The following is a 456940-nucleotide window of genomic DNA, read 5'->3' as shown; positions in this document are numbered from 1 at the left end:
GCCCCGAACGTCGTTGCTCGCCGTCTCCTCCGACTCAGCGTCAATCGTGAAGAATGCGAACACCTTTCCGCCGACCTTGAGATACGGGGTGGTGAAGAATGCGGTGAACAACATCATCGCGGCGACGAAAGTCGACAATCCCAGGCCCGACTTCCAGTTCGGTGGGTACGCGATGAAGAACGCGGAACCAACCGCTAAAACAAGACCCGACCAGAACAGTCGACGGCCACGCGCGGGGTTCTTGGCCGACGCCAATAACGGAAGCACCAGTCCGACAAAGGTCGTGACTACGAACGGAACGTTGATGGTCTACCTCGTCAGCCAGTCGTATGCCGCTTCCCCAGCCTTCTCGCCGCCGAAGGCGCCAGCCGTCCCCAGGACGAGCGCACCGACGAACGCGCCGGGTGGTCCCGCGACTGCCATACCGCCTTCGGCTCCAATCGCGCCCAGGCCCCAAGCACCGGCCATCCCGCCGGCACTCTTCGAGAGCACCTCGCCCAACGGCGCGCCGTTGTGCCACTCGTACAGGCCTACACCGAGGTCGATCACGTTTCCAGCCCAGCCAAGTCTTCCGCCAATAGTCTTGAGGGCTTTGACATCCTCCTCCGAGAACGCGACGCCCGGTTCCCAATGCCGGCCCGTGGGGAGAGCTTCTCCCCCTCGATTGAACGCCTCCGCCCCGCCGGCTATCGGCTTTCCAGCCGCGGAGGCACCATCGACGAGTTCCTTCGGAATGATCCCCTGCGACATACCTTCGGCCACGGTTCCGGCTCCCTGCGCTGTCATCCCAGACGCTTGGAGTTCCTGCTGCAGTTTCGTCAACGCGTTGGAACGGTCGGAGGCCTCCATTTGGTCGATCAACCTAGTGGCGTCATCTGGGGTCATGGGTTGTTGATGCCAGGAAACGTTTCCGCTCTCCAGATCCCGCTGGAGTTGCAGCCTCGCTTCTGCCCGTGTGCGTGCGTCGCCGCCGAGCACCAAGTCCTTCGGCACCGGACCTGTGGACTTCGACGTCATGTAGTCGTCAAGTCGCTGACTCGCTAGCCGTGTCGGACGATCGTCACCGTGGGCGTGGGCCGAACGCGTATAGCTGTGCGCCGGATCGACGATCGCTTGGTAGTCGCGTAATCGGGCCGCAGCGTCGGCTTCTTCCTGTGTCATGTATCCGGGTTCACCAATCATGCTCGACGCCGACCCGCGGCCTGCGGCATTCGCCTGGTCGACCATTGCCTGATCGCGAGCGCGCTGCCCCGATTTGTCATAGCGGTCGGCGATCTCTCCTGGTGCGTTGCCTGCCACGCCGTCGGCGTCGTCGATCGCGTCCGGCGTGTACCCCGTCTCCATCATCGCGGACTCAGCCGCGTCGAGCTGGGCGACGTAGGAACCTCGAAACGTCTCGAGCTGGCCGACTGCTGCGGCCGTCGCGGCGTTCGCGGACGCGAGAAGGTTCGCTGCCTCGGATGGCGAGTCTGCGAGCACCGCAGAGATCTGATCGTCGATGGCGTGCAATTGGGATTCGAGGCCGGCGATCTCAGCGTCACTGTTGCGTTGCGCAATGGCTAGGGATGCCGCGACGTGCTCAAGATTGATAGCAATCTGCGAGAGCTTCTCGGGGTGGCCGGCCAACTCAGCCGCCGCTCGCTGAACTTCGTGAGACTCGTCGATCGGGGATTCACTGTCGTTGCGCTTGTAGGCCTCTTTGAATTTCTTCTTGGCGGCGTCGAATTCCTCGTCTGCTTCACGAACGTGCGAGCCCGCTTGGTGAAACGCGTCCGCCAAGCCGTCTATCGCGCCGGAGTCACCGGCCTGCAATTCGCTGTTGAGTTTCCACGGGTCGCCACCGGCGGCAGCTACCAACTCCGCCTGCGTGAAGTTGACGAACTGAGTCAAGCGTCTTCGGCCTCGAATTGATCGCTCGCGCCCGCGATCGCCTGTGCAGCGTCGGAGTCGGTGTCGGTGACGACACCGGCACCTATGTGGCCTTTACTGGCAATGTCCGTTAGTCGGGCGTGGTGATCCTGGGACCGTTGTAGATGGCTGTCTCGCGCCTTGAGTGCCGCGCTGTGAAATCCCTCCGCAGCCGCGAACTCGCCAAAGATGCCTCGCGGGAGCATCGCATCCGATAGTCGACTCGCGGCCTTTTGAGCGGCTAATCCCGCAAACGAGCTCGAATCACTCCCAGCACGAAGTAAATCGGTGTTGTACTCCGCTTTTCTGGCCGGCATCACCACAGATTAGTTTTGGCTCAGCACACCTGTCAACGAAGCCGGACCAAGGCTAAAGGTGCCCTGCCGAGGTATCGCACCAACGCCAAGAAACGGGTTGAAACCCGGACGGCTGAGCAGTTCGTCCCGACCATGGACGAGAGTAAGCCCATGGATATGCCACCGAGTTCGGATGGAGCACGGCCGTACCCATCGACCGTATCGCCGCAGGACCCTGGCCACCGCCAACCCCCCAGAGCGGATCGTCAGTTCCGATGGAAGTGGCTGGCCTTGACGGCTGTGGTTGCACTTGCGTGTGTGCTCGCGTTCGTTCTGCTGGTGGCGGCACCCGATTCGGCAACGCGACAAGAGCCCACGAGCAGTGCCGCCGCCCCGTCAGGTCCGACCAAAATGGCCTTCGGCTCGCTGGAATCCCCGCAGGGAGTCGCAGTGGACAACAACGGCAACGTGTATGTGACCGTCGCCGGAAAAGACGTCACCAGTAACGGAGTGTTGATGTTGTCGGCAGACGGTGGCTCCGTGTCACGGCTGCCTTTCGAGGGTGCGGGTCCGACTGGTTTGGCAGTTGACGCGGCGGGCGATGTCTTCGCAACTGACTACGTCAACGATCGGGTGCTGAAGTTGGCGCCGGGTGCGGCCCAGGCAACCGAGATCGAAATGGCCGGCCTCAACCGTCCCGGCGGCGTGGCCGTCGACTCTTCCGGAACCCTCTTCGTCGCCGACACCTACAACGATCGCGTCCTGATGACCCGAGAGGGTGACGTAGCCGTCGAACTGCCGATCACCGGTCTGAAGAAGCCGGCCGGCGTCGCAGCGGACACCTCGGGCAACGTCTATGTCGCCGACACCTACAACGACCGTGTGCTGCAGCTGCCCGCTGGCAAGTCCGAGCCCGTCGAGCTGCCGTTCAGCGGGCTGCGCAAACCGAACGGCGTCGCCGTCGACTCGGCCGGAACCGTCTATGTCACGAGCTATGGCGACGGCCGTGTCTTAGAACTTGCCTCCGGCCACGAAGGCTCAAGAGATCTGCTCTTTGAGGACGTCGAAAAGCCCTGGGGCATAGCGGTCGACAACCGTGGCCATGTGTTTGTCGCCGACTACGGCAACGGTCGAGTGCTGAAACTGAACACGCCGACCGGCTAGTGACCCGCCGCGTCGCCGCTACGGACCCGGCCCAACAACTTCGCCGCCCCCTCCTCCAAAACCACCGTCACCATCAGATGACGTTGCAACACCGACGCCGGGCACTCCGCCGTGACCGGCCCCTCCAGGGCCGCCGCCACCGCCTTCGCCTTGTGCTCCCCCGTCGCGATCAACACCAAATGCCGGGCCGAGCTGATCGTGCCCAACCCCTGCGTGATGACGCGGCGCGGCACCTCGTCGACGCTCGCGAAGAACCGCGCGTTGTCCTGGCGCGTCTGTGACGTCAACGTCGTCACCCGCGTCCGCGAGTCCAGCGCAGACCCCGGCTCGTTGAACCCGATGTGCCCGTTGGCTCCGATCCCCAAGAGCTGCACGTCCACCGGACCCGACGAGACGACCAATGCGTCGTAAGAGTCTGCGGCACAACTCAAGTCCGAAGAACCGCCGTCCGGGCCGGACACACCCGCCAGGTCGACGTGCGACGCGAACTCCGTCCGGATCACCTGCGCGTAGGACTGCGGATGCCCCGCCGGCAGCCCCACGTATTCGTCCAGCAGGAACGCCCGAACCGCCGCGAACGACAGCCCTTCCTCCCGGTGCCGGCGGATCAGTTCGCGGTACACCGACAGCGGCGAGGACCCCGTCGCCAGCCCTATAGTCCGAGCCCCCGACCGAACCGCCCGGTCAAAGACGTCGGCGACCGTCGCCCCGCATGCCGCCTCGTCCCGCTCGACGACGACGTCCATCACCGCCCCAACACCCGTCGCTCGAACACCAGGTCCCACGCCGTGTCCATGGCCGTCGCGATCGCCCCGACCAGGACGGCGTCGTCGCCCAGCTCTCCCCCGACGATGTCGGGCACCAGCGGAATGGTCTCGGCCAGTTCGCGGCGCATCGGGTCGGCCAGCAGGTCGACGTTACGGCCGATGCCGCCCGCCAGGACGATCAGCCCCGGGTCCAGCACCGCGGTCACCACCGAGACCACCCGCGCCAGCTTGGACGCCTCGTCGGCCACCACCCGCATGGCAAGGGCGTCACCGGAGCGAGCCAGGTCGAACACCGCCTTCGCGGTGGGCACGGTCAACCCCGCCGAGCGGGCCTCCGACACCACCGCGTCCCCAGCGGCGACCACCTCCACTGGACCCGGCCGGTGTGACGTCACCCCGGCCGGCACGCGGCCGTAGGGCAGGTCCGCGATTTCCCCCGCCGCCCCGCGCGCACCCCGGAATAGGTTGCCGCCGAGCAGGATTCCCAGGCCGATGCCCGTGCCGACGGTCAGGCACGCCACCACGTCGACGCCCTGGGCCGCGCCGCGGGCGTGCTCGCCGACCGCACACAGATTGGCGTCGTTCTCCACCAGCACCGTCGACCCGTTCGCGCTGAGCAACCCCATCAACTCGCCGAGCAGGCCGCGCCGCTCCCAGCCGGGCAGGTTGGGCGAGCGGTGTACTGTGCCGGCCTCGACGTCGGGGATGCCCGGCGTGCCGACGACGGTGACCACGATGTCGTCCCCCGTCAGCCCGGCTTCGCCGAGGGCGCGGGCGACCGACTCGCCGACCGTGCGCACGAGCATGGCGCCCGAGCGGCTGCGGTTGGGCTGCTCGACGCGAGCGACCACCACGCCGTCCAGGTCGGCGACCGCGACGTGCAGCGCGCGACGCCCGACGTCGACCCCGACGATGTAGCCGGCGTCCGGGGCGGTGCGGTAGACCACCGCCGCCCGGCCGGGCCGGTCCAGCCGGCGGCCGATGGCTCGGACCAGACCGTGCTGCTCCAGGTCCAGCAGTGCTTGTCCCACAGTGGGTTTCGACAGGCCGGTCACGGTCGCGATCTCGGGCCGGGTGGCCTCGCCATGCTCGCGCAGCCGGTCCAGCACCAGACGCTGGTTGAGCGCACGCATGTTCGCCGGAGTTCCCGCCTGCGGTGCCGCACGGCCGTCCACCGCCACCTCCCGTCCCGTCGACTTCGGAAATTTACACGTGAACTCTCGCACACCCGCGCTCAGTATGTTAAGAAACTTTACTAACAAACCACGACGAAGGAGGTGCGCGATGAGCTCACCGTCGACCGGAGCCTCGACGACCCAGCAGCCCGCGCTGGAACGCCAAATCGGCCCCCTGCAGGCCACCGCGATCAACATGACCCAGATGTGCGGCATCGGGCCCTTCGTCACGATCCCCGCCATGGTCGCCACCTTCGGCGGGCCCGAGGCCATGTTCGGCTGGATCGTCGGCGCCCTCCTCGCCCTAGCCGACGGGCTCATCTGGGCCGAGCTCGGCGCCGCCATGCCCGGCGCCGGCGGCACCTACATCTACCTCCGCGAAGCCTTCCAGTACCGCACCGGCCGGCTCATGCCGTTCCTCTTCGTCTGGAGCGCGGTGCTCTTCATCCCGCTCATCATGTCCACCGGCATCATCGGCCTGGTCCAATACCTCGGCTACCTGATCCCCGGGGTCACCGACGACGGCGGAAACACCGCCCTGGGCAAACTAATTGGCGTCGGCATCACCCTAATCATCATGGCCGCGCTGTTCCGCAAGATCGGCCAGATTGGCAAGCTCACCACCGTGCTGTTCGTCGTCATGCTCGTCGCGGTGTTCAGCACCATCATCGCCGCCTACAGCCACTTCAGCGGCGCACAGGCCTTCGCCTTCACTCCCGGCGCCTTCGGCAGCCACGGCACCTTCTGGGCTGGCCTCGGCGCCGGGCTCATCATCGCCGTCTACGACTACCTCGGCTACAACACCACCGCCTACCTCGGCGCCGAGATGCGCGACCCCGGCCGCACCATCCCCCGGTCCATCGTGTTCTCCATCCTCGGCATCATGAGCATCTACTTCCTGCTGCAGATCGGCGTGCTCGGCTCGCTGCCGCTCGAGGAGATCAAGGCCTCCACCTCCGTCGCCTCCTCGGTGCTCGAGCAGGCCTGGGGTTCGACTGCCGCACAGATCATCACCGCGTTGATCGTCGTGGCCGCCATCGGCTCGGTGTTCGCCGGCCTGCTCGGCGGCTCCCGCGTGCCGTTCGAGGCCGCCCGCGACAAGGTGTTCCTGCCGGTATTCGCCAAGCTGCACCCCAAGCTCAACCTGCCCACCGCGGGCGTGATCGCCATGGGCGTCATCACCATCATCGGGTCGCTGTTCACCCTGACCACGATCATCAACGCCGCCGTAGCCACGCTGGTGATCATCCAGTCACTCGCGCAGGTGGCCGCGATCGTCGTGCTGCGCCGCCGCCAGCCCAATCTTCAACGGCCCTACCGGCAGTGGCTGTACCCCGTCCCCACGATCGTCGCGTTGGTCGGCTGGGTGTACGTCTACTACTCGGCGACCTGGCTGTCGATCGCGCTGTCACTGGGGTGGATCGTCATCGGCTGCGTCGCCTTCCTGGTCTACGCCAAGGCCGAGACCACGTGGCCGTTCGGACCCAAGGAAGTCCGGGAGACCTTCGTCGAGGAGCCCGCCGCGATCTAGGACTCCGCGCTCGCCCGTTCGTCCTTCAACCGGTCCTTGCTGCGGATGAGCCGCAGCAAGGTCACCAGGGCAAGCCCACCGAGCACGTTCAGCGGTGCCACGTAGGCGAACCACGCCAGCCAGTCCAGGTACCCGAACGGGGCCGCCCCGGAGATCAGGGCACCAAAGATCAACAGCGAGTCCAGGATCGAGTGGAACATCTGTAGCCCGGCCAAGAGGAAGGCGCCCGCGACGGCGGCGGCGATCTTGGCCGGCATCGAGTCGGTGCCGTGCTGCATGCGCGTCATCAGGGTGATGGCCATGCCGCCGAGGACGGCCAGCGCGATGGACTCCGGGCCAATTGGCGCGTCGATGTAGTGGCTTGCCGACTCGATGGTCTGCGACCTCAGCTTGGGGAAGCCGGTCATGATGAGCCACATGATCAGCCAGCCGCCCACCAGGTTGGCCAGCAGAGTGCCGCACCACAGCTTCAGCAGCTGAGGCACGCTGGCGCGCTTGGCGACCACCGTCGTGACCGGCACCAGGAAGCCCTCGGTGAACAGCTCGCTGCGGCCCAGTAGCAGCGCGAGGAAGCCGACGGAGAACGCCAGGCCCGCCAGCAGAGGGTTGTGCGTCTGGTTCAGCACCGAGAGGTAGGCGAGCACGCCGAGCGCCACCTCGGTGCCGCCGAAGAAGCCCGTGGTGAGCACCTCCCGCCACGGGCGGTGCAACCGTTGGGTGCCTTCGCCGATCATCCGCTGGAAGGCGTCCTCCAGTTCGTCCTCGATCGGACTGTCGGAGTCACCGAGGTCGCGCTGGTCGGTCTCGGTCACGCGCGGGGCGCATTCGCACTGGTCATCGGTGCCGTGTACCCCGTTTTCGTGCGCGTCAACGCCCGCCTCGTGGTTTGGTCGGCAAAGCCGGGGGTAACTCGGGCTCATGACAATCCGACATTTGCCACGCCTGCTCGGCGCTGCCGCCCTCACCGCCGGCGCGATCCTCACCACCACCTCGGCCCCGGCCGCATCCGCGGAACCCTGCCCAGACGCGGAGCTGGTCTTTGCCCGCGGGTCCGGTGAAGCCCCCGGTGTGGGCGGTGTCGGCCAGTCCTACGTCGACGCGTTGCGCGCCCAGCTGGGCGCCCGCTCGTTGGACGTCTACCCGGTGAACTACGCCGCCAGCACCGACTTCAACAACCGAGAGGTGTTCGCCCAAAGCGTGATCGACGGCGTGCGGGACGCCGGCGACCACGTCCGGGCAACAGCAGCGAACTGCCCCGCCACCAAGATCGTGCTCGGCGGGTACAGCCAGGGCGCCATCGTCGCCGGGTTCGTCACCTCCGACCGGGCGCCCGACGGCGTCCCCGTCGCAATCCTGCCGCAGCCCCTGCCTGCCGAGGTCGCCAATCACGTTGCCGCCGTGACGTTGTTCGGCAACCCGTCGCCAGAGTTCCTGCAGCAGTACGACGCACCCCAGCTGACCATCGGCGCGAACTACGCCCCGAAGACGCTTCAGCTCTGCGCGCAGGGCGACACCATCTGCGACGGCACGCCGGGCGGGCAGCCCACCTTCGCGCACGCCAGCTACGGCTTCAACGGCATGACGAACGAGGCAGCGACGTACGCCGTCGACCGCATCGCGCCGGCGCCCGCGCCGGTCGGCTAACGCTGCGGGGGCCTCGGAGGCTGAGGCCCCCGCGGCGGCGGCCCGGGCGGGCGCAATCTCGTCGTCGGCGGGTCACCGGCCTGCCGCGGCGGGGGCGGCATCGGCGCCCGCGGGCGTGGCGGTTGCGCCCGCGGCGGCATCGGAGTCGGAGGCCGACGCGGCGGGTGCGACGCGCGTCGTGCCGGCCGCATCCGCATCGCCTGCGTGGCGTCCTCGGAGTAATCCCGTTGCACCAGAACGTCTTGCGTCACGCGATCCAGCGCCTGCCTGACCTGCGTGCGATCCGGCCGCACCTCGAGCCCCGCGGACTGGGTGAGCCCACTGGTGAGCCACTCCAACGTGGCGGCGCGGAACTGCTCGATCTGACGGGCACCGGCCGGGGTCAACCAGAACTGGTCCTTGGTGCGCTCGGCGTATCCGGTGAGAGCCAGCCGGTCGAAGGCGGGCTCGAGGATTTCCCGTGGCAAGCGAACGTGTTCGGCGATGTCGCTGAGCCGAGCCTCGCCTGCGGCCTGGCCGAACCGGTACACCTGCAACAGCGCCCAGAGCCGGCTGATGTCCAGTTGGCTGCCTGGCCGTTCGGCGATGGCGCGCAGCTGCATGCCAGAGCCCTGCTTGATCAACCGGCCGACGGCGTTCTTGAGCAGGTCGTCGGGTGAGTCGGTGGTCGGCATCGCGAAACCCTCACCCATGTCGGCGGCGATGCTGACGTCGTTGCTGCGCAACGGAACCTGCTTGAGCAGCAACGCCAGCACGAAGCCGACGATCGCGACGGGGGCGGCGTAGAGGAACACCTGGTCGAGTGCGTCGGCGTAGGCCGAGGCGATCGGGGCGGCCATCTCGGGGCTCAGCGCGTGCAGCGCGTCAGGGGACTGCGCGGCCGCAGGTGGCGCGCCGCTCTTGGCGACCGCGTCGGCCAGCGGGTCCTCCAGGAAGTTGTTGAACAGCGACCCGAACACCGCCGCACCGAACGAGCTGCCGATGGTGCGGAAGAACGTGACGCCCGACGTCGCGACGCCCAGGTCGGCGAAGTCGACGGTGTTCTGCACGATCAGGACGAGCACCTGCATGCACATGCCGATGCCCGCACCCAGGATCACCAGGTACAGCGACTGCTCCCAGGTGGGGGTGTCCGGACCCATCCGCGACAGCAGCACGAAGCCGACGGCCATCACCGCCGTGCCGGCGACGGGGAAGATCTTGTACTTGCCGGTGCGGCCGACGATGACACCGCTGCTGATCGACATGGTCAGCAGGCCGAGCACCATCGGCAACGTGTGCAGCCCCGAGGTGGTGGCCGACACCCCGTCGACGAACTGCATGAACGTCGGCAGGAAGGTCAGCGCACCCAGCATCGCGAAGCCGACGACGAAGGACAGCGCGCAGCACACCGCGAACACCGGTTCGCGGAACAATCGCATCGGCAGGATCGGTTCCCTCGCCCGGAGCTCGACGGCGACGAAGGCGGCGATCGCCACCACCGACCCGGCGAAGAGGCCGATGATCATCGCCGAACCCCACGCGTACTCACTGCCGCCCCAGCTGGTCGCCAGCGTCAGACCGGTCGCGCCGAGGCCCACCAGCACGATGCCGGCGTAGTCGATGACCGGACGCGCGCGGCCACTCAGGTTCGGAATGGCGACGACCGCCACGGCGAGCACGACGACGGCGACGGGAACGTTGATCCAGAAGGCCCAGCGCCAGCTCAGGTGGTCGGTGAAGAATCCGCCGAGCAGCGGCCCGATCACCGTCGTGACGCCGAAGACCGCGCCGAGCGCGCCCTGGTACTTGCCGCGTTCGCGCAGCGGGATGACCTCGCCGATGACGGCCGTCGCGGTGACCATGATGGCGCCGCCACCGATGCCCTGCAGCGCACGCGCGGCGACCAGCATGGGCATCGAGCCGGCCAGACCGCACAGCACCGACCCGGCCATGAAGAAGAGCACCGCGGCGATGAAGACGGGTTTGCGGCCGAAGAGGTCACCCAGCTTGCCGACGATCGCCGTGACGATCGTCGACGCCAGCAGATAGCTCGTCACCACCCAGGCCTGGTGGCCCGCGCCACCGAGATCGGCCACGACGGTTGGCAGCGCGGTGGCCACGATCGTCTGGTCGAGTGCGGCCAGGAGCATGCCCAGCAGCACGGCCGTGAAGATGAGGTTGCGCCGCGACGGGTCGATCTGGACGTCGTTCGACCGCGGCGGTTCGGTCACCGTGTCCGTCATGGGAGTGCCTCGCTCGGGGTGCCTGTGAGTGTCGACTTAGTTACGCGACCTAATAATCTACCCGCGGAGAGCCGTGAATAATCCCGTCAGCTCGACGAGCCGTATTCCAGCGCCGGTTCCGCGGAGTCCACATGCCCGTTGCTGATGATCGTCAGTTCGTCGGGCCGCACCTCGTAACGGGCGCCGTCGGCCGGGTTGACGGCGTCGTAGCCACCCCCGCTGGGGACGGCGTCGGCGATGCGCACGTTGGCGCCGTCGCGCAGCCGTTGGCCGTGGTAGTAGAAGCTGCCCGGCGCGTCCTGGCAGATGACCGCGAGTGACGAGGCCGTCTTGATCGCCGCCACGGCGGTCCCGGTGTCGCACCGGGCGGCCTGACCGACGAAGCCCTTGGAGTCGACGTCGGACACCCCGGACAGGGGCGCTGCCGTGGGGGTGGACGTCGTCGTCGTGCTGGTCGACGTGCTCGCGGTGGGCGGGCTGGCCAGCGTGGTGGACGACCGCGACGCGGTGTCGCCGCCGGTGTAGACGATGGCCGCGGCCAGCCCGGCCGCCAGCGATAGCGTCGCGGCGGCGCCCGCCAACAGCAGCTTCTGGGTGCGGCCGAAACGCGAAGCGGTCACCGGGGGCGCGGCCGCGACGGCCGGGCGGGGCACGTACGCGGGGGGACGTTCGGCGAACTGACGGGTGTGGGGCGTCGCGGCTGGGCGAGGCGCCGCGTGCAGTGCGGCGGCGGCGGCCCTGGCCAGCTCACCGGCGCTTGGGAAGCGGTCACCGGGGCTCTTGGCCATGCCCTTGGCGACGACGGCGTCGAACGCGGGATTGATCCCCGGACGGACCTCGCTGGGTCGCGGCGGCGGCGCGAACATGTGGGCGCTCATGACCTGCCGGATGTCGGCGGCCTCGAACGGCGCCCGGCCCACCAGGCTCTCGAACAGCAGGCACGTCAGCGAGTACACGTCCGACGGCGGGCCGCCGGGTTTGCCGCTGAGGCGCTCGCTGGCCATGTAGGCACACGACCCGATGATCAACCCCGTCCTGGTGACGGTGGCCTCGCCGCCGCCGTTGGCGATGCCGAAGTCGACCAGGTAGGCGAAGTCGTCGGGGGTGAGCAGGACGTTCTCCGGCTTGACGTCGCGGTGCACGAGACCGTGAGCGTGCGCGGCATCCAGGGCGGAGGCGACCTGCGCCACGATCGAGACGGCGCGGGCCGGCGGCAGCACGCCGTGCACCCGCAGCTCGTCCTTGACGCTGGCGCCGTCGACCAGGCGCATGTCGATGTAGAGCACCCCCTCGATCTCGCCGAAGTCGTGCACGGGAATGACGTGGGGTTCCTGCAGGCGGGCGGCAATGCGTGACTCACGCCGGAACCGGTCGCGGTAGCTCGGGTCGGAGGCGACGTCGGCCCGCAGCAGTTTCAGGGCCACCATGCGCTCGCGCACCGTGTCATAGGCGCGGTACACCTCGCCCATGCCGCCCATGCCGATGAGCTCCTGCAGTTCGTAGGGCCCGAACCGCGTGCTCGGACGGTGTCCAGCACCCGGGGACGCCACGACGGACCATCCTTTCGTCTTCACCCGCGAGCCGGGTGACCAGGCGTGATGCCGAAATCGAAGCAGCACAAGCCAATTGATTCGTGCCCAGGGTACAGGGTTCGGCCGGACCCCGAACCCAACGCGTGGTGTGACGTAGCCCGCCTCACTAGTCGTCGTCGGCGTCGGGGATCCCGCCCGGCGGCGGGGTCGCGTACGCCGGGGTGGCGGGCGGCACCTCGGGGGGCGCGCCACCGTCGGCACCCGTCGCGTCGTCGTCCTGGTCTGGTCGTGTCGTCATGAGATCTCCTAGGGGTTCACCCCACGAACTACCCGCCGACGGGCGACCAGAACGGACAGTCGTCGACGACCTGCCGGGCCATGTCGACCAGCCCGACGCCGTCGTCGGCCGCCAGCTGGCGCAACACCGCGAACGCGTCGAGCTGGTCGAGGCCGTGTCGTTCCATGACGACGCCCGTGGCTTGGCTGATGCGTTCGGCGTCTGCGAGCGGGCACTGCAGCTGGGCGCCCCACACGCTCGCCTGGACGGCCGCCGACGCGTGAGCGGCCAGCGTTGCCGCGAGTGCCACGGCGTCCTCGTCCCAGACGCGAGTCCCGAAGCCGAAGACGTTGAGGGTGGCCACGATTGGCGGTCGACGGTAGAGGGTGACCGACAGACAACTGCGCACACCGAGGGCGACGGCGGCGGGCGCGAACCGGGTCCAGCGGTCGTCGGCGGCGAGGTCGTCGGCCCGAACCATGACGGCGGCCGGCGCGTGGGTGCACGGACCGTCGCCTGCGGTACGCCGGACGTCGCCCAGCCGTCCACACAGCTCGGAGGTGCCCGCCACCGAGACCACGTCGTCGTCGCGCGCCAGCATGACGTCGGCCAGGTCGGCGCCGGGTATCAGGTCGACCGCCGCGGCACACACGTCGTCGAAGATGGTGACCCCCGGGCTCGCGCGATCGGACGCGTCGACGATCATCCAGCCCGCCTCGTCGAGCTGACGGCTGACGTCGAGAACGTCGGCGGCACAAGCGGCGTCGCGAAGCACGCGACGAACCGCGACGTCGACGTCACGGTGACGCACGGGCGGCCCAAGGGCACGGATGTCCTCCGCGATCAGGTCCAGGTCGTCGCCGGACAGTCGCCGCCGCAGCAGCGCGACCAGCGGAACGTGGCCGGCGCCGGCCAGACCGTCGGGATAGTCGGCGCGAAGGAACGCGACGATCCTGGCCAGCGGTCCCACGCGGATCACGACCGCGTGGTCGTCACGACTTGCTGGACCGGGCCTGCTGACGCTTGCGCTTCTCGGCGTCGGCCAGGTCTTCGACCTGATTGGCCCTGGCGCGAGCGTCTTGCGCCGACGCGCGCTTGTCGTCGGCATCGGCCTGACGGTCGTCGGCGACGGCGAGCCTCGCGTCCTCGACGGCGTCGATTCCCTTCTCGGCATTGGCCTTCCGCGCCTGGGCGGCGGAGACCCGCTGCCGTGCTGCGGCGTCGGCCTTCTGCTTGTCGGCCTTCGCACGCTCGACTGCGGCATCGGCCGCGGAGGCCTTGCGGTGAGCCGCCGCCTTCACCGCGTCCTGCTGCTCGCGCTGCTTGCGCTGCTGGGCCGCGCGCTGCGTCTCGGCTGCCTCGTCACGCGCCTGTTCGATCCGAGCCGACGACTGACGCGCCTCGGCTTCCGCTTCGGCGTCGAGTTGGGCGGCCCGGCCTAGGGCAGCGCTCCGTTGCGCGGCCGCGGCCCCGCGTCGCGCCACGTCGTCGTCGCCGAGCGCGCGCCCCACGACGGCGTCGAGTACCCCAACGGAGCGTTCGTAGACGAGCCGGGCCGGGGCCTCGGGGTCCAGCCGCGACACCCACCGATCTTCGACGATCGTCAGCGGCGTCCTGGCCAGTCGGTACTGGACGCGGAGGATCGCGCGCGGAATGTCGGTGATGGGCATGTCATTTCCCTTCGTCGTCGTGCGCGCGGGCGCGCAGACGGTCTGCTTCGGTTCGCTTGGCGGCGGTGTCCGCGGCCGATTCCTGGTACTCCGCGACGGCATCGACGTAGTCGTCGCCCGCGGCCTCCACCTCGGCGTCGGCCCTGAGGTCGGCGGCCGCCGCGTCGCGCTGGCGGCGTTCCTCGGCGCGTTGATTGGCCCGCGCAGTCTCCGACGCCGCAGCCCGCTCTGCGGCCTGCTTCTCGGCGGCCCGCTCGCGGGCGGCGGCTTGCTGCGCCGTTGCCGCGTCGGCCTCGGCGGCGATGCGCTGCCGTTCCGCCCGGCCCGCGGCGTCGGCGGCCTGCGCCCTGGCCTGCTCGGATTCGGCGTCGGCCACCGCGTCGGCGGCGTTCGCCTCCTTGCGGGCGCTGGCCTGAGTTTGTTCGAGCTGGCCCTCGGCGGTCAACGAATCGTTGCCGGTCAGGGAACCTACGACCTCCTTGGCCTTGCCCTTCACCGAGTCGATCAGCCCCTTGCGGGCTTCGGCGGCCTTGTCGTCTGCCATGGATGCTCTCCCTTCGTCGCAGAAAGGCATACCTGCTCCGCGGAGCTTCAAACACTCCGACCGCAGCAAAAGTCGTTGCCATTCGGCGGTTTTGGACCCCGGCTGCGACGGGCAAGTGACTCTTGGCCGGAACGCAAGGGAAGGCGACCGACCACCCCGCAGAGCATCTCGCGGACAGTCCGCGGCTCAGAGCCGCACTTCCCACACCAGCTAGGAGACCCATGTTTCGCATGACCACGTCCATTGCACCCGTGCTCGCGGCAGGTGCCGCTGCAGCGATGTTCTCGATGGCGCCGTCTGCGGCCGCCGAGCCGCAGCAATGTACCGATGCCACGTCGTCGACCACGACGTGCGAGGAGCCGGGCAATTCGCAGATCACCGTGGATCCGCCCCAGACCGGCACCGGTGGTACCGGCGGCGGGGCCAACGAGCAGAACGGCCCCTACGGACCGTCGGGGGACACCCCTCCGATCGGAAACTAGCCATCGCGCGAAGGCGCCGGACCTCGGTTCGGCGCCTTCGTCATGCGGTGTGTACGCGGGGTCACGGGTGGGCAACCGCCGGTTGAACCGGCCGTGACGGCACGTCGCCGAGAGGTGCCACCGACCGCGACATGGGATTGGATGGAACGATGACCGCAGTGACCACGGCTTGGAAGTCCGTCGACGTCGAACCGGTGAGCGATTCGACCCTCGCTCGACTGCACGGATGGTGGCGCGCCGCCAACTACCTGTCCGTGGGCCAGATCTACCTGCTGGACAACCCTCTGCTGCGGACACCCCTGGCCCGCGAGGACGTCAAACCCCGTTTGCTGGGCCACTGGGGCACCACACCCGGGCTGAACTTCCTCTACGCCCACCTCAACCGGGCCATCAAGGAACGCTCCCAGTCCACGGTGTACGTGACCGGCCCAGGCCACGGCGGCCCTGGCCTGGTGGCCAACGCCTACCTCGACGGCACGTACTCCGAGACCTACTCCGACGTCACCGCCGACACGGAGGGTTTGCGACGGCTGTTCCGTCAGTTCTCCTTCCCCGGCGGAATCCCGTCCCACGTCGCCCCCGAGACACCCGGATCCATCCACGAGGGTGGTGAGCTGGGCTACGCGCTTTCCCACGCCTACGGCGCCGCGTTCGACAACCCCGACCTGCTGGTGGCCGCGGTGGTCGGCGACGGCGAGGCGGAGACCGGGCCGCTGGCGACCAGTTGGCACTCCAACAAGTTCGTCAACCGCACCCAGGACGGCGTGGTGCTGCCCATCCTGCACCTCAACGGGTACAAGATCGCCAATCCGACTGTGCTGGATCGCATTCCGAAGGACGAGCTGCGCAGCTTGATGGTCGGGTACGGCCACGAGCCGTACTTCTTCGAGGCCACCGAGGAGACCGATCTGGCCCAGGCCCACCGCGAATTCGCCGAACTGCTCGACACCGTGCTCAACCAGATTGCGGAGATCAAGGCCCGGCCGGCCGACGACGACACGCCGGTTCGCTGGCCGATGATCGTCTTCCGCACGCCCAAGGGGTGGACCGGACCCGCGTACATCGACGGCAAGAAGACCACCGGATCGTGGCGGGCGCACCAGGTTCCGTTGGCCAACGCCCGCGACACGCCCGAGCATCTGCAGGTGCTCGCCGACTGGCTGGCGTCGTATGGGGCCGACGAGCTCTTCGACGCCGACGGCAGACTCGACCCCACGATCGCCGAGCTGGCCCCCGAGGGCGACCTCCGGATGAGCGCCAACCCGCACACCAACGGCGGCCTGCTGCTGAAGGATCTGCGCCTGCCCGACTTTCGCAAGTATGCCGTGGACGTACCCGCCCCGGGCGCCACGATCGCGGAATCCACCAGGGTGCTGGGCAGCTGGCTGACCGACGTGGTGCGGCTCAACCCGGACAACTTCCGCATCTTCGGTCCCGACGAGACCGCGTCCAACCGGCTGCAGGGCGTCTACGACGCGACCGACAAGCAGTGGAACGCCGAGTACGTCGGCCCCGAGGTCGACGAACACCTCGCGCGCGTCGGCCGTGTCATGGAGATGCTGTCGGAGCACCAGTGCCAGGGCTGGCTGGAGGGCTACCTGCTGACCGGGCGTCACGGCCTGTTCAACTGCTACGAGGCCTTCATCCACATCGTCGACTCGATGCTGAACCAGCATGCCAAGTGGCTCAAGGTCACCAACCACATTCCGTGGCGTCGGCCCATCGCCAGCCTGAACTATCTACTGTCCAGCCATGTCTGGCGCCAAGACCACAACGGCTTCAGCCATCAGGACCCCGGCTTCATCGACCACGTGATGAACAAGCGGGCCGAGATCGTCCGGGTGTACCTGCCGCCGGACGCGAACACGCTGCTGTCGACCTACGACCACTGCCTGCGGTCGCGGCAGTACGTCAACGTGGTCGTGGCCGGCAAGCAGCCCAGCCCGAACTTCCTCACCATGGACGAGGCCGTCGCGCACTGCACCCGCGGCCTCGGCATCTGGGAGTGGGCGGGCAGCGAGGTGCTCGGCGAGGAGCCCGACGTCGTGGTGGCGACGTGCGGTGACGTGCCGACTCTCGAGGGCCTGGCCGCGGTGGACCTGCTCCGAAAGAGCGTTCCCGAGTTGAAGATTCGGTTCGTCAACGTGGTCGACCTGATGCGCTTGCAGGACGAGCGCGAACATCCCCACGGGTTGTCGAACGCGGAATTCGACATGTTGTTCACCCGCGACAAGCCGGTGATCTTCGCCTACCACGGCTACCCGTGGCTGATCCACCGCCTGACCTACCGCCGCGCCAACAACGAGAACCTGCACGTGCGCGGCTACAAGGAGGAGGGCACCACCACCACGCCGTTCGACATGGTAATGCTCAACGATCTGGACCGCTACCACCTGGTGATCGACGTGATCGACCGGGTGCCGTCACTGCAGGCCTCCTACGCCACGCTGCGCCAGCAGATGGTGGACGACCGCCTCGCCGCCAGGGAGTACACCCGCACCCACGGTGACGACATTCCGGTGGTGCGCGACTGGGTGTGGCCCGCTGCGCACGGTGCGACGTTCGGCGCCGTCGGCGCGACCGAGTCGACCGGCGGCGACAACGAGTAGCCGCCCTACCGCATGGCCCTGCCGGCCGACCCCAAGGTCTGAGCCGCCTCGACCACCCGTGCGGCCATGGCGTTTTCGGCAGGCTTGCCCCACGACCTCGGGTCGTAGGCCTTCTTGTCACCGAAGCCGCCGTCGACCTTGAGCACCTGGTCGTACTTGGCGATCATGTGACCGGCGATCGACCGGGTGAAGGCGTACTGGGTGTCGGTGTCGACGTTCATCTTCACCACGCCGCTGGCGACCGCCGCCCGGACGTCCTCGGCACTGGACCCGGATCCGCCGTGGAACACCAGGTCGAACGGCTTGTCGCGCCCGGTCTCCCGACCGATGACGGTCTGGATCTCGGCCAGCAGCTCTGGGCGCAGATGGACCGAGTCGGGGTGGTAGACGCCGTGCACGTTGCCGAAGGTCAAGGCGGTCAGGTAGCGGCCACGCTCCCCCACCCCGAGGGCCGCCACGGTCGCCCGCGCGTCGTCGACCGTGGTGTAGAGCTGTTCGTTGATCTCGTGGGAGATGCCGTCCTCCTCACCGCCGATCACACCGACCTCGATCTCGAGGATGGTGTTGGCCGCCACCGACGACTCCAGCAATTCCGTTGCAATGCTGAGGTTCTCGGCCAGCGGCACCGCGGACCCGTCCCACATGTGTGACTGGTACAGCGGGTCAAGACCGCGGCCGCGGCGTTCGATCGCGTCGGCGATGAGTGGCCGCACCCAGTCGTCGAGATTCTCGGCCGGGCAGTGGTCGGTGTGCAACGCCACGGTGACCGGATAGTGCGCGGCGACCTCGTGGGCGTAGAGCGCCAGCGCCCTGGAGCCGGTGAACCGATTCTGAACGGCGGTGCCGGACAGGTAGAGCGCCGTGCCGAGCGACACCTGCAGGATGCCGTCACTCTCGGCCTCGGCGAAACCCTGCAGGGCTGCGTTGAGCGTCTGCGAGCTGGTCACGTTGATCGCCGGGTAGGCGAACCCGCCCTCCTTTGCGCGGTCGAGCATCGCGGCGTAATGGTCGGGGGTGGCAATCGGCACGTTCTCTGGTCCTGTCGGTAGGCGTTACGTGCAACCGCACGAATTGCGATGGTGAAACGTGGTCGGCACCCGAATGCGTTGCGGTGCTTCGTCGCCACCGCGGATGCGGCGTAGGAGTAGCTCGACGGCCGTGGCACCGATCGCGTCGACGTCCTGGGCGGCCGCGGTGAGCCGGGGTTCGAAGAGATCCGACCACTCGAAGTCGTCGAAGCAGACGAAGGCCACGTCGGCCGGGATCGACATGCCCAGGCCGCGGACCGCCTTCAACGCCCCGATGGTCATCGAGTTGTTGAGCGACACCAGGGCACTGGGCCGGTCGGCTCCCGACAGCAGCTCGCGGACCCTGGCCTCGGCCACGTCGGTGCTGGACCTGCCGTCGAGCACCAGCGCGGGGTCGACGGCGACACCGTGGTCGGCGAACGCCGCACAGTAACCGTCGAATCGCTCGACGGTGGAGGAGATTCCGGCCAGTCCGCGGACGACGCCGATGCGCCGGTGCCCCAGGTCGAGCAGGTGCCGGGTCAGCGACCGGGCCGACTCGGAGTTCTCCGGCCCCACCTGGTCACTGCCCACGTCGACGGCCCGGTCGATCAGCACCAGCGGGGTCTTGGTGCGGGCGATCATCGGGAGGGTGACGCGTTCCGATCCGGCCGCCGGTGCCACGATCATCCCGTCGACCTTGCGGTCGAGCAGCGAGTCGGTCAACCGCTTCTCGGAGTCGACGTCGTCGTGGGAATCCCCGACGACGAGGACATAGCCCGCGTCGGACAACGCGCGCTCCACGGCGTGCACCAGGCTGCCGAAGTACGGATTGGTCAACGCCGAGATGGACAGGCCGACGGTGTGCGTGCGACCCGCGGCCAGCGATCGCGCGACCACGTTGCGGCGGTATCCGGTCTTCTCGATGGCGGCCTCCACCCGGAGTCGGGTGCCGCGGTCGACGTTGCGGGTGCCGTTGAGCACGTGGGAGACCGTGGACGCCGAGACGCCCGCGAGTCGGGCGACGTCGCCCATCGTGGTCACCGGAGACGCACGATTCGGTCCGCGCGACCGGCGGTCGACTCGATGAGTTGGGCGTTGCGCTCGTCGGGTCCCAGCGCCCAGAACGCCGCGTCCTGCGGTGACTTTCCATACGACTCGTGCCGGCGGAGCAGCCGGTCATGGCGAATCTCGGTGTCGGGGGCCAAGAACCAGACCTCGTCGATGCACGCGCGCGCGGCCGGCCAGGCGTCGGCCTCCAATAACAGGTAGTTGCCCTCGGTGACGACAAGGGGAACCGTCGGCGGAACCGGGATCGAGGACCCGATCGACTCCTCGATCTCCCTCAGGAACCGCGGCGCGTAGACGACCGGGTCGTCGACGCGCTGGGCCCGCAACGTCGCGATCAACCGCGCGTAGCCGCCGTCGTCGAACGTGTCGTGGGCACCCTTGCGATCCCGCCGACCGAGCTCGATCAGCACCTCGTTGGCCAGGTGAAAACCATCCATGGGGACCAGCACGGCCACCTCGGGACCCAGCGCGGTGACGAGTTGTTCTGCAACGGTCGACTTTCCGGCACCGGGCGCCCCGGTGAGCCCGACGATGCGGCGCTCACCGCCGACGACGAGCGCCTCGGCCCACGCGACCAGCTGGTCCAGGGTGGTGTCTTCGACGTCCTGCTCGATGGTCACCGTGACCGCCTTCTCGTCTGCTCATCGTGGATGTGGCCCGGGAGTCGAGTCAGCCAGGCCCGCGGCCCGACCACCGAACACCGCAGCGCCGCGACACGGGCGGACCGCGCGATCCGGTCGCTCAGCGAGTCTGTCGCCCGCACCGCGAAGTACGCATAGGCACCGTGGAACGCATCCCCGGCACCCGCGGTGTCGACGACCTCCACCGGGGGCACCGGTACGGTCCCGGACTCCCCGTCGGACCACCACCGAACGGGCTCGCCGCCGTGAGTGGTGACGACCGTGCCGACTCCGTCACCGACCAGGGCGGCCGCCGTCGAGTCGGTGGTGTCGGTGCCCGGCACCCGAAAGTCCGCGGAGCACACCATGTCCGTGGCGTGGGAGGCCAGGTCGGACATGACGGGCTTCCAGCGCCCGGCGTCGACGACCACGGTGGTCGACGCCGCCCGGGCGAATTCGACCGCGGCCGACGCGATCAGTGGGTGATGACCGTCGACCAACAGCACGTCGGCGGCGCCGACCAGAGCCTCCAGATCGGCCGGCGGCGCCGCCTCGGAGTTCACCGCGTCGAGCGAGACGATCGACCGGTCACCCGTGGACTCGACGACCGAGACCGCGGACACGGGCACCGCCCGGGTGGTGCCCGCGGCGGCGTCGACGACGCGGACACCGTAGGCGGCCAGATCGGCGCGGATCAGACCGGCGACCGGATCGTCGCCAAGGGCCGTCACCAGGACGGCCTCGCCACCGAGTCCGGCGAAGGTGACCGCCGCGTTGGCCGCCGGTCCGCCAGCCGCCACGAATTGGCCCGTCGCCGTGACCTTTTGGTTCACCGCAGGGGGCGCGGCGATGCGGTGGACCACGTCGAGGGTCGCCAGACCCACGAACAGTCCCTGCGGCGCCCCCTCAGAGCCCGGCGCGTTCCTCATCGCTCGGTTCCTCCGCACCGGTCATGAGCGCGACCACCTCGGACATCGACCGCGACTTCGGGGAGACGACGCCGGCGCGTTGCCCCAAGCGGTGGATGTGGATTCGATCGGCCACCTCGAAGACGTGGGGCATGTCGTGGCTGATGAGCACCACGGGGATGCCGCGGTCGCGGATCGACCGAATCAGGTCGATCACCTGACCCGACTCACGCACTCCGAGAGCCGCCGTCGGCTCGTCCATGATGATCACACCACGACCGAACGCGGCGGCGCGCGCCACGGCGACACCCTGACGTTGACCGCCGGACAGCGTCTCCACGGCCTGGTTGACCGACTTGATGCCGATCTTCAGGTCGGCGAGGTGCTGCGAGGCGTCCTCCCGCATCTTGGGCATGTCGAGTCGGCGGAAGACGCTGCCGAGCAGGCCCTTTCGTCGTACCTCGCGGCCGAGGTAGAGGTTGGAGGCGATGTCCAGTGCCGGTACCACCGCGAGATCCTGATAGACCGTCTCGATCCCGGCCGCCCTGGCGTCACGCGTGCTCTTGAACGACACGGGCGTGCCGTTCATCAGGATCTCGCCCGAGTCGGGCACCACCGCACCGGCGAGAGCCTTGATGAGACTGGTCTTTCCGGCGCCGTTGTCGCCGATGACGGCGAGCACTTCACCTTCGCGGAGTTCGAAGTCGGCACCGTTGATGGCCGTGACGTTGCCGTACTTCTTGACGAGGCCGCGAGCCTCGAGCACGGGTGCGGCGCTCACTGTGACCTCCTGCGCGCGAACTGGTCCACTGCCACCGCCACGATCACCAGGACTCCCGTCGCGATGTTCTGGTACAGGTTGTCCACCCCGGCCTGGGTGAGGCCGTTGCGGAGCACGCCGACGATCAGCGTGCCGACCAGGGTGCCGCCGACCCCGCCGCGGCCGCCGAAGAGGCTGGTGCCGCCGATGACGACCGCGGTGATCGTCTCGAGGTTCGCGTTCTGGTAGGCATTCGGGTCGGCGTTGGGGATGCGACCGAGCGCGGCCCAGGCGGCGATGGCGGCGATCACCCCGGTGGTGAGGTAGACCGAGAACAGCACCCGGCCGGACTTGATGCCCGAGAGGTTGGAGGCCTGCGAGTTGCCGCCGACGGCGTACACGTGCTTGCCCCAAGCGGTTTGGGACAGCGCGTACCACGTCACCAGGTACACCAAGAGCATCGCGACGACGCCGTAGGTGGTCGAGAACGTCCCGAGCCGGAACGACGTGCCGAGGAAGGTGAGGGGTCCCGGCGGCACGCGGTAGGTCTCCGACCCCGCCAGCAGCCGGGTGGCTGCCTGGATCGCGGTGAACGTGCCAAGCGTGACGATGAACGGCGGCAGTCGCAGCATCGTGACGAGGCCGCCGTTGACCGCACCGAACACCATGCACACCAGCAGCGTCGACCCAAGCGCGACCACCGGCCCGTTGGCGCCGGCACTTTGGGCCATCACGATGGTGCCGAAGACGGCGACCGCGCCGATGGACAGGTCGATGCCGGAGGTCAGGATGATCAGTGTCTGGCCGACGGCGAGGATGCCGACGACGACCGACTGCTGCAGGATCAGCGAGACGTTCTGCGGGTTGAGGAACGAATCCGAGACCGCGCTGAAGATGACGATGGCGATGACGAGCGCCACCAGCGGTCCGAGCAACGGTTCACGAAGGATGCTTCCGACGTTGAACCGGCTCGACACGGACGGCTGCGCCGTCGCGGGTGCGGTGCTCACGAGCCCGCTTTGCCCCAGCAGTTCTGCTCGCCCCAGGCGGTGTCCTTGGACTCCAGACCGGCGACGGGCTTGTCGGTGATCAGCTGCGACCCGGTGTCGTTGAAGCCGCTGGGCTTGGTGCCGTCCTTGGCGAACTTCACCACGGCCTGCACGCCGAGTTCGGCCATCTTGGCCGGGAACTGCATGACCGTCGCGCCAATCTTGCCGGCCTTCACGTCGGCGACGCCGGTGCAGCTGCCGTCGATCGACCCGATGGTGATCTGGTTGGCGCGGTTGGCGGCCTGGATCGCCTGATAGGCGCCGGCGGCTGCCGGCTCGTTGATCGTGTACAGCGCGTTGATGCCCGGCGCGCGCTGCAGGATGTTCTCCATGGCGGTCTGGGCCTTGGTCTGGTCGCCGTTGGTGTTCTCCCGGCCGACGATCTCAGGGGAGTCGTTGGTGATGCCGAAGCCCTCGAGGAAGCCGTCGTGACGGAAGGTGTCGACGGTGCCGCCCGGTGTGCCGTCGAGCATGACCACCTGCGGCGGCGTCGAGCCGATGGCGGCCTTGACCCACTTGCCCTGGCTGACCCCGGCGGCCTTGTTGTCGGTCGCGAACGTCGCGTCGACGGCGTCCTCGGGATCGGTCGCGGTGTCGAGCGCGATCACCACGACGCCGGCGTCGCGCGCCTTCTTGATGGCGTCCAGCACGCCGGTCGAGGAGTTCGGCGTGATGAGGATGCCCTTGACGCCCTGGCCGACCATGTTCTCGATCGCCGAGACCTGGCCTTCGTTGTCGCCGTCGAACGCACCGGCCAGCGCGACGAGCTTGGCGCCGTCCTTGTCGGCCTGGGCCTGCGCGGCCTCGCGCAGCTTGACGAAGTACGGGTTGGAGTCGGTCTTGGTGATCAAGCCGACCTTCACGTCCCCGGAGCCGGACCCGCCGCAGCCGGTCAGACCGAGAACCATCGTGCCGGCGACGAGCGCCGCCCCGACCGTGGTCATGCTGCGCTTACCGAACATGCGGACTCCTTCGTCCTCGATGCGACGGTCGGTTCCGTCACGCGATGCCGGGAGCCTATGCGGCAGGCAAGCGCTTGCGCATGCGCTTTCGCAAAATCGTCGTGCGGCTACTGGCCGGGCTCGTGGAAGCGGCCGATGATCGGGATGCGGTCGATGATGCGGTCGCGGAGTCGGGGCTGCCGCGGCGGTGGAACGTAGACCGGGGCGGGTGGCACGTAGGCCGGTGGCGGCGCGACCGGGGGCGCGACGTACTCCGGTTGGGGCGCCGGCGGCGCGGCGACGACCATCGTCTTGGCGACCGAATTCGCCATCTCGGCCAGCCCGACCACCGGCCGCGCCGGTGGCGGCGGGGCCACGACCGGATCGTTTCGCTGTGCGGCACTTGAGTTTTCGGCTACGGTCGCAGGCTCGGGTGGACTCAGCGTCAACCCGATCGCCAGTGCCGACGACACGACCAGCGTCACCACCGCGGCAGCGAGGACGGCCGTCAACGCTCCGGTGCGCGACCTCAGCCACGGCCACGGACCGCTCACCCGAGGCGCCGACCCGTCCACGGTCCGGCCGGCGACCAGTGCCGCGCCGCGGGCCAGGGCCAGATCGGCCTCGGTCGCGGAGAAGACGGGTGCGGTGGTGACGGCCTCGACGGCGGACACGATCACCGCCACGTCGTCGGAACCGATGACGAAGACCGCCTGCAGTGCACGGTCGAGGGCGGCGACGACGCTGCTGGTGAGCTCGATCGCGTCGGCCCGGTCGGCGGGTCGGGCCACGTGCTCGACGGTCACCTCGCCCGCGGCGACCACGGCGACGAAGGCCGAGTCGGGTTCGACGATGCAGACGGCCACGTCGTCGTAGTCCGTCAGCGCGGCGACGCCGTCGGCAAGGGCGGCGACGGCGGCCGCGTCCGACACGGGGACGACGTGGCCCCGCGCGGCGAACGCGTCGACGACGGCGGACGCGGCACCCTCCGCGGCGGCGGTGCTCGTGACACCGACGACCCGGATCTGGCGTCCGGCGATGACGTCGGGATTCAGGACCGCACGCGCCAGTAGATCGGGGTCGACGTCGTCGATCTCGGTGATGTCCAGCTCGCCGCGATCCACGGGATCGCCCTCGCCCGTGGTCCCCTCCACCAGCACCCAGCGCAGTGCCGTCGTGGTGAGCGACAGGCCGAGTACGAGGTCCACGGTCGTCAGGCTACCGCCGGGGGCGAACATCGCGGTGCAGGCCGCGCGGTCGTGACGTCAAGTGGCAGAACTGAACTGGGCGCGTTCCTACCGCGCCGCCCCGTTGACCGTCGGCGCGTCGATCATCCCCTTCTCGACGCCCCACTGCGCGGCGATGGTCCGGTACTCGCCGGTCTTCATCACCTGCTCCAAACCCTGCTTCAAGGACTCGGCCAGCCCGGACCCCTTCGCCACCGGCCAGCCGTAGGACGCGGAGTCGGTGACCTCCCCCGCCGTCTCAAGGACCCCGGCGCTGAGCTTCACGGCGAACCCCGTCACGGGTGAATCGGCGGACATCGCGTCGACCTCACCGGCCACCAGCGCCTTGGTCAGATCGTCCTGCCGGGTGAAGACCACCATGTCGATCGGCGACAACCCGGCCGCCGCGCACTCGTCGCTCTTGGCCGGAATCTCCTTCGACTCCTGCAGACCACCTTGCGCCACACCGACTTTCAGCCCGCACGCCGCCGACGGCTCGACGGTGGTACCCGCGCGACGGGCCCACAGATTGCCGGCGCTGAAGTACGTCACGAAGTCGACGTCGCGTTCCCGGTCGACGGTGTCGGTGAACGACGACGCGCCCACGTCGAAGTTGCTCGCCTGCACCGACGGGATGATGCTGGCGAACGCCGTCTCCCGATAGTCGGGCTGCAAGCCCAGAATCCGTGCGACCGCGTCCATCAGGTCGACGTCGAAGCCGACGATGCGCCCCTGCGAATCCTTGAACTCGTTGGGCGCGTACGGCACGTTGACGCCGATCACGAGCCGACCGGACCGTCGCACGTCCTCCGGAACCGTCGCGGCGATCGACGGAACGGCCCCCGCCCGCAGGTTCGGGTCCGGTGGCGCCGTGCTGCTCTCGACGGCCGCCTGCCGAGTGCCCTCGTCATCGGATTCCGTGCGCCACTGCACGACGCCCAACGTGCCGACGGCCGCCACCAGCACGATTGCCGCCACGACCGTGACGACCGTCCGGGACGACCGCCACGCGCCGTGCGTCGGCATGCGGCGCGCCGAATGCCGACCCGAACGGGCACCCCCACGCACGGGCGCGTGCAGGGCCCGCTGCGCGGCGGCGGCCAGTTCGGCACCGCTCTGATAGCGCTGCGCCGGCTTCTTCGCCATCCCCTTGGCGATGACGTCGTCGAAGGCGGCCAGCCGAGAGTCGAACTCCGACGGGCGCGGCGGGGCCTGCACCATGTGTCCGGCGATCTGTTGTTCCAGGCTGTCCGCGGGAAACGGACGCGAACCCGTCAGGCACTCGTAGAGCACGCACGCCAGCGCGTAGACGTCCGAACGGGCGTCACTGCGACCCGCGTCGAATCGCTCCGGCGCCATGTAGGCCAGCGTGCCGAGCGTGTTGCCTGCGGTCGTCATGCCCTTCTCACCCGCGGTCCTGGCCAAACCGAAGTCGATCAGGTAGGCGAATTCGTGCTTGGTGAGCAGGATGTTGGACGGCTTGACGTCACGGTGGATCAGGTTCGCCTCGTGCGCGGCGTCCAGGGCCGCGGCCACCTGCTCGACGACCGTCACCGCCAGCGCCGGGTCGACCGGCCCGTCGGCCTCGGCGAGGATGTCGCCCATGGTCTTGCCGTCGATCAGCCGCATGTCGAGGTAGAGCCGCCCGTCGATCTCGCCGTACCCGTGGATCGGCACGACGTGCGGGTCGCTCAAACTGGCCGCGGCCTGGGATTCCTTGCGGAAGCGCTGCTGAAAGACGGCGTCCTCGGCGAGATGGGGAGGGAGCACCTTGAGGGCGACGACGCGGTCGGTCCTGGTGTCGTAGGCGCGGTAGACCTCGCCCATGCCACCCCGGCCCAACAGCTCCTGCAGCTGGTAGTGCCCGAATGGCGTCACGCTCACCCTGTGCTCCTCGGCGACGGCCACCCCCGTGGCCGTCGATAGAAGCTACCGCACGTGCGGATACTCCGGCGAACGGTGCTGAAATGCGAGGATGTCGGGATTGACGATGGTGCCGTCGCGAATCTCGATCGCCCGGCGCACCGTTTCGTCCTCGTCCCATGACGCAGGCCCGCCCAGAACGGTTGGCAAGTAGGGAATCAACGCCTCGCTGATCTCCCACGTCGCGGCGTTCCACAGATACGACGGGCTGTGGTCGACTGCGTAATACGTGACGTTGTCGCCCACGACGAAGGCCGGATCGTCGAACGTCGTCGGGCGGGCCCAGCTGAAACCCATTCCCGCATCGCAGGATACGTCGATGAGCAGGCTCCCCGACCGGAAGGCGGGAAGGTCCGCTTCGGTCAGGAACACCAGTGGCGAATTGGGGTCCTGCAGCACGCAGTTGACGACGACGTCGTGCTCGGCCAGGAACTCCGCCAGCCGCACCCGGCCGTCGTCGGTGAGCGCGAAACTCGAGCCGTCCTCGTCGGACTCGAACTGCACGATGTTGGCGGAGTGGATGGGCGAGGCGACCTCGGCGACGCTGCGATTGGTCAACACGTCGACGTCGTGAACACCGATGGCGCCCAGCGCCGTGACCGCCCCACGCGCCGTGGCGCCGAAGCCGATCACCGCGGCCCGCAGCCGCCGCCCATAGGTACCGGTCGACCCGATGACCTGCAACGCGTGCAGTACCGAGCAGTAGCCCGCCATTTCGTTGTTCTTGTGGAAGACGTGCAGTTTGAAGGAGCCGTCCTCACCCCACAGGTTCATCGCCTCGAACGCGATCAAGGTCAGGTGCCGGTCGACGGCCTGCTGGGTCAGCTCGGCGTCCTGCACGCAGTGCGGCCAACCCCAAAGGATCTGTCCGTCGCGCAATTCGGCCAAGTCGTCGGCGTCGGGCTTGGCGAGCAGGATGACGTCGCACTCGGCGATCAACTGCTCCCGGGTGCGCACACCTGCGACCGACGCCGCGAGGTCGTCGTCGGAGATGCCGAAGTGCTCGCCGTATCCGCGCTCGAGGTAGACCTTTCCGATGACGTCCGAGTCGATGCGGTCGAGGTGTTCGGGGTGGATCGGCAGCCGGTACTCGTTCTCCTTGCGCGTGTGCGCGATGACGCCGAGGCTGAGTTCGCTCACGTGGCCCTCCCGAGGCATGGTCATGCATCGAGCCGGGATGCCGACTCGTCGGTTAGACCGTACGCGACCAGCCGACAAGGGTTCGATTTCGCCCGTGTGTCAACGAAATTGACACCTTGGCGATATCCGCGTGTACTGGAGGCCCACCGAGGATCCGAGGCACCGTGTGACTACGAATTCGATCGTCTTGATCGTCGTCGCGATCCTCGTCGCGCTCGCCTTGGCCGCGATGGTGGCGATCTTCTCCCGCAAGTTTCGCGGCGACCGGCGGTTGCTCGGCGGCGCCACCGTGCTGGGCGAGCTGGCCGCGGATGCCGCGGTCCTCGAGCATCGCGACGAGCTGCGCACCGAGCACGACGGCCGGCCCTGACCTTCCGCGCGACGTCGACCGCTTTCAGACGTGCGTCGAATTCGATGTTTGAAACTCGTGGATACGTGATTGACGGCCGGGTAGCTGGCAGCTAAGTTTGTCCCATATCTGGGAGTGGTTTGGTATCGGGGGAGTTCACATGGGGCGCTGGATCGTCGAAATGTTCACAGCGCGCCGCAGCGAGGTCGCCAACTTCGACGAGGGCTGCCCCGTCTGCGACCACCCGTTCGGGCACTTGACACATGCGTGCATCAGCTCGATCGCGCCGCTGCGCGTCGAGGTGCCCAACCTGGTGCCCGAGGCCGTCGTCGCTTAGTGCGACCCGCCCCAAATACGTTCAGCGGTAATAGATTTCGTCGCCAGACGGGTATCCCCCGCCGAACGTCGTGAGGTGCACGTGGTCGAAGTGCCCGGCGCCGGAATTCTGCGGACCGCTGGGCGTGTAGTAGACGCCGCGCCAGATCGCATCCTGCAGTGAGAACCGCGCCGCGTTCTCCAGCGCGTAGGCCACGATCTTGTTACCCAACGCAATGCCCTGGGGTGAACTCGCGTTCGGGATCATCACGTCGAGCGCCAAACCGTCCGGGTGCCAGCGGAGCGCATCGGCTCGTACGCCGCCGATGCTGTGGATCTCGGGGAACACCACGCTGATGCTGCGCGCCAGGAAGATGGTCTTGACCTGCAGACCGGCCTCGGGGGCCACGCCCTTGGGGAGGATCCGGTGCAGGTCGAGTACCCGCCACCGCGAGGCAGCCACCGGAGCCGCCACGGTACGGGCGGGCGAGGCGGAGGAGAACAGCGCCATACTGGCGGGAGCGGCCGGGTGCACGCCCTCGGACGCGGGCACCACCTCCAGGCAACACGGCGTGGCGGGCAGTGGAACCGACTCGGCGACGTCCTCGACGACCACGGCACGAGGGCTGGCACCGGCTGTCGCGAGTACCGCGAGAGAGGCCACGACGCCGGCGAGCAACAGCGGCGGTCTACGCCGACGCGTCTCCAGCCGATGCCTGCCCACGAGAGCACTTTACGGGGTGTCGCACCCCAATCGGTAATCTTTCCGATATCCAATCGTGATCTGCGGCGCCGTCACCTGTGAATGGGCTGTACTTGGGAGCCCATTCCGCCGTATTCGTTGCGGCGTACGGTCCCGTATCGTACTGTCCATCTAGCTAATCTAACGACTCTTCACCAGCACCCCGCCTACCACCGTCCGCATGCCCCAGCTCGCCGAAAGGGCCACGCTTGCACGGGATTTCGATTGGACGGCGCCTGGGTCGACGCTGGATGACGCTGGTTGCGATTCTCGTCGTCGCGGTGGCCGGCTTCGCCGTGTACCGCCTGCAGAGCATCTTCGCGTCCCAGGACGTGGTCTCGACCCCGAGCGCAGGCGCCAACGAGATCGTCCCGTTCAACCCCAAGCACGTGGTACTGGAGGTCTTCGGCCCGCCCGGCACGGTCGCAACCATCACCTACCTGGACGTCAACGCCCAGCCCCAGGTCGCCAACGGCGTACCGCTGCCCTGGGCCTACGACGCCACGACCACTCAACCCTCGGTCTTCGTCAACGTCGCAGCTCAGGGTGACAGCAGCACCCTGGGTTGTCGCATCAAGATCGACGACGTGGTGAAGGACGAGAGAACGGTGAACACGCTGAACGCCTACACCTACTGCCTGGACAAGTCGGGATGAGCACGCACCAGGCCGAGCGCCCCACCCGCACCGACCGCGTGGGGCACGGCATTCGCCGCTACGCCCCGCTGGTCGTGCTGTTCTGGCTCGCGCTCGCCGTGGTCACCAATGTGTTCGTGCCGCAGCTGGAGAAGGTCGCCGAGGCCCACAACGTCTCGCTGAGCCCACAGGATGCGCCGTCGCTGCAGGCCAGCAAGGAAATCGGCAAGAAGTTTCAGGAGTACGACTCCGACAGCGCCGCGATGATCGTCCTGGAGGGCCAGCAGCCACTCGGCGCCGACGCGCACCGCTACTACGACGACCTGGTCAAGAAGCTGTTGCAGGACACCGCCCACGTCCAGCACGTCCAGGACTTCTGGGGCGACCCGCTGACCGCGGCCGGCTCCCAGAGCTCCGACGGGAAGGCCGCGCTGCTGCAGGTCAACCTCGCCGGCAACCAGGGCGAATCGCTGTCCAACCAGTCCGTCGACTCGATTCGCGACATCGTGAACCGGTCGTCGCCGCCGCCGGGGGTGAAGGTGTTCGTCACCGGCGCCGCACCCCTGGTCACCGATCAATTCGAGGTCGGCAGGCAAGGCACCCTCAAGACCACGCTGATCACCCTCGGCGTGATCGCGCTGATGCTCTTCTTCATCTACCGCCGCCTCACCACGGTGTTCGTCGTCATCTTCACCGTCATGATCGAGCTGACCGCCTCCCGCGGCGTGGTCGCCGTCCTGGCGAACGCGGGCATCATCGAACTGTCGACCTACTCGACCAACCTGCTGACGCTGTTGGTCATCGCCGCGGGCACCGACTACGCGATCTTCATCCTCGGCCGCTTTCACGAAGCCCGCCTCACCGGCGAGGACCGCGTGAGCGCCTACGCGACGATGTACCGGGGCACCTCGCACATCATCCTTGGCTCGGGGCTGACGATCGCCGGTGCGGTGTTCTGTCTGACCTTCACCCGACTCCCCTACTTCCAGAGCCTCGGCGTGCCCGCCGCCGCCGGTGTGCTCGTCGCCGTGATCGCCGCGCTGACGCTGGCCCCCGCGTTGCTGTCGATTGGCCGGCACTTCGGCCTCTTCGAACCCGCCCGGCCCCTGCAGACCCGTGGCTGGCGGCGCATCGGCACGGCCATCGTCCGCTGGCCGGGGCCCATCCTGGTGGCGACGGTCGCCGTGGCCCTCATCGGCCTCCTCGCCCTGCCGGCCTACAAGACCAGCTACGACGCCCGGCCCTACATCCCCGCCACCGCCCCGGCCAACGTCGGCTACGCGGCGGCCGAGCGGCACTTCTCCCAGGCGCGCCTCAACCCCGAGTTGCTGATGGTCGAAGCCGACCACGATCTGCGCAACCCCACCGACATGATCCTGCTGGAGCGCGTCGCCAAGGCCGTCTTCCACACCGACGGCATCGCGCAGGTGCAGTCGATCACCCGCCCACTGGGCACGCCACTGGACCACACCTCGATCCCGTTCCAGATCAGCGCGGGCAGTTCCGCGCAGATCCAGAACCTGCCGTTCCAGCAGGCCCGCGCCGCCGACCTGCTCAAGCAGGTGGCCACCATCGACGACGGCGTCAGGGTGCTGCGCGAGCAGTACGCCCTGCAGCAGCAGTCCGCGGCGGTGACCGACGAGCAAGCCAAGGCCTTTCAGCAGACCGTCGCCACGGCACAGGACCTCCGGGACAAGATCGCCAACTTCGACGACTTCTTCCGTCCCCTGCGCAGCTACTTCTATTGGGAGCCACACTGTTTCGACATCCCGGTGTGTGCGGCGCTGCGGTCGATCTTCGACGCCCTCGACGGCATCGACGCGCTGACCGATCAGCTGGGTGACGTCGCGGGCAGTATCGCCAAACTCGACGCGCTGCAACCAAAGCTGTTGGCGCTGTTCCCTCCTCAGCTGGCCAACCAGCAGACCAACCGCGACCTCACGATGACGAACTACGCCACCAACTCCGGCATCAACGACCAGTCCGCGGCGAACCTGAAGAATTCGACGGCGCTCGGTCAGGCCTACGACGCCTCCAAGACCGACGACTCCTTCTACCTGCCGCCCGAGGCCTTCACCAACCCCGAGTTCCTGCGCGGGCTGAAGTTGTTCCTGTCACCGGACGGCAAGGCCGCCCAGATGATCATCACCCATGACGGCGATCCCGCTACGCCAGAGGGTATTTCGCACATCGACGGCATCAGGCACGCGGCACAGGAAGCCGTCAAGGGCACCCCGCTGGCCGGGTCGAAGCTGTACCTGGCCGGAACCGCCGCCACGTACAAGGACATTCAGGACGGCGCGAAGTACGACCTGATGATCGCGGCGATCGCGGCCATGAGTCTGATCCTGCTCATCATGATGTTCATCACCCGCTCCCTGGTGGCCGCGTTCGTCATCGTCGGGACCGTCGCGCTGTCGTTGGGCGCCTCGTTCGGCCTCTCGGTGCTGATCTGGCAGGACTTGCTGGGCATCGACCTGTACTGGATCGTGTTGGCGCTGGCCATCATTCTGCTGTTGGCCGTGGGTTCGGACTACAACCTGCTGTTGATATCCCGGTTCAAGGAGGAGATCCACGCCGGGCTGAACACGGGCATCATCCGGGCCATGGCGGGTTCCGGCTCGGTCGTGACCGCCGCCGGTCTGGTGTTCGCCGCGACGATGGCGTCGTTCGTGTTCGCCGACCTCCGGATCCTCGGTCAGATCGGCACGACCATCGCGCTGGGGTTGCTCTTCGACACGTTGATCGTGCGCTCGTTCATGACGCCCTCGATCGCGGCTCTGCTCGGACGGTGGTTCTGGTGGCCGCAGGTGGTGCGTCCACGGCCCGCACGGTACTGGCCGCGCGACGAGCGCTCGGATCGTCAGCTGCCGCTGTGGGAGGACGGCGACCCCGCGGTGACCTCGGTCAGGCGCTGACGGATTCGCGGTCGGGATGCACGTCGGCCAGCTTGCGCTTCAACCGGGCGACCTTGCGCAACTGAACGGCGATGTTGATCGACGACAGCATGGGGATGCCACCGACGAACGTGCGGAACGACGGGTTGCCGCCGTAGACGTGCAGTTCGTACAGGCACCCCACGACGTAGAAGAACCCGCAGCAGAACAGGGTTGCCGGGATGGCCAGGGCCAGGGGCGAGCGGGCGTCGTCGACGAGTTCCCTGGCGTACACGAATTCGTCCTGCGTCATCGGTTCACCCTTGCGCAACTTGGCGAGGACGGCCTTGTGGGCGCCGACTTCCTCGCCGAGTGGAGCCGGCGTACGGCCGTCCAACCTGCGCAAATAGACGAAGACGCAGGCCGCGAAGGTCAGCCCGGCCAGACCGGCCAGAATCGTCAGAAGTCCCCACACACCGAGATCCATGCCGGCCCCTTCCTCGCTCGTCAACTAGGTAGTACCTCTAATGAGGTTACCTCAACCGCGTCCCGTGGAACTTTCGTCGTGGCGATCTTGGTCGGGTCGTGCCTAGGCTGAGGACATGCGGCGAGTACTGGCGGTTCTGGCGACGTCCCTGGTGCTCGCCGGCTGTGGCAGCGGCGCAGGCGGCGGCATCACGACCACCACCGAGCAGATGCCCACCACGACGACGCCGTCGCCGTCCTGACGACATTTCTTACGGCTCGCGTCATTTCGTTTGCGTCCCCTCCCTCCGGGCAACACGCCTCCGACGGTCATCAAGCGCATTCGGCGCACCGAAGGGAACACACGTGAAAACCAGCAACGTTCAAAAGATCGCCGGTGTAATGATCGGCACCGCGGCACTATTCGGGGTCTCGTCGGTGGCCCCCGCCGCGGCGATCAACAACATCAAGGGCTTCGGGGTGCAGGAGACACTCAAGGACTTCTACAACCTCGGAGACTTCAGCAGCGAGATCGGCTACACGGTGAAGAACCTCAAGCCCAGCCGTGACGCCGTCCCCTACCCACTCGCGGGACGACTCTACGAGGCCAACGTCACCACGACGGCGGTCGTGGGATCCGTTACGCCACAACCCAACAACTTCCTCGCGCGGAGCGCGAACGGCACCGACTACCGGATGCTGCCCGTGTCCACACTGAGTGGAGCACCCCTCGGTCCGGGCGGCACATCCAGCGGCAAGCTGTACTTCGACGTCGTCGGCGAGAACCCCGACAGCGTCATCTACAACAGCAACTTCGAGGATCTGCTCGGATGGGTGGGCCTGCAGCCCGTCGAGCCCGCCGAAGTCGTCCCAGGAACCGACGCCAGCGGCGGGACGTCCTCGGGCGGGACGTCATCCACCGAGGGTGGTGGCAGCACCGGAGTCCAGGGGTCGACCGGCCCCAACCAGGCCACGCCCCCGAGCATCAGCGACGGCGCGCAGAACGGCCCGTACGGACCCGCGGGCAGCACCCCGCCGGTGGGCAACAACTAAGCCCTTCAGGGGATCTCGAGGAGAGGCGGGGTGCGCCTGCCGTGCCCCGTCCTTTCTTCGAACGCCGCGGCGATGCCCATCAGCCGGGCTTCGCTACGCGCCCGAGTGACGACCTGCAATCCCACCGGTAGGCCGTCGGGGGTGAAGCCCGCCGGCACCGACATCGCGGGCACACCGAGGGCCGTGATGAGGTAGCACGACGCCATCCAGTCCAGGTAGTTCGTCATCGTAGTGCCGGCTACTTCGTTGGGCCACAGGAGGTTTGCGTCGAACGGCGGCAGTTGGGCCGCCGGCGACATCAGGACGTCGTAGTCGTCGAAGAAGCGGTCGGCGGCACGCCGAAGGCGCGTCATCTCCGCCAGCGCGCGGGTCACCTCGCGCCCGGTCAGCTTGCGACCCTGCTCGACGTTCCAGGCGATGTCGGCCTTCACCGCGTCGGGTTGGCGGTCGACCACATCGCCCCAGGCATGGTCGAATTCGGCGGCTCGCAGCGTCCGGAAGACGACGTCGGCGCCGTCGACATCGGGGCAGGCGTCCTCGACGTGGGCGCCATGGGCGCCGAAGACCGCCACCGCCTCGTCGAGCACATGGGAGACCTCGGACTCCACCGGGATCCGCCCGCCCAGCGTGGGCGCCCAGGCCACCCGAAGCCCGCGGAGGTCTGCGGGGACGACGTCGGCGAGTGAGCTCGGATCTTCGCCGAGCGCAAGGGGATCCGCGGGATGCGGCCCGGCGATCACCGACAGCATCAGTCCCACGTCTGCGACCGTGCGAGCCATCGGACCCATCACCGACAACGGGAAGTACGGCAACCCCGCGGCGGGGTCGGGCACCCGGCCCGGGGTGGGCCGCAGCCCGACGACGTTGCAGAACGACGCCGGGTTGCGCAGCGAGCCGCCCATGTCGCTGCCGTCGGCCAGCGGTTGGAATCCCAGAGCCAGCGCGACGGCCGCGCCGCCGCTGCTGCCGCCGGCGGAACGGGTGAGATCGTACGGGTTGCGCGTGGTCCCGAAGACGGGGTTGAAGGTGTGCGATCCGGCCGCGAACTCGGGCACGTTGGTCTTGCCAAGGATGACGACGCCGGCCGCGCGCAGGCGGGCGACGATCTCGTCGTCGGCGGTGGGCACGTTGTGCTCGAACAACGTCGAGCCGTAGGTGGTTCGCAGGTCGGCGGTGGCGTGGGTGTCCTTGATCGACATCGGCAGACCCGCCAACGGTCCGAGCGCGGATCCGGCGGCGCGGGCGGCGTCGACCTCGTCGGCCGCTCGAAACGCGGCGTCCGGGTCCATCGAGACCACGGCGTTCACCGTGGGGTTCAGCCGCTCCAGTCGTCGAAGGTGGGCGTCGAGGAGTTCGCGTGCGGAGAATTCTCGTGCCTGCAGCCCACGCAGCTGCTCGCGCGCGCTGCGCATCACGAGTGGATCGGTCTCGGTCACGGCTGCGGTGACACCGGCTCGCCCGCCACGACGGTCGAGGTGACGTTGGTGGTCAACAGCTCGATCTGCTCGCCGGTGAACGGATTGCGGTCCAGGACGACGAAGTCGGCGGCCTTGCCGGCTACCAGCTGTCCGGTCAGCTCGTCCCAGCGACAGGCGAAGGCCGCGTCCTTGGTGCCGTGGGCGAGCGCTTCGGCCAGGGGCAGCGCGTACTCCGGGATGTTGGGGCCGAGGCCGGGCACGAGCGCCGAGCATCGGGTGGTGGCCACGTACATGTTGGGCAGCGGCGCATGGGGCGCGGTGGGCGCGTCGGTGCCGAAGGCGAGCACCCCACCCGCCGAGGTGATCTCGGGCCACGGCATACCACGCTCGGCGCGCTCGTCACCGAGCATGGCCACCCAGTTCTCGGCGACCGCGGGATCGGCGTGCACCGGCTGCATGGATGCGACCACGCCAAGGCCGGCGAGGCGCCGAATGTTGTCCGGCGTCACGGATTCCAGGTGTTCGATGCGGTGGCGCCGCGCACGCGGGCCGTTGACGGCGTGCGCGTGCTCGATCGCCGACAGCGCGATGTCGGACGCCTCGTCGCCGATCGCGTGCATGGCGACCTGCAGACCGGCGGCGTCGGCCGCCGCCACGACGGGACCGAGCGCCTCCAGACTCCAGATCGGGCCGCAGTGGCTGCCGTCGGCATAGGGCGACTTCATCGCCGCGGTGCAGCTGTCGATGACGCCGTCGACCATCACCTTGATGCCCGTCACCCGCAACCACGGCCCGTTCAGGCGCTTGGCCAGCTCCGCGGCGTACCGAACCTGGGCGACGTTCTCGGCTTCGGTCGCACACAGGTCGACGAACCAGTGTGCGGCGACGCGGATCGGCAACGTGCCGTCGCCCCGATCGAGCTGGCGCTCAAGGGTTTCCAGTTCGGCCTGCCGCAGGGCCATGTCGACCGCGGCAGTCACCCCGGACGCCAGGTACCGAGAGAAGGCCGACCGAAGCGCACGATCGCGGTCGTCGTCGGTGACCGTCGAGGTCAAGAAGCTCGCCGCCAGCTGCAAGGACGCCGTCTCGTAGAGCATGCCGGTGGCGACGCCGGTCTCCAGATCGCGGGCGATGCGACCGCCGATGGGATCCGGTGTGTCGTCGTCGATTCCGAGTTCCCGCAGCGCTGCGGTGTTGACCCACATCGAATGCGAGTCAAAGGCGTCGAGGTATACCGGCCTGTCGGCTTCCATCTCGTCGATCATGTGACGGTCGGGGATGCGCCCGGGGATCGACGTCGCCAGCCAGTTGCGTCCCATGATCCGCGGGGCTTCGGGGTCGGCCGCGGCGGCAGCCGTGACCCGCGCGGCGATGTCGTCGAGGTTCTGGGTTCCCATGAGGTCGACGTGCCCCAGGGATTCGCCGAACGGCACCAGATGCGTGTGGGCGTCGATGAAGCCGGGCAGAACGAAGGCGCCACCCAGGTCGACTGCCTCGGCCCCGGTGGCGTGCCTGGCGGCCGACGCCTCGTCGCCCACGTAGAGCAGGCGCCCGTCGGCGACCACCATCGCCTCAGCCCAGGCGGGCTCGGCCGCGGTGAAGATGCGCGCGTTTCGGTACAGGATCATCGCGGGGCTCCTAGACGGGTCGTAATGCGTCACCGTACACACAAAGACAGCCGGAATGCCTCGTTTGATCGGCGAGAACGGCAGAAATCGTTCGTTTGGCCGCCGTCAACGACGAAAAGCGCTGCGCTCCTCCACGCGAATGCCACTGCGCTTGTACGCGGCGAGCACGGGTGAGGACCGGACGGATTCCACCGTCGACGTCCACGGCTGCTCGGTGACGAACCGCCGGAAGTCCTCCAGGGTCTCGACGGCGACGTCGACCACCAACTGGTGCTCCCCCATCGTCATCGCGGCGTAGCGCACGAAGGGACTTGCCACGAGGTCTGCGGCGACGTGCGGCACGGCCGCCGGGGTCGTCCGCACCCACAGGAAGGCCGAGACGTCGAGGCCGAGAAGCGTGGGTGCCACGACGGCGCGGACGTCGATTCGGGTGCCGATCAAGCCGCCGAGACGCCGACGGATGCTGGTCTCGGACTGGCCGACCGCGGCCGCGATGTCGGTCACGGCCGCGCGCCCGTCGGCCTCCAGAATGTCCTGAATCTGCTGATCGGCGTCACCAAGCTTCAGCATCGAGGCCGGCGGTTGTCGACCGAATGAGCCGTTGATCGCGGCGGTCTCGGCCGGCGAGAGTTGACCCGGCATCCAGGAGCTGAGGGTTCGGTAGTAGTCGAGGATGGGGCTGGCCGACACTGCGGTGACGCCGTCGACTGCGGGAAGCTCGTCGATGACCGCACGGGCCAGGGCGCCGCCGCTGGGCTGGTGCGCCTCCACCACGATGCGTGCCGGCGCACCAAGCACGTAGACGAAGATCGTGTCGGGCCGCGTGGCCAGTTCGCGGGCGACGGCGTCGACCCGCTGCGGCGTGGTGGTGATCTCCAGGATCGCGGTGGTGGTGGTCGTCGGCAACGCGACCACGCGGACGGCACCGGAATTCAGCAGCGCCATCCCGCGGCGCGTGACGGTACTGACGGAGACCTCGAGCACCTCGGCGATGCGCCGCCACGACGCCCGGCCGTCGACTTGCAGGGCTCCCACGATCCTGCGGTCGAGTTCGTCGAGGTGCACTGCGACAGTATGCCGACCCGCGCCTAGCGCACCCCGAGTTCGGTGTAGCGTCCGCCGGCGACCATGTCGCTGAGGGGTTGCAGCTCGGCCAGCGTGGCGTCGTCGAGTTCGACGTCGAGAGCGGCGACGTTCTGGTCGAGTCGCTCCGCATGGCGGGTGCCGGGAATCGGGACGACCGCGACGCCCAGCCGCTGCGCTTGGGCGTACACCCAGGCCAGCGCGACCTGGGCGGGCAGGACGCCGAGCCGCTCGCCGATGGCGCGGACGGTGTCGGCGATGACCTGGTTCCGTCGGCCCGCCTCCCCGGTGAATCGCGGGTTGCGGGCCCGGAAGTCGTCGGCGTCCAGCGTCGCGGCGTGCACCGACCCGGTGAGGAATCCCCGCCCCAGCGGCGCGTAGGGCACCAGGCCGATGCCCAGTTCGGCCATCACCGGCGTGACCTGCTCGACATCCCTTGTCCACAAGGAGTATTCGCTTTGCACCGCAGCGATCGGATGCACCGCGTGAGCTCGCCGCAGGAGCTCGGCGTCGACCTCGCTGAGACCCAGGTACCGAACCTTGCCGGCCTGGACCAACTCGGCCATCGCCCCCACGGTGTCCTCGATCTCGGCGTTCTGCGGCGGCCGGTGCAGGTAATAGAGGTCGACGTGGTCGACGCCCAACCGCAACAGCGAGGCCTCGCAGGACCGCTTGACGTACGGCGGGTCGCCACGGAGCACACGCTTGTCGTCGCCGCTGCTGCGGTCGATGCCGAACTTGGTCGCGATCTGCACGTCGTCACGCCGCCCGGCGATCCCGCGACCCAACAACACTTCGTTGTGACCCGCGCCGTACTGGTCGGCGGTGTCGAAGAGGGTGACACCCACGTCGACGGCGTGGCCGGTGGTGGCGATGCTGGTGTCCCAGTCCGAGGATCCGTAGTACTCGCTCATCCCCATGCAGCCCAGGCCTTGAGCCGACACGTCGAGGCCACCCAGACTCGTTCGCTTCATGGACGTCCCTTCGGTCCCCTCGAGCATCGGTCAGCAGCGGTGCGGACACAATGGGCGCCGCACTCCTAGGATCGGCCGGATCCGTCGACCGCGCACGTCACCGTTGGTCGAAGCCCTCCTCCAGCTGGCGCGCTGCCGCCGCACTCACGGCAATCGCCTCGTGGGCCGCGGGGCTGAGCCGTCGCTCGGCGAGGTGGGCGATGAGGATGCGGCGCTGCGGCGGGCGCGTCGCCAGCTTGATCGACCGCACGTCCGGCCGCGGGTTCAGCACCGCCAGACGCGGTGCGATCGCGACGCCGAGTTCTACTGCGACCATTGCCTGGACCTCTCCGTAATCGTGGGCGAACACACTGGTTCGCGGCGTGAAACCGCCCTGCTGGCACAGCTTTTCGAGCGTTTGGGCCACCGGATGGTCGTCGGCGCGCACCACCCACGCCTCGTCCCGCAGCTCGCCGATGCTGATCGAGTCGCGGTCGGCGAGGCGGTGGCGCTCGGACACCAGCAGCATCGTCGGATCGTTCATCAGGTGGTGACAGGTCAAGGTCGGGTCCTCGATCCTGTTCCACTCGTAGTCCCACAGCAGGGACAACTCGGTCTCCCGCCTGCGCAACGAGTCGACCAGTCGGGAGAACCGGCCGCTGAGCACCGTCAGGTCGACACCGGGATGCCGGGTCTTGAACTCCTTGACCACCAGCGGCAGCAGCGACGAGCCGGCCGTCGGGAAGGTGCCGATCGCCAGGACGCCAGCACGCAACCCGCGTATCTCGGCGAGTTCGGCGTCGGCAGCCTGCAATTCGACCAGGATCCGCTCGGTGTGGCGCACCACCGCGCGCCCCGCCTCGGTCAGCACCACGCCGCGCGCATGGCGCTCGAGCAACGGCTGTGCGGCTTCCTTCTCCAGCTTCGCAATCTGCTGCGATATCGCCGAGGTGGTGTAGCCGAGGGCGTCGGCCGCGGCGGTGATGGAGCCGTGGGTGGCGACCTCGCGGAGCGTGAACATGCGGTTGGTGTCCATGACGACCGTCCTACAAGGGTTAAGAAAAATTTAAGTGCACTGTATCAACTCGACATTGTCGTTAAGTCGGGTCGTTCCTACTGTGATCTACGTAATCATCAATGGAGCGTGTGACACCGAGCACGACGCCGTTCTCACCTGACGGCTCGAGGCCCGTCTGGATGCGCCACCGTCTCGGGAACTGAGAGCACACCATGACCTCTGTCGAAGTACTACCCCTGATAGCCCTGGTGGCGATGTTCGTCATCGCCACCTTCTTTCCGATCAACATCGGAATCCTCGGCTTCATCGGCGCATTCGGCGTCGGCGCCTTCATGCTCGGGTACGACGACAAGGAAATCCTCGCCGCGTTCCCCAGCTCGATCGTGCTGACGATCATCGGCGTCACCTACTTCTTCGGCATGGCCAAGAAGAACGGCACGATCGACCTGATGGTCAACGCCTGCATCCGGGCGGTCCGCGGGCGCGTGACCGTCGTGCCGTGGGTGTTCTTCTTCTGCGCATCAGTGCTGACCGCGCTGGGCACCTTCAGTCCCGCCGCGGTCGCCCTCATCTCCCCGGCCGCCATGTCGTTCGCCGCACGGACCAAGATGAGTCCGCTGGTCATGGGCATCATGACGATCAACGGCGCGCACGCCGGAGCGTTCTCCCCCATCTCGGTGTCCGGCGTGCTGGTCTGCGACATCGTCGAGAAGAGCGGCCTGAGCATCAACCCCTGGACCCTGTTCTTCGCCAGCTACGGCGTCAACCTGCTGCTGTCGGTGCTCACCGTCGTCGGCTACGCGACCCTGGCCCGCACCCGCAACCTCGAATTCAGCGCCACCGGTTCGGCCATCGCCGAGGAACCCACAGGGACCGGTGGCGGCGCGGGTTCCCGCGACCACGCACCCACCGGCGGCGGCAGTGGCGCAGGCGGCACCGGACTGCTGACCCGGCCCGTGCAGACCGACGTCCTCCTCGACGCCGCGCCCACCCCGGTGACCCGCGTCCAGAAGCTGACCTTGGCCCTCATCGGGATCGTGCTGGTGCTGGTGCTGGTGTTCCACCTGCCGATCAGCTTCATCGCGATCGCGGCCGGTGCGGTCCTGGCCTTCACCGACCTGTCCAAGCAGAACGAGGCCATCGCCGGCATCAGCTGGTCGACGGTCCTCCTCGTCGCCGGCATGATCACCTACATCTCGGTGCTGCAGGAAGTCGGCACCATCGACCACCTCGCCACGATGGCCATCACGATCGGCGCCCCGCTGCTGGTCGCCGTGGTCCTCTGCTACGTCATCGGCGTCACCTCGGCGTTCGCCTCCTCCACCGCGCTGATGGCCGCGGTGATCCCGATGGCGCTGCCCCTGCTGCACACCGGCGCGCTGCCGATCGTGGGAGTGGTTGCCGCACTTGCCATCTCGGCCACGGTGGTCGACGTCTCGCCCTTCTCGACCAACGGCGCACTGGTGCTGGCCAACGCCCAGGGCATCGCCCGGCCGCGGTTCTACCGGCAGCTGCTGCTGAACTCCGGCGTCGTCGTCGCGGTTGCGCCCGCCCTGTGCTGGCTGGTCCTGGTGGTCGTCCCCACCCTGCTCTGACAGCCGCAAAGGCTTAAGCAGCGCTTAACACCAGTCGCCCAATCTGCGATTGTCCTTCATCCCCTTCATGGCCACAGTGGAAGCACGCCACCATCCGCCGTGCAGAAAGGTCAGGCCTGACATGCTCACACTTCGCGCTACGTGGATGCGGGGCGGTACCAGCAAGTGCTGGCTGTTCAACGCCGTCGACGTCGACCCGCTCGTCGCCGAGGCAGGCGGGCTGGACCCGCTGCTCATCTCGGCGTTCGGCTCCGGAGATCCCCGCCAACTCGACGGGGTCGGCGGCGGCAGCTCGACCACCTCCAAGGCCGCGATCGTGCGGCGCGCCGCGGCACCCGGCGTCGACGTCGACTACCTGTTCGCCCAGGTCGCAATCGGTGACCGCCGCGTCGAGTGGGGCTCCAACTGCGGCAACTGCGCCACCGCGATCGGCCTCTACGCCTTGCAGACGGGCCTCGTCGCCGTCGACGACGCCGTCACCACGGTGCGGATGCGCAATCAAAACACCGGCGCCGTCCTCACCGCCGAGATCGCCACCCCCGGCGGCGCCATTCCCACCGAGGGCAACGCTCCCGTGCCGGGCACCACGGCCCTCGGGGTGCCCGTGGGCCTCACCTTCACCGGGCTGTCCAGCGGCGCCCTCCTGCCGACGGGCAACCCCGTCGACCGAGTCTGCGTCGCGGGTCGGTCCTACGCCGCCACGATGGTGACGGCCGGCGCCCCCGCCGCACTGTTCGACGCCGCCGATCTGGGCCTGACCGGAGCCGAGGACAACTCCGTCATCGCCGAGCAGGTCCCGCTCCTGGTGACCCTGCGGCAAGAGGCCTCGCTGCGGATGGGCTTGTCCAAGCCCGGCGACCCCATCAGCCATGCCATCCCCAAGGTCGGCATCGTCGGTGCGCCGCGCGACTACCGCACCACTGCCGGGGAGACCGTGCGCGCCGACGACTACGACGTGTCCGTGCGGATGCTGTCCATGCTTGCGCCCCATCCGGCCATCGGGCTGACCTCGGCAGTCGCCGTGGCAGCGGCATCGACGATCGCCGAGGGGACGGTCGCCCGCGCTCTGCACGGTGCGGCGCCGGCGCTGCTGCGACTCGGGACACCGGCCGGGGTGCTCCACGTCGACCTGAACCGCGGACCCGACGGCACGCTCGAATCGGCGACCCTGCACCGGGCTGCCCGACGGATCGCCATCGCCGAATTGTTCGTCGCCACGACGGCCATGGCCGCCGCGCGTTCCTGACGCCTCTACGGTGGGGGCGCCCTTGACGGCTCAAGGGGGTCAGAGCCGGTCAAGGACTTGAGCGGGTGGGCGGGGGGACGCCGCCCAGCGCTCCGAGGCGAATATATCGTTTTCCGTCATACCCATCCACTAAACGAACATTGCCGGGTCCCATGGCGACCGAGGGCGCTCGTCTGATCAAACGCTCTGTTCGTCAGACCCTTTGGGCGTGGTGCGTGCCCTCCCCACGATTGCGACGCCCTGTTCACGGGAATTCGAGGGCATCGGACCGGTCAGTCGACGGGTACCCGAATGCATGTCCTGCCCACTGTGCGACATGCCCACAGGAAGGAACCCCCAATGAGCACCAAGGAATACCGCGACCTGGAGATCGACCACACCGCCTTGGACGAGCCGCGCGGCGCATGGCAGGCCGCGGAGGACCTTGCCACACACGCGGAGCATCAGCTCTCCCTCGTGCTCGAGCGGCTCGAGGAGAATGCCGAACGGCGTAAGGCCGACGAGGCCGCGCTCCAAGCGGCGATCGACCAGCAGGCCGAACTCAAGCGTGCGCTGAAGGCGGCAGCCGGCGAACGGGACACATTGCGCAAGGCGCGGAGCAAGGCTCAGCGAGAGGCGGCAGAGGCCCGCAAGCGGGCTGAGGCCGCTGAGGCGAGGTACGACGAGGCGCTGCTGACCGAGGTGCTGGCCGCGCAGAAGAGCAAGGATCTCAGTGCCGCCGACGGCGGTTCGGCACAGGCCGGCGACGACGATGCCGACGACCTCGCCACGCCGCGTGAGCCGTCCACCGCCCAGACCACCGCCGCAGCCGTGACGGCCCGCAACGCGGGCGTCTGACCAAACGCCGTCAGGCCCCCTCGACGAGGGGGCCTGACGATGGTGTGGCAGGTACAGGATTCGAACCTGTGTAGGCGTTAGCCGACGGATTTACAGTCCGCTCCCATTGGCCGCTCGGGCAACCTGCCGGGATTCGCGCCAGCCCGGGGAGCCCCCGGTTTGGTGCGACTAGCACGGTACTACGAGGATGGTCCCAACACGAAAACGCACCAACACAGGAGGGAGCGAGTCCATGGCGGATTCCAGCTTCGACGTCGTCAGCAAGGCCGACCGCCAGGAGGTCGACAACGCGCTCAACCAAGCAGCCAAGGAACTGTCCACCCGGTTCGACTTCCGCGGCACCGACACGACCATCGAATGGCAGGGCGAAGAAGGCATCATTCTGGTGTCGTCGACCGAGGAGCGCGTCAAGGCCGCCGTCGACGTCTTCAAGGAGAAGCTCATCCGGCGCGACATCTCGATGAAGGCCTTCGACGCCGGCGAGGCGCAGCCGTCGGGCAAGACCTACAAGATCATCGGCAGCATCAAGCAGGGCATCGACAGCGAGAACGCCAAGAAGATCAGCAAGCTGATTCGCGACGAGGGCCCCAAGGGCGTGAAGGCGCAGATCCAGGGTGACGAGATCCGCGTCAGCTCCAAGAAGCGCGACGACCTGCAGGCCGTGCAGTCGCTGCTGCGTAACGCCGACCTCGAGGTCGCGCTGCAGTTCGTGAACTACCGCTAGTCGGCGAACGTGACGCCACGGTGAGGATGTGGCGGAATCATCGCAGTGGCGTCACGTTCGGCAACCCCCTAGGCCCCGACATGCACCGAGCCCGGAGACGCGGTGCGTCTCCGGGCTCGATGAACGTTGCGGCGTGGTTGCTACTGGGATTCGGGATCCGATCCACCATTCTGGATGGCGCGGATGAACTGGCCCGGTGCAGCGGCGAGGCCGCCGGCAATCTGGGCAGGCGCGGTGGCGATCTGGGCGCCGCCTTGCGCGAACTGGCCCGGCAGACCGGCCAGCGCTTCGCCGAACTGTCCCGGCGCCGCCGTCAGTCCACAAGGCTCCGACGTCTTGTTGTCGCCGCCCGGAGGGCACCCCGTGCCGTTCAGGTTCGTGATGCTGAGCAGACCGCAGGTGCTCAGATTGCCGGACGGGTTACCGCCGTCCGGCTGCGCGCAGTTCTGACCCGTGATCTGACCCGGCGTATCGCGGATGGCACCGACGAACTGGCCGGGCGCCTGCGACACGTTGTCGGCGATAGTGCACGGGATCGAGGTGAAACCCGGGGCACAGTCTGCCGAGGCGGGCGCCGCCACACCGGCGAACAGGCCGGCGAAGAGGCCGGCGGCGGCGATGGCCACCGCCGCGAAGAACTTAGTGATCACGTTTTCCCCTAGGTATGAGCGGCGAGCGCTGTTGCAGTGGCCATAGCATAGCGCCCTGAGAGCGTTCGTAGCGCGCCAAAATTCAGGTCATGTTTCGGCGACTCTGGCAACCGAAATTGGCACCCGAGTGACCGATCTTGACCGTGAAAGAAAACCCTTGCCTCGCCAAAGCATTCACCCGCCGAGGCTCGCGGTCCTACCCTGATCGCCATGGCACCTGCGCAGCGCAAACCGAACGTCGTCGTCCTCGGAGGAGGCTCCTGGGGCACCACGGTGGCCTCCATTTGCGCCCGCCGCGGGCCGACCCTGCAGTGGGTTCGCTCTCAGCAAACCGCCGACGACATCAACCACAACCACCGCAACACCCGCTACCTCGGCGACGAGGTCGAACTGGCGGAGGACCTGCGCGCCACCACCGACTTCGCCGAGGCCGCCAACCGCGCCGACGTCCTGGTGATGGGCGTGCCCTCGCACGGCTTCCGGGGCGTGCTGGAGGAGCTGGCCAAGGAGCTGCGGCCCTGGGTGCCGGTCGTCTCGTTGGTCAAGGGCCTCGAGCAGGGCACCAACATGCGGATGAGCGAGATCGTCGACGAGGTGTTGCCCGGGCACCCGGCCGGCATCCTGGCCGGACCCAACATCGCCCGCGAAGTGGCCGAGGGGTACGCCGCCGCCGCGGTGCTCGCCATGCCCGATCAACACCTGGCCGCCAACCTCGGCGACCTGTTTCGCACCCAGCGGTTCCGCACCTACACCACCGACGACGTCGTCGGCGTCGAGATGGCGGGCGCGCTGAAGAACGTCTACGCCATCGCCGTCGGCATGGGCTACTCGTTGGGCATCGGCGAGAACACCCGCGCCATGGTGATGGCGCGGGCGGTGCGGGAGATGTCCAAGCTCGGCGAGGCCATGGGTGGTCATCGCGACACGTTCGCCGGCCTGGCCGGGATGGGCGATCTGATCGTCACCTGCACCAGCCAGCGCAGCCGCAACCGCCACGTCGGCGAACAGCTGGGCTCGGGCAAGACGATCGAGGAGATCATCGCGTCGATGAACCAAGTCGCCGAGGGCGTCAAGGCGGCCAGCGTCGTCATGGAGTTCGCCGACAAGCACGGGCTCAACATGCCGATCGCCCGCGAGGTCGACCGCGTGATCAACCACGGGTCGACGGTCGAGGACGCCTACCGCGGCCTCGCGGCCGAGAAGCCGGGCCACGAGGTGCACGGATCGGGTTTCTAGCGGCCCCTCAGTTGAAGTACGGGTTCGCCGGCTGAGGCCGGTCGATGAGCGGATTGTTCGGGTCGACGGCGAAACTGCCCGCCGGGCTGATGACGAAGCCCCCGCCGTCGTAGTTGTTGGTGCACGTCGTCGTCGTGCCGTCGGTGCCGCACGTGACGTTGCGGAAGCTGATCTTCGACCCCGCGGGCAGCCGCTGCGGAAGCTTCTCGAAGACGTAGAGCGGACGGTCGGAGCTGCTGAACCCGGCCGGGCCGACCTGCTGAGCGGTCACCAGGTTGGCGCCGTTGGGGGCACCCGGGATGGGCCCGTTGCAGCCGTAGTTGCCGGAGTTGCGGTTGATGATGCAGGCGATGTCACCCGGCACCGCGAACCCGTAGAGCGACCCGTCGCCAAGGAGGAACTCCGAGGGCTTGACCGGGGCAAAGCCCATCACGTTCGGGGCTGGCGGCGACGGCGGAGGCGACGGCTCGGGGTCGGCGGCCGCCACACCGGGCGCGCCGAACACGACCGCACCCGCGGCCACCAGGCCGATCAGCATTCTGCGTCGCACGCGCCCAGCGTAGAGCAGGCGGTCCTCGGGCGTGGGGTCTACCAGCGGCTCGGTCGTCACACCGGGGTCATCGGCCGACGCCGACGAAACGTTAACCCGGGCGTCAGTACTGTCCGGGCCCGCGGCCGGCCATCTGCTCCAACCGCGCGATGCGCTCCGCCATCGGCGGGTGGGTGGAGAACAGCTTGCCGATCTTCTCCCCGGCGCGGAAGGGGTTGGCGATCATGAGGTGCGCCTGGTCGGCCAGCTGCGTCTCCGGAGGCAGCGGCGCCAATTCGACGCCCCGGCTGATCTTGCGCAACGCGCTGGCCAACGCCAGCGGATCACCCGTGAGCTCCGCACCAGACTGGTCGGCTTGAAACTCCCGCGAGCGCGACACCGCCAGCTTGATGACGGTGGCCGCGATGGGTCCGAGCAGTGAAACCAGCAGAATCGCAAAGGGATTGGTGCCCCCCTCACGGTTGCCACCGAACATGCTCGCGAAGAACGCCAGGTTGGCCAACGCGGTGATCACCGACGCCATCGCCCCGGCCACGCACGAGATCAGGATGTCGCGGTTGTAGACGTGGGACAGCTCGTGGCCGAGCACGGCCCGCAATTCGCGTTCGTCGAGGATGTCCAAGATGCCTGTGGTGCAGCAGACCGCGGCGTTGCGCGGATTGCGACCCGTGGCGAAGGCGTTCGGCGCCGCGGTGTCACTGATGAAGAGTCGCGGCATCGGCTGGTGCGCCGTGGTCGCCAGCTCACGGACGATGCGATACATCGCCGGCGCCTGGACTTCGTTGACCGGCTGGGCGTGCATCGCGCGCAGCGCCAACTTGTCGCTATTGAAGTAGACGTAGACGTTCATGCCGACCGCGAACAACACGGCCAGGAACATGATCGATCTGCCGAACAACGCGCCCACGAAGACGATCAGGCCGGAGAAGACGACCAGCAGCAGAAACGTCTTGGCCCGGTTCGCGTGGGGATGCCAGGTCATCGGCCCTCCTCCTCAAACCACCGACTCACACCTTGGAAGTCGTCCGCGGGATCAACGCACGAGGACTGCCTCTGGTTCCAGTCAGCCGTGTCGGTTGACGGTGTAGTCGACCAGGTTGGCCAGGGCGAGCCGGCCGGGCACGTCAGGCAGCTCGGCCAGCTCGGCGCGGGCCTGGGCGGCGTAGTCGGCGACGGTCTCCTTGGCGCGCACGATGCCCCGTGACGAACGCAGCAGCGCGAGCGCTTCGGCGACGTCGGCGTCGTCTTCGACCGGGCCCGTGAGCAGCTCGCGCAGCCGGTCGGCATCCGGACCGGTCTCCCGCAGCGCGTAGAGCACCGGCAGGGTGTGCACGCCTTCGCGAAGATCGGTGCCGGGCACCTTGCCCGACTCGTCGGGATCGCTGTCGATGTCGATGATGTCGTCGGAGATCTGGAAGGCCGTTCCGACGATTCCGCCGAGCCTGCCGAGCCGGGCGATCTGCTCGTCGTCGGCGCCGGAGAACGTCGCGCCGAAGGTGCCAGACGCCGCGATCAGACACGCCGTCTTCTCGTAGACGACCTTGAGGTAGTGCTCCACCGAGTCCGCACCCTCGACGACGCCGCGGGTCTCGCGCATCTGACCGGTGACCAGCTGGGCGAAGGTATCGGCGATGAGCAGGACGGCGTCTGGACCCAACCGGGCGACGAGTCGTGACGCGGTCGCGAAGAGGTAGTCGCCTGCCAGGATCGCGATGTTGTTGCCCCACCGGGCGTTGGCGCTGTCGGCGCCGCGGCGCACCTGCGCCTCGTCCATCACGTCGTCGTGGTAGAGCGTCGCCAGGTGCACGGCCTCGATGACGGCGCCGGCCACGGTGACTTCCCACGCGTCCGGGTTGGGGCCCAGTTGCGCCGAGAGCACGGTGAACAGCGGCCGGAACCGCTTGCCGCCGGCCTCGAACAGGTGCTGGACGGCCTCGGCCATCAACTCGTCGGCCTTGCCCAGCTCGGTGGCCATGAGTTCCTCGATGCGCGCCACACCGTCGCGAACACTCGCGGCGAAGATGGCGTCTCCGAACTCCACGCCGGCGACCACGGTCGCTGGTGTCTTCATTGCTACAACATACTGGGAGGTGTGGACCATGTGACGGAGGGCAGGAGCGTAGCGACCCGGGATGGTCACAAAGCTGACGTGGTGGTGATCGGGGCCGGACCAGCCGGTTCCGCGGCCGCGGCGTGGGCGGTCCGCAACGGTCGGGACGTGCTGGTGGTCGACGGCCAACGCTTCCCTCGGGACAAGGCCTGCGGTGACGGCCTCACCCCACGGGCGATCACCGAACTCGAATCACTGGGCCTCGGTGCGTGGCTGGACGGCCGGGTGCGCCACCGCGGGCTGCGGATGTCGGGCTTCGGCGCCGACGTGGAGATCGAGTGGCCGGGGCCCTCGTTCCCGTCCACCGGTAGTGCGGTGCCCCGGACCGAACTCGACGAACGGATCCGGCAAGTCGCCGTCGACGAGGGGGCGCGGATGCTTCTCGGCGTCAAAGCGGTTGGCGTCGACCATGATTCGAGTGGCCGGGCGACGTCGGTGACGTTGGACGACGGCACCTCGGTCGGCTGTCGAGAGCTGATCGTCGCCGACGGAGCACGCTCGACGCTGGGTCGAGTCCTCGGCCGGGAGTGGCACAAGGAGACCGTCTACGGCGTCGCGATCCGGGGCTACGTCGCCAGCCCGCGAACCAACGAACCCTGGATCACCTCGCACCTCGAATTGCGTTCCCCCGCCGGTGAGGTGCTCCCCGGGTACGGCTGGATCTTCCCCCTCGGAAACGGGGAGGTGAACATCGGCGTCGGCGCCCTCGCCTCGGCGAAGCGGCCCGCCGATGCCGCCCTGCGTCCGCTCCTGTCGCACTACACCGATCTCCGCCGGGAGGAGTGGGGCTTCACCGGCGAACCACGAGCCGCGCTGTCGGCGCTGTTGCCCATGGGCGGCGCGGTATCCGGTGTGGCGGGACCCAACTGGATGCTGATCGGCGACGCCGCCGCCTGCGTCAACCCGCTCAACGGCGAGGGCATCGACTACGGGCTCGAGACCGGGCGCCTCGCGGCCGAACTCCTCGGCACCGGCGACCTGAGCCACGCCTGGCCCGCGGAGCTGTACCGGCACTACGCCCGCGGCTTCTCGGTGGCGCGACGGCTCGCGCTGTTGCTGACCATTCCCCGGTTCCTGCCGACCGTCGGCCCGTTGGCGATGCGGTCGACCCATCTCATGGAGGTCGCCGTGCGGGTGATGGGCAATTTGGTGACCGACGAGGACGACGACTGGATCGCCAGGGCGTGGCGCACCGCCGGTGCCGGATCGCGCCGTTTCGACGGGCGACAGCCGTTCAGCTGAGCAGATAGCGAGGTGTTTGCCAAAACTGCCGCCTCGGGTGTGGAACACTGACGGCGGGGAAATCGACGACGACGTAAGCGGAATCGGTTTGCCCTTTGCCTGTTCTGGTTACAGGCGTTCAGGGGCGAGAACGGTCGGCGGCGGGGGTTGTCATTGGTGCGTTCACGGCTGGGCCGGCCCGAGTGGCGCGCGATCACCACGTTCTTGGACAGCGCCGCGACGCATCCGTCGGTCCTCGTCATCGGCGGTGAGGCGGGCATCGGCAAGACCACGCTGTGGCTCAGCGCCGTCGAGCAGGCGCGCGACAGCGGTTTTCACGTCCTGTCCTCACGCGGCGGCCAAGCCGAAGCAGGCCTGACCTACGCGGTCCTCGCCGACCTCCTCGAATCGGTGGGTTCCGACGTGCTGGACACGCTGCCCCACCTTCAGCGCGTCGCGGTCGACCGCGTGTTGCTGGCCGACGACGGTACCGGCCCCACCACCGATGAGCGGGTCGTGGCGTCGGCGTTCCTCACGCTGCTGGACCGACTCGCCGTCGACGCACCCGTGCTCGTGGCGCTCGACGACGTGCAGTGGCTGGACTCCTCGAGTCAGTCCGTCGTCGCATTCGCGACCCGGCGGCTGCGTGGCCGCATCGGCGTCCTGGCCACCGAACGCACCGAAGCGGACCGACGCCACGGCACCGAATGGCTCAAGCTCAGCCGAATCGACGGCGTCGAGCGAATCTCGTTGGGGCCCTTGGGCCGCGAGGACCTGCGGCGGGTTATCGCCAGCAAGCTCGGCCGCTCGTTCTCGCGGCCGACGATCATGCGCATCGGCGAACTCTCCGGCGGCAATCCCTTCTACGCACTGGAGCTGGCCCGTGCGTTCGACGGGCAGTCGAATATCGTCGACGCCGCTTTACCGGGATCGTTGGCCGATTTGGTGCGTTCGCGACTCGACCAGTTCAGCCAGGACACACAGAGCGTCCTGCTGGCTGCGGCGAGCCTTGGCGCGACGACGGTCGACCTGCTGGGCACCGTGATCGGGGAGGCTCCCGAGCGCGTGGTCGAGTTGCTCGAGGCCCCAGAGACCGGCGGCATCGTGCACATCGCAGGAAATCGCATACGTTTTACGCACCCTCTACTGGCGCGCGGGGTCTACAGCCTGGCAGGACCCGTCCGCCGTAGGGAGATGCACCGTCTATTGGCCGGCGCCCTCGACCAACCGGAATTGCGAGCTCGGCACATGGCGCTCGCGTCGTCGAGCACTGACCCGCTGACCTTGCTTGCCCTCGATACGGCCGCCGACGCCGCCCGAGAACGCGGCGCCCCCGCCGTGGCGGCAGAGCTTACCGAGCTTGCGCTGGCCCTCGGCGGGGACACACCCGCACGCCGCGTCCGCGCCGCCGAGCACCACTTCCGGGGCGGGGAGTCCCTACGCTCCAAAGAGTTGCTCACGTCCACGATGGGCTCCATACCACCTGGTCCGCTGCGCGCTCGGGCCCTGAATCTCCTTGCCGCGGTTCGTATCTACGACGACAGCCTGCCCGAAGCCATCGATCTGCTCGAGCAGGCGATTTCCGAGGGTGAGGGCGACCAATGGCTGATCATTCGCAGTTTGATGCTGTCGTCCTTCACCCACTTCTACACCGGGAAACTCGACGAGTCGCTCCGTTGCGCGATCGACGCGCTAGATCGCGCACACGATCTGGCGATGCCGGATCAGGTAAGCCAAGCACTGGCCATGTCGGTTCTGGTGAAGTGCATGCGGGGGGACGGCATCGACGAGACGGCCATGAGCCGCGCCCTCGAACTGGAGGATCGGGAAGCCGACATTCCCCTTCAATTTCGGGCCTGCGCGGTCCGGTCGATTACTCACGCGTGGACCGGCGAGCTCGACGCCGCTCGACGCGAAGCCATCGGCGTATATCGACTCTGCCTCGAGCGCGGCGCCGAGAGCGACGTGATGGCGGTGGCATCGCACATGGCGATGGCAGACGTCTGGCGGGGCGACTTCACCGGCGCCATGACCATTGCAGACGAAGCCGTTGAGCGCGCCGAACACATTGGCACGCAACATGTTCGCGGTGTGGCTCTGTCGATTCGGGCGATGGCGTTGGCGCACATGGGTCGTGTGGACGAGGCACGGAGCGACGCAAGCGCCGCGTACGAGATCGCAATCGAGTGCAACACCGTCCAGCTCGCCGCGCGAGCCATGACCGTCCTCGGCTTCCTCGAGGTCTCCGTGGGGAACTACGAAGGCGCGCTGACCGAGATGCAACCGCTGATCAAACTGTTCGATCTGCTTCCTGGCAGCGAAATTCGGACACTCGAGCACGTTCCAGACGTCGTCGAAGCCATGGTCAACACGGGTCGGATGGACGAGTGCGAGCCGATGATCGCTCGCTTGGAGTCCGACGGCACCCGCCTCGACCGGCCCTGGCTGTTGTTGACAGGGGCTAGGTGTCGCGCAATGTGGTGCGCTGCGCGGGGTGACCTCGAAGGAGCATTGGCCGCCGCGGACACCGCCATGGCTGAGAGCCGTCGGCTGCCGATGCCAATGGAACGGGCCCGCACGTTGCTTCTCCTGGGACGGCTGCACCGCCGTCAACGGTCGAAGCAGGCCGCCGCCAAGGCCTTCGCCGAGGCGGCGAGGGAATTCGAGCGGATCGGTGCGAGGCTGTGGGCCGAGACCGCCCGGGGCGAAGTGGGCCGCACCCAGGCCGCGGTCGCCGCCAAGGTCACGCTCACCGCGACCGAGCGGAAGATCGCCGAGCTGGCGACGTCGGGGATGACCAACCGGGACATCGCCGGGACGCTGTTCGTCAGCCTCAAGACCGTCGAGGCCAACCTGACCCAGACCTATCGCAAGCTGGGCATCAAGTCACGCGCCCAGCTCGCGGCCAAGCTGGCCGCCGGTGAGCTGTAGGGCTACGGCTTCACGGCGGCGTGCAGGGCCACGATGCCGCCGGTGAGGTTGCGCCACCGCACGGCCGACCACCCGGCGTCGGCGATCCTGCGGGCGAAGGCCGCCTGATCGGGCCACGCGCGGATCGACTCGGCCAGGTAGACGTAGGCGTCGGGATTGCTCGACACCGCACGGGCCGCCGACGGCAACGCGCGCATCAGATACTCCTTATAGACCGTGCCGAACAGGGGGTTGGTCGGCGTGGAGAACTCGCACACCACCAACCTGCCCCCGGGGCGGGTCACCCGCGCCATCTCGCGCAGCCCCGCGACGTGGTCGACGACGTTGCGGATGCCGAAGCTGATGGTCACCGCGTCGAAGGACTCGTCGGCGAACGGCAGCTTCGTCGCGTCGCCGGCCACCTTGGGCACCGGCCGGGCCGCGCCCGCGGCCAGCATGCCGACGGAGAAGTCCGCCGCCACGCACCAGGCCCCAGACTCGGCCAGTTCCACCGTGGACACGGCCGTGCCCGCCGCCAGGTCGAGAACCGCGTCACCGGGGCCGATCTGCAGAGCCGCCCTCGTCGCCCGGCGCCAATACCGGTCCTGGCCCAGCGACAACACCGTGTTGGTGATGTCGTACCGGCGGGCGACGCCGTCGAACATCGACGCCACTTCGCGGGGGTTCTTCTCCAACGTCGCACGGCTCACGCCACCGACGCTACCTGGGAATGCGCACGTCTCGGGAATGGGTAACCGGGTGAGGCGTTGGTAGCAGTCAGGACCCCTCGCGAGCAGACGTAAACGGCCCTCGATCGCACCCTTTCAGGGCCTTTTACGTCTGCTCGCGGAGAAGAGTGAGGAGAAGGCATGGCCGAGAAGGTGTGGTTCATCACCGGCACGTCGCGAGGCTTCGGCCGAGAGTGGACGGCCGCTGCCCTGGAGCGGGGCGACAAGGTCGCCGCCACCGCGCGCGACACGGCGACGCTCGACGACCTGGCCGAGAAGTACGGTGACGCGCTGCTGCCGATCGCGCTCGACGTGACCGACCGCGCGGCCGACTTCGCCGCGGTCAAGCAGGCCCACGACCATTTCGGGCGCCTCGACGTCGTCGTCAACAACGCGGGATACGGGCAATTCGGCTTCGTGGAGGAGCTCACCGAGCAGGAAGCCCGCGATCAGATGGAGACCAACGTCTTCGGCGCGCTGTGGATCACCCAGGCGGCGCTGCCGTTCCTGCGGGCCCAGCGCAGCGGCCACATCATCCAGGTGTCCTCGATCGGCGGCATCACCGCGTTCCAGAACGTGGGGATGTATCACGCCTCGAAGTGGGCGCTGGAAGGGTTCAGCCAGGCCTTGGCGCAGGAGGTCGAGTCGTTCGGCATCCACGTGACGCTCGTCGAGCCGGGCGGGTTCTCGACCGACTGGGGCGGGTCGTCGGCCAAGCGGTCCGAGGAGTTGCCCGATTACGCCGAGGTTCACGCCGCGGCGCAGAAGGCCCGCGAACAGCGGACCTCGGCCTCGGGTGACCCGAAGGCCTCGGCGGCGGCGATCCTCAAGGTCGTCGACGCGGACGAGCCCCCGCTGCGAGTGTTCTTCGGCAGCTTGCCCATTCAGCTCGCCAAGGCCGACTACGAGAAGCGCATCAAGACCTGGGAGGAATGGCAGCCGATCGCCGAACTCGCGCAGGGCTGAGCCGGGCCGCCCTACGCCGCACCCGTCGGCTCGGGCGGCATCCGCTCGCGCAGGCTGTCGTAGATGGGCGGTGAGCCGAGGAGTTCGGCCGCCAGCACCGCGGCCGCGGTCGCGGCCAGCATCGGCACCAAGACCGCCGTCGTGGCGGTCATCTCGACGACCAGGACGACGCCCGTCACCGGCGCCCGGACCGTGGCTCCGAAGAACGCCGCCATCCCGACGATCGCCATCGGCACGGCCAGTGGTCTCTGATCACCTGGCAGCAGGGGGTCGACGCAGCCGACGAACAGCACGCCCCACAGGGTGCCGAGCGCCAGCAGCGGGGCGAACAGTCCGCCCGGCACGGCCGCCGCATAGGACAGCGGACCGGCCAGGAACCGCAGCACGAGGAAGCCGACGACGACGGCGAGTTCGAGGCTCCGGCCGCCAAGGATCGACTGGGTCAGCGTGTCGCCGCCGCCCGTGGCCAAGGGGTGCACGAACATGACGAGCCCGATCACCGCGCCGATGGCGGCGGCCTTGGCCAGGGTGGGAATGCGGGGCCGGTAGTCGACGAACGCCAACACCAGGCGGTTGTAGAACACCCCGAGACATCCCGTCGCCAGGCCGAAGACGACGAACAGCGGCAACCATTGCAGCCCAGGTGAATTCAGCTGCGGCACGGCGAAGTCGGGGTGATCGCCGACGACGAGCCGGGCGCACCCCACCCCCGTGGCCGCGGCGAACGCCGTCGCGAGCACGGTCGGCAGCCGGAACGACTTGGTGACCTCCTCGAGGGTGAACAGGACGCCACCGATCGGGGCGTTGAACGCCACCGCGAGGCCCGCGCCGCCGACGGCGGTCTGCAGCATGCGGACTGTCTGCCCACCGAGGTGGGCGCACCGCGCGGCAGCCGCGCCGATGGCCGCGCCCATGTGCACCGTCGGACCTTCGCGCCCCAGCACCAGGCCGGAGCCGATGCCCAGCACGCCGCCGACGAACTTGGCAGGCAGAAGCCGCAGTTCCGGTGGCGAGGCGTCGCCGCGGTACACCGCCTCGACGTGTTGGATGCCGCTACCCGCCGCCAGGGGCATCCACCGCACGACCAGCGCCGCAAGGGTGGCCCCGACGGCCGTGGCGGCCACCGGTATCAACCAACCGGGGCCGGCCAGACGATGGGACCAGTCGGCCAGGTCGACCCGCAGGGTGTCGGCTTGCTGCAGACACCATCGGAACGCCCCGCCGACGAACCCGATGACCGCGCCGGCCAGGATCGCGACGAGGCAGACGCGCACCGAATCCCGCACCCCGATGAGTGTTCAGCATGTCGTGCCATCTCAGTGCACGCCACGCGCGACGGTGCCGCTCAGGCGGCCTTCGCGCCGCGGCGGCCGAGCACCGCGTCGTAGTGGCCGACGAGCTGTTCGCAGACCGAGGGCCAGGTGCGGGTCAGCACGCTGCGCCGGGCCGCCACCGAGTACCGCGGACGCTGCGCCAAGAGATGGTCGACGGCGCCGGGCAACCGTGCCTCGAATTCTTCGACCCCGAGAAGCAGACCGGTGTGCATGGGCGTCACCAGATCTCGCGGTCCGCCGGCATCCGGCGCGACGACGGGAACACCGGAGGCCATCGCCTCCTGGACGGCTTGGCAGAACGTCTCGTGCTCGCCAGCGTGCACGAACACGTCCATGCTGGCGTACGCGGCGGCCAGATCGCGACCGTAGAGTGCGCCGGTGAAGACGGCGCTGGGCATGAGCGATTCGAGGCTCGAGCGGTCGACGCCGTCACCGACGACGACCAGCTGGAGATCGTCACGGCGGGCGAGGACGGCGAGCCGTTCGACGTGCTTCTCGGGGGCCAACCGGCCGACGAAACCGACGATCGGCTTGCCGGTGGGCGACCACGCGGCCCGCAACCCGTCGTCCCGGGCGGAGGGAACGAAGCCGCTGACGTCCACGCCGCGGCCCCAATGGTGAACGCGCGGAACGTGATGCGCCGTGAGGTTCTCGATCGCCGAGGTGGACGGCGCCAACGTGCGATCGGCCTTGGCGTGCAGATGGCGCGTCCACGCCCACGCCGCACGGGTCATGACGCCCGCGCCGTAGCTCTCGGCGAAACCCGCGACGTCGGTTTGGAACACGGCCACCGTCGGCACACCCAGATGACGTGCCGCCAACAGCCCGCCGTAGCCGAGCAGCGCCGGTGACGCCAGGTGGACCACGTCCGGCTGGAAACCCCGCAGCACCCCGACCATTCGTGGCCGCGGCACCCCGAGGGGCAAGGAGGTCACCTTCGGGAACATCTTCGACGGCACCCGATGAATGCGCACCCCGTCGTGAACCCGGTCGGCAGGCGGCTGACCGTGGGGACTGTCCGGGGCGATGACGAGCACTTCGTGACCCGTCCTGCGGAGATGCTCCATCACCCGAAGTACCGAGTTGGTGACTCCGTTGACATTCGGGAGGAACGACTCCGCGACGATTGCAACGCGCACCCCTGAAGGCTGACAGCCGCGGTTGTACTGAAGGTTGCGTGCGGGGATACGACACGCGAAGACTCTCGACGAGGCTCATAATGCGGGAATGCGCTCTAGGCAGGTCGTCGTCGCGGTGGCGCTGAGCCTCGCGCTGGTGGTGAGCGGGTGTACGCGGGCGGTGGCGGGCACACCGCTGGGCGACACGAATCCGCCGCGGGTCGCGGTGACGGAGGATTCGTTCGGCATCCGTGCCGGATCCGAGGACGCGCCCGTGCAGCTGGAGATCTACACCGAACCGCAGTGCACGCACTGCGCGGATCTGCAGCACGACTTCGGCGACGAGTTCGCCTATTACATCGGCACCGGCCAGCTGGCGATCACCTACCGGCCGATGACGTTCCTCGACGGCCCCGGCACCAGTGGGCATTCCGCGCGGGTGGCCAACGCGCTGTTCGTCGCGGCCGACGAAGGCCAGGGGGGCGGCGCCGCGACCTCGGCCACCGGCAGGGAGTTCCAGCGCTTCGTGCAGCAGCTGTGGGCCCATCAGGAGCCCGGCGGTGCCGGGCCCGACGACGCGACGATCGCCGAATTCGCCCGTACGGCAGGCCTTCCGGACTACCAGGTACGGCAGCTGCTCAGCGGCGCGACGGAGAAGAGTACCGACGACCTGGCCGCCATGGAGTCGACCAACTTCGGCTACCTCTACGAGGTCGACCCGGTGAACACCCGCACGCCAACGGTATTCGATCTACACGCGGGAAAGAAGGTCGAAGTCTACGACGACGACTGGCTTACCTCTTTGATGGAGTCTTGACCGTTCAGCCGTCGCTGTAGGAGTGCCAGCCCGCTCAGTGCCGCCGCCGCGACCAGCCAGCCCATGACCGCAATCGACGCCGCCGGGATGATGGCCAGCGACGAGTTGCGATCCTGCACCCGGACGAGATCGGGGTTCGCCCTGTCGTATTCGACGTAGATGCGCATGCCGGTGTCCAGCTCGGACGGGTACAGCACCCCGAGCTCGGGTCGGTAGGTCACGCGGTCGGGCGTGACGAACTCGATGGTCGAGCGGCGCGGACCCGCGTCGAGCACCTCCGCGGCCGCGACCCCCATGTCACCTTCGATTTGGCGGTCGTCGCGCCAGGCGCCGAGCACCAGCAGCACCGATTGCAGCGTCACCAGGCAGGCGGCGATGACGACCCCGATCCGCACGCGGCGGATGATCCGTTCTGCCCGCGTCTCGCTCGGGTCGCCGTACAGGTGCGGAATCAAGCTCTGCCTCGACGACTTCAGCCATCGGACGAGCTGTTCGACGGTCGACCTCACAGCGCTTCTCGGATCGATGCGTGCAGCGCCCGCAGCGACGAGCGGTCGGCCTTCACCTCCAGCACGCGCAAGCCGTCGGCGGCGGTGTCGAGATCCTCTGCGAGACCGTCCAATTCGACCTGCCGACATTCGACGTGGTACGCGCGACACAACGCGCCCACGTCGACGTCGTGCGGGGTGCCGAACACGCGAGAGGACACGTCGGAGAACCGCGGGTCGCCCTGCTCGAGCAGCTCGAAGATGCCGCCGCCGTTGTCGTTGGACACCACGATGGTCAGACTCTTGGGAAGCGGTTCGGTGGGGCCGATAAGCAACCCGGAGCTGTCGTGGACGAAGGTCAGATCGCCTATCAGGGCGACGGTCCGCGGCACCCGGGTGCCGTCACCGGTCCGTTCGTGGGCCAGGGCGGCGCCGATCGCGGTCGACACCGTGCCGTCGATGCCCGCGACGCCACGGTTGGACCGGACTTTGACGCCGTGGGCGTCCAACCCGACGAGCGCCGCGTCACGCACCGGGTTGGACGCGCCGAGCACCAGCTGGTCCCCCGGCCGCAACCCGTCGACGACGGCGGCCGCCACGTGCAGCCCCGTGGTGAGGGGGTGCGACGCCAGTTGAGTGCGCACCGTCGCCAGCGCATGGGCGTTGGCGTCGGCGCAGCGCCGCAGCCAGGCCTCGTCGGGCGTGCCCGTGATCACCGCGCGGGTGCCGGTGGCCTGCGAGTTGCCCGACACGTCGGGCCACCGCGGGCCGGTGGTGAGCGCGAAGACGGGCACCGAGGGGTCAGCCAGCAAGGCCGACACCCCGCGGTGCAGCGTCGGCCGGCCCAGCATGATGACCTGCCGGGGCTTGAGCGCCGGCAGCGCCAACGGGTGCAGGGCGTTCTCGGCAGGCGGCGCGGTGGGTTCGGCCACCGTCGGCAGGCCCGCCAGGTTCGGGTGCGAGCCCGCACCGTGCCCGGCGATCACGACGGTGTCGGGTGTCACGTCGACGTCGAGTGGTTGGTCGAAGGTCACCGGCGGTGTGTAGGTCCACGGCGTGCCGTCGGGCCGCCCCTCGGGGGCGTACTCACCGGACTCGTCGACCCCCGGCACCAGCGGCTCGCGCAGCGGAATGTCGAACTGCACGGGTCCGGCGTTGGCACTGCGAGATCCCTTGGCCGCCACCAGGACTCGACACGTCGCCGAACGCCACTGGGCGTTGAGCGCTGCCATCGTCTCGGTGGCGCCCTCGGCCAACCCGAGGCTGATGGTGGAGCGCACCTGGGTACCGAAGTAGCCGAGTTGTTCCATCGTCTGGTTGGCGCCGGTGCCCAGGAGTTCGTAGGGCCGGTTGGCGCTGAGCACCACCAGCGGCACGCGGGCGTAGTTGGCCTCCACCACCGCAGGCCCGAGATTGGCCACGGCGGTGCCGGAGGTCATGGCCACGCAGACCGGCGAGCCGGAGGCCGCCAACCCGATCGCCAGGAACCCGGCGGTGCGCTCGTCGATGCGCACGTGCAGCCGCAACCGGCCTGCGCGGTCGGCGTCGTGCAGGGCGAACGCCAGCGGGGCGTTGCGCGAGCCGGGGCACAGCACCACGTCACGGACGCCGCCCCGAATCAATTCATCGACGACGATGCGCGCTTGGATCGTCGACGGGTTCACTCTGACAGCCTGTCATACCCCCGCGCCGAAGAATTCGAGCATGGCGGCGTTGACGACGTCGGGACGTTCGATGAAACCGAGGTGCCCGGCATCGGGTATCTGCAGGTAGCGACCGTTGGGCAGGGCGTCGGCGACTTCCCGCCCGAGGTGCGGCGGCAGCACCACGTCGTCGGCGAAACCGATCACCAGCGCGGGCGCCGTAATGTTCCGGTAAGCAGGCAGCCGGTTGGTCTCCGGCCGGATCCTGAGCTGGCTGCGCAGACCCGGCGTCGACTTCGTCGGCCACATGGTGAACATGTCGATCCAGTCCCGTACGGCAGCCTCGTCGTTGAGCGTCTTGGGTGAGAAGCTCTCCAGAAGTCGCAACTTCGCCTCGAACTTCGGCGGCAGTTCGATCCCCGCCTGCAGGAACTCGAATTCGGCGGCGCTGAAGAATTCGCGGGTGCGGTCCTCACGGCCGCGGGTGGCCATCAACACCGCCGCGGAGACCAGGTCGGGACGGGCCAGCGCGAGCTCCTGGGCGATGAAGGATCCCATCGAGACGCCCACTACGCGGACGGGACCTGCGTCGAGCTTCTCGATGAGCTTGGCCGTGTCGAAGACCACCTGCTCGGTGGTGAAGCCCTGGGCGTTCTCGGTGGCGCCGATGCCCCTGTTGTCGAAGGTGACGACGCGATAGCCGGCCCGCTGAAACGCCGGTACCTGGTGCAGGTGCCACGTCCGGCCCGCTCCCCCGCGGCCGGCAATGAACAGGACGGGCTCTCCCGAGCCACGGTCGTCGTACGCCAAATTCACCCGGTCGACCCTACTTGGGGCGAGGCCAGCAACGGGTAGCAGGCCCGGACCCTGTCGACCCACCACTGCCGCCGATCCGGTGCCGCCGCCAGGTCGGACAGCCGCGCCGGGTCGGGGCTGACGGGCCCAACGGGCAACCGGCCGTCGACCGGGACGACCGACTCCGTCACGTCCTCGACGAACAGCCCGCCGGTGCCCAGCCCGCAGGCGTGGCGCAGCTCCGGCAAGCACGCCGCAGCCAGCAAGCCCCTGGACATGCCGACCGCCGAATCCAGCGCACTGGACACGACGACGGGGACGTCGATCTGGCGTGCGATGTCGAGCAGACGTGACACGCCGCCCAGCGGGGCGACCTTGACGACGGCGACATCCGCGGCCTTCAGACGAACCACGCGCAGGGGGTCGTCGGCCTTGCGGATGCTCTCGTCCGCGGCCACCGGTACGTCCACCAGACCGCGCAGCTCGGCCAGTTCCGCGATCGTCGCGCAGGGTTGTTCGACGTACTCCAGCGGCCCAGTCGCGGTCAGCTCCCGGCACGCCGCGACCGCCTCGTCGACCGTCCACCCGCCGTTGGCGTCGACCCGCACCACCGGAACCAGTTGGCGTACCGCGTCGGCGCGGGCGACGTCGTCGGCCAGGGTCTGCCCCCGCTCGGCCACCTTGACCTTCGCGGTGCCCGCACCCGGAAAGCGGGCCAGCACCTCGGGCACCCGTGACGCCGGCACGGCGGGGACGGTGGCGTTGATCGGAATCCACTGGCGCAGTGGGACGGGCGATGCGACGTAGGCCGCCTCGACGGCAGAGGCGAGCCAGTGCACCGCCTCGTCGGGCGCGTACTCGCCGAACGCGCCGAATTCCCCCCAGCCGACCGGCCCGTCGATCAGGGCCACCTCGCGAACGTCGATGCCGCGGAAGCGAACTCGCATGGGCAGCGACACCACGTGGAGGCGCTCGAGCAGGTCGGCCAGCGACGGCGTCACGGTGCGGTCTTCAGAATGGCCTCCGCGGTGCGGCGCCCGCTGACCAGCGCGCCCTGGATCGAGGCGGTGTCGCGGTGGTCGCCGCACACCCACGTGCCGTCGGCGGTGCGCACCGGCCGGCGCACGGTCAGCGGCGCCGCCTGCTCCGGCAGCGCATGGGGCACGACATGCCGGATCAGCGGCCGCCACCGCGTTCCGTCGGCACCGAGGACGTCGGCGGCGTGCGCCCGCAGAACGGTTTCCTCGGGCGCGGCGCCGTCGGCGCCCAGCAGCGCCGAGGCGGCGATCAAGTGCTGACCCATGGGCGCGTAGGTGGGAGCGGCCGCACTGATGACCGAGGTGTTGAGCACCGGGCCGCGGGGTTCGCGCCGGCCGTCGACCCACAGCATGGCCGGACCGGGCGGCACCTCGTCGGCTGCCCACCAGTCGGTCACCACGCCGTGCATCGGCGGCGCCGGGGTTCCGGTCAGCCGGGCCGCGCCGACGGCGTCGGTGGCGACGACGACGTGCCGCGCCCGGATGCGGTGCGTACCGTCGGTGACCTCCCAGCCGGCGCCGACCTTGATGACGTCGGTGACGTTGCGGCCCAACGTGATCGAGTCCCCCAGCACAGCGGCGAGCTGGCGCGGCAAGGCCTGCATGCCCTCGGCGGGCAGGGCAGGCACGCCGAGGACGAACATGCGGACGAGCAGCAAGGCAAACGCGTTCGAGGTGACGCCGTCGTCCTCCAGGAGCACGCCGGCGAGGAACCGCTCGAGCACGCGGCGAAGTTCACCGGAGACGCCGGCCGCGTCCAGGGCGTCGCGCAGGGAGGTGTCCGTTTGCCCCGTGGTCGTGAGGTGCTTCGGCCGTAGCGCTCCGGCCGCCCACCGGGCGACGGCGACCACGTCGCGTGGACCGAGGCCCCCCGACGCCAGCATCCCGGGCACCTTCGACGGCGAGCGCAGGGGGTGAACCCATGTCGCGGAGCCGGTGTCGCGCCGGATCGCCACGCCCGCGCCGAAGGGCTGCAGTCGCAACGCCGCGACGTCGGTGGCGTCCTTCAGCTCCGGATAGGCCGGGTTGAGGACCTGAAAGCCGCGGTCGCACCGGAACCCGTCGACGACGTCGGTGCGAATGCGACCGCCGACGGCGTCGGAGGCCTCCCACACCTGGACGTCGCGCCCCGCCTCGCGGAGCACGGCCGCACAGCGCAGACCCGCCAACCCCGCGCCGACGATCACGACGTCGGTGTCGTCAATGCTCATGGCGATCTCCAAACATGTCGTTCATCAACGCCGCGACGTGGGCGATGTCCGCGGCGGGAGTGCGGGCGGGTTCTGCCGCCTCGTGGACCCAGCGGTCGAAGCCGGCACGGAGGATGGTCAACGCAAGCGCTGCGATCAGCGTCGCCTCCTCGTCGTCGGCGGGGCGGTTCAGGCGGACGGCGACGAGCTCGGCGACACGGCGCTGAAATCCCTCCAATTGCGCGAGCATCGCCGCAAGGACCCCCGGGTGCTCCTGCGACACCGCGAAGACGTCGTGGAGCTCGTCTCGACTCGGCGGGTCCGCGGCGAGATTGGCCGCCAGCAGCTCGACGAGTTCGGTCAGAAGTTCGGCGTAGGAGACGGTGGCACCGCCGGTGAAGGCGCTCACGTCGGCCTGGTCGAGGTCGAACGGGCCGTGGACGACGGCAGCTTCCTTGGACGGGAAGTAGTTGAAGAAGGTTCGTGGCGCGATACCCGCCTCTGCGCTGATCGCTTCGACGGTCGCCACGTCGAAACCGTGCTGGCGGGTCAGCCGCAGCGCGGCAAGGTGGATCTCCCGTGCGGTCTCGCGGCGTCTGCGCGCGCGTAACCCCTCCGGTGCAGCCACCAGGCGATCCTACCCAGAGCGCACAACCTGCAGTTACTGCATTCATTGCAGTTGGCGCACTATGCTTGGGTCATGCCACTCGTCGAGGTGTCCACCTACCAGCGGTGGATCGAGAACGTCGCCGACCGCGTCGACCCCCTGGTCTCGTTGGCCAAGCCCTACGTCGACGGGCTCGACCACCTTCCCCGCGACGGCCGCTTCCTGCTCGTCGGCAACCACACCCAGGCCGGCACCGAGGCCCTGCTGATCCCCTACGTGGTGCGACGCCAGATTGGGATCCGGGTGCGACCGCTCGCCGACCGCAGGTTCGGCAACGTCAAGGGCGTGCCCGGCGACCTCTTCGCCGCCGCGGGCGCCGTGGTCGGGACGCCGGAGACGGCGCATCGGCTGATGGAAATGGGCGAACCCATCCTGGTGTTTCCCGGCGGCGGGCGTGAGATCTCCAAGGCGAAGGATCAGCTGTACACACTGATGTGGAACGGCCGCAACGGTTTTGCTCGCATCGCCGCTGCACACGACTATCCGATCATCCCCGTGGCCCTGGTCGGCGGCGACGACGCCTACCACGTGCTCACCACCAGCGACGGGCGCTGGGCGCGGTGGAGCAAGCCTCTCGTCACGCGCCTGACCGGAACCCCCGACATGGCGATGCCGCTGATGCGGGGCATCGGACCCACGCTGATTCCGCGCCCGCAGCGCACCTATCTGCGTTTCGGCACACCGATCGACACGACCAAGCCGTCGGCGGTGGCCGCCGAGGAGTGGACGGCGACGGTCCGCGAGCGGGTCAAGGTCGCACTCGAGGGCGACATCACCGCGCTGCTGGAGGTCCGCGCACGCGATCCCTACCGGCAGCTCGCGCCGTGGGCCAGGGGCGCCGCGGTCATGCCGGGACCCACCCGCTAGACCTTGCGGCCGGCCTTCTCCCAATGTGGTTGCCGCAGATCCTTCTTCAGGATCTTGCCGGTCGGATTGCGGGGCAACTCGTCGACGACGTCGACGGTGCGCGGGCACTTGTAGCCAGCCAGCCGCTCCTTGGCCCAGCTGATCAGCTCCTGCTCGGTCGCCTCGCCCTCGAGTGAGACGACGGCCTTGACCGACTCGCCCCACTTTTCGTCAGGCACGCCGATCACGGCCACCTCGGCGACGGCGGGATGTTCGGCGAGCACCCGCTCGACCTCGATCGAGTAGACGTTCTCACCGCCGGTGATGATCATGTCCTTGAGCCGGTCCTCGACGAAGATGTAGCCGTCGGCGTCGACCCTTCCGATGTCACCGGTGCGGAACCAGCCGTCCTCGGTGATGGCCTCCTTGGTGGCGTCGGGTTTGTTGTGGTAGCCCTTCATCAATTGCCTTGACCGGAACCACAATTCGCCCTGCGTGCCCGGCTCGACGTCCTCCAGGCTGTCGGGGTCGACCACCCGCACCTCCGCGCCGGGGACGACGCGGCCGGCGCTACCCATGCGCTCCTCGTCACCGCTGCGGTGATCCTCCGGCGCCAGCAGGCTGATGACGCCGCCCACCTCGGTCAGCCCGTAGGCCTGGATGAAGTCGGTGTCGGGCCAGGCCTCCAACGCCTTGCGCAGCAGTGGCAGCGGCATCGGCGACGCACCGTAGCCGTAGGTCTTCAACGCCGAGAACAACTTCACCGCGTCCTCACCGGACTCCAGCACCTTGGCCAGCACAGCCGGCACCAGGAAGGTGCGGTTCGCGCCGGAGAGGATGCCGCCGGCCAACTGCGCGCCGTCGACGTCGCGGGTCATGTAGCTGGCCACCCCGGTGTGCAGACCGAGCTGCATGTAGGACGACCCGCCGACGTGGAACAGCGGCATGGACACCAGGTTCTTGTCACCCTCGTCGAGTTCCCAACCGGCGAAGGCACTTTCGGTGTGAGCGATCAGGTTGGCCTGCGTCAGCGCGACGCCCTTGGGCCGTCCGGTGGTACCCGAGGAGTACATGATGATGGCGACGTCGTCGGGCTCCACGTCCTCCGACCGGTCGACCGGGGTGGCCGCGGCCAGCAACGCCTCGTACTCGTCGCCGTCTGCACCGTCGGGCGTGACCTCGACGACCTTCTCCAAGGCAGTCAGCTCGTCGCGGATCTTGTCCACGTTCGGCTTCAGCTCGGCCCCGACGATCAGCACCTTGGCACCGGAATCGTTGAGCACGTAGTCCATCTCGTCGGCCGCGAGCCGGAAGTTGATGATCGCGGTCGCCGCCCCGATGGAAGCCGCCGCCAACGTGGTCTCGACGCAGGCAGGGTGGTTCTTGTCGAGGAACGCGACCACGTCACCGCGACCGACGCCCAACTCGGTCAGCGCGCCGGCGAGACGGCGGATGCGGTCGTACCACTGCGACCACGTCCAGGTGCGGTCACCGAAGGTGACGGCTTCGTCGTCGGCCTTGGCCGTGGCCCAGTGAGCGGTGCGTTCGTCGAGGAAGCGAGGTGTTGGCAACTCTGGCATGTGCGCCAGCCTGCCATGAGGCGACGGGCGGTCACTCAGATTTCGAATAAACACGGCGTCCTGCCAGGTACGTGGCGAGGACCTCGAGGTCGGCGACCGTCTCGGGCGGCACGGCACGGGGATCGGCCGAGAGCACCACCAGGTCGGCGTACTTGCCGACCTCCAACGAGCCGATGACGTCGTCGGAGAACAGCTGCCAGGCCGCGTCCAACGTCTGCGCCCGGATGGCCTGCTCGACGGTGATGCGTTGCTCGGGTCCCAGCACCCGGCCACTGGGTGCCACGCGGGTGGCCGCGACGCTGATGTTGCGCAGCGGCTCCTCCGGGGTGACGGGCGGGTCGTTGTGCAGCGAGACGCGCATGCCCGTGGCGAGGGCGGAGCCGACCGGCATCCAGCGCGCCGCGTGCTCTTCGCCAAACAACCCGTCGGCCAGCACGTCACCCCAGTAGTGGATCTGGTCGACGAAGATGCTGCACGTGACCCCCATGTCGTGGGCGCGTTGGAGCTGCGCGTCGGTGATGGCGCCGACGTGCTCGAGCCGCAGGCGGTGGTCCTCGCGCGGATGTGCTTGCAGCGCTTGCTCATACACGTCGAGGATGGTGTCGACGCCGTTGTCGCCCTGCACGTGGCAGGCCATCTGCCACCCCAGCGGGAGGTACGCGGCGACGATCTCGGTCAGCTGCTCGCGGGTGTAGTTCGCGTGCCCGCAGGAGCCGGGCGTCACGCCGATCGACGTGGTGGCGGGGGTGTCCAGGTAAGGGAACGACAGGTCGATGTTGCCGATCCACGGCGACCCGTCGACCCAGATCTTGATGCCTACCTGGCGCACCACGTCGTCACCGTTGTCGACCACCTCGGTGGTGGACATCGCCGGCGTCGACATCTCATACGTGCGCAACCGCACGGTCAACCGGTCGCGCAGCGCCCCCAGCACCGGGCGGAACATGGGGTCGAACGCCATCTCCGAACACGTCGTCAGCCCGGCGCGGTTGAGACGTGCGCATTCGGCGAGCAGCATCTCGGGGTAGCCGTCGCGGTCCACCGCGCCGCCGATCAACGGGAACACCGCGCCCGTCTCCTCGGCGGTTCCGTCGAGTTCTCCGGCGGCGTCGCGACCGTACTTGGCGCCCTTGGGATCCGGGGTGTCACGGGACAAGCCAAGAGTGCGAGCGGTGACCGAGTTGAAGTACGCCTTGTGGCCCGAGTTGTGCACGATCACCAGCGGGGTCTCGGGGGCCATCTCGTCGAGCCACGCCAGCGTCGGCTCGGGCAGCCCGACCTGGAGCAGCGGATCCCACCCGTTGAGGTAGGCCCCCGACGTGCCGCGGGCGTGCACCTCGTGCCGGATCGCGGCGAGGACCTCGTCTGCGGTGCCCAGGGTGACGGGCCGGACGTCGACGATGCGATCGGCCAGCACCATGGCCTCCATCAGGGGGTGCCCATGCGCCTCGATCAGGCCGGGCATCACGCATCCGTCGCCGAGGTCGACGACCACGGTCTCGGGGCCGACCAGCGCCTCGACCTGCGCCCGGTCGCCGACGGCCACCACGCGTCCGTCGGCGACGGCGAGGGCCTCCGCGGTGGGCATCGCGTCGTCGACGGTCAGGACGGTGCCGAAAAGAGCCAGGTCAGCGGGCATGCCGACATCCTGACAGAGGCCGAAGGAAGTTGGGCCGAAACACCTACCTGATCCGGATCCGAATCGGCCCGCGCCACGGCTGATCGGGGTCGAGGACCGTGCCCTTCTGGCTGATCTCGACGTCACCCGTGCGGGCCAGCTCGCGTGCGACGTCGCGGGCGTCGTCCATCAGATTGCGCCACTCGTCCCCGCCGATCGCCCGGGCCGCGTCGGACGGACAGATGGTCTTCGACGGACCGCGCTGACGGGCCAGGTCGAGGATCGCCGCACGCAGTTGGTCGGTCACCCCACCCAGTGAACCGCATCCGGCAGACCTTGAAACAATTTCTGTAACACGTTCTAATCTGAAGCCATGAGTGATGCCATGCTGCGCCATCCCGTCCACTCCGGCCACCTCACCGTCGGCGCACTGAAGCGTCACCGCGACAAGCCGGTGCTGTTCCTCGGCGACACCACGCTGACCGGCGGAGAGCTCGCCGACCGCATCAGCCAGTACGTTCAGGCCTTCGAGTCGCTTGGCGCGGGCACCGGCGCGGTGGTGGGCCTGCTGGCGCTCAACCGTCCCGAGGTGTTGATGATCGTGGGCGCGGGCCAAACCCAGGGCTACCGCCGCGTGGCACTACACCCTCTCGGTTCACTCGACGATCACGCCTACGTGCTGACCGACGCCGGCGTCACGTCGCTGATCGTCGACCCCAATCCGATGTTCGTAGAGCGGGCCGTCGGACTGCTGGACAAGGTGCCGTCGCTCAAGCAGGTGTTGACGATCGGCCCGGTGCCCGCCGATCTGGCCGACGTAGGGGTGGACCTGACGGCCGAGGCCGCGAAGTTCCCCGCGCGTCCGCTCGTCGCGGCGGATCTGGCGCCCGACACGGTGACCGGGTTGGCCTACACCGGCGGCACCACGGGCAAGCCGAAGGGCGTGATGATGACGTCGCAGGCGACGACCACCATGTCGACGATTCAGCTGGCCGAATGGGAGTGGCCGGAGAACCCCAAATTCCTGATGTGCACGCCACTTTCGCACGCGGGCGCCGCGTTCTTCCTGCCGACGATCGTCAAGGGCGGCGAGATGGTGGTGCTGTCGAAGTTCGACCCGGCCGAGGTGCTGCGCACCATCGAGGAGCAGAAGATCACCGCCACGATGCTGGTGCCGTCGATGATCTACGCGCTCATGGACCATCCGGACAGCCGCACCCGTGACCTGTCGTCGCTGGAGACCGTCTACTACGGGGCGTCGGCGATGAACCCGGTGCGGCTCAAGGAGGCCATCAGCCGGTTCGGGCCGATCTTCGCGCAGTACTACGGGCAGTCCGAGGCCCCGATGGTCATCACCTATCTGGCCAAGGCCGAACACGACGAGAAGCGCCTGACGTCGTGCGGACGCCCGACCCTGTTCGCCCGCACGGCGCTGCTCGGCGAGGACGGGCAGCCCGTCGCGCCCGGTGAGGTCGGCGAGATCTGCGTGTCGGGACCGCTGCTTTCGGGCGGATATCTGAACAAGCCGGAGGCGACCTCGGAGACGTTTCGCGACGGGTGGATGCACACCGGCGATCTGGCCCGCGAGGACGAGGACGGCTTCTGGTTCATCGTCGACCGCACCAAGGACATGATCGTCACCGGCGGTTTCAACGTCTTCCCACGGGAGGTCGAGGACGTCGTCGCCGAACACCCGTCGGTGGCGCAGGTGTGCGTGATCGGCACGCCCGACGAGAAGTGGGGTGAGGCCGTCACCGCGGTGGTGGTGCTGCGCGCCGACGTGCCGACCGACGAGCAGTCCATCGCCGCGATGACCGCCGAGATTCAGGCCGCAGTCAAGGAACGCAAGGGATCGGTGCAGTCGCCCAAGCAGGTCGTCGTCGTCGACTCGGTACCCGTGACCGCGCTCGGCAAGCCCGACAAGAAGGCCGTCCGCGCTCAGTTCTGGGAGGGTTCCGAGCGTCGCGTCGGGTAGTCCCTCCCCCGCGAGCAGACACAAACGTGCCGCATCACTCGGCGTGTCGCGCAGTTTTCCGACTGCTCGCGGGAAGGGGATTAGGCGGGCAGGCCGTCGAGGATGCGGTCGATCAGCTCCCCCGCCAGGCGTGCGGCCCCGTCGGCGTCGCCGGCCGCGACGAGGTCGAGCAGTGCACCGTGGTCGACGATTTCGACGGGTGCCTCGTGTGTGGTCGCGACGCTCGCGGTGACGGCCTCGACGAGTCCGCGGTACAACTCCGTCAGCGTCGCGTTGTGGGAGCTGCCGACGACGGCGAGGTGGAAGTCGGTGTCGGCGCGGGCGAAGTCGTCGGTGTCCCCCGCGTCGAAGCAGGCGTCACGGCGGGCCAGTAGCCGTCGCAGTTCGGCGACGTCGTCGTCGGTGCGCCGGGTTGCCGCGAGCCGGGCGCCCTCCACCTCCAGGCCGCGGCGCACCTCCAGCACCTCGCGGAGCTCCGCGCCGTAGAGCCGTCGCAGGGCGCCCGACACCTCGCTGGTCGCGCGCACGTAGGTGCCGTCGCCCTGGCGGACCTCCAGAAGGCCGGCGTGCGCGAGGGCCCTGACCGCCTCACGCACGGTGTTGCGCCCCACGCCCAGCGATTCGACGAGCACGGTTTCGTTGGGGATCCGTCCGCCCACCGGCCACTCACCGCTGCTGATCAGGGTGCGCAATTGGTCGATGACCTGGTCGACCAGGCCCGTCCGCCGGGCAGTGCTCAAGGGCACAGCGACATCCTTTCAACCAATCATGGGATGTATGGCACAGTAGCAGCGTGCGTGGCGACCAGCAGGACGAAACTTCCGGACCCAAGGTGGCGGTGCAGCCCGACCCGTCGGCGGCCGTCTCCCCCGCCGGCGTCGCCGGCGGCGCCCTGCTCGCGGTGGCCGTCATCCTGGTGGCCCTCAACCTGCGGCCCGCCGTCACCAGCGTGGCCCCTCTGCTGGGCGACATGCGTGACGAGTTGGGCACCTCGGCCACCTGGGCCGGGCTGCTGACGACGATGCCCGGATTGTGCTTCGCCGCCGCCGGACTGACCGCGCCACGGCTGTCGAGTCGCTTCGGCCTCGGCCGCGTCATCTCCGGCGCGCTGGCGGTTCTGACCGCCGGCCTGCTGATACGCACCCTGGACGGCCCGCACGTCGTGATCGGCGCGACCCTGCTGGCGTGCGCGGGCATCGCCCTGATCAACGTGCTCATCCCCGTCGTCATCAAGGGGTCCTTCCCCACCCGCGTTGGCCTGATGACCGGCATCTACACCGCCGCGCTGCAGGGCGGCGGTGCGCTGGGATCGGCCGTCACCCCCGGCCTGGAAGAACCGCTGGGCGGGTGGCGGATGGCGTTGGCGGCATGGGCGGCGATCGCCTTCCTGGCCTTGCTGGCGTGGCTGCCCGCATCGCGGCGGCACCGCGGGTCGTGGGCCGCCTCGACCGAAGCCACCGGCCCACGGCGGTCGCTGCTGCGCAACCGGCTGGCCTGGACCGTGACGCTGTTCTTTGGCTGCCAGGCATTCCTGGCCTACATCGTGATGGGTTGGCTGCCACAGATATTCATCGACAACGGCATCGGGAAGGTCCAGGCCGGGATCCTCGTCGGGCTGGTGTCGCTGATCGGGGTTCCCGTCGCGCTGGTGATCTCCCCGCTGGCGGCTCGCTCGGCGAACCAGAGCGGGTGGATCGTCGGGCTCGGCGTCCTCGGCTTCGGCGGGGCGATCGGTCTCTTGGTGGCCCCCGCCGCCGCGCCGTGGGTGTGGAGCGTGCTGATCGGTGTCGGCATGAGCGCGTTCTCGCTGGCGCTCACGGTCATCGCGCTGCGGGCCCGCAACGCCGAGGACACTGCCCAATTGTCCGGCATGGCACAGGGTTTCGGATACCTGTTCGCCGGGCTCGGGCCGTTCCTGTTCGGGCTGCTGCACGACGTGTCCGACGGCTGGACCGTTCCGTTCGCCATGTTCCTGGTGGTCTACGTGGTGCAGGTCGCCGCCGGAGCCGCGGCGGGCCGCAATCGCTACGTGTGATCCGCGCTCGAACGTGAACTAGTTCGCGACGATCGCCGCATTCGTCGTGCACGTCTTCACACTCGGCGCTCGATGGGGGTCAGGGCACAATGAGCGCCGTGACCATTCCACGCGCGGTGCTCTTCGACTTCTCGGGAACCCTGTTCCGGCTCGAAGAGGACGACAGCTGGTTCGACGGCATCGAGGTCGACGAGCAGGCCGTCGACGGACACGTTCAGGCCGAGTTGATGAGGCGGTTGACCGCACCCACCGGCGCCTCGGTCGACATGGACGAGCGGGCCCAGCGGGCCTGGAGCAACCGCGACCTGGAACCCCACCTGCATCGTGAGGCCTACCTGCACGTGTTGCGTGAATCCGGCGTCGCCGACCACCACGCCGCGAGGCTCTACGAGTTGGTCGTCGACCCGGCCAGCTGGACGCCGTATCCCGACACCGCCGCCGTGCTCGCCGGTCTGCACGGCCAGGGCATCCGCACCGCGGTGGTCTCCAACATCGCATTCGACATCCGGCCGGCCTTCGTCGCGATCGGTGCCGCCGACGACGTCGACGAGTTCGTGCTGTCCTACGAAGTGGGCGCCGTCAAACCCACGGCCGAGATCTTCCAGACGGCGCTGAAGCGAGTCGGCGTCGCGGCGCAGGACGCACTCATGGTCGGCGACAGCGAGGAGGCCGACGGAGGGGCCGTCGCGGTCGGATGTCGCTTCGCCCTCGTCGACCCGGTGCCCACCGCGCAACGCCCGACCGGGCTGATCGAGGCCCTTCAACGCTCGGGTCTGTCGGTCTAGACTTCCGAACATGCCCAGGGACGAGGACATTCGCCCGCCGTGGTGGCTCAAGCCGATGAACAAGGTCATGATGACCGCGATGCGGCTCGGCCTGATGCGGGAGGGCCCGATCGTCCTGAACGTCACGGGGCGCAACTCCGGCGTCCCTCGTCCGACGCCGGTCACGCCGTTCACCGTCGACGGCAAGCGCTACGTCGTGGGCGGCTTTCCCAAGGCCGACTGGGTGAAGAACCTCCGCGCCGCCGGTGAGGCGACGCTGACGCAGGGCCGCACCAGCGAGCCGGTGCGCGTGGTCGAACTCTCCCCCGACGAAGCCCGGCCCCTGTTGCGCCAATTCCCGGTCCTCGTGCCCACCGGGGTCAGCTTCATGACGCGCTCCGGGTTGGTGACCGGGCCACACCCCGACGAATTCGAGGCCCTCGCCGGCCGTTGCGCGGTCTTCCGCTTCGACCCGGTGTAGCCCTGGCTACAGTCAACCGGGTGAGTTCTGACAACCCGTTCGACCCGACCGTGTGGCAGCCCGTCGAGGGCTTCGAGCTGACCGACATCACCTATCACCGACACGTCGTCGACGGGGTGTCCAAGCCGACCGTGCGCATCGCCTTCGACCGGCCCGAGGTGCGCAACGCCTTTCGCCCCCACACCGTCGACGAGCTGTACCGGGTGCTCGACCACGCCCGCATGAGCAACGACGTCGGGGTGATCCTGCTGACGGGCAACGGGCCGTCGGAGAAGGACGGCGGGTGGGCGTTCTGCTCCGGTGGCGACCAACGCATCCGGGGCCGCACCGGGTATCAGTACGCGGCAGGCGAGACTGCCGACACCGTCGATCCCGCCCAGGCCGGCCGGCTGCACATCCTCGAGGTGCAACGGTTGATCCGCTTCATGCCCAAGCCGGTGATCTGCCTGGTCAACGGCTGGGCCGCCGGCGGCGGACACAGCCTGCACGTGGTGTGCGACCTGACGTTGGCCAGCCGCGAACACGCCCGCTTCAAGCAGACCGACGCCGACGTCGGCAGCTTCGACGGCGGTTACGGCAGCGCCTACCTGGCGCGGCAGACCGGCCAGAAGTTCGCCCGCGAGATCTTCTTCCTCGGCAGGCCCTACACCGCCGAGCAGATGTTCGCCATGGGCGCGGTGAACGAGGTGGTCGGCCACGCCGAGCTGGAAACCGTTGCGCTGCAATGGGCCCAGGAGATCAACGGCAAGTCGCCGCAGGCCATCAGGATGCTGAAGTTCGCGTTCAACCTGCTCGACGACGGACTGGTCGGCCAGCAGGTCTTTGCCGGCGAGGCGACTCGGTTGGCCTACATGACCGACGAGGCCGTCGAAGGACGCGACGCCTTCCTGGAGAAGCGCGACCCCGACTGGTCGAGCTTCCCGCGCCACTTCTGAGCGACGCCATGGCCGAGAAGATCGACGAACACTTCCTGGACGCGGTGGGCGGGTTGCGTTCCGGGGCGCACCGCGTCGACCCCGATGCGCCCATTGCGGCGTCGTCGATGCTGACGATTCGAGACGTCCTGGACCTGTTCGACTCACAACTGGGCAGCCGACACCTCGACCTCGCCGCGCGCTGGCTGCGCTCGCGGGGCACGGGCTTCTACACGATCGGATCGTCCGGCCACGAGGGCAACGCCGCCGTCGCCGCGGCCCTGCGGCCCACCGATCCCGCTCTGCTGCACTACCGTTCGGGCGGATTCTTCCTGCAGCGCGCCCGGCAGGTCGACGGTGGCGATCCGCTGCGCGACGTGCTGCTGGGGATGTGTGCGGCCACCGAGGAGCCGATCAGCGGGGGGCGGCACAAGGTCTTCGGTCGCCACGACCTGGCCGTCATCCCACAAACCTCGACCATCGCCTCGCACCTGCCGCGTGCCGTCGGGGTGGCCTTCTCGATCGGCCGGGCCGCCAAACTCGGAATCGAGACACCGTGGCCGCGGGACGCCGTCGCGGTGTGCAGCCTCGGCGACGCGTCGGCGAACCACTCGACGGCCACGGGTGCGTTCAACACGGCGACTCATGCTGCCTACCAAGGACTTCCGCTTCCGCTACTGTTCGTCTGCGAGGACAACGGCATCGGCATCAGCACCAAGACCCCGAGTGGATGGATCGCGGCAAACTTCGGCACCCGCGTCGGCCTGGAGTACTTCACTGCCGACGGATCCGACGTCGTGGACGCCTACGCCGTCGCGACCAGGGCCGCCGACTGGGTGCGCAAGCATCGCAAACCCGCGTTCCTGCACCTGCGCACCGTGCGACTGATGGGCCACGCAGGCTCCGACGTCGAGGCGGCCTACCGCACGCCCGCCGAGATCACGGGAGACTACGACCGCGACCCGGTGCTGCGGACCGCGCGGTTGCTCGTCGAGCACGCCGGCCTGGCACCCGCCGAGATCCTGGACCGCTACGAGGCCAAGCGCAGCCAGGTGGTCGACATCGCCGAGGAGGTCGCCGGACTGCCGCAGCTCGACAGCGCAGCGGCGGTGATGCGCCCGCTGCGCGAGGGCCTTGCCGAGGCCGTGGCGGTGACTCCCGGCGGCGACGGCGACCAAGCGGGCGACCACATCCCCCTGACGTTCGCGCAGTCGGTCAACCGCGCGCTGGTCGAGGTGATGACGGAGCACCCGGGGGCACTCGTCTTCGGCGAGGACGTCGCCCGCAAGGGTGGCGTGTACGGCGTCACCCGCGGACTGGCCCAGAAGTTCGGTCCCGCACGGGTATTCGACACCCTGCTGGACGAACAGGCCATCCTCGGGCTCGCGCTCGGCGCCGGCCTGGCCGGTCTGCTGCCCATTCCCGAGATCCAGTACCTGGCCTACCTGCACAACGCCGCCGACCAAATTCGCGGCGAGGGCGCCACCCTGCAGTTCTTCTCCGACCGCCAGTACCGCAACCCGATGATCGTGCGCGTCGCCGGGTACGGCTACCAGAAGGGGTTCGGAGGGCACTTCCACAACGACAACGCCGTCGGGGCGCTGCGGGACATCCCCGGCATCGTGATCACCTCGCCGTCGCGCCCCGACGACGCCGCCGCGATGATGCGCACCTGCGCCGCGGCGGCACGCACGGCGGGCACGCTGAGCGTCTTCCTGGAACCCATTGCGCTGTACCACGTTCGGGACCTCCACGAGCCCGGTGACGAGCAGTGGGTGGCCCCGTATCCGACGGAGGCCGTCCCGATTGGCAGGGCCCGCACCCACGGCGACGGCACCGACCTGACCATCGTGACCTTCGGCAACGGCGTGCCGATGAGCCTGCGGGTCGCCCGCCGACTTCAGCACGACGGCATCTCCACCCGCGTCGTCGACCTGCGTTGGCTGGCACCACTTCCCGCGGCCGACGTCCTGCGCGAGGCCACCGCCACCGGCCGAACCCTGGTGGTCGACGAGACGAGGGCCACCGGAGGCGTCTCCGAAGGGGTGCTGGCGGCGCTCGTCGACGGCGGCTACACCGGTGCGCTGGCGAGAGTCGCCAGCGAGGACAGCTTCATCCCCCTCGGTGACGCCGCGCTGACGGTGCTGCTGTCGGAGGAGACCGTCGACGCGGCAGCTCGCAAGCTAGTCTCCTGATCCGATTCACACCCCGCCCAATCCCCCAGGAGTTCCATGAAGGCCATCGTGTTCCGCGATCCCGACACCGCCGTCGAATTCGCCGACGTCGACCTCGCCGGTCCGAAGGCCGGTGAAGTGCGCGTCGAAATCGCCGCCGCCGGCGTCTGCCACTCCGATCTGCACGTCAAGCGCGGCGAGTGGGACGCGCCCGCGCCGATGGTGATGGGGCACGAGGGCTCCGGCGTCGTCGTCGAACTCGGCGAGGGCGTCACCTCGCTGGCCGTCGGGGACCACGTGGTGCTCAGCTGGGTGCCGCCCTGCGGCGAATGCCGGTACTGCCGATCCGGCCGCGAGGCCCGCTGCCAGGGGGCCGCCACCGTCATCGCCCCCAAGGGCGTGCTGTACGACGGCACGTCGCGGCTGTCGAAGGACGGCGAATCCATCCACCACTACCTCGGGGTGTCCTCCTACGCACAAGAGGTCGTCGTCCCCGCCTCGGGAGCGATCAAGATTCGCGAGGACGCCCCGCTCGACGTCGTCGCCGTCGTCGGGTGCGCCGTCGCGACCGGCGTCGGTGCGGTCCTCAACACCGCCGCCGTCGAGCCCGGTTCGACGCTGGCGGTGATCGGCTGCGGCGGCGTGGGCCTCAACGTCGTCCAGGGCGCCCTGCTGGCCGGCGCCGAGCGGATCATTGCAATCGACGTGCTACCCGCGAAGACCCAGCTGGCCATGCAGTTCGGCGCGACCGACCGCATCGACGCCAGCACCGGAGACGCGGTGGCGCAGCTGTTCGACATGCTCCCCGACGGCGTCGACTACGCCTTCGACGCCATCGGCCGCACCTCGACCACCGAGCAGGCGATTCAGATGCTCGGCCTCGGCGGTGCCGCGGTCATCGTCGGACTGCCGCCGACCGGTGCGAAGGCGTCGTTCGAACCGCTCGTCCTGGCCGAGGCCGACCAGCGCATCCTGGGGTCGAACTACGGGTCCGTGCGGCCGTCGGTCGACATCCCCGCACTGGTCGACCGGTACATGGACGGGCAACTGCACCTCGACCCGCTGATCTCCGGTCGCCGCCCGCTCGCCGAGGCCGCCGAGGCGCTGGCCCACCTCGAGACCGGGGAAGCCCTGCGCACCTTGCTCATTCCCTGAGGACCACCCTCGGACTCGGTCGCGCTACCGTTCGGTGAGCGGTCGTCGACACGCCGGACTCGCGAGGGGGCACGTCATCGAAGCCATGGTCACCAGGTGGGCGATCGGCGCCCTCGGCGTGCTGGCCGTCGCCGTGGCCGTCGGGCTGCCCTGGTACGCCGCGCAGGCCGTCGGCGGCTCGGCCGACATGGCGGGCTGGGGAGCGTGGTCCACCGTCGGCGACGTCGACGCCGGGTTGCGGCCGCTGCCCCTGGGAGTCTTGGTGCTGCCGTCGGCCGGACTGATGGTCTACGGCGCCGTCCGCGGCGCCTTCGGCCTCGCCGTCGTCGGCGCCATGGCGACCTTTGCCGTGGCCGTGCTGCCGTTCCTCGTGATGCGCGCGGTCGACCGCCACGTGCCCGGCAGCGGTTCGGTGGCCGTCGAGGTGGCGGCGGCGCCGCTAGCCTTGCTCGGCGTGGGATTCGTCGGCACGGTGGTCTGCTGGATCGGCTACGCCCGATGCGTCCTTCGGCCCTCGCCACGGCAGGACGCGTGAGCACCCTCGGCGCCCTGCGCATCGACGCCGGTGTCGTGGTGCTGCGCAAGGCCCGCGACGACGACCGTCGCTCGATCATCGACCACCTCGTCGACCCCGACGTCCACGCCCATCTCGGCGGTCCCCAGCCGCGCCGGACCGTCACCCGCGACCTGGACGAGGCCGGCGTGGCCGCGGCCACCCACTCGGCGGGCTCCTACGTCATCGCCGACGCCGAGACCGACACGTTCATCGGGACGGTGTCGCTGACGCGCCGCGGCCTGCACCATCCCGGGCATCTCGGCCCGTCGGGTGAGGAATTGGAGCTGGCCTACACGCTGGACCGCCGGTACTGGGGACGAGGTCTCGCCTACCGGGCGGCCAGCGCACTGCTGCGCACCGCAGCCGCCGAACTGCGCGACGAGCCCGTCATCGTCGTCACCCAGAGCGCCAACGTCCGCTCACTGAACCTGGCTCGCCGGCTGGGCTTCGTCCCCGTCATGACGTTCGAGGAGTTCGGCGAGCAACAGACGTTGGCGGTCGCCAGTCTGGGCCAATTCGCCGGCGACCTAAGCTCTGGGCCGTGAGCAAGAACCCCCTTCGCCGTTTCGCCGACACCCTGCTGCTCGCGAGCATGCGGCCACCGCTGGCCGCCCAGCTGTTCGGGCCGCGGCAGCAGGTCGACCCGGCAGGCAAGCGGATCCTGGTGACCGGCGCATCGTCGGGCATCGGTGCCGCAGGCGCGGTGAAGCTCGCCGCCGAGGGTGCCCGCGTGATCGTCGTCGCCCGCCGCAAGGACCTCCTCGACGAGGTCGTCGGGCGGATCGAGGCGACCGGTGGCGACGCGACCGCGATCGCATGTGACCTGTCGGACCTCGACGCCGTCGACGCCCTGGTCGCCGACGTCGACGAGCGGTTCGGTGGCGTGGACGTGCTGGTCAACAACGCCGGCAGGTCGATCCGCCGGCCGTTGGCCGAATCGCTGGAGCGCTGGCACGACGTCGAACGCACGATGGCGCTGAACTACTACTCACCGCTGCGCTTGATCCGCGGCTTCGGCCCCGGCATGCGGGAGCGCCGCGACGGGCACATCGTCAACGTCTCGACCTGGGGCGTGCTCAACGAGTCCTCACCGCTGTTCGCCGTCTACAACGCCTCCAAGGCGGCCCTGACCGCCGTCAGCCGCGTCGTGGAGACCGAGTGGGCCGCCGACGGCGTGCATTCGACGACGCTGTTCTACCCGTTGGTCAAGACGCCGATGATCGTTCCCACCCGCGCCTACGACGGCCTGCCCGGGTTGTCGGCCGAGGAGGCCGCCGACTGGATGGTCACCGCCGTGCGGCGCCGCCCGGTACGCATCGCACCGCGCATGGCCGTCACCGCCCACGCGGTGAACAGCTTCGCCCCGGCCGCGGTCGACGCGGTGATGAAACGGCAACGCGTCCAACCCTTCTAGACCGGCGAGTCGCGGACTCGTGTTAGAACGGCAGACATGGAGATCCTGGCGAGTCGCGTCCTGCTCCGGCCCGCCGACTACCGGCGCTCAGTCGCCTTCTACCGCGACGACATCGGACTGGCGATCGCGCGCGAATACGGCGCAGGCACGGTGTTCTTCGCCGGGCAGTCGCTGATCGAACTGGCCAATCACGGCACTCCCCGCTCGAGCGCGGGTGCGCTGTGGCTGCAGGTGCGCGACGTCTACGCCACGCAAACCGAGCTGCAGGCCCGGGGCGTGGCGATCGCCAGGGCGGCCGCCGAGGAACCGTGGGGGCTGCACGAGATGCACGTCGTCGACCCCGACGGCGTCACCCTCATCTTCGTGCAGGTGCCACCGACGCACCCGTTGCGTCGCGACACCAGGAACTGAGACGTCCCCCCGGCTCCGTAGAGCCGAGGGGACGTGTCGTCGAAATCTCCGTCAGCGCGTCGCGGTGGCCAGCGGCCAGCCCACCGACGCGAGCCGCGAGGCGACCTGGTGCAGCTCCTCGGGGTTGGGCTCCTTGTCGATGACGCCCTGGACCGCGGCGTGGATCTCGGCCTCGGTGACGGTGTCGCCGTCGGTCGAGCGCAGGATCGTCTGCGCGGCCCTGACCACCTCGTCCTCGGTCAGCGAACGCTTCAGCAGCGCCAGCAGCGGGAAGTAGTCCTTGGGCGGCACGCCGTCGGGGTAACCCTTGTTCAGCCAGGTGACGACGTTGTCGAGCAAACCCTTGTTCTCGGTCATGGTCAGTCAGCTCACTTTGGGAGGAAGGGGACGGGGTTGAAGCCGAAGTGGTGGATGATCGTCGCCTTGGTGATGTAGAGGATCGCGATCACGATGACCGCGGCGACGGCGGCGAACAGGAGCAGCCCGACGAACTTCAGCGCCGGGTTGGGTGCCGTGGTGGTGCCGTCGGCCTCGGCTCCGCCGGACCCCTTCGCGAAGGCCACCAGTCCGACCGCGAAGATCGCGGGCAGTCCGGCGCCGAGGATCAGGCCCACGGCGAGGACCTTGAGAATTGCTTCGAGATAAGTCATGTCAGTTCTCTCACTGGTTCCGGGATCAGACCGACGCGGTGGGCTGCGAGACGCCGCCCTTGCGCTCGTCGACGGGGACGACCGAGTTGGTGGCGTCGTCCCAGTCGGCGTTGACGTTGTTGTGGTCGACCTTCTGCTGCTGGGCGCGCCAGTACATGAAGCCCGACAGCCCGGCCAGGATCACGAAGATGAGTCCGTCGCCGGCCAGATCGGATCCCGAGGCCGACTTCACGACGCTCGACAGCCAGTACGAAAGCGCCCCGACGAGAGCGGCGGCGGGCAGCGTGATGAGCCACGCGGCGGCCATCCGACCGGCCACCGCCCAGCGGACCTGTGCGCCGGGCTTGCCGACACCGCTACCGAGGATCGAACCGGTGGCGACGTGGGTGGTGGACAGCGCCATGCCGGCAGCACTCGAGCTCAGGATGATCGCGGCCGACGACGCCTCGGCGGCCAGACCCTGGGGCGACTCGATCTCGACGAGACCCTTGCCGAGGGTGCGGATGACGCGCCAGCCGCCGATGTAGGTGCCAAGGCCGATGGCGAGCGCACAGGACGCGATGACCCAGAACGGCAGGCCGTCCTTCTTCACGTCGCCGGTCAGATGGCCGGTGGTGATCAGCGCCAGGGCGATGACGCCCATCGTCTTCTGCGCGTCGTTGGTGCCGTGGGACAGGGCGACGAGCGAGGCGGTCGCGATCTGGCCCCAGCGGAAGCCGTCCTCGCGACGCTTCTTGTTGACCTTGCGGGTCAGGCGGTAGACCAACCAGGTGCCGCACGCGGCGACCAGACCGGCGATGAACGGGGCGGCGAGCGCGGGCAGGATCACCTTGGCGAAGACGCCGCTCCAGTTGACGCCGGCCAGGCCAAGGGCCGCGAGGCCGGCGCCGATGAGTCCGCCGAACAGGGCGTGCGAGGAGCTCGACGGGATGCCGAACAGCCAGGTGAGCAGGTTCCAGAGGATGCCGCCGATGAGGCCGGCGAAGATGATGGTCAGACCGGTCGACGGGTCGATGCCCGAGATGAGCGAACCGGTCTTGCCGTCCTGGATCTTGAGGACCGAGGTGGTCACCGTGACCGCGACCTCGACGGAGAGGAAGGCGCCGACGAGGTTGAGCACCCCGGCGAGGATGACGGCGGTCTTCGGCTTCAGGGCGTTGGTGGCGATCGACGTCGCCATGGCGTTCCCCGTGTCGTGGAAGCCGTTGGTGAAGTCGAACGCCAGCGCGGTGGCGATCAACAACACCAAGATGATCATGGTTGTGTCCATAGCTGAGATTGTGAGGCTTCTCAGGTCGATTTGACCAGCCGGTGATCGACTGAATCACACGCCTCACCTGGGCTTTCAGGGTCCCGGCCGAGCTGTTCACCCACTGTTCACCCAAAGGGTGGGGCACGTTCGTCTGCGAACCCGAAAACTCCCTCGCGGGACGCCGCGGTGGGACAACCGTCGTACCGCGCATCTACCATCGGACTATCGCCGCGACCGGAACCTCGCCGCGGCCACTAGGGGAGTCGACTCGTGAACGCATTTCTCGCAAAGATCGTCGCCTGGATCACCGCGGGCTACCCCGAGGGCGTCCCGGGGCCGGATCGGGTGCCGCTCATGTCCCTGCTGAACCGGCGCCTGTCCAACGACGAGGTGAAGGCCGTGGCGAAGGCTCTGATGGACCGTGGCGAGTTCGACCACATCGACATCGGCGTCCTCATCACCCAGATGACCGACGAACTTCCGCAGGAGGACGACGTGGAACGGGTGCGAGCACGCTTGGCCGCCAAGGGTTGGCCGCTCGACGACGCGCGCGACGGCGACGCCGCGATCACCGACGACGGCGAGGGTTCCGCATAGCCTCCCTACGCGCCGTCGTCATACCGCCGATCCCGTCGCCCGAGCCGCTGCTCGCGGTCCTCGAAGGGGTTCTGGACGGCCGAGACCCGGCAATCCTGCCGGTGCCCGCCGACGTCCGGTCGGCAGAATCGCTCACCTCGTCTCTCGGGATCGGCGAGGACATCGACGACGACGTCGCACTGGTGGTGTCCACGTCCGGCACCACCGGGGTGCCGAAGGGCGCGATGCTCACCGCCGCGGCGCTGATCGCGAGCGCCTCGGCCACCCACGACCGCATCGGCGGCCCGGGCACCTGGCTGCTGGCGCTGCCTGCCCATCACGTCGCCGGAATGCAGGTGATGGTCCGCAGCCTGCTGGCCGGCACCGTGCCGGTTGCCGTCGACCCTAGCTTCGACGTCGTCGAATTACCCTCTGCGGTCGAGGCATTGGGGTCGGGTCCGCGATACGCCTCCCTGGTGGCGGTGCAACTGGCCAAGGCGCTGGGCGACCCGGGGGCCACCGCTGCGCTGGCCGACCTGGACGCCGTGCTGATCGGCGGCGGACCGATGCCGGCGGCGATCGGGGAGGCAGCCGCGGCGGCGGGCATCCGGGTGGTGCGCACCTACGGCATGAGCGAGACCGCCGGTGGCTGCGTGTACGACGGCGTGGCCCTGGACGGCGTGCGCGTGCGACTCGACGACGGTCGCGTCATCCTCGGCGGAGCCACCCTGGCCAAGGGCTACCGGCATCCGACGGACCCGGACCCGTTCTCCGAGCCAGGCTGGTTCCGCACCGACGACGTTGGCGCCGTCGACGATTCGGGCCGACTGCGCATCCTGGGTCGCGTCGACGACGCGATCGGCACCGGCGGACTGACCGTCCAACCACAGTTGGTCGAGGCGGCGCTGGCCACCCATCCCGCCGTCACGGATTGCGCGGTGTTCGGCGTGACCGACGACCGGCTTGGCCAACGCGTGGTCGCAGCCGTCGTGCTCGCCGAGAACGCCACGGCGCCCACGGTGGCCGACCTGCGCACCCATGTGGCGCAGACTCTGGACGGCACCGCCGCACCGCGCGAAGTACACGTGGTCGACGAGCTGCCGCGGCGAGGCATCGGCAAGCTGGACCGAGGAGAGCTACGAAAACGGTTCGACACCGGTGGATGATGGGTCCATGACCCGAGAAGTCACCACCGAGGCGGATCTGCGCGCCATCGTCGGCCACCCGGTGCCCGCCACCGCCAACAAGGTCAAGGACAGGTTGTCGGAAGCCCAGCGCGACTGGCTCGCCCATTCGCCACTGGGTTTCGTCGCCACCACCGACGCCGACGGTCGGGTCGACGTCTCCCCCAAGGGCGATCCGCCCGGATTCGTCCACGTGCTCGACGACACCACGATCGCCATCCCCGAGCGGCCGGGCAACCGGCGCGTCGACGGATTCGTCAACGTCTTGCAGCGACCCCGCGTCGGCACCGTGTTCCTCATCCCCGGCCGTGGCGACACGCTCAGGATCAACGGCACCGCACGAATACTGGCCGACGCGGACTACTTCGACGACATGGCCGTCGGCGGCAAGCGGCCCATCCTCGCGCTGGAGATCGACGTCGACGAAGTGTTCTTCCACTGCCCCAAGGCGTTCCTGCGGTCGAACGCCTGGAAGCCGGAGACGTGGGACCCCACCGCAGTGCCGACGGTGGCGCAGCTGGCCAAGGCCATCAAGCCGGAGATGAGCGATCGCGAGCTCGAGGAGTACTACGCGGAAGAGAACGTGCGCAAGATTCTCTACTAGCGAGCCCCCGACCGGCGCAAAGATGGCGAATGATCGCTTCATTAAAAACCCGTGAGGCCCCGGGGGTTTGGTTTTGACGAATGGGGCAATTCCTGTCGGCGACAGTTTCACCCGCTTCTACTGATCGGACTGGTCATGATCGTCCTCGGCATCATCCTCCTCGTCGCCGGCTACTTGCTGCCGCTGCCCCTTCTGGTCACCATCGGCTGGATTCTCCTGGTCATCGGCATCATCCTGTTCATCCTGGGAGCCGTCGGCCGTCCGGTCGGTGGTCGAAAAGTTTGGTTCTAGCGCAGTAACGCGTCGTGCCCCCCGCTGCGGACCACGCCGACCACTGGGTCAGTCCACTCGTGCGTGCGTCCGCGGCGTGGGCGTGGCGCCTGCTCCTCCTCGCAGGCGCCGCCTACGTCATCTTCCAATTCCTCGTCTTCTTCGGGGTGGTCGTCGTACCGGTCGCCCTGGCCCTGATCTTCACCGCCCTGCTGGCACCCGCCGTCGACTTCCTCGACGCCAAGGGCGCCGCCCGCGGTGGCGCAGTGGCATTCGTCCTCGTTCTCGGGCTCGCCGTCTTCGGCGGGATCCTCGCCTTCGTCGTCAACCAATTCATCGAGGGCGCACCACAACTCGTCGACCAAGTCACCCGAAGCATCGAAGGTGCCCGTGACTGGCTCATCAACGGTCCGGCCGCACTGAGTCGCGACCAACTCAACCTCGCCGTCGGCACGTTCACCGACGCCCTGCGCACCCACCAGGCCCAGCTCACGACCGGCGCCTTGTCAACGGCGGGCACCATCGTCGAGATCCTCGCCGGCGCCTTCCTCCTGCTGTTCGCCCTCATCTTCTTCCTGCTGGGCGGTCGCAACATCTGGCAGTTCGTCACCCGCGTCGTGCCCGCCGAGCATCGCGCCCGCGTCCACGAAGCGGGCGCCGCCGGATTCCACTCACTTGCCGGTTACGCCAGGGCCACCTCGCTGGTCGCCCTCGTCGACGCGGTGGCCATCGGCAGCGGGCTGGCCATCATGGGCATCCCCCTGGCGCTTCCGCTGGCCTCGCTGATCTTCCTGGGCGCCTTCATTCCCGTCGTGGGTGCGCTGGCCACGGGCTTCCTCGCCGTCGTGGTGGCGCTGCTGGCCAAGGGATTCGTCTACGCGCTCATCACCTTTGGCCTCATCGTCGCGGTCATGCAGCTCGAGGCTCACGTGCTGCAACCGTTGGTGATGGGCCGCGCGGTGTCCATCCACCCGCTGGCCGTGGTCCTCGGACTCACCGCAGGCGGTGTCCTCGCCGGCATCATCGGCGCGCTCCTGGCCGTGCCCGCGATCGCGTTCGGCAACAGCTTCGTGCGGGTGCTGACCGCCAAGGATCCCACTGCCCGCACCGAGGCGCTCGAACGGCAGGACGGGCCGCTCGTCGACGCCGAGGCCGACGAGCACCCACACCCGTCCTGAGGCGCTCAATCCGGCTGCGAGCCCCGTGCGTCCAACCGCTTGAGAACGGCGTCGACCACCACCGGGTCCACACCGGATTCGGCACGCGCCGAACTGATCTCCTGCCTCGCGGCCGTGAGGATCTCGTCCTTCACCGCGTTCATTGCCGCGGCGTGATCGGCGCTGCGGGCGCCCTGCTCGTCGCCCGGCTCGGCGGGGGTGAACTCCATCGAGTGCCACATGCGGTCGGCGTTGTCCTGCGCGTGGCCGAGGATTTCGGCGTCCCAGGGACCGTCACCACGAATCTCGTCGAGTCGGCGCGAGCCCGCGTCCCTGGCACGGCGGACGAGCTCCCGGGTGGCCCGATGGCGTTCGTCGTCGGAGGCGACGACGCCCAGTCGCTTGACCACCAGCGGCAGCGTGAGCCCCTGCAGAACCATGGTCGTGACGATCACGACGAAGGCGATGAAGATCAGCCGGTCGCGTTCGGGGAACCCAGGTGTCCCCGACGGTAGTGCCAGCACCGCGGCGAGCGTGACGACGCCCCGCATCCCGGCCCACGAGGCCACCGTCATCTCACGCCATCCCACGGGCTCGGCCTCGACGCCTCGACGCCGTCGCACGCGTTCGTCGACCGACGTCACCGGGAAGATCCACGCGAACCGAACGACCACGACGACGGCGGTCACCGCCAGCGCCTGCCAGATCGCCACGTCGAGTGGGCCGGGCACGCTGCCTGCCACGTTGCGAATCTCCAAGCCCACGAACGCAAACGCCGCCCCGGTCAGCAACAGCTCGACGATCTCCCACGTGGTGCCCGACACCAGCCGGGTCTGGGCGGACTCGACGTCGCCGTACCTGCTCAACCCGAGGGCGACGGTGACGACGGCCAACACGCCGCTGCCGTGGGCGGCGTCGGCGGCCGCGTAGGCCGCGAACGGCAACACCAGAATCAGACCACTGCCTGCGGGATGAGCAGGCAACCGGATCAGCAGCCAGCGCACCGCCACGGCGATCACCACGCCCACCCCGATGCCCACCGCGATCGCGAGGGTGAGCGCACCGGCCGCCTTCACCGGCGACACCGCACCCGTCAACGTCGCCGCCACCGCCACCTCGTAGAGCACCAGCGACGTCGCGTCGTTGGACAGTCCCTCCCCCTCCAGAATCGTTCGCAAGCGCCTCGGCAGGCGGAGCTTTCGGGCGACGGCGGTCGCGGCCACCGGATCTGGCGGGGCGACCGCAGCACCCAGCGCCACACCCGCGATGAGCGGCAATCCGGGCACCACCGCAGTCGCCACCACGGCCACGGCGAAGGCGGTCACGGCCACCAGGGCGACCGCCAAGAGGCCGATGGCGCGCCGATTGTCGAGGAATTGACGCCACGACGTTCGGCGCGCCGCGGCGAACAGCAACGGCGGGAGCACCACGGGCAGGATCCAGTCCCCGTCGACCGTCGGCACCGACACCCCGGGCACCACGCCGACCACCAATCCGAACATCAACATGACCACGGGGTACGGAACCGTCATCCGCTCGGCGACCGGTGCGAGCAGCACCGTCGCGATGACCAGAAGCAACAGCAGGGCCATTGGTGAGGCTCCCCTTTCACGACGCAGTTGGTTCGCATTCCCCAGTTTTGGCGTCATGAACATCCCGACGGCGGGCCACGGCCCTCGGTAAGGTCGGCACGGTGAACGCGGCAGGCGGGATGACATGAGCGATCAGGAAGACGCGTCCTTCGAAGCGTTGCTGCACTATCTGCGCGACACACGGGGCGTCGACTTCACCGGCTACAAGCGAACGTCCCTCGCGCGCCGCATGCGCCACCAGATGGACCGTTCGGGCATCGCGACGTTCGACGAATACCTCGACGTGCTGCAAGCCAGTTCCGACGAGTTCGCCGCGCTGTTCGACACCGTTCTGATCAACGTCACCTCGTTCTTTCGCGACCCGACCGCCTGGCAGTTCATCCGCGACGAGGTGATGCCGGCGCTGCTGGCCCGGCGCGCACCCGACGAGCCCATCCGCATCTGGAGCGCGGGATGCGCCTCTGGCCAGGAGGCGTTCACGCTGGCGATGATCCTCGCCGACGACTTGGACGTCGAGGCGTTCCGGCACCGCGTCAAGATCTATGCCACCGACCTCGACGAGCAGGCCCTCACCCACGCCCGAGCCGCCACGTACGACGCCAAGGCGGTCGCCTCGGTACCCGAACCGCTGCTGACGAAGTACTTCGACCAGGTCAACGGTCGGTATGTCTTCCGCAAGGATCTGCGCCGGGCGGTCATCTTCGGCCGCAACGATCTGGTCAAGGACGCGCCGATCTCCCGCGTCGACCTGCTGGTGTGCCGAAACACCCTGATGTACCTCAACGCGGAGACCCAGCGAAAGGTGTTGTCGCGGTTGCACTTCGCGCTGGCGCCCGAAGGCGTGCTATTCCTGGGCCATGCAGAGATGCTGTTGAGCCACACCGACAAGTTCGCCCCGGTCGACCTCAAGCACCGCATCTTCCAGCGCGCGCCCGGCTCGCAGAGCGAGCTGAACAGAGCCGTCACGCACGAGGCGCCGTCGCCGCGTCAGGGCAACCTCTCGGGTCTGGCGCCACTGCGCGAGTTGGCCTTCGGGGCCAGCCCCGTCGCCCAGATCGTGGTGACCGGTGACGACACGGTGGCGATGATCAACCGGCAGGCCGAACAGTCCTTCGGGTTGTCGGCGCGCGACATCGGTCGGCTGTTGCGGGATCTCGAGGTGTCCTACCGCCCCGTGGAGCTACGGGCCTACGTCGAGCAGGCCAAGGTGGAGCGCAGGTCGGCTCGCATCCAGGAGGTCGAGTGGCAGCGGGCAGGCACCGACGCGGTGTGGTTCGAGATCCACGTCAACCCGCTGGTGGACGCGCAGAACGGTCTCGTGGGCGTCTCGATCGTCTTCTTCGACGTGACCGCCAATCGAATCCTGCTCGACAAGGTCGTGCAGACCAACGGTCAACTCGAGGCCGCCTACGAAGAACTGCAGTCGACCAACGAAGAACTCGAGACCACCAACGAAGAACTGCAATCCACCGTCGAAGAACTCGAGACCACCAACGAGGAGCTGCAGTCGACCAACGAAGAACTCGAGACGATGAACGAGGAGCTGCAGTCGACCAACGACGAGCTCCACACGATCAACGACACCCTGCGGGAACGCAGCGGCGAATTGCACGACGCGCGAACGTTTCTCGCCTCGCTCGTCGACTCGATGACGATGGGGATGATCGTGATCGACCGTGAGATGCAGGTCGTGGAATGGAATCGCGGCAGCGAAGAGTTGTGGGGGCTGCGGTCGGAGGAAGCGGTGGGTGCCACCATCGGCAACCTGGACTTCGGCCTGCCGGTGGACGAATTGAAACCGTTGATCGGCAACGCCTTCGTCGACCTCGATGCGGTCGGGGAGGCTCGTGTGACCGCGGTCAACCGGCGTGGCCGTCACTTCCAGCTGCGCGTCGTGTGCACGTCGTTTCGCTCCCCTACCGGAACCAGCAGTGGCGCACTACTGCTCATGGAGGACGCGGGCTGACGTGGCGTCCGGCGAATCGCTGGCCGACAGGTACGCCACGGTGGCCTGATGAGCCGCGGCAGCAGCACGATGCCGCTCCGCCGCCGTCTGGTGCATGTCGCATTCCTCGTCGCCAACGGTCATGGCGGCCTGCTCGTGCGCGGCCGCGGCGCGGAGATGCGCCTGCTCGGCTTCGACGTGCCGGTGCAGCGCGGCGCGCCACGCATTTGCGGCGCGCAGGCTGGCCTGTTCCGCCCGTAGCCGAGCCTGGGCTGCCGTGCCCGGCGCGGGCTGAGCGCCACCCACCAGTTCGGCCAGCCTCCTGCGCAATTCCACGGCGCGGGCATGGGCGAGTTCGGCACGTTTCGCCGGCTGGAGCCAGGACGCGCCTGCCTCCAGATCGAACCCGCCACCCGCGTCCAACATGGTGATTCCCCGTCGTGCCGACCCCCGACGGGTCGTCATACGAGTATCCCCCGCCGGAGGCCGTTGACAAGTGGAGACCCCGCCCACACCCGAGCGCGGCCGGGTTACAGCGCCACGGTGCCGTAGGTGCTCAAACCCGGGATCAGCACGCGCAACTGGTCGTCGGCCGACCCCAACGACTGGTCGATCGCGGTCAAGCGGGCGGCGTAGTGGCCGACGGGATACTCGGCGGTGACGCCGATGCCGCCGTGCAACTGAATGGCCTCCTGCGCGATGTGCCTGCCCGAGCGACTGATCTGCAGCTTGGCCCGGGCCGCGATGACGGGATCGAAGGTGCCGTCGGCGATCGACATCGCGGCGTAGAAGCTCATGCTGCGGGCCAGCTCCAGGGAGACGTACATGTCCGCCGCGCGCTGAGTCAGCGTCTGGAAGGTGCTCAACGGCACGCCGAACTGCTTGCGGCTCTTCAGGTATTCGGTGGTCAGCCGCAGCGCCTCGGCCATCGCGCCCACTGCCTCGGCGCACAGCGCCGATTGATGGCGGATGAGCGCGTTCTGCAATCCGACGGTCGCGTCACCGCCGCTTCCGAGGGGTTCGGCCGGCGTGGCGTCGAAGTCCAGCTGCGCGGCGCGCTGTCCGTCGAAGGTGGGGAACCCCCGGCGCGCGACGCCGTCGGCGGACACCACGAACAGCCCCACCCCGCCGTCCGGCAGCGCCGCGCTGACGACGAAGACGTCCGCGCTGTCGCCGGCGAGGACGGGGTTCTTGCGTCCCGTCAGCGTCCACGCGTCACCCTGGCGCTCAGCGCGAGTAGCCACCCGAGTCGTCGCACCTCGCATGCCGGGCTCGTGGTGAGCCAGCGCCAGCAGGGTGCGGCCCTCGGCGACCTCGTCGAGGACCTTGCGTTGCTCGTCGGACCCCAGCTCGGCGATCACGCCGCCCGGAATCAGCGCGGCTGCGGCGACGGGCTCCGGGGCGAGCCGCTTGCCGATCTCGGTGAACACCACCATCAGTTCGATCTGACCCGCTTCGTCGGGATCGAATCCGAGCCCCAGGATGCCCATTTCGGCCAACTGCGACCACACCTCGCGACTCCACCCGAGATCGGTCTCGATGACCCGGAGGCGCTTCTCGACGTCGTAGTTGCGCTCGAGCACCTCGTCGGTGATGTTGCGCAGCAGTTCCTGCTCGTCTGTCAAATGAAAGTCCATGGCGTCCTCACAGTCCCAGAATCGTGGAGGCGACGATCGTGCGTTGCACTTCGTTCGTGCCGCCGTAGATCGACACCTTGCGGTAGTTCAAGTACTTCGGGGCCGCGAGCTGCGCCCACGGTGGCGAGCCGATGTCGTCGCCCGCGTCGAACGGCAACGCGTCGGGTCCGGCGACGTCGACGAGCAACTCGGTCACCGCTTGCTGCAGCTGGCTGCCCTTGAGCTTGAGGATCGAGGACGCCGGGTTGGGCTTGCCGTCGGCCTCGGAGCCGCTGACCCGCAGCTGCGTCAGTTCCAGGGCGAGCAGCTCGTTCTCCACCTCGGCCACCCGGGCGGCGAACAGCGGATCGTCCAGCAGCGTCCCGTGGTCGGTGATCGTCTTGGCCGCGTGCTCCTTGACTTGGGCCAGCCACACCTTCGTCGTGCCGATCCGCGCGATGCCGGTGCGCTCGTTGCTGAGGAGGAACTTCGCGTAGGTCCAGCCGCTGTTCTCCTCGCCGACCAGCTGATCGGCGGGCACGCGAACGTCTTCGAAGAACACCTCGTTGACCTCGTAGCCGCCGTCGATCAGCTTGATCGGGCGCAGGGTGACCCCGGGGGTGGACATCTCCACCAGCAGGAAGGAGATGCCGGCCTGCCGCTTCGGCGCAGTCGGGTCGGTGCGCGCGAGGACGAAGATCCAGTCGGCGTACTGGCCGAGCGTGGTCCAGGTCTTCTGCCCGTTGATCACATAGGAGTCGCCGTCGCGGACGGCGGTGGTGCGCACCGAGGCCAGGTCCGAGCCCGCCTCCGGTTCGGAGAAGCCCTGACACCACCAGATGTCCACGTTGGCGGTCGGCGGCAGGAAGCGCTCCTTGAGCTCCTGGGAGCCGAATCGCGCGATCACCGGTCCGACCATGCTGGCGTTGAAGGCCAGCGGCTCGGGTACGCACGCCAGACGCATCTCGTCGGACCAGATCTGCCGTTGCAGCGGCGTCCAGTCCTTGCCGCCCCACTCGACGGGCCAGTTGGGCACGGCAAGGCCGTGTTCGTTCATGATGCGCTGCGTCGTGACCACGTCGTCGGGCAGTTTCAGTTCGCCGTCCCGCACGCGAGTCCGGATCTCCTCGGGGATCTTCGTGGTGAAGAACTCCCGCAGTTCGTCGCGGAACGCGGCCTCGTCGTCACTGAGCGCCAACTTCACTGTCGAACCTCCGATTCTGCGGGCGCGGCCCACCGTCACAACTCCAGGAAGGCTATGCCTACCCGCTGACCACTTTGCCAGGGCGGGATCAGTGACCTCGATCGGCCCACCGGTACCTAGCGGGCGCGGCGTACCAGTTGGTCGGAGTCCGCGATGATCATCCCCTTGCGCTCCAAACGAATCCACCCTCGTTGACTGAAGTCGGCCAGCGCCTTGTTGACCGTCTCCCGCGAGGAGCCCACCAACTGGGCCAGCTCCTCCTGGGTCAAGCCGTGTCGCACCGCGACCACGCCGTTCTCCTGCACACCGAAACGCTGCGCAAGTCCCAGGAGTTGCTTGGCGAGCCGGCCGGGGACGTCGGTCAGCACCAGGTCGGCCAGGGCATCCTCGGTGCGACGCAACCGTCGCGCCAGAATGCGAAGCATCCGGTCGCCGACTTCGGGGTGCTGGGCGATCCACGACCGCATGACGACGCCGTCGACGCGGACCACGGATGCCTCACCGATGGCGGTCACGGTCGACGTGCGGGGGCCAGGGTCGAATACCGAGAGCTCACCGAAGGACTCGCCCGTCCCGCGCATGGTGAAGATGGTGTCCGGTGCACCGGGTGCGCCGCGGCCGACCTTGAACTTGCCGGCGGCGATGACGAACAGCGCGTCACCGAACTGTCCGTGCCGAAAGACGACGTATCCGGCCTTGACCGTCGTCGTGGAGAGGTCCTCGACGAGTTCGGCGACGAGTTCGGGCTCGACTCCACGAAAGATGGCGGCCCCGTGAATGGTCGGTTGCACTGGCGCTCCTCCTCCCGTGACGGGCGTTGGCGGCCGATACCCGCCGATGGAGGGGGAAAACGAGGTGTTTCGGGTCTGCGGCCCCGGGTAGCCGCCGTGCCACCGACGGCTGCCATCGAGTGGCGCTGAGGCCCTCGGCAGGCGTCGCCGATTGCGGCGACAGAAAGGCGGCCGACGTGCAACCGTTGTCCTCGAACCGCACCGTGGGAGACGAATTGGCCGCAGTGCACGCCAGGCTCGCCGGCATCCTGCTCACCGAACAGACGGTGCACTCAGCACTGCAGCTCATCATCTCGCTGGCCAGGGACACCCTCCCCGGAAGCGTCGGTGCGGGTGTGACGCTCATGCGCCGCGATGGCCGGCCGGCGACCTCGGCGGCCACCGACCCCGAGGTGGAGGCACTCGACCGACTGCAGCACGGACTCGAAGAGGGCCCCTGTCTGACGGCGTGGGCGACGTCGTCGGTGGTCCGGGTCGACGATCTGACGACCGAGGACCGGTGGCCGGTGTGGTCGCCGAGGGCTGCGGCCATCGGCATGCGATCGGTGCTCAGCGCGCCGATGGAGGCCGGTGGGACGACGTGGGGCGCGGTCAAGGTGTACGGCGCGGCGCCGAACTGCTACGACGAGCGTTCGGCGGAAGTCCTGCGACGGTTCGGCGCCCAGGCGGCGATCTTCACGGCCAACGTGCAGACCGCCGAGGCGACGCAGCGCCTCAGCGACGACCTGACCGACACGCTGCACAGCCGTGACGTCATCGCCGTCGCCCGGGGCATGGTGATGGCGCGTCGGGGCATGGATTCCGAACGCGCCTACCGGCAGCTCGTCCAGTTGGCCAGGCAGTCGCGCATCCCGCTGACCGAACTAGCCGAGCGCATGGTGGCCTCTCCCGTGCGGCGAGACGCCGCCCCCGACAGATGACCGCCTCCCCGAGTGAGCGTCTTCACGAGGCCTTCGAGGCGTCGCGGTTGACGGTGCCCGAGTTGTGGCTGCGCTACTTCGCACTTGGAGGCCAGGCCAGCGAGCTGGAGCTCGACGCGTACATCGGCGGGGCGTTGGCGCTGCCCGCCTTCGAGCACGACGTGCTCGCCCACGCCATCAACGAGCGACTCGACGAGATCGGTCCGCCTCGAGCTCCGTACAGCGACGCGTTCACGTCGCTCGGCTTCCAGGAGGACCAGGCGTGCGACGAGGGGTGGGGCGGGGCCTGACGGCCCGGTGTGGACACGACGTGGCCATCGCCTCGGAAAGTGGGTACTCCCCGCCTCGACGATGCCCGCGAGCGAAGAAGGTGCCATGTGCTAGGCCTGCCCGACGGTGTACACGCGTGTCTGTTCGACCTCGACGGGGTGCTCACCGACACCGCGAGCGTGCACCGAACCGCCTGGAAGGCGATGTTCGACGACTTCCTCCGCGCTCGGGCCGACGAGTCCGGTTCGACGTTCACGCCGTTCGACGTGGACGCCGACTATCAGCGCTACGTCGACGGAAAGACCCGGGAGGACGGGGTGCGGTCCTTCCTCGCCAGCCGTGACATCGAACTACCCGAGGGCGATCCCGACGACGACGAGCACGCCGACACGGTCAGCGGGCTCGGCAACCGAAAGAACGCCGCCTTCCAACACACCATGCACACCGACGGAGTCAGAGTCTTCGAAGGTTCTCGTCGATATCTGGAATCGGCTGCGGCGGAAGGACTTCCGATAGCAGTAGTGTCCTCATCGGCGAACACCCGCGAGGTGCTCGAGGTGACCGGCCTGGCCAAGTTCGTCGACGAGCGGGTCGACGGCGTCACCATTCGGGAGCAGCACATCGCCGGCAAGCCGGCACCGGACTCCTACCTGGAGGGCGCGCGCCGCCTCGGCGTCGACCCGGCCGCGGCAGCGGTGTTCGAAGATGCCCTCTCCGGCGTGGAAGCCGGCCGGGCCGGGTGCTTCGGGCTCGTGGTGGGTGTCGACCGCGTCGGCCAAGCCGATGCCCTGCGCGAACACGGTGCCGACGTCGTGGTCACCGATCTCGCCGACCTGCTCGACGCGCGATGACGGCCGATGCCACGTACCCGGTCGAGCCATGGCGCCTTCGGGAGACCACCCTCGACGTCGACGCCCTCGCCCAGTCGGAATCACTGTTCGCTCTGTCCAACGGCCACATTGGGTTACGGGGAAACCTCGACGAGGGTGAACCGCACGGCACCCCCGGCACCTACCTCAACTCGTTCTTCGAGATCCGGCCCCTGCCGTATGCCGAGGCGGGTTACGGCTACCCCGAGGAGGGACAGACCCTCGTCGACGTGACCAACGGCAAGATTCTGCGCCTCCTCGTCGAGGACGAGCCGTTCGACGTTCGCTACGGCGAGTTGGAACACCACGAACGCACACTGGACTTCCGCGCGGGCACCCTGACCCGCACCCTGCAGTGGCGCTCACCGGCGGGACGCGCCGTGGCCGTGACCTCGACCCGGCTGGTGTCCCTGGCCCAGCGGGGGGTCTCGGCCGTCGAATACGTCGTCGAAGCGGTCGACGAATTCGTCAGGGTGACGGTGCAATCGGAGCTCGTGGCCAACGAGGACCAACCCGAGACGTCGAAGGATCCACGCGCAGCGGCACTGTTGGAGAAGCCGTTGATGCCGGTGTCGCACGACTGCGACGGTGAACGGGCGGTGCTGATCCACCACACCCGGCTCAGCGAGTTGACCATGGCCGCCGCGATGGACCACGACGTCGAGGTGCCCGGTCGGGTGGAGACGCACACCGAATGCTGGGAAGACCTGGCGCGAACGACCGTGGTGTGCGGACTGCGCCCCGGCCAGAAGTTGCGCATCGTCAAGTACCTCGCCTACGGGTGGTCGAGCCTGCGGTCCCGGCCAGCCCTGCACGACCAGGTCGCCGGCGCCCTGACCGGAGCGCGCTACATCGGATGGCAGGGCCTGCTCGACGCCCAGCGCGAATACCTCGACGACTTCTGGGCCAACGCCGACGTCGAGGTCGAGGGCGACCCGGAGATTCAGCAAGCGGTACGGTTCGGCCTGTTCCACGTGCTTCAGGCCAGCGCACGGGCCGAGCGCCGGGCCATCGCAGGCAAGGGGCTCACCGGCACCGGCTACGACGGTCACGCCTTTTGGGACACCGAGGGTTTCGTCCTCCCCGTCCTGACCTACACGCACCCGCACGCCGCGGCCGACGCCCTACGCTGGCGGGCATCCACGATCGATCCGGCTCGCGCGCGGGCCGCCGAACTCGACCTCGCCGGGGCCAGCTTTCCCTGGCGAACCATCCGCGGCCAGGAATGCTCGGCCTACTGGCCGGCGGGCACGGCGGCCTGGCACGTCAACGCCGACATCGCCCTGGCCTTCGAGCGATACCGCGTCGTCACCGGGGATCAGTCGCTGGAGGCCGACGGCGGACTCGAAGTGCTCGTCGACACCGCCAGGCTATGGGTGTCCCTCGGGCATCACGACCGCCACGGCCGATGGCATCTCGACGGCGTGACGGGGCCCGACGAGTACACCGCGGTGGTGCGGGACAACGTGTTCACCAACCTCGTGGCCGCCGAGAATCTGCGCATCGCGGCGGCGGCCTGCGGCCGACATCCCGAACGAGCAAGGGCCCTCGGCGTCACCACCGAGGAGACGGCCAGTTGGCGTGACGCGGCCGACGCCGTGCACGTGCCGGTCGACGAAGGCCTCGGCGTGCATCAGCAGTGTGAGGGCTTCACCACGTTGCGGGAGTGGGACTTTGGCGAGAACACGTCCTACCCGCTGCTACTGCACGAATCCTATGTGCGGCTGTACCCGGCGCAGGTCATCAAACAGGCCGACCTGGTTCTGGCGATGCACTGGCAGAGTCACGCGTTCACTCCCGAGCAGAAGGCTCGCAACGTGGACTACTACGAACCGCGAATGGTGCGGGACTCGTCGTTGTCGGCGTCGACGCAGGCGGTGCTGTGCGCCGACGTGGGCCACCTCGAGCTGGCCCACGACTACGCCTACGAAGCGGCGCTGATCGACCTGCGCAACCTGCACGACAACACGCGCGACGGTCTGCACATGGCGTCGCTGGCGGGAGCGTGGACGGCCCTGGTCGCGGGTTTTGGCGGGTTGCGTGACGACGCCGGAGTGCTGGAGCTCGACCCGCACCTGCCCGAGCAGATCACCCGACTCCGGTTTCGGTTGCGCTGGAGGGGGTTTCGGTTGACCATCGATGCCGATCACGAACACGTCGTGTACCGCCTGCTTCCGCGCGACGGGGAGGACGAGGGCCGGCTGACCATCCGTCACGCCGGCACCGACCTCGAGCTCGACACCGCCACGCCCACCACCGTCCGGTTGCACGCGCGGTTGCCGTCGTCCCCGGAACCCCGGCAACCGCCGGGGCGCCGACCCGTCCGTCGACTCCGCTGAGGCGACGTGTGCCGATCCGGCGAACGGGTACTGGCACCGTGTGACCACAGCGGGTTTGATCATCATCGGAAGCGGACCGGCCGGCATCAGCGCCGTGGAGTCCTACCGCCGGCACGGAGGTGCCGGGCCGGTGCTGGTGTGCAGCGCCGATCCGGACTTGCCGTATGAGCGCCCGCCGCTGAGCAAGGACTTCCTCCGCGGCGACACCGACGACGTCGCGCTGCATCCCCCGGAATGGTTCGTCGAGCACGACGTCGACCTTCGCCACGGGCGACCCGCCACGGCCGTCGACGTCGACGCCCACACCGTGACGGTCGACGGTCAGCCGATCCCCTACGAGTCGCTGGTGCTCGCCTGCGGCGCCGCGCCATCCGGGCTGCCCGTGCCCGGCGGCGAACGCGCACTGTCGTTGCGGTCCCTGGCGGACGCGCATCGGCTTCGCGAGGCCGCCTCTGGCGCGACGTCGGCCGTCGTCGTCGGAGCCGGTTTCATCGGCTGCGAGGCGGCCGCGTCGCTGGCGATGCGCGGCCTGGCGGTCACCCTGGTGGCGCCCGACGCCGTCCCTCAGGAGAAGCGGCTTGGAGCGGAGGCCGGTCGGCGTCTGCGCGACCTGGTGACGTCGACGGGCGTGCGGTACGTCGGGAACGCCAAGGTCACGTCGATCACCGACGCAGGCGTGGTGCTCGACGACGGGGTGACCGTCGACTGCGACGTGGTGCTCGCCGCCACCGGCGTGACCCCGCACGCCGAGTTGGCGTCCGCCGCCGGACTCGACGTCGAGGACGGGCGAATCGTGGTCGGCGCCGACATGCGGACCTCGGCGGCCGACGTCTACGCCGCCGGCGACGTGTCGTTCGCCTTCAACACCGCCGTGGGTCGCCACATCGCCGTCGAGCATTGGCAGGATGCGATGGATCACGGCGAGATCGCGGGCGCTCAGGCCGCGGGGGCCAGGGACACGTGGCATGCCGTACCGGGCTTTTGGTCGACGATCGGTGAGGCGACGGTGAAGTACCACGCGTGGGGCGACGGATTCGACGCCAGCCGAGTGGTCGACCACGACGACGGCTTCACCGTCTGGTACGAAACCGACGGCGTTGCCGTCGGCGTGCTCACCTGCAACGCGGACGACGACTACGACCTCGGCGAAGGACTGATCGCTAGCCGTCGACCGGCGCCGCCTCGACGACGTAGGACGAACTAGAGACGGTTCTCCGGGCCGATGACGCCCCAGACGACCTTGCCCCCGGGCACCGGCGTGTTACCCCAGACCCTGGTCAAGGCATCCACGATCTGCAGTTGCGTCAGGGCGCCGAGGAGTTCGTCGTCTTCGTGAATCAACGCCAGTGAGGGACTTCCGTCGGTGACCGCCACGGTGACGGTGTCGTCGCCGGCCTCCACCCGGACGTCGAGATCACTGTCGGTGTGTTGCAGAACGTTTTCGACGAGGACGGTGGCCACCACACAGGCAGTCGGAGCAAAGGCGCTCAACGACCACGTGCAGAGCCGATGCGTCACGAAGTCCCGGATCGGAGCGACGGCTGTCGGCGTGGCAGGCCAGACGTCCCTCGCGCGCTGGCGCAGCGGCCCGAGGTTCGACGCCATCGCCGAGCGTGCCGCCGTGGCCGTTCCGTAGACCGGGAGGTACCGGGTGATTCCGTTGCGGGCCAGAACCCGCCGAACAGCGGTGTGGGCGCACACCAGACCGATCGGGACGTTCGGCCAGTCGACGACCAACCAGCGCGCGCTGGTGAAGACGGCCCACGCCGACGGCGACGGCGCATGCAGTGCGGTGACGTCGACCAGCACCATCGGCGCATCGAGCGCGGCCTTCACCACTGCATCCCGGATCACCAGGTAGGTGGTGGCGTCGAGCACCCCGCCCAGCACCACCGTCGCGGCAGCGGGGGCGATCGCCACGTCGACCGTCAGCGGACTACGCGATGGATGCATCAGGCGCGTCTCCGTCGTCGTCCAACAGTTCGGACAGCCGGCTCCGAAGGACCGCGACGGCATGCTCGGCTTCCTCGGCAATCTCGGCGTAGCGACGCTGCAGTGCGCCCGGACTCACGATCGACTCGTGCTTGCGCGACAGCTTGGCCTTCTCCTCCAGACTGCGCAGCGCAACCCACAAAGCGTTCTCGGTCTCTCGGTCCCGCGCCCGCAACAGCGCTTCCGGCGTCCACGCGTGCCCCACCCGGCAGCGGTAGTTCGTGCTGCCCACCGACACCAGCGACCCGTTGCAATCCGGGCACGTGAACCCCGACGGCGGCCCCAACGTCTCGGCGTCGAAGACGTCAGAGAAGCGAGGTCCCATAGCTATGTCGTTCTCCGCTTCCATCATCGGATCGAACACCGTCTCGCCCTCCTGCCCGGGACGGTCGGCCAGCGAGGCAAACAGTTGCCCTGCTGCGGCCGCCGCCACCTGATGATCGACGATCTGTGCGGCGATCGCATTTCTGGGCATGTCGGGGAAGAGCGCGTCGTCCGGCGCCTGCACGACCGTGACCCCACCCCTTGCTCGAATCGCGGTCAGGCCGAGGACGCCGTCGTCGAGCACCCCGGACAGCAGCACGCCGATGGCTCGTGACCCGAAGTCCACCGCGGCCGACCTCAGCAGCGCGTTGATCGCCGGACGGTGGCCGTCCTCGGTTGGCCCGCGCGACACCACGATCCGACGACGCCTGACCAGCAGGTGGCGATCCGGGGTGGCGACGTAGACGTGCCCGGCGCGTAGGAGCTCACCGTCGACGCCCTGACTGACGGGCAACGGTCCGTGGCGGTCGAGGATTTGAGCCAGCACGCTCGGCGTAGCGCTGGACATGTGAAGCGCGACGAGGACCGCATGGGGAAGGCCGGCGGGTAGGCCACCCACGAGCTGTTTGAGCGCCTCGACGCCGCCAGCCGACGCACCGATGGCGATGACACCCCGCGGTGCGTTGACGTTCGTGCCGATCTCCTCCTCCACTTAGATGGGCTACCCGTCCCCGGTCGTCTCAACCGGCATCAGCCCGCCAGCGACCGTCGACTGCCCACCGTGTCACTCATCCCATGCCGCAGGCGATCGAGCGCTTGGGCCAGCAGACGCGACACGTGCATCTGGGAAATGCCAACGCGCACGGCGATTTCGTCCTGGGTCAGCGACTCGAAGAACCGCATGACGATGATTCGCTGCAGCCTCTCTGGCAGCGTCGAGAGTTGCGCGCGCAGTGCCTCTCGGTCCTCGATGAACCGAATGCCGGGGTCCAGACCACCCAATCGATCGGCAAGGGTCGGCGCGTCGTCGTCGGATCCGGATCCGAAGTCGATCGACAACGTCTTGAACCCGGCGCCGGCCACCATTGCCTCGACGATGTCGGCGCGGTCCATGCCCAGCTCGTCGGCCAGCTCCGACGGGGTTGCGGAGCGTCCGAGTCGCTGCGCGACGTCATTCATCGCCTGACCCAACTGAGGGTAGACGTCCTTGAGGCGTCGCGGCACCTTGACCGACCAGCTGTAGTCGCGAAAGTACCTCTTGACCTCACCCATCACGGTCGGCACCGCAAAGCCGAGGAAGTCACCCGCGGACGGGTCGAAGCGGTTCACCGCGTTCAAGAGTCCCACGCGGGCAACCTGCACCAAGTCGTCATGGGCTTCGCCGCGGCGCGCGTAGCGTCGGGCGATGTGGTCGGCCAACGGTAGGCACTGCTCGATGATGTGGTCACGCAGCCGCCGGTATTCATCGGATTCAATTGCCATCGAACGCAATTCGACGAAGAGCTCCTGCACCTCGTCATAGCGGGTGTCGTCCTTGGCGGGACTGCGCCGCAACGAACCCTTGGGCATGGGCGAGCTCACGTTGTCCATGGAGTCTCCTGCGGTGGTTGCCGCCCCGCTGGCTCCAGGGATGGTGACAAGTGTGCACCCTGAAATCGTCGCCGTCGACCCGTCGACGGGCCCCACGACGCCGTCAGATCGCCGATTCCGCAGCGCCAGAGCGTGATCGGGCCAGGGTATGGCCGTCGTACGGATTCACGAGTCTTCGTTTGACGGATATCCGCCCCGGTCAATGGTTCGCGAGTTGGCCGGACGGCCGTCGACTTCCTCCGAAGAGTCCAAAGGCCAACGCGCGCAACGGTCGAACGATACGATCGGGGTCACGACCAACTGACCGTGACATGGCCCGGGGTACAGCCGAAGTGCCACGATGGAGGCGGTCCACCGACGAGTGCGGCCACCCGTCGTCGAAGCGCACAGCAAGGGGGTACACCGGAGTCATGGCCAACGAGACGAGCATCGATCTGGCGACGACGTTGGGACGCCTTGCCGTCGAGATGCAGGATCTGCGGGACGTCGAATCCGTTCTGCAGATGATCGTGGCGGCATCCGTCGACGTGGTTCCCGGAGCCCGGTGGGCGGGAATTTCCCAGGCCCACGGGAGGAACGTCGAGCCTCGTTCGCCCAGCGATCCATTGGTGATGAAGATCGACTCGTTGCAGTCCGAACTTGGTGAGGGTCCCTGCATCAGCTCCCTGCGCGACCACCGCACCGTGGTCGTGGACGACATGTCGGCCGAGACGCGGTGGCCGCGGTTCGCCGAAGCTGCCCTGGCGCTCGGAGTGCACAGTTCGATGTCGTTTCAGTTGTTCGTCATCAAGGACAACCTTGGCGCACTCAACCTCTACGGGGGCGAGCCGGGGGTGTTCGACGACGAATCCCTGCTCTACGGCGAAACCCTCGCTCAACACGCCTCGGTGGCCATGGCCGACACCATGGCCGTCGAACAGTTCCACCGGGCATTGGCCAGCCGGGACATCATCGGGCAGGCCAAGGGCGTGCTGATGGAGCGGTTCGGCGTCGACGCGGTACGCGCCTTTGCGCTGCTGACCCGGCTGTCGCAGGATGGCAACATCAAGCTGTTCGAGGTTGCGGAACGCGTCGTCTCGACCAGCGGATCGTCTGACTAGCGGCTCACGTCGTGCGGGAGCCGAGGACGTTCGGAGACGATGGTCTTCGTCGGCATCTCACGAACGCAGCGTGACGTGCGGACTCTGACCGTAGGTCTCGCGGTAGAGCACGGCGAAGCGTCCGGTGTGTGCGAATCCCCACCGAGCGGCCGCCGCCGTGACCGTGATCGTCGACCTGTCGCCGTCGACCAGCTCGCGGTGAACGTGCTCGAGACGGACGCGCCGCAGATACGCCATGGGCGTGCTGTCGAGGTGACGGCGGAACATGTATTGCAATGCCCGTGGTGTCACGTACACCGCGCTCGCGACATCGCCGATCCCCACGTCATGTGCGGCGTGTTCCTCGATGAAGGCCATGGCCCTGCGCAGGAGCGCCGGCTGGTCGGAGACGTCGCGCCGATCCCGTAGGTGATCGCGGTCCGAGGTGACGACGGTATTGGGAAAGGCCGCAAGGGCCGTCGCCGCCAAGAGCCGACCGGCGGCAGCCAGTACCAACGGTGTGGCCGGACCGTCGCCGGACAAGACGAAGTCGTCGACGTACCGACGAGCCGCGGTGAGCGCCCTGCCAGCAGAGGCGCTGACGGGCTCGGCGCCGGTGAAGCTGACGTCTGCCGGTCGGACGTGCCCAACGTCGCCAGCCGCCTCGACGAGGAGTCGGCGATCCAGCACCACGGTCTGCAGCGTCGCGTCGCTGGTCCGGATCCGAACCGGCTCCGCCGCACTCGACCCGATGATCAGCTCGCCGGCCGCAGCCCGTCCGGCACGACCACCTACCTGGCTCTCTGCGCGCCCCTCTACAGGCCAGAGCACCACGACGGATCCCATGGCGGCTTCGGCGCGCACCTCGACGTCGCCGTCATGGCGAACGCTCTCCAGGGCAAACGTCGAACTCGAGACACGACGGTGGTCGACGCGTAGTCGCCGTCCCGGCTGACGGGTCAGCGGCCGTACGTCCACCTCGGTGCGGTAGACGCGGTTGAGATACGACGTGATCTCGGCGGATTCGTCGCTGTGTACTTCCTGTACACGGAGGCAACCTGAGGGGGCCATGATGCCAAATTTCAACGCTGACTGACCGAGCTGTGTCTAAACTCGAGTCCTGGCAGCGTACCGCAACGGTTCGGCAACGTCAGACTTTGGTCACATTCGGCCTCGATCAGCGGCAGCAGTCACACGACCCGTTCATGGTCGAGGCTCGACGCACCGCTGGTTTGGAACATCATCCTGCGCGCGATCTCGCCGGCGTGGTCGGCGAAGCGTCCGTAGAACCTACCCAGGAGGACCACGTCGGAGGCCACCGTGGCTCCGTGTGCCCACCCGGGACTCGCCACCGCGGTGAACAGCTCGCGATGCAGGGTCTCCACGAAGCGGTCGTCGGACCGGACCCGGTCGACCTGCGCGCAGTCTCCCGTCGTCAAGATGGCATGGCACCGTCCCGCGAGATCCACCGCGGTGGCACCCATCTCCTCGAACCGGCCGTGAAGCTCCCGGGGGATGACGGACTCCGGGTAACGGCGCAGAGTGAGCTTGGCGACGTGAGCAGCCAGACCGCCCATCCGATCGGCGTCGGCGGCCACGTGGAGCGCGGTCACCACCATGCGAAGGTCCCGGGCCACGGGCGCCTGCCTCGCCAGGATTCCGATCGCGCGACGCTCCACCGCGTCGCGCAGCCGCCGAAGCTGACCGATCTCGCGGGTGACCTCGTGCGCCACGGCGGCATCCACGTCCAGCAATCCACGCGTGGCCCCGCCGACGGCCTCCCCCGCCAACGCGCACATCGCACCCAGGTCGGCCTGCAGCGACTCGAGTTGCAGTTGGAAGTTCGTACGCACGGGCGGCCCTCACATCGCGGTTCTGCAGTGCTACCCGGTGCCGCCGGTTCCAAACGCCCGCCGCCCATTTCCGACGTACCGCAGCCCCGCCCGCTCGACGAGCTCGCCGTCGAGCACGTTTCGCGTGTCCACCACCACCGCGCCGGGTGACTGCTCGCCGATGGCGTACCAGTCGAACTCGGCGAACTCGGGCCATTCGACGAGCACCACGATGGCGTCGGCGGCCTTGGTCGCTCGATAGGGATCGTCGACGGCGCTCACACCCGCCGCGGCCAGCACACCTGGGTCGACGGCTGCCAACCGCGGGTCGTACCCCTGCACGTGGGCGCCGCCGGACACGAGCTGGCTGCACACCGTCAGCGCCGGTGAATCGCGAGTGTCACTGGTGTGCGCCTTGAACGTCAATCCCAGGGCCGTGACGCGCATGTCTCGCAGCGGCCGACCCACACTGCGCCGCAGCGTGTCCGCGATGCGCGCACCCTGCGCCTCGTTGGTCCGCCGGCACGCTTCGACCTCGGCCAGGACCACGCCGTGTCGTCGGGCGGTGTGCAGCAACGCCGCAGAGTCCTTCGGAAGACAGGACCCACCCCATCCGGGTCCCGGCTCGAGAAAGTCGGTGCCGATGCGTCCGTCGGCGCCCATGCAGCGGACCACGTCGAGCACGTCGGCACCGGTACGGTCGCACAACGCCGCCAGCGAATTGGCGTAGGAGGACTTCACGGCCAGGAAGGCGTTGCTCGCGTACTTGGCGAGCTCGGCGCTTTCGAGATTGGTACGAAGGAGTGGGCTCGACAGTGGGCCGTAGCAGCGGCCGACGATTTCGGCCGCGACGTCCTCGTCCACCCCGAGCACGATGCGGTCCGGGTGTCGAAAGTCGTGCACGGCGTAGCCCTCGCGCAAAAATTCCGGTGCGCATGCGACGTGAATGCCGTTGGGCTGCAGGAGTTCTGCCAGCCAGCGGGTGGTGCCCACGGGCACGGTCGACTTGATCACCACCACCGCGCCGGGAGGCAGGACGTTCGCCAACCGGTCGACGACGTGTTCCACCGCCGTGAGATCGGCTGAGCCGTCGGGCGCTTCGGGCGTCGAGACGCAGACGAAGACGACCTCGCGGTCGGCCATGAACCGGTCGTTGGTGGTGAAGGACACCGCTCTGCGAGCCAACCCGTCGACCAGGATGTCCCGCAGTCCCGGTTCGTCGACGGTCGGGCGGCCCTCGTTGAGCGAGTCGACCTTCGCCGCATCCACCTCGACGGCGACGACGTGGGCACCGCGCTCGGCCAGACAGACCGCGGTGGTGAGTCCGACGTAGCCGACGCCGACCACGCCCACCCGCATGCCGCTCATGCCGACCTCGCGAGCAGCGCACGGCTCGCGTCGAGGACGTCGGATACCGCGATCTCCAGCAGCCCCCGATGCGGCCGGTCGCCGTGGGGATCTCCGAGCCGGCCAGACCACAGGACGAGGTGGCGGTCGGGGTTCCGAGGCCCCCACCGGCTGGGAGCGGTGGGGCCGAAGAGCACCACCGACGGCGTCGACGTCGCGGTCGCGACGTGTCCGACGCCGGTGTCACCGCAGACGACCAGGCGGGAGCACCCGATCAACGAGACCAGTTCACGAACGGTCAATCGTCCTGCCATGACCGATGATTCGGGCAACCCGGCGGCTTCGGCCACCTCGATGGCCAGGGGCCGCTCGTCGGCGACACCGGTGACGAGCACGTCGTGACCGTCGGCGTGCAGAGCGGCCGCAATCTGGGCGAAGCGGTCCAACGGCCAGCGGCGGGCCGCCGCCGAGGCACCCGGGTGCACCACGACCGTGCCGGCGCGCCCCGGCGTGGCCGCAGGTCGGTCGAGGATCAGATCCGACGGGTCGCTCGCGATGCCCGCCGAGGCGAGCAGCATGCACCACCGGTCCACCTCGTGGAGATCCTCGCGCCACGGCGGACCCGGCACGGCGGGAAACCGTCGGTGCCGGTGACTGAGTACGGCCCTGGGCTCGAGGGCGACGACGTGAGAGATGCTCTGCGGCCCACTGCCGTGCAGGTTGACCGCCAGCTCCGGGGGGTGGCGAAGCGGGGCCAGGTCGCCGAGGGCCGCGGTGGGCACCACGTCGTCGACGGCTCCCGTCATCAGAGCGAGCTCGCGATACCGCTCGGGGGCGGCCAGGACGAGCCGGGCGACCGGGTAATGGCGCCGCAGACCTCGCAGGGCCGGCACCGCCGTCAGCAGATCGCCGAGTCCCAGCGCGCGCAGCACGTAGACGACGGGGGTCGTCACGGCCACGACGACTCCGTCGACGAGGCGACCACCATCTCCCGGATCTCACAACCCGCGGGCTGGCACAGCGCGAAGACCACCGTCTCGGCGACGTCTTCCGGGCGGTTGAGCTTCGCGTCGGGCGGCGGCTTGTACTGCTCGGCTCGCCCGTCGAAGAAGGGCGTGTGCATGCCACCCGGGATCAGCAGCGTCACCCCCACGTCGCCCGCCAGTTCGGCGGCCAGGGCCCGCGTGAAGCCGACGACGCCGAACTTGGAGGCGCAGTACGCGGTGGCGTCGCTGACCGCCTTGATGCCGAGCGTCGACGCCACCGTCACGATCCGGCCCCGGCTGGCGCGAAGCAGCGGCAAGGCCGCCCGCACGACGGCCGCGGTACCCAGCAGGTTGACCATCACCACCTGGTTCCACTCCTTGGCGGGGACGTCTTCCAAGGTGCCGCAGGAGTCGATGCCCGCGGGGGTGAACAGCCCCGTGACGGGGCCGTCGGCGCGCTCGGCCAAACTGGTGACCGCGGCCTGCACGGCATCGGTGTCGGCCAGATCGGCGAACGCGTGGGCAGCGTTGGCGTTGGGCCCCGTCGGCGGTTGCTTGTCGATGATCAGCGGTGTCCCGCCGTGGCGCCGTACCGCCTCTGCCGTTGCGGCGCCGAGACCCGACGCCCCGCCGGTGATGATCACGTTTCCGACGATGGACGGGGTTGCAGCATAGGTCATCTCGAGGTCCTTCCGTGGTTGGCTCGTTCCGATCGCGCCGTCGCGATCAGCTGGGACGTCGAATATCCGGCGACGATCGGCACGGTGATCACGTCGCCTCCGTGCAGCCGCACGACCTGCGCCTCCGGCAGGTCCTCGATGGCGTAGTCGCCGCCCTTGACCCAGACGTCGGGGCGCAGATCGTCGAGCAGACGTTCGGGGGTCGCGTCGTCGAAGACGAAGACGGCGTCCACACAGCCCAGCGCCGCGACGACGCGCGCACGATCCGCTGCGGGCATGATCGGGCGGTTCGGCCCCTTGAGGGCACGGACCGACTCGTCGGAGTTGACGAGTACCAGCAGCGCATCCCCGAGTTGTCTGGCGTGGCGCAGCAGGTTGACGTGCCCGGTGTGCAACAGGTCGAAGCAGCCACCGGTCGCCACGACGGTCCGGCCGTCGGCCCGCCATCGACGGACCTGCTCTGCCGCGTCCAGTGAGGTCTCGGCGCCGGCCTGGCGGCTCGGCGTCAGCGCGTCGCCGTCATGGCCAAGCGATGCGGTGGTCGACACGCCCGCGGCGCCGCCGGCGGCGACGAACCGGGCGGCGGCGGTGACGGCCATGACCACCGCCTCGTGCGGTCCCGCCCCCTCGGCCAACGCGACGGCCGCGGCCACGGCGAACCTGTCCCCCGCGCCGCACGCGTCGACGCGTGCTGCGGCCAACCGGTCGACGACGGGAACCTCGACGTGCCTGCGGGGCGCGTCCCCGACGAACAGTCGCGCGCCACGGGCGCCCATCGTCACGCACACGGCCTCGGCGTGCCACTGCCGCCGCAACGCGTCGAGGCTTCCGTCGGGGCACAACTGCTTGGCCTCGGCCTCGTTGGGGGTGACCAACACGCACCCCGGAATCGGCGGGCGTCCGCGTGGATGCGGGTCCCACACCATCGGCGCGGTCGTCGCGGCTCGCGTCAACGCCTCCCGCATCGTCGCCAACGCCGTCAACCCACCGCCGTAGTCGGCGACGCACAACGACCGTGCCGTCATCAGGGCTTCGGGGACCTCGTCCGGCAGTGGTTGCGTCTGGTACCGCGCATCACCATGGTCGACCCGCAGCAGTGACTGACCCGCAGCCCTGATCCTGGTCTTGGTCACGGTGCTGCCTCGCATCGGTAGGGAAAGGACGCGAACACCCCCAGCAGCCAACAGTTCTCGGATCCGGGCGCCGCGGTCGTCGTCGGCGATGCCCGTGACCAGAACCACGTCGCGGTCGTGTCGGGCGGCCAGCATCGCGGCCAAACCGGCGCCACCGGGTCGGTGCCAGCACCGCTGCGCGTCGACCACGGGTACCGGCGCCTCCGGACTGAGTCGGGTGGCCGAGCCCTCCAGGTCGACGTCGAGCATCGTGTCGCCGACGATCACCAAGGGGCCGCGCCCGCTCACGGCCGCCCCGCGGACGACAACGACTCGTCCAGCGCCATGCACAGCGTGTGCACCAGAACCAGATGCACCTCCTGAACCGTTGCGGCCGACGGAGAGTCGACGCAGACGGCGTCGTCACTGGTGCCTGCCAACGGGTTGGGCGCGGGACCCGTCAAGGCCCAGGTGGTCATGCCGACGTCTTGGGCAGCCTTGACGGCGGCGAGCACGTTGGGGCTGGCACCGCTGGTGGACAACCCGATCAGCACGTCGTCGCGGCGACCATGCGCACGGACTCCGCGGGCGAACATCTCCTCGAGTCCGTAGTCGTTGGCAACCGCGGTCAACGCGGAGGTGTCCGCGTGGAGTGAGATCGCCGAGAGCGCTCGCCGCTCGCCATGGAACCGCCCCACCAGTTCGGCGGTCAAATGCTGGGCCTCGGCGGCACTTCCGCCGTTGCCGCACGCCAGAAGACGACCGCCGCCGTCGAGCACCTCGGCCAGGTGGCGACCCCAGGACCTGATGCGGACGACGTCGCCCTCGGTCCGAGAAAGAGCAGTGGACAATGCGTGAAAGTGCGCGGTGATCGATTCGGTCGTCATCGCCATTCCCTTCGTTCGACGGCCGCGTCGACGGCCGACACCAGTTCTGCGTCGGTGATTCGGTCGAGGCACGGATGCCCGGGGACCGGACACCGGCGAGCCCGAGTGGCCCGGCAGGGCGCCCTCTGATCTCCCAGGACCGTCACGTCGGTGCCGTAGGGCTTCCATTGGGTGGCGGGCACCACGGGGGCGAACAACGACACGATGGGCACCCCTACGGCCGCGGCCAGATGGGCGGGCCCGGTGTTCGGCGCGACCACCACTGCCGCACGGGCGTAAACCGCTGCCAGCGTGTGCAATTCGGTTCGACCACCGAGGTCGACCGCATGGCCCCCGGCGACCTCCTCGGTCAGTCGACGCTCCGAACTCGACCCGGTCACCACCACCCGGTGCCCGGCACGGCCGAGCGCGTCGACCATCGCCGCACTCCGCGCGACACTCGGCATGCGGGCCGGCACCGCCGCACCGGGATGGAAGACGACGTACGGTCCCTGCCCGATTCGCCGGCGCAGGCGTTCGGGAACCACCGCGGGATAGGTGACCCGCAGTGTGCCGTCGTCACCGGCGGGCAACCCACAGCCGGCCGCCGACACCAATGACAAGGCGCGCAAGGGTTCTGGTACGCCGGGTTCGACGTGATGGCGCAGATCCAGGAGGGTCCCGGGGTAGTCCTCGCAGATCGCACCGACCCACGGCACTCCCGCCATCCGGCAGACGAGTGCCAGGGGCAGCGGCGACTGGTGAAAGGACGTCATCACGTACATGCGATCGGGGGCGAGGTCGCGCAGCTGTTTCACCACGGCCTCGACGTGATCGCCCGTCAGCGCGGGTGAGTCGAAGTCGACCCACGGCGCCTGCCATTCCAGAACCTCGTCGACGCCGGGCAGCAGAGCCGCCGCCGCACCACCCCTAGGCCCGGCCAAGAAGACGACGCGGTCGTGGGCCGTCGCAACGGCCCGCACGGCAGGACCGGTGATCAGTACGTCACCTGCGCTGTCCAGACGGGCCACCACCGCGGTGCTCACCGCGCCTCCCGCAAGACCATGGCCACCGCGTCGGAGAGCGTGGCCGCCACGTTGGCCCGCAGTCGTGCACTGGCGATCTCGCCCGAACGCGTGCGTTCCGTCGGCACCAGCACGGCACGCGCGTTGGCGGCCAACGCGGCGTCGACGTCACCGCCGGTGTCGCCGATCATCACGCACCGCTCCGGCGGCACGCCAAGGGCGTCGGCAGCGGCGAGCACCATTCCAGGCCGCGGTTTTCGGCAACCGCACCCGGTGGCGTCGTCGTGTACGCACACCTGCCAGGAGTCGAAGGGGCCGAGGACGTCGTCGACCTTCGTGTTGACCGCGTCCAACTGGTCGGCGCTGATCAACCCCCTGGCCACGCCGGACTGATTGGTCACGATCGCCAGACGCAGACCCTCCGCGCGCAACCTGGCGAGGGCCCGGACCGCCCCCGGCAGCGGTCGAACGCCGTCCGGATCGGCCAGGAACGGCCCGTCTTCGATGATGGTGTCGTCGCGGTCGAGCAATACGGCCAGCACGGGGTGGGCAACGGCCCGGCGGTGCCGCCACTCGCCCACCAGGCGGTGCCACACCGCCACCGGTGGGATCAGAGCCGAGGTGACGATCACCGTGGCGGCTTCGGCGAGCTGGCGGGGACCGGCCGCGAATCGTCGAGCGGCGAATTCGGCCGTCATCGCGAGCCACACCGCGGCCGCTGCTCGGGCGGTTCGGAGTCCACCCCCCGTCGCTCCGCTCGCCCCCGGGCGACGACCGGCGACCGCACTTAGCGCCGCCACCAGCACGGCGACAGTCGTCGTCGCGTGGGCGGGCAGGCGGCCGGGCCCCTCGCCGATCTCCCGTCGCCAACCGGGCCCGAACTTGCGGCGCATCAGCGCGTCGTCCCGGTTGCCGAACTGGGCCCGCACGCTGCTCAGCGGCGTCGACGGTGCGACCGGATGGACCGCGCGGCGCCGACCGGAGACGACGTGGCGGCCCGTGGCAAGCAGACGCAGGGCGAGGTCGGAGTCTTCGCGGTAGGCCCGGGGGAACCGCTCGTCGAAGCCGCCGACGGCCACCAACGAGTCACGCCGGTAGGCCATGTCGGCGGTGATCCACCGGGCGGTGGCCAGCCGAAGGGTGCGGCGCTCGTCGTCGGTCGCCCGACGACCGACCGCCGCAGGCACCTCCAGCACGCCCTGCGAGCCCGCCGCGCACGCCGCCTCGGCGGCCGCCAGGTCGACGGCCAAGTCGTCCAGCCACCCCGGCTCGGGCAGCACGTCGTCGTCGAGGAAGCCGATCCACCGCGTGTGCGCGACCCGCCAGCCCACGTTGCGCGCGCCGGCAGGCCCCCGTCCGCCGCTGCGCACCAGCGTCACCGGCAGTCGCGATCGCAGCTCCAATTCGGTTGGGCCGCCTGGCCGGTCGTCGACGATCACCACCCCGGCCGGTCGCGCCGCCGAGGCGCACAGCGCGTCGAGCACGAGCGACAACGAGTCCCGGCCGATGGTCGGAATCACGATGGTGCAGTCCAGGGCGCCGTCCCCCCTCGCGGTCACCATGGTCGACGAACCACGAACGGACCGATGGCGAGCATGTCGAGCGGCGAACTGCCGAAGCATTCCAGTGCGTCGCGGGGGCTGTCCACCATCGGGCGCCCCGCGGTGTTGAAGCTGGTATTGACCACGACGGGAACACCGGTGCGTTCGGCGAAGCGAGAAATGGTGTCGTACAAGCGTTTCTGCGTCGGCTTCACGGTCTGGATCCGTGCGGTGCCGTCGACGTGGGTGACCGCCGGGATCCGTTCACGCCACTGCGGCGCGACGTCGTGGACGAAGAGCATGTGCGGGCTCGGCAGGGGACCACGGGAGAAGATCTCCGCGGCCCGGTCGGCCAGCACCATCGGCGCCACCGGCCGGAACTGCTCGCGCCCCTTGACTGCGTTCAGCCGCTCCAGATTCTCCACCCGCCGTGGGTCGACGAGCAGCGAGCGCCCGCCCAGCGCGCGAGGGCCGAACTCCGCGCGCCCCTGAAACCAGCCGATCAGCTGATTCTCGGCAAGGGCATCGCCCACCGTGGCGGCGAAGTCCACGGGCCGCTCGTACCGAACGCCCGCGGAATTCAGTGCGGCGGCGATCTGCTCGTCGGTCCATCCTCGACCAAGCAATGCCGTCGGCATGGGCTCGATCGATTCACCGAACTCGGCGGCCATCGTCAACGCCGCGCCAAGGGCCGTGCCCGAATCCCCGGACGCGGGCTGCACCCATACGTCCTGGAAGTCGCCCTCGGCGAAGATGCGGGTGTTGGCCACGCAGTTGAGCGCGACGCCGCCGGCCAGACAGAGCCGGTCGACGTCGACGCGTTCCCGCAGCCAGACCACCAGGTCCAGCAGCACCTCCTCAAGGACCACTTGCGCACTGCAGGCGAGGTCGGCGTACTCCGGCTCCGGCCGGGCGAACGCCGAAGCCTTCTCGGGCGGGGTGGCCGGACGGGGTGGTACCAGCGTCGACCAGTCGACGGAGTCGGTGACGAAACCGCCGTCCTCCCTTGCATATACGCGGGTACGCAGGTAGTCGACGAACCGCGGGGCACCGTAGGACCCCATCGCCATCACCTTGTACTCGTCGCTGGAACGCGTGAATCCGAGGTGCTCGGTCAGGCCCTCGTAGAACAGGCCAAGGGAGTGGGGCAGCGACTGCGTCGCCAGCACGTCGAGCTTGGCGCCGCGGTACACCCCGGCAAGCATCGAGGTGCGTTCGCCCCGGCCGTCCACCACGAGCACCGCGGAATCCGCCCGAGACGACGCGAGCGCGGCCGACGCCGCGTGCGCCACGTGATGCCGAACGTGGTGAACCTTCGCCGGATCGAGACCGGGCAGGGCCGTGGCCAGGAAATGCGGTGCACGCCTGGCGTACAGGGTTCGCAGGTACTCCCAGTTCGCGTCCAGACCTGCCAGATCGTCACTCTCGCCCGTCATCACGGCCGGGTCGTAGGAATAGCCGACCGCGTCGACGTCACCGGGTGTCAGCCCCGCCTCGGCGAGACACCACGCGGCCGCCGCCGTCGGCAACTCCCAGGTGGAGAACGGCACCGCCGCCTTGCCGTGCTTGCGCCTGCTGAACCGTTCCTCCTCGGCAGCCGCGACCACGTGACCGTCGACCACCAACGCCGCCGCGGGATCGTGGAAGACGGCGTTGACGCCGAGGATGTTCACCGCCTCACCCCCGACCGCACCGGCCGCACCGCGCGGAAGTGCTCGACCGTGACGGCCAGTCCGCGCTCGTAGTCCACTCGCGGTTGCCACCCGAGGAGATGCGCGGCCAAGGACACGTCCGGGCACCGCCGCTGCGGATCGTCGGCCACGGCTGGGACGAACCGAATGGGCGCGCCCGTCCCGGCCAGGTCGCCGATGATTTCGGCGATCCGCAAGACCGTCAGCTCGTCGGGATTGCCGATGTTCACCGGACCCGTGACGTCGCTGTTGGCCAGGGCGATCAAGCCCGCGACGGTGTCGTCGACGAAGCACAGTGAACGGGTCTGCGACCCGTCACCCGACACGGTGATCGGTTCGCCGTCGAGTGCTTGCCTGCAAAAGGTCGGCACGGCTCGCCCGTCGTCCGACCGCATCCCAGGGCCGTAGGTGTTGAAGATCCTGGCCACCCCGACGGAGACGCCGCGCTCGCGGTGGACGGCGAACGTCAGCGCCTCCGCGTATCTCTTGGCCTCGTCGTACACGCTTCGCGGACCGACCGGATTGACGTTGCCCCAATAGGTTTCACGTTGCGGATGCTCGAGCGGGTCGCCGTAGACCTCGCTCGTCGACGCAAGCACCACACGGGCGCCGCACTTCTCGGCCACCTGCAGCGCGGCCTCGGTTCCGCTGGACCCGGCACGCAGAGTGGCCGTCGGCATGCGCAGGTAGTCCACCGGCGACGCCGGTGAGGCGAGGTGGAACACCACGTCGAACGACGTGTCGGTGCACGAAGCCGGTAGCGGCTCGCTGACGTCGTGCTGAACGAAGTGATAGCCGGGTCGTCCCGCGAGCAGCTCGTGAGCGCCTGGCGCACTGGTCGAGAGGTCGTCGAGGCAGACGACGTCCACCCCGCGATCGAGCAAGGCCGTGCAGAGGTGGCTGCCGACGAAACCCGCGCCGCCGGTCACCAAGGCCCGGCGGATGCGTGTTTCGTCGTCCGGGCCTCGGGTAGTGCGCTTGTTCGTGGTCACCAAGTCAAACACCTCGTTCGTCATCGCCAGCCGCAACCGCTCCGCGGAATTGGCCGGCGTAGTGGGACGCCTCCTGGATACGACGCACTGCCCGATCGTCCTCGTGGACAACGCTTCCGAGGATGACTCGGTGTCGGTGTCGACGCGTCTGGCGGCGCGGTCGGCGGGCCGCGTCGACGTGGTGGCGCTCCCCGAGAACCTCGGGGCGGTCGGGCGCAACGTCGGGGTGGCCCGGGCCACGACCCCGTACGTCGCGTTCTGCGACGACGACTCGTGGTGGGAGCCCGACGCGACGCTCCTCGCCGAGGACCTCTTCGACGCCCATCCCTCCGTGGCGCTGCTGGCGGGACGAACCGTCGTGTGGCCACGCCAGACCGACGACCCAATGGTCGAACTGCTCGCAGCCAGCCCTCTCGGCCACGACCCGGCGCTACCCGGCCCCTCGATCCTGGGGTTCTTGGCCTGCTCGGCGGTGGTTCGCAAGACGGCGTTCGAGGCGGTCGGCGGATTCAGCGCCATCTTGCACTTCCGTGGCGAGGAACGCCTGCTGGCGTGGGACTTGGCCGCCCAGGGGTGGGACCTCTGCTTCTGTCCGCAGTTGATCGCCCACCACCAGCCGTCGGCGACGCGCCCGCCCAACGCGGTGCAAACGGCGCGCGCGACGCGCAACGACGTCCTGACCGCCTGGCTTCGACGACCGGCTCGGTCCTGCATTGTCGCGAGCCTCGACTTCGCCAGGGCCGCAGCCGTGGATTCGGCGCACGCCAAGGCGTTCGTCGAGGCGCTGCGCCTGCTGCCCGCCGTGGTCCGGGAGCGGAGGCGGCTGCCGCCCGCGGTGGAGGAGTCGCTGGCCCGATTGTCGACCGCCTGAACGACGTGCGTCACGAGGTCGCCCCCGATGCCGGTCCAGAATTCGTCAGTCGGCGATACACCTGGGCCATGTCGTCGGCGACTCGATCCCACGTGTAGCGGGCGCAGACCCGCCGTCGGCCGGCTCGTCCGAGCCGTTCCCGCAGCCGTGGCTGCGACAGGATCGGGCCGATGGCGGACGCCAGCGCGCGCGGATCGGTCGGCGGCACCAACCGACCCGTCACCTGGTCGACGACGGTGTCGAGCATGCCGCCGACCGCCGACGCGACCACGGGCACGCCACACGCCATCGCCTCGAGGGGAACGATCCCGAACGGTTCGTACCACGGCGTGGCCGCCACCACGTCGGCCGAACGCAACAGCATCGGCATCTCCTCCCGCAAGACCGATCCGTAGAGGTGCACGCGGTCGGCGAGGCCGAGCCGGGCGGCCATGCGCTGCAACCTGATCGCCTCCGCATCGGAGTCGAGCTTCGACTTGTCCGGGCCGCCGACGATCACCAGCTCGGCGTCCGGCAGATGCCGCATGGCCTCGATCGTCGTCTCGAAACCCTTGCGCGGGACCAGCCTTCCGACGGCGACGACCCGACGCCTGCGCCCCCGCGACGATGCCGGTCCGTACGGCGTGAATTCGTCGGCGTCCACCCCGCACGGGATCACCGAGACACCGTCGGGCGTGCGCCCCATCCGCGCCAACTCCAGCAATTCCTCGGAACACGTGGCCGCCACCCGGTCGACGCTGCGGGCGACGATGGCCTCCAGCCGGATGCGATCGTCGGGGCTGGTGTCGTCGGCGCCCTGGTGACGCCGCTTCACCCCGCCAAGGGCGTGGAAGGTTTGCACGGTGGGCACGTCGTGACACCGCGCGGCACGCAGCGTCGCCAATCCCGACATCCAGAAGTGGGCGTGCGCGACGTCGGGCCGCCACGTGGACCACGATTCGACGAGTGACTCGCCGAAGGCATACATGTGTTGCAGCAGTTCATCCTTGGGCAAGTACTCAGCCGGCCCCGCAGGCACGTGCACCACCGCGAACCCTCGGTCGGTCTCCACTCGCCACGGCAGAAGTGGATCGTCGCGGCGGGTGTACACCACGACCTGGTGTCCGCGACGGGCCAGCGCGGCCGACAATTCGGCAACGGCGACGTTCTGCCCACCGGCATCCACGCCACCCACGAGGGCCAACGGACTGGCATGTTCGGACACCATCGCGATCTTCAAGGGGTCAGACGCAGTCACGAGCATGCCTCCTCGATCAAGAGATCCCATTCGGCCAGGAAGCGCCCGATCCCGAAGTGACTCGTCGCGTACTCACGCGCGATCTTCCCCGCCAGAACCGCCGCGCCATGGTCGGCGACGTATGTCTCGGCAGCCCAGCCCAGCACCTCGACGTCCGCGTCGACCACACCCCCGCCCGCCGGTACGACCAGCGGCGCCATCGTCGACGCGACGGCGACGACGGGCATCCCCAGGAACATCGCTTCGAGCAGCGAGAGGCCGAGCGACGTCCATCGCGCCGTGTGGACGTACAGTCGCCGTCTGGCCACCTCGGCCATCAACGGCCGGGTCGCCACGTCGCCTCGGCCCGTCACACCCGCGCCGAGGTCGACGCCGTCGGTTCCGATGCCCCACACGTCGACCGGCACGTGTCGACCAAAGTCTTCGAGGAGGTCCGCGCCGACTGTCCGCCACCGACGCACCGGCTCGTTGATCATCGTTGCGGCAGAAAGTATCTCACCGGTGTACAGCGGTCCCGGGTCGTGGATGCCGTGGGCGACGACGCTGACGGGAGCCATGCCGTTGTCCCACATCAACCGGTTGAACTGCGTGACGTGGACGACGACGACGTCGCGACGCCCCGCCATGGGGTGCACGCTGTCGACCGGGCTCGGCCGCGGAGCGTTGTGTTCGACGTAGATGGCGGGAACGTCGGGACCGATCCGGCGGCCAAGCCATGCCTCGGCCAACGCGAGTTGCTCGGGCGCTTGCAAGACGACGACGTCGACGTCCTCGTCGGCGAGCTGAGACGACGGCACCTCGACGGCGTGGGGCCAGTCACGCCCACGGAGCCCGCCCGCCCGCGCGTCGTCGTCCACGGGAATCAGGTAGTCGTGTCGGCCCGCGGTGAACGAGTCCATCCAGGAGCCGTGCACGTGCCAGACGAGCACCCGGCGCGACGTCAGCGAGGAGGACATGGCGCCGCAGGTACCCTGGCAAAAATCACCTAAACGTCATTTCTCGGCGTAAAGACGACGCCGAAGTCGTTGCGCAGAACATGATTTGGGCATGGAGAATCGCCACCGCACCGTCCTTCCACGCGCGGGTCAAGCGACGTGGTTCGTGGCGGTGGACGACGACGAGCCGCCTGCGCCGCGCACGGTCTTGGCGCGCGCGGCCACCTCGTACGCCTCGGCAGCCTCGGCGGCCACCCGGTCCGAGCAGTACCGCGACTGAGCCCGCACTCGGCCGGCCAGGCCCATCCCGCTGCGCAACGCCCCCGCCCGGAGCACTTCGTCGAGACTCTTGGCCAGCTTGAACGGATTCCGGGGTGGAACCAGCACCCCCGTGACGTCGTTGACCACGGTGTCGAGCATTCCGCCTGCCGCAGAGGCCACCACCGGAAGCCCGCACGCCATGGCCTCCACTAGCGCAACGCCGAACGGTTGGTACCACGACGGCGCCACGAAGACGTCAGCCGATCTCAACACCCGCGGAAGGTCGTCCCGGGATACGTGACCGGTCAAGTGCACGCGATCGGACACGTTCACCGCCCGCGCCACGCCCAACAGGCGGCGCGCGTCGGCATCCTTGTCCAAACTGTGCCGGTCGGGCCCGCCTACGACGACGAGCTCGGCCCCCGGCAGTCGGGAGAGCGCTCGAATCGCGTCGTCGACACCCCTGTACGGCAACAGATCCCGTGTGACGGTCACGATCCGCTGCCGGTCCGTACGGTGAACCGCCGGCCCTTCCGGCGAGAAGTGCCGGGCGTCGACCGGCCGTGGCAGCAACGACAACCGCCGCCGCGAGCAGCCGAGTCCGACCAGTTCGGCGAGATCCTCGTTGCACGAAACCATGACGCCCGCAGCCGATCTCGCGATGAGCCGTTCGAAACGTGGCCGCTGTGGGGGCCCGGCACGTCGGCGCTGACGTCGCTGGACGACGTGGCCCAGCTCGGGCAGGGACGACACGGAGGGGACACCGCAACGGTCGGCCGCCAATTGCGCTGCCACGCCGTAGATCCACGATGCCGACCCGACCACGTCGGGCGGATCCTCGGTCCACCGCGCGGTGAGGAAACGTGCGAAGTCACCCATCACGGCCGCCAGTTCGGCGTCGGACCCGTTTCCGGCCGTCCCGGCCCCCGGCAGGTGAACCACCCGGTACCCCGCCTCGGCCCGACTCGCAGACTGGCCCGTGGCTCCGCCTCGGCAGCAGTACACCACGACGTCGACCCCGTGTTCGGCCAGGGCGGACGCCAATGGTGCGACGTCGTCCCGCGCATTCGCGCCCTGCTCCACCCCATGTGACCCGACCAGCGCCAGTTTCACGAGCGTTCCTTGATCGACATGCCGGACCGAATCCCAACGTGTGCCGCTCACGAAACATCGCACGGGCGTCTCTTCGCCGGACGGACGGCCGACTTCGCAATCGGGATGCCCCGCGCGTCAGACGCTCAGCTGGCGCGGCTCAGCTCGACGATCAGCGGTCGGTGGTCCGAGATGGTCATCTGCGGCGCCCGGGCCTGCGTCGCGACCAGAGCGTCGTCGTCGGTCAACAGGTGGTCGAGCTGACGGCTCGGAGCGTCGGACGGGAAGGTGGGCATCGTCGCGAGCGGTCGCATGCCGGAGAGCCGGTTCACCGCGACAGGACCGAGGTTGAGATCGCCCACGAGCACGTGCGGGCCCGGCAGGGCGCGCAGATCGCGGACGAGGCGACGCAGCTGACGCCGATTCCACCCGGGCACGAAGGACAGGTGCGTGTTGGCGACGGTGAGCGGGCCGAGCGGCGTCTCGAAGCAACCGATCACCGCGGCACGGGGCTCCTCGTCGACGACGATCACGCGGTTGAGCCCGCGCACGTACACCGGCACCTTGACCGGAATCCTCGGCATCCGCACCACCTGCCACGACGTCGCCGGGTATCGCGACAGCAGCGAGATGCCGTACGCGGCCGCGCCGGGCTGCTCGTCACCGGTGGCGGCACTCCAGGTGGCACCGGGAGTGCCTGCGATCGCCGCGACGAAGCGGTGACTCACCGCTCCCATGGCCTCGGCGGCCGCGGCGGTGAGGTCGGCGAGGTTGGAGCGCGGCTGGTCGACGTCGACCTCCTGGAGGGCCAGCACGTCGGCGTCGACGGCCCGCACGCTCTCCTGCAGCCTGCGTACGTCGACGACGCCGTCGCGCACCGTTCTGCCGTGCAGGATGTTGAATGTCGCAAGCCGCATGGGGTACTTGGTACCCAACATGACCTGCCATCAAGACGCACTACGCGACGGGCTGAAACGGGCCGCGTCGGCTCTAAAGGCCCACGGGCCGTCCTTCGCCCTGGCCGGGGGCTACGCGCTCTGGGTGCACGGCGCCCCGGAACCGGTGCACGACGTGGACCTCGTCGTCGCCGAGACCGACTCCGACGCGGCAGCCGCGACCCTGGCCGCCGCGGGCTTCCAGATCGAACGCACCCCGGAGGACTGGTTGTTCAAGGCCTCGACCTCGACCTCCGACGGCGCCGTCGTCGACGTCCTCCATCGGGTCGACGGCGTGGCCGTCGACCCGGACCTGCTCGGCGCCGCGGACACCTGCGACGTCCTGGCCATCTCGATGCCCGTGCTGTCGGCGACGGTGGTCACGTGTCAGAGATTGCTGGCCCTTCACGAGCACCACTGCAACCTCGGCTTGCTCCTTCCCGCCACTCGAGCCATCCGGGAGCAAGTCGACTGGACGCACGTCCGCCAGGCGACCGTCGACGACGACTTCGCCGCGGCCTTCCTGTTCCTCGTGGAACGGCTGGGCATCGTGGCGGCACCGGAATAATCGGTCGACGGCCCTTCTTGACCCTGGGTGACCCCGCTCACCAATCGAGGAGTGCCGCATGACCCGACCCATCCGCGTAGGCGTCCAGCTCTGGCCGGGCGGAGCGCCCGACTATCGGAGCTGGCGCGAAGCGGTGCTGCGTGCCGAGAACATCGGGGTCGACGTCATCTTCGGTTACGACCACTTCCACGCGCCCGCGTTCGACGGGAGGGTCGGCGCGACGCCCGTGCTGTCGAAGGTGCAGCCCGACATCGCGAACTATGAAGGCTGGACGGCGCTCGCATCCTGGGGCGAGATCACCTCGCGCGCCGACATCGGCCTGCTGGTCACCGGCATCGGGTACCGCAATCCCGACCTGCTCGCCGACATGGCGCGCACCGTCGACCACATCAGCGGCGGACGGCTGGTCCTGGGGCTCGGGGCCGGCTGGTACGAGAAGGACTACACCACCTACGGATACGACTTCGGCACCACGAGGTCGCGCTTCGACCTCTTCGACGAGAGCCTCGAGCGCATCGAACGTCGACTGCGCGTGCTGAACCCGGCGCCGGTGCGCGACATTCCGATCCTCATCGGCGGATCCGGCATCAAGCGCACGCTGCCCGCGGTCGCCAAGCACGCCGACATCTGGCACAGCTTCCTGCCCGTCGAGGAGTTCCACCAGGCCAGCGGAGTCCTGCGCGAACTCGCCGAGGCCAACGGCCGCAAGGACTCCGACATCGAGCGCTCCTCGGTGTGGGAGGACGTCGCGGGTGGGGACGCCTACCGCGAGGCCGGGGTCACGCTCTTCACCACCGAGATCCACCCCGACGCCAACGGCTACGACTTCACCACCATCGAGAAGATGGTGGCCTGGCGCGACGGGTAGACGGCGGGGTCAGCGAACCGTCACGACACACCCGTAGGCCCCCGCCTATGGTGGGTAGGCGTGAAGTCCGCCCGCCGGGAGATCGTGGCCGCCATCGCGGCCGTCGTGTTGGTGGTCGCCGCGTTCACGGTGCCCCATCTCGGTCTTGGCATCGTCACGCCGCTGATCAACAGCACTGCACGCCAGATCTCGATGTACGCCCAGACCGCGCCGATCTTCGGTTGGTGGAACGCCCACGTGGGTTGGGGCACCGTTCCGGCGATCGCCATTGGACTCGCGACCGCGCTGTGGGGGCCCGCGGTGGCTCACCGCCTGCCGTGGCGGGCCGTGCCCTGGGTCGCGTGGGCGACGTCGTGCGCGTGGGCCTTCGCCTTGGCCATGGTCGACGGCTGGTCCCTGGGCTTCGCCCGCCGGCTCGAGACTCCCAACGAGTACCTGCGCCAGGTGCCCACGGTCACCGACATCCCGTACGCACTGAGGACGTTCTCCTCGAGAATCCTCGACTTCCAACCTGATTCGTGGATCACCCACGTCTCGGGCCACCCGCCGGGCGCGCTGTTGACCTTCGTCTGGCTGGAACGCATCGGGCTCGGCGGTGGTGCGTGGGCAGCACTGCTGTGCCTGCTGGTCGGTTCCAGTGCGGCCGCGGCGATCCTGGTCACGGCCAAGACCCTCTCCGGTGAGGAACTCGCCCGCCGCGCGGCCCCCTTCGTCGCCGTGGCGCCGACGGCCATCTGGATCGCGGTGTCGGCCGACGGGTACTTCGCGGGGGTGGCGGCGTGGGGCTTGGCCCTGCTGGCGGTGGCCGTGCGCGGCACCACGCGTCTGTCACTGGCGGCCGGTGCCGGGGCAGGTCTGCTGCTGGGCTGGGCCATCTTCCTCAACTACGGGCTCGGCCTGATCGCCCTGCCCGCGGTGGCCGTGCTGATCGCCGCCAAGGATCGTCGCTCAGCACTACGTGCGCTGATCCCGGCCGTGGTGGCGGCGCTGGCCGTGGTGGGCGCGTTCGCGCTGGCGGGATTCTGGTGGTTCGACGGTTACCTGTTGGTGCAGCAACGCTATTGGCAGGGCATCGCGATGAACAGGCCGTTCCAGTACTGGGCGTGGGCCAACTTCGCCTCGGTGGTGTGCGCCGTCGGTCTCGGCACCGTGGCGGGCGTGGCGCGCGCCTTTGACCTCAGGGCGATCAAGGACCGCTCCGGGCTACACCTGGTGATCCTCTTCGCGCTGCTGGCCATCGTGCTGGCCGACCTGAGCATGCTCAGCAAGGCCGAGGTCGAACGCATCTGGCTGCCGTACACCGTCTGGCTGACCGCCGCAGGCGCACTGCTCGCGCCGCGTTCCCACCGATGGTGGCTGGGGCTCAACGTGCTTGGCGCGCTGGCACTCAACCACCTCATTCTGACCAACTGGTGATCAGGCGGCTAGCAGGCTGGCCAGGACGCGCTGACCGATCGGCAGGACCTCCTTGACGACCAACCCGACCTCCTCGGCAAGGTGCGTCGCACAATCCATGCCCACCGACGCCCATGGGAACCACGGCCCCACGGTGGTGGTCGATTCCAGCCGCACCCAACGGGATTGAACGCCGCTGATGGTCGGGTCGAACTCTGCGACGCAGCGGCCCCCGCGGCGCATCAGTTCCAGGGCCCGTCGCAGCACCCGCTGCGGGTCGCCGCCGAGGCCGACGTTGCCGTCGGCCAGGAGCACCGTGCCCCACCGGCCCGTGCCGGGCAGCCGGTCGAAGACGTCGCGCCGCAGGGCAGGGGCACCACTGCGGCGCGCCAATTCCACCGCGGTCTGCGACTGATCCACGCCGAGAGCCGGAATGCCGAGCTTGGTCAGGTGTGCGACGAATCGCCCAGGCCCGCAGCCCAGGTCGATCGTGGGCCCGTCGCACATGTCGAGCACGGCCTCGTCGAACGCCTTGTCGAGGCGTTTGCCGCCGGGCAACCAGCTGTGCACCGGAAGCCCCTGAATGCTGCCGTCGTCGTAGCGAATCCAACATCGCTCGCCGGTCAGGGCCTCGTCGTACAGATTACCCAGCACGTTCCACCTCCACAGCCAATGTCACTCGACTGAATCGACTGTCCGGCGGGCACGCCCGGCGAACTGCTGCGACGTCGTCGACGGTGTCGACGTCTGCCAACTCGGATACCAATCCCACGGTCAGCCCTGTGTCCCGAAGGGCGCCAAGCGTTACGGCGCCGGTGTCGGGCGTCGACATCGGCACCTCCCGCAGGCACTCCGCGGCACGCGGGTCGGTCAGCCCGAGAACCCACCAGCCGCCGTCGCGTGCCATGCCCAACACCGCGTCGGTGGACAGCAGCGCGGTCGAGCACTCGGCCAGCAGGTCGGCACTGACCTGAGGGGTGTCCATCCCGATCTGCAGGACGGGAAGTCCGCCTGTGGTCGCGGCGGCGTCGGCGTGCGCGTTGGCCAGGCGATCGGCGAAGTCGTCGCCACGCTGCTCGAGGACCGTGAAATCGGCCAACCGAGTGCGAATTTCGTCGCTGCGGCTGGCCGCGGCAAGGTCGCCCGTCATCGCCACGATGCGCACCGCCACGGGTGCGTTCGCCACGCTGTCGAGGGTGTCCAGTAGCGCGGCGGCCGCGATGTCGGCGGCAGCCTCGAAGCCCAACGTGGCCGCCAGCCGGGTCTTGGCCAGACCGGGCACCGGAGCCTTCGCGACCACCAGCACCGCCACCGGGACGGGTCGAGTCACGAAATCACCCGCCAAAAATCAAGTATTGCAAAGAAACTCCCCCGCACCGACCCACTGACCTTCGACTTTCCGCCCGTACGGGTTCCGTAGGCCACGTCGCGCTCGGCAATCTTCCAGTCCGCGGCGGCTGCCCGGACCAATAGTTCGAGCGGATACCCTGATCTGCGGTCCTCCACACCCAGCCCGACCACGGCGTCACGGCGCGCCACTCGCATGGGCGCGATGTCGTGGACCGGGATGCCATGCCGTCGCCGCAACCGCCAGCACACCACCTGCGTGCCGAGCCGGGCGTGCCACGGCCAGCCCACTCCCGGCAGCGGCCGCCGACGGCCCACCGCCATGTCGGCGCCGCGGTCGAGGTCGTCGACGAGCTTGGGCAACTCCCGCGGATCCAGCGAGCCGTCGCCGTCGATGACCGCGACGATCGGCGTGGCCGCGGCGACGATGCCGGCGTGTACCGCCGCGCCGTACCCGGGCGTCGACTCGTATACGACCGTGGCTCCACACCGTCGAGCCACCTCGGCGGTGCCGTCGGTGCTGTTGTTGTCGACCACCAGGGCGCGGTACCCATCGGGCACGAGAGCGATGACTCCTGGCAGCGATTCCGCCTCGTTCAGGCAGGGCATCACCACCGTCACCCGAGTTGGATCCACGGGCATGAGGTTAACCACGCAGCCTGTCATCACGCGCGCCGAACACTGACGAATCAATGACACGGGCCCGGGTACCGCGTTTGCCCGACTACTCTGAAACGTTGTGACCCGAGTACTGATCGCCGACGACGACAACGTCGTCCGCGACGTCGTGCGCCGATATCTCGAGCGCGACGGGTTGGACGTGCTGGTCGCCCGCGACGGGAACCAAGCTTTGCGTCTGCTGGGAACCGAGCAGATCGACGTTGCCGTCCTCGACGTGATGATGCCGGGCCCCGACGGTCTGGCCCTGTGCCGGGTCCTGCGTGAACGCGGTGGCTTCGCGGTGCCGGTGATCCTGCTGACCGCCCTCGGCGAGGAGGACGACCGCATCGCCGGACTCGAGGCCGGCGCCGACGACTACCTCGTCAAGCCGTTCAGCCCGCGTGAATTGGCGCTCCGGGTGCGGTCGGTGCTGCGTCGCGCGCCCGCCTCACCGGGCACGCAGCCGGTCGCGATCACCGTGGGCGACATGACGGTCTCGGCCGCCGCCCGGTCCGTGACCGTCAACGGTCAGCCCGTCAGCCTCACCAACCGCGAGTTCGACCTGCTGCTGTTCTTCCTCACCCACACCGGCACCGTCTTCACCCGAGAAGAGTTGCTGAAAATGGTGTGGCAGTGGGACTTCGGCGATCTGTCGACGGTGACCGTGCACGTCAAGCGACTACGCTCCAAGCTGGGCAACGAACACCGGGTGCAAACGGTGTGGGGCCGCGGCTACATGTGGAGCGAGGAGCGGTATGCCGTCGACTGACCTGTGGCAGATCGTCGGCTTCTCGCTGGCGTGTTCGGTACCGGTGGTGGTGGCAGGAGCAATCCTGATCCGGCTGGCCCGATCGTGGTCGCTGACGCTCAGCATGGTCGTCCTGGTGCTGATCCCCACCGTGGCGACGTTCACCGGCGTGTTCGGCGCCAGCGGCTTCATGTCGTCGCCACGATACGAAGGCATCGCGGTGGTGCTCGTGATCGTGTCGGTCGTGACCATCCCGGCCGCCATCATGCTGGCCCGCTTCCAGGCCCGACGCACCGTGTGGGAACAACAGATCCGGGAGGCCGACGAGGTCGCCGAGCAGTCCCGTCGCCAGCTCGTCGCGTTCGTCAGCCACGACCTTCGCACCCCGCTGGCCGGCATCCGCGCCGTCGCCGAGGCGATCGCCGACGGTGTGGTCGAGCCGGACGAGGTTCGCGCGCACGCCAAGCACATCGAACACGAGACCATCCGGCTCTCCGAGATGGTCGACGACCTGTTCGAGATGTCGAAGATCAACGCGGGCGCCGTCCAGCCCGCCTACGACAAGGTGTCCCTCGACGAGGTGGTCGACGACGTCGTCTCCGCGCACCGCATCGCCGCCGAGCGCTCCGGTGTCGCGCTGCGCGCCTCGGTGCCCGCCACCCCGGTCGGCGTGATCGGCAGCGACCGTGCCCTGGTGCGGGTGCTGTCCAACTTGGTCGCCAACGCCATCGCCCACACCCCCGAGGGCGGCAGCGTCGAACTCGCGATCGGATCCGACGGCGAGGGCGCCTGGGCCAGGGTCGACGACACCGGCGTCGGCATCAACGACGACGACCTGGCGCGCGTGTTCGACGTCGCCTATCGCGGGTCCAACGGCCGCGTGCCTCGCGAAGACGCCTCCCTGCCAAGCGGATCCGGCCTCGGCCTGGCGATCGCGGCCGGTCTGGTACACGCCCACCACGGCACGGTGTCGGCCTACAACCTGGAGAACGGCGCCCGCTTCGAGGTGCGGCTGCCGCTGGCCGGCCAGTAGCTCAGTCGGGTACCGACGCACCCAGGCGTTGAGCGGCCCGCAGGTAGTCCTCGATGAACTCGAGCACGACGTCGCGGGCGGGCTTCACCTTGTTCATCAACCCCACACCCTGTCCCACGAAGTAGGTGGCCAGCTCCTGCGCACCGGGATGCCCACTGGCGGCCAGCTTGTCGACGCGGCGCAGCGTGGGCTCGACCAGCATGGACTGCAGCGGCAGGGGCAACGGCGTGCGGCCGTCGGGGTTGGGCGCCCACGCGTCGGTCCAGTCCGACACCAGCTGCCGCGACGGCTTGCCGGTGCGGCCGGCCGAGCGGATGGTGTCACGCGAACCGGCGGCGAGCATCTTGTCCTTGGTGTGCGGCGCGGTCTCGGCCTCCTCGGTGGTCAGCCAGACCGACCCCGTCCACGCGCCCGCGGCGCCCATCGCCACGCACGCCGCCATCTGCCGGCCGGTGACGATGCCGCCCGCGGCGAGCACCGGGATGTCGCTGCCCACCTCGGCCAGGGCGTCGAGCACCTCGGGCACCAGCACCAGCGTCGACACCTCGCCACAGTGTCCGCCTGCCTCGGTGCCCTGGGCGATGATGAGGTCGACGCCTGCGGCCACCTGCTTGAGCGCGTGCTCACGGGCCCCGACCAGCGCGGCCACCGGAACACCGGAGGCGCGCCCCGCCTCGATCATGTAGGGCGGCGGCACCCCGAGGGCGTTGGCCATCAGCTTGATGGGGTGCCGCAGGGCCACTTCCAGCAGCGCCTCGCCGGTGTCGCCGGACAGGCTGCTGCCGCCGACGCGCTTCTTGTCGTCAGCGGGAATGTCATGGGCGGCAAGGATTTCGGTGACGTAGTCCCGATACTCGGCCGGGATCCGGTCGACCAGCGCACCGGCGCCGAGCTTTTCGCCCTTGCCCTCGAACTTCGCGGGCACGATGATGTCCACGCCGTACGGCTTGCCCCGGACCTGCTCGTCGATCCAGGCGAGTTCCCGTTCCAAGGCCTCCGGGGTGAACGCGGTGCCACCGAGCACACCCATGCCGCCGGCGTTGGTCACCGCGGCGACGACGTCGCGGCAATGGCTGAAGGCGAACAGGGGAAAGTCGATTCCGTACTGCTCGCAGATCGGGGTCGTCATCCCTGCAGTATTACTTGACGGGTGTCAAAGGCCAACAGCCGCCCGTGAAACCCCAGGCTCGCGGTGTCGCTCGTGAATACCCTGCGGTCCACGGGGCGCTCTTCCGCTCGGGATTCACGACGCTGGGTAACGCGGCACCGATCTGACCGAGGGTCACCCCCGCAGTGGGGCGAACGCGAACTCCCGCAAGCCGTCGTCCGGGTCGACCGCCGCACGGAAGCCCAACACCTCGGCGGCCGCCGCGGGGCTGGCCACGATGTGGCGGACGTCGCCGCTGCGGTACTGGCCGGTGACCACCGGCGGCTGACCACCGCGCGCGGCACAAATCCTCGTCGCGACGTCCATGATGGAGATGGGCCGCCCCGAGCACACGTTGAACGCCTCGAAACTCGACGTGTCGGCCTCCACCGCGGCGACGTTGGCGGCCGCGACGTCGGCGACGTGCACGAAGTCCCGCATCTGCCCGCCATCCTCGAATACCCTTGGCGGCTCGCCTCTTTCGATCGCGGACCGGAAGATCGCCGCCACGCCCGAGTAGGGCGTGTCCCGCGGCATCATCGGGCCGTAGACGTTGTGATAGCGCAGCGCGACGGTCGACCCTCCGGTCGCTTCACTCCAGGCCAGGGCGTAGTGCTCCTGGGCGGTCTTGCTGGCCGCGTACAGACTGCGGGGCCGCAGCGGCGCGTCCTCCCCCACCAGCCGCCAGTCCAGTTCCTCGCCCCCGATCGGACAGCGGTGCTCGAAGACCCCCGCGTCCAGATCCGCCGTCGTCCGCGGCAACGGGTCGACCGCACCGTGGGCCGGACAGGTGAAGCCGCCTTGGCCGTAGACCACCATCGAGGACGCCAGCACCAGCCGCCGGATACCCGCGGCGTACATCTCCGCGAGCAGCACCGTGGTCCCGTAGTCGTTGTGGCTGCCGTAGTTTGGCGCATCCGAGGCGTCGACTCCGGCGCCGACCACCGCCGCCTGATGGCAGACGACGTCGACCCCCGGCAGCAGTGACGCGATGCCGGACGCGTCGCGCACGTCGACCTCCAGCACGCCCTCGGGTGTGGTGCTGGCGGCACCGTGGGCGGCGCTCAGCATCGCGTCGACCGCCACCACCTCGTGGCCGCGCGACGTCAGGGCCGCGCACACCTGCGAGCCGATGAAACCCGCGGCACCGGTGACGAGGACCTTCACGGCAGCTCGAACGGCAGGGTGACGCCCTCGTGGGGCAGGCAGTGCGTGCAGGTTCGTTCCTGGGCCACGCTGCCGATGGCCTCGCGCACCAACTTCTTGAACGGCACCATGTTCTTCTCGAATTCGGCGAACACGTCCACGGCCTTCACACCCTCGCCGGACTCGATGCCCGCATCGAGGTCGGTCACCAACGCTATTGCGGCGTAACACATCTCCAGTTCGCGGGCCAACACCGCCTCGGGGTACCCGGTCATGTTGACCAGCGTGAAGCCCTGGGAGGCGAACCAGCGGCTCTCCGCACGCGTCGAGAAGCGCGGACCCTGGATCACCACCATCGTGCCCCCGTCGACGACGCCGGGCAGTTCGGCGGCGTTCGCGCGCAGCGTCGGGCAATACGGGTCGGCGAACCCGACGTGGATGCCGCCGGTGTCGAAGTAGGTGTCGGCACGCGCGTTGGTGCGGTCGACGAGCTGATCGGGCACCACCATCGACCCGGGTCCCAGCTCGGTGGTCAGGCTGCCCACCGCGCACGGCGCGAAGATGCGTCGGACGCCGAGCGCCCGCAGCGCCCACATGTTCGCGCGATACGGCACGGTGTGCGGGTTGAATTCGTGATGGGCGCCGTGGCGCGGCAGGAAGGCGACCTCGTGGCTTCCGACGGTGCCGACGGTGATCGCGCCGCTCGGTGGACCGTAGGGGGTGTCGACGCTGACACTGCGGGCATCCGAGCCGAAGAACGAGTAGAAACCACTGCCACCGATCACTGCGAGCATCAGCCCATTGTCCGGTATCGCGTCCGACGCGCTCGTGCGGGCGCATGATGACGGTGCTGTGACGGTCCGGCGGCATGGTCACTCGAGACGCAATCTGCTGACAGCCTGAACCCTGGATCACCCACCAACCCGGCAAGGTAGGCCCTGACTACGTCCCCGACGGCTGGCCGGCAGATGACGCACCCGTGGCCGACGATGCTGCTCGGCCTCATCGGCGTCCTCGCCGGACTGGCACTGCCGTTCGCGCCCACGTGGGTGCAGACCTCCACCGTCACCTGGCCCGTACCGGGTCAGGCGGTCACCTCCAGTTCGGCGGCGATCGTGCCGTACCGGCCCACCACGTTGACCGCGACGGTGCCCTGTTCGGCGTTGCGGGCGGCAGGCCCCGACCGCACGGTGCTCGAGACGGGCACCGGGCCCGGGACGCTGGACGTGACCGGCGCCCGAGTCCGCGTCGACGGTCGGACGGTGCCGCTCGCGCCGTCGGCCGCCGCAGACTGCCGCGCCGCCGTCACCGCCGGACCCGGCGGCGTCACCGTCGAATCGCCCGACGGGCGTCGCACGGAGCTGACCGGGCAACCGGTGCCCCAGGTGTTCGGCTTTCGCACCGACCTCGGCCCGCGAGCCGCCGCGGGCCTGTCCGTCACCGTCGAGGTCACCGACCCGTTCGCCACCACACCGGGCGCGCTGAAGATTGCCCTCGTCGCCGCGCAACTCGGCGCGTCCGCGGCCGTCGTGGTGCTGCTGCCACGGGTTCGGCGGCGACGCCCTCGGCACCGGCCTCGGTGGAGGCGCGTGTGGTGGGTCGACGCCGCCGTGGTGACGACGCTGCTGGGATGGGCGGTGATCGGGCCGCTGGCGGTCGACGACGGGTGGGCGTCGATGATCGCGCGCAACGTCGCGGCCACCGGCAGCCCCGGCAACTACTACCGGTGGTGGAACGCCCCCGAGGTGCCGTTCGCCTTCAGCCAGGAGTTGCTGGCCCCGCTGACCTCCGTCAGCATCGCGCCGCTGTGGCTGCGCCTGCCCAGCACGCTGCTCGCGGTGGCCACCTGGTACGCCCTGAGCCGCGGCGTCCTCGGCGCGCTGCTTCCGGTGCGGGCGGCGACGATTCGGGTACGGGTCATCGCCGCGCTGTGCCTGCTGGCGGCGTGGTTGCCGTTCAACCTGGGCACGCGCCCGGAGTCGTTCGTCGCCCTCGGCGTGACGGCGGCCTTCGCGCTGTCGCTGCGGGTGCGCGACCCTCGCGGGCTGGGTGTGCTCGCGCTGGTGCTCGCCGTGACGGTGCCCGTCAGCCCCAGCGGCGTCATCGTCGCCGCCCCGATCCTGGTGTGCGCGCCACGGCTGCTGGCGATCCTGCGCGGCGGCGCCCGTACGCGGCTGATCGCCACCGCATCGGCCCTCAGTTGCCTTCTGGCCGTAGCTCTGACGATCGTGTTCGCCGACCAGACCTGGGACGGGCTGCTCATCGCCAGCGACTGGCACACGTTCTTCGGACCCGCGTTGCCCTGGTGGGACGAACCCGACCGGTACCGCTACCTGCTGGGCGGCGACCAGCAGGGCAGCGCGGCCAAGAGACTGCCAATCCTGTTGGCGGCGGCCATGATTCCGGTCGTCGGGCTCCTCGCGCTGCCGCGCCGGCGCCGCGACGTCGTCGGGCGGGCAGCCCTGAGGACGGCGGCGGTGTTCGGGGTGGCCCTGGCGCTCTTCGCCGTGTCGCCGTCCAAGTGGTCCTACCACCTCGGTGCGGTGGCCGGCCCGGCCGCGGCACTGCTGACGGTGGGCGTGGTGCTGGTGGCGCGGCGGGCGCGGACCCCCGACCGGTACACCAACGTCGTCGCCGCGGCAGGCACCGCCCTGCTGATCGCCGCCGCGGCAGTCTCCTTCGACGGACCCAACTCGTGGTGGCTGCCCGTGGTCTACGACGTGCCGTGGGAGGCCGAACCTCCACGGCCGCTTGGCCTGTCGCTGAACTCACCGCTGCCCTGGCTCGTCGCCGTCGCAGCGGTGACGGCGAGCGGCCGTCGCCTGGCCAGGGCGCCCGCCGTGACGACCATGATCGCGGTCGGCGCCGCGCTGGCCCTGCTGCTGGGGTCCTTCGCCGCCGCGCCACTGCGCCGCAGCGAGGGATCGCTGGCGACGGTCAACCTGAACCGCCTCACCGGAGGTGGGGTGTGCGGGCTGGCCGACGACGTCGAGGTGCTGCCCGACGGGCCGACCCTGGCGGCCTCCGCCGACGGCGGCGAGCAGCTGACCGGGTTCGCCCCGGGCGCCGGCTATCCCCCCGCCGCTCCTCCGCCCGACCCGCCGGGTCGCGGTGCCTCGACGTACCTGTGGGGCAGCCTGACCCCGGGCACCGAATCGACCGGCCGCGCGACGAGTCCCTGGTTCGTCCTCCCGCCGCAACCGGCGAACGGCGGGGTGACCACGTCGGTGGCCGGCCGGACCGACGGCGGCAATCGGCTGGCCTTCGAGTTCGGTCGTGCCGGCGGCGACGGCGTCACCCCGCTCGGCGAGATCGTGCCCGCCGACCGGCCCGCCGCCGGCGAGGATCCCGCCCATCCCCTGTGGCGCTCCCTCGGCGTCGACGCCACCGCCGTCCCGGCCGGTGCCGACCGGGTGCGCATCGACGCCGTCGACGCCCGCACCGACCCCCTGGGCTGGCTGGCGTTCACCGGCCCGCGGCTGCGGTCGGTGATCGGGCTGACCGCGTTCCTCGCCGACAAGGGACCGGTGCTCGTCGGGTGGCCGGTCGCGTTCCTGTTCCCCTGCATCCACGACGTCCCCTGGGTGCGCGCCGGGGTGGCCAGCACCCCGCTGACGGTGATCGAGTCACCGCGGCCCTCGCTCATCGAGGACCGGCGCCGCGACGTCGGTGGGGTGTTCGCCACGCTGACGGTCCTCGGCCAGCTGCACGAGGTGCCGAGCCGCCTCGTCGGCAGGCCCGACGTCGACTGGGGCAGCGTGCAGGTGTTCGGCGGGCTCGCCCGCGACGCATACCGGCGGACGGTGACCCGGGAGCTGGTGCCCGGCATCGGGGGCGTCGCGCACCCGGCACCGGAGCGATGACGGTCGCCCGTGCGACGATTCTCCCCGTGGCATCTCTTGCGCAGTGGGTCGAGGGCGCCCGCCCCCGCACGTTGCCGAACGCCGTCGCCCCGGTGATCGCGGGCACGGGCGCGGCGGCGTGGCTGGGCGAGGCCGTGTGGTGGCGCGCCCTGTTGGCGCTGGTGGTGTCGTTGGCCCTCATCGTCGGGGTCAACTACGCCAACGACTACTCCGACGGCATCCGCGGCACCGACGACGTGCGCGCCGGGCCGCTGCGGCTGGTCGGCTCGCGCCTGGCTACGCCGCGCGCCGTCGCGACCGCTGCGGCGATCAGTCTCGGCGTCGGCGCGGTTGCCGGCCTCGTGCTGGCCGTCGTCAGCCAGCCGTGGCTGATCGCCGTCGGCGCGGCATGCATCGCGGGTGCCTGGCTCTACACCGGCGGCTCCAAGCCCTACGGCTACATCGGCCTCGGCGAGATCGCGGTGTTCGTGTTCTTCGGTCTCGTCGCCGTGCTCGGCACGCAGTACACCCAGGCGCTGCGGGTGGACTGGGTCGGCGCCGCGCTGGCGGTGGCGACCGGCGCCCTGTCGTCGGCCGTGCTGGTCGCCAACAACCTGCGCGACATCCCCACCGACCGCGAGTCGGGCAAGATCACCCTCGCAGTGCGCCTCGGCGATCGCCGCACCCGCGTGCTCTACCAGGTGCTCGTCGCGGCGGCGTTCGTGCTGACGCTCGTCTTGATGCTGGCGACCCCGTGGTGCGCGGCCGGTCTGGTGGCCTTGCCGCTGGCGGTGCGCGCCGCCAAGCCCGTGCGGTCCGGTCTCGGCGGCCGCGACCTGATCCCGGTCCTGCGCGACACGGGTCTGACGATGCTGGTGTGGTCGATCGCCGTCGCGGCTGCCCTGACGTTTGGCTAGTGGCATCCTGGCCACATGGGCATCGTCTTCCGGTTGGCGGAGCTTGCGTTGATGCTCGTTCCCGTCGCCGGGGTGGTCTTCGCCGGTCTCGGCCTCTGGAAGCGGTTCCAGGGGTCGTCGGCGCCGGCACCCGCTGAACCGCAGCACGCCCCATCACCTGCGCCGGCCAACACCGCCGCTGGGCCCAATGAGCGGCCCGCCGCTGTCTGGCGCATGATCACCCGCACCCTCGAGACCCACGCCCAGACCGACGCCCGCTGGCTGGAATACGAACTCGACGCCGCCAAGCTCTTGGACTTCCCGCTGATGACCGATCTGCGCGCGCCGTTGACCAACGAGTTCCACAAGGCCAAGCTGCGCGCCGACCTGCTGCGTCCGGCGCGGGCCGAGGATCTGCTCGACGACCGCGAGGCCGCCGCCCAGTACCTCGCGGCCGTCGAGGATTACACGACGGCGTTCGACGCCGCCGAGACCGAGGCCATCCGACGGCGCCGCAGCGACTTCTCGCCCGAACAGCAGCAGCGAATCGCCCGCGCCCGCAGCCTGCTCAGTGTCGCCTCGGACGCCGGCGCGACGCAGAACGAACGCGGGCAGGCCTATGAGCTGGCGGGAAAGGAGCTCGACGGCCTGGTGGTGCTGCCGCCGGCCACGCGGCTTGGCATCGAGCGCGGCATCGCCGGGCAGCTCGACGGATAGCTCGCCTACCGCGCCAGCGCGTCGAGCAGACGCTGCAGGTCGTCCTCGGTGTTGTAGAGGTGGAAGCCCACGCGCACCGCTCCGGCACGCACCGAGGCCCGAATCCCGGCCTGCGTCAACGCCTGCGCGGCGTGCTCCGGAACACCCGGCACCGGCAGCGAGACGATCGCCGAGTCGTGAGGTGGCAGCCCGAACTCGCTGCGCAACCGGCCGGCCAGGGCCAGGCAGTGAGCCTCCACCGACGCACGATCAAGGGAGGCCAGCCACGGCATCGTCAGCCCGGCGCCGTAGACGCCGAACCAGGCCGGTGACGTGTCGAAGCGACGGGCGTCATCGGCCAACCTCAGCGGCAGACCGTAGATCGACGACCACGGCTCCTCGCCGGCGTACCAGTTGGCCAGATGCGGTGTCGTCGATGCGGCGACCCTCGGGCTCAACGACATCCACGCCGTACCCCGCGGCGCCAGCAGCCACTTGTAGACCGCGGCGACCGTGACGTCGGCCCAGCCGAGGTCGAGCGCCTTCCAGCCGACCGCCTGGGTGAGGTCGACGACGGTCAGGGTGTCGGTGCCTGCGACCGCGGCCTTCAGGGCGTCGACGTCGAGCACCTCGCCGGTGGCCGACTGCACGAGGCTCACCGTCACCACGTCGTAGTCCGCGGCGCGGGCGGTCAACTCCGCTCCCGCCAACTCGGTGACGGTGACGCCGCGGGCCGCCTGACTGGCGAACGGAAAGGTGGTGCTGGTGAACTCGCCGCGCAGTGTGGCCACCCGGGTGCCGTCGGGCACGGCCGCCGCCACCAGACCCAGCAGGGCCGAGACGCTTCCGCCCATGGCCACCGAGTCGACGGGGACGCCGACCAGATCGGCATACGCCGCGCGGGCGCGGGTGACCGACTCGTCGAAGGCTGGCACGTCCAGGGTGCCCGCCTGCCACTGCGCGATGCGGTCGGTGAGGCCCTCGAGCATGAAGGTCGGCGGCAGACCATAGGTGGCCGAATTGAGAAATCCTGCGGCCCCGGCGAATTCGGCTCCGAAGGCGGACCTCGGTGACGTCGTCATACTTCCGTCACGACTGCGGCGGCTGGTCGCCGCGCAAGCGCGACCGCAACTGCTCCTTGTCGCGGCGGCGACGCTCGTCGAAGACGGCGATGCTCGCGGTGGCCCTGTTGCGCAGCGGCGCGAACAGCCAGATCCCCAACGGCAGGGCCAGCACGATCGCGAACAACATCGGTATGACGATCGGGAACTCGGTGATGCCGAGAGCCTTGCCGCCGAAGTAGATCGCCGCGACGAGGACGACGACCAGCAGGATGCGGGCGACGGTGTAGATCAGGACGTCGAGCACCATCCGCGATCCGGGACGTACCGCCGCGCGAGTCGCGTCACTTCCATCGACATCAGACACGAACCCGAGCCTACCGACGACGCGTATCCTTTACGTCAAGGAGGTTTTTGTGCTTCAGTTCGTTCTCCTCGTCGTCATCTTGGCGGGTCTGGCCTACGGTGCCTGGCGCCTGCTGCGCGCGACTGCCAACCGGCCGAGAACCAGGACCATCGGGCCGGACGACGACCCCGAATTCCTGAATCGGCTCAACCACGGCAAGGACCCTCGCTAGGGTTCAGTCCGTCACGCCGTGGTGGGAAACCCGCTCGCCACTACGGACGCCAGCTCCATCAGCGCATCGCGCGTCTCCGGCTTCAACCGCTCCAGGCTGATCTCGGCGCCCTCTTCCAGGTGCGGGTCGAACGGCACCTGCAGCACGGCCTTGCACCGCCGCGAGAAGTGGTCGACGACCTTCTTCTGGTCGACGCGGGACCCGCCGCGACCCGTCTGCGGCCGCACGGCGTTGATCACCGCGATCGAATTCACCACCAGCTGCTGATAGCCGTGGGCGTCGAGCCAGTCCAGGGTCGCCGATGCGCTGCGAGCACCGTCGACCGAGCCGGAACTGACGATGATCAACACGTCGGCGTTGCTCAGCACCGCCGACATCGCCGAATGCAGCATGCCCGTGCCGCAGTCGGTGAGCACCAGGCTGTAGAAGCGCTCGAGCACCTCGAGGGTGCGGGCGTAGTCGTCGCTGCTGAACGCCTCCGAGATGGCCGGATCACTCTCCGAGGCAAGCACTTCCAGTCGGCTTGGGCCTTGAGAGGTGTAGTGGCGGACGTCGCTATAGCTGGTGATGCCCTCGGCGTCGCGCAGCAGATGCCGAACGGTCGACGGTGTCTCCAGCGGCACCTTCTGGCTCAGCGTTCCACGGTCGGGGTTGGCGTCCACCGCAATGACCCGGTCACCGCGCGCGGAGGCGAACGTCGCGCCCAACGTGGCGGTGATCGTGGTCTTGCCGACACCGCCCTTCAGTGACAGCATGGCGATCCGGTAGCACCCGCGGAGCGGCCGGCTGGCCTGCGCGGCGAGCTCCTTGCGCCGCAACGCCTTGCGGCTCTCGCCGAGATTGACCAGCGTGAAGGTCGACAGGTAGACCCAGCGCCGCCAGCCCGCGGTCGGCGTGCGCTTGGGCTGGCCCAGCAGTGCCACGGTCGACAGGTCGAGGTAGGGCGAGGGCGACGGTGCAGTCGGTTCGGGCTTGGGCGCGGGCTGCGGGGCGGGCGCGGGCTGGGGCGCTGGCAGCTCGATCACGGGTATGCCGCGAGGCGGTGTCGGTGCGGTCCACTCCGGTGGAATGGCCTGCGACGGATCACTGAACCGTTGCTGCGCGCGGAAGTCCGACGGCGGTGGGGTGAAACGCCGAGAGCCTCGGGGATGCAATCTCAGCCCACCCCGGCGTAGGAGTGCAGGCCGGTGACGACCAGGTTGATGAAGAACAGGTTGAACACCATCGCCACGAAGCCGACGACGTTGATCCAGGCGGCCTTTCGATCGCGCCACCCCGCCGTGGAGCGGGCGTGCAGATACGCCGCGTAGACCACCCAGGCGATGAACGCCACGGTCTCCTTGGGGTCCCAGCCCCAGTACCGGCCCCATGCCTCCTCGGCCCAGATGGCACCGAAGATCACGCCGAAGCCGAAGATCGGGAACCCGAAGATGGTCGTGCGATAGGCGATCCGGTCCAGGGTCTGCGCGTCGGGCAGCCGCCCGACGACGGCGGCCAGCCGCCCTGGCCTGCCGGGTTCGCCCAGCGGTGACATCTTGGCCAGGAACAGCATGCTGGCTACGCCGGCGACCAGGAACACACCCGATCCGAGGCTGACCACCGACACGTGGATGGGCAACCAGTAGGACTGCAGCGCGGGCATCACGGGCGCGGCGTTGGAGTAGAGCCACTTGCCCGACACCGCCAGCAGGATCAGCACCGGCAGCAGCACGAACGCCCACAGCGCGCGGAACTTCGGCTTGCGCAGCGTGAAGGCCGCCGCGACCAGCCCGCAAAAACAGGTCAGGTTGATGAACTCGTACATGTTGCCCCACGGCACGCGCGAGGTCGCCAGGCCGCGCAGCACGATGCAGGCCAACAGCATGGCCGTGCCGACGTAGACCAGGGCCAGACCGGCCCGTCCGATCCGCTCGTCGGCCGGACGCTTCGGCGCGTCGACGACGACGCCGGGAGTGCCGACGTCGGTGGACACCGTGCCCGACCCGGCCGAGGTCGCCGTCACCAATTCACGGGCGTCGGCCCGACGGGTGCCGCTGTAGGCCAGCTCGACGGCCAGCAGCAGGAGGGCGATGACCAACACCACGATCGTGGACGTGAACGCCAGATCCGAGTACCGGGCCAGCCCGATGTCGATGTGGGGGGTGTTCATCCGCGTTCTCTCCCGCCTTCTTCCGTCGCCGGCACCAGCCGCGCCGTCAACTTCTCGAACTCGTCGCCCCACCCGGAGTTGTCGGTGCGGGCGAGTCCGCCCAGCTCGACCTCAACGGTACCCGGCGAGGCCGGGGAAACCCGAACCCAGATGCGTCGTCGGCGCACCACCAGCGACACCAACAGCCCGGCCATCATCGTCATCGCCGACCCCAGCACCCAGACCTGTGCCGGGTCGTGGGAGACCTGCACGTTGATGAAGGGTGCCGCCCCGTCGAACCTGACCACGGTGCCGTCGTTCAGCCGGGTCGACTGGCCCGCCTTGAGGTTCACCCGCACCTGTTTGGTGAGCCGCTTCTGCTCGATCAGGCGAGGGTCGAGGGTGAACAGGGACTGCGGACGCCCGGTGTCCAGACCGGTGTCACCGCGGTACACGTCGATCGCCACCGCGGGATCGCGCAGCGCCGGGAAGCTCGACGACAGCAGCTTGCCGTCGAGCTCCTCGGTGGGGGCGAACAGGCCCTGGATCGCGATCTGATTCTTGCGGCGCTCCCCCGCGTCGGGATACGTGCCTGCGGGCGGGTCGACGCGGATCACCCCGGACGACAGCAGGGTGATGGGATCGTCGGGCCGCCACTGCACCGTCTGGGTGCGGGTGCGCCCGTCCGGGAACGTGACCGTGAAGGTCGGGGCGTAGCCGTGGCCCTGCAGGTACAACCGGTCCCCGCCGAGCCGCAGCGGGTGGTTGACCTCGAGCCGGTAGGGCCGCCAGGTGTTGGTGGTGAGGTCGTCACCCGCCTGGTACTCCACGTTGGCCGCGAAGCTCAGCGCCTGCCCGCTCGGCAGGTAGTTCGCGTCGAAGTCGTTGACGCGCAAGCAGATCGGATTCAGCGAGGTGCCGTCGACGGTGTTGCCCGCCCGGAAGGAGTCGAAGGCCGCCGGGCTCGCCGAGCAGAACCCGGGCCCGCCGTTGGCCACCACGATGACGTTGCCCTCGTAACCGAACAGCTTGCCGACCGCGATGGCGATCAGCAGCGCCAGCAGCGAGAAGTGGAAGACGATGTTGCCGAACTCGCGGAAATAACCCTTCTCGGCGGATATCTCGACGATCTCACCGTTCGGGCCCTCACGGCGACTGGTCCGGCGCCAGCCCTTGAGGCGCTCCTCCACGCCCGCGGCGACCGAGTCGACCTCACCCGCCGCGACGACGGTCTGGTGCTTGGGCAGCCGCGCCAGGTTGCGCGGCGCGGCGACGGGCGTGGCCCGCATGCTGCGGACGTGCTCGGCCAACCGCGGGGTCAGACACCCCACCAGGGAGATGAACAGCAGTGCGTAGATGGCGGTGAACCAAAAGCTGGAGAACACGTCGAAGGCCTGCAGCCGGTCCAGCCACGGCCCGATCAGCGTGTGCTCGGCGAGGTACTCGTCGACCTTGCCCGCGTTGAGGCTGCGCTGCGGGATCAGCGCACCGGGGATCGCCGCCAGCGCCAGCAGGAACAGCAGCACCAGCGCGGTGCCCATCGAGGTCAAGGTGCGCCAGGTGTTCCTCGCATACGCGCCAAGGCGGGTGAGCACCCTCATATCGGCAACCGCACGTCGCTGACGAACGCGTCACGCACCCAGGAGATGAAGTCCGCCCACACCCCGGTCACCAGGGCGACGCCGACGACGATCAACAGGACACCGCCGAAGATCTGGATCGTGCGGGTGTGCCGGCGCAGCCAGCCCAGCCCCCGTACCGCCCCGGCGCTTCCGAAGGCCAACAGCAGGAACGGAATTCCCAATCCCAGGCAGTAGGCGACGACGAGGACCACGCCCCTGGCCACGTTGGCGCCGTCGGTGGCCGAGGCCACCGCGATCACCGCGGTCAGCGTCGGGCCCAGACACGGCGTCCACCCCAGGGCGAACACCGCACCGAGCAGCGGCGCCCCGCCGATCGTGGACAACAGCTTGGGAGTGAAGCGCGCCTCGCGCTGCAGAGCCGGGATGAAGCCGACGAACACCAACCCCATCACGATGGTGACGACGCCGCCGATGCGTTGCAGCAGAAGCTGATTGATCAGCAGCGTGGTGGTCAGCCCGAGCACCGCCACGGTGCCGAGCACGAAGACCACCGTGAACCCGGCCACGAACAGCGCGGCCGCACCGACCACGCGCAGCCGCGCCGTCTTCACCGTCACCGCAGCGGCGTCACGGTCGTCCACTCCGACGATGGCCGCGAGGTAGGACAGGTAGCCCGGCACCAACGGCACGACGCACGGCGAGGCGAACGAGACGAATCCGGCCAGCACGCTGACAAGCACGGCGACGACCAGTGGACCGGCCGAGACCAGCGTGCCGACCTGGTCGAGACCCGCCGCGAGGACCGTCACGTCTGCCGTCACTTCTCGGCGGCCAGCTTCTGCACGACCGGCATCAGGTCCTCGGCGAGCAGTTCGCGCAGGAACACCGCCGCCACCCGATGCTGGCGGTCCAGCACGACCGTCGACGGGATGACCGTCGTCGGGTACCTGCCGCCGAAGGCGATCATGGTGCGCATCGCGGGATCGTAGATCGACGGATAGGTGACCTTGCGGTCGGTGACGAAGTCGACTGCGGCGTCACGGTTGTTGTCTCGCACGTCGATGCCGAGGAACTGAACGCCCTGGGCGCGGGTCGCCTCGAACACCTTCTCCAGTTCGGGGACCTCCGAACGGCACGGCCCGCACCACTGTCCCCACACGTTGACGACCACGACCTTGCCCGCGAAGTCTTCACCTTCTCCCGTCGCTCCGCTCGCCCCGGCCACGGACACCGTCTTGGCCGGATCCGTCAGCAGCGGTCCGCTGATCGTGCCGGGGCGGTGCCGACTGTCGGGCGGGTCGTAGAGGATGTCGGTCTTGCCGCCTGGTGCCACGAACTCGAAGGTGCCGCCCTGGGCGACGGCGTCGTCACCGGTGGCGCAGCCGGCCACCAGGACCGATACCCCGACCAGCCACGCCGCGATCCATCTCACTGGCCATCCAGCTCCGAGTAACCCCAGCCGACCAATGCCTCGTCGTGGAAGTAGAACGACGTCAGCGACGCGTGGTTGCACATCCGGTTGGCCGCGGTGGGCAGGTGGTGCAGCGTCTGCCCGGTCAACGACCGACGCAAGGTGGCCGTCGGGAGCTGATGGCTGACGCACACGGCCTCGTGGCCGATGGCGTGGTCGCGGGCCCGGAACAACGCGGTCTGCATGCGCTCGGCGATGTGGGTGTACGGCTCACCCCATGACGGAGTGCGTGGGTTGCGCAGGTGCCACCAGTTGCGTGGGTTGCGCAGGGCGCCGTCCCCCGGCGAGACCCGCTCGCCTTCGAAGACGTTCTCCGACTCGATGAGGTCGGGGTCGGTGTCGATTGCCAGGCCGTGCGTGGCCGCGATGGGTCCGGCCGTCTCCTGGGCCCGTTCCAGCGGCGAGGCGACGACGTAGGTGACGTCGTGGGTGGCCAGCCAGTCGGCGACCCGGGCGGCCTGGGCGCGGCCCTTGTCGGACAGGTGGAAGTCGGGCAGGCGGCCATAGAGGATCTGGCCCGGGTTGTGGACCTCGCCGTGGCGCATCACGTGCACGACGGTCTTGACGGGATCGGTCATGACGGCCTCGTCGCGTCGGCGGCGGCGCGGGCCGCGGCGGGCAGGGCCGCCGCGATGCGGCCGAACGCGTCGTCGTCGAGCACCGCGGAGACGAACCACGCCTCGAAGGCGCTGCACGGCGGGTAGACCCCCGCGTCGAGCAGGGCGTGGAAGAAGGGCGGGAAGCGCCACGTGTCGGTGGCCTTGGCCGAGGCGAAGTCGACCACCTCGTGATCGGCGAAGAAGACGCTCAGCATGTTGCCTGCCCGCGAAATACGGTGCGCCACCGACGCTTCGGTGAGCGCCGAGGTCAGCAGCCCGGCCAACCGGTCGGCGTTGGCGTCGAGCGCGGCGTACACCGCGTCGTCGGCGGCCCGCAGCGTGGCCAGGCCCGCGGCCATCGCGACCGGATTGCCCGAGAGCGTGCCTGCCTGATACACCGGCCCCAGTGGCGCGAGCCGCTCCATCACCTCGGCGCGGCCGCCGAACGCCGCAGCAGGCAGGCCGCCGCTCATCACCTTGCCGAACGCGAAGAGGTCGGCGTCGATGGGATCGACGCCGTACCAACCGGATCTGCTGACCCGGAACCCCGTCATCACCTCGTCGAGGATGAGCAGTGCGCCGTGCTCGGCGGTGATCCGGCGCAGCGCGGCGTTGAAGCCGGGGCGCGGCGGGACGGCGCCCATGTTGCCTGCCGCCGCTTCGGTGATGACGCAGGCGATGTCCGCGCCGTACTCGGCGAACGCCTGCTCGACGGCGCCGACGTCGTTGTACGGCAACACGATCGTGTCGACGGTGGCCGCGCCGGTGACGCCGGGCGAGGAGGGCAGCCCCAGCGTCGCGACGCCTGAGCCGGCGTCGGCCAGCAGCGCGTCACTGTGCCCGTGGTAGCAGCCCGAGAACTTCACGATCTTGGCCCGGCCGGTGAAACCCCTGGCCAGTCGGATGGCGCTCATCGTCGCCTCGGTGCCGGAGTTGACCAGGCGGATCCGCTCGACCGCGGCGACGCGGCCGACGATCTCGCGGGCCAGGTCGCTCTCCGACGGCGTGGGCGCCCCGAAGCTCAACCCGTCGGCGGCAGCGCGTTGGACGGCCTCGACGACCGCGGGGTGCGCGTGCCCGAGGATCATCGGACCCCAGGAACAGACCAGGTCGACGTAGCGGTTGTCGTCGGCGTCGGTGAGCCAGTAACCCGCGGCCTTGGTGATGAAGCGCGGCGTACCTCCGACGGAGTTGAACGCCCGGACCGGCGAGTTGACCCCACCGGGGATGACGGCGGACGCCTCGGCGAAGAGCCGTGCCGAGGTGGACACCTGTGGGTCAGCACGCATGTCCACCAGTGTCCCAGCCGGTCCCCCGCCGTCAACTACAGGGTGTAGGAGTACCGGTCACCGAGCGGCCAGGGCGACGGGGATCGGCCCCTTGGCCACCGTGGTGTACGGCACCTCGACGGGGAAGTCGGCGTTCAGCGAGCGCACCCGGACGGCCGCGACGACGGTCGCGAGCGCCAGTGTCGTCTCCAGCATCGCGAAGTGCTCCCCGATGCAGGAGCGCGGACCACCCGAGAACGGGACGAACTGCCACCGCGGCCGGGTGGCGGCCACCTCTGGGGCGAATCGGTCCGGGTCGAACGCCATGGGGTCGGTCCACAGCGCGGGATTCCGGTGCACGGCCTGGATGCCGACCGCGACGATGCTGCCCGCCTCGATCCGGTGACCGGCCACCTCGAGATCCCGCAGCGCGAGCCGCCCGACCCCGCCGGCCGGCGGACACAGCCGCAGCGACTCGAGGAGCACCTGGCGGGTGTAACCCAGCCGTGGCACGTCGGCAGGGGTCAGCTCGCGGGTACCGATCGCCGCGACCTCCGCGGCCACCCGATCCTGCATCTGCGGGTGGTGTCCCAGCGCCCACAGCGAGTGCGTCAACGCCGTGGCGGTGGTGTCGTGTCCGGCGAGCATGAAGATCAGCAGGTCGTTGCAGACGTCGCGGTCGGACAGGGCGGCTCCGGTCACCGGATCGGTGGCCGCGAGCAAGGCGCGGATCAGGGGTGCGTCGCGCGCGGGGTCCCGACGGCACGCCTGCAGCATCTCGTCGGCGACCTGCAGCATGGTCGCCACCGCGCGGCGGGCGCGCCGACGGGCGGGGGTCGGCAGCCAACGCGGAGCCCGCACCGGACGAAGCGCCCGGTCGGCGGCATACCCGGAGGCGACGTGCATGCACTCGGAGATCACGTCGGCGCGATCGTTGAGGTCGACGCCCAGGACCGAGCGGCCCAGCGACTGCATGGTCAGCCGACGGCACGCCGGGTCGAGGTCGACCTGCAGGCCGTCGTCGAGGCCCGCGGCCCGCCAGTGGTCGACCAATTCGTGGGCGGCCCGTGACATGTGACCGCCGAACCGCCGGACCTCGTGGCGGGTGAAAACCGGTTGCAGGGCGCGCTTGCGGGGCACCCAGCGTTCGTTGGGCAGCACGAACAGGCTGTCGCCGGCCAGGTGCCGGACCTCGTCGTGGACGATGCATCGCTCGCCGAGGTGGTGATTGCGTGCGAGGACGTCGCCGATGCCCTCCGGTGAGGTCACCAGCACCACCGGCGGCATCAGCCACGCGGGGCCGAACTGAATTCTGGTGACCGGTCCGCCCGCCGCGCTGAGCACTTCCCCGCCGGTGTCGAACTCGCGCAACGCGGCCAGCAGCCGTCTCGGCGACAGTGGGTTCCGTGGTGCCCGAGGAAGATGACTGACGTCCGAGCCGACCACGGGGCCATTGTGGGGGGCTCTGGCCACGGTGGCAAACGTTGCTAGGAGGCCGACCAGAGCAGCGTCTCGCCCTCACCGGCGGTCATCACGGTGCCTGGCATCACCCGCAGACGGTACGGCGCCAGACGCAGGACGGCGAACTGATCCGACGTGGGGCCGTCGCTCCACATCGGGATGATGAACGGGTCGTAGCCAACCGGGGCAGGCGCACTGGCGAACGCCTCCCACACCCGCCCGCAGGTGTCGTCGTCGAGATACCACTGCACCGTCGCCTCGGCACTGCACGTGTCGTGGCTGGGCCGCCAATAGCTGACGGACACCTCGGGGTGGGCGTCGAGGTGGGCCCGCTTCAGCGGCGTGGGCACGGTGGCGATCCACCCGACCAAATCCGTGCCGTTCCACTCCCAGTAGGGGTGCAGGATGCGCGAACGGGGCCGACCGTCGCCGTCGACGGTGGCGACCGACGCCCACACGATGGCGTGGGCCATGTCGCGAAAGACCGGGGCGACGTCCTCCAGGGAATGCACCTAGCTCGATTCCTCCTTGGACTCGTCGCCCATCGACTCTTCGCGCACACCCATCACGTCCTCGCGCTTGACGCCGCCGCCCTCCTCGACCTCGCCGAACTTGGGGTTGCCATCCTCGTCGATCCACTCCGAGACCGCTTGTCCCGTAACGGTGTTGCTGGTGCCGGGGAGCCCGACGGTAGGCCGATCGTCCTGATAGGCCTTGGCCATCTCCTTGGCCTTCTCGCGGTGCTCGTCGGTGACCTCGGGCTTCTCGGTGATCTGCTCGTCAGACATGGGCCAAGATTGCCCAAAAGTGTGATCAGCAAAACAACCGCCTGTCGCAGGGGTCTGGATCACACCGGGACGGCCCGCAGCGCAGCAGGCAGGCTGGGGACGAAGTGCCTCTCGGCGAACGCGCGCAGACGCTCCGGGGTGTCGAGCGGTTCGGCGCTCGGCAAGAGCAGCACCATGGCGGCGTAGCGCAGGATCGTCTCGGCGAGGTCGTCGACGGCGGCCGCACCGATCCGGTCGGCGAACCCGGCGGGGAAGATCACCCGCAGTGCGTCGGCCATCCGCTCGATCGCCGCACCGTGGTGCCGCCGCCCGAGTTCCAGCACCAGGGCGGGTTCCTCGGTCATCATCTGGTTGAGCACGCGGTGCCTGCGGAACATCAGAATCGACTGGGTGAACGCCTCGACGTAGTAGTTGGCCGGCTTCTCGGCGCGGGACAACTCCGCGGCGATGTCGGCGAAGAGCACCACGTTCTCGCGCTCGATGACCGCGGCGACCAACTCGTCTCGGTTGGCGAACCGGCGGTAGATGGTGGTGCGGCTGACCCCCGCCCGGCGGGCCACGTCGTCGAGCGCGACCCGCTGAAAGCCGTGCCGCTCGAATTCGACGAGGGCCGCATCCAGGATTGCCCGGGTCGCGGAATTGGCGGTGTCAACGACGGCCATAGCCCACCCGCGCGAAACCGTTGTAGCGCACCGTCATCGGCAGCCGGTTCCACGTCCAGTTCACCGGCGCCGACCGCCACGCCGCGGCGAAGGCCTGGTACGCCCGCTCTCGCCGGGGACCCCACGGCAGCTCCAGCAGATCCCGGGCACGGGGCGGCATGCCGCCGGTGGTGAGGAAGGCCGCGACGGGGTTGAACAACGGGTACACCACACGCCACGTCGTCGGCGACACCCCCTTGGGGCGGGGGAAGCCCTTGGTGACATAGCCGACGCCGTACTTCGCCGTGGGGTGGGCGATCACGATCTGATCCATCATCCGGTCCCAATACCGTTGGAAGCCGGCGTAATCGGCGGGCATCGGGCGGTCGCTGACGCCGTAGCGGCGGTACCACGTCTTCGACTCGAGGTAGATGCGTTCCTTCTCCTCGTCGGTGAGCCGCTTGACGAAGGTGTCGGCGAAGTACAGCACCTGCTCGACGAAGGTGGCGTGCGCCCAGAAATACGTCTCCGGGTCCAGCGCGTGGTAGCGGCGGCCGTCTGGCATGTCGCCCTTGATGTCGCGGTGGAAGTCCCGCACCTCGTGCCCCTCGGCGTCGTCGTCGGACCCGTACACGGTCATCATGATCGGCGGGATGGACCGCTTGACCCTGGCCGCGGTGTCGGCGAAGAACACCGAGTGGTCGAGCACGCCTTGGCCCAGCTCGGCCAGCATGTTCTGCAGGACGGCGGGTCGTGGGCCGATCAGGTACATCCGGTTGTCACCGAAGTACTTCCACACCAACGAGTCGGGTCCAAGGGGCAGGGCGTCGGAGCGCTGGCCATTCTCGGCGAGTTCGGTCACCGACACAGTGTTACAGATTTCGTACTTTGTACCAATAGCGCTGTGGTGGGGGTCACTTCCCGAGAGTCAGCCGCGTCGAAGCCGTGCGATGCCGAGCACCGCGAACACCGCCGCCACCGTCAGCAACAGCATCGCCAGCACGACGAAGGACGGGTCGTAGGTCACGGTGGGCATCGGCGGCTCGGAGGCGATCACGGGGGCGGCCACGGCCGGGGACTTCGCCGCCAGCCAGCTCAGCGCGCATCCCACCGCGGCCACCGCGGCGAGCACCAATTCGACGATCGCCCGAGCCTTCACGACGCAACTCCCTCGTCGACGACGGACACCAACGCGGCCCGCAGGTTCCGGTGCCGGCGCGCCCACGCCTGGGCCCGACGGTCGCCGCTGAGCTTCACCCCGATGCCGGTGCGACCGCGCGGTACCCCGGTCAGTTCCCCCAGTGCCCGGTACGACTGCCACTTGGGTACCTCTGGCCCGTCTGCCTCCGGGTAGATCCTGGCGATTTCCGAGAGCAGGATCGTCTCGGTGCCCTGCCGCAGGTACTCACGGGTCAGCTCGACCGACGTGTGAATGCGGGCTGCCTTGACCTGCAGTCCGAGGAAGCCGGTCACCAACACCAGGAACACCCCGGGCAGCAGGGGGTGCCAGCCGTAGCCCGAGGACACCTGGATGAACATCATCAGCACGGCCGCGACGGGGCCGGCCGCCAGCCACCACAGCGTGGCACCGGGTTCGTGAAAGAGGATCTCGGGATCGGATGTCACGCGTGGCCCCGGGACTCGTACCACTGCTGCGACGTGCTGCGCTGATTCATCGCCGAGCCGGTGATGAACAGCACCATGATCACCGCGACGATGAGCACGCCGAACGGCGCGATTCCGGCCACGACGATCAGTACGCCCAGATATGCCACCGACGCCATCGACAGACCCACCGCGGCGTTCGCGAACCGCCTGGACCCCCGGCGCGCCCGGCCCGCCAGATAGCCCTGCGCCAAGCCGGCGACCACCAGGATCAGCCCCGCCACCTGGAACACCAACGCGGTGGTGAAGGTGCCGATGAGCATCCCGAAGGCTGCGGCCAGGATCGCCGCGACCAACCAGCACCAGAACGCCGCCGTCACCGTGCGTGGACGAGTGGCGTCGGGTGGGGAGTCGGACATGGTCGGGCCAGCCTAGCGTCACGCTCAGCGCGTGAAGTATTCGTGGGCGTCCTTGCGGTGCAGCAGGTAGATTCCGCCGGCGACGCAGACCACGGCGATGACGGCGGTGATCGCAAACACGAAGGCTGCCACCGTCGGTCGGTCGACGCCGAACAAGTTGGTCAGCGCATAGACGATGGTCGCCGCCCCACCGCCGGTGAGCAGGGTGCGCGCCCAGCGATACCCCGCGCGCAGCAGGAACAGGAACGTCACCACCACCGACGCGACGACGAAGAGGAAGACTCCCGAGACCCCGTAGACCACCACCGAGGGGGCCTTGAGGGGCGCAGCGGCCAGGTCGACGACGTAGCCGATCACCATCATCGTCGTCGCGACCAGCCACAACCAGAAACCGGTGTCGACGTCGTCGGGGCGGACGAGCGGCTCGGACAGCACCGGCGGGCCCTGCGGGCCGGGGGGTGGTGGGCCATATCCGGGCGGGGGGCCGCCATATCCGGGCGGCGGGCCGCCATATCCGGGTGGGGGTGCGCCGTATGGATTGGGCGGCGGGCCGCCATATGGTTCCGGCGGCGGAACCTGCGGACGTTCGGTCACGCGAGCCAGTCCGCGACGTCGGCCGCCCAGTAGGACAGCACGATGTCCGCTCCGGCCCGACGGATGCTGGTCAAGGTCTCCAGCGCCATGGTGCGCAGGTCGATCCACCCGTTGTCGGCGGCGGCGCGGATCATCGAGTACTCACCCGAAACCTGGTACGCCGCAACGGGAACCGGCGACACCTCGGCGGCGGTGCGCACGACGTCCAGATAGGCCATGGCGGGCTTGACCATGATCATGTCGGCGCCCTCGTCGATGTCGAGCTCGATCTCGTGCAACGCCTCCCGCGCATTGCCGGGATTCTGCTGGTAGGTCCGGCGGTCACCCTGCAGGCTCGAGCCCACCGCTTCGCGGAAGGGGCCGTAGAAACCGGACGCGAACTTGGCCGCGTAGGCCAGGATCACCACGTCGGAGTGCCCGGCGGCGTCGAGGCCACCCCTGATCGCCGCGACCTGACCGTCCATCATCCCGCTCGGGCCCACCACGTGGGCGCCCGAATTGGCTTGTGCCACGGCGAGTTCGACGTAGCGCGCGTTGGTGACGTCATTGTCTACCCGACCGCGAACGTCGAGCACGCCGCAATGACCGTGATCGGTGAACTCGTCCAGGCACGTGTCGGCCATCAAGACCGTGTCCGACCCCAGGTCGGTCGCCAGGTCACGCAGCGCGACGTTCAGAATGCCGTCCTCGGCCACCCCGGCCGACCCGGTGGCGTCTTTGTCCTCCTCCTCGGGCACCCCGAAGAGCATCAGGCCGCCCACGCCTGCGGCGACGGCCTCCGCGGCCGCCTTGCGCAGCGAGTCACGGGTGTGCTGATACACCCCGGGCATGGAGTCGATCGGACGCGGCTCGGAGATGCCGTCGGCGACGAACATCGGCAGCACCAGATGCCGTGGCTCCAAGGAGGTCTGGGCGACGAGCCGGCGCATGGCCGGCGTCGACCGTAGACGGCGCGGACGGTGGTTGAGGTTGGGCATCGAGCCTCCGCTACCTCCGGCGGCTCTTCTTGCGCGGCGGAGGCAGCGCACCCTCGGCGCGCAGGCGCGCGGCATGCTCGGCCAGCGCCTCGACCAACGGTCCGACCGCAGCGGTCTCCGGTTGCACGTCGACCCTCAGCCCGAATTCGGCTGCGGTCTCGGCGGTCTTGGGTCCGATGCACGCCACGATGGTCCTGGCGTGCGGCTTGCCCGCGATGCCGACCAGGTTGCGCACCGTCGAACTCGAGGTGAAGCACACCGCGTCGAAACCACCGGTCTTGATCATCTCGCGCGTCTGCGCCGGCGGCGGTGCCGCCCGCACGGTGCGGTAGGCCGTGACGTCCTCGATCTCCCAGCCCCGCTCGCGCAGGCCCTCGGCGAGGGTCTCGGTGGCGATGTCGGCCCGCGGCAACAACACCCGGTTCACCGGGTCGAAGATGTCGTCGTACGGCGGGAACTCGTCGAGCAGGCCCAGCGAGGACTGCTCACCCGACGGCACCAGCTCGGGGTTGATGCCGAAGGCGCGGACCTTGTCGGCCGTCGCCTGTCCGACACAGGCGATCTTCACCCCGGAGAAGGCGCGGGCGTCGAGACCGAACTCGTTGAACTTCTCCCACACCGCACGCACGGCGTTGGTGGAGGTGAACACGACCCACTGGAACCGACCGTCCACCAGACCCTTGACGGCCCGCTCCATCTGGGCCGGGCTGCGCGGCGGTTCGACGGCGATCGTCGGGACCTCGATCGGCAGGGCGCCGTGGGAGACCAGCCGATCGCTCATCTCGCCGGCCTGATCCTTGGTGCGGGGCACCAACACGGTCCAGCCGTACAGCGCCCGGCTCTCCCACCAGTTCAGCTTGGCGCGGTTGGCGACGGTCTTGCCGATCGTGACGACCAGCGGGCCGTTGAGCGGCCCCGTCGACTCGGCGGCGACCAGCGTCGCCTTGTCCTGCAGGCCCGACAGCGTGGTCTCGACCGAACGCTGCTGGCACGTCGTGCCATTCGCGGTCACGACGCACGGCGTCGACTCGGTCAAGCCGTACTCGATCAGCGTGCGCGCAGCCTCGGGAAGGTGAGATGCGGTGGCGTGCAAGATCAGTGGGCCCGGGGCCGCAGCCAGGGCGGCCCAGTCCACGTCACCGCGAACGTCGGCCACGGTGTGTGAGGAACCCAGCGGGAGTCCCGCGTAGGTGGGAACCGCGGCGCCGGGCGCCAGCCCGGGCACGATCTCGAACTGGGCCTGCGTCCGGGCCAGGGCGCCGACCTCGGTGATCACCGCGTCGACCGACAGTGGATCGCCTGCCACCAGCCGCACCACGTCGACGCCGGTACGCGCCTCGTGGACCAGCAGCTTGGCGACCTCGGTCGGATCACCCAGGGCGGGGCGGACGTCCGCACCGCCGGGGATGGTCGTGGTGGCCACGGGGACGTCGGCGTCGGCCGTCGTCGCGTCGTCGTTCTGGGTAGCCTCCGCCGGGCCCGACGTGGGCGGCAGCTCGGAGCCGACTATGGCGAGCACCGCCTCGGGTACGTCAGGGTCCGTGAAGACCAGTGCCGCGTTGGCCAGTACCGTGCGCGCCCTCGTCGTCAGCAGGCCCGGGTCACCGGGGCCTGAACCGACGAACGTGATGCGGCCGGGCTTCAGCTTGCGCCCTCGGGTCGTCATCCTTCACTCCCGCTCTGTCGTCCGCTGATCCAACAAGTCCCGTGCTCCCAAATCGAACAGCTCCGCGGCGACCGAGAGACCCAGCTCCCTGGCCCGTTCGGGGCTACCGATTCCGGACGCCCGGATCACATCGGATCCGTCCAGCGTCGCCACGCAGCCGCGCAGCGACAGCTCGTCGAAGACGTTGCCCTCCTCGTCGATGGACTCGACCACTTCCGCGATCGCACCCACCGGCGCGGAACACCCCGCCTCGAGCTCGGCGAGCAGAGTTCGCTCCGCGGTGACCGCGACGCGCGTGTCGGCGTGATCCATCTCCGCCAGCAGCGCGACGAGCTCCGAATCGCTCGCGCGACACTCCACCGCGAGCGCACCTTGGGCCGGCGCTGGCAACATCTGCACCGGCTCCAGGGTCTCGGTGACCGCGCCCTGCCGTCCGATGCGGACCAAGCCCGCCCGGGCGACGACGACACCGTCGAAATCACCGTTGCTTACCCTGTTCAACCTGGTGTCTAGGTTGCCTCTTAGGGGGCGAATTTCCAAACCGAGACCCAGTGCTCTAAGCTGCGCCGTCCGCCGCGGGCTCGACGTGCCGATCACCGAACCGGCTGGCAACTCCCCGAGCACCAGGCCGTCGCGGGCCACCAGGGCGTCCCTGGGGTCCTCGCGTGGCGGGATGGCGGCGATCGAGAACCGGTCGTCGGGCGCCGTCGGCAAATCCTTGTAGGAATGCACCGCCACGTCGACGGTGCCGTCGGCGATCGCGTCGCGCAACGCCGCGGTGAACACCCCGATGCCGATGTCGGCGATCGGGCCGCTGGAGCGGTCGCCAGCGGTGGAAACGATGACGAGTTCGGCGGCGTGCCCCTTGGCGATCAGAGCGTCCCTGATGAGTCCGGCCTGAGTGGTAGCCAGAAGGCTGCCCCTCGTGCCGATCCGGATGGCCGTATCGCGCGAATGTGACAAGTGTCTACTCAGCCTGACCAAGGTCGAATCGGACGTCGCCAGGGATCAATTCCGTTGCCACGAGCGGTAATTCGCCACCGGAGACCGCATCGACGGCCTGCGGGTCGAGCTCGAAGAGCTCACGCAGCGCCTCGGCGTAACTGTCCCCACCCGGCGCGCTGGCCAGTTGCTTGACCCGAACGGTCGGGGCGTGAAGGAGCTTGTCGACCACGCGCCGCACGGTGCGCGCGACCTCGTCGCGGTGCGCGGTATCGAGGCCGGGCAGCCGGTTGTCCAGGCGCAACAACTCGGCCTCGACGACGTCGGCGGCGCGCTGACGAAGGGCCGTCACGGTGGGCGTCACCTCGGCCATCCGCTGGCCGGCAAGGTAGTTGGCAACCTCCGCGGCGACGATCGCGCGGGCCTCCTCGGCATCCGAGGCGGCGGCGCGGGCGGCGGGTTCGCGCTGGATGCGGTCCATGTCGACGACGAAGACACCAGGCAAGCCGGCAATCGCCGGGTCGACGTCGCGGGGCATCCCCAGGTCGCACACCACGAGCTGCTTGGGTTCCTGGCCGTGCGCGAGCCCGCGGTGTACGTCGGCCAACGAGACGACGGGGCGCACGGCCCCGGTACACGCCACCACCACGTCGGCGTCGGCGAGCACCGCCGGAATGTGGTCGAACGGGAAGGCGTGCGCGTCGACGCCCTGGGCCCGCAGGTTCTCGACGAGACGCTCGGCACGCGGCAGCGAGCGGTTCACCACGTGGACCCGGCCGATGCCGGCGCGCACCAGATGTGCCGCGGCCAGCGAGCCCATCGAGCCGGCGCCTATCACCGCGGCCGCCCGCCCCGCCAAACCGGACAACTTGGCGTCGGCCATGTCCAACGCCACCGACACCACCGACGCACCCGCGGCGTCGATGCCGGTCTCGGAGTGCACGCGCTTGCCGACCTGCAACGCGCGTTGCGCCAGTTCGTGCAGGGTGCGACCCACGGTTTGGTGGGCTTCGGCCGAGGCGTAGGAGCGACGCACCTGACCGAGGACCTGCTGTTCGCCGATCACCGCGGAGTCCAAGCCGCTGGTCACCGCGAACAGATGCTCGACGGCGGCCTCGGCGTAACGGACGTAGGCGTGCTTGGTCAGGTCGCCGAGTGACAGACCGGAATGCTCGGAGAGCACCTGCCCGATGACCGACAACCCGCCGTGGAATGCCTCGACGACGGCGTAGATCTCGACCCGGTTGCACGTGGAGAGGACCATCGCCTCGGTGACGAGTGGGGACCGCAGGACTTCGTCGACGATCTTGGCCTGATCGGACTCGTCGGTGCTGAGGCGTTCCAGAACGGACACCGGGGCGCTGCGATGCGACACCCCGAAGAGAAGAACGCTCATGGCCTCGTCACCGTGCTACTTTCCCGTCGCTACGCCGCCCCGGATGACATCGAAGATAGTCGGCCATCTGGCCGCCAACCAAATTCGAGGTAAGCGTCACTCGACCCTGGAGAGATCGGCGCGCAAACGCTGCTCGTCGACCTCCCAGTACCCGTGCTGCACCCCGTCAAGCAGGACCACGGGCAGCAGATCGCCGTATTCGGCCCGCAGCGAGGGGTCACCCGCGGCGGCCGCGGCGTCGACGTCGGTGCTGGCGAGGTCGAAGTCCAACTCCGCGGCGAGGCGGGTCAGCACCGCCGCGGCCTTCTCGCACATGCTGCACCCGGCGCGGGTCAACAACTCGACGGCATGCCTGCTCCCCACGTGGTCCACGGGACCGAGTATCGCGTGCCCTACTGTTGAAGGGTGTCCGAGTCAGGGGCTGACGCCAATCGGAAGGCCGGTGAGCAGGCCGGGGATGAAGCCGACGCCGTCGAGTTCATCGTGGCCGACGAGGCATCCGCCACCGAGCCACCACCACCCGATCTGACGGCGGCGGCCTTCTTCGACGTCGACAACACCTTGGTGCAGGGCTCGTCGCTGGTGCACTTCGCCCGCGGGCTGGCGGCACGCAAGTACTTCACCTACGGCGATCTGGCGCGCTTCGGCTACGCGCAGGCGAAGTTCCAACTGACCGGCAAGGAGAACAGCGACGACGTCGCCGCCGGGCGCACCAAGGCGCTGGCGTTCATCGAGGGCAGGCCGACCTCCGAGCTGACCGAGGTCGGCGAGGAGATCTACGACGAGATCATCGCCGACAAGATCTGGCAGGGCACCCGGGCGCTGGCCGAGATGCACCTCGACGCCGGCCAGCAGGTCTGGCTGGTCACCGCGACGCCCTACGAATTGGCCGCCACCATCGCCCGCAAGTTGGGGCTGACCGGCGCGCTCGGCACGGTCGCCGAATCGGTGGACGGGGTGTTCACCGGCCGCCTCGTCGGGGAGATCCTGCACGGTGCGGGCAAGGCGCACGCGGTGCGGTCTCTGGCCATTCGCGAGGGACTCAACCTCCGACGCTGCACCGCCTACTCCGACAGCATCAACGACGTCCCGATGCTGTCTCTGGTCGGCACCGCCGTCGCCATCAATCCCGACGCCGCCCTGCGCGACGTCGCCCGCAAGCGGGGCTGGGAGATTCGCGACTTCCGTACCGCCCGCAAGGCCGCGCGCATCGGCGTTCCGTCCGCGCTGGCCCTCGGTGCCGCCGGTGGCGCACTGGCCGCGGTCGTGTCCCGTCGCGGCACTGGCGGCTGACCGCCCGCTGATAGGCTCGGCGCCGCACCAGCCAGGGACCAAGCGGAGAGCCGAACCGAACCATGAGCATCGCCCAGGACATCATCGGGACCCACTTCCGGTACCCCGACTACTTTCTGGTGGATCGCGAGAAGGTCCGTGAGTTCGCCCGCTCGGTGAAGGACGACCACCCGGCCCACTACGACGAGGACGCGGCCGCCGACTGCGGGCAGGGTGCTCTCATCGCGTCGCTGACCTTCGTGGCCGTCGCCGGACGCCGGGTGCAGAACGAGATCTTCAACCAGTTCGACGTGCCGATCAACATGGAACGCGTCCTGCATCGCGACCAGAAGCTCGTCTTCCACCGCCCGATAGTGGTGGGTGACAAGCTGTGGTTCGACTCCTATCTGGATTCGGTCATCGAATCGCACGGCGCGATCATCGCCGAGGTCCGCGCAGAGGTGACCGACGACGACGGCACCCCCATCCTGACGAGCATCGTCACGCTGTTCGGTGAGTCGACCAACACCGACGAACACGACGAGGTGACGGCGCAGATCGCCGCCGGGCGTGACGCGGCGATGAAGCGGATGATTGCCGGGCAAACCAAGACCGGCGCCTGAGGGCCGTCAGCCGAGGAAGGGATTCCGGCGGTTGGCCAGCAGTTGGTAGAGCGTCTGCTGAATGGTCTCGCGGACCTGGTCGGTCAACTCGAAGGTGATCATCGGGTCGTCGGCCGCCGTCTCGTCGTACCCCTCGGTGGAGATGGGTTCGCCGAACTGGATGTGCCACTTCGACGGCAGCGGCACCAACCCGAGCGGTCCGGCGAGCGGGAACAGCGGCGTCACCGGGAAGTACGGCAGGCCCATCAGCCGGGCGAGCAACTTCACGTCGGCGAGCATCGGGTAGATCTCCTCGGACCCGACGATCGAGCACGGCACGATGGGAGCGTGGGCCCGCAGTGCCGCGGAGACGAATCCACCGCGGCCGAAGCGCTGCAGCTTGTAGCGGTCCCGGAAGTTCTTGCCCAGCCCCTTGTAGCCCTCGGGGAAGACGGCGGTCAATTCGCCTGCGGCGAGCAGTCGGTGGGCGTCGGCCGTGCAGGCCATGGTGTGCCCGGCCTTGCGGGCGGCTTGTCCCATCACGGGCATGTCGAAGACCATGTCCGCCGCCAGCAGGCGCAGGTCGCGCTGGTGGGGATGATTGTCGTGGACGGCGACCGAGGCCATCAGTCCGTCCATCGGCAGCACGCCGGCGTGGTTGGCGACGACGAGGGCCGGACCGGTGTCCGGCAGGTTCTCGATACCGCTGACCTCGACGCGGAACCAGTTGCGGAACAAGCCCCGCAGCAAAGGCAGGAAGATTGCTTCGTTGAGGTGCTTGTCGAAGCCGAATTCGTCGACGGTGTAGTCGCCGGACATCCGCTTGCGGACGAATTCGGCGATCGTGGCGATGCGCTGACTCAGCTCACCGGGGCCCTCGTCGGCGCCGCCCGCGACGCCGGCGAACTCGCGTCGATCGTCGATCTCGTGGACGACCGCCGCCAGCTGGTCAGCCGACGCGCGCGCACCGGATTCGTCGAGCAGCGACGGGTGCCTACGGGCGGCCTCGCGCGCAGCCGCTCGTCGCTGCGCTGACGCTCGAGTCGAATTCGAGTGCAGCGGAATGACTTTCGCCTTGGACTCGCCAGCCATGACCCAACCTCCCCCACGCCTCGAAGTAACAGACTAACGCCGCAGCAGCCGTGTCGCCGACATGGCGCGACTCTCGACCGAGCGTACCCATCGCGGATCGAGGATCGGCTGCAAATCTCGACCCCGTACGTAATCGTCGAAAGCCTCGGCCGTGGTCCACTTCGGGTTGTAACCTAGCTCCTTGCGCATGCGCGCGGTGTCCATCACCCGGCCATAGCTCACGTAGTTCAACTGCTCGCGGTCCAGCTCGGTGTACTTGGTTGCGCGGCGCAGCGAATCGACGGCAGAAAGTGCCGATCGCGGCACCGGCAGCGGCACCCGGCCGGACCGGCGGATTGCTTGGGACATCATGATGATGCCCGAGGCGCCGACGTTGAACGTGCCCGACCGACCCGCCATCGTGGCCCGCTCCAGGACGCCGAGGGCGTCCTGCTCGTGCAGCAGTTGCAACCGGGCGTCGTGCCCGAGCACCGACGGCACCACGGGCCCGGCCAGGAAGCGCGAGAGTGCAGTGTCCATGGCCGGACCGATCATGTTGGCCAACCGAAGGATCGTCACGGCGAGATCCGGACGCCGACGCGCCAAGCCGCGGGCGTACCCCTCGATGTCGATGCTGTCCTTGGCGAAGCCCTCGCCCGGCGACCGGCGCGAGCTGCCGTCCTCGGTGAACATGACGGGGTCGCGCGGGCTCGAGCCGTACACCTCGGAGGTGGACTTGAGGATGACCCGCCGCACCGACGGCGCCTTCTGGCAGGCCGCGAACAGCTGCATCGCGCCCATCACGTTGAGCTCCTTGAGCGCCGCCCTGCCGCCCGCGCGCGGAGCGTAGGACGCCGCCGCGGCATGCACCACGGTGTCGACGTCTCCGTTGCGAATCACCTTGGCGATGAACGGATTTCGAATGTCGGCCCGAACGAACTCGGCGCGGCCCATCCGCCGGAGCAAGTCCTTGCTCGGCGAGACGGCGTCGACCGCGATGACGCGGTCGATCGCCGCGTTCTGCGCCAGCCTCGCCGTCAGATACCCGCCGAGGAATCGACACGCCCCGGTGACCAGGACGACCTTGGGCGGCCCAGCCGCATCCTTGGCGTCACCCGGGGATTCCATGTCGACAGCCTAACGGGCGCGGCCCGAGAGGCTACTTGCCGAGTTTTCTGCGCTGAACCCGCGTACGACGAAGCAACTTGCGGTGCTTCTTCTTCGACATGCGCTTGCGCCGCTTCTTGATTACTGAACCCATGAACTCCGCTACCTAAGACATCTCCCGGCATCTGCGCCAGGAGAACCGACCCGTCACCTTACCCGGGATGCACTCCGGCACGAAAACGGCCGTACTGAACCCGGGCCGCCGCGACGGCGACCCGGGCGTGCACACCGGAGGGGACTACCCGGCGTCGAAGTACGACGTCTCCAGGAGGTCGTGAACGGCCTTGGCGTGCACCCGGAACGACCGACCGACGCGCACCGCGGGCAGTTCGCCGTTGTGCACCAGTCGGTAGACCGTCATCTTGCTGACCCTCATCAAGCTCGCCACCTCGGCAACGGTGAGGAATTGCTGCCGGGCAGGCTCGCCGCCGGAGCCATCGCGCGCCGATTTACCACTAGCGGAATCCCGTGCCGATGGCCCGTTCATAGACGTCATCGCAACCCAATCAATCAGGCACGTCTTGTCCAACGGCTTCCCCACCGCTGGCGCAGGAGCGCGCATACCTCAGGGAGAATAGCGTGGCCATTGGGGTTATTGCGACGGGTGTGGGTCAATCCGTTCAGATTGCCTGAACTACTCCGGTGTAATTCCTAGCTGCTCAGAGCGTGTTTTCGCCGCCGCGACGGCCTCGGCCACCGCCGCCCGCAGGCCCCCTCGCTCCAATTCCCGCAGCCCAGCGGCGGTGGTGCCCCCCGGAGACGTCACGGTGGCGCGCAGCTGCGCGGGGCTGGTGTCCAAGGCCGTACCCATCGCCCCGTCACCCGACGGATTGGCCCGGTCCAGGCTCTCCAGGAGCATTGCCGCCGAGCCCGCCATCGTCTGCACCGCCAGATCGGTCGCCACGGCCCGCGGCAGCCCCTGGGCGACGCCCGCGTCGACGAGCGCCTCGACCATCAGGAAGAAGTACGCCGGCCCCGAACCCGAGACCGCCGTGACCGCGTCCAGCTGGTTCTCCGGCACCGTCAGGACGCCGCCGACGGCGTCGAAGATGGCCGAGACCTCCCTGAGCTGATCGGAGGTCGCGAACCGACCCGGCGCCAACGCGCTGACGCCGCCGCCGACCACGACGGGAGCGTTGGGCATGACCCGAATGACGGGCGATCCGGCGGGCAGGTTGGCCTCGTAGTACGCCGTGCTGACCCCGGCGGCCACGGAGACGAACACCTGCTCGGCGCTGTTGTTCTCCGCCCGCGCCGCGGCCTCGCCGATGTCCCCGATGACCTTCTCGACGTCCGACGGCTTCACCGCGACGACGACGTAGCCGGCGTTCTCGGCGGCGTCGGCCACCGACGTCACCAAGACCGAGTACGTCTCGGAGAGGTACCTGGCCCGTTCGGGGTGCCGCTCCGCGACGACCATGTCCTTGGCCTGCCTACCCGAGCGCAGCAGCCCGGAAAGCAGTGCCTCGCCGATACTTCCGCCACCGATGATCGCAATTCTCGCCACGTCGGCAAGCATTGCACGCGTCGCGGTCGACCTCGTGACCGTGGTGCGGCGCGCGGGTCACGCCGGCGGCGGCACCAGTGCCAGTTGGCGCGATTGCACGACGATGCGCCCCTCGCAGTCGACGACGACGTGGTCTTCGTCGAACCACTCCTGGCCGATCTGAGTGGCCGTGCACATCACCCGCAACCACCCGTCGGCCGGTCGTGCGCGTAGATAGGCGGTGAGCTGAACCGTTGGCGCCCAACCACTTCGGTTCAGTCCGAGCGTGACCGGCGCGGACAGGTCACCGCTCAGCAGGGCGAACAGGACGTCGGGGGACGCGTCCTTGGGACGCACCCAGTACTGAAAGGCCGGCGATCGATCCGATTCGTCGGTCCGAGGCTGCATCGTCGTCATCGACGGCCGGATGTCACACCCGTGCGCCAGGTGCACGACGTCGGCCATCGGATGCCCGGGCCCGATCGGTTCGAGCCCCGGCGGCGGGTCGGGCGTCATCAGCTGCGCCACGGGGTTGACCGACAGCAACGGCGGGGCGTCGTGCTCGGGCACGGCGAGGGTGATCGTCGTCCGCACAGCAGTCCTCTGTTCTTCGCGCGAGCGCTCATCACCTTGCTTCAGGGCGACGTCGACCACGCTGATCCGGCGACCGCGCTTGCGCGTCGTGGTGATCACGCGCACCGGCCCGGGGTCCGGCGCCCACAGGAAGCTGCCCGACACCGCGATCGGTTCGACGTCCTGCCCGCCGGTGACACTTCCCCGGTCGCTCCGCTCCTGCCCTCCGGTGATCACCGTCCGCGCGGCGTTCGCACACAGCGCCAGCATCGCGCCGCCGTGCACCTTCGGACCGATCGTCCAGTGCTCGTTGAGTTCCCCGTCGAACACCCGCACCAGCGGATCGTCCGAGGACACCTCGCTCAGCCTCATCGCATCGCCGAACGACGTCGACCCATCCATGACGGCAACAGCTCCTAACGCAACAGGTTGACTCGGGCGAATTCGAGGGACTCGGTCAGCAGCTCGTCACGCTCGGCCGCCGTGCGCGCTCCCGAGGTGGTCACCTCCAAGATGACGTGCCCGGCGAAATTGCTCGCGGCCAGCATCTGACAGACCTCGACGGTGGGCTGCGTGCCGCGCCCGGGCACCAGGTGCTCGTCGGTCGACGCGCCGCTGCCGTCGCACAGGTGCAGGTGCACCAGCCCCTCGCCCATGCGGCCCGCCATCTCAACGGCGTCGGTGCCCGCGGTCGCCGAGTGCGACAGGTCGAGTGTGTAGTGCGCGTGGTTGCCGTCCAGCGGGTCGTAGGACGGCGCGAACGCCGACACCGCTATGCCGGGGCTACCCCCGCGCTTGCGCATCCGTGAGATCGACGACTGGCCCGTACCGAAGATGCGGTCGGCGCGGAACGGGAACATGTTCTCGACGGCGACCATCACCTCACTGGACTGCTCGAGGGCGCTGATCTGGTCGGTGAACCCCTCGGCGTAGCGCCGCTGCCACCGAAACGGCGGATGGACCACGACGGTCTGCGCGCCGAGTTCCTCGGCCGCCCGGACGCTGCGCTCCAGCTTGGAGACGGGATCGGCGCCCCACACGCGCTGCGAGATCAGCAGACAGGGCGCGTGCACGCTCAACACCGGGATGCCGTAACTCTCCGACATCCGGCGGATCGCCGGGATGTCCTGGCTGACCGATTCGGCCCACACCATCAATTCGACGCCGTCGTAGCCGAGGCGGGCGGCGTACTCGAAGGCCGCCTCGGTCCTCAACGGATACACCGAGGCGGTGGACAGACCGACCTTGATTGCGGGGCGCACGAGCCGTCAGTGTGACGCGTCAGTGCGACTGCAGCAGAGCCAGGGGTCCCAACGTGACGAGGGCACCCACCGCCACCGCGATCAGGGTGCTGCCGATGTCCTCGGTCTTGCGGACGACGCGCACGCCGACGACGAGGCCGAGGATGACGAGCACGGACAGCACCAGCGCGACGATGGTGTTCCACCGCCACAGCTGGTCGAACGCGATGAACAACCCCGCCCCGAAGGCGACGGCGAGGACGCACTGCACCACCACCCAGACGCCCCTGACGAATGCCGAGGCCTCCTCGGTGGGGCGCTCGGCGGGTTCCTCGGCCACCGATTCGGCCGCGGTCGCGTCGTCCTCGCCGAGGTCGATGTCCTCGGGTCCGGGAGCACGGCCGCGCCGGGCCAGGTCGTCGGCGACGGACTGACCGCCGAACAGGGTGTCGGTGTTGGAGCGCAGGTACGACGGCGTCTCCTGCCGCAATTCCTCGTCGTCCTCGGCGGCATGCTCGTCGAGGGCGTCATCGTCGTCGAGGGCGCCCCCGAAGCCGGGTCCCAGGTCCAGCATCTCGTCGGAGTCCTCGTCGTCGTCGACGACGGGGTCCGGACTCATCTCCTCGGCGCTCTGAACCGCGAATCCGCCGGTGGTAGACGCCTGCGAGCGGCGCGGAGCCGGGGCGAAGAAGTCGACCGGGTCCGGGTCGGCGGCGCGCTCGTCGAGGTGGGCCTGGTAGTCCCGTTCGGCCTCGGTGAGCTCTGGCTCGGCCTCGGGTTCGGGCTCGGGCTCGAGCTCCTGCTCGGCGTCGGCGTCTGCGTCGGAGTCGACGGCGGTCTCGGCCGCTGCGTCGCTCTCGGCCTCCGCGTCCGGTACGACGTCCGGTTCTGGCTCCGGGGTCGGCTCGACCTCGGCGGCGGGCGGCTCGGGTGGCGCGGGCGGCTCGACGACCGCCGGCGTGGGTTCGGCGACCGGCTGGCGCACCACGGGCATCGAACCGGTGTTGACGATCGGTATCTCACCGGTGAGTTCCGCGACGGTCACCGCGTCGCTGTTGCCCCGCCTGCGACGGCGTCGACCGCCGGCCGGGGGTGCACCAATGGTGCCGTTCTTCGCCAGGAGTTCCGCGACCGAGATGGGCCGCGTCGAGGTCGTGTCGTCTGGATCGGTCATCGTCTCGCGCCTCTGGCTCTGGTGAGGCCGGCCGAGGTGCCGAACAAGGCGGTCCCGTCGGCCTCACTGTCGAGTTTCCGCAAGATCAACCCTTCTCGCAACGCCCAGGGGCAAATGTCCACGGTATCGATCGCAAGGGCCTTCATACTCGCTTCAGCTACCAATGCTCCCGCCACGATCTGTGGCGCGCGCTCGGCGCTCACCCCTTCCAATTCCGCTCGGTCGGCCGTCGTCATCCTAGAGATGAATGCTATGAGCTGACGAAGCCCCGATGCAGTCAGTGTCCTCTTCACCCGCGGTCCAGCGCCGGAAGGCGCCGCACCGGTGAGTCGCGCCAGCGATCTGAACGTCTTGGAGGTCGCGACGGTCAGGTCCGGCACGCCCGCCTCGAGCACCCCGGCGCCCGCCTCGGCCATCTCCGTGGCGAGCCAGTCCCTCAGCATTGCCACCCTGCGGCGCCCCGGCGGGTCGTCCTGCAGCCACTCCCTGGTGAGCCGGCCCGCGCCGAGCGGAAGCGACAGCGCCACCTCGGGTTCCTCGTCGACGCCGCTGGACAGTTCCAGCGATCCGCCGCCGATGTCGATGTTGATGATGCGCCCGGCGCTCCAGCCGTACCAGCGCCGCACCGCGAGGAACGTCAGGCGAGACTCGTCGACCCCCGAGAGCACCTTGAGGGCCACCCCCGTCTCCGAAAGCACCCGCGCCAGCACGTCTTCGGAGTTCGTGGCGTCGCGAACGGCCGACGTCGCGAACGCCATCAGCTCGACGCACCCCGAACTGGCGGCGATCTTGGCGAATTCGTCGACGGTGTCGACGAGCTTGTCGGCGCCCTTCCTGGTCAGCTTTCCGGACCCGTCGATGGCCTCGGCGAGGCGCAGCGCGGCCTTCGTCGAACTCATCGGGGTCGGGTGTCCACCTCGCCGGGCGTCGACGACGAGCAGATGAACCGTGTTGCTGCCCACGTCGAGCACGCCCAATCGCACGCGTCCCACGTTAACGGGTCTACCGTTGCGTTCCGTGAGCGGATCGCGCCCCGGTGCCAAGAATGGTGAGGTCGACTTGGACTTCGCCCGAGAATGGGTGGAGTTCTTCGACCCCGACAATCCCGAACACCTCATCGCGGCGGACATCACCTGGTTGTGTTCGCGCTGGACGTGCGTGTTCGGCACCCCCGCCTGTCAGGGCACGGTCGCGAACCGACCCGACGACGGCTGCTGCAGCCACGGCGCCTTCATGTCCGACGACGACGACGTCGCCAAGCTCGACGACGCCGTCAAGCAGTTGACCGACGAGGACTGGCAGTTCCGGGACAAGGGCCTGGGCCGCAAGGGCTACCTGGAGATGGACGAGTACGACGGCAAGGACAACCTGCGGACCCGGAAGTACAAGGGCGCCTGCATCTTCCTCAACCGACCCGGCTTTGCCGGGGGCATCGGCTGCGCTTTGCACACCAAGGCGCTCAAGCTCGGCGTGGAACCCCTGACCATGAAACCAGAGATCTGCTGGCAGCTGCCGATCCGGCGCAGCCAGGAGTGGGTGGAGCGGCCGGACGGTTCCCAGGTGCTGCGCACCACCATCACCGAATACGACCGGCGCGGTTGGGGCGAGGGCGGTGCGGACCTGCACTGGTACTGCACCGGAGATCCCAACGCCCACGTCGGAACCCGGCAGGTGTGGCAGTCCTACGCCCCCGAACTCACCGAACTCCTCGGCGCGAAGGCCTACGCCGAACTCGCCGCGCTGTGCAAGCGACGCAGCACGTTGGGGCTAATCGCGATTCACCCCGCTACTCGCGCCGCGAAGTAGACGCGGGTGCGCCGACCGGCGCAATGCCGGTGCGACGGGTCGGCCCTCGAGCAGACCTTCGACGGTGCCCGCCTCGATCGCCGTGCCGTAGACGGGCAGCGCGGCCCGAACCGCGTCGACGGTCGCCGAGACGTCGGCGTCGGTGTGGGCCGCCGAGGTGATGAAGGACTGCCCGAGTACGCCGCGGCGCAACAGCTCCTGCAGGAACAGGGTGCGGTAGGCCTGCGACGGGGCGCCGTCGGGTCCCCGGGTGACGAAGACCATGCAGGACGGCCGACCGACGACGCTGACGTACTCGTCCAGCCCGGCGGCGGCGACGGCCTCGGTGACCCCGTGCGCCAGCAGCCGACCCGCGTGCTCCATCCGGCCGACGGGATCCTCGGTGCGGTAGGCGTGTACGACGGCGCGAAAGGCGGCCAGGGACGCGGTTTCCGGGCCGTGCGTGGTCGAGAGCAGGAAGACCCGGTCGCGCTCGGTGCGCAACCCGCCGAGCTCCATGTACTCGCGCTTGCCGGCCAGGGCGGCCAGCGGGAAGCCGTTGGCCATGGCCTTGCCCCAGCACGACAGGTCGGGTTCGACACCGTAGACGCCTTGGGCCCCGTGCGCAGACCAGCGGAACCCGGTGATCATCTCGTCGAAGACCAGGAGCGAGCCGTGCCGGTCGCACAACGCCCGCACGCCTTCGAGAAAGCCGGGCTCGGGTTCGGCGTTCGCGCTTGCGGCCTCCATGATGACGCAGGCGATGTCGTTGCCCGCCAACGCCTTCGACACCGATTCGAGGTCGTTGTACTCGAACCGCGCGGCGTCGGCGCAGCCGTCGGGAATGCCGGCGTTCATCGGGGTGGACCCGATGAACCAGTCGTCGGTGGAGAAGAACGGCTGGGTGCACATCGCGACCCGGCGCCGGCCGGTGACGGCGCGGGACAACTTGACCGCGGCGGTGGTGGCGTCGGAGCCGTTCTTGGCGAACTTCACCATGTCCGCGGCCGGCACCAGGCTCAGGAAGTCCTCTGCCGCAGCCAATTCCAGCACGGTCGGCCGGGTGAAGTTGACGCCGTCGGCGATGGTGGCGGTGACGGCGTCGAGCACCGGCTGATACCCGTGGCCGAGGGTGACCGAGCGCAATCCCATGCCGTACTCGACGTAGCAGTTGCCGTCGGCGTCCCACACCCGGCAGCCGCTGCCGCGGGTCAGCACCGGCGTCATGAACTCCGGCAGCTGGTCTGAACCCCTCGCGTAGGTGTGCGCGCCACCGGGGATCAGTTCGTGCAACCTGTCCTGCAACCGACGGGACTCCTCGAAGGTCGGCTCTCCCGGGGTGCTCACGCGGGCACCGCCGCCCTCGCCTCGACCGGCGCCGACGGCGCGCCGACCTGTCTGGGCGATGCGGGGTTGGCAGCCAGGATGCCGAGCAGCATGACCACCAGAACGGTGAATTGTGGTGTGGAGAAGGTGTTGTCGGTGAACGAGTAGCCCAGGAAGCCCAGTCCGAAGGTGGCGATGACCCATCTGACGGTGCCGCGGTGCGCGCGGGCGGCCAGGAAGAACAGCGTCAGCATGGTGGCCATCATCGCAACGAGGAACAGCAGGCCCCCGTCGAGCCAGAGGTGAATGTACTCGTTGTGCGGTGCGACGAACTCCTTCTGCACGTTGGGCGGCGCGTACAGCTGCACCGCGATGGTGGCGAAGCCCAGCCCCTTGCCGGTGGCCGGACTCTGGGTGGCGAGACCGAAGAAGAAGTCCCAGGCCTGATCTCGGCCCGAGAGGTTGAACGTGCCCTCGTAGCTGTTGCCCATGCTGCGCCGGATCAGTTCGGGCGCCGCCACGACCATGGCGACGACGCCGATGGCGGTGGCCATCCACGCGCCCCGGCGCGCCAGTCGCGACGACGTCCGGCTCACCATCAGCGCGTGGACGATGAAGACGGCCACCAGGGCCAGGCCGACGCCGATGCCGCCACGCGTCGCAGTGCCCACCAGGATGACGAGGTTCAGACCGACCCACAGGTGGGTGCGCGAGTTGCGGTCGACCTGCGGCAGACCCAACAGGCACAGTCCGGCGGCCAACCCGACGAGGGCGAGGAAGGCCAGGTGCGCCGGGATCGAGGCGCCCTCGAGCCGCGGCACGCCGGTGGCCTCGATGCTGAACACCGTCGACACCCCGGCGAGTTGCAGCGGGATGCCGGCGATCACGCTCAGCAGGGGCAATTTGGCGATGAACCCCAGACCCCGCGAGACCCCGATCCTGCGCCAGTCGACGAAGAGGAACAGCCAGGGCAGCGTGTAACCGACGAACGCGCGGGCCGCCAGCGCCGTGCCGACGTCGATCGCCCCTCCCACGTCGAGCACCGAGACCACGAGCGCCAGGCCCACCGCGGCGACCGCCGCGGCTCCGACGCCCGACCACCTGACTCCGGCGGTGAACACCAGGCATCCGAGCGCGACGATCAGCAACGCCTTTTGGGCGGCGTCACCGTTGGGCATCGGTTCGCCCGCGGCGTCGAGGAAGATTGCCGGGGAGACGACGAGCACCGTGAGCGGAGCGAGCTGCCAGCGGGTGCCCGGGTAGAGCAGGGCGGCCAGTACGAACAGCAAGAGCGCTTCTACGGCGAGGAACAGCGGTGAGATGGCGACCGCGGCGCCGGCCACCATCGCGGCCGCCAACCCGACGATCCAGGGCCCTGCACCACGTAGCTGCGTCAACATGGGGTCAACTCCTCCATCCGTGCTGAAGTATCGTCGGCTACCAGGAGCATCTCGCTGCCATGCCGTAACCCCGAAGGATCCGACGTGACGCCAGTCGACATGCCAGCCGACGCACCCCAGCCGTCGCGTAACGCGAACGATCGCAACGCATTCGACAAGGGCAGACGCGGACTGCTGGTGGCATCGGCCGCTGCGGTCGGCGCGGGGGTGGCTGCGGCGGCCACCTCGTGTTCGCGCAGCGACCCGGCGACCGTCGAGGTCGAGGTGAGTGCCAGGAGCGTGCTTGCCAAGCTCTCGACGGGGGGTAGCCCGCAGGCGAACACCGACGCTCTCGACGCCGCGATCGCGGAGTCGACGAAGGTGGGCGCCGACGTCGTGCTGCCCGGTGGGGAATACGGCTTCCTCGGCATGACGCTGCCTGCGAAGGGACGCGTCAACGTCCGAGGTGCGGGCCGAGGCGTCACGACGTTGCGCAACGAAGGCACCGAGCCGTCCGTCACGGCACACGGCGTGCCCGGCGGCAACGAATACGCGTCCGACTGGGCCATCTCAGGCCTGTCCCTGGTGGCGACCAAGAAGCAGCCCAACCTGGTCGGCCTGAGCGTCCAACTCGCCTCGCGATTCTCGGTGTCCGAGGTCACCGTGTTCGACCACGGAATCGGCGTTCGGCACGAATCCAGCTGGGACGGCGGCTACGACGGCGTCAGCGTCGGACGGTCCGGCACCGGGTGGCAGTTCCCGACGACGAACTTCGCCCCGACCGCCCCCCTGGGTCTGCGCAACTGCAGCGCGGTGGAATGCGACACCGCGGTGATCGTCGAGAACGGGGTCGAGGCCCTGGAGTGGGTGGGCGGCGACTTCGCGGGTTGCGGTCGCGGCGTGCTGCTGTCGGGCAACGAGACCCGGTCGATCACCCTGCATGGCGTCAACTTCGAGCGCATCGGCGGCGAGGATCTGGTCGTCGGCGACGACACCACCGGTCCGGCGGCGGTCACGCTCAACGGGTGCCGCTTCCTGCGGGTGGCCAAGGGGGCGGTGTCGGTGCGCTTCGTCCGCGGCGACGCGCTGACGGTCAACAGCTCCCGCTGGACCAACTACCAGACCGCCGTCGACCAGGGCGCGAACTCCGGCCGGCTGGTCGTCAACACCAGCACGGGCTACGAGGTCGACGACTTCATCGCGGCCAATGGCGGCGTTCAGCCCGAGGCGGTGTTGTACGCCGGCGCGGGCGCCAGCGCGCTGCGCCTCGCCCTGGACGGGGCGTCGGTACTGCCTGCGGTGGTCGGCACCGAGGGCGTCACCACCAAGGTGCTGTCCGGTCCGGGGCGCGTGACGGTCGGCGACGCCGACTTCGCCATCCCACCGGGCGTCGGCTGCACGGCAGTGGTGCGCAACGAGTCCGACGGCACCGTCCGGCATGCCGTTCGGGGCATGACGGGCTGGTTCGTCTCCGCCCCGTACCAGGGTGCACCGCGGCCCTGAGCTCACCACACCACCTCGCCATCGCCGTCCTGGGTATCGCCGCCCACTCGCCGTGCGACGCCAGCCACCACGTGAATCGCAGTGGCCGGACCGGGATCTAGGGGCAGATCACCGCTCGACCCGGGCCCGCGCCGTCGCTGAAACGTAGCAAAAGTTTGCTGAATCTGCGAGTTGACGCTAAGTTACTAAAACATACCAGTGGTATGAATCACCCCGTAAGATGCGTACGAAGATGTACAGGCAACCCCATCTAGGGTATAAACACAGGGTAATTAGTGCGAAAACATCCCCCATATCTACGTCTGGCACACACCGAAGTGAGCCTAACCGGTCAGCGTCGTCACAGAATCGGACCCGCCACCGGGCTCCGGCGGACGGCAAGCCGAAATCCGAACAAACTTTGCGAGGCACAGAGTGACAAACGTCGACGAGGCCCAGGTGACTGACTTCAAAGAGGTAGACCTTCGTAGCCCCCGTGAGTCCGTCCTGATCGGCGGTCTCCCCTTCGAGGTCACCGACCTCGACACCGCCGTTCGCGACGTCGTCTCGATCGCCACCCAGTCCTCGAAGCAGAGCCTGGTCGTGCGGTTGTCCAACGCGTACTGCGTCGCCCTGGCCAGTCAGGACCAGGAGTACCGCGAACTCTTCGACGGCCCCGGCCTCACGTTGCCCGACGGCGCCCCGGTGGCCTGGGCGATGCGTAGCCGCGCCCGCAGTCCGCAGCGGGCCGGCCGGGTGCGCGGGCCGTCGTTCTTCGTCGACGTCCTCGACCACGGACGCGGCAGCGACCTTCGCCACTTCATGCTCGGCGCGACCGACGAGACGCTCACCAAGCTGGTCGACGAGACCACCAACCGGTACCCGGGCGTCAACATCGTCGACGCCTACGCCCCGCCGTTCGGTCCCGTCGAGGAGGCTCTCGACGAGGAGTGCATCCAGCGCATCGCCCAAGCCAAGCCCGACATCGTGTGGATCGGCATGGGCACCCCGAAGCAGGACTTCGCAGCCGCGGCACTCGCCGAGCGACTGCCGGGCGTCTTCATCGGCGTCGGCGCCGCCTTCGACTTCGTGGCCGGCTCGGTGCGCGAAGCCCCCACGTGGGTCCAGAACTCCGGCTTCGAGTGGGCCTACCGGCTGGTGACGGAGCCCAAGAGACTGTGGCGCCGTTACCTCTTCGGCAACGCCCGATTCATCCTGGCGGTCCTTCGTGGCCGATGACGGCACCGCAGCACGCCCCGCCGTCGCGGTGGTCCTGCCGGCCTTCAACGCCGAGCACACGATCGCCGCGGCCGCGCGCAGCGTGCTGGTCGACGACTCCGTCGCCGTCGAACTGCTCATCGTCGACGACGGCAGCACCGACGGAACCCTCGCCGCCCTCGGTGGTTTCGCCGAGGACCCCCGCGTCACGATCGTCTCGCGACCCAACCGCGGGCTGGCCGCCTCGCTGAACGAGGCGATCGCCGCCACCACGGCGCCCTACGTCGCCCGCATGGACGCCGACGACGTCTCCGTCCCCGGCCGGTTCCGCGCCCAGGTCGACCACCTCGAGGCCCACCCCGAGGTCGTCCTCGTCGGTGGCCAGATCCGCCGCGTCGTCGACGGCGTTGCCGAGTCGGCGTCGTCGTTCCCCCAGGATCACGACGCGATCGTGGCCGCCCTGCTCCGCGGCCAGCATGCGATGTGCCACCCCGCGGTGATGATCCGCCGTGCGGCGCTCGACACCGTCGGCGGCTACTGGTCCTACGGCGTTGCCGAGGACTGGGACCTCTTCCTGCGACTGTCCGAGGTGGGAGACCTCGCCAACGTCGACCACCACGTCCTGGACTACTCCTTCCACGGCGGCGGCATCAACGCCTCCTCGATGCGGCGCGTTCGCACCAACATCGCGCTCGCGGTGGCCAATTACCGCCGCCGCGCCACGGGCCGTCCGGAATTCGACCCCCAGACCTACGCCGATCACCTCGACGCGCTGGAGAAGTTCAAGATCCGCGCCGAGAGCGTCAGCCTCGGGCTCTACCGCCGCTCGATGCTGACCGACGGGTCCCGTCGCGCCACCAAGACGGTGCTGCTCGCCGGCGCCGCGCTGAGCTGGCCGCCGTTCGCCATCCGACGACTCGCGCAGACTGCGAGGGCATCGTGAACGCCCAATTCGCCTCGATCCTGTCGGCCCGCATCCTCGCCAACGTGCTGCAGGCCGTCAACGTCATCATCCTCGCCAGGGCCGTCTCGCCGGCCGACATCGGCATGACGTCGGCCATCATCGGCTTCTGCATGGTGCTTTTCACCGTCACCGACTTCGGGTTGTCCACCCTGATCTCCAAGTCCTACGCACGCGACGACCACGTCATGGTGTCATCGGCGTTGCGCTACACCACGATCACCACGTGGATGTTCGGGATCCTCGCGCTGGCCGTCGGCGTCGGTCTCTCGGCCCAGCACGTGATCCCGCTGAGCCTGACCGCGCTGATCCTGTCGGTGGCCATCGACCGATGCGTCGAGTACCGGCTCAGCGTGCCGATCGCGGCTGACTCCAAGATCATCCCCTCCTCGTCGATCCTCCTGCGTCGGGGCGTGCAGTTCCTGGTCTTCGTCGCGCTGGTGACGGCCGACGTCTCCGCGCTGTGGGCCTATGCCCTTGCTCAGCTGATCGGAGCCCTCGCCGGATATCTGCAGAGCACCTACTTCCTGCGTAGCCGCGTCGTGCGGGTGGAGAGCCGACTGGCGTGGACCACGGTGTTCCGCAAGTCCTTTGCGTTCTTCATCAACAACGTCACCGCGCAGATCTCGACGCTGGACACCTTCCTGGTGTCGGCGTTCGCGGGCGCCCACAGCGCGGGCCTCTACGCCGCCGCGTCCCGGGTGACCAGCCCGCTGATCCTGATCCCCGGAACCCTGGCCTCCACCGTGCTGCCGCCCGCCGCCCGCGCGACGCCGGGCCAGGCCAGAACCGCGGGGCTGCGCATCGCCATGCTGCTGCCCGTCGTCCTGCTGGTGGTCGCGCCCGTCGGCTACTTCGTCGCCGAACCATTGTGCGTGCTGCTCTACGGCGAGGAGTACCGCGCCGCGGGCCGGGCGCTGTCCGTACTGGTTCTGGGCATCCCGTTCGCCGTGCTGGCCGCGGCGTTGAGCGCGGTGCTCCAGGCCCAGGGTCAAGAACGATTCGTCGCCAAGGTGGGCGTCGGCTTCGCCTTGGCCTTCATCTCGGCGATCGCCATCGGCGGTCACCTCCACGGCGCCGTCGGAGCCGCCGTCGGAGGGTGCCTGGCCACTGCGGCCAACTGTGTTCCCTTGGTAGTCAAGGTCTTCAAGCTTCGGGACGGCGCCACCTCAGACGAACCTCGACGCGGGATCTCGAATCTCGCAGCGACGCCCGCGGCAGCGGACGGATAGGAGTACTCACATGTCAGCACACCGGGTCGCCAACCGAGAACTGGCCCCTCCCGCGGTGGACGACGCGGCTCGCCAGCCGGGGATCGTCGAGTTCGTCAGGCTCATCGGCCGCCGCTGGCCGCTGCTCGTCGTCTCCGTTCTCGTCGGCATCGTCGGCGCCGGGGCGGTGTCGGCACTGAGCCCGCCGTCCTACCACAGCTCGACGCGCGTCCTCGTCGGCACCTGCGCCGAGGGCTCCATCGAACAGGCCTACCAGTGCGGCATGTTCACCAAGGACCGCGCGCAGTCCTACGCCGCCCTGGTGACCAGTGACGTTCTGGCGCAACGGGTCGTCGACGACCTGCACCTCGACACCGCGGCCAACGACGTCGCCAGCAAGATCACCGCCACCGCCGAACCCGAGACCGCGCTCATCGAGATCACGGTCACCGACAGTGATCCCGACGAGGCCCGCCGGATGGCGGACTCGGCCGGACGCCAGTTCGTTCAGATGGTGGGCGAGGTCGAGTTGCGCAACTCCGGCCAGCAGAACAACCCGTTCACCAACCTGACGATCGTCGAAGCGGCGAAGGTGGCAGCCAAGACGGGCTCGAGCACCGTGATGAATCTGCTGTTCGGTGCGATCGCGGGCCTGATCGTCGGCCTCATCGCCGCCTTGGTCCGAGATCGTTTGGACGCCAAGGTCGGTTCGGCCGCTCCCATCGAGGCTGCCGGCCTCCCCGTCCTGTCCGAGCCACCCCACGACGCGTCGGTGACGTGGGCCGACGGCGACCAGCGGGTCGAGGAGTTCCGCCGGCTGCGGATGACCGTCGTCGACGACGCACGCGTCGTCACCGTCGTCGGGGCGCGCAACCACGAGGCCGCCTTTGCAACGGCCGTCGACCTTGGTAGGGCCGCAAGCGAAGCCGGTGCGCGCATGGTGCTGGTGAACGCGGACATGCGCGTTGGCAAGGGAGTCGACGCTCGACCCGATGACGGCGACGGTCTGGCCGACCTGCTCCGTCAACCCGAGTTGACCGTTCCGGTCGCCGAGCGCCTGCCCACCTGGAACTCCCCGGCCATTCACATCCTCGGTGCGGGACGTGTTCCCGCCGACACTACGGCGACGGCGCTGCTGTCGACTGGCAACCTGCCTAAGGTGCTCGAGTCGCTGCGCCAGGAATTCGACGTCGTAGTGGTCTACACCGCACCCGTTCTCGACGCAGCCGACGCGGCCATCGTCGCAGCGGCGACCGACGGCGTGATCCTGGTCGTCGAGTCGGGCCAGACCAAGATCGACGACGTCGACGCCTCGGTCGCCACCCTCGAGGCAGCCGGCGCCACCTCGTTGGGGGCGGTGCTGACCATGCCCCGCAGAGCGGCCAGGTCATGGCGACTCTCCAAGCGATAGCGATCGGAGCGACCACACGGGGGAAATGCATGTCGACCGAACCAACACCCGACTCACCGACGAGTTCGACAGGAGCCGCTCCCGCCGTCTCCCTGTGCATTCCGGCCTACCAGGCCGAGAAGCACCTGCGCGAGACGCTGGACGCCGCCTTCGCCCAGACCTGCGAGGACATGGAGATCCTCGTCCTGGACAACAACACCACCGACGGCACCCGGGCCATCCTCGACGAGGCACTGCAGGAACGCCGCGATCCGCGGCTGCGCGTGGTGCGCAACGACGCCACGCTGTCGATGCCGGACAATTGGAACCGGGTCGTCGAACTGTGCCGGGCCCCGCTGATCAAACTCCTCTGTGCCGACGACCTCATCGACAAGACGTGCGTCCAGGATCAGGTCGACGTCCTCGTCGAGCATCCTGACGTGGCGCTGGTCGCCTGCAAGGTCGACCTGCTCGACGACGCCGGGCAGCCCCTTCGCCGGTCGACCGGTCTTCGTCGACTGACGGGCCGTCACAACGGTCACACGGTCGTCAGGCAGGTGGTCCGCAGCGGGGGCAACCCCATCGGGCCGTCGGCCGCTGTGACGTTTCGTCGCAAGGACTTCGACGACGTCGGCGGGTTCAAGGGTGACCTGCTCTACCCGATGGAACTCGAACTCTGGACCCGTCTGCTGCGGCAGGGCGACTTCGTCGGCCAACCCGACGCCATGGCGGCCTTCCGCGTCTCGGCGGACGGGGCCACTGCCTTCACCTCCGTGCGGGCCCAGTTCGGCCAGCAGGTCGAGTTGACCCGCCGCATCGCCGGTGACGGGGCCTGGCGGATGGGCAGCCTGGACAGGGCAATCGGGTGGCTGGGCGCGGTGACCATGCAGGCCCGCCGCAGCCTGCTGTTCAGCCGCTCCGCATGGCGACATGGTCGTCGGTCCGCCAACGACCATTCAGCTCTGGAAGGCGTTGTGACACCTCGGCCAACAGGTCCGGCAGCGTAAGCAGCACCAGGTCGGGAACGGCCGCCACCAGATCATCCGGCGAGATGATCGGCACGTCCGTGCCCGGCATCCGGCGGCCCTGCTTGGCGGCCGACGCGTCGGCGACGCCCGCGATCAACGAGCGGTCCAACCCGGCCATCGCGAACGCCGCGACGGCTCGCGAGGCCGCCCCGTAGCCGTACACCCGCCGGCCCGAATCACGATGCGCCGTCAACCACGAACGCAGTGCCGCCACGTAGTCGTCGGCGGCCGCCTGAAGCCCACCCACCACCGCCGGATCGGTCACCGCGGCGTCGGCGGTGAGCGTGGCGGCGATGACGGCCTCCGGCGAGGCGGCCCGCTCGTCGTCGTGGTGGACCGCCGCCACGAGCACGGTCCCGCCGTAGAGGTCGAAGTCCCAGGCGCTGACCACGCGCATGCCTGCGGTCTCGAGCAGCCGGACGAGCGCGGGGAGCGAGTAGTACGCGAAGTGCCCGTGTCGCAACGCGTTCCACTGCCCCTGGCGAATGATCGCCGACAGCGAATGATATTGCAGCAGAAGCACTCCCCCGGGTGCAGTCGCCGCGGCCCGGCGCGCGAACGCCCCGCGTTGGTCGGGTTCGTGCATGATGCCGAAGCAATCGAGGACGACGTCGGCCGTGGCGTCCACCGGCGCGAAACCCCGCTCGGCGAGCAGCGGGACCCACGTACCTCCGTGCGGACTGCCGAATTCGCGCACCGTCGCACCCCGCAGCCACCCCGCCCGTTCGACGCGCTGCACCGCGTCGAGGGCCTGCTCGCGCAGTGCGAGCGGTTCCACGCCCCGGGGTTCAGCGGTCACGGTGTCGTCGTCGGCGAGCTGCGCCAAACCGCAATCGGCGCAGAGGTCCATGGCCAGGGGGTGGGCGCCCTCCTCGGCGGCCACCGGTTGTTCCGCGGGTGGGAAGTGGTCGGCCGCGGGCACGGCGCCCACGTCGAGTACCCGCCGCAGATCGTCGTGTCCACACGCCCGGCAGGCGTTCATGGCAGCATGGCCGCGTGCGCATCGAGGAGTCCACCCTGGCCGGCGTCGTGACCCTGGTGCCCACCCCGTTTCACGACGAGCGCGGACTGTTCACCAGAACCTTCGACGCGCAGATCTTCGACGACTGGGCGGGGGTGCCTGGCGCGGCGGCCGCGTTCCTGCAGGATTCGCAATCGCGTTCCGGCCGGGGCGTCATCCGGGGCATGCACGGCAGGGGTGGCCGCGGGGAGGCCAAACTGGTGCGGTGCGCCAATGGCGCGGTGCACGACGTCCTGGTCGACGCCCGGCCCTCCTCGCCGACCTTCGGCCGACAGGAATCGTTCTTGCTCGACGACGACGACTTTCGTCACCTGTACGTGCCACCGGGTCTGCTGCACGGCTTCCAGGCGCTGACCGAGGTGGCGGACGTCTGCTACCGCATCGACCGTCCGCACGACCCCACCGAAGACCTCGGCGTCGCCTACGACGACCCCGACCTTCGCATCCACTGGCCGCTGCCCGCCGGCGTGGTGTCGGCGCGGGACCGGTCGGCGGGTAGCTGGGCTCAGCTGGTCAGGCAATTGCGCTGACACGGCGCATCGTCTCGTCGAGTTCACCGTGGGCGGTGAGCCACTCCAGCCGCTTGAGCCGGGTGAACGAGGCGTCGAAGTCCTCGCGCGTCAGGCCGTTCGCGAGGTAGGCCTCGTAGAGTTCGGCCGCGCCGTCGGCGACCGACCACGTGGCCTCGAAGTCGAGTTCGGTTCGCGCGCGGCTGAAGTCGACCCGATACGAGCGGGGGTCGGCGCCGGTCTCACCGGTGATCAACAGCGTCGAGCCCGGGACGGTGTCGACCACGGCCTTGGCGATCTCGGCGACCGTGACGTTGTTGGACTCGGTGCCGACGTTGTACGCCCGGCAGCTCACGATCTCGGCAGGCGCGCTCAGGCAGGTCTCGAATGCCCGCGCGATGTCCTGGGCGTGTACCAGCGGACGCCACGGCGTGCCGTCGGACAACACCCGCACCACCCCGGTCAGCACGGCGTGCCCGACCAGGTTGTTCAGCACGATGTCGGCGCGCAGGCGCGGCGAGAAGCCGAAAGCCGTTGCGTTGCGCAGGAACACCGGCACGAAGTCGGCGTCGGCGAGTGCGGCGACGTCGGCCTCGACGCGCACCTTGCTGATCGCATAGGGCGTGATGGGGTGCAGCTCGGCGTCCTCGGTCACCAGGTCCGCTCCGGCCGCCCCGTACACCGAGCAGGTCGACGCGTAGAGGAACCGTCCGACACCGGCCTGCTTGGCGAGCCGCGCCAGCCGTACCGAGGCGTGATGGTTGACGTCGTAGGTGATGTCGGGGGCCAACGCACCGAGCGGGTCGTTGGACAACGCCGCGAGGTGCACGACGGCGTCGAAACCGCGTAGCTGCTCGACGGTGACGTCACGCAGGTCGACTGCCAGACCCGGTGGTTCGGGGGGTGCGACGCCCAGGACGCAGTCGGCGAAGAATCCGCTGTCCAACCCGACCACGTCGTGGCCGGCGGCCTGCAGGAGCGGCACCATGACGGTGCCGAGGTAGCCTTGATGGCCGGTGACCAACACCTTCATGTACGCGAGTTCCTTCCGAACGTGAGTCTGGCCTTCTCCATGACGAATGCCTCGGCGTGGGGGCTGCGGCTCTGCACGCCGCGCAGCCGGGACAACCCGAGGAACGACGCGTCGTCGAACCAGTCGTGGGCCACCTGGGACCGATAGTGGTCGTGCAACAGCCGTGCCTTCTCCCGCGCCGTCGCCTCGTCGAGCGGGTGGAACACCGTCGGCGTCGGAGTGTCGGTCTCCCACTTGATGATCTCGTAACCGAGCAGCAGGTGGTCGCGGAATTCGGTCGGCACCAGTTCGGCGAGCGTGCGGTGATCCTGGTGGGCGTCGCGCCGCTGCGTGGCGAACACGACGTCCGGCTCGCACGAACCGCGAAAGGCGCGCAGCGCGTCCTTGATTCGATCCCAGTGCGCGGGCGCCCGGCCGTCGGGCACGTCGTCGACGGTGATCTCGAGGTCGGCACCGGGGCAGAACGCGCTGAGCGCGGCGCGCTCCTCGGCCTCCCGCGGCGTGCCGCCCCCGCTGAGCACCAGTGCGCGCACGCGCAGACCGGGAATCGCGCGGGACAGGGTCAGGAGGGTGCCGCCCATGCCGATGGCGACGTCGTCGCAATGCGCTCCGAGAACGGCGATCTCACCGAGATCGCCGGCCCATAGGTCGATCACGGCGAGACGGTCTCCTTGGCGTGCTCCCACAGCATCCACGGTGCGTCACCGCGCTTGTAGGCGTTGTCGAGATCGGCGCGTTCCTTGAACGTGTCGGCGGGCTTCCAGAAGCCAAGATGCTTGTGGCCGTACAGCTTTCCTCGCGCCGCCAGGGGCCCGCAGACATCCTCGACCAGGTCGCAGTCCTCGGTGAGCATTTCGAGGATCTTCGACGACAGGACGAAGTAGCCGCCGTTCTCCCAGATCGGCAGCTGAGACACCGGGGTGATGCCGGTGATCGACCCGGTGTCGGCGACGTCGACGCAGTGGAACGACGACTGCGGCGGCACGATCAGCATCGACGCCAGCGCACCGGCTTCCTTGACGTCGTCGATGATGTCGTTGAGCGGAGCGTCGGTCAGCACGTCGGAGTAGTTGGCGAGGAAGTACTCGTCGTCCTCGACGAATTGGCTGACCCGGCGCAGACGTTCGCCGATGGGCGACTCGGGTCCGGTGTCCACGAAGGTGATCGACCAGTCGCTGATGTCGGACTGCAGCAGTTCGACCTTGCCGCCGCGGATGACGAAGTCGTTGGACACCGACTCCTGATACGTCAGGAAGTAGTTCTTGATGTGGGCGGCACCGTAACCCAGGCACAGGATGAAGTCCTTGTGGCCAAAGTGCGCGTAGTACCGCATCACGTGCCAGATCAACGGCCGCGATCCGATCATCTGCATCGGCTTGGGGATCGTGTCGTCGTCCCCGTTGCGCATCCGCATGCCGTAGCCACCGCAGAACAGCACTACCTTCATTTCTCCACCTTCGCTTGGTCGACGACGTGCAGTTGGGGCATGGGGTAGACGAGTTGGGCGTCCCACTCGGCGGTGTAGGCCAGTTGGGCGGTGATCTCCGCCTCGAGGTTCCACGGCAGCACCACGATGACGTCGGGCCGGTCCTTGTCCAGCCGGTCGACCTGGTGCACGGGCAGCCTGGTGCCCGGCGTGAACTTGCCGTGCTTGTAGGGATTTCGGTCGACGAGGTACTCGACGAGGTCAGGCCGAATGCCGCAGTAGTTCAGCAGGGTGTTGCCCTTGCCCGGCGCGCCGTAGCCGACGACGCGCTTGCCCGCGGCACGGCAGTCGAGCAGGAAGCGGAGCAGGTCGTGCCGCAGCCGCTCGACTCGGTCTTGCAGCCCGACGTATCCGGCGACGTCGTGCAGGCCGGCCGCGGCCTCCAGCGCCAGCACCTCGGCGACGCGGGGGTGCGGATCGGTCGCGGCGGCCTCGGGTCGCGCCCAGAGCCGGATCGAGCCACCGTGGGTCTCGACGAGTTCGACGTCGACCAGCGTCAGCCCGGCGGTGGCGAGCGCGGTCGCCGCCGCCGCCACGGTGTAGTACTGGAAGTGCTCGTGATAGATCGTGTCGAACTGCGCCAGCGCCACCAGGTTCAGCGCGTGGTGCACCTCGATGGAGAGCCACCCGTCGTCGGCGAGCAACGCGCGCAGGCCCTTGGTGAACCCGAGGAGATCGGGCACGTGGGCGTAGACGTTGTTGGCCACCACCAGATTGGCCGGGCCGTGCTGCCGGCGAACCTCGAGCGCGGTCGCCTCGTCCAGGAAGGCGGTCAGCGTGGGCACACCCCGTTCGACGGCGGCGGCCCCGACGTTCACCGAGGGCTCGATGCCAAGGCACGGGATGCCCGCGTCGACCACGTGCCGCAGCAGGTAGCCGTCGTTGCTGGCCACCTCGACGACGAACGACTCGGGTCCGAGGTCGAGCTTCTCGACCGCACCCGAGACGAAGGTCCGCGCGTGTTCGACCCAGCTATCGGAGAACGACGAGAAGTAGGCGTACTCGGTGAACGTCTCGACTGGGGTGATGAGCGCGGGAATCTGCAGCAGCAGGCAGTTCTCGCACAGCCGCAGGTGTAGCGGAAAAGTTTGCTCAGCCTCGTCCAGCGCATCGGCTTCGAGGAACAGCTCACAGGGCGGCGTCGCGCCCAGGTCCAGGACGCTGAGCAGGCGATCCGACTCGCAGACCCGGCAGTGCAGGGCGGTAGACATTGGTCAACTCCATACCGAAGGTACGATTTGACGTCGAGCCTAACACGATTGGCTAATCTCTGGGCAATTGCTGAAAGTGCACGACCACGCGCAACTGACGCAGCGGTTGGTTTAGCCCTCGAGCTTGTAGCCGAGCCCGCGGACCGTCACCAGGTGAACCGGGTTGGCCGGATCGCCCTCGATCTTGGAGCGCAACCGCTTGACGTGCACGTCGAGGGTCTTGGTGTCGCCCACGTAGTCGGCACCCCACACCCGGTCGATCAACTGGCCACGCGTGAGTACCCGGCCGCTGTTGCGCATCAGGTACTCGAGCAAATCGAATTCCTTGAGCGGCAACGTGATCGAACTGCCGTTGACCGAGACGATGTGCCGCTCGACGTCCATCCGTACCGGACCAGCCTCCAGGACGCCGTCGTCACCCCCGAGGTCGTCGGTGTCGACGCCGCGGCGCAGCACCGCGCGAATGCGGGCGATGAGCTCGCGCGCGGAGTACGGCTTGGTGACGTAGTCGTCCGCGCCGAGTTCCAGCCCGACGACCTTGTCGATCTCGCTGTCCCTGGCGGTGACCATGATCACCGGCACACTCGAACGGGAGCGCAGTTGTTTGCAGACGTCGGTTCCGCTCATGCCGGGGAGCATCAGGTCCAGCAGGACGATGTCGGCCCCCGACCGCTCGAACTCCGCCAGCGCCGACGGGCCGTCGGTGACGACGGTGGCCTCGAAGCCCTCCTTGCGCAGCAGGAACGCCAGCGGATCCGCCAGCGACTCTTCGTCTTCCACGATCAATACGCTGGTCACGGCTTCCTCGTGCCTTCCGTCTTGAAGTCTTCCACGATCAATACACTCGTCACGACTGGTCCTCTCGTACGTCCGACTCGTCGTCGGTTTCGGGATGGGCCGGGATCGACAGGGTGAACGTCGAACCGGTACCGGGCTGACTCCACAGCCGGATGGATCCGTTGTGATTGGCCGCCACGTGCTTGACGATCGCCAATCCCAGTCCCGTGCCGCCGGTGGCCCGGGACCGCGCCGTGTCGACGCGGAAGAATCGTTCGAACACGCGCTCCTGGTCGTCGCGCGCGATGCCGATGCCGCGGTCGGTGACCGCGATCTCGATGTTGTCGCCCCGGCTCCGCCGGCTGATCGACACCGGGGAACCCTTGGGCGAGTACGCAATTGCATTGGCCACCAGGTTGGCGATTGCCGTGACCAGCAGACCCTGGTCACCGCGGACGCTGAACCCGGTCGGGGCGTCGGTGGTGATGGCGATGTCGGCGTTGTCGGCGGCCACCTTGTACCTCGAGAGCGCCTCGTTGACCACCGAGTCGACGTCGACGGCCTCCAGGTTGGGCAGCCGCTCGGCGCCCTGCAACCGCGACAGCTCGATGAGTTCGCCGACCATGTTGGCCAGTCGGTTGGACTCGGTGATCATCATCTCGGCGAAGCGGGCGACGGTCTCGGGATCGTCGGTGGAGGCCTGCAGCGCCTCGGCCAGCACCCCCATGGCGCCGACCGGAGTCTTCAGTTCGTGGCTGACGTTGGCCACGAAGTCGCGACGGGTCGCCTCCATCCGGGCGTACTCGGACTGGTCGTCGACGAACACCACGGCGAATCGCCGGTCGTCCTCGCTGAGCAGCCGGACGTGACCGCCGACGGACAGCCCCGCCCGCCCCGGAATCGGGCGCCGCACCGGCGCGAGGTCGAAGTCGACGTCGTGCCCGGTGGCCAGCGTGCGCTGCGCGGCGGCCCAGGCCCGGTCGTCGAGCAGGCGGTCGCGGACGAGTCCGAGCTCGCGGGCCTTCTCGTTCATGAAGACGACGTCACGGTAGGTGTCGACCACCACGGTGCCCACAGGCGACAGCGAGACGATCCGTTGCAGCATCTGCGAGACGGTCAAACCGTCCTGGTCCTCCGACCGGCGCCGCCGGCGCTCGGCGATCCGAGGGGCCAGGGTGAAGCCGATCCCCACCCCGGCGGCCAACGCGACGACAGACACGACTACCGCCGACAGCAGCGCCGCTACCCCGCTCACGCGAAAATCGTACGCATTGGGTGAACGTCATCCCAGCAGCGTGCGGCCAAATCGGGACATGTCACGAGGACGAATACAGGAGTTCGGGCCCCGTTCACCCGAGTTCACCCATTGTTCGCCCCGCCGGCCTCCGGACGACTACTTGGCGCCCTGGGCGGCGACGGCGGCCGCACCCGCCGCTGCGGCGTCCGGGTCGAGATAACGGCCGCCCGCAACGGTCGGCTTCAATGCGTCGTCGAGTTCGTACACCAGCGGGATGCCCGTCGGGATGTTCAGACCCACCACGTCCTCGTCGGACATCCCGTCGAGGTATTTGACCAGCGCGCGCAGCGAGTTGCCGTGCGCGGCGACCAGCACCGTCTTGCCCGCCGTCAGGTCAGGGGCGATCGTCTCGGTGAAGTACGGGACGAAGCGGGCCACCACGTCGGCCAGGCACTCCGTCAGCGGGCCGCCACCAATGTCGGCGTAGCGCGGATCGGAGTCCTGGCTGAACGTGCTGCCACGTTCGATGGGTGGGGGCGGGGTGTCGTAGCTGCGGCGCCACGCCATGAACTGCTCTTCGCCGTACTTGGCCTTGGTCTCGGCCTTGTCGAGACCCTGCAGCGCACCGTAGTGCCGTTCGTTGAGCCGCCAGTCCCGCACGACCGGGATCCAGTGGCGGTCGGCCGCGTCGAGCGCCAGATTGGCCGTGGTGATCGCGCGCCGCAGCAGCGAGGTGTAGAGCACGTCGGGCAGCACGCCCTCGGATTTCATCAACTGGCCGCCGCGCACCGCCTCGGCCCGGCCCTTGTCGGTCAGGTCGACGTCGACCCAGCCGGTGAAGAGATTCAGCGCGTTCCATTCGCTCTCGCCGTGACGCAGAAGCACCAGTGTCGCCATGGCGACGATGCTATCCCGACGAGATACCGGGCGCGGCGTTCGCTTAGTCGTCGTCCTGGTCGTCGATGAGGTGCTCGAACGCCTTGAGGTTCTTCAGCGACTCACCACGCTTGACCCGCCACTCCCACTCCTTCTGGATCGAGGAGTGAAAGCCCAACTCCAGCAACATGTTGAAGTCGGCCTCGACTGCCTGGACCACCTGGCCGAGGATGCCGTCGATCACCGCGGGGGTGACCGACTCCAGCGCGATCTTGCCGACCAGGTAGATGTCGCCGAGATTGTCCAGGGTGTAGGCGACGCCGAACAGCCTGCGATTGCGCCGCAGCAGGTACCGGTAGACCTTCTCGAAGTCCTCGTCGGGCTTGCGGCAGATGAACGCTTCGACGCGCACCGTGTGGTCGCCGACGGTGAGGATGGTGTTGGTGACCAGGCGCCGCTCGCCGGGGACCGCGACCACGACCCCGGACGGGTTGCCGTCGGCGCCCTCGTGAAAGGCGTAGTCGAGTTCAGCTTCCCTGAGAGTGGCCTCGATGACCTGCAGAGCCGGGTTCTCGGCGAGCCGCGCGGGCACCTGCTCGGCGCTCACGAGGCACGAATCCCGCGCCGGATGGAGAACCGTCGTGCGGTGCGCCGCGACGGCACGTCGGGCCGTTGACGGCGGGAGTGGTAGTCGCTGATCGCCCGCCCGTAGCTGGCTTGAAGGGCGTCGACGGTGTGGGCCCACGAGAAGGTCGCGGCGTGGTCGACGGCGGCAGCGCGCATCGTCTCGGGCCCGCGATCGAACAAGCCGCCCATGGCCGCCGCCCAGTCGTCGGGGTCGTGGCCGTGGACGAGGACGCCGGTCACTCCGTCGCGGACGGCGACGGGCAACCCGCCGACCGCGGCCGCCACCACCGGCGTCCCGCACGCTTGGGCTTCCACGGCGACGAGGCCAAAGGACTCGGCGTAGCTGGGCACCGCCATCATGTCGGCGGCCCGGTAGAGGTCGACGAGCTGTTCGCGGCTTTGCGGGGGGAGGAAGGTCACCCGGGAGGAGATACCCAGGTCTTCGGCCAGTCGAACCAGGGAGTCGGGATTGGCCAGGCCACTGCCCGACGGGCCGCCCGCGATCACCACGCGTACCGGCTCGTCTAGCTTGGCGGCAGCGCGCAGCAACACGTCCGGCGCCTTCAGGGGCTGGATGCGTCCGACGAACGCGATCACCCTCTCGTCGACTTCCAGGCCCAGTGCGCGCCGCGCCTGCGCCCGGTCGCCGGGGGTGAACGTCGCAAGGTCGACTCCGGGGTGCACGACGTCGATGCGGTCCGGGTCGGCATGATGCAGCGACACGAGCTCGCGCGCTTCGTATTCGGTGTTGACGATCAACCGGTCCGCCTCGTCGACGACCTGCTGTTCACCGACGGACCGCAGGGGCGGCTCGGGCTGATCGCCGACGGCGAGCGAGGCGTTCTTGACCGCGGCGAGCGTGTGCGCGGTGTGTACCAGCGGCACCGCCCAGCGGTCGCGGGCGAGCCAGCCGACCTGACCCGACAGCCAGTAGTGCGAGTGCACGACGTCGTAATAGCCAGGCTCGTGGGTGGCTTCCGCGCGCAGCACGCCGGCGGTGAACGCGCACAGCTGAGTGGGCAGGTCGTGTTTGTCGAGGCCCTCGAACGGGCCGGCCACCACGTTGCGTACCAGCACTCCCGGGGCGACGCGTACGACCGGCGCGTCCGACGACGACGTCGCCCTGGTGAAGATTTCGACGTCGACGCCGCGGCGTGCCAACTCCAGCGCACTCTGCAGGACGTAGACGTTCATGCCGCCCGCGTCACCTGTCCCGGGCTGGGCCAGCGGGGAGGTATGGACCGACAAGACGGCTACGCGCACAACCCATACTTACACCGGGCTGCCCCGGCTCCCACCTTGCCCTGCTCGGACGTGATCACGCCGTCTTGTCGCGAGCCGCGCGTCGCATCGCGGCGATCGGGTCGGCGTAGAGGCCGCCGAGTGACACCACGCCGGCACCCGCCTCCTGGATGCGGTTGCCGAACGACGTCAGACGCAGGTCGCGCGGGGCGAGCACCGACCGCCTGGCGTAGGCGGCCTCGACCTCGGCCATGCCCTCCGGGTACTCGGTGAACGCCTGCCCGCCGACCACCAGGTCGTCGGGGTTGAGCATGTCCCGCAGCAGCGCCACCGACTCGCCGAGCACCCTGGCGCGTTCGTCGAGCAGTTCGACGGCCGTGTGGTTGCCTTGGCGCGCGGCACGCAGCACCGCCCCAATGGTCGACGACGGGCCTTCGGCGGGCACGATGCGGAGCTTGCGGGCTGCGGTCAACACCGCTTCGTCACTGACGGTCGACTCCAATTGGCCGCTGCCGCCGAGCATTTCGGATTGCACGGGCAGCGCGGCGATGGTGCCGGGGCCGCTGGTCGGCGAGTGCACCCGGCCACCGATGGACAGGGCGTAGCCGACGGTCTCGCGGGCGTAGACGTACAGGCTGGTGGCCGGAGCCGCGGTGGTCGGGGCGGCGACGTTCGCAGCCCGCCGACCGCCGCCCAGCAGCAGTTCGGCGCCCGCCATGGCGTCCACGTGGGACGCCAGCGACACCGGCAGGCCGAGGGTCTCGGCCAGCACCGGGCCCACCGGTGCGTCCGTCCACCCGAGTCGCGCATGGTCTACGTGCCCGGTGGCGCTGTCGACGACCCCGCCTGCGGTGACGCCGACCCAGAGGGGCCGACGTCGGTGCCAGCGGCTCAGATAGCGGCTGGCGCTACCCGCCAGTGCGGCCAGTGCGGAGTTCTGCCCACCCCGCGGCGTCGGCGTCTCCACGACGTCGAGCGTGCGGCCGAACAGGTCGGTGGCCACGATGATCGAGGTGCGGGCGCCGACGTGGATGCCCAGGGTGAGGAACGGTTCGTGGTTGACCTCGACCGGGACCCGCGGCCGGCCGATGGCACCGGAGACCGCGAGATCGGCCCGCTCACGAAGCACACCGGCGTCGAGCAGGGCGGTGACCTGACGATTCACCGTGGCGATGCTCAGGCCGGTGGTCTGGGCGATGACGTCGCGGGCGATGGGGCCCCGCAGTCGCGCCGCCCCGAACACCGAGGCCGCGGCCGCCTCGGCGACGCGAAGCGACGGCGCGACGATGTGGTGTCTGGCGAGCAGCGCGCGCTTGGTGCGGGGCGTCGCGATGACGGCGGGGGTCTTGCGGAGGGCGGTGGGAGTGCTCATTGGTGATCCTCGGGGAAGTCGGCCGGTGGGGTTGTGCCTCACCTGGCGACTCAGCGGGACCGATGGGTCCGGGGTTCAGTCAGGCGCGGCGGCGATGGCGACGACAACAACACGCACGCGACGCGGCGGCGAAACCCTGACTAGCGGACACGTGGTGAATTTAGCACGCTCGTTACAGTAGGACGAATGACGTCATCAGAATCCGACCGGCCCGTCGCGGTCGTCACCGGAGCCAGCTCCGGCATCGGCGAGGCAACGGCGAGAACCCTTGCCGCACTTGGCTTTCACGTGGTCTGCGTGGCCCGCCGAAAGGACCGTGTCGAGGCCCTCGCCGCCGAGATCGACGGCACCCCGACTGTGGCGGACGTCACTGACGGGTCGGCCGTCGAGGAGCTGGCGGCGTCGTTGGACCGCGTCGACGTGCTGGTCAACAACGCCGGCGGGGCCAAGGGCGTGCAGTCGGTCGTCGACGCCGACCTCGACGACTGGCGCTGGATGTGGGAGACCAACGTGCTGGGCACCCTGCGCATGACCAGGGCATTGCTGCCGAAGCTGATCGCCTCCGGCGACGGGCTGGTGGTCACGGTGACCTCGATCGCCGCCTTCGAGATCTACGACGGCGGTGCGGGTTACACCTCGGCCAAGCACGCCCAGGCCGCGCTGCACCAGACACTCCGTGGCGAACTGTTGGGAAAGCCGGTGCGGCTCACCGAGATTGCGCCGGGAATGGTGGAGACGGAGTTCTCCGTCGTGCGGTTCAAGGGTGACAAGGCCAGAGCCGACGCACTGTACGAAGGCCTGACGCCACTGACCGCCACCGACGTGGCCGAGGTGATCGGGTTCGTCGCGTCACGGCCGTCGCACGTCAACCTCGACCAGATCGTCATCCGGCCCAGGGATCAAGCCAACGCGACGCGGAAGTTCACCCGCCCGGAGTGACCGTGGGCGCCGACGAGGACGACGGCGTGGTCGTCACCGTCGGGGAGACCGTGACGGCCGAGGGCGGCGTCGTCGTCGGGGTGCCCGACAGCGTCGGGGCATCGGTGGGGGTGGCCGGCGCGTTGCTGGGCACGGAGTTGAGCGGCGAGGCGTCGGTCAACGCCGACATCGACTTCCACTCGTCCCAGCTGACGGCCCAGTCCCAGATGTCGCCGTCGGCGTAGGACAGCTCGATCGACGTGCCGGTGACTTCCACCGGGTCCCCGTAGATGGCGGTGTTGAAGTACTGCTCGGCATCCGAGGTGGACAGGTTGATGCAGCCGTTGGTGACGTTGGTGTTGCCCTGGGCGCCTGCGCTGGACGGGTTGGCGTGGATGAACTCGCCGTTGTTGGAGATCCGGACCGCCCACCGCTCGTGGGCGTTGGTGTAACCCGCCGCCGGGTTGGACATGTAGAAGTCCTCGTACTTCTCGGTGACGACGTGAATGCCGCTGCGGGTGACGTTGCGCGGCAGGTCGGCCTCGCCGTAGCTGCAGGGCAGCGTCATGATCGTGCCTGCGTCGGTGACCACCTCGATCTGGTGCGACGTCGCCTCGGCCTTGACGACCTGCCGCCGACCAATCTCGATGTCCAGGGTGGAGTCGGCGGCGCCAAACGCGCCCTCGCCGAACGGCACGCCGTACAGGTTGGCCGCGACGTGGACCTTCGTGCCGGCCGGGTAGTAGTCCTTGGTGCGCCAGTGCAGGCGGGAACCGCCGACCTCGTCGGGCAGCCAGGCCCAACTGCCCTCGACGGCCGGGGTGGTCGTGACGACCAGCGCACGTTCGACGGTGGGTTTGGCGTCGTCGCCGATCGCGGCGTCGAACTGCATGATGATGGGCGCCGCGACGCCGACCACCTGGCCGTCGGCGAGCTGAAATTGGCCGTTGACCTTGGTCTGCGGGTCGACGGTGGTGAACTTGCCCGCGAGGGGGATGGCCTTGCCGTCGCGGCCGACGGCCGACCCGCCCCACGTATAGGTGGCTCCGTAGCCAAGCGGCTCGGTCACCCTGAACGAGGTGCGGTCGGAGTTGAGGGCGCCGGCGACGACGGTGCCCTCGGCATTGGTCAGCGTGACGCGCTGCAGCCAGCCGTTCTCGACGGTGACACCCACCGAGTCGGTGGGCACGACGTCGGCGGCGTCCTTGGCCGGCTTGAAGGCCACGGTGGCCTTGGCGGGTGCCTCGGTGGTGCCCGGCGAACCGGTGGTGGTCCTGCCGCTACAGGCGGCGAGCACGCCGGAGGCGCCCACGGCGAGGGCGGTCAGCGCTTGGCGCCGATTGAGGGTCACGTGTACACACGGTACCTAGAGTTCGCATCCAACCAGAATCGGTTCTGGCACCAGACGCACCCCAAATGCTCGCTCGACCCCGTCCCGCACGTCTCTGGCCAGCGACAACAGCTCCTTGGTCGTCGCCGAACCACGATTGGTCACAGCCAGTGCGTGCTTGGTCGACAGCCGGGCCGGCGCGCCGTCGCCGGGATATCCGCGCTCGAATCCCGCGCGTTCCACCAGCCATCCCGCGGCCAGCTTGACCCCGTCGGGGGCCGGGTAGTTCGGCACCGGACCGTCGACCGACGCGCGCAGCCGCTCGAACCCGGCCTGCGAGACCACGGGGTTGGTGAAGAACGAGCCCACGCTCCACGTGTCGGCGTCCCCGTCGTCGAGGACCATGCCCTTGCCTGCGCGCAGCGTCAGCACCGCCTCGCGCACCCGGGTCGGCACCGCCCGTGCGCCCGGCTCGACGTCGAGCACCCGCAGCAGCTCGCCGTACCGCAGCGGCGCGCTGCGATCCGCGGCGTCGAGGGTGAACTCGACCTCGAGCACCACCACCTCCGAGCGATTCTTCAGCACGCTGGTGCGGTAACCGAAGCCCAGCTCCCCCGGTTCGGCCCAGCGCACCTGCCCGGTGCGCCGGTCCAGCAACCGGACCCGGCTGATGACGTCGGCCACCTCGACGCCGTAGGCGCCGACGTTCTGCACGGGGGTCGCGCCCACCGACCCGGGGATGCCGGAGAGGCACTCGAGGCCGCCGAGCCCGTAGGCCAGCGACGTCACCACGACGTCGTCCCAGGACGCACCCGCCTCGGCGCGCACCACGTCACCCTCGACGGTGATCTCGGTGTTGGCCAGACGCACCACGGTGACGTCGGTGAGATCGTCGGCGACGACGACATTCGATCCGCCACCCAGGATCAGCGTGCGCTCAGCCGGGTCGTCGGGCGGCAGTTCGCGCAGGACGGCGACGACCGCGTCGGAGGTGCTGCAGGTGAGCACCGTGCTGGCAACGGGCCCCAGCCGGAGCGTGGTCATGGCCGCGACGGAGACGGACTCCTCCACCGCGACGCCACCGATATCCGAACTGACCACGGGCGTCAACGGTAGCGTGGTCGGCTATGCCGCGTTCCTTCGACATGGCGGCCGACTATGACGGCACCGTCGCGCAGATCCACGAGGCCTTCGCCGACGAGAACTATTGGCTCGCGCGCCTCGCCGAGTCGGGTGCCGACGAGGCGACGCTGGATTCGATCGCCGCCGACGCCGACGGCGGGCTCGACGTCGTGACCACCCAGATCATGCGAGCCGACCGACTGCCCGCCGTGGTCGGGCAGTTCCACCATGGCGACCTGAAGATCGTGCGCGAGGAGGCCTGGACTCCGGTGCGCGACGGCAGGGCCACCGCGACGGTCAAGGGAACGATTCCCGGCGCTCCTGCGACGCTGTCCGGGACCGCGGAGCTGTTCGGCACCGACACCGGGTCGCGGCTGGCGTTCCATGCGACCGTCGAGGTGCGCATTCCGCTCGTCGGCGGCAAGGTCGAGAACTTCGTGGGCGCCCAGTTGGTCGGACTGCTCACCGCGGAGCAGAACTTCACCACGGCCTGGATCAAGGCCCACGCCTGACGTGCCCATCGGGCAGCCAACCAGGGGGACGACCGGGTACAACCGGCTGCGCCGCAGCGACCGCTGGCTGGTCCACTCGCCGCGTGTGCGGGCGGCGCTGCTCTCGGCCGCCGCGCCCGTCGTGGTGGACCTGGGGTACGGCGCGTTGCCGGTGACGACCCTGGAGCTGGCGGCGCGACTGCGCACGGTGCGGCCCGACGTGCGCGTGGTCGGTCTGGAGATCCACCCCGACCGCGTGGTCCCCTCGCAGCAGGGCGTCGACTTCGGTTTGGGCGGTTTCGAATTGGCGGGGTTGAGCCCAATCTTGGTGCGCGCGTTCAACGTTCTGCGCCAGTATCACGTCGACGACGTGGCCGAGGCGTGGACGCAGATGCGCACGCGACTCGCGCCGGGCGGGTTGATCGTCGACGGTACGTGTGACGAACTCGGAAGGCGTTGCTGCTGGGTGCTTCTCGACGACGCCGGCCCGGTGAGCCTGGTGCTGGCGTGCGACCCGTTCGCGATCGACCGGCCGTCGGATCTCGCCGAGCGACTGCCCAAGGTGCTGATCCATCACAACGTGCCCGGGCAGCCGATCCACGACCTGCTGGCCGCGGCCGACCGCGCCTGGGCAGCGGCTGCGGGGCACGGCGTGTTCGGCCCGCGGGTGCGGTGGCGGGCGATGCTGGAGTCATTGGCCGCCGATGGGTACCCGGTCGAGCCGCCGCGGCGGCGGTTGCGCGACGGCGTTCTGTCGGTGCCCTGGTCGGCGGTCGCCCCGCTCTAGGGCCGGTCCGCACTAGGCTGTCGCCATGAGGATTGCCCTTGCGCAGATCCAGAGCGGCACCGATCCCTCGGCCAACCTCGGCGTGGTCGGGGACTTCTCCCGGCGCGCAGTCGACGCCGGCGCCGACATGGTGCTGTTCCCCGAGGCCACGATGTGCCGGTTCGGGGTGTCGCTCACACGCGTCGCCGAGCCGCTCGACGGCCCGTGGGCGTCGGGCGTCCGGGCGCTGGCCGCGGACCTCGACGTCGTCGTCGTGGCGGGGATGTTCTGCCCCGCCGACGACGGGCGGGTCACCAACACGCTGCTGGCGACCGGTCGCGGCGTCGACGAGCACTATCACAAGATCCATCTCTACGACGCCTTCGGTTTCACCGAATCACGCACCGTCGCACCAGGTTTCGATCCGGTGATCATCGCGGTCGACGGCGTGGCCGTCGGCCTCACCACGTGTTACGACGTCCGCTTCCCCGAGCAGTACGTCGAGCTCGCCCAGCGGGGCGCGCAGGTGATCACGGTGCACGCCTCGTGGGGGTCTGGCTCCGGCAAGCTCGACCAGTGGACGCTGCTGGCCAGAGCGCGGGCGGCCGACGCGACCAGCATCGTGGCAGCCGTCGGACAGGCCCATCCGGGCGACGAGATCGCCGCGCTCGGACCGACCGGTGTCGGCGGCAGCATGGTGTGCTCCCCCACCGGTGACGTGCTGGTCTCCGCCGGTGCCGAGCCCGACCTGCTGGTGCTCGACGTCGACCTCGAATCCGTCGAGAAGGCCCGCGACACCGTGGCCGTGCTGCGCAACCGCACCGAGTTCGCTCAATCCAGTAGGGCACAATCGCTGAGGTGACCGACCCATCCGATCCCTGGGCCCGCCAAGGCCAGCCGCCGCCGCCGCAGTACCAGCGCCCGACGGGGCCTGCCGGACCGCAGTACCCGGGGCCCCAGCACTCGGAGCAGCAGTACGCCGGGCCGCCACCACAGGGACCGCCCCCTGGCCAGTACCCGACCTCGGAGTCCTCCCCGGCCACCGGGCCTGGCGACGACGAACCGCCCCGCGGCAAGCTCGGGCGGCTGGTCCGCGATCCGCTCTCGATCGTGCTGGTCTTCGTGATCGTGCTCGCGCTGGCCGCTGCCGGATTGGTCGGCGGGGAGATCTACGCCCGCCAACGCGGCGCCGCCCTGGTCGAAGCCACCATGAAGTGCGTCTTGCAGGACGACGTCTCGGTGTCCTTCGGCGCCTTCCCGCCGTTTCTGTACCAGTGGGCCACCGACGACTACTCACACGTCTCGGTGACCTCGGCCGGCAACCAGATCCGGGACATGAAGGGCATGAAGGTCCAGATCGACATCGACGGCGCCCGCCCGTCCAGTGATCCCAACTCCCAAGGCAGTCTCTCGGCGCTCGACGTCACGGCCACCTGGTCGTCCGACGGCATCAAGCAGACCGTGCAGAACGCCATCCCGCTGCTCGGCGGCCTCGTCAGCGGCGTCACCACCAACGCCGCCGACGGCACCGTGAACATCGAGGGCCCCATCGGCAGCATCGTCACCAAGCCGCAGGTCGCCAACGATGAACTGACGCTGCAGGTTCAGCAGCTCACCGGGCTGGGCTTCACACTGCCGCGCGAGGCGGTTCAGCCGGCGCTCGACGCGGTCAGCTCCCAGCTGACCAAGAACTCACCGCTGGCACTGAAGGTCGACGGCGTCCAGGTCACTGACACCGGCGTGGTCACCAAGCTGTCGGCCCGCAACGCGACCATCCCCGGCGGCAACGACGGGCAGCCCTGCATCACCGGGTTCTAGGTCCCCGGGTCTAGGAGCTGGTCGAACCCAGACCGTCGAGCACCGCGCGGGTGCCGGACAGGCCCAACCGGGTCGCGCCGGCCTCGAGCATCGCCACTGCGGCCTCGGCGGTGCGGATGCCACCGCTGGCCTTGACCTCCACGGTGGGTCCGACGGTGGCGACCATGATGTCCACGGCCCGCACCGACGCCCCGCCCGCGGGGTGAAATCCGGTCGAGGTCTTGACGAACTCGACGTCGGCCTCGGCGGCTGCCAGGCAGACGTCGACCAGCGTCTGCTCGCCAGCCAGCTCGAGCAGCGCCGCGGACTCCACGATCACCTTGAGCACCGAGCCGGGCACCGCGGCGCGAACCGCGGCGATGTCGGAGCGAACGGCGTCGAGGTTGCCGGCGATCGCGGCGCCGACGTCGATCACCATGTCGACTTCGGCGGCGCCGGCCGCCACGGCGAGGGCGGCCTCGTGGGCCTTGACGTCGGAGACGTGCTTGCCGGACGGAAATCCGACGACGGTCGCGACGAGGGTGCCCGCGGTGCGGGCGCCGGCAGCGGCGGCCACCAGCGACGGTGACACGCAGACGGCGTAGACGTCGAGGGCCTCGGCCTCGGCGACGAGGGCGGCCACGTCGGCCTCGGTCGCCTCCGGCTTGAGCAGGGTGTGGTCGACCATGCTGGCGACGAGGTCGCGGGTCCAGATCATCAGAACGGCTCCTCGGTGCCACCGGGATTGCACCGGGTGTCGACCATGGTCGCGTCGTCGACCACGGGACGCCATGGTTCGAGGTTCCAGCTGGTCTTACCGGGCTCGACGATCTCGGCGAAGCTCCAGTGGCACATGAATTGATCGTGCATGCCGGGCAGGTCGGCGTCGGGCGCCATCGCGAGCACCTCGCCCCACGCCTCCTCGCCCTGGACGGCGTTGTTCAACTGGCCTGCCGCCTGGCGACCGGCCGCAGTGGGATAGACGCGCAGACTGGACAGGTCACCCCAGTCGGCCCACTGGGCGTGGTCGACGAAGGGCGGGCTGGCCACCGGTGCGGCGGCCGCACTCGGCGCCAGCAGCGTTGGCGTGACGGCGCACGCCACCATCACCGCCGCGAGGGCGGTCCGCAAGGAGGTCATCGGCTAACGGGACTTTCCCTGGACTTCGAGGATCTTCGGACGCACGTCCACCAGGTAGACACCGACCGCGCACGCGGCGATGGCCGAGCCGACCGGCGGCGGCAGGAACAGACCCACCAGGGTGGTGCCGCCGAGGATGGCCAACCAGATTGGCTTGCTGAGCTTCTCGGCGGCGGGATAGGCGTCGGTGCGCTGCAGCGCCGCGTGGACGAAGGCGTACAGCCCCGCCAGGAGTACGCCCACCTGAATGGCGAAGAGGACGTAACTCGCGAAGTCCTGAAGCATCACGCTTCAAGCCTAAGCGGGTTACGTCCCCTCAGTCGACTTGCCAGGTTCGGCAGGCCCAGATCGTTACTTCTGGGTCACCTTCTTGGCGGGAGCCTTCTTCGCCGGCGCCTTCTTGGCGGGGGCCTTCTTAGCCGGCGCCTTGGCCGCGGCCTTCTTCACCGGCGCGGCGGTCTCTTCGGCCTTCTTGGGCAGCTCGACGCCGACCAGCTTGGCGGCACGCTCACCGACGGCGCGGGTCTGGCTGGCGACGGTGCCAAGGGCGTCCTGCGTCAGCTCGACGGCCTGGTCGGTGACGCTTTCGACGCGGTGGGCGGCATCCTCGATCGCCGGCTGGCTGCGCAGGCGGGTGAGCGCCTCCTCGCCACGCTCGACGAGCTTGTTGTACTGGGCGGTGGCGGCCTCGGCGTAGCCTTCGGCGGCCTTGCGGAGCTCCTCGGAGCTGAGCTTCTCGCGCAGCTCGCCGACCTGGCTGGGGATGTCCTCCTGCAGCTTGGTCAGCTGGGCGCGACGCTCTTCGACACGGGCGGTGGCGTCGGTGCGGGCCTCTTCGGCACGCTCGCGCAGGCTGGCCACGATCTCGTTGACGGTCGCGAGTGCGAGGTCCGCGGCGCCGACGGCGGCGAGCAGCGGGGCCTTGAGGTCCTCGACGGTGGGCTGGTTCTTCTCGGCCATGATGTTGGATCCCTTCGACATTGGTGTTCGGTGTGGCTGGTCAGCAGTTGATCGGAGGTCAGTCGGTAGCTGGCTCCCCATCTACGTGTCGCCCCTCGTCGAGCGCTTCGTTCTGCTCACGGAACGAGGTGTAGATGTCGAGCAGCACCTGCTTTTGCCGCTCGGTGATCGCGGTGTCCGTGACGATCGCGTCGCGAACCTCGCTCGGCTCGCTGGGCTCGAGAAGTCCTGCCCTGACGTAGAGCACGTCCGCGGAGACCCGGAGCGCCTTGGCGATCTGGTTGAGCACCTCCGCGGATGGCTTCCGCAATCCCCGCTCGATCTGGCTGAGGTAGGGATTGCTGACGCCGGCCTTCTCGGCCAACTGCCGCACCGAAACCTGCGCCAATTCGCGCTGGCTACGGATGAAGCCTCCGATGTCCTGCGCGGCGGTGGACACGACCGCGGCAAGATTTTCGTCCTGCGGCATGTCCGTCCCCCTTCGCGTTGGGCCAGGGATTGCTTCGAACACAACGGTAGGACGGGGTGCTAGCTATTGCAAGCACTTGTTAGCGCTTGGCGGTGGATCAGAACAGAATCTGGGCCACCGAGTAGATGATCAACCCCGCGAGCGAACCCACCACGGTGCCGTTGATCCGGATGAACTGCAGGTCACGACCCACATGGAGCTCGATCCGCTTGCTCGCCTCGTCGGCATCCCATCGCTCGATGGTCTCGGTGATGATCGCTGTGATCTCCGTCCCATACTGGGCGACGAGGTGCTGAGCGGCCCTGACGATCCACTTGTCGACCTTGTCGCGCAGCTGCGGATCGTCCCTCAGCGATTCGCCGATGTGCACCACCGAGTCGGCGATGCGGGTGCGCAGCGTCGACGTCGGGTCGTCGACGGACTCCATGAAGATGCGCTTGGCGGTACCCCACGCCGTCTCCGCGGCCTTGGCCACCTCGTCGCGGGCCATGATCTGGTCCTTGACCTTCTCGGCGCGGGCGATGGTCGCCTCGTCGTTCTGCAGGTCGTCAGCGAACTCGAACAGGAACTTCGTCGCCGACTTGCGCAGCTCGTGGTCGGGGTTGCGGCGCACCTTGTCGGTGAAGTCCATCAACTCGCGGTGGATGCGGTCACCGACCAGACCGTCGACCCACCTCGGCGTCCACGTCGGCGAATCGCGTTCGATGACGCGCTCGATGATCTCGTCGGCGTTCAACGACCACTCGAAGGCACGGTCGGCCAGCAGCTGCAGCAGCGCCTCCTGCCGATGCTCGGCCAGCATGCTCGAGAGCACCCGGCCGACCGGCGGACCCCACTGCGGCTGTCCGATCCGCTTGACGATCATCTTGTCGAGCACCTGCTGGACGTCCTCGTCGCGCAGCATCTCGACGAGCACCCGCAATGCGGTCGACGCCTCCGCGGCCACCCGCTCGGCGTTGCGTGAGTCGGCCAGCCACTTGCCGGTGCGCTCGGCGACGTTGGCGTCGTTCACCTTGGTCGCGATCACCTCCGGCGACATGAAGTTCTCCCGCACGAAGTCGCCGAGGCCCTCGCCGAGCTGATCCTTCTTGCGCTTGATGATCGCGGTGTGCGGGATCGGGATGCCCAACGGGTGCTTGAACAGGGCGGTGACGGCAAACCAGTCGGCCAGCGCGCCCACCATCCCGGCCTCGGCCGCAGCCCGTACATAGCCGACCCAGCCGGCGGCCCCCTGGGACTGCGCCCAGGTGGACACCAGGAAGATCGCCGTCGCGCCGAGCAGGAAGCTCAGGGCGACGGCCTTCATCCTGCGCAGCCCGCGGCGACGTTCGGCATCGGCACTCGTGTCGGCACCGGCGATCGATTCTGCAAAGCTCGGCCGCTGGCCGGACGTGGTCACCACACCACCATCATCCTGCATGTCCCCGCGGGCTCGTCCCCGTCCCGGGCAACGAGCGAATTCGGCCGTATCATCTATGCGGAACGAGGGAACGGATTACGGCGGAAGTGGCACAGCAGACCCCGGCCGGGCCGGCTAAGACCGACGGTCGCAAGCGGCGCTGGCATCAACACAAGGTCGACCGACGCAACGAGCTGGTCGACGGCACGCTCGACGCCATCCGCATCCGTGGCAGCAACGTCAGCATGGACGAGATCGCCGCGGAGATCGGTGTCTCCAAGACGGTGCTGTACCGCTACTTCGTCGACAAGAACGACCTCACCACCGCGGTGATGATGCGATTCGCCCAGACCACGCTGATTCCCAACATGGCCGCGGCGCTGACCGCGAACCTCGACGGCTACGACCTGACGCGAGAGATCATCCGCGTCTACGTTGCCACCGTCGCCGCCGAGCCCGAGATCTACCCGTTCGTGATGGCCAACAGTTCGGCCAGCAAGAGCAAGGCCGTCGCCGACTCCGAACAGATCATCGCGCGCATGCTCGGCGTCATGCTGCGGCGGCGCATGGCCGAGGCGGGCATGGACACCCGCGGCGCGCAGCCGTGGGCGTTCATGATCGTCGGCGGCGTGCAGTTGGCCACGCACTCCTGGATGTCACATCCCCGGATGACGGCCGACGAACTCATCGACTACCTCACGATGCTGTCGTGGAACGCGCTGCGCGGCATCGTCGAAGCCAACGGATCGCTGGAGAAGTTCAACTCGGCACCCCATCCGTCCCCGTCATTGCCACCGCGCCTGCTTGACTGAGGTCGTGACTGACGACCTGCCCGAGCTGTGGACCCACGAACCGCACGTCCATCTGGCGTTCAAACCGGGCGACTCCGTCGCCGCCATCGACACCGATTCCACGCCCGGCTTCTCGGGCAGCAAGGCCGACGCACCCGATCTGCTGCTCGAGCGTGCCGAGCGGTTCGCCGAGTTGCAGGAGATGCTCTACGCCAACAGCCTGGCCGGTGACAACCGCAAGGTGTTGCTGGTGCTGCAGGGCATGGACACCGCCGGTAAGGGCGGCATCGTCAAACACGTTGTCGGGGCAGGCAATCCACAAGGCATTCAGTACGCCAACTTCGGCAAGCCGACCGATGAGGAGCTGGCGCACGACTTCCTGTGGCGCATCGAGCGCAAGCTGCCCACGCCCGGGCACATCGGCGTATTCGACCGCTCGCACTACGAGGACGTGCTGATCGTCCGCGTGCACGACCTGGTGGCCCCCGAGGTGTGGAGCACCCGCTACGACACGATCAACGACTTCGAGAAGCGCCTCGCCCTCGACGGCACGAGCATCGTCAAGGTGGCCATGTTCGTCTCGCTCGACGAGCAGAAGAAGCGGCTCACCAAACGTCTCGAACGGCCCGACAAGTACTGGAAGTACAACCCCGCCGACGTCGACGAACGCATGCTCTGGCCGCGCTACCAGGAGGCGTATCAGGCCATGCTCGAACGCACCTCGACCGACGTCGCCCCGTGGCACGTCATCCCGTCCGACCACAAGTGGTATGCCCGCCTCGCCGTCACCGAGCTGCTCATCGAGGCGCTGGAAGGGCTCGACTTGTCTTGGCCGCCAGCCGACTTCGACATCGAGGCGGAGAAGAAGCGGCTGAAGTCGGCTTGATCTCGCCGAGACTACGGTTGTTGCGCGTTCATCCCGGGATTTGAATCAACAACCGTAGCCTCGCGATGCCAACGCCGCTCGCACCCGTGCGACGACCGCCGGCCGCTGCGCACGCAATTGGCGAGAGCTCACCCGCACGATGGTCCACCCGCGCGCGGCCAGGAACTCGAGACGCTCGATGTCGTCGGCTTACTGGCCGGCGTCGGTGAAATGGTGCGCGCCGTCGTATTCGACGCCGACCAACCACTGCGGCCACCCCAGGTCGACGCGTCGCACGACCCGGCCGCGCTGATCGAGGACCGGGACCTGGGTCTGCGGCCGCGGCAATCCCGACCGCACCAGCACCAGTCGCAGGGTTGTCTCCTGCGGCGACTCGGCTCCCGAGTCGACCAGCGCGAGAGCCCGCCGCAGGGTTCGAATGCCGCGCGCGCCTGGGTACCGCTCGGCGACGGCATCCACTGCGGACACCGGCACGCGGGTCCTGTTGAGCAGCGCATCGATGCGCATCACCGCCCGGTCCAAGGAAGTCCGGCGACCGATGTCGTAGGCCGTCCGGGCCACGCCCGTGCACGCCAGATCGCCGATGCGCTGGACATCGCGGTCGTCGATCACACCGCTGCGCACCACGATTCCCGGCGGAGAGGGGTACCTGACTCTGGCGACTTCGGCCGGCTCCTCGGCGGATATCCACTTGGTGCCCAGCAGGGCGGCCGCGGATTGCCCCACCAAGACTGCCTCCCGCCCCGACCACAGCCACGCCGCCATCGCTCGGTCGCGGGCCGTCAGTTCCACGCCGCGCCGCGCGTAGACGTTGCGGTGCACCTTGACGTATCGACGGCGAAGGTCGTTTCGCGTCACGCGTCCGGCCGCGATGGCTTCGGTCGCCAAGAGGAGGTCGTCCACACCTTGTTAGGCGCACGATCGCGTCGTTTGGTTCCATTCCGATGCGCCGAGACGACGGTTGTTGCGCGTTCTTCCGGGATTTAGGTCAACAACCGTAGTGTCGGCGCCGAGATCAGTAGGTGTAGAAGCCCTGGCCGCTCTTCTTGCCGAGCTGGCCGGCCTCGACCATCCGCTGCAGCAGCGGCGGCGGTCCGTAGAGCGGCTCCTTGAACTCGGTGAACATCGAGTCCGCGATGAGCTTGAGCGTGTCGAGCCCGACGAGGTCGCTCAGCTTCAGCGGGCCCATCGGATGCGACAACCCGGCGACGACCGCGGTGTCGATGTCCTCGACGGTGGCCACGCCGGCCTCGGCCATCCGGATCGCCGCCAGCAGGTAGGGCACCAGCAGCGCGTTGACGACGAAGCCGGAGCGGTCGGTGCACCGCACGACCTTCTTGCGCAGCGTCTCACCCGCGAACTGGGCGACGCGCTCCAGTGCCGCGTCGGCGGTCACCAGCGTCGGCACCAGCTCCACCAGCGGGAGCACCGGCACCGGGTTGAAGAAGTGCAGCCCCAGCACGCGACTCGGATTCTTCGTCGCCGCGGCGATCTTCATGATCGGGATGCTGGAGGTGTTCGACGCCAACACCGCGTCGGGATCGGTGATCGCCTCGTCGAGCTGCGCGAACACCGTGGCCTTGACGGCCGCGTCCTCGACGATGGCCTCGACCACCAGTTGGCGGTCGGCCAGGTCGGCGACGTCGGTGGCGACGCTGAGGCGTCCCAGCGCCTCGTCACGCTCCGCTTCGGTGAGTTTGCCGCGGCTGACCCCGCGTTCGAGGGACTTCACGATGCGGTCGCGGCCGGCCTCCACCAAGGCCTCGGTGGGCTCGTAGATGCGCACGTCGACGCCAGCACGCAGGGACACCTCCGCGATGCCTGCGCCCATCTGGCCCGCGCCGACGACGCCTACTCGTTCGATATTGGTCACGCCAGGAATCCTTCCCTATTGGCGAACAGACGCAAAAGTGCCCGACACGCCGAGGTGCCGGGCACTTTTGTGTCTGCTCGCGCAGCCGAACTGCTAGTGGAACTGGCCCTCTTCGGTCGAACCCGCGAGAGCGGTGGTCGACGAGGTCGGGTCCACGGTGGTGGCGATCCGGTCGAAGTAGCCGGCGCCAACCTCACGCTGGTGCTTCGTGGCGGTGTAACCGCGCTCCTCGGCGGCGAACTCGCGCTCCTGCAGCTCGACGTAGGCGCTCATCTGGTTGCGGGCGTAGCCGTGGGCCAGATCGAACATCGAGTAGTTCAGGGCGTGGAAGCCGGCGAGGGTGATGAACTGGAACTTGAATCCCATTGCGCCCAGCTCGTTCTGGAACTTCGCGATGGTTGCGTCGTCCAAGTGCTGCTTCCAGTTGAACGACGGGCTGCAGTTGTAGGCCAGCATCTGGTCGGGGAACTCGCTCTTGACGCCTTCGGCGAACTTCCTGGCCAGCTCCAGGTCCGGGGTGCCGGTCTCCATCCAGATGAGGTCGGAGTAGGGCGCGTAGGCCTTGGCGCGGGCGATGCAGGGCTCGAGGCCGTTCTTCACGTGGTAGAAGCCCTCGGAGGTGCGCTCACCGGTGACGAACGGCTTGTCGCGGTCGTCGACGTCGGAGGTGATGAGCGTGGCGGCCTCGGCGTCGGTGCGCGCGATCACCAGGGTGGGGACGTCGGCGACGTCGGCCGCGAGACGGGCCGAGGTCAGCGTGCGGATGTGCTGCTGGGTCGGGATGAGGACCTTGCCACCGAGGTGGCCGCACTTCTTCTCCGAGGCGAGCTGGTCTTCCCAGTGCGATCCGGCGACGCCGGCGGCGATCATGGCCTTCTGCAGCTCGTAGACGTTCAGCGCACCACCGAAGCCGGCCTCGCCGTCGGCGACGATCGGGGCGAGCCAGTTCTCGACGGAGCGGTCACCCTCGACCTTGGCGATCTGGTCGGCGCGAAGCAGGGCGTTGTTGATGCGACGGACGACCTGCGGCACCGAGTTGGCCGGGTACAGGCTCTGGTCGGGGTAGGTGTGACCGGACAGGTTCGCGTCACCGGCGACCTGCCAACCCGACAGGTAGATGGCCTTGAGGCCGGCGCGCACCTGCTGCACGGCCTGGTTGCCGGTCAGGGCGCCCAGCGAGTTGACGTAGTCCATGTCGTGGAGCTGCTCCCACAGCACCTCGGCACCGCGGCGGGCCAGCGTGCTCTCCTCGACGACGTGTCCCTGCAGCGCGACGACGTCCTCCGGGGTGTAGTTGCGGGTGATGCCCTTCCAGCGAGGGTTGTTGTCCCAGTCGTGCTGGATCTGTTCGGGCGACTTCGGCGTGCCAACGGTGGACATCGGGGCTCCTTCGATTACGAGTGCCGGCGACGTTGCCTTCGTTCCGTTGTTAACGCCACCGCGCAATTAGCTTCTCTGCTGTTACGACCATGACACAGCACATAGCCGCAGGTCCACCGGTTTCAGTTGCCAATTTTCGCCAACCCTTGCTTGCATGTTGCGAAGGTTGCGAAGTAACTGCCCAACTGAACCGGTTCAGAAGTTACCGCGGGGTAACACAATTGCGCAGGTCAGTACGCTCGTACTGTTTAACCCGATCGATTCAGAGCGCGAACAGACTGGCGACGGCCTTGACCTCATCGCCGACCACATATGTGAGCGTCGTAACAGTGCGATTCGCGACGTCCGGCCCGAACGCGTCGGTCGAGCCGGCGGGGTAGTCGTGGCGGAGGATCTCGAGATCGTCGCCCAGCGCCACCGGCAGGTCGTGCTCGACGGTCACCCGCAGCGGTGCGGCCACCAGATCCGGCTTCTCGGCGAGGTAGTCCTCGACGACGCTCCAGTACACCGAGTTGTTCATGTGGTCGAAGATGTCGATGTCGCTGACGCGCACGGGGTACGGCCGGACGTCGACGGCGTCCTCACGTGCACCTGCGGTCAGATAGGCCTTCCATCGCAGGCGGTTGACCGGGGTCGTCTTCTGCAGCCCCGCGACGAAGTCGTCGGAGATGCGCGCCGGACCCTGGGTCTCGCGGTTGATGTTGATCCAGAACGCCTCGGATTCGATGAGGCCGCCCCGCCTGCCTTCGATCCGCACCCGCATGTCGCACCACCGGTTGGAGGTGCCAGAACACCACCGTCGCAACCGCAGCATGTCCTTGAAGACGATCGGCTCGACCATGTCGATCATGGTGCGTCGCACGATCCACAACGGATGCGTCTCCTCGAAACCCATCTCGCGCAGTTGATCTGACCCGACGTCCTGAATGTGCCGAGTGGCGGCATCGAACTTCAACCGTCCCGTGCGGTCGACGTCGGCCACCCGCAGCGGCCACTCGACGTCGAACACGTCCGGATGTGGATCGGGCACGGGCATCAACGACTTCGCCATGCCCGCGACGGGTCGACCTGCGGTGCTCACGAAACCAGATATTGCCACGAGAGCTCGCTGTGCCAATCCTGCGAAGGTCTCCTTCGCAGGCTCATTATGCTGGTCGGCGTGGCCAAGACGTTCGTCGGATCGCGGGTGCGGCAGCTTCGCAGCGAGCGTGGATTCAGTCAGGCCGCCCTGGCCCAGATGCTCGACATCTCCCCCAGCTACCTCAACCAGATCGAACGCGACGTCCGTCCCCTGACCGTCGCCGTCCTGCTGCGCATCACCGAGGTGTTCGGCGTCGACGCCACGTTCTTCGCCTCCCAGGACGACACCCGGCTGGTCGCCGAACTGCGCGAGGTCACCATGGACAGCGACGTCGGCGTCGACGTGGCGCCGTCGGAGGTCGCCGAGATCGTCAACGCCCACCCCGCGCTGGCCCAGGCGATGGTCAACCTGCACCGGCGCTACCGACTGACCACCACGCAACTGGCTGCGGCCACCGAGGGCCGCTTCTCCGGCACGGGATCGAGCTCCGGCTGGGGCTCCATCACGATGCCGCACGAGGAGGTGCGCGACTACTTCTACCAACGGCAGAACTATCTGCACGAGCTCGACACGGCTGCCGAAGACCTGACCGTCCGCATGCGAATGAACCGCGCGGATCTGGCCGCCGAGCTGTCCGACCGCCTCGTCCGGGTGCACGGGGTCCACATCGTCAAGCGAATCGACTTGGGCGACACGGTGTTGCATCGCTTCGACCCCGCCACCAAGACCCTGGAGATCGGCGGTCACCTGCCGTCGGGACAGACCGTCTTCAAACTCGCCGCCGAATTGGCGTTCCTCGAGTTCGGCGACCTCATCGACGCGCTGGTCGAGGACGGAAACTTCACCAGCGAGGAGTCCCGCACCCTGGCCCGCCTCGGCCTTGCCAATTACTTCGCGGCGGCGACCATCCTGCCCTACCGCCAATTTCACGACGTGGCCGAGAACTTCCGCTACGACGTGGAGCGGCTCTCGGCGTTCTACTCGGTGAGCTACGAGACCATCGCTCACCGCCTGTCCACGTTGCAGCGGCCGTCGATGCGCGGCGTGCCGCTGTCGTTCGTCCGGGTCGACAGGGCCGGCAACATGTCGAAACGTCAGTCCGCCACCGGTTTTCACTTCTCCTCCAGCGGCGGCACGTGCCCGCTGTGGAACGTCTACGAGACGTTCGCCAATCCCGGCAAGATCCTGGTGCAGATCGCCCAGATGCCCGACGGGCGGCACTACATGTGGGTCGCGCGCACCGTGGAACGCCGCGCGTCGCGATACGGCCAGCCGGGCAAGACATTCGCCATCGGTCTCGGCTGCGAACTGCGCCACGCGCAACGGCTGGTGTACTCCGACGGCCTCGACCTCTCCAGCGAGGTAGGCACTCCGATCGGTGCCGGCTGCCGGGTGTGCGAACGCGACAACTGCCCGCAACGGGCCTTCCCCGCACTCGGACGGGCCCTCGACCTCGACGAGCACCGCAGCACGGTGTCGCCCTACCCGGTCCGGCGTACCTGACCCACCTACACTTCAAGAGGTGAGCGCCCCCGAGACTGTTCCCGCCCGTATCCGGCCCGGAGGTTTCCGCGAACTGGGACCCCTGAACTGGATCATCGCGAAGCTGGGGGCCCGCGCCATCCGCGCCCCCCGGTTCGCGCTGTTCAACGTCCTCGGCCAGCACCACTTGCTGTTCCTGGCGTGGCTGCCGTATTCGGGGATGCTGCTCGGGCTCGGCAAACTGCCACGCCAGGAGGCCGAGTTGGTCATCCTGCGCGTCGGACACCTTCGGGACTGCGAGTACGAGCTGCAGCAGCACCGGCGTCTGGCCCGCAGTCGTGGCGTGGACCTGCAGACGCAGGCCCGGATCTTCGAGGGCCCGGACGCCGAAGGACTCACCGACCGGCAGCGCACGCTCATCACCGCGACCGACGAGTTCGTCATCACCCGCTCCATGTCGGCGGAGACCTGGACCGCGCTGTCGACCTACCTCACCAAGAAGCAGCTGATCGAATTCTGCATGCTGGCAAGCCAATACGACGGTCTCGCGGCCACGTTGGCGACGCTGAAGATTCCGCTGGACTTCCCCAACTGAGCGTGGCTAGAGGTAGGTTACCGCGAGCACGCTGATCGAGAACAGCACCGGCGAGACCGGGAGACACCACAGGAACGCTGCCTTGGCGTAGTCCTTCCGGTGCTGGAACCGCCGCCCGAGGACGACGCACACCGCACCGATGGCCACGGTGGCCGCCACGGTCACCAGCACCCACACGTCGACGGTGGTACTCCTCGTCGCCAATGAAACGGCGGCCAGCCACAGCACGTGGCCGATGATCAGTCCGCCGACGCCTGCGACGACGACATGTGCCTTCACGCGGGTACGTCGATCAGAAGTTGATCATGTGGCCAGTCAGGCCGTGGAAGCACTCCTGCAGCGCCTCGGACAGCGTCGGGTGGGTGTGCACGTTGCGGGCCAGCTCGTTGACGGTCAGGTCCCACTTCTGCGCAAGCGTCAGCTCGGGGAGCAGCTCGGAGACGTCGTGGCCGATCAGGTGTCCGCCGAGCAGCTCACCGTACTTCGCGTCGGCGATCACCTTGACGAAACCGCCGGGTGCCCCGAGACCGTGAGCCTTGCCGTTCGCGGTCAGCGGGAACTTCGCGACCTTCACGTCGTACCCCTCGTCGCGGGCCTGTTGCTCGGTGAGACCGAAGCTGGCGACCTGCGGCTGACAGAACGTCGCACGCGGCATCATCCGGTAATCGCCCAGCGCCAGCGTCTCGGCGCCGCCGATGGTCTCGGCGGCGACGACGCCCTGCGCCTCGGCGACGTGCGCCAGCTGCAGCTTGCCGGTGACGTCACCGATGGCGTAGATGTGCGGCTTGTTGGTGCGCATGTAGTCGTCGATGCCGATGCCGCCGCGGTCGGTCAGTTCGACGCCGGCCTTGTCCAAGCCGTAGCCCTCGACGTTGGGCACGAAGCCGATGGCCTGCATGACCTTGTCGGGCTTGAGTTCCTCGGTCTTGCCGTCCTTGCTGATCTTCACTAGGACGCCGTCGGCTCCATTGTCGGTAATCGACTCGACCTTGGTACCCGTGAGGATCTTCACCCCCAGCTTCTTGAACGCCTTCTCGATCTCCTTGGAGATCTCGGCGTCCTCGTTGGGCAGCGCACGGGGCAGGAATTCGACGATGGTGACGTCCACGCCGTAGTTGCTCATCACGTAGCCGAACTCCATGCCGATGGCGCCGGCGCCGGCGATCACGATCGACCCGGGGAGGTCGCGCTCCATGATCTGCTCTTCGTAGGTGATGACGTTCTTGCTCATCGACGTACCGGGCACCAGCTTCGTGTGCGCGCCGGTCGAGATGATGGCGTTGTCGAACGTCAGCGTCTCGGTGCCACCGTCGTTGAGGTCGACCTCGATGGTCTTGTCGTCGGTGAACTTGCCATAGCCGTGCACCTCGGTGATCTTGTTCTTCTTCATGAGGAAGTGCACGCCGGCGACGCGGCCCTCGGCGACCTTGCGGCTGCGGTCGAACGCCGAGCCGTAGTCGAACGACACGTCGCCGCTGATGCCGAACTGCTTGGCTTCCTTGGTGAAGATGTGCGCCAGCTCGGCGTTGCGCAGCAGTGCCTTCGACGGAATGCATCCGACGTTGAGGCAGACGCCGCCCCAGTACTTGGGCTCGACGATGGCAGTGTTGAGGCCGAGCTGGGCGGCGCGGATGGCGGCCACGTAACCGCCGGGACCGGCACCGAGCACGACGACGTCATAGTGAGTCACGACCCCAGCCTAATGGTCGCGGCCGTCGCACCTGCGGGAGATGCGTCAGCTGTGAGCGATCGCCGGTCGCGCCGCCGGGATCGGGCAGGCGTCCTGCGCCTCGGCCACGACGTGGGTGCCGCCCTCGCGCGGCCGCTCCCCGCGTTCGTACCGGGATCCGGTGATCGGCGGCTCCGCCTCGAGCAGCCGGTTCTCCTCCTCGGTGAAGGCGCGGCCGCGGCTGAGGAACCGCATGCCCTCCGGCGTCTCGAGGCTGAAGCCGCCCCCGCGGCCGGGCACCACGTCGATGACCAACTGGGTGTGCTTCCACGCCTCGAACTGACTGCCCGAGATCCACACCGGCACGCCGTCGTCACCCACGTCGAGCACGCCGAGCAGCACGTCGCGATCCCCGACCAGGAACTCCCCGGCGGGGTAACACATCGGAGAGGAGCCGTCGCAGCAGCCGCCCGATTGGTGAAACATCAACGCGCCGTGGCGACCCTGCAACGTGCGCAACAGCTCGGCCGCCGCCTCGGTGATCAGTGCGCGGTTGGGTACGTCCACCGTCGTCATCCCCTTCCCCGTGCGTCGGCCAGGTGTTACACAGCTCACAGTACGCCGGTGGTCACAATGGTCGGGTGGACGACGAGCGCTTGCGCGAAGAACGAAGTACTGGAGACGACCCCCAGCTGTGGCTCGAGGACATCACCGGTGACGACGCGCTCGAGTGGGTGCGACGGCACAACGAGCCGACACTCGACGAGCTCGGCGGCGAGCGCTTCGAGACCATGCGGGCCGAGGCCCTCGCGATCCTCGACACCGACACCCGCATCCCCTACGTGCGACGCCGCGGGGACTTCCTCTACAACTACTGGCGCGACGGGGACCACCCGCGGGGACTGTGGCGGCGCACCACGCTCGAGCAATACCGCACCGACGATCCCGAATGGGACGTCCTGGTCGACCTGGACGCCCTGGCCGCCGCGGACGGCGAGAACTGGGTGTGGGCGGGCGCCGAGGTCATCGAACCCGACTACACCCTGGCCCTGGTCGAGTTGTCCCGCGGCGGGTCCGACGCCACCGTGGTACGCGAATTCGACATGGCGACACGCGAATTCGTCGCCGGCGGCTTCGCGGTGGACGAGGCGAAGACCAGCATCTCCTGGGAGGACCACGACACGGTGCTGGTTGGCACCGACTTCGGTCCCGGTTCGCTGACCGACTCCGGCTACCCACGCGTGGTGAAGCGTTGGCGTCGTGGCCAGCAGCTCTCCGAGGCGCAGACGGTCTTCGAGGGCGTCGCGTCCGACGTCAGCGTCGGCGTGGGGTTCGACCCGACGCCGGGCTACGAGCGGCTGATCGCGTCGCGGTCGGTCGACTTCTTCAACCGGGAGTACTTCGAGATCCGCGGTGAGGACCTGCTCAGGATCGTCGTCCCGACCGATGCCGGGATCTCGATTCACCGGCAGTGGTTGCTGATTCGGCCGCGCACCCCATGGACCGTTGGACCGACGACCTACCCTGCGGGATCGCTGCTGGCCACCGACTACGACGCCTTCCTCTCGGGCGCGGCCGACCTGACGGTGGTGTTCGAGCCGGACGCCCACACCAGTCTCGACACCTACACCTGGACCCGTGAACGCCTGGTGCTGGGCACCCTCGTCGACGTGGCCACCCACGTCGAGGTGGTCACCCCGGGCACGTGGCAGCGCGAAGCGGTCGCGGGCCTGCCTGCCAATGCGACGACGGTGATCGTCGACGCCGACGAGCTCGGTGACGAGATCTTCTTGGACTCCAGCGGTTTCGACAGTCCGTCGCGTCTGCTGTGGGGTCGCGTCGGCGACGAGCTCGTCGAGGTGAAGAGCGCGCCGGCCTTCTTCGACGCCTCCGACATCGAGGTGAGTCAGCACTTCGTCGCCTCGGCCGACGGCACCATGATCCCGTACTTCGTGGTGGGACACCGTGATTCGACGGGAGCGGGCAAGACACTGCTGGGCGGTTACGGCGGCTTCGAGTCGTCCAACACCCCCGGATATGCCGGCGTCCTCGGCAAGCTGTGGTTGTCGCGGGGTGGCACCTACGTGCTGGCCAACATTCGCGGCGGCGGCGAATACGGACCGACGTGGCACACGCAGGCCATGCGCGAGGGCCGCCACCTCGTCCACGAGGACTTCGCCGCCGTGGCTGCCGATCTGGTGGCCCGCGGCATCACCACCGTCGACCAATTGGGCGCCCAGGGTGGTAGCAACGGCGGCCTGCTCATGGGCATCATGTTGACCAAGTACCCGGAGCTGTTCGGGGCGCTGGTGTGCTCCGTGCCGCTGCTGGACATGAAGCGCTACCACCTGCTGCTGGCCGGGGCGTCGTGGGTCGCCGAATACGGCAATCCCGACGACCCGGACGACTGGGCGTTCATCCGCGAATACTCGCCGTACCAGAACATCTCGGCCGACCGGGACTACCCCGCACTGCTGATGACGACGTCGACCCGGGACGACCGCGTGCACCCCGGGCACGCCAGGAAGATGACCGCAGCACTCGAGGCGGCCGGACACCGCGTCCGCTACTACGAGAACGTGGAGGGCGGCCACGCCGGCGCGGCGGACAATGCTCAGACGGCGTTCCGATCGGCGCTCATCTACGAGTTCCTGCACCGCATGCTGGGCGACGAACCGTCGACGTAACGGTCGCCCGACGGGCTGACACTCCCCCGATGTCGAAGGGATGTGGCATGACCGTCATCGAAGGGCATGCGCCTGTCACGGCGCGGATCGAACGCATTGGCGGGCTTCTGGCCCGGTACGGCCTCGTGGTGGTGATCGGCTGGATCGGGCTCATGAAGTTCACCGTCTACGAGGCCAAGGGCATCGAGCCCTTGGTTGCCTCCAGCCCGCTGATGAGTTGGCTCTACGACCTGTTCTCCGTCACGACGTTGTCGGCTCTGCTGGGCGTGGTCGAGGTGGCGGCCGCGGTGCTGATCGCGCTCGCGCCATGGTGGCCAAGGGTGTCCGCGGTAGGCAGCGCAATCGCCGTCGGTTTGTTCGTCGCCACGCTGAGTTTCCTGGTCACCGCACCGGGTGTCTTCGAAGCGGCCGAGGGCGGTTTCCCGATACTCGGCTCGGCGGGTCAATTCCTGATCAAGGACGTAGCGCTGCTTGGCATCTCGGCGTGGACGCTGGGCGACGCCTTGCGCCGCCGCTGATTCGGCGACGAGCGGCTACCATCCGTGTCGATGGCATGTGCGACCCCCGACGAAGCCACGCTCATCACGGCGCTGCGTGCCCGTGACGAGGCGGCCTTCGCCGAGCTGGTGGACCTGTACACACCGTCGATGCTGCGCGTCGCCCGCGGTTACGTGCCAAGCGTCGCCATCGCCGAAGAGGTGGTGCAGGAGACCTGGATTGCGCTGTTCAGGGGGATCGACGCCTTCGAGGGACGCTCGTCGTTACGGACGTGGCTGTTCACCGTGATGATCAACATCGCCAAACGCCGCGGCCTCCGAGAGCGACGCGAGGCCGACGTCGCGATCACCGCCTACACCGGCGGGACCGTCGACCCCGCCCGATTCCGTGCCGCCGGGCAGCAGTGGTCGGGGCACTGGCGCGAGACCGAGGAACCGTCGCCGTTTCCGCAGACACCGGAGGGTTCGCTGCTCGGGTCGGAGTTGGTCGCCGTCACCAGGCGTGCGCTCGACGAACTCCCCGAACGTCAGCGCGTGGTGGTAACCCTGAGGGACATGCTCGGGTTCGACTCGGCTGAGGTGTGCGATTTGCTCGACATCAGCGTCGCCAATCAGCGTGTGCTGTTGCATCGCGGCAGGGCTGCAGTGCGGGCGCAGCTCGAGGACTACCTGGGGGACGGCCGATGAGTACCGAATCGATGGACTGCCGCGACCTCGTCGAATTGGTCACCGCCTACCTCGAGGGATCACTCGACCCGGAGACGCGTGCCCGGTTCGACGTGCATCTGCTGGAGTGCGACGGGTGCGAGCACTACCTACAGCAGTTCCGCGTCACCGTGACGACGCTGGGCAGAATCCGCGACGACGACGTCGACCCTCGGTTTCGCCGCCGCCTGATGGACGCCTTCCGAGATTGGCGTTAGCCGCGCACCTATCCTGGTCGACGTGAGCACCCTGTCGACGAGCCTGTTCTACGGCGGCCTTGGGATCCTCGTCGTCGGGCTGCTGCTGCCGGGATGGGACACCGCGACGTTGCCGAGGCGAGCCGTGAAGCGTCGAATCTACTGGGGTGCAACGCTCGTCGCCCTTCCCGTCCTGTTCGCCGCGGGCTGGCCCGACGTGCAGAGCTCGCTGGCCTTCACCGCGATGGCCTGCGTGCTGATGGGCGGCTGGGCGTACTTCCGCACCCCGAACATCAAGGTTGGTGGGCGGATCATCACCGCCGATCCGTCGCACCGCGAACCGGATCCGACGCCTCGGGGCGGCGGCCGCCCCTAGTCCCGCCGCAGTCCGCCGACCATGGACACGAACACCCCGAAGAGGACGACGGCGGCACCGGCGGCAAGCGTCAGGTTCAGCCACAGATGCTGACTGCCGATCGCGTGGTCGACCATGGCGGCGGCGACGTTCCTGACGTCGTCGGTGGTCGCGTCGAGCGCTCGGTTCACGTAGCGCCGTCCCACCTCGATCCCGGCCCAGCCGGCGGCTCCGACGATGAGCGCCGAAACACCAAGCGCGCCAAGCGCCTTGCCGCGACGCCTAGCCGAGGCCAGCGTCAGCAGCCCGAATACCCCGGCAAGGACGGCGGCGCCCACACTGGCCCATGGGCCCCACTTCGCGACGTCTCGGTACTTGCCGGGTCGCAGCGATTCGGAGATGTTCTGGGTCAGGGGGATCTCGAGAGTGGCGGGCGGTGTGATGCCGAAGTCGGCGAGCGTCTGTTGAAAGGAGCTGTCCGCCAACATCGGTGACAGGTCGACCACCCAGCGACCCGACGAGTCGGACTGCGCCACGGTGTCGGTGAACAGCCAGCGGTGTGCCACCTGGTTGGCGAGCGCGAACTGGCCGGGGAAGGCCACGCCGCTGGTGTACGCGCGCGCCGCCCCGTTCAGCAGCGTCTCGTTGATTTCACCGCTGGTGTACCCCGCGCTGGTGGACAACCTCGTCACCTCGGCGGTCAGCGCGGCCGCCATCGCCTGTTGCACGGCGGGATCCTTCGCCGCGGACGTCGCCAGCGCGGAGTAGCCGTCCTGGTCGACGAGGTTGTGCTGGGCCCACGTCGCGGGAATCGCGACCGCGAGGGTGACGGTGAACAGAATCCAGAACACCAGGGCCGCGAGCATCCGCATGCGTGCGTCCCTTCAATCCGACAGGTCAGTCGGCGAGCGCGCGCCCCACGATCAGCGGGTCAGCGCGACCGACCACCTCGTGGTCCTTGTTGTCGTAGTCGAACTTACCTAGGACGTAGCGCATTGCGTTGATGCGGGCGCGTTTCTTGTCGTTGCTCTTCACCACGGTCCACGGCGCCATCTCGGTGTCCGTCCACGCGAACATGTCTTCCTTGGCGGCGGTGTAGGCCTCCCACTTGTCCAGCGACGCCAGATCGGTTGGCGAGAGCTTCCACTGCCGAACCGGGTCGACCTGGCGGATCGTGAACCGGGTGCGCTGCTCGGCCTGGGTGACCGAGAACCACAGCTTGGTCAGGCTGATCCCGTCGTTGACCAACATCTGCTCGAACAGCGGCGCCTGCCGGATGAATTCGGCATGTTGCTTGCCCGAGCAGTACCCCATGACGCGTTCGACGCCGGCCCGGTTGTACCAGGATCGGTCGAACAACACGATTTCGCCCGAGGCGGGCAGATGCTTCACGTAGCGCTGGAAGTACCACTGCGACCGTTCGCGCTCGGTGGGCTTCTCCAGCGCGACGACGCGGGCTCCGCGGGGGTTCAGGTGTTCCATGAACCGCTTGATGGTGCCGCCCTTGCCCGCGGCGTCGCGTCCCTCGAAGACGATGACGTGCCGCAGCCCGTTGGTCTGGCTCCACTTCTGCAGCTTCAGCAGTTCGATCTGCAGCAGCCGCTTCTGCTCCTCGTACTCCTCGCGCCTCATCCGCTCGTCGTACGGGTAGTTCTCGCGCCAAGTGTCGACGACCTCGCCCGTGGGCTGAATGATCAGCTCCGGATCATCGTCGTCGTCGTCACGCACGGTGTAGCCGTTGAGGGCAGAGGCGTCCAGGGTCACCGGCGAAACCTAGCGACCCCGACCCAATGGTCGGTGACCGCAACGTGAACGGAAGGTAGCGGGCCCTATCGGGCGGGAGGTGGGAACTACTTGGCCGCTCGCCGGGGGCGGATCAGCGCGAACTTGGTCATCATCGCGTTCATCCGCTTGAGCGCCTTGGGCGAGTTGTTGTAGTAGTTGCCGCCGGCGCCGGCGCTCGTGCGGGGGGACACGATCGCCTCTTGGCGGCAGAACTTGCGCAGTCCCTCGGCACCGCCGAAGCGCACGCCGATGCCCGAGGACTTCCAGCCACCCATCGGCGCCGTGGTGCACATCAGGTTGGAGATCACGTCGTTGATGTTGACGGCACCGCAATCCAGCTCCAGCGCAACGTCATTCGCTCGCTCGACGTCACGCGAGAACACCGCAGCGCTCAGTCCGTAGGGGCTGTCGTTGGCCAGCCGGACCGCTTCGGCGACCGACTTCACCTTCATGATGGGCAGCGTCGGGCCGAAGGTCTCCTCGGTCATGCACGCCATCGAGTGGTCGACGTCGACCAGCACGGTCGGCGGGTAGAAGCTGCCGGGTCCGGTAGGCCGCGTCCCACCGGTGAGTGCCTTGGCACCCTTGGCGACGGCGTCGTCGACGTGGCGGGCGGTGACGGCAACCTGGCTGTCGTCGATCAGGGCGCCGAAGTCGAAGCCCTCCCCCGCGCCCATCTTCAGCTTCTCGACATCGCGGACGACGGCCGCGACGAACTCGTCGTAGACCTGCTCGAGCACGTAGACCCGCTCGACGGACACGCACGTCTGGCCGGCGTTGAACATCGAGCCCCACACAGCGGCGTGCGCGGCGAGGTCGACATCGGCGTCCTCCAGCACGATCATCGGGTCCTTGCCGCCGAGTTCCAGACTGACCGGGGTGAGACGACGGGCAGCGCGTTCCATCACCTTCGCGCCGGTGGCGCTGGAACCGGTGAACTGGACGTAGTCGGAGTTGTCGACGACGGCCTCGACGGCCTCGCGCGCCCCCTGGACGATCGCCATGACCTCGGGTGCACCCGAGTCGAGCCAGCCCCGTTGCAGCAGTTCAGCCGTGAGTGGGGTGCGCTCGGAGGGCTTGAGCAGCACCGCGCACCCCGCCGCGAGGGCGGCGATGCCGTCCATCAGCAGGTTGGCGACGGGATAGTTCCACGGCGCGATGATCCCGACGATCGGGCGGGGCCGGTAGTGCACGGCGATCTTCTTGATCGACAGGAACGGCAGCGAGGCCGGTCGCTTCTCCGGCGCCAGCGCCTTCTCCATCGTCTTGATGTAGTAAGACGCAATCATGAGGAGCAACGGCACCTCTTGAGCCGCGTCGGTGGCCGACTTGCCGGTCTCGGCGATCAGCAGCGACTCGATTTCCTCCCGGTGTTCGCCGAGCCACACGGCGTAGCGGGCGATGACCTTGGCGCGACCGGCGGCGCCGCGCGCCTCCCATTCGCGCTGGGCGTGACGGAGTCCGGTGGTGACCCTGGCGACGTCGGCGGGGTCGGACCAACGGACGGTGCCGGCGACGGCGCCGGTGGCCGGATTGAGAATCTTCGCGACCGCGTCGACTTCAGGCGTTGCTGTCATTCCCCCATGCTAAACCGTTGCTGTGATCTAGATCGCACCGGGGTTGACACCCGTCAAGTTTGGCCGCCGTCGCGGCCAGCACGACCAGTGAACTACCGAGGAGCACCGCCCCTATGGTGTCCGTGAAGTAGTGGTAGGTGAGCGCCTGTCCCGCGGTGCCCAGGACCGCGAACATTGCCGCCGTCAGCAGCAGCCATCGTCGCGCTCCCCAGACCAGCAGAACCATCCCCAAGACCGTCATCATCACGGTCACGTGCCCACTGGGGTAGGCGAGGGCCCCCTCCCGCTCGCGTCCAAACAGCCGCTTGAGCACTCGCACCGCCACCACCCCGGCCAGCGGCACGAGCACGACCACTGCGGCCAGCCGCCAGCGGCGCCGGTAGAGGGCGACGACGAAGGCGCTGATCAGAATCAGCTGAAGCAGCAGCGGCTCGGTGAAGAACAACAACTCCCCAATCATGGGGTGCGCCGCCCATCCGTTTCGGCTGAACCAGTCGTCGACCCGGGTGGACCCGTCGCCGACCGCCAGCCCCAAGGCGATCATCAGCGGCAGGCCGACTGCCGGCCACCACCTCGACGCCGGGTTCATCCCTCGGTGACGAGACCCCGCACGTAGGCCGCTTGACCCAGGTGCTGGGCGCAATCGTCGATGATGCTGACGATGCGCGCGCTCGCGGTCACCGGAGGCGTCCACCGCTTGTCGACGATCGTCTCGAGGTCCTCCGCGGTGCACGCGGCGACGTAGGACAGCGCCATCGAGTGCACGGCCCGGTAGTACCCGCCCAGCAGTTCCGCCGACGCGCGCACCTTGGCGACCTGTCCGGCGTCGTGTCCGTAGCCGCTGGAATCCTTGGGCAGGTCGAGGTCGAACTTGCCCACCCAGTCGTCGCGGAACCACACCTGTTCGGCGCCGGCAATCTCGCTGAGCTGCGCGTCGATCACCCGGGCGCTGTGCCACAGCAGCCAGGCGACCGTGTTGGCGTGCGGGGTGGCCCGGTAGTAGGCCACCTCGTCGGTCAACCCGTCGACGAGGTCGTCGACGTGTTCGGCGAGCCGGGTGAACGAATCACGCAGCAGCTCGCGGGTCACGGAGATGTCGGTCTCGGCCATGGCGTCGACGCTACTCGGTGACCGGCCGCCGTCAGCCGTCACCGGGGGTGGGCCCAGCACCATGAAACACGGCCTCGACGTTGTTGCCGTCGGGGTCCCGCACGAAGCTTCCGAAGTACCCGGGGTGGTACTCCGGCCACAGACGCGGGGCGTGCAGCGACTCCGCGCCCAGCCCCACCGCCGCGTCATAGAACTCGCGAACCTGGTCGACGTCGGCGGCCTGAAAGGCGAAGTGGATGGGGGCGCCCACCTCGCGGTCGCCGCCGTCTTCGATCCAGAAGTCCGGCTTGCCGGCCCGTCCGTACCCGATGGCGGGCCCGAACTCCATCTGTCGGCTGTACCCGAGGACGCCGAGCACGGTGTCGTAGAAGTGCTGCGCCTTGGCGAAGTCCGCGCACACGATTCCAAAGTGGTCGATCACGGGAGTGATCGTGGCACGGACCACCGACATCGTCCCCAACCAGAGCGCCGTCGGCTACGTTGTGCGGGCCCGGCCACCATGGCAACCGGGCCCGTCGACGCGACTAGGACGCGCTGGGCGACGCGTCACCCGCGTCACCGGAGTTCGAATTCGCCGCGCGATCAGTGGATTCGGCCGGGCCAGACGGCTCGTCCGGCGTGGCGGTGGCCACCGGGTCGGTCGTGGTGCCGGTGGTGACAGTCCCGGACTCGGGCTCGGACCCCGTGACGGTACCGCTGCCCGCGAACGTGTCGCCGGGTTCGACCTTGATGGAGTCGCGCACCACGTTGGTCAGCGGCCCGGAATCGCTGGTCTTGACCAGGCCCGTCGCCGATCCACCCGTCGTGTCCGGTTCGGTCGGCTCCGTGGGCAAAGGCGTATCCGGAGTGACGACGGGGTCGGTGACCGGGGCGGCGACTCGCAGCGTCACGGCGTTGTCGAGCGAGACGGTCGGGTCCGGTATCGAGCTCACCCGCAGATCGGCCGTCGTGTCATCGGAGACGTCGTCGACGTTCGCGGCCCCCGACGCGAACGGCGTCGGCGTGATCGGCGCAGGCAGCACCGACAGCACGTTGTCGATACCGGTATACAGCGAGTCGACGACGTTGTTGGCCAGCTCCCCGATCGGACCGGGCAGAGCTCTGAGCGGCGCCGAGAAGTTCCAGATCAAATCACCCACGAGCCCGTCCGACGACACGAGGCCGTAGACCAGGTTGCTCAGCAATCCGGGTATCTCGGCCGGGTTCTGAATCGCGGACTCGAACGTCGCTTCGAGGTCGGCCGGCAGATAACCGAGGTAGTACGCGGTGCTGTACAACGCATACACCGGCGCGGTGACGGCGAGGTTGGCGGCGACGACCGTCTTGCCAATGTCCGTCTCCCAGAACGCGTCCGTCGCGGCTACGCCGGCGGTCGGATCGGGCAGCACGCCGCCGAGGAATCCATTGATGGCGTTGGCGATCGCGTTGGCGGCGTCGATGACGACGCCCTGACCGAGGTCACTAGGGCCGAGCGGGAACGGTAGCGCGCCCGCGACCACCTCGAGAGAATCGACCTTGAACGACCACGGATAGGTCCAGTACAGGTAGTCGTCGGCCGGATTCGCATACCGGTTGACCAGCCAACTGAAGAGGCTCGGCGCCAGCGTCGGATTCTGCGCAGCGATGGCAAAGGCGGTGGCGACGTCGAACGGCAGCGACGAGCCGGCGTCCTGCGTGATCGCGTAGCCGTAGGCCGCGCCGTTCACGACGTCGCCGAGTCGATACAGCGCGTCGGTGATGACAGAGGCGTTGGCCACGTCGGACGAGACGACGGGCAGCGGTGCCTTGTCCGGCGCGATTAGGGCGCCGGTCGAGATCACCCCAGCGGCCAAGAACGCAGCGGCGAGCTTGGTTGGCAAAGGCCGAACGGATGCATTCATGTGCTTCTCCCCCGAGAAAGTTCACCTGCGGTCATCACCGCAAGTTGGCGACCCCCTGTCGCCATCAAGATCGTAAGACGGCTCCAGCGCCCGCATTGACGTTTCTGACTATTACCTGTCAACTGACTTTGAATCAGGGCGCGCACAAAGGTGGTCAACGGGCGCTGGACACGAGGTGATTGGCTCCCGTGACCGTCATCAACGCCGCCGCGGGCGACGAAACCGTCGGCGCCTCGCCGCAGGCACGTACCGCGCTGTGGGCCAGCCTGGTCGGCACCACCATCGAGTGGTACGACTTCTTCCTCTACGCGACCGCCGCCAGCCTGGTATTCAACAAGGCCTTCTTCCCGGACCAGACGACCTTCGTCGGCACGCTGCTGGCCTTCGCCACCTTTGCCGTCGGCTTCCTCGTCCGGCCGATCGGCGGGTTCGTCTTCGGTCATGTCGGCGATCGCATCGGACGCAAGAAGACGCTGGCCCTCACCATGTTCCTCATGGGCGGTGCGACAGCACTCATGGGACTGCTGCCCACCGCCGCGCAGATCGGGGTGTTGGCGCCAATCCTGTTGCTGCTCTTGCGGATCGTGCAAGGGTTCGCCCTCGGCGGCGAGTGGGCGGGTGCGGTCCTGCTGGCCGTCGAGCACGGTCCGGCACGGCGGCGTGGCCTGTTCGGCAGCATCCCGCAGGTCGGGCTCGCCCTCGGGTTGGCGTTGGGGACGGGTGTCTTCGCCCTTCTGCAGTACGTGCTGCCGGACGACGCCTTCCTGGCGTACGGGTGGCGGATCGCGTTCTTGTTCAGCATCGTGTTGGTCGTCTTCGGCATCGTGGTCCGACTGAAGGCCACCGAGACACCCGCCTTCGAGAAGGTCCGCGCCAGCGGTGACCGGGTAGCGGTCCCGGTGCGGGAGGTCTTCAAGCCACCGGCGCTACGGTCGACCGTCTTGGGAATGTTGTCGCGCTGGGGCGAGGGCGCCGCCTTCAACACCTGGGGCGTGTTCGCCATCTCGTATGCGACGAGCACCCTCAAGCTCGGCAAGATCCCCGTGCTGGTGACCGTGACCGTCGCCGCACTGCTGATGGCGGTCCTCATTCCGGTGTCGGGCCTGCTGGCCGACCGATTTGGCCCCAAGCGCGTGTACGCCGCCGGAATCGCCGCCTACGGTGTCGCGGTGTTCCCCGTCTTCGCCCTGTTCGACACCAGGGACATCTGGCTCTACGCCGTGGGAATGGTCATGGTGTTCGGTGTCATCCACGCGTCGTTCTATGGCGCACAGGGCTCGTTGTACGCATCGCTGTTCCCGGCCAGGATCCGCTACACCGGGCTGTCGACGGTCTACCAACTCTCGGGGGTGTACGCCTCCGGGTTGACGCCGCTGATCCTCACCGCGCTGATCGGCGCGGCGGGCGGCACGCCGTGGCTGGCCTGCGGTTACCTGGTGCTGACCGCGGCAATCGCCGTCGTCGCCACGCTGCTGCTCAAGCCGACACCGCTAGACCAGATCTAGCGCACCGACTTCCCGTTGCGCAGCGCAGGATGTTGCTTGGCCAGCAGCGGCAGCAGGAACCGGTTCGGGATCAGCTGGAAGAGTCGCGTGCTCAGCGTGCTCGGCAAGCCTGCGATCACGTTGCCGCGGTCGTGTTCGAGCGCGTCGACGCCAATCCTCGCCACGTCGCGCGACTCTTCCCACATGAATTTGGGAAACGCTGCGGCGAACGCATTCTCGTCTACACCCGCAACCTGGAGGAACTCGGTGCGGACCGGCCCCGGGTTGAGCGTTGCCACGGTGACACCGGTGCCGGCGAGTTCGGTGCGTAACGCCTCGGTGTAACTGATCACGAACGCCTTGGTGGCTGCGTAAACGGCCTGTCCGGGGAACGGCTGAAACCCCGCGGTGGAGCCGACGTTCAGAATGGCACCGCGTCCGCGTGGCACCATCTGCTGCACCGCACGGGTGGTCAGGTCGACGATTGCTTCGACGTTGAGGCGTACCTGCGCGGTCTCGGCGTCCGCCGTCGATTCGGCGACTGCGCCGATGGTCCCGATGCCGGCGTTGTTGACCAGCACGTCGACCGTCAGACCGCGACTCTCGACCTCACCGAACAGGGCCGCGCGGGCGTTGGGATCGGCGACGTCGGCGGCGATCACCTCGACGCGCACGGCCGTGCCCAGCTCGGTGGCCAGGTCGCGCAGCTTGTCCTCACGGCGTGCGACCAGGGTGACGCCGTGACCGCGGGCGGCGAGTTCGCGGGCGATGTCGGCGCCAATGCCGGACGAGGCGCCGGTGACGACTGCGGTGGTGGTGGGTGCGGGTGTGGGGAGGGCCATGGAGGCGGAAACTACCCGAGCCGCCTCCGTTGTTCCCGTGTGCGGGTTATCCACAGCCGGCGGTCGGGCGGCTTCCCGGTCGGCCTCAGGTGGGCTGCAATGGACTGGTGGCGAGATTCGAGCACGTGATCGCCGCGAACGGCGGAGTCGTGTCAACGGGTCAGCTGCGCGAGGCCGGGTGGTCGCGAGGGCGCATCGCGACACTTCACGCGCAGGGCTGGCGGCAGGTGCGGCGCGGTTGGTATGCCAACCGGTCCGCCGACCCGCAGGTCGTCAGGGCGGTCTCGGCCGGGGGTGTACTGGGGTGCGTCTCGACCCTGCGCCTGCACCGCGTATGGGTTCCCGACAATTCGACGCACATCCGGTATTCGGAGAGGGCGCGCCGGTCCCGTCCGGGCGTGCGGTCCTGCCATCCATACCGGCGGGACCCGCCGACCAGCCAAGCCGTGGATCCGGTGGACATCGCCGTCGCATCGGCGGCCAACTGCCTCGCCGCCGAGGATGTGATCGTCGTGCTCGACTCGATGCTGAACAAGCGGATGCTCGACATGGCCGACGTGCGGACCATCCTGGCCGGGTCGCGGTTCGCGCACCTCGACCTCGGCGAGCGTTGCGACGGCGCTAGCCAATCCGGCACCGAGACCATGGTGCGGTTGCGGCTGCGAGCTCGCGGCATCCAGCTGCGGACGCAGGTCGACATCGCTGGGGTCGGCCGGGTCGATCTCCTAGTAGGCGACCGACTCATCATCGAAGCCGACAGCCGTGAGCACCACCTGTCGAGCTATCAGGCCGATCGCACTCGAGACAGGGTGGCCACCGGGTTGGGATACCTGGTGATTCGGCTGACCTACGAGGACGTCGTCCATCGCTGGGACGTCGTCATCGACGACATTCTGTCGGTCGTCCGACGGCGCGCACACCGCGGTCCGATCGCAAAGTCGTCCTGAGACCCGAACCGCGGAGATATGTCCATGCCGAGGCTGTCAGGACGACATTGCGCGCCTGGACACGAAGAAGCCCCGGTGCAGAGAGCGCACCGGGGCTTCCTTTCGTACTGGGACTTAGAAGTCCATTCCGCCCATGCCACCGGTCGGGTCGCCCGCAGGTGCGGCGGCCTTCTCCGGCTTGTCGGCGACGACGGCCTCGGTGGTGAGGAACAGCGCCGCGATCGAGGCTGCGTTCTGCAGCGCCGAGCGGGTGACCTTCACCGGGTCGGCGACGCCGGCCTTGAGCAGGTCCTCGTACTCGCCGGACGCGGCGTTGAGGCCGTGACCCGCGGGCAGGTTGGTGACCTTCTCGGCAACGACACCGGGCTCGAGACCGCCGTTGAAGGCGATCTGCTTGAGCGGAGCCGACAGCGCGACGCGCACGATGTTGGCGCCGGTCGCCTCGTCACCGGTGAGCGACAGCTCGTCGAGCGACGGGGCCGACTGCAGCAGGGCCACGCCGCCACCGGCGACGATGCCCTCTTCGACGGCGGCCTTCGCGTTGCGAACGGCGTCCTCGATGCGGTGCTTGCGCTCCTTGAGCTCCACCTCGGTGGCCGCTCCGGCCTTGATCACCGCAACACCGCCGGCCAGCTTGGCCAGGCGCTCCTGCAGCTTCTCGCGGTCGTAGTCAGAGTCGCTGTTCTCGATCTCGGCGCGGATCTGGGCGACCCGTCCGGCGATCGCGTCGGCGTCACCGGCGCCACCGACGAGGGTGGTCTCGTCCTTGGTGATGACGACCTTGTCGGCCTTGCCGAGCAGCGCGACGTCGGCGGTCTCGAGGGACAGCCCGACCTCTTCGCTGATGACCTGGCCACCGGTGAGGATGGCGATGTCCTGCAGCATGGCCTTGCGGCGGTCACCGAAGCCGGGCGCCTTGACGGCGACGGACTTGAAGGTGCCACGGATCTTGTTGACCACCAGGGTGGACAGGGCTTCGCCCTCGACGTCCTCGGCGATGATCAGCAACGGCTTGCCGGACTGGATGATCTTCTCCAGCAGCGGCAGCAGGTCCTTGACGGTCGAGACCTTGGAGCTGACCAGGAGGATGTAGGGCTCCTCGAGGACGGCTTCCTGACGCTCGGCGTCGGTCACGAAGTAGCCGGAGATGTAGCCCTTGTCGAAGCGCATGCCCTCGGTGAGCTCGAGCTGCAGGCCGAAGGTGTTGGACTCCTCGACGGTGATGACACCCTCGTTGCCGACCTTGTCCATGGCCTCGGCGATCAGGTCACCGATGGACTGGTCACCGGCGGAGATACCAGCGGTGGCAGCGATCTGCTCCTTGGTCTCGATGGCCTTCGCCTGCGACAGCAGGGTCTCGGTCACCTTTTCGACGGCCTTCTCGATGCCGCGCTTGAGGCCGAGCGGGTTGGCGCCGGCCGCGACGTTGCGCAGACCCTCGCGCACGAGCGCCTGGGCCAAGACCGTTGCCGTCGTCGTTCCATCTCCAGCGACGTCGTCGGTCTTCTTGGCGACTTCCTTGACCAGCTCAGCGCCGATCTTCTCGTACGGGTCCTCCAGCTCGATCTCCTTGGCGATGGACACACCATCGTTGGTGATCGTGGGGGCGCCCCACTTCTTCTCGAGGACGACGTTGCGGCCCTTGGGGCCCAGCGTCACCTTTACCGCGTCGGCGAGGGCGTTGAGGCCCCGCTCGAGGCCGCGGCGGGCCTCTTCGTCATACGCAATTGTCTTGGCCATTGCGAAGTGTTCCTCCGGATTGGGGATGGCACGTATTTCGGTCGGGCTCAGTGCCCGCGACGGACGACTGGAGTGTGCGACCGCAGTAGCGGCCCCAGTCTCACCGTCCCGACCTAGCACTCGCCCATCGCGAGTGCCAACGTCATTTTTAGCACTCGCCCATGGCGAGTGCAAGGCTCGCTCAGGCGCGCAGACCGTCGATGACGACGTCGACGACCCGGTTGGCCACCCCGGCGCCGTACTCGGCGTTGGACTTGCACATCACCAGCAGTGCCTTGACCTCAGCCACGCCGACGTCCGCCCGAACGGTGCCCGCTCCCTGCGCGGCGACCAGCAACTCCTCGAGCACGCCGAGGAACTCCTTCTCGGCACCCGTGGTGGCGGCTTCGACGTCGAAGCCGTAACTGGCCAGCGCATCGAACAACCCGTGGTCGACGGAGCTGGACTGGGACATCCCCCGCATGAAGTCGTAGAGCGCCTCGCCGGGCCCCTTGTCGGCGATCAGGGCGCGCGCGTCCTCGACGATGCGGCGCACCCGGTCTTCGAACACGGCCTGGAAGAGGGCCTCCTTGGTCGGAAAGTGTCGGTACACCGTGCCGGCGCCGACGCCGGCGCGACGGGCGATCTCGTCGATCGGAACCCCGACGCCCTCGGCGGCGAAGGTTTCATAGGCCACTTCGAGCACCCGCGCGCGGTTGCGGGCGGCGTCGGCACGCAGCGGCCGAACTGATTCGGTCACGATGCCTCCTTCGGGTTGACAAAACGGAGTGCGCGTTCCGTATAGTTGAGACAACCGGAGCGCACGTTCCGCTTCAATCTTACGCAGGAGGCAGACATGAGTTGGACCACTACCGACATTCCGGACCAAACCGGTCGGACGGCCGTCGTCACCGGAGCCAACACCGGCCTGGGCTACGAGACCGCCGCCGCACTCGCCGCCAAGGGCGCCCACGTCGTGCTCGCGGTCCGCAACCTGGAGAAGGGCAAGGCCGCTGCCGATCTGATCGCGCGGCGCACCCCGGGGGCCGAGGTCACCCTCCAACAGCTCGACCTCACCTCCCTGGACTCCGTTCGCGAGGCCGCCGACCAACTGCACGCCGGACTCGACCGCGTGGACCTGCTCGTCAACAACGCGGGCGTCATGTTCACCCCCGAGGAGAAGACCAAGGACGGCTTCGAGCTCCAGTTCGGGACCAACCACCTCGGCCACTTCGCCTTCACCGGCCGCATGCTGGACCTGCTCCTGGCCACCCCCGAGTCGCGCGTCGTCACGGTCAGCAGCATCGGCCATCGGTTCGGCCGCATTCGCTTCGACGATCTGCAAGCCGAGCGCGGCTACAACCGCTTCACCGCCTACGGGAAGTCGAAGTTGGCCAACCTCTTGTTCACCTACGAACTGCAGGATCGGCTGGCTGGCACCACCACCTCCGCGCTGGCCGCGCACCCAGGCGGGTCGGCCTCCGAGTTGGACCGCCATCTGCCCGGTCCGTTGAAGCTGGTCTTCGCGGCGATGTCCCAGGACACCGAGGCCGGCGCCCTGCCGACGCTGCGGGCGGCGACCGATCCAGGGGTTCGCGGCGGCCAGTACCTCGGCCCCGCCGGCTTCATGGAGATGCGCGGCGCGCCCAAGGTGGTCTCGTCGAGCCGTCGCTCACACGACGCCGACGTGCGACGCCGGCTGTGGACGGTCTCCGAGGAACTCACCGGCGTGACGTTCGACCTGCCACCCGCCGCCTGACCGTCCGCCCGTCCACACCGACCCCGAAGGAACACCGATGAGCCACTGGACCACCGCCGACATCCCCGACCAATCCGGCCGCATCGCGGTCGTCACCGGAGCCAACACCGGCTTGGGCTTCGAGACCGCCACGGCACTCGCCGCCCACGGCGCGCAGGTCGTCCTGGCCGTGCGCAACGTGGAGAAGGGCAAGCAAGCCGCCGCCCGCATCGGAGGCGACGTCTCGGTCGTCGAGCTCGACCTGACGTCGCTGGCCGGTATCCGTGCCGCCGCCGAGGAACTAAGGTCCCGATTCGACCACCTCGACCTGCTGATCAACAACGCCGGGGTGATGACGACCCCCAAGTCCACCACCGCCGACGGCTTCGAGCTTCAGTTCGGCACCAACCACCTGGGCCACTTCGCCTTCGCCGGGCTGCTGGTCGACCACCTTGCCGACGTGCCGGGAGCACGCGTCGTCACCGTCAGCAGCAACGGGCACAAGCTGCTCGCCGACATCCACTTCGACGACCTGCAGTGGGAGCGCGGCTACAGCCGGCTCCGCGCCTACAGCCAGTCCAAGCTCGCCAACCTGCTCTTCACCTACGAACTGCAGCGCAGGCTGGCCGACGGGCACGCCGCCATCGCCGTCGCCGCGCACCCGGGCTCCTCCAACACCGAGTTGTCTCGCCATCTGCCCGAGGTGGTGCTGTCGGCGACCCGCGCACTGACCCCGCTGCTGGCCCAAAGCGCCGCGATGGGGGCGCTGCCGACGCTGCGCGCCGCCACCGACCCCGGCGTGCTCGGCGGCCAGTACTTCGGTCCGGGCGGCTTCGGGGAGATGCGTGGCTACCCGAAGGTGGTGCCGTCGAGCGACAAGTCCCACGACCTGGCCCTGCAGCGCCGGCTGTGGACGGTGTCCGAGGAACTGACCGGGGTGACGTTCCCCGTCTAGCTACAACTTGCGCAGCAGGGCCGCGGCGCGCACGTCCTCGTCCACGCTCAACGCGACGTGGACGTCGTCGCCCTGCCGCGTGTATCCGATGGTCACGTCTTCGCCGTACCGGATCGGTTTGCGGTACTCGACCACCGTTCGGTAGGGCGGCACGCAGACGTCGGGTTCCATCGCCATCACCTCGTGGACGGCGTGCCAGTACGCGGTGTTGGTGACGTGCTGGAAGACGTCGACGTCGGTGCGGCGCAGCGGGAACGCCACGCTGACGTCGACGGTCTCCGGATCGGCCAGCCACTTGCGCCACTTCAGCCGGTGTTCGGTGGTCGTCGACGCGAACTTCTCGATCAGGGTGTCGGAGACTCGCAGCGGGGTCATCGTCTTCGCGTTGACCGCGATCCAGAAGCCCTCGGTCTCGATGCGGCCGCCCTCGGCGCCGACGAGGTCAACGCGCATCGTGCACCACCGCGACGACAGCGCCGAACACCATCGCCGCAGCGTCACCTCCGACGGCAACTCGATGGGCTCGATCACGTCGATCACGGTGCGGTTGACGATCCAGTGCGGGTGCGCCTCGGCCTCGCCGGTGTCGACCAGGTTCTCCGCACCGGCCTCCTGGATGTAGCGGGCCACCCCGTCCAGGCGGAGCATCAGGCGGTCGTCGACGTCAGCGGTGGCCACGGGCCACGACGTTTCGTACACGTAGCCCTCGTCGGGGCGCTGGCTCAGCGGTGACTCGGCGTTGCTCACCGGTTCTGTCTACCGGACGAGCACCTGGGGGTAGAGGTCGCGGACCCGCGGGTAGCACACTGACGAGCGTGTCGCTGATCGTGCCGCCCTATCCCCCGGCCCGCTACACCCAGGACGAGCCGGAGGTCTCCGCATCGCTGCGGCGGGCCAACCAGCCCGCCGACTACGACTCCTTCGGGCTGGTTCAGTACCACTACCTCGCCGATCAGACGAAGACCGACGGGGACTACGGCCTACCGCGTCGACCTCGCCCCCAAGGCGGGCGGCCCGGGGCCGCACTTCCACCGCAGCATGTCCGAGTCGTTCTTCGTCCTCTCGGGACGAATGCGCCTGCACGACGGCACGGACTGGGTCGACGGCAACCAGGGCGACTACCTCTACGTACCGCCCGGGGGCATTCACGGGTTTCGCAACGAGGCCGACGAGCCGGCGTCGATCCTGATGCTGTTCGCCCCGGGCGCACCCCGTGAGCACTACTTCGAGGGCCTGGCCCACCTCGGCGACATGACCGACGACGAGCGCGCGGCGTGGTTCGTCGCCAACGACAACTACTTCGTCTGATCGTTTACGACAGCGACTGCCCGGCCACCGGGACGAACTGCCAGCCGGCCGCCAGCATCGCCGGGACCGCGGCGGTCACCCCGGGACCGGTGCCAGAACGGGGATGGTTCATGTGCGCCAGCACGATCGAACCCGGCGCCGCGCGAGTGATCGCGGCGCTCACCGCGGCGGCCGGCGCCGTGGCGCCGTCGTCGGCGTTGACCGAGAAGCCGACCGGGGTGAGCCCGAGGTCGTGCACGATCTGCACGGCGACGTCGTCGTAGTGCGCGGTGCCGGTGCGGAAGAAGGTCGGGGCCTTGCCGGTCAGCGCCGTCAGCCGGGCCTGCTCGCCGCCGACCTCGTCGACGACCTCGCTCGCGGACTTCGTGCCCGCGATGCCGTAGGCCGATCGGCCGGTGACCGACAGCGGAACGTGCCGCGTGCCGTGATTGCCGATGTCGAACAGCGGATTGGCGGCCAGCTGCTCGGTGCGGCCCGGGTTGGCGTCGATCCACTTCGAGCAGACGAACAGCAACGCCGGGACGCCGTTGCGCTCGAGCGTGTCGAGCAACGCGTCGTCGCAGGCGTGATCGCACGCGTCGAAGGTCAGCGCGAGTTGGCGCCCCGAGGGCGCGAACCGCGTCACGATGCCCGGCAACGACATGCCCCACTGCGTGGGTTGACGCGTGAGATCCGCGGCAGGCACCGCACTGAGGTCGACGCCGGACGCAGCGAACGCCGCAGGCATGCGGGACCCCGTGCCGAGCACGACTGCGGCGCCGGTCAGAGCCGTCAGGAAGGTCCGTCGGGTGGGCATGGGCGAACCGTAGGCGGGCAGCCTGCGGCTCCGATGCCAGGTCGATGGCAACTCCCTGGACGAGAGTCGTGCATCTACTGACCGTGACACCTTCGACGCCGCCGCCGGACACGGCCTGCAGGTATGCGAACGCGGAACCCCTTGGCCTAGACTGCTCTTCGATCAGGGAGGAGTCTTCGGGTGCAGGGTTATGCAGCGCCCAGCACCCAGGCGTTGCGGGGCTGGCAACGTCGGGCCATGGTGAAGTACCTGACGGCGGCGCCTCGGGACTTTCTGGCCGTGGCTACTCCAGGCGCCGGTAAGACGACCTTCGCGCTCCGCATCGCCGCCGAACTCCTTGGCGACGGCACCGTCGAGCGCATCACGATCGTGGTGCCCACCGAACACCTCAAGATTCAGTGGGCCAAGTCCGCGGCCGCGCTCGGCATCTCGCTGGATCCGAAGTTCAGCAACAGCTCCGCACAGAACTCCGACGAGTACCACGGCGTAGTCGTGACCTACGCCCAGGTGGCCAGCCACCCGGGTCGCCACCGCGTGCGCACCGAGAACCGCAAGACCCTCGTGGTGTTCGACGAGATCCACCACGGCGGCGACGCGAAGAGTTGGGGTGAGGCCATCCGGGAAGCGTTCGACGACGCCACCCGCCGGCTGTCACTAACCGGTACCCCGTTCCGCAGCGACGACAGCCCCATCCCGTTCATCAAGTACGAGCGCGGTCCCGACGGACTGGAGCGCTCCCAGGCCGACCACGTCTACGGCTACGCCGACGCGTTGGCCGACGGCGTGGTGCGGCCCGTCGTGTTCTTGGCCTACTCGGGTGAGTCGCGGTGGCGCGACAGCGCGGGCGAGGAACATGCCGCCCGCCTCGGCGAACCGCTCAACGCCGAGCAGACCGCCCGCGCCTGGCGCACCGTGCTGAACCCCGCGGGTGAATGGATGCCCGCGGTGATCGCGGCGGCGGACAAGCGTCTGCAGCAGAAGCGTCAACACGTTCCCGACGCGGGCGGCATGATCATCGCCTCGGACCAAACGGCGGCCAGGGCCTACGCCGGTCTGCTCACCACCATCACCGGCGAGGTTCCGACGCTGGTGTTGTCCGACGACCCCGGCTCCTCGGATCGCATCACGGCCTACTCGCAGGGCACCAGCCGGTGGCTGGTGGCCGTGCGCATGGTGTCCGAGGGCGTCGACGTGCCCCGACTCGCCGTCGGGGTCTACGCCACCAGCGCGTCGACGCCGTTGTTCTTCGCCCAGGCCATCGGCCGCTACGTGCGCTCGCGGCGGCCAGGGGAGACCGCGAGCATCTTTCTGCCGTCGGTGCCCAACCTGCTGCAGCTGGCCAGCGAAATGGAGGCCAAGCGCGACCACGTCATCGGCAAGCCGCACCGGGAATCGCAGGGCGACGAATGGGACGACGAGGCCGCCGAGGACGCCGCGAAGCAGAAGAACGAGGCCGATGCACTCGACAACGGCTTCGAAATGCTGGGCGCCGACGCTGAATTGGACCAGGTCATCTTCGACGGCTCGTCGTTCGGCACGGCGACCCCCTCGGGCAGCGAGGAGGAGGCCGACTACCTCGGCATCCCGGGACTGCTCGACGCCTCCCAGATGCGAGATCTGTTGCGGCGCAGACAGGAAGAGCAGCTCGACAAGCGCACCGCCGCCGGCGGCACCGTCCCGGTGCGGTCCACCACGCATGGTCAGTTGCGGGACCTTCGCAAGGAACTCAACGCGCTGGTGACCCTCGCTCACCACCGCACCGGCAAGCCACACGGCTGGATTCACAACGAACTGCGCCGGATCTGCGGCGGGCCGGTGCTGGCCGCGGCCAATTCCGACCAGATCACCGCGCGCATCGAGGCGGTCCGCACACTGCGGGCCTAGGGTCTTCAGGCATGGCAGCCGACAGCCCGACCATTCTTGCCACCAGCGGCGGCCTGCGCAGCGGCGTGCGGACGCGCTACGAATTCAGCCCCCTCACCGAGTTGGCGGTCGACCTGGCCGGGGTGACGGGTCGGGCGCCGCGCATCTGCTTCCTCGCCACCGCCCAGGGCGACAACCCCGCCGTGCTCCACGAGCTCTACGCCGCCGCCCAGCTGCGCGGGCTGGCCGCGAGTCATCTCTCGCTGGTGCCGATGCCGAACGTCGCCGACGTGGAAGGGCATCTGCTCGAGCAGGACGTGGTGTGGGTCTACGGCGGCAGCGTCGTCGCACTGCTGGCCCTGTGGCGTCTGCACGGCGTCGACCGGGCGATGCGCGCGGCGTGGGCGGCCGGTGTCGTGCTGACCGGAGTCTCCGCGGGCTCGATTTGCTGGCACACCGGTGGCACAACCGACTCCTTCGGCCCCGAGCTCCGTCCGGTCACCGACGGCTTGGCCCTGCTTCCGTACTCGAATGGCGTGCACTACGACTCGGAACCCCGGCGGCGCCCCCTCCTCCAGCAATTGGTCGCAGACGGCGTGCTCGACGCCGGGTATGCGACCGACGACGGGGCGGGCGTGCTGTATCGCGGCACCGAGTACGCCGGCTCCTTCGTCGAGACCGACGGCGCAGCAACGTACTTGGTGACGTCCAATGCCGCCGGCGAGGCCGAGGAGACGCGACTCGACGTCCAGCGGCTTTAGCCGAGCCGCGAAAAATGCCTTGACAGCGTCGTCGGCACGAGTCTGACTTGGTTCAAGTCAACGGCCCCGGATGGGGTCGGCGACGAATGGGCAAACGCGCAGGGGTTTGCGATGGGCACTTCGGTGACGCTGCAGGACTATTCGCGACTGGTCTCGGCGATTCACGACGCCGCCGTCACGCCGGATCACTGGAACGACGCGATGACGGCGGCGTGCGCCAGCATGGGTGGCATCAGTGCAGCGCTGGTGATCGCCGAGAACGGAACGCGCGCCCCCAAGAGCGCCAACCTCGCGCCCGACGCTCACCGCACCTACCTCGAGTACTACTGCGAATTCGACTACGTGCTCGACGCGGTCGAACACGGACCCGTCGGCATGACGCACTCGGGCGACGCTCTGATCGCGTTGAATCCTCAGTCGGAGTTCAACAACGACTGGATGCGGCCACACCACATGGACGACGGCCTGTTCGTACGGCTCACCGACGGTGCGCACCCCACGTGCTTCCTCGTCGCCTCACCAAAGCAGGATGATCCCTTCGCCACCCCCGAGCGGGTCGAACTCGTCAACGCCCTCATCCCCCACCTGCAGCAGGCGCTGCGCACCCAGGACCACCTCAGCGGGTTGACATTCGGCGCGCGGGACGTCGCCGAGGCCGTCGACAACATGCGGCACGGGATCTTCGTCGTCGGCCCCGCCTGCGCCGTCACCTACGCCAACCGAGTCGCCGAGGACATGGTGGCGGTCGGCGACGGGCTCGTCGTGCGGTGGGGACGGATCGGGCTCGGTGTGCCCTCCGCCGACGCCCGGCTGCAACGATCCGTCGCAGATGCGCTCGGAGACAACGACTCCGGCGCCCGGCACGGCAACTCCCTGCTGTGTCCCCGCACCGCGGACGTGCGTCCCTACGTCGTCCACGTCGTGCCCTTCACGTCTCTGCCGCCCGACCGACGCGAGCCCCGAGTCCTGGTGATCGTCGTCGACCCGGAGCGGCAGGCCCAACCGGATCTGGATCTGTTGATCCGGCTCTTCGGGCTGACCCGAGCAGAGGCGGAGGTGGCCATGCGGGTCCTTCGGGGCGACGGCCTTCGGCCCATCTCCGACGAGCTGACGTTGTCGCTGGCGACGGTGAAGACCCATCTTCAGCGCATCTTCGCGAAGACGAGTACGCACCGCCAAGCCGAGCTGGTCAGGTTGCTCCTCACTGTCACACCGTGAGTCTGCGGCTCGCCAGAACCGGGTCTGGCCGCCGCCGACGTGACGCCCTGGCGACACGACCCACGAAGTCAGGCCTGAGGAGTCGCGCTGGCGTCGCCAGCATTCCGGTCACCCTCAGGAACTCCTGTGCCACGAACGGGTCCGACTCGGCCGCGGCGAGCACGCGGTCGACGTAGGCGTTCACGAGACGCGCCGCCATGGGCCGCGGGCCGGGGATCTCCGGTAACGCGAGATCGGATCCGACGGCCGTCTGCCACGCCACCCGGATCTTCTTCGCCGATGCGCGGTGAAAGCGCTGCGGCAGGTCGAGTTCGCCATGGCGCAGGCAGTCACGCAGGGCCAGAGCCTCCATCGACGCAATCGTCATGCCCTGCCCGTAGATCGGGTTGAAACTGCACACCGCGTCGCCCAGCACCAGCAGCCCGTCGGGCATCCGCACCATCCGGTCGTAGCGGCGCCATCGGTTGGCCGGAAAGCGATGCATGCACACCTCACCGAGTGGCTCGGCGGCGCGGGCCGCCCCCAGAACGTGCTCGGGCGCCCAGTCGGCACCGAAGGCGACGATCCCGGCCTGGGTGGTCGGCGGCTCCACCGAGCCCAGGGTGCCCGCACCGAGGATCCACCGCTCACCCTCGGCCCGGAACATCACGAACCCGTGCGGGCGCCCGGGTTCGAATAATCGGGCGATCGTATGTTCTCTGAGCGTGCCCGTCGGAATGCGCACCAACACACTGGAATAGGTGACGTGAACGGCCAACTCCTGCTCCTCGGGTCGGCCGTAACCCAGCCGCTGAAGAACGACGGGCGTCCGAGAGCCCCGCCCGGTCGCGTCGACGGTGACATCCGCGACGAGCTCCACGGCCGAGCGGTCCTCGTGTCGGTGCACGACGACGCCGGTCACGCGGCCGCCGGAGGCGGTGAGGTCGACGATGTCGTGGCGGTCGAGCATCGAGACGTTCGGGATGCGCCGCAGCCGACGCCGGACGTGACATTCGATGAACGGGCGGCTGGCGTGGTGGGTGATCAACGACGCCGGGGCCGGGATCGAGCCGGTCCGCATGACGAGGTGTCCGCCGAAGAAGACGTGAAAGCGGGACAGATCGCCGTCGTCCCAGCAGTGCGCGCCGTCGGCCACCAATTCGTCGAGCAGACCCGGAAACAGTTCCTCGGCAATCTGTCCGCAGCGGGACATCAACACGTGGGGTTGCCGGCTCTGCGGCACGCCCCGTCGTGGCGCGACGTCGTCGGTCAGCTCGTCGCGTTCCACCACCGTCACCCGGTCGTAGAACTCACTGAGCACGCGCGCCGCGAGCAGCCCTCCCATGCTGGCACCGAGAACCACCGCGTGTTCGCCACGTCTGGTCATGGCACTTGTCCCCCCTTTCGCGGCCAAACCCCCCGGTTGGCCTGTGTCCAACCAACCAGCCACGAACGGGCGACACGTCATCCAAACGGATGATCTCGACGCGATGGAGCGAGCTCTAGAGGTCGAGCAGCTCCGGAAGGTCAGCCACCGAGTCGATGACGTAGTTGGGCTGCATCGCGAATTCGTCTGCCGCCCAACGATCCAACGTGTCCTGGCGGAACTTGCCGGTACGCACCAGCACACCGGCCATGCCGACGACCTGTCCGGCGAGCACGTCGTTGTTCAGGTCGTCGCCGACGACGTACATCTCCTCCGGTTCGACACCGAGGCGACCTGCCGCGGCGAGGAAGCCCTCCGGGGCGGGCTTTCCGACGGCCGTGGCCTTGCGGCCCGAGGTCTGCTCCATGCCGATGAGGTACATCCCGGTGTCCACGCGCAGCCCCTCGGCGGTGTTCCAGGCCGTGCTGCGGTGCATCGCCACCACGGGCACGCCCTTGGCCATCCAGTCGTAGACCCGGCTCAGCGTGACGTGGTCGTACTCCGAGCCCGCCCCGCCAAGCAGGACGACGTCGGGAGCGTCGGCGTCGGAGCCAGTCACCTCGTGGGGGTAGACGACGTCGATGCCGTCCATGTCCTCGGCGATCTGACCACTGTTGACCAGGTAGCACCTGGCCTCCGGGTAGCGGTCGCGGACGTAGTTGGCGGTCAACACGGCCGCAGTGATGACTTCGTCGGCGCTGACCTCCATCCCGGCGTCGGTCAGCAGTGTGGCGATCTGCGCACGCGTCTTGGTGGTGGTGTTGGTGAGGTACGCCCGGGCGATCTGATGGTCGGCGAGCACGCGCAGGGTGTCCGCCGCACCGGCGATGGGCTGCCACGAGGTCACCAGCACGCCGTCGATGTCGAAGAGCACTCCACCGATAGCCATGGTGCCGAGGTTAAACGGCAAACGTGTCAGCGCAACTCGGACCCCGCCGAGCCGAGGCCCAGTCGTTCTCGATGAGCCACGGTGACGCCGACGCCGCCACCGACCACGCGACCTCGGCGGGGACGTCGAGGACCCGGTATCCCTTCACTCCTGCTGCGGTCGCCGCCACCAGCGTCGCCACGCCCGCACGTCGCTGAAAGAGCGTTTGGCGCACCGTCCAACCGATGACACCCGCCGCGGCGATGCAGTCTCGTCGGCGTTCCATACTGCCGGCCTGAGCCACCAACCAGCCGTCACCGGCCCGGTGCCCCAGCGACCGTGCCCGGTCTGCGGCGAGTACCCCGGCCAGCACCGTCGCCAGCGCCCACGTCACCCACGCCACCGGTGGCACCTCGACGACCACCGTCGCCCCCGCCATGGCGACACCGAGCGCGACGGGGATCGACAGCGCCCGCGTCCACCGCCTGCGGGTCGCAGCACGGCCGTGCCGGCGCAACTCGCCCCGCACGACGTCGGGTCGCCCGGTCACCTCGCTCAGCACGTCGCGCACCGTCGCGGCCGGACACGGCGGCAGCAGCAGCGACGCCTCGCCCGCGCCGTCGACGCCGGTCATCACCGCGTCGAGGCGGGAACCACCGAACATCCGCACCAGCGCGGGTTCGCGAATCGTGCCGCCGCGCAGCCGTCGCATGTCGAAGGTGCTCTCGCGCGCTCGCAGCAGGCCGTGCTCGAGGTGCAGGACGCCGGCGCCTCCGTGATCGTCGCGCCGCGACAACACCAGGTTGCCGAACGTCACCAGGGAGCGCACGACGGACAAGACCACCGAGAGCAGCAGCAACCCGCCGACGCCGATCGCCACGGTGACCACCACCCCGAAGCGCTCGGCGGCGTCGACCCCCTGGCGGGCGAGCGCCGAATCTCGAAGCGCCATGGCCACTCCCGTTTGATACACCACGCCGACGGCGGCGGCGATCATGGCCAACCCGGTGAAGCTCAACGGGCTGTACCGCAGCCACGACGGTTGCCACCTGGCGATCACTCGGCTCGGCGGCGGCCCCACCTCCGATTTCGGTGCCAGCGAGTCGGCCAGCAGGATCGCGCGCAACGCAGGCACGTCGGCCGCTTGCACCGCGTCGAGGGCGAACTCCGCGTCTCCCTTGACCTCTCGGCCGGTACTGACCTTCACCACCGTCAACCCGAGCAGGCGGTGTAGCAGCCGGGCGTCGGTCGACACCGACCGAATCCTGTTGCGCGGCAATGACGTCACGGTACGTCGAAGCACTCCCTCGCGACGCTGGATCTGTTCGCCGTCGATGCGGTAGGTGGTGGTGAACCACCGCGCCACGCCGAAGACGACGAGCAGACCCAGCACCACTGCCGACCACGTCTGGTTGCCGGTCGCCGAGCCGAGTACCACCGAGCCGATCAGCAGCGGCAGTTGCCGTAGCAGTTCGTGCGCGGGATGCACCAGCAGCATGCGGGGGCTGAGCCTGCGCCACTCGCTCACGTGGCGTCCCGGTCGCCGATCGCGGCGACGTCGGTCAACCGGGCCACGATCCGGTCGGCGACCTCGACGTCCAGCGCGACGATGCGCACCGCCCCGGCCGAGGACGCGGTCGTCACCGTGACGTTGGCCAGTCCGAAGATTCGGTCCAACGGGCCACGGTGGACGTCGACGGTCTGCACCCGGGAGATCGGCGCGATGCGGCGTTCCTGCACCAGCCAGCCCGTCCTGGTGAACACCGCGGGCGTCGCGACCTCGAGAGCGACGTCCCAGCGGTGCACCCGGTACCGCCACAGGGGGGCCACCACCACGAACGTCACCACGCCGAGCACCGTGAGCGCCGCCGGCACAGCGTGCAGCCAGCCGGGGCTCTGCCGGTCGACGACGAACCACGCCACCTGAATCCCCGCGAGCACCGTCCACGGGACCGCCCCCGCGAGCGCCCACACCATCGGCGCCTTGCGGCTCGGCGGGTTGGCGGGGTCGACGAGGGTCACCATCACGCTGAGTATGGTCGTGCCCATGAGCTCGCACGCCAAGTGGACGGCCGCCGACGTACCCGACCAGAGCGGCCGTGTCGCCGTCGTGACCGGCTCCAACACGGGTTTGGGATACGAGACGGCGTTGGTACTCGCGACCCGCGGGGCGCACGTCGTCATGGCGGTGCGCGACGTCGACAAGGGTAGGGCGGCAGCGGCCCGGTTGCAGGGGCAGGCGCCACGCGCCGACGTCACCGTGCAGCGACTCGACGTCGGCTCGCTGGACTCGGTGCGCGCGGCGGTCGACGAGCTCAAGAGCGCCTACCCCCGCATCGACCTCCTCGTGAACAACGCCGGGGTGATGTATCCGCCGAAGCAGACGACCCCCGACGGGTTCGAGCTTCAGTTCGGCACCAACCACCTCGGCCCCTTCGCGCTGACGGGCCTCCTGCTGGAGAACCTGCTGCCCGTCGAGGGATCTCGCGTGGTGGCGGTCGCCAGCATCGCGCACACCATCCAGGCCGCCATCCACTTCGACGATCTGCAGTGGGAGCGCAAGTACAACCGCGTCGCCGCCTACGGTCAGTCGAAGCTGGCCAACCTGATGTTCACCTACCAACTGAACCGCAGGCTGGCCGCACGCAACGAGTCGACGATCGCCGTGGCCGCACATCCCGGCATCTCCAACACCGAACTCATGCGGCACATCCCCGGTTCCAGCCTGCCCGGTTTCAGCGCACTGGCGGGGCTGGTCACCAACAGCCCCGAGATGGGCGCGCTGGCCACGTTGCGGGCCGCGACGGACCCAGCCGTGCGCGGTGCGGAGTACTACGGCCCCGACGGCATTCGCGAGCTGCGTGGGCACCCGAAGCGGGTCGAGTCCAGCAAGCAGTCCCACGATCAGGACGTTCAAGGTCGGCTGTGGACGGTGTCCGAGGAGCTGACCGGCGTCAGCTATCCGGTATGAGGTCCGTCGCCGAGCACCAGCGGGTCGTCGCCGGGCTGATCACCGCTCGCGACCCGGTCGACGTCGCCGTCGGTGACGCGCTGGGCCTCGTCCTGGCCGCCGACGTCGTGGCGCCGCTTGCACTTCCCGGCTTCGACAACTCGGCGATGGACGGCTATGCCGTGATCGCCGAGGACGTCGCCGACGCCACCGAGGACCAGCCGGTCGAACTGCCTGTGGCAGAGGACATTCCGGCCGGCCGCACCGATGCGCTGGTCCTGGCGCCCGGCACCGCGCACCGCATCATGACCGGCGCACCGTTGCCCACCGGCGCCACCGCGGTCGTGCCCGTCGAGGCCACCAACGGCTCGACGGAGACCGTGTCGATCCGCACGAGCGTGACGCCAGGGCAGCACGTCCGCCGCGCCGGTGAGGACGTCACCGCGGGCACGACGGTGCTGCGCGCCGGCCAGGTGCTCACCCCCGCCGCGCTTGGCCTGATCGCCGCCCTTGGCCTCGGCTCGGTCGAAGTCATTCCGCGACAACGTGTTCTGGTGATGTCGACGGGGTCGGAGCTGGTGGCGTCGGGCACGCCGCTTCAACCCGGTCAGATCTACGAGTCCAACGCCGTCATGCTCGCCGCCGCGGTGCGCGACGCGGGGGCCGACGTGGTGACCTCGTCGATGACCGAGGACGACGTCGACCTCTTTCGGGCCGAGCTGCAGGAGCACGCGCGCGACGCCGATCTGGTGATCACCACCGGCGGCGTCAGCGCGGGTGCCTACGAGGTGGTGAAGGACTCCCTGCGCGCCGAGGTCGACTTCGTCAAGGTCGCCATGCAGCCGGGTATGCCGCAGGGCTCGGGTGTCGTGTGGGGGACGCCGATCGTCACGCTGCCTGGCAACCCGGTCAGCGCGTTGGTCTCGTTCGAGGTGTTCATCCGCGAGCCGTTGCGCGCCGCGATGGGCTTGCCGCGTCCCGGCCGTCCCCACCTGTCGGCCAACCTGGCTGAACCGTTGACCTCGCCCCGCGGGCGGCGGCAATTCCGCCGCGGCGTTCTCGGCGGACTCGAGGACCGCTCGGGCGCCACGACGGTCACCAGCTACGGACCGCCCGCGTCGCATCACCTGCGCTGGCTGGCGTCGGCGGACTGCCTGCTGGAGATCGACGAGGACGTCACCGAACTCCCGGCCGGATCGCCGGTGCAGGTATGGGACCTGAGCTGAGCACGTAGGATCTGAGTCCTGATGGCCAGACCCGCGCGACCCGCCGATGCCGCCAACGAGTCCGAGATCGCCCGCTTCGTTGAGCTGGTCCGTTCCACCGTCCCCCCTATTCACGCCGCCGGCCTGCCGTTCATCGCAGGTGGGCTTGGCGTGGCCGCCGCCGGTCGCAAGCACCGATGGTTGCGCACCGCGGGCCTGACCGCGGCAAGCGCCTGCGCGCTGTTCTTCCGGCACCCGCCGCGCGTGCCGCCGACCCGTCCGGGTGTCGTGGTGGCTCCCGCCGACGGTCTCGTCACGCTCATCGAGGGCGTCCGGCCGCCGGCCGAACTCGGCATGCCCGACGTGCCGATGACCCGAATCAGCATCTTCCTGTCGATCTTCGACGCCCACGTGCAGCGGGCACCCGTCGCGGGCGAGGTCGTCACGGTCAAGTACCGGCCCGGCCAGTTCCAGTCGGCGGACAAGGACTCCGCCAGCGAGCTCAACGAGTGCAACGCGGTCTGGTTCCGCACCGTCGAGGGCGTCGACGTGGCGGCCGTGCAGATCGCCGGCCTGATCGCGCGCCGCATCGTCTGCTCCGTCCACCCCAGGGACAAGGTCGCCCTCGGTGAGACCTACGGGTTGATCCGCTTCGGGTCGCGATTGGACACCTACGTCCCCGAGGGCTCCCGGGTGGCCGTCGAACTGGGCCAGCGAGCCATCGGCGGCGAAACGGTCCTCGCGGAGCCGGTGTGAGCCGTCCCAGGGGCCGGTCTGCCCGCGGTCTCCGGATCCTGCCAAGCGCGACGACCGTCCTGGCGATCTGCGCGGGTCTGACGTCCATCAAGTTCGCCCTCGACGCGAAGCCGTGGATCTCGCTGGCGTTGATCGGCGCCGCCGCGGTGCTCGACGGCATCGACGGCGGCATCGCCCGCGCGCTCAACGCGCAGTCCCGGATGGGCGCCGAGATCGATTCCCTGGCCGACGCCGTGAACTTCGGCGTCGCGCCCGCACTCGTGATCTACCTGACGCTGCTGCCCAACTCCCAGCTCGGCTGGATCTTCATCCTGCTGTACGCCGTCTGCGTGGTGCTGCGTCTGGCCCGGTTCAACGCGCTACTCGACGACGACACCCAGCCCGCCTACACCCGGCAGTTCTTCACCGGCATGCCCGCGCCGTGCGGCGCGGTCGGGGCGATCGGCCCCCTGGTGGCGTACATGCAGTTCGGGCACGGCTGGTGGACGTCACCCTGGTTCGTCTGCGCGTGGCTGGCCGCCAACGCGGCCCTGCTGGTCAGCCGGGTGCCGACGCTGGCGTTGAAGGCCATCTCCGTGCCCGAGAACGCCGCGCCGATCTTGCTGATCCTAGTGGCCGCCGCCGCCGCCGGACTGCTGCTGTTCCCGTACGTGCTGGTGTTGCTGATCATCGGCGGATACCTGGTGATCATGCCGTTCACGATCCGCAGCCAGCGCTGGGTGGCCGCCCGTCCGGAGGCGTGGGACACCAAACCCGAACAGCGCAGGGCAGTTCGCCGCGCGGCACGGCGGGCCGCGCCGCACCGCCGTTCGGTGGCACGGCTTGGGCTGCGCAAGCCCGGCTCGCGAGGCTGACGGTGAGCGATCTCGTGTCCGACGCGTTCGACGAACCGCCACGGGGTCGCCTCCCGCTCACCGCGCGGTTGAACACCTCGGCCAGCGACTCGCGCCGCGGCGTCGTCCGCCTGCATCCCGAAGCGCTGGCGGCGCTGGGCATCCGGGAGTGGGACGCGGTGTCGTTGACCGGGGCGCGCACCACTTCGGCCGTCGTCGGCGTTGCCGGTCCCGACACCCCGGCCGGCACCGCGCTGCTCGACGACGTGACGCTGTCCAACGCCGGACTGCGCGAGAACACCACCGTCCTGGTCGCGCCGGTCACGGTGTACGGCGCGCGATCGGTGACCGTGAGCGGCTCCAAGCTGGCCACCCAGTCCATCTCGTCGGCCACGCTTCGACTGGCGTTGTTGGGCAAGGTGATGACGGTCGGTGACACCGTCTCGCTGCTACCGCGTGACCTGGGCCCCGGCACCTCGACGTCGCAGGCGTCCTCGGCCCTGACCGCGTCCGTCGGCATCACCTGGACCTCGGAGCTGCTGACGGTGACCGGTGTCGACCCCGCCGGACCGGTGAGCGTGCAACCCAACTCTGTGGTGGCCTGGGGCGACGGCACGACGCAGGGCGTGGACTCCCCCGCCGCGGCCCACACCGTCTCCGAGCCGCACCGCACACCGACGGTGCAGGCGGCAGTCCCTGCGGTGTCGGTCGACGATCTGCGCGGCGCCCACACTCAGGCCGGCCGCCTCGCCGAGTGGCTCAAACTCTCGCTCGACCAGCCGGAGCTGCTCGAAACCCTTGGTGCGAAACCGCATCTGGGTGTCCTGGTCTCCGGCCCGGCCGGGGTGGGCAAGAGCACGCTGGTGCGCGCAGTCTGCGCCGAGCGGCGACTCGTCGAACTCGACGGTCCCGAGGTCGGCGCGTTGCGCGCCGAGGACCGCTCGTCTCGAGTCGCCTCGGCGGTCGCCACGGTTCGCGACGGCGGCGGCGTACTGCTCATCACCGACGTCGACGCGCTGCTGCCCGCCGCGCCCGAACCCGTGGCCACCCTCATCCTGTCGGAGTTGCGTACGGCGGTGGCCACGCCGGGTGTGGCGTTCGTCGCGACGTCCGCGGTGCCCGACGCCGTCGACGCCCGACTACGGGCACCGGAGCTGTGCGACCGCGAGCTGGGGCTCAGCCTGCCCGACGGCGCCACCCGCAAGGCGCTGCTCGAGGTGCTCCTGCGCGGCGTTCCTGCCGACGACCTCGCCCTCGACGACATCGCCGACCGCACACCGGGTTTCGTCGTCGCCGACCTCGCCGCGGTAGTTCGCGAGGCCGCGCTGCGGGCCGCCGCGCGCGCCAGCTCGGACGGTCGGCCACCGGCGTTGACCCAAGACGACCTGACCGGCGCACTGTCGGTGATCCGCCCTCTGTCGCGGTCGGCCACCGAGGAGGTCGCGGTCGGCTCGGTCACCCTCGAGGACGTCGGCGACATGGTGGAGACCAAGCAGGCGCTCACCGAGGCGGTGCTCTGGCCGCTGCAACACCCCGACACCTTCGAACGCCTCGGCGTCGAACCTCCGCGCGGTGTCCTGCTCTACGGGCCGCCTGGCTGTGGCAAGACGTTCGTCGTGCGGGCGCTCGCCAGCAGCGGCCGACTGTCGGTGCACGCGGTGAAGGGCGCCGAGTTGATGGACAAGTGGGTCGGCTCGTCGGAGAAGGCCGTGCGCGAGTTATTCCGTCGCGCACGCGATTCCGCGCCGTCGCTGGTGTTCCTCGACGAGATCGACGCGCTGGCGCCACGCCGCGGTCAGAGTTTCGACTCCGGTGTCACCGACCGCGTGGTGGCCGCCCTTCTCACCGAACTCGACGGCATCGACCCGCTGCGCGACGTCGTCGTCCTCGGGGCCACCAACCGACCCGACCTGATCGACCCAGCCCTGCTTCGACCGGGCCGGCTGGAGAAGTCGGTCTTCGTCGAACCGCCCAACGCCGACGCGCGCCGCGACATCCTGCGGACCGCCGGCAAGAACATCCCGCTCAGCCCCGACGTGAACCTCGACGAACTCGCCGACACCCTCGACGGTTACAGCGCCGCCGATTGCGTTGCGCTGCTGCGGGAATCGGCGCTCACGGCGATGCGGCGCTCGATCGACGCCGCCGACGTCACCGCCGCCGACGTCGAGAAGGCGCGGAGCACCGTTCGCCCGTCACTGGACCCGGCACAGGTCGACGCTCTCCGTGCCTTCGCCGCGAACCGCTGAGCTCAGCGGCCCTCGGCGAGCGCGGCCAGCCGTCGCACCGACGACATCAGTGCGTCCCGATCGGTCGCGCGGGCACGCACCATGCGCTTCTCATCGGTCAGCTCCGACCAGTCGTAGGTGTGGGTGACTCGGGTGTGAGAGTCGTCCAGCGGCGCCAGTTCCCAGCGCCACAGGTGCCCGGGCGGGGGCAGACCGGGCTCGGAGGGACGCCACGCGATGAGCCTGCCCTCCTCGAATTGCACCACGTGGTTGTCCCGCATCGCGCCCTGACTGATCAGCATCGAGAAGACGTCGCCGACGGCGTGCACGCGCTGACCCTCGGCCGCCTCGGCGAGGTTGTCGTTGCCGTCCCACGTCGGCTGACGGGCCGGGTCGGCGATTAGGTCGAAGATGCGGTCGGCTGGCGCGGCGACGTCGAGAGTCGCGCTGGCCACCTTGTCGTCGTGTCCCATGGCCTCATTCAACCGGGTCGTTTCGCCCGCTGGTAAGTGGTCGGCCCCGTGCCCCGTAAACTCGGTGCAGACATAGCCTTAGACGGCTGACACCCCACTTGGCTGACGCGCGGCCAGCGCTCGACCAGAACCGGAGTGCCATGCTCGCCATTCTCTACGCCCACGCGGTGGCCGCCCTGGTGGCGCCCGTTCTCGTGCAGCGTTGGGGACGACGTGCCTTCTATGGGCTGGCCCTGGTTCCGCTCGGGTCGCTGCCGTGGGTCGCGATGAACTGGCCCGGACAGGGCGAGCAGACCGTCCACCTGCAGTGGGTCCCCGAGCTGTCGATGGACATCACGTTCCGCTTCGACGCACTGGCCGCGATCATGAGCGTGCTCGTCCTGGCCGTTGGCGCGCTGGTCCTGTTCTATTGCGCCGAGTACTTCCACCACCACGACGGCCACACCGAACGCCGGCTGCCGAGCTTCGCCGCCGAGTTGGTCGCCTTCGCCGGCGCGATGTTCGGGCTCGTCATCAGCGACAACATGCTGATGCTGTACCTGTTCTGGGAGCTGACGACCGTCTTGTCGTTCCTGCTGGTCGGCCACTACGCCGAGCGCGCCACCAGCCGACGAGCCGCCACCCAGGCCTTGCTGGTGACCACCGCAGGCGGCCTGGCGATGCTGGTCGGCATCATCATCCTCGGCGAGCTGGCCGGCACCTACCGGCTCTCGGAGCTGGTCGAAGCGCCACCGACGGGCCTCGCCGCGAGCGTCGCGATCGTCCTGGTCCTGGTCGGCGCGGTGTCCAAGTCCGCCCTGGTGCCCTTCCACTTCTGGCTGCCCGGCGCGATGGCCGCACCCACCCCGGTCAGCGCGTATCTGCACGCCGCGGCGATGGTCAAGGCCGGCGTGTACCTCGTCGCCCGCTTGACGCCCGGCTTCGCCGACTCGCCCGCCTGGCGGCCGATGATCGTCACCCTCGGATTGGCGACGATGCTGCTCGCGGGGTGGCGGGCCGTCCGGGAGTACGACCTCAAGCTGATTCTCGCGTTCGGCACCGTCAGCCAGCTGGGCCTCATCACCCTCATGGTGGGCGTCGGGGGACGTGACGTGATGCTCGCCGGCCTGGCCATGCTCTGCGCCCACGCCATGTTCAAGGCGGCGCTGTTCATGGTCGTCGGCATCGTCGACCACGCCACCGGCACCCGCGACATCCGCCGTCTGGCCTGGCTCGGTGACCGTCACCGGCCCCTGCTCGTCATCGCCATCGGCGCGACCGCGAGCATGGCCGCCCTGCCCCCGTTCCTGGGCTTCGTCGCCAAGGAAGCCGACCTGGCCACCCTGGCCGACAGCGCCGCCCTAGGCGCCACCGCGCCGTGGGTGCTCGGCGGCGTGGTCTTCGGATCGGTGTTCACCACCATCTACAGCCTGCGGTTCATCTACGGCGCATTCGCCCGCAAGGGCAAGCCCGAGCCGAGTCAACGCGTAGCCGAAATGCACCGTCCCCCAGCCACATTCCTCGTCTCGCCGGCCATCCTGGCGGTGGCCGGCCTGACGTTCGGCGTCTGGCCGACGGGCCTGGACCACGTGCTGGCCGATTACGCCGACGACCTGGCCCCCGAGGCCGGCTACCACCTTGCGCTGTGGCACGGCGTCAACGTGCCTCTGCTGTTGTCGATCCTGGTGCTGGCCGCGGGCGTCGTGGCGTTCTTCGCCCGCAACCGTCTGCGCCGGGCCCGGCTGGGCTACCTGCCGCTGGGGAACGCCGACCGCATCTACGACGCGGTGATCCGTGAGACCGACGTCTTCGCGGTCCGGCTCACCGCGCTGACGCAGCGTGGGTCGATCCCCGCCACGCAGGCCGTCATCCTCTCCACGCTGGTGCTGCTGCCGACGGCCATGCTGCTGCTTGGAGCGCGCGACCGCCCGGAGCTCGCGCTGTGGGACTCCCCGCTACAGGTCGTCGTCGGCCTCGTCATCCTGGCCGCGGCCATCAGTGCGACGATCCTGCGAAACCGGCTCGCCGCCGTGCTGGTGGTCGGCGTGACGGGATACGGCTGCGGCGCAATCTTCGTCTTCCACGGTGCGCCCGACCTCGCGCTGACCCAGTTCCTCGTCGAGACGTTGACGCTGGTCATCTTCGTCCTCGTTCTGCGGACGCTGCCCGCGGAGGCCGATCAGGGCAACATCAGCCGCCACCGGCTGCCGCGACTGGCCCTGTCGCTGGCCGTCGGCGCGACCGTGACCACGCTCGCGGCGTTCGCGATGGCGGCCCGCACCACCCGGCCGATCGCCGACCTGCTGCCCGACGCCGCCTACTACCGCGGTCAGGGCGCCAACACCGTCAACGTGCTGTTGGTCGACATCCGCGCGTGGGACACCATGGGCGAGATCTCGGTGCTGTTGGTGGCTGCGACGGGTGTGGCGTCAATGGTGTTCCGCAACAGACGTTTCGGTAGCGCACCCCGCGTTCCGAGAGACCTCCGCGACGCCGGGCAGCCCGACATCGGCCGCATCCCCGCACTGCCCACCAGCCCCGCCGTCGGCGACATCACCTGGCTGCGCGGCAGCGAACTGCGCGACCCCCGCTACCGGTCGCTGGTGCTCGAGGTGGCCACGCGAATCATCTTCCCGCTCATCATGGTGCTGTCGTTCTACTTCTTCTTCGCCGGGCACAACACCCCGGGCGGCGGTTTCGCCGGCGGGTTGACCGCCGGTCTCGCGCTGGTTCTTCGCTACCTGGCAGGCGGCCGCTTCGAACTGGGCGAGGCACTTCCGGTCGACGCGGGCAAGGTGCTCGGCGTCGGGCTCGCACTGTCGGCGGGGACGGCGGTCACGTCGTTGTTCCTCGGCGCCCCGGTGTTGTCCTCGGCCGTCTTCGAATTCGACGTGCCCGTGCTCGGACACATCAAGCTCGTCACCGCCCTGTTCTTCGACGCCGGCGTCTACCTGATCGTCGTCGGCCTGGTGCTGGACGTGCTGCGCAGCCTCGGCGCCCGCGTCGACGTGGAGATGGCTCAACACAACGAGGTGGCCCGCCGATGAACTCCACCGTCGTCGACGTCGTGCCGTTGATCCTCATCGGAGGCCTCACCACCGCAGGGGTGTACCTGCTGCTGGAACGCAACCTCACGCGAATGTTGTTGGGGCTGCTCCTGGTCGGCAACGCCGTCAACATCCTGATCCTCACCGTCGGCGGGCCCGCGGGCAACCCTCCGATCCGCGGGCGGACAAGTGACGGCAAGACCGCCACCGCAGATCCGTTGGCGCAAGGCATGATCCTGACCGCCATCGTCATCTCGATGGGCATCGCCGCGTTCGTCCTGGCCCTGACCTACCGGTCCTACCGGTTGTCGCGCGCGGAGGACGTGGTCAACGACCCCGAGGACACCAGGGTCTCGGAGCTGTCGGACCTGTCGGCCGGAGCCATCGACGAGGACCTCGTGACCCACGATCCGGCGCGCGACACCGACGCACCCGACGAACTGGACGCACTCCCCGGGCACGAGGGGTCGCGATGACCCCGACCCTGTCCGCGGTGCTCACGCCGCTGCCCGTACTCATTCCCACCCTCGCCGCGGCCGTCACCCTGTTCGCGGGCCGCCGCCCGCGGCTGCAGCGCACGATCGCGGTGGCGGCGTTGGCGGCCGTGGTCGCGGTCTGCGCGTCGCTGGTCTACCTGGCCGACCGGGACGGCACCATCGCCGTGCACGTGGGCGGGTGGGGTCAGTCAGTTCCCGGGATGGGTCCACTGGGCATCACGTTGGTCGTCGACCGGCTCTCGTCGCTGATGCTGCTGGTGTCGTCGATCGTGCTGCTGGCGGTCGTGTTCTACGCCATCGGCCAGGGCATCCGCGACGGCGACGAACGCCAACCGGTGTCGATCTTCCTGCCGACCTACCTGGTGCTGTCCGCGGGCGTGTGCACGGCGTTCCTGGCCGGTGACCTGTTCAACCTGTTCGTCGGGTTCGAGGTGCTGTTGTCGGCGAGCTTCGTGCTGCTGACCATCGGTGCCAGTACCGACCGCGTCAGGGCCGGCATCGCCTACGTGATGGTGTCGATGGTGTCCTCGCTGATCTTCCTGATCGGTCTGGCCATGATCTACGCGGCCGCGGGCACTCTCAACATGGCCGAGCTCTCGGTGCGCCTTGAGGACATCCCGTCGGGCACTCGCGGCGCGATGTTCGCCGTGCTGATGGTGGCCTTCGGCATCAAGGCCGCAGTGTTCCCGCTGTCGACGTGGCTGCCCGACTCCTACCCGACCGCGCCCGCCCCGGTCACCGCCGTGTTCGCCGGGTTGCTGACCAAGGTCGGCGTCTACGCAATCATCCGGGCGCACTCACTTCTGTTCCCCGGCGGAGCGCTCGACGACGTGCTGATGGTCGCCGCGCTCATCACGATGCTGGTCGGCATCTTCGGGGCGATCGCGCAGAGCGACATCAAGCGTCTGCTGTCCTTCACCCTGGTCAGTCACATCGGATACATGGTGTTCGGCATCGCGCTGGGCAGTCAGCTCGGTATGTCGGGGGCGATCTACTACGTCGCGCATCACATCGTCGTCCAGACCACGCTGTTCCTCGTCGTCGGCCTCATCGAACGTCAGGCCGGTGCGTCGACGCTGCAGCGCCTCGGGGGGCTGGCCGCCGCGAGCCCGCTGCTGGCCCTGGTGTTCTTCATCCCGGCACTCAATCTCGGGGGCATCCCGCCGTTCTCCGGCTTCATCGGGAAGGTCGCACTGCTGGAGGCCGGCACCCAGGACGCCTCGGTGCTCGCCTGGACCCTGGTCGGCGGCAGTGTCGTAACCAGCCTGCTGACCCTCTACGTGATGGCAAGGGTCTGGACGAAGGCGTTCTGGCGCGCCCGTGCGGACGCCCCGGAGGGCAACCTCGCCGACGTCTCCCCGTCCTCCCTGATCGACGATTCCGAGGAGGACATCGACCACGCCGACCGCGACGACGTCGGTCGCATGCCCGTCGGCATGGTGGCGCCGACGGCGGCGCTCATCGCCGTCGGGTTGGCGCTGACGGTGTTCGCCGGTCCGATCTTCGCGTTCAGCGAGCGGGCCGCCGCCGAGGTCGTCGACCGCGGTCAGTACGTGTCGGCGGTGTTGAGGCCATGACGATGAGCGCTCGCGCGAAGAACCGATCGGCATTTCTGAGAACCGTACTGCTGCGAGTCTGGGTGGTGTGCTGGCTGACGCTGGTGTGGAACCTGTTGTGGGGCAACGTCTCCGCAGCCAACGTGGTAGGCGGCGTCGCCGTGGCCCTCGTGATCACACTGCTGTTGCCGCTGCCGCGAGTGCCCGTCGAGGGAAAGCTGCATCCGCTGTCGCTGGTACGCCTGGTGGCACTCATCGCCTACTACCTGGTGCTGTCGTCGATTCAGGTGGCGTGGCTGGCGGTCAAGCCAGGGCCGCCACCGCTCAGCGCCGTGCTGCGGGCGCACGTGGCGATCAAGTCCGATTTGGTGCTGGCGTTGACCGTCAGTGCGCTCAACCTGATTCCCGGTGGCATCGTGCTGGAGATCGACCAGACCCGGCGGATGATCTACGTGCACGTCATAGACGCCGGCACCGACAAGGCCGTCGCGCGCTTCTACCGGCAGGTCGCCGACATCGAGCGGCTGATGATCGCGGCGTTCGAGAAGGAGGCCGACTGGAGGGCGAGTGCGGAGAGGGAGGCTGGCGCATGAAGGTCCAGCGAGAAGCGAAGCGGGATCGCGCATGAACGTCCAGCGAGAAGCCAAGCGGGATCGCGCATGAACACCGTGTGGACCATCTCGGCGGTGATGCTCGGCGCCGCCATCGTCGTCACCATGTTCCGGCTGCTCGCCGGTCCCGGAACGCTCGACCGCTTGGTCGCGCTCGACACCTTCGTCGCGGTCACGATGTGTGCGATCGGCACGTGGGCTGCCTACAGCCTCGACACCACCGTCACCTATAGCCTCACCGCACTGGCCCTGATCAGCTTCGTCGGCTCGGTCAGCGTGGCGCGCTTCCGCGTGCGGGACACCGACCGGGCGGACGGTGAACCGCAGTGAGCGGCGTCCTGGACGTGGTGGCCGGCATCTTGGTGCTGGCCGGTTCGACGCTGGCGTTGACGGCGGCGATCGGCGTGGTCCGGTTCCCCGACACGCTGTCGCGGATGCATGCGGCCACCAAGCCACAGGTGCTCGGATTGCTGCTGGTGCTCGCCGGAGCTGCCCTGCGGCTACGCGGACATCCGGACGTCGGGATGCTGATCTTGGCTGGCATGTTCACCCTGATCACCGCGCCCGTGGTGGCCAACCGGGTCGGTCAGCTCGCCTATCGGGAGCAGAGCTTCCGCGACGACCTGTTGACCAGGGACGAAATGGCGGATCGCCCCCAGGATTGACGCATGATGTGTCGGTGGTCGAATGTATGTTCGAATCATGTCCGGTGCGTTGGCGGTGAGAGAGGCGTTGGCGGCGTTGCGTGCCGCACACGAGGCGCTGGCCAGCTGCGAAGTTGGGCTGCTGACCCGCGACGAGCTGTTGGAGAGCCTCGACGACGTCGAAACGCTGACCTGCCAACTGCCCACCCAAACGCACCGGTTGCTGGCCCGGCTGCAGCTGGAGACGACCGCCAACGACCTCGGCGCCAAGTCTTGGCGGGACGCGCTGATGATCCGGTGGCGCATCTCGAGTTCTGAGGCATCTCGCCGCCTGGCCGATGCCGCGTTGCTGGGCCCGCGAGGCGCATTCGGTGGCGAGCCGCTGGAGCCGGCGCTCCCCGCAACCGCGACGGGACAAGCCCTTGGAGTGCTCAACGGCGAGCACGTCGAGGTGATTCGCAAGGCGATGGGCCGCATGCCTGGCTTCGTCGACCCGGCCACCCGCAGCCAGGTCGAGGTCGACCTCGTCCGCACGGCCGCGAAGGTCGGCCCCAAGGAGTTGAAGGACGCGGCCGATCTGACGATCTTCCTGCTCGACCAGGACGGTCCACCGCCCGACGACGCCGAGCGTGACCGCAAGCGCGGAATCTCCAAGGGCAAGCAACGCCACGACGCGATGACCCCGATCACCGCAGAGCTCACCCCCGAGGCGTGGGCAGTGTGGGAGTCGATCTTCGCGAAGTACGCCGCGCCCGGTATGTGCAACCCGGCCGACGACGAACCGTGCACCTCCGGGACACCGTCACAGAAGCAGATCGACGACGACCACCGAAGCCTTGCGCAACGTCGACACGACGCCATGCTCGCCGTCGGCCGCATCGCCCTGATGAGCGGCACGCTCGGTCGGCTCAACGGCTTGCCGGTGTCCGTAATCATTCGAACCACTCTGCAGGACTTGGAATCCCGCGCGGGCGTGGGTGTGACCGGCGGCGGAACAGTCGTGCCCGTTCGCGACGTCGTCCGGCTCGCCGGCCACGCCAACCACTACCTCACGGTGTTCGACGGTGCGACCGGCTCGGCCTTGAACCTGTTCCGGACCCGCCGAGTGGCCTCCCCGGCGCAACGCATCATGCTGATCGCGCGCGACGGCGGGTGCACCAAGCCGTGCTGCACGGTGGGCGCCTACGGCTCGCAGATCCACCACGCCCGGCGCGACTGGGCCGAGGGCGGGCTCACCAACGTCGACGATCTCGCGCTGGCATGCGGGCCCGACAATCGCCTCGTTGGCGCCGACGGCGGGTGGTCCACCACCGTCAACGCGCACGGCGACGTCGAATGGGCTCCGCCACCTCGGCTGGACACCGGCCAGGCCAGGATCAACCACTATCACCGCCCCGAGCGGCTCCTTCAGCACGACGACGAGCCGGACTCGCTCAGGCAGAGCGACGACCCAAGCCAGCCCGGCGGGCCTGCGCCGCCCGCCGACCACGCGGCGTAGGGCGCGGTCGGCCAGATGGCTGCGCTAATCGCCGGCGAGCTGGAACTCCACCATCGCGGCCACGGTCTCGACGGCGTCCCGAAGCGCGTCCAGCCGCGCCGCCGCCGAGGGCGCCTCGAGCACCGCATACCTGTCGGCCTGGCCCATGGGCACGCGAGAGGACAACGCGAAGAGGCGCTTTCCCGCGTCGTCACCAGGCTCCGGCTCGCCGAGCAGCTGAAGCCGTGACGGCAGCGTCGTCTCCTGGGCCGCGGCGACCCGCTCGAAGATCTCGATCAGACGGTCCTCGACGACGGCGATCTCGTCACCGGTGACGGTCGCACCCGGCTCGTCGGGCCATGGCTCGACGTCGGCCCGCGGGTACGGATCGTCCTCCAGCCACGCCGTCACCCGGATGCGCTCCCGCATCTCGCATTCGAGGAGGTACTGGCCGTCGCCAAGGTCCTGGTAGTCCACGATGTGCGCCACCGACCCCACGTCACATCTCGCGTCCTCGCCACCGACCTCACGACCGGCGGCAATCAACACGACGCCGAATTCCCTTGCATCATCGAGGCAGTCGCGCACCAGCGCGCCGTAGCGGGGTTCGAAGATGCGCAGCGGCAGATCCTCGCCGGGCAGCCGTACCGATTCCAGCGGGAACATCGGCCTGATGGTCATCTATGACACCTACCCGGTCGTCGACCTACAGAACCAACTCGGCGACCAATGCATCCACGACGGCGCGGAGGTCGCCGTCGTTGTCCTCGGCGACCCGGCGCTGCCGCTGATAGGACGCACCCGCCTCGTAGATGCTCGACACCTGCGCCAGTTCGTCGGCGCAACGCAGCGACTTCGCGACCGGCTCCAGCTTGTTCAGCAGGTCGTCGAGGTCCTCGGTGACCAAACGTTCGTTGCTGTCCTCGTCGAGGATGATCACCGCGTCCAGGCCATACCTTGCCGCACGCCACTTGTTCTCCTGCACGTGCCACGGCGGCATGGTCGGCAGGTGCTCACCGGCGTCGAGCCGACGATCCAGGTCGACGATCAGGCAGTGCGTCAGCGCCACCAGGGCACCGAGTTCGTCGATGTTTGAGATGCCGTCGAAGATCCGCACCTCGATGGTGCCCAGATGAGGTGAAGGCCGTATGTCCCAACGGATTTCGTTCATGTGGTCGATGATGCCGGTCTTCTTCTGATCATGGACGAATTGCTCGAACTGCGACCACTCCTGAAAGTGGAAGGGCAGGCCCGCGGTCGGCAGCTGCTGAAACATCATCGCCCGGTTGCTGGCATAGCCGGTGTCGCCGCCGTCCCAGTAGGGCGAGGACGCCGACAGCGCCAGCAGGTGCGGGTAGTGGTTCAGCAGCGAGGTGATGATCGGCATCACCTTGTGCGCCGACGAGACACCGACGTGGACGTGCACACCCCAGATCAGCATCTGCCTGCCCCACCACTGGGTGCGCTTGATCAGCTCGGCGTAGCGCGGCGCGTCGGTCAGCTGCTCGGCCGACCACTTGGCGAACGGATGGGTGCCTGCGCAGAACAGCTCCATGCCGCGGGCGCGCACGATTCGTCGGGCCGGCGCGAGCGTGGCCCGCAAGTCGTCCATCGCTTCACGCGAGTTGTCACAGATTCCGGTGACGACCTCGACGGTGTTGCGCAGCAATTCCTTGTGCACGTGCGGACTTTCGCCGATCTCGGCGATCACCGCGGAGGCCTCGTTGCTCAGCTCCCGGGTGACCGGGTCGACCAACGCGAATTCCCACTCGACCCCGATGGTCGGGCGGGCCGACCCCTTGAAGTCGATGCGTTGCGGTCGCGGGACGACCGACGTCTCACTCGGGGGAAATGACACCGCACGCCACCCGCTTACCGGCGTCACCGGTGGCCATCGTCGTCTCGTCGGGGCCGGGAGTTCCGTTGACCTGCTGGTAGCGCTCCGGCGGGATGTTGGCGAAGTTGTCGGCCTTCTCGTGGATGATGATGGCCGTCTTGGTGCCGGCCTCCAGATCCGCCGCGGTGAAGGCGTCGGTGGTCGTCACCGACATCGCCGAACCGTCGGCGCGCACCTGCAGCGAGGAGAGGTCGCCGCTGGCCGGGTGTCCGGAGTGGCCGCCTACCTGGAAGTGTCCGCCCGCGGAGTTGAAGTCACCCGGCGCCCCGCCCGTTGGTGCGACCGAGGCCGGCTCGCACTTGCCCACCGAGTGGATGTGCATGCCGTGGAAACCGGGGGTCAGCTGGCCCGACGCGGTGGTCTTCACGGTGACGGTGGCGTACCCGCCCGAGAAGACGAACTCTGCGCTTGCCACCGACGTGCCGTCGGGGGTCTTGATGTCGGCGGTCAGCGTCTCGCCGCTCGTGGTCGCAGAGGATCCTGCGCCCTCGCCCCCTTCGCCGGCGGCCGACGGTGCCGGCGAACCGGTCCACACCGGCGGGGTGGTGCCAGGCTGTGTGGCAACTGGCTCATTGGGCGAGCATGCCGCCGCAATGGGGACGACGAGTGCCGCGGCGGCAAGAAGGCGGAGCGGGGCAGGGATCGGCATGCCGGAAAGCCTAACCGGTGACCGCCACGATTACGCCGGGCGGTTGCTCTGCGACCGCGGGTGTCCTGGGTTCGACGGCCGCGTTCAGCAGAGTGCCGATCTCCTCGGCGGCTTCCTTCTCCCCCGGCGCTTCGCCGAAGTACACCGTCGTCCCGTTCAGACCCTCGAGGGTGAGGTTTCCGGTCTCGGTGACGTTCCACTCGGCGTCACGCAGACGATTCGCGGTCTGATCCGCCAGACCGGCGACCTCGGAGGTGTTGAAGACCCGGACGTCGGGCTTCGCGGCCGCCGGCGTGGAGGTCGGAGACGACGAGGACGCAGCGGTGGTCGCCGAGGTCGTGGTGCTGGCCGAGCCGGAGTCGTCGTCGTCACCGGAGCCGATGGCCTGGAATCCGACCAACAGAAACACGACACCGAGGAACAGCAGCACCATGACCATGGCGCGCAGCGGCAACCCGGAGGAGTCTCGTTGATTCATCGCACTCACTGTATCGAGCCGGTGCCGTGGGAAGAAAACCCCTAGGTACCGATCACGTCACGTCGAAGCCGAGACGACGCGCGGCGCGCGCCTTCTGGCGGCTGGCCCGCAGACGACGCAGACGCTTCACGAGCATCGGATCCGCCGCGAGCGCTTCGGGACGGTCGACCAGGGCGTTGAGCACCTGGTAGTACCGCGTCGCCGACATGGAGAACAGTTCCTTGATGGCGTCTTCCTTGGAACCGGCGTACTTCCACCACTGCCGTTCGAAGGCCAGGATGTCGTGTTCTCGGCGGGTCAGGCCGTCGGCGAGAGCACCGCCGTCCTCGGAGTCCCCGGACTTGCCAGTCCGCGCAATGGCGCCGTCCATTTGCTCTGTGGACCCTTCCAAACACTGATGACATTCCGGTGGTGACGGCCCACATTCAACCACGGCAGACCGAGTCAAGCCGTGACCGTTGCCCGCGAGTCGGCACCGGAGAGGCCGCCCACTAATCTTCTCCTCATGGCCGTCGTACCCATCCGCATCGTGGGAGATCCCGTCCTGCACACCGCGACCAGTCCGATCCCCGTCGGCGACGACGGTTCGCTGCCCGCGGAGCTCGCCGATCTCATCGGTGACCTCTACGACACGATGGACGCCGCCAACGGTGTCGGGTTGGCAGCCAACCAGATCGGGATATCCCAGCGGGTGTTCGTCTACGACTGCGCCGACGAACGCGGGATGAGCTCGCGCCGCCGCGGCGTCATCGTCAACCCGGTGCTCGAGACCTCCGAGGTGCCCGAGACGATGCCCGATCCGGACAACGACGACGAGGGTTGCCTGTCGGTGCCCGGCGAGTCCTTCCCCACCGGCCGGGCCAGTTGGGCGCGGGTCACCGGACTCGACGCCGACGGCACCCCCATCACCCTGGAGGGCAACGGGCTGTTCGCCCGGATGCTGCAGCACGAGACCGGACACCTCGACGGCTTCCTCTACATCGACAAGTTGATCGGCCGGCATGCCCGCGCGGCGAAGCGGGCCGTCAAGTCGAACGGCTGGGGCTCCCCCGGGCTGACGTGGACTCCCGGTGAGGATCCCGACCCGTTCGGACACTGATGGCCCCTGACGTTCCCGAGGTCGGCACCCGGGTCAGCCTGCGGTACCGGCTGCCTGCGGGATCGGTGCCGCCGATGAGCGACGTCGTCGGGCATCTGCGTGAGGTGGGACCGACGCTTCTCGTCGAGACCAAGGCCGGCGACGTGGTGAACGTCTCGGTGGCCGACGTGGTGTCGTTGCGTCCGCTGTCGGCCGCACCGGTGCGCAACCGCGACATCCGCAACCTCGAGCATGCCGCTGCGCTCGGCTGGCCCGGGGTCGAGCGCGAATGGCTCGGCGGCTGGCTGCTGCGGGCAGGTCATGGCAGCACCAGGCGAGCGAACTCGGCGGTGCCGCTGCTGCCCACCCCCGGCGAACACACCGACCAGATCGCCCAGTGGTACGCCGCCCGCGGGCTGCCGGCGCTTCTCGCCGTGCCGGACCGTCTCGTTCGCATCTCTGCCGATCGTCCGACCGACGGCGAGAACGTCGTGATGGCAAGGCATCTGGCCGACGGCGTCGACGCGGCACCCCTGAAGGTGACGTCTCGACCGGACGACGACTGGTTGCGCCTGCATCCGCGACGGGTGCCGGTCGACGTGCTCACCGCGGTCGTGGACGGCGTGGTGGGCTTCGGGCACGTCGAGGACGCGGCGGTGGGGCGGGCGGCGGTCACCGCGGCTCCGGACGGCACCCGGTGGGTCGGCCTGTCGTCGGTCCACGTCGCCGAGCACGCGCGACGACGGGGTCTGGCCCGCGCGCTGTGTGAGGCGCTGCTGCGGTGGGGCGCCGATCAGGGTGCGACCCGTGCCTACGTGCAGGTTCTCGCCGACAACGCACCGGCGAAGACGCTGTACGACACCATGGGATTCGCCGAGCATCATCGCTCCCGCTACGTGTCGCTAGGGTAACCGCGTGCGCCTGGCCACCTGGAACGTCAACTCCATCCGCTCCCGCATCGACCGCGTCACCGGTTGGCTCGAACGCGCCGACGTGGACGTGCTGGCCATGCAGGAGACCAAGTGCACCGACGCGCAGTTCCCGACCATGCCCTTCGCCGCGCTGGGCTACGACGTGGCTCACGTCGGCCACAACCAGTGGAATGGCGTCGCGATCGCCTCCCGCGTCGGGCTCGAGGACGTCGCCGTTGGCTTTCCGGGGCAGCCCGCCTTCAACGACTCCGACGAGGCCAGGGCGATCGGGGCGACGTGCGGTGGGGTCCGGGTGTGGAGTCTCTACGTTCCGAATGGCCGCACGGTCGAGGACCCGCACTACGCCTACAAGCTGGAATGGCTTGCGGCGCTTCGTGATAGCGCATCGGGCTGGCTGGCAGCGGACCCGACCGCACCGATCGCCCTGGTAGGCGACTGGAACATCGCGCCCACCGACGACGACGTGTGGGACGTCGAGGTCTTCAAGGGGAGCACGCACGTCACCGAGCCGGAACGGGCGGCGTTCCGTGCCATCGAGGGCGAGTTCGCCGACGTGGTGCGTCCGTTCGCACCACCGCCGGAGAACTTCACCTACTGGGACTACACGCAGTTGCGGTTCCCCAAGCGCCAGGGCATGCGCATCGACTTCATCTTGGGCTCACCGGGTTTGGCGGCCCGCGTCACCCACGCCGAGATCGCCCGCGACGAGCGCAAGCCCGGCAAGAAGGGGACGCCCGCGCCGAGCGACCATGCCCCCGTGCTGGTGGACCTCGACTAGCGCCGAATCAGGACGGCCGGGGGCGCCGACGGATGGGCGTCGGGTTGCGGCGCGTGCTCGCTGGTGACGAGCGGGCTCGCGGGCTCCTTGAGCAGTCTGACCAGGGCCCAGATCGCCAGCGCCGTCAGCATGGCGGCCGGCACCAGGAACGCCGTTTGTCCCAACCAGTGCTGCAGCACGCCGCCGAGCACCGCGCCGGAGGCCAGGCCAGCCCACAGCGGGCCCTGGATCCAGAAGGACGGGGCGGGCTTGTGCAGCAGCAGGTTGGCAAGTCCGGCGCCAAACCGGACGATGGTGCCGGTGACGTAGGTCAGCGCCATGCTTCGGCCCGCCTCGTCCTGCAGCGTGGCGTTCTGTAGACCCAGTGCCAGTACGACCGGGTACGCGTGCCACGGGATCGCGTCGGAGGCCACCGGCAAGAAGGCACCGAGGGTCAAGAGACTGGACTGGATGCCCAGGAGGGTGACCAACCGCCATCGTCCGGACCAGGCGGCGATCAGCGTGCCGAGGAAGGCGCCGAAGCAGAAGACGGCGATCACCCCGCCGAAGCGGGCAACCATGACCCACTCGGCCGAACTGGCGGCCTCGCCCATGCGGGTGGTGTTGCCGCTCATGAAGGACAAGAACAGTTGCGAGTACTCCATGAAGCCGATCACGTCGGCGGTCCCTGCGATTGCGGCGAGGGCGACGGCGAATCGGTTCCTGGTGGTGGCGTCGGCGGGATATCCCTTGTCCGGCATGAGCATGTCCTCCGCGCTGTGGTGGGTGTCGGGCAAAGACGGTCACTTCCACCGATACCGGGCAGATCCACCCGACGCCGCGCGCGAGGCGGCCTTCATCGAGAACGCATATGTGTCAGGGATGTTTCGCGTACCGCGCCAGATATGCGTTCTCTATGAGCACTTTTCGCGGCGTTCTCGGGGTTCGAGGCCCGGGTAGTCCTGCGGTGAGCGCGAGAACGCGCATCATCGAACACTCGACGAAGGAGAAGACATGTCGTTCACCACACTCGCCGTCGCCCCCATCCTGGCCGCGGCCGGAATCGCCCTCGGGGTGGCTGGCGCACCCGTTGCCCTGGCCAACGATCCGTGCGACGTCGCCGTGTCCACGTCGCGGTGCCTTGGCCCGGAGGGTGTCGAGGGCGGCACCACCCCCAACGTCGATCCGGGACCGGGCGCGCAGAACGGTCCGTACGGACCGTGGGGCAATCTGCCGCCGCTCGGCTGACGGGGCTCAGGCGGCGTTGTCGGCGCCGGCCTCGGTGCCGTAGCGGCCAGGGTTGAACAGCGACGCCGCCGCTCCGAGCAACATCATCACCGCGGCGGCGATGAACACGACCGTCAGGCCGGAGTGGAACGGCTCGGTGATCAGCTGCGGGAAGAACGTCTTGCCGGTCAGCAGATCCGCGTTGACGCCGGGTTGGTCCAGTGCACCCGATGGGCCGAGCAATTCGCCCATCGGGTTGTAGCCCAGGAATGCCGCGAAGAGGCTGCCCACCGGCGGCAGGTTGGCCACGTCGCCGGCCACCGACGGCGAAACCCCTTGCGCTTGAAGGCCACTGTTCAACGCCGAGGGCAGGGTGTGGGCCAACCCGACGATCATCAGGGAGAAGAAGACACCGATGGACAACGACGAGCCCGCGTTGAAGAAGGTCGCGCGCACACCGGATGCCGCACCGCGCTGAGCGGCAGGCACGCTCGACATGATGGCCGCGGTGTTGGGGGCGGTGAAGATGCCGCCGCCAAGGCCGTTGAGGAACACCAGAAGTGCGAACACCCAGTAGTCGAAGTTGACGGGAATCAGCACCAGCGCAATGAAGGTCGCCGCCATCAGCAGCATGCCGCCGACGGTGAAGGGTCGCGCGCCGAAGCGGTCGGACAGCGAACCCGCGACGGGGCCGGCCACCAGGAAGCCGACGGTGATCGGCAACAGGTAGATGCCGGCCCACAGCGGGGTGGACTCGAAGCTGTAGCCATGCAACGGAAGCCAGATGCCCTGCAGCCAGATGATGAGCATGAACTGCAGCCCGCCGCGGCCCATCGACGACATGAGACCGGCCAGGTTGCCCATGCCGAACGATGCGGACTTGAACAGCCGCACGTCGACCATCGGAGACTCGACGTGCAACTCGATGAAGCAGAACGCCACCAGCAGCAGCAAGCCAATGCCGATGGCGCCCAGCACCATCGGGTTGGTCCACCCGGTCGACGCACCACCGTAGGGCTGGATGCCGTAGGTGATGCCGGCCAGCAGCACCGTCAGCCCCAAGCCGAAGGTGAGGGTGCCGGGCCAGTCCAGCTTGCCCGGTGTGCGTGAGCCGAGTTCGCGCAGCGACCGAACACTCCAGATGGTGCCGGCGATGCCGATCGGCACGCCCACCCAGAAGATCGCCTTCCAGTGCCACTCGGAGAGGAACCCGCCGATCAGCAGACCCAGGAACGAGCCGGCGACGGCCGAGACCATGTTGACCCCGAGTGCCATGCCACGCTGATTGGCGGGGAAGGCGTCGGTGAGGATCGCCGAGGACGACGCCATCAGCATCGCGCCACCGACGCCCTGCACCACGCGCCAGCCGATCAGCCAGAGCGCACCGCCGCCGAGGTGGAACGGGTCGAAGGACAGCGCGATCGCGGCGACGGTGAACACCACGAAGCCCCAGTTGTAGATCCGCACGCGGCCGAACATGTCGCCGAGCCGGCCGAAGGGAACCACCAGCACGGCGGTGACCACCAGGTACCCCATCAACATCCACAGCAGGTAGCTGACGTTGCCGGGGGCCAGCGGGTTGAGCCCGATGCCACGGAAGATGGCCGGCAACGAGATCAGCACGATGGAGGCGTTGATGGTGGCCAGCAGCGTTCCAAGGGTGGTGTTGGACAACACGACCCACTTGTAGTGCGGATGGTCGTGGTCGATGCGCCGCCTGCGGGTGGCGGTGTCGGTGAGGGCTTCGTCGGTCTTCGTCATCTCGATCTCAGTCGTCATCGGCGTCGTCTCGCTATGTCGGCAATGCTGGCGTGCGGGGCTGCGCTGCCCAAAACACATATGTTAGCTATACAAAACATCTCGTGGCAATTCCTATTCCCCTACCCCTCGCGCGCATGCCGTGCTCTGGGGTACGTTCAACCTCGTCCGCGCGGGAGCGCACGCAAGTGCGCTGAGAGGACGGCTAGGAACGAGCGCCGTCGACCGTATGAACCTGACCGGGTAATGCCGGCGTAGGGAGTGTTCGATGACTGCTGTTTCCGACCCCGTTTCCGTGACCACCGGCCGCATCACCGGCAGCACGAAGGTCTACCGCGAGTTGCCCGACGGCGGCAGGGTGCCGTCGCGCCGGGTGAATCTCACCAACGGCGAGCACCTCGACCTGTACGACACCTCGGGCCCGTACACCGACCCGTCTGCGGTGGTCGACCTCGCCGCCGGGTTGCCGCCGCGGCCGGGGGTCCGGCGCGACCGCGGGACGCAGTTGCAGCGCGCCCGTGCAGGCGAGATCACCGCCGAAATGGCGTTCATCGCCGAACGCGAAGGCGCGCCAGCCGAATTGGTGCGCGACGAGGTGGCCATCGGACGTGCGGTGATTCCCGCCAACCACAACCACCCCGAGAGCGAGCCGATGATCATCGGCAAGGCATTCGGAGTCAAGGTCAACGCCAACATCGGCAATTCCGCGGTGACGTCGTCGATTGCGGAGGAGGTCGAGAAGATGGTCTGGGCCACCCGCTGGGGTGCCGACACCATCATGGATCTGTCCACCGGCCGCGACATTCACGCCACCCGGGAGTGGATCCTGCGCAACTCCCCGGTGCCGGTGGGCACCGTGCCGCTGTATCAGGCCCTCGAGAAGGTCGACGGCGAACCGACCGCGCTGACGTGGGAGATCTACCGCGACACCATCCTCGAGCAGTGCGAGCAGGGCGTCGACTACATGACCGTGCACGCAGGCGTGCTGCTGCGCCACATCCCGCTGACGGTGAACCGGGTCACCGGAATCGTCAGCCGCGGCGGGTCGATCATGGCCGCGTGGATGCTCTCCCGGCACACGGAGTCGTTCCTCTACACGCACTTCGCCGAGCTGTGCGAGATCCTCGCCCGCTACGACGTCACCTTCTCCCTCGGCGACGGGTTGCGGCCCGGATCCATCGCCGACGCGAATGACGAGGCGCAGTTCGCCGAGCTGAGAACCCTTGGCGAGCTCACCACGATCGCGAAGGCCCACGGTGTCCAGGTGATGATCGAAGGACCGGGCCACGTACCGATGCAGAAGATCGTCGAGAACGTCCGCCTCGAGGAGGAGCTGTGCGAGGAGGCCCCGTTCTACACCCTCGGCCCGCTGACCACCGACATCGCGCCGGCCTATGACCACATCACCTCCGCCATCGGCGCCGCGATCATCGCCCAGGCCGGCACGGCGATGCTGTGCTACGTCACCCCGAAGGAGCACCTCGGGCTGCCCAATCGCAAGGACGTGAAGGACGGCGTGATCGCCTACCGCATCGCCGCACACGCGGCCGACCTGGCCAAGGGGCATCCCCGCGCGCAGCAGCGCGACGACGCGTTGTCCAAGGCCCGCTTCGAGTTTCGCTGGCATGACCAGTTCGCGCTGTCGCTGGATCCGGACACCGCCCGGGACTTTCACGACGAGACGCTGCCCGCCGCGCCGGCGAAGACGGCGCACTTCTGTTCGATGTGCGGGCCCAAGTTCTGCTCGATGCGCATCAGCCACGACGTGCGTGACGCCTTCGACCACGACCTCGCCAAGCAGGGCATGGCGGAGAAGTCGAGGGAGTTCACCGCCGGCGGCAACAAGGTCTATCTACCCTTGACGACGTGAACTACCTTCCGCTCACCCCACCGGGGCAGACGCCACTGCGCGTGATGACCATCGCCGGGACCGACTCCGGCGGCGGCGCGGGCATTCAGGCAGACCTGCGAACGTTCGCCCTCCTCGGCGTGCACGGGTGCGTGTCGGTCGCGGCGGTCACCGTCCAGAACTCGTTGGGTGTCAAGGCGTTTCACGAAATCCCGGTCGACGTCGTCGCCGGCCAGATTCGGGCCGTCGCCGAGGACATCGGCATCCAGGCGGCCAAGACGGGCATGTTGGCCTCCTCGGAGATCATCGGTGCCGTCGCCGGCACCTGGCGCAATCTGTCCACCGAGGGCTTGGCGCCCCCGCTGGTGGTGGATCCGGTGTGCGCGTCGATGCACGGCGATCCGCTGCTGCGTCCGTCGGCACTCGCGACGTTGCGGGACGAGCTCTTCCCACTCGCCGCGTTGGTCACCCCGAATCTGGACGAGGTCAGACTGATCACGGGCATCGAGGTCGTCGACGACGCCACTCAGCGTGACGCCGCCCGTGCGCTGCATGCGATGGGACCGGCGTGGTCGCTGGTCAAGGGAGGGCACTTGCGCACCTCCTCGCGCAGCACCGACCTGCTGTTCGACGGCACCGAGTTCCACGAGTTCGTCGCCGAGCGCGTCGACACGGTGCACGACCACGGCGCCGGTGACACCCTGGCGTCGGCGACGGCGGCGGCACTTGCCCACGGCTGGTCGATGCCAGAGGCGGTGGCCTTCGCGAAGGGGTGGGTCACCGAATGTGTGCGCGCCGCATACCCGTTGGGCGCCGGACACGGTCCGGTGTCACCGCTGTTCCGGCTCGCCGATGGCGTTTGACGCCATTGCGGGCGTGGCGCACGCGCCTGCCGGCGACGAGACCGGGATCGTGCTGCTGACCCACGGCGCTGGCGGCAACCGCGACTCGCCGATGCTGGTCAAATTGTGCGACGAATGGGCCAGCCGCGGCTGGCTCGCGGTGCGCTACGACCTGCCCTATCGCAGGCGTCGGCCCAAGGGCCCGCCGTCGGGTTCGGCCACCGCTGACCAGGCCGGCATCGTCGAGGCGGTGGCCCTGGCCCGCTCGCTGACCAAGGGCCCGGTCCTCGCCGGCGGGCACTCCTACGGCGGTCGGATGACGTCGATGGCGGTCGCCGACGGCCTGGCGGTCGACGTCCTCACCCTGTTCTCCTATCCGTTGCATCCGCCGGGCAAGCCCGAACGCGGTCGCACCGAACACCTTCCCCTGATCACCGTGCCCACGGTCTTCACCCACGGCACGTCGGACCCGTTCGGCACCGTGGAGGAACTGCGGTCGGCGGCCGCCCTGGTCGCCGGTCCCACGGAGCTCGTCGAGGTGACCGGCGCCCGCCACGATCTCGGCTCGAAGACGCTGAACGTGCCTGCGCTGGCCGTCGACGCAGCTCTCCGGTACTGCGACCCCAATCCTGCTAAGTTCCGGTGATGACCTGGCCGTCGGGAGACCCGAATCAGCCGCCCGCGTACCAGCACCCCGGGGCGCAATACCCGCCGCCACCGCCCCTGCCGTACCAACAGGGCCCCTACGGCCCGCCGGGACAGTACGGACAGCCGCCCGCCGGCTACCCGTATCCGGCGCCACCGCCGAAGAAGTCGCGCAAGGGCCTCATCATCGGATTGTCGGTGGGCGCCTTCGTCCTCGCCGCGATCCTGGTGGGTGCCGCGGTGTTCTTCGTCATGGCCAACAAGGACAAGGTCGTCGCGACCGATCTGGCCGTGGGCGACTGCCTGACGGAGATCCCCGACGCGACGCTGATCCGGATGGTCCCCAAGACCGATTGCAGTCAGCCGCACGCCGGTGAGGCGTACGCGGTGCTGACCATGCCCGACGGCGCCTACCCCGGCGAGGCGACCATCAGCGACTGGCAGAACAAGTGCCCTGCCGAGTTGGAGTCCTACTCCCCCGATGCCATGCAGGACTCCTCGGTCGGGGTGTTCGTGCTCTACCCCACCGCCGAGACGTGGGGCCAGGGTGACCGCGCCATCGTGTGCATCGCCACCACCGAGGACAAGCGCACAGGATCGCTGAAGGGCTGACTGGGGAGCAGGTCGAACTCAGTACCTGAGGTACCGTCTTGCCATGACTTCGGAGCACTACGACGCAGTCATCGTCGGAGCAGGGTTCGCCGGAATCGGCGCGGCGATCGCGCTCAAGCGCAACGGCATCGACGACTTTGTCATCCTGGATCGCGAAGACGACCTCGGCGGCACCTGGTACGTCAACCACTACCCGGGCCTGGCGGTCGACGTCCCCACCACGACCTACTCCTACTTCTTCGAGCCCAACCCGAACTGGTCGCGCCTGTTCACCCCCGGCCCGGAGATCAAGCAGTACGCCGACGACGTCGCCGACAAGTACGACGTCCGCAGGAACATGCGGTTCAACACCACGGTCGAGGGCGCCCGCTGGGACGAGGACGCCAGCCAGTGGCGCATCGCGCTGGCCGACGGCGCGACGGTCACGGCGCGCTACCTCATCACCGCGACGGGATTCCTGTCCCAGCCCGCGGTGCCCGACATCCCCGGCATCGCCGACTTCGCCGGGAAGGTCGTCCACACCACCGAGTGGGAGGACGACTTCGACCCCTCGGACCGACGCATCGCGGTGATCGGCACCGGCGCGACCGCCGTGCAGCTCATTCCCGAGCTCGCGAAGAAGGCCGCCGACCTGACCGTCTACCAGCGCACCCCGATCTGGGTGGTGCCCAAGATCGACGTGCGGTTCGGTGAGCGCGCGAAGCGGATGTTCGCCCGCGTCCCGGCGACCCAGCGACTCCTCCGCTGGCTGACCTCGTCGATCTACGAGGTGATGGTGTCGGTCGGAGTGCGGCACTACCGCACGTTCCGAGGACGGTTCAACATCTCGGCCGCCGACCTGTCCCGCATGCACCGCTTCGCGGTGATTCGCGATCCCGACCTGCGCCGCCGGCTGACCCCCGACTACGACTTCGGCTGCAAGCGCCCGACGTTCTCCAACGGCTACTATCGTGCGTTCACCAAACCGCACGTACACCTGCAGGACGCCGGGATCGACCACATCGTCGCCGACGGCATCGTGGGCAAGGACGGCACCAAGAACGACGTCGACGTGCTGGTGCTCGCAACCGGCTTCGACCTGTGGGAAGCTAACTTCCCGGCCGTCGAGGTCATCGGACGCGAAGGGCGCGATCTGGGAAAGTGGTGGCGCGACACCAGGTTCCAGGCCTACCAGGGTGTGTCGATGCCGTACTTCCCGAACTATCTGAGCTTGGCGAGCCCGTATGCGTTCCTCGGTCTGAACTTCTTCAACACGATGGAGTATCAGATGCGGTTGATGGACCGGCTGTTCACGGAGCTCAAGCGTCGGGGCGCTACCACCTTCGAGGTCACCGAGGACGCCAACACCGCATTCCTGGACCGGATGACCGAGTTGCTCGGCGACTCGCTGTTCACCAACGGCAACTGCGGTAGTGCCCATTCGTACTACTTCAATCCCGCGGGTGAGCCCACGCTGTTGCGGCCGTCGTCGACCGAGGCGGCCATCAAGGAGGCCTCCGAGTTTCCGCTGACCGACTATCAGATTGCCTGACGAGAGGAATCGCAGTGCCGCAGGAGAAGACGTCCACGCCCGCCACCATCGCCGGATTGGCCCTGGCCGGAACCGGAGTGGCGCACTTCGTCCGCCCGGAGCTGTTCGAGGGCATCACCAAGGCGGCATTTCCCACCGACACGGCGCGCTTCCTGAAGATCAACGGCGGGCTCGAGACGGCCCTGGGGCTCGGCGTGGCCGTCCCCCAGACCCGCAAGGTCGCCTTGATCGGACTGCTCGGCTACGGCGGCTACCTGGCCGTCAACGTCATCCGCAACCGCTAAGACCGGCACCCAGCCGACTGTCAGCCCAGCTTCCCGGGTTGTCGGGCGTTCGGCAGCTACCCTGCTGAACGTGCCCAATGTGACCAGAGTGACGAATGGGACTTTGCTGTCCCGGCGCAACTTGCTCGCGGGGGCCATCGCGTCGGCGGCCGGCATCGCCCTGGTGCGTTGCGGCGCGGATGCGTCGAGCCAGGCCGCGCAGGCGCCCGCACCGGCGCCGCCCGCTGCGCTCCCGACCGCTCCCACCTGGCCGGAACTGCTGCCCGCCCCCGCACCGCAGGACCGGATCCCCCTGCCCGGCGGCGGCGTGCTGAGCGCTCTGCCCGGCCCGGGGGACCTCCTGTCGCTGACCCTCGACGACGGCGTCGACACCGCGGTGGTACGCGCCTACGCGCAACTGGCGAAGGACACCGGCATCCGCCTGACGATGTTCGTCACCGGGGCGTTCTCCTCCTGGACCGACAACCGCGACCTGCTGCAGCCGCTGGTCGACTCGGGCCAGATCCAGCTGGGCAACCACACCTGGGTTCATCCCGACCTGACCAAGCTGACCGGCAGCCGGATCGCCGACGAGCTGAGGCACACCGACCAGTTCCTGCACGACACCTTCGGCGTCGACGCCACGCCGTACTACCGGCCGCCCTACGGCGCCTACAACGATCTGGTGCAGTCGGTGGCCGCCGACTTCGGCTACACCCAGACCGCGCTGTGGGACGGCAACATCGGCGACGACCAGATCCTGACGCCGCGCGACATCGTCGCCAACGCCGACCAGTACTACGTCCCGCAGAAGATCGTCATCGGCCACCTCAACCACCCACCGGTCACGGGCGTCTACCACGAACTGGTCGACATCATCCACGACCGCCGCCTCCGCACGGTCACGCTCAACGACGTCTTCACCAAACCGGAGACAAGCCGCCTCACCTCCGCCTACCCGGCCTGACGCCGCTACGCTGCACGCGTGGCCGCGCCGGAACCGCCCGCCCTTCGACGCACCCTCGGAACCGCGGACGCCGTCACCATCGGCCTCGGCTCGATGCTGGGCGCCGGTGTGTTCGTCGCGCTGGCCCCCGCGGCCGCGGCCGCGGGGTCGGCGTTGCTGGTCGGCCTGGCCGTCGCGGCCGTCGTCGCCTACTGCAACGCCACCTCATCGGGGCGGCTCGCCGTGCTCTACCCCCAGTCCGGCGGCACCTACGTCTACGGCCGGGAGCGGCTCGGCCCGTTCTGGGGCTACCTGGCCGGGTGGAGCTTCGTCGTCGGCAAGACCGCGTCGTGTGCGGCTATGGCCCTGACCGTTGGGGTGTACGCCTGGCCCGACCACGCGCACGCGGTCGCGGTCCTCGCCGTGGTGGCGCTGACGGTCGTCAACACCGTGGGGGTGCAGAAGTCGGCGTGGCTCACCAAGGTTCTCGTCGTGATCGTGCTGGCCGTGCTGGCCGCGGTCGTCGTCGCGATCGCCACGTCCGACGGCGCCGACGCCGCGCGCCTCAGGCTCGACGACGCGAGCGCGCTCGGCGTGTTGCAAGCCGCCGGACTGTGCTTCTTCGCGTTCGCCGGATACGCGCGGATCGCCACCCTGGCCGAGGAAGTGCGGGATCCGACGCGCACCATCCCCCGTGCGATCCGGATCGCGCTGGGGATCGTCCTGATCGTCTACGCCGCGGTCGCGATCGCCGTGCTGGCCGAATTGGGCGCCGCGGGAATGGCTTCGGCGACCGCGCCGTTGGCCGACGCGGTGAGCGCCGCCGGTCACCCCGAGCTGACCCCGGTGGTGCGGGCTGGCGCGACGTTGGCCGCGCTGGGCTCGCTGCTGGCGCTGATCCTCGGGGTGTCACGGACCGCTCTGGCGATGTCGCGGGACCGCCACCTCCCGCCCGCCCTGGCCGTCGTCCATCCGCGGTTCGCCACCCCGTACCGCGCGGAGCTCGTCGTCGGCGCCGTCGTCGCCGTGCTCGCGGGCGTCCTCGACCTACGGGGCGCGATTGGCTTCTCGTCGTTCGCGGTGCTCGTCTACTACGCAATCGCCAACGCCTCGGCATTCACGCTGAGCGCCAAGCTGATTCCGGTCCTGGGCTTCGTCGGCTGCGTCGTCCTGGCGTTCACGCTTCCGGTGACGTCGGTGCTCGCCGGGATCGCGGTCGTGCTGGCCGGGTCGGTGGCCTACGCCGTGCGCCGAGTGTGAAGTCGTCGGCGAAGAACGGCCGAAAGCTCGAAGACGCGTTCACACTCGGCACGCGCCGTCAGGCCTAGCCGCCGCCGGTTCGGCGGATGAGTCGCGCGCGGACCGCCGATGGTGTGTAGTCGACAACCGTGATCTCACTTGGCTGGAAACCCGTCCCATCCGACGCCTTCGTCGTCGCGCCGGACGAGCGACTGAGCTGGCCGCGGACCATCGGCATCGGCGCGCAGCACGTCGTGGCGATGTTCGGCGCCACGTTCCTGGTTCCGGTGCTCACCGGGTTCCCGCCCGCCACCACGCTGCTGTTCTCCGGGATCGGCACGGTGCTGTTCCTGATCATCACCGGCAACCGACTGCCCAGCTATCTGGGCTCGAGCTTCTCGGTCATCGCACCGGTGACCGCGGCAGTGGCGTCCCACGGCGCCGGCAGCGCGCTGGGCGGCTTGGTCGCCGTCGGCGTGCTGTTGATCGTCGTCGGCGGCATCGTCCACGTCGTGGGCACCGGGTGGCTCGAGGCGACGCTACCGCCGGTGGTGACGGGTGCGATCGTCGCGCTGATCGGCTTCAACCTCGCACCCGCTGCGAAGAACAACTTCGAGAAGGGCCCCGTCGACGGTCTGGTCACGCTGGTGCTGCTCGTGGCGATCCTGGCCTTCTTCCGCGGCATCATCGGCCGGCTCGCGATCTTCCTCGCGGTCCTGGTCGGCTATCTGGTGGCCCTGGCCCTGGGGCACGTGGACACGTCGGCGATCGCCGCTGCGCCGTGGATCGGCCTGCCGGACTTTCAGGCGCCGACCTTCAACCTGTCGGTGCTTCCGCTGTTCCTGCCCGCCGTCATCGCGTTGATCGCCGAGAACATCGGACACGTCAAGTCGGTGGGCCAGATGACCGAGACCGACACCAACCCGGTGATGGGCCGGGCGATCGCCGCCGACGGTGTCGCCACCACGCTCGCGGGATTCGGCGGCGGTTCGGCCACCACGACTTACGCCGAGAACATCGGTGTGATGGCCGCAACCCGGGTGTACTCGACGGCGGCCTATTGGATTGCCGCGATCGTCGCGATCGTCTTGGCGATGTGCCCCAAGGTCGGTGCGGCCATCTCCGCGATCCCGCCCGGCGTGCTCGGCGGGGCGACGATCGTCCTCTACGGACTCGTGGGTGTCCTCGGCATCCGCATCTGGCTGACCAACCACGTCGACTTCGGGTTGCCGATCAACCAGATGACGGCAGCCATCCCGCTGATCATCGGAATCGCCGACTTCACGTGGCAGCCAGGCTCGTTGATCTTCACCGGGATCTCGCTGGGCTCGATCGCCGCACTCGTCGTCTATCACGGAATGCGGTTGCTGGGGTTGCGCACGGCCAGGGCCGAGGACGACGACTCCCGCAGAATCGTCGAAACCCCCGCCGCACGGATTGACGTGCGTGACAATGACGGCGAGTCGGCCAAGTGAGGGGACAGACGAGATGAAGAAGATGGCAGCGGTGCTGTTGACGTCGGCCGCCATGGGAGCCCTACCGTTCGCGGTGGCCCCGGCGGCACAGGCCGACATTTGTGCGGGGGCCGGTGGACGGCACGTGTCGGTGGGCGGATGCACCAACGTCGCAGGCGACGTGGCACGCGGCGTGGCCATCGCGTCCTCGGACACCCCGTACGTCTGGGGTGAGGTGCCCTGCTACACCGTGGAAGGCGTGCCGTACTACACGCCGCCAGGTGACCCCTGCTGACGACCCTCCAACACCGCTGACGGCCCACGGTTCATCAACTGACGGGCCACGATGAGGCGTTGAATCTCGCTGGCGCCCTCCCAGATCCGCTCGACGCGCAACTCCCGGTACATTCGCTCGGCGACGTTCTCGCGCATGTAGCCCCGTCCGCCGAAGATTTGGACGCTGCGGTCGGCGACCCGGCCGGCCATCTCCGAACAGTAGAGCTTGGCCATGGAGGCCTGCGCGTGCAACGTCTTCCGGTCAGCGCCACCGTCGATCGACCGGGCCACCTCGTAGAGCATGGTGCGCGCGGCGAACAGTTCGGTCGCGCAGTCGGCCAGCATGCCCGCCACCAGTTGGTGCTCGCCGAGCGGCTTGCCGTCGACGACCCGTTCCCTGGCGAACGCCGTCACGTCGTCGACGAGGCGCTGGGCGGCTCCGACGCATCGGGCCGCGACCATCAGCCGCTCGAATCGGAACCAGTCCTGGGTGAAGGTCATGCCCTCCCCCTCGGCGCCGACGAGGTTCTCCACCGGCACCCGAACCCCGGTGAAGGCCACGATCGGGTGCTCGTCGGCGATGTGATGTGAATAGTGAGGCGTACGAACCACTTCGACGCCCGGCCACGGCAGGTCGACGATCAGTAGCACGTGCCGACCTTCGAACTCTCCTCCGACCAGCACTGCCTGCACGAAGCAGTAGTCGGCCAGGTTGTAGGACGTGACATGCCACTTGACGCCGTCGATCACGTACTCGTCCCCGTCCCGGCGTGCGGTGGTCGCCAGCGCGGAGACGTCCGAGCCGGCGAACTCCTCGGTGATCGCGTAGGCCTCGTGCTTCTCCCCGCGCACCGCGGGCAGCAGCCACCGCTCACGTTGGTAATCGGTGGCGACGTCGACCCACCACTGCGGTGGCGTGGCCATCACCCAACCGAGCCCGTTGGTCGCGCGACCGCACTGCTCCTGCACCAGCACCTGTTGCAGCGCGGTACACCCCCGGCCACCAACCGAGGTCGGCATGTTGGTGGCCAACAGTCCCAAATCGATTGCCCTGGAGTGGTGTTCGGCGGTCACCTCCTTCGGGAGCTGACCACCAGCCATCTCGGCCTCGAGCTCGAGCGGGATCAGCGAGTCGACGAAGTCGTGCGCCGTGTCCCGGATGCGTCGGTCCGCCTCCGATAGCCCGTACATTCGCGCTCCTCGCTCTTGACTGAGCGTTCAGTCTATGTCAGCGTTCAGTGCTATGACTAGTTCCACCCAGGCTAACGTGGTGGTGGTCGGTGGCGGCACCGTCGGCGCGTGGACGGCGGTCCTGCTCGCCGAATCCGGCGCGGGCAAGGTCGTCTTGCTGGAAGCGGCCACGCTCGGCGACGGCGCCAGCAGCCGCGCCGCGGGCATGGTCCGCGCCCAGGGCGGCACCGAGACCGCCATCGTGCTCGGTCTGCGCGCCCAGGAGTTCTACGCCGCCAGCGGTGATCGCTTTCCGCTGGACTGCGGATTCGTCGCTCAGGGCTACCTCATGCCGGCGTTCACCGAAGCCGAAGTGCAGCAAGCTCATTCCCGCATTGCCCTGCAGCAGCGCCTTGGCCTCACCGTTGAGTGGCTGTCGAGCGAGGAGCTCGACGCCCGCGCCACGGGACTGGCGCCCGGGGTGAGCATGGGCGCCTCCTACGCCCCGGGAGACGGTTACGTCGACGCGCCACGCAACGTGCTCGCCTACACCGCAGCGTTGGTGGCGCGCGGGGTCGAGGTCCGCGAGCACTGCGCGTTCACCGGTCTGCGCACCGCCCACGGCCGAGTGATCGGCGTCGACACCACCGGCGGGCCGGTCGACACCGGCCGCGTCGTGCTGACCGGAGGGCCCAAACTGGCCGCGGTGGGCAGCACGGCCGGCGGCCGCATCCATGCCGGCGGCGCACGGCATCAGGTCGTCGTCACCGCCGCACCACCCACCGTCGACGTTCACTCGTTGCCCATGGTCTTCGACGTCACCTCCGGCATCTACTGGCGACCAGGCGAGGCTGGCGGCGTGTTGTGGGGCATGAGCAACCCCGACGAAACTCCCGGCACTGCAGTCGACTTCGACACGCTCTACTACCGCAAGGCCCGCGACCGAATGGAGCACCTCTTCCCGGCGGTAAGAGGCCTCGGACTTCGACGGTCGTGGGCGGCGACCATCGACTACACCCCCGACCACCTGCCGATCCTCGGTCCGTTGCTCACAGACGACGGTCCGGTCGAGGGCACGGTCGTGGCGAGCGCCGCCGGGCACGGCATGATGTGGGGCCCCGCGGTGTCACAGGTGGCCGCCGACCTGACGACGACTGGCCGGTGCGACTGGCTCGACCTCACCGACCTCGGACTGGACCGGTTCGACGCCGAGGGCAACAGCCGCGCCGAACCCGAACCAATTTCGCTCCCGTTCCCCGAAAGGGCCGCTCCGTGATCACCAGCCTGCTCCTCGACGCCGCCGACGCCGAACTCGAGGACTGGGGGCCGCTCGACGAGGCCACCGGTGCCCCGATGGCCACCCACGGACTGGAGGTGTGGGTCGACGGTGACTCGTCGGCCGGCATCTGGCAGTGCGCTCCGGGCCCGTCCCGGTGGACGCTGGAAACCCACGAGGTGATCTATCTCGTGGCGGGCCGCATGACGGTGACCCCCGACGGTGGCGAGGCGGACGACATCGGACCCGGCGACGTCGCCGTGTTCCCGAAGGGCTGGACCGGCACGTGGGACATCCACGAGACCGTGCGGAAGGTCTACTCCATCTTCTGAGCGGCCGGGTCAGCCCAGGCCCGTCGCCGACCGACGGCGTCGCGAGATGGCGTCGACGCTGGCCGCGAGCAGCAGCACTCCACCGGTGACCAGAAAGTTGATGTAGGACGACTGGTTCAGCAGGCCAAGGCCGTTGGCGATCGTGGCGACGACCACGCCACCGATGACCGCGTCGACCGCCCGCCCCTTGCCGCCGAAGAGGCTGGTGCCGCCGATCACCGCCGCGCCGACCGCGTACAGCAGCACGTTGCCCGCCCCCGAGGACGCGGACACCTTGCCGCCGTAGGACGCCGCGATGATCCCACTGACGGCCGCGAGCGACGAGCCGATCACGAACACCGAGATGCGGATCCGGTCGACGTCGATGCCGGCGCGCCGGGCCGCCTCGGCACTCCCGCCGACGGCGTAGAGGTGCCGGCCGTAGCGGGTTCGAGTCAAGACGAAGGTCAGAACGATGAGCAGCACGACCACCAGCGGCAGCACGTAGGGGATGCCACGGATTTCGATCCGGGGGTTCACGCTGCGGTTGAGGCTCAGCAGGAAGGTCACGCCCAGCGTCACCGCGGCGACGCCGACGATGCGGCCGATCACGACCCCCAGTGGGGCGTGGTGCAATCCGGCCGCGACCTTGCCGCGGTGCTTGACCAGTTCGAACGCGGCGAAGGCCACGACGACCAGAAGCGCACACGCCCACCCCACGGCCACCGGCAGATTGCCGATCGTGATCCCGCGGATCACGGGATCGTCGACCCGGACCGAGCCGCCCTCACCGATCAGCTTGAGCGTCACGCCCTGCAGACCGAGGAAGAACGCCAGCGTCACGACGAACGACGGGATGCCCAACTTGGCCCGCAGCAGCCCGATCGCCAGGCCGATGACGGCGCCACAGAGCACACCGCCCAGCACGCCGGCCCACCACGGCCAACCCTGGCCGGTCATCGTCAGCGCCATCACGCACGCCGACACGCCGCCCGCCACACCGGCGGACAGGTCGATGTCGCCGAGCAGCAGCACGAATACGAGACCCATCGCGAGTACGCAGATCGACCCGGCCTGGGTGACCAGGTTGGCCAGGTTCAGCGCCGAGAGGAAGCGTTCGTTGGCCAGCCCGAAGACGGCGAAGAGCACGACGAGGCCCAAAATCGCGGGCAGCGATCCCATGTCGCCGCCGCGCACCCTCGCCCAGTAGCTGCGGGCCGCATCGGCGAACGTGGCGTCCGAGTGACTGTCGACCGCGAAGGCGGCGTCGTCGAGTTCGGGCTTGGTGGTGGTCATGTCGCGTTCCTTCACGTCGACTGGGCGGCGTCGGCCGGGGTCAGGCCGAGGCTGCCGGAATGGCCGGAGGTGATCAGCTCGACCACCTGACCGCGGGTGGTCTCGGCGGTCTTGACCTCGGCCGCCACCCGACCCAGGTACAGCGCGCAGATGCGGTCGGCCACCTCGAAGACGTCCATCATGTTGTGCGAGATGAGGACGACGCCCAGGCCCTGGTCGGCCAGGCGCCGCACCAGGTCGATGACCTGACGCGTCTGCGCCACGCCAAGAGCCGCCGTCGGCTCGTCGAGCAGTACCACCTTGGAGTTCCACAGCACGCACTTGGCGATCGCGACGGTCTGCCGCTGCCCGCCGGACAGGCTGGAGACGGTCTGACGCACGGACTTGACCGTGCGCACCGACAGCGATGCCAGCGCTTGGCGGGCCATCGTCTCCATGCGCGCCTCGTCGAGCACGCCCCGCCGCCGGATCTCCCGGCCCAGGAACATGTTCGAGACGATGTCCAGGTTCTCGCACAGTGCGAGGTCCTGATAGACGACCTCGACGCCGAGGGCGGCGACGTCGTTGGGGCCGTGCACCGTCACCGGCTTGCCCTCGAACAGGTACTCGCCGGCGTCGATCGGGTGGATTCCGGCGATCGCCTTCACCAACGTCGACTTGCCTGCCCCGTTGTCCCCGACCAGCGCCGTCACCTCACCGGGGTAGACGGCGAAGTCGACGTCGCGAAGGACGTGCACCATGCCGAAACTCTTGTTGACTCCTCGCAGTTCGAGGATTGGCGCCACCTGGTCGGTCATCGGCCGGTCAGAGCCCCGCCGCGCTGCACATGGCTGCGAACTGACCGGCGCACACCTCGTCCTTGGACTGGCCACCGTCGGACAGCACCACGTCGACGTTGGTCTTGGTGATCGACTTCGGGGTCAGCAGCACCGAGGGAACGTCGCGGTTGCCCTTGTCGTCGCGGGACTTTCCTGGTGCGTCGACCGACTCACCCTTGACCAGCGCGATGGCGGCCTTGGCCAAGGCGCCGGCTTCTTCCTTCGCCGACTTGTAGACGGTCATGCACTGGGTGCCCGCGAGCACGTTCTGCAGACCTTCGACCGTGGCATCCTGACCGGTGACCGGCACCTGCCCGGCGCGGCCGTTCTTCTCCAGGATCGAGATGACCGAACCCGCGAGTCCGTCGTTGGCGGCGTAGACGCCGTCGATCCGGCCGTCGGCGGCGGTGTTCATCTGCTCGAAGATGCTGACGGCCTTGTCGTTGTCCCAATCGGGAACCGACTGTTCACCGACGATCTTCACGGTCGGGGTCTTGTCGACCACGGAATGCGCACCGGCGGTGAAGAGCGTGGCGTTGTTGTCGGTGGGAGACCCGTTGAGGAACACCACGTTCGACGGCTTGCCCGCCAGGCAGTCGACCAGACCCTGGCCCTGCAGCTGGCCGACTGTGTTGTTGTCGAACGAGACGTAGACGTCCGCCGAACCGCCGAGGGTCAGCCGGTCGTAGTCGATGGTCTTGACGCCCTGGCTGGCCGCCTTCTGCTGGATCGAGGCTCCGCTGTCCGAGTCGAGGTTGACGATGGCCAGCACGGTGACCCCGTCGGCGATCATGCCGTCGGCGATGGTGGCCATGTTGTCCGCCGATCCCTCGGCATTTTGGATCGTGTAGGGCACGCCGGCGGCCTTGAAGGCCTCTTCGAGCGCGGGCCGGTCCTTGGATTCCCAGCGCACCGACGACTTGGTGTCGGGCAGGATCACGCCGATCTTGCCCTGAGCCTTGGCATCACCACCACCGCCCCCGCCGGAGTTGCCGCCGCTCCCGCTGCTGCTGCAGCCGGACAACACCAGCCCGGCACCGACGACTACGGCAAACACCATTGATGGCACACGGTTCATGGAATGCTCCCCACATCTAGATTTGTTCTTGCCGACAACATATAGCGTGACGTGTATCACGTCTAGCGCCTGCCGTTTCGGCAGTTCAGCGGGCGCCCAGCAGATGCTCGATTGCCAGCTGGTTGAGCCGAACGAAGCCGGATCCCCTTGCCCCAAAATATGATTGGGCATCGAAGTCCTCCATGGCCGAGCGGTCGGCCAACAGGTCGCGGTAGGTCTCGCCTGCGTCGAGGGTGGGCTCGCGCAACTCCGCGACCCGCGCCAAGTCCATGGCCTCGGCAACGTCGGGATCGGCCCGGAATGCCGCCGCGCGCTGCTTGAGCAACAGGTACATCCGCATGTTGGCCGCCGCGGAGAACCAGACACCGGAAACGTCCTCGGTACGACTGGGCTTGTAGTCGAAGTGCCGGGGACCGGCATAGCTCGGGCCGCCTCCGGGACCACCGTTCTCCAGCAGGTCGACGAGCGCGAAGGCGTTGGCCAGGTCGCCGTGGCCGAAGACGAGATCCTGGTCGAACTTGATGCCGCGCTGGCCGTTGAGGTCGATGTGGAACAGCTTGCCGGCGTCCAGCGCCTGGCTGATGCCGTGCACGAAGTTCAGGCCCGCCATCTGTTCGTGCCCGGTCTCGGGGTTGACGCCGACGATCTCGGAGTGATCCAGCGACTCGATGAACGCCAGCGCGTGACCCACGGTCGGCAGGAGGATGTCACCCCTGGGCTCGTTGGGCTTGGGCTCGATGGCGAAGCGGATGGGGTAGTCGTGGTCGACGACGTACTGGCACAACAGGTTCAGCGCCTCGCGATAGCGCTCGAAGGCAGCTTGGACGTCCTTGGCGCTGTCGTACTCGCTACCCTCCCGGCCACCCCAGATGACGAACGTCTCGGCACCCAGTTCAGCGGCCAAGTCGAGGTTTCGCAGCACCTTGCGCAGCGCGAAGCGTCGCACGGAGCGGTCGTTGCTGGTGAATCCGCCGTCCTTGAACACGGGCTGGGAGAACAGGTTGGTGGTCACCATCGGCACCACCATCCCGGTGGACTGCAGCGCCGCCACCAGCCGGTCGACTGCTCGCCGACGCTCGGTGTCCGTCGAGCCGAACGGAAAGAGGTCGTCGTCGTGAAAGGTGAGGCCGTGGGCGCCCAGTTCGGCGAGTCGCTCGACCGCTTCGACCGCGTCGACTTCCGGACGGGTGGCCACTCCGAACGGATCCGACGCCGTCCACCCCACGGTCCACAGGCCGAAGGAGAACTTGTCCGACGGTTGCGGAGTGATGCCGTCGGCGACTGCGACACTGGACTGGACTACGGACATCTCCGCCTCCTGACGTGGCCCCGACCTGGGGTAGATTTGTTCAGCGCCCGAACTTATAGTGTGGTCTACGCCACTGTCAACGGTCGGATTCGTCGAGGGGAGGAACGTCGTGAATCGCGTCGCGAGGATTGGCACCAGCACCGACGACGTTCGCAGGCGGAACCTGTCCGGGGTGTTGACGCTGGTACATCGCCACCGCGGCATGAGCCGCGCCGAGTTGACCCGCCGCACCGGCCTGTCGCGCTCCACGGTCAAGGACCTCGTCGAGGAACTGGCCGCTCACCGGCTGATCGAGGAGACGCGGCCCGCAGCCTCGGCCCAGGTCGGGCGGCCCAGCCCGGTCGTCCGTCCCCATCCGGGCACACTCGCGATCGCCGTCAACCCCGAAGTCGACTCGCTCACCATCGGCCTCGTCACGCTCGGCGGATCAGTTCTCGAAGTGACGAAGCGGGCCACCCCCGGCGTCCTCAACGCAGAGCAGACCGTCGACCTCGCGGCCGACATGATCGAGCGCCTGCGAGGTCGACTCGACCCTGATTGCACCGTGACGGCCGTTGGCGTCGCCGTCCCGGGCCTCGTGCACGCCGCCGGGTCCACCATCCGACTGGCTCCACACCTGGACTGGCACGACGCGAGGATCGGGGAGATGCTGGGCGCGGCCACGCGGTTGCCGACGTTCGCCGCCAACGATGCCAACCTGGGTGCGATCGCCGAGCACATCTTCGGACGGCACGCCAACGCCGACCACATGGTGTACGTCAACGGCGGGGCGGGCGGCATCGGCGCGGGCGTCGTCGTCGCCGGGCAACTGCTCGACGGCGCGGCGGGTTACGCGGGCGAACTTGGCCACACCTACGTCGGCGGTGCGCGCCAATGCCATTGCGGCGCAATCGGTTGCCTGGAGACCGAGGTCAGCCAATCCCAAATCTACGAGAAGGATTCCACCGTGCGGGCCACGACGGTCGAACGTCAGGCGCACTTCCTCGGCATCGCGCTCGGCAACGTGGTCAATTTGCTCAATCCGGGTCTGGTGGTGCTCGGCGGCTTCCTGCGGGTCTTTCCCTCGGTCGCGGCCGACACCCTCGATGCAGCCATCTCGCGGCACGGCCTGCGCGCACCGAGGGAGATGCTGCGGATCGTCCCGGCCAGCCTCGACGCCGACACCCTGATGATCGGCGCCGCCGAACTGGCCTTCGCTCCGCTACTGGCCGACCCCGCCGCGCTGTACCACCAGGGCGTCCACCGCGATCGCGCCGGTAGGCGAGACGATCACCGGGTTGGCTTCGACCGCCTCGATTGAGTCACCCAATTCGGTTGCCAGTGCTGAGAATCCGACGATGACGTCGGCCAGCGCACTGACGTCCGCAGCGGCAGCGCCGCGCCAACCGTCGAGCAAAGGCCGGATGCGCAGGGTGCCCAGCATGCGCAGGGCACCGCCCCATGACACCGGTGGGCAGGCCAATGCGCGGTCGGCCACCAGCTCCACCAACGTCCCGCCCGCGGCCACCACCACCAGCGGACCGAATACGGCGTCCCGCACGACACCGACGGACACCTCGACTCCGGCGGGCACCATCGGTTGGACCGTCACCGACGGTCCCAACCGGTGGGCGAGGTCCGCATACGCCGATCGCACCGCGCTGGCGTCGGCCAGGCCGAGGACGACGCCGCCGACGTCGCTCTTGTGCTGGGCGGCAACGGTCTTCAGTACGACGGGGTATCCGGCCGCGTCGGCAGCAGCCACGGCCCGGTGCTCGTCGTGTGCGACGACGGGTCGCGCGATCGGTATCCCGTAGTCGGCGAGTAGTTCGAACCCCAGCGCGGGATTCCAGTCGGCCAGCCAGGCCCGCCATCGTCGTCGACGGTCGGGATCGAACGTGCCCTCGTACCGTTCGATCTCTCGCGGCCAGCCGGCCAGATGCCCCAGCGCCACCAGGCCACTGCGGAACCCCTCGAGAACGGGAACCCCGCCGTCACGCAACCGGGTGGCCACGTCGCCGTCGATCGCAGCGGGCAGGGACGTCAGCACGGCCAACGGAGCCCTGGTCTCTGCGGCGACGTCGAGCACGGCGTCCGGATAGGCGGTGTCCCCGTCGAATTCGGGTACCAGGTCGACCGCCAACGCCGTGACGGCCACCGCCGGGTCGTCGACCATGACGCGCAGACACGCGCGGAAGAGCGCCCGGGTGTCCGCCCCGGTGCCCCACACGTCGAGCGGATTGGTGGCCACCAGACCGTCGTCGAGTAGGTCCTCGATGGCTGACAGCGACGGCGCCGACAGCTTGGCGAAGTCGACGCCCACCTGGTGGGCCAGGTCGGCCACCATCGCGCGTTCTGCCCCCGAGTCGTGCACCGTCGCGATGCCCTCTCCCGCGCCAGCACGGCGTCCCGCACTGAACAGTTCGAGGGTGTCGCAGAATTCGGCCACGTCCCGCACGCGGACGGCACCGACCGAATCGCAGAATGCCTGCCACGCCGCGTCCCCGCCGGCGAGCGCACCGGAGTGGGCGGCCACCATGGCCTGCCCCGTCGGCGACCCTCCAACCGGCAGGACCACGGCGGGAACGCCCCGGTCGTACGCACGGCGCAACGAGTGTCGCAGCCGGGGAATGTCTCGGGGCGTCTCGAGTAGCAACGCCAAGATGTGGGTCTCGGGGTCGTCGAGTGCGTAGTCGACGTAGTCGGCCGTGGTGGTGACCAGTTCCTGCCCCGAGGAGACCGCGAGCCGAAAGCCGAACCCGCGACGGGCCCGCAACAGCGTCGAGAACGCAGATCCGGAATGGGTGACCAGGCTGACGCCGCCCACGGGCAAGGCCTCCGGCTCGAGGTACCCGAGGGCGCGAAGACCGATCGCGTTGTTGACGAAGCCCATGCATCCCGCGCCGCAGACGGCCATTCCGGCCTCCGACGCCACGGCGGCGACGTCATCGCGGACACCGTTGGCTGCGCCGAAGACGACGGCCGACCGGGCACCGGCGTCGGCGGCCGCGACCACCTGGTCGACCAGTGCACCGTCGGGCACGCCCAGCAGCACGAGGTCGACGGCCTCGTCGAGTTCACCCAGCGACGGCACGCACGGCACGTCGCCGATCCGGTCGTAGCGGGGGTTGACCAGATGCATCCGCGCGGAGCTGCGCCGAGCCTCGACGATCATGCGGGCGCCGAAGCTGTCCGCGCGCGCGCTGGCGCCGACGATTGCCACCGACCGGGCTTCGAGCATGGCGGCCACCGCCGCGCGGCGCTGCTCCCCCACGGATCAGGGCCTAGGACGTGCGACTGAGCGCCGCGCGCAGCCGCCCGCTGGCTCTCTTCTTGTCCGCCAGTGCGGCCCTGGCGGCCTGCCAGCCCGGAATACCGCACACTCCGCCGCCTGCGTGGGTGGCCGAGCTACCGTTGTACAGCCCGGAAATCGGGGTGCGGTAGTCGGCGAATCCGGGCGCGGGCCGCATGTGGAACAACTGCTCCAACGACAGCTCGCCGTGAAAGATGTTGCCACCGATCAAGCCGTACTCTTGCTCCATCTCGTACGGCCCGACGACGTCCCGGTGCAGTATCGAGGACGCGAAGCCCGGTGCCACCTGGTCGTACAGATCGATCAGCCGGTCGGCGTAGGCGTCGAGTTCCTCGGTGTGTGGGGTGTCGGCCCACTCCGCGGGCACCCACTGGGTGAACAGCGACATGACGTGCGTGCCATCGGGATTGAGCGTCTTGTCCAGTGTGGTGGGAATGACGCCGTCACTGAAGGGCGCCAGCGCCGGCTTGCCGAGCCGGGCGTCCTGAAAGGCCGCTTCGATGTACTCCATCGTCGGCGCCATCTCCACCGAACCGGTGTGATGCTCGGCGATGCCCGAACTGGGGTCGGCGGTGAAGTTGGGTAGCTCGCCGAGCGCCAGGTTGATCTTCACCACGCCGCTGCGGGTCTTCCAGTGCTCGATGTCGCGAACGAAGTCGTCGGGCAGTTCGTGGCGGGGAATGTGGTCGAGGAAGGCGGTCCGCGGGTGCAGGGTGGTGACGACCAGCGGTGCGGTGATCTCCTCCCCGTTCTCCAGCACCACGCCCTCGACCTTGCCGCCACGGACCTTCAGGGTGGAAACCGCTGCGTTGGTCCGGATTTCGGCACCAAAGGCACGGGCCGAGCGGGCGATGGCCGCCGACACGCCGCCCATGCCTCCCTCGGGATAGCCCCAGCTTCCCAGCTGCCCGTCGCCGACGTCACCGATCGAGTGGTGTGCCATCACGTAGGCGGTGCCAGGCTCGTACGGACCGGCCCACGTGCCGATCACGCCGTTCACGGCAAGCGCCCCCTTGATCTGCGGGGACTCGAACCAGTCGTCCAGCAGGTCGGCGATGCTCATCGTCAACAATCGGGTGACGTCCGCGGTCATCCGGGTGGTGATGCCCTTCTGACTCCAGGCCAGCTTGGCGAGGTCGAACAGGTCGGACGGCTTGTGGGAGCCGATGTTTGGGGGCACCTGGGTGAGCAACGGACCCATCACGTCGGCAATGCCCTCGAGCCACTCGTTCCATCTGGGCCACGCGTCGGCGTCCCGCTTGGAGAACTTGGCGATTTGCTCGTGCGTGCGCGCCGGGTCGTCCTCGAAGATGGTCAAGGAACCGCCCTCGGGGAACGCCTGGTAGTAGGGGCCCATCGGATGGACCTTGTACCCGTGGCGCTCGAGGCCGAGGTCGGCGACGATGGTCGGCGGCATCAAGCTGACGACGTAGGACAGGCGGGTGACGCGCAGATGCGGCGCGTCCTTCCACGGCGACTCCGTGGTCGCCGCTCCCCCGAGGCTGCCTCGGGACTCCAGCACCAGCGTCTTCGCCCCCGACCGAGCCAGATACGCGGCCGAGACGAGACCGTTGTGCCCTCCGCCGACGATGACGGCGTCGTAAGCATTGGCCATGAGCGACCTTCTTCCGTGTGGTGCGGCGACTGGCCTGACTGACTGTTCAATCTAATCGGATGTTAGGCTTTCGGACAAGTAGCAGTGCCGCCACTGGAGGGAACGAGAACGACATGGCCGAACGTGCGGCTGCGACGGAGCACAACGAAGGCCGTCGGGTCGAGATGCTGGACGCCGCAGCGAGCTTGATTTGCGAGCGCGGCTTCGGCGACACGCGCATCGCCGACGTCGCGAAGCGGGCCGGCGTCAGCTCCGCCCTCGTCATCTACTACTTCGGCACCCGGGACCGTCTGCTGGTCGACGCCCTTCGCCACTCCGAGGAGTCGTTCTACGAAGCGGCGGAGAAGATGCTCGCCGAGGTCACCTCGATGCGGGAGCGGCTGTCGCTGCTGATCAAGTGGACGGTGATTCCGCAGGCGGACAACGAGATTCCCGGCGCCTGGGGATTGTGGTTCGACCTGTGGGCCCAGGCCTTCCGCCACGAGGAGGTCAAGGCGGGCCGGGTCGAGCTCGACGCCCGCTGGCGCCGGATGATCGTCGACGCCGTGAAGTCCGGCGAGGCCACCGACGAACTCGGAGGCAGGGTCGACGCCCGGATGTTCGCGCTCGAATTCGCCGCGCTGCTCGACGGGTTGTCGATTCAGGTCGCGCTCGAGGATCCCGAGGTCGATTCCGACGTCGCCTACGCCATCGCAATGCGGTTCTGCGAACGCGAACTCGACCTGCCGCCGGCGAAGAGGGCCCAGAAGAAGGTCAGGCCGAAGAAGGGCTGAGCTCTTCGTCGGCGGACGGTGCCACGGGATCGACCTTCGTCGGCGTGGGGCTGCGCTGCAACACCCGAACCGCGTCGTGGGCGCAGACGCACGTGACCGGCGACCCGAGGGCATGTGTCACCGATGCGGGACCGGCATTGTTCGGCACCTCGACCACCAACGTCGTCGCGGCGCCGACGTCGACGTGGACCTGCGTCTGGGCGCCCAGGTACACGATCTGCGCGACCGTGCCACTGATGGCGTTCTGACCCGCCGCCACGGGCTCGTCGGGCTCCTGCAGCACGATCCTCTCGGGCCGTATCACGATGGCCGCCGCGCCCCGTGGCACCGATCGGTCGACCACCGCGCTCAGCCGGGTGTCGACCGCCAGACAGACTGCAGAGGCACCGGAGACGTCGACCACGTCGGCGTCGAAGATGTTCGCCGCGCCGAGGAATCCGGCGACGAACGTCGTCGCCGGTGACGAATAGATCTCCTGCGGCGGCCCCACCTGCTCCACCCTCCCGTCCGCCAGCACCGCGATGTGGTCGCTCATCGTCAGGGCTTCCTCTTGGTCGTGCGTGACGTAGACGAAGGTGATGCCGACTTCGCGCTGCACGGACCGCAATTCGAGTTGCAGCTGCCTGCGCAGCTTGGCGTCCAGCGCCCCAAGGGGTTCGTCGAGCAGCAGCACCCGAGGCCGCAGCACCAACGCCCGCGCGAGCGCCACTCGCTGCTGCTGACCACCCGACAGCTGCGCGGGGCGGCGCTTGGCGAACCTGCCCATCTGCACCAGGTCGAGGGCTTCCCCAACCCGACGCGCGGCGTCCTCTTTCGACGTCTTGAGGTACTTGAGCCCGAAGGCGACGTTCTCGGCCACGGTCATGAACGGGAACAGGGCGTAGGTCTGGAACACGGTGTTCACCGGGCGCCGGTGCGGCGGATCGCCCACCACGTCACGACCGTCGAGCTCGATGCGGCCCGCGTCGGGCTTCTCGAATCCGGCGATCATGCGCAGAGTCGTGGTCTTGCCGCAACCCGATGCCCCGAGGAGCGAATAGAACTGTCCCGCAGGGATGTCGAGGTCGATCCCCGTCACCGCGGGAACGCCGTCGAAGGACTTCGCCAGCTGGTGCAGACCAATGCGGCCGCCCGCGACGCCGGTCAGGGCGCCACCGCCGCGGCCAGCCGGGCGAAGTTCGCCGTGAAGCGGTCGACGTCCGACTCGTCGTGCTGAACCGACAGCAGCCATTGCTCCACCTTTCCCCATGGGGGCAGGAACACGCCGCCGTTGTGCTGAATGAGCCAATGCAGATGGCCGAGGCGTGCGTCGACCCCCAGGAAGTCGCGGAACTCGCGGACGGGGTCGCGGCGGAACGTGACGCATCCCTTGGCACCGACCGCGACGACGTGCCAGTCGAACCCGTGCTCGGCGATGACCGACTCCAACTCTTCACGGAGGCGGGTGCCGAGCGCGTCGAGGTGGCGGTAGTTGTCGTCGGTCAACACCTCCGACAACGTGGCACGGGTGGCCGCCATCGCCAACGGATTGCCGTTGAAGGTGCCGACCTGCTCGTATCGCCCGTCGGCGATGGCCGACATGACCTCCGTCGTGCCGCCGATCGCCGCCACCGCGATGCCGCCGCCCAGCGCCTTGGCCAGGCACACCATGTCAGGCACCACACCGGACAGCGCGGTCACCCCGCCGGGCCCCGTGGTGAACCCGGTCTTCACCTCGTCGAAGATCAGCAGCGAGCCAGCCGCGTGCACGTGGTCACGGATCGCCGCGAGATAACCGGCGTCGGGGGTGATGATGCCGGCGTTCATCATGACGGGCTCGAGGATCATCGCGGCCACCCTGCCGCGATGCTCGGACAGCGCGCGAGCCACCGCGTCGACGTCGTTGAACGGCACGACGACCACCAGATCGCGGATGGCCGCCGGAATGCCCGAATTCCCGGGCACTCCGGTGGGATGGTCGCGGGGTCCGATCTCCTCGGCCTCCGGCAGCACCGACACCTGCACCGAATCGTGGTGACCGTGGTAGCAGCCTTCCACCTTGATGACGAGGTCGCGGCCGGTGAGCGCGCGGGCCAGATGAATCGCATCCATCGTGGCCTCGGTGCCCGAGTTCGCGAATCGCCACAGCGGTAGGTCGAATCGGCGGGCCAACTCTCCCGCAATCCAAATCGCATCTTCGGTGGGTTGGGCGAAGTGCGTGCCGCGCCGGACCCGGTCGCTCACCGCCGCGACGATCGCCGGATGGGCGTGGCCCGCAATCGATGCGCCATAGCCACCATGCATGTCGACGTAGGAGTTGCCGTCGACGTCGTACACCTTGGAACCCTCGCCGTGACTCATCCAGACGGCCTGCGGCTCGGCGATCTGCCAGTTGGACGTGGCTCCACCGGCCAGGTGTTCGCGTGCCCGCCCGATCATCTCCGTACTGCGCGGCTGACGGCGAAGGAAGATCCGCTCCTCGACGGCGATGAGATCGTCGACCGCGTCGGACACCTGGCTCTGCAGCACCGTCGAGGGCACGGCGCACCTCCACTCACTAGCGGTTGACTGAGCATTCAGTCTATGCGAGAGTCCTATCACCGACAAGACGCGAACCTGCGGGAGGCCCGGATGCCAGCCCAGAAGCCGACGCCCCGGCAGTTCGCGTCGAATCGTCGCCAATTCCTCCAGCGCGCTGCGCTTCTCGCGGTCACCGCGCCCACTTTCGGCGCCTTTCTGGCGGCCTGCGCGAAGGGGCCGGCGGGAACGCAGAGCGCCGGACCCACGCTGACCATCGCCAAGCCGGACCACCCGGTCACGTGGGACATTCCGGCCGACGACAAGCCCATCGCGGACGGCCTGGCGCCCGAGAAGGGCGCCACCCTGAAGATCTACAACTACGCCGACTATCTCAGCCCGCAAGCCATCAAGGCCTTCGAGGACCAGTACGGCTGCAAGATCGAGGTGTCCACGTTCAACGACGGCGACGAGGCGATCACCAAGCTCCGCAGCGGCGTCGACTTCGACATCTACAACGCCAATTACACCGAGATGAGCCGATTGGTCACCGGCGGGCTGCTGCGGCCGTTGAATCACTCCTACCTGCCCAACATCTCCAACGTGTGGCCGAGCTTCACCAACCCCTGGTATGACCAGGGGTGGCAGTACACCGTGCCCTACACCATCTACACGACCGGAATCGGTTGGCGCAGTGACCAAGTGCCCTCGAACATCGGCGGGCTGAAGAACCCGTACGAATCGCTGTGGGACCCCGCCTACAAGGACAAGACCGCCATCATCGACGACTGGCACACCGCGATGGCAATGGTGCTGCTGAAGCAGGGCATCACCGACGTCAACACGTCGTCGGCCTCCGACCTGAAGATGGTCGGTGACCAACTCGGCGCACTGGTCAAGGCCACGTCGCCCAAGGTCACGATCACGATGTACAGCGACATGCCCTCTGGCCAAATCGGGCTGTGCCAGATGTGGTCCGGTGACGCCATCAACGCGCAGTCCTACCTCCCCGAGGGGGTCGGCACCGACGTGTTGCAGTACTGGTTCCCCCAGGACGGCAAGGGGTTGGTGGACAACGACATGCTGGTCACCCTCAAGGGTGGAAAGAACCCGGTGCTGGCGCATCTGTTCCTCAACCACATGCTGGATCCCGCGGTGGCCAAGGAGAACTTCTCCGCAATCGGCTACCAGCCCCCACAGAACTCACTCAACGCCGATTCGCTGATCGCCGAGGAGTTCATCCCCGAGAACCTTCGGTCGGCGATCGTGAGGCCCGAGTACTTCGACAGCGGTTATCGCCTACTCGAACTGGACGCCGACAACGACGCTGCCTGGCACAACGTCTGGAACACGTTCAACGCCGGCGGGTCCTAGCAGCGGTGTTGCGGCGGTCCGGCGATCCCAACGTCCGACTGTGGGCCGCGCTGGCCGCGCCCGGCATCGGCTGGTTGGTGCTGTTCTTCCTCGCACCGCTCTACGTGGTGCTGGCGATCGTGTTCGGCCGCGTCGACCCGCTGTTCCGCACGGCCGTCCCGGTCTGGAATCCGTTGCAGTGGAACCCGACTCAATTCACCTACGTGCTGTCCCGGATCAGCCCAGACGGGGTCTACTTTCCCGCGTTGCTACGCACGGTGGGTTACGTCGGCGCGGCGAGCGCCCTGTGTCTGGCGATCGCCTTCCCGGTGTCCTACTACGTGGCTCGCCTCTCCGGCCGTCGCAAGGGGCTGCTGATCGCCCTGTTGATCGCCCCGTTCTGGATCAGCTACATGATGCGAATGTTGGCCTGGGTCAATCTGCTTCAGAACGACGGTCTCGTCAACCGGCTGCTGAACGTCGGCGGCTTCTTCGACGTCACCGTCGACTGGCTCACCGGCCAACCCGTCGTGGTGATCCTCGGTTTGGCCTACGGCTACGTCCCGTACATGATCCTGCCGCTATATGCGGGTCTCGACCGGTTGCCGCAACCCATGCTGGAGGCCGCGCGGGATCTGGGCGCGAACCGCGTGTCGTCCTTCCTGCGGGTGACGCTTCCGCTGTGCCGGCCGACGATCCTGGCCGCGCTGCTGCTCACGTGCCTGCCCATGTTGGGCGACTACTTCACCAACGACTTGCTGTCGGCGTCGCCGAAGACCGCGATGGTCGGCAACCTGATCAACGACAGCGTGCAGGCGCCGGGCCAGACCGGTCAGGCTGGTGCGTTCGTGATGCTCGTGCTGCTCGCGACGGTGTTGCCGATGTTCTACTACGTTCGAGTCACGTTGCGCGGCGACGAGGTTCGCACGTGAGGGGACCCGTGACGTGGTATCGAGATCCGTGGCGCAGTCCTCGGGTGCTCGCCGGCATCACCGCCTTCTATCTGGTGTGGTCGCTACTGCCAGTTCTGATCGCGGTGATGTTCTCGTTCAACGACGGCCGATCCCGCACCAACTGGCAAGGCTTCTCGCTGCGTTGGTACTGGGGCGATCCCACCCGGTCGGTGTGGCATAACGCCAGCTTGCACACCGCGCTGCTGCAGACTTTGAAGCTCGGAGTGATCGCCACCGTGATCACGGTGCCACTGGGGGTGTTGTTCGCGATCGGCGTCGACCGCTGGCGCGGCAGGCTCCCGTCCGGGGCGAACGTCCTGATGCTCGTGTCCTTCGTCATCCCCGAGGTACTGCTGGCCGTCGCACTGCTGTTCGTGATGACGAACTTGGCATTACCGATCGGGCTCGGCACGTCGGCCCAGGTCGTCGGACTGGTGACCTATCAGGTGGCCTATCCGGCGGTGCTGGTCCGGGCCCGACTCGCCACGATCGGCAAGCAATACGAAGAAGCGGCAACGGATTTGGGTGCCTCACCTCTGGGATCGCTGTGGCGGGTCACGATGCCGATGCTGAAGCCCGCCATCTTCGCGAGCACGGTCCTGGTCTTCGCCGACGTCATCGACGACTTCGTGCTGGTGCGCTACCTGTCGGCGGGCTCGTCGACCGAACCCGTTTCGGTGAAGATCTACAACACGGCGCGCGCCGCGCCCACACCGGCGCTCAACGCCTTGGCCACACTGCTGCTGCTGGCCGCGCTGGCCGCCGTCGTCATCGGCTATCTGGTGTACCGCCGGATGACGCGCGGTGACGCCACCGCTGCCGACCGCGGACTCGCCGCGTTCGCCGGGGAGGCCTGAGCGATGCCCATCTGTGGACCATTCAGAGCCCAGCGACTATCCTGACTGTATGTTCAAACAGCACCGCGGCGGTTCTTCCTCCTCGCGTTCGGAGCCGGCTCCCGTTCCGGCCGACGACCTCGCCGCGAGCCTGGCGCCGTTCGGCTCCTCGCGAATGCTGCCCCGCGAGGCGTACGTCGACGTCGAGGTCTTCGAGTGGGAGCAGCGAAACATCTTCTCCGGCTGGAAGTGCGTCGGCCACTCCGCCGACCTGGCGGGTACCGGCACGCAACGCGCGGTCGGCTCCGGCGCCGACGGGATGCTGTTGGCCACCGGGGATGACGGGGTCATCCGCGCCTTCGCCAACACGTGCCGCCACCGCGGACACGAACTACTGGAATGCGGCACCACGGCGAAGCGGCGCGGCATCGTGTGCCCGTATCACTCGTGGTCCTACCGGCTCGACGGAAGTCTGCGCAACGCACCAGGATTCGACGACGGATTCGCGGCGGGCGAGTTCGGCCTCACCGAGCTGAGGCTCGTAGACTGGCACGGCTGGCTCTTCGTCGACGTCAGTGGCACCGACGCCGACTTCGCCGACCACGTCGCCGGCCTCGAGGACGTGGTGCGTGGCTATCGACCCGAGGAACTGGTGATCGTCGACCGCCACTCCTACGAGCTGGCCACCAACTGGAAGGTCATCGCCGAGAACTATCAGGAGTGCTACCACTGCTCGACCATTCACCCCGAACTGTCCAAGATCAGCCCACCCACCAGCGGGGAGAACCTGAACTTCGAGGGCTCGTGGATGGGCGGTTGGATGTCGATGATCGAGGGTGCCGAGACGATGTCGTTCACCGGCAAGAGCGGTGGCGTGGCCATCGCGGGCCTCTCCGAGCACGAGCTGAGCACGGTGATGTACCTGGTGGGATTTCCGAACCTTCTGGTCAGCCTGCATCCCGATTACGTCATGACGCACCTGATGACCCCGCTCGCGGTCGACCGCACCCTCGTCGAATGCGCGTGGGCGTTCCCGAAGGACGTCGCGGCCCAGGCGGACTTCGATCCGTCCTACGCCGTGGACTTCTGGGATCTGACGAACCGGCAGGACTGGGCCGCGTGCGAATCGGTCCAGCGCGGTCTGAGCTCGCCGCATGCCCGACCGGGACCGCTGGCTCCCGACGAGGACGGCGTCTACCAGTTCGTCACCCGCGTCGCCCGGGCCTACCAGGGCTCGGCTTAGTTGCGCGCCGGCACCCCGTTGGGGCCCTCGGTGCTCTGGGCGTAGGTGCCGACCGCGAAGGCCACGGCCGGACCGGTCGTCGACAGCGTCGCCCGGTCGACGTTCGCGATCGTGTCACCTCGACGCCGATAGTTGGGGTCGAACGGCGCTCCGGCACGGCCGCCCCACAACCGCGCCTGGGTCGCGGTCTTGCGCTGTGACGAACCGGTCGTGATGCCGCCGATGGGGATGCCAGCGCGTAGGAAGGCGCTGTAGTCACTCGTCAGGCCCAGTGGCTGATCGGCCGGCCGCACGCCGGCCAGATTGAGATATCCGGCCAGGGTCCGCTCCACACCGGCCGACCCGGCGGGCACGCGCGCTGCGGGCACGTCGGGGTTGGGTTGACCGGACTGGTCGCCGTCGAGGGTGAAGAACCCGGCATTGGTCGAGCCCAGCAGGTCGAAGTCGAGATAGAGGGCGACGTCGGCCAACCCGGTTGGACCCAAGGCCGCCACGTACGTCGATGAGGCCTGTAGACCGGTTTCGTTGGCACCCCAGAACACGAACCTCACCGCGTTGGTGACCGTCGGCGAACTCCCCAGTCGAACCGCGGTTTCCAGGACCGCCGCCACTCCCGAACCGTCGTCGTTGAGGCCGGGGCTGTCGGGGGCCGAGTCCAGGTGCGCGCCCGCGACGACCACGTTGTGCGGGTCGCCGCTCTTGGTCTGGGCCACCACGCTTCGCGACTTCACGACGGCGCTCTTGCCGTCCAGGGTCAGCCGCGCGTCGGCCGTCGTGCGGCGCAGTGCCGCGTCGGCTGCGTCGTCGATCACCGCGACCGGCGAGGTGAGCCGCTGGTAGTACCCGGGTGTGAACAACCCTGCCGGGCTGCCACCCTCGTCGGGATCGCTCACCACGAGCACGCCGATCGCGCCCCGGCCCACCGCCGCGTTCTGCTTGTCGACCACCGAGCAACCCGTGTCGTCGACGACGGCGAACGCCCCGCGGACGTTCACCGAGCCGTAGTCACCCGCAGCGCAACCGGATGCCCTCTGCGGCCGCAGCGTCGTACCGGCGAGCCCGCCCACAGGCGTCGACGCCAACGGCGAGGCCTGCACGACGGGGAAGCTGCGCCCCGACACGGCCAGGGTCGGCCGACCCGGCGACGTCATGGCGAGCCGGTCGAACTCTGGCGTCTCGACGTCGAATCCCTTGTCACGCAACGTCTGTGCAACGTAGTCGACGCTCGCGTCGAAACCGGGCGTGCCGTCGGCCCGGGTGTTGCCGTTGGCGCTGGCGGCGTCGGCGAGCTTCTGCAGGTGGACGTACATCCCGTCGACGGTCACCTCGTCCGCCAAGTCGCGACCCGACAGCGGGGCCGCGGGTGCGGGCGCACTCGGAGAGGAGCAGGCGGCCAGTAGCAGCACCAGGCCGGTCGCGATCAGCGCCGCCTTCACGATCCGGACACCGCGTGCCGCGTGCGGTCGTCACGAATCGGGACGCCGTTGCGCCCGCCGATGTCCTTGGCGTACACCCCGATCGCATATGCGACGCCCTTGCCCTGGAGGTCGAGCGCGTCGCGGTCGACGTGATCGTAGGTGTCGGTCTCCTCGTGGTAATTCGGATCGAACGGCTCGTCGGCCGCACCGCCCCAGATCTTCGCCTCGTCGGCGCTCTTCTTGTCCTCGGCCCCGGCGAACAGTCCGCCCGCCGGGATGCCGGCCTGGGTGAAGCCGTCGTAGTCGGAGCGTCCGTCGAAGCTGGTGTCGCGCGGCTCCTTGCCTGCGTCGTCGAGGTAGGCCGACAACAACCGTTCGATGCCCGCCGAGCCCTCCGGCACCCGCGGCACGCTCGGCGTCGGGGGTGCGGACTGGTCGCCGTCGTAGGTGAAGTAGCCGGGGTTCGGCGAGGCCAGCATGTCGAAGTTCAGGTAGAGCGCGATGTCCTTGAGCGCCTCCTCGTCGAGGGTCTTGACGTATTCGGTGGACCCGACCAGACCCTCCTCCTCCGCGGCCCAGAACCCGAATCGGACCGCGTTCGTCACCTCGGGCGAACTGCCAAGCTGCACAGCGGTTTCCAGTATCGCGGCCACCCCGGAGCCGTTGTCGTTGATACCGGGCCCCTCGGGAACGCTGTCGAGATGGGCGCCGGCCATGACCACGTTGGCGGTCGACCCGGTCTTGGTCTGTGCGATGACGTTGCGCGTGCGGTCGACGCGGACTCCGGCATTCATCTTGATCGTCGTCGCGGCGGGCGTCGCGCGCAATCGGGCGCCGTCGCCCTTGGAGACGCTGATCGCCGGGATCTTGACGTCGGTGCCCTCACCGAGAGTGCCACCGCCCAACTCGTCGCCGTCGACGTTGTCGGCCACGACGACGGCGACCGCCCCGCGGTCGGCGGCGACGGCCTGCTTGTCGCCGAACGGGCAGGCACCACGGTCGACGAGGACCACCGCACCCGACACGTCGAGCCCGTCGTAGTCCGACGCCGCGCAGCCGGGCCGAGGGCCGGTGCGGGCCGGCACCAGCCGGCCGGACACGCCACCCTCGGGCGTGCCCACGGTGTAGTTCAGCGGCGCGGCCTTGATTCGCTGGCCTCCGACGGTCAGGACCGGCTCGTCGGCGAACGGGATGCGGACCTCGAAGTCGTCGGTCTTCACGTCGAAGCCCTTGTCCCGCAGGGTCTGCGCCACGTAGTCGACGCTCGCGTCGTACCCCGGCGTGCCCAGGGCGCGGTTGCCGCCGTGCGCATCGGCGATGTCCTGCAGCTTCTTGAGGTGGGCCATCATCGCGTCGGTCGAGACGCGGTCCATCAGCGCGACCGCGAAGTCCTCCGCCGACGGCGAGGCGGTACCGGAGGACGAGGACTCTGCGGGCACGCCCTCCGTGCCGCATCCGGCGACGCCCGCCGCCAACACCGCGACCGTCAAGGCCGCACCCACCGTCCGTGATCTCCGCCGCATGGCCCCAACGTTAGTCACGCCGCGCGGAATACCTCCGAGCCTGGGCCAGTTGATTGACATGTCACGCAAAATGGCGGACTCTCTCGGCAGGAGAGGAAGCACGGACCAAGGAGTAGTCATGGGATCACTGAATGGCAAGAACGCGCTCGTCACCGGCGGCACGTCCGGTATCGGCCTCGCCGCGGCGCAGGCCCTGGCCGAGGCGGGCGCTCACGTCTTCCTCACCGGCCGCAATCAGGACAAGATCGACGCCGCCGTGGCGTCGATCGGCGAGGCGGCGACCGGCATCCGCAGCGACGTGAGCGAGCCCGACCAGCTCGACGCCGTCGTCGACGCGATCACCGCACACGGCGGCGGCCTGGACGCGGTGTTCACCAACGCCGGCGGTGGCGAATTCGCCACCCTGGCCGACCTGACCGCCGAGCATTACCACGACACCTTCGACCGCAACGTCGCCGGAACGGTGTTCACGGTGCAGAAGGTGCTGCCGCTACTGAACTCCGGCGCGTCGGTCATCTTGGCGGGGTCGACCGCGGCGTCGCGCGGCGTGCCCGCGTTCGGCGCCTACGCCGCCTCCAAGGCCGCCGTCCGGTCCTTCGGCCGCACCTGGGCCGCGGAACTGGCGCCGCGCGGCATCCGGGTGAACGTTCTCGTACCCGGGCCGATCGAGACCCCGGGACTCCTCGGGCTGGCCCCGGAGGGCGGCGAGAAGGAACTGCTGGAGAGTCTGACGGCCGACGTGACGCTCGGGCGCGTCGGGCAGCCCTCTGAGATCGCCACGGCGGTCGTGTTCCTCGCCTCGTCCGCCAGCAGCTTCATGACCGGCAGCGAGATCTTCGTCGACGGTGGCGAAGTTCAGACCTAGGTCACCCCGGCGGGGGAAGCGTGCCTTCGCGCAGGATCGTGCCGTAGACCAGGTCGAGGAGATCACCCAGCTCCTCGACCTGGTCGTCGTCGAGGTCGGCGAAGAACACCTTGCGGACCCACGCGACGTGCTTGGGCGCCGCGGTGCGCAGCGTCCGCATCCCGGTGTCGGTCAACATGGCGTCCGTGGCGCGTCCGTCGGTGTCGGACTGCACCCGGTCGACCAGGCCGCGGGCGGCCATCCGCTGCAGATGGTGTGACAGTCGACTGCGCTCCCATCCGATCATCGTGGCCAGCTGCGAGAGCCTCATCCGCCGCCCGGACGCAGTGGACAGCGCGTTCATCACGGTGTAGTCGGGGAACGACAACCCACAGTCGGCCTGCAGGTGGCGGTTCATCTCGTATTCCAGCCGGTGGTAGACGCTCATGTAGTTCAACCAGGTGCGTCCCTGTACCGGCGTCAACCACACGGCCATCACGCCATCATCGCCATTGGATGACACTTCACGCAAACGGAGAGCGCGCGTCAGGTCAGCCAAGCCACGACCAGATCGGCCACCGCGCGCATCCCCGCCGCGTTGGGGTGCAGCGGCGCCGCTCGGCCCGGTACGGGCAGGCCGAACCTCGTCGTCCAGGGATCGGGCGACCATGCGTGGTGCTCGCGGCTCGCGGCCGCGGCCGACACCACCTCGCATCCCGTGGCCGCTGCCGCGTCGGCGGTCAGCCGCGCCAGCGTGGCAGCGATCCGCCGGGCCGTCTCGCACGCGTCCTCCGGCAAGGGATTTGCGCGAATTCCCTTGGGCGGCAACAGGGTCAAGTAGTCGACGAAGAGTACCCGTGCCGCCGGGGCTCGGCGGCGCACCTCTGCGCCGACGGCGGTGAGCGAATCGCCCACCACGGCAAGGGCGTCGTCGCGCGCGGCGACGTCGAGTCGACTGCGCACCGTCGGGCCGACGACGGGCACCGACCGTACCCAGCGCGGCAGCCCGGCGGCGACGAGCAGCGGGACATAGCCGACGTCGTTGCCGCCGATGGTCACGGTCACCAGGGTCTCCGAACCGTCGAGCGCGTCGATCTGCGGCGGCGTACCCCGCTGGCGTTCGGACAGCACATGGGCCGTGGTGGCACCCGAGAACGTCACGTCGACGAGGTCGTAGGACAGCCGCTCGGCGACCACGTGTGGGTAGTTGATCGCCGAGCGACCGGACAGCCGGGGTGCATTCGCCGCCCTCGGCCGCAGCCCAGGACCGGCCGCCATCGACGAGCCGAGCGCGACGTACCGACTCACGAGCGTTGCATCGACGGGCTCGAGGCCTGCGCCCAGAACCGCTTCGGTATCCGGCCCGCGCCTCGCGCCAACCTGCCCGCCGTGACGGCCGCGGCCATCGCGGCCGCCATCATGGGCGGGTCGGCCGAACGGGTGACGGCCGTTGCCAGGAGCACGGCGTCGCACCCGAGTTCCATCGCCTGGGCGGCGTCGCTGGCCGTGCCGATGCCCGCGTCGAGGATCACCGGCACGCCCGCGCGCTCGACGATCATCTCGATGTTGTGGGGGTTGGCGATGCCAAGGCCCGTTCCGATCGGCGAGCCCAACGGCATCACCGCCGCGCACCCGACGTCCTCGAGACGCCGCGCCAGCACCGGATCTTCGTTGGCATAGGCCAGGACCACGAAGCCGTCGTCAACGAGTCGCTCTGCGGCGCGGATCAATTCGACGCCGTCGGGAAGCAGGGTGCGCTCGTCGGCGACCACCTCCAGCTTGACCCAGTCGGTCCCCAGCGCCTCACGGGCCAGTTGGGCGGTCAGCACCGCCTCGGCGGCGCCACGGCATCCCGCCGTGTTCGGCAGCGGCATGATGCCCAATCTGGTGAGCAGGTCGAGTACCCCCGTGCCACCCTCGGCGTCGACCCGGCGCATGGCGACGGTGGTCAGCTCGGTCCCCGAGGCGACCAAGGCCTCTTCCAGCACGGCCAGATTGGCAGCACCGCCCGTGCCGAGGATGAGCCGCGATCCGAAGCTGCGACCCGCGATGGTCAGCGTGTCAGCCACCCTGCACCGCCGTGACCACGTCGACCCTCGCGCCGTCGGTGAGCCCGCAGTGCCACTCCGAGCGCGGCACCACCGCCCAGTCGACCGCCACCGCGATTCCCTTGTCGGGGATGTCCAGGCGTGCCAGCAGATCCGTCACGGACGCACCCTCGTCGAGCTCGACGGACTCCTCGTTGACGACGATCCTCACGCGCGCACACCTACCCTCAACTCGGCCGCGACCGTCTCGGCGGTCCACGGTGCCAACAGGAATCCGGAACGACCGTGGCCCGCAGCCACCAGCGTCCGGTCGTCGAGCCTGCCGACCAGCGGCAGGTTGTCCGGCGTCATCGGACGCAAACCCGCGGCGCACTCGGCGAGTTCGTACTCACCCAGTGCCGGCACCACCTCGCACGCGTCGTCGAGGAGTTCGCGCACCCCGGCCACCGTAGGCGCGGTGTCCCTGCCGTGTTCGTACTGCGTCGCACCCACCACGACGCCGTCGGGCCTGGGCACCAGGTAGACCTGCCTGCCGTGGACCCTGGCCCGAATCACCCTCTGCAGCAACGGCATGCAACCACGTCGCCACCGGAGCCGCAAGACCTCTCCCTTGACCGGCCGGATCGGCAGCCCGGGCCACAGGGCCGGGGCGTCGACGCCGTTGGCGATCAACGCCAGGTCGGCGTCGCGCACCTCGTCCAACGACCGGACCGGCCCGGCCCAGGTGACGCCGAGGGCCTGACATCGGTCCGCGAGCGCGGCGACCAGGGCCCGGTTGTCGACCGCCAACTCCGCACCGGCGGTGAAGCCGTGCCGGATGCCCTGAGCCAGCAACGGCTCCAGCTCGCGCGCCGATGTGGTCGTCTCCACCGGATGTCCTTGCGCGGCAAGCCACTTCCCTACGGTGGCGAGGTCGTCGACGTCGGCACGGTCGACGGCCACTACCAGCGACTCCCGTGCGGTGACGACCTCCGGCGGCAGCCCGTCGAGGAAGTCGTCGTGCCACATGCGCAGTGACGCCAAGCCGATCTCCAGCAGTCGCTCCTCACCGGGCCAGCCCTCACCGAGCGGGGCCACCATCCCGCCCGCCAGCCACGAGGCGCCGGGGGCGTCGGCCCGATGTACCCGCACCGCCCAGCCGTCGCAGGACGCCCGCCGGGCGACCGCCAATCCGATGACGCCGCCGCCGATCACGGCGAGTGTGCCCTTGGCACCGTTGACGTCCACGACCCATCCTTCCTACGCCGGCATGACCCGGATCAGGTGTGACGGTCAGGGTGATCGCACCCACTCTCAGCCCCCGGCATCGGGACTCCCGCGTGTCTAGCTCTTCCGTAGCCGAGAGTACTCACACTCGCTAACGTTCGCGTCATGGTTCTCGACCGTCGTCGTCGTCTGGCGACCGCCCGGCTCTACCTCTGCACCGACGCCCGACGCGAACGAGGTGACCTCGCCGAGTTCGCCGACGCCGCCCTGGCAGGTGGCGTCGACGTCATCCAGCTTCGCGAAAAGGGCTCGCCGGGCGAGAAGGAGTTCGGCCCTCTGGAGGCCCGCCATGAGCTGGCTGCCCTGGAGGTGCTCGCCGACGCGGCGCGCCGACACGGGGCGTTGTTCGCGGTCAACGATCGTGCCGACATCGCCCGAGCGGCCGGGGCCGACGTGCTCCACCTCGGCCAGGACGACCTTCCGCTGCCCGTCGCCAGGGACGTCGTCGGGCCGGACGTCCTCATCGGGCGGTCCACCCACGATGTCGACCAGGCCCTGACGGCGACTCGCGAGGCCGTCGACTACTTCTGCGTCGGCCCCTGCTGGACCACGCCGACCAAGCCGGGCCGGCCGGCTGCCGGTCTCGACCTGGTCCGGGTGGCCGCCGGCCTGAAGACCGAGGCGCCGTGGTTCGCGATCGGTGGGGTCGACCTGGCCCGGCTGCCCGAGGTACTCGCCGCGGGTGCGCGTCGCGTCGTGGTGGTCAGGGCGATCACCGCGGCCGAGGATCCGACCGCAGCGGCCAAGGAGCTGGTCGCCGGACTTACGTCTCGCGACTGATCTCCAGCGGCAACGACGCCGACTCGCTGCGCAGCCGCTCCCAGCTGGCGGCGAACCCGGGGTGCAGGGGCATGTCCGCGACTTCGTCCTCCGGCACCCAGCGCAGCTCGGAACTCTCGCGGTTGGGCACGGTGTGCAGCGGCTCCGGTGCGTCGGCGATGACGGTCGTGTAGGTCCAGGACACGCCATGCGGCTCGAAGGTTACGACCTCGCGCCGGACCACCAGCTGGTCGGCGTTCAGGCCGGCCTCCTCCTGTGCCTCGCGGACGGCGGCCTGCTCGACGGTTTCGTGGCTGTCACGCGCGCCGCCGGGCAAACCCCACGTGCCGCCCTGATGACTCCACGGCGCACGGTGCTGGAGTAGGACCGCGGCGCGACCGTCCGGCCGCGGGGCCCGCAACAGCAGACCGGCCGCACCGTGCAGGCCCCAGAAGTGCGCACCATCCGTCGAACTGACCCAGCCGTCACCGTCACCACGCACGGTCCCAGGATAGGCGGTTTGGCCCGCGCGTCCCGCCCCCTGCTCTTAGAATTCCTTTACAGTTGACGAGTCGAGAAAGTAGACCGAGAGCAGAGGTCCGCGCACAGGTGACCGTGGAGTTGGCGCATCCTTCCACCGAGCCCCTTGCGTCGCGCTCGCAGACGAAACCAGCCCACCCGCGCTGGTGGTTCCTCTGGACCACGCCCGGCCGCATCCTGACCATCGGCATCGTGCTGGCCGCCATGGTCATCGCGTGTGCGTTCGCGACCTCGACCACGATCAACGACCGCCAGCAGGCGCTGTCCAACGTGCTCGACCACACCGAGCCGCTGGCGTTCGCGGCCGGCCAGCTGTACACCACGCTGTCCGTCGCCGACGCCGCCGCCGCGACGGCCTTCATCTCCGGTGCGGAGCCGCGCGCCGTCCGGCAGCGCTACGAACAGGCGATCACCGACGCGTCGGTGGCGGTGACGCGGGCCTCCAGCGGCCTCACCGACGACGACATGGTCCGGCTGCTCGGCCGGGTCAACGCCGAACTCGCCGTCTACACCGGTCTCGTCGAGACCGCACGTACCAACAACCGTGCGGGCAACCCCGTCGGGTCGTCGTACCTGTCGGAGGCGTCGTCTCTGATGCAGACGCAGATCCTGCCCGACGCCCAGCGCCTCTACGAGGAGACCAGCAAGCAGGTCGACACCGAGACCACCGCCTCGACGCGCATCCCGGCCCCCGTCATCCTGGTCGTCCTGGCAACCCTGATGTTCGGCGCGTTCGCGAACCGGTGGCTGGCCCGGCGCACCCGCCGGCGCGTCAACGTCGGCTTCGTCGCCGGCGGTATCGCGGTGCTCGTGATGATCATCTGGGTGGGTACCGCGCTGGCGATCTCGACCGCCGACAGCCGCAGCGCCAAGAGCACCGCCGCCGAATCGCTCAAGACCGTCACCACCATGGCCATCACCGCTCAGCAGGCGCGGGCCGACGAGACGCTGTCGTTGATCCGCCGCGGTGACGAGGGCGTCCGCAAGCAGTCCTACTACCAGCGCATCGACACCATGCAGCAACAGCTCGCGGGTTACCTGGGCCGCAAGGACGCGATCGACAAGTCCGATCTCGCCGACGCCGAACAACTGCTGCGACGGTGGCGCGCCGCCGACGACCGGATCAACGCCTACATCGCGGTGGGCAACTATCAGGCCGCCACCCAGGTCGCCCTCGGCACCGGCGAGGACGATTCGACGCCGGCCTTCGACAAGCTCGACGCGGCGCTGACGAAGGGCATCGAGGAGAGCCGCCAGCAGTTGCGCAACGACATCGTCAACGCCCGCCGGGTGCTCTCGGGCGCGACGGTCGGCGCCGCGGTGCTCAGCATCATCGCGGCGATCGCGGTGGCGTTGGGGCTGTGGCCGAGGTTGAGTGAGTACCGATGAGCGCTTGCGCGAAGAGCATGAAGCCGATGAAACGCATCCTCGCGGCGGTGGCAGCAGTGCTGACGGTGGCCGGCTGCAGCCAAACCGCGCCCGTGGACGACGTGCCGAGCGTGACGCTCGCACCCCCCACGCCCGCGGGTATGCAGGAGGCTCCGCCGCTGCCCGCACTGGCACCGGACTCCGAGGACGACGACGAAGGCTACGGCGGGTGCACGGCGAGCCTCCGACCGTTCAGCACCAAGGCCGATGCCGACGAAGCCGTGATGAACATTCGCAACCGGGGTCGGCTCATCGTCGGACTCGACATCGGCAGCAACCTGCTGAGCTTCCGCGACCCGATCACCGGTGAGATTACCGGCTTCGACGTCGACATCGCCGGGGAGGTCGCAAGGGACATCTTCGGCACGCCGTCACAGGTGGAGTACCGCATCCTGTCCTCGGCCGATCGCATCACGGCACTGCAGAACAACCAGGTCGACATCGTCGTGAAGACCATGAGCATCACCTGTGCGCGCAAGGAACTGGTGAACTTCTCCACCGAGTACCTGGCGGCCACCCAACGCATCCTGGCGCCCCGCGACTCCCCGATCGCACAGGCCTCCGATCTCGCCGGCAAGCGGGTGTGCGCCGTGGCGGGGACGACGTCGCTGGAGCGGGTCCGACAGGTCGACCCGCCGCCGGTCATCGTCGAGGTGGTGACGTGGGCCGACTGCCTCGTCGCGTTGCAGCAGCGTCAGGTCGACGCGGTGAGCACCGACGACTCGATCCTCGCCGGCCTGGTGAGCCAGGATCCGTACCTGCACATCGTCGGACCGTCGATGGCCAAGGAGCCCTACGGCATCGGGGTCAACAAGGAGAACACCGGCCTGGTCCGGTTCGTCAACGGAACCCTCGAACGCATCCGGCGCGACGGCACGTGGAACACGTTGTACCGCAAGTGGTTGACCGTGCTCGGACCGGCTCCCTCGCCACCCTCGCCGAGGTATGAAGCCCAATGAGCGCGCAGGAAGAGCACGACGAGGAGTATCCGGGCACTCAGCCGGCCGACGCGATGAGCTACGACTCCTTGGCGACGATGCGGCCGATGGCCACCCAGGCCGTCTTCCGGCCGAACTTCGACGACTCCGAGGGCTTCACGGTCGGAAGCGTCGAGACCGAGCCTCACGAGCAGCCGACCATGCTGACGCGTCAGTGGTCCCCCATCCGACGGCTCGGCGGCGGCCTGGTCGAGGTGCCGCGCGTACCGGAACGCGACCCGCTGGAAGCGTTGATGACCAACCCGGTCGTCGCGGAGGCGAAGCGGTTCTGCTGGAATTGCGGCAAGCCGGTCGGCCGCTCGACCTCGGACGGCGAGGCGCTTTCCGAGGGTTGGTGCCCTCACTGCGGCAGCCCGTATTCCTTTCTGCCACAGCTGAGTCCGGGCGACATGGTCGTCGACCAGTACGAGATCAAGGGATGCATCGCCCACGGCGGCCTCGGCTGGATCTACCTGGCGTTCGACAAGAACGTCAACGACCGGCCGGTGGTGCTCAAGGGCCTGGTGCACTCCGGTGACGCCGAGGCGCAGTCGATCGCCATGGCCGAGCGTCAGTTCCTCGCCGAGGTGACCCACCCGGGGATCGTCAAGATCTTCAACTTCGTCGAGCACGACGACAAGAACGGCGACCCCGTCGGCTACATCGTGATGGAGTACGTCGGCGGCACGTCGCTGAAACAGGCCAGGGGGCACCAACTTCCGGTCGCCCAGGCAATCGCCTACATGCTGGAGATCCTGCCCGCCCTGGGTTACCTGCATTCGATGGGCCTGGTGTACAACGACCTCAAACCCGAGAACATCATGGTGACCGAGGAGCAGCTCAAGCTGATCGACCTCGGCGCCGTGTCCCGGTTGAATTCCTACGGGTTCCTCTACGGCACACCGGGTTATCAGGCTCCTGAGATCGTCAAGACCGGGCCGACCATCGCCACCGACATCTACACCGTCGGCCGCACCCTGGCGGCACTGACGCTGGCGCTGCGCACCCGCAACGGTCGCTACGACGACGGCTTGCCCGAGGGTGACCCCACTCTGCTGAAATACGATTCGTTCGCACGCCTACTGCAGCGGGCGATCGACCCCGACCCGCGGCGCCGGTTCGCCAGCGCCGAGGAGATGTCCGGTCAGCTCATCGGCGTGTTGCGCGAGGTCGTGGCCCAGGACACCGGTGTGCCGCGGCCGGGCTTGTCGGCCGTATTCAGTCCCTCGCGTTCGACGTTCGGCGTCGACCTGCTCGTCGCACACACCGACGTCTACCTCGACGGCCAGGTGCACTCGGAGAAGCTCACGGCGCAGGAAATCGTTCGGGCACTGCAGGTTCCGCTCGTCGACCCCGCCGACGTCGGCGCCGCGGTGCTGTCGGCGACGGTGCTGAGCCAGCCCGTGCAGACCCTCGATTCGCTGCGCGCGGCTCGATACGGATCGCTGGACTCCGACGGCGGTGTCGACCTCTCGGAGTCCGTGGAGCTCCCGCTGATGGAGGTGCGGGCGTTGCTCGACCTGGGCGACGTGGCCAAGGCCAACCGCAAGCTCGACGATCTCGGCGAGCGGGTGGGTTGGCGTTGGCGGTTGGTATGGTTCCGCGCGGTGGCCGAATTGCTCTCTGCGGACTACGAATCCGCCACCAAGCACTTCACCGAGGTGCTGGACACGCTGCCCGGCGAGCTGGCACCGAAGTTGGCGCTGGCCGCGACCGCTGAGCTGTCGGGATCAGCCGACGAGCGCCGGTTCTACAAGACCGTGTGGAACACCGACAACGGCATCATCTCGGCCGGATTCGGTTTGGCCCGCACGCAATCCGCCGACGGTCTGCGCGACGAGGCCGTCACCACGCTCGATCAGGTGCCGCCCACCTCTCGCCACTTCACCACCGCGCGACTCACCAGCGCCGTGACCTTGCTGTCCGGCCGGTCGGGAAGCGAGATCACCGAACAGCAGATCCGCGACGCCGCCAGGCGGGTCGAGGTGCTGCCCGACACCGAGCCCCGGGTGCTGCAGATCCGCGCACTGGTGCTCGGCACCGCGATGGACTGGTTGGCCGACAACGAGGCGAGCACCAATCACATCCTCGGCTTCCCCTTCACCGAGCATGGGCTACGACTCGGGGTGGAGGCCTCGCTACGGGGACTCTCCCGGGTGGCGCCGACGCAGGAACACCGTTATGCGCTGGTCGATCTGGCCAACAGCGTGCGGCCGATGAGCACCTTCTAGCCTCGCCGGAAGCGCTGGTTCAGCTGCGGGTCGGCTTCCCACCACAGCGCGGGCTCGGCTACGTCGGCCTTCTCTTCGATCTCGGCGTCGACTTCTCGGGCTCGGGACTTCTCGTGTTTCGACAGCCGCCGGAAGAGGACGGCCAGGAACGGGACCCCGAGGACGTCGCCGACGATCCAGAGAATTCCCGCTCCGACGGACTGGTCGGTCCTCGGACTGGGACCCCAATCGCGTTGCAGCCCGGCGTAATAGCCGACCGCAATCAGCGGGCCCAGCCACAGCACGAGGCCCAGCAGTCCGTCGCCGAGGGACTCCACGACGCTGATGCCCACCGAGAGCAGCGGCGGGTAACGACGGGGCACCGGATCGGTCTGCACCCGCGCGTAGTAGTAGCCGAAGCCGACGATCACCAACACCACTCGGGTCGCGGCTCCGACGATGCCCGTCATCGAGGCGACGTACCAGGGTGTCAGGTAGAGCAGCCACGGCAATCCGAGCATCGCAGCCGACGTGCACAGTGGGGATGCCGCGACCCGGCAGGCCCGGGTGGCGAGCACGTGGTCCACCCGGTCTTGGCCTGCTTCCGGTAGCGCGGCCCGCAGCGTGGTGACGGGCCTGCCGAGGGCGAGGAGGAACGGGACGACGAACAGCAGTGCCAGCACCTGCAGGGCACGCATCCAGAACAGGACGGGCGCATAGACGGCGACCACGCTCGACGTTGCGATGGCCCACGTGACGAGCCCGGCGGCGAAGCAGTACGCGGGTGCGCGCTCGGGCGGCGCGGCGGCTCGGGCCGCCCTGCGACACCATGCGTAGCCAGTGCCGAACGCCACGATCAGCAGGAGCGCTGCGGGGTCCAGGTGCCACGACTCGACCGCCACCTGAAGGGTGAGCGGGGCCTGAGCTGGAGATGGCACCAGACGACGCTATGTTCCGAACCTGGGATTATCCGGTGAGAGCCAGCACCCTGGGCTTGGAGGGCGCGGTCACCTCAAACCACCTAGCACTCCCTGCCGACATTTCTGGCAGCCCGTGCGGGGTTGTCCACAGTCCGGCATTCGTCCACAGAACGCCTGTAGCAGAACGACTTTCGTCATACCGTCGCCGTAAACTGGGTTCATGTTCGACGATCTGGTGGACGCCACGACCGGCACCCGCGGCGCCGGGGCGCTGTCGACGTGGGCGCGGGTGGAGAACGCGGCCTGCGCTCACCGGGTCGCGACGATGGCCGCGATGCTCGACGAGACGTATGCGCTGTCGGGGTCGGCGGATCGAGACCAGTGGTGCCTGGACAACCTCGACGCCGTCGCCGCCCACATCGGCGCCGCACAAAACATCACCCCCGGTGCCGCATCCCACCAGCTGTTGATCGCCGTCGCATTGCACGACCGGTTCCCTCGCGTGGCCGCCGTGTTCGCCGAGGGGCTCATCACCTACGCGCTGGTGAAGACCGTGGTGCACCGCGGCGCCCTGGTCATCGACCCCGACGCGTTGCGGGCGCTCGACGCCCTGCTGGCCGAGGCATTCGGGAACTGGGAACTGAGGTCGGTCGACAAGACCGAGAAGGCCATCGACGTCTTCGTTCACCAGGTCGACCCGCACGCGGTGCGCCGCAGCGAGACCAAGGCCCGAGGCCGGTCGGTGGAGGTGCACATCGAGGAGGACGGCAGCGGAATGGCCACCGTGTTGGCCACCCTGTTCGCCCATGACGCGAAGGCGTTCGAGGCCAGGCTGCGGAACTTGGCCAAGACGGTGTGCCCGGCCGATCCCCGGACCGCCGACCAACTCCGCGCCGACGCCGTCGGGGCCATCGGGACCGACCGCATGGCGTGCCTGTGCGGCAACGATGACTGCGCGGCCGCCCAGAACCCACCCGCCACGGGGGTAGTGGTGTACGTGATCGCCAGCGACGAGACCTTGGCTGATCCGACCGCGACGCCCGAGTCCGAGCCGCCTGCGCCACGGCCCGAGACGCCCGCGCCGCCACCGGAAGCCCCCGAGGCCGATGCCCCGCCCATTTCCGAGGAGTCCGCCGAGCGCGCCGCCATCGACGGCGAGGAGCCACCGCTCTTCGACAAGCCGCTACGTGACCTCACCCTCACCGAGGCCCTCACCCCGGCACCCGGATACTTCGCGAAACTGCGACCCGCGGCGATGATGGGCGGCCAATTCCTCCCCGGCGCCGTCGCCTGCCGCGCCGCCGTCGGAGCGACCATCACCCGAGTAGTGCACCCCGGCCAAACCCCACCCGAAATGCGATACCGACCGTCGAAGAAGCTGGCCGACTTCATCCGGTGCCGCGACATGACGTGCCGCTTCCCGGGCTGCCGCATTCCGGCGAACCAGACGGACATCGATCACACGATTCCCTGGCCGCACGGCCCGACTGCGGCGTCCAACCTCAAATGCGTATGCCGTCGACACCACCTCTTGAAGACGTTCTGGGGTGGCGAGAACGGTTGGCAAGATACGCAACTCGACGACGGCACCGTCATCTGGACCGCACCCGACGGCCGAGAGTTCGTCACCACACCGGGTAGCCGGCTGCTGTTCCCCGAACTGAGCGCGCCCACCGCCGCGATCACGCCGACCGGAGGACCCACACCGCACACCGCGGGACTCACCATGCCGCGACGCAAGACCACCCGCGCCCAAGACCACGCCAGACGCGTCGAACGGGAACGCGAGCTGAACGAGCTAGAGAACGAGCTAGGAGCCGACGACGTCCACGCAGGCCCTGGCGATGGCGAGTTCCTCGTCGGTGGGGATGACGAGCACGGTCGTGCGCGACGTCTCGAAGGAGATCCGTCGGGGTGAGCGCCCGGGGCTGTCGTTGAGGTGCTCGTCGAGTTCGATGCCGAGAGGCGCGAGACCGCTGAGCGCATCCCGGCGGACTGCCGCGTCGTTCTCCCCCACCCCGGCGGTGAAGGTGATGACGTCGGTGTTGCCCAGCAGCACCATGTACGCGCCGATGTACTTGCGCAGCCGATGAATGTAGACGGCGTAGGCCAATTGAGCATCCGCGTCGCCGGCGTCGATCTGGCGGTGCAACTGCCGGAAGTCGATCTCGCCGCCGAGACCCAGGACCCCGGAGCGGCGGTTGAGCATCGTCTCGATGTCGGCCATGCTCATGCCGGCCGTGCGGTTCAGGTACATGATCACGCCGGGATCCAGGTCGCCCGATCGGGTGCCCATCACCAGGCCCTCCATCGGCGTCAGCCCCATCGACGTGTCCTGTGGCCGGCCGCCGACGATGGCCGACGCCGACGCCCCGTTACCGAGGTGCAGCACGATCTGGTTGAGCGATTCCACCGGCACCTGCAAGAACTCCGCGGCCTGCTCGCTGACGTACTGATGCGACGTCCCGTGGAAGCCGTAGCGCCGAATGTGCCACTCCTCGGCCACGTCTCGCGGAATGGCGTACTGCGCGGCGGCGGCCGGCAGATCGTGGAAGTACGCCGTGTCGAACACCGCCACGTGCGGCAGGTCGGGCAGCACCTTGCGGGCAACCTCGATGCCCAGGATCGCCGGCGGGTTGTGCAGCGGCGCCAACGGAGCCAGGGTCTCGAGGGTGTCGATCAACGCGTCGTCGACGACCGTCGGCCGGTACAGGTCCGGGCCACCGTGCACGACGCGGTGCCCCACCGCCACCAAGCCCAGCGACTCCAGTTTGAGCCCGTCCCCGGCCAACTCGTCGAACGCCGCCCGCAGCGCGGCTTCGTGGTCGGCGACTGGTCCAGATCCGATGCGCTCGACGATCCCGTCGGCGATCTGGCGTCCCGAATCCGGTTCGACCACCGCGTACTTCAGCGACGACGAACCGCAATTGAGCACCAGGACGGTGCGGGTGGCGCTCACTTTCCCTGGGCCTGAATCGCCGTGATCGCGACCGTGTTGACGATGTCCTCGACCAGCGCGCCCCGCGACAGGTCGTTGACCGGCTTGTTGAGTCCCTGCAACACCGGTCCGATCGCGATGGCCCCCGCACTGCGCTGCACGGCCTTGTAGGTGTTGTTGCCGGTGTTCAGGTCGGGGAAGATCAGCACCGTCGCCTGGCCCGCCACCTTGGAGTCGGGCATCTTGGTGGCCGCCACCGACGGCTCCACCGCCGCGTCGTACTGGATGGGGCCCTCGACGAGCAGGTCGGGCTCGCGGCTGCGCACCAATTCCGTTGCCGTCCTCACCTTGTCGACGTCAGCACCCGTGCCCGACGTGCCCGTCGAGTAGGACAGCATCGCCACCCGCGGTTCGATGTCGAACTGCGCCGCGGTCCGAGCCGAAGAGATCGCGATGTCGGCGAGCTGCTCGGCCGTCGGATCGGGCACGATCGCGCAGTCGCCGTAGGCGAGCACCTCGTCGGCGAGGCACATCAGGAAGATGCTCGACACCGTGGACACGTCTGGGAGCGTCTTGATGATCTCGAACGAGGGCCGGACCGTATGCGCCGTGGTGTGCTTCGCTCCGGACACCATGCCGTCCACCATGTCGTTGTGCACCAGCATCGTGCCGAAGTAGGAGACGTCGTGGATCACCTCACGGGCCTGCTCCACGGTGACGCCCTTGCGCTTGCGCAATTCGGCGTACTGCTCGGCGAACTGGTCGCACAGCTCGCTGGTGCGAGGGTCGACGACGGTCGCCGCAGACAGGTCCACGCCCAGTTCGGCCGCACGGGCTCGGATTACCGACTCCTCGCCGAGGATCGTCAGGTCGGCCACCGACCGTTGCAGCAGCCGGCCCGCGGCCTTGAGGATCCGGTCGTCGTCGCCCTCGGGCAGCACGATGCGCTTGCGGTCCGAACGCGCCCGCTCCTGCAGCTGATAGGTGAACATCTGCGGCGTCACCACCGACGGGCCGGAGATCGACAGCTGCGCGAGCAGGTCGGCGGTGTCGACGTAGGTGTCCATCAGCGACAGCGCCGTGTCGATCTTGCGATGCGACGACGCCGTCACCCGACCTCGCGCCGACGCCACGGCCCGTGCCGTGTCGTAAGTGCCCAGTTCGGTGGTGACGACCGGCAGCCTCAACCCCAGGCCGGCCACCAACGCCTCGATCGACGGGTGCAGTGGCAGACCGCCGTTGAGGATCATGCACGACATCGACGGAAATCCCTCTGCGGCATGGGCACTCGCGACGGCAAGCACCACGTCGGAACGATCACCCGGGGTGATCACCGCCATGCCCTCCCGCAGACGCTCCAGCACGTGCTCGGCCGTCATCCCCGCGACCAGGACACCCAGCGCCTCCCGGTGCAGCAGATCCTCGTCGCCACTGAGCACCGACCCGTGCACGGCGTCGGTCAACTCCGCGACCGACGGTGCCACCAGCAAGGGCTCGTCGGGGAGCACGTAGCTCTTCGGGGCGACCCGCTTGAGCGCCTCGGCGACGGCGGTCAGCTCGTCGGGGTCGCACCTGTTGGCCACGACGGCGGCGGTGTGGGCGTGCTGGCCCGCGATCTCGGCAAGGCACAACTCGACGACGTGGGCCACGTCGTCGGGGGTGCGGTCGGCGGCTCGCACGGCGAGCACGATCGGCGCGCCGAGGTTGACCGCGATGCGCGCGTTGACCGACAGCTCGCTGGGGGATGCGACGTCGGTGTAGTCGCTGCCGACGATCAGGACGGCGTCACAGCGTTCGGCCACCTGGTGGTAGCGGTCGACGATGTCGGCCAGTGCCGCGTCCGGATCGTCGTGCAGCCGTTGGTAGTCCACGCCAACGCATTCGTCGTAGCTCAGCCCGGCCGTGGTGTGCGCCAGCAGCAACTCGAGGATGTAGTCCCGGTCCTCGCCCATGCGCGTGATCGGCCGGAACACCCCCACCTTCGCCACCGTCGAAGCGAGACGATGCAGGATGCCCAGCGCGATCGTCGACTTGCCGGTGTCGCCCTCGGGCGACGCGACGTAGATGGCGGAGGCGCTCGTGGGGGTCACGAGTGCCAGCCTGCCAAATCAGCCGAGCTTGCGCAGCCGCGGCTCCAGGTCGCGCTGGAACAGCTCCAGGAAGCGGCGCTGATCGTGGCCCGGGGCGTGGAACACGAGGTGGTTGAGGCCCCAGTCGACGTAGTCCTTGACCTTGGCCACCGCCTCGTCGGGATCCGACGCCACGATCCACCGCTTGGCGACCTGCTCGATCGGCAACTCGTCGGCCGCCTTCTCCATCTCCAGCGGGTCGTGGATGTTCGTCTTCTGCTCGGCGGTCAGCGACAGCGGCGCCCAGAACCGGGTGTTCTCCAGCGCCAACTCCGGGTCGGTGTCGTAGGAGATCTTGATCTCGATCATGCGGTCGATCGCGTCCGGGGCCTTGCCCGCAGCCTCCTCGCCCTCCTTGACCGCCGGAATCAGCTTGTCCTTGTAGAGCTCTTCGCCCTTGCCGGAGGTGCAGATGAAGCCGTCGCCGGCGCGGCCGGCGTACTTGGCCACCTGCGGCCCGCCCGCGGCGATGTAGATCGGAATGCCGCCTTCGGGCACGTCGTAGATGGACGCGCCCTTGGTCTTGTAGAACTCACCGTCGAAGTCGACCCGGTCGCCGAGCCACAGTTCGCGCATCAACCGCACAGACTCGCGCAGCCGTGCGTAGCGCTCCTTGAACTCGGGCCATTCGCCCTCGAAACCCGTGGCGATCTCGTTGAGGGACTCACCGGTGCCCACCCCGAGGAAGATCCGGTCGGGGTACAGGCAGCCCATCGTGGCGAACGCCTGCGCGATCACCGCCGGGTTGTAGCGGAACGTCGGGGTCAGCACCGAGGTGCCGAGCACCAGTCGCTTGGTGCGCTCGCCGACCGCCGTCATCCACGCCAGCGAGAAGGGCGCATGCCCGCCCTCGTGTCGCCACGGCTGGAAGTGATCGCTCACCGTCGCACTGTCCATGCCGTGCGCCTCGGCCTCGACGGCCAGCTCGACGAGTTCCCGCGGGGCGAACTGTTCCGCCGACGCCTTGTATCCCAACTTGAGTTCAGCCACGCTTCTGTTCTACTCCTGGGGCCGGCGGAGTATTCCATCAGTCTCGTTAGACTTCTGCCATGGCGACCCTCTCGGCCATCACCGACTCCGTGCACTTCGCCCACACCGACTTGGTCAACTGGACGCTGGTCACCGATGGCAGTGGGGTGGTGATCATCGACGCCGGGTTTCCCGGGCAGCGCGACGACGTCCTGGACTCGGTGCGTCAGCTCGGCTTCGGCGTCGACGACATCCATGCGATCCTGCTCACCCACGCCCACGTCGACCACATGGGGTCGGCGATCTGGTTCGCGAAAACCCATGGCACACCGGTGTTCTGCCACACCAGCGAGGTCGGGCACGCCCATCGCGACTACCTCGAACAGGTGTCACCCATCGCGCTCGCCGCCAAGGCCTGGCACCCGAGATATCTGACGTGGTCGCTGAACATCGCGCGCGTCGGCGCACTGACCCACGACGCCATCCCCACCGCGCGCGCCCTGACCGACGAGGTCGCCGCCGCGCTGCCCGGCACCCCGACGGCCATTCCGACGCCCGGCCACACCGGCGGGCACTGCTCCTACCTCGTCGACGGCGTGCTCGTCAGCGGAGACGCGCTGATCACCGCTCACCCCGTGTCGACGCGCCGCGGTCCGCAGCTGCTGCCCGGTCTGTTCAACCATGACCAGGCCGCCTGCGTCCGCAGCCTGTCGACGCTCGGGGCGCTGGACGCCGAGGTGATGTTGCCGGGTCACGGTCCAATCTGGCGCGGCTCCATCCGGGAGGCGGCGGCGCAGGCGGCTACCTGAGCAGGCCTACGTGAGCAAGCTGTAGCCCAGCAGGAAGATCGCGGTCAGCAGGAAGCCGCAGCCAAGCACGATCGTCGGCATGAGGACCGTCTGGTCGAGTTCTTCGGGGTCGCGCGCGTCCGAGGCGACGGGCCCGTAGAGCGCGCGGCCCAGCCCGGATTCTCGAAACGTGCTCAGAATTCGGCCAATTCGGCCGTCGGGCCGACGACCGACGTGGGAGCGCAGCCCGACGCCGGCGACGAAGGTCAGCAGACCGGCGGCCAACAGCAGCCAGCCCACGGTCGACTCTGACAGCACCTTCCCAGCGTAGCGGCTACCCCAACCCCCACCGCGTGGCGATCAGCTCGTGGGAGCGCAACCGGTCGGCGTGACGGTGGGTGACGGAGGTGATGACCAGTTCGTCGGCCCCGCTGAGCCGCTGCAGTGCGTCCAGCCGGTGAGCCACCTCGTCCGGGTCGCCGACGAATTGCGTTGCGGTGCGATCCCTGACCACCTCCAGCTGATCGGCCGTCAGGGGTGGCGTCGACTCCGGGTCGGGATAGGGCACTGCGCCGTCACCCGCGCGAATGGCGTGGACCCACTGCGCGAAGCTCGACGCCAGGTGTCGAGCGGTGGCCGTGTCGTCGGCGACCACCACGTCTGCGGAGACCACGACGTAGGGCTCGGACAGCGCTGTAGAGGGCTGGAAGTTCTCGCGGTACACCTCGACCGCCTCGAGCGCGGTGGCGGGCGTGATGTGATAACTCGCGACGAACGGAAGGCCGAATTTGGCCGCCACCTGCGCACTTTGACCCCTGCTGCTGCCGAACACCCAGGGCCGCAACGCGGCTCCCTCACCGGGCACGGCACGCACCTCCACGTCCCCGACGCGGTAGGTGCCCTCGATCATCGCGAGGATGTCGGCCACCTGATCGGCGAAGTCGGGTGCGTTGGCCTCGGGCTGCTGCAGCACCGACGCCCGGGCCCGTAGGCGTGGGTTGCGCATCATCGCACTGAGGTCGAATGGTGCCGGGACGACGACGCCGTCGACCTCGTGCCACACCCGGGGCGACGTGGATGACGACGACGCCTTCGACGGGTCTTGCGAGACGGCCTCACGACGGCGCTGACCAGAGCGCCCCACCCCGAGGTCGATCCGGCCGGGGTACAGCGCGTCGAGGACGCCGAAGCTCTCCACGACGGCCACGGCGGTGGTGTAGCCGAGCTGCACGGCCGCCGCGCCGACCTGGATGCGCGAGGTGGCCGCGGCGAGCTGACCGATGAGGACGGCCGGTGACGAACTCGCCACGGAGACGAAGTGGTGTTCGGCGAGCCAATAGCGCCGGTAGCCCCATCGGTCGGCGTGCCGGGCCAGGTCCACGGTGTTGCGCAACGCCGTGGGGGCGTCACTGCCTTCACTGATCGGCGAAAGGTCCAGGATGGACAACGGCACGTTCACGGGTGCAGCTCCTTCGAGAAGGCGATGGGGTACACGTCACCCTCGGCAGGCAGCGGTTCGGTGAGCCTGGTGTAGCCGGCGGCGAGGTAGAGCGCCTCGGCCTCGGGCTGTCGGTCGCCGGTGGTCAGGTACACCCGGCGGTAACCGCGCGCGGTGATCTCGGCCTCCAGGGCGAGCAACAGCATCCGTCCCAGCCCGCGCCTGCGGTATCCGCTGTCGGTCCAGATGCGCTTGAGCTCGGCCGTTCCTTCGTCGAAGCGACAGAACGCGCCGCCGGTCACCGGGATGCCGTCGAGCACGCCGATCAGCATGCCGCCTCCGGGTGCGGCGAACTGGGCGGCCGGGTAGCCGCGCAGCCAGGCCGTCACGTTCTCCGGCGTGTCGTCGTAGCGCGTGGCGTACTCCACGGCGAGCTCGGCCATCAGCGGTGCGGCCAGGTCGTCGTCCTGGCCGACGGTCACGAAGCGCAGTCCGTCCACGGTGGGCAGAGTCATCACCTCAATGTCTACCGCGAATCAGCCGTTCGCATTCCGGACGGCGCCCTTCGCCTCGTGCTGATCGAAACAATCCGCTCTTGGGATCCAAACTTGACACGTGTAAAGTTTCGTCGCATGGACAACATCAAGGGCAGGACAGTCGCCATCACCGGGGCCGCCCGCGGCATTGGGCACGCCACCGCCAAGGCTCTCCTCAACCGCGGCGCTCGGGTCGTCATCGGTGACCGCGACGTCGCGGTTCTCGAGTCGGCGGTCAGCGGCCTCGCCCGCTTCGGCCAGGTCACGGGGTACCCGCTCGACGTCACCGACCGGGAGTCCTTCGAGATGTTCCTGGACAAGGCCCGCACCGACGGCGACGGCCACATCGACGTCCTGATCAACAATGCCGGCGTCATGCCCGTCGGCCCGTTCCTCGAGCAGTCCGAGCAGTCGATCCGCTCCTCGATTGAGGTCAACTTCTACGGTGTGCTCACCGGCTGCCAACTGGTGCTGCCCGAGATGGTGCGCCGTCGCCGCGGCCACATCGTCAACATCGCCTCGATGGCCGGCATGGTCGCCGTGCCAGGCCAGGTCGTCTACGCCGGCACCAAGTTCGCCGTCGTGGGGTTGACCACCGCGATGGCCGACGAGTTCGCGCCCCAGGGCGTCGAGGTCACGGCCATCCTGCCCACCTTCACCAACACCGAGCTGATCTCGGGCACCAAGAACACCGGCGCCCAGAAGCCCGTCGAACCCGAGGACATCGCCGCGGCCATCGTCAAATCCCTGGACAAGCCCAAGACCCACGTGTCGGTGCCCGGCCCGCTGCGCTTCGTCGGCGCCGTCACCTCGATGCTCGGACCTCGCGGCCGGCGTTGGCTGTCCAAGCAGATGGGCAACGACCACGTCTTCCTGCAGTTCGACACCGCGGCGCGCAAGGCCTACGAGGATCGGGCCCAGGCCGCGGTCGGCGTCCTCGAGAAGCCGGGCGAGAGCTAGCCCACCCGCTCTAGAAGAGCGGCTCGGTCACGTAGACGTCGAGCGGGCGCACCAGCAACTCCGACTCCACCGGCGTGAACCGGAAGAACGAGTAGTCGATCGAACACGTCGGCCGGCACGTCTCGATGCTGAACTGCCCCAGCATGTCTGGTGACCACGGCAGCCGGGCGCGATGGGCGCGGCGCTGTTCGATCTCCCGCAGGAACGGCTCCCAGACGAGGGCCGTCAGCAGGTCGCGCCACCCCCCGGCCAACGGGTAAACGGTGTCGGCGAGCAGGTACCCGTGGAACACCTGCTCCTCGTCGAGGTCCGGCGGACTGCCGACGTCGGCGACCTGCAGGTACCAACTCGCGGCGTCGGCGATCACGTCACCGTGCACCATGCGGCTCAGCGTCATGACCACGCCCAGCTCGGCGCGCGCCTCGTCCTCGGATTCGTACACGCGGGGTATCTCGATGGCATCGGGGGCCCCGGCGACCCCCCGCGGCACACCGCTCAGGTAGTACAGGAAGCGGTCCGGGCCCGACATGGGACGAGGGTACGTCCGGGCACCGACAGCGACGGGCCAGCCAGGGTCAGCCCGCTCGGTGTGCCTCGAACTCGTCGAGCCGGGCGAAGAGCTCCTCGACCGTCAGGACCACCTCTGCGTCGCCCTCGCCGGATCCGACCAGGATCACGTGCGGCTCCTCGGGATCGGTCAGCCAGATCCGCGTGACCGGCTCGAGGGACTCGTCGAGTTCGTCGGTGGCAGAGGGCGCGTAGTACCAGGTGACGAACTCGTCGGTCGAGAAGTCGGCGTCGAATTCCCAACCCCGCGGGACGATTTCGTCGGCAATGCGGGCCACGCCCTTGATGTCGGCGTGCACGTCGTCGGGCAGCCAGGCGTCGTTGCGGGCGCCGAGGCGCTTCTTGCGCCGCGCCTTCTTGGCCGCACTCGAGCGCGACACCTAGCTCAGCGCCTGGTCCAGGTCCGCGATGAGATCCTCGGTGCCCTCGAGCCCGATCGACACCCGCACCACCGCGTCGCCGAGCCCGATCGCCGCCCGGCCCTCCGGACCCATCGCGCGGTGCGTCGTCGTGGCCGGGTGGGTGATCAGCGACTTGGAGTCGCCCAGGTTGTTCGAGATGTCGACGACCCGCAGCTTGTCGAGCACGTCGAACGCGTTCTGCTTGGTGCCACCGGCCACCTCGAACGTGATCACGGTGCCGCCGCCGCGCATCTGCCGCTTGGCCAGGTCGTACTGCGGATGGCTCTCCAGGAACGGGTACTTCACCCAGCTGACCGCCGGGTGATCCTGCAGGAACTCCGCAACCCGCTGCGCCGAGGCATTCGAGTAGTCGACCCGAACCGCCAGCGTCTCGAGACCCTTGAGCAGGGTCCAGGCGTTGAACGCGCTGATCGCCGGGCCGGTGTGGCGCATCAGCTTCTGCACCGGGCCGTCGATGAACTCCTGGTCACCCAGGATCGCGCCGCCAAGGACGCGGCCCTGCCCGTCGATGTGCTTGGTGCCGGAATACACGACGACGTCAGCCCCCAGCGGCATGCCCTGCTGCAGCAGCGGCGTGGCGAAGACGTTGTCCAGCACCACCTTTGCGCCGGCGGCATGGGCCAGGTCGCACACCGCTGCGATGTCGACCAGCGACTGCATCGGATTCGACGGGGTCTCGAAGAAGACCGCCTGCGTCGGCACCGACAGCGCCTGCTCCCACTGCGCGAGGTCCTCGCCGTCGACGAAGACGACCTCGACTCCCCAGCGGGGCAAGATCTCGCTGCACACCACGAAGCACGAGCCGAACAGGCTGCGCGCGGCCACCAACCGGTCACCCGCGCCGAGCAGGGCGCCGAGGGCGGTGAACACCGCGGCCATGCCGGTCGCCGTCGCGAACGCCGCGGGCGCTCCCTCGATGAGCCGCAGGCGCTCCTCGAACATCGAGATGGTCGGGTTGCCGTATCGCGAGTAGACGTAGCGGTCGATCTCGCCGGTGAAGGCCTTCTCGGCGTCGCCGGCCGAGGCGTAGACGTAGCCCGACGTCAGGTACAGGGCCTCGGCGGTCTCCTCGAACTCCGATCGCAGCAGACCGCCGCGCACGCCGATGGTGGCCTGACTGACGCCCTCGGGCAACGGTTTCGGGATGCGGACGCTCGGCACTGGCTCGCTCATGACTGCCGCCACGGCAGGCCGACGGCCTTCCAGCCGGTGCGCCCACGATGCCCCGCCTCGTCGAGATTGCCCTCGAAACCGTCGAGCACGTTGTAGGACGGCGTCAGCCCCGCGCCGGTGGCCGCCTCGGCCGCGCCGATGGAGCGGTTGCCGGAGCGGCACAGGAAGACCACGGGACGCTCACCGGGCGTCACCCCTGCGGAGATCAGATCCTCGACGAAACCGTCGTTGTGCGAGCCGTCGGAGCGATTCCACTCGACGTAGAGCACGTCGCGCTGCAGCGACGACACGTCGGGCACGCCCACGAAGCGCCACTCGGCCTCGGTGCGACAGTCGACCAGAACCGCGTGGGGATCCTCCGCCAACAGCTTCCAGGCCTCTTCAGGGGTGATGTCTCCCGCATAGCTCACGACCGCGAGTGTCCCACAGCCAGCTGGTGACGACCTAGCTTGGGCAGACCTTCCACGCGCCGTCCTCCTGGACGAAGGTGAGCTGCGCCGGGGTCTTGGTGTCGGCGGACTTGTCGAAGTGGTAGGTGACGGTCGCCGAGGCTCGCCCACCGTCGACCGCGATGTCGGTGACGTCGTCGAGGTAGCGCTCACCGTTCTTGGCCACCGAATCACGTTGGTGTGCCAGGAAGTCGGCCTCCGAGCCTTGGGCGGCACGGCAGGTGAAGCTCTGATACTTGCCAAAGTCCTGGCGCTGCAGGGCGTCGTTCTGGCCGACGGCCGCCTTGGCCACCTGGTCTCCCGGCGTCGTGGTATGCGACCCGAACACGTTGAACAGGATGATCCCGACGATGATCAGCGCGAAGACCGCCAACGCGCCGAGGAACGGCGCCATCGTCGGACGGTCGGGTTCCGGCTCGGTCACGACCCGAGCCCGTGCACGACGGTCGACGCCCGGTGGGCACGATCGCGCGCCCGGACGACGTCGGGAGCCGTCGCGATCGCGGCCACCGTCGAGCCGACGACGCGGACGTCGCTCTCCGGCACGTCGAGGGCTTCCTTCAGTTCGCCTGCGGACACGTCGCGGCGAGGGCCGACCTCGGCGGCCGACGGCGAGATCATGATGGTGTCCATCGACAAGCCGAGGATCGCCCTGGCATGTAGTTCGTAGTGCGAAAGCCGTTGCGAGCGAAGGGTAATGAGGCCCACGTCGCCCAGCTGGGCGTCGACCGTGGCGAAATACACCTCGTCGCCTCGCACCAGCAGTTCGACGGCGAACACCCCGCGCCCGCCCAGCGAGTGCACGATGCGCGCGGCGATGGACCGGGCGGCGTCGAGCGCGGCGAGCGACAACCGCTCCGGCTGCCAGGTGGACAGGAGGTCGCCGTCCTTGCGCCGGAACCCGATGGGCTCGCAGAACTGCACCGCCGGCCCAGAGGGCTCGGTGGTGCGCACGGTCAGCAGCGTGATCTCCTCGTCGACCTCGACGACGGTCTCGGCCATCACCCGGTTCTGCGGCGTCGGCAGCGCGGCGGCGGCGCGGCGCCATGCGGCGTCCACGTCGTCGGCCCGGGTGAGCACCGACTGCCCGTCGGACACCGCGCCGAACAACGGCGTCACCACCAAGGGGAAACCCGCGTGGTCGGCGACGGCGGCGAGTTCCTCGGACGAGGAGGCAAACCAGAACGGCACCGTCGGCAAGCCGAGTTCGTCACCGGCCAGCTTGCGCAACCCCTCGCGGTCGGCGCCAAGACGCGTGGCGCGCGGCGTCGGGAACACCTCCACCGAGTCCCGTTCGGCCGCGGCGATGAGCGCCGCGGGTGAGACCTCGGCGGACACCGCGATCACGTAGTCGGGCTGGTGCTCGTCGAGCAGCGCGGTCATCGCCTGGGCGTCGGCGCAGTCGGCGACCCGGACGACCGCGACACCGAGGCGTTCGAAGGCCAGTGCCAGCTCGGGACCGGTGTCACCCCCGCCGAGCAGCAGGACCGTCGTGGTGGGTCGATCGGTGTCACTCATCGCCTCACCACCCTGCCAGACGCTCAGCCGAGGCGGATGTCGACGTAGCACCACCGCCAGTTCTCGCCCGGCTCGACCGAACGCATGACGGGGTGACCGGTGTCGTGGAAGTGCCGGTTGGCGTGCTTGTGCGGGCTGGAGTCACAGCACCCGACGTGCCCGCAGTCCAGGCACATCCGCAGGTGCGCCCAGGTACTCTCACCGAGTTCTTCGCATTCCTGGCACCTGCCGGGAGTGCGGGGTTCCGGCTCGGCCGCCTCGACGGTGTCGGCCAGGTGCTCGCACGTCGAGGGGGCCGGCGGGGAATTCACGTCGCGCTGTCGCGTTCTCCTCCGCATGCCGTCAACAATAGGACGGCCCCGTTCGGTTCATGGACAGAAGGGTTTGGCAGCGTGGGTGGAGCCTCATTGCTCGCGGTGCTCGTGGTCTCGGTCGTCCTCGCGGGCATCGCCCGCCGATACGACGTCTCGGGGCCTCTGGCACTGGTCGTGGCTGGGCTGCTCCTCGGTCTGATCCCCGGCGTCGACGCCATCGAACTGGAACCCGACCTGGTGCTGTTCGTCATCCTGCCGCCACTGCTGTGGTCGGCCGGCCTGGAGAGCAGCTACGTCGCCATGCGCAAGAACACCCGCCGGATCGGTCTGCTGGCGGTCGGACTGCCGCTGGTGACCACGTTCGCCGTCGGGATCGTCGCCTATCACACGGTGCCCGAGCTGACCCTGGCCGCGGCGCTGACACTCGGCGCCATCGTCGCGCCACCGGACGCGGTGTCCGCCACGGCAATTGGTCGACGGCTGGGCCTGCCCCGCCAGATCATGACGCTGCTCGGCGGTGAGAGCCTGCTGAACGACGCGACGGCCCTGACCGCATACAAGGTCGCGCTCGCCGCGGCGATCGGCACCGCCTCCAGTTGGGGCACGCCGGTGTTCACCTTCGCCCTCGCCGCAGTCGGCGGCACCGTGATAGGGGTGGCGACCGGTTCGCTCATCGTCTACGTCCGCACCTGGCTCGGCGACTCCCTGGTGGAGAGCGCGCTCGGCCTGGTGGCGCCGTTCTTCATCTATCTGCTCGCCGAGGAAGTGCACGGTTCGGGCGTCATCGCCGTGGTGGTGGCGGCACTGATCCTCGGCCAGCGCTCCACCAAGGCCAGCTACGCCACTCGCCTGCAGGACACCGCGGTGTGGAAGACGTTGCAGTTCGTGCTCGAGTCGTTCGCCTTCCTGCTGATCGGGTTGCAGTTGCCGACGGTCGTCGCCGAGTTGCGGGGCATCTCGGCCCAGGTGTTGGCGATCGCATCGGCTGCGGTGCTGGCGACGGTGATCGGGGTGCGCATCGTCTGGGTGTTCCTCATGGCCTACGTGCCGCGCAAGTTGTCGCGGCGGATCCGCGAGACCGAGGAGAGCCCGTCGAAGGCCCAGGTCTTCATCGTCGCCTGGGCGGGAATGCGCGGGGTGGTGTCACTGGCCGCGGCGTTCGCCGTCCCCGTCACCACCCTGAGCGGCGAGGAGTTCCCCGGGCGCCCGCAGCTGGTGTTCCTGACCTTCGTGGTGGTCGTCGGCACGCTGCTGCTGCACGGGCTGACCCTGCCGTGGATCATCAAGGTGCTCGACGTGCCCGGCGACGACGCGCACCAAGACGCGCTGGCCGAGGCCGCCGCCCAGACCAAGGCAGCCCAGGCCGCCGCCGACCGGCTCGACGAGATCATGGCCAACCAGCGCGCCGACACCGACGTGCCGGAGCGCGCCGCGGTGATCCTGCGCCGCTGGAACGACCGACGCAGCAACGCCGCGTGGGAACAGTTGGGCCGCGGCGACGACGAGATCGGCGAGGGGCCCGCGGCCGCGTTCCGCCGACTCCGTCTGGAGATGCTGCGCGCCGAGCGGGCGACGTTCATCGCCGAGCGCGACGCCGGCCGCATCGACGACGAGGTGCTTCGGTCGGTGCTGCGAGGACTCGATCTCGAAGAGGCGACGCTCGACCGGGATTGACCTCGACGGTCGCCGCGATGCGGAACGCGTCGGTACCGTCGAAGTCATGACCACATCGGCTCCCTCGTTGCCACCGGTGCACATGCGGCGCAACGCCTTCGACCCCACCCCCGAGCTCGGCGAGATCCGTCGGGACGCAGGCGTCGAACGGGTGGTCAACGCCCTGGGGATGCCGGTCTACCTGGTGACTCGGCACGACGACGTGAAGCGGGTGCTGTCGGACCACGAGTCCTTCTCCAACTCGCGGCCTCCCGGCTTCGTCGTCCCCGGCGCCCCGGTGCTGTCGGAGGAGGAGGCGGCCAGCAGCCGGGCGGGCAATCTGCTGGGCCTCGACCCGCCGGAGCATCAGCGCTTGCGCCGCATGCTCACCCCGGAATTCACGATCCGCCGGATCAAGCGCCTCGAGCCCCGAATCACCGAGATCGTGACCGAGCACCTCGACGCGATGGAAGCCGCCGGATCGCCGGTGGATCTCGTCGAGCACTTCGCCCTGCCGATCCCGTCGCTGGTCATCTGCGAGCTGCTCGGGGTGCCGTATGAGGACCGCGCCGACTTCCAGGCTCGGTCGGTCCGCCAGCTCGACCTCTCCCTGCCGATGCCCGAACGCCTCGAGATGCAACGCCAGGGTCGCGCCTACATGCAGTCGCTGGTGACACGCGCCCGCAGTCACCCTGGCGAGGACATCCTCGGCATGCTGATCCGCGAGCACGGCGACGAACTGACCGACGACGAACTCATCGGCATCGCCGGTCTGCTGCTGCTCGCCGGCCACGAAACCACCTCCAACATGCTCGGATTGGGCACCCTCGCGCTGCTGCGCAACCCCGACCAGTTGGCCGCCGTGCGCGACGATCCGGACGCCGTCGGGCCTGCCGTCGAGGAACTGCTGCGGTGGTTGTCGATCGTGCACACCTCGATCCCCCGGGTGTCCACGCACGAGGTCGAGGTGGCCGGGGTGACGATCCCCGAGGGCCAGCTGGTCTTCGCCTCGTTGCCGTCGGCCAACCGCGACCCCGACTTCACCGACGCCCCGGACACCTTGGACATTCGCCGCGGCGCCGCGGGGCACCTGGCGTTCGGCCACGGGGTGCACCACTGCCTCGGCGCACCCTTGGCGCGGATGGAGATGCGAATCGCATGGCCGGCATTGTTCAACCGCTTCCCGCGCCTCGCGCTGGCCGAGGACTTCGACGACGTCGCGTTCCGGTCGTTTCACTTCATCTACGGCCTGCGGTCGCTGGCCGTCGGCTTCTAGGAGGTGGCGACCGTGAAACTGGAGGCCGACCGGCGCGCGTGCATCTCCTCGGGCAACTGCGTGATGACCTCCGAGGCGCTGTTCGACCAGGACGACGACGGCGTGGTGGTGCTGTTGACCGAGGACGTGCCCGAGTCCGAGGAGGCCAACGCCCGCGAGGCGGTCGCCATCTGCCCGGCCTCAGTGTTGCGCTTGGTGTGAGTCCCGCCTGCTGAGCACGAACAGGCTGACGATCAGCACCCACGCCGGGAAGGCCAACGCGATCCACATGCTGACGTCGGCGGCCACGAGCACCGCCGCCACCACGGCGTACGTCGTCATCACCAGCCAGCGCGGCATCAGACCCGTCTTGAGCCAGATGGTGGCCAGCGACATCATGAAGACCGCCGCCATCCGCACGGCGTAGGTCTTGGTCAACGTCAACATCAGCACCTGGCCGAAGGCGACGACCTGGGCGTGGGCGGCCGCGTCGGCGGTGACGGGATGGCCGGTCGTCAGGGCCACCCCGACCGCGCTGGCGACGAATGCCATCGCCAGGAACAGCAGACCGCTGCCGATGAACACCGACGAGAAGAACTTGTCCTCGTAGCTGCCGAAGCCGTCGCGCACCACCCCGATGAACCACAGGAACGTGACCCCGGCGAAGGGCAGCAAGAGGGCTGCGACGTGGATCTTGCCCCGGCCGGCTTCGATCCACGAGGTACCGATCTCGGGATGCTCGGGCAGTGACGTCCGAATCAGGATCAGCGCGGCGCCGAACAGCAGCGCGAACAACACGCCTGCCACCGCCGCCGCGCGTGGCGTGGACAGTTTGCGCAGGTGCCGGGGGGTTGGATCGTCGGTCACCGCGTCATGGTGACACGCACGCGGCGCTTTCGGTCAGGGTTGACCGGGGAGCAGCCGGATCATCAATCCGTTGGCCTCCGCGCACAACGTCCCGTCGGGACGGTGCAGCTCGGCGTTGACGAAGGCCTTGCGGCCGTCGGTCTCCCGGATCCAGCCACGCGCGGTCAGCGTCTCCTCGATCGGCGTGACGTTGCGGTAGTCGACGTGCAGGAACGCGGTGCGGCTGATCGGCCGGCCCGCCGCGTGGATCACCATGCCGAAGATGGAGTCGAACAGCAGCGGCAGCACTCCGCCGTGCACCGCCGAGTTGCCGCCGACGTGGAACCGGCTGAACCGAACCGTCAACGCGACGCCGTCGGGTTCCATGCTGGTGATGACGTAGGGCGCCATCAGCAGGCTGCCCGCCCCCGGCAGGGACGGCACCCGGTTGGCCGGTCCGACGCCCTCGGGCGCGTCGGACGGGGCGAGCAGCTCGATCAGCGCGTCCACCCGCGCGGCCGCCTCGGTCCAGGTGTCGCCGTCCGGATCGGCCGACACCGCGAGGTCCTGCAGCCGCCGCATCGAGGAGAGGAAGTGCCCGAACCCCGGCCCGGGGTCGACGGGTTCCAGGAGCGGAAACCCGCCGTGGAGGTCGGTCACCTGGTCGCCAGGATGTCCCGGCGCACGATCGTCTGATCCCGGCCGGGGCCGACGCCGATGCACGAAACATGGGCTCCGGCAAGCTCTTCGAGACGCAGGACGTAGTCGCGCGCCTTGGCGGGAAGCTCGTCGAAGGTGCGGCAGGAACTGATGTCCTCCCACCACCCGGGCAGTTCCTCGTAGATCGGCTGGGCAATGGCGATGTCGCTCTGGGTCATCGGCATCTCGTCGGTGCGCTTGCCGTCGACGGTGTAGCCGACGCACACGGGCACCGTCTCCAGGCTCGAGAGCACGTCGAGCTTGGTCAGGAAGTAGTCAGTGATGCCGTTGACGCGCGTGGCATACCGGGCGATGACGGCGTCGAACCAACCGCACCGACGGGCCCGGCCGGTCGTGACGCCCACCTCGCCGCCGGTCTTGGACAGGTACGCGCCGAACTCGTCGAACAGTTCGGTCGGGAACGGGCCGGAGCCGACGCGCGTGGTGTACGCCTTGAGGATTCCCAGCACCGTGGTGATCTTGGTGGGCCCGATGCCCGAGCCGACGGACGCGCCGCCCGCCGTCGGATTCGACGACGTGACGAAGGGATACGTGCCGTGGTCGACGTCGAGCAGGGTGCCCTGAGATCCCTCCAGCAGCACCGTCTCACCACCTTCGAGCGCCTCGTTGAGCAGCAGTCGGGCGTCGGCGATGCGGTGCTTGAAACCCTCGGCTTGTTCGAGCAGTGCGTCGCGTACCTCGTGCGGGTCCAGCGCCTTGCGGTTGTAGATCTTGACGAGCACCTGGTTCTTGAATTCCAGTGCGGCGTCGATCTTCTGGGTCAGCGACTCGGGGTCGAGCACGTCGGCGACGCGGATGCCGATGCGGGCGATCTTGTCCTGGTAGCAGGGTCCGATGCCGCGGCCGGTGGTGCCGATCTTCTTGCTACCCATGTACCGCTCGGTCACCTTGTCGATGGCCACGTGATACGGCATCAGCAAGTGCGCGTCGGCGGAGATCAGCAGCCGGGAGGTGTCGACGTCGCGATCCTCCAGGCCCTTCAACTCGGTCAGCAGCACCCCGGGGTCGACCACGACGCCGTTGCCGATGACGTTGGTGACACCGGGGGTCAAGATGCCCGACGGTATGAGGTGAAGGGCGAAGTTCTCACCGCTGGGGAGGACGACGGTGTGCCCGGCGTTGTTCCCCCCTTGGTAACGAACGACCCACTGGACACGCCCACCGAGCAGATCGGTGGCCTTTCCCTTGCCCTCGTCGCCCCACTGGGCGCCGATGAGGACGATTGCCGGCATCGCGTTTCTCCCGCTCATCTGCCTCGAATACTGTGGCAGCCGGTGACATACCCTATCCGACCTCATGCCCAGCAGGTGAATCCCGACCACCTCGTGCTCCGCTTCGGCGACCGACGGGCACCGCGCCCGCTGGCCGGACTCCCCACCGTCGACGTCGGTTCCGTCGCCGACGTGGACGCCGCACTGGGCGCCCGGCGGCTGATCGTGGTGGGCGCGCACTCCGACCTGGCGGTCGTACTGGCCCGGCTGTTGCGCGCCGACCGCCTCGACGTCGAGGTCGCGCACGTGCGGCGGTGGCGGGCTCGGCGGGCGCGCACGGGGACGGCACGACGGGTCCCGTTGATCCGCGACGAAACCGGCGCGGTGCTGGTCGAGGCAGGCCTGTGGCTGCCACCCGACGACTCGGTACGCACCCTGACCGGCGAGGCCGTCGTCGACGACACGCTGCTCTTCGACGGCGAGGTGAACGGCGTCCGGATCGAGCCGACGGCCGAGGTGCCGGGGCTGCGGGCCCGGGTGCTGACCACCCGCCTACGGCCGCGGCGCTGGGTGACCGGGCGGGCCGCACAACTCGGCACCACCGGGGTGACGGTCGTCCGTGACGGAGTGCGCGCCCCGCGTCCGGCGCGCCGGTCGACGTTCTACCGACACGTCGAGGGTTGGTTGCGCGTCCAGTAGTTTCGTTGAGGTGAGCAACGTCCGTCCCCTGCGCCAATCGGTGCGGCCCAGCCCGGTCTTCCTGGCCATCGTGGCCATCACCGCCGTCGGCGGGGTGCTCGCCTGGCTGGCCGAGTTCGACGCGACGCCGCTGGCCTACCTTGGCGTGTTCGTCTTCGTGGTCTTCGGCTGGCTGGTGTCGCTGTGCCTGCACGAATTCGGCCACGCCTACACCGCCTGGCGGTACGGCGACCATGACGTCGAGGTCCGTGGGTACCTCACGCTCAACCCGCTGAAGTACTCCAATCCCCTTCTTTCCCTTGGCATTCCGGTACTGTTCATCGCCCTGGGCGGCATCGGGCTGCCCGGCGGCGCGGTGTACGTCCGCACCTGGCCGATGACCAAGCGGCAACGCACCACGGTCAGCCTCGCCGGACCGTTCGCCAACGTCGTCCTGGCAATCGTGCTGCTGACCGTGACCCGGCTGTTCTTCGACCCGGAGCACTCGGTGTTCTGGGGCGGGGTGGCCTTTCTGGGCTTCCTGCAGGTGACGGCCGTGCTGCTGAACATGCTGCCCATTCCCGGCCTGGACGGGTACGGGGCGCTGGAACCGCACCTCAAGCCGGACACCCAGCGGCAGCTTCAACCGGTCAAGCAGTGGGGTTTCCTCATCCTGTTCGTCCTGCTGATGGCGCCGATGCTGAACCAGTGGTTCTTCGGACTGGTGACGTGGTTCTTCGAACTGTCGGGCATTCCGGGTGCGCTCTGGCAGGTCGGTGCGTCGTTGACGCGGTTCTGGTCCGCCTGGTTCTGACCGAACGCCGATGAGCCCTAGCCGGTGGCCGCTGGCGGTGCGTGCGGCCACGAGCACCGCGGTGCCGGTCGTGATCGGATCCGCCGTCGGCAACGTCGGGGCAGGGCTGATCGCCACCCTCGGCGCCTTCACCGCCCGCTTCGGCGGGGACCGGCCCTACCTCAACCGCGGTATCCAGCTGGCGACGGTCTCGGTAGCCCTGGCCTCGGCGGTCACGATGGGTTCGTGGTCGGCGCGGGTCGAATGGCTCGGCATCGCCGTCGTGTCGGTGGTGGCGGTGGCGGCGGTGTGGCTGTGCAACGCCCTCGCGGTCGGACCTCCGGGTGCCTACGTGTTCGCGCTGGCCTGCGCGGCCGGAGTCGGTGTCTCGGCCTCGGGGTTGGCGCCGTGGCAGCTGGGACTTCTGGTGCTCGGCGGTGGTGCGGTCGCGTGGCTGATTCAGATGTCGGGAGCGCTGCGCGGGCGGCGCCGTCCGGAGCGGGTCGCCGTCTCGGCGGCCGGGACCGCGGTGGCCGAGTACGTCGACGCCGTCGGGTCGGCCCGCGAAGTCGTCGCCAGGCACCGCGCGGCCACGGCGCTGCACGCGGCGTGGAACATCCTCATCACCTTTCAACCGACGACCGACGACACGCTGCAGGGGTTGCGCGCGGCCACCCACGCCCTGCACGTGCTGTTCGCCGACGCGATGTCGGCCGTCGCCGTCGGTGACGGCCCGCCGACAGGGACCGCCGACACCGCGCGCCGGATCGCCGAGCTGACCGTGGATCCCGCGACGGTTTCGGCCCGCGACACCGCGCGGGTTCCACTCGGGCGCGCCTCGACGGGCACTCTGCTGCGGCGGGCGCTGCGTCCCGGTTCCCACGTCCGGCACGTCATGGTCCGGGTGGCGATCGCCGCCCCGCTGGCGGGTGCGACGGCCGTGCTGCTTGGCATCGGACACGCCTACTGGGCCATCGCGGCGGCGGTGCTGATCCTGCATCAGGGGGCCGACCGCAGCCGCACGCTGCGACGTGGCGCCGACCGCCTCGTCGGCACGTGGGTGGGGCTGATCCTCGCGGCGGGCATCCTGTGGTTGCATCCGCAGGGGTGGTGGCTGGCGGTCATCCTCGCCGTCCTGCAACTGACGATCGAGATGCTCGTCGTCAGGCACTACGGGCTGGCCTCGGTGTTCATCACCGCCGCGGCCTTGACCATCGCCACGGGCAGCCACCGCGTCGACGTCGTCGACCTCCTGCTGGCCCGCGGCAGTGACACGCTGATCGGCTGCGCGGTCGGGGTGGCGGTCTTCCTGGTGGTCAGCCGTTTCCAGGAGGCCGACAGGCTGGTCGACTCGGTCGCCGCCGTCGTGGACGCCGTCGGCGCGACCATGCCGCACCTGGCCGACGACACCGGCACCCTGGCGGCTCGGACCGCGCGACGGGATCTGCAGCTCGCGGTCATCGACCTCCGCGACGCCCTCGACGCCTCGACGGCCGGGTCGGATGAGCCGATGCGGCCCGCCGCAGTCGCCGCCGAGCAACTCGCCTACCGCACCGTCGCCGCGTGCTGGGAGTCCGACGTCCACCTGGCAGGTCCGCCGGTGGGTCGCGACGACGCGCTGGCGTTCGCCGGACGACTGCACGATCTGGCGGCCGCGCTGCGCACCCGGGCGACGGCGCCGGCGGTCGAGGGCGCACCGGAGTTCATGGCCGCCGACGTCGGCGCCCTGACCGCGGCCTTGCGACGCTAGGCGAGCCCCAGTTCGCCGCGGGCCGTCCGGTCGCAGTCGTCGAGCAGGTCCAGGCATCGCTGGTATTCGTCGGTCTCGCCGATCGCGTCGGCGGCGTGCGCCAGGGCGGCCACGCAGCGCAGGAAGCCGCGGTTGGGTTCGTGGGAGTACGGCACCGGCCCGAAGCCCTTCCACCCGTTGCGGCGCAGTTGGTCCAGTCCGCGGTGGTATCCGGTGCGCGCGTAGGCGTAGGCGGTGACCGCCTTGTCGTCGGCGAGGGCCTCTTCGGCCAACGTTGCCCAGGCGACCGAGGCCGACGGATGCGCGGCCGCGACGATCGCCGGGTTCTCGCCGGCCTCGAGCTCCGCCTCTGCTTCGGTGTCGCCTGGAAGCCGGACCGGGTCAGGCCCCAGCAGATCGCCCATGTGAGTCATGGGCTCATTGTGCCGTGCGGATCCCACGCCGACGCCCTCAGGCTTGACCGACGGCGAGGCGGATAGGATTCGTCGTAGTCACGAGGGAGGTCTCACGCGCGCATGTCGAACCCATCGGGGACGGACGAGAACAGGGAACCTGGCAACCGAATGAGCGGGGACGACGGCTCCTCACCCGAGACCGAGGTCATCGACCCGGCCGCGTTGGCCAGCGCCGCCGAGGCCGAATCCCCCGAGCGCAGATTCACCGCACCGTCGGGCATGGACGCGGGGAAGACGCAGATCATCGCGACCGCACCCGAGCCGGCCACCGAGATCTTCGCCGTGTCGAGAGAGCACGCCGACGCCGCGGAGGCCGGTGCCTTCACCGCGCCGATCCCCCACGCCGGAGGCGCTGCGCCGCAAGTCATTCCGGGCCGCGGCGAGCAGCCAAAGGCGCCGCGCAGCCGTCGTAGCTGGGGCTGGGTGATCGCACTGGTGCTCGTCATCGCCGCCCTGGTCGCCGTCGCCATCCTTGGCACCGTGCTGCTCTCGCGCGACGACTCGTCGGCGGTGTCGCAGGAGGACATGGTGCGCACCACGATCCAGAGCTTCGACACCGCGATCCAGAGGGGCGACCTGTCGACGCTGCGCACCATCACCTGCGGCGAGACCGCCGACAGCTACATCAGGTACGACGACGACCAGTGGAAGGACATCCACGCCCGCGTCGCCGCGGCGCGTCAGTACCCCATCGTCGCGAGCATCGACGAAGTGGTCGTGCACGATTCGCACGCCGAGGCCAACGTGACGTCGTTCATGGCCTACGACCCCTCCACCCGCTCGACGCGGAGCTTCGATCTGGAGCTCCGCGACGAGCAGTGGAAGATCTGCCAAGCGCCGCAGTAGACCCCCCTTGCGATTTGTGCACCCGCACCTGCGCTCACCGCGGGCGCGGGTGCACAAATCGCCGAACTATCAGCCGGCGGACACCGAGCGGCCGCTGCTGTGCAGGTCGTTGCACGCCTCCACGACGCGCTCGGACATCGACGCCTCGGCCTTCTTCAGGTAGCTGCGCGGGTCGTAGACCTTCTTGTTGCCGACCTCGCCGTCGATCTTCAGCACGCCGTCGTAGTTGGCGAACATGTGCCCGGCCAGCGGACGGGTGAACGCGTACTGGGTATCGGTGTCGACGTTCATCTTGACCACGCCGTACTTCAGCGAGTCCTCGATCTCGGACTTCAGGGAGCCCGAACCGCCGTGGAACACGAAGTCGAAGGGCTTGCTGCCCTCGGCGAGCCCGAGCTTGGCGGCGGCGACCCGCTGCCCCTCGGCGAGCACCTCCGGACGCAGCTTCACGTTGCCCGGCTTGTAGACGCCGTGCACGTTGCCGAAGGTGGCGGCCAGCAGGTACCGACCGTGGTCGCCGGCGCCGAGCGCCTCGATGGTCTTCTCGAAGTCCTCCGCGGAGGTGTAGAGCTTGTCGTTGATCTCGGCCTCGACGCCGTCCTCCTCGCCGCCGACGACGCCGATCTCCACCTCGAGGATGATCTTGGCCTCGGCCGCGAGCTTCAGCAGTTCCTTGCCAATCTCGAGGTTCTCGTCGATCGGCACGGCCGAGCCGTCCCACATGTGGCTCTGAAACAGCGGGTTCTGCCCCTTGGCGACGCGCTCGGCGGAGATCGCGAGCAGCGGTCGGACGTAGGTGTCGAGCTTGTCCTTCGGGCAATGGTCGGTGTGCAGCGCGACGGTGACGTCGTACTTGGCGGCCACCACGTGGGCGAACTCGGCCAGAGCAACGGCGCCGGTCACCATCTCCTTGACGCCCAGACCGGATGCGAATTCCGCACCGCCGGTGGAGAATTGGATGATGCCGTCACTGCCGGCGTCCGCGAAGCCCTTGATCGCCGCGTTCACCGACTCCGAGCCGACGCAGTTGATGGCAGGGAATGCGAAGGAGTGCTCCTTGGCACGGTCCAGCATCTCGGCGTAGACCTCGGGAGTCGCGATGGGCATGTCAGTTTCCTCTCGGCATTCGTCCGGGTTCGAAGAGGAGTATCTCAACAGCCGTGGTGTCGTGGCACCTCAGGGTTGGGACGGCTGCTCCACGGGCGAGAGGATGCGTCCCGACAATTCCAGCAGCGCCCGGTGCAGATCTTCGTCGTCGATGTCGGCCAGCTCCGGATCCGCGGCGGCCCGGCCCACACCGGAGCAGAACACCGAGAAGGCGATTCGGTCGACGGGGTCGCGCTCGGGCCCCTCCAGCAGTTCGCGTAGCCGGCCCGTCACCGCGTTGAACTCGGGATCGCTGAGCACCAATGCGTCGATGGCGGGGTCGCCGTAGAACACCACTGCCAACCGTCGGTGGCGTACCACCATCTCGACGAGTCCGCTGATCGCCACGGCCCGCTGCTGCTGCTGGTCGGGTAGCGCGTCGGCGATCCTGATGACCCGCGCGATGTCCTCGATGGACGGCCGGATCACCTCCAGCGCAATGCCCTCCTTGGACTGGAATTGATAGTAGACCGCAGCCTTGCTGACCCCCACCCGGTCGGCGATCATCTGCAGCGACGTGCCGTGCACGCCGTGCTCGGCGAACAGCGTCATCGCGGCGTCGAGGACCCGGTCACGGGCCAGCCCTCGAGGTGCTACCGGTTTCGCCAATGCCTTGCCTTCGTGATCTCCCGGCCCGAATGTCGCGGATGGGCGAAGTGTACGTCCGCGAGGGGCGTCACTTGTCGCAAACGATCATTCAAGTGAACTTAGCCGTTCGGCTTGCTCAACTCCAGTTGGCGCTCTATTGTTTTGACGCGCTAACCACTTGGGGTCGAAGCGCCGCAGCGACGAAGGGGCTTTGCGTGGTCGGGATCGTCAAACGCGCGTGGATACCGCTGGTCATCGTCGTCGTGGTGGTGCTCGGCGGCGTCGTGGTCTATCGAATGCACGGGTTCTTCGGCTCCGACAACGAGACGACCCGCCCGGGTGCCGGCCTGGCCCAGGACGCGGAGCCGTTCAACCCCAAGGTCGTGACCTACCAAGTAACCGGAACGGAAGGCGCCGTGGCGACCATCAACTACCTCGACCTCGACGCGACTCCACAGCGCGTCGACGACGCCCGCCTGCCGTGGTCGATCACCCTGCGGACCACCAAGCCGTCGGCCAGCGCGACCATCATCGCCCAGAGTGACGGCGACCAGATCGGGTGCCGCGTCAGCGTCGACGACGAGGTCCGAGACGAACAGTCGTCCACCGGCGTCAACGCGCAGGTGTCGTGCTTGGTGAAGTCCGCATGACCGAGCCGCTGACCGCGCACCGCGCTCGCGTACCCCGTTTCCTGCGGTTGTTCTGCGTGCCCGTCCTGTTGGGCTGGCTGGCGTTGACGGCGCTTGTCAACGTGGTGGTGCCGCAGCTGGAGGCCGTTGGCGCGGCCAACTCCACCTCGCTGACACCGAACGACGCGCCCTCGCTGCAGGCCACCCAGTTGGTGGGCAAGCTGTTCGGCGAGTACGACTCCAACAGCTCGGCGATGATCGTCCTGGAGAGCGACAAACCCCTTGGGGCGCAGGACCATCAGTACTACGACGGCCTGATCAAGGACCTGGAGAAGGACACGACCCACATCCAGCACATCCAGGACCTGTGGGGCGATCCGCTGACGTCGTCGGGATCGCAGAGTGCGGACAACCTCTCGGCGTACGTGCAGTTGTACATCGCCGGCAATCAGGGCGAGACGCTGGCCAACGAATCGGTGGAAGCGGTGCGTGACATCGTCGCCGCGCATCCACCACCACCGGGGCTCAAGGTCTACGTCACCGGCGCGGGACCGCTGAACTCCGATCAGCAGCACGCCGGTGACAAGAGTCTGCAGTTGGTCACGGCGTTGACCTTCGTGGTGATCGTGACCATGCTGCTGCTGGTCTACCGCTCGATCGTCACCGTACTCATCGTGCTGCTGACGGTGGTGCTCGAACTGGCCGTCTCCCGAGGCATCGTGGCGTTCCTGGGTTATCACCACGTCATCGAGCTCTCCACCTTCGCGGTGAACCTGTTGACGCTGTTGGCGATTGCCGCCGCGACCGACTACGCGATCTTCCTGGTCGGTCGCTATCACGAAGCGCGCAACCTCGGCGACAGCCGGGAAGACGCGTTCTACGTGATGTATCACGGCACCGCGCACGTCATCATGGGCTCCGGCTTGACGATCGCCGGAGCCACCCTGTGCCTGCACTTCACCCGGCTGCCCTACTTTCAGACCCTCGGAATCCCGCTCGCCATCGGCATGTTCGTCGTGACCATGTCGGCACTGACGCTGGCTCCGGCGTTGATGACCGTGGCGTCGCGCTTCGGCCTGCTCGACCCCAAGCGCAAGACCAAGACCCGCGGGTGGCGGCGGATCGGCACGGCCGTGGTGCGCTGGCCCGGACCCATCCTGGTGGCGTCGACGGCGATCACCCTGGTCGGTCTGCTGGCCCTGCCGTCCTACAAGACCAGCTACGACGACAAGAAGTACCTGCCCGCCGACGTCGAGGCCAACATCGGTTACGGCGTTGCGGCCAAGCACTTTCCGCAGGCCCGGTTGAATCCCGAGGTGCTGATGCTGGTCGCCGACCACGATCTGCGCAACTCCACCGACATGCTCGTCGTGGACCGGGTGGCCAAGGGCGTCTTCCATCAGCCGGGCATCGCCCGAGTCCAGACGATCACCCGGCCGCTGGGCACACCGATCGAAGGCAGCTCCATTCCCTTCATCGTCGGCCAGCAGGGCGTCAGCCAGAAGCTTGGCCAGTCCTACTCCGAACAGCGCACGAACGATCTGCTCACACAGGCCGCCGACATCAGCGCCCAGATCGACGTTCTGCGTCAACAGTTGTCACTGCAAAAGCAGAGTGCGGCAGCCCAACAGGAACAGACCGACGACCTCAAGCAGACGGTGGCGGTCACCCAAGACCTGCGCGACAAGATCGCCAACTTCGACGACTTCTTCCGGCCGCTGCGCAGCTACTTCTACTGGGAACCGCACTGCTACGACATCCCCATCTGCTACACGCTGCGGTCCATCTTCGACGCGCTCGACGGCATCGATCAACTGACCGACCTCCTCGGTCAGACCACCGCCAGCCTGGACAAGCTGAATGCGTTGCAGCCCAAGCTGATCGCGTTGATCCCGCCGCAGATCGCCAGCCAGGAACGCAATCGCGACCAGATCATGACCAATTACGCCACCCAGGAGGATCAGCAGCGCCTGCAGGATCGGCAGCAGTCCGACCCCAGCGCCATCGGCAAGGCGTTCGACGACTCAAAGATCGACGACTCCTTCTACCTGCCACCCGAGGTGTTCGACAATCCCGATTTCAAGCGGGGTCTCAAGCAGTTCGTCTCACCCGACGGAAAAGCCGTGCGGTTCATCATCTCCCACCAGGGCGACCCCGCCACCCCGGAGGGCATCTCGCACATCGACGCCATCAAGAACGCGGCGTTCGAGGCCATCAAGGGCACGCCTCTGGAGACCTCCAAGATCTACCTTGGCGGCACCGCGGCCACGTACAAGGACATGCGCGACGGGTCGAACTACGACCTGATCATCGCCGCGGTCTCGGCAATCTGCCTGATCTTCATCATCATGCTGATCATCACCAGGGCGGCGGTGGCCGCCTTCGTGATCGTCGGCACGGTGGTGCTGTCGCTGGCCGCCTCGTTCGGGTTGTCGGTTCTGTTGTGGCAGCACGTCATCGGCCTCGAACTGCACTGGCTGGTGCTGGCGATGTCGGTCATCATCCTGCTGGCGGTGGGGTCTGACTACAACCTGCTGCTGGTGTCCAGATTCAAGGAGGAACGCGACGCCGGGCTGAACACGGGCATCATCCGGGCGATCGCGGGCAGCGGAAGCGTCGTCACCTCGGCAGGACTGGTGTTCGCCTTCACGATGATGTCGTTCGCGATCAGCGACCTGAAGGTGATGGCCCAGGTGGGCACCACTATCGGTCTCGGCTTGCTCGTCGACACCCTGGTCATTCGGTCGTTCCTGACGCCGTCGATCGCCGCGCTGATGGGCCGCTGGTTCTGGTGGCCGCTGAACGTGCGCCAGCGGCCGGCCCGCCGACCTCAGACGGTGAGCACCATCCGGTAGCGCGCCTTGCCGCTGTCCATGGCCGCGTAGGCTTCCGCGGCCTTGGCCAGCGGGCGCTCCTCGATCATGGCGCGCACCCCGGATTGCAGGGCGAAGTGCATGGTCTCCTCGACGTCGCTGGAGGTGCCCGAAGGGTGTCCCGTCACCGACAGGCCGGCATTGATGAGGTCCAGCGGGCTGATCGGCAGGTTCTCGGGGGTGACGCCGATGATGACGAGCTCGCCCTGGGGTCCGAGACCGCCCACGGTCGCGGCCATCGCCTCGGAGTTCGCCGCCGTCGCGAGTACGACCGCGGCACCGCCGAGCGTCCTCAGCGCCCCGGCGACGTCTTCGGCCGTGGAGTCGACGTAGTGGTGCGCGCCAAGCTCCTTGGCGTCGGCCGCCTTGTCCGCGCCGCGTGCGATCGCCACCGTCTCGAAGCCCATCGCCCGGGCGAATTGCACCCCGAGGTGGCCGAGCCCACCGACGCCCAGCACCGCCACGAGGTCACCGGCCTTGGCCCTGGTGCTGCGCAGGCCGTTGAACACCGTCACGCCCGCACAGCCCAGCGGTGCCGCCTCGACGAAGGACAGCCCCTCCGGGATGCGGGCCAGGGCCGTCGCAGGCACGGTGACCGATTCCGCGTAACCACCGGGGTACTGCAAGCCGGGCACCTGCAGCCGCTCGCACTGCATGAACTGCCCCTTGCGGCATGGCGTGCAGCGATTGCAGTTGCCGCCGAACCAGCCGACCTCCACGCGGTCGCCGACGGCGAAGTCCTCGACGCCGTCCCCGAGTTCGGCGATCGTGCCCGCGATCTCGTGCCCCGGCGTGATGGGCCAGTTCAGTCCGGGGAAACCGCCGTTGACGAAGGCGTGGTCGGTGCCGCACACCCCTGCCGCGGCGACCGCGATGCGCACGTGGTCGCGGGGAGGTGAAGTGGTGTCGACGTCGACGAGGATGAGTTCGGCGCCCGGTTCGGCGACGTGCACGGCTTTGTGGGTAGGCATGAGGAGAGATTAGTGAGGGGACGGCTCCGGCGTCGGGCTGTCGTCGACATCAGCCAACGCCGGTATCCTCGGCTGCCATGACGACCACGACCCTGGCGCTGCTGCCGGACTTCCTGGATCCGCTGACGCTTCTCGGGTACTTCGGCACATGGGCCCTCGTCGGCCTGCTCGTCGTCGTGTTCATCGAGTCAGGCGTCCTGTTCCCCGTCCTGCCCGGCGACTCACTGCTGTTCGTGGCGGGCATGCTGGCCGCCGGCACCGCGGCCCAGGCCGAGAGCGTGCAGACCAACTTCCACCTCTGGCAGCTGCTGGTCTTCATCCCGGTCGCCGCCGTGGCGGGCAGCCAGGTCGGTTACTGGATCGGCCGCAGCATCGGCACGTCGATGTTCAAGCCGACCAACCGCATGCTCAAGCAGAAGTACCTTGACGAGGCGCACGCGTTCTTCGAGGCGCGCGGCCCCTTCGCGATCGTGCTCGGCCGATTCGTCCCGATCGTGCGCACCCTCGTGCCCATCACCGCGGGCGCGGCGAAGATGAACTACGGCGTCTTCACCCTCTTCAACGTCATCGGCGCCGTCGTGTGGGGCGTCGGGCTGACACTGCTGGGCTACTGGCTCGGCCAGTTCGAGATCATCCAGAAGCTGCTCGAACCGATCTTCATCGTGATCGTGCTGGCGTCGCTCGCCCCGATCGTCTTCGAGTGGTACAAGCGCCGCAAGGCGGCCAAGCGCGCCGGAGGGGTCTAGCCCAGCCCCAGCGCCGCGGCGAGCGTGCGCAGCGCAGGCCGCGGATCGGCCGTGGGGTCCTCCCCCAACACCTGGACCACGACGTGGTCGGCGCCTGCGTCGAGATGGGCCCGCAGCGTCGCGGCCGCGTCGTCGACCGAGCCCATCCCGACGAGCCCGCGGGCCAACCGGTCGGATCCGCCGCGGACGAGATCGGACTCGTCGAAGCCCTGCCGCAGCCAGGAGTTCCGGTAGTTGGGCAGACCGCTGTAGACGTTGAGGTGCCCATGCGCGGCGCGGAGCTGCTCGTCGTCGTCACCGCCCACGACGACGGCTTGCTCGGAGACGATCCATTTGTCCGGACCCAAGATCTCGCGGGTCCTGCGGGACTGGTCGGGCATCACCAGGTACGGGTGCGCACCGTCGGCGTGCGTTCCGGACAGTTCGATCATCATCGGGCCGAGCGCGGCGAGCAGACGGACCGGCCGTCCCGAGCCCGGCTCGATCTGCTCGGGCACGGAGGCCATCTTGTCCAGGTAGCTGCGCATCGTGGCGAGCGGCTTGGCGTAATTACCGCCGAAACCGTGCTCGACGAGCGGGGCGTGACTGACTCCGAGGCCGAGGACGAACCGGCCGGGGTGCAGGGCGGTCAGCGTGCGCGCACCGGACTCCGCTGCCGAGGCGGCGCGGGCGTGGATGTTGGCGATGCCGGTGCCGACGACCAATCGCTCGGTGGCCGAGAGGAACGCCGCCGACTGGGTCAGGCACTCCTTGCCGGTGACCTCGGGGATGAACAACGAGCCGTAGCCCAGGGCTTCGATCTCGCGGGCCACGTCCTGCGCCTGACCGATCGGCCAGGTGTCACTGGACCACCAGACGCCGATCGTGGAGGGAAAGTCGATGCGGGCACGGGAAGTGTCGGTCACGCCTCGATCGTAAGCGGTCAACCATCGGGTTGGTTGGGCGCCTCCAACGCCCGAATGAGGCTGGCCGCGTCCCAGGGCCCCTCGTGGCGGCGACCGTTGACGAAGAAGGTCGGCGTCGACCCCAAGTCCATCAACTCCGCGTCCTGGGCGTCGTCCTGCACTCGGTGCAGAACCCGGGGTGAGTGCAGGTCTTCGTCGAATCTGGCGACGTCGACGCCGACCCCGTCGGCGTAGCGGTAGATGTGCTCCCACTCCAGGTAATCCTGGAACTCGAACATCCGGACCGACATCTCGAAGAACCTTCCCTGCAGGGCCGCGGCCTCGCTCGCGCGTGCGGCATCCAGGGCATGCGGGTGCACGCGTTCCTGCGGAAGGTGGCGCCACACGTAGCGCAACCGGTCGGGGCCGAAGTATTCGCGCACCTCGTCGATGGCGCCGGTCGCACGGCTGCAGAACGGGCACTCGAAGTCCCCGTACTCGACGAGGGTCAGCGGTGCGTTCGGATTTCCCCGCAGGTGGTCCCGGTCGGGGTCGACCTCGCGAATCAGCGTCATGCCGACCGAGACGGGCGGGCTCAACCAGTCGGTGACCCGGAACGTCACCCACCCGAACGCCAGGGCCAGCACCGAGGCGGCCAGCACACCCACCCGGGCCTCATCCTGCTTGGCCGGATCGTCGATCGCCAGGTCGACGATGAACAACGAGATGGTGAAGCCGATACCGGACAGCGCAGCCCCACCCGCCACCCGCCTCAGCGTCAGACCGGGTGCCAGCACGCCGAGTCCGGTCGCGCGCACCAGCGCGGTCGCGGCGAGAATGCCGACGAACTTGCCGACCACCAGACCGGCGACCACGCCCCAGGTCAACGGTGAGCGAATCGCGGCCGCCACCGTTTCGCCGTCGAGGTGCACGCCGGCGTTGGCGAGCGCGAACGTGGGGAGGACGAAGAACGACACGTACGAGCCGAAGCCGGTCTGGAGCCGTTCGTTGATGGAGATCGAGTCCCGCAGGCTGCGGGTGGCCGCGCGGGCGTACTCCGAGTTGGGCGACTGCCGGAAGGCGCGGATGACCTCGACCGCCTCTTCGACCCGCTGCCTCTGCGGGGTGAACACCGGAATCAGCAGGGCCACCACGACTCCTGCCAACGTCGAGTGCACACCTCCCATCGACAGCGCCACCCACAGCGCGACCGAGAGCAGCGCATAGGCGGGGCCCTGCCCGGCGGGCAACAGCCGCACCGCTGCGATGGCGGCGACGAGCACCGCCGCGATCAGCAACGGCACCAGCCTCACGTGGTCGGAGTAGAACACCGCGATCGCGAGCAGCGCGCCGACGTCGTCGACGACCGCGAGAGTCAACAGGAAGGTGCGCAGGCGGGCCGGGCACTGCGGCCCGATGATCGCCAGCGCTCCGACGAGAAACGCGGTGTCGGTGGAGATGACGACACCCCAGGCTCTCGCGTCGTCGCCGGAGGGGTTGAACGCCAGGAAGACGACGGCAGGCACGATGAGCCCGGCGATCGCGGCGACGACGGGCACCGCGGCTCGGGCCCTGTCGGTCAGCTCGCCGATGGTGAACTGGCTCTTCACCTCCAGCCCGACGATGAAGAAGAAGAAAGTCATCAGGCCGTCGTTGACCAGGTGCTTGAGGCTCATCTCGGCGTGCAGGTCGCCGATCCTCAACCCGACCTCGGTGCTCCAGAACTCCGAATAGCTGTCCGCCCATGGCGAATTGGCCCAGACCACGGCGACGACGGTGAAGGCCAGCAGCAGCGCCGCGGCGGTGTTCTCACCGCCGCGGGCCGCCGTCGGATCGCGGCCGAAGCGGCTCGGCGCCGCCTTGCCACGGCGGGTGTCGTCGGCCTCGATGGTCACGTCCTCGCGTGGTCCTCGAACTCGGCGAGCAACTCCGGACGGTCGACCGCACTCGGCGTGAGGACGTCGGACGCCTTGGCGCCCAACAGGATTCGCTTGATTGGTATTTCGAGCCGCTTGCCGGTCATGGTGCGCGGGATGCCGGGGACGGCGATCACGTCGTCCGGGACGTGCCGCGGCGAGGCGCCCGAGCGGACGGCGTCGACGATCCGCGACCGAAGGTCGTCGTCGAACTCCACGCCATGGGCGCAGGCGACGAACAGTGGCATCCAGTATCCGCCGTCGTCGAGTTCGACGCCGACCACCAGGCAGTCCTGGATCTCCGCCAGACCCTCGACGGCGTTGTAGATCTCGGCGCTGCCCATGCGGACGCCGCCGCGGTTCAGGGTGGCGTCCGACCGGCCGTGCACGACGATCGAATCGCGGTCGGTGACGGTGATCCAGTCGCCGTGACACCAGACCCCGGGGTACTTGTCGAAGTACGCCGACCGGTACTTCTCGCCGTCGGGGTCGTTCCAGAAGTAGACCGGCATCGAGGGCATGGGTTTGGTCACCACCAGTTCACCCGCGCTCCCGACCACCGGCCGTCCGCCGTCACCCCACGCCTGCGCCGCCACGCCGAGACAGATTGCGTTGAGCTCACCGGCCCGGATGGGCACCAGCGGGGTCCCGCCGATGAACGCGGTGACGACGTCGGTGCCACCGCTCATGGAGACGACGGGGATCGGCCGTCCGACGCCTTCCTGCACCCAGCGAAAACCGCTGGCGGGCAACGGCGATCCCGTCGAGCCGACTGCCCGCAGCGCGCCGAGGTCGTGATCGCGCCCGGGGCGCAGCTCCTCCTTGGCACATGCCAACCAGTACCCGGCGCCTGCGCCGACGACCGTCACTTCCTGCTCGGCGACCACCTGCCAGAGGTAGTCGGTGCGACCGTAGGTGGGGCTGCCGTCGTACAGCACGATGGTGGAGCCGACGAGCAGACCCGACACCAGCAGATTCCACATCATCCAGCTGGTGCTGGACTGCCAGAGGAAGCGGTCCTCGGGCTTCAGATCCAGTTGCAGGTCGAGGTACTTCACGTGTTCGAGCAACACTCCGCCATGGCCATGCACGATGCCCTTGGGGGTTCCGGTGGTACCCGAGGAGAACAGCACCCACAGCGGGTGGTCGAACGGCACGGGGGCGACGTCCAGTTCCGCTCCGGCCCCGCGCTCGAGCATCTCGGCCCACGGGGTCGTCCCGTCCACTGGCAGGCCGAGCCGCGGCACCAGCACCGTGTCGACCAAGGACGGCATCTTCGACCGTATCTCGGCCAGCTCGGCGTGCCGATCCCGCTGCTTGCCGCCGTACACCGAGCCGTCGCTGGCCACCAGCACCTTGGGCTCCAGCTGTCCGAGGCGGGCGACGACGCCGCCGACGGCCAAGTCCTGATTGCACACCGCCCACGTGGCCCCGACGCTGGCCGCGCCCAGGAAGGCGACGACGGCCTCGCCGACGTTGGGCAGGTAGCCGACCACGCGGTCACCCGGCACCACGCCGAGGCCGCGCAGATACGCCCCGAACGCCGCGGTCTCGGCGCGTAGGCGGTGCCACGACCACTCCGAGGAGCCGTCCTCCCCGGCGACGACCATCGCAGGCCGATCGTCGGTGGCGTGCCGGAAGGCTTGCGTGACGTAGTTCAGCGTCGCGCCCGGAAACCATTGCGCACCAGGCATGTCCGTGCTGCCCAGCACGGCGGTGGGAGGCGTCGCCGCCTCGATGTCGAAGAACGTCCAGACCGCGTCCCAGAACCACCCGAGATCGTCGACCGAGGCAGACCACAGGGCGTGGTAGTCGGCGAAGTCGCCTCGGCCCGTCTCGGCCAGCCACGCCAGGAAGCGCGTCAGGTTGGCGTCCTCGAGGCCTCGTTCGTCGGGCGCCCAGCCGCCGGTGAGCTGATCCGTGGCGGTCACTGGACGCCGTCCTCCTCGTCGGACGGCTCGGGCACGTCGAGCAGCAGCTGCCCGGCCGGGGTCTCGTCGGCGACCGAGAAGGCCGCCTCCATGAGCATCCAGCCCGACACCTGCACCGACATGTCCTTCTCGGGCACGTCCGAGGCGTTCACCGCACCGTCGACGGATTGCGCGTCCTTGCCGCCTGCGGTGGGCAGCTCGGCGTTGCGATCCCAGAACGCCCCGAACAGCGGCAGCCCGTCCACGTTTTGGCGAAAGTCCCACGCGGACTGTGCCGACTTGAGCACCAGCTCCTTCGCGGTGGCGCGCGCCGCGGCGTTCTCCGGATCGTCCTCGGGCAGCCGGTTGGCGGCCAGTGCCAGATAGCGGGCCAGGATGCCGTTGAACAGACCGCCGTCTCCCCCACCCGCACCCTGGATGACGCCACCGGGCGCCATGTGGTCGGCGACCGCCTCGACGAGTCGGCGGGCCCGTGCGGAGTGCCGGGCGTCCTGGGTGCGGTCGGCGAGTTCGACCTCCAACCCCAGGACGACGCCCTGGCAGTAGGTGTATTGCGCACGCACCAGCGAGCCGCCCTTGATGCCGTCGAACACCAGGTGGGTCTCCGGGTCGATCAGCGTCTCGTCGATCCAGTCCGACATCTGCTGGGCGCGGCGCAGCCGGTCATAGCGCGCCAGGAAGATCCCCGCGGGCCCATTGGCCGGTGCGTTGAAGAACTGGTCCTCCTTGCGCCACGGGATGCCGCCGCCGTCCTCGGGCACCCAGGCGTTGAGAAACTGGTTGGCCAACGTCTCGAGCGCCTTCGGGCGTTCGACGCCGGCCTGGCTGCCGGCGCGCTCCAAAGCCAGTGCTAGCCAAGCCATGTCGTCGTAGTAGTCATTGGTCCACTTCAACGTGTTGCGCCAATGGTGACCCTTGATCTGGCGCTCGATGGTCGCCTTGCGCTCGGGCTGCGGGTCGCGCATCTGGGCGTCGACCAGAGAGTCGAGCAGATGGGCCTGCCACCAGTAGTGCCACGTGCCAAACGACAGGTTCTTCTTCGTGGGCGGCCACGACACGACGCCGAGCTGGGTGCCGGGCAACCGCCACAGCTTCCGGTAGTGCCGTTTGGCGATGGCGGCCTCTGCGCTGGCCGCGCGATTGGCCCACAGCTGATCCATTGAATGTTCCCGTCGCTTCGCTCGCCTGGTGGATTTCATCCTGCCCTACCAGGCGCGCGCTGTGTCGGCATGCGCCGTGATCCAGGCGTGCATCGCGATGCCCGCGGCCACGGCGGCGTTGACGCTGCGCGTCGACCCGAACTGGGCGATGGACACCGTCATGGCGGCGCCGTTCTGCGCCTCCGGGCTGATGCCGGGTCCCTCCTGACCGAAGATCAGCAGGCAGTCCAGGGGCAAGCGGGTGTGTTCGAGGCGGACCGACCCCGGCACGTTGTCGACTGCGACGACCTCCAGCCCCCGTTCGGCGGCGTAGTCGAGCAGCTCGGCGGTCGTGGCATGGTGGCGGAGGCGCTGATAGCGGTCGGTCACCATGGCGCCGCGCCGGTTCCACCGGCGCTTGCCGACGATGTGGACGGTGTCGACGGCGAAGGCGTTGGCGGTGCGCACGACGGCGCCGATGTTCGCGTCGTTGCCGAAGTTCTCGATGGCCACGTGCAGACGGTGGCGTCGCTCGTCGATGTCGGCGATGATCGCCTCACGCGTCCAGTAGCGGTAGGCGTCGACGACGTTGCGAGTGTCGCCGTCGCGCAACAGGTCCCGGTCGTAGCGCGGATCGTCGGGCAGCGGGCCGTCCCATGGGCCGACCCCAGGGGTGGTGCCCCACTCGGTGGGGCCCGGCGGCGTGGGGTCGGCGTCAGTCACGCGTCGTCCACAGCGCGGCGTGGGTCCCGACGACCGCGACCGTGGCGTACAGCAGGGCCTGGTTGATCTCGCCCTGCGTGCACAGCGAGGCCCGGATCGACACCGCGTCCAACGACGCGTCGGGCAGCACCAGCAGCGACGCACCGTAGACCGAGCAGGCATACGACAGTCCCTTGCCGGGCAGCGTCGGTGTCACCTGCACCATGAGCGGACCGCCGCGCCGGATCGAGTCCTCCCGGTAGCGCGACGCCAGCCCGCTGATGTCCAGCCCCAGCAGCATGTACCCGTTGCCGTTGAACGCATTCGGTTCACCAAGCGCCGTCGGCGCCAGCTGGGATCCGTCGGCGTCGAACGCGTCGACGCTGGTGGACTTCACCACCAGGCCGGTCTCGGTGTCGGCGGTGGGGCTCAACCCGACCGGGAAGGACGCTCCGTAGGCGGCGATCGTGCCGGGGATGCGGTCCTGTGGCGAGTACGCGTACACCCCGCGCACCTGGGTCTGATCACGGAGCGGGCCCAAACACACGGTGCCCGATACCTTGTCGGGATTCGGTGAGACGGCGGGCTGCAGGCTCAGCGTGGTGACGTTCGCGCAACTGCCAAGCGCGGTGCTCTCGATCGGATGGGCCAGCGCCCCGTAGAGGCCGAACCGCAGCGAGTCGGCCCTGGCGTGCCGACCACCGGCCTGCGAGGGGGACGCGTCCACGTCGACGAGGACGTAGTCACCGTCGAAGCGAAGATTGGACGCGGAGACGTTCCAGCCAAGGACGGCGAGCGACTCACCGATCTTCGCGCCCTGGGTGGCGTACGGGCTGGGCTGGGGGTCGTCGGAACAGGCGACGACGGCGGCGCCGAGGACCAGGGTCAGCAGCAGTGCGAGGACTGTGCGCACTCAGGTACGGCCCCGGCCGCGACCGACGACCTTGGTCGCCGCCCTCACCAGGCTCCTCGGTACCACTCGTCCGGCCGTGGTGAGGGCCTTGTATTGCAGACCGGGGATGATCACCACCTCACCCTTGGCCACGGCGGCCAGGCAGTCGCGCACGACGTCGTCGACCTCCAACCACAGGAACGACGGTGTGCCGTTCATGTCGATCCCGGCGCGCTCGTGGAACTCGGTGCGGACGAAGCCGGGGCACAGCGCGTGCACGCCGACGCCGGTGCCGTCGAGTCCGTTGGCGAGCCCCTCGGACAACGAGATCACGTAGGCCTTGGACGCCGAATAGGTCGAGCCCCGGCCCGGCAGCAGCCCGGCCACGCTGGCCACGTTGATCACGGTGCCCGCGCCGGCGGCCAGCATGGGCGGCAGCGCGGCCCGGGTCAGCTGCATGACGGCGGTGACGTTGACGTCGAGTTGGGATTGCAAGGCGTCGGGGTCGGCGGTCCAGAATTCACCCGAGGTGCCGAAGCCCGCGTTGTTGACCAGGATTCGCACGCCAAGGGCGAGTCGGTCGGCCACCTTGAGGCGGTCGTCGGCGACGGCCAGATCGGCGGCCAGCACCTCGACGTCCACGCCTGCGTCGGCCCGCAGTTCGGCGGCGAGGCGCTCGAGGCGTTCGACGTCGCGGGCCACCAGGACGAGGTCGTGTCCGTCCGAGGCGTACTGGCGGGCGAATCCCAACCCAAGTCCAGAGGACGGTCCGGTGATCAGAGCGACGGGTCGTGGCATGCCCGACAGGTTACGCGGGCGGCACTCTAGCGCTGATAGTGCGGCGACTGATGCCCGTTGCGCACCGGCGGGCGCTGCTGGGTGTAACGCCCGACGTCGCCACGGTTGGGCGGTGCGTCGGTGCGTCCGGCGGGCAGCTCGGCAGGGCGTGCGGCCACGGGACGGCTGGGCGATCCGCCGCGGCGGGCGATGGCCTGCCCTGCGACGGCACTCTGGCCGGGCTGCGGAATCGGGGGCAGCACGCGCAGCAGGTCGTTGAACTGCCGCACGACGAGAAGTCCCTCGTCCCACTGGGCGCGGGTGCTCGTGATCGGCATGCTGACGAGCGTCCAGTGCTGCTCGTTCCACATGATCTCGGCGCAGTCGGGGGCGGCGTGGGCGAAGGTCACCATGCGGCGGTCGCAGGCGCGGCGGGCGGCGTCGAGGTTGGTGGAGTACACCATCCGCGGTCCGATGGCGCCGAGCAGCCAGATGTCGCTCTCGCGGGGTTCCTTGACGTCCTTGAGCCGGACGTCGACCACGACGTTCGTCCCGACCTTGCGGTGCAGCGCGATCACGGTCGCGACGTCCTCGAGGTCGAAGACGTAGACGGCCTCGCCGCGAATCTGTCCGAGGACGACGTTCTTGGCCCTCACGTCGCCGACGGTCGACATCACGCCACGCTTCCAGCGATCCACGATCTCGGAGGACTCGTGTTCGTAGTCGAACCCGTGCGACTTGGCCCACGACTTGCGGCGCCGACCGAGACCGCGACGTTTGTCGAGGTCGACGTACAGCAGCACCGCCGCACCCACGAAACAGAGTGCGGACAGTGTGAACCAAAGCGGGACCATTGAGCCCCAGCCTACTGGTTGGTACGGGTTTCGCCCGAACTCGAGAAGATCACAAACCGGTCACGCCTGGTCGCCGCCGTGCGACGAGGGGCTCGCGCAGACTGGTCCGGTGAGCGAACTCTCCGGCAAGGCCTTCCTCGTGGTCGGCGCCAGTGGCGCGCTGGGCTCCCGCATCGCCCGGCTGCTGGCCGACCGGGGAGCCTCGGTGACGATCAGCGGCCGGTCGGCCGACGCCCTGGCCGGGCTCGGCATCGCCGGTGCCCACCAGGTGGTCGGCGATCTGCGCGAACCGGACGCCCCCCGCGAGATCGTCGCCGCCGCTGCCGACCGTCACGGCCGGCTCGACGGTCTCGTGATCGCCGCGGGCGTGGTGGCCTTCGGCGCGCTGACCGACGTGGACGACGACACCGTCGACGACCTGGTTCTGGTCGACTTCCTGGCCCCGCTGCGGCTGATCCGGGCGGCGCTGCCGGTACTGGAACGCGACGGCGTGATCCTCGGCATCAGCGCGGTGGTCGCGGAGAAGCCCATGGCCAACATGGCCGCCTACTCGGCGGCGAAGGCCGCGACGGCGGCGTTGTTCACCGCGGTGCGCAGCGAGGCCCGGCGGCGCAAGGTCCGCGTCGTCGACGTGCGGCCACCGCACACCGAGACCGGGCTGGCCGGACGCGCGATCGCCGGCGAGGCACCGAAGCTGCCCACGGGGTTGGACCCCGATGCCGTCGCGGCGCGCATCGTCGAGGCGCTGTTGGGCACCGAGACCGACGTCCCCAGCACCGCCTTCTGACGCCGAAAGGCCAGTTACCGCGCGTCGATCTCTCGAAAGCGCGCCGTAACTGGCCATTCGCGGGGGACTCAACCCAGAATGAGGCCGTCGCCGTCGGCGGTCACGTTGACCGGCACCACGTCACCGTCGTGCACGTCACCGGCCAGCAACTGCTTGGCCAGCTGGTCACCGATGGCCTGCTGTAGCAGCCGGCGCAGCGGCCGTGCGCCGTACAGCGGGTCGAAACCACGCTCGGCGAGCCACTTCTTGGCGGGCAGCGACACCTCGAGGGTCAACCTGCGCTGAGCCAGCCGCTTCTGCAGCTGAGCCAGCTGGATGTCGACGATGGACACCAGCTCCTCGGGGTTCAGCCCGTCGAACACGATGACGTCGTCGAGCCGGTTGACGAACTCGGGCTTGAAGGCCGACCGCACCGCCGCCATGACCTGCTCCTCGGTGCCACCGGCGCCCAGGTTGGAGGTCAGGATGAGGATGGTGTTGCGGAAGTCGACCGTGCGGCCTTGGCCGTCGGTCAGCCTGCCCTCGTCGAGTACCTGCAGGAGCACGTCGAACACGTCCGGGTGCGCCTTCTCGATCTCGTCGAACAGCACGACGGCGTAGGGGCGACGGCGCACCGCCTCGGTCAGCTGACCGCCCTGGTCGTAGCCGATGTAACCGGGAGGCGCACCGACCAGGCGGGCGACGGAGTGCTTCTCGCCGTACTCGCTCATGTCGATGCGGATCATCGCCCGCTCGTCGTCGAACAGGAACTCCGCCAGCGCCTTGGCCAGCTCGGTCTTGCCGACGCCGGTGGGGCCCAGGAACATGAAGGACCCGGTCGGCCGGTTGGGGTCGGCGACACCGGCGCGCGTCCTGCGCACCGCATCCGAGACCGCCTGCACGGCCTTGCGCTGACCGACGACGCGCTTGCCCAGCTCGCTCTCCATGCGGAGCAGCTTGGCGCTCTCGCCCTCGAGCATCCGCCCTGCGGGAATGCCGGTCCAGGCCTCCACCACGTCGGCGATGTCGTCGGGCCCGACCTCCTCCTTGAGCATGACGTTCTCGCGCGCCTCGGCGACGGGTAGCGCCGCGTCGAGCTTCTTCTCGACCTCGGGGATGCGCCCGTACCTCAGCTCGGCGGCCTTGGCCAGGTCGCCGTCGCGTTCGGCCCGCTCCGACTCGCCGCGCAGCGTGTCGAGCTGCTCCTTGAGCTCGCGGACGACGTCGATCGCGCCCTTCTCGTTCTGCCAGCGCGTCATCAGCTCCGCCAGCTTCTCCTTGTGGTCGGCCAGCTCGGACCGCAGCTTCTCGAGGCGATCCTTCGACGCGTCGTCGGACTCCTTGGACAGTGCCATCTCCTCGATCTCGAGGCGACGGACCAACCGCTCGACCTCGTCGATCTCGACGGGCCGGGAGTCGATCTCCATGCGCAGCCGCGACGCCGACTCGTCGACCAGGTCGATCGCCTTGTCGGGCAGGAAGCGCGAGGTGATGTACCGGTCGCTGAGCGTGGCAGCGGCGACCAGTGCGGAGTCGGTGATGCGGACGCCGTGGTGCACCTCGTAGCGGTCCTTGAGCCCGCGCAGGATGCCGATGGTGTCCTCGACCGACGGTTCGCCGACGAGCACCTGCTGGAACCGACGCTCCAGGGCGGCGTCCTTCTCGATGTACTTGCGGTACTCCTCGAGCGTGGTGGCGCCGACCATGCGGAGCTCGCCACGGGCCAGCATCGGCTTGATCATGTTGCCGGCATCCATCGCGGACTCACCGGTCGCGCCGGCGCCGACGATGGTGTGCAGCTCGTCGATGAACGTGATGACCTGCCCGGCCGAGTTCTTGATGTCGTCGAGGACGGCCTTGAGACGTTCCTCGAACTCGCCGCGGTACTTGGCGCCGGCCACCATCGAACCCAGGTCCAGGGAGACGACGGTCTTGTCGCGCAGGCTCTCGGGCACGTCACCTTCGATGATGCGCTGGGCGAGGCCCTCGACGATCGCGGTCTTGCCGACGCCGGGCTCACCGATCAGCACCGGGTTGTTCTTGGTGCGCCGGCTCAGGACCTGCACGACGCGACGAATCTCGTTGTCGCGCCCGATGACCGGGTCCAGCTTGCCCTCGCGGGCGGCCGAGGTCAGGTCGGTGGAGTACTTCTCCAGCGCCTGGTAGCTGCCTTCCGGATCGGGGCTGGTGACGCGGGCGCTGCCGCGCACCTTGGTGAAGGCCTCCCGCAGCGCTTGCGGCGAGGCGCCGTGCCCCGTCAGGAGCTTGGCGACGTCGGAGTCGCCGGTGGCCAGGCCGACGAGCAGGTGCTCGGTGGAGACGTATTCGTCGTCCATCTCGACGGCGAGCTGCTGGGCGGCGGTGACCGCCGAGAGCGACTCACGCGACAGGTTGGGCGTCGAGTTGGCGCCGCTGGCCTTGGGCAGGCGGTCGACGAGAGTGGTGGCCTCGGAGCGGATGACCGCGGGATCGACGCCGACCGCCTCGAGTAGTGGTGCCGCGATGCCGTCGCTCTGGGCGAGCAGCGCCGTCAGCAAGTGGGCGGGCCGAATCTCGGGGTTGCCTGCGGCGCTGGCCGCCTGCAACGCCGAACTGAGCGCCGCCTGGGTCTTCGTGGTCGGGTTGAACGAGTCCACGACACCTCCGTTTCTTTCTTGGAAAATGCTTCTCGCGTTGTCCAACGTCGTCAAGGTTGAGTCTGTTCCGCTCAACTCTGATGAGTTTTCGACGCCGCGTCAACCCCGGGTGGTCTGCGGGTCCGGACTCGTCAACGCGTCCAGCAGTAGAGGCGCCGCGACGGGCCGCCCGAAGTGGTACCCCTGCGCCAGATCGCAGCCGTACTCCCGGAGCCGCTCGGCGGTCGCGGCGTTCTCGACGCCCTCGGCGACACAGGCCACCCCGAGGTCGTGGGCCAGGCCGATCACGGCGCGCACGATGGCGGCAGCCCGGGGATCCTCGACGATGGGCATGACGAACTGCCGGTCCAGCTTGACCTCGTCGACCGGCAGTTCCCGCAGGTAGTGCAGTCCACTGAACCCGCTGCCGAAGTCGTCGACCGACACGCGAATGTCCCTCTCCCGCAAGCACTCCAAGGTCTGACGCGCCCGCGGCACGTCGTCGATGACGAGGTCTTCGGTGATCTCGAGGGTCAGCTCGGTCGCGGCCAGCCCGTGCTCACCCAGCGTCGCGAGCAGCCGGTCGGGCAGGCCGGAATCGTCGAAGGACGGTGCGAACAGGTTGATCGCGACGGGGACCGTCCGGCCCGCCTCGTGCCACCGCGCCGAGTCCGCGAAGACCAACTCGAAGACCAACTCCGTCATCGGTGCCATCAGGTCGTGACGACGGATCAGGGGCAAGAAGTCCCCCGGGGTCAGCAACCCGTGCTCGGGATGGGGCCAACGGACCAACGCCTCCACCCCGACGACGTCGCGCCCGCCGAGACGCAGGTCGACCTTCGGCTGGTAGACCATCGTCAGGTCGCCGTGCTCGATTGCGTGCCGAAGATCGTTGAGCAACCCCAGCTTGGGTGCGTCGTCCTCGGCGGCGAGTCGGCGCATCGGTCCGGTGTCCGAGGCGAACGTCACGACCCCGGAACCCCGGGTGCGCTTGGCTGCGTACATCGCCAAGTCGGACTGCTTGAGCAGCATGTCGGCCCGCAGATCGCGATCCCGGGCTGGCGCGACGGACAACCCCACACTTGGACGGATGGGCAGCAGATGCCCGTCCACCACGAACGGTTCGGCGAACGCGTCGATCACGCGCTGCGCGACGGAGTCGGGCGTCTCGGGGCCCTTCTCGATGAGGATCGCGAACTCGTCGCCGCCCAGCCGCGCAATCGTGTCGCCGCTTCGCACCGCCGATCGGATCCGCGCCGCGACGTCGACGAGCAGTGCGTCCCCGGCGGCGTGGCCAAGTCCGTCGTTGACGAGCTTGAAGTCGTCGAGGTCGAGGGTCAGCACCGCAAGCACGCCGAACAGCTCCCGGCGGTGCAATTCGACGGCGTGGTGCAGTCGGTCGTTGAACAAGTGTCGATTGGCAAGGCCGGTCAGGGGGTCCTGCAACGCCTGCTCGGCGACGACGGCGAGCAGCCGCTGGTTGGTGCCCATGACGAGGAACTGCCGCAGCATCACCACGATCACCAAGGACACCGACACCGACAGCACCACGACTGACGCCGGCTTGGCCAGGTCGGCCACCACGACCACACCCGCCACCGACAGCGGCACGTAGGGCAACCACAGGGTGTCGTGGACGGGTATCTGCCCGGCGAGCCGCTGGCTGCAGCCGGCGAGCGCGCCGAGCCCCACCACCAGCAGAGAGGTGACCCAACCGAGGTCGAGCAGGTCACCCCGGCTGCGTCCGCTGGCGGCGACCACGTGGTAGAGCACGTCGTTGGAGATCGACATCAGCACGATGCCCACCGTCAGCAGGGCCACCGACATCCGCGCGGCACCCCGTGCGCGGATCGTGACGAGGACTCCGACGGTGATGGCGACGAGGTCGAGGATGGGGTAGGCCAGCGTGACGGCGAATGTCAGGGGATCCGTGCGGCCGGCGTCGAACAATCCCCGCAACACCACGATCCAGGCGATGAGGAACAGCGACCCCACCACCACGAGCCCGTCCATCAGGAGCCTGACGGTCGACGGCCCCACAGGACCGACGGGCAGCAGCAACAGCGCACCGCACGTGACGATCGGAAAGACGACGAAGCCCACGTCGGCCCAGGTGGAGAAGGGGCCTCGGATGGCACCAAGGGGCGAGCGGAGGTCCGAGCCGGCGACGGCGACGATCCACGCGGCCGCCCCAACGCCCACCAGCGCCCACGCCGCCCTGGCGCGCCCGCCGTTCGACAACGCTGCCGCCGCGGCGCACGTCAGCGCGAAGAGCCCGAAGACGATGAAGGCGACGTCGCCGACGATCTGCGCCACCGGAGCGGTCGCCTGCCCGATGGCCAGCTGGGCGATCAACCACACGACGTAGACGAGCCAGACGGCGATCCCGAGCGGTGCGGCGCGGCGAGGCTGCAGCAACGTCACCCTCAGCCCCTCCCCGGAGATCCGACGCAGCATGCTCGCGATCAGAGCAGATCGTCTCAGACCGGCAGCCACTTGACGAATGCGAGGCCTGGGCACGGCCCCCGTCGCGGTGCCGCTCAGTCGACGTTCAGCAAACGGGCACCGAGCTGCCCGACTCGCGCCGGTCACCGAACGCGCCAGCCACCATTCGACGTCGGCAAACGCGAACCTGCCCTACAGTCAGGCAGGCAATCGACGAAGGGAAGCCACGTGGACATCGGCACGATCACGGACGTCATCCGGAATCCGCCCGACGTGCCCGGTCCGCAGTGGCGTCCCGGTGACGCGTGGCTGGCCGGTGGCACGTGGCTGTACTCCGATCCGCAACCGGATCTGCGCCGGCTCATCGATCTGGCGCCGCTGGGGTGGCACACGATGCAGGTCACCGACGACGGTCTCGAGATCGGCGCCACGGCCACGATCGCCGATCTCTACGCGCTGGCCACTCCAACGGAGTGGACCGCGGCACCGCTGTTGAGGACGAGTTGCGAGGCGTTCCTCGCCTCGTTCAAGGTGTGGAACTCGGCGACCGTCGGCGGCAACATCTGCATGGCCCTGCCCGCCGGGCCGATGATCACCATGACGGTGGCGTTGGAGGCGACCTACGAATTGTGGTCGACGACCGGAACCGAGCGCATCGTCGACGCCGCCGATTTCGTCACCGGCAACCACGCCACGATCCTGCAGCCCGGAGAGTTGTTGCGGCGCGTGCACATTCCGGCGAGCGCCTTGCGCACACGCCATGCCCATCGGCGATTCACGCTCACCAAGTTGGGGCGCTCCACGATCTTCGTGGTGGGCACGCAGAAACCGCTCGCCGACGACATGACGATCGTCGTCACCGCGGGTACCACGCACCCCGTTCGGCTGAGGTTCGACACCGCGCCTTCGGCTGACGAACTGGCAGCCGCCGTGAACGCCATCGACGACGAGGTGTGGTTCGACGATCCGAACGGCAGCCCAGGACACCGCAAGCATCTGGCGCGGCACTACGCCGAAGAGATCCGCACCGAACTACTCGACGGAGCCGCAGCATGAGCTATACCGTCAACGGCCGGGTGTTCGACGCCGAGCCACACCCCGGACAGTGCCTGCGGACTCATCTGCGGTCCTTGGGTGCACACGGGGTCAAGAAGGGTTGCGACGCAGGCGATTGCGGTGCGTGCACGGTGTGGCTCGACGGTAGCCCGGTGCACAGCTGCATCACTCCCGCATTCCGCGCCGACGGCCGCGAGGTCACCACCATCGAGGGCCTCGGCACGCCGGAGAATCCTCATCCCATGCAGGAGCAGTTCCGTCGCGCCCCGGGTTTCCAGTGCGGATTCTGCACCGCAGGCATGATCATGACGGCCGCGACGTTCACCGACGAGCAGAAGGCAGACCTCCCCCGAGCACTGAAGGGGAACCTCTGTCGCTGCACCGGTTATCGCGCCATCGAGGACGCGGTCCACGGCGTCTGCGGCGTCGAGGATCCGGAGCCGGGCCAGGCCGTCGGCACCAGCGTCGGCGCGCCGGCGGCCCTCGGCGTGGTGACCGGCACGGCCGAGTTCACGATGGACACCCAGATGGAGGGCATGCTGCACCTCAAGGTGCTGCACTCCCCGCACGCGCACGCCAGGATCGTCTCCGTCGACGCCTCGGCTGCCTTGGAAGTGCCTGGGGTGCAACGGGTCTACACTTGGAAGGACGTTCCCCGCAAGCGCTACAGCACGGCGATCCACACCGATCACCTCGTCGACCCCGACGACACCTACATGCTCGACGACGTCGTTCGCTTCGTGGGTCAACGCGTGGTGGCGGTGCTCGCCGATTCCGTCCGTGCGGCCGAGGAGGGCTGTCGCCGCGTCGTGGTGCAGTACCAGATCCTGCCCGCGGTGTTCGACCCCGAGGAGGCGATGACTGACGGCGCCCCACAGCTGCACGCCTACGAGGATCCGTTCGCCCACGACAAGCACCACAACGTGCTGCTCGAACTGCACGGCGAAATCGGTGATCTGAGCGCGGGTTTGGCCGAGGCCGACGTCATCCACGAGGCGACGTACGTATCCCCACGGGTTCAGCACGCCCATCTCGAGACCCACGGTTCGATCGCGTGGATGCAGGAGGGGCGGCTGCACGTCCGCACGGCGTCGCAGTCCCCGTCGATCGCCAAGCTCAAGTTGGCCCACCTGTTCGACCTGCGCCCGGATCAGCTGCGGGTGTTCTGCACCCGGGTCGGCGGCGGCTTCGGCGGCAAGCAGGAATTGATCACCGAGGACTTGCCCGCTCTCGCCGCGATGGAGACCGGTCGACCCGTGTCCTTCGAATTCACCAGGGAGGAGGAGTTCATCACGGCCTCCCCCCGACACCCGATGAAGGTCACCGTCACCCTCGGCGCCAAGGCCGACGGCACGCTGACCGCATTCGGCTACCGGAACGTCTCCAACACCGGCGCCTACGGCAACCACGGCGGCGAGACGCTGTTCGCGGCGGGGGCCGCGATTGCGCTATACCGTTGCGCCAACAAGAAGTTCGACGCCTGGTCGGTGTACACCAACACCGTTCCCAGTGGCGCGCTACGTGGCTACGGCATGACGCAACCGGGTTTCGCGGTGGAGTGCGCTATTCACGAACTCGCGGTCAAACTCGGGATCGACCCGATGGAGATGCGGCGCCGCAACGTCGTGCGCCCCGGCGACCCGCTGCTGGCGCTGGCCGACCACGCCGACGACGTCGACTTCACCGAGGACGGAATCACCGAGTGCGTCGACCTCGTCGACGACGCTCTGCGGCGCGACGACAGCGGCCGCGACCTTGGCCCCGACTGGCTCGTCGGGTCCGGCGCAGCGACCTCGCTGCACGAGACCGCACCGCCGACCGATCACGTCTGTGACGCCTGGGCTACGCTGCGCGCCGACGGCGTCTACGAGATCGCCGCGGGCACGGTTGAATTCGGTGAGGGAACGTCCACGGTGCACGTCCAGATCGCCGCGACCAACCTGGCGACGACGCCGGACCGCATTCACCTCGTGCAGTCCGACACCGACCGGACCGGCTTCGACACGGGGGCCTTCGCCAGCGCGGGGATGTTCGTCGCGGGCAACGCCGTCAACTACGCCTCGACTGCGCTGCGCAACCGAATCCTGCGCTTCGCTGCCAAGCACACCGGCGTCGCGCTCGACGAGTGCGCGCTGGAGCACGAGGGCGTGCGCTGCGGCGCCGTCAGGCTCTCGCTGCCCGAGCTCGTCGAGGCCGCGGCAGCACGCGGAATCCGACTCACGGAGTCGCGCAAGGCGTTCGGTTCGCCCCGTAGCGTCACCTCGAACAGCCACGGTTTCCGCATCGCGGTGCATCGCGTCACCGGTGAGATCCGCATCCTCTACAGCGTGCACGCCACCGACGCCGGGGTGCTCATCAACCCGGCACAGGTGCGCGGGCAGGTCGACGGTGGAGTGGCGATGGGAATCGGCTTCGCGCTGACCGAGAACTTCGGAGTCGACGACGCGGGAGTGATGACCAATCCGAGCCTGCGCAACTATCGCATTCCGACCTATGCCGACGTGCCGAGGACCGAAATCCTCTTCGTGGAGTCCAGCGATTCCCTCGGCCCCATGAAGGCCAAGGGCATGGCGGAGTGCTGCATCAATCCCGTTGCGCCCGCGCTGGCCAACGCACTGCAGGACGCGACGGGTGTGCGTTTCCGCGACCTCCCGCTGACGCCCGAGCGCATCTACGACCGACTGCCCGCCGCTCAGCCAACCTCCGTCTCGTAGGCGGCGCCATGGACAGGCACGAGTCGACGGACACGGCGGCCACCGTCATCATCGGCCAGAAGGTCAGGCCCGGCTGTGAGCGTGACTTCGAGGCGTGGCAGCTGAACATGAACGCCAGGGCCGCGGTGTACCCGGGCTTCCTCGGTGCGGAGGTCAACCCTCCGACGGCCGTGCAGTCCGACTGGGTGGTCGTCTACCGCTTCGATTCGATCGCCCACGTCCAGGCGTGGCTCAACAGCGCGACTCGTCAGGACATGCTGTCCGAGGGCGCCAGATTCTGCGACGGTCCGGGCACGCAGCAGGTGATCAGCGGTGGCGCGCGACCGAGCGATCCCCTGGTGACGGTCGTGGTGACGCACCGGGTGACCCCCGACAACGTGGCGGACTTCCTCGCCTGGCAGGAACGCCTCCGCGCGGCCGAGGAGCGGTTCCGCGGTTTCCGTGGCACCGAGGTCTTCCGGCCCGTCGAGGGCATCCAGGACGAGTGGACCACGCTCTACCGCTTCGAGAACGAGTCGGACTTGGAGACGTGGCTGGTCTCGGAGGAACGCCGGGAACTGCTGGCCGAGGGCGAGAAGTTCGCCGACTTCCAGTCGCGCACAGTGGACAATTCCTTCGGCAGTTGGTTCGCCTTCGACGACGACGGAAAGCAGGCGCCGCGGCCGTCGGAGGTGAAGACCTCGCTGGCGGTGTGGATGGGCCTCTATCCGACCGTGGTGTTCCTGACCCTTGCGCTCTCCCCGCTGCACATGCCGCTGTGGCTCGGCATGTTGGTGGGAAACCTGTTGTCCAGCTTCGCGATGAGCTACCTGGCGATGCCGTACTACGTCAATCCCGTGCTGAAGCGCTGGCTGCGTCCGCCGACCGGGGCGTCGTCTCGGCGGTCCGACGTCCGCGGGCTGCTGCTGCTGCTCGCGCTGAACGCGTTCTGGGTGGTCGTGTTCTACCTCGCGACGCGAGTCATCTGGCACCTGCCGTGACGGGTTCCCCGTCCCCCTCGGCGGCGTCGTCCCCCTCGGGCTCGTCGTCGTCGGGATTCTCGCCCGCTCGTAGCCCCACCTGCTCGCCGTAGTAGCGGATGATCACCGCGCCGGTGGCCGCCACTGGCACCGCCAGAAAGGCACCGATGATCCCGAACTCCGTGCTGCCCAAGGTGACTGCGAGGAGCACGATCACGGCGTGCAGCTTCATCGACTTGGCCTGCAGCCACGGCTGCAGGACGTTGCCCTCGAGCTGCTGGACGGCCAGGATCAGCCCCAGCACGATGAGGGCGTTGACCGGACCGTTGGACACCAGCGCGACGAGTACCGCGAGACCACCGGCGACGAACGCTCCGACGATGGGGACGAATCCGCCGATGAAGGTGACGATTGCCAGGGCATACGCCAGTGGCACCCCGAGTATCACCAGGCCGACCCCGATGAGCACCGCGTCCACCAGGCTCACCAATGCCTGGGTGCGGATGAAGCCGCCAAGGGTTGCCCAGCAGCGGCTCAACACCTCGGCGAGGTGCGGCGCAGCCGGCATGCCGACACTTCGTCGCAGCCACGGAATGAACCCTGGGCCGTCCTTGAGCAGGAAGAACGTCACCACGATGGCGGTGAACAGCGTGACGAGCGCCGACGCGGCGGCCCCGACGCCGGTGAACAGGCCCGAGGCGATCTGCGCGCTGCTGGAGTTGAGTGCGTCGTTGATGGCGGCCACGCCCGAATTCAGTTGCGCCTCGCTGACGTTCAGCGGTGGCCCGTCGAGCCAGTTGCGCACCTGGACGACGCCGGCCTGGGCTTGGTCGGCGAGTTCGACCGACTGCTCGACGATGGCCGGCGCGACCGCCGCGATCAGACCGGCGACCACCCCCACGGCGAGCAGCAGCACCAACAGCACCGCCCCGGCCGGGGGCACCCCCTTGTCGCGCAACCACCGCACGGGCGGCCACAGCACGGTGCACACGATCAGCGCCAGCACCACGGGCAGGACGATGACCCACGTCTTGCCCACCACCCAGCCGAGCACCCAGAGGGCGGCCACGACCGCGATGAACTGCACCGCCACGGTGCCGCTGCGTCGCAGATGGGCACCGTAGATCGATCCGCGGGTGGGGGCCATGCCTCCAGCCTTACCCACAACGGCCCAAACGTCACCCGCCGCTGGTCACCGGCCCCCGAGCGGGACGGGGCCGGTGGCGCCCGTGACCACCGTGGGCGTCGACGTCAACGTCGGGTCGACGGCGGTGGCGTCCGGGGTGGACCGCTGTAGGAGATATCTGCGCACCTCCGAACCCGTGGGCGTGCGGCCGGCGACCAGCACGTCCGCGCCGACGGTGGTGCTCGTCGTCGCGACCGTGGTGCCGCCGCCGTCCGGAAACGGCGTGAACGACGCGATCTGACCGTAGGTGGCGTTCTCCTCGTGATGATTGGGACCGTCGAGGTAGACCTCCGGCTGCCCGGTCAGCAGCGACCCGTTCGACCACGCCCGTACCGTGCCCGGCCCGGAGAGCTGACTGGTGACGATGCTCTTCGCCCCGCCCTGAGCGCCCGCCACCCACCCCGTGGACAGTCCGACGCCACCGGTGTAATCCTCGCCGTAGGCCATGAACTGCGACGTCATCCGCGGGTCGGTCCGGCCAGCTGCCGAATGCGATTGCGGCGCCGTCCCATTGGCGCGGGCGCGTGCAGTCGGCTCGTAGAGGTCGTAACGGAAGGTCTTGACCAGCGGCGCGTCACCCGCACCGGGGGCGGTGACGATGCTCTCTCGACCGGATCCCATCTCGACCATTCCGGTGGCCACCGTCACCCCCGATTCCGAGCCGGGGTACGGCGTGAAGGCCGAGAACACCCCGGGCGCCGATCCCGATTCCTTCGGCAGGGTGGAGGAGAACACCTTGATCTGCGATTCCATGCCCGGCCCCGATCCGACGACGACGTTGTCGGCCATGGAGTTCCCGTCCACGTCGGCACCGGCGACGGTGACTCCGCCGGTGAAGTCGGCGTCGAACGGCGCGAACCGGGTCAGTTCGGTCGTGAACGCTCCGCCCTTGGTCGAGTTGCCGTCGTAGACGACCACCTGGGCGGACACGCCCTTTCCGGTGCCGACGATCAGGTCGAGGATTCCGTCGCCGTCGACGTCGGCCATGGCCACCGACGGGGTGCCCTCGAAGCCCCCGAACGGCACCACGGTCTGAATCAACTTGTCGCCGTTCTCATCCCGCACCTGCACCGACGCGGCCTTGCCCCTGAACCCCGGTACCGCCACGGCGTAGCTCGACACCTCGGGGATGACGTTGATGGTGGCCATCAGCCCGTTGTCCTCATGGTTGAGCCGGTGGCAGTGGATCACGTAGGTCCCCGGATACTCTTGGAACTCCTGACGCAGAGTCAGCGACGCCGGCGTGGTCACCACGTGCATGTCGTCGAAGACCGGAGCGGGGACGTTGACGTTGTCGAGCCCCCACGGTTGCACCCCCGTCTTGCCCCGACGCGGGTCGTCGATGCCGGTGACCTGAAAGTCGTTGACGTGGATGTGCATTGGATGCGCGTCGTTGTTCCGGTTGGTGATCTGCCACTCCTCGACGGAGTTCAGCCTGGGCTGGATCAGCGGAACATTCGGGAAGGCGCCGGTGCCGAACATGTAGATGACGGCCTTCGGATCGTTGTTGCTGGCCTTGTCGCCGCCAATGGTGTCGGAGATGGTCAGGGCCCGCGTGACGGCGGGCGTCATCACCGAGGTGTCCACGTAGGAGGTGTAGGCGTCGAGTTTCTGGCCGGGTTCGAACGCCGTGGTCGTGCCCTGGCCACTGGTGTCGGGTGTCGCGCGGATCAAGGTCTGGGTCGGAAACACGAAGAAGCCGTCGGCGTAGCTGATGTACTTCGGGTCGACGCTCAGCGTGCCGAGCACGGCGGGGGTGGTCTTGGTGCCGTTGTTCGTGTAGAGCACACCGGGATCGGTGATCTGGGCGGCCTTGGGATCCGGAGGAAACTCGAGGACCAGATCGCCGTCCGCGGGCATGGTCACGGCGATCGCGTATCGCGACGCCGGCGGGATGTCGAGGGTGGTGCCGTCGCCGTACACCGGTCGGCCGACCTGGGTGTAGGGGTTGCCGTCCTGACCGACGATCGCGAACTTGGGGTGGTTGCCGGTGGCGGTCTCGGTCAGTCGCAGCGTCATGTAGGAGATGTCGCTGATGTTGGCGACCACCCAGATCTCGGTCTGCCCTGGCTTGATCTTCAGCTCGGGTTGAAACTGGCCGTTGACGGTGTACTGCAGATCTCGTTCATTCTCCGGCAGATTCGGGTTCTCCACGACCTTCTTGCCGGGCCCGTCGAAGGCGATGAGGTTCGACGGCATGAACTGGGTCTGGCCGCGATTGTTGTGCGGCGACAGGGGTCCCGACCACCACGGCGTGACGTACTGCGCCCCCACCGTCGTGTCGGCGATGTCGACCGGTGCCAGGCTCGGCTCATAGGTGCCGTCGGCCAGCTGACTGCCCGTCGGCGGGGTCAGCGTGCTGACGAACTGCGGCCAGCTGTAGTTGTTGAGCTGATGACCCCGGCCGTTGCGGTCGAACACGTAGTTGTACTGAATCGCCATGGTGCGCACGGGAATGTCGTTCTTGGTGACCAGCGGCAGATTCCCGTCGGGACGGCCGATCTCGAGCAGCCCGGCCAGCCCGAAATAGGTCTGCTGCGTGGTCATGGTGTGACGGTGGCTGTGATACCAGTACAGCCCGTTCGGCATGTTGGCGGGCACGTCGTAGGTGTAGGTGTTGCCCATGCCCGCCGGGATGGACAACAGCACGTTGTCGGCGTTGCCGGAGGGGCTGACGTGCAGACCGTGGGTGTGCAGGTTCAGCGGCGACTCCGTCAGCGTCGGCGGGTAGACCGGGACGTCGCCGCCCTTCGGGGTGAACGCCGGGTCGTAGAAGTCCTTGATGGTGAGGTTCTGCAGGTCGTTGTCGAAGTGGACGATCAGCCGTTGGCCCGGTTCGACGTGCAGCGTCGGCGCGGGATAGAGGTCGTCGCCCTTCGTCGACCCGTCGGAGCTGGTGCCCTTGATCAGGTCGAAGCCGAACACCAGGAAGTTGGTGACGGGCTCGGCGACGGTGTCGAGGTTGACGGTGCCCTGGTGCGCCGAGAGCCGAACCTCCAGGACGCCGTCCTTGCTCGACAGCCGGACCGGCTCGCGAAACGGGGCTGGTTTGCCGTTCGGGCCCGCGAAGACCCCGGGCGGCGGGTTGGTGGAGACCTTTGGCGAGCTCGTCGAGCAACCGGTGAGCATCGCCGTCATCGACATCACGACGAGCAGGACGACGACTGACTTGACCCGACGGACCGACATGAACGTTCTCCCTGGCCGGGCCCAAGGCGAACGCCGGGCTGAGCGGCAGAGTACAACCGCACCCCCGGACCGGTCGGCGTTTGCTACTTTTACCGCGATGCTGGCCGAACTCATCCCGCTGGCCCTGGTGGTCGCACTGTCACCCCTGTCGATCATTCCCGGGGTGCTGGTGCTGCATTCGCCGCGCCCGAGACCGACGGGATTGGCCTTCCTCGCCGGCTGGATCGTCGGTCTCGCGTTGGTGACGCAGGTGTTCGTGGAGGTGTCCAACCTCGTCGGCGGAGGGCTGGACAAGCCGCCGAGCTGGGCGTCGTGGGTGCGCATCGTCGCCGGTGGTGCGCTGGTCGCCTTCGGCGTCTACAAGTGGCTGACCAGGGGTCGTTCGGACCACTCGCCGAAGTGGATGACGAGCTTCGCCAAGATCACCCCACGCAAGGCCGCCGTCACCGCGCTGGTCCTGGTCGTGGCGAACCCGAAGGTGCTGTTCATGTGCGCCGCAGCGGGATTGGCGATCGGCACCGAGGGGTTGGGCCGTCGGGGTGCCACGCTCGGACTGTCGTTCTACGTCGCGGTCGCCGCCTCCACGGTGGCGCTGCCGGTGCTGGCCTACGCGGTGTCCGGGGACCGACTGCACGAGCCGCTGACACGACTCAAGGACTGGATGGAGGCGCAGCACGCCGCGCTGGTCGCCGGCATCCTGATCGTGCTCGGCCTGTTGGTGCTCTACAAGGGCCTGCATGGACTCTGACTCCCGGGTCGCCCCTACACTCGAACGGCGTGGGACTCGACGACCGTGACGCGCTGGCGACGCTACGCGATGCGTTCGACCCCGCGGCCGGCTCCGGAGAGCTGATCCACCGCTTCTACACCCGCTGGTTCGCCGTCGACACCGGGGTGCGCGACCTGTTCCCGCCCGACATGGAGCGCCAGCGCACGGTGTTCGCCAGGGCGATGACGTGGCTGCTGGGCGAACTGGTCGCCCAGCGGGCCGACGAACCCGTCGCCTTCCTCGCCCAGCTGGGCAGGGATCATCGCAAATACGGTGTCACGCAACGACATTACGATTCCATGCAGGATGCGCTGCTGACCACGCTGCGCAGCCACCTCATCGAACGATGGGACGACCGGCTGGCCGATGCCGCACAGCAGGCCGTCACGCTGATCGTCGGGATCATGCGGGGCGCGGCCGACGCGGAGAAGGGGCCACCGTTCGTCGACGGCACCGTCGTCGAGCACGTCCGCGCCACCCGCGACGTGTCGGTGGTCCGGCTGCAGCTCGACGAGCCGCTGCACTTCCATGCCGGTCAATACGTCACGGTTCAGGTGCCGCAGTGGCCGCGTCGCTGGCGGTACCTGAGCCCCTCGATTCCAGCGGACCGCGACGGCGCGATCGAGTTCCACGTGCGTTCGGTCGCGGGCGGAATGGTCAGCACCGCGATCGTCGGCGAGACGGCCCCCGGGGACCGGTGGCGAGTGTCCAATCCGCACGGCGCGATGCACGTCGACCGAAGCGGCGCCGACGTGCTGATGGTCGCAGGCAGCACGGGTCTCGCGCCGCTGCGGTCGATCATCATGAATCTGGCTCGCTGGGGCCAAAATCCGCGCGTCCACCTGTTCTTCGGCGCCAGGTATCCCTGCGACCTCTACGACCTGCAGACCCTGTGGCAGGTCGCCTCGACCAACCCGTGGCTGGCGGTGACCCCCGTCTCGGAGTACTCGACCAATCCGCCGTGGGCTGCCGACTACCCCCGTGTCGACCCGCCCCGCGGGTTGCACGTCCGCCAGACCGGTCGGCTTCCCGAGGTGGTCACGCGATACGGCAGCTGGAGCGACCGGCAAATCCTCATCTGCGGAGGGCCCGCGATGGTCGAGACGACGAAGGCGGCCCTGATCGCGCGGGGCGCCGATCCACGGCGCATCCAACACGATCCGCTGTCTGGTTGAGCGTGACAGAATCGCCGAATGTCTGAGTTCGAAGCCGTCACGCTGACCGACCCGTCGTCGTCGCTGACGGCGACCGTCGTCCCCATGGCCGGCATGATCGTGACGTCGTTGCGCGACGGAGAACACGAGTTCCTGGGGCAGCGGCGCGGGCTGGACGCCTACATCACCGCGGGCAAGACGATGGGCATACCGATCCTCTATCCGTGGGCAAATCGCCTGAGCGCCAACCACTATGGGATCGACGGCGCCGTGGTGACACTGACCCCGGGCACCGGCGGCGTGCGCACCGACGAGAACGACATCACCATCCACGGCGTCCTCACCGGCTATTCCGGCTGGCTCGTCTCGGATCGGTCGGAGAACTCGCTGACGGCGGTGGTGGACTTCGCCGGGCGACCGCGCCTGCTGGCGTCGTTCCCGTTTCCCCACGTCCTGACCCAGCGCGTGACGCTCGCCGACCGCACCCTGACCGTCGAGACCACCGTCACCCCGACCACCGGTGCGTCGGTGCCGATGTGCTTCGGCTATCACCCGTACGTCCAACTGCCCGGAGTCCCCCGCGCCGAGTGGACCCTGACCACCCCGGCCATGCGGCACCGGCCGGTCGACGACGTGGGTCTGCCCACCGGCGCGCACGACGATTGGCCCGGCGGGTCGACGCTGCTGGGCAGCACCACCTACGACGACGGCTTCGACCAGGTGCCCGCCGGCGCGGTGTTCACCGTCTCCGGTGGAGATCGCCGCGTCGAGATCGCCTTCCTCGAGGGCTATCCCGCGACCCAGTTGTTCGCGCCGCCCAGCGACGACGTCATCGCGATCGAACCGATGGCCGCGCCGACGGATGCGTTGCGCCAGGGCCACTACCGCTTCGCCGTCGCGGGCAAGCCGGAGACGACGAGGTTCTCGATCAAGGTGTGGTGACCGTGTCCGCAGCGCCTACCCGTCGCCCGGTCACGGCGATCCACGCCAGTGTGGTCAGCGATGCCGCGATGTAGATCAGTCCGGGCCACGCAAGGTACCAAGGCCTGCTGAACTCCATGATGTTCGGCTGAGCCAGGGACAGCAAGCTGGGAACGCTGATCACCATGAGCACCAGCCAGCCCCAGCCCAGGAGCTTGGCACCGGGTTTGTCGCGCCACGGTCCGTGAATAAGCCAGATCAGCAGGGGCACCACCCACACCCAGTGATGGATCCACGACACCGGCGCCGCCATCAGCCCGAACAGCTGAATCACCAGCAGGAGGCCCAGCCGGTCGCGTTCACCCGTGCCGGAAGCAAGTGCACGCCAGGCCACTACGGTCAGCAACCCGGTGGCGGCGATCGCCAGGACGACCAGCGAGCGGGGACCTGCGTCGTGTCCCACGATCCGCGAGATACCACCCAACCAGGACTGATTCCACGACGACCCGACCGGCAGTGTCTGGCCCGCCTTGATCATCTGGTGGGGAAAGTAACGGCCCGTGTCGACCGGAAACGCGAGGTAAGCCACTGCAACCGTGCCGAAGTAGGCCACTGCCGAGAACGCGGCGGCGGCCCAGCGCCGCATACCGACGAAGTAAAGGCCAGTGATAGCTGGTGTCAGCTTGATACCAGCGCCGACGCCAATGAGCAGACCAGACAGCCACCAGCGGGTGGTGTAGGCGGCATAGAGAACGCCCAACATCAGGAAGACGCCGACCTGACCGGTTTGAAAGCTGCTCGCCACGGGTTCTAGCCAAAGGGCTACAGCCGTCCACAACATGGCGATCCGTCGGCTGCCGCCGCCAATAAAGCGCTGACTGATCCGCACAGATCCATACACGGCCGCGACCTGGCCCACCTGCCAGAGGAAGGCGACGAGACCAAACTTTAGTAAGTGCAGCGGGTAGAAGACCATTGCCGCGAAGGTCGGATAGGTGAATGCCAGGTGCTCGCCCTTGACCGGGTCGACGTAGAAGACGTCGTACAGCGTGCCGGGGTGATTGAGCGCCGCGCCGCCGATCACGTAGACGTGCAGGTCGAAGAAGAAGTCGCCCTGGACGGAGTAGGCGATCATCGTCGAGGCGATTCGAACGATCACGCTGATACCGAGGAGGATGGGCGCAAGAGCAACCAAGCGGGAAAGACGAGGCCGCGCCCCAGGAATCGACGCCGCAGTCACCCGCGCGACTATAACGGCACGAGCGTACCGACGTAGCTCTCGCGGGCGAGAGCTGACTGCTTGCGGTATCTGGCGAGTGAGGCGGGACGCCCACACTCAGGGACGATCCCACAGACATGCGTCAAGGCATTCTCCAGAAATGTCGCGGGTCCGAGCCCGTCGGAACTGCCTATCGTTCGCCCGCACGTATCGCGCGCCGGTCCCCATCCTGTTTCGCTCCCTGGCGACCGGCGACGATCATCCATGCGAACGTTGCAAGGGTCATCGGCACGTATACGGCATCAGCCCACGCAAAGTACCAAGGGCGGGAGTAGTCCTGCGGCTGCAGCGCCAGGAGGGTCGGAACTCCGATCAGAAGCAACGCCACCCAAAGCCACCGCAGGACTTTGACCCCTGGAGCGTCGCACCATCGGCCGTGAAACAGCCAGACCACCAACGGAACCACCCACACCCAATGGTGGGTCCACGAAACCGGCGATATCGTCAGCCCGAACAGTTGAATCACTAACAGCGAGCCGAGCGCATCGCGGATTTGAAATCGCCCACCTAGCGCACGCCAGGCGAACGCGGCCAGGATCGCAGTCGCGAATATTGCCAACAACAACAGAGGTCCGCGACCAACGTCGTAGCCGACGATGCGCGAGAGGGTCCCTTGCCACGATTGATTCGGCGCATAGTCCACCGCTCCGACCCGCTGCACGTCACCGAGAAGTTCGGTGAAGTAGAGCCGCGTTTCTCGCGGGAGCAGTACTGCCGATACCCCGATGGTGGCAACGAATGCGACAATAGACGCCGCTGCCGCGGTCCACCGCCGCATCCCGAGTAGGTAGAAGCTGGCGATCGCAGGGGTTAGCTTGACCCCTGCGGCGAGACCGACAAGCGATCCCGACACCCACCAGCGTGAGGAGCGAGCTGCGTACAGCACGGCCAACATGAGAAACATGTTGACCTGTCCAAGATCCAATGTGCTTCTAACGGGTTCGAACAATATGGCAGCGCCAGTCCACAACATGGCAGCGCGAGGATTATCTGACCCTGCCATCATCTGACTGATCCGCACCACGCCATACAGGGCGGCGATGGTCGCTGCCGTCCATGCAAACGCCACGATCGCAAACGGGAACCAGTGCAGCGGGTAGTAGAGAATCGCCGCGAAGGGCGGATAGGTGAACGGCAGGTGCTGGCCAACTCCGTCGAGGGAGAAGGCGTCGTACAACGTGCCGGGCCGCCCTACCGCCGCACCGCCCACCACGTATACACGCAGGTCGATATAGAGATCGCCGTACTGGAGGACGCTGGCAGCGAATCGTATGAGGACGGATGCCGCGAGCAGGAGAGGCGCAATTCGCAGCAACCGGCACTGCCACCGCTCGGCGGCGCTACTATGGCCGGAATTTGGTGCTGCTGCTGACGCCACGGTCACCTCCCCTCTACGTACCCCTACGCACTTCGTGGCCCGCTGCCACCACTCGCGGATTGCGGCCATCGCAAACCCCGGCCGCACCACGCGGCGAGGGCCACCTCCAAGGTCTTGCGGCATAACTAACTAGCAATCGCGCCACTCGGAATCAACCTATCGAACTCCGCGGCCTGCCCGCTGGCCGACATGTGGGACGGATAGGCGCTTCGACAAGACATTTGACGCTTAGCAATACCCTCGCCCGAACCATGCCGCACCGCCACGCCAGCTATTGGCCGCCGCCGTCTTTCGGCAGCCTAGAATTCAAAGGCGAACCCGGGCCACAGCGCGAACGAGATGAGGTTTCCGCGATGGCCCCAGACAACGAAGGTCGCCGCGCGGGACGGCGTGCCGCTCGTGGCTCGCGTCAGCCTTCGACTAGCGAGCACCCTTGCGCGGCTGCCAGACCACCAGCGCGGTGCTCTTGGGTACGACGGCGAGGTCGCGGCGCTGGTTGGCGCGCAGCCGCTCGACCTCGTCGGCCATCTCGTTGAGCCGCGAACGAAGCGCCTCGACCTGGTTGGTCAATTCGATGATGCGCTTGATGCCTGCCAGGTTCACGCCCTCGTCCTGCGAGAGCCGCTGCACCTCGCGGAGTAGGTCGACGTCACGCTCGGAGTAGCGGCGCCCGCCGCCGGAGCTACGCTGCGGACTGACCAGGCCGAGCCGGTCGTAGGTCCGCAGCGTCTGGGCGTGCATGCCCGCAAGCTCGGCGGCCACCGAGATCAGGAAGGTCCGCGCAGCAGAGGAGGGATCCTTCTCGCTCATCACGCACCGCTCCATCCGGCCCGCGGGTCGAACCCGCTCGCCCGCTCGGCCTTCGCGTAGGCCTCGAGCGCCTCGGCGGCCTCGCCCTCGACGTTCGGGGGAACCGCGACCTTCACCGTGACCAGCAGATCACCGTGACCGCCCGCGCGCTTGGGCACGCCGCGGCCGCGGACCCTCAGGATGCGTCCGTCGGACGTGCCCTTGGGCACCCGTACCCCGACCTTGCCCTCGAGTGTCGGCACCGAAAGCGTTGTGCCCAAAGCAAGCTCGTGGAAGCTGACCGGAACCGTGACGGTCAGGTCGTCACCCGTCCGGCCGAACACCTTGTCGGGCCGCACGTGCACGGTGACGAACAGATCGCCCGACGGTGCGCCGCGCAGACCCGCCTCGCCCTGGCCGGCGAGTCGGATGCGTTGGCCGTCCTCCACACCCGGTGGGATGCGCACGTTGATGGTGCGGGTCCGGGTGGTGGCACCCTTGCCGCCGCATTCGTCACACGGCTCCTCGATGATCGAGCCCGTGCCCCGGCATTCCGTGCACGGCTCGGAGAAGCCAAAGGCGCCCTGGTTGCGGTTGACCACGCCGGCACCGTTGCAGTTCGGGCACACCTTCGGGCTGGTGCCCGGCCGCGCACCACTGCCGTGGCAGTTGGTGCACGGCGCCGGGCTGGTCAGCCGCAGCGGCATCGCGACGCCCTTGGTCGCCTCGAGGAACGACAGTTCCGTCTCGGTCTCCAGATCGTTGCCACGGCGAGGGCGGCTCGGCCGCGGCTGTTGAGCACCGCGACCGAAGAGCCCACCGAACAGATCGCCGATGTTGGCGCCCCCGGCCTGCGGGGCCGCGTCGAAGAGGTCGCCGAGGTTGAATTCGGCTCCCTCGCCGCCAAATCCGCCGAAGTTGCCGCCGCCACCGCCACCGTTGAAGCGGCGGCCGCCACCGTTGGCGAAGAGCCGACGGGTCTCGTCGTACTCCTTGCGCTTGGCCTTGTCCAAGAGGACGTCCTTGGCCTCGCCGACGGCCTTGTACCGCTCCTCGGCCGCCGGGTTGTTCGGGTTGCGGTCGGGGTGGTTCTCGGCCATCAGCTTGCGGGCGACACTCTTGATTTCGCTGTCGCTGGCATCGGAGGAGACGCCGAGTTCTTTGTAGAAGTCCTTCTCAACCCATTCGCGCTGGACCATGCTGCGTCACCTCCCTTCCTGCCAGTCCTGTCAACCTATTGATCTGATTGTGAATTCTCGTTGCCGTTCGGTGCGTTGTGGGCATGTGACACGTCGTTCGTGTCGGGCGCGTCGACCACGCCGACCATCGCGTGCCGCAGTACCGGGCCGTCACCGAGGCGGTAGCCCTGGCGCATGACGGTTCCGATGACCGGATTGTTGCCGTCACCGTCGTGCTGCACGGCCTCGTGCAGTGACGGGTCGAACGGGTCACCCTCGGCTCCGAAGGCCACCAGCCCGATGGCGTGCAACGCGCCAGAGAGCTTGTCGGCCACCGACTTCAGCGGTCCAGCTTCGAGGTCACCGTGCTTGCGCGCCCGCTCGAGATCGTCGAGCACGGGCAGCAGCTGGGTGGCCGCGAAGGCCTTGCCGCGTTCGGCCGCGGATTGTTCCTGACGGACCGCACGCTTGCGGTAGTTGTCGTATTCCGCCTTGACGCGTTGCAGCGTCGACTTGAGCTCGGCGGCTTCGTCGGTCTCGGGGGCCGAGTCCGCACCCGCCGGGTCCGGCGTCGACCCACTGGGGGCCGACGCCGGATCCGAATCAGATCGAACTGCACCCGTGTCGGGATCGACGCGCCGTTTGTCGGTGATGGTCACCGGCTCGTGCGGATCGTTCGACTGGGTCACTTGCGCTCCTGCTCGTCGTCTTCGACGACCTCCGCGTCAACCACGTTGTCGTCGGCCTTCGGCTGAGACTGACCCTCGGCTCCTGCGGCGCCCTGCTCGGCCTGGGTGGCCTCGTAGATCGCCTGGCCGAGAGCCTGGGATTCGACGCCCAGCTTCTCCATCGCGGACTTGATGGCCGTGATGTCGTTGCCCTCCAGCGCAGACTTCGCCTCGGTGATGGCACCCTCGACCTTCGCGAGCGTCTCCTCGGGAACCTTGGAGCCACCCTCGGCTTCGCGCTGTTCCTTGATGAACTTCTCGGTCTGGTAGACCAACGCCTCGGCGTCGTTGCGAGCGGTCGCTTCTTCACGACGCTTGCGGTCTTCCTCGGCGTGCGCCTCAGCGTCCTTGATCATCCGATCGATGTCGTCCTGGGAGAGGCCGGAGCCCTCCTGGATCTTGATCGTGTTCTCCTTGCCGGTGCCCTTGTCCTTGGCGGTGACGTGGACGATGCCGTTGACGTCGATGTCGAAGGTGACCTCGATCTGCGGCGTGCCACGCGGGGCGGGCGGGATGCCGGTCAGCTCGAAGGAGCCGAGCAACTTGTTCGCCGAGGCGATTTCGCGCTCACCCTGGAACACCTGGATCTGCACCGACGGCTGGTTGTCGTCGGCGGTGGTGAAGGTCTCCGACCGCTTGGTGGGGATGGTGGTGTTGCGCTCGATGAGCTTGGTCATCACGCCACCCTTGGTCTCGATGCCGAGGCTCAGGGGGGTCACGTCGAGCAGCAGGACGTCCTTGACCTCACCGGCCAGCACACCTGCCTGCAGCGCGGCACCGACGGCCACGACCTCGTCGGGGTTGACGCCCTTGTTGGGCTCCTTGCCGCTGAGTTCCTTGACCAGCTCGGTCACCGCGGGCATGCGGGTGGAACCGCCGACCATGACGACGTGGTCGATGTCGGAGATCGAGACGCCGGCGTCCTTGATGACGGACTGGAACGGCTTGCGGGTGCGGTCCAGCAGATCCTGGGTGATCTTCTGGAATTCCGCGCGGCTCAGCTGCTCGTCGAGGAACAGCGGGTTCTTGTCCGCGTCGACCGTGATGTAGGGCAGGTTGATCGAGGTCGACTGACCCGAGCTCAGTTCGATCTTGGCCTTCTCGGCCGCCTCGCGCAGACGCTGCATGGCCATCTTGTCCTTGGTCAGGTCGATGCCAGCCGAGGCCTTGAACTTGTCGACGAGCCAGGTGACGATGCGGTCGTCCCAGTCGTCGCCACCGAGGTGGTTGTCACCGGAGGTCGCGCGAACCTCGACGACGCCGTCGCCGATGTCGAGCAGCGAGACGTCGAACGTGCCGCCACCGAGGTCGAAGACCAGGATGGTCTGGTCCTTGTCGGCCTTGTCCAGGCCGTAGGCCAATGCCGCCGCGGTGGGCTCGTTGACGATGCGCTGCACCTCGAGGCCGGCGATCTGGCCGGCTTCCTTGGTGGCCTGACGCTGGGCGTCGTTGAAGTACGCCGGCACGGTGATGACGGCGTCGGTGATGTCCTCGCCCAGGTACGCCTCGGCGTCACGCTTGAGCTTCATCAGGATGCGCGCGCTGATTTCTTGCGGCGTGTAGTCCTTGCCGTCGATCGCCACGGTCCAGTCGGTGCCGATGTGGCGCTTGACCGAGCGAATGGTCCGGTCGACGTTGGTGACTGCCTGGTTCTTGGCGGGCTGACCGACCAGCACCTCGCCGTTGCGTGCGAACGCGACGACCGACGGGGTGGTGCGTGAGCCCTCCGAGTTCGCGACGACGACTGGTTCGCCGCCTTCGAGCACCGAGACGACGGAGTTGGTGGTCCCGAGGTCGATACCGACCGCACGAGCCATAGTTACTGCCTCCTGTATAGAAAACGTTCTGGGGTCTGAGTGGACCGCGCTCAAGCTTGCCCCTGCGGATGCAATGGTGTCAAGCGAGAGTTGAGCCTGAGTCACTCAAGTTGTCGAACGGCACAACCGGGGCGACACGCGTTTCATTCCCGGAGCAGCCGTCCGCGTCGAAACTGCGCTGACGGTCGTGAAGACCGCCGAGTAACGACCGTGGACGCAGTCTCGGCGGGGTCCGGCGTCACATCCGACGCGGGGTGACCGGTGACTGCGTCCGCACGTGCAGCCGGGTCCGGTCGGCGCGAAACAGGTCGACCGAATACTCCACGGCCCGGCCCAGCTGGTCGTACCCGGTGCGTTCCAGTTTCAGCACCGGAGTACCGGACGGTTGGTCCAGCAGCTCGCCCTCCGAGGACGAGAGCGCGGCGATCTCGATCGACTCGTCGGCGACGCAGATCTGGACGCCGAACTGCGCGCGGAGGGTGCGGTAGACCGACTTCATCTCGGTGGCCAGCAGGTCGACGAGTTCGGGGCGAAGATACATCCGCTCCAGCGAGAGCGTCTCGCCGTCGGCGTGCCGCAGCCGCTGCAACGCGACCACCCGCTCGTCCTGGTCGAGACCGAGCGCGTTGGCGACCCTGGCCGACGCGGGCGCCACCTCGGCGGAGATGACGGTGGTGCCATCGCGAAATCCCTGCTCGTGCAGGATCTCTGGGATGCCCTTCACCGTATTCAGGCTGCGCAGGATGCCGTGGGGGTGGCACAGCGGTGCCGATCCGTCCGCGGCGGCCTGCGACGTCACGCCGACCAGGTAGGCGCCGCCGGCGCGGCCGCGCACACGGCGGATCACCTGGTCGTCCTCCAAGCGGTCCAAGGCCTTGCGGACCGTGGTGCGCGACGTCTCCAACCGTTGCGCCAGGACGCGCTCGGTGGGCAGTCTGGACTCACCGCGTTCGGCGAGTTCGGTGGCCAGGCGCATCAAGGCCTCGTGCGCGTGCTCGAGGAGGAGCATGGCCTGACGTTACCCACTGCAGGGCACCCGGGCACGGGCCGAACGACGTTGTTACACGCGGTTAACGTGCGGCGCGACGAACCAGAAATGGTCTAGCGGCATCTTCGGACACCATGAGCGACGACCGGGCAGACCGCATCGCCCTCGCTCTCGAACTCGCCGAGAGTGCCGGCGCCGTGTCCAGGCATTACTTCGAGGACGGCACCCTCGCGGTGCAGACCAAGCGCGACGGCACACCCGTCACCGTCGCCGATCGGGAAATCGAGCAGACGATGCGCGACACCGTGGCGGCGCACCATCCTCGGGACCGCTTCATCGGCGAGGAGTTTCCCGACGACGAGGGCGACTCCGGCTTCACCTGGATCGTCGACCCCATCGACGGCACGAAGTCCTTCGTCCGCGGGGTTCCCTTGTACGCCAACCTCATCGCCCTGCAAGAGGGTGACGACATCGTGTTCGGGATCATCAACCTGCCCAGTGCCGGCATCGTCGTCCACGCCGAACGCGGCAAGGGGTGCTTCCGCAACGGCATGCCGGCACGGGTGTCGGACCGCGCCACGCTCGACGGCGCGTACGTCATGGCCACCTGGCTCGAGGATTGGGAACCCGAGGTCGTCGAGGATCTCCACACCCAGGGCGCCACGGTCCGCACCTGGGGCGACGCGTTCGGCTATGCCATGGTGGCGTGCGGATTCGCCGACGCCGTGGTCGACTACACGACGCAACCATATGACCTGGCACCGATGCCGGTGATCATCGAAGAAGCCGGCGGACGGTTCACCAGCCTCGACGGGCGGCGAGTGTTCAACAGCGGCAACGGAATCGCGAGCAACGGGCGGATTCACGAGACACTCCGCGCATACGTGAGCGCCCCTCTGGCAGCACATCGGAACCAACGAGGAGTTCGGCTATGACGGCATTCATCAAGGGGCTCAGCCGGCGGTCCATCGTCGCCTTCTTCGGCACGCTGTACGCCGTCGCGCTGCTGTTCGCACTGTTCCCGCCGCTGTACCTGTGGGGTAGCGGCAGCAGGGTCGAGATCCTCGGCATCCCGTTCGCGATCGCGTACTGGATCGTCGACGCCCTGGTGCTCGGCCTGACCCTGGCGGCCTTCTACGTCGTCGAAGACATCCGCGGCGAGCTCGACGACGACTCGCTCGAACCCCTCGTAGAGAACCTCGGAGGCTGACATGTGGATCATGCTCGCGATGCTGGCGGTGTTCTACGCCATCGTCATCGCCATTCTGTATGTGACGCAACAGAAGACGGCGCCCACCTTCGACGAGTACGCCGTCGGTGGCCGCAGTTACGGTCCCTGGTACGTCGCCATGAGTTACGTCAACTCGTGGTGGCCGGGATCGACGTTCATCGCCTTCTTCGGATTGGCGACGGGCGCCGGCGTCTTCGGTCTGTACGGCCTGGCCTATTCGAGCCTGGGCGTGGCGATGATGTACTTCATGGCCACCAGGGCCTGGCGCTGGGGCAAGAAGTACGACCTGCGCAGCCAGCCCGACCTCCTCGGCAAGCGGTTCGACTCCCCCGCGGTGCGCATCGTCGCCAGCGTGATCGGCATCGTGTCGCTCTTCCCCTGGGTGGTCCTCGGGATGCAGGCCCTCGGAACGGTATTCGAGCTCGCCAGCGACGGCGCCTGGTCGGTGACCACGTGCTTGATAGTCGGCCTCGCGGTCATCCTCATCCGGCAGTACTGGACCGTCCGAATGGGCATGCGCGGCCTCATCATGACCGACGCCTTCCAGGGCACCGTCGCCTACGTCTTCTCCGCCATCCTGTGCGTGGTGCTGCTGTCCGGCGTCGCGGGCGGCCCCATCAGCATCGGCGACCTCAACGACGTCGCCGACAAGTACCTGGTGCTGCCGGGTGACGGCGACAAGTACGGGCCGCTGTACATCTTCGCGCTCATCTTCACCGGCGTGGTCGGATCGCTCTGCTGGCCAACCAGTTTCCAGCGCATCTACACCGCATCCAGCGTCCGGTCGGTCAAGTCCGGCACGTTGTGCACCGTGTTGATCTCGGGTGTCTTCTACACCCTGCTGATGCTGGTCGGCATCGCTGCCACGGTCATGCCCGACGTCGCCGACAGCCCACAGGCGGGCTGGTTCACGATCATGAGCGACTACGGCGGCACGTGGCTTCTCGGCCTTGGCATCACCATCGTCTTCGCCGCGTCCATGGGCCACATCGACGGCAGCGTGCAGGTGTGCGGCCTGCAGATCGCCAACGACCTGGTGAACACCACGAAGCGGCCGTTGACCGACAAGCGGCTCACCCAGGTGGCGAAGACCTCGATGCTCGTCTTCATGATCGCCGCCGGCGTCGTCGCGTACGCCACCTTCAACATGACGCGGCTGCAGCTGCTGGCCCAGATCTCCTATCAGGGCGTGATTCAGCTGTCGGTGCCCCTGTTCCTTGGCATCTTCTGGCGGGGCGGCAACAAGCAGGGTGCGGTCGCGGGCATGGTGTCGGGATTCCTGGTGGCCATGGTGCTCACCTCGATCTACCCCGACGACATCCGGTGGCTGGGCAGTCTCACCGGCGGTATCGTCGGCCTCGTGGTCAACCTCGCGGTGTTCCTGGCGGCGGCCACGCTGATCACGTCCGACGACGCCGACAAGGCCCGGGTGGACGACATGTTCGAGGCCGCCAAGACCAAGATGCGGATCGCGGCGCCCGTGCCGCCGGTGGCACTCGAGGACCAGGTCCACGAGTTGGCCGACGAACAACGATGACGTCAGACCTCACCGACGAGGCGTTCCTCGCCGACTTCGCCGAGCTGTCGGCGATCGGCGCGACTGCAGCTGGCGGGGTGCACAGGGAGGCAGGCACCGAGGCCGACGGCCGAGCCCGAGAATGGTTGCGGGACTGGTTCGGCCGTCATGACCTGCACTGCCGAGTCGACGCGGTCGGCAACATGTACGGCTGCGCCGAGGTCGTGGCGGATGAACCGTGGGTCCTCCTCGGCTCGCATCTGGACAGCCAGCCCACCTCGGGGCGGTTCGACGGGGCCTACGGCGTGCTGGCCGGTGCCTACGCCGCAGCCGCGGTGGCCGCCCGGCCCGGTGGCGCGCGATTCAACGTGGCGGCGGTCAACTGGTTCAACGAAGAGGGGTCGCGCTTCTCGCCAAGCTTGATGGGCAGCGCGGTCTACACCGGCAAGGCGGACGCCGACGCGGTCCTCGAGGTCGTCGACGAGGATGGCATGTCGGTTCGGGATGCCCTCGGACGCATCGGCTTTCATGGCGGCGACGTCGCGCCGCCGGCGCAGTCCTACGCCGAGATCCACATCGAGCAGGGGCGCACGCTGGTCGACGACGGCCTCGACGTCGGCGTGGTGACCAGCAACTGGGCTGCCTACAAGTACGTCGTCACGGTGCACGGCGAGCAAGCCCACACCGGCGCCACGCACATGCGGTACCGGCGCGACGCGCTCGTCGGGGCCAGCCAGGTGGTGCTGGCCGTGCGGGCGGTCGCCGACGAATTCGGCCCCGACACCGTGCTCGGATCGGTCGGGCGGTTCATCACCGAACCCAACTCGCCGGTGGTGGTGCCCGCCCGCGTCCGGCTGGCGGCCGACGTGCGCGCTTTGCAGGCGGAGACGGTCGAGGCCGCCCACGCGCGATTCCTCGAGCGGGTCGCGGAGATCGAGCAGGCCGGCGAGGTCCACGTCGAGATCGAAAGCGCTGCGTTCCGCCCCTCCACGCGCTATCAGGACGACGGGGTGGCGCTGGCCGGTGAGGTGGCCGACGAACTCGGATTGCGGTGGCGCACGATGCCCACCATGGCCGGGCACGACTCGGTCAACCTCAAGGACGTGGTGCCGACGGTCATGCTGTTCATCCCCAGCGTGGACGGCGTTTCGCACAACGAGCGCGAATTCAGCACCGACGGGCAGATGCTCGCCGGGCTGCACCTGCTGACCTCGACCGCCCGGCGGATGGTCACCGGTGCGCTCGAGGCGGTGCCGGTCCCGTGAGCGACGACGTGCTGGACGCCCCCGCGGCCGTGGTGCGCGAGGCATTTCGAAACGGCACCCTGACACCGGTCGACGTGCTGCGCCGCACCCTGGAGCGCATCGAGACCCGTGATCCGGCCGTCAACGCCATGGCCTACGTGGACGCCGACGGCGCCGCGACCGCCGCCGAGGCGGCCGCCCGCCGGTGGGCCGAGGGCTCGCCGCTGGGTCCGCTCGACGGTCTTCCGGTGACCATCAAGGACAGCGTGCAGGCCGTCGGAATGCCCTGGCGCCACGGCTGCGCCGCGTTCGCCGACCTGCCCGATTCGACGTTCGACGCGCCACCGGCCGCCCGCCTCAAGGAGGCCGGGGCGGTCATCCTCGGGAAGACCACGATGCCCGACTTCGGCATGATGGCCGCCGGTGTCAGCTCGCTGTACGGCATCACCCGCAATCCGTGGGACACGTCGCGCAGCACGGGCGGCTCGAGTTCCGGTGCGGGCGCCGCGCTGGCGTCGGGGATCGGCTTCTCGTCGGTGGGCACCGACATCGCCGGCTCGGTCCGACTGCCCGCCGGGCACTGCGGCCTGGTGGCGCTCAAGCCCACCCAGGGCCGCGTCCCCCACACCGCCCCGTCCACGATGCGCTCGGCCGGACCGATGGGCCGCACCGTCGACGACGTGATGGACATGTTCGACGTCCTGTCCGGCGGCGACGTCCGCGATCTGTGGAGCCTGGAGCCTCCGGCCGCCCCGACGGCACGAGAACCGTTGGCTCCACACGGTCTTCGCATCGGGATCCTCGGCGAACTGGGAGCGGGCTTCGGCGCCGACCACGCGGTGCAGTCGGTGCTGGCCGATGCCGCGGCCGCACTGCGAGACGGTGGCGCAGACGTGTCGGCCATGGCGCCCATCTTCCGCGACGACCCCTATCCCGCCCTTGACCGGCTGTTCCAGGTGCGCGCCGCGGCCGAGCTGGAATCGATCGACGAGGGCCTTCGCGGGCTGGTGCATCCGGCCATCCGCGAGTGGTGCGAGCCCGGCGCACGCCGCACTGCCACCGACTTCACCCGCGACGGAGAGGCCGTGGCACGCTCGGCGGAACTCGTCCGTTCCGCCACCGCAGCATTCGACTACGTCATCTCACCGATCATCCCGACGGTCGGCTTCGCCGCCGAGGACGTCGGGCTCGATCCGTCACACCCCTTGTCGCACTGCGGTTTCACCGCTTGGGCCAACCAGACCGCGCAACCCGCCGCGGCCCTGTGCTTCGGTGTCGTCGACGGCATGCCCGTCGGCATCCAGATCATCGGGCCGCGCTTCGCCGACACCGACGTGCTGCGTCTGGCCAAGTGGCTCGAGGCCGCGCGACCCGTCACCCTCGTCTGGCCCGAACCGGCCGCCGTTCACCTGGGAGGCCGACGATGACCACTTCGCTCGCCGACTCGCTGCACTCGCTGGGGTTGTTCGTCGGCGCGGACATCACCGCCGACGCCGCCCCGACGATGGCCAGCCCGAGTTGGTGGGGGGCGGACTCGGAGTGCTTCGACGTTCGCACCGGTGACGCCTCCCATTCTCCCGCAACCGTCTTCGTGAAGAAGATGATCGGCCACGCCGACGCGTACGTCGACGTGGCCCACGCGTTCGCCGCCGCCACCGAGGCCGGAGAGCGCGGCGTGGGTCCGCGGGTGCACGCGTCCGACGCCGCCGCAGGCACCCTGGTGCTGGAGAACCTGGTCGACAGCGCCTCGACCGCGACGCTGAACGTCTTCGACGACGACGCCCGGCTCGAAGAACTGATCGCCCTGCGCGCCCAGGTGCACGGCTTCGGTTCGATCACCCGGACGGCTACGGTCTTCGACGACTTGCGGACGCTGAGCGCCCTCGCCGTGGCCAAGGGCGTGGCCTTGCCCGCCGACTTCGACTGGATGGCGCGCATGCTCGCGATGGCCGAGCAGCGCATCGTGACAACGGATTTCGACACGGTGCCCTGCCACGGCGACGGCAACGTCTCCAACGTCCTCCTCGTCGACGACGGGCGGCTGCTGCTGCTGGACTGGGACGTGGCGGCGGTGATGGATCCGCTTCAGGACATCGGCGTCCTGCTGGCCGAGGTGCGGCCCTTCGACTCGACCGCCCGGCAGGCCTTCGAGATCGCGTGGGGGCGTTTCGACCAATCGCTGTTCGATCGGGCTCGGGTCTACGGCATCGCCGATTGCGTCCGGTGGGGGTTGATCGGTGCGTACGCGGACTCGGCCCGGCCGGGCACGCTGGAGTACTCCAAACTGTCGGACTGGCAGTTCCTCCGGGCGCGAGCAGGGTTGGGCGACGTGCACTTCTACGATCGGCTGGCCAACCTGTGAGCGGCGACCGGGTGCTCGGGGCCGCGCGCAACGACACCGAGCGTTGTGTGGAGGCGGCGCTGGCGGCGATCGAGCCGTGGCAGGGCAAACGCCTGGAGTACGCCCCGGTGCTGGGCGGCTTGCAGAACAGCAACTGGCGAATCACCGTCGAGGGCAACGACACCCGCTACTTCCTGAAGATTCCGGGCGCAGGCAGCGAGACGTTCATCGACCGCGGTCTGGCCAACGAGGCGGCCCGCCGCGCCGGGGTGAAGGGGATTGGTCCCGAGCTCGTCCACTTCGACGCCGACACCGGGGTGGAGGTGATCGAGTTCCTCGAGGGCTACCGGGCCTGCACCAACGGCGACTTCAAGGACGCCAGCATCCCCCACCAGATCATCGACATCTACCGGGTACTGCACGACGGGGAACTGCTGAGCACCACCAAGACCATGTTCGACATGATCGACGAGCACCTCGGGCAGGCCCGCGAGCTTGGCGTGCGGCTCCCGGAGGACGTCGAGCTCATCCTCGGCGAGTACCAGGTCGCCAAGGAGGCGCTACTGGCTTCCGGTTTGGATCTGGCTGCGTGCCACAACGATCCGATGCCGGGCAACTTCCTGGTCGGCGACGGTCAGCCGATGAAGCTGGTGGACTACGAGTTCGCCTCCAACAACGAACGCGCCTACGAGCTCGCGTTGTTGACCACCGAGATGTTCTACACCGAGGAATTGATCAACGAACTCGTCGAGGCCTTCTACGGCAGGGCCGACTTCGGACTGCTGGCCCGGGTGCAGGTGTGCAGTGCGTTGGCCGACACCAAGTGGGGCCTGTGGGCCTGCGTCAACCAGCAGCTGAGCACGGCATGGGACTTCGACTATCACAAGTACGGCTGCTGGAAGCTGATGCGGGCGCGCCTCAAGATGTCCGATCCCCGCTGGCCGTTCTGGCTCAAGGCGCTGTAGTCAGAACCGGTGTGGCGTCGGCCCAGGGACGGGCAGCCTCGTAGTTCGCCGCGGCCCGAAGGACGGCGGCGTCGGCGCGGTGGGCCCCGGCGATCTGCAGGCCGACCGGCCTGCCGTCGGCGGTGAACCCGGCGGGCACCGTGATCGCGGGGGTCGTGGTCATGTTGAACGGGTAGGTCAGCAGCCAGCCGAGGAGTTGACGCTGCAGCGACTGACCGTCGAGCCACTCGGGCGCGAACCGGTCGAGCGGGAAGGTGGGTGTGGCCAACGTGGGGCTGACCAGGATGTCGTAGGTGCGCATGAACTGACTGAAGGTGTCCCACATCGCGCCGCGGAACGCCTCCGCGCGGCCGATCTCGACGGCGGTCAACGTCTCCGCCTGGGCGAAGATCTCGATCAGATTGTCGTCGACCTGGCCCTGCTGCGTCTTCCAGTCGAGCACGTCGTACTCGCAGGAGTACCCGGGCACCCACAGTCCCTTCCACATGGCCTCTTCGGGATCGCCCCAGTCCGGCGTCGCCTCCTCGACCACGGCACCAAGGGATTCGAACGCCCGCACGGCTTCGGCGCACACCGCGACCACCTCGGGGTCGACGTGTCCGAGGCCCAGGTCCGGCGACCAGGCCACCCGCCACCCGGCGACGTCACCCTCGATCGCCGAGGCGTAGTCGATTCCGTCGGCGGGCACGCTGTTCGGATCGCTATCGGACGGGCCGGCCATCACCGAGAACATCAGCGCCGCATCGGCGACGGTCCGCGTGATGGGCCCGTGGAAGACGTGGGTGTAATGCCGCCCGTCGAGCAGCGTGTGCGGGATGCGACCAAGTGACGGCTTGAAACCCACCACGCCACACATCGCCGAGGGAATGCGCACCGAACCCGCACCGTCGGCACCTTCGGCGAGCGGGCCCAAGCCGGCCGCCACCGCCGCCGCGGCGCCACCGCTGGAACCACCAGCGGTGTGGCCGTGGCGCCAGGGGTTGTGCGTGGGGCCGTAGAGATGGCTGTCGGTGCCACCGTAGTAACCGAATTCGGGTGCGTTCGTCTTGCCGAGGAACAGGCCACCGGCATCCTTCAAGCGGGTCACCACCGTGGCGTCGTGAGTTCCCACGTTGCCCGCCAACGGTTTCAACGACGAATCGAACGGCAGTCCGGCCATGGTGGTCAGACCCTTGATCGAGAACGGCACCCCGTGCAGCGGCCCGCGGGTGCGGCCTTGGGCCACCTCCTCCTGCAGTTCGGCGGCGTCGGCCAGCACCTGCTCGCGGTCGAAGTGAATGAAGGCGTTCAACTGCGGGTTGACCGTCTCGATGCGGTCGGCGAACTCGCTCGCGATCTCCGTCGGACTCAAGGAACCGGCCTGCACGGCGTCGGCGAGTTCGGTGGCGGGCGTCCAGCACAGTTCGGTGTCGGGCATGCTCCCACCCTAGGTCGCCGACGACCACGCCGCAGGACGTACCGAAGGAAATGGGCTGTCCACCAAAGTGTTACGAGCGTGTGTCGCGGAACTCCCACCAGGCGTTCCCCCGATCGGTGGACACGACGTTCATCCCGCCGGTCCACCGCTCAGCCGACAGACGCCGGCCTCCGGGCGCGACATAGTCATGTCAACGCCGAAAACGGCTCGACGACAAAGGAGTCAGACATGAACGTCATCGCCCGCAGCCTCATCACCGCCACCGTCATCGGAGGCGCCGCCCTCGGAGTCGCCGGAATCGCCAACGCGGCCCCGTCGACCCACACCGAGCCGCAGGGCCCCGGCTACTCTTACAGCCCCGGCACCTACGCCACCCCGGCCCCCACCGTCGGACCCGGCTGGTACGGCAACCACGGCCCCGCCTACATCGCCCACCTCAACGGCAAGTAGGCGCCCACGAACCCATCAGGCCCTCCCCAACCAATCCCCGGGGGAGGGCCTGATGTACGTCAACTGCGGGTCAGCACCCGCAGACCGTCGACGCAGAGATCCCAAGCCCGCGTGCCGACGGTGATCGGATCGAAGTGATCACCGTCGAACGTGTGCAGGGTGCTCGCGTCACCGGCCGCCGACGCCGCGGCGACGAAGCGCTCCGACTGGTTGATCGGCACCAGGGTGTCGGCGGTGCCGTGCACGCACACCGTCGGCACGCCAAGCGGCACCAGGGCCACCGGGGACGCCGTCGCGTACGCCTGGGGCGCGCTCGCTGGCGAGCCGCCGAGGAAGTCGTCGACGGCGCCGCCACCGAGCGCCTCCGCCGAGCCGCGCACCAGATCCAGCACACCGGCTTGCAGCATGGCGCCGGTGAGTACGACGGCGCCGCCGCGGCGCGCGGCCAGCCAGCCCGCCAGCTGGCCGCCTGCCGAATGCCCAAGGCCCACGACGCGCGTGAGATCCAAGCCGGTCGTCCGCTCGGCGAGGGCGTCGACCGCTGCCGCAACGTCCTGGCCGGTCTGAGGCCAGCCGCCGCCGTCGCCCACCCGGCGGTACTCGACGTTCAGCGCCGCGAGACCGCGGCCCACCAGATCAGCCGCCAACGGGCGGCCCAACTCGGCTCCGTAACTCGACCGCCAGTAGCCGCCGTGGACGACCACCACCACCGGCGCCGACGTCGAGCCGACTGGCCGCGAGAGTTCGGCGTACTGGCTGGGGTGCGGGCCGTAGTCGAAGCGCATCGGACCATCGTCGTCGCCGTGGGCGCGTGGCGCGCAGCCGGCCACCACCGCCGTCACGCCGCCCATCATGGCGATCGCGCGACGCCGACTCAAGGGTGTCATCCAGAGAGCAAAGCAGACTTCGCGAGATCTCCCCGCCGATCCGGCACGCGCGGCAGGCCAAGGTGCCCGCGCAGCGTCGTGTGGGTGTACTCGCGACGGAACAGGCCGCGGTCGCGCAGGATCGGAACGACGTGGTCGACGAACAGTTCCAAGCCGGACGGGAACACGTCGGGCATGAGGTTGAACCCGTCGACCGCACCCGCGACGAACCACTCCTCGATGGCGTCGGCGAGTCGTTCGGGCGAGCCGACGACCAGCCGGTGCCAGGTGATCACCCGGTCGAGGAGCTGACGGACGGTGAGGTGCTCGCGCCGGGCCAGGTTGACGACGATGTCGCGGGCTCCCTGCGATCCCCCCGCCGACTCGGCCCCGTCGAGGAGCCATGCCGGGAGCGGCTCGTCCCACTTCAGCTCGGAGACGTCGACGCTCAGTTGCCCGGCGAGGTGGGCCAGCCGCCCGTCACCGGAGAGCTCGTTGAGCTCGCGGTTGCGTCGCTGGGCCTCCTCCTCGGTGCTGCCGAGGACGAAGGACAGCCCGGGCATGATCCGGACGGCGTCACGGGGCCGGCCATGGGCCAGCGTGCGGGCCCTCAGGTCGTCGGCGTAGCGCACCGCGTCCGGTAGCGACGCCTGTGCGGCGAACACGCCGTCGGCGTAGCGCGCGGCGAGGTCGAGGCCACCCGCGGATCCGCCCGCCTGGAACAGCACCGGGTGGCCCTGCGGCGAGCGGGGCAGCGTCAGCGGCCCGTCCACGGCGAAGTACTCACCGCGATGGTCGATGGTGTTGACCGAGCCGATGCGACCGAACGCCCCGGTCGCCTTGTCGGCGAGCACCGCGTCGTCGTCCCACGAATCCCACAGTGCCCGAACGACGTCGACGAATTCGGCGGCTCGCCGGTATCGCTGGTGGCGCCCGGGCTGCCCGGCGGCCTCCCCGGCGCGACCGAAGTTGTTCCAGGCGTAGGGGTCGCTGCTGGTCACCACGTTCCACGCCACCCGGCCGCGACTGAGGTGGTCCAGCGAGGCGAACCGCCGGGCGACGTTGTAGGGCTCCTCGAACGACGTCGAGACCGTGCCGATGAGACCGAGACGCGTGGTCACCGAGGCCAGGGTGGACAGCAGCACGATGGGGTCCAGTGCCAGTGGCGGCGCACCCAGCGGTTCGTTCGGCTTCTGGAACAGCGACGGGCTGTCGGCCAGGAACAGCGCGTCGAGGGTGCCCCGTTCCGCGGTCTTGGCGAGGTCGATCCAGTAGGCCGGGTCGGTGAACCAGAGCGGGTCGGCGGCGGGGTGTCGCCACGCCGCCGGGTGCATGCCGTCGGAGAGGACGTTGACGCCGAGGTGAAGCTCGCGCGCCGGGCTCACCCCGGTTGCCCAGGCAGCGCGAGCTTCTTGACCTCGGGATCGTTGGCGATGAACGTCTGCACCCGTGGGTCCTTGAACGCCTTGATCAGGTTCTGCACGTTGGGAGCGTCGACGTAGTCGCTGCCGACGGTGAGCACCGAGGCGAACTCGTCGGGTGACTTCGGCGCGAAGATCAGCTTGTCCTCGGAAACGCCTGCAGCCAGGAATGATTCGGCATATCCGACGATTGCGTCGAGATCGGGCAGCGCCCTGGGCTGAGCTCCGAAGTCGAGCAGCGTGAACTTCAGATTCTTCGGGTTGGTCGCGATGTCCTTCTGCGTCAGGGCGGTGATGTCGGCGCCCGGTCGCAGCGTGATCAGTCCGGCCTGAGCCAAGTACCAGATGCCCTGCGCATTGTTGGCGGGGTCGGCCAGCAGTGAGACCGTCGCACCGTCGGGTATCTGCTCGGGCGTGCGGTACTTGTCGGACCAGATGCCGAACACCCAGTGGAAGAACGGACCGGTCGCGGCCTGCTCGTGGAAGCCCGGGTTGGCGTCGAGAACCTGCTGGAGCCAATGCCGGTGCTGGAAGATCGTGCCGGCGTATCGGCCGTCGCTGATCGCGCTGTTGATCTGAGTGCTGTCGCCCAACCCGACCGACGCGACCTTCACGCCGTAGTCCTTGGCGACGTTGTCGGCGATGTAGTCGACGATCCGCTTCTCGGCCGGGTTGGAGTCGAGATAGACCACCTGCAGCGTGGCCCCCGCCGTCTCGTTGGGCGATTTCGCGGCACCGGGCCGCAGGAAGATGAAATAGCCTGCCAGCGCCACGATCACGACGATCGCGGCCACCAGATAGGGCCATCGCCGTCGTCGCGACAGGGTGAACCCGTGTGCGTGCGTGTCAGACGCCGCTTCGTCGATGCTCATGGGCGCCAAGTGTGCGGGGAAGTCTCTCCACCGATAAGCCTTTCGCTCGTGCTGGCGTCAATGCGACGGCTGCTGCACTCGTGCTGATCGCAAAGGTGTTCCACCCCAGTCCGTTCTGGGAGCCTTCACCGGTGATCGAACTGACCAACCTGACCAAGGTCTACGGCCGCGGTGCCCAGCAGACGGTGGTACTCGACGGTGTGACCTTCCGCGTCGAAGGGGGCGAGATCCTCGCCGTGGTCGGTCCGAGTGGCGCGGGCAAGAGCACGCTCGCCCAGTGCATCAACCTTCTGACCCCGCCGACGTCCGGGTCGGTCGTCGTCAACGGCGAGGACCTGACGACCCTGTCGGCCGGCAAACTGCGGGTGGCCCGCCGACGCATCGGCACCGTGTTCCAGGCCGCAGGCCTACTCGAACGACGCACCGCCGCAGAGAATGTCGCGCTTCCCCTGCAGTACCTCGGCGTGACCGCGGCGGAGACGTCGCGCCGCGTCGCCGAACTGCTCGACCGGGTCGGCCTCGCCGACCGCGCCGGGCACTACCCGTTCCAGCTGTCCGGGGGGCAGCGGCAGCGGGTCGGCATCGCACGAGCGTTGGCCCTGCGACCGTCGGTGCTGTTGTCCGACGAAGCCACCGCCGGACTCGACCCCGTCACCACCGATTCCGTCGTGCAGTTGCTCCGTGAACTACGCGACGACCTGAACCTCTCGATCGTGTTCATCACCCACGAGATGGACACCGTGCTCAAGATCGCCGACTCGGTCGCGCGACTGGATCACGGAAGTATCGTCGAGTCCGGTCCCATCGTCGACCTGCTGACCAATCCGAGCTCGTCGCTGGGCGCAGAACTGCGGCCGCAGCGGTCCGACGCTCGAGCACCTGCCGGACAACGGGTCTGGAACGTCGTCTACGACGCCCCCGACGTACCCGCCGACTGGATCGCCAAGGCCTCGAACGACTTGGACACCCCACTGTCCGTCCTTGGCGCTTCCGTGCAGGTGGTCGGCGGCGTCAACGTGGGCGGGGTGACACTGGGCGTGAGCGCCGCACTCGGCGACGACGTCCGCGACGTACTCGCCCGCTACGGGCTGGCCGCCGAACTCGCCGAGCACCCGGCACGGAGCAGGGCGCTGGAGGGTGTCGCATGACCGAGACGCTGCTCGCGAACAGCAAGGTGCCCGTGGGCGAACTGCCCGCACTGCTGTTCCCCGCCCTGGTCGACACGCTCATCATGGTCGGGATCGTGATGGCCATCGTGGTGCTGGTCGGCGTGCCGCTGGGTGCCGTCGTCCACAACCTGGCCCCGGGCGGATTGTTCGAGAACCCCGGGTTGCACACGGTGTTGAGCTGGATCATCAGCGTGGGCCGATCACTTCCCTTCCTGATCCTGATGGCGTCGATCATGCCGTTCACCCGCTTCATCACCGGAACCAACATCGGCATCGCGGCTGCCGTGGTGCCAATGTCCTTGGCCGGCATCGCATTCTTCACCCGGATAGTCGAGAACTCCCTGCGATCGGTGCCGCCGTCGGCGGTCCAGGTGGCCCGTGCTTCGGGTGGGTCGTCGCTGCAGATCATCCGCACCGTGCAACTCAACGAGGCCGTTCCGTCCATCATCGGTGGCCTGACCATCAACGTCATCGCGATGATCGAGTACTCGGCCATCGCGGGCACCATCGGCGCTGGCGGAATCGGTTACGTCGCAGTCACCTACGGCTATCAACGCTTCGACCAGGGCGTCATGCTCGCCACCATCGTCATCCTCGTCATCACCGTCGCGGTCATTCAGCTGATCGGCGACGCGCTCGTCCGGTTCACCACCCCTCATCGTCGGCTCGCGCACGCCGTCTAGCCCGAAAGGCCAACAATGACGACCACACCCACGGCTCCGCCGGAGTCCGATGACCACGGCTTCGAGCTGCGCCGACGACCCAAGTGGCTGTGGCCTGCGGTCGGACTCGTCGTAGTCGTCGTCGCGGCCGTCGCAGTGAAGTTCTTCGTCTTCGGAGAGACCAAGTCCGCCAACGAGATCGCCGGTGCCACCCTCGTCGTCGCCACCAATGAGGGCAATGCCGCCGAGCAGTCGCTGATCGAGTTCATCGCCTCCGACGTCGCACCCCGGCACGGCATCAAGGTGGCCTTCAGAGGCCTGGCCGACAGCAACACCATCAACCGGGCCGTCAGCGACGGCGAAGTGGCCGGGACGATCTATCAGCACAAGCTGTGGCTGAGCCAGGTGCTCGAAGCCAACCCGGACTTCCGCGAGACCGCCGCGACACCGGTCTTCCGGTGGGGTTTCGGCATCTGGTCGGACAAGTACACCGATCCGTCGCAGCTTCCCAACGGCGCCAACGTGTCCCTCTACTCGGACCCGGCAAACGAGGCGCAGGGTCTGTGGCTATTGGAGCGGGCGGGCCTCATCACGCTGAATCCGTCGGTGAACAAGTTCGAGGCCACGCAGAAGGACATCGTCGCCAACCCGAAGAACCTGAAGTTCACGCTTCTCGACTTCGCCGCGCAGTCGCGGTCCCTCCCCGACCTCGACGCCGCCGTCGGCTACACCGAGTACTACCTCGCCGCCAAGGTGCCGCTGACCCAGCAGATCTTCGCCCCGCCCGCGCCGGACGAGTTCGCCGGCCAGTTGACCATCGGCAGCAAGTGGGCCGACACCGACAACGTCAAGAAGCTGGTCGAGACGTTCCAGGACCCGGCCGTGCAGCAGTACCTGGCCACCAACCCGGACGTGAAGAACATCCTGTTGCCACTGAAGTAGCAGACGTACGATCGGGGCATGTCCGACACCGGAATCGACGACGCCACCAAGCTCGCGGGCGGGAACGTGGCAGCGCTGCTGCCCCGCACCGATCGCACGGTCGAAGAAGAGCGCCTGCACCGCAAGCAAAACCTGGCAGCGGCGTTCAGGCTGTTCAGCCGGTTCGGCTTCGACGAGGGCGTCGCGGGCCACATCACGGCGCGCGACCCCGAGTTCACCGACCACTTCTGGGTGAATCCGTTCGGAATGCACTTCGGCCACATCCGCGTCAGCGACCTGCTGCTGGTGCGGCACGACGGCGAGATCGTGCACGGCGACCGGCCCGTCAACCAGGCGGCGTTCGCGATCCACTCACAGGTGCACGCCGCCCGCCCGGACGTGATCGGGGCGGCGCATTCCCATTCGGTGTACGGCAAGTCGTGGTCGACGCTGGGCAGGCTGCTCGATCCGATCACCCAGGACGCCTGTGCGTTCTACGACGACCACGCATTGTTCGACCAGTACTCGGGCGTCGTCCTCGATCTCGAGGAGGGCAAGCGCATCGCGCACGCCCTCGGCGACCGCAAGGCGGCCATCCTGCGCAACCACGGGTTGCTGACGGTCGGGCAGTCGGTGGAGGAGGCCGCGTGGTGGTTCATCACCATGGAGCGGTCCTGCCAGGCCCAGCTGCTCGCCGAGGCCGCGGGCACACCGGTGCTGATCGACGACGAGATGGCCACCCTCACCCGCGGGCAGGTGGGCAGTCACTTCGCCGGGTGGTTCAGCTTCCAGCCGCTGTTCGCCAAGATCACCCGGGAACAACCCGATCTGTTCGAGTGAGCGAGTCACTACCGCCACTTTCGCCCCACCGTGCGTAGCCTGGACGTCGATGAAGGCTCCGGTGATGGTCGTGACTGCGCTCGCTATGGGGGCTCTGCTCGCGGGCTGTCAGTCCACGGTCCCCGGTAGCCCGGAAGCCAGCTCTCAGAACCCCACCGAGCCGACGTTCCCCACCTCACGCCCGACGCGGTCGAGTCCCACCCCGACGACCACCACGACGTCCACGCCGACCGTCGCGGCGCCCGCTCCGGCCGAAGCGCTCGAGCCGCAGAACGGCTACGTCTTCATCACCACCAAGTCGGGCCAGACCCGTTGCCAGATCAGCACCGCGGAGGTGGACTGCGAGGCCCCCTTCACCAACTCGCCGCCGGTCGACGGCACCCCGGCCAACGGCGTCCGCGTCACCTCCGACGGGAAGCTGACGTGGGTGCTCGGCAACCTCGGCGACATCCCCGTCGTCCCCATCGACTACCGCACGTACAGCGCGCAGGGATGGACCATCGTCGCCGCAGAGGACGGCACCCGGTTCACCAACGACTCCACCACCCACGGGATGTTCGTGGCGATCGGCGGGGTCGACGCCTTCTAGACGTTTAGTCGGGACGCGTTTGGGGGAAGACGCCGACGGTGAATGCCCCCAGCGACCAAGAGCGTCCCGGACCGCACGTCTTCGTCATCTTCGGCGCCACCGGGGACTTGGCCAAGCGCAAGTTGTTCCCCGGCCTGTATCGCCTCGCCGCGGCGGGGCGGCTGCCCGAGGAGTACGCGATCATCGGGTCGGGACGACACTCCCCCGGCACCGACGACGAATTTCGCGACAAGATCCGCAGCGGACTGGAGGAATCAGTCGACGACGTCGACTCCAAGGTCCTCGACGACCTGTTGCGCCGCTTGAGCTTTCAGACCTCTGACCCCGCCGACGACGACGGCGGCAAGGATCTCGCCGCGGCCGTCCGCACGGCGCACGACGGGCTGGGCGAGGACTCCAAGACGCTGATCTACCTGTCCGTGCCGCCCACGGCGATGGAGTCGATGATCGACATGCTCGGTCGCGAACACCTCACCGACGGCGCCCGCGTGGTCGTCGAGAAGCCGTTCGGCACCGATCTGGAGTCGTCCCGGGAACTGGACGCCGCCTTGAAGAAGGTCATCGACGAGGACCAGGTGTACCGGATCGACCACTTCCTGGGAAAGGAAGCGGTGCAGAACATCTTGGCGTTGCGGTTCGCCAACGGCCTGATCGAGCCCGCCTGGAATCGCGACCACCTCGTCTCGGTGCAGATCGACGTGCCGGAGACCCTGACGGCCGAGGGCCGCGGCGCCTTCTACGAGTCGACGGGCTGCTTTCGCGACATGATCTCCACGCACCTGTGCCAGGTGCTCGGCTTCATCGCCATGGAAGCCCCGGTTCATCTCGACCCGACCGCCCTTCGCAACGAGAAGGCGAAGGTCTTCGCCGCGATGAAGCCCCTCGATCCCAACCGTGTCGTCTTCGGGCAGTACGAGGGCTACCGGGACGAAGAGGGCGTCGCCAAGGATTCGACGGTGGAGACGTTCGTGGCGCTGGAGGCCTTCGTCGACACCGAACGCTGGCAGGACGTGCGGTTCCTGCTGCGGACGGGCAAGGCGCTCGGGGCCACCCGGCGCACCGTCACGTTGACCTTCCGGACCCCACCCATGGGGCGCTTCGGCGACAGCGAGTACGGCCCCAACCAGCTCGTGCTGGAACTGAGCGACTCACCGGAGTTCGGCGTGAGCCTGATGGCCAAACGGCCGGGCCCGCGAATGGACTTGGTGCCGTTGACGTTCCACCTCGACATCGCCGAGGAAGACCCCGACGACAAGCCATTGGAGGCCTACGAGCGGCTCCTGCTCGACGTGATGCGTGGCGACCAGACGTTGTTCACCAGGGCCGACGAAGTGGACCGGCTGTGGCAGATCTGCCAACCGGTTCTCGACAACCCGCCGCCGACGCTGCCGTACGCTCGCGGGTCGTGGGGCCCGGAGAAGGCAATCGAGCTGGCAGGCCCGGAAGGGTGGCACCTGCCCGATGCCTGACGACTGGCCCGCGATCGCGGACCACGGACTGATCGGCGACCTGCGCACGTGCGCTCTGGTGGCCACCAACGGCACCGTCGACTGGTTTTGCGCACCCCGCTTCGACTCGCCGAGTGTCTTCGGCGCGATCCTGGACCCCGAGCAAGGCGGCAGCTGGACCTTGTCGCCAATCGGCGAGGTGTCGCGCACCCAGCAGTTCTACTTTCCCGACACCGCCGTCCTGATCACTCGTTTCCTGACCCCCGACGGCGTCGCCGAAGTACACGACTTCATGCCGGTGCTGGGAGCACTCGACCCGGAACACCGCCAGCGCTTGGTTCGCCGCGTCAGCGGGGTCCGGGGCACAATCACCATGCGGATGTGCGTCGACGCGCGGCCCGACTACGGCCGGGAACGCTGCGTCGCTCAGGAAACCGGCGACGGCATCCTCATCACCGGCGACGGCATCCGCCTTGGCCTCGTCGCCTCCACCAAGCTCTCCATCGAAGAGGGTGACGACAACACCCGCGTCAGTGCGAAAGTCGAACTGTCCCAAGGTGACAGTGCGTTGTTCGTCCTGGAGATCCTCGACGGGGACGATGTGCCGTCGAGCAACTCCGTCGACCTGACCGACCAACTACTCGACGCGACGACGTCGTTTTGGCGGGCGTGGCTTCGCCAATCGCGCTACGTGGGACGCTGGCGGGAAATGGTGCACCGTTCGGCCATCACCCTCAAGCTGCTCACCCACGAACCGACCGGCGCCGTCATCGCCGCGCCGACCACCAGCATCCCGGAATTCATTGGCGGAAGCCGTAACTGGGACTACCGCTACGTCTGGGTCCGCGATGCGGGTTTCAGCCTGTACGCGCTGCTGCGGCTCGGCTTCACCGACGAGGCCAGTGCGTTCATCGGCTGGCTCTCCGAACGGCTCGGCGACGAACGCGAGCAGAACGACGGCATCGGACCGCTGCGCGTGCTCTACGACATCGACGGCAACCGTCCCGTCGAGGAAACCGAGCTCGACCATCTGCGCGGCTACCGCGACTCCAAGCCGGTCCGCATCGGCAACGCCGCGGTCGACCAGTTGCAGCTCGACATCTACGGCGAACTGATCGACTCGGTGTACCTGTTCAACAAATACGGCGCCGGCATCAGCAGTGACGCCTGGGCCGACGTCGTCAAGGTCATCGACTGGGTGATGGAGAACTGGGACCGGGAGGACGCGAGCATGTGGGAGGTGCGCGGCGACCACCGCGCGTACACCACGTCGCGACTGTTCTGCTGGGTCGCCCTCGAGCGCACGATCCGCATCGCGCGCCAGCGGGGGCTGCCCGGCAACATCGTCGCGTGGTCGAAGACGCGTGACGACGTCTACGACCGCATCATGTCCCGTTCCTGGAACGACGACCTGAAGGCGTTCACCCAGACCGAGGGCGGTACCGAACTCGACGCAGGCGTACTGCTGATGCCGATGGTCAAGTTCCTCTCCCCCGCCGACCCCAAGTTCCTGTCCACGCTCGAGGCCGTCGAGAAGGGCTTGGTCACCGACACCCTGGTGTTCCGCTACTCCCCGGAGACCGACGGGCTCGACGGCGCCGAGGGCACGTTCTCCCTATGCTCGTTCTGGTACGTCGAGGCACTCACCCGCGCGGGCCGCCTCGAGGACGCCCAACTGGCCCTGGAGAAGATGTTCACCTACGCCAACCACGTCGGTCTGTACGCCGAGCAGGTCAGCGCGACCGGCGACCAGGTCGGCAACTTTCCCCAAGCCTTCACCCACTTCGCCCTCATCAGCGCGGCGATCAACCTCGATCGCGCACTCGGCACAGGAGAGACGTCATGACGGTTGCACAGCGGGAGCGCGCGGCGCTCGTCACCACCATGCGCGGCGTTGGTCCCGAGCAGCCCACGCTCTGTGGAGACTGGACCACCCGAGACTTGGCCGCCCACTTGGTGATTCGGGAGCGTCGGCTCGACGCCGCGCCCGGCATCATGGTGCCCAAGTTCGCCGGATACACCCAACGGGTGCAAGATCAGGTGGCCGCCGAGAACGACTGGAACGTCCTGCTCGACCAGATCGCCTCGGGCCCACCGCTGTTGTCGCCGTTCAAGGTGCTCGACCCGTTCGTCAACGTCGCGGAGATGTTCATCCATCACGAAGACGTGCGCCGCGCGAAAGACGGTTGGGAGCCACGGCTTCTGGACGCGGAGACCGCCGCGTCGGTCGCCAAGCAGGTCGGTCTGATGTCGCGCATGACGATGCGCAAGACGCCGGCGCGCGTGTCGCTGAACACCCCCGACGGCAAGAATTTGGCCACCGTCGGCTCGGGCGCTGCCGTCACCGTCACCGGTGATCCCGGCGAGCTGCTGATGTTCATCTCCGGTCGCGACCAGGCCCTGGTCACCTTCACCGGTGACGACGCCGCGGTGAGCGCGGTGCGGGACGGCGAGCGCGGACTGTAGGCACCCAGGTTCACGGGATAGGCTCGAACGCATGGACTTCCGCGTATTCGTCGAACCGCAGCAGGGTGCCACCTACGCCGACCAGTTGGCCGTGGCCAAGACCGCCGAGGCGGCGGGCTACTCGGCCTTCTTCCGGTCTGATCACTACCTGGCGATGTCGGGCGACGGCCTGCCGGGTCCCACCGATTCCTGGGTCACCCTCGGCGGCATCGCGCGCGAGACGTCGACGATCCGGCTCGGCACCATGGTCACTTCCGCCACGTTCCGGCACCCCGGCGTACTGGCCATCTCCGTGTCCCAGGTCGACGAGATGAGCGGTGGCCGAGTGGACCTCGGCCTCGGTGCGGGCTGGTTCGAGGCCGAGCACGACGCGTACGCGATCCCGTTTCCACCGCTCGGCGAGCGGTTCGACCGCCTCACCGAGCAGCTCGACATCATCACCGGCATGTGGCGCACGCCGGTTGGCGAGACGTTCGACTACAGCGGCACGCACTACACGGTCAAGGAGTCGCCGGCTCTGCCTAAGCCCGCACAGTCGCCGTATCCACCGATCGTCATCGGCGGCGGCGGGCCCAAGCGCACGCCGGCGTTGACCGCGAAGTACGCCGCCGAGTTCAACATTCCCTTCGCCGACCTCGACACCCTGACGACGCAGTACGGTCGGGTCGCCGCGGCGGTCGCCGATGCGGGTCGCGAGGCGAACTCGCTGACGTATTCGGCGGCGTTCGTGGTCTGCGCCGGGCGCGACGACGCCCAGGTGGCGGCGCGCGCCGCGGCCATCGGTCGCGACGTCGACGAGCTGCGGGCCAATTCACCACTGGTGGGCACCCCCGGTGAGATCGCCGACAAGCTGGATCCGTTCGCCGAGGCCGGTGTGCAGCGGGTGTACCTCCAGGTGCTCGACCAGTCCGACCTCGACCACGTGGAGTTCTTCGCCTCCGAGGTCATCCCGCAATTGGGCTGACCCCGGCCGAGGGGCATGTCCGCGGTTACCATCGAGCCCGTGAACGACGCCGACCACGACGAGGACGAGCCGGCGTGGCACGAACGGACGTCGACGGTCGTCGGGGCCAGCATCGGTGCGATCGCGGTCATCGGGGTGCTCTGGTTGCTCATCTCGTACATGGTCGGCGGCTCCGACGATCCGGGGAGCGGGCCGCAGTACTACCCGGATCCCAGCTTCTCCGAGCGTAGTTCGGCGTCGACCACGGATTCGCCGGGCGGGACCACCAGCACCGAGACGATCACCAGCACCAGCCCACCGGTGACCACGGACATCGATCCCGGCAACACGACGACGAGTAGCACCGACACGACCTCGTCGACGCCCACCACCACGTCGTTCGACCCGTCGAACCTGCCACGGACGCGGGCGTCGTCGACCTACAGCGACGGGCGTCAGAGGCCGCGGCTCAACGAGACTCGCACGCTGTACCCGCGGCCGTGACCTCGTCGAGCAGACGCTTGTCGTACACGTCGGCCGAGTAACCCCGCAAACAAGCGGGCAGTCAGCGCAGAATCTCAGCGACCCTGAGCGTGGAAGTCGGCCACCATCGCCTCGGCGCTGCGGACCGCGGCCCGGCACGCCCTGGTGGTGAACGGGTCGTTGAGGGGGTGGTCGGCTCGGCGTCGCCAGCGCTGAGCGGCGGAGAACGCCGCCCGCGGGCCGTCATACGGCGCGTCGGGTTGAAGCCCTAGGCGGCTGGCGGCGTCGGTGCCGGAGCCGCCGATGATGCGGCGCAGCGACGCCATCTCGTCGTCGTTCAAGGTCGTCGGGCGCGAGCGCAACTGGCTCAGCAGGCGCAGCTCCTCGAACGCGTGGGTGTCGGCGAGCAGCGGCTCGACGTCGGCGAGGATGAACGGTGTCGCGTAGATCGGGTTGTCCTCGACCACCCGGCGCAACGACAGCAGGGCGGTATGCGCCTTCAGCAGGTCCGACCGCTGGGCGAACTGCTGGTCGATCACGTCGCGCAGGGCTATCAGCCCGCTGCGTTCGAGCAGTTCGTCGGCCAGGGCGACCGAGTCGGAGATGCCTGCCCGCAGCACCGCGATGGAGATGCGGATGCCGAACATGCCGAAGCGCTCCAGCAGGGACGCCCGGGTGGCGGCGTCCACCGGCAGCTGGGCGTCTTCCCGCACGAAGCGGTCGACCGACAACATCGCCTTGGCCAGCTCGCCGGCCTCGACCGCGGCGAGCTTCTCCAGCGCCACGAATTCGCTCTGCCGCAGCGTCCGCGCCGTCAACGCCAGCAGACCCGACACCGGCACCACGGCCTGGCAGATGCCCGTCTGGTCCATCTCGGCGGTGAAACGGGTGGCGACGTCCTTGGCCGAGAGCATCGCGTCGATCCGTCCGGCGCCGATCTCGTCGGCCCGCGACGCCACGCCGATCACGCCGAGCGCACCGGCGGACCCGCCGACGAGCGTGCCGATCTGCTTGAGCAGTCCGATGTCGGTCGCGTTGAGCGTCCGCAGCAGGAAGACGACCGCGTCCACCCGTGGCACCCCGTCCTCGGGTACCAGCAGGCGCAGCGTGCGCTCGGAGACGTCGCGTGACAACGACGACGTGCCGGGGGTGTCGATGATCGTGGTGTCGACCAGTTCGGCGGCCGGCCATTCCACGTCGAGGTCGACGACGTCGTCGGGGTCCAGGCTGGCGAAGTCGAAGGTCAGCCCGCGGTCACCGGGGTCGCGGGCGATCGGGACGTTGGAGCGCCGGCCGCCGCGGTGGTTGGCCGTCACCTTCGGGGTCGCGCCGTTGCGGAACCACGTCACGATGCGGGTGGCCTCGGTGGCGTCGGTCGGCGCGATGTCCTCCCCGACCAGCGCGTTGACCAGCGTCGACTTACCGGCCTTCAGGGTGCCGGCGAGCGCCACCCGGATGGGCTGGTTGAGCCGGCGGCCGATCCAGTCCAACTCGTCGAGCACGTCGCGGCGCTCCCGGTAGGCCGGGTCGTTGCGGTAGGCCTGGATGGTGCCGCCAAGGATCGCGCGTACTCGATCGCTCGTGCTCATGTCGGTTGCCCAGCTTAGTGACCGTCCCTGGGGACTTACGTGGCGACTGGCTCCGGTCGCGGCGAGAGGTTGACGGCGTGTTCGGTGACCTGTCGCAGGATGTTGAGTCGGCGCTCCAATTCGCGCACCCGCGTGTCGCGTTCGTCCATCTCCAACTTCGCCGCGGTGAGCGAGGCTTGCAGCGACTCGTTCAGGGAGCGGGTGGTCTGGTTGGCGATGTCGCGGTAGTGGTCGCGCAGCTGGCGCTGCACGCCCTTGAGCCGGTCGCGAGATTCCTTGCTGACGACGAAGGAGACGTCGTCGACGAAGCGGCGGACGTTGGTCTTGGCCTCGTTGCGCACCCGGAGCATGCGGTTCTCCATGTCCTCCTTGTACGCCTTGCGGCCCAGCAGCAGCCCCGCCCCCAGCGAGAGCGGGTTGAACATGCCAAGGCCGGCGAACGAGGTGAGCATGCCGAACATCAGGACACCGCCGTAGGAGCCGCGCATACCGGTGACGACCTTGTGGCCCTTGCCAATTGGCTTGGCCTCCAGGCGGCTCAGCGACTTCATCTCACCGAAGCCGGCACCCATGTCGCGGGCGTTGATCTGCGGCATCTTCACCGCGTCGAGCCCGGCCTCGGAGAAGGTGCGCCCCACCTCCTGGGCCAGCGCCTCGGCCCGCTGATACGCCCACACGAAGTTGTCGCCGACGGCGGTGGCGATGGCGTTCTCCAGTTCGGCGCCGATCTCGGCCCAGTGGTGGGTGGGATCGGTGGTGTCGATCTGCTGCTCGGTGTGCTGGGTGATGGCCCGGAACCGGGCCCGCAGATCGTGGTCCACGTCGGAGGTCAGGTCGTTGATGCCGTCGTTGAGCACCTGTTGCCACAACGCGGTGTGCTGCAACGCGTCCTGCGCCTCTTGCTTGCGCCGTTCCAGGTCGGCGTTCAGCGCGTCGCGGGCCTCGGGGTCGTTGATGGACGCCAGCTCTGTCTCGACGGTCATGGTCAGGTGTTCGGCGGCCGACCTGACCTCGGCGAGCACCTGGTCGCGAATTCGGTCGTCCTCGCGGCTGAGCACCCTCTCGCTGAGGAACTTCACGATGGCCGGGAAGTTGGACTCCTCGTTGAGTTCCTTGTCGTTCATGGCGATGGCGTGCGATCGCAGGACCGAGGAGACCGGAGTCACGGGGGCCGTCACACCGGCGCGTCGCAGGTGCTCGACGTTGGCGGCGACGATCTCACGCCAGTGCGGGTAGAGGTCGGTCTTGGTGGCGAGAATCGTTGCCACCGGGCAGATCTCGATGGCCTGGCGGATGAAGGTCATCTCCGGTTCGGTGAATTCCTGGCTGGTGTCGCTCACCATGAGGACGGCATCGGCATCGGGGAGCAGTCCCAGCGTCGCCGAGAGGTGCGGCTGACCGTGGCCGCCCACGCCCGGGGTGTCCACGAACGCCAGCCCGTTCTTCAGCAGCGGGCTGGGCGCGGAGACCTCGACACGCAACACGTCGCGGCCACCGGCCTGCGGCGCGCGCCTCAGGTCGTTGCGGACGTCGGCCATCGGGATCTCGACGACCTCCGGCTCGGCACCCTCGCCGCGCGCCACCACGAGCCGGGCCGACGCCTGCTCGCCGTAGGTGACCACGGTCGCCAGGGTGGTGGTCTCGTCGTCGCCGACGCGCGCGACGGGCACGTTGAGCAGCGAGTTCAGCAACTGGCTCTTGCCCTGCTTGAGCTGACCCGCGATCACCACACGGACCTGCGGATCGCTGATGCGTTCCTTGGCTCTGGCGAGGCGCTCGACGAGATCGCCCCGCTCATAGGCCTCGGCGATCCTGGTGCTGTGGTCGATCAGCTCGACGATCACCTTGACCTTGCGGGGGTCGTTCGGTTGCGTCACGGGGTCTCCTGTTCCGCGGTCCACGGTAGGCGTGCGACTGGCGGGGACCCCTGAAGGAGTCCCCGCCAGTCTTGGTGGTGGATCAGAAGCCGATGTGTCCGTCGTTGTGCGACGCCACGTCGTTGTGCGACGCGAGATCGGTGTCGTTGTTCGAGGCCACGTTGCTGGTGAAGCTGTGGTCGTCGACGTGGGTGTTGACCGAGTCGTCGGTGTGGGTCTCGGTCTGCGTGGACACGTGGGTGTTCACCGAGTTGTCGGTGTGGTTGCCACTGCCCAGGTCGCCACCCGCGGTGGTCTGGTTGCCGCCGACGGTCGTGTTGGCCGAGTGCGACGAGGTGTCGTTGACGATGATCGACCCGCCGCTGCCGCCGTTGCCCGCGTTGGCCTCGTTGCCGCCGTTGCCGATGCCGACCCCGAGCAGACCGCCACCGCTGGAGCCGCCGCTGGCGCCCGCGCTGCCGCCGTGACCGCCGGACATGTCGTTGTCCTTGATGACGGTGCCTTCGTTGCCGGTGATGATGTCGCCGCCGGAGTGCTGCGAGGTGTCGGTCACCTTGGTCTCGTTGCCCTCGCCGAAGATGATCGGCGAGTGGCTGCCGCCGCCCACGTAGCCGGTGTTGGCGCTGTTGCCCTCGCCGACGACGTTGCCGTCACCGTTGACGCTGGTGGTGTCGATGTGTCCGGCCGAGCCGGTGTTGACGACGCCGCCGTTGGTGGCGCTGTTGCTGGTCTTGTCACCCAGGGTGATGTCGCCGAAGCCGAGGTTGAACGCACCCTGCTGGGCGTTGGAGCCGGCGTGCTGATCGGGGCTGAGCAGCGAGGTGTCGTTGTTGCTGGCGAACTGGGTGTCGTTGTGGCTGGCGAAGTCCGTCTGGGGCGCGAAGGCCGTCTGCGGGGAGAACGCCGCGGGGATGTTGTGGTAGCTCGCGACCGCGCTCTGCAGGCCGTAGACCGGGTCCCCGCCACCGAGCAGCACGCCGGCGGGCGCGGCCGAGGCGGCGACGGCGGCGAACTGCTGGGCCGTGACGTTCTGCAGGCCGACGGAGCGCAGCGCGCCCTCGGGGTCGGCGACGTAGTTGGCGGCCACTGCCGGGCTGCGGAACAGGTCGAGGATGTAGTCGAGGAGGTTCGTCATGGGAGTGCCTTCCAGTTGTCGGTGTCTAGGTCGGGTCGCCGTGCCTCCGGCGATCTGTTCACTACGTTATGGGCCGCCGGCAACCCCGGGAACGGGGACGCCGCCCCTCGCTCCCCCGGAGCGTTACGGGGACCCCTACGGGCATCCGTTAGGGGATTAGGGGGCGCCCCGGGGGACGGCGTCGCGGGTCGCTGACCTGGGCTGACGACCCCCAAACGACGACAGCGCGGCCATTGCTGGCCGCGCTGTCTCAGTTGGGTGTCGGGTGGATCAGGTGAAGATGTCGAATCCCGGATCGTGCGGGTGGTCCAGCTGGTCGCCAACCACGTCGGAGAGATGCTGGCCGGCGTCCTGGCCGAGGTCCGAGGCGTCCACCGAGTCGTGCACGGCCGCGAGATGCAGGTCGTCGACGGTGGGCGCGCCGACCGTGGGAATGCTCAGATCGTCGAGGCCGGACCCGAAGTCGTGGTCGACGATGGTTGGTGTCGAGTCCTCCGGCAGCTGGATGACGTTGGCCACCGCGGGCACGTGATCTGCGACGACGTCAGCGCCCTGGATCGGAAGGTGGTCGTCGAAGGCATCGAAGGCCGCGGTGGCGGCGCCGCTGGCCCACACGTTGTGCGCGGAGTCCAGGAGCGTGTCGGCTCCGGCCGGGACACCGGTCGAGGGCACCGCAGTCGACATCGACTCGGCAACCACGGGGATCAGGTTGGCGACGTCGACGTGGGTCACGTCGGTCAGATTGGCGTCGGCGATGCTCTGGGCGGGGTTGGCCGCATATTGGGCGGCGGCATCGGGATCGCGTACCAGCGACATCACGAAGTCGAGAAGTGAATTCGCCACGGCCCACCTCCTCTTTCTGCTCATGTCGATGAAGCACCGGCACGAGACCTGCCCATGGGGTGGCCGCATCGGTTCGACTTGAATGCTATCCACGGTTCGGCCCGCGGGAATCGGTGCTGACGCCACCCCCGCCTAGTGGGCATTAGGGGCCGACGCGTTAGGGGTTCGCAATCGTTAGGGGGATGTAACCCGTCGGCCCGTCGAGCGCCGCTATGGTGAGTGCTGGCTTTCTCCGATCCCCCCAAGGGATGCGCCTTTACCCCACCGGCGAAGCCGGACACACCAACCGAGGAATTGCGGCACATGAGCGAACCACGGGACATGACCGAACCACTTGGATTCTCCGTCGGATCCACCAATTTGGTGGCGGCCCGCGTCGGATCTGCTCCGATCACGCGGCGATCCGTCTTGGTCGTCTACCCCGACCGCGCTCCCGAAGTGGGCGTGTTTCCGGGCCCCAATCAACCGGGCCTCGTGCTGGCGGGCTTCGTCGAGCGGGTCGGCGACCCGGTGCCCCTGGTCGCGGCAGACGGCTCCTCTCATCGCGGCGAGATCGTGCTGACCGAAGCGCTCGACGTGATGGCTCGCGAGGTTGGCGGTGGCGCGCCGGTGACGATCGCCGTACCGGCGTACTGGGGCCCCGGGGTGCTCGGCACGCTGCGCAACGCCCTGCGTGCGAAGCCCGCGCTGTCGCCCGGCGGTGTGCCCGCCACTCTCGTCCCCGATTCGGTTGCCGCGCTCGAGGGTTTGCGCGCGAACCCGGGCCTGCCGTCGCAGGGTGTGGTGGTCTTATGCGATCTCGGCGGGGGCGGCACCAGCATCACGCTGGCCGACGCGGCGGCCGGTCTGTCCGTCATCGGCACCACCATCCGGCATCAGGACTTCTCCGGCGATCTGGTCGACCAGGCGTTGCTCAACCACGTGGTCACCGGCATTGCCGAGGCCAACACGGCCGACCCTGGCAGCACTGCGGCCGTCGGATCGCTGAGCCGGCTGCGCGACGCGTGCCGCGCCGCCAAGGAGCGGCTGTCCGCCGACACCGCCACGGTGATCAAGGCCGAGGTGCCGGGATACTCCTCGGACGTCCGGATCACCCGTTCCGAACTCGAGGGCCTGATCGAGACGCCCCTGTCCGGTCTGGTGGCGGCCATCTCAGAGCTGTTGCAGCGCTACCGAGTTCCGCTCGCCAGCGTGTCGGCGGTCGCGACCGTCGGCGGCGGCGCCGCCATCCCACTGGTCACGCAGCGCCTCTCCGAGCAGTTCCGCGCGCCCGTCGTGACCGCACCGGTACCGGTGCTGTCGATCGCGGCGGGTGCCGCCGTGGTCGGCGCTCTGGGATTCGACGACGCGCAGACGGGGATGGCGCCCACCGGCATGGCCCCGAGCGTCGACGCACCTACGGGTCTGGCCCCGACGATGGGGTGGGCGGGGGCACAGGTCGCCGGTCCCCCGGGTGACAGCGGCGCCTTGGCGTGGTCGCAGGACGACGACGTGCCTGCCAGCGAGCCGATGCCCTACGCCGGAGGCGAATACAGCTCGGAGTACTCGTCGACGGGTGCTCGCCCCGAGATGGCCTTCGCCCACGAGGAGGAGGACGACCGGCCCGACTCCGAACCGCTGCCCTGGTACAAGCGGCCGCCGGTCCTCTTCGGCGCGGCCGCGGCTGCCGCCCTGCTGGCGGTGGGCGGGTTCGCCGCCGTGCAGCTGACCGGAGGTTCGACGGACAGCGGAACCGTCACCGAGGTCGTCACCATCTCCTCGACCGGGGCGAACGGTCTGGTGACCACCAGCCTGTCGACCAGAACCTCGACCCAGGCCAGCTCCGCGCCGAGTGACACCTCCACGGTCTCGAATTCGCCGACCTCCGATTCGTCGACGACGTCGCCGACCAGCACGACCACCACCACGTCGCCGACGACCACCACGACCACGACGACCACGACGACGACCACCACCACCACCACCACGACGACGCCCCCGACGACGACGACCACCCCGCCACCCACCACCACGACCACCCAGCCGCCGGTCACCACCACGCAACCACCGGTGACCACCACGCAGCCGCCGGTCACGACCACCGTGGCGCCACCGCCCCAGACGGCGACGACTCCGGTGATCGCCCCGGTGACACCCGCGGCCTAGTGGTCCTCAGCGACGCGGTCGCGACCTGGCTGTCGTCGCCGACCGAGCCCGCGAAGGTGCTGGTGTCCGGCGGGATGGGCACCGGAAAGACGACCGCGCTCGCCGCGATCCGGGGGGCCTTGCGCGCCGCAGGCGTCACCGTCGTCGCCCGTCCCCCGCGCGCCGGTGACCCGCCGGGTGTCGCCGTCGTCGTCGACGACGCCCATCTGCTGAGCACGACCGAGCTGGGTCGACTGCTGGACCTCGTCGGCGATCCCGCCGCAACGGTCGTCGTCGCCGCCGAACCGCTGTCCCATCAGCCGGCCGTGACGGCGCTGCGCACGGCCATGGCCCGGGAGGCCCCCGAGGTGGTGCTCGCCCCGATGACGCCGACCGAGGTGCACCGCGTGGCCACCGACCTGCTCGGGGCGCCCCCGTCGGCAGAGCTGGTCGGGAACGTGCTGGCGGCCAGCGCCGGCCTGCCGTTCTTGGTTCGGGCCGCGCTGTCGGCGGCGCGGTCGACCAACGACACCTCCGTGGCCGAGGCCGTCGACCGCGCGGTCCGGGTGGCGTTGATCGAGCGGTTGCGCCGCGTGGAGGAGGCGGTGCTCGACACCCTCCTGTTGTCGTCGCTGAGCCAAGAGCTCGGCCCGGACGACGTCGCCGCGGCGTTGGGCGTGAAACAGGAGGAGGCGCAGCGCTTGGTGGACTCCGCCCGGGCCAGTGGTCTCATCGCCCCCGCACTCAGCAACGCCTTCGCCGTCACCGTGCATCGCAGCGTCGCCCAGATCATCGGCGCAGCCCGCCATCACCAGGTCGAGACCTCGCTGTTGCGAACACAATTGGCGCAGTCGACGCTCCCGACCGACCTGGCACTGCGGCTCGCCGAGCACGGCCTGCGCGACCCCGGGCTGGCCGCGGCGCTGACCGATCTCGCCGCCAGGCACCAGGATCACCCGGCGACCGCGGCCCGGTTGTACCGCGCGGCCACCAGCGTTGGCGCCAGCGAGGTCAGCACCAAGCTCGCCGACGCGCTCGCCCTGACCGGGGACTGCGCCACCGCGGGCCGGCTCGCCGACGAGCTTCTCGGCTCCGAGGTGGCCCCCGACCGGGCGGCCGCGGTGCGCATCGCCGCCAGCGTCGCGTCGCACGACGGTCGCGCCGCCCAGGCGGCCGAACTCGTCCGCTGGCTCGGCCCGTATCCCGATGCCGCTGTCGGAGCGGCCGCGGTCGTGGCGGCTCTGGGGGTGGGCGACGTCGCGACGGCGCGGGCCGCGGCGGCCGTCGACTCCGACGGCCCGCCCACGTCGACCGCGCGTGCGGCCCGCGCCGTGGCCGAGGGCCTGCTGCTCACGGTGGACGGCACGTATCCGGCGGCCGTCGCCCGGTTGGCGCAGTCGGTGACCGAGCAGGCCTCGGCCGCCGTGAGCCCGGACACCGCCTCGGCCCTGGTCACGTTGGTGGCCATGCACGGCGGCGACTCGGTGCGGGCCCGCAGCGTCGTGGGCCGGGCGGTCCGCGGCACCGGCGACGACGACGGGTTCGTCGGGCGGCGGCACGCCCTGCTGCTGGCCTGGGCACGGATGCTGGACGGGCAGCTGACCGCGACCGACGCCGCCTCGGTCGCGGCCGGCGACGCTCACCGTCGCGACGCGCTGTGGGCGGCGGCACTGCAGACGGCGGTGGCCCGCCGCGCCGGTGACACCGGCGCGGTGCAGAAGCATTGGTACGCGGCGATGGAGGTGCTCACCGAGTACTCCATGGACCTCTACGCACTGCTACCGCTCGGTGAGCTCTGGGTGGCGGCTGCCCGGCTGCGGCAGGTCGACCTGATCACCCCGGCCGTCGACGAGGCCTTCGGACTGCTTGGCGCCCTTGGCAATCCGATCCTGTGGTCGGTTCCGTTGCACTGGTCGGGCGTGCACGCCGGCATCCTGGCGAATTCACCGGCGTCGGTGGCGCCCCACGGTCAGGCGCTCACCGCGGCGGCCGCGCACAGTTCCTTCGCGCGGGCGCTGGCCAACGCGGGCCGTACGTGGTTGCGGGTGCTGGCCAACCATGTCGACGCCGGTGAGGTCACGGTGGCGGCGCGCACGCTGACGCAGTTCGGTCTGACCTGGGATGCCACCCGGCTGGCGAGTCAGGCCGCGCTGCACACGCCTGACGGCAAGGTGTCGGGGGCGATGCTGCAGCTGGCGCGCGATTTGAAGATCGCCACAGGCGGTCTCGGCGACGGCGGTGAGGTGGTCGACGTGCCTGCCGTGGCGTCACCGCGGCCCGGGTCGCCTGCGGCCCGCGAGCCCCGACTGTCGGAGCGGGAGCGCGAGGTGGCCGAGTTGCTGCTGCAAGGCATGCCGTATCGGGACATCGGCAGCCAGCTGTTCATCTCCGCGAAGACCGTCGAGCACCACGTGGCTCGCATTCGGCGTCGGCTGGGGGCCGAGTCGCGGTCGGAGTTGATGTCGATGTTGCGGGCCATCCTGGGTTCGCCAGGTTGACCGTCGTGCCGTGTGACCACTGACACAGGGAGGGCGGACGCACCGCGTACGACGAGCGCACTCGCAGCCGCCGCCCAGCTGACCAACCGGTAGGTTAGGCCATCCTTCGTAGCGACACGAAAGCGGCGGATGCCACTATGAGCTGGTATTCAGCGAAAGTTACCCGCCGGTAACCGGCACTCCTACCGAGCGGTAACTTCAACCCGGGAGGCACGCGTGGACACGCAGACTCTAATCAGGCTGACCCTTGGCCTGCTGTTGACCGCAATCGTGCTGGCGTTCGCCGCCAAGCGCGTGCTGTTCCTCACCAACCTCATCCGGTCGGGCCAGCCCACCATCGACGAGGAAGCCCGCAAGGACAACCTCAAGGCCCGCATCACCACGCAGTTCACCGAGGTCCTCGGGCAGAAGAAGCTGCTGAGTTGGTCCATCCCCGGCATCGCCCACTTCTTCACCATGTGGGGCTTCTTCGTCTTGTCGACGGTGTACCTCGAGGCGTACGGCGTGCTGTTCAACCCGAAGTTCGCCATCCCCTTCGTCGGGCACTGGGATCTGCTGGGGTTCCTGCAGGACTTCTTCGCCCTCGCCGTGCTGCTCGGCATCGTCGTCTTCTCCATCATCCGGCTGCGTTCCGAGCCCAAGGAGTACGGCCGCGACTCCCGCTTCTACGGCTCGCACACCGGCGGCGCGTGGCTGATCCTCTTCATGATCTTCAACGTCGTGTGGACCTACGCGCTGTTCCGCGGCGCGGCCGTCGCCACCGGCAACCTGCCGTACGGCTGGGGCGCGTTCTTCTCGCACTCGATCGGCGCGGCGCTCGAGCCCCTCGGCCACGGTGTCAACGAGATCATCGAGACCGTCGCGCTGCTGCTGCACATCGGCGTCATGCTCGTCTTCCTGTTGATCGTGTTGCACTCCAAGCACCTTCACATCGGGCTCGCGCCGGTCAACGTGACCTTCAAGCGCCTGCCGAACGGCCTCGGCCCCCTGCTGGCCATGGAGTACGACCGCAAGTACATCGACTTCGAGGATCCCGCCGAGGACGCGGTGCTCGGTCGCGGCAAGATCGAGGACTTCACCTGGAAGGGCTACCTCGACTTCACGACGTGCACCGAGTGCGGCCGCTGCCAGTCGCAGTGCCCGGCGTGGAACACCGGAAAGCCGTTGTCTCCCAAGCTCGTCATCATGAACCTGCGCGACCACCTGTTCGCCAAGGCGCCCTACATCATCGGCGGCCAGGAGAGCCCGCTCGAGAACACCGCCGAGGGCGGCATCGGTGAGGAACTGCGCGGGGAGAAGCACTCCGAGGAGCACTCCCAGCACCACGTCCCCGAGTCCGGCTTCGAACGCATCCTGGGCTCCGGCCCCGACCAAGCCACCCGTCCGCTCGTCGGCACCCTGGAACAGGGCGGTGTCATCGATCCCGACGTCCTCTGGTCCTGCACCAACTGTGGCGCCTGCGTCGAGCAGTGCCCGGTCGACATCGAGCACATCGACCACATCGTCGACATGCGCCGCTACCAGGTGATGGTCGAATCGGAGTTCCCAGCCGAGCTCAACGGCCTGTTCAAGAACCTCGAGCGCAACGGCAACCCGTGGGGTCAGAGCGCCAAGGAACGCACCAAGTGGATCGACGAGGTCGACTTCGACGTGCCGGTCTACGGCGAGGACGTCGACTCCTTCGACGGCTTCGAGTACCTCTTCTGGGTCGGCTGCGCCGGCGCCCTGGAGGACCGCGCCAAGAAGACCACCAAGGCCGTCGCCGAACTGCTGGCGACCGCGGGCGTGAAGTTCCTGGTCCTCGGCAGCGGCGAGACCTGCACCGGCGACTCCGCGCGCCGCGCGGGCAACGAGTTCCTGTTCCAACAGCTGGCCGCGCAGAACGTCGAGACCATCAACGGTGTGTTCGAGGGCGTCGAAACCGTCGACCGCAAGATCATCGCGACCTGCCCGCACTGCTTCAACACCATCGGTCGCGAATATCCGCAGCTCGGCAGCAACTACACGGTGGTGCACCACACCCAGTTGCTGAACCGCCTGATCCGCGACAAGAAGCTGGTCCCCGTCAGCCCGGTCAGCCAGGACGTGACCTATCACGACCCGTGCTTCCTGGGACGGCACAACAAGGAGTACTCCGCTCCCCGCGAGCTCATCGGCGCCTCGGGCGCCACGCTGACCGAGATGCCGCGCCACGCCGAACGCGGCCTGTGCTGCGGCGCCGGCGGCGCGCGGATGTGGATGGAGGAGCACATCGGCAAGCGCGTGAACCACGAGCGCGCCGAAGAGGCACTCAACACCAACGCCTCCAAGATCGCGACCGGCTGCCCGTTCTGCCGCGTCATGATGACCGACGGTGTCGGTGACCGTGCCGAGGAGATGGGCAAGGAGGCCGAGGTCCTCGACGTCGCGCAGCTGCTGCTCGCCTCACTCGACAAGGACTCCGTCACCCTGCCCGAGAAGGGCACCGCGGCAAAGGCGTTCGCGACCCGGGTGGCCGAGCGCGAGGAGAAGGCACCGGCCGCGGCCGAGCCCGTCGTCGCCGAGGAGACGACTGCACCGGCCGCCGAGGCCGAGACGGAGACCGCCGCACCCGAGGCCCCCGTCGCGCCGGCCAAGGGTGGTCTGACCATCGCCAAGAAGCCGGGCCGCAAGCCCGGCGCCAAGGCCGAGGCAGCACCTGCGCAGGCCTCTGCGCCCGCCGAGGCACCCGCCGCCGCCGAGGCGCCCGTCAAGGGCCTGGCCATCGCCAAGAAGCCGGGTTCGAAGAAGGCCGCCGCCCCGGCTGCCGAGGCCGCACCGGCTCCCGCCGCTCCCGCCGAACCGGCTGCCGCCGAGCCGCCGGTGAAGGGGTTGTCGATCGCCAAGCGTCCCGGCAGCAAGAAGGCCGCACCCAAGGCCGAGACGCCACACGAGGGCGACTCGACCGTCGTGCAGCCGGCCAACGTCACCCCTGACGAGGCCCCCGCGGGTACCGATCCGGCGGACTCCGCAGACTCGGATCTCGGTCTCTCCAAGCCCGAGCCCGAGGTGAAGGGTCTCGCGATCGCCCGCCGCCCCGGCAGCAAGAGGACCGCGGCCGCCAAGCCTGCCGAAGCGGCCACGCCGCAACCGAATTCGGCGGAGGCGTCGGCACCCGAGCCGGCCGCCGACTCAGCTCCCGCACCGGCCGCCGAGGCGACCCCCGAGAAGGCCAGCGCCCCCGCCGAGCCCGAGGCTCCCGTCAAGGGGCTGGGCATCGCTCCGGGAGTCCGCCGCCCGGGAAAGCGGTAGAGCCTCAGCTCACCTGGTGTAGCTGGAACGGCGCCGAGGTCAGGGTGCCGCCGGGGCAGTCGTAGTTCGAGTCGGTGGTGATGGTGCCGGCCAGGGTCGCCGGGTCCAGCGCCAGCGAGATGTAGGCGGGTGCGTAGCTGCCGTCGTCGCAGATGGCACCGTCGGGCTTGGTGATCCGGAAGTTCCACAGCCCGCCGACGAGCGTGGCGGGGACCGACCAGCCCTGGTTGCTGGAGACGGTGCCGGTGCATCCGGTGGGAGCACACGTCGTCGCAATCGTCCAGAGGTTGAGGACGTCACCACCGGAGTACGTGCCGTTGATCAGCGGCGGATCCGCCAGCGCTGGTGCCGCGACGCCCGCGGCTACGGCCGTCATCGCGGCGACGGCAGCCACGATTCGTGTGGTGACCAGCTTCATCTTGGCGCCTTTCGCCGGGTACGGACTCAGCAAGTTAACAGTCGGCCCGGCGCGGACAGGGGGATCACGGCGCTCGTCGACCACTTCGTGTCCAACCTGCCGCCGAAACGACGGCACACCGACTCATCCGGCGGAGCCCTCGGCGAATAATGCGCTTGAGCGGCCGTGGGAGACTTAGCGGTGTGAGTACCCATCAGGTGCCCTGGCAGACAGGACATCAGCCACGGCAGCGCACGTTCGCGCAGTCCACGAAACTGCAGGACGTCCTCTACGAGATCCGTGGGCCCGTGCACCAGCACGCGTCACGGCTCGAGTCGGACGGTCACCGCATCCTGAAGCTGAACATCGGCAACCCCGCCCCGTTCGGCTTCGAGGCTCCCGACGTCATCATGCGCGACATCATCGCGGCCCTGCCCTACGCCCAGGGCTACTCCGACTCCAAGGGCATCGTCTCCGCCCGTCGAGCCGTGGTGACCAAGTACGAACTGGTGGACGGCTTTCCCTACCTCGACGTCGACGACGTCTACCTCGGCAACGGTGTCTCCGAGCTCATCACGATGACGCTGCAGGCGCTGCTCGACAACGGCGACCAGGTGCTGATCCCGGCGCCCGATTACCCGCTGTGGACGGCGTCGACCGCGCTGGCCGGCGGCACGCCGGTGCACTACCTGTGCGACGAGACGCAAGGCTGGATGCCCGACGTCGCCGACATCGAATCCAAGATCACCGAGCGCACCAAGGCGATCGTCGTGATCAACCCGAACAACCCGACCGGCGCGGTGTACACCCGCGAAAACCTCGAGCAGATCGCCGAATTGGCTCGCAAGTACCAGCTGTTGCTGCTGGCCGACGAGATCTACGACAAGATCCTCTACGACGACGCCGAGCACGTCGCGATGGCGTCGGTCGCACCCGATCAGCTGTGTCTGACGTTCAACGGCCTGTCGAAGGCCTACCGCGTGGCGGGATACCGATCCGGTTGGCTGGCCATCACCGGGCCCAAGGAGCACGCGGCGAGCTTCCTGGAGGGCATCAACCTGCTGTCCAACATGCGGTTGTGCCCGAACGTACCCGCGCAGCACGCCATTCAGGTGGCCCTCGGCGGCCACCAGAGCATCGAGGACCTCGTCCTGCCCGGTGGGCGTCTGCTCGAGCAGCGTGACGTCGCGTGGAACAAGCTGAACGAGATCCCCGGCGTGTCTTGCGTGAAGCCGGAGGGGGCGCTGTACGCGTTCCCGCGGCTCGACCCCGAGGTGCACGACATCCACGACGACGAGCAGTTGGTGCTCGACCTGCTGCTGCAGGAGAAGATCCTGGTGGTGCAGGGCACCGGATTCAATTGGCCCGCACCCGATCACCTTCGCATCGTGACGCTGCCATGGGCCCGCGACCTGTCCAACGCCGTCGACCGGCTTGGCAACTTCCTGGCCAGCTACCGGCAGTAGTCACGGCCCCGCCTTTCCCCTCTACCCTGTCCGGGTGGCGCATTCGCACTCGCATTCCATGTCCTCCGGCCCGGCGCCACTGGGCCCGTTGGCGGCCAAGATCGTCGTCGGACTGCTGGTGGCGATCGGGGTGGCCGTCCTGGCCGGGATGGCGTTGCTGTGGCCGAGCCACCAGAGCGTCGACGTCCCCCTTCCGTTCCAGAACGCCGCCGGCGGCGCGGTGACCACGGAGTCCGGGCGGGTCGTCTCCAGCGCGCAGGGGCCGTGCGGCAGCCCGTCGGCCGGCGGAGTGTTGACCTCGACCCCCGTCGCCGCACCACCCGGTGGTGGGACGTGCGTGCAGTCGCTGGTCGAAATCGGATCGGGTCCCAACAAGGGCGCTGACACGCTGCTGGAGTTCAGCGGCGGCCCGGGCCAGCCGAGCCTCGCCGTCGGCGACGCCGTCCGCGTCAGCAGGCAGGTCGACCAGAACGGCACCACGACGTACGCCTTCTACGACTTCGAGCGCAGCTGGCCGCTGGGCATCGTGGCCGCCCTGTTCGCGGTGATCGTCGTCGCGGTCGCGCGGTGGCGCGGGCTGCGAGCCATCGTCGGCATCGCGGTCGCGTTCGGTGTGCTGATGGTGTTCCTGTTGCCCGCACTGCGGGACGGGGCGCCCGCGGTTCCGGTCTCGCTGGTGGCCTCCGGGGCCATCTTGTACGCGGTCATCTATCTGGCCCACGGGGTGAGTCTGCGCACCAGCGCCGCCCTGCTCGGTACCCTCACCGCTCTGCTGCTGGCCGCCGGATTGTCCTGGGCCACAATCGAACTGGTCCACCTGACCGGTCTGTCGGAAGATCAGAACAACGAGGTGGCCGCCTACCTCGGCAACGTGTCGATCACCGGCCTGCTGCTGGCCGGATTCATCATCGGGTCGCTGGGCGTGCTCAACGACGTGACGGTCACCCAGGCATCGACGGCCTTCGAGATCGCCGAACACGGCGCCACCCGCCGGGCAATCTTCACCGGGGCGATGCGCGTGGGTCGCGACCACATCGCGAGCACGGTCTACACCCTGGTGCTGGCCTACGCGGGCAGCGCGCTGCCGTTGCTGCTGCTGTTCAGCGTCGCCAACCGGTCGCTGTCGGATGTGCTGACCAGTGAGAGCGTGGCCATCGAGGTCACCCGCTCCGCCGTCGGCGGCATCGCACTAGCCCTGTCGGTGCCGCTGACGACGGGCATCGCCGCGGTGCTTGCGACGCCGCAGGCGGAGAACGCCTAGAAGGGCGTCCCGTCGAGCCAGGCGTTCCATACCGCCTCGTCGCCGAACACCTCGAGGCCCGCATCGGCCGTGGAGCGTCGCCGGGTCAGCGCCAGGAACAGGCCGACCGCGCTGCCGCGCACCGCGGCGTCGCCCTTGGCGTGGGCGTGCGACCACTGCAGGCCGTCTTCGTCGTTGGTGATCGTCCACTCCCCCGTCGGACCCAGTCCGACGTCGGTGGCGTGGAGGTGAAGCGTCGATCCTCGCGGTAGCGGCGGATGGCGCCGGTCGGCTCCGGCGGTGGCGAGGGTGATCCACTCGCTGATGCCGTCGGCGGCGAGTTCGGCCGGCAGCTGATAGTCGCCACCGACGGCCAGGACCGCGTCGGCGCGGTGCACGGTGGCCTCGTGGACGCGACGTCGAATCCACCAGCCCGCCGGCTTGGGCCCGTTGAAGGTCCACACCCTGGTTTCGGCGCCTACCCGGTCGACCGCCGCGATGACGGCCTTGGCGCTCGCGTCGAGCCACTCGATCGCGCCGTCGGCGTCGCCCGGCGGCTTGCCACCGCGTACCTCACGGGGGTCGAGCGCATCGAGGCGACGCTCGGCGATGATCTGCGCAGACCAGAGATGACCCCGGCCAACGTGTTTGAGCAGCTGGTTCATCGTCCAGCCGGGGCAGGTCGGCACTGGAGCTTCGGGGTCGGCGGTGCGGACGACCTCACCGAGGGCCCCGGTCTCCTCGAGCAGCGTTGCGCGGAAGTCCACGCCTAAGACGGTACCGCCGCTCGGGCCTCGCCGAGCGTGATCGGCAACGTCGCCCATCCGCGCAGCACACGTGTGTCGCGACGGCTGCCGGCACCGGCGAGCCGTGCGTCCGGGTAACGGTCGAAGAACGCGCGCAACCCGACCTCGCCCTCGGCGCGGGCCAGTGCCGCACCGAGGCAGAAGTGCCTGCCACCGGAGAACGACAGGTGCTTGCCCGCGTTGTCACGGGTGACGTCGAACCGGTGCGGGTCCGCGAAGACCGCGGGGTCGCGGTTGGCGCCGGCCAAGTACAGGATGACGAGCTCGCCGGCGGCGATCTGGTGCCCCGCGACCTCGGTGTCGACCCGAGCCAGGCGGGCACTGAGCTGAACGGGCGACTCCAGCCGCAGGATCTCCTCCACCGCGCCGGGCCACAGGTCCGGATCGGCGCGCAGCATCGCCAGCTGGTCGGGATGCTCGAGAAGGATGCGAATCCCGTTGCCCAACAGGTTGACCGTGGTCTCGAAGCCCGCGGCGAGCACCAGACCGGCGGTCGCCCGAAGCTCCTCGTCGTCGAGCCGGGTGCCCTCGTCGCCGGCGGCGATGATCTGGCTCATCAGGTCGTCGCCGGGATGACGCCGAAGGTGGCCGAGGTGCTGCTCGAGCCACGTGTTGAACCCGTCGAGTCCCCGTTCGACCCGCAGGTACTGGTCCCAGGACAACCCGACGTCGAGACTGGGGGCGGCCAGTTCACCGAACTCCAGGATCCTGGGCCGGTCATGGTCGGGCACACCGAGGATGTCGCCGATCACGGTGACGGGCAGCTGCGCACAATAGGCGTCGACGACGTCGACGCGGTCGGTCGGCCCGGCGACCACACCGTCGAGCAGGTCGGTCGCCGCCCGTTCGACCCGTTCCCTCAGTGCCGCAACGGCTCTGGTGGTGAACACCGACGACACGGTCTTGCGGTAGCGGGTGTGCTCGGGTGGTTCCACCGACAACATCGACGGCGGAAGGAGCGGGTGCAGCCTGCCCTTGACGGTGGTCTTCTGCTCCAGCCACCCCAGCGGTCCCGGTAGGGTCTTGCCGATCGCGGTGACGGAGAAGTCGTCGGAGCGCAGAAGCTGATGGGCCAGGGCGTGGTCGGCCGTCAGCCAGGCGGCGCGGCCGCGAACGATGGGGCCACGGCCGCGAAGTTCGTCGGCGAAGCCACCGGGGTCGGCCCGCACCGTTGGATCGGCGATGAGCCTGCCCTGCATCTCGCCGTGCTTGGCGCCGTAGGACGCCAGCCCGCGAATCACCCCGTGCAGGGCGAACCAGTGCAGTCGCTGTCGGATGCTCGGCCTAATCGCCTGGGTCATCGCTCGAGCTTAAGCACCGGCCGCAGATCGGCCAACCGGTCGAACAGTTGCCAGACGTAGCCCGAGGTTCCGTTCTCGCGGTGTGCGTGCAGATCGGCCAACGAGGGGTCGTTGCAGTACCCGTCGAAGGCGTCCTTATCGGGCCACTCCACCAGGATCAGCACCTGACGGCCGGCCACGTCGCCCTGCACGTTCTCCCGGAACTTGCCCAGCGCCACCACCTTGCCGCCGTAGCGGGCGACTTCGTCGACCGACCGTTTCGAGTACGCCAGGTACTCCTCGCGGTCGGCGACGTCGAACAGGTTCAGCGCGTAGACGGTCATGGCTGCACGTTACGACGGGAGCGCCTCCGGTACGCGACGCCCCAGGGCGAACACCCGCCAGCCCGCGGCACGCCACCGATCGGCGTCGAGGCAGTTGCGGCCGTCCACCACGATGCGGGAACGGACGGTCGCCGCGAGCTCGGTTGGGTCGAGGTCGACGAATTCCTGCCATTCGGTGAGCACGAGGACCACGTCGGCCCGGTCGGACGCCTCGAGGACCGACGCCGAGTAGTTCAACGTCGGGTAGAGGCGCCGCGAATTCTCCACCGCCTTCGGGTCGTACACGTTGACGTTGGCGCCGTTGAGTTGAAGCAGGCCCGCGACGTTGAGCGCAGGCGAGTCGCGCACGTCGTCGGATTCGGGCTTGAAGGCGGCGCCGAGGACGGCGACGTTGGCCCCCAGTAGGGAGCCACCGCACGCCTGGGTCGTCAACTCCACCATCCGGGTGCGCCTGCGCATGTTGATGCTGTCCACCTCGCGGAGGAACGTCAGCGCGTGGTTGGCGCCCAACTCGCCGGCGCGGGCCATGAACGCGCGGATGTCCTTGGGTAGGCAGCCACCACCAAACCCCAACCCGGCGTTGAGGAATCGTCGACCGATTCGGGGATCGTACCCGAGCGCGTCGGCCAGGGTCGTCACGTCGGCGTCGACGGCCTCGCACACCTCGGAGATCGCGTTGATGAACGAGATCTTGGTCGCCAGGAAGGCATTCGCCGAGACCTTGACCAGTTCGGCGGTCTGCAGGTCGGTGACCAAGAACGGCACCCCGGTCTCGAGGATGGGGGCGTAGAGCTGGCGCATCGCCGCCTCCGCCCACTGCGAATCCGGTTGCACCCCAAGCACGATGCGATCGGGATGCAGGGTGTCCTGCACCGCGAAGCCCTCTCGCAGGAATTCGGGGTTCCACGCGATCTCGACGCTGACCCCGGGCGAGGCCAGCGCACGGGCCCGTTCGGACAACTCGGCCGCCGTGCCGACCGGCACCGTCGACTTGCCCACGATCACCGCGGACCGCTCCAGGCGCGGCACCAGCGTGTCGATCACGGCGTGTACGTGGCGCAGATCGGCGCCGTACTCGCCCTTCTTCTGAGGTGTGCCGACGCCGAGGAAGTGCACGTCGGCGAAGGCCGCGGCCTCGTCGTAGTCGGTGGTGAACTGCAGCCGCCCGGCATCGAGATTGTCGCGCAACACCTTTCGCAGCCCGGGCTCGTAGAACGGGATCTCACCCGAGGAGAGCTTGGCCACCTTGCCCGGGTCGACGTCCACGCCGATGACGTCGTGTCCGAGTTCGGCCATGCCGGCCGCGTGGGTGGCGCCGAGGTAACCCGTCCCGAACACAGTGCATCGCATACCGCCTGCTTATCCGCTGGGGGTGAGCTGAAACCCACGCGACACCCAGCGGCAGGCCAACGCTGGGTGACCAACCGGATTCGGCTCGGTGTCAGCGACCCGCCGGCGCGCAGAAGATCAGGAAGCAGTTGGTGCCGCCCCCACGTCCCCCACCGGGGCCGTCACCACCACGGCCGGGGCCGTCGTCACCACGGCCGGGCCAGCCTCCGTGGCCACCCGAACCGGGCCAGTCGTCGTCGTGCGAGGAGCCTTGATTGCTCGGCGGTTGCCACGGGTTCTGCTGCCACGGCGGTCGCTGCGGCTGCGGTTGCCACTGCGGCTGTTGCTGGTACTGCGGGTACTGGTTGTACTGCGGGTACTGGTTGTACTGCGGATACTGCTGCACGGGCGGCGTGAAGATGTTCGGAATCAGCGGCGGGAGCACCGCGGGAACGGGTGGCGGAGCCGCCGGTGGGGCCGGGTCGGGTGCCGGTGCGGCCGCGGGTGGGTCGGGAGCCGGCGCGGGCGGCGCCTCGGGAGGTGCGACGTAGACCTGGCGACGCGGCGCCTGCTCCTGCTGGACGACCGGGATGGGTGCCTTGATGGTCTCCGCGGGCGGGGCGGGCGCAGGCGCGGCGGGGGCCGGCGCTGGCGCGGGGGCCGCCTCGGGCAGCGTCGCGGCGGGAGCGGCGGCGTTGGGCACGATCGCGCTCTGCCCGGGGTCGGGGCGCTGGTCGGCCGTCGGACGGATGCTGACCGCCAGCGAGATGACCAGGGCGATGACGCCGATGACGAACACCGAGGTCAAGGCGCTGCCCACCAGGAGGAACGGCTTGCGCCCCTCTTCGGCGGGCGACTCCTCGGCGAAGTCGAGGTCCTCGGCGCCGAGCGGCGTGGCCACCCCGGCCAGCGCCATCTGGGTGTCGGCGCCGGCCAAGCCGGGATAGTCGTTGCCTGCGGTGATGCCGTCGGGATCCTGCGAGTAGGCCAGTCCCACGGTCGACGCGTCGAAGATGGGGGCGTTGGCGGCGGCGATCGCCGCGCCGCGCGCCAGGGCCAAGCCCGACTCCTCGGGGGCGCTGACCGGCACGTCGACCAGGTCCTGCAGGTGTGCCTTGACCGAGGCGACGTCGACGCCGGATCCGACGACGAACATGCCTTGCGGCGGGGACGCCTGCGCGGCGGCGGCCGACGCCATGTCGGACAGCACGGCCATCGCGTCGGTGCTGTGCAGGCTGCGGCTGAGCACCTTGACGATGGAGCCGTCGTCGGTGCGGACCACCGAGAGCGTCGCGGTGTCGCGGTCAACGAACAGCAGGCCGGTGGTCTCGTACCCGACGGCGCGGCCCGCGGTCTGGGCGAGCGCGCCGGCGGCGTGCAGCTCGGAGACCAGGATGGCGTCGTGAACCCCGGCGGCGGCCAGCGCATCACGCAGCTTGGCGGCCTCTTCGTGGTCGCTCCAGGTGACGCCGATGGCCTTGAGCTGGTGGCCACCCTCGCGGGCGCTCTCCAATGTTCCCAGGACGGCGGCGACAACCTGCGAGGACGCGCTCGACGCTGCCGAGCCGTCCGACGGTGTGACGTCGAAGGTGTCGTGGTCGACGATCTCGCCGTCGGCCTCGTTGCCCTCGACGAGCACCAGTCGCACCGTCTTTGGTGTCAGGGACACACCAAGCACGATGTCCACGAACGCCTCCAAAGTCTTCGCTGTGCTACTCGTTTTCGTCACTAGGGCTTGAACGCACGTGGCACGCCCGGATGTTTCATCGCCGTCGGCGACGCGGTCGTTACACCGGACGCAGCGTCCCTTAGCCCGCTCTTAAACCTTACCCGCGACGGCTGAGTCAGTGCTTGACGAAGTTCAGGTAGGACTTCGACGGGGTCGGTCCGCGCTGGCCCTGGTACTTCGAGCCGACCGAGGAGCTGCCGTAGGGGTGCTCGGCGGGGCTGGTCAGACGCAGCAGGCACAGCTGACCGATCTTCATGCCCGGCCACAGGGTGATCGGCAGGTTGGCCACGTTGGACAGCTCGAGGGTGATGTGACCGCTGAAGCCGGGGTCGATGAAGCCGGCCGTCGAGTGGGTCAGCAGACCCAGGCGTCCCAGGGACGACTTTCCCTCCAGCCGGCCGGCGAGATCGTTGGGCAGGGCGCAGCGCTCCAGCGTCGAGCCGAGCACGAACTCCCCCGGATGCAGCACGAAGGGTTCGTCTTCCTTCGGTTCCACCAGCGTGGTCAGGTCGTCCTGGCGCATGGCGGGGTCGATGTGGGTGTACCGGGTGTTGTTGAAGACCCGGAACAGGTTGTCGAGCCGGACGTCCACGCTCGAAGGCTGGATGAGGCTGTCGTCGAACGGGTCTATCGCCAGGCGGCCTGCGGAGATCTCGGCCCGAATGTCGCGATCGGAGAGCAGCACCCGACGAGCCTAGCGTCGGCGGCGCACGTCCCTGGCACCGTGCCGTTGACTAAGGAAATTCTGGGTTTCCTGACGAAACTCTGTGTCTTCGCGAAGTGGGACGGCAGTCGCGATACAGGCGTGACAGCATTTGCCAATGGGGCTGTTGACTCGTAGTGGGGCCATCGTGACGTCGGTGTTGACGGCGTTCACTGCTATGTCGTGCGTTGCCGGGCCGACCGCGTCGGCGGCGCCGTGTCCGGACGCCGAAATCGTGTTCGCTCGCGGGACCACCGAGGCGCCGGGGGTGGGTCCCGTCGGGGACGCGTTCGTCAGCGCCGTGCAGGCCCGGGTCGCGCCCAAGTCGGTCGGCGTGTACGCGGTCGACTACCCCGCCACGATGGCGTTCTCGACCGCCATGCAGGGCATCGTCGACGCGCGGTCGCACATCCTCGCCACGACTGCGGCGTGCCCCACCACCAAGCTCGTGCTGGGCGGCTTCTCCCAAGGCGCGGCGGTGATGGGCTTCGTCACCGCAAGCGTGGTTCCCGACGGGGTGAGGCAAACCGACGTGCCCGCCCCCATGCCGCCCGAGATCGCCGACCACGTCGCGGCGGTCGCGTTGTTCGGCAAGCCCTCGGCCCGCTTCATGAACGTCATCAAGGATCCCGACGTCGAGGTCGGTCCCAGTTACGTGGGCAAGGCACTCGAGCTGTGCGTCGACGACGACCTCGTCTGCGATCCGCACGGCAGGAGCTTCTCGGTGCACAACACCTACGTCGAGGCCGGCATGGTCGACCAGGGGGCGACGTTCGCGGCGCAGCGACTGCAGGCACTGTGGGCGGCGGACGCGGCGGCCGGTACCGAGCCAGGCCCCGCCGGCGTCGTCGATCAAGACCCGTCGCAGCACCTGGCACCAGGCGTCCCCATCGCCCCCGGGGCGGTGCCCCCGCCCGGGCCGACGGCTCTGACGTACTCGCCCACGTCGTAACCGCGAGCGTTCCGCCAGCTTTCGTCCCTAGACTGGCCAAGTGCGATTCTCCGTGTGGCCGTCGACGACTCAACCGTGGGACGACGTACTCGAACTGGCCACGTTCTCCGATGACGGGTTCTGGCATTCGATCTACGTCGCCGACCACTTCATGTCCCCCGGCGACGAGCCGGGCCGGACCAGCGACTGGCTGGAGGCCACCGCCGTGATGGCGGCCCTGGCCACCGTCACGTCCAACATCCGGCTGGCCAACCTGGTGCTGTCGATGACGTTCCGGCATCCGGCCGTGCTCGCCAATCTCGCGGTGACGATCGATCGCATCAGCAACGGCCGCTTCACCCTTGGCCTCGGCGCGGGCTGGCAGATCACCGAGCACGAGCAGTACGGGTTGGCACTCGGCGAGCCCAAGGAGCGGGTGGACCGCTTCGCCGAGGGGCTGGCGGTGATCTCGGGGCTGCTGACCAATGAGACGACGACGTTCGACGGGCACTACTACCAACTGAAAGATGCGCTGTGCGAGCCCAAGCCGCTGCAGTCGCCGCTGCCGCTGCTGGTGGGCGGGACGGGTCCGCGAATGCTGCGGCTCATCGCGCGGCACGCCCACGAGTGGAATCAGTGGTCCTCACCGGGCGGGTTCGGCGAGAATTCCAAGGCGCTGGACGCGGCGTGCGAGAAGGAGGGCCGCGACCCGGCCACCGTATGGCGTTCCACGCAGGCCGTGGTGATCGTCACCGATTCGGCCGAGTCGGAGGCCAAGGCGAAGGAGGCCGCAGAGTCGATGCCGCAGCCGGTGGTCTACGGGCCGGCCGAGCGGATCGCCGAGGCCGCCGCGACGTGGCGTGACGAGGGCGTCGACGAGGTGATCGTCCCCGACTTTGGCATGCCCCGCGGTCCGCAGCGGCTCGACTCCTACCGGGCACTGGCCGAGGCGTTCGCACCGCTGGCCTGACGGCGTACCAAGCCTGCAGAGGTGCTAGCCTTCGTGCTCACCAGCACTGCTGGTCAGGCCGATGTAGTTCAATGGCAGAACATCAGCTTCCCAAGCTGAATACGCGGGTTCGATTCCCGTCATCGGCTCCAGAGTTCGAGCAGTGGGAATGCCGTTACGACTGTTCGATCAGACCACGTCGGTGTGAGGCAATGTCACAAGCCGGTTCAGAGTCGCGCCAGCAGCCTTGCAGCCTTGAGCGCACTGTCTTGCGAGTGGGCCTACAGCTCAATCGTGAGAGTGGCGCCCCTGGGCCCGATCCGTGCCGCGACCACGGCCGCTGGGGCAACCTATAGATGCGTCAGCTTCGCACATATGTGCCGTGCCGCGCGGCGGATACCTGCGGCTTTCGCAATGTCGCGCTAACAGCGCGATAGAACGCCAGGTGCGTACGGCCGACCTCTCGCGAGCCCGTCTGTGTCTAGTAAATCGACATGGACAACACCGAAGCGGAGCTGAGTAACCGCGTCCGCAGCATGGGACACAAAAACGCCGCACTGGAGGCTGGGGTTGCCCCGTTACCGCGATGGAGTTGCGCGCCTCAATCTGCAAGCGGCTTTTTTCTCGCTAGAAAACTCGCCGTTCGTCGGGTCAGGAACTTGTGATGGGGCGCAACAACTTCTGACCTGTGCCGATGTCCTGCAAATGATAGGCCGCATCGCCTAGCATCGCGAGCAGACTGTCGAGATTCTCGCTTGTTGCGAAGATGAGCTGGCCACCCCTCGTGCCCTGGCCTGCCGCCTCTTGTAAAAGCTCCCGATAGCTTTCCGACGCCGTATCTTGCTGTTTCGGCTCATCAAATATCAACAGATTGAGATGGTTCCCGCCATGTTCATCGGCGACCCTGAGAATGCCCATCAAATATGCCCAAATCACGCGAATCATATCGCTAGCGGACAAGTCGAATCCTAAATCGAACCCTTCGTGAGCCGGCCTGTAGGTCTCCCGACTAATGTCAACTTCGCTAGTACTTAGAGAGCTGAAACCGTAGCGCACAAGCTGTGACCTGAGATAGTTCTCTAGGGCGAGTATTTTCACTAGGTCTGTGCCCTGCAAATCATTGACATTCAGCGATCGAAGCAATTCACGTTGCTTTTCCCAGAGCTTCGCGATCGACACGAGACCTTGACGCAAGTCAGCCAAGTGGCGGCCGCTCTCCTCTAGCCGCTCAACACGGTCTTGTAGCCGTAGTCGATTAGCCACGTCAATCGCCGATGGCGCACTATCGGCACTCACAAGTGTCTCGCGAAGCGCCCGGACCTTCCGCCGCGCGTCTGTCAGCGCAGCGCGAGCACTCCGTTCACGAACACGAAGAGCAGAACCCGCGCTCTCAATATCGTTCAACGCTGAGCGCAACGTTGTCAATTCACGGCCGATGAAATCAATGTTCTCTTGGACAGCCATTACGTGTGACGAGATATCCATACCATCATGAACATCCTGGTGACATGTCGGACAGATGTGTTCCCCAAGTAGTTCTGTCGCAAAATTTGCACCTAGTTCAACGAGAGTACGAGCATCTTTGTGCTTTTGTAGATCGGCTTCGAGGGCATCAATTCGGAGTTCCAATTGATTCCGTCGGCGCCGATACTCTTCTCGTTCATTTACAATAACTGCGACTTCAACGAGTCGGTCATTGATGGCGTCCTCCTCGAGAGCAACATCAGTGTCGAGTTGCGTCGATACATCCCTCACCGCTGGAACAGACCGAGCCGTCATAGCCGAAAGCTGATCACGCAACTGCGGTATCGCCTCATCAAGCGCCACCCAATCACCCTCGACAACCGTCAGAGGCTGAGCAGTATCTTCCTCCAAAGACTCTTTGAGAGTTGACGGAATCTTTGCCAGCGTAACGCCGGCAGCATCCGCAGCCTCTCTCATTTCGCGCATCGATTGACGCCATTGCGCCTCTAATTCGGTGATCGAGGAAGATATCCGCTGTTTTTGTAAAATTAGGTCAAATATTTGGAGGCTAAGTACAAATTCCGCCGACCTCTTGCCCACATCCCTAATACCGAGGTACGTCGGGATTCGCGCCTGTACGCCGGACCATCCGTGTTTTTGCTCGACGTAAAAATATGGGAACAAAGTCTCCATGTATAACGGTATCTCTGAGCCATCGATCCGCGTTACATTTGGGAGTGTCCAACCAATGAAGTCCGCTAAGAAGTAGTGAAAGCCGGCCTCACGCTGAGCACCACCTGCACGACGAACGAAAAAATCGCGCGACTCGTAAGCATTCGTATCCGTAAGAGCTGGACCCATTGTCACATTGATCAATTTCGTATTCACCGACGGATGCTTTACGAATCTGCGAACTGTGATAACCACCCCATTCCTGTTGGCTACCTCTAGTTCGACGTACGACTCCATGACATCGAATTCCTCGGAATCGAACGCGAGCTTCTCCGTCATTGAATGCGGTAGCGGTATCTGGTGCGATGCCCCGAGCATCCCTTCTAATCCCAGGGCATAGATGATCGCTTGAAGGGTCGTCGACTTACCGCTTGTGTTATCGCCACGGATGATGTTTAAGCCCTCTTGAAAAGTGAATGTGTGACCGAACTGTGCCCCCGAGACAGTCTCGACCACCAATCTCACGGCGATAAGTCTGAGGCCAGGAGTTAACGCCATTCCGTCATCTCTTTCATCGCCCTTTGTGAAATATTTCTGGGCAGCTTTTCAAGAAAGTTCTTTTCGTCTGCGAGAACGCCGTCTCTAGTTCCTACGGCCTGAGCCATCGCCACGCCTTTAGGAGAAAGCTTCACGCTCCCACGGCGGTCAGACTCAACTAGACCTTGGCCAACGGCTAAGTCGATCGTTTGCGTGAGCGAGGGATCAAATCTGACTATTATCTCATCTGGTATGGGCTTATTGTCGAACCACCGAATAATCAGATCACGAGAATTCTCGGAACGAATAGCCCACCACAGTGTGTGTAAGTGTTCGATCCTCGCCGTCTTCGCTCGAAATCGAACCAGCAGTAGACAAAGAACTGCCAGTCTCCATGAAATACGCAAGTCACCTGGGATAGAATCATTCCGACGTCTGAACCCAATTTTCGTGGGCCGGCCGGCGAATAGTTCCTCCACCGCTTCGACCGACGTCATTTTGACCCCACAAAGTCCAACGGGCAGCGGAACACCCAATCTGCAACGGCTGACCACGCGAGCACACGCGCCGATAGTTGATCGACGGTCGGCGCTGCTATGCAAATTTCCTTCGCCAGCTCTTCGGCGATCGACTTTACGTCGGCCAGTGTTTCGGCTGCACCCGGCGGGTACTCGAGAGCGAGCAAGTCTTCTTTCATAGACTTCACTCTCGCTACTGCCTGCCATCCGTCCGGAAAGCTACTTCGCAAGCTCGTCAACATGTTCTCACCTTTTAGATACTGTGAGAGCAGTGTACGCAGCGCCGCCGACAAACCCTCGCCTACCAGCCCCAAGTCGCCTAGCTTGCGCTGGGCGTCTACGAATAGCGGGTTGTTCTCCTCTTGCCACTTTGCTATCTCCACACTGCCTATTGGCCGATTGTCTATCAGCGGGCGTGGTATGGACCAAATTTGATCGCGTTCGCAGTCATAATTTTCGTCAGTCTCTATGGTGATGGCGAAATCATCTGCAATGAACGGCAGTTTCCAGCCACGGACCTCTAAGGCTTTAGCTTGGGCATGCTTGACCAGTTCCTTCGATTCATGCCTCGGAACCATAAAGACATATATATGGATCTTTACACCGTTAAAGAGTGCGATTAAATCTAGTCGCTTTGTTGCTTTATTTAGTTTGTTTAGATCCGAAGTAAGCTTGCTCCGTTGTTTTTCATACAGCTCCTTTACATCGAGTGGCTCTTCCGCCGCATAACACTGAAATGCAACGCCGTCATGCGTGAATGCCTCAACGCCAAGGTCTCCCCGGTCGCGATCAGGCACCTCTTGTAGCTGATGATCAGCGTACCGAGCCTTCAACAAACGAAGGCAGTAGTCTTGCCATTCGTTGCCGTTCCATACCCGATAGTGCCCAGTAGCGTTCAATCGGCCCTCCCGGCGGAGACCTTACAACGGGAATGGCGGCGCAGAGCCCCTGACCAAGTTTTCGCTGCGTCTAGTCACCCAATCCGATGGTCCGTCGACCTCCAACCCTGACTGGATCGCCGGCAGAATCAGCGATATGCAATATATTGCGCTCTCCTACCGTTACAAGCAGGCATGACGCACCTGATCGGACGCGAGGTCGAACTCGACCGCATCGCCGCCTTCCTCGCCCGGGCCCGGCGCGACGGTGACGTCCGACTGGTCCGCGGTGAACCCGGCGCAGGCAAGTCCGCTCTGCTCGACGCGGCCGCCGACCGGGCACGCGCCGTCGGCATGCACGTGCTGCGCGCCTCGGGCTCCGAACTCGACGCACACGTCGCCTACGCCGGCCTCAACCAGCTCCTGCTACCTCTGCGCAACGCGCTAACTCACCTCGATCCCGAAGCGCAACAGGCTCTTTCGGTGGCACTCGGATTTGGCTCCGGACCGCCACCGACTCCGCTGCGGGTCTGCAACGCCGCGCTGTCCCTCGTGATCGCGGTCGCCCATGAGCGCCCCGCGCTTCTGCTCGTCGACGACGTCCCCCAGGTCGACCGGGCCAGTGCCGCCGCCTTCGGCTTCATTGCCCGCCGCGTCCAGGGTCACCCCGTCGGGATGGTCCTGTCCTACCGCACCGGTGAGGACTGCCCCTTCGACCGGATGGGGCTCACCGAGCAACTGCTCGCTCCGCTCGACGACGCGGCATCCGCGCAACTGGTGGACGCCACCTGGCCGGATCTCCCGTCACGTGTCCGCCGGCGGGTGCTCGGCCTCGCCCGCGGAAACCCCCTCGCACTGGTGGAACTGCCAACGGTGCTGAATGAACGCACGCTGCCGACCGATGACCAACCCGTTGTCGCGCCGCTGAGCGACCGCCTGCGAAGCCTGTTCGAGTCCCGCGTCGCGGACCTGCCGGAGGCCACCCGGCGGCTCCTTCTCTCGGCTGCCATCGAGGGTGACGGGGACGTGAAGGCCCACCTCGTCTTGACTGCATCGCGGCAGAGCGACGGACCTCGGCGAGCGTCACCCGAGGTCGTCAAGGCCACCAGCGGCTTGACGTCACAGGAGCTTCACGTCGCCCACCTGGCGGCCAGCGGGCTCACCAACCGCCAGATCGGCGAACGCCTGTACCTGTCGCACCGAACCGTGGGAGCGCATCTGTACCGCGTCTTCCCCAAGCTCGGCGTGTCCTCCCGCGCCGGGCTCCGAGACGCGCTGTCCGACCCGGATTTAGGTCGAATGACTGATTCGCATCGGCGGCACTGACGCGATAGTGACTGTGCGCCCATTCTGCGCTCACATCAACGATCAAGGAAGACAATGCGATTCATCATCTCCGCAGCGACGACCATCGTCGCCGTCGTCATGCTGGCGGTACTGGCGGCCTGCGGTGGCGCGCTCGCGGTGTCGGGCCCCTCCGAGCAACCGGCGGAGCCTGGCAAGCCCACGGTGGTGCTGGTCCACGGCGCCTTCGCCGACTCCTCGAGCTGGAACGGGGTCATCCAGCGCTTGCAACGCGACGGCTATCCCGTTCTCGGCGTGGCGAATCCGCTGCGCGGGCTGCAGCAGGATGCCCGGTACGTCGCCAGCGTCCTGGACAGTGTGCCTGGCCCGGTCGTGCTGGTCGGACATTCCTACGGCGGATCGGTGATCAGCGAGGCCGCCGTCGGGCACGCCAACGTCAAGGCTCTGGTGTACGTCGCCAGCTTCATCCTCGAACCGGGTGAAAGCACGTCGGAGTTGGCGGGCAAGTTCCCCGGCGGCCAACTCGGTCCGGCCCTGCACACCGTCCCCGTGCCACCTGCAGCCGGCAACGTGGACACCGATCTCTACATTCAGCAGGACCAATTCCGCAAGGTGTTCGCCGCCGACGTGGCACCGGACGTCGCCGCGCTGATGGCCGCCACCCAGCGACCCATCACCAAGTCGGCGCTCGACGAGCCGGCCACCCGGGCGGCCTGGCACGACGTCGCATCCTGGAATCTGGTCACCACCGAAGACCTTGCGATTCCGGCCGATTCGATGCGCTTCATGGGAGAACGCGCCATGTCGACGACGGTGGAGGTCGGAGCCTCGCACGCCGTGACCGTCTCTCGCCCCGACGCCGTCACCGACGTCATCGACCAAGCCGCTCGCGCAACCGCGTCGTGACCGGCCATGACCTCACCACCGTCGCGGCGGCACGCTGGGCCACGGCCCACGACGAGCCGAAGGCCACGCCGGCCACGGTCCCTCGGCCCTTCCACGTCGAGGGCTCTCCGACGTTGGCCTACGGGGCGAACATGGCCGACGGCGTCGACGGGACACCCCTCTACGTCACCGGTCTGGTTCGCGACCTCTCCGGCAGGCCCGTCGCGGCGGCGGTGCTCGACGTGTGGCAGGCCGATGCCGACGGACTCTACGACAGTCAGGTAGTCGGGGACGAGGTCCGGCTGCGCGGGAAGTACACCTCGCGTGCCGACGGCACCTTCTGCGTGCAGACCATCGCACCGCTCGGCTACTCCATCCCCATGGATGGACCCGTCGGAGAGTTGATCTCGCGTACCGACATCAGCCATTACCGCCCGGCGCACGTGTACTTCTTGATCACCTCACCCGGTCAACATTCGCTGACCACGCACCTCTTCGCCAGAGGCGCAGCCTATCTCTACTCCGACGTGTTGTTCGGCACCAGGTCCGAGCTGGTGGTCGACTTCGACCGTCGTCCCCCGGGGCCTACCCCCGGTGGGGGAACCTCCGACGTGCCCTGGCTGTCGGCGCACTACGACTTCGTGCTGCAGCCGAGAACCGACCGACCACAACCGACTGATGAAGGACGATGACGATGGCCAGATTGAGCGAGTACGACTACGTGGTGATCGGCGCCGGCTCGGCCGGGAGCGTGATCGCCGCCCGGCTGTCCGAGGATCCGGGCGTCCAGGTTCTGCTGCTGGAGTCCGGGAGGGACGACGCCCGGCCCGAGATCTCCGCACCGCCGGTGTGGCCGACGTTGTGGGGTACCGACGTCGACTACTCCTACGACACCGTCCCGCAACGGGGTACCGGCGACCTGGTTCACAATTGGCCGCGAGGGCACACCCTCGGGGGCAGCAGCAGCATCAACGCGATGGTGCACGTGCGCGGCCATCGCAGCGACTTCGACCGGTGGCTGGAATTCGGTTGCACCGGCTGGGATTACGACTCTGTGCTGCCATACTTCCAGCGCATGGAGACCGTCCCGGGTGGAGATCCGCGCTACCGTGGCACCGACGGCCCCATGGCTCCCGCACCCGCTGCGGCCGAGGTGGCCAGCCCGTTGTCGCAGGTGTTCCTCGACGCCGCCGTCGCGGCCGGATTCCCACTGACCGACGACTTCAACGGCGCCAAGGCCGAGGGTGCCGGCTGGCATGATCTCGCGATCTCCAAGGGCAGGCGGCAAAGCACCGCCGCCGCCTACCTGCACCCCGCGGGCGACCGGACGAACTTGACCGTCATGATTAACTCGCGCGCCCACGCACTGCGATTCGTGGGAACGCATTGCGTCGGTGTGGACTTCGTTCAGGATGGACGCACCAGAACCGTCTACGCCGAGGCGGAGGTCGTGGTCAGCGCAGGCACCGTCGACACGCCGCGCCTGCTTCTGCTGTCGGGCGTCGGCCCCGGTGACGAACTTCGTGCCGCGGGCGTGGGTGTCATCCACGATCTGCCCGGGGTGGGCCGCAATCTGCACGACCACCCACTGTGCGGGGTCGTCTACGAGTCGGCGGCGCCAATTCCCGCAGGGCAGACCAATCTCGCCGAAGCGTCGCTGACGTGGCGCAGCGACGCTGCGTTGCCCGGCCCCGACATGCAGTTGATGTTCATTCACGTGCCCTTCCACCCGCCGCACCTCTCTGCGCCGCCGAACAGTTACACGCTGGCGGTGACGACGGCGCCGGAGGCACGCGGGTCCGTGCGGCTGGCGAGGCCGGACCCGGCGACGCCGCCGCTGATCGACCCGAATTACCTCGGCGCGGAGTCCGACGTTCGGCGACTGCTGCACGGCCTCGGCGTGGCTCGCGAAATCGGCGCCACCGAACCCTTTTCGCCCTGGCGCGCACGCGAAGTACTCCCCGGGCCGAAAGTCTCCGACGAGGCGGCCGCGCGGGCGTTCCTCGCTCGCGCCACGGGCACCTACTACCACCCGGTTGGCACGTGCGCGATGGGCACGGGCCCCGACGCCGTCGTGGGGCCCGACCTGCGGCCGCACGGGCTCAGCGGCGTGCGGGTCGCCGACGCGTCGGTCATGCCCCGCCTGGGGCCGGTGAACACCAATGCCACCGCCATCATGATCGGCGAGAAGGCCGCCGATCTGATCCGGACGACGTAGCGCGCGATGCACAATCGGCAAACCATCGAAGCCACGCGGTTGAACCGACCCCGCAACGGCTACCCCGACGCCGTGGTCGACTACGCGCAGCACACCGTGGAGATCGCTCGCCGCAACGTCGCCGAGGGTGGGCGGCCGTTCGCGACCGTCATCGTCCGCGACGGCGAGGTCGTCGCCGAGAGCCCCAACTTGGTCGCCCAGACCCACGACCCCACCGCACATGCGGAGATCCTGGCCATCCGCCAGGCCTGCACGCGGTTGGGCACCGAACATCTCGTCGGCGCCACGATCTACGTGCTCGCCCACCCCTGCCCCATGTGCCTGGGAGCGCTGTATTACTGCTCCCCCGACGAGGTGGTCTTCCTGACCACACGTGAGGCCTACGAGCCGCACTACGTCGACGACCGCCGGTACTTCGAGCTCAGCACGTTCTACGACGAGATGGCCAAGCCCTGGCAGGAGCGTCGCCTGCCGATGCGCCACGAGCCTCGCGACGACGCCGTTGACGTCTACCGGTTCTGGCAGGAACGCAACGGCGGGGATCGGCGCGTCGCGGACGCACCGTGGTCCGACGTCTGACTCGTCGATGGACGGACCCCCGGGCGAGATGCATGATGTGGCCATGCCTGACGACGTGTCCTCCCTTGCCGACGAGAAGTTCGTGTCACTGACCACCTTCAAGAAGAACGGTGAACCCGTTGCGGGCGCAATGTGGTTGGCGCGCGACGGGGACGCTCTGGTGATGTGGACTCCCGCCGACAGCTGGAAGGTCAAACGCCTGCGCCGCGACAGCCGCGTGCAGTTGGCGCCATGTGGACGCACCGGCACCGTGCCCGAGGGCGCCCGCACGACGACCGGCTCCGGGGTGGTCGACTCGGACCCGGCGGAGACCTCCAGGGTCGAGCGCCTCATCAAGGCCAAATACGGGTTCGAGTTCTACGTCATCACGTTCATCGAGCGAATCATCGCGCGCGGCAAGAAGGATCGCGTCGCCGTTCGCATCACCGTCGACGCCTGACCCCGACGGCAGGTGCCACGATGTCCACCATGCCCCTCAGTTCGCGCATGCCGGACCTCGCGGAATTCGAGGTCATCTTGGCGATCGCCGAGACGGGCAGCATCGGCGCGGCCGCCAAGAACGTCGGCCTGACCCAGCAAGCCGTGTCGGCCCGGCTGGCCTCGATGGAGGGGCGCATTGGCGTGCAGCTCGCCGTCCGCACTCCCCGCGGTTCACAGCTGACACCGGCAGGCGTGGTCGTCGCCGAATGGGCGCATCAACTGCTCGACGTCGCCCATCACGTCGACGCGGGGCTGGCGTCGCTGCGCTCGGACGCCCGAACCCACCTCGTGATCTCGGCCAGCCAGACCGTCGCGGAGCAACTCTTGCCGCGCTGGCTGATGTCGTTGCGCGCATCGGCAGCCCGCCTTGGCACGCCGGTCCCCGAGCTGACCCTCACCGCCACCAACAGCAGCCACGCCGTAGCCGACGTCGAAAGCGGCACTGCCGACGTGGGATTCGTGGAGAGCCCGACGGCTCCCGGCCGGGTGCGTAGCAGGATCGTGGCGGCAGACGAGTTGGTGGTCGTGGTGGCCCCCGATCACGAATGGGCCCGCCGGCCGCGTCCGGTCAGCGCCGCCAAACTCGCCAGGACGCCGCTCATCTCCCGCGAATCGGGTTCGGGCACACGCGATTCCCTCACCGCAGCCTTGAAGCGGGCGGGGTGCGACCCCGCCGAGCAGGCGCCACCGGCACTCGAGCTCTCCTCGGCCGCCGCGGTTCGGGCGGCCGTGCTCGCAGGCCAGGCGCCCGCGGTGATGAGCAGGCTGTCGATCGCCGACGACCTCGCCTTCGGGCGGCTCAGGGAAGTCTCGACGCCCGAACTCGACTTGCGTCGACACCTCCGGGCCATCTGGCTCGGCGTCCGCGCGCCACCGGCCGGAGCGGTTCGCGACCTCCTCGGTCACATTCAGACCATGCAGCGTTTGCAGCGCGGCACCGCCGGGGCGTAGCTCACAAACAGAGGTTGTGAGGTCACAACGACGAAGACACTACCGGCCGGGGAGCGCCGGACCGACCATGGAACCAGTGACGCCTACCGGCATCACGTCACTGCGAGCGAAGGAACGCTGCCATGACTACAGCGCACTACCGGTGGGCCGTCCTCGGCGCCGGACCCGCCGGGATCGCCACCGTCGGGCGTCTCGTCGACGTCGGCGTGCCCCCGACCGACATCGTCTGGCTCGACCCCGAATTCGCGGTCGGCGACTTCGGAACCAAGTGGTCCGTGGTGTCCAGCAACACCCGCACCGGTGGCTTCGTCAACTTCCTGGAGTCCACCGCCGCGTTCGACTTCGCCCGGGCACCCCACTTCGCGATCCACGACGTCGACCCTCGGGAGACCTGTCTGCTCGGGGTGGTGGCCGAGCCGTTGCGCTGGATCACCACGCGACTCGCCGACCGCGTCACCGCCCTCAAGGCCGGGGTTACCCGCCTGGAGATGAGCGAACGCCGGTGGACGCTGCACACCGACGACACCGCCCTCACCTCCGACAACGTCGTCCTGGCGATCGGGTCCGACCCGCGGACGCTCGATCATCCCGATCTGCGCGAGATCCCCCTCGACGTGGTCGTCGACCCACTCAAGTTGGCCACCGAGAACCTCGACGGCGCCACGGTTGCGGTGTTCGGCTCGTCGCACTCCACGATGCTCGCCCTGCCAAACCTGTTGGCCCAGCCGGTGGCCGAGATCGTCGACTTCTACCGCCAACCCCTGCGCTACGCCGTCGAATTCGAGGACTGGACGTTGTTCGACGACACCGGCCTCAAGGGTCACGCAGCCCAGTGGGCTCGCGACAATCTCGACGGTCGGCTCCCCGATCGACTGCAGCGGTGCCACGTCGACGACCCGCGCTTCGACGAGATGCTGGCTCGATGCGACCGCGTCGTCTACACCGTGGGGTTCGAGCCACGCCGCGTCGAGGCACCACAGTGGGGACCGCTGCGCCACAACCCCGCCAACGGCATCATCGCCCCCGGCCTGTTCGGCATTGGCATCGCATTCCCCGGCCATCGCGTCGACCCCACCGGATACGGCGAGCACCGCGTGGGCCTGGAGAAGTTCGCTCAGCAACTCGACCAGTGCCTTCCCATCTGGCTGCGGTACGGCTCGTGACCGGCGGTGCGGATTCCGGGGAGCCGGACTACCGGTTCACCCTTGCCAACGAACGCACGTTCCTGGCGTGGATCAGGACGGCCCTGGCCTTGATCGCCGGCGGCGTCGCGGTCGCGCAGTTGCTTCCCCCGTTCCCGGTGGCGTGGGGTCGGCACGCGCTGGCGACGCTGCTGGTGGCCGCCGGTGCCGTGCTCGCCGTCGCGTCGGTGCGGCGTTGGCAGTTGGTGCAGCGCGCGATGCACGACGACGACGTCATGCCGCCGACGCGGTTACCGGCCGCGCTCACCGCGTTCCTGCTCGTCGCGTGCGTGGGAGTGCTGGTCATGATCCTCCTGGCAGGGTCATGACACTGCCGCGCCAACGAACTCATCTCGGCTGGGAGAGAACCGCTTTGGGCTTCATCGCCGTCGCGATCCTGCTGGGCGTCCGCACCGGGGAGACCATGGTGCGTGGGCATGCGCTGCTCGCCGTCCTCGCCGTGGTGGCGGCCGCGTACACCTGCATCGCCCGCCGACGCCAGCTCAGCGGCACCGACGTCGCCGTCGCGCCGGCACGCTGGCAGGTCGGTCTGACCGGAGGTCTCACCGCGGCCCTCGGGGCCGGGTGCGCCGTCGCCATCTGGTGGTGACCGGGGACGGCGCGCGTCCCCCGAAGACGGCGGCCGTCGACGAGAATGGCGTGCGAGTCTTGTCGGTACGAGGCTGTATACCTGTAGCCGAATGGCCGTTCGACGCACGAGAGGGGTGGCGGTGGCACCGCGTAGTACGCGCAAGCCCCAGGTCCTGAGCCTGTTCGCCGGCGCAGGCGGTTTCGACATCGCTCTCGAACGCGCAGGTTGGGACGTCGTCGCGGCGACCGACCACGCCGCCGACGCCATGGACACCCTGCGCGCCAGCAAGGCCGCCGGCATTCCCATCAAGGGACGCCGCGGAAAGCACCTGGCCAAGACGACGCTGATCGAGAAGGACGTCGCGACGTTGACCGCCGAGGAACTACGCCCGCGCGGCGCCACCGCCGATTGGCGCCCGGACCTGGTCGCCGGTGGACCGCCGTGCCAGCCGTGGTCCTCGGCCGGCCACCAGAAGGGCTTGAGGGACTCCCGCGGCCAGTTGATCGCGCACATGATCCGCCTCGTCGACGACCTTCGGCCCCGGTACGTGCTGTTCGAGAATGTTCGCGGCCTCGTGACCGCGGTCGGGCCGACCGGGGCACCCGGGGAGGTCCTGCGCAGCATCCAGCACGACCTGCTGGACCAGGGCTACTCCAGCCGGGTGGCCACGCTCAACGCCGCCGACTACGGCGCCGCACAGCGCAGGGTGCGGTTGTATCTGATCGCGACCGCCGACCACGAGCTGCCCGAATTTCCCGAGCCCACCCATCACCGCCATGGCGAGAACGGTCTCAAGCCCTGGGTCTCCCTCGGCGAGCTACTGGATTCTCTGCCGCCCGCGCCGCCGGACGCCGTGGTCCGACCCACCGGGCTCGACGGTGACGCGCTGCGGCAGCTGACCCCGGGCACCGGCCTGCGCACGAAGGGCCGCGTGATGAACAACCGGCCCAGCGGTCAGTGGGGCTATCGGCAGGACGCCTTCCTGGCCAACCTGTCGTTGCCGTCTCGGACCATCCGCACCGCGGCCACCCCGGATTGGATCCGGCTGCCCGGCGATCATGACCTGCGCCGCCTGACCTGGCAGGAATGTGCTGCGCTGCAAGGATTTCCACGCGACTGGCGCTTCGCCGGAAAGAACAGCAACTTCTTCCGCCACATCGGCAACGCGGTTCAGGTCGACGCCGTCGAGGCCATCGGCCGAACCCTGCTCGACGCGGTGCGCAACGGCCCCGCCGAGACGCCGCCTGCGATGCCGCCGTGGCCGGACTACTTGACCAAGCGCGTTCGCTACACCGAGGCCGAGCACCGGGTCAACGGAAGCCTGCGGACGAGGATCCTCGCCAGGCAGTAGCGTGTCGGCCGAGCCCGCGCACCCTCGATGGCAGACTCGGCCTGTGTCGCCTTCGTTCGTCGCCCCGCCCCGGTGGACGGCGGCGGAATTGAAGGCCGCCCGCGACGCGTCGGAGGACGCCTTCACCCACCTTCGCCGTGAAGAGGGCCCCAAGGCCTTCGAGCAGGTGTACAACCAGCTCCGACCACGCGTGGAGCAGGTCTTCGAGGCCTCCGACGACATCCAGAACCTCACCGGCAAGGTCTTCGAGGCCGACCCTCAGGCGTGGCAAGCCTGCCGCTATCTGTGTGGTCCACCGATTAGCCAGGAAGACCTGTGGACCCTCGTCGGCGGGCCGAAGTTCCGCTCCGTGCCGCCGGACTACGCCGAGGACACCGCCGAGGCCATCCGCGATGTCGTCGACCCGGTGCGGTTTCCCTGGCTCGTCCAGGGACGGCCACCGTGGCCGGACGAACGGGACGCCGCGATCATGGCGACGACGGTGCTCTGGGCTGCGCAGCAGACCGGCACGGAACGACGCGGCGAGGCGTCGTCCCGGCAGGAGACCTCGACGGCCAAGACCCTCGACGACGCGGGTCTGACGCTCGAACCCTCGCGCGCACCAATCCAATTCATCGACGACATGCCGCGCGGCGGCTACAGCCGGGAACGCCGATTGGCGGGAGCCAAGTGCGACGTTCCGGCCCGGCTCTTCGACGGCCGCCTGCTCGCGCTGGAGTGCAAGGTGTCCAACGGCCCGAAGAACGGCTGGAAGCGCGTCAACCGCGAGGTGGGCGGCAAGTCCGACGCCTGGCGGGCCCACTTCGGGTCCCAAGCCCTGACCGGGGTGATCCTGGCCGGAGTCTTCGACCTGTCCTGCCTCATCACCGCCCAGGATCGCGGTGTCGTCATCCTCTGGGAACACGACCTCACCCCGCTCCGGGAATTCGTCGAGTCAACCTCGGCCTGAGCGGCTTTTGACGACTCGCCGGACGGTGGCGGCAGCCTCGTCGGCCGCCTCGTGCTCCCAGACACGGATCGACTGCCAGCCGGCGTCGTGCAGCGCTTGATCGGTCGCCCGATCCCGCGCCGCGTTCCCCTCGATCTTAGCCACCCAGAAGTCGTTGTTGCGCTTCGGCGTCGTCGCATGAATGGGGCACCCGTGCCAGAAGCACCCGTCGACGAAGACCGCCACCTTCGCCCGCCGGAAGACGATGTCGGCCTCGCGGCGCAGCGCAGGCAACGGCCGTTGATGGATCCGATATCTCAACCCGGCGGCGTGCAACTGCGACCGCAACGCCAACTCGATGGCCGTGTCACGCCGGCGTTGACGCTGCATGCGCGCCGACGTCACCCCGTCGGTCTGCAGGTCGAAGCCCAGAGGCTTGTCTCGGGACACCGCCCCACGCTAGCGCCGGGGACGAATCTCGGTTGCGGTCGGCACCGACGATGCGATGCGATGACTCCATGACAGGAGCCATCTGGCCTCTCTTCGACCTCGTGGCGTCGACGCCGAAACTGACGCTGCGCTACGTCACCGACGAGCTTGCAGCGGAGCTGGCCGAGCTGGCCACCCACGGCATCCACGACCCGGCCACCATGCCGTTCTCCGAGCCGTGGACCGACGCCGAACCTCCGGAGCTGCAGCGCAACACCGTTCGCTACTTCTGGCGCTGCCGGGCCGAGACCACCACCGCCGATTGGCACCTCAACTTGGCGGCTCACGACCGCGACGGTGCGCTCGTGGGTGTGTGCACGCTGAGCGCGGCTCACTTTCCCTCCACCCGCACTGCGACGACGGGGTCGTGGATCGGCCGCCGGTTTCAGGGCCAGGGCCTTGGTCGCGAAATGCGGCACGCTGCCCTGCATCTGATCTTCGACGGGTTGCACGGCGGGGTGGCCGCCACCCGGGCGTGGCACGACAACGCGGCCTCGCTCGGTGTCACCCGCTCGCTGCCCTACACCGAGCAGGAACCGGTGGTGGAACGCCGGCGCGGACACCCCGACACCATGCTGGTGTTCACGATGGGCCGACGGCAGTGGGAGACCCTTGGACGCAGCGACATCCGACTCGGCGGGGTCGAACCCGTCCGCGACTTCCTCGGTGTCACGACCCAACCGTGACGATGTCGCGTCGAAACCCTCAAATGAGTCCGTCAGCAAATTCACCGGATACGATCGACGAACTATGACGCACGCCGCCGAGCCCGACGGGGAGCCGGTGGCCCCGCCACCACCCCCGCCTCCTGCACGATCCCCGTGGCGATGGGCCACCGTAGTGCTGGCCGTCGTCGCGGTGGCCTCCTCCGGTGTCGCGGTATGGGCGCTGACGCGCACGCCGGCCACCGAGCAGACACAGGCGCCCAGCGCCCAGCAGGTCGCCGAGGCCAAGGCGCGGGCGTGCCAGGCCTACGTCAAGGTGCGCACCGCGGTCGCCCTGCAAACCCAGTCCTCGGGTGGCGACGATCCCGTTGCCACGCAGGCGGTTGCAGCCAACGCGCGGCTGGCGATGGCCGTCGGCAGCCAACACCTGGTCGACAATCTCAGCCCCGCCGTGCCCGCCGAGCTGGCCGGGCTGTTGCGCACGCTGGCGACCGACCTTCAGGACCTGACGATCGACGCCCTGGCCGGAAGCGCCGACGGTCAGTCCGGTCAGGTGGCACGGCTGCAGGCGCTGGAGACCAACAGCGCCAAGATCGTCGAGCTCTGCAAGTGAGCTGAGGCCGTCCGCGACATACGAAGGCCGCCCCGGTGGATACCGGGGCTGCCGTCGTGTCTTCGGCTGTCGCTACTTGTCGGAGCCACCGCTGGAGCCGGCCGAGCCGGTGCTGCCCGAGGCGCCTGACGTGCCGGTGCCTTCCGAGCCGGCCCCACCCGTGGCGGCTGCCGGTCCGGTTCCGGTGAGCCGCTCGAGCCCGCCCCTGACGTTGTCGGCGAAGGAGCGCAACCCTGCGAACGGATCGGCCGGGCCGTTGCCGCTGCCCGAAGACGTTCCCGTCCCGCTGCCCGGCGTCACGATCAGCGGAACGCCGTTGACACCGGGGATCTCGACCTTCGGCTTGGGTTCGCTGGTCGCACTGGGCTCGGTCGCAGTGGGCTCGGTGGTCGCAGTGGGCTCGGTGGTCGCACTGGGCTCGCTGACCGTCGTCGCGTCCACCTTCGGCTCGTCTGCCACGACCGCCGGGGTCTCGTCTTCGGCGGCGGCCTTCGCGTCAGCCGGAGGCGGACCGCTGATGGCTTCGGTGGCAGGTGCCGACCGCGCCGTCAGGGTGGTGGGCGGGGTGAAGGGCAGCGGATTGGTGACCGGCGGGTCGATGGTTCCCGGTGGTGGCGGGGTGATGTCCCTGAACTCCGTCTCGGCGGCCGTCATGTCCGGTGCCAACGAGATGTTGAGGCTCGGCGGGTAGAGACCAGCCCGGATCGACGGCAGGAAGTTGAAGTCGAACACCATCCCGCCGATCGTCGTGGTGGTGTGCAGACCGCCGACGAAGAAGGCGTCGAGCCCGTTGCCGAAGTCCAAGGAGAAGACGAAGCCCGTCGTCCCGGTGTTGGTGATGACCCCGGGAATGCCGGCCGACCAGCGGCCGATGTCGACGGCGCTGAAATCGTCGGGCCGTCCGCTTTGAAGGACGGCGCCGCTGTTGGCGTTGGGCACCTGGGTGAGCCCGATGGCCTTGAGGACGTTGAGGTTGAAGAACGCTGGGCCGAAGTTGTTGGTGGTCTGCAGGAAACCAGCGTGCGTGAGGACGTACGGGTCGTAGAAGGCGGCGTTGTCCACGAAGCCGATGGCGCCCGCGGTGTTGGCCAGGCCCGCCAGGCCGAGCTGCCACTGGTCCAGATCAGTCACGTTCACGGTGGACGGTTGTTGCCCGTTGGGACCCTGCTGGGCGCTGATGGCCTTGATCGAGTTGAGGCCGAACGTCAGTGGACCAATCTGGTTGGCCGTCTGCAGCGCGGCGCCCGCCCCGAACAACGTCGCGTTCTGATACGCGCTGACGGCGGATACGGTCGCCTGTCCGACGCTGCTGACGACGTTGCCGGGAGCCAAGGCCCACGGGAACGTCCGGTTGAAGTCGAACTCGAACGGCAGGGCCGCCGTGCGGATCTCGGGCACTGCCGGCTTCTCGGGGGTAGCAGCGAGCGAACCATACTGACTGATGAGCAATGCAGCGGCTCCGACGGCCGTGATGCCTGCGCCCACCGAGCGACAGTTGGTCCTGATCATGATTTCCCCTTTTGCCGACAGCTAACAGCCCCTCTGAGCGTGCACTGAATTTACCCCGGTGACAGAAAATTGCAACGGATTCAGCTAACCGATTTTCGGAGAATCCACCCTTTGCTGCGCGGCGGGACGCGGTGCCGCGGCGCATTACGTCGGCCCATTCGACGATTGAGCCCGCTGTGGTCTCGGCTGCCGTACCGGCTTCCCCTCGGCAAATGGCAGGGCCATAGATGTTAGCGAAAGCAAGAATGGTCGCTTCCCAGCTCACGAGGCTTGCCAGTCGCTGCACGTATGACAACGCGTCGCCATGCTGTGATTGGCCAGCAAACCATCAAGATCATTATTTGCTGCACTTGAATCATTACCTCGCGCAGCGGTTCGCGGACATTAGCGAGCATCGCATTCACTGGCCGGTTCATCCGCACATCAGCTACCTCGATGTGCACTTTTCCGAGCTGTCGAACGCACGCAGTTGTTAGCGAAGGTAATACGGATTGAAGCCCCACGGATCGTATCCGGTTAGCTCATTCTGCGCGCGTCGAACGTATGAGACCAAAGGTATTTTGCTGGGGCACCTCGGCGGGAAACGACTCACCACCGGACGCTCGTGACGTCTACGCTGATTCACGATCCTCTGCCGAGGGCCTCCGAAACCAAGCAGAGACGATGAACCGATGGCCATTGCCGACGTCGCCGAATACGCGCACCTGACCGAATCAGACCTCGAGGCGCTCGCCGCGGAGTTGGACCAGATCCGCCGCGACGTCGAAGCCAGTCGCGGCACCAGGGATCGGAACTACATCCGCAGGACCATCGCGGGCCAACGAGTACTGGAAGTCGCAGCCCGCTTGACCATCGCCGCGACCTCGGGCCGGCGCGGATGGTGGCTCGGCGCCATCGGCTTGGCGGCCGCGAAGAGCATCGAGAACATGGAGATCGCGCACAACGTCGGCCACGGGCAATGGGACTGGATGAACGATCCCGAGATCCACTCCACCACCTGGGAGTGGGACATGGCCGGGCTGTCGTCGCAGTGGCGCTACTCCCACAACTACCGCCACCACGTGAACACCAACGTCGTGGGCGTCGACGACGATTTGGGCTACGGCGTGCTGCGGGTCAGCCGGGATCAGGAGTGGAATCCGAGCTACCTCTTCGCGCCGCTGCGAAGTGTGTTGCTGGCGTTGGGGTTTGAGTGGGGCATCGCCTTGCACGACCTGTATTCCGAGCAGGAGCGGGCCACCACCGACGTGGAGAAGGCGGCCCACGGCAAGGCGCTGCGGCGTAAGATCGGGCGCCAGATGGTCAAGGACTACGCCCTGTACCCGGCGTTGAGCCTCGTGCGATGGCGGCGGACTCTGGGCGCGAACGTCACGGCCAACGTGCTGCGCAACGTCTGGGCGTACGTGGTCATCTGTTGCGGCCACTTCGCCGACGGCGCCGAGAAGTTCGAACCCAAGACACTCGAGAACGAAACCAAACCCGAGTGGTATCTACGACAGATGTTGGGCAGCGCCAACTTCGACGCCGGACCGGTGATGGCGTTCATGAGCGGCAACCTGTGTTACCAGATCGAGCACCACCTGTTCCCCGATCTGCCGAGCAACCGCTACGCCGAGATCGCCACGCGGGTGCGGGCGCTGTGCGACGCCTACGGCCTGCCCTACACGACGGGTCATCTGGTCAAGCAGTACCTGATGACGGTGCGGACCATCTTCGCCCTGGCGCTGCCGAACCGGTTCACGGAGAACGGTCGCCTCGAGCGTCTAGACGTCGAGCAGCTGCAACAGGTAAGCGCCGTACCCTGACTCGAGCACGGAGTGCGCCCGCTCGACCAACTGCTCGTCGTCGATGAAGCCCAGGCGCCAGGCGACCTCCTCGGGCACGCCGATCTTCAACCCCTGACGGCGCTCGATGGTCCGGACGTAGTCGCTGGCGTCGAGCAGCGAGTCGAACGTTCCCGTGTCCAGCCACGCCGTGCCGCGGGCCAAGACCTCCACGCCCAGCTTGCCGCGCTCGAGGTACGTCCGGTTGACGTCGGTGATCTCGTATTCGCTACGGCCAGAGGGGCGTAGCGACTTTGCGATCTCGACGACGTCGTTGTCGTAGAAGTACAAGCCGGGCACCGCGTAGTGCGACTTCGGGGTGGCTGGTTTCTCCTCCAAGGACAGTGCCCTGCCCCCGTCGCCGAACTCGACGACGCCGTACGCCGACGGGTTGGCCACCCAGTACGCGAAAATCGCGCCGCCGTCGACGTTGGAGAACCGGGCCAGGCTGGTGCCCAGGCTCGGACCGTAGAAGATGTTGTCCCCCAGGATCAAGGCGACCGAGTCGTCGCCGATGTGGTCGGCGCCGACCACGAAGGCCTGGGCGACGCCTTCGGGTCGATCCTGAACCGCATAGGTGATGTTGGTGCCGAATGTCGAACCGTCCCCGAGCAACCGGGTGAAGGCCTCCACGTCACCCGCGGTGGTGATCACCTGAATGTCGCGGATGCCGGCCAGGATCAGGGTGGACAGCGAGTAATAGATCAGCGGCTTGTCGTACACGGGCAGCAACTGCTTGCACACGCCCATGGTGATCGGATAGAGCCGCGTCCCCGTACCACCGGCCAGGATGATTCCTCGCATGCAAGCACCCTAGGACAGACGCGATACGCGGTGGTCGCAGGACTAGCCGGTGCCGGTTCCACCAGTACCGGGCGTCTGGGCCGCGCCGGTCGGGGGCACGGTCACCGTCTGCGTGACGGTACTCGTACTCGTACTCGTCGAGACCGTCGTACTCGTGGTCGGCGGCGTCGTGGTGGTCGTGGTCGGACTCGTCGTGGTCGTGGTCGACGGATCGGTCGTCGAGCTGGGGGTCTCGGTTTGGGTCACCGTCTCCGTGCCGCCCGTGGGAGCCGGCGCGACGGATTCCGCGCCCGAGGTGGTCGTGGCCGCACTGGAACTCGTCGTGCTCGACGTGGTGGAGGTGGAGCTGGAGTCGTCGCCGCCGGTGAGCGAGACGATCGCGTAGACGATCAGAGCGAGGATGATGACGCCGATCGCGCCGAGGCTGACCAACCCGGGAGCGGTGCGGTACCAGGGTTGGGGCGGCTCGGGTGGGAGCTGCTGGCCATAGTCAGGCTGGCCGTAGTCGGGCTGGCCGTACTGCGGCTGCTGACCGTAGGCATCCTGGCCGCCGTAGTTCGCCGCCCTCGTCGGATCGGAGTAGGCCTGCGAGTCCCCGCGGGGGTAACCGCCGTATTGCGTCGGCTCGCCGTCGGAGTAATACGGGTCGTCTTGGGGTCCGCGGGGACCGTCGTTGCGCGCCACGGGTCGAATGTACCCAGTCGGATACCGACCCCCGGGGCACCGAGACCGGCGCGCCGACCAGCCGACGCGCCGGTTCGCTCAGAATTCTTGGAGGTTTTTTTCAGACCTCCCCTACCACCGGGAGCGCCGCCGTGGTCGGCTACCTTCGTGGCGATTCCCACGCACTCGTTAATTTTCCGGTCAAACGGCACGATAACAGTAATTTTTCCGACCACCGCGAGATCGTGACAGGCCGCTGCGGACGACTGCAGCAACCGCCGCAGGCCTCGTCGGGGGGCGGGCCGCACCCGCCGCATCCTGGGATTTCGCAGGCCAGAGCGGTGGGGCGCAGCGCCCATTCCTGGCAGCCCGAGTTGCCATCCGTCATTTTTCGTAAAAGATGCAATGGCACCTCGACGGGAGGCGTACACGTAGTGGACACCGTCGGGACACATGACCAAGGGATCTCACATGACCAAGTTTCACAAGGCGGTGACCGCGAGCGTCGTCGCGGCGCTGACGGCTTTCGGCGTCGCCGCGTGCGGGGGTGACACCGGTGACAGTGCGAGTAGTGGCGGCGGTACCGGCGGCGGCGACATCAACGTCACGATGACGTCCTTCCCGGACTACGTCGATCCCCAGCTGTCCTACACCGTGGAGGGTTGGGAAACCCTCTACAACGTCTACACCCCGCTGCTCACCTACAAGCACGCCAAGGGCGAAGACGGCACCAAGGTCGTCCCCGGCCTGGCCGAGGCGATGCCGACGGTCTCCCCCGACGGCAAGACCTACAAGCTCAAGCTGCGGTCGAACATGAAGTACTCCGACGGCACCCCGATCAAGGCGTCGGACTTCACCTACGCCATTCAGCGTCTGTTCAAGGCGAATTCCGGCGGGTCGGTCTTCTACGAGACCATCGTCGGCGCCAAGGAATACGCCGGCGGCACGGCCAACACCATCAGTGGAATCGTCACCGATGACGCCACCGGGGACATCACCATCACGTTGACCGAGCCCAACGGCACCTTCGACAGCATCCTCGGCCTGACCTTCGCCGCACCCGTCCCGCCGAGCACCCCGCTGGACAAGGACGCCACGAACAACCCGCCGCCGTCGAGTGGCCCGTTCATGATCTCCAACGTTCAGGCCCCGCAGACCATGACCTTGGAGCGCAACCCGAACTTCAAGTCCGTCAAGGACGCCGGCGCGACGGAAGTCGCCGACGCGAACGTCGACAAGATCACCATCACGCAGAACAAGAGCAACACCGCACAGGTCACCGACATCGAGCAGAACCGGGTCGACTACATGTCCGATCCGCCGGACGCCGACCGGCTCGCCGAGGTCAAGTCGCGCTTCGCCGATCGCTTCCGCATGGAGGAATCGATCAACACCTACTACTTCTGGATGAACAACCAGAAGGCGCCGTTCAACGACCTGCGCGTGCGCCAGGCCGTCAACTACGCCATCGACCCCGAGGCGCTCAACCGAGTCTTCGGTGGTCGCCTGCACCCGTCGCAGCAGATCCTGCCGCCGGGAATGCCGGGTTACCAGGAGTTCAAGCTCTACCCGGGTCAGGACTTGAACAAGGCCAAGCAGCTCATCGCCGAGGCGAACCCCGCCGACAAGGACATCACGGTGTGGACCGACGACGAGCCCGACCGCAAGCGGATCGGCGAGTACTACCACGACGTGCTGTCCCAGCTGGGCTTCAACGCCACGCTGAAGGTGATCTCCGGTGACGTCTACTGGGCCACCATCGGCAACCAGTCCACCCCGGACCTCGACACCGGCTTCGGTGACTGGTTCCAGGACTTCCCGCACCCGGACGACTTCTTCCGCCCGCTGCTCAACGGCGCCAGCATCCTGCCCACCAACGGCAACAACTACTCGCGGGCCAACTACCCCGAGCTGGACGCCAAGATGAACGAGCTGCGCACCAAGCAGCTGGAGGATCCGGGCGTCAAGGACCAGTACGCGGCGCTCGACAAGGCGTACATGGAGCAGGCGGCGTGGGCGCCGTACGGCAACGAGCAGTACACGACGTTCCTGTCCGAGCGCATGGACTTCGACAAGAGCTACCGCCACCTGCTGTTCAGCCAGGACTTCACGTCCTTCGCCATCAAGTAATGGCTGCCCCCTTCTCAGAGGTGGAAGTGGCGGACGAGCCGCCACTTCCCACCGGAGTTCCGCTCGCCACGATCCAGGGGCGCAGCCCCTGGTATCTGGCGGGACTTCGGCTGCGCCGCAACAAGGTTGCACTGGCGTTCGGGCTGTTGTTCGTCGCGATCGTGCTGCTGTGTCTGGCCGCACCGCTGTGGGCGGACCACGTCGCCCACACCACCCCGGACGCCAACCACATCACCGACACGATCGACGTGGGCGGTAAGCAAGTCGACATCGTCTCTCCCGACGGCACGCCGATCGGTCCGGGGTTGCGCGGGCAGTATCTGCTCGGGGCCGACCAGAACGGCCGCGACGTCATGGTGCGACTGCTCTACGGCGGACGCACGTCGCTGTTCATCGGTGTCGTCTCGGCCGCGATCACCACGGTCGTGGCGGTCGTGGTGGGACTGCTGTGCGGCTACTACCGCGGCTGGATCGACGCGATCCTCTCCCGGGTCATGGACGTCGTCTGGGCCTTCCCGGTACTGCTGCTTGGCATCGCCCTCGGCACGGCGCTGGCAGTCGGCGGCCTGAGCCTCGGCTTCACCACGCTGGCCGGCGACTCGGTGTGGATTCCGATCCTGATCATCGGTTTGGTGTACGTGCCGTACATGGCCCGACCAATCCGTGGCGAGGTTCTGGCCTTGCGGGAGAAGGAATTCGTGGAGGCTGCGGTCGCGCAGGGCAAGGGCTCGGTGCGCATCATGATTACCGAGCTGCTGCCCAACGTGGTGTCGACGATCATCGTGTTCTTCACGTTGAACATCGCCAACGACATGCTGCTCGAATCGGCGTTGTCCTTCCTCGGCGCAGGTGTCCGCCCCCCGAGTGCGTCGTGGGGCACCATGATCGCCGACGGCTATCAGACCATCTACACCGCGCCGCATCTGACCATCATCCCTGGCCTCATGATCGTGCTCACGGTGTTGTCGCTCAACGTCTTTGGTGACGGTCTCCGCGACGCACTCGATCCTCGCGCCAAGATCCGACTGGAGCACTAGCCCCATGTTTCGTTTCGTCGCCCGGCGACTGACCGGGATGATCGCCGTGCTGTTCGCAATCTCGGTGATCGTCTTCCTCATCTTCAACGTCATCCCCAACTCCAATCCGGCCATCCGCATCGCTGGCAAGAACGCCAATCCCGAGCTGATCGCCAGGGTGAGCGCGGATCTTGGCCTGGATCAACCGCTGTGGGTTCAGTACCTGACGCTGATGAAGAAGATCTTCACCGGGACGCTGACGTCGTACGCCAGCGCGCAGAACGTCACCGACCAGATCTGGCGCGGGTTGCCCGCCACGCTGTCGCTCACCATCGGCGCGGCCGTGCTGTGGATGGTGCTGGCAGTCGTGTTCGGCTACCTCAGCGCGATCCACTCGGGCCGGTTCACCGACCGGGCCCTGACGATCCTGTCGCTGGTGGGCATCTCGATGCCGGTCTTCTGGTTGGCGGCAATCCTGCTGTACTTCTTCACCTTCAAGGTGCAGTTGTTCCCGACCAGTAGCTACGTTCCCCTGACGACCGATCCGCTGAGATGGGCGTCGCACCTGATCCTGCCGTGGCTGACACTGGCGGTGCTCTACGTCGGCTTCTACAGCCGGGTGCTGCGCTCCAACATGCTCGACGTGATGAACGAGGACTACGTCCGCACGGCCCGCGCGAAGGGTCTGCCAGAGCGCCAGGTGCGAATTCGACACGTGTTGCGCAACTCGATGATCCCCATCGTGACGCTGTTCGGATTGGACTTCGGCGCGGTGGTCGGCGGTGGTGCGATCCTCACCGAAACGGTGTTCAACATCAACGGCGTCGGGCTCTACGCGGGACGCGCCATCGGCAGTCTCGACCTGCCGCCATTGGTGGGCGTGACGATCTTCGGCGCGTTCTTCATCGTGTTCTTCAACACCGTCGTCGACATCCTCTACGCGTTCCTCGACCCACGAATTCGTCTCGGAGAGGCGGCACCCGCATGATTCTCTCGGTACGCGACCTGGCCGTCCGATTCGCCACCGACGGCGGAGTGGTGCGGGCGGTGGACGGGGTGTCCTTCGACCTCGACGAGGGCGAAATCCTGGCCATCGTCGGCGAATCCGGTTCCGGCAAGAGCGTCACCGCCCAGACGCTGCTGGGTCTCACCCGCGCGCCGAACGCCACGATCACGGGATCCGTGGAGTTCGACGGTCACGACCTCATCGAGCTCGACGACGAGCGGTTCCGCGAGATCCGCGGCAAGCGCATCGCGATGATCTTCCAGGATCCGATGACGTCGCTGAATCCGGTGTACCGGGTCGGCCACCAGATCGTGGAGATGATCCGGGCACACGGCAAGGTGTCGAAGAAGGACGCCCAGGACAAGGCCGTGGAACTCCTGCGGTCGGTGGGCATCCCGAATCCCGAACGGCGCGTTCAGGATTACCCGCACGAGTTCTCCGGCGGCATGCGCCAGCGCGTCATGATCGCCATGGCGCTGGCACTCGACCCCGACGTGCTCATCGCCGACGAGCCGACCACCGCGCTCGACGTCACCGTGCAGGCCCAGATCCTTCGCCTGCTCGACGAGCTCAACCGGGAACGCGGGCTCGCCGTCGTCCTCATCACCCACGATCTCGGTGTGGTTGCCGAGATCGCCGACCGGGTCGCGGTGATGTACGCCGGCCAGATCGTCGAAGACGCGACGCTCGACGACATCTTCTACGATCCGCAGCACCCGTACACGTGGGGCCTGCTTGGCTCGCTGCCGCGACTCGACCAACCCCGGCCGACCCGGCTGGCCCAGATCGCGGGTTCGCCACCCTCGCTGCTGAATCCGCCAACGGGTTGCCGCTTCGCGGCTCGCTGCCCGCACGAGTTCGACAAGTGCTCGCAACCGCCACCGCTCGACGGTGACCGCTGCTGGCTCGACCCAGCCGACAAGCGCCGACTCCGCGACGTCGACGGGCACATCGGTCTTCGGAAGGACGTGGCGTCATGAGCGGTGAACCCCTGCTCGAGGTGACCAACCTGGTCAAGCACTTTCCCGTCAAGTCCGGGGTGATCGTCGACCGCGTGGTGGCCCACGTCAAGGCAGTCGACGGCGTCAGCCTGACGATCAACGAAGGCGAAACCCTCGGCCTGGTCGGTGAATCCGGCTGCGGCAAGTCGACCCTGAGCCGGACCATCCTGCAGTTGACCACCCCGACCTCGGGCTCGGTCAAGTTCCTCGGCGAGGAGCTGGTGGGCCGGTCACGGCGCAGCCTGCGTCCGGTCCGGCGCCAGATGCAGATGATCTTCCAGGACCCCTACGCATCGCTGAACCCCCGCAAGCGCGTCGGGCAGATCATCGGTGAACCCATGGAGTTGCACGGGCTGGCCAGCGGCCGCGACGTCGACAGGCGGGTGCAGGAGTTGCTCGACCGCGTGGGCCTGAGCGCCGAGCACGCCAGCCGCTACCCGCACGAGTTCAGCGGTGGTCAGCGACAGCGGATCGGCATCGCGCGGGCCTTGGCCCTGGAGCCCAAGCTGATCATCGCCGACGAGCCGGTCTCGGCCTTGGACGTCTCGGTGCAGGCGCAAATCGTGAACCTGCTCAAGAACCTTCAGTCGGAGCTGGGCCTGTCATACCTCTTCGTCGCACACGACCTCGGTGTGGTGCGGCACGTCTCGGATCGGGTCGCGGTGATGTACCTCGGCCGAATCGTGGAGAGCGCTCCCTCGGCGAAGCTGTACGACCAACCGCTGCACCCGTATTCGAATGCGTTGCTCTCCGCGGTGCCGATTCCCGACCCCAAGCTGAACGTCGCCCGCGAGCGGCTGGTGCTCGAGGGCGACGTGCCAAGCCCCATCGATCCGCCGTCAGGGTGTCACTTTCACACCCGTTGCCCGTGGGCGACAGAGGTCTGCACCGTGGACGACCCCCAACTCGAGGAGCTGGAGGCCGCGCACGTCGCGGCGTGCCACCACCCGCGGAATTTGGTCGCGCAGAACTGAGCGATCAGGCCGCGGGTGCCGCAGCTGCGGCAGACGACGAGGCGGCTGCGGCGGCGGACGACGACGCCGCTGCGGCCGCCTTGCCCTCGGGGCTGGCCGCCGAGAAGCCGGGCCCCTTGTTGGAGGCTTCGCCGTCGTCGCAGTTCAGCGAGACCAGAAGCTGGTTCGTCGCCGAGCCGCCGCTGTTCTCCGGCGCCGGCACGGTACGAGCGACCGTGTTGGTCACCAGGCAGTCGGGCCATGCCTTTTGATCGCCGACGGTCGTGGAGACCACCGCCGTGAGGCCGGCGCCACTGATGTCGGTCTGGGCGTCGCTGTACTTCTTGCCGACGACGTCGGGCGTCGACCCGGCATGCGCCACGCCGGCCCCGAGGCACAGCACGGCCGATGCCGCGAGTAGCGAGCCACTCACCAATGTGCGCATGTCGACTAACCCGTCTTCGCGGGGGAAGCCTTGGCGATCGGCTCCACGCTGGTCGGGGTGGTCCACGTCGCGGTGGCCCCCATGGTCATGGCGTTCTCCGTCGGCTGGACGTAGGTGGTGCTGGCGGGGGCGTCACCCGAACCCGCCAGATCGACGCCACCGGTGGTGGAGTGGCCGCCACCGAGGCTGAGGATCCCCAGCGTGACGAACGCGGCGGCTCCAGCCAGTCCAAGCACTTTCACGCGCAGGCCTTCGGTCTGCATTCTCTTCTCGGTCATGGACAGATGGTGAACCGCCGACCCACGGGGAACCTGGAACGCAACTGTGACATTCCTTGGCGCGGTGACGGCCGCGGAGGTCAGTACGGGAGTTGCTGCGGCTGCTGATACACCGGCGGCGCGTACGGCGCATAGGGATTCGGCGCGTACGGGGCGGGGGTCGGGGTCGGGGTGGCCGGGACCTGAATCGGGATCGGCACAGGGACGAACGGCACGGTGATGTAGCTCGTCGTCATGGTCGGAGTCGTCGTGGTCGTCGTCGTCGTCGTGGTCGTCGTGGTCGTCGTCGTCGTCGTCGTGGTGGTCGTCGGTGTCGTGGTGGTCGTCGTGGTCGTCGGCTGCGTCGTCGTGGTGGTGACGGGGCGTTCGACGGTGACGGTCTCGGTCGACGGCGGAGGCGGCGGAGGCGGCGGCGCACTGGTCACGGTGACCACGTTCTGCGCCGGCGGCTCGGTCGACGGCGCCGCTGGGGGCGGCGCGATGGTGGTGGGGGGCGGCGCCGGTGGGGACGTCGCGGTGATCGGGACGGTGGCCGGCTCGGGCCGCGTCTCGTCGGTGGCACTGGTCAGCGCGATGGCGACGCCGCCAACCGCGACCAGGGCGACCACCGCGGCGACTCCGACCAGCAGCTGGGGCACACGCAGCCACGACCGGGGCTCGTCGTCATCCCTGGGGCGGTACTGCGTGACGACGCGCGTCGTGCCGGCGTCGGCGTACGGGTCGGCGTACGGATCCTCGCCGACATACGGCGCGGGGTCACCGACGGTGTCGTCGTCCTGCGACCACGCCAGCGCACGAAACGCCGACGAGTCCGGGGCCACCTCGGCGGGCGCGGTCCACGCCCCGGTGAGCAGCGGGCTGGCCGCCGCCATCCCGGTCTGCGCGTCGGCGTCGGCACCGTAGGCCGCGAAGAGTGCCGCCCCCACGGCGGCGTCGAGCGCGGGGTGCGGAGTCGTGACGAATGCGTCGGCGTATTCGTCCTGCAGCGCGCTGGTGACCAGCGGGATGCGGGCCCCGCCGCCAACGGCCACCACAGCCGACAGATCATCGGCGCTGATCCTGTTGCGCAGCAACGATTCTCGAAGTTCGGCCAGAACCGAGGCGAGCGGCGCGTCCATCACGGCGTCGAGCTGGTCGCGCGTGACGCGCACCGTCGTCTGCCGCCCTGGCAGGTCGACGGGGATGTCGGCCGTCGACGCGTCGGAGAGGTGTTCCTTGGCCAGTCGGCATTCCTCGCGCAGACGGCCCAGGGAGCCGACGGCGGCGGTGCCCGCCGGGTCGACCTCGTCGGCGGTCTGGTCGAGGACGAGAGCCAGGAGCGACCGGTCCACCTGGTCGCCGGAGAAGTCGGTCGACCGCGTGGTGTCGATGGGCTCGAAGGACGCCGTCGCATCGGCGAGGGTGATGCTGGTACCACCGCCGCCGAAGTCCAGCAGCGCCACCACGCCCCGCACCGGCAGGCCGGGGTTGGCCCCAAGCGCGGTCAGCGCGGCGACGGCGTCGGACACCAACCGAACGGGGACCCCGTTGGGCGCCAACCTGGGCGTGGTCCGCATCGCGTCGCGGAGCGACCGGAGAGTGGCGCCGTTCCAGTGGGCGGGGACGGCGACCGCGATCTGCGCGCCGACGTCGTCGCCGGCGTCGGCCACCATGGCGTCGAGCGCCTCGACCATCAGCAGGTCCGCGCGATAGGAGGAGCCGTCGCCAGAGACCAGAGGCACCGGGTCTCCGACGCGCTCGACGAAGCCACTGAGCACCTGCCCGGCCCGAGGCAGCGTGGAGCGACGGATGACGGGCTGACTGCCGACGCGGGCCGCGACCAGGTTGGTCGTCCCGATCGACAATCCCAACGGATCGCTCATGACCCGACCACGATAACCCGTCCGGCGGCGCTGCGGGGCCCGACACTCCGCGCGGGAGTGCGCGAACAACGTTCTGGCAGCGCCATTTTGGATTCATAGCCGGTACATAGCCGCCACCCACCGTCAGCACCGGTTGACGGTGGCGTCAACCGAAGTGGCGGCAACGCGCTCCGCGGCGGGGATGGCTGTGTTGCAATGACCGAATGGGTGACATCGAAGACATTCAGCGGGTCAAGTATCGGTATCTGCGCGCGCTCGACACCAAGCACTGGGACGAGTTCGCCGACACCCTCACCGAGGACGTGGTCGGCGACTACGGCGAATCCCTCGGGGAGACCCACCACTTCACCGACCGAGCCACCCTCGTCGAATTCATGAGCACCTCGATGCCCGCCGACGTCATCACCGACCACCGGGTGACGCATCCCGAGATCGAGGTCGACGGTGACGAGGCGACGGGGATCTGGTACCTGCAGGACAAGGTCATCGTCCCGAAGTTCGACTTCATGTTGATCGGTGCGGGCTTCTACCGCGATCGCTACCGCCGCACCGCCGACGGCTGGAAGATCAGCGTGACCGGCTACGACCGCACCTACGACGCGTCGTTCTCGACCAAGGCCCTCGACTTCAACGTGAAAGCCGGTCGCGCCATAGCTCTTTGAGTGATGCTGTGCACGCTCGCCCGCGCTCACCGCGGGTGACGGTGCACGAATCGCTACTTCGAGACGGCGATCAGCGCGCCGGGGCGTAGCCACTTCATGATCCCCACCAGGGTGTCGTCGTCGATGCTGACGCACCCGGCCGTGGGTCCGCCGTCACTCGAGTGCAGGAAGAACGCCCCGCCGTTGCCGGGCACGCGGGCCTTGTTGACGCCCATCACCACGGCGTGTCGGTACTGCGGGATCTGAAGGTTCTCGGTGCCACTGCTGGGGTCGGTGTCGAATGGGCATTGCGCCTTCTTGCAGACCTGCATGGTGTTGTACGTGGGACTCTTCATGTCGCCGTCCCACCAGTGGTCCGGCCCTACCTGGACGTATTGCAGGCCGCCACCGGGATTGGGGGCGGTGCCGAACGCGAAGTCGAGGGTGAACACGCCCATCGGCGTGAGCATCTGACCGTCGTGGGTCTCCGGGGCCATTCCCTTGGCGCCGACGTGCGCGGGAATGCCCGCGGCCACGGCGTGCCAGCCGGCCGCGGTGCGTTCGTAGACGTCGACCTTCGCGTTCGAACCGCCCACTCCCACAACGGATATCACCTGGGTGGCGGTGCCGACGCTTGGCGCGAACCACGGCACCAGCTCGGCTCGGGCGGCCGGAGCAAGCACGAGTCCGACCGCCAACGCGCACAGCGAAATCAGCAGTCGACGCACGGGTCAACGTCAACACAGCGGTTACTGGAGGTCAAGTAAAGGTTTAGCAACGATCGTCGGCCCAAACGGATGAGTTGCGACAAGGGCAGTTTCGTCGCCCCGCTAGGTTGGGGGCATGCACCCCTTGCGCAGGCGCGTGAACCGACATCGCGGCATCCGGCAGATCGGTGCAGGTCTGGGCACCTTGGACCGCGAAGTGTACGAAGCCATCGCCGAATCGCCCAGCCCCCTCCTCGACCGCTTCATGCCGCGGCTGACGGCCGCCGCCGACCACTCCAAGCTGTGGTTCGCGATCGCCGCCGCGCTGGCGGCCACCCGGCAGCCGTCGCTACAGCGCGGGGCGGGGCGGGGCGTGGCCTCTCTGGCCGTGACGAGCCTCGTGGCCAATCAGATCGCCAAACGAGTGTGGAAGCGCCCGCGGCCGGAGTGGTCGGCCGTGCCGGTGCTGAGGCGATCCCGCCACATGCCCACCTCGAATTCGCTGCCGTCGGGCCACTCCGCGAGCGCCGCGGCCTTCGCCGTCGGCGTCGGCCTGGAGAACGCACCCGTCGGCCTGGGAATGGCCCTGCTCGCCGGCATGGTCGGCGTCTCGCGCGTCGCGACGGGCGCGCACTATCCCGGTGACGTGCTGGCCGGCTTCGGACTCGGCGCCGCCATCGCCGTGGCGGGCGCCCGCATCGTGCCCCCGATCGTCGAGGCGCGGGTACCGGTCGCCGACCCGCTGCGGATACCCACCATCAAGCGGCCCGACGGCGCCGGCGTCGTCCTCGTCATCAACCCTGCATCGGGCAGCGGCACCGGCGCCCGAGTCATCGAAGAGGCGCGAGAAGCGTTGCCGCGCATGGAGATCGTCGAACTGGAGAAGGACGACGACGTCGTCGAAGTACTGAGCTCCGCGGCCGAGCGAGCCGAGGTGCTCGCGGTCGGCGGCGGCGACGGCACCGTGGCCGCCGCAGCGGGGGTCGCCCTGGCCGCCGAGCGCCCGCTGGCGGTCTTTCCCGGCGGCACGTTCAACCACTTCGCCAAGGACATCGGCTGCGAGACCGTCGCCAGGACCGTCGAGGCGATCCGCGAGGGCAGCGTCGCGTGCGTCGACGTCTTGCGGCTCAACGAAACCGGCACCGTGATCAACACCGCCAGCATCGGCGCCTACCCCGCGTTCGTGCAGCAGCGCGAGAAACTCGAGCACCGCATCGGCAAGCCGCTGGCCGGCATCTACTCCATGTTCCACACGCTGCGCCGCGGCAAGCCCGTCCGCATCAGTTACGACAACAAGGTGCTGCAGACCTCGCTGTTCTTCCTCGGCAACTCGTCCTATCTGCCATCCGGATTCGCCCCGTCCCGACGTCTGCGCATGGACGACGGCCTGATGGACGTCCGCATCCTGGAGACCGAGAAGCGGTTCAGCACGTTGCGCATCGTGACCTCACTGGCGCTGGGTCGGCTCGTCCGCAGCCCGCTCTACCACGAACTGAGGGTGCCCGAATTCAGCTTCCGGGCGGTCGACGGTCCCACCCTGCTGGCCCACGACGGCGAGCTCGCCGACGAGCTCGACGAGGCCACCTTCAGCGTGCGGTACCGGGCACTGCCGGTGTTTCGTCCGCTTGCGTGACGACCGCGCGGTCGCCGCGCAGGATCAGCATGCAGACCACGAAGTAGGCGTAGCCCATCGCCCACCCGGCGACGATGTCGGACAGGTGGTGCACGTTGAGTGCGACCCGACCGACGCCGACGGTCACCACCACGAATACGGCGGCGGCCACCAGCCACGGTCGCAGGCGGGGCCGCACCATCGGCAGCGCCACCACCCCGAGGGCCGTCGCCGAGGCCATGGTGCCGAGGGCGTGGCCGGACGGAAACGACGTGGACAGCGCGTCCACCATGGCCGTCGCCGGGCGCGGCCGGTCGGCCAGCGTCTTGAGCAGCTCGGTCAGCGCCCCCGACAACTCGACGCAGACGATGAGGAACACCGCCGGCCGGACTCGCCGCTTGACCAAGAGGTAGACGATCAATCCGACCACGACGATGCGGATCGCGACCGGGGAGAACACCGTGCACCACACGTGCCAGAAGGTCACCCAACCCGGATTGCCGGCGCCCATCCGCCAACCCGCTGCCAGCGTCGACGTGTCGGCCGACTCCAGCCAGGGCCAGTCCTGAACCCAGCCGACCCACAGGGCGGCGTAGACGGCGACGCAGACACCGGCGAGCAACCACCGCCGTACTGAAGATTCAGTGGACATCACGTGTAACACCCTTCACTACTGCACCGATGTGTGGGGTAGAGCCCGCGCTGCCGTCACAACCCCGACTCTTGACGGCAGCGCGGGCCCTTTCTGTTTTCGGTGGGAACACTGTCGTCACACTGCCGAAACAACCTGGATTTACCTTGCCAAACATGACTCAAGAGCTCAGCAAAGAGCCAGAAACCCCCGTCGGGACAGGCGCCGACGCGGGCCTGGACCAGATGACGGCCACCAAGGAGACCTTGGAGGACTACACGCTGCGCTTTGCGCCGCGTAGCTATCGCAAGTGGTCGACGCGGGTGGTCGGCATCTCGGCCCTCGGCGGCATCGCCTACCTCGCCGACTTCGCCATCGGCGCGAACATCGGCATCGCCTACGGCACCACCAACGCGCTGTGGGGCATCCTCATCTTCGCCGTCGTGGTGATGCTGACCGGCTTCCCGGTCGCGTACTACTCGGCCCGGTACAACATCGACCTCGACCTGGTCACCCGTGGCAGCGGGTTCGGTTACTACGGGTCGGTGGTCACCAACGTCATCTTCGCGACGTTCACCTTCATCTTCTTCGCCCTCGAGGGCTCGATCATGGCCCAGGGCCTGCAGCTGGGCCTCGGCATCCCGCTGTGGATCGGCTACGCGGCGTCGACGCTCATCATCTTCCCGCTGGTCATCTACGGCATGAAGGTGCTCTCCACACTGCAGGTGTGGACGACGCCTCTGTGGCTGGTGCTGATGGTCGCTCCGTTCGGCTACCTCGTCATCACCCATCCCGAGTCGGTCGGCCAGTTCTTCGCCTACCAGGGCGAGAACGGAGTGCAGGGCTTCGACCTCGGCTCGACGCTGCTGGCCGCCGGCGTGTGCCTCTCGCTGATCGCGCAGATCGCCGAGCAGAACGACTACCTGCGCTTCATGCCTCCCAAGACGCCGGAGAACAAGCGCAGCTGGTGGACCTGGATGTTCCTCGCCGGCCCCGGCTGGGTCATCTTCGGCGCCATCAAGCAGATCGTCGGGCTGTTCCTGGCGGTCTACCTGATCGCCAACGTCGCCGACAGCGCCGGCATCGCCAACCAGCCGGTGCACCAGTTCCTGGAGATCTACCAGAACTTCCTGCCCCCGTGGCTGGCCATGACGCTGGCCGTGGTGCTCGTCGTCATCAGCCAGGTCAAGATCAACGTGACCAACGCCTACTCCGGCTCGCTGGCGTGGACCAACTCGTTCACCCGGGTCACCAAGACCTACCCCGGTCGCCTGGTGTTCCTCGCCTTCAACCTGCTGATCGCGCTGGTGCTGATGGAGGCGAACATGTTCGACTTCCTCAACACCATCCTCGGCTTCTACGCCAACTGCGGCATGGCGTGGGTCGTCGTCGTGGCGTCGGACATCGTGTTCAACAAGTACCTGCTGAAGCTCTCGCCGAAGCAGCCCGAGTTCCGTCGCGGCATGTTGTACGACTTCAACCCGGTGGGCTTTGGCTCGATGCTCATCGCGGCGGGCGTGTCCGTGCTGGCGTTCTTCGGCGGTCTCGGGGCGGCCATCCGGCCGTACTCACCGCTGGTGGCCATCGGCCTGGCCCTTGTGCTGCCGCCGATCATCGCGGTCGCGACCAAGGGCAAGTACTACCTGCGCCGCACGGATGACGGGATCGACCTGCCGATGCTCGACGAGTACGGCAACCCGTCGGACGTGCACCTGAAATGCCATGTCTGCCATCACGATTACGAGCGGCCCGACATGATCAAGTCCGCGGTTGGAGCTGGTGAAGCGGCGGGCGAGAAGGCAAAAGCGGAGAGCTACATCTGCTCGCTGTGCCTCTCGACGGACAAGACGGGTGAGAAGGTCCTGCCCGCTCAAAAGTAGAACGCACGCCGGACGACGGCCATGGTCGATATCCTTCGGCCATGGCCGTCTTCTTGCGCAAGATGCTGGGCATCGGCGGGCTGCCACCGGACATGCGCGCCGAGGTCGAGGCAGAGGGCGTGCTGGTCCTCGCCGAGTTCATCCCGGTGACCTACCGCTTCTCGGGCAATCTGCCCGGCAAGGTCGCCAAGGGCAACATCAGTAGTTACGTCGGCACGCTCGCGGTGACGCGTCGACGTGTCCTCGGCACGCTGTCCTCGGTGCCCAACAAGGCCGCCCGCGCCGTCGACCACGAGTGGAACGCGCCGCGCGGGACCATGGTCGAGGCCGTGCTGGACGAGTCGGGGTTGACGCTCAGCGGGTCGGATCTGTCGGCCATCGACCCGACCTTCGCCGGTTCGGTGTCCCTGCACTACAAGACCCCGCTGTCCGACGAGGTGCTGGCCGCCCTGCCCGAACGCGAGTTCGTCTTCGACGTGCCACCGAAGTTCGTCTACTCGGTGTGCGGCATACCGTCGCGCTGAGTCAGCACCCGCGGCCCCTGCTCGGTGATCGCGATGGTGTGTTCGGAGTGCGCGGTGCGTGAACCGTCCGCCGAGCGCAGGGTCCACCCGTCGGCGTCGAGGGCGAGCCGGTCGCTGCCGCGGCTCCACCACGGTTCCAAGGCCAGGGTCAGTCCCGGCCGCAGCAGCATTCCGCGACCGCGCCGACCACTGTTGGGGACGTGCGGATCTTCGTGCATGGTGCGTCCGAGGCCGTGCCCACCGAACTCCAGGTTGACGCGATACCCCGACGCGGCGGCGACCTCGCCGATGGCCGCCGAGACGTCACCCAGCCGACCGCCGGGAACTGCCGCGGCGATGCCGGCGTCGAGGGCGCGTCGAGTCGAGTCGACGAGCGCTTGGTCGGCGGGGTCACCGTCGCCGTCCTCGTCACCGACGATGACCGTGACCGCGGAGTCCGCGACCCAGCCGTCGATCGACACCGCGAAGTCCAGGCTGAGCACGTCGCCGGCGCGGAGCACCTGCGAGCGCGGCTTGCCATGCAGCACGGCGTCGTTGACCGAGAGGCAGATGACGTTGCGGAACGGTCCGCGGCCGAATGACGGTGCGTAGTCCCAGTAACACGACGTCGCTCCGCGGTCGGCGACCAGTTGGCGGGCATGCAGTTCGAGCTGCATCACGTCCACGCCCGGCCTGGCCTCCTCGGACAGGGTGGCCAGCGTCTGAGCGACGAACTGACCCGTCACGGCCATGGCGTCGATCTCGCCGGCGGACTTGAGTTCGATCACGTCGGCCTCCTCGAGCGTCGGTATTCTTATACCGCAGTCACGCTACCAGCTTCGGTATTTCAATACCGCTATGCTGACCCCATGGTGCGCGTGCCGCTGAGCCCCGAGCAAGTCGCCGCCGGCCAACGCCTGGGCGCATTGATCCGAACCGCGCGCGCGGGCCGCGATCCAGAGACGGTCGCGCGCGCCGCCGGGATCTCCCCCGAGACGCTGCGCAAGATCGAGGTCGGCCGGATTCCCAGCCCCAGCTTTGGCACCGTCATCGGGCTGTGCACGGCGCTGGACATGCCGCTGGCCGCTGCCGCGGAGGCATGGCGCGGCACCGTCGACCGGCGCATGGCAATCTGACCACTCGCCGTCGAGCGGCCGTCTCCAACGATCCTCCAATCCCGCGTCGCTACCGTCCCGCATCACCTCGGCAGGTCGTCGGGGAGCGACGATCAGGAGTGTTCGCATGAGGACATCGGCCATCACCGGGGTGGCTGCGGCCGTGACCGCTCTCACCGTCGTCGTGTCCGGCTGCGGTTCGGAGACCAAGACCGCGGCGGCCAGCAGCTCGTCCACGTCCACGTCGTCCAAGACTGCGACCAGCACCTCGAAGAAACCGAAGGTTCCCGAGACCACCGAAGCGGAGGCCCCAGGCCCGAACCCGACGATCGCGGACTACATCAAGGAGAACGGCATTCAGGAGACGGGCGTCAAGATGGGCGATCCGAGCGCCCCGGCCGTCAACCTTCCCGTCCCCGACGGCTGGCAGCCGCTCAGCCCGGAGGAGGCACCCGACTACGCCTACGGCGCGATCGTCTTCACCGGGCCAGAGTTCGAAGCCGATCCGCCGAACATCGTCGCGTTGATGTCGAAGCTCAGTGGCGACGTCGACCCGCAGAAGATCGTCGACCTGGCCCCGGGTGAGCTGAACAACCTGCCGGACTACGAGCCGGGCAACGAGGGCGAGACCAGCACCCTGGGCGACTACCCCGCGTACGTCCTCGGCGGCACGTATACCCGTGACGGCGCAACGCGTTTCATCGCCCAGAAGACGGTCGTCATACCGGCGGCCGACGGCCTGTACGTGTTGCAACTCAACGTCGACGGCCCGGAGGCTGCGGGCGAGGTCCTGAGCGCGGCGACCATGAAGATCGACAGCGACACCACGATCGGCTGACGCGAGCGCCGGGCAGTATTCGAACACCGGGTCTGACTAGTCGCCGTCGACGTATACCCAACGCCCGCTTCGTCGTTCGAAGGTGCTGCGCTCGCGCATCACGGCGTCGTCGTAGGCGGCGGTGAACTCGACCTCGCCGAACTCGTCGTCGCTGCCGCCGGCGACCACGTCGACGATGGTCAGCCCCCTCCACACCACCTCCGGGTCGACGGTGACGGTCGCTGGCCGCGTCCGCGGATGCCAGGTGCGGAACAGGTAGTCGGCCTGCCCCGTGGCATAGGCGGCGTACCTCGAGCGCATCAGTTCCTCGGCGGTGGCCGCCTGACGCTCGCCATGGTGCAAGGGACCGCAGCACGCCTCATAGACGGTGCCGCTGCCGCAGGGACACTGCCCTCCGAAGGGATCGCTCATGACGACAAGACTGCCTCAAGACCCGTCGTCGGCGCGCTGAACGTCGCCCCGCGCTCTCCGTCCGATGGTGCACGTGCCCGCCTCTGAGCGAATTGGCCATGGCTCCAAAACTACTGTGCCACATTGGTTTCAGTAGTCACATCGTCGATTGTCTTGTCGGTGGGTCGTACTAGTGTTCGAGTATGAGTTCGGATCGGGTCACCGCAGCAGTCGCGGGGATCCGCGCTGCCGTCGCCGAACTCGTCGCCCTGGACTGTGACCAGTTCACCCACCTCGAACTGGTCGAGCTGCTCGGCGAATTGGAGACCGCCACCTGGCAACTGCCCACAATCGGGCACCGGATGATCGCCCGACTGCAACGCGAAGCCTCCCCCACCGAACTAGGCGCCAAATCGTTGGGCAGTGTGCTCACCCAACGATTGCGCATCTCCAGCAAGGAAGTCCGCCGACGGCTCCACGAGGCAGAAGATCTCGGTCCGCGGACGGCCATGAACGGGCAGGCGTTGGCGCCGAAGTTGGCTCCGACCGCCGGCGCTCAAGCCGACGGGGCGCTGGGACCCGAACACGTGTCGGTGATCCGAGGCTTCCTGGACAAACTCCCGACGTGGGTGGACCCCGAAGTCCGGGAACTCTCGGAGAAGACGTTGGTGCACATCGGGTCCGGCACCGGCCCAGAAGAACTAAGCAACACAGCCAAGAAACTCATGACCGCCATCGACCAGGACGGCCCCAAACCCGACGACGTCGAACGCGCCCGCAAGCGGTACTTCCGGCTGGGCAAGCAACAGGCCGACGGCATGACCCCCTTCACCGGACTGTTGGACCCCGAAGCCCGCGCGACGATCGAACCGATCCTGTCCAAGTACGCCGCCCCCGGGATGTGCAACCCCGCCGACCACGAACCCCGCACCTCCGGCACACCGACCCAAGAACAAATCGACACCGACGACCGCACCGCGACCCAACGAAACCACGACGCGGTGATCGCAATAGGCCGGTCGGTGCTGTCCTCTGGTGAGTTGGGTCAGCACAACGGGTTACCCGTCACCGTCATCGTCTCCACCACCCTGCAAGACCTCGAGAACGGAACCGGCAGCGGTGTCACCGGTGGTGGTTCCCTGTTGCCAATGGCTGACCTGATCCGCATGGCCTCCCACGCCCACCACTACTTGGCGGTGTTCGACAAGCATTCGAACGAAGCCCTCTACCTCGGCCGCACCAAACGCCTCGCCTCAGTGGGGCAGCGGATCGTCCTGCATGCCCGCGACCGGGGCTGCACGAAACCCGGATGCAGCGTCCCCGGGTACGGCACCCAGGTGCATCACATGACGGGCTGGGCGAAGAACGGGTTGACCGACGTCGACGACGTCACCCTGGCCTGCGGCGGGGACAATCGCCTGGCCGAAAACGGTTGGACCGTGCAACTCCAAGACGGGGTCGTGCAGTGGAACCCACCGCCGGAACTCGACGTCGGGCAAGCCCGCGTCAACTACCTCCACCACCCCGAACGACTCCTGGTGGAGAACGACCCCGCACCCGACGACGAGGCCGCGGCGTGACGGGGTGTCGCAATGAGTGCGTGACGGCGTTTGCCGGCACCGTGGCAGAGTAGAAGACCAACACGCCCACCGCCGCCCCGGCGACGGCCCATCGCACCACCCGTCGAAAGTTCGCCGACATCGTCTCATCACGGTCTGGACGAGCCCAACGGTTGCCGATTCGACGGAGAACCTGTTCGGTGTATCAACGATGACGGACAACGTGCTCCTCGTGCACTGGCACGACCTCGGTCGGTATCTCGGCGCCTACGGCCACGACGACGTGTCCAGTCCCAGGCTGGACCAGCTCGCCGCCGAAGGAATCCTCTTCACGCGCTCGCACGCCACCGCTCCCCTGTGCTCGCCGTCGCGTGGATCGCTCTTCACGGGCCGCTACCCGCAGAGCAACGGGCTGGTGGGGTTGGCGCACCACGGCTGGGAGTATCGCGCGGGGGTCCGCACGTTGCCGGACCTGCTGAGCGAATCGGGCTTTCACACTGCGCTTTTCGGGATGCAGCACGAAACGTCGTTTCCGGCCCGGCTCGGGTTCGACGAGTACGACGTGTCCAACTCCTACTGCGAATACGTCGTAAGGAAGGCCACCGCCTGGCTCCGCCAGGGGCCGTCGACCCCCTTCCTGCTGACCGCAGGCTTCTTCGAGACCCACCGGCCCTATCCGAGGGATCGCTACGAACCCGCCGACGCCGACGCCCTGGAGCTGCCCGACTACCTGCCCGATCTGCCCGGCGTCCGGGAAGACCTCGCCGACTTCTACGGCTCGATCAGCGTCGCCGACGCGGCAGTGGGGCAACTACTCGACACTCTGGCCGAGACCGGGCTCGACGCCACGACATGGGTGGTGTTCCTCACCGACCACGGTCCGGCCCTACCCCGCGCCAAGTCGACGCTCTACGACGCGGGCACCGGCATCGCGACCATCGTGCGGCCCCCGACTCGGTTCGGCGCTTCGGGCCGGGTGTACGACGGCCTGTTCAGCGGCGTGGACCTGGTGCCGACACTGCTGGAACTCCTCGGGGTGCCGACTCCCGACGACGTCGACGGGTTGTCCCACGCGAGCCATCTGCTCGACGACGTTGCCCCGGACGTCGATGTCGCCACACCCGTCCGCTCCGAGGTCTACACGACCAAGACCTACCACGACTCCTTCGATCCCATCCGCGCGATCAGGACGACCGAGTACAGCTACATCGAGAACTACGCCACCCGGCCACTTCTCGATCTGCCGCTGGACATCGAGGCGAGCGCTCCGGGCCAGGTGGTGGGACCGCTGAGTTCGGCACCGCGACCCAGTCGCGAGCTCTACGACCTGCGCACCGATCCCACCGAACGCGACAACCTCCTGACCGGCGTCGTGACGAGCGAATCCGAGGCCATCGCAAACGAGCTGTCGATGCTCCTCAACGACTGGCGGGTGAAGACCAACGACGTCATACCGTCGGAGTTCGCCGGAACTCGCATCTCTGCCCGGTACACCGAAACCTATTGGTTCATCAAGGGAAATCCGCTGCCCAGCCGGTCGGCACTGGCCGCCGGACGCGGTATCGACGACGACGTCCGACGGCCGCAATAGTTGTGCTCGTGACGAGTTGAAGTCGTTGCCGTAGGCGAATATGCAACGCGATTTCGCTGCGGTTAGGCTCTCGCGCATGCCCTCCCCGACCGCATATCTGGTGCTCGCCTCGCAGCGCAGCGGCAGCACGCTTCTGGTCGAGTCGCTTCGGGCCACGGGTGTCGCCGGCGAACCGCAGGAGTTCTTTCAGTATTTGCCGTCGACCAGCCAGTCGCCGCAGCCCCGGGAATGGTTCGCCGACACCGGCGACGACTCGATCATGCGTCTGCTCGACCCGCTCGACGAGGGCAAGCCCGATCTCGCCCCGCCGGAGATCTGGCGCGACTACATCCGCACCGTCGGGCGCACACCCAACGGGGTGTGGGGCGGCAAGCTGATGTGGAACCAGACCCCCCTGCTGATGCAACGCGCCGAGGGACTGCCCGACCGCTCGGGCACCGGCCTACTCTCGGCCATTCGCGACGTCGTCGGCTCCGACCCGGTGCTCGTCCACGTCTACCGGCCCGACGTCGTGTCCCAGGCGGTGTCGTTCTGGCGCGCGGTGCAGACCCGGGTGTGGCGCGGGCGCCCCGACCCCGTCCGTGACGCCAGGGCCGAGTACCACGCGGGCGCCATCGCGCACGTCGTGACGATGCTCCGCGCTCAGGAGGATGCCTGGCGAGCCTGGTTCGCCGAGGAGCAGATCACCCCGATCGACGTTTCGTATCCGGTGCTGTGGCGCAATCTGACGGAGGTCGTCGGTACCGTGCTGGAGGCGTTGGGGCTGGATCCGCGGTTGGCCCCCGCGCCCGTGCTCGAACGCCAGGCCGACCAGCGATCCGACGACTGGGTCGAGCGCTATCGCAGAGATGCGGAGAGGGAGGGCCTGCCCACATGACCGTTCACACCCCCGACGCCACCCACGTCGACGAGCTACGCCTGCTCGAGGCCGAGTCGGTGCACATCATCCGCGAGGTGGTGGCCGAACTGCAACGACCGGTGCTGCTGTTCTCGGCCGGTAAGGACTCGATCGTGCTGCTCCGCTTGGCGGAGAAGGCATTCCGGCCCTCTCCGTTGCCGTTCCCGGTGTTGCACGTCGACACCGGCCACAACTTCGACGAGGTCATCGAGTTTCGCGACCGCCGGCTCGCCGAGCACGGCCACAAGTTGATCGTCGGATCGGTGCAGGAGTCAATCGACAGCGGCAGGGTTCAGGAGGTCGGCGGCCCCGCCGGGTCCCGCAACCGTCTGCAGACCCGCACGCTGCTCGACGCCCTCGAGGCCGGCGGCTTCGACGCCGCCTTCGGTGGGGCACGCCGCGACGAGGAACGCGCCAGGGCCAAGGAACGCATCCTGAGCTTCCGCGACGAGTTTGGTCAGTGGGATCCGCGCTCGCAGCGTCCCGAGCCGTGGTCGCTCTACAACGGCCGCATCAAGAAGGGCGAGCAGGTCCGGGTGTTCCCGCTGAGCAACTGGACCGAACTCGACATTTGGCGCTACATCGAACTGGAAGGCCTGGAGCTGCCGTCGATCTACTTCGCCCACCAGCGCGAGGTGGTCGCCAGGGACGGGATCCTGCTCGCGGTGTCGAAGTACGTACAGCCACGCGAGGACGAGACCGCGGCCGTCGAATGGGTGCGCTACCGCACCGTCGGCGACCTCACCATCACCGGTGCCGTGCGCTCGCACGCCACCGACATCGCCGGAGTGATCGACGAGATCTCCGCGGCGACGGTGTCCGAGCGCGGCGAGACCCGCGCCGACGACCGTACGTCGGTTGCGGCGATGGAAGACCGAAAGCGCGAGGGGTACTTCTGATGAGCGCTTGCGCGAAGAGCAGAGGACACTGATGACGACGACGACCACCCGGCAACTGCTCCGCATCGCCACCGCGGGATCCGTCGACGACGGCAAGAGCACCCTGATCGGCCGGCTCATGCACGACACCGACAGCTTGCCGCTGGACCACCTCGAAGCCGTCACCGACGACGAGGGGGTCGCCGACCTGGCCGCGCTGTCGGACGGGCTGCGGGC

447 protein-coding genes, 2 tRNA genes, 1 pseudogene and 1 riboswitch (2 of these 451 only partly in view) are annotated in these 456940 nt (G+C 68.5%); of the genes and pseudogenes, 202 read left to right on the top strand and 248 right to left on the bottom strand.

The window, feature by feature from the left end; all coding sequences use genetic code 11:
- The 3 genes in view from H7K45_RS12630 to H7K45_RS12620 are tightly spaced (at most 42 nt apart) and all read right to left on the bottom strand, a layout consistent with a single transcriptional unit that may run on beyond the window.
- Window positions 1–267 carry the 5' portion of a hypothetical protein gene (locus H7K45_RS12630; RefSeq protein ID WP_263996149.1) on the bottom strand. 366 nt of this gene lie to the left of the window's left edge, so 267 of the gene's 633 nt are visible here — the first part of the coding sequence; it begins with the start codon at window positions 265–267; its stop codon lies off the left edge, out of view.
- A 42-nt stretch (window positions 268–309) separates the two neighbouring features.
- Complete coding sequence (locus tag H7K45_RS12625) at window positions 310–1890, bottom strand: putative alpha/beta hydrolase (RefSeq protein WP_263996148.1); 1581 nt, start codon at window positions 1888–1890, stop codon at window positions 310–312.
- A complete protein-coding gene (locus H7K45_RS12620; RefSeq protein WP_263996147.1) occupies window positions 1887–2225 on the bottom strand; it encodes a DUF2563 family protein in 339 nt (112 codons plus the stop codon). Before H7K45_RS12620 ends, H7K45_RS12625 begins: the two co-directional genes overlap by 4 nt.
- Before the next feature lie 429 nt (window positions 2226–2654).
- Here H7K45_RS12620 and H7K45_RS31490 point away from each other — a divergent pair, with 429 nt between their 5' ends.
- The gene (locus H7K45_RS31490) at window positions 2655–3368 is read left to right on the top strand and encodes an NHL repeat-containing protein (protein ID WP_263996146.1); all 714 of its coding nucleotides are present in this window, start codon (window positions 2655–2657) and stop codon (window positions 3366–3368) included.
- On the opposite strand, the gene H7K45_RS12610 is transcribed toward H7K45_RS31490, so the two are convergent.
- Together H7K45_RS12610 and H7K45_RS12605 are read right to left on the bottom strand one after the other, a co-directional pair.
- Complete coding sequence (locus tag H7K45_RS12610) at window positions 3365–4114, bottom strand: glucosamine-6-phosphate deaminase (protein ID WP_263996145.1); 750 nt, start codon at window positions 4112–4114, stop codon at window positions 3365–3367. The two genes, H7K45_RS31490 and H7K45_RS12610, sit on opposite strands and share 4 nt — an antisense overlap.
- The gene (locus H7K45_RS12605; RefSeq protein ID WP_263996144.1) at window positions 4114–5310 is read right to left on the bottom strand and encodes an ROK family transcriptional regulator; all 1197 of its coding nucleotides are present in this window, start codon (window positions 5308–5310) and stop codon (window positions 4114–4116) included. The genes H7K45_RS12610 and H7K45_RS12605 overlap by 1 nt, the downstream gene beginning before the upstream one ends.
- Before the next feature lie 109 nt (window positions 5311–5419).
- On the opposite strand from H7K45_RS12605, the gene H7K45_RS12600 reads away from it, so the two are divergent.
- Window positions 5420–6841 carry an APC family permease gene (locus H7K45_RS12600; RefSeq protein WP_263996143.1) on the top strand — a complete coding sequence of 474 codons (1422 nt, stop codon included), beginning with the start codon at window positions 5420–5422 and terminating at the stop codon, window positions 6839–6841.
- On the opposite strand, the gene H7K45_RS12595 is transcribed toward H7K45_RS12600, so the two are convergent.
- Window positions 6838–7653, bottom strand: coding sequence for a formate/nitrite transporter family protein (locus H7K45_RS12595; RefSeq protein WP_263996142.1), 816 nt, complete (start codon window positions 7651–7653; stop codon window positions 6838–6840). The genes H7K45_RS12600 and H7K45_RS12595 overlap by 4 nt on opposite strands.
- 106 nt (window positions 7654–7759) lie before the next feature.
- Here H7K45_RS12595 and H7K45_RS12590 point away from each other — a divergent pair, with 106 nt between their 5' ends.
- Window positions 7760–8485 (top strand): cutinase family protein, encoded by a 726-nt coding sequence (locus tag H7K45_RS12590; RefSeq protein WP_263996141.1) that lies wholly within the window; start codon window positions 7760–7762, stop codon window positions 8483–8485.
- On the opposite strand, the gene H7K45_RS12585 is transcribed toward H7K45_RS12590, so the two are convergent.
- From H7K45_RS12585 to H7K45_RS12560, 6 genes are all read right to left on the bottom strand, one after another.
- On the bottom strand, window positions 8482–10710 hold the full coding sequence (locus tag H7K45_RS12585) for an MDR family MFS transporter (protein WP_263996140.1): 2229 nt from the start codon (window positions 10708–10710) through the stop codon (window positions 8482–8484). The two genes, H7K45_RS12590 and H7K45_RS12585, sit on opposite strands and share 4 nt — an antisense overlap.
- 86 nt (window positions 10711–10796) lie before the next feature.
- On the bottom strand, window positions 10797–12260 hold the full coding sequence (locus tag H7K45_RS12580; RefSeq protein WP_263996139.1) for a serine/threonine-protein kinase: 1464 nt from the start codon (window positions 12258–12260) through the stop codon (window positions 10797–10799).
- A gap of 148 nt (window positions 12261–12408) precedes the next feature.
- Entirely contained in the window at window positions 12409–12540 is a 132-nt protein-coding gene (locus H7K45_RS12575; RefSeq protein ID WP_263996138.1) for a hypothetical protein, read from the bottom strand.
- A 28-nt stretch (window positions 12541–12568) separates the two neighbouring features.
- On the bottom strand, window positions 12569–13498 hold the full coding sequence (locus H7K45_RS12570; RefSeq protein ID WP_263996137.1) for a DUF3349 domain-containing protein: 930 nt from the start codon (window positions 13496–13498) through the stop codon (window positions 12569–12571).
- A gap of 13 nt (window positions 13499–13511) precedes the next feature.
- A complete protein-coding gene (locus H7K45_RS12565; RefSeq protein ID WP_263996136.1) occupies window positions 13512–14189 on the bottom strand; it encodes an IF2 family translation initiation factor in 678 nt (225 codons plus the stop codon).
- Between the two features lies 1 nt (window position 14190).
- Window positions 14191–14733, bottom strand: coding sequence for a CsbD family protein (locus tag H7K45_RS12560; RefSeq protein WP_263996135.1), 543 nt, complete (start codon window positions 14731–14733; stop codon window positions 14191–14193).
- A gap of 230 nt (window positions 14734–14963) precedes the next feature.
- Here H7K45_RS12560 and H7K45_RS12555 point away from each other — a divergent pair, with 230 nt between their 5' ends.
- Both H7K45_RS12555 and H7K45_RS12550 read left to right on the top strand, forming a co-directional pair.
- Window positions 14964–15215 (top strand): hypothetical protein, encoded by a 252-nt coding sequence (locus tag H7K45_RS12555; RefSeq protein WP_263996134.1) that lies wholly within the window; start codon window positions 14964–14966, stop codon window positions 15213–15215.
- Window positions 15216–15364: 149 nt separating this feature from the next.
- Window positions 15365–17824 (top strand): phosphoketolase family protein, encoded by a 2460-nt coding sequence (locus H7K45_RS12550; protein WP_263996133.1) that lies wholly within the window; start codon window positions 15365–15367, stop codon window positions 17822–17824.
- Between the two features lie 5 nt (window positions 17825–17829).
- Here H7K45_RS12550 and fbaA (H7K45_RS12545) read toward each other — a convergent pair whose 3' ends face one another.
- From fbaA (H7K45_RS12545) to H7K45_RS12500, 10 genes are all read right to left on the bottom strand, one after another.
- Window positions 17830–18852: a class II fructose-bisphosphate aldolase gene (gene fbaA / locus H7K45_RS12545; RefSeq protein WP_263996132.1), complete on the bottom strand. Its 1023-nt coding sequence runs from the start codon at window positions 18850–18852 to the stop codon at window positions 17830–17832.
- A 24-nt stretch (window positions 18853–18876) separates the two neighbouring features.
- Entirely contained in the window at window positions 18877–19866 is a 990-nt protein-coding gene (locus tag H7K45_RS12540; RefSeq protein ID WP_263996981.1) for a LacI family DNA-binding transcriptional regulator, read from the bottom strand.
- A gap of 5 nt (window positions 19867–19871) precedes the next feature.
- A complete protein-coding gene (locus H7K45_RS12535) occupies window positions 19872–20522 on the bottom strand; it encodes a nucleoside/nucleotide kinase family protein (RefSeq protein WP_263996131.1) in 651 nt (216 codons plus the stop codon).
- Window positions 20519–21451: a PfkB family carbohydrate kinase gene (locus H7K45_RS12530; RefSeq protein ID WP_263996130.1), complete on the bottom strand. Its 933-nt coding sequence runs from the start codon at window positions 21449–21451 to the stop codon at window positions 20519–20521. Before H7K45_RS12530 ends, H7K45_RS12535 begins: the two co-directional genes overlap by 4 nt.
- Window positions 21429–22211, bottom strand: coding sequence for an ATP-binding cassette domain-containing protein (locus H7K45_RS12525; protein ID WP_263996129.1), 783 nt, complete (start codon window positions 22209–22211; stop codon window positions 21429–21431). The genes H7K45_RS12530 and H7K45_RS12525 overlap by 23 nt, the downstream gene beginning before the upstream one ends.
- Complete coding sequence (locus H7K45_RS12520) at window positions 22208–23200, bottom strand: ABC transporter permease (protein ID WP_263996128.1); 993 nt, start codon at window positions 23198–23200, stop codon at window positions 22208–22210. Before H7K45_RS12520 ends, H7K45_RS12525 begins: the two co-directional genes overlap by 4 nt.
- Complete coding sequence (locus H7K45_RS12515) at window positions 23197–24201, bottom strand: substrate-binding domain-containing protein (RefSeq protein ID WP_263996127.1); 1005 nt, start codon at window positions 24199–24201, stop codon at window positions 23197–23199. The genes H7K45_RS12520 and H7K45_RS12515 overlap by 4 nt, the downstream gene beginning before the upstream one ends.
- A 107-nt stretch (window positions 24202–24308) precedes the next feature.
- Window positions 24309–25388, bottom strand: coding sequence for a DUF7159 family protein (locus tag H7K45_RS12510; protein ID WP_263996126.1), 1080 nt, complete (start codon window positions 25386–25388; stop codon window positions 24309–24311).
- An 87-nt stretch (window positions 25389–25475) separates the two neighbouring features.
- Window positions 25476–27290, bottom strand: a complete 1815-nt coding sequence (gene stpK7 / locus H7K45_RS12505) for a serine/threonine protein kinase StpK7 (RefSeq protein ID WP_263996125.1) — start codon at window positions 27288–27290, stop codon at window positions 25476–25478.
- Window positions 27291–27335: 45 nt separating this feature from the next.
- On the bottom strand, window positions 27336–28487 hold the full coding sequence (locus H7K45_RS12500) for a N(5)-(carboxyethyl)ornithine synthase (protein WP_372512559.1): 1152 nt from the start codon (window positions 28485–28487) through the stop codon (window positions 27336–27338).
- A gap of 148 nt (window positions 28488–28635) precedes the next feature.
- Here H7K45_RS12500 and H7K45_RS12495 point away from each other — a divergent pair, with 148 nt between their 5' ends.
- Both H7K45_RS12495 and H7K45_RS12490 read left to right on the top strand, forming a co-directional pair.
- Window positions 28636–28839, top strand: a complete 204-nt coding sequence (locus tag H7K45_RS12495; protein WP_263996123.1) for a hypothetical protein — start codon at window positions 28636–28638, stop codon at window positions 28837–28839.
- A 139-nt stretch (window positions 28840–28978) separates the two neighbouring features.
- Window positions 28979–29155 (top strand): hypothetical protein, encoded by a 177-nt coding sequence (locus tag H7K45_RS12490; protein WP_263996122.1) that lies wholly within the window; start codon window positions 28979–28981, stop codon window positions 29153–29155.
- A gap of 21 nt (window positions 29156–29176) precedes the next feature.
- Here H7K45_RS12490 and H7K45_RS12485 read toward each other — a convergent pair whose 3' ends face one another.
- On the bottom strand, window positions 29177–29857 hold the full coding sequence (locus H7K45_RS12485) for a VldE C-terminal domain-containing protein (RefSeq protein WP_263996121.1): 681 nt from the start codon (window positions 29855–29857) through the stop codon (window positions 29177–29179).
- A gap of 269 nt (window positions 29858–30126) precedes the next feature.
- Here H7K45_RS12485 and H7K45_RS12480 point away from each other — a divergent pair, with 269 nt between their 5' ends.
- A complete protein-coding gene (locus tag H7K45_RS12480; protein ID WP_372512532.1) occupies window positions 30127–30531 on the top strand; it encodes an MmpS family transport accessory protein in 405 nt (134 codons plus the stop codon).
- Window positions 30528–33428, top strand: coding sequence for an MMPL/RND family transporter (locus H7K45_RS12475; protein WP_263996119.1), 2901 nt, complete (start codon window positions 30528–30530; stop codon window positions 33426–33428). Before H7K45_RS12480 ends, H7K45_RS12475 begins: the two co-directional genes overlap by 4 nt.
- On the opposite strand, the gene H7K45_RS12470 is transcribed toward H7K45_RS12475, so the two are convergent.
- Window positions 33418–33873 (bottom strand): hypothetical protein, encoded by a 456-nt coding sequence (locus H7K45_RS12470; RefSeq protein WP_263996118.1) that lies wholly within the window; start codon window positions 33871–33873, stop codon window positions 33418–33420. The two genes, H7K45_RS12475 and H7K45_RS12470, sit on opposite strands and share 11 nt — an antisense overlap.
- A gap of 115 nt (window positions 33874–33988) precedes the next feature.
- On the opposite strand from H7K45_RS12470, the gene H7K45_RS12465 reads away from it, so the two are divergent.
- A complete protein-coding gene (locus H7K45_RS12465) occupies window positions 33989–34114 on the top strand; it encodes a hypothetical protein (protein WP_263996117.1) in 126 nt (41 codons plus the stop codon).
- A gap of 103 nt (window positions 34115–34217) precedes the next feature.
- Entirely contained in the window at window positions 34218–34904 is a 687-nt protein-coding gene (locus tag H7K45_RS12460; protein WP_263996116.1) for a DUF1942 domain-containing protein, read from the top strand.
- A gap of 5 nt (window positions 34905–34909) precedes the next feature.
- On the opposite strand, the gene H7K45_RS12455 is transcribed toward H7K45_RS12460, so the two are convergent.
- The 5 genes from H7K45_RS12455 to H7K45_RS12435 form a co-directional block, all read right to left on the bottom strand.
- Window positions 34910–36340 carry an amidase gene (locus H7K45_RS12455; protein WP_263996115.1) on the bottom strand — a complete coding sequence of 477 codons (1431 nt, stop codon included), beginning with the start codon at window positions 36338–36340 and terminating at the stop codon, window positions 34910–34912.
- The gene (locus H7K45_RS12450; RefSeq protein WP_263996114.1) at window positions 36337–37950 is read right to left on the bottom strand and encodes an amidohydrolase; all 1614 of its coding nucleotides are present in this window, start codon (window positions 37948–37950) and stop codon (window positions 36337–36339) included. Before H7K45_RS12450 ends, H7K45_RS12455 begins: the two co-directional genes overlap by 4 nt.
- 105 nt (window positions 37951–38055) lie before the next feature.
- The gene (locus H7K45_RS31485; protein ID WP_263996113.1) at window positions 38056–39015 is read right to left on the bottom strand and encodes an Lrp/AsnC family transcriptional regulator; all 960 of its coding nucleotides are present in this window, start codon (window positions 39013–39015) and stop codon (window positions 38056–38058) included.
- 23 nt (window positions 39016–39038) lie between these two features.
- Complete coding sequence (locus H7K45_RS12440) at window positions 39039–40007, bottom strand: aldo/keto reductase (protein WP_263996112.1); 969 nt, start codon at window positions 40005–40007, stop codon at window positions 39039–39041.
- Window positions 40008–40104: 97 nt separating this feature from the next.
- Window positions 40105–41022, bottom strand: coding sequence for a LysR family transcriptional regulator (locus H7K45_RS12435; protein ID WP_263996111.1), 918 nt, complete (start codon window positions 41020–41022; stop codon window positions 40105–40107).
- A 194-nt stretch (window positions 41023–41216) separates the two neighbouring features.
- On the opposite strand from H7K45_RS12435, the gene H7K45_RS12430 reads away from it, so the two are divergent.
- From H7K45_RS12430 to H7K45_RS12420, 3 genes are all read left to right on the top strand, one after another.
- Window positions 41217–42599 carry an SLC13 family permease gene (locus H7K45_RS12430; protein WP_263996110.1) on the top strand — a complete coding sequence of 461 codons (1383 nt, stop codon included), beginning with the start codon at window positions 41217–41219 and terminating at the stop codon, window positions 42597–42599.
- Between the two features lie 121 nt (window positions 42600–42720).
- Window positions 42721–43845, top strand: coding sequence for a PrpF domain-containing protein (locus tag H7K45_RS12425; protein WP_263996109.1), 1125 nt, complete (start codon window positions 42721–42723; stop codon window positions 43843–43845).
- A gap of 339 nt (window positions 43846–44184) precedes the next feature.
- Window positions 44185–44682, top strand: coding sequence for a hypothetical protein (locus H7K45_RS12420; RefSeq protein WP_263996108.1), 498 nt, complete (start codon window positions 44185–44187; stop codon window positions 44680–44682).
- Between the two features lie 45 nt (window positions 44683–44727).
- Here the strand turns inward: H7K45_RS12420 and H7K45_RS12415 are convergent.
- Window positions 44728–44810: transfer RNA gene (locus H7K45_RS12415), tRNA-Tyr, on the bottom strand.
- Window positions 44811–44914: 104 nt separating this feature from the next.
- Here H7K45_RS12415 and H7K45_RS12410 point away from each other — a divergent pair.
- Window positions 44915–45406: a YajQ family cyclic di-GMP-binding protein gene (locus H7K45_RS12410; protein WP_263996107.1), complete on the top strand. Its 492-nt coding sequence runs from the start codon at window positions 44915–44917 to the stop codon at window positions 45404–45406.
- Window positions 45407–45546: 140 nt separating this feature from the next.
- Here H7K45_RS12410 and H7K45_RS12405 read toward each other — a convergent pair whose 3' ends face one another.
- Entirely contained in the window at window positions 45547–46056 is a 510-nt protein-coding gene (locus tag H7K45_RS12405; RefSeq protein ID WP_263996106.1) for a hypothetical protein, read from the bottom strand.
- Window positions 46057–46266: 210 nt separating this feature from the next.
- On the opposite strand from H7K45_RS12405, the gene H7K45_RS12400 reads away from it, so the two are divergent.
- Window positions 46267–47292 (top strand): NAD(P)H-dependent glycerol-3-phosphate dehydrogenase, encoded by a 1026-nt coding sequence (locus H7K45_RS12400; RefSeq protein WP_263996105.1) that lies wholly within the window; start codon window positions 46267–46269, stop codon window positions 47290–47292.
- 7 nt (window positions 47293–47299) lie between these two features.
- Here the strand turns inward: H7K45_RS12400 and H7K45_RS12395 are convergent, their stop codons facing one another.
- From H7K45_RS12395 to grcC1, 3 genes are all read right to left on the bottom strand, one after another.
- Window positions 47300–47842 carry a hypothetical protein gene (locus H7K45_RS12395; RefSeq protein ID WP_263996104.1) on the bottom strand — a complete coding sequence of 181 codons (543 nt, stop codon included), beginning with the start codon at window positions 47840–47842 and terminating at the stop codon, window positions 47300–47302.
- Window positions 47843–47945: 103 nt separating this feature from the next.
- Window positions 47946–48824 carry a zinc metalloprotease HtpX gene (htpX, locus tag H7K45_RS12390; protein ID WP_263996103.1) on the bottom strand — a complete coding sequence of 293 codons (879 nt, stop codon included), beginning with the start codon at window positions 48822–48824 and terminating at the stop codon, window positions 47946–47948.
- 81 nt (window positions 48825–48905) lie between these two features.
- A complete protein-coding gene (grcC1, locus tag H7K45_RS12385; RefSeq protein ID WP_263996102.1) occupies window positions 48906–49913 on the bottom strand; it encodes a nonaprenyl/(2E,6E)-farnesyl/geranylgeranyl diphosphat synthase in 1008 nt (335 codons plus the stop codon).
- A gap of 30 nt (window positions 49914–49943) precedes the next feature.
- Here grcC1 and menJ point away from each other — a divergent pair, with 30 nt between their 5' ends.
- Both menJ and H7K45_RS12375 read left to right on the top strand, forming a co-directional pair.
- On the top strand, window positions 49944–51194 hold the full coding sequence (gene menJ, locus H7K45_RS12380) for a menaquinone reductase MenJ (protein WP_263996980.1): 1251 nt from the start codon (window positions 49944–49946) through the stop codon (window positions 51192–51194).
- 156 nt (window positions 51195–51350) lie between these two features.
- Window positions 51351–54104, top strand: coding sequence for a helix-turn-helix transcriptional regulator (locus H7K45_RS12375; protein WP_263996100.1), 2754 nt, complete (start codon window positions 51351–51353; stop codon window positions 54102–54104).
- Between the two features lie 2 nt (window positions 54105–54106).
- Here the strand turns inward: H7K45_RS12375 and H7K45_RS12370 are convergent, their stop codons facing one another.
- Entirely contained in the window at window positions 54107–54793 is a 687-nt protein-coding gene (locus tag H7K45_RS12370) for a demethylmenaquinone methyltransferase (protein ID WP_263996099.1), read from the bottom strand.
- 159 nt (window positions 54794–54952) lie between these two features.
- Here H7K45_RS12370 and H7K45_RS12365 point away from each other — a divergent pair, with 159 nt between their 5' ends.
- Complete coding sequence (locus H7K45_RS12365; RefSeq protein WP_263996098.1) at window positions 54953–55777, top strand: SDR family oxidoreductase; 825 nt, start codon at window positions 54953–54955, stop codon at window positions 55775–55777.
- An 11-nt stretch (window positions 55778–55788) separates the two neighbouring features.
- Here H7K45_RS12365 and H7K45_RS12360 read toward each other — a convergent pair whose 3' ends face one another.
- On the bottom strand, window positions 55789–57069 hold the full coding sequence (locus tag H7K45_RS12360) for a ClC family H(+)/Cl(-) exchange transporter (RefSeq protein ID WP_263996979.1): 1281 nt from the start codon (window positions 57067–57069) through the stop codon (window positions 55789–55791).
- 53 nt (window positions 57070–57122) lie between these two features.
- A complete protein-coding gene (locus H7K45_RS12355) occupies window positions 57123–58250 on the bottom strand; it encodes a glycosyltransferase family 4 protein (RefSeq protein WP_263996097.1) in 1128 nt (375 codons plus the stop codon).
- A gap of 88 nt (window positions 58251–58338) precedes the next feature.
- Here H7K45_RS12355 and H7K45_RS12350 point away from each other — a divergent pair, with 88 nt between their 5' ends.
- Entirely contained in the window at window positions 58339–59046 is a 708-nt protein-coding gene (locus tag H7K45_RS12350; RefSeq protein WP_263996096.1) for a DsbA family protein, read from the top strand.
- Here H7K45_RS12350 and H7K45_RS12345 read toward each other — a convergent pair.
- From H7K45_RS12345 to H7K45_RS12320, 6 genes are read right to left on the bottom strand one after another with little or no spacing between them, the layout of a single operon-like run.
- Window positions 59007–59555 (bottom strand): DUF3592 domain-containing protein, encoded by a 549-nt coding sequence (locus H7K45_RS12345; RefSeq protein WP_263996095.1) that lies wholly within the window; start codon window positions 59553–59555, stop codon window positions 59007–59009. The two genes, H7K45_RS12350 and H7K45_RS12345, sit on opposite strands and share 40 nt — an antisense overlap.
- Entirely contained in the window at window positions 59552–61198 is a 1647-nt protein-coding gene (gene menD / locus H7K45_RS12340) for a 2-succinyl-5-enolpyruvyl-6-hydroxy-3-cyclohexene-1-carboxylic-acid synthase (RefSeq protein WP_263996094.1), read from the bottom strand. Before menD ends, H7K45_RS12345 begins: the two co-directional genes overlap by 4 nt.
- A gap of 12 nt (window positions 61199–61210) precedes the next feature.
- Window positions 61211–61993 (bottom strand): alpha/beta fold hydrolase, encoded by a 783-nt coding sequence (locus tag H7K45_RS12335; protein ID WP_263996093.1) that lies wholly within the window; start codon window positions 61991–61993, stop codon window positions 61211–61213.
- Window positions 61990–62973, bottom strand: coding sequence for an o-succinylbenzoate synthase (locus H7K45_RS12330; RefSeq protein ID WP_263996092.1), 984 nt, complete (start codon window positions 62971–62973; stop codon window positions 61990–61992). Before H7K45_RS12330 ends, H7K45_RS12335 begins: the two co-directional genes overlap by 4 nt.
- A complete protein-coding gene (locus H7K45_RS12325) occupies window positions 62970–64220 on the bottom strand; it encodes a flavin monoamine oxidase family protein (protein ID WP_263996089.1) in 1251 nt (416 codons plus the stop codon). The genes H7K45_RS12330 and H7K45_RS12325 overlap by 4 nt, the downstream gene beginning before the upstream one ends.
- Window positions 64210–64827 (bottom strand): TetR family transcriptional regulator, encoded by a 618-nt coding sequence (locus H7K45_RS12320; RefSeq protein WP_263996088.1) that lies wholly within the window; start codon window positions 64825–64827, stop codon window positions 64210–64212. Before H7K45_RS12320 ends, H7K45_RS12325 begins: the two co-directional genes overlap by 11 nt.
- Window positions 64828–64899: 72 nt before the next feature.
- Between H7K45_RS12320 and H7K45_RS12315 the strand changes: the two genes are divergently transcribed.
- Window positions 64900–65733 (top strand): lysophospholipid acyltransferase family protein, encoded by an 834-nt coding sequence (locus tag H7K45_RS12315; protein ID WP_263996087.1) that lies wholly within the window; start codon window positions 64900–64902, stop codon window positions 65731–65733.
- Here H7K45_RS12315 and H7K45_RS12310 read toward each other — a convergent pair.
- The 3 genes from H7K45_RS12310 to H7K45_RS12300 are packed head-to-tail and all read right to left on the bottom strand — an operon-like array spanning window position 65730 to window position 69217.
- A complete protein-coding gene (locus H7K45_RS12310; RefSeq protein WP_263996086.1) occupies window positions 65730–67292 on the bottom strand; it encodes a long-chain-fatty-acid--CoA ligase in 1563 nt (520 codons plus the stop codon). The two genes, H7K45_RS12315 and H7K45_RS12310, sit on opposite strands and share 4 nt — an antisense overlap.
- A gap of 31 nt (window positions 67293–67323) precedes the next feature.
- The gene (locus H7K45_RS12305) at window positions 67324–68931 is read right to left on the bottom strand and encodes an amidohydrolase (RefSeq protein ID WP_263996085.1); all 1608 of its coding nucleotides are present in this window, start codon (window positions 68929–68931) and stop codon (window positions 67324–67326) included.
- 43 nt (window positions 68932–68974) lie between these two features.
- Window positions 68975–69217, bottom strand: coding sequence for a DUF3253 domain-containing protein (locus H7K45_RS12300; RefSeq protein WP_263996084.1), 243 nt, complete (start codon window positions 69215–69217; stop codon window positions 68975–68977).
- 66 nt (window positions 69218–69283) lie between these two features.
- Here H7K45_RS12300 and fadD8 point away from each other — a divergent pair, with 66 nt between their 5' ends.
- On the top strand, window positions 69284–70885 hold the full coding sequence (gene fadD8 / locus H7K45_RS12295; protein ID WP_263996083.1) for a fatty-acid--CoA ligase FadD8: 1602 nt from the start codon (window positions 69284–69286) through the stop codon (window positions 70883–70885).
- Window positions 70886–70965: 80 nt separating this feature from the next.
- Here fadD8 and H7K45_RS12290 read toward each other — a convergent pair whose 3' ends face one another.
- On the bottom strand, window positions 70966–71631 hold the full coding sequence (locus H7K45_RS12290) for a FadR/GntR family transcriptional regulator (RefSeq protein ID WP_263996082.1): 666 nt from the start codon (window positions 71629–71631) through the stop codon (window positions 70966–70968).
- A gap of 86 nt (window positions 71632–71717) precedes the next feature.
- On the opposite strand from H7K45_RS12290, the gene H7K45_RS12285 reads away from it, so the two are divergent.
- The 10 genes from H7K45_RS12285 to H7K45_RS12240 all read left to right on the top strand — a co-directional run bounded on the left by H7K45_RS12285 (window position 71718) and on the right by H7K45_RS12240 (window position 80789).
- Window positions 71718–72920, top strand: coding sequence for a CynX/NimT family MFS transporter (locus H7K45_RS12285; protein WP_263996978.1), 1203 nt, complete (start codon window positions 71718–71720; stop codon window positions 72918–72920).
- An 89-nt stretch (window positions 72921–73009) separates the two neighbouring features.
- Window positions 73010–73705, top strand: a complete 696-nt coding sequence (locus H7K45_RS12280) for an HAD family hydrolase (protein WP_263996081.1) — start codon at window positions 73010–73012, stop codon at window positions 73703–73705.
- Between the two features lie 10 nt (window positions 73706–73715).
- A complete protein-coding gene (locus H7K45_RS12275) occupies window positions 73716–74165 on the top strand; it encodes a nitroreductase family deazaflavin-dependent oxidoreductase (protein ID WP_263996080.1) in 450 nt (149 codons plus the stop codon).
- A 20-nt stretch (window positions 74166–74185) separates the two neighbouring features.
- Window positions 74186–75100 carry a 1,4-dihydroxy-2-naphthoyl-CoA synthase gene (locus H7K45_RS12270; RefSeq protein ID WP_263996079.1) on the top strand — a complete coding sequence of 305 codons (915 nt, stop codon included), beginning with the start codon at window positions 74186–74188 and terminating at the stop codon, window positions 75098–75100.
- An 8-nt stretch (window positions 75101–75108) separates the two neighbouring features.
- Window positions 75109–77274 (top strand): thiamine pyrophosphate-dependent enzyme, encoded by a 2166-nt coding sequence (locus H7K45_RS12265; protein WP_263996078.1) that lies wholly within the window; start codon window positions 75109–75111, stop codon window positions 77272–77274.
- Window positions 77275–77310: 36 nt separating this feature from the next.
- On the top strand, window positions 77311–78408 hold the full coding sequence (locus H7K45_RS12260; protein WP_263996077.1) for an alcohol dehydrogenase catalytic domain-containing protein: 1098 nt from the start codon (window positions 77311–77313) through the stop codon (window positions 78406–78408).
- A gap of 85 nt (window positions 78409–78493) precedes the next feature.
- Window positions 78494–78943, top strand: a complete 450-nt coding sequence (locus H7K45_RS12255; RefSeq protein ID WP_263996075.1) for a hypothetical protein — start codon at window positions 78494–78496, stop codon at window positions 78941–78943.
- Entirely contained in the window at window positions 78940–79509 is a 570-nt protein-coding gene (locus H7K45_RS12250) for a GNAT family N-acetyltransferase (protein ID WP_263996074.1), read from the top strand. The genes H7K45_RS12255 and H7K45_RS12250 overlap by 4 nt, the downstream gene beginning before the upstream one ends.
- Window positions 79506–80378, top strand: a complete 873-nt coding sequence (locus tag H7K45_RS12245) for an SDR family oxidoreductase (protein WP_263996073.1) — start codon at window positions 79506–79508, stop codon at window positions 80376–80378. The genes H7K45_RS12250 and H7K45_RS12245 overlap by 4 nt, the downstream gene beginning before the upstream one ends.
- A gap of 36 nt (window positions 80379–80414) precedes the next feature.
- On the top strand, window positions 80415–80789 hold the full coding sequence (locus H7K45_RS12240; protein ID WP_263996072.1) for a VOC family protein: 375 nt from the start codon (window positions 80415–80417) through the stop codon (window positions 80787–80789).
- A 51-nt stretch (window positions 80790–80840) separates the two neighbouring features.
- Here the strand turns inward: H7K45_RS12240 and H7K45_RS12235 are convergent, their stop codons facing one another.
- From H7K45_RS12235 to H7K45_RS12225, 3 genes are read right to left on the bottom strand one after another with little or no spacing between them, the layout of a single operon-like run.
- Complete coding sequence (locus tag H7K45_RS12235; protein ID WP_263996071.1) at window positions 80841–81146, bottom strand: DUF3349 domain-containing protein; 306 nt, start codon at window positions 81144–81146, stop codon at window positions 80841–80843.
- Between the two features lie 11 nt (window positions 81147–81157).
- The gene (locus tag H7K45_RS12230) at window positions 81158–81439 is read right to left on the bottom strand and encodes a hypothetical protein (protein WP_263996070.1); all 282 of its coding nucleotides are present in this window, start codon (window positions 81437–81439) and stop codon (window positions 81158–81160) included.
- Window positions 81440–81464: 25 nt separating this feature from the next.
- On the bottom strand, window positions 81465–82709 hold the full coding sequence (locus H7K45_RS12225) for an inorganic phosphate transporter (protein WP_263996069.1): 1245 nt from the start codon (window positions 82707–82709) through the stop codon (window positions 81465–81467).
- 252 nt (window positions 82710–82961) lie between these two features.
- On the opposite strand from H7K45_RS12225, the gene H7K45_RS12220 reads away from it, so the two are divergent.
- The 5 genes from H7K45_RS12220 (at window position 82962) to H7K45_RS12200 (ending at window position 86503) form a co-directional block, all read left to right on the top strand.
- Entirely contained in the window at window positions 82962–83288 is a 327-nt protein-coding gene (locus H7K45_RS12220; RefSeq protein ID WP_263996068.1) for a DUF3349 domain-containing protein, read from the top strand.
- Between the two features lie 47 nt (window positions 83289–83335).
- Window positions 83336–84433, top strand: coding sequence for an o-succinylbenzoate--CoA ligase (gene menE / locus H7K45_RS12215; RefSeq protein WP_263996977.1), 1098 nt, complete (start codon window positions 83336–83338; stop codon window positions 84431–84433).
- A 7-nt stretch (window positions 84434–84440) separates the two neighbouring features.
- Window positions 84441–85055 carry a pyridoxamine 5'-phosphate oxidase family protein gene (locus H7K45_RS12210; protein WP_263996067.1) on the top strand — a complete coding sequence of 205 codons (615 nt, stop codon included), beginning with the start codon at window positions 84441–84443 and terminating at the stop codon, window positions 85053–85055.
- A gap of 135 nt (window positions 85056–85190) precedes the next feature.
- Window positions 85191–85346: a DUF6131 family protein gene (locus H7K45_RS12205; RefSeq protein ID WP_263996066.1), complete on the top strand. Its 156-nt coding sequence runs from the start codon at window positions 85191–85193 to the stop codon at window positions 85344–85346.
- Window positions 85347–85360: 14 nt separating this feature from the next.
- Window positions 85361–86503 carry an AI-2E family transporter gene (locus H7K45_RS12200; protein ID WP_263996065.1) on the top strand — a complete coding sequence of 381 codons (1143 nt, stop codon included), beginning with the start codon at window positions 85361–85363 and terminating at the stop codon, window positions 86501–86503.
- A gap of 5 nt (window positions 86504–86508) precedes the next feature.
- Here the strand turns inward: H7K45_RS12200 and H7K45_RS12195 are convergent, their stop codons facing one another.
- Entirely contained in the window at window positions 86509–88074 is a 1566-nt protein-coding gene (locus H7K45_RS12195) for a cation:proton antiporter (RefSeq protein ID WP_263996064.1), read from the bottom strand.
- Window positions 88075–88198: 124 nt separating this feature from the next.
- On the opposite strand from H7K45_RS12195, the gene H7K45_RS12190 reads away from it, so the two are divergent.
- A complete protein-coding gene (locus H7K45_RS12190; RefSeq protein WP_263996063.1) occupies window positions 88199–90040 on the top strand; it encodes a CheR family methyltransferase in 1842 nt (613 codons plus the stop codon).
- Here H7K45_RS12190 and H7K45_RS12185 read toward each other — a convergent pair.
- From H7K45_RS12185 to H7K45_RS12170, 4 genes are all read right to left on the bottom strand, one after another.
- A complete protein-coding gene (locus H7K45_RS12185) occupies window positions 90014–90484 on the bottom strand; it encodes a hypothetical protein (RefSeq protein ID WP_263996062.1) in 471 nt (156 codons plus the stop codon). The two genes, H7K45_RS12190 and H7K45_RS12185, sit on opposite strands and share 27 nt — an antisense overlap.
- Before the next feature lie 65 nt (window positions 90485–90549).
- The gene (locus H7K45_RS12180; RefSeq protein WP_263996061.1) at window positions 90550–91656 is read right to left on the bottom strand and encodes an acyl-CoA dehydrogenase family protein; all 1107 of its coding nucleotides are present in this window, start codon (window positions 91654–91656) and stop codon (window positions 90550–90552) included.
- Window positions 91657–91663: 7 nt separating this feature from the next.
- Window positions 91664–92839 (bottom strand): acyl-CoA dehydrogenase family protein, encoded by a 1176-nt coding sequence (locus H7K45_RS12175; protein WP_263996060.1) that lies wholly within the window; start codon window positions 92837–92839, stop codon window positions 91664–91666.
- Window positions 92840–92955: 116 nt separating this feature from the next.
- Window positions 92956–93630 carry a Crp/Fnr family transcriptional regulator gene (locus H7K45_RS12170; RefSeq protein WP_263996059.1) on the bottom strand — a complete coding sequence of 225 codons (675 nt, stop codon included), beginning with the start codon at window positions 93628–93630 and terminating at the stop codon, window positions 92956–92958.
- A gap of 176 nt (window positions 93631–93806) precedes the next feature.
- Between H7K45_RS12170 and H7K45_RS12165 the strand changes: the two genes are divergently transcribed.
- From H7K45_RS12165 to H7K45_RS12145, 5 genes are all read left to right on the top strand, one after another.
- Window positions 93807–94550, top strand: coding sequence for a GAF and ANTAR domain-containing protein (locus H7K45_RS12165; RefSeq protein ID WP_263996058.1), 744 nt, complete (start codon window positions 93807–93809; stop codon window positions 94548–94550).
- Window positions 94547–94840 carry a hypothetical protein gene (locus tag H7K45_RS12160; RefSeq protein ID WP_263996057.1) on the top strand — a complete coding sequence of 98 codons (294 nt, stop codon included), beginning with the start codon at window positions 94547–94549 and terminating at the stop codon, window positions 94838–94840. Before H7K45_RS12165 ends, H7K45_RS12160 begins: the two co-directional genes overlap by 4 nt.
- A gap of 87 nt (window positions 94841–94927) precedes the next feature.
- Window positions 94928–95671, top strand: coding sequence for a beta-phosphoglucomutase family hydrolase (locus tag H7K45_RS12155; RefSeq protein WP_263996056.1), 744 nt, complete (start codon window positions 94928–94930; stop codon window positions 95669–95671).
- Window positions 95668–98028 (top strand): glycoside hydrolase family 65 protein, encoded by a 2361-nt coding sequence (locus H7K45_RS12150; RefSeq protein WP_263996055.1) that lies wholly within the window; start codon window positions 95668–95670, stop codon window positions 98026–98028. The genes H7K45_RS12155 and H7K45_RS12150 overlap by 4 nt, the downstream gene beginning before the upstream one ends.
- A 40-nt stretch (window positions 98029–98068) precedes the next feature.
- Complete coding sequence (locus H7K45_RS12145) at window positions 98069–99232, top strand: NAD(P)/FAD-dependent oxidoreductase (protein WP_263996054.1); 1164 nt, start codon at window positions 98069–98071, stop codon at window positions 99230–99232.
- Here the strand turns inward: H7K45_RS12145 and H7K45_RS12140 are convergent.
- From H7K45_RS12140 to H7K45_RS12130, 3 genes are read right to left on the bottom strand one after another with little or no spacing between them, the layout of a single operon-like run.
- Window positions 99229–99981: a sulfate transporter gene (locus H7K45_RS12140; protein WP_263996053.1), complete on the bottom strand. Its 753-nt coding sequence runs from the start codon at window positions 99979–99981 to the stop codon at window positions 99229–99231. The two genes, H7K45_RS12145 and H7K45_RS12140, sit on opposite strands and share 4 nt — an antisense overlap.
- Window positions 99965–100996 carry a chemotaxis protein CheB gene (locus H7K45_RS12135; RefSeq protein ID WP_263996052.1) on the bottom strand — a complete coding sequence of 344 codons (1032 nt, stop codon included), beginning with the start codon at window positions 100994–100996 and terminating at the stop codon, window positions 99965–99967. Before H7K45_RS12135 ends, H7K45_RS12140 begins: the two co-directional genes overlap by 17 nt.
- A 38-nt stretch (window positions 100997–101034) precedes the next feature.
- Window positions 101035–101853, bottom strand: a complete 819-nt coding sequence (locus H7K45_RS12130; protein WP_263996976.1) for a SigB/SigF/SigG family RNA polymerase sigma factor — start codon at window positions 101851–101853, stop codon at window positions 101035–101037.
- Window positions 101854–102284: 431 nt separating this feature from the next.
- Between H7K45_RS12130 and H7K45_RS12125 the strand changes: the two genes are divergently transcribed.
- Window positions 102285–102974 carry a GAF and ANTAR domain-containing protein gene (locus tag H7K45_RS12125; protein WP_263996051.1) on the top strand — a complete coding sequence of 230 codons (690 nt, stop codon included), beginning with the start codon at window positions 102285–102287 and terminating at the stop codon, window positions 102972–102974.
- Between the two features lie 57 nt (window positions 102975–103031).
- On the opposite strand, the gene H7K45_RS12120 is transcribed toward H7K45_RS12125, so the two are convergent.
- From H7K45_RS12120 to H7K45_RS12070, 11 genes are all read right to left on the bottom strand, one after another.
- Complete coding sequence (locus H7K45_RS12120; protein WP_263996050.1) at window positions 103032–104024, bottom strand: helix-turn-helix transcriptional regulator; 993 nt, start codon at window positions 104022–104024, stop codon at window positions 103032–103034.
- A 119-nt stretch (window positions 104025–104143) separates the two neighbouring features.
- Window positions 104144–104806: a phosphate signaling complex PhoU family protein gene (locus H7K45_RS12115; RefSeq protein ID WP_263996049.1), complete on the bottom strand. Its 663-nt coding sequence runs from the start codon at window positions 104804–104806 to the stop codon at window positions 104144–104146.
- A gap of 30 nt (window positions 104807–104836) precedes the next feature.
- The gene (locus H7K45_RS12110; RefSeq protein ID WP_263996048.1) at window positions 104837–106153 is read right to left on the bottom strand and encodes a UDP-glucose dehydrogenase family protein; all 1317 of its coding nucleotides are present in this window, start codon (window positions 106151–106153) and stop codon (window positions 104837–104839) included.
- Window positions 106150–107091: a glycosyltransferase family 9 protein gene (locus H7K45_RS12105; RefSeq protein WP_263996047.1), complete on the bottom strand. Its 942-nt coding sequence runs from the start codon at window positions 107089–107091 to the stop codon at window positions 106150–106152. The genes H7K45_RS12110 and H7K45_RS12105 overlap by 4 nt, the downstream gene beginning before the upstream one ends.
- Window positions 107082–107798 (bottom strand): SDR family oxidoreductase, encoded by a 717-nt coding sequence (locus tag H7K45_RS12100; RefSeq protein WP_263996046.1) that lies wholly within the window; start codon window positions 107796–107798, stop codon window positions 107082–107084. The genes H7K45_RS12105 and H7K45_RS12100 overlap by 10 nt, the downstream gene beginning before the upstream one ends.
- Complete coding sequence (rfaE2, locus tag H7K45_RS12095; RefSeq protein WP_263996045.1) at window positions 107795–109219, bottom strand: D-glycero-beta-D-manno-heptose 1-phosphate adenylyltransferase; 1425 nt, start codon at window positions 109217–109219, stop codon at window positions 107795–107797. Before rfaE2 ends, H7K45_RS12100 begins: the two co-directional genes overlap by 4 nt.
- Window positions 109216–109797, bottom strand: coding sequence for a D-sedoheptulose-7-phosphate isomerase (locus tag H7K45_RS12090; protein ID WP_263996044.1), 582 nt, complete (start codon window positions 109795–109797; stop codon window positions 109216–109218). Before H7K45_RS12090 ends, rfaE2 begins: the two co-directional genes overlap by 4 nt.
- Window positions 109794–110822, bottom strand: coding sequence for a glycosyltransferase family 9 protein (locus tag H7K45_RS12085; RefSeq protein ID WP_263996043.1), 1029 nt, complete (start codon window positions 110820–110822; stop codon window positions 109794–109796). Before H7K45_RS12085 ends, H7K45_RS12090 begins: the two co-directional genes overlap by 4 nt.
- Window positions 110819–112363 carry an HAD-IIIA family hydrolase gene (locus tag H7K45_RS12080; RefSeq protein WP_263996042.1) on the bottom strand — a complete coding sequence of 515 codons (1545 nt, stop codon included), beginning with the start codon at window positions 112361–112363 and terminating at the stop codon, window positions 110819–110821. Before H7K45_RS12080 ends, H7K45_RS12085 begins: the two co-directional genes overlap by 4 nt.
- Complete coding sequence (locus H7K45_RS12075; protein WP_263996041.1) at window positions 112357–114015, bottom strand: carbamoyltransferase family protein; 1659 nt, start codon at window positions 114013–114015, stop codon at window positions 112357–112359. Before H7K45_RS12075 ends, H7K45_RS12080 begins: the two co-directional genes overlap by 7 nt.
- A complete protein-coding gene (locus H7K45_RS12070; protein ID WP_263996040.1) occupies window positions 114012–115025 on the bottom strand; it encodes an NAD-dependent epimerase/dehydratase family protein in 1014 nt (337 codons plus the stop codon). The genes H7K45_RS12075 and H7K45_RS12070 overlap by 4 nt, the downstream gene beginning before the upstream one ends.
- On the opposite strand from H7K45_RS12070, the gene H7K45_RS12065 reads away from it, so the two are divergent.
- The gene (locus tag H7K45_RS12065; RefSeq protein ID WP_263996039.1) at window positions 115018–115896 is read left to right on the top strand and encodes a glycosyltransferase family 2 protein; all 879 of its coding nucleotides are present in this window, start codon (window positions 115018–115020) and stop codon (window positions 115894–115896) included. The genes H7K45_RS12070 and H7K45_RS12065 overlap by 8 nt on opposite strands.
- A gap of 10 nt (window positions 115897–115906) precedes the next feature.
- On the opposite strand, the gene H7K45_RS12060 is transcribed toward H7K45_RS12065, so the two are convergent.
- The 4 genes from H7K45_RS12060 to H7K45_RS12045 all read right to left on the bottom strand — a co-directional run bounded on the left by H7K45_RS12060 (window position 115907) and on the right by H7K45_RS12045 (window position 120338).
- Window positions 115907–117115: a glycosyltransferase gene (locus H7K45_RS12060; protein ID WP_263996975.1), complete on the bottom strand. Its 1209-nt coding sequence runs from the start codon at window positions 117113–117115 to the stop codon at window positions 115907–115909.
- Window positions 117116–117129: 14 nt separating this feature from the next.
- A complete protein-coding gene (locus tag H7K45_RS12055; RefSeq protein WP_263996038.1) occupies window positions 117130–118089 on the bottom strand; it encodes a glycosyltransferase in 960 nt (319 codons plus the stop codon).
- A 129-nt stretch (window positions 118090–118218) separates the two neighbouring features.
- Window positions 118219–119442 carry a glycosyltransferase gene (locus H7K45_RS12050; protein WP_263996037.1) on the bottom strand — a complete coding sequence of 408 codons (1224 nt, stop codon included), beginning with the start codon at window positions 119440–119442 and terminating at the stop codon, window positions 118219–118221.
- 125 nt (window positions 119443–119567) lie between these two features.
- Window positions 119568–120338 carry an endonuclease/exonuclease/phosphatase family protein gene (locus tag H7K45_RS12045; protein ID WP_263996036.1) on the bottom strand — a complete coding sequence of 257 codons (771 nt, stop codon included), beginning with the start codon at window positions 120336–120338 and terminating at the stop codon, window positions 119568–119570.
- A 19-nt stretch (window positions 120339–120357) separates the two neighbouring features.
- Here H7K45_RS12045 and H7K45_RS12040 point away from each other — a divergent pair, with 19 nt between their 5' ends.
- From H7K45_RS12040 to H7K45_RS12030, 3 genes are read left to right on the top strand one after another with little or no spacing between them, the layout of a single operon-like run.
- Window positions 120358–120924, top strand: coding sequence for a hypothetical protein (locus tag H7K45_RS12040; protein WP_263996034.1), 567 nt, complete (start codon window positions 120358–120360; stop codon window positions 120922–120924).
- A 58-nt stretch (window positions 120925–120982) separates the two neighbouring features.
- Window positions 120983–121792 (top strand): LLM class F420-dependent oxidoreductase, encoded by an 810-nt coding sequence (locus H7K45_RS12035; RefSeq protein WP_263996032.1) that lies wholly within the window; start codon window positions 120983–120985, stop codon window positions 121790–121792.
- Between the two features lie 60 nt (window positions 121793–121852).
- Window positions 121853–123208: a hypothetical protein gene (locus tag H7K45_RS12030; protein WP_263996031.1), complete on the top strand. Its 1356-nt coding sequence runs from the start codon at window positions 121853–121855 to the stop codon at window positions 123206–123208.
- Here H7K45_RS12030 and H7K45_RS12025 read toward each other — a convergent pair whose 3' ends face one another.
- From H7K45_RS12025 to H7K45_RS12015, 3 genes are read right to left on the bottom strand one after another with little or no spacing between them, the layout of a single operon-like run.
- Window positions 123209–123841, bottom strand: a complete 633-nt coding sequence (locus tag H7K45_RS12025) for a methyltransferase domain-containing protein (RefSeq protein WP_263996030.1) — start codon at window positions 123839–123841, stop codon at window positions 123209–123211.
- Complete coding sequence (locus tag H7K45_RS12020) at window positions 123831–124517, bottom strand: TIGR04282 family arsenosugar biosynthesis glycosyltransferase (RefSeq protein WP_263996029.1); 687 nt, start codon at window positions 124515–124517, stop codon at window positions 123831–123833. Before H7K45_RS12020 ends, H7K45_RS12025 begins: the two co-directional genes overlap by 11 nt.
- Complete coding sequence (locus tag H7K45_RS12015; protein WP_263996028.1) at window positions 124514–125176, bottom strand: glycosyltransferase family 2 protein; 663 nt, start codon at window positions 125174–125176, stop codon at window positions 124514–124516. The genes H7K45_RS12020 and H7K45_RS12015 overlap by 4 nt, the downstream gene beginning before the upstream one ends.
- A 97-nt stretch (window positions 125177–125273) precedes the next feature.
- On the opposite strand from H7K45_RS12015, the gene H7K45_RS12010 reads away from it, so the two are divergent.
- Together H7K45_RS12010 and H7K45_RS12005 are read left to right on the top strand one after the other, a co-directional pair.
- Complete coding sequence (locus H7K45_RS12010) at window positions 125274–125963, top strand: response regulator transcription factor (protein WP_263996027.1); 690 nt, start codon at window positions 125274–125276, stop codon at window positions 125961–125963.
- Complete coding sequence (locus H7K45_RS12005; protein ID WP_263996026.1) at window positions 125950–126975, top strand: sensor histidine kinase; 1026 nt, start codon at window positions 125950–125952, stop codon at window positions 126973–126975. The genes H7K45_RS12010 and H7K45_RS12005 overlap by 14 nt, the downstream gene beginning before the upstream one ends.
- Window position 126976: 1 nt before the next feature.
- Here H7K45_RS12005 and H7K45_RS12000 read toward each other — a convergent pair whose 3' ends face one another.
- The 3 genes from H7K45_RS12000 to H7K45_RS11990 all read right to left on the bottom strand — a co-directional run bounded on the left by H7K45_RS12000 (window position 126977) and on the right by H7K45_RS11990 (window position 130065).
- Window positions 126977–128104 (bottom strand): nitronate monooxygenase, encoded by a 1128-nt coding sequence (locus H7K45_RS12000; protein ID WP_263996025.1) that lies wholly within the window; start codon window positions 128102–128104, stop codon window positions 126977–126979.
- A gap of 153 nt (window positions 128105–128257) precedes the next feature.
- A complete protein-coding gene (locus H7K45_RS11995; RefSeq protein WP_263996024.1) occupies window positions 128258–129289 on the bottom strand; it encodes an NAD-dependent epimerase/dehydratase family protein in 1032 nt (343 codons plus the stop codon).
- Window positions 129286–130065, bottom strand: coding sequence for an S-methyl-5'-thioadenosine phosphorylase (locus H7K45_RS11990; protein WP_263996974.1), 780 nt, complete (start codon window positions 130063–130065; stop codon window positions 129286–129288). Before H7K45_RS11990 ends, H7K45_RS11995 begins: the two co-directional genes overlap by 4 nt.
- 171 nt (window positions 130066–130236) lie before the next feature.
- Here H7K45_RS11990 and H7K45_RS11985 point away from each other — a divergent pair, with 171 nt between their 5' ends.
- From H7K45_RS11985 to H7K45_RS11975, 3 genes are read left to right on the top strand one after another with little or no spacing between them, the layout of a single operon-like run.
- Window positions 130237–133131, top strand: coding sequence for an arabinosyltransferase domain-containing protein (locus tag H7K45_RS11985; protein WP_263996023.1), 2895 nt, complete (start codon window positions 130237–130239; stop codon window positions 133129–133131).
- A gap of 26 nt (window positions 133132–133157) precedes the next feature.
- On the top strand, window positions 133158–134027 hold the full coding sequence (locus H7K45_RS11980; protein ID WP_263996022.1) for a 1,4-dihydroxy-2-naphthoate polyprenyltransferase: 870 nt from the start codon (window positions 133158–133160) through the stop codon (window positions 134025–134027).
- 15 nt (window positions 134028–134042) lie between these two features.
- Window positions 134043–134723, top strand: a complete 681-nt coding sequence (locus tag H7K45_RS11975; RefSeq protein WP_263996021.1) for a hypothetical protein — start codon at window positions 134043–134045, stop codon at window positions 134721–134723.
- Window positions 134724–134728: 5 nt separating this feature from the next.
- On the opposite strand, the gene H7K45_RS11970 is transcribed toward H7K45_RS11975, so the two are convergent.
- Together H7K45_RS11970 and H7K45_RS11965 are read right to left on the bottom strand one after the other, a co-directional pair.
- The gene (locus H7K45_RS11970; RefSeq protein ID WP_263996020.1) at window positions 134729–135784 is read right to left on the bottom strand and encodes an aminotransferase class V-fold PLP-dependent enzyme; all 1056 of its coding nucleotides are present in this window, start codon (window positions 135782–135784) and stop codon (window positions 134729–134731) included.
- 7 nt (window positions 135785–135791) lie between these two features.
- Window positions 135792–136073 (bottom strand): DUF4229 domain-containing protein, encoded by a 282-nt coding sequence (locus H7K45_RS11965; protein ID WP_263996973.1) that lies wholly within the window; start codon window positions 136071–136073, stop codon window positions 135792–135794.
- Window positions 136074–136179: 106 nt separating this feature from the next.
- On the opposite strand from H7K45_RS11965, the gene H7K45_RS11960 reads away from it, so the two are divergent.
- Complete coding sequence (locus H7K45_RS11960; protein WP_263996019.1) at window positions 136180–136341, top strand: hypothetical protein; 162 nt, start codon at window positions 136180–136182, stop codon at window positions 136339–136341.
- Between the two features lie 11 nt (window positions 136342–136352).
- On the opposite strand, the gene H7K45_RS11955 is transcribed toward H7K45_RS11960, so the two are convergent.
- The 21 genes from H7K45_RS11955 to H7K45_RS11855 all read right to left on the bottom strand — a co-directional run bounded on the left by H7K45_RS11955 (window position 136353) and on the right by H7K45_RS11855 (window position 154251).
- Window positions 136353–137495, bottom strand: a complete 1143-nt coding sequence (locus H7K45_RS11955) for a MinD/ParA family ATP-binding protein (protein ID WP_263996018.1) — start codon at window positions 137493–137495, stop codon at window positions 136353–136355.
- Between the two features lie 2 nt (window positions 137496–137497).
- On the bottom strand, window positions 137498–138490 hold the full coding sequence (ccsB, locus tag H7K45_RS11950) for a c-type cytochrome biogenesis protein CcsB (protein WP_263996017.1): 993 nt from the start codon (window positions 138488–138490) through the stop codon (window positions 137498–137500).
- The gene (gene resB, locus H7K45_RS11945; RefSeq protein WP_263996016.1) at window positions 138487–140070 is read right to left on the bottom strand and encodes a cytochrome c biogenesis protein ResB; all 1584 of its coding nucleotides are present in this window, start codon (window positions 140068–140070) and stop codon (window positions 138487–138489) included. The genes ccsB and resB overlap by 4 nt, the downstream gene beginning before the upstream one ends.
- Window positions 140067–140822, bottom strand: coding sequence for a cytochrome c biogenesis CcdA family protein (locus tag H7K45_RS11940; RefSeq protein WP_263996972.1), 756 nt, complete (start codon window positions 140820–140822; stop codon window positions 140067–140069). The genes resB and H7K45_RS11940 overlap by 4 nt, the downstream gene beginning before the upstream one ends.
- Before the next feature lie 47 nt (window positions 140823–140869).
- Window positions 140870–141484: a TlpA family protein disulfide reductase gene (locus H7K45_RS11935; protein WP_263996015.1), complete on the bottom strand. Its 615-nt coding sequence runs from the start codon at window positions 141482–141484 to the stop codon at window positions 140870–140872.
- Window positions 141481–142101 carry a histidine phosphatase family protein gene (locus H7K45_RS11930; RefSeq protein WP_263996014.1) on the bottom strand — a complete coding sequence of 207 codons (621 nt, stop codon included), beginning with the start codon at window positions 142099–142101 and terminating at the stop codon, window positions 141481–141483. Before H7K45_RS11930 ends, H7K45_RS11935 begins: the two co-directional genes overlap by 4 nt.
- Window positions 142098–143411: a glutamate-1-semialdehyde 2,1-aminomutase gene (gene hemL, locus H7K45_RS11925; protein WP_263996013.1), complete on the bottom strand. Its 1314-nt coding sequence runs from the start codon at window positions 143409–143411 to the stop codon at window positions 142098–142100. Before hemL ends, H7K45_RS11930 begins: the two co-directional genes overlap by 4 nt.
- Window positions 143412–143468: 57 nt before the next feature.
- A complete protein-coding gene (locus H7K45_RS11920) occupies window positions 143469–144836 on the bottom strand; it encodes a cytochrome P450 (protein WP_263996012.1) in 1368 nt (455 codons plus the stop codon).
- Between the two features lie 41 nt (window positions 144837–144877).
- Window positions 144878–145324 (bottom strand): pyridoxamine 5'-phosphate oxidase family protein, encoded by a 447-nt coding sequence (locus tag H7K45_RS11915; RefSeq protein ID WP_276069984.1) that lies wholly within the window; start codon window positions 145322–145324, stop codon window positions 144878–144880.
- 39 nt (window positions 145325–145363) lie between these two features.
- Window positions 145364–145639, bottom strand: coding sequence for a hypothetical protein (locus H7K45_RS11910; protein WP_263996010.1), 276 nt, complete (start codon window positions 145637–145639; stop codon window positions 145364–145366).
- Window positions 145640–145698: 59 nt separating this feature from the next.
- The gene (locus H7K45_RS11905) at window positions 145699–146301 is read right to left on the bottom strand and encodes a TetR/AcrR family transcriptional regulator (protein WP_263996009.1); all 603 of its coding nucleotides are present in this window, start codon (window positions 146299–146301) and stop codon (window positions 145699–145701) included.
- A complete protein-coding gene (locus H7K45_RS11900) occupies window positions 146288–147142 on the bottom strand; it encodes an oxygenase MpaB family protein (protein ID WP_263996008.1) in 855 nt (284 codons plus the stop codon). Before H7K45_RS11900 ends, H7K45_RS11905 begins: the two co-directional genes overlap by 14 nt.
- A gap of 66 nt (window positions 147143–147208) precedes the next feature.
- A complete protein-coding gene (locus H7K45_RS11895) occupies window positions 147209–147439 on the bottom strand; it encodes a hypothetical protein (protein ID WP_263996007.1) in 231 nt (76 codons plus the stop codon).
- Window positions 147436–147906: a transport-regulating membrane protein Mce1N gene (mce1N, locus tag H7K45_RS11890; protein WP_263996006.1), complete on the bottom strand. Its 471-nt coding sequence runs from the start codon at window positions 147904–147906 to the stop codon at window positions 147436–147438. The genes H7K45_RS11895 and mce1N overlap by 4 nt, the downstream gene beginning before the upstream one ends.
- The gene (locus tag H7K45_RS11885) at window positions 147903–148304 is read right to left on the bottom strand and encodes a hypothetical protein (RefSeq protein ID WP_263996005.1); all 402 of its coding nucleotides are present in this window, start codon (window positions 148302–148304) and stop codon (window positions 147903–147905) included. Before H7K45_RS11885 ends, mce1N begins: the two co-directional genes overlap by 4 nt.
- Before the next feature lie 24 nt (window positions 148305–148328).
- Window positions 148329–148898, bottom strand: a complete 570-nt coding sequence (locus H7K45_RS11880) for a hypothetical protein (protein WP_308206405.1) — start codon at window positions 148896–148898, stop codon at window positions 148329–148331.
- Window positions 148895–149875, bottom strand: coding sequence for a porphobilinogen synthase (hemB, locus tag H7K45_RS11875; protein WP_263996004.1), 981 nt, complete (start codon window positions 149873–149875; stop codon window positions 148895–148897). The genes H7K45_RS11880 and hemB overlap by 4 nt, the downstream gene beginning before the upstream one ends.
- A 10-nt stretch (window positions 149876–149885) precedes the next feature.
- A complete protein-coding gene (locus tag H7K45_RS11870) occupies window positions 149886–151541 on the bottom strand; it encodes a bifunctional uroporphyrinogen-III C-methyltransferase/uroporphyrinogen-III synthase (RefSeq protein ID WP_263996002.1) in 1656 nt (551 codons plus the stop codon).
- 3 nt (window positions 151542–151544) lie between these two features.
- Window positions 151545–152480 carry a hydroxymethylbilane synthase gene (hemC, locus tag H7K45_RS11865; RefSeq protein WP_263996970.1) on the bottom strand — a complete coding sequence of 312 codons (936 nt, stop codon included), beginning with the start codon at window positions 152478–152480 and terminating at the stop codon, window positions 151545–151547.
- A 28-nt stretch (window positions 152481–152508) separates the two neighbouring features.
- Entirely contained in the window at window positions 152509–153879 is a 1371-nt protein-coding gene (locus H7K45_RS11860) for a glutamyl-tRNA reductase (RefSeq protein WP_263996001.1), read from the bottom strand.
- Window positions 153880–153975: 96 nt separating this feature from the next.
- Window positions 153976–154251 (bottom strand): glutaredoxin family protein, encoded by a 276-nt coding sequence (locus H7K45_RS11855; protein WP_263996000.1) that lies wholly within the window; start codon window positions 154249–154251, stop codon window positions 153976–153978.
- 33 nt (window positions 154252–154284) lie between these two features.
- On the opposite strand from H7K45_RS11855, the gene H7K45_RS11850 reads away from it, so the two are divergent.
- Both H7K45_RS11850 and H7K45_RS11845 read left to right on the top strand, forming a co-directional pair.
- Window positions 154285–155172: an HAD family hydrolase gene (locus H7K45_RS11850; protein WP_263995999.1), complete on the top strand. Its 888-nt coding sequence runs from the start codon at window positions 154285–154287 to the stop codon at window positions 155170–155172.
- A gap of 62 nt (window positions 155173–155234) precedes the next feature.
- On the top strand, window positions 155235–155774 hold the full coding sequence (locus H7K45_RS11845; protein WP_263995998.1) for an FAS1-like dehydratase domain-containing protein: 540 nt from the start codon (window positions 155235–155237) through the stop codon (window positions 155772–155774).
- Window positions 155775–155780: 6 nt separating this feature from the next.
- Here the strand turns inward: H7K45_RS11845 and H7K45_RS11840 are convergent, their stop codons facing one another.
- From H7K45_RS11840 to H7K45_RS11800, 9 genes are all read right to left on the bottom strand, one after another.
- A complete protein-coding gene (locus H7K45_RS11840; RefSeq protein ID WP_263995997.1) occupies window positions 155781–156845 on the bottom strand; it encodes a lysophospholipid acyltransferase family protein in 1065 nt (354 codons plus the stop codon).
- 33 nt (window positions 156846–156878) lie between these two features.
- Complete coding sequence (locus H7K45_RS11835; RefSeq protein WP_263995996.1) at window positions 156879–157952, bottom strand: SDR family oxidoreductase; 1074 nt, start codon at window positions 157950–157952, stop codon at window positions 156879–156881.
- Between the two features lie 31 nt (window positions 157953–157983).
- Window positions 157984–158085: a 30S ribosomal protein bS22 gene (locus tag H7K45_RS11830; RefSeq protein WP_003402602.1), complete on the bottom strand. Its 102-nt coding sequence runs from the start codon at window positions 158083–158085 to the stop codon at window positions 157984–157986.
- 144 nt (window positions 158086–158229) lie between these two features.
- Window positions 158230–158487 (bottom strand): helix-turn-helix domain-containing protein, encoded by a 258-nt coding sequence (locus H7K45_RS11825; protein WP_149477769.1) that lies wholly within the window; start codon window positions 158485–158487, stop codon window positions 158230–158232.
- Between the two features lie 138 nt (window positions 158488–158625).
- The gene (proC, locus tag H7K45_RS11820) at window positions 158626–159498 is read right to left on the bottom strand and encodes a pyrroline-5-carboxylate reductase (protein WP_263995995.1); all 873 of its coding nucleotides are present in this window, start codon (window positions 159496–159498) and stop codon (window positions 158626–158628) included.
- Window positions 159499–159555: 57 nt separating this feature from the next.
- Window positions 159556–160452, bottom strand: a complete 897-nt coding sequence (locus tag H7K45_RS11815) for a thioesterase family protein (protein WP_263995994.1) — start codon at window positions 160450–160452, stop codon at window positions 159556–159558.
- A 14-nt stretch (window positions 160453–160466) separates the two neighbouring features.
- A complete protein-coding gene (locus tag H7K45_RS11810; protein ID WP_263995993.1) occupies window positions 160467–161312 on the bottom strand; it encodes a sugar phosphate isomerase/epimerase family protein in 846 nt (281 codons plus the stop codon).
- A gap of 19 nt (window positions 161313–161331) precedes the next feature.
- Window positions 161332–162465: an Rv0497 family membrane protein gene (locus tag H7K45_RS11805; protein ID WP_263995992.1), complete on the bottom strand. Its 1134-nt coding sequence runs from the start codon at window positions 162463–162465 to the stop codon at window positions 161332–161334.
- Window positions 162462–163448 carry a Ppx/GppA family phosphatase gene (locus H7K45_RS11800; RefSeq protein WP_263995991.1) on the bottom strand — a complete coding sequence of 329 codons (987 nt, stop codon included), beginning with the start codon at window positions 163446–163448 and terminating at the stop codon, window positions 162462–162464. The genes H7K45_RS11805 and H7K45_RS11800 overlap by 4 nt, the downstream gene beginning before the upstream one ends.
- Before the next feature lie 34 nt (window positions 163449–163482).
- On the opposite strand from H7K45_RS11800, the gene H7K45_RS11795 reads away from it, so the two are divergent.
- A complete protein-coding gene (locus H7K45_RS11795; protein ID WP_263995990.1) occupies window positions 163483–164271 on the top strand; it encodes a DUF3109 family protein in 789 nt (262 codons plus the stop codon).
- Here the strand turns inward: H7K45_RS11795 and H7K45_RS11790 are convergent.
- Window positions 164233–165597, bottom strand: coding sequence for a glutamate-1-semialdehyde 2,1-aminomutase (locus H7K45_RS11790; protein WP_263995989.1), 1365 nt, complete (start codon window positions 165595–165597; stop codon window positions 164233–164235). The genes H7K45_RS11795 and H7K45_RS11790 overlap by 39 nt on opposite strands.
- A complete protein-coding gene (locus H7K45_RS11785; RefSeq protein WP_263995988.1) occupies window positions 165594–166976 on the bottom strand; it encodes an O-antigen ligase family protein in 1383 nt (460 codons plus the stop codon). Before H7K45_RS11785 ends, H7K45_RS11790 begins: the two co-directional genes overlap by 4 nt.
- A gap of 84 nt (window positions 166977–167060) precedes the next feature.
- Between H7K45_RS11785 and H7K45_RS11780 the strand changes: the two genes are divergently transcribed.
- From H7K45_RS11780 to H7K45_RS11755, 6 genes are all read left to right on the top strand, one after another.
- Window positions 167061–168458: a hypothetical protein gene (locus H7K45_RS11780; RefSeq protein WP_263995987.1), complete on the top strand. Its 1398-nt coding sequence runs from the start codon at window positions 167061–167063 to the stop codon at window positions 168456–168458.
- Between the two features lie 438 nt (window positions 168459–168896).
- Entirely contained in the window at window positions 168897–169676 is a 780-nt protein-coding gene (locus H7K45_RS11775; RefSeq protein WP_263995986.1) for a WecB/TagA/CpsF family glycosyltransferase, read from the top strand.
- Window positions 169666–170598, top strand: coding sequence for a glycosyltransferase family 2 protein (locus H7K45_RS11770; RefSeq protein WP_263995985.1), 933 nt, complete (start codon window positions 169666–169668; stop codon window positions 170596–170598). The genes H7K45_RS11775 and H7K45_RS11770 overlap by 11 nt, the downstream gene beginning before the upstream one ends.
- Complete coding sequence (locus H7K45_RS11765; RefSeq protein ID WP_263995984.1) at window positions 170595–171848, top strand: lipopolysaccharide biosynthesis protein; 1254 nt, start codon at window positions 170595–170597, stop codon at window positions 171846–171848. The genes H7K45_RS11770 and H7K45_RS11765 overlap by 4 nt, the downstream gene beginning before the upstream one ends.
- 10 nt (window positions 171849–171858) lie before the next feature.
- The gene (locus H7K45_RS11760) at window positions 171859–173238 is read left to right on the top strand and encodes a Wzz/FepE/Etk N-terminal domain-containing protein (protein ID WP_263995982.1); all 1380 of its coding nucleotides are present in this window, start codon (window positions 171859–171861) and stop codon (window positions 173236–173238) included.
- A gap of 29 nt (window positions 173239–173267) precedes the next feature.
- Window positions 173268–174224, top strand: coding sequence for a glycosyltransferase family 2 protein (locus tag H7K45_RS11755; protein WP_263995981.1), 957 nt, complete (start codon window positions 173268–173270; stop codon window positions 174222–174224).
- Here H7K45_RS11755 and H7K45_RS11750 read toward each other — a convergent pair.
- Entirely contained in the window at window positions 174127–175227 is a 1101-nt protein-coding gene (locus H7K45_RS11750) for a class I SAM-dependent methyltransferase (protein WP_263995980.1), read from the bottom strand. The genes H7K45_RS11755 and H7K45_RS11750 overlap by 98 nt on opposite strands.
- Before the next feature lie 14 nt (window positions 175228–175241).
- Here H7K45_RS11750 and H7K45_RS11745 point away from each other — a divergent pair, with 14 nt between their 5' ends.
- Window positions 175242–175796, top strand: a complete 555-nt coding sequence (locus H7K45_RS11745; RefSeq protein WP_263995979.1) for a dTDP-4-dehydrorhamnose 3,5-epimerase family protein — start codon at window positions 175242–175244, stop codon at window positions 175794–175796.
- Here the strand turns inward: H7K45_RS11745 and H7K45_RS11740 are convergent.
- The 10 genes from H7K45_RS11740 to H7K45_RS11695 all read right to left on the bottom strand — a co-directional run bounded on the left by H7K45_RS11740 (window position 175780) and on the right by H7K45_RS11695 (window position 185636).
- Window positions 175780–176808: an NAD-dependent epimerase/dehydratase family protein gene (locus tag H7K45_RS11740; RefSeq protein WP_263995978.1), complete on the bottom strand. Its 1029-nt coding sequence runs from the start codon at window positions 176806–176808 to the stop codon at window positions 175780–175782. The genes H7K45_RS11745 and H7K45_RS11740 overlap by 17 nt on opposite strands.
- Window positions 176805–177464: a PIG-L deacetylase family protein gene (locus H7K45_RS11735; protein ID WP_263995977.1), complete on the bottom strand. Its 660-nt coding sequence runs from the start codon at window positions 177462–177464 to the stop codon at window positions 176805–176807. The genes H7K45_RS11740 and H7K45_RS11735 overlap by 4 nt, the downstream gene beginning before the upstream one ends.
- Window positions 177461–178255 (bottom strand): glycosyltransferase family protein, encoded by a 795-nt coding sequence (locus H7K45_RS11730; protein WP_263995976.1) that lies wholly within the window; start codon window positions 178253–178255, stop codon window positions 177461–177463. Before H7K45_RS11730 ends, H7K45_RS11735 begins: the two co-directional genes overlap by 4 nt.
- Window positions 178252–179493: a class I SAM-dependent methyltransferase gene (locus H7K45_RS11725; RefSeq protein ID WP_263996969.1), complete on the bottom strand. Its 1242-nt coding sequence runs from the start codon at window positions 179491–179493 to the stop codon at window positions 178252–178254. Before H7K45_RS11725 ends, H7K45_RS11730 begins: the two co-directional genes overlap by 4 nt.
- A gap of 123 nt (window positions 179494–179616) precedes the next feature.
- Window positions 179617–180303, bottom strand: coding sequence for a two-component sensory transduction protein RegX (regX, locus tag H7K45_RS11720; protein WP_263995975.1), 687 nt, complete (start codon window positions 180301–180303; stop codon window positions 179617–179619).
- A 49-nt stretch (window positions 180304–180352) separates the two neighbouring features.
- The gene (locus tag H7K45_RS11715) at window positions 180353–181537 is read right to left on the bottom strand and encodes a sensor histidine kinase (RefSeq protein WP_263995974.1); all 1185 of its coding nucleotides are present in this window, start codon (window positions 181535–181537) and stop codon (window positions 180353–180355) included.
- A 138-nt stretch (window positions 181538–181675) separates the two neighbouring features.
- Window positions 181676–182416, bottom strand: a complete 741-nt coding sequence (locus H7K45_RS11710) for a phosphoglyceromutase (RefSeq protein ID WP_263995973.1) — start codon at window positions 182414–182416, stop codon at window positions 181676–181678.
- A gap of 43 nt (window positions 182417–182459) precedes the next feature.
- Entirely contained in the window at window positions 182460–183002 is a 543-nt protein-coding gene (locus H7K45_RS11705) for a type III secretion system chaperone family protein (RefSeq protein ID WP_263995972.1), read from the bottom strand.
- Entirely contained in the window at window positions 182999–184285 is a 1287-nt protein-coding gene (mshA, locus tag H7K45_RS11700; protein WP_263995971.1) for a D-inositol-3-phosphate glycosyltransferase, read from the bottom strand. Before mshA ends, H7K45_RS11705 begins: the two co-directional genes overlap by 4 nt.
- Before the next feature lie 55 nt (window positions 184286–184340).
- Window positions 184341–185636, bottom strand: coding sequence for an ROK family protein (locus H7K45_RS11695; protein WP_263995969.1), 1296 nt, complete (start codon window positions 185634–185636; stop codon window positions 184341–184343).
- 186 nt (window positions 185637–185822) lie between these two features.
- Between H7K45_RS11695 and H7K45_RS11690 the strand changes: the two genes are divergently transcribed.
- Window positions 185823–186575 carry an SDR family NAD(P)-dependent oxidoreductase gene (locus H7K45_RS11690; RefSeq protein ID WP_263995968.1) on the top strand — a complete coding sequence of 251 codons (753 nt, stop codon included), beginning with the start codon at window positions 185823–185825 and terminating at the stop codon, window positions 186573–186575.
- On the opposite strand, the gene H7K45_RS11685 is transcribed toward H7K45_RS11690, so the two are convergent.
- Window positions 186559–187905 (bottom strand): L,D-transpeptidase, encoded by a 1347-nt coding sequence (locus H7K45_RS11685; RefSeq protein ID WP_263995966.1) that lies wholly within the window; start codon window positions 187903–187905, stop codon window positions 186559–186561. The genes H7K45_RS11690 and H7K45_RS11685 overlap by 17 nt on opposite strands.
- Window positions 187906–187920: 15 nt before the next feature.
- The gene (locus H7K45_RS11680) at window positions 187921–188985 is read right to left on the bottom strand and encodes a UDP-N-acetylmuramate dehydrogenase (protein WP_263995965.1); all 1065 of its coding nucleotides are present in this window, start codon (window positions 188983–188985) and stop codon (window positions 187921–187923) included.
- A gap of 26 nt (window positions 188986–189011) precedes the next feature.
- Here H7K45_RS11680 and H7K45_RS11675 point away from each other — a divergent pair, with 26 nt between their 5' ends.
- Genes H7K45_RS11675 through H7K45_RS11660 form a run of 4 tightly spaced genes read left to right on the top strand, consistent with a single transcriptional unit; the run spans window position 189012 to window position 192081 of the window.
- Complete coding sequence (locus tag H7K45_RS11675) at window positions 189012–189518, top strand: DUF2505 domain-containing protein (protein ID WP_263995964.1); 507 nt, start codon at window positions 189012–189014, stop codon at window positions 189516–189518.
- A gap of 7 nt (window positions 189519–189525) precedes the next feature.
- A complete protein-coding gene (locus H7K45_RS11670; protein WP_263996968.1) occupies window positions 189526–190284 on the top strand; it encodes a class I SAM-dependent methyltransferase in 759 nt (252 codons plus the stop codon).
- A 25-nt stretch (window positions 190285–190309) separates the two neighbouring features.
- Window positions 190310–191125, top strand: a complete 816-nt coding sequence (locus tag H7K45_RS11665) for a carbon-nitrogen hydrolase family protein (RefSeq protein WP_263995963.1) — start codon at window positions 190310–190312, stop codon at window positions 191123–191125.
- On the top strand, window positions 191122–192081 hold the full coding sequence (locus tag H7K45_RS11660) for an LmeA family phospholipid-binding protein (protein WP_263995962.1): 960 nt from the start codon (window positions 191122–191124) through the stop codon (window positions 192079–192081). Before H7K45_RS11665 ends, H7K45_RS11660 begins: the two co-directional genes overlap by 4 nt.
- Before the next feature lie 10 nt (window positions 192082–192091).
- Here H7K45_RS11660 and deoC read toward each other — a convergent pair whose 3' ends face one another.
- The 6 genes from deoC to H7K45_RS11630 form a co-directional block, all read right to left on the bottom strand.
- Complete coding sequence (gene deoC / locus H7K45_RS11655) at window positions 192092–192778, bottom strand: deoxyribose-phosphate aldolase (RefSeq protein WP_263995961.1); 687 nt, start codon at window positions 192776–192778, stop codon at window positions 192092–192094.
- Entirely contained in the window at window positions 192778–193200 is a 423-nt protein-coding gene (locus H7K45_RS11650) for a DUF2599 domain-containing protein (RefSeq protein WP_263995960.1), read from the bottom strand. Before H7K45_RS11650 ends, deoC begins: the two co-directional genes overlap by 1 nt.
- Window positions 193201–193203: 3 nt before the next feature.
- Window positions 193204–193485, bottom strand: a complete 282-nt coding sequence (locus H7K45_RS11645; RefSeq protein ID WP_263996967.1) for a DUF2516 family protein — start codon at window positions 193483–193485, stop codon at window positions 193204–193206.
- Window positions 193486–193551: 66 nt separating this feature from the next.
- Window positions 193552–194160, bottom strand: coding sequence for a heparin-binding hemagglutinin (locus H7K45_RS11640; RefSeq protein ID WP_263995959.1), 609 nt, complete (start codon window positions 194158–194160; stop codon window positions 193552–193554).
- 58 nt (window positions 194161–194218) lie between these two features.
- A complete protein-coding gene (locus tag H7K45_RS11635; RefSeq protein ID WP_263995958.1) occupies window positions 194219–194629 on the bottom strand; it encodes a helix-turn-helix domain-containing protein in 411 nt (136 codons plus the stop codon).
- A 97-nt stretch (window positions 194630–194726) separates the two neighbouring features.
- Entirely contained in the window at window positions 194727–196049 is a 1323-nt protein-coding gene (locus H7K45_RS11630; RefSeq protein WP_263995957.1) for a DUF445 domain-containing protein, read from the bottom strand.
- An 86-nt stretch (window positions 196050–196135) separates the two neighbouring features.
- Between H7K45_RS11630 and H7K45_RS11625 the strand changes: the two genes are divergently transcribed.
- Both H7K45_RS11625 and H7K45_RS11620 read left to right on the top strand, forming a co-directional pair.
- A complete protein-coding gene (locus H7K45_RS11625) occupies window positions 196136–196840 on the top strand; it encodes a TetR/AcrR family transcriptional regulator (protein ID WP_263995956.1) in 705 nt (234 codons plus the stop codon).
- Window positions 196841–196844: 4 nt separating this feature from the next.
- Window positions 196845–197705, top strand: coding sequence for a polyphosphate kinase 2 family protein (locus tag H7K45_RS11620; protein WP_263995955.1), 861 nt, complete (start codon window positions 196845–196847; stop codon window positions 197703–197705).
- Between the two features lie 189 nt (window positions 197706–197894).
- Here H7K45_RS11620 and H7K45_RS11615 read toward each other — a convergent pair whose 3' ends face one another.
- The 4 genes from H7K45_RS11615 to H7K45_RS11600 form a co-directional block, all read right to left on the bottom strand.
- Window positions 197895–198608 (bottom strand): putative endonuclease domain-containing protein, encoded by a 714-nt coding sequence (locus H7K45_RS11615; RefSeq protein WP_372512531.1) that lies wholly within the window; start codon window positions 198606–198608, stop codon window positions 197895–197897.
- 112 nt (window positions 198609–198720) lie between these two features.
- The gene (locus tag H7K45_RS11610; protein WP_263995954.1) at window positions 198721–199578 is read right to left on the bottom strand and encodes a 3-hydroxybutyryl-CoA dehydrogenase; all 858 of its coding nucleotides are present in this window, start codon (window positions 199576–199578) and stop codon (window positions 198721–198723) included.
- A gap of 93 nt (window positions 199579–199671) precedes the next feature.
- Complete coding sequence (gene aceA / locus H7K45_RS11605) at window positions 199672–200958, bottom strand: isocitrate lyase (RefSeq protein ID WP_263995953.1); 1287 nt, start codon at window positions 200956–200958, stop codon at window positions 199672–199674.
- Between the two features lie 262 nt (window positions 200959–201220).
- A complete protein-coding gene (locus tag H7K45_RS11600) occupies window positions 201221–202009 on the bottom strand; it encodes an acyl-[acyl-carrier-protein] thioesterase (protein WP_263996966.1) in 789 nt (262 codons plus the stop codon).
- Between the two features lie 108 nt (window positions 202010–202117).
- On the opposite strand from H7K45_RS11600, the gene ramB reads away from it, so the two are divergent.
- Entirely contained in the window at window positions 202118–203542 is a 1425-nt protein-coding gene (ramB, locus tag H7K45_RS11595; RefSeq protein WP_263995952.1) for an acetate metabolism transcriptional regulator RamB, read from the top strand.
- A 19-nt stretch (window positions 203543–203561) separates the two neighbouring features.
- Window positions 203562–204116 carry a carboxymuconolactone decarboxylase family protein gene (locus tag H7K45_RS11590; protein WP_263995951.1) on the top strand — a complete coding sequence of 185 codons (555 nt, stop codon included), beginning with the start codon at window positions 203562–203564 and terminating at the stop codon, window positions 204114–204116.
- A 6-nt stretch (window positions 204117–204122) separates the two neighbouring features.
- Here H7K45_RS11590 and H7K45_RS11585 read toward each other — a convergent pair whose 3' ends face one another.
- From H7K45_RS11585 to H7K45_RS11575, 3 genes are read right to left on the bottom strand one after another with little or no spacing between them, the layout of a single operon-like run.
- Window positions 204123–204395 (bottom strand): hypothetical protein, encoded by a 273-nt coding sequence (locus tag H7K45_RS11585; protein ID WP_263995950.1) that lies wholly within the window; start codon window positions 204393–204395, stop codon window positions 204123–204125.
- Between the two features lie 13 nt (window positions 204396–204408).
- The gene (gene lpdA / locus H7K45_RS11580) at window positions 204409–205806 is read right to left on the bottom strand and encodes a dihydrolipoyl dehydrogenase (RefSeq protein ID WP_263995949.1); all 1398 of its coding nucleotides are present in this window, start codon (window positions 205804–205806) and stop codon (window positions 204409–204411) included.
- A gap of 45 nt (window positions 205807–205851) precedes the next feature.
- Window positions 205852–206352 carry a DUF779 domain-containing protein gene (locus H7K45_RS11575; RefSeq protein ID WP_263996965.1) on the bottom strand — a complete coding sequence of 167 codons (501 nt, stop codon included), beginning with the start codon at window positions 206350–206352 and terminating at the stop codon, window positions 205852–205854.
- Between the two features lie 74 nt (window positions 206353–206426).
- On the opposite strand from H7K45_RS11575, the gene H7K45_RS11570 reads away from it, so the two are divergent.
- Genes H7K45_RS11570 through H7K45_RS11550 form a run of 5 tightly spaced genes read left to right on the top strand, consistent with a single transcriptional unit; the run spans window position 206427 to window position 210247 of the window.
- The gene (locus H7K45_RS11570) at window positions 206427–208472 is read left to right on the top strand and encodes a prolyl oligopeptidase family serine peptidase (protein WP_263995948.1); all 2046 of its coding nucleotides are present in this window, start codon (window positions 206427–206429) and stop codon (window positions 208470–208472) included.
- A 47-nt stretch (window positions 208473–208519) separates the two neighbouring features.
- Window positions 208520–208990, top strand: a complete 471-nt coding sequence (locus H7K45_RS11565) for a YkgB family protein (protein ID WP_263995947.1) — start codon at window positions 208520–208522, stop codon at window positions 208988–208990.
- Window positions 208991–209020: 30 nt separating this feature from the next.
- Window positions 209021–209656 (top strand): RNA polymerase sigma factor, encoded by a 636-nt coding sequence (locus H7K45_RS11560; protein ID WP_263995946.1) that lies wholly within the window; start codon window positions 209021–209023, stop codon window positions 209654–209656.
- A complete protein-coding gene (locus tag H7K45_RS11555; protein WP_263995945.1) occupies window positions 209653–209892 on the top strand; it encodes an anti-sigma factor family protein in 240 nt (79 codons plus the stop codon). Before H7K45_RS11560 ends, H7K45_RS11555 begins: the two co-directional genes overlap by 4 nt.
- A gap of 22 nt (window positions 209893–209914) precedes the next feature.
- Window positions 209915–210247, top strand: coding sequence for a hypothetical protein (locus tag H7K45_RS11550; RefSeq protein WP_263995944.1), 333 nt, complete (start codon window positions 209915–209917; stop codon window positions 210245–210247).
- On the opposite strand, the gene H7K45_RS11545 is transcribed toward H7K45_RS11550, so the two are convergent.
- From H7K45_RS11545 to H7K45_RS11515, 7 genes are all read right to left on the bottom strand, one after another.
- Window positions 210244–211098 carry a hypothetical protein gene (locus H7K45_RS11545; protein ID WP_263995943.1) on the bottom strand — a complete coding sequence of 285 codons (855 nt, stop codon included), beginning with the start codon at window positions 211096–211098 and terminating at the stop codon, window positions 210244–210246. The two genes, H7K45_RS11550 and H7K45_RS11545, sit on opposite strands and share 4 nt — an antisense overlap.
- A gap of 25 nt (window positions 211099–211123) precedes the next feature.
- On the bottom strand, window positions 211124–211990 hold the full coding sequence (gene ppk2 / locus H7K45_RS11540; protein WP_263995942.1) for a polyphosphate kinase 2: 867 nt from the start codon (window positions 211988–211990) through the stop codon (window positions 211124–211126).
- Between the two features lie 86 nt (window positions 211991–212076).
- Window positions 212077–213588, bottom strand: coding sequence for an aldehyde dehydrogenase family protein (locus tag H7K45_RS11535; RefSeq protein ID WP_263995941.1), 1512 nt, complete (start codon window positions 213586–213588; stop codon window positions 212077–212079).
- A complete protein-coding gene (locus tag H7K45_RS11530; RefSeq protein ID WP_263995940.1) occupies window positions 213572–214132 on the bottom strand; it encodes a phosphatase PAP2 family protein in 561 nt (186 codons plus the stop codon). Before H7K45_RS11530 ends, H7K45_RS11535 begins: the two co-directional genes overlap by 17 nt.
- Before the next feature lie 41 nt (window positions 214133–214173).
- Window positions 214174–214698: a mycothiol transferase gene (locus tag H7K45_RS11525; RefSeq protein WP_263995939.1), complete on the bottom strand. Its 525-nt coding sequence runs from the start codon at window positions 214696–214698 to the stop codon at window positions 214174–214176.
- A gap of 31 nt (window positions 214699–214729) precedes the next feature.
- Window positions 214730–215119 (bottom strand): VOC family protein, encoded by a 390-nt coding sequence (locus H7K45_RS11520; RefSeq protein ID WP_263995938.1) that lies wholly within the window; start codon window positions 215117–215119, stop codon window positions 214730–214732.
- Between the two features lie 103 nt (window positions 215120–215222).
- Entirely contained in the window at window positions 215223–216578 is a 1356-nt protein-coding gene (locus H7K45_RS11515; RefSeq protein ID WP_263995937.1) for a hypothetical protein, read from the bottom strand.
- 188 nt (window positions 216579–216766) lie between these two features.
- On the opposite strand from H7K45_RS11515, the gene H7K45_RS11510 reads away from it, so the two are divergent.
- Window positions 216767–218083 carry an MFS transporter gene (locus H7K45_RS11510; RefSeq protein WP_263995936.1) on the top strand — a complete coding sequence of 439 codons (1317 nt, stop codon included), beginning with the start codon at window positions 216767–216769 and terminating at the stop codon, window positions 218081–218083.
- Here H7K45_RS11510 and H7K45_RS11505 read toward each other — a convergent pair.
- The gene (locus tag H7K45_RS11505) at window positions 218080–218904 is read right to left on the bottom strand and encodes an SDR family NAD(P)-dependent oxidoreductase (RefSeq protein WP_263995935.1); all 825 of its coding nucleotides are present in this window, start codon (window positions 218902–218904) and stop codon (window positions 218080–218082) included. The genes H7K45_RS11510 and H7K45_RS11505 overlap by 4 nt on opposite strands.
- Window positions 218905–219011: 107 nt before the next feature.
- On the opposite strand from H7K45_RS11505, the gene H7K45_RS11500 reads away from it, so the two are divergent.
- Window positions 219012–219851: a type IV toxin-antitoxin system AbiEi family antitoxin domain-containing protein gene (locus H7K45_RS11500; protein ID WP_263995934.1), complete on the top strand. Its 840-nt coding sequence runs from the start codon at window positions 219012–219014 to the stop codon at window positions 219849–219851.
- Window positions 219852–219965: 114 nt separating this feature from the next.
- On the opposite strand, the gene groL is transcribed toward H7K45_RS11500, so the two are convergent.
- A complete protein-coding gene (groL, locus tag H7K45_RS11495) occupies window positions 219966–221591 on the bottom strand; it encodes a chaperonin GroEL (protein ID WP_263995933.1) in 1626 nt (541 codons plus the stop codon).
- Window positions 221592–221772: 181 nt separating this feature from the next.
- Entirely contained in the window at window positions 221773–222330 is a 558-nt protein-coding gene (locus H7K45_RS11490) for a TetR/AcrR family transcriptional regulator (protein ID WP_263995932.1), read from the bottom strand.
- Between the two features lie 96 nt (window positions 222331–222426).
- On the opposite strand from H7K45_RS11490, the gene H7K45_RS11485 reads away from it, so the two are divergent.
- Window positions 222427–223329 (top strand): SDR family NAD(P)-dependent oxidoreductase, encoded by a 903-nt coding sequence (locus H7K45_RS11485; RefSeq protein ID WP_263995931.1) that lies wholly within the window; start codon window positions 222427–222429, stop codon window positions 223327–223329.
- A gap of 37 nt (window positions 223330–223366) precedes the next feature.
- Window positions 223367–224263: an SDR family NAD(P)-dependent oxidoreductase gene (locus H7K45_RS11480; RefSeq protein WP_263995930.1), complete on the top strand. Its 897-nt coding sequence runs from the start codon at window positions 223367–223369 to the stop codon at window positions 224261–224263.
- Here the strand turns inward: H7K45_RS11480 and H7K45_RS11475 are convergent, their stop codons facing one another.
- A complete protein-coding gene (locus H7K45_RS11475) occupies window positions 224264–225010 on the bottom strand; it encodes an acyl-[acyl-carrier-protein] thioesterase (RefSeq protein ID WP_263995929.1) in 747 nt (248 codons plus the stop codon).
- A 68-nt stretch (window positions 225011–225078) separates the two neighbouring features.
- Between H7K45_RS11475 and H7K45_RS11470 the strand changes: the two are divergent.
- Window positions 225079–225571, top strand: a pseudogene (locus tag H7K45_RS11470) (cupin domain-containing protein).
- A gap of 4 nt (window positions 225572–225575) precedes the next feature.
- Here the strand turns inward: H7K45_RS11470 and H7K45_RS11465 are convergent.
- Window positions 225576–226367 (bottom strand): polysaccharide deacetylase family protein, encoded by a 792-nt coding sequence (locus tag H7K45_RS11465; RefSeq protein ID WP_263995928.1) that lies wholly within the window; start codon window positions 226365–226367, stop codon window positions 225576–225578.
- Between the two features lie 180 nt (window positions 226368–226547).
- Between H7K45_RS11465 and H7K45_RS11460 the strand changes: the two genes are divergently transcribed.
- The 3 genes from H7K45_RS11460 to H7K45_RS11450 all read left to right on the top strand — a co-directional run bounded on the left by H7K45_RS11460 (window position 226548) and on the right by H7K45_RS11450 (window position 230209).
- Window positions 226548–228251, top strand: a complete 1704-nt coding sequence (locus H7K45_RS11460) for a DEAD/DEAH box helicase (protein WP_263995927.1) — start codon at window positions 226548–226550, stop codon at window positions 228249–228251.
- 11 nt (window positions 228252–228262) lie between these two features.
- Complete coding sequence (locus tag H7K45_RS11455) at window positions 228263–228991, top strand: Type 1 glutamine amidotransferase-like domain-containing protein (RefSeq protein WP_263995926.1); 729 nt, start codon at window positions 228263–228265, stop codon at window positions 228989–228991.
- 111 nt (window positions 228992–229102) lie between these two features.
- On the top strand, window positions 229103–230209 hold the full coding sequence (locus H7K45_RS11450; RefSeq protein ID WP_263995925.1) for a helix-turn-helix transcriptional regulator: 1107 nt from the start codon (window positions 229103–229105) through the stop codon (window positions 230207–230209).
- On the opposite strand, the gene H7K45_RS11445 is transcribed toward H7K45_RS11450, so the two are convergent.
- The 4 genes from H7K45_RS11445 to H7K45_RS11430 form a co-directional block, all read right to left on the bottom strand.
- Window positions 230199–231575 (bottom strand): FAD-dependent oxidoreductase, encoded by a 1377-nt coding sequence (locus tag H7K45_RS11445; RefSeq protein WP_263995924.1) that lies wholly within the window; start codon window positions 231573–231575, stop codon window positions 230199–230201. The genes H7K45_RS11450 and H7K45_RS11445 overlap by 11 nt on opposite strands.
- A gap of 115 nt (window positions 231576–231690) precedes the next feature.
- Window positions 231691–232503 (bottom strand): HAD-IIA family hydrolase, encoded by an 813-nt coding sequence (locus tag H7K45_RS11440; protein WP_263995923.1) that lies wholly within the window; start codon window positions 232501–232503, stop codon window positions 231691–231693.
- A 10-nt stretch (window positions 232504–232513) separates the two neighbouring features.
- Entirely contained in the window at window positions 232514–233980 is a 1467-nt protein-coding gene (locus tag H7K45_RS11435; protein ID WP_263996964.1) for a PH domain-containing protein, read from the bottom strand.
- A 26-nt stretch (window positions 233981–234006) separates the two neighbouring features.
- The gene (locus H7K45_RS11430) at window positions 234007–234531 is read right to left on the bottom strand and encodes a PH domain-containing protein (RefSeq protein WP_263995922.1); all 525 of its coding nucleotides are present in this window, start codon (window positions 234529–234531) and stop codon (window positions 234007–234009) included.
- Between H7K45_RS11430 and H7K45_RS11425 the strand changes: the two genes are divergently transcribed.
- The 5 genes from H7K45_RS11425 to H7K45_RS11405 are packed head-to-tail and all read left to right on the top strand — an operon-like array spanning window position 234530 to window position 240475.
- Window positions 234530–235453: an SDR family NAD(P)-dependent oxidoreductase gene (locus tag H7K45_RS11425; protein ID WP_263995921.1), complete on the top strand. Its 924-nt coding sequence runs from the start codon at window positions 234530–234532 to the stop codon at window positions 235451–235453. The two genes, H7K45_RS11430 and H7K45_RS11425, sit on opposite strands and share 2 nt — an antisense overlap.
- Window positions 235450–236658, top strand: coding sequence for a molybdopterin molybdotransferase MoeA (moeA, locus tag H7K45_RS11420; RefSeq protein ID WP_263995920.1), 1209 nt, complete (start codon window positions 235450–235452; stop codon window positions 236656–236658). The genes H7K45_RS11425 and moeA overlap by 4 nt, the downstream gene beginning before the upstream one ends.
- Before the next feature lie 21 nt (window positions 236659–236679).
- A complete protein-coding gene (locus H7K45_RS11415) occupies window positions 236680–237393 on the top strand; it encodes a phosphatidylserine decarboxylase (RefSeq protein WP_263995919.1) in 714 nt (237 codons plus the stop codon).
- Window positions 237390–238247: a CDP-alcohol phosphatidyltransferase family protein gene (locus H7K45_RS11410; RefSeq protein WP_263995918.1), complete on the top strand. Its 858-nt coding sequence runs from the start codon at window positions 237390–237392 to the stop codon at window positions 238245–238247. The genes H7K45_RS11415 and H7K45_RS11410 overlap by 4 nt, the downstream gene beginning before the upstream one ends.
- Before the next feature lie 14 nt (window positions 238248–238261).
- Window positions 238262–240475: an AAA family ATPase gene (locus H7K45_RS11405; RefSeq protein ID WP_263996963.1), complete on the top strand. Its 2214-nt coding sequence runs from the start codon at window positions 238262–238264 to the stop codon at window positions 240473–240475.
- A 2-nt stretch (window positions 240476–240477) separates the two neighbouring features.
- Here H7K45_RS11405 and H7K45_RS11400 read toward each other — a convergent pair whose 3' ends face one another.
- The gene (locus H7K45_RS11400; RefSeq protein ID WP_263995917.1) at window positions 240478–240927 is read right to left on the bottom strand and encodes an SRPBCC family protein; all 450 of its coding nucleotides are present in this window, start codon (window positions 240925–240927) and stop codon (window positions 240478–240480) included.
- 140 nt (window positions 240928–241067) lie between these two features.
- Here H7K45_RS11400 and H7K45_RS11395 point away from each other — a divergent pair, with 140 nt between their 5' ends.
- The 7 genes from H7K45_RS11395 to H7K45_RS11365 all read left to right on the top strand — a co-directional run bounded on the left by H7K45_RS11395 (window position 241068) and on the right by H7K45_RS11365 (window position 248759).
- Window positions 241068–243953: a Na+/H+ antiporter subunit A gene (locus tag H7K45_RS11395; protein WP_263995916.1), complete on the top strand. Its 2886-nt coding sequence runs from the start codon at window positions 241068–241070 to the stop codon at window positions 243951–243953.
- Window positions 243950–244429, top strand: a complete 480-nt coding sequence (locus H7K45_RS11390; protein WP_263995915.1) for a Na(+)/H(+) antiporter subunit C — start codon at window positions 243950–243952, stop codon at window positions 244427–244429. The genes H7K45_RS11395 and H7K45_RS11390 overlap by 4 nt, the downstream gene beginning before the upstream one ends.
- A complete protein-coding gene (locus H7K45_RS11385) occupies window positions 244426–246027 on the top strand; it encodes a Na+/H+ antiporter subunit D (protein WP_263995914.1) in 1602 nt (533 codons plus the stop codon). The genes H7K45_RS11390 and H7K45_RS11385 overlap by 4 nt, the downstream gene beginning before the upstream one ends.
- Window positions 246028–246029: 2 nt before the next feature.
- Entirely contained in the window at window positions 246030–246599 is a 570-nt protein-coding gene (locus tag H7K45_RS11380) for a Na+/H+ antiporter subunit E (protein WP_263995913.1), read from the top strand.
- Window positions 246600–246665: 66 nt separating this feature from the next.
- A complete protein-coding gene (locus H7K45_RS11375) occupies window positions 246666–246947 on the top strand; it encodes a monovalent cation/H+ antiporter complex subunit F (RefSeq protein ID WP_263995912.1) in 282 nt (93 codons plus the stop codon).
- Entirely contained in the window at window positions 246944–247282 is a 339-nt protein-coding gene (mnhG, locus tag H7K45_RS11370; protein WP_263995911.1) for a monovalent cation/H(+) antiporter subunit G, read from the top strand. Before H7K45_RS11375 ends, mnhG begins: the two co-directional genes overlap by 4 nt.
- A gap of 22 nt (window positions 247283–247304) precedes the next feature.
- On the top strand, window positions 247305–248759 hold the full coding sequence (locus tag H7K45_RS11365; protein ID WP_263995910.1) for a DUF222 domain-containing protein: 1455 nt from the start codon (window positions 247305–247307) through the stop codon (window positions 248757–248759).
- 24 nt (window positions 248760–248783) lie between these two features.
- Here the strand turns inward: H7K45_RS11365 and H7K45_RS11360 are convergent, their stop codons facing one another.
- From H7K45_RS11360 to napA, 5 genes are read right to left on the bottom strand one after another with little or no spacing between them, the layout of a single operon-like run.
- Window positions 248784–249419, bottom strand: coding sequence for an LON peptidase substrate-binding domain-containing protein (locus tag H7K45_RS11360; RefSeq protein WP_263995909.1), 636 nt, complete (start codon window positions 249417–249419; stop codon window positions 248784–248786).
- A gap of 25 nt (window positions 249420–249444) precedes the next feature.
- The gene (locus tag H7K45_RS11355; protein ID WP_263995908.1) at window positions 249445–250596 is read right to left on the bottom strand and encodes a glutamate--cysteine ligase; all 1152 of its coding nucleotides are present in this window, start codon (window positions 250594–250596) and stop codon (window positions 249445–249447) included.
- A complete protein-coding gene (sodC, locus tag H7K45_RS11350; protein ID WP_263995907.1) occupies window positions 250577–251284 on the bottom strand; it encodes a superoxide dismutase[Cu-Zn] in 708 nt (235 codons plus the stop codon). Before sodC ends, H7K45_RS11355 begins: the two co-directional genes overlap by 20 nt.
- Before the next feature lie 10 nt (window positions 251285–251294).
- On the bottom strand, window positions 251295–251762 hold the full coding sequence (locus tag H7K45_RS11345) for a LytR C-terminal domain-containing protein (protein WP_263995906.1): 468 nt from the start codon (window positions 251760–251762) through the stop codon (window positions 251295–251297).
- A 52-nt stretch (window positions 251763–251814) separates the two neighbouring features.
- Window positions 251815–252132, bottom strand: a complete 318-nt coding sequence (gene napA, locus H7K45_RS11340; protein WP_263995905.1) for a nucleoid-associated protein NapA — start codon at window positions 252130–252132, stop codon at window positions 251815–251817.
- Window positions 252133–252267: 135 nt separating this feature from the next.
- Here napA and H7K45_RS11335 point away from each other — a divergent pair, with 135 nt between their 5' ends.
- Genes H7K45_RS11335 through H7K45_RS11325 form a run of 3 tightly spaced genes read left to right on the top strand, consistent with a single transcriptional unit; the run spans window position 252268 to window position 254550 of the window.
- Window positions 252268–252861, top strand: coding sequence for a peptide deformylase (locus H7K45_RS11335; RefSeq protein ID WP_263995904.1), 594 nt, complete (start codon window positions 252268–252270; stop codon window positions 252859–252861).
- Window positions 252861–253751 (top strand): N-acetylglutamate synthase, CG3035 family, encoded by an 891-nt coding sequence (locus H7K45_RS11330; protein ID WP_263995903.1) that lies wholly within the window; start codon window positions 252861–252863, stop codon window positions 253749–253751. Before H7K45_RS11335 ends, H7K45_RS11330 begins: the two co-directional genes overlap by 1 nt.
- Window positions 253752–253755: 4 nt before the next feature.
- Window positions 253756–254550, top strand: coding sequence for an exodeoxyribonuclease III (locus H7K45_RS11325; RefSeq protein ID WP_263995902.1), 795 nt, complete (start codon window positions 253756–253758; stop codon window positions 254548–254550).
- Here H7K45_RS11325 and H7K45_RS11320 read toward each other — a convergent pair.
- On the bottom strand, window positions 254547–255290 hold the full coding sequence (locus H7K45_RS11320) for a YoaK family protein (RefSeq protein WP_263995901.1): 744 nt from the start codon (window positions 255288–255290) through the stop codon (window positions 254547–254549). The two genes, H7K45_RS11325 and H7K45_RS11320, sit on opposite strands and share 4 nt — an antisense overlap.
- A gap of 253 nt (window positions 255291–255543) precedes the next feature.
- On the opposite strand from H7K45_RS11320, the gene H7K45_RS11315 reads away from it, so the two are divergent.
- Window positions 255544–255777 carry a hypothetical protein gene (locus H7K45_RS11315; protein ID WP_263995900.1) on the top strand — a complete coding sequence of 78 codons (234 nt, stop codon included), beginning with the start codon at window positions 255544–255546 and terminating at the stop codon, window positions 255775–255777.
- A gap of 6 nt (window positions 255778–255783) precedes the next feature.
- Here H7K45_RS11315 and H7K45_RS11310 read toward each other — a convergent pair whose 3' ends face one another.
- Window positions 255784–257535, bottom strand: coding sequence for an MFS transporter (locus H7K45_RS11310; protein ID WP_263995899.1), 1752 nt, complete (start codon window positions 257533–257535; stop codon window positions 255784–255786).
- A gap of 141 nt (window positions 257536–257676) precedes the next feature.
- Window positions 257677–257792: riboswitch (TPP riboswitch) on the top strand.
- Between H7K45_RS11310 and thiC the strand changes: the two genes are divergently transcribed.
- The 10 genes from thiC (at window position 257783) to H7K45_RS11260 (ending at window position 267190) form a co-directional block, all read left to right on the top strand.
- On the top strand, window positions 257783–259384 hold the full coding sequence (gene thiC / locus H7K45_RS11305) for a phosphomethylpyrimidine synthase ThiC (RefSeq protein ID WP_263995898.1): 1602 nt from the start codon (window positions 257783–257785) through the stop codon (window positions 259382–259384). (Overlaps the previous riboswitch by 10 nt.)
- Entirely contained in the window at window positions 259381–260226 is an 846-nt protein-coding gene (thiD, locus tag H7K45_RS11300) for a bifunctional hydroxymethylpyrimidine kinase/phosphomethylpyrimidine kinase (RefSeq protein WP_263995897.1), read from the top strand. The genes thiC and thiD overlap by 4 nt, the downstream gene beginning before the upstream one ends.
- Window positions 260216–260851 carry an alpha/beta hydrolase family protein gene (locus H7K45_RS11295; RefSeq protein WP_263995896.1) on the top strand — a complete coding sequence of 212 codons (636 nt, stop codon included), beginning with the start codon at window positions 260216–260218 and terminating at the stop codon, window positions 260849–260851. Before thiD ends, H7K45_RS11295 begins: the two co-directional genes overlap by 11 nt.
- Entirely contained in the window at window positions 260851–261462 is a 612-nt protein-coding gene (locus tag H7K45_RS11290; protein ID WP_263995895.1) for a septum formation family protein, read from the top strand. The genes H7K45_RS11295 and H7K45_RS11290 overlap by 1 nt, the downstream gene beginning before the upstream one ends.
- Before the next feature lie 43 nt (window positions 261463–261505).
- Entirely contained in the window at window positions 261506–262993 is a 1488-nt protein-coding gene (locus H7K45_RS11285; RefSeq protein ID WP_263995894.1) for a flavin-containing monooxygenase, read from the top strand.
- A gap of 14 nt (window positions 262994–263007) precedes the next feature.
- Entirely contained in the window at window positions 263008–263277 is a 270-nt protein-coding gene (locus H7K45_RS11280; RefSeq protein ID WP_263995893.1) for a DoxX-related protein, read from the top strand.
- A 106-nt stretch (window positions 263278–263383) separates the two neighbouring features.
- A complete protein-coding gene (locus tag H7K45_RS11275) occupies window positions 263384–264223 on the top strand; it encodes a polysaccharide deacetylase family protein (RefSeq protein WP_372512557.1) in 840 nt (279 codons plus the stop codon).
- Window positions 264224–264241: 18 nt separating this feature from the next.
- Window positions 264242–265462, top strand: a complete 1221-nt coding sequence (locus tag H7K45_RS11270; protein WP_263995892.1) for an APC family permease — start codon at window positions 264242–264244, stop codon at window positions 265460–265462.
- A gap of 128 nt (window positions 265463–265590) precedes the next feature.
- A complete protein-coding gene (locus tag H7K45_RS11265) occupies window positions 265591–266916 on the top strand; it encodes a uracil-xanthine permease family protein (protein WP_263995891.1) in 1326 nt (441 codons plus the stop codon).
- A 13-nt stretch (window positions 266917–266929) separates the two neighbouring features.
- Entirely contained in the window at window positions 266930–267190 is a 261-nt protein-coding gene (locus H7K45_RS11260; protein WP_263995890.1) for a hypothetical protein, read from the top strand.
- Here H7K45_RS11260 and H7K45_RS11255 read toward each other — a convergent pair.
- Entirely contained in the window at window positions 267163–268362 is a 1200-nt protein-coding gene (locus H7K45_RS11255) for an acyl-CoA dehydrogenase family protein (protein WP_263995889.1), read from the bottom strand. The genes H7K45_RS11260 and H7K45_RS11255 overlap by 28 nt on opposite strands.
- Before the next feature lie 52 nt (window positions 268363–268414).
- Here H7K45_RS11255 and H7K45_RS11250 point away from each other — a divergent pair, with 52 nt between their 5' ends.
- Both H7K45_RS11250 and H7K45_RS11245 read left to right on the top strand, forming a co-directional pair.
- On the top strand, window positions 268415–269617 hold the full coding sequence (locus H7K45_RS11250; protein WP_263995888.1) for an NAD(P)/FAD-dependent oxidoreductase: 1203 nt from the start codon (window positions 268415–268417) through the stop codon (window positions 269615–269617).
- Window positions 269614–269949: a cupin domain-containing protein gene (locus tag H7K45_RS11245; protein WP_263995887.1), complete on the top strand. Its 336-nt coding sequence runs from the start codon at window positions 269614–269616 to the stop codon at window positions 269947–269949. The genes H7K45_RS11250 and H7K45_RS11245 overlap by 4 nt, the downstream gene beginning before the upstream one ends.
- A 9-nt stretch (window positions 269950–269958) precedes the next feature.
- Here the strand turns inward: H7K45_RS11245 and H7K45_RS11240 are convergent, their stop codons facing one another.
- The 4 genes from H7K45_RS11240 to xylA form a co-directional block, all read right to left on the bottom strand.
- Entirely contained in the window at window positions 269959–271224 is a 1266-nt protein-coding gene (locus tag H7K45_RS11240) for a sugar ABC transporter permease (protein WP_263995886.1), read from the bottom strand.
- Between the two features lie 11 nt (window positions 271225–271235).
- Window positions 271236–272021: an ATP-binding cassette domain-containing protein gene (locus H7K45_RS11235; RefSeq protein ID WP_263995885.1), complete on the bottom strand. Its 786-nt coding sequence runs from the start codon at window positions 272019–272021 to the stop codon at window positions 271236–271238.
- A 7-nt stretch (window positions 272022–272028) separates the two neighbouring features.
- The gene (locus tag H7K45_RS11230; protein WP_263995884.1) at window positions 272029–273102 is read right to left on the bottom strand and encodes a sugar ABC transporter substrate-binding protein; all 1074 of its coding nucleotides are present in this window, start codon (window positions 273100–273102) and stop codon (window positions 272029–272031) included.
- Window positions 273103–273205: 103 nt separating this feature from the next.
- Window positions 273206–274429, bottom strand: a complete 1224-nt coding sequence (xylA, locus tag H7K45_RS11225; RefSeq protein WP_263995883.1) for a xylose isomerase — start codon at window positions 274427–274429, stop codon at window positions 273206–273208.
- 109 nt (window positions 274430–274538) lie between these two features.
- Here xylA and H7K45_RS11220 point away from each other — a divergent pair, with 109 nt between their 5' ends.
- Entirely contained in the window at window positions 274539–275729 is a 1191-nt protein-coding gene (locus H7K45_RS11220; protein WP_263995882.1) for an ROK family transcriptional regulator, read from the top strand.
- Here H7K45_RS11220 and H7K45_RS11215 read toward each other — a convergent pair.
- The gene (locus tag H7K45_RS11215; protein ID WP_263995881.1) at window positions 275631–277682 is read right to left on the bottom strand and encodes an acetate--CoA ligase family protein; all 2052 of its coding nucleotides are present in this window, start codon (window positions 277680–277682) and stop codon (window positions 275631–275633) included. The genes H7K45_RS11220 and H7K45_RS11215 overlap by 99 nt on opposite strands.
- Window positions 277683–277692: 10 nt before the next feature.
- The gene (locus tag H7K45_RS11210) at window positions 277693–279336 is read right to left on the bottom strand and encodes a phytoene desaturase family protein (protein WP_263995880.1); all 1644 of its coding nucleotides are present in this window, start codon (window positions 279334–279336) and stop codon (window positions 277693–277695) included.
- 113 nt (window positions 279337–279449) lie between these two features.
- Here H7K45_RS11210 and H7K45_RS11205 point away from each other — a divergent pair, with 113 nt between their 5' ends.
- The gene (locus H7K45_RS11205; protein ID WP_263995879.1) at window positions 279450–280109 is read left to right on the top strand and encodes a TetR/AcrR family transcriptional regulator; all 660 of its coding nucleotides are present in this window, start codon (window positions 279450–279452) and stop codon (window positions 280107–280109) included.
- On the opposite strand, the gene H7K45_RS11200 is transcribed toward H7K45_RS11205, so the two are convergent.
- Entirely contained in the window at window positions 280090–281340 is a 1251-nt protein-coding gene (locus tag H7K45_RS11200; protein ID WP_263995878.1) for an ABC transporter ATP-binding protein, read from the bottom strand. The two genes, H7K45_RS11205 and H7K45_RS11200, sit on opposite strands and share 20 nt — an antisense overlap.
- Entirely contained in the window at window positions 281253–282629 is a 1377-nt protein-coding gene (locus H7K45_RS11195) for an aspartate aminotransferase family protein (RefSeq protein ID WP_263995877.1), read from the bottom strand. Before H7K45_RS11195 ends, H7K45_RS11200 begins: the two co-directional genes overlap by 88 nt.
- Before the next feature lie 90 nt (window positions 282630–282719).
- Here H7K45_RS11195 and H7K45_RS11190 point away from each other — a divergent pair, with 90 nt between their 5' ends.
- From H7K45_RS11190 to H7K45_RS11175, 4 genes are read left to right on the top strand one after another with little or no spacing between them, the layout of a single operon-like run.
- Window positions 282720–283979 (top strand): polyamine ABC transporter substrate-binding protein, encoded by a 1260-nt coding sequence (locus tag H7K45_RS11190; RefSeq protein ID WP_263995876.1) that lies wholly within the window; start codon window positions 282720–282722, stop codon window positions 283977–283979.
- A gap of 5 nt (window positions 283980–283984) precedes the next feature.
- Window positions 283985–284890, top strand: coding sequence for an ABC transporter permease (locus H7K45_RS11185; RefSeq protein ID WP_263995875.1), 906 nt, complete (start codon window positions 283985–283987; stop codon window positions 284888–284890).
- The gene (locus H7K45_RS11180; RefSeq protein WP_263995874.1) at window positions 284887–285768 is read left to right on the top strand and encodes an ABC transporter permease; all 882 of its coding nucleotides are present in this window, start codon (window positions 284887–284889) and stop codon (window positions 285766–285768) included. The genes H7K45_RS11185 and H7K45_RS11180 overlap by 4 nt, the downstream gene beginning before the upstream one ends.
- 49 nt (window positions 285769–285817) lie before the next feature.
- Complete coding sequence (locus tag H7K45_RS11175) at window positions 285818–286990, top strand: aromatic ring-hydroxylating oxygenase subunit alpha (RefSeq protein ID WP_263995873.1); 1173 nt, start codon at window positions 285818–285820, stop codon at window positions 286988–286990.
- Here the strand turns inward: H7K45_RS11175 and H7K45_RS11170 are convergent.
- Entirely contained in the window at window positions 286987–288426 is a 1440-nt protein-coding gene (locus H7K45_RS11170) for a M28 family peptidase (RefSeq protein WP_263995872.1), read from the bottom strand. The two genes, H7K45_RS11175 and H7K45_RS11170, sit on opposite strands and share 4 nt — an antisense overlap.
- On the bottom strand, window positions 288423–289931 hold the full coding sequence (locus tag H7K45_RS11165) for a M28 family metallopeptidase (RefSeq protein WP_263995871.1): 1509 nt from the start codon (window positions 289929–289931) through the stop codon (window positions 288423–288425). Before H7K45_RS11165 ends, H7K45_RS11170 begins: the two co-directional genes overlap by 4 nt.
- Before the next feature lie 118 nt (window positions 289932–290049).
- On the opposite strand from H7K45_RS11165, the gene H7K45_RS11160 reads away from it, so the two are divergent.
- Window positions 290050–290796: an SDR family oxidoreductase gene (locus H7K45_RS11160; protein ID WP_263995870.1), complete on the top strand. Its 747-nt coding sequence runs from the start codon at window positions 290050–290052 to the stop codon at window positions 290794–290796.
- A 1-nt stretch (window position 290797) separates the two neighbouring features.
- Here the strand turns inward: H7K45_RS11160 and H7K45_RS11155 are convergent, their stop codons facing one another.
- The 5 genes from H7K45_RS11155 to thiO are packed head-to-tail and all read right to left on the bottom strand — an operon-like array spanning window position 290798 to window position 294050.
- On the bottom strand, window positions 290798–291271 hold the full coding sequence (locus tag H7K45_RS11155; RefSeq protein ID WP_263995869.1) for a MarR family winged helix-turn-helix transcriptional regulator: 474 nt from the start codon (window positions 291269–291271) through the stop codon (window positions 290798–290800).
- A gap of 50 nt (window positions 291272–291321) precedes the next feature.
- Window positions 291322–292083, bottom strand: a complete 762-nt coding sequence (locus H7K45_RS11150; protein ID WP_263995868.1) for an SGNH/GDSL hydrolase family protein — start codon at window positions 292081–292083, stop codon at window positions 291322–291324.
- Window positions 292080–292844, bottom strand: a complete 765-nt coding sequence (locus H7K45_RS11145) for a thiazole synthase (protein ID WP_263995867.1) — start codon at window positions 292842–292844, stop codon at window positions 292080–292082. Before H7K45_RS11145 ends, H7K45_RS11150 begins: the two co-directional genes overlap by 4 nt.
- The gene (gene thiS / locus H7K45_RS11140; protein WP_263995866.1) at window positions 292837–293034 is read right to left on the bottom strand and encodes a sulfur carrier protein ThiS; all 198 of its coding nucleotides are present in this window, start codon (window positions 293032–293034) and stop codon (window positions 292837–292839) included. The genes H7K45_RS11145 and thiS overlap by 8 nt, the downstream gene beginning before the upstream one ends.
- Complete coding sequence (thiO, locus tag H7K45_RS11135; protein ID WP_263995865.1) at window positions 293031–294050, bottom strand: glycine oxidase ThiO; 1020 nt, start codon at window positions 294048–294050, stop codon at window positions 293031–293033. The genes thiS and thiO overlap by 4 nt, the downstream gene beginning before the upstream one ends.
- A 144-nt stretch (window positions 294051–294194) precedes the next feature.
- Between thiO and thiE the strand changes: the two genes are divergently transcribed.
- A complete protein-coding gene (gene thiE / locus H7K45_RS11130; protein ID WP_263995864.1) occupies window positions 294195–294869 on the top strand; it encodes a thiamine phosphate synthase in 675 nt (224 codons plus the stop codon).
- On the opposite strand, the gene H7K45_RS11125 is transcribed toward thiE, so the two are convergent.
- Window positions 294853–295350 carry an NUDIX hydrolase gene (locus tag H7K45_RS11125; RefSeq protein WP_263995863.1) on the bottom strand — a complete coding sequence of 166 codons (498 nt, stop codon included), beginning with the start codon at window positions 295348–295350 and terminating at the stop codon, window positions 294853–294855. The two genes, thiE and H7K45_RS11125, sit on opposite strands and share 17 nt — an antisense overlap.
- Before the next feature lie 107 nt (window positions 295351–295457).
- On the opposite strand from H7K45_RS11125, the gene glnX reads away from it, so the two are divergent.
- Genes glnX through H7K45_RS11110 form a run of 3 tightly spaced genes read left to right on the top strand, consistent with a single transcriptional unit; the run spans window position 295458 to window position 300024 of the window.
- Window positions 295458–296777, top strand: coding sequence for a protein kinase G-activating protein GlnX (gene glnX, locus H7K45_RS11120; RefSeq protein WP_263995862.1), 1320 nt, complete (start codon window positions 295458–295460; stop codon window positions 296775–296777).
- Window positions 296774–297775, top strand: coding sequence for a glutamate ABC transporter substrate-binding protein (locus tag H7K45_RS11115; RefSeq protein ID WP_372512530.1), 1002 nt, complete (start codon window positions 296774–296776; stop codon window positions 297773–297775). The genes glnX and H7K45_RS11115 overlap by 4 nt, the downstream gene beginning before the upstream one ends.
- Window positions 297772–300024 (top strand): serine/threonine-protein kinase PknG, encoded by a 2253-nt coding sequence (locus tag H7K45_RS11110; protein ID WP_263995860.1) that lies wholly within the window; start codon window positions 297772–297774, stop codon window positions 300022–300024. The genes H7K45_RS11115 and H7K45_RS11110 overlap by 4 nt, the downstream gene beginning before the upstream one ends.
- On the opposite strand, the gene H7K45_RS11105 is transcribed toward H7K45_RS11110, so the two are convergent.
- Window positions 300021–300941, bottom strand: a complete 921-nt coding sequence (locus H7K45_RS11105; RefSeq protein WP_263995859.1) for a cytochrome c oxidase assembly protein — start codon at window positions 300939–300941, stop codon at window positions 300021–300023. The genes H7K45_RS11110 and H7K45_RS11105 overlap by 4 nt on opposite strands.
- A 202-nt stretch (window positions 300942–301143) precedes the next feature.
- Between H7K45_RS11105 and H7K45_RS11100 the strand changes: the two genes are divergently transcribed.
- Window positions 301144–302841, top strand: coding sequence for an HNH endonuclease signature motif containing protein (locus H7K45_RS11100; protein ID WP_263995858.1), 1698 nt, complete (start codon window positions 301144–301146; stop codon window positions 302839–302841).
- Here the strand turns inward: H7K45_RS11100 and H7K45_RS11095 are convergent.
- From H7K45_RS11095 to fgd, 3 genes are read right to left on the bottom strand one after another with little or no spacing between them, the layout of a single operon-like run.
- Window positions 302734–303882 carry an acetate kinase gene (locus H7K45_RS11095; RefSeq protein ID WP_263995857.1) on the bottom strand — a complete coding sequence of 383 codons (1149 nt, stop codon included), beginning with the start codon at window positions 303880–303882 and terminating at the stop codon, window positions 302734–302736. The genes H7K45_RS11100 and H7K45_RS11095 overlap by 108 nt on opposite strands.
- Window positions 303879–305951 carry a phosphate acetyltransferase gene (pta, locus tag H7K45_RS11090; protein ID WP_263995856.1) on the bottom strand — a complete coding sequence of 691 codons (2073 nt, stop codon included), beginning with the start codon at window positions 305949–305951 and terminating at the stop codon, window positions 303879–303881. The genes H7K45_RS11095 and pta overlap by 4 nt, the downstream gene beginning before the upstream one ends.
- 18 nt (window positions 305952–305969) lie before the next feature.
- A complete protein-coding gene (fgd, locus tag H7K45_RS11085) occupies window positions 305970–306980 on the bottom strand; it encodes a glucose-6-phosphate dehydrogenase (coenzyme-F420) (RefSeq protein WP_263995855.1) in 1011 nt (336 codons plus the stop codon).
- A gap of 59 nt (window positions 306981–307039) precedes the next feature.
- Between fgd and H7K45_RS11080 the strand changes: the two genes are divergently transcribed.
- A complete protein-coding gene (locus H7K45_RS11080; protein WP_263995854.1) occupies window positions 307040–307768 on the top strand; it encodes an MBL fold metallo-hydrolase in 729 nt (242 codons plus the stop codon).
- Between the two features lie 6 nt (window positions 307769–307774).
- On the opposite strand, the gene H7K45_RS11075 is transcribed toward H7K45_RS11080, so the two are convergent.
- From H7K45_RS11075 to H7K45_RS11065, 3 genes are read right to left on the bottom strand one after another with little or no spacing between them, the layout of a single operon-like run.
- On the bottom strand, window positions 307775–308065 hold the full coding sequence (locus H7K45_RS11075; RefSeq protein ID WP_308206402.1) for a hypothetical protein: 291 nt from the start codon (window positions 308063–308065) through the stop codon (window positions 307775–307777).
- A 16-nt stretch (window positions 308066–308081) separates the two neighbouring features.
- A complete protein-coding gene (locus H7K45_RS11070; RefSeq protein ID WP_263995853.1) occupies window positions 308082–309206 on the bottom strand; it encodes an LLM class flavin-dependent oxidoreductase in 1125 nt (374 codons plus the stop codon).
- Entirely contained in the window at window positions 309203–309700 is a 498-nt protein-coding gene (locus tag H7K45_RS11065; protein ID WP_263995852.1) for a GNAT family N-acetyltransferase, read from the bottom strand. The genes H7K45_RS11070 and H7K45_RS11065 overlap by 4 nt, the downstream gene beginning before the upstream one ends.
- A gap of 117 nt (window positions 309701–309817) precedes the next feature.
- Here H7K45_RS11065 and H7K45_RS11060 point away from each other — a divergent pair, with 117 nt between their 5' ends.
- Window positions 309818–310681, top strand: coding sequence for an SDR family oxidoreductase (locus tag H7K45_RS11060; protein WP_263995851.1), 864 nt, complete (start codon window positions 309818–309820; stop codon window positions 310679–310681).
- Between the two features lie 10 nt (window positions 310682–310691).
- Here the strand turns inward: H7K45_RS11060 and H7K45_RS11055 are convergent, their stop codons facing one another.
- The 7 genes from H7K45_RS11055 to H7K45_RS11025 are packed head-to-tail and all read right to left on the bottom strand — an operon-like array spanning window position 310692 to window position 315148.
- The gene (locus H7K45_RS11055) at window positions 310692–311210 is read right to left on the bottom strand and encodes a hypothetical protein (RefSeq protein ID WP_263995850.1); all 519 of its coding nucleotides are present in this window, start codon (window positions 311208–311210) and stop codon (window positions 310692–310694) included.
- 46 nt (window positions 311211–311256) lie between these two features.
- Window positions 311257–311628 carry a hypothetical protein gene (locus tag H7K45_RS11050; RefSeq protein ID WP_263995849.1) on the bottom strand — a complete coding sequence of 124 codons (372 nt, stop codon included), beginning with the start codon at window positions 311626–311628 and terminating at the stop codon, window positions 311257–311259.
- Window positions 311629–312843 (bottom strand): O-succinylhomoserine sulfhydrylase, encoded by a 1215-nt coding sequence (locus H7K45_RS11045; RefSeq protein ID WP_263995848.1) that lies wholly within the window; start codon window positions 312841–312843, stop codon window positions 311629–311631.
- Window positions 312840–313253 carry a rhodanese-like domain-containing protein gene (locus H7K45_RS11040; protein ID WP_263995847.1) on the bottom strand — a complete coding sequence of 138 codons (414 nt, stop codon included), beginning with the start codon at window positions 313251–313253 and terminating at the stop codon, window positions 312840–312842. Before H7K45_RS11040 ends, H7K45_RS11045 begins: the two co-directional genes overlap by 4 nt.
- A 34-nt stretch (window positions 313254–313287) precedes the next feature.
- Window positions 313288–313716: an Rv0361 family membrane protein gene (locus H7K45_RS11035; protein ID WP_263995846.1), complete on the bottom strand. Its 429-nt coding sequence runs from the start codon at window positions 313714–313716 to the stop codon at window positions 313288–313290.
- Window positions 313713–314810 (bottom strand): ATP-grasp domain-containing protein, encoded by a 1098-nt coding sequence (locus H7K45_RS11030; RefSeq protein WP_263995845.1) that lies wholly within the window; start codon window positions 314808–314810, stop codon window positions 313713–313715. Before H7K45_RS11030 ends, H7K45_RS11035 begins: the two co-directional genes overlap by 4 nt.
- A 23-nt stretch (window positions 314811–314833) precedes the next feature.
- A complete protein-coding gene (locus tag H7K45_RS11025) occupies window positions 314834–315148 on the bottom strand; it encodes a UBP-type zinc finger domain-containing protein (RefSeq protein ID WP_263995844.1) in 315 nt (104 codons plus the stop codon).
- A 54-nt stretch (window positions 315149–315202) separates the two neighbouring features.
- On the opposite strand from H7K45_RS11025, the gene H7K45_RS11020 reads away from it, so the two are divergent.
- Genes H7K45_RS11020 through H7K45_RS11010 form a run of 3 tightly spaced genes read left to right on the top strand, consistent with a single transcriptional unit; the run spans window position 315203 to window position 318254 of the window.
- Complete coding sequence (locus H7K45_RS11020; protein ID WP_263995843.1) at window positions 315203–316798, top strand: Na+/H+ antiporter; 1596 nt, start codon at window positions 315203–315205, stop codon at window positions 316796–316798.
- 46 nt (window positions 316799–316844) lie between these two features.
- Window positions 316845–318053: a cytochrome P450 gene (locus H7K45_RS11015; RefSeq protein WP_263995842.1), complete on the top strand. Its 1209-nt coding sequence runs from the start codon at window positions 316845–316847 to the stop codon at window positions 318051–318053.
- Between the two features lie 12 nt (window positions 318054–318065).
- Window positions 318066–318254 (top strand): ferredoxin, encoded by a 189-nt coding sequence (locus tag H7K45_RS11010; RefSeq protein WP_263995841.1) that lies wholly within the window; start codon window positions 318066–318068, stop codon window positions 318252–318254.
- On the opposite strand, the gene H7K45_RS11005 is transcribed toward H7K45_RS11010, so the two are convergent.
- Genes H7K45_RS11005 through H7K45_RS10995 form a run of 3 tightly spaced genes read right to left on the bottom strand, consistent with a single transcriptional unit; the run spans window position 318234 to window position 320830 of the window.
- The gene (locus H7K45_RS11005; RefSeq protein WP_263995840.1) at window positions 318234–318899 is read right to left on the bottom strand and encodes a hypothetical protein; all 666 of its coding nucleotides are present in this window, start codon (window positions 318897–318899) and stop codon (window positions 318234–318236) included. The genes H7K45_RS11010 and H7K45_RS11005 overlap by 21 nt on opposite strands.
- Window positions 318900–318932: 33 nt before the next feature.
- Window positions 318933–319538: a PaaI family thioesterase gene (locus H7K45_RS11000; RefSeq protein WP_263995839.1), complete on the bottom strand. Its 606-nt coding sequence runs from the start codon at window positions 319536–319538 to the stop codon at window positions 318933–318935.
- Window positions 319535–320830: an adenylosuccinate synthase gene (locus H7K45_RS10995; RefSeq protein WP_263995838.1), complete on the bottom strand. Its 1296-nt coding sequence runs from the start codon at window positions 320828–320830 to the stop codon at window positions 319535–319537. Before H7K45_RS10995 ends, H7K45_RS11000 begins: the two co-directional genes overlap by 4 nt.
- Before the next feature lie 42 nt (window positions 320831–320872).
- Here H7K45_RS10995 and H7K45_RS10990 point away from each other — a divergent pair, with 42 nt between their 5' ends.
- From H7K45_RS10990 to H7K45_RS10980, 3 genes are read left to right on the top strand one after another with little or no spacing between them, the layout of a single operon-like run.
- Window positions 320873–321508, top strand: coding sequence for a peptidase M50 (locus H7K45_RS10990; protein WP_263995837.1), 636 nt, complete (start codon window positions 320873–320875; stop codon window positions 321506–321508).
- A 10-nt stretch (window positions 321509–321518) separates the two neighbouring features.
- Window positions 321519–322301, top strand: a complete 783-nt coding sequence (locus H7K45_RS10985; protein ID WP_263995836.1) for a site-2 protease family protein — start codon at window positions 321519–321521, stop codon at window positions 322299–322301.
- 10 nt (window positions 322302–322311) lie between these two features.
- A complete protein-coding gene (locus tag H7K45_RS10980) occupies window positions 322312–324030 on the top strand; it encodes an FUSC family protein (protein WP_263995835.1) in 1719 nt (572 codons plus the stop codon).
- On the opposite strand, the gene H7K45_RS10975 is transcribed toward H7K45_RS10980, so the two are convergent.
- The gene (locus tag H7K45_RS10975; RefSeq protein WP_263995834.1) at window positions 324027–324443 is read right to left on the bottom strand and encodes a DUF3151 domain-containing protein; all 417 of its coding nucleotides are present in this window, start codon (window positions 324441–324443) and stop codon (window positions 324027–324029) included. The genes H7K45_RS10980 and H7K45_RS10975 overlap by 4 nt on opposite strands.
- A 102-nt stretch (window positions 324444–324545) precedes the next feature.
- Between H7K45_RS10975 and H7K45_RS10970 the strand changes: the two genes are divergently transcribed.
- Complete coding sequence (locus tag H7K45_RS10970; RefSeq protein ID WP_372512529.1) at window positions 324546–325331, top strand: Rv0361 family membrane protein; 786 nt, start codon at window positions 324546–324548, stop codon at window positions 325329–325331.
- A gap of 69 nt (window positions 325332–325400) precedes the next feature.
- Here the strand turns inward: H7K45_RS10970 and fbaA (H7K45_RS10965) are convergent, their stop codons facing one another.
- Both fbaA (H7K45_RS10965) and H7K45_RS10960 read right to left on the bottom strand, forming a co-directional pair.
- Window positions 325401–326438 carry a class II fructose-bisphosphate aldolase gene (gene fbaA, locus H7K45_RS10965; RefSeq protein WP_263995832.1) on the bottom strand — a complete coding sequence of 346 codons (1038 nt, stop codon included), beginning with the start codon at window positions 326436–326438 and terminating at the stop codon, window positions 325401–325403.
- 69 nt (window positions 326439–326507) lie between these two features.
- Window positions 326508–327086, bottom strand: a complete 579-nt coding sequence (locus H7K45_RS10960; protein WP_263995831.1) for a TetR/AcrR family transcriptional regulator — start codon at window positions 327084–327086, stop codon at window positions 326508–326510.
- A gap of 194 nt (window positions 327087–327280) precedes the next feature.
- On the opposite strand from H7K45_RS10960, the gene H7K45_RS10955 reads away from it, so the two are divergent.
- Window positions 327281–327715: an MmpS family transport accessory protein gene (locus H7K45_RS10955; RefSeq protein ID WP_263995830.1), complete on the top strand. Its 435-nt coding sequence runs from the start codon at window positions 327281–327283 to the stop codon at window positions 327713–327715.
- Window positions 327712–330549, top strand: a complete 2838-nt coding sequence (locus H7K45_RS10950) for an MMPL/RND family transporter (RefSeq protein WP_263995829.1) — start codon at window positions 327712–327714, stop codon at window positions 330547–330549. Before H7K45_RS10955 ends, H7K45_RS10950 begins: the two co-directional genes overlap by 4 nt.
- Here H7K45_RS10950 and H7K45_RS10945 read toward each other — a convergent pair.
- Complete coding sequence (locus tag H7K45_RS10945) at window positions 330525–331538, bottom strand: alcohol dehydrogenase catalytic domain-containing protein (RefSeq protein ID WP_263995828.1); 1014 nt, start codon at window positions 331536–331538, stop codon at window positions 330525–330527. The two genes, H7K45_RS10950 and H7K45_RS10945, sit on opposite strands and share 25 nt — an antisense overlap.
- Before the next feature lie 77 nt (window positions 331539–331615).
- Between H7K45_RS10945 and H7K45_RS10940 the strand changes: the two genes are divergently transcribed.
- Window positions 331616–332284: a DedA family protein gene (locus tag H7K45_RS10940; protein WP_263995827.1), complete on the top strand. Its 669-nt coding sequence runs from the start codon at window positions 331616–331618 to the stop codon at window positions 332282–332284.
- Here the strand turns inward: H7K45_RS10940 and H7K45_RS10935 are convergent.
- The 8 genes from H7K45_RS10935 to ttfA are packed head-to-tail and all read right to left on the bottom strand — an operon-like array spanning window position 332281 to window position 341379.
- Window positions 332281–333189, bottom strand: a complete 909-nt coding sequence (locus H7K45_RS10935) for an LLM class F420-dependent oxidoreductase (protein ID WP_263995826.1) — start codon at window positions 333187–333189, stop codon at window positions 332281–332283. The genes H7K45_RS10940 and H7K45_RS10935 overlap by 4 nt on opposite strands.
- Window positions 333190–333206: 17 nt before the next feature.
- Entirely contained in the window at window positions 333207–335057 is a 1851-nt protein-coding gene (gene nhaA / locus H7K45_RS10930; protein ID WP_263996960.1) for a Na+/H+ antiporter NhaA, read from the bottom strand.
- Window positions 335058–335059: 2 nt separating this feature from the next.
- Window positions 335060–337015, bottom strand: coding sequence for an acetoacetate--CoA ligase (locus H7K45_RS10925; RefSeq protein ID WP_263995825.1), 1956 nt, complete (start codon window positions 337013–337015; stop codon window positions 335060–335062).
- Window positions 337012–338175 (bottom strand): glycoside hydrolase family 76 protein, encoded by a 1164-nt coding sequence (locus H7K45_RS10920; RefSeq protein WP_263995824.1) that lies wholly within the window; start codon window positions 338173–338175, stop codon window positions 337012–337014. The genes H7K45_RS10925 and H7K45_RS10920 overlap by 4 nt, the downstream gene beginning before the upstream one ends.
- 45 nt (window positions 338176–338220) lie before the next feature.
- Entirely contained in the window at window positions 338221–338877 is a 657-nt protein-coding gene (locus H7K45_RS10915) for a TrmH family RNA methyltransferase (protein ID WP_263995823.1), read from the bottom strand.
- Window positions 338870–339769, bottom strand: coding sequence for a hypothetical protein (locus H7K45_RS10910; RefSeq protein ID WP_263995822.1), 900 nt, complete (start codon window positions 339767–339769; stop codon window positions 338870–338872). Before H7K45_RS10910 ends, H7K45_RS10915 begins: the two co-directional genes overlap by 8 nt.
- On the bottom strand, window positions 339770–340546 hold the full coding sequence (locus H7K45_RS10905; RefSeq protein WP_263995821.1) for an SDR family NAD(P)-dependent oxidoreductase: 777 nt from the start codon (window positions 340544–340546) through the stop codon (window positions 339770–339772). It lies immediately after the preceding gene.
- A gap of 26 nt (window positions 340547–340572) precedes the next feature.
- Window positions 340573–341379 carry a trehalose monomycolate transport factor TtfA gene (gene ttfA, locus H7K45_RS10900; protein WP_263995820.1) on the bottom strand — a complete coding sequence of 269 codons (807 nt, stop codon included), beginning with the start codon at window positions 341377–341379 and terminating at the stop codon, window positions 340573–340575.
- A 109-nt stretch (window positions 341380–341488) separates the two neighbouring features.
- Between ttfA and H7K45_RS10895 the strand changes: the two genes are divergently transcribed.
- On the top strand, window positions 341489–342166 hold the full coding sequence (locus H7K45_RS10895; RefSeq protein ID WP_263995819.1) for an SDR family NAD(P)-dependent oxidoreductase: 678 nt from the start codon (window positions 341489–341491) through the stop codon (window positions 342164–342166).
- Between the two features lie 68 nt (window positions 342167–342234).
- Here the strand turns inward: H7K45_RS10895 and clpB are convergent, their stop codons facing one another.
- Both clpB and H7K45_RS10885 read right to left on the bottom strand, forming a co-directional pair.
- On the bottom strand, window positions 342235–344781 hold the full coding sequence (clpB, locus tag H7K45_RS10890; protein ID WP_263995818.1) for an ATP-dependent chaperone ClpB: 2547 nt from the start codon (window positions 344779–344781) through the stop codon (window positions 342235–342237).
- Between the two features lie 99 nt (window positions 344782–344880).
- On the bottom strand, window positions 344881–347217 hold the full coding sequence (locus H7K45_RS10885; RefSeq protein WP_263995817.1) for a putative bifunctional diguanylate cyclase/phosphodiesterase: 2337 nt from the start codon (window positions 347215–347217) through the stop codon (window positions 344881–344883).
- A 216-nt stretch (window positions 347218–347433) separates the two neighbouring features.
- Here H7K45_RS10885 and H7K45_RS10880 point away from each other — a divergent pair, with 216 nt between their 5' ends.
- Genes H7K45_RS10880 through H7K45_RS10870 form a run of 3 tightly spaced genes read left to right on the top strand, consistent with a single transcriptional unit; the run spans window position 347434 to window position 351955 of the window.
- Window positions 347434–348261: an FAD binding domain-containing protein gene (locus H7K45_RS10880; RefSeq protein WP_263995816.1), complete on the top strand. Its 828-nt coding sequence runs from the start codon at window positions 347434–347436 to the stop codon at window positions 348259–348261.
- Window positions 348258–350975 carry a molybdopterin-dependent oxidoreductase gene (locus H7K45_RS10875; protein ID WP_263995815.1) on the top strand — a complete coding sequence of 906 codons (2718 nt, stop codon included), beginning with the start codon at window positions 348258–348260 and terminating at the stop codon, window positions 350973–350975. Before H7K45_RS10880 ends, H7K45_RS10875 begins: the two co-directional genes overlap by 4 nt.
- An 8-nt stretch (window positions 350976–350983) precedes the next feature.
- Entirely contained in the window at window positions 350984–351955 is a 972-nt protein-coding gene (locus tag H7K45_RS10870; protein WP_263995814.1) for an antibiotic biosynthesis monooxygenase, read from the top strand.
- Here H7K45_RS10870 and H7K45_RS10865 read toward each other — a convergent pair.
- Window positions 351936–353081: an AI-2E family transporter gene (locus tag H7K45_RS10865; protein WP_263995813.1), complete on the bottom strand. Its 1146-nt coding sequence runs from the start codon at window positions 353079–353081 to the stop codon at window positions 351936–351938. The two genes, H7K45_RS10870 and H7K45_RS10865, sit on opposite strands and share 20 nt — an antisense overlap.
- A gap of 45 nt (window positions 353082–353126) precedes the next feature.
- A complete protein-coding gene (locus H7K45_RS10860; protein WP_263995812.1) occupies window positions 353127–356309 on the bottom strand; it encodes a multicopper oxidase domain-containing protein in 3183 nt (1060 codons plus the stop codon).
- A 97-nt stretch (window positions 356310–356406) separates the two neighbouring features.
- Between H7K45_RS10860 and H7K45_RS10855 the strand changes: the two genes are divergently transcribed.
- From H7K45_RS10855 to H7K45_RS10845, 3 genes are read left to right on the top strand one after another with little or no spacing between them, the layout of a single operon-like run.
- Window positions 356407–357057, top strand: a complete 651-nt coding sequence (locus H7K45_RS10855; RefSeq protein WP_263995811.1) for a GAP family protein — start codon at window positions 356407–356409, stop codon at window positions 357055–357057.
- 29 nt (window positions 357058–357086) lie between these two features.
- The gene (locus tag H7K45_RS10850) at window positions 357087–358253 is read left to right on the top strand and encodes an FAD-binding oxidoreductase (RefSeq protein ID WP_263995810.1); all 1167 of its coding nucleotides are present in this window, start codon (window positions 357087–357089) and stop codon (window positions 358251–358253) included.
- Window positions 358254–358271: 18 nt separating this feature from the next.
- Window positions 358272–359174: an aldose 1-epimerase gene (locus H7K45_RS10845; RefSeq protein WP_263995809.1), complete on the top strand. Its 903-nt coding sequence runs from the start codon at window positions 358272–358274 to the stop codon at window positions 359172–359174.
- On the opposite strand, the gene H7K45_RS10840 is transcribed toward H7K45_RS10845, so the two are convergent.
- The 7 genes from H7K45_RS10840 to H7K45_RS10810 all read right to left on the bottom strand — a co-directional run bounded on the left by H7K45_RS10840 (window position 359161) and on the right by H7K45_RS10810 (window position 367331).
- Window positions 359161–360393 (bottom strand): mannosyltransferase, encoded by a 1233-nt coding sequence (locus H7K45_RS10840; protein ID WP_263995808.1) that lies wholly within the window; start codon window positions 360391–360393, stop codon window positions 359161–359163. The two genes, H7K45_RS10845 and H7K45_RS10840, sit on opposite strands and share 14 nt — an antisense overlap.
- Before the next feature lie 169 nt (window positions 360394–360562).
- A complete protein-coding gene (locus tag H7K45_RS10835) occupies window positions 360563–361879 on the bottom strand; it encodes a mannosyltransferase (RefSeq protein ID WP_276069861.1) in 1317 nt (438 codons plus the stop codon).
- A 351-nt stretch (window positions 361880–362230) separates the two neighbouring features.
- Window positions 362231–362620, bottom strand: a complete 390-nt coding sequence (locus tag H7K45_RS10830) for a heat shock protein transcriptional repressor HspR (RefSeq protein ID WP_263995805.1) — start codon at window positions 362618–362620, stop codon at window positions 362231–362233.
- Window positions 362620–363798, bottom strand: coding sequence for a molecular chaperone DnaJ (gene dnaJ / locus H7K45_RS10825; RefSeq protein WP_263995804.1), 1179 nt, complete (start codon window positions 363796–363798; stop codon window positions 362620–362622). Before dnaJ ends, H7K45_RS10830 begins: the two co-directional genes overlap by 1 nt.
- A gap of 35 nt (window positions 363799–363833) precedes the next feature.
- A complete protein-coding gene (gene grpE, locus H7K45_RS10820; RefSeq protein ID WP_263995803.1) occupies window positions 363834–364466 on the bottom strand; it encodes a nucleotide exchange factor GrpE in 633 nt (210 codons plus the stop codon).
- Window positions 364463–366322, bottom strand: a complete 1860-nt coding sequence (gene dnaK / locus H7K45_RS10815) for a molecular chaperone DnaK (protein ID WP_263995802.1) — start codon at window positions 366320–366322, stop codon at window positions 364463–364465. Before dnaK ends, grpE begins: the two co-directional genes overlap by 4 nt.
- Before the next feature lie 238 nt (window positions 366323–366560).
- On the bottom strand, window positions 366561–367331 hold the full coding sequence (locus H7K45_RS10810) for a GntR family transcriptional regulator (protein ID WP_263995800.1): 771 nt from the start codon (window positions 367329–367331) through the stop codon (window positions 366561–366563).
- A 113-nt stretch (window positions 367332–367444) separates the two neighbouring features.
- Here H7K45_RS10810 and H7K45_RS10805 point away from each other — a divergent pair, with 113 nt between their 5' ends.
- The 7 genes from H7K45_RS10805 to H7K45_RS10775 are packed head-to-tail and all read left to right on the top strand — an operon-like array spanning window position 367445 to window position 374607.
- On the top strand, window positions 367445–368245 hold the full coding sequence (locus H7K45_RS10805) for an inositol monophosphatase family protein (protein ID WP_263995799.1): 801 nt from the start codon (window positions 367445–367447) through the stop codon (window positions 368243–368245).
- The gene (locus H7K45_RS10800) at window positions 368242–368520 is read left to right on the top strand and encodes a hypothetical protein (RefSeq protein ID WP_263995798.1); all 279 of its coding nucleotides are present in this window, start codon (window positions 368242–368244) and stop codon (window positions 368518–368520) included. Before H7K45_RS10805 ends, H7K45_RS10800 begins: the two co-directional genes overlap by 4 nt.
- Before the next feature lies 1 nt (window position 368521).
- Entirely contained in the window at window positions 368522–370078 is a 1557-nt protein-coding gene (locus tag H7K45_RS10795; RefSeq protein WP_263995797.1) for a sodium:solute symporter family protein, read from the top strand.
- On the top strand, window positions 370075–371322 hold the full coding sequence (locus H7K45_RS10790) for a M20 family metallo-hydrolase (RefSeq protein WP_263995796.1): 1248 nt from the start codon (window positions 370075–370077) through the stop codon (window positions 371320–371322). Before H7K45_RS10795 ends, H7K45_RS10790 begins: the two co-directional genes overlap by 4 nt.
- Window positions 371319–372728, top strand: a complete 1410-nt coding sequence (locus H7K45_RS10785; RefSeq protein WP_263995795.1) for an amidase family protein — start codon at window positions 371319–371321, stop codon at window positions 372726–372728. The genes H7K45_RS10790 and H7K45_RS10785 overlap by 4 nt, the downstream gene beginning before the upstream one ends.
- Entirely contained in the window at window positions 372725–373663 is a 939-nt protein-coding gene (locus H7K45_RS10780) for an aminoglycoside phosphotransferase family protein (protein WP_263995794.1), read from the top strand. Before H7K45_RS10785 ends, H7K45_RS10780 begins: the two co-directional genes overlap by 4 nt.
- Window positions 373660–374607, top strand: a complete 948-nt coding sequence (locus tag H7K45_RS10775) for a phosphotransferase (RefSeq protein WP_263995793.1) — start codon at window positions 373660–373662, stop codon at window positions 374605–374607. Before H7K45_RS10780 ends, H7K45_RS10775 begins: the two co-directional genes overlap by 4 nt.
- Here H7K45_RS10775 and H7K45_RS10770 read toward each other — a convergent pair.
- Window positions 374594–376024, bottom strand: a complete 1431-nt coding sequence (locus H7K45_RS10770; RefSeq protein ID WP_263995792.1) for an amidase — start codon at window positions 376022–376024, stop codon at window positions 374594–374596. The two genes, H7K45_RS10775 and H7K45_RS10770, sit on opposite strands and share 14 nt — an antisense overlap.
- A gap of 228 nt (window positions 376025–376252) precedes the next feature.
- On the opposite strand from H7K45_RS10770, the gene H7K45_RS10765 reads away from it, so the two are divergent.
- Window positions 376253–376474 carry a hypothetical protein gene (locus H7K45_RS10765; RefSeq protein ID WP_263995791.1) on the top strand — a complete coding sequence of 74 codons (222 nt, stop codon included), beginning with the start codon at window positions 376253–376255 and terminating at the stop codon, window positions 376472–376474.
- A gap of 59 nt (window positions 376475–376533) precedes the next feature.
- On the opposite strand, the gene H7K45_RS10760 is transcribed toward H7K45_RS10765, so the two are convergent.
- The 3 genes from H7K45_RS10760 to H7K45_RS10750 are packed head-to-tail and all read right to left on the bottom strand — an operon-like array spanning window position 376534 to window position 379633.
- Complete coding sequence (locus H7K45_RS10760; RefSeq protein WP_263995790.1) at window positions 376534–377361, bottom strand: alpha/beta hydrolase family protein; 828 nt, start codon at window positions 377359–377361, stop codon at window positions 376534–376536.
- The gene (locus H7K45_RS10755; protein WP_263995789.1) at window positions 377358–378725 is read right to left on the bottom strand and encodes an LLM class flavin-dependent oxidoreductase; all 1368 of its coding nucleotides are present in this window, start codon (window positions 378723–378725) and stop codon (window positions 377358–377360) included. Before H7K45_RS10755 ends, H7K45_RS10760 begins: the two co-directional genes overlap by 4 nt.
- Entirely contained in the window at window positions 378722–379633 is a 912-nt protein-coding gene (locus H7K45_RS10750) for a MetQ/NlpA family ABC transporter substrate-binding protein (RefSeq protein WP_263995788.1), read from the bottom strand. The genes H7K45_RS10755 and H7K45_RS10750 overlap by 4 nt, the downstream gene beginning before the upstream one ends.
- A gap of 131 nt (window positions 379634–379764) precedes the next feature.
- On the opposite strand from H7K45_RS10750, the gene H7K45_RS10745 reads away from it, so the two are divergent.
- Genes H7K45_RS10745 through H7K45_RS10700 form a run of 10 tightly spaced genes read left to right on the top strand, consistent with a single transcriptional unit; the run spans window position 379765 to window position 389175 of the window.
- A complete protein-coding gene (locus H7K45_RS10745; protein ID WP_263995787.1) occupies window positions 379765–380781 on the top strand; it encodes a methionine ABC transporter ATP-binding protein in 1017 nt (338 codons plus the stop codon).
- Entirely contained in the window at window positions 380778–381485 is a 708-nt protein-coding gene (locus H7K45_RS10740; RefSeq protein ID WP_263995786.1) for a methionine ABC transporter permease, read from the top strand. Before H7K45_RS10745 ends, H7K45_RS10740 begins: the two co-directional genes overlap by 4 nt.
- Window positions 381486–381500: 15 nt before the next feature.
- Window positions 381501–382406, top strand: a complete 906-nt coding sequence (locus H7K45_RS10735) for a MetQ/NlpA family ABC transporter substrate-binding protein (protein WP_263995785.1) — start codon at window positions 381501–381503, stop codon at window positions 382404–382406.
- Window positions 382407–382424: 18 nt separating this feature from the next.
- Window positions 382425–383225 (top strand): class II aldolase/adducin family protein, encoded by an 801-nt coding sequence (locus H7K45_RS10730; RefSeq protein WP_263995784.1) that lies wholly within the window; start codon window positions 382425–382427, stop codon window positions 383223–383225.
- Window positions 383226–383274: 49 nt separating this feature from the next.
- A complete protein-coding gene (locus H7K45_RS10725) occupies window positions 383275–383814 on the top strand; it encodes a hypothetical protein (protein WP_263995783.1) in 540 nt (179 codons plus the stop codon).
- Window positions 383815–383852: 38 nt separating this feature from the next.
- Complete coding sequence (gene zwf / locus H7K45_RS10720; RefSeq protein ID WP_263995782.1) at window positions 383853–385283, top strand: glucose-6-phosphate dehydrogenase; 1431 nt, start codon at window positions 383853–383855, stop codon at window positions 385281–385283.
- Window positions 385276–387108: a glycoside hydrolase family 15 protein gene (locus H7K45_RS10715; protein ID WP_263995781.1), complete on the top strand. Its 1833-nt coding sequence runs from the start codon at window positions 385276–385278 to the stop codon at window positions 387106–387108. The genes zwf and H7K45_RS10715 overlap by 8 nt, the downstream gene beginning before the upstream one ends.
- Window positions 387105–387728, top strand: a complete 624-nt coding sequence (locus H7K45_RS10710) for a TIGR03085 family metal-binding protein (protein WP_263995780.1) — start codon at window positions 387105–387107, stop codon at window positions 387726–387728. Before H7K45_RS10715 ends, H7K45_RS10710 begins: the two co-directional genes overlap by 4 nt.
- A 31-nt stretch (window positions 387729–387759) precedes the next feature.
- Window positions 387760–388692 (top strand): LLM class F420-dependent oxidoreductase, encoded by a 933-nt coding sequence (locus H7K45_RS10705; protein WP_263995779.1) that lies wholly within the window; start codon window positions 387760–387762, stop codon window positions 388690–388692.
- Window positions 388693–388731: 39 nt separating this feature from the next.
- Window positions 388732–389175, top strand: coding sequence for a hypothetical protein (locus tag H7K45_RS10700; RefSeq protein WP_263995778.1), 444 nt, complete (start codon window positions 388732–388734; stop codon window positions 389173–389175).
- Window positions 389176–389249: 74 nt separating this feature from the next.
- On the opposite strand, the gene H7K45_RS10695 is transcribed toward H7K45_RS10700, so the two are convergent.
- The 4 genes from H7K45_RS10695 to H7K45_RS10680 form a co-directional block, all read right to left on the bottom strand.
- On the bottom strand, window positions 389250–390743 hold the full coding sequence (locus H7K45_RS10695; protein WP_263995777.1) for a dynamin family protein: 1494 nt from the start codon (window positions 390741–390743) through the stop codon (window positions 389250–389252).
- A gap of 35 nt (window positions 390744–390778) precedes the next feature.
- Window positions 390779–392620, bottom strand: coding sequence for a dynamin-like GTPase family protein (locus H7K45_RS10690; RefSeq protein ID WP_263995776.1), 1842 nt, complete (start codon window positions 392618–392620; stop codon window positions 390779–390781).
- An 82-nt stretch (window positions 392621–392702) separates the two neighbouring features.
- Window positions 392703–393755 carry an IniB N-terminal domain-containing protein gene (locus H7K45_RS10685; protein ID WP_263995775.1) on the bottom strand — a complete coding sequence of 351 codons (1053 nt, stop codon included), beginning with the start codon at window positions 393753–393755 and terminating at the stop codon, window positions 392703–392705.
- 270 nt (window positions 393756–394025) lie between these two features.
- On the bottom strand, window positions 394026–394598 hold the full coding sequence (locus tag H7K45_RS10680) for an Rv0340 family IniB-related protein (protein WP_263995774.1): 573 nt from the start codon (window positions 394596–394598) through the stop codon (window positions 394026–394028).
- 321 nt (window positions 394599–394919) lie between these two features.
- Here H7K45_RS10680 and H7K45_RS10675 point away from each other — a divergent pair, with 321 nt between their 5' ends.
- The 3 genes from H7K45_RS10675 to H7K45_RS10665 all read left to right on the top strand — a co-directional run bounded on the left by H7K45_RS10675 (window position 394920) and on the right by H7K45_RS10665 (window position 402490).
- Window positions 394920–396743: an Hsp70 family protein gene (locus H7K45_RS10675; RefSeq protein ID WP_263996959.1), complete on the top strand. Its 1824-nt coding sequence runs from the start codon at window positions 394920–394922 to the stop codon at window positions 396741–396743.
- The gene (gene iniR / locus H7K45_RS10670; RefSeq protein WP_263995773.1) at window positions 396743–399220 is read left to right on the top strand and encodes an isoniazid response ATPase/transcriptional regulator IniR; all 2478 of its coding nucleotides are present in this window, start codon (window positions 396743–396745) and stop codon (window positions 399218–399220) included. Before H7K45_RS10675 ends, iniR begins: the two co-directional genes overlap by 1 nt.
- A gap of 216 nt (window positions 399221–399436) precedes the next feature.
- Window positions 399437–402490 (top strand): (Fe-S)-binding protein, encoded by a 3054-nt coding sequence (locus H7K45_RS10665; protein ID WP_263995772.1) that lies wholly within the window; start codon window positions 399437–399439, stop codon window positions 402488–402490.
- 4 nt (window positions 402491–402494) lie between these two features.
- Here the strand turns inward: H7K45_RS10665 and H7K45_RS10660 are convergent, their stop codons facing one another.
- On the bottom strand, window positions 402495–402908 hold the full coding sequence (locus H7K45_RS10660) for a hypothetical protein (RefSeq protein ID WP_263995771.1): 414 nt from the start codon (window positions 402906–402908) through the stop codon (window positions 402495–402497).
- A gap of 149 nt (window positions 402909–403057) precedes the next feature.
- Here H7K45_RS10660 and H7K45_RS10655 point away from each other — a divergent pair, with 149 nt between their 5' ends.
- The gene (locus H7K45_RS10655; RefSeq protein WP_263995770.1) at window positions 403058–404353 is read left to right on the top strand and encodes a pyridoxal phosphate-dependent aminotransferase; all 1296 of its coding nucleotides are present in this window, start codon (window positions 403058–403060) and stop codon (window positions 404351–404353) included.
- Window positions 404354–404387: 34 nt separating this feature from the next.
- Window positions 404388–405614: a YibE/F family protein gene (locus H7K45_RS10650; protein WP_263995769.1), complete on the top strand. Its 1227-nt coding sequence runs from the start codon at window positions 404388–404390 to the stop codon at window positions 405612–405614.
- Here H7K45_RS10650 and H7K45_RS10645 read toward each other — a convergent pair.
- The 6 genes from H7K45_RS10645 to dcd all read right to left on the bottom strand — a co-directional run bounded on the left by H7K45_RS10645 (window position 405611) and on the right by dcd (window position 411766).
- Entirely contained in the window at window positions 405611–406360 is a 750-nt protein-coding gene (locus H7K45_RS10645; RefSeq protein WP_263995768.1) for a maleylpyruvate isomerase family mycothiol-dependent enzyme, read from the bottom strand. The two genes, H7K45_RS10650 and H7K45_RS10645, sit on opposite strands and share 4 nt — an antisense overlap.
- A 2-nt stretch (window positions 406361–406362) precedes the next feature.
- Window positions 406363–407676 (bottom strand): cytochrome P450, encoded by a 1314-nt coding sequence (locus tag H7K45_RS10640; RefSeq protein ID WP_263996958.1) that lies wholly within the window; start codon window positions 407674–407676, stop codon window positions 406363–406365.
- A gap of 20 nt (window positions 407677–407696) precedes the next feature.
- Window positions 407697–408023, bottom strand: coding sequence for a DUF1330 domain-containing protein (locus H7K45_RS10635; protein ID WP_263995767.1), 327 nt, complete (start codon window positions 408021–408023; stop codon window positions 407697–407699).
- A gap of 9 nt (window positions 408024–408032) precedes the next feature.
- Window positions 408033–409373: a UDP-glucose dehydrogenase family protein gene (locus H7K45_RS10630; protein ID WP_263995766.1), complete on the bottom strand. Its 1341-nt coding sequence runs from the start codon at window positions 409371–409373 to the stop codon at window positions 408033–408035.
- A 91-nt stretch (window positions 409374–409464) separates the two neighbouring features.
- Window positions 409465–411039 carry a DUF7159 family protein gene (locus H7K45_RS10625; RefSeq protein WP_263995765.1) on the bottom strand — a complete coding sequence of 525 codons (1575 nt, stop codon included), beginning with the start codon at window positions 411037–411039 and terminating at the stop codon, window positions 409465–409467.
- 157 nt (window positions 411040–411196) lie between these two features.
- On the bottom strand, window positions 411197–411766 hold the full coding sequence (dcd, locus tag H7K45_RS10620) for a dCTP deaminase (protein ID WP_263995764.1): 570 nt from the start codon (window positions 411764–411766) through the stop codon (window positions 411197–411199).
- Window positions 411767–411902: 136 nt separating this feature from the next.
- Here dcd and H7K45_RS10615 point away from each other — a divergent pair, with 136 nt between their 5' ends.
- The 3 genes from H7K45_RS10615 (at window position 411903) to H7K45_RS10605 (ending at window position 413816) form a co-directional block, all read left to right on the top strand.
- Window positions 411903–412736 carry a cutinase family protein gene (locus H7K45_RS10615; RefSeq protein WP_308206401.1) on the top strand — a complete coding sequence of 278 codons (834 nt, stop codon included), beginning with the start codon at window positions 411903–411905 and terminating at the stop codon, window positions 412734–412736.
- Between the two features lie 40 nt (window positions 412737–412776).
- Window positions 412777–413685, top strand: a complete 909-nt coding sequence (locus tag H7K45_RS10610; protein ID WP_263995763.1) for an LLM class flavin-dependent oxidoreductase — start codon at window positions 412777–412779, stop codon at window positions 413683–413685.
- Window positions 413686–413742: 57 nt separating this feature from the next.
- Window positions 413743–413816: transfer RNA gene (locus H7K45_RS10605), tRNA-Gly, on the top strand.
- 499 nt (window positions 413817–414315) lie between these two features.
- Here H7K45_RS10605 and H7K45_RS10600 read toward each other — a convergent pair.
- A complete protein-coding gene (locus H7K45_RS10600; protein WP_263995762.1) occupies window positions 414316–416325 on the bottom strand; it encodes an AAA family ATPase in 2010 nt (669 codons plus the stop codon).
- A gap of 505 nt (window positions 416326–416830) precedes the next feature.
- Window positions 416831–417652, bottom strand: a complete 822-nt coding sequence (locus H7K45_RS10595) for a hypothetical protein (RefSeq protein WP_263995761.1) — start codon at window positions 417650–417652, stop codon at window positions 416831–416833.
- A gap of 276 nt (window positions 417653–417928) precedes the next feature.
- Here H7K45_RS10595 and H7K45_RS10590 point away from each other — a divergent pair, with 276 nt between their 5' ends.
- The 12 genes from H7K45_RS10590 (at window position 417929) to H7K45_RS10535 (ending at window position 428224) form a co-directional block, all read left to right on the top strand.
- Window positions 417929–419059, top strand: a complete 1131-nt coding sequence (locus tag H7K45_RS10590) for a helix-turn-helix transcriptional regulator (RefSeq protein ID WP_263995760.1) — start codon at window positions 417929–417931, stop codon at window positions 419057–419059.
- A gap of 54 nt (window positions 419060–419113) precedes the next feature.
- Complete coding sequence (locus H7K45_RS10585) at window positions 419114–419944, top strand: alpha/beta fold hydrolase (RefSeq protein ID WP_263995759.1); 831 nt, start codon at window positions 419114–419116, stop codon at window positions 419942–419944.
- Window positions 419941–420615, top strand: coding sequence for a dioxygenase family protein (locus tag H7K45_RS10580; RefSeq protein WP_263995758.1), 675 nt, complete (start codon window positions 419941–419943; stop codon window positions 420613–420615). The genes H7K45_RS10585 and H7K45_RS10580 overlap by 4 nt, the downstream gene beginning before the upstream one ends.
- 2 nt (window positions 420616–420617) lie before the next feature.
- On the top strand, window positions 420618–422141 hold the full coding sequence (locus tag H7K45_RS10575; RefSeq protein WP_263995757.1) for a GMC family oxidoreductase: 1524 nt from the start codon (window positions 420618–420620) through the stop codon (window positions 422139–422141).
- Window positions 422142–422213: 72 nt separating this feature from the next.
- A complete protein-coding gene (locus tag H7K45_RS10570) occupies window positions 422214–422720 on the top strand; it encodes a nucleoside deaminase (protein ID WP_263996956.1) in 507 nt (168 codons plus the stop codon).
- A gap of 43 nt (window positions 422721–422763) precedes the next feature.
- Entirely contained in the window at window positions 422764–423159 is a 396-nt protein-coding gene (locus H7K45_RS10565; RefSeq protein WP_263995756.1) for a PPOX class F420-dependent oxidoreductase, read from the top strand.
- Between the two features lie 29 nt (window positions 423160–423188).
- On the top strand, window positions 423189–424151 hold the full coding sequence (locus H7K45_RS10560) for a LysR family transcriptional regulator (RefSeq protein WP_263996955.1): 963 nt from the start codon (window positions 423189–423191) through the stop codon (window positions 424149–424151).
- Between the two features lie 122 nt (window positions 424152–424273).
- Window positions 424274–425314, top strand: a complete 1041-nt coding sequence (locus H7K45_RS10555; RefSeq protein WP_263995755.1) for an FAD/NAD(P)-binding protein — start codon at window positions 424274–424276, stop codon at window positions 425312–425314.
- Window positions 425311–425661, top strand: a complete 351-nt coding sequence (locus H7K45_RS10550) for a YidH family protein (protein ID WP_263995754.1) — start codon at window positions 425311–425313, stop codon at window positions 425659–425661. The genes H7K45_RS10555 and H7K45_RS10550 overlap by 4 nt, the downstream gene beginning before the upstream one ends.
- Window positions 425658–425942: a hypothetical protein gene (locus tag H7K45_RS10545; RefSeq protein WP_263995753.1), complete on the top strand. Its 285-nt coding sequence runs from the start codon at window positions 425658–425660 to the stop codon at window positions 425940–425942. The genes H7K45_RS10550 and H7K45_RS10545 overlap by 4 nt, the downstream gene beginning before the upstream one ends.
- A gap of 121 nt (window positions 425943–426063) precedes the next feature.
- On the top strand, window positions 426064–427275 hold the full coding sequence (locus tag H7K45_RS10540; RefSeq protein WP_263995752.1) for a DNA cytosine methyltransferase: 1212 nt from the start codon (window positions 426064–426066) through the stop codon (window positions 427273–427275).
- Window positions 427276–427318: 43 nt separating this feature from the next.
- Entirely contained in the window at window positions 427319–428224 is a 906-nt protein-coding gene (locus tag H7K45_RS10535) for a XamI family restriction endonuclease (protein ID WP_263995751.1), read from the top strand.
- On the opposite strand, the gene H7K45_RS10530 is transcribed toward H7K45_RS10535, so the two are convergent.
- Window positions 428210–428653, bottom strand: a complete 444-nt coding sequence (locus H7K45_RS10530) for a very short patch repair endonuclease (protein WP_263995750.1) — start codon at window positions 428651–428653, stop codon at window positions 428210–428212. The genes H7K45_RS10535 and H7K45_RS10530 overlap by 15 nt on opposite strands.
- A gap of 68 nt (window positions 428654–428721) precedes the next feature.
- On the opposite strand from H7K45_RS10530, the gene H7K45_RS10525 reads away from it, so the two are divergent.
- Window positions 428722–429378 carry a GNAT family N-acetyltransferase gene (locus tag H7K45_RS10525; protein WP_263995749.1) on the top strand — a complete coding sequence of 219 codons (657 nt, stop codon included), beginning with the start codon at window positions 428722–428724 and terminating at the stop codon, window positions 429376–429378.
- Between the two features lie 64 nt (window positions 429379–429442).
- Entirely contained in the window at window positions 429443–429970 is a 528-nt protein-coding gene (locus tag H7K45_RS10520) for a hypothetical protein (protein WP_263995748.1), read from the top strand.
- A gap of 72 nt (window positions 429971–430042) precedes the next feature.
- On the opposite strand, the gene H7K45_RS10515 is transcribed toward H7K45_RS10520, so the two are convergent.
- Window positions 430043–431479, bottom strand: a complete 1437-nt coding sequence (locus tag H7K45_RS10515; RefSeq protein WP_263995747.1) for a hypothetical protein — start codon at window positions 431477–431479, stop codon at window positions 430043–430045.
- A gap of 671 nt (window positions 431480–432150) precedes the next feature.
- Between H7K45_RS10515 and H7K45_RS10510 the strand changes: the two genes are divergently transcribed.
- Window positions 432151–433284 (top strand): fatty acid desaturase family protein, encoded by a 1134-nt coding sequence (locus H7K45_RS10510; RefSeq protein WP_263995746.1) that lies wholly within the window; start codon window positions 432151–432153, stop codon window positions 433282–433284.
- Here H7K45_RS10510 and rfbA read toward each other — a convergent pair.
- A complete protein-coding gene (rfbA, locus tag H7K45_RS10505) occupies window positions 433243–434106 on the bottom strand; it encodes a glucose-1-phosphate thymidylyltransferase RfbA (RefSeq protein WP_263995745.1) in 864 nt (287 codons plus the stop codon). The genes H7K45_RS10510 and rfbA overlap by 42 nt on opposite strands.
- Window positions 434107–434148: 42 nt before the next feature.
- Window positions 434149–434790, bottom strand: coding sequence for a hypothetical protein (locus H7K45_RS10500; RefSeq protein WP_263995744.1), 642 nt, complete (start codon window positions 434788–434790; stop codon window positions 434149–434151).
- A 450-nt stretch (window positions 434791–435240) separates the two neighbouring features.
- Here H7K45_RS10500 and H7K45_RS10495 point away from each other — a divergent pair, with 450 nt between their 5' ends.
- Genes H7K45_RS10495 through H7K45_RS10475 form a run of 5 tightly spaced genes read left to right on the top strand, consistent with a single transcriptional unit; the run spans window position 435241 to window position 440896 of the window.
- The gene (locus H7K45_RS10495; protein ID WP_263995743.1) at window positions 435241–436899 is read left to right on the top strand and encodes an ABC transporter substrate-binding protein; all 1659 of its coding nucleotides are present in this window, start codon (window positions 435241–435243) and stop codon (window positions 436897–436899) included.
- Window positions 436899–437936 carry an ABC transporter permease gene (locus H7K45_RS10490; protein WP_263995742.1) on the top strand — a complete coding sequence of 346 codons (1038 nt, stop codon included), beginning with the start codon at window positions 436899–436901 and terminating at the stop codon, window positions 437934–437936. The genes H7K45_RS10495 and H7K45_RS10490 overlap by 1 nt, the downstream gene beginning before the upstream one ends.
- Window positions 437937–437940: 4 nt before the next feature.
- Window positions 437941–438903, top strand: coding sequence for an ABC transporter permease (locus H7K45_RS10485; RefSeq protein WP_263995741.1), 963 nt, complete (start codon window positions 437941–437943; stop codon window positions 438901–438903).
- Window positions 438900–439901 (top strand): ABC transporter ATP-binding protein, encoded by a 1002-nt coding sequence (locus H7K45_RS10480; RefSeq protein ID WP_263995740.1) that lies wholly within the window; start codon window positions 438900–438902, stop codon window positions 439899–439901. The genes H7K45_RS10485 and H7K45_RS10480 overlap by 4 nt, the downstream gene beginning before the upstream one ends.
- On the top strand, window positions 439898–440896 hold the full coding sequence (locus H7K45_RS10475; protein ID WP_263995739.1) for an ABC transporter ATP-binding protein: 999 nt from the start codon (window positions 439898–439900) through the stop codon (window positions 440894–440896). Before H7K45_RS10480 ends, H7K45_RS10475 begins: the two co-directional genes overlap by 4 nt.
- Window positions 440897–440900: 4 nt before the next feature.
- Here H7K45_RS10475 and H7K45_RS10470 read toward each other — a convergent pair whose 3' ends face one another.
- From H7K45_RS10470 to H7K45_RS10460, 3 genes are all read right to left on the bottom strand, one after another.
- Window positions 440901–441320, bottom strand: a complete 420-nt coding sequence (locus tag H7K45_RS10470; protein WP_263995738.1) for a hypothetical protein — start codon at window positions 441318–441320, stop codon at window positions 440901–440903.
- 5 nt (window positions 441321–441325) lie between these two features.
- Window positions 441326–441598 (bottom strand): hypothetical protein, encoded by a 273-nt coding sequence (locus H7K45_RS10465; protein WP_263995737.1) that lies wholly within the window; start codon window positions 441596–441598, stop codon window positions 441326–441328.
- A gap of 80 nt (window positions 441599–441678) precedes the next feature.
- On the bottom strand, window positions 441679–443460 hold the full coding sequence (locus tag H7K45_RS10460) for an Hsp70 family protein (RefSeq protein ID WP_263995736.1): 1782 nt from the start codon (window positions 443458–443460) through the stop codon (window positions 441679–441681).
- A 203-nt stretch (window positions 443461–443663) separates the two neighbouring features.
- Here H7K45_RS10460 and H7K45_RS10455 point away from each other — a divergent pair, with 203 nt between their 5' ends.
- Window positions 443664–444122 carry a nuclear transport factor 2 family protein gene (locus H7K45_RS10455; RefSeq protein ID WP_263995735.1) on the top strand — a complete coding sequence of 153 codons (459 nt, stop codon included), beginning with the start codon at window positions 443664–443666 and terminating at the stop codon, window positions 444120–444122.
- Between the two features lie 53 nt (window positions 444123–444175).
- Here H7K45_RS10455 and H7K45_RS10450 read toward each other — a convergent pair whose 3' ends face one another.
- Entirely contained in the window at window positions 444176–444829 is a 654-nt protein-coding gene (locus H7K45_RS10450) for a L,D-transpeptidase family protein (RefSeq protein ID WP_263995734.1), read from the bottom strand.
- A 115-nt stretch (window positions 444830–444944) separates the two neighbouring features.
- On the opposite strand from H7K45_RS10450, the gene H7K45_RS10445 reads away from it, so the two are divergent.
- Window positions 444945–446441 (top strand): bifunctional phosphatase PAP2/diacylglycerol kinase family protein, encoded by a 1497-nt coding sequence (locus H7K45_RS10445; RefSeq protein WP_263995733.1) that lies wholly within the window; start codon window positions 444945–444947, stop codon window positions 446439–446441.
- Here the strand turns inward: H7K45_RS10445 and H7K45_RS10440 are convergent.
- On the bottom strand, window positions 446395–447072 hold the full coding sequence (locus tag H7K45_RS10440; RefSeq protein ID WP_263995732.1) for a phosphatase PAP2 family protein: 678 nt from the start codon (window positions 447070–447072) through the stop codon (window positions 446395–446397). The two genes, H7K45_RS10445 and H7K45_RS10440, sit on opposite strands and share 47 nt — an antisense overlap.
- A 224-nt stretch (window positions 447073–447296) precedes the next feature.
- On the opposite strand from H7K45_RS10440, the gene H7K45_RS10435 reads away from it, so the two are divergent.
- The gene (locus H7K45_RS10435) at window positions 447297–448931 is read left to right on the top strand and encodes a purine-cytosine permease family protein (protein WP_263996954.1); all 1635 of its coding nucleotides are present in this window, start codon (window positions 447297–447299) and stop codon (window positions 448929–448931) included.
- Between the two features lie 41 nt (window positions 448932–448972).
- Window positions 448973–449455, top strand: a complete 483-nt coding sequence (locus H7K45_RS10430) for a hypothetical protein (RefSeq protein ID WP_263995731.1) — start codon at window positions 448973–448975, stop codon at window positions 449453–449455.
- Here H7K45_RS10430 and map read toward each other — a convergent pair.
- A complete protein-coding gene (gene map, locus H7K45_RS10425; RefSeq protein WP_263995730.1) occupies window positions 449425–450222 on the bottom strand; it encodes a type I methionyl aminopeptidase in 798 nt (265 codons plus the stop codon). The two genes, H7K45_RS10430 and map, sit on opposite strands and share 31 nt — an antisense overlap.
- Before the next feature lie 81 nt (window positions 450223–450303).
- Here map and H7K45_RS10420 point away from each other — a divergent pair, with 81 nt between their 5' ends.
- Both H7K45_RS10420 and lpqN read left to right on the top strand, forming a co-directional pair.
- Window positions 450304–450570, top strand: a complete 267-nt coding sequence (locus H7K45_RS10420) for a helix-turn-helix domain-containing protein (RefSeq protein WP_263995729.1) — start codon at window positions 450304–450306, stop codon at window positions 450568–450570.
- A 106-nt stretch (window positions 450571–450676) separates the two neighbouring features.
- On the top strand, window positions 450677–451387 hold the full coding sequence (gene lpqN / locus H7K45_RS10415) for an envelope biogenesis lipoprotein LpqN (RefSeq protein WP_263995728.1): 711 nt from the start codon (window positions 450677–450679) through the stop codon (window positions 451385–451387).
- A gap of 36 nt (window positions 451388–451423) precedes the next feature.
- Here lpqN and H7K45_RS10410 read toward each other — a convergent pair whose 3' ends face one another.
- Entirely contained in the window at window positions 451424–451798 is a 375-nt protein-coding gene (locus tag H7K45_RS10410; protein WP_263995727.1) for a YchJ family protein, read from the bottom strand.
- 182 nt (window positions 451799–451980) lie between these two features.
- On the opposite strand from H7K45_RS10410, the gene H7K45_RS10405 reads away from it, so the two are divergent.
- From H7K45_RS10405 to cysC, 5 genes are all read left to right on the top strand, one after another.
- On the top strand, window positions 451981–453357 hold the full coding sequence (locus H7K45_RS10405; RefSeq protein ID WP_263995726.1) for an HNH endonuclease signature motif containing protein: 1377 nt from the start codon (window positions 451981–451983) through the stop codon (window positions 453355–453357).
- 190 nt (window positions 453358–453547) lie between these two features.
- Window positions 453548–454927: a sulfatase family protein gene (locus H7K45_RS10400; RefSeq protein WP_263995725.1), complete on the top strand. Its 1380-nt coding sequence runs from the start codon at window positions 453548–453550 to the stop codon at window positions 454925–454927.
- A 76-nt stretch (window positions 454928–455003) separates the two neighbouring features.
- On the top strand, window positions 455004–455804 hold the full coding sequence (stf0, locus tag H7K45_RS10395) for a trehalose 2-sulfotransferase (RefSeq protein WP_263995724.1): 801 nt from the start codon (window positions 455004–455006) through the stop codon (window positions 455802–455804).
- Entirely contained in the window at window positions 455801–456724 is a 924-nt protein-coding gene (gene cysD / locus H7K45_RS10390; RefSeq protein WP_263995723.1) for a sulfate adenylyltransferase subunit CysD, read from the top strand. The genes stf0 and cysD overlap by 4 nt, the downstream gene beginning before the upstream one ends.
- Before the next feature lie 7 nt (window positions 456725–456731).
- Window positions 456732–456940, top strand: partial view of an adenylyl-sulfate kinase gene (gene cysC, locus H7K45_RS10385; protein ID WP_263995722.1) — the start only. 1693 nt of this gene lie beyond the right edge of the window; the window shows 209 of its 1902 coding nt (coding positions 1–209); its start codon is at window positions 456732–456734; the stop codon falls past the right edge of the window.

The sequence above is a fragment of the Mycobacterium yunnanensis genome, assembly GCF_025823185.1.
In the GTDB taxonomy this organism is placed as follows: Bacteria; Actinomycetota; Actinomycetes; order Mycobacteriales; family Mycobacteriaceae; genus Mycobacterium; species Mycobacterium yunnanensis.
Note: the sequence above shows the minus strand (reverse complement) of the source record. Positions and strands in the feature narration are given on the sequence as shown.

What these genes read in the sequence shown, in the direction of transcription:
- H7K45_RS10510 (WP_263995746.1), top strand. Translation starts at nt 432,151, where the DNA reads ATGGCCATTGCCGACGTCGCCGAATACGCGCACCTGACCGAATCAGAC.
- H7K45_RS12100 (WP_263996046.1), bottom strand. Translation starts at nt 107,798, where the DNA reads ATGACCTATGCTGCAACCCCGTCCATCGTCGGAAACGTGATCATCACC.
- H7K45_RS12560 (WP_263996135.1), bottom strand. Translation starts at nt 14,733, where the DNA reads ATGGCAGACGACAAGGCCGCCGAAGCCCGCAAGGGGCTGATCGACTCG.
- H7K45_RS11290 (WP_263995895.1), top strand. Translation starts at nt 260,851, where the DNA reads ATGACCTGGCCGTCGGGAGACCCGAATCAGCCGCCCGCGTACCAGCAC.
- H7K45_RS10780 (WP_263995794.1), top strand. Translation starts at nt 372,725, where the DNA reads ATGACCACTTCGCTCGCCGACTCGCTGCACTCGCTGGGGTTGTTCGTC.
- H7K45_RS12315 (WP_263996087.1), top strand. Translation starts at nt 64,900, where the DNA reads ATGCCACTCGTCGAGGTGTCCACCTACCAGCGGTGGATCGAGAACGTC.
- H7K45_RS11205 (WP_263995879.1), top strand. Translation starts at nt 279,450, where the DNA reads ATGGCCGAACGTGCGGCTGCGACGGAGCACAACGAAGGCCGTCGGGTC.
- dnaK (WP_263995802.1), bottom strand. Translation starts at nt 366,322, where the DNA reads ATGGCTCGTGCGGTCGGTATCGACCTCGGGACCACCAACTCCGTCGTC.
- resB (WP_263996016.1), bottom strand. Translation starts at nt 140,070, where the DNA reads ATGAGGGTGCTCACCCGCCTTGGCGCGTATGCGAGGAACACCTGGCGC.
- H7K45_RS10790 (WP_263995796.1), top strand. Translation starts at nt 370,075, where the DNA reads ATGACGTCAGACCTCACCGACGAGGCGTTCCTCGCCGACTTCGCCGAG.
- H7K45_RS11030 (WP_263995845.1), bottom strand. Translation starts at nt 314,810, where the DNA reads ATGAGTGACACCGATCGACCCACCACGACGGTCCTGCTGCTCGGCGGG.
- H7K45_RS10440 (WP_263995732.1), bottom strand. Translation starts at nt 447,072, where the DNA reads ATGTCCACTGAATCTTCAGTACGGCGGTGGTTGCTCGCCGGTGTCTGC.
- H7K45_RS11445 (WP_263995924.1), bottom strand. Translation starts at nt 231,575, where the DNA reads ATGACCAGACGTGGCGAACACGCGGTGGTTCTCGGTGCCAGCATGGGA.
- fadD8 (WP_263996083.1), top strand. Translation starts at nt 69,284, where the DNA reads ATGAGTGATGCCATGCTGCGCCATCCCGTCCACTCCGGCCACCTCACC.
- H7K45_RS12255 (WP_263996075.1), top strand. Translation starts at nt 78,494, where the DNA reads ATGGTCACCAGGTGGGCGATCGGCGCCCTCGGCGTGCTGGCCGTCGCC.
- H7K45_RS10515 (WP_263995747.1), bottom strand. Translation starts at nt 431,479, where the DNA reads ATGATCAGGACCAACTGTCGCTCGGTGGGCGCAGGCATCACGGCCGTC.
- H7K45_RS10520 (WP_263995748.1), top strand. Translation starts at nt 429,443, where the DNA reads ATGACGCACGCCGCCGAGCCCGACGGGGAGCCGGTGGCCCCGCCACCA.
- H7K45_RS10445 (WP_263995733.1), top strand. Translation starts at nt 444,945, where the DNA reads ATGCACCCCTTGCGCAGGCGCGTGAACCGACATCGCGGCATCCGGCAG.
- H7K45_RS11435 (WP_263996964.1), bottom strand. Translation starts at nt 233,980, where the DNA reads ATGCTGCTGGTGCATCCCGCGCACGAACTGCTACGGCAACTGCCGCTG.
- H7K45_RS11230 (WP_263995884.1), bottom strand. Translation starts at nt 273,102, where the DNA reads ATGGTGTTTGCCGTAGTCGTCGGTGCCGGGCTGGTGTTGTCCGGCTGC.
- H7K45_RS11360 (WP_263995909.1), bottom strand. Translation starts at nt 249,419, where the DNA reads ATGACCATCAGGCCGATGTTCCCGCTGGAATCGGTACGGCTGCCCGGC.
- H7K45_RS11250 (WP_263995888.1), top strand. Translation starts at nt 268,415, where the DNA reads ATGACTAGTTCCACCCAGGCTAACGTGGTGGTGGTCGGTGGCGGCACC.
- H7K45_RS12425 (WP_263996109.1), top strand. Translation starts at nt 42,721, where the DNA reads ATGCTCACACTTCGCGCTACGTGGATGCGGGGCGGTACCAGCAAGTGC.
- H7K45_RS11240 (WP_263995886.1), bottom strand. Translation starts at nt 271,224, where the DNA reads ATGACCACCACCAAGCCCGAACTCGACGACGCCGCCTTCGCGGTCGAC.
- H7K45_RS11190 (WP_263995876.1), top strand. Translation starts at nt 282,720, where the DNA reads ATGCCAGCCCAGAAGCCGACGCCCCGGCAGTTCGCGTCGAATCGTCGC.
- H7K45_RS11485 (WP_263995931.1), top strand. Translation starts at nt 222,427, where the DNA reads ATGAGTTGGACCACTACCGACATTCCGGACCAAACCGGTCGGACGGCC.
- H7K45_RS12110 (WP_263996048.1), bottom strand. Translation starts at nt 106,153, where the DNA reads ATGAGCGGCATGCGGGTGGGCGTGGTCGGCGTCGGCTACGTCGGACTC.
- H7K45_RS12590 (WP_263996141.1), top strand. Translation starts at nt 7,760, where the DNA reads ATGACAATCCGACATTTGCCACGCCTGCTCGGCGCTGCCGCCCTCACC.
- H7K45_RS11975 (WP_263996021.1), top strand. Translation starts at nt 134,043, where the DNA reads ATGGGCATCGTCTTCCGGTTGGCGGAGCTTGCGTTGATGCTCGTTCCC.
- H7K45_RS11285 (WP_263995894.1), top strand. Translation starts at nt 261,506, where the DNA reads ATGACTTCGGAGCACTACGACGCAGTCATCGTCGGAGCAGGGTTCGCC.
- lpqN (WP_263995728.1), top strand. Translation starts at nt 450,677, where the DNA reads ATGAGGACATCGGCCATCACCGGGGTGGCTGCGGCCGTGACCGCTCTC.
- H7K45_RS12325 (WP_263996089.1), bottom strand. Translation starts at nt 64,220, where the DNA reads ATGAGCATTGACGACACCGACGTCGTGATCGTCGGCGCGGGGTTGGCG.
- H7K45_RS12620 (WP_263996147.1), bottom strand. Translation starts at nt 2,225, where the DNA reads ATGCCGGCCAGAAAAGCGGAGTACAACACCGATTTACTTCGTGCTGGG.
- H7K45_RS10585 (WP_263995759.1), top strand. Translation starts at nt 419,114, where the DNA reads ATGCGATTCATCATCTCCGCAGCGACGACCATCGTCGCCGTCGTCATG.
- rfbA (WP_263995745.1), bottom strand. Translation starts at nt 434,106, where the DNA reads ATGCGAGGAATCATCCTGGCCGGTGGTACGGGGACGCGGCTCTATCCG.
- H7K45_RS12275 (WP_263996080.1), top strand. Translation starts at nt 73,716, where the DNA reads ATGCCCAGGGACGAGGACATTCGCCCGCCGTGGTGGCTCAAGCCGATG.
- H7K45_RS12475 (WP_263996119.1), top strand. Translation starts at nt 30,528, where the DNA reads ATGAGCACGCACCAGGCCGAGCGCCCCACCCGCACCGACCGCGTGGGG.
- H7K45_RS11335 (WP_263995904.1), top strand. Translation starts at nt 252,268, where the DNA reads ATGGCCGTCGTACCCATCCGCATCGTGGGAGATCCCGTCCTGCACACC.
- H7K45_RS11915 (WP_276069984.1), bottom strand. Translation starts at nt 145,324, where the DNA reads ATGGCCCACGCCATCGTGTGGGCGTCGGTCGCCACCGTCGACGGCGAC.
- H7K45_RS10950 (WP_263995829.1), top strand. Translation starts at nt 327,712, where the DNA reads ATGACCGAGCCGCTGACCGCGCACCGCGCTCGCGTACCCCGTTTCCTG.
- H7K45_RS11645 (WP_263996967.1), bottom strand. Translation starts at nt 193,485, where the DNA reads ATGCTTCAGGACTTCGCGAGTTACGTCCTCTTCGCCATTCAGGTGGGC.
- H7K45_RS11345 (WP_263995906.1), bottom strand. Translation starts at nt 251,762, where the DNA reads ATGAATCAACGAGACTCCTCCGGGTTGCCGCTGCGCGCCATGGTCATG.
- H7K45_RS12195 (WP_263996064.1), bottom strand. Translation starts at nt 88,074, where the DNA reads ATGGCCCTGCTGTTGCTTCTGGTCATCGCGACGGTGCTGCTCGCACCG.
- H7K45_RS10770 (WP_263995792.1), bottom strand. Translation starts at nt 376,024, where the DNA reads ATGCCCGACACCGAACTGTGCTGGACGCCCGCCACCGAACTCGCCGAC.
- H7K45_RS11695 (WP_263995969.1), bottom strand. Translation starts at nt 185,636, where the DNA reads ATGAGCACTCCCACCGCCCTCCGCAAGACCCCCGCCGTCATCGCGACG.
- H7K45_RS11415 (WP_263995919.1), top strand. Translation starts at nt 236,680, where the DNA reads ATGGCCAGACCCGCGCGACCCGCCGATGCCGCCAACGAGTCCGAGATC.
- H7K45_RS11755 (WP_263995981.1), top strand. Translation starts at nt 173,268, where the DNA reads ATGTCGACCGAACCAACACCCGACTCACCGACGAGTTCGACAGGAGCC.
- H7K45_RS12515 (WP_263996127.1), bottom strand. Translation starts at nt 24,201, where the DNA reads ATGTTCGGTAAGCGCAGCATGACCACGGTCGGGGCGGCGCTCGTCGCC.
- H7K45_RS12005 (WP_263996026.1), top strand. Translation starts at nt 125,950, where the DNA reads ATGCCGTCGACTGACCTGTGGCAGATCGTCGGCTTCTCGCTGGCGTGT.
- H7K45_RS10740 (WP_263995786.1), top strand. Translation starts at nt 380,778, where the DNA reads ATGACCGAGACGCTGCTCGCGAACAGCAAGGTGCCCGTGGGCGAACTG.
- H7K45_RS11885 (WP_263996005.1), bottom strand. Translation starts at nt 148,304, where the DNA reads ATGTCCGACTCCCCACCCGACGCCACTCGTCCACGCACGGTGACGGCG.
- H7K45_RS12235 (WP_263996071.1), bottom strand. Translation starts at nt 81,146, where the DNA reads ATGACCGAGAACAAGGGTTTGCTCGACAACGTCGTCACCTGGCTGAAC.
- H7K45_RS10975 (WP_263995834.1), bottom strand. Translation starts at nt 324,443, where the DNA reads ATGACTCACATGGGCGATCTGCTGGGGCCTGACCCGGTCCGGCTTCCA.
- H7K45_RS12305 (WP_263996085.1), bottom strand. Translation starts at nt 68,931, where the DNA reads ATGCCCGCTGACCTGGCTCTTTTCGGCACCGTCCTGACCGTCGACGAC.
- H7K45_RS12230 (WP_263996070.1), bottom strand. Translation starts at nt 81,439, where the DNA reads ATGACTTATCTCGAAGCAATTCTCAAGGTCCTCGCCGTGGGCCTGATC.
- H7K45_RS12575 (WP_263996138.1), bottom strand. Translation starts at nt 12,540, where the DNA reads ATGACGACACGACCAGACCAGGACGACGACGCGACGGGTGCCGACGGT.
- deoC (WP_263995961.1), bottom strand. Translation starts at nt 192,778, where the DNA reads ATGATCTGGACCCGCGACCTCGTCGCCAGCATGGTCGACCACACCCTG.
- H7K45_RS10685 (WP_263995775.1), bottom strand. Translation starts at nt 393,755, where the DNA reads ATGACGAACCTCCTCGACTACATCCTCGACCTGTTCCGCAGCCCGGCA.
- H7K45_RS11260 (WP_263995890.1), top strand. Translation starts at nt 266,930, where the DNA reads ATGAAGAAGATGGCAGCGGTGCTGTTGACGTCGGCCGCCATGGGAGCC.
- H7K45_RS11830 (WP_003402602.1), bottom strand. Translation starts at nt 158,085, where the DNA reads ATGGGTTCAGTAATCAAGAAGCGGCGCAAGCGCATGTCGAAGAAGAAG.
- H7K45_RS11870 (WP_263996002.1), bottom strand. Translation starts at nt 151,541, where the DNA reads ATGACGACCCGAGGGCGCAAGCTGAAGCCCGGCCGCATCACGTTCGTC.
- H7K45_RS12585 (WP_263996140.1), bottom strand. Translation starts at nt 10,710, where the DNA reads ATGACGGACACGGTGACCGAACCGCCGCGGTCGAACGACGTCCAGATC.
- H7K45_RS10725 (WP_263995783.1), top strand. Translation starts at nt 383,275, where the DNA reads ATGAAGGCTCCGGTGATGGTCGTGACTGCGCTCGCTATGGGGGCTCTG.
- H7K45_RS10795 (WP_263995797.1), top strand. Translation starts at nt 368,522, where the DNA reads ATGTGGATCATGCTCGCGATGCTGGCGGTGTTCTACGCCATCGTCATC.
- H7K45_RS11505 (WP_263995935.1), bottom strand. Translation starts at nt 218,904, where the DNA reads ATGGCCCTCCCCACACCCGCACCCACCACCACCGCAGTCGTCACCGGC.
- H7K45_RS10400 (WP_263995725.1), top strand. Translation starts at nt 453,548, where the DNA reads ATGACGGACAACGTGCTCCTCGTGCACTGGCACGACCTCGGTCGGTAT.
- H7K45_RS11690 (WP_263995968.1), top strand. Translation starts at nt 185,823, where the DNA reads ATGACGTCATCAGAATCCGACCGGCCCGTCGCGGTCGTCACCGGAGCC.
- H7K45_RS12240 (WP_263996072.1), top strand. Translation starts at nt 80,415, where the DNA reads ATGGAGATCCTGGCGAGTCGCGTCCTGCTCCGGCCCGCCGACTACCGG.
- H7K45_RS10565 (WP_263995756.1), top strand. Translation starts at nt 422,764, where the DNA reads ATGCCTGACGACGTGTCCTCCCTTGCCGACGAGAAGTTCGTGTCACTG.
- H7K45_RS11115 (WP_372512530.1), top strand. Translation starts at nt 296,774, where the DNA reads ATGAGCGCTTGCGCGAAGAGCATGAAGCCGATGAAACGCATCCTCGCG.
- H7K45_RS12140 (WP_263996053.1), bottom strand. Translation starts at nt 99,981, where the DNA reads ATGCATCCATCGCGTAGTCCGCTGACGGTCGACGTGGCGATCGCCCCC.
- H7K45_RS10710 (WP_263995780.1), top strand. Translation starts at nt 387,105, where the DNA reads ATGACGGTTGCACAGCGGGAGCGCGCGGCGCTCGTCACCACCATGCGC.
- H7K45_RS11740 (WP_263995978.1), bottom strand. Translation starts at nt 176,808, where the DNA reads ATGAAGGTGTTGGTCACCGGCCATCAAGGCTACCTCGGCACCGTCATG.
- htpX (WP_263996103.1), bottom strand. Translation starts at nt 48,824, where the DNA reads ATGACCTGGCATCCCCACGCGAACCGGGCCAAGACGTTTCTGCTGCTG.
- H7K45_RS10970 (WP_372512529.1), top strand. Translation starts at nt 324,546, where the DNA reads ATGTCGAACCCATCGGGGACGGACGAGAACAGGGAACCTGGCAACCGA.
- H7K45_RS10810 (WP_263995800.1), bottom strand. Translation starts at nt 367,331, where the DNA reads ATGCTCCTCCTCGAGCACGCGCACGAGGCCTTGATGCGCCTGGCCACC.
- H7K45_RS11315 (WP_263995900.1), top strand. Translation starts at nt 255,544, where the DNA reads ATGTCGTTCACCACACTCGCCGTCGCCCCCATCCTGGCCGCGGCCGGA.
- H7K45_RS11535 (WP_263995941.1), bottom strand. Translation starts at nt 213,588, where the DNA reads ATGACAGCAACGCCTGAAGTCGACGCGGTCGCGAAGATTCTCAATCCG.
- H7K45_RS10805 (WP_263995799.1), top strand. Translation starts at nt 367,445, where the DNA reads ATGAGCGACGACCGGGCAGACCGCATCGCCCTCGCTCTCGAACTCGCC.
- H7K45_RS10715 (WP_263995781.1), top strand. Translation starts at nt 385,276, where the DNA reads ATGCCTGACGACTGGCCCGCGATCGCGGACCACGGACTGATCGGCGAC.
- H7K45_RS12265 (WP_263996078.1), top strand. Translation starts at nt 75,109, where the DNA reads ATGGCCGAGAAGATCGACGAACACTTCCTGGACGCGGTGGGCGGGTTG.
- dnaJ (WP_263995804.1), bottom strand. Translation starts at nt 363,798, where the DNA reads ATGGTCCAGCGCGAATGGGTTGAGAAGGACTTCTACAAAGAACTCGGC.
- H7K45_RS11380 (WP_263995913.1), top strand. Translation starts at nt 246,030, where the DNA reads ATGAGCGCTCGCGCGAAGAACCGATCGGCATTTCTGAGAACCGTACTG.
- H7K45_RS11675 (WP_263995964.1), top strand. Translation starts at nt 189,012, where the DNA reads ATGCCGCGTTCCTTCGACATGGCGGCCGACTATGACGGCACCGTCGCG.
- H7K45_RS11395 (WP_263995916.1), top strand. Translation starts at nt 241,068, where the DNA reads ATGCTCGCCATTCTCTACGCCCACGCGGTGGCCGCCCTGGTGGCGCCC.
- sodC (WP_263995907.1), bottom strand. Translation starts at nt 251,284, where the DNA reads ATGCCGATCCCTGCCCCGCTCCGCCTTCTTGCCGCCGCGGCACTCGTC.
- H7K45_RS11110 (WP_263995860.1), top strand. Translation starts at nt 297,772, where the DNA reads ATGAGCGCGCAGGAAGAGCACGACGAGGAGTATCCGGGCACTCAGCCG.
- H7K45_RS10855 (WP_263995811.1), top strand. Translation starts at nt 356,407, where the DNA reads ATGCTGGCCGAACTCATCCCGCTGGCCCTGGTGGTCGCACTGTCACCC.
- H7K45_RS10660 (WP_263995771.1), bottom strand. Translation starts at nt 402,908, where the DNA reads ATGAAGCTGGTCACCACACGAATCGTGGCTGCCGTCGCCGCGATGACG.
- H7K45_RS11600 (WP_263996966.1), bottom strand. Translation starts at nt 202,009, where the DNA reads ATGGCGAAGTCGTTGATGCCCGTGCCCGATCCACATCCGGACGTGTTC.
- H7K45_RS12035 (WP_263996032.1), top strand. Translation starts at nt 120,983, where the DNA reads ATGACCCGACCCATCCGCGTAGGCGTCCAGCTCTGGCCGGGCGGAGCG.
- H7K45_RS11375 (WP_263995912.1), top strand. Translation starts at nt 246,666, where the DNA reads ATGAACACCGTGTGGACCATCTCGGCGGTGATGCTCGGCGCCGCCATC.
- H7K45_RS11465 (WP_263995928.1), bottom strand. Translation starts at nt 226,367, where the DNA reads ATGCCCACCCGACGGACCTTCCTGACGGCTCTGACCGGCGCCGCAGTC.
- H7K45_RS11175 (WP_263995873.1), top strand. Translation starts at nt 285,818, where the DNA reads ATGTTCAAACAGCACCGCGGCGGTTCTTCCTCCTCGCGTTCGGAGCCG.
- H7K45_RS11455 (WP_263995926.1), top strand. Translation starts at nt 228,263, where the DNA reads ATGGCAGCCGACAGCCCGACCATTCTTGCCACCAGCGGCGGCCTGCGC.
- H7K45_RS11635 (WP_263995958.1), bottom strand. Translation starts at nt 194,629, where the DNA reads ATGCCGCAGGACGAAAATCTTGCCGCGGTCGTGTCCACCGCCGCGCAG.
- H7K45_RS11295 (WP_263995896.1), top strand. Translation starts at nt 260,216, where the DNA reads ATGGCGTTTGACGCCATTGCGGGCGTGGCGCACGCGCCTGCCGGCGAC.
- H7K45_RS11165 (WP_263995871.1), bottom strand. Translation starts at nt 289,931, where the DNA reads ATGCGGCGGAGATCACGGACGGTGGGTGCGGCCTTGACGGTCGCGGTG.
- H7K45_RS11640 (WP_263995959.1), bottom strand. Translation starts at nt 194,160, where the DNA reads ATGGCCGAGAAGAACCAGCCCACCGTCGAGGACCTCAAGGCCCCGCTG.
- H7K45_RS11840 (WP_263995997.1), bottom strand. Translation starts at nt 156,845, where the DNA reads ATGGCTGGCGAGTCCAAGGCGAAAGTCATTCCGCTGCACTCGAATTCG.
- H7K45_RS12280 (WP_263996081.1), top strand. Translation starts at nt 73,010, where the DNA reads ATGAGCGCCGTGACCATTCCACGCGCGGTGCTCTTCGACTTCTCGGGA.
- H7K45_RS12205 (WP_263996066.1), top strand. Translation starts at nt 85,191, where the DNA reads ATGATCGTCCTCGGCATCATCCTCCTCGTCGCCGGCTACTTGCTGCCG.
- H7K45_RS10475 (WP_263995739.1), top strand. Translation starts at nt 439,898, where the DNA reads ATGAGCGGTGAACCCCTGCTCGAGGTGACCAACCTGGTCAAGCACTTT.
- H7K45_RS11970 (WP_263996020.1), bottom strand. Translation starts at nt 135,784, where the DNA reads ATGACGACGTCACCGAGGTCCGCCTTCGGAGCCGAATTCGCCGGGGCC.
- H7K45_RS11750 (WP_263995980.1), bottom strand. Translation starts at nt 175,227, where the DNA reads ATGAACGCCTGCCGGGCGTGTGGACACGACGATCTGCGGCGGGTACTC.
- H7K45_RS10485 (WP_263995741.1), top strand. Translation starts at nt 437,941, where the DNA reads ATGTTTCGTTTCGTCGCCCGGCGACTGACCGGGATGATCGCCGTGCTG.
- H7K45_RS12410 (WP_263996107.1), top strand. Translation starts at nt 44,915, where the DNA reads ATGGCGGATTCCAGCTTCGACGTCGTCAGCAAGGCCGACCGCCAGGAG.
- H7K45_RS11365 (WP_263995910.1), top strand. Translation starts at nt 247,305, where the DNA reads ATGTATGTTCGAATCATGTCCGGTGCGTTGGCGGTGAGAGAGGCGTTG.
- H7K45_RS10465 (WP_263995737.1), bottom strand. Translation starts at nt 441,598, where the DNA reads ATGACCGAGAAGAGAATGCAGACCGAAGGCCTGCGCGTGAAAGTGCTT.
- H7K45_RS11025 (WP_263995844.1), bottom strand. Translation starts at nt 315,148, where the DNA reads ATGCGGAGGAGAACGCGACAGCGCGACGTGAATTCCCCGCCGGCCCCC.
- cysD (WP_263995723.1), top strand. Translation starts at nt 455,801, where the DNA reads ATGACCGTTCACACCCCCGACGCCACCCACGTCGACGAGCTACGCCTG.
- H7K45_RS12600 (WP_263996143.1), top strand. Translation starts at nt 5,420, where the DNA reads ATGAGCTCACCGTCGACCGGAGCCTCGACGACCCAGCAGCCCGCGCTG.
- H7K45_RS10905 (WP_263995821.1), bottom strand. Translation starts at nt 340,546, where the DNA reads ATGCCACGACCCGTCGCTCTGATCACCGGACCGTCCTCTGGACTTGGG.
- H7K45_RS11060 (WP_263995851.1), top strand. Translation starts at nt 309,818, where the DNA reads ATGGACAACATCAAGGGCAGGACAGTCGCCATCACCGGGGCCGCCCGC.
- H7K45_RS12480 (WP_372512532.1), top strand. Translation starts at nt 30,127, where the DNA reads ATGACGCTGGTTGCGATTCTCGTCGTCGCGGTGGCCGGCTTCGCCGTG.
- H7K45_RS11845 (WP_263995998.1), top strand. Translation starts at nt 155,235, where the DNA reads ATGAGCATCGCCCAGGACATCATCGGGACCCACTTCCGGTACCCCGAC.
- H7K45_RS11045 (WP_263995848.1), bottom strand. Translation starts at nt 312,843, where the DNA reads ATGAGCGAGCCAGTGCCGAGCGTCCGCATCCCGAAACCGTTGCCCGAG.
- H7K45_RS12610 (WP_263996145.1), bottom strand. Translation starts at nt 4,114, where the DNA reads ATGGACGTCGTCGTCGAGCGGGACGAGGCGGCATGCGGGGCGACGGTC.
- H7K45_RS11055 (WP_263995850.1), bottom strand. Translation starts at nt 311,210, where the DNA reads ATGTCGGGCCCGGACCGCTTCCTGTACTACCTGAGCGGTGTGCCGCGG.
- H7K45_RS12080 (WP_263996042.1), bottom strand. Translation starts at nt 112,363, where the DNA reads ATGGTGACCGCGAGGGGGGACGGCGCCCTGGACTGCACCATCGTGATT.
- ttfA (WP_263995820.1), bottom strand. Translation starts at nt 341,379, where the DNA reads ATGGTCCCGCTTTGGTTCACACTGTCCGCACTCTGTTTCGTGGGTGCG.
- H7K45_RS12040 (WP_263996034.1), top strand. Translation starts at nt 120,358, where the DNA reads ATGACCTGCCATCAAGACGCACTACGCGACGGGCTGAAACGGGCCGCG.
- H7K45_RS10765 (WP_263995791.1), top strand. Translation starts at nt 376,253, where the DNA reads ATGAACGTCATCGCCCGCAGCCTCATCACCGCCACCGTCATCGGAGGC.
- hemL (WP_263996013.1), bottom strand. Translation starts at nt 143,411, where the DNA reads ATGCGTGCTGACCCACAGGTGTCCACCTCGGCACGGCTCTTCGCCGAG.
- H7K45_RS11905 (WP_263996009.1), bottom strand. Translation starts at nt 146,301, where the DNA reads ATGGCCGTCGTTGACACCGCCAATTCCGCGACCCGGGCAATCCTGGAT.
- H7K45_RS10865 (WP_263995813.1), bottom strand. Translation starts at nt 353,081, where the DNA reads ATGGCCCCCACCCGCGGATCGATCTACGGTGCCCATCTGCGACGCAGC.
- H7K45_RS11400 (WP_263995917.1), bottom strand. Translation starts at nt 240,927, where the DNA reads ATGGGACACGACGACAAGGTGGCCAGCGCGACTCTCGACGTCGCCGCG.
- H7K45_RS10655 (WP_263995770.1), top strand. Translation starts at nt 403,058, where the DNA reads ATGCGCTTGAGCGGCCGTGGGAGACTTAGCGGTGTGAGTACCCATCAG.
- H7K45_RS11630 (WP_263995957.1), bottom strand. Translation starts at nt 196,049, where the DNA reads ATGCAGGATGATGGTGGTGTGGTGACCACGTCCGGCCAGCGGCCGAGC.
- H7K45_RS10750 (WP_263995788.1), bottom strand. Translation starts at nt 379,633, where the DNA reads ATGAGCATCGACGAAGCGGCGTCTGACACGCACGCACACGGGTTCACC.
- H7K45_RS10560 (WP_263996955.1), top strand. Translation starts at nt 423,189, where the DNA reads ATGCCCCTCAGTTCGCGCATGCCGGACCTCGCGGAATTCGAGGTCATC.
- H7K45_RS10800 (WP_263995798.1), top strand. Translation starts at nt 368,242, where the DNA reads ATGACGGCATTCATCAAGGGGCTCAGCCGGCGGTCCATCGTCGCCTTC.
- H7K45_RS11480 (WP_263995930.1), top strand. Translation starts at nt 223,367, where the DNA reads ATGAGCCACTGGACCACCGCCGACATCCCCGACCAATCCGGCCGCATC.
- H7K45_RS10405 (WP_263995726.1), top strand. Translation starts at nt 451,981, where the DNA reads ATGAGTTCGGATCGGGTCACCGCAGCAGTCGCGGGGATCCGCGCTGCC.
- H7K45_RS11155 (WP_263995869.1), bottom strand. Translation starts at nt 291,271, where the DNA reads ATGGCCGTGTGGTTGACGCCGGTACAGGGACGCACCTGGTTGAACTAC.
- H7K45_RS11730 (WP_263995976.1), bottom strand. Translation starts at nt 178,255, where the DNA reads ATGAAGGTAGTGCTGTTCTGCGGTGGCTACGGCATGCGGATGCGCAAC.
- H7K45_RS12365 (WP_263996098.1), top strand. Translation starts at nt 54,953, where the DNA reads ATGGCCGAGAAGGTGTGGTTCATCACCGGCACGTCGCGAGGCTTCGGC.
- napA (WP_263995905.1), bottom strand. Translation starts at nt 252,132, where the DNA reads ATGGACGGCGCCATTGCGCGGACTGGCAAGTCCGGGGACTCCGAGGAC.
- H7K45_RS11650 (WP_263995960.1), bottom strand. Translation starts at nt 193,200, where the DNA reads ATGACCTCCTTGCGGACCGCCCTCGCGGCGGTGATGGTGGCGTGCGCC.
- H7K45_RS12260 (WP_263996077.1), top strand. Translation starts at nt 77,311, where the DNA reads ATGAAGGCCATCGTGTTCCGCGATCCCGACACCGCCGTCGAATTCGCC.
- H7K45_RS11385 (WP_263995914.1), top strand. Translation starts at nt 244,426, where the DNA reads ATGACCCCGACCCTGTCCGCGGTGCTCACGCCGCTGCCCGTACTCATT.
- H7K45_RS11530 (WP_263995940.1), bottom strand. Translation starts at nt 214,132, where the DNA reads ATGATCGCCTTGGGGCTGGCGGTCGGCGACGGGTCCACCCGGGTCGAC.
- H7K45_RS10995 (WP_263995838.1), bottom strand. Translation starts at nt 320,830, where the DNA reads ATGCCGGCAATCGTCCTCATCGGCGCCCAGTGGGGCGACGAGGGCAAG.
- H7K45_RS11080 (WP_263995854.1), top strand. Translation starts at nt 307,040, where the DNA reads ATGGCGACCCTCTCGGCCATCACCGACTCCGTGCACTTCGCCCACACC.
- H7K45_RS12055 (WP_263996038.1), bottom strand. Translation starts at nt 118,089, where the DNA reads ATGTCCTCCTCGCTGACGTCGCGCCGGGTGCTCGTCTGGCACGTGCAC.
- thiE (WP_263995864.1), top strand. Translation starts at nt 294,195, where the DNA reads ATGGTTCTCGACCGTCGTCGTCGTCTGGCGACCGCCCGGCTCTACCTC.
- H7K45_RS10430 (WP_263995731.1), top strand. Translation starts at nt 448,973, where the DNA reads ATGGCCGTCTTCTTGCGCAAGATGCTGGGCATCGGCGGGCTGCCACCG.
- H7K45_RS11545 (WP_263995943.1), bottom strand. Translation starts at nt 211,098, where the DNA reads ATGCGGATGCTCGCGGCCCTGGTGTTCTGGATTCTGTTCACCGTCACC.
- H7K45_RS11555 (WP_263995945.1), top strand. Translation starts at nt 209,653, where the DNA reads ATGAGTACCGAATCGATGGACTGCCGCGACCTCGTCGAATTGGTCACC.
- H7K45_RS10675 (WP_263996959.1), top strand. Translation starts at nt 394,920, where the DNA reads ATGACCGAACCACTTGGATTCTCCGTCGGATCCACCAATTTGGTGGCG.
- H7K45_RS11330 (WP_263995903.1), top strand. Translation starts at nt 252,861, where the DNA reads ATGGCCCCTGACGTTCCCGAGGTCGGCACCCGGGTCAGCCTGCGGTAC.
- H7K45_RS11760 (WP_263995982.1), top strand. Translation starts at nt 171,859, where the DNA reads ATGTCAGCACACCGGGTCGCCAACCGAGAACTGGCCCCTCCCGCGGTG.
- H7K45_RS11985 (WP_263996023.1), top strand. Translation starts at nt 130,237, where the DNA reads ATGACGCACCCGTGGCCGACGATGCTGCTCGGCCTCATCGGCGTCCTC.
- H7K45_RS12530 (WP_263996130.1), bottom strand. Translation starts at nt 21,451, where the DNA reads ATGAGGAACGCGCCGGGCTCTGAGGGGGCGCCGCAGGGACTGTTCGTG.
- H7K45_RS12210 (WP_263996067.1), top strand. Translation starts at nt 84,441, where the DNA reads ATGACCCGAGAAGTCACCACCGAGGCGGATCTGCGCGCCATCGTCGGC.
- H7K45_RS10920 (WP_263995824.1), bottom strand. Translation starts at nt 338,175, where the DNA reads ATGGATCAGCTGTGGGCCAATCGCGCGGCCAGCGCAGAGGCCGCCATC.
- H7K45_RS11565 (WP_263995947.1), top strand. Translation starts at nt 208,520, where the DNA reads ATGACCGTCATCGAAGGGCATGCGCCTGTCACGGCGCGGATCGAACGC.
- H7K45_RS12555 (WP_263996134.1), top strand. Translation starts at nt 14,964, where the DNA reads ATGACCACGTCCATTGCACCCGTGCTCGCGGCAGGTGCCGCTGCAGCG.
- H7K45_RS12350 (WP_263996096.1), top strand. Translation starts at nt 58,339, where the DNA reads ATGCGCTCTAGGCAGGTCGTCGTCGCGGTGGCGCTGAGCCTCGCGCTG.
- H7K45_RS10945 (WP_263995828.1), bottom strand. Translation starts at nt 331,538, where the DNA reads ATGCCTACCCACAAAGCCGTGCACGTCGCCGAACCGGGCGCCGAACTC.
- thiC (WP_263995898.1), top strand. Translation starts at nt 257,783, where the DNA reads ATGACTGCTGTTTCCGACCCCGTTTCCGTGACCACCGGCCGCATCACC.
- H7K45_RS11065 (WP_263995852.1), bottom strand. Translation starts at nt 309,700, where the DNA reads ATGACTCTGCCCACCGTGGACGGACTGCGCTTCGTGACCGTCGGCCAG.
- H7K45_RS11200 (WP_263995878.1), bottom strand. Translation starts at nt 281,340, where the DNA reads ATGGCTGCTGTCGGTTCAGCACGACGAGTCGGACGTCGACCGCTTCAC.
- H7K45_RS10410 (WP_263995727.1), bottom strand. Translation starts at nt 451,798, where the DNA reads ATGAGCGATCCCTTCGGAGGGCAGTGTCCCTGCGGCAGCGGCACCGTC.
- fbaA (WP_263995832.1), bottom strand. Translation starts at nt 326,438, where the DNA reads ATGCCCATCGCGACTCCCGAGGTCTACGCCGAGATGCTGGACCGTGCC.
- H7K45_RS11785 (WP_263995988.1), bottom strand. Translation starts at nt 166,976, where the DNA reads ATGTTGACGCAGCTACGTGGTGCAGGGCCCTGGATCGTCGGGTTGGCG.
- H7K45_RS11450 (WP_263995925.1), top strand. Translation starts at nt 229,103, where the DNA reads ATGGGCACTTCGGTGACGCTGCAGGACTATTCGCGACTGGTCTCGGCG.
- H7K45_RS11815 (WP_263995994.1), bottom strand. Translation starts at nt 160,452, where the DNA reads ATGGATGGGTCGACGTCGTTCGGCGATGCGATGAGGCTGAGCGAGGTG.
- H7K45_RS12150 (WP_263996055.1), top strand. Translation starts at nt 95,668, where the DNA reads ATGACGGCCGATGCCACGTACCCGGTCGAGCCATGGCGCCTTCGGGAG.
- H7K45_RS12440 (WP_263996112.1), bottom strand. Translation starts at nt 40,007, where the DNA reads ATGAAGCGAACGAGTCTGGGTGGCCTCGACGTGTCGGCTCAAGGCCTG.
- H7K45_RS12400 (WP_263996105.1), top strand. Translation starts at nt 46,267, where the DNA reads ATGGCACCTGCGCAGCGCAAACCGAACGTCGTCGTCCTCGGAGGAGGC.
- H7K45_RS12450 (WP_263996114.1), bottom strand. Translation starts at nt 37,950, where the DNA reads ATGATCCTGTACCGAAACGCGCGCATCTTCACCGCGGCCGAGCCCGCC.
- H7K45_RS10835 (WP_276069861.1), bottom strand. Translation starts at nt 361,879, where the DNA reads ATGGCCGCAATCCGCGAGTGGTGGCAGCGGGCCACGAAGTGCGTAGGG.
- H7K45_RS12015 (WP_263996028.1), bottom strand. Translation starts at nt 125,176, where the DNA reads ATGCCCGTGGATCCAACTCGGGTGACGGTGGTGATGCCCTGCCTGAAC.
- H7K45_RS12435 (WP_263996111.1), bottom strand. Translation starts at nt 41,022, where the DNA reads ATGGACACCAACCGCATGTTCACGCTCCGCGAGGTCGCCACCCACGGC.
- stf0 (WP_263995724.1), top strand. Translation starts at nt 455,004, where the DNA reads ATGCCCTCCCCGACCGCATATCTGGTGCTCGCCTCGCAGCGCAGCGGC.
- H7K45_RS12130 (WP_263996976.1), bottom strand. Translation starts at nt 101,853, where the DNA reads ATGCCCAAGGGTTCGTTGCGGCGCAGTCCCGCCAAGGACGACACCCGC.
- H7K45_RS10980 (WP_263995835.1), top strand. Translation starts at nt 322,312, where the DNA reads ATGAGCCCTAGCCGGTGGCCGCTGGCGGTGCGTGCGGCCACGAGCACC.
- H7K45_RS11430 (WP_263995922.1), bottom strand. Translation starts at nt 234,531, where the DNA reads ATGGGCACGACCATACTCAGCGTGATGGTGACCCTCGTCGACCCCGCC.
- H7K45_RS10435 (WP_263996954.1), top strand. Translation starts at nt 447,297, where the DNA reads ATGACGGCCACCAAGGAGACCTTGGAGGACTACACGCTGCGCTTTGCG.
- H7K45_RS10940 (WP_263995827.1), top strand. Translation starts at nt 331,616, where the DNA reads ATGACGACCACGACCCTGGCGCTGCTGCCGGACTTCCTGGATCCGCTG.
- H7K45_RS10545 (WP_263995753.1), top strand. Translation starts at nt 425,658, where the DNA reads ATGACACTGCCGCGCCAACGAACTCATCTCGGCTGGGAGAGAACCGCT.
- H7K45_RS11665 (WP_263995963.1), top strand. Translation starts at nt 190,310, where the DNA reads ATGAGGATTGCCCTTGCGCAGATCCAGAGCGGCACCGATCCCTCGGCC.
- H7K45_RS12470 (WP_263996118.1), bottom strand. Translation starts at nt 33,873, where the DNA reads ATGGATCTCGGTGTGTGGGGACTTCTGACGATTCTGGCCGGTCTGGCC.
- H7K45_RS12225 (WP_263996069.1), bottom strand. Translation starts at nt 82,709, where the DNA reads ATGGACACAACCATGATCATCTTGGTGTTGTTGATCGCCACCGCGCTG.
- H7K45_RS10480 (WP_263995740.1), top strand. Translation starts at nt 438,900, where the DNA reads ATGATTCTCTCGGTACGCGACCTGGCCGTCCGATTCGCCACCGACGGC.
- H7K45_RS10460 (WP_263995736.1), bottom strand. Translation starts at nt 443,460, where the DNA reads ATGAGCGATCCGTTGGGATTGTCGATCGGGACGACCAACCTGGTCGCG.
- H7K45_RS10630 (WP_263995766.1), bottom strand. Translation starts at nt 409,373, where the DNA reads ATGCGATGCACTGTGTTCGGGACGGGTTACCTCGGCGCCACCCACGCG.
- H7K45_RS11160 (WP_263995870.1), top strand. Translation starts at nt 290,050, where the DNA reads ATGGGATCACTGAATGGCAAGAACGCGCTCGTCACCGGCGGCACGTCC.
- xylA (WP_263995883.1), bottom strand. Translation starts at nt 274,429, where the DNA reads ATGTCCGTAGTCCAGTCCAGTGTCGCAGTCGCCGACGGCATCACTCCG.
- H7K45_RS12160 (WP_263996057.1), top strand. Translation starts at nt 94,547, where the DNA reads ATGACCGCCTCCCCGAGTGAGCGTCTTCACGAGGCCTTCGAGGCGTCG.
- H7K45_RS12185 (WP_263996062.1), bottom strand. Translation starts at nt 90,484, where the DNA reads ATGACGACCCGTCGGGGGTCGGCACGACGGGGAATCACCATGTTGGAC.
- H7K45_RS12465 (WP_263996117.1), top strand. Translation starts at nt 33,989, where the DNA reads ATGCGGCGAGTACTGGCGGTTCTGGCGACGTCCCTGGTGCTCGCCGGC.
- H7K45_RS12000 (WP_263996025.1), bottom strand. Translation starts at nt 128,104, where the DNA reads ATGACGACCCCGATCTGCGAGCAGTACGGAATCGACTTTCCCCTGTTC.
- aceA (WP_263995953.1), bottom strand. Translation starts at nt 200,958, where the DNA reads ATGTCCACCGTTGGCACGCCGAAGTCGCCCGAACAGATCCAGCACGAC.
- H7K45_RS10495 (WP_263995743.1), top strand. Translation starts at nt 435,241, where the DNA reads ATGACCAAGTTTCACAAGGCGGTGACCGCGAGCGTCGTCGCGGCGCTG.
- H7K45_RS12540 (WP_263996981.1), bottom strand. Translation starts at nt 19,866, where the DNA reads ATGGGCGACGTCGCCCGACTCGCGGGCGTCTCGGCGTCCACGGTCTCC.
- H7K45_RS11710 (WP_263995973.1), bottom strand. Translation starts at nt 182,416, where the DNA reads ATGGCGACACTGGTGCTTCTGCGTCACGGCGAGAGCGAATGGAACGCG.
- H7K45_RS10830 (WP_263995805.1), bottom strand. Translation starts at nt 362,620, where the DNA reads ATGAGCGAGAAGGATCCCTCCTCTGCTGCGCGGACCTTCCTGATCTCG.
- H7K45_RS11930 (WP_263996014.1), bottom strand. Translation starts at nt 142,101, where the DNA reads ATGACCGATCCCGTCAAGACCGTCGTGCACGTGATGCGCCACGGCGAG.
- H7K45_RS11835 (WP_263995996.1), bottom strand. Translation starts at nt 157,952, where the DNA reads ATGGAATCCCCGGGTGACGCCAAGGATGCGGCTGGGCCGCCCAAGGTC.
- H7K45_RS10555 (WP_263995755.1), top strand. Translation starts at nt 424,274, where the DNA reads ATGACTACAGCGCACTACCGGTGGGCCGTCCTCGGCGCCGGACCCGCC.
- H7K45_RS10525 (WP_263995749.1), top strand. Translation starts at nt 428,722, where the DNA reads ATGACAGGAGCCATCTGGCCTCTCTTCGACCTCGTGGCGTCGACGCCG.
- H7K45_RS11390 (WP_263995915.1), top strand. Translation starts at nt 243,950, where the DNA reads ATGAACTCCACCGTCGTCGACGTCGTGCCGTTGATCCTCATCGGAGGC.
- groL (WP_263995933.1), bottom strand. Translation starts at nt 221,591, where the DNA reads ATGGCCAAGACAATTGCGTATGACGAAGAGGCCCGCCGCGGCCTCGAG.
- H7K45_RS11235 (WP_263995885.1), bottom strand. Translation starts at nt 272,021, where the DNA reads ATGACCGACCAGGTGGCGCCAATCCTCGAACTGCGAGGAGTCAACAAG.
- moeA (WP_263995920.1), top strand. Translation starts at nt 235,450, where the DNA reads ATGAGGTCCGTCGCCGAGCACCAGCGGGTCGTCGCCGGGCTGATCACC.
- H7K45_RS11525 (WP_263995939.1), bottom strand. Translation starts at nt 214,698, where the DNA reads ATGGCCGAGACCGACATCTCCGTGACCCGCGAGCTGCTGCGTGATTCG.
- H7K45_RS11860 (WP_263996001.1), bottom strand. Translation starts at nt 153,879, where the DNA reads ATGAGCGTTCTTCTCTTCGGGGTGTCGCATCGCAGCGCCCCGGTGTCC.
- grcC1 (WP_263996102.1), bottom strand. Translation starts at nt 49,913, where the DNA reads ATGAAGACACCAGCGACCGTGGTCGCCGGCGTGGAGTTCGGAGACGCC.
- H7K45_RS11210 (WP_263995880.1), bottom strand. Translation starts at nt 279,336, where the DNA reads ATGGCCAATGCTTACGACGCCGTCATCGTCGGCGGAGGGCACAACGGT.
- H7K45_RS10420 (WP_263995729.1), top strand. Translation starts at nt 450,304, where the DNA reads ATGGTGCGCGTGCCGCTGAGCCCCGAGCAAGTCGCCGCCGGCCAACGC.
- H7K45_RS11425 (WP_263995921.1), top strand. Translation starts at nt 234,530, where the DNA reads ATGAGCTCGCACGCCAAGTGGACGGCCGCCGACGTACCCGACCAGAGC.
- H7K45_RS10885 (WP_263995817.1), bottom strand. Translation starts at nt 347,217, where the DNA reads ATGCTGCGTCGGATCTCCGGGGAGGGGCTGAGGGTGACGTTGCTGCAG.
- H7K45_RS11015 (WP_263995842.1), top strand. Translation starts at nt 316,845, where the DNA reads ATGACCACATCGGCTCCCTCGTTGCCACCGGTGCACATGCGGCGCAAC.
- H7K45_RS12565 (WP_263996136.1), bottom strand. Translation starts at nt 14,189, where the DNA reads ATGCCCATCACCGACATTCCGCGCGCGATCCTCCGCGTCCAGTACCGA.
- H7K45_RS10860 (WP_263995812.1), bottom strand. Translation starts at nt 356,309, where the DNA reads ATGTCGGTCCGTCGGGTCAAGTCAGTCGTCGTCCTGCTCGTCGTGATG.
- H7K45_RS10635 (WP_263995767.1), bottom strand. Translation starts at nt 408,023, where the DNA reads ATGACCGTCTACGCGCTGAACCTGTTCGACGTCGCCGACCGCGAGGAG.
- H7K45_RS12045 (WP_263996036.1), bottom strand. Translation starts at nt 120,338, where the DNA reads ATGCGGCTTGCGACATTCAACATCCTGCACGGCAGAACGGTGCGCGAC.
- H7K45_RS10875 (WP_263995815.1), top strand. Translation starts at nt 348,258, where the DNA reads ATGAGCTATACCGTCAACGGCCGGGTGTTCGACGCCGAGCCACACCCC.
- H7K45_RS10845 (WP_263995809.1), top strand. Translation starts at nt 358,272, where the DNA reads ATGTCTGAGTTCGAAGCCGTCACGCTGACCGACCCGTCGTCGTCGCTG.
- H7K45_RS10455 (WP_263995735.1), top strand. Translation starts at nt 443,664, where the DNA reads ATGGGTGACATCGAAGACATTCAGCGGGTCAAGTATCGGTATCTGCGC.
- H7K45_RS11320 (WP_263995901.1), bottom strand. Translation starts at nt 255,290, where the DNA reads ATGCCGGACAAGGGATATCCCGCCGACGCCACCACCAGGAACCGATTC.
- H7K45_RS12430 (WP_263996110.1), top strand. Translation starts at nt 41,217, where the DNA reads ATGACCTCTGTCGAAGTACTACCCCTGATAGCCCTGGTGGCGATGTTC.
- H7K45_RS11440 (WP_263995923.1), bottom strand. Translation starts at nt 232,503, where the DNA reads ATGGCTATCGGTGGAGTGCTCTTCGACATCGACGGCGTGCTGGTGACC.
- H7K45_RS10615 (WP_308206401.1), top strand. Translation starts at nt 411,903, where the DNA reads ATGGGGCTGTTGACTCGTAGTGGGGCCATCGTGACGTCGGTGTTGACG.
- H7K45_RS10705 (WP_263995779.1), top strand. Translation starts at nt 387,760, where the DNA reads ATGGACTTCCGCGTATTCGTCGAACCGCAGCAGGGTGCCACCTACGCC.
- H7K45_RS10490 (WP_263995742.1), top strand. Translation starts at nt 436,899, where the DNA reads ATGGCTGCCCCCTTCTCAGAGGTGGAAGTGGCGGACGAGCCGCCACTT.
- H7K45_RS10575 (WP_263995757.1), top strand. Translation starts at nt 420,618, where the DNA reads ATGGCCAGATTGAGCGAGTACGACTACGTGGTGATCGGCGCCGGCTCG.
- H7K45_RS12550 (WP_263996133.1), top strand. Translation starts at nt 15,365, where the DNA reads ATGACCGCAGTGACCACGGCTTGGAAGTCCGTCGACGTCGAACCGGTG.
- H7K45_RS12420 (WP_263996108.1), top strand. Translation starts at nt 44,185, where the DNA reads ATGAGCACCAAGGAATACCGCGACCTGGAGATCGACCACACCGCCTTG.
- H7K45_RS12090 (WP_263996044.1), bottom strand. Translation starts at nt 109,797, where the DNA reads ATGACGACCGAATCGATCACCGCGCACTTTCACGCATTGTCCACTGCT.
- H7K45_RS12120 (WP_263996050.1), bottom strand. Translation starts at nt 104,024, where the DNA reads ATGGCCCCCTCAGGTTGCCTCCGTGTACAGGAAGTACACAGCGACGAA.
- H7K45_RS11910 (WP_263996010.1), bottom strand. Translation starts at nt 145,639, where the DNA reads ATGTCTGACGAGCAGATCACCGAGAAGCCCGAGGTCACCGACGAGCAC.
- H7K45_RS11560 (WP_263995946.1), top strand. Translation starts at nt 209,021, where the DNA reads ATGGCATGTGCGACCCCCGACGAAGCCACGCTCATCACGGCGCTGCGT.
- H7K45_RS10730 (WP_263995784.1), top strand. Translation starts at nt 382,425, where the DNA reads ATGTCCGACACCGGAATCGACGACGCCACCAAGCTCGCGGGCGGGAAC.
- H7K45_RS11310 (WP_263995899.1), bottom strand. Translation starts at nt 257,535, where the DNA reads ATGACGACTGAGATCGAGATGACGAAGACCGACGAAGCCCTCACCGAC.
- H7K45_RS11255 (WP_263995889.1), bottom strand. Translation starts at nt 268,362, where the DNA reads ATGTACGGGCTATCGGAGGCGGACCGACGCATCCGGGACACGGCGCAC.
- H7K45_RS10735 (WP_263995785.1), top strand. Translation starts at nt 381,501, where the DNA reads ATGACGACCACACCCACGGCTCCGCCGGAGTCCGATGACCACGGCTTC.
- H7K45_RS11515 (WP_263995937.1), bottom strand. Translation starts at nt 216,578, where the DNA reads ATGAATGCATCCGTTCGGCCTTTGCCAACCAAGCTCGCCGCTGCGTTC.
- H7K45_RS12180 (WP_263996061.1), bottom strand. Translation starts at nt 91,656, where the DNA reads ATGGACTTTCATTTGACAGACGAGCAGGAACTGCTGCGCAACATCACC.
- H7K45_RS10470 (WP_263995738.1), bottom strand. Translation starts at nt 441,320, where the DNA reads ATGCGCACATTGGTGAGTGGCTCGCTACTCGCGGCATCGGCCGTGCTG.
- H7K45_RS12190 (WP_263996063.1), top strand. Translation starts at nt 88,199, where the DNA reads ATGAGCGATCAGGAAGACGCGTCCTTCGAAGCGTTGCTGCACTATCTG.
- H7K45_RS12310 (WP_263996086.1), bottom strand. Translation starts at nt 67,292, where the DNA reads ATGCCAGAGTTGCCAACACCTCGCTTCCTCGACGAACGCACCGCTCAC.
- H7K45_RS10590 (WP_263995760.1), top strand. Translation starts at nt 417,929, where the DNA reads ATGACGCACCTGATCGGACGCGAGGTCGAACTCGACCGCATCGCCGCC.
- H7K45_RS11805 (WP_263995992.1), bottom strand. Translation starts at nt 162,465, where the DNA reads ATGACCGATCCAGACGACACGACCTCGACGCGGCCCATCTCGGTCGCG.
- H7K45_RS11825 (WP_149477769.1), bottom strand. Translation starts at nt 158,487, where the DNA reads ATGACGTCTATGAACGGGCCATCGGCACGGGATTCCGCTAGTGGTAAA.
- H7K45_RS12125 (WP_263996051.1), top strand. Translation starts at nt 102,285, where the DNA reads ATGGCCAACGAGACGAGCATCGATCTGGCGACGACGTTGGGACGCCTT.
- H7K45_RS10695 (WP_263995777.1), bottom strand. Translation starts at nt 390,743, where the DNA reads ATGAGCACGAGCGATCGAGTACGCGCGATCCTTGGCGGCACCATCCAG.
- H7K45_RS12500 (WP_372512559.1), bottom strand. Translation starts at nt 28,487, where the DNA reads ATGCCTCGGGAGGGCCACGTGAGCGAACTCAGCCTCGGCGTCATCGCG.
- ccsB (WP_263996017.1), bottom strand. Translation starts at nt 138,490, where the DNA reads ATGAACACCCCCCACATCGACATCGGGCTGGCCCGGTACTCGGATCTG.
- H7K45_RS11965 (WP_263996973.1), bottom strand. Translation starts at nt 136,073, where the DNA reads ATGGTGCTCGACGTCCTGATCTACACCGTCGCCCGCATCCTGCTGGTC.
- hemB (WP_263996004.1), bottom strand. Translation starts at nt 149,875, where the DNA reads ATGCCCAACCTCAACCACCGTCCGCGCCGTCTACGGTCGACGCCGGCC.
- H7K45_RS11100 (WP_263995858.1), top strand. Translation starts at nt 301,144, where the DNA reads ATGTTCGACGATCTGGTGGACGCCACGACCGGCACCCGCGGCGCCGGG.
- H7K45_RS10870 (WP_263995814.1), top strand. Translation starts at nt 350,984, where the DNA reads ATGGACAGGCACGAGTCGACGGACACGGCGGCCACCGTCATCATCGGC.
- H7K45_RS10760 (WP_263995790.1), bottom strand. Translation starts at nt 377,361, where the DNA reads ATGACACCCTTGAGTCGGCGTCGCGCGATCGCCATGATGGGCGGCGTG.
- H7K45_RS12490 (WP_263996122.1), top strand. Translation starts at nt 28,979, where the DNA reads ATGGGGCGCTGGATCGTCGAAATGTTCACAGCGCGCCGCAGCGAGGTC.